Source organism: Cellulosimicrobium sp. E-16 (assembly GCF_049913115.1).
In the GTDB taxonomy this organism is placed as follows: Bacteria; Actinomycetota; Actinomycetes; order Actinomycetales; family Cellulomonadaceae; genus Cellulosimicrobium.
The window spans coordinates 2448506-2909878 of the sequence record NZ_CP183974.1; the positions used below are offsets into that span (position 1 = coordinate 2448506).

The following is a 461373-nucleotide window of genomic DNA, read 5'->3' on the forward strand; positions in this document are numbered from 1 at the left end:
CCGGAGCCGGATCCGGGACCGGGAGCGCGGACGGCCCGAGCGCCGGCCCGGGCCGCGCCGCGGCGCCGCCGCGGCGCGTGGAACCGCACGACGTCGTCGTGCGCGACGGACGCTGGTACCTCGTCGCGTGGGACCTCGACCGGGCCGACTGGCGCACGTTCCGCCTCGACCGCACGACGCCCCGGGAGCCGACGGGACCGCGCTTCGCGCGCCGCGAGATCCCCGGCGGCGACGTGGGCGCGTTCGTCTCGGCCCGCTTCGCCGGGTCGACGCCTTCTTCCGGGTCCGCGTCGCCCGCGGGCGAGGCGGGGTGGCCGTGCCGCGGGTGGTTCGAGCTCGCCGCACCGGCGCAGGCCGTCGTCCCGTTCGTCGACGACGGCACGGTCGAGGTCCTGGGGCCCGACCGCTGTCGGGTCGCGCTGGGCTCGTGGTCGTGGATAGCGCTGGCGGCCCGGGTCGCCGCGTTCGACGCGGACGTGCTCGCGGCCGGGCCGGCCGAGCTCGCCGCGGCGTGCGCGACCGTCGCCGGACGGCTGAGACGGCAGGCGACCGGGGGGCAGCCGTAGCGCGGCTACGACGACGCGGGCGCGGCGTCGACCGTCTCGTGCCGCTTCTGCCGCGCGAACCGCGCCGGGAGGTCCGGCCCGTCCCACACCTGGATCGCACGCCAGATCGAGGCCGCGATCGGGACGGCGAGCACGGCACCGGTGAGACCCGCGAGCACGGTGCCCGCGGTCAGCGCGACGAGGATCACGAGAGGGTGGAGCCGCAGCGTGCGGCCCATGACGACGGGCTGGAGCAGGTCGCCCTCGAGCTGGTTCACCGCGATGACGATCGCGACCACGATGAGCGCCTCGACCGGACCGACGGCCACGAGCGCGACGAGCGCGCACAGGATGCCCGCGAGCGTCGCCCCGACGAGCGGGATGAACGCGAGCAGGAACACGAGCACCGAGAGCGGGATGACGAGCGGCACCCCGACGATCGCGAGGCCGATGCCGATGGCGACGGCGTCGACCGCCGCGACGATCGCCGTCCCGCGGACGTAGCCGCCGAGCGTGCGGACCGTCGTCTCGCCGATCCGCTGCCCCCGCTCGTACCGGGCGCCCTCGAACGGGCGCAGCAGGAACTCCCAGATCGCCGGGCCGTCCTTGAGGAAGAAGAACAGCACGACGACCATGACGAAGAACCCGGCGACGAAGTCGACCGTCTGCGAGGCGCCCGCGAGCGCCCCGGCCCCGACGGCGTCGGACTGGAGCAGGCCGACGAGCGAGTCGCGCACGGACGCGATCTGCTCCTCGGTGATCTGGAAGGGCAGGTCCTGCACGTAGGCCTGGAGCTCGTCGAAGCCGTCGATCGCCTGGTCGCGCAGCTGCGGCCACTGGTCGACGACGGCCGCCGCGACGAGCCAGACGACCACCCCGAGCACGACGACGAGCGTGAGCAGCGCGATGACCGTCGCGAGGAACGACGGCACGCCCTTGCGCCGCAGCAGGCTCACGAGGGGGGAGATCGCCGCGGCGAGGACGAGCGCGATGAGCACCGGGATGACGATGAGCGTCAGCCGCGTGATCGCGAACACCGCGACGGCGACGAGAGCGACGATCGCGAGGACCTGCACCGAGCGCGTGCCCGCGCGCCCGACGCCGTCCGACCACAGCGCGGAGACGCCCGACGGGCGCGACGGCGCGTCGGAGGTGCGGACGTCGGTCCCGCGCGGGACGGTCGCAGGCACGCCGTGGGTCGGCTCGTCGCGCGACGCGACGGCGCCCCCGTCCACCGCCTCGGCGCGCTCGCCCGTCCGCTTGCCCGACCGCCGTCTGCCCAGCCCCATCCCGACTCCCTCTCGTCGCACGTGACGGCCAGCCTGACACGATCGCGACCCACCCGCCGTGTGCCGCCGCACCGCGCTCCGTAGAGTGCGTCGCATGGCATCCCGCATCAGCGAGCTGGTCCTCGACTGCACCGACCCGGAGCTGCTCGCGCGGTTCTGGTGCGACGTCCTCGGCTACGTCGAGCTCGACCGGGAGGACGACGGCTCGATCGAGATCGGCCCGCCCGACGTCGGGTTCGGCGGCCTCCAGCCCACCCTGATCCTCAGCCCGAGCACGGACCCGCGGGCGGGCAAGCTCCCGCTGCACCTCGACGTCAACCCCGTCGACCGCGACCAGGACGCCGAGCTCGAGCGGCTCCTCGCCCTCGGGGCGCGGCCCGCCGACGTCGGGCAGACGGGCGACGAGCCGTGGCACGTGCTCGCCGACCCCGAGGGGAACGAGTTCTGCCTGCTACGCCGGCGCCTCGAACCCTGACGTCGAGGGCCTGCGGTCACGCCGCGTCGCGCACGGGCCGGTACCGCACGGCGAGCGCTCCCGACCGGAACGGGGTGCGGTCCATCAGCTCGAGCGCGATGCGCTCGTGCAGGCCGGCGAGCAACGTCGGCCCGTGCCCGGCGAGCACCGGCTGCACCACGAGCTCGTACTCGTCGATCAGTCCCAGGTCCGCCAGTGCCAGCGGCAGCGTCACGCCGCCCACCCACAGGCCCTCGCCCGCCTCGTCCTTGAGCCGCCGCACCGCCTCCTCGAGGTCGCCCCGCACCAGCTCGGCGTTCCAGTCCACCTCGCTCAACGTGCTCGACACGACGTACTTCTTCGCGCGGTCGATGGCCTCGGCGAAGGGAACCTCCCACTCGTCCATCCAGTCGGGCCACACGCCCGAGGCGGGCCTGCGCCACGCCGACTCCATCATCTGGTAGGTCACCCGCCCGAACAGGAGGGCATCGGCGCGCTCCATCTCGGCGGTCCAGTAGCGCATCGACTCCTCGTCCGGGGGAAGCCCGGCCTCGTGGTGGCAGCAGCCGTCGAGCGTGACGTTGATCGAGTAGCGCAGCGGTCTCATCTCGTCGATCTCCCTTGGTACGCGATTGCCCGGACCAGACTCAGACCACCGACGACCCGCTTTCTCATCGGCGCCCCGTGGCACCGCCGCCCACGAGGTCCTGCGTCCCGACGACGCCGAGCAGCCGGATCTTCTCCGCCGCCTCCGTGCCCGGCGCCGCCGTGAGCACGAGGAGCACCTGGAGCTGGTCCTCGGTCGCCAGCGCCTGGCAGTCCACCTCGATCTCCCCCACCACCGGGTGCACGAGCGTCTTGTGGTCCACGAACCGGCGCGCGACCTCCTGCCGCTCCCACAGTGCCGCGAACTCCGGGCTCGTGCGCCGCAGGACGCGCACGAGCTCGCCCGCGCGCGACGGCGGGCCCAGCACCGCGACGGCGGAGCGCAGGCTCGCCACGAGCGCCCGACCCTGCCGGTCCCGGTCGTCCGCGGGGTAAATCGCGCGTGCCGTCCCCGGGTGGGCGAACCACCGGTAGATCTCGCTGCGGTCCCAGCCCGAGTACGCCGTCGCGTCGCCGTAGAGCGCGCGGGCCAGGTCGTTCTGCGCGAGCGTCTCCCCCAGCGGGTTGAGGATCAGGGCCGGGGTGTCGCCCAGGCGGTCGAGCACGCGCTGGAGCGCGGGCGCCACGTGGCCGGGGTCGGTCGCCCGGTCGGGCACCCCGTGCCCGGCGACCCGGTAGAGGTAGTCCCGCTCGTCGTCGGACAGCCGCAGCGCCCGCGCGATCGACGCGAGCATCTGCGTGCTCGGCTGCGGCCCGCGCTGCTGCTCCAGACGCGTGTAGTAGTCCGTCGACATGAGCGCGAGCTGCGCCACCTCCTCGCGGCGCAGGCCCGGTGCCCGACGGCGCAGCCCGGCCGGGAGCCCCACGTCGCCCGGCTGCAGCGCCTCCCGGCGACGGCGGAGGAAGTCGGCGAGCGCGGCGCGGTCCATGCGCCCATCGTCCGGGGTGCGCGGCGCCCGTGCCAGGGATCGCCGGTCCCCCGTCCACCGAACTCTGCCGCGCCGCGCGCACGGCGCCCAGGATCGAGGCATGGACATCACGAGCAGCACCGTCTTCATCCCCGGCGCGACGAGCGGCATCGGGCTGGCGCTCGCGGTCGCGCTGCACGAGCAGGGCAGCACCGTCGTCGTCGGCGGGCGCCGCACCGACCTCCTGGAGCGGATCGCCGTCGAGCACCCCGGTCTCGACACCGTGCGCATCGACACCACCGACCCCGAGAGCATCGCCACGGCCGCGAAGGAGGTCCTCGACCGTCACCCCGACCTCGACACGCTCGTCACCATGGCCGGGATCATGCGCACCGAGGACTGGCACCACCCCGAGGGCTTCCTCGACACCGCCGAGCAGATCGTCTCGACCAACGTGCTCGGCCCGATCCGGCTCGTCGGCGCGTTCGTCGAGCACCTGCAGACCCGGCCGCGCGCGACGATCGTCACCGTGTCGTCCGGGCTGGCGTTCGCGCCGCTCGCGGCCACGCCGACGTACGACGCGTCCAAGGCCGCGATCCACATGCTCAGCGAGGCGCTGCGGCTCCAGCTCGCGGACACGAGCGTCGACGTCGTCGAGCTCGTCCCGCCGTCCGTCGCGACCGACCTCATGCCCGGCCAGCGCGAGAGCGCGTTCGCCATGCCGCTCGACGAGTTCGTCACCGAGGTCGTCGACCTGCTGCGGGCGCAGCCGGACGCGCACGAGATCCTCGTCGAGCGCGCGAAGTTCCTCCGGTTCGGCGAGGCGCGCGGCGACTACGACGAGGTGGTGCGCGTTCTCAACGCGGCGGACCCGCACGGCCGCTGAGGCGCGGGACGTCCGGCGTGCGGGGCTGGGTGTCTAGCCGCGGCGGCTCAGGACGCGGCGAGCTAGAACAACGGCCAGGGGACGGCGGGCATGTCGCCCTCGGGCGCGGGGAACCGTGCCGTGCGCAGCAGCCGGTCGCAGCGCTCGGCGAGGGCCGCCACCTCGTCGGGCGCGAGGAGGCCTCGGAGCCGGAGGCCGCCGTCGGTGCCGGACGTCGTGCCGGTATCCCTGGCGGAGCCGGCCCCGAGGTCGGCGCGCACGCGCTCGACACCCGCGAGCTCGTCGTCGCCCAACGGCTCGCCGAGCCAGCCCCAGAGCACCGTCCGCAGCTTGGGCTCGACGTGGAAGGTGACGCCGTGGTCGACGCCGAGGCGCCGCCCGTCGGGCAGCGGCAGCACGTGCCCGCCCTTGCGGTCAGCGTTGTTCACGACCGCGTCGAACACGGCCATGCGCCGCAGCGACGGCGAGTCCTCGTGGACGACGCTCACCGGGCGCTCGTCCTCGTCGACGCCCTCCAGCACGGTCCGGACGCCGTCGGCCGGCACCTCGTCGGTCGGCACGACGTCGACGGGCGACTGGGTCGCGTCCACGTCCTGCCAGAGCTGCACCATGCCCGGGCCGAGCGGCCCGTCGCGCAGCCACGTGCGCGGCACGATGCCCCACCCGAGCGCCTCCGAGACGAGGTATGCGGCCACCTCGCGGCCAGCCAGCGTGCCGTCGGGGAAGTCCCACAGCGGCTTCTCCCCCGCGACCGGCTTGTAGACGACCGGAACCTCGCCGATCCGGGCCAGGAACGTCGCGTTCGACGCCGCTCGGATGCGTCCGACGACCTCGAGCGGCGCGGTGTCTCGTACCGCGGTGTCGAGCGGCGTCGCGTCGAGCGGCGCCGCGTCGACGTCGTCCTGCGGGGACGTCACGCCTCGTCTGGCAGCACGCACTCGTGCCCGTCGGGGTCGACCGGCCGACCGCAGCGGGGGCAGGCCGGGCGGCCCGCCTGCACGACGGCGCGCGTGCGCTGGGCGAAGGCGCGCGCCGTCCCCACCGGCATGCGGATGAGGAACGACTCCGCGGGCTCGGGCTCGTCCGCATCGGGGTCCAGGTCGTCGTCCTCGTCCACGAACGGGAACGCCTCGACGACCACCTGCGCCGTGCGCGGGTCCCAGCTCAGCCGCATCGACCCCGCGCGGAACTCCTCCTCGACGGGAAGGTCCAGCGGGTCGTCGTCGACGAGCTCGGCCGGCACGTCGACGGGGACGCTGTACCGGTTGTCGGGCGCCTCCATCAGCTCGTCGAGCAGGCGCTGGATCGTGTCGGCGAGGACGGCCGACTGCTCCTTCTCGAGGGCGACGCTCGTCGTCCGGGTGCCCGTCCGGGCCTGGAGGTAGAAGGTGCGGGAGCCGGGCATCCCGACGGTCCCCACGACGACGCGGTCGGGCCAGTCGTGCTCGTGGACGAGAGTGGGCATGCCCTCACTCTACGAGCGCTCGGCCCGTCCGCACCGGACGGCCACGGGTCGGACGTCAGGACGGCGGAACGTCGCTCGGGTCGTCGGGCTGCGACGGGCCTGCCCCGCCCCCGACGGGTGCGTCGCCGACCGGCGCCGCCGCGCGCAGCCACGAGAGGTCGCCCGCGTCGGTGTTGACGGCCACGACCTCCGGGCGGTGCGGCCCGTACCGGACGATCGAGATCGACGCCGGGCCGACGACGATGCGCTGGAACAGGTCCAGATGCACGCCCAGCGCGTCCGCGAGCACGGACTTGATCACATCCCCATGCGAGACGGCCGCCCACACAGCGTCGGCGCCGTGCCGCGCCGCCACCTCGGCGTCGTGCCGTCGGACGGCCTCGACGCTCCTGGCCTGCATCGCGGCCAGCGACTCCCCGCCAGGAAACACCGCCGCCGACGGCTGCGTCTGCACGACGGACCACAGCGGCTCCCGGGCGAGGTCCTTGAGCGCGCGCCCCTGCCACTGCCCGTAGTCGCACTCGGTGATGTCCTGCTCCGTCACCGACTCCGGCATGACCGTCCGGTGGTCGAGCAAGGCTTGCGCGGTCTGCCGGCACCGCTCCAGCGGGCTCGTCACGACGCGCGCGAGCGGCACGCCCGCGACCCGCGCGGCGGCGCGGGTCGCCTGGTCGCGGCCCACGGCGTCCAGCGCGACCCCGTCCGCTCGCCCGGCGAGGATGCCACCGGCATTCGCGGTGGTGCGGCCATGGCGGACGAGGAGGACGGTCGGCATGCCCTGAGCGTAGGCGGGTCCGCTCTCCGGAGCAGACGGCGCGCGGGCGGCGGCCCTGCCTCAGGCGGCGAGGGCGAGCACGACGACGGCCGCCCCCAGGACGGCGTCGAGCGCACAGCAGAACGCCGCGAGGGACGCGGAGACGACGCGACCCGTGCGCAGGTGGTGGACGTCCCACGCGGCGTGGGCGAGCAACCCAGCACCGACGAGCAGCCCGGCCCAAGGTTGTCCGAGGACGGCGACGCCGACCGCGACGCCCAAGACGACGGCCATCGCCGCCGCCTGGAGCGGCAGCCCCCAGGCCGGGCGGGTGGCCCCGCGTGCAAGGCCGTAGACCGCCAGCACGACGACGATGCCGAGCATCGCCCAGAACGGGTCGAAGCCGGGGACGGCGAACCCAACGCCGATGAGCACGAACGTGAGCCCGAACAGCGGCCACGCGGCGTCGCGGCGACCGAGCGCGGCCGCGCCGAGGTAGACGAACGCGGCGGCCGTCAGCACGAGCGAGGACTGCGCGGTGTCGGAGAAGCCGTCCCACGCGGCCACGGCGAGGGCACCGCCGAAGAGCGCACCGGTCGCGACGGGCCACCGCGCCGCGGGCCGGGCGAGCGCGCGTCCCGCGGTGCGCTCCGGGGTGCGGTCCGCGGTGGTCATCGCGCCGCCTCGTCCGGGACGGCGGGCACCGGCGTGCCGGGCGGGGTGAACGCAGCGAGGACCGTCGCGGTGATGGTCGTCGCCGCGTCGTCGGGCGCGAGCCGGCCCCCGTCGATCTCCTCCGCGGCGCCATGCATGACCCGGTGCAGGGTGCCGACCAGCCAGGACGACGGTAGGTCGGCGCGGAACACCCCGTCGGCACGACCTCGCTCGACGAGCCGCTCGACCCGGGACGCCGGCCGCTCGTGCAGCGCGAGCACCCGCTCGGGCCCCAGGGCCTCCACTGCCGCGGTCAGGAGCGATCCGACCTGCACGACCGTCAGCCAGCTCTGCCGCACGAGCCGCGCCAACGCCTCACGTGCGTCTCCGGACAGGTCGACGGCGTCGAGCGCTGCGTCACCCTCCTCGATCGCGCGCGCGACGACCGCCTCGACCAGCGCCGCACGGTTCTCGAAGTGTCCGTAGAGAGTGACCCTGCCGACTCCCGCGGACCGCGCGATCTCCGCGACGCTCGCGTCCGGATCACGGCTGAGGCACACCGCCGCGGCATCGAGAATCGCCTGGACGTTCCGGCGCGCGTCGGCACGCTGGGGTTGCTGCTGGGTGACGCCGGGCATGTCGCCCTCCATAGTCGAACACCACTGTACGAGTTACTAGACCGACTCCACCCGAAGTTCGGGCCCGAGTCAAGGGTCGGCAGCAGATTCCTGAGCGCGGCCGAGCGCATCTGCCAATCAGGCGGACGCTGAGCGCGCTGACGACCGACATCCCGCGCCGCGCGCCTCCGTCCGGCAGCTCCGGCGGCGCCGCCGCGTCAAGAACCGCAGGTCCGGCGTCGCCATCACCGGCTTCTTGACGAACCGGCCCGCGTCGTCGGGGAGCGTCACGGTGCCACGACCGTCGCCGGCGACGGTCGCGCCCCAGTGCGTCCAGGGTTACGACAGTGGAGCCCGGCGACGGTCCTCGGCCTCTTCTGCGGCATACGCCAGCACCTCGAGCACCAGACGGTCCACACCGCCCCGTGCGAGCTCGCACGCACGGCGCCGGACGTCCGCGAGGTGCTTGTGATCGACCGACGCCGACCAGTCGTGCGTCGTGTTGACCCGGTTCGCCACTGCGAGTCCCTCAGTCTCGTCTCAGCCATGCGTCCCGCTCGTCGCTTGCCCGGCGAGCATGGCACGGAGGACCCGACACGCCACATCAGAGCGTGATGGCCGACACCAGATCGACGCCCGCGTGCTGAACCACGCGTGCGATCGGGGTCGATCACAGTCGTTCACGGTCGCGGCCCCGGTCTCGACCGCGCTCCAGCGATGTGCCTGGCCTCAGGTATCACGAGAAGGCCCGGCTTCGCGAACTCGTACTCGATCCAACCCCAGAGCCAGAGGACCGCGAGCACCACGCAGAGGGACGCCAGGGCCCGGTCTTCGTAGGCGGCGTAGGAGGCCCCGAGAACACCGATCCCGAGCAGGAACGCGTTGACACAGACCAAGCCTGTAGTGAGCTGGACCAGGATGCGCCCCGTCGGCCCGTTCACCTGGAGCTTCGGGCCTCGTCCCCGGAGGCGTCGGAGCAAACGGACGAGCATCCACCCGAAGAGCAGAAGGGGCTGCTGCACGATTCCGTGACAGTTGGTTAGGCAGCTTGGTCGGCGGCCTGGCTCATGATGATCTCGAACTCGATCGGGGTCAATCGTGCGAGTCTGGCCTGGCGTCGGCGACGGTGGTAGGTCCGTTCGATCCAGGTCACGATCGCGATCCGCAACTCCTCTCGGCTGGTCCATCTCTGCCGGTCCAGGACGTTGCGCTGAAGCAGGCTGAAGAAGCTCTCCATGGCGGCGTTGTCACCGGCTGATCCGACCTGGCCCATGGATCCGCGCATCTGGTGGCGCCAGAGGGACTGCTGCAGCTTTCGGCTTCGAAACTGGCCGCCGCGGTCCGAGTGCAGGGTGCAGCCGGCCACGCGCACCCCGCGGCGCGAGACCGCCGATTCCAGGGCGTCGACGGCCAGCTGGGACGTCATGCGGTCGGCGATGGAGTACCCCACGATCCGGTTCGACCACACGTCCTTGACCGCACACAGGTAGACCTTGCCTTCGCCGGTGGGATGCTCGGTGATGTCCGTCAACCACAACCGGTTCGGGCCAGGCGCCGTGAACTCGCGACGCACCAGGTCATCGTGCGCGGGCGCGCCGGGCCGCCCATTCTTCCCGCGGCGCTTCTTTCCGAACACGCACCACCACTGGTTCGCCGAGCAGATCTTCCACACCGTGCGCTCACTGACCTCGTGCCCGGCCGCGTTCACCTCGTCGAACAGCAGCCGGTAGCCGAACTCGGGGTCCTCACGGTGGGCATCGAAGACCGCGTTCGCGAGGTACGCCTCCTCGAGCTCGCCGCCGGTGACCGGCTGGGCGAGCCAGGCGTAGTAGTGCTGGCGGTGGAGCTTGAGCACCCGGCACGCCACCGCGACCGGCACCCTGATCGGGGCACCGGCCGCGGCGAGCTCTCTCACGAGCGGGTAGAGCCTTTTCCCGGCAGCTGAGCCTGGGACAGGTACGCCGCCGCCCGCCGCAGGACCTCGTTCTCCTGCTCCAGCAACCGAATCCGACGTCGAGCCTCACGCAACTCCCGTGCGTGCTCCGAGGTGACGCCGGGCTTCACGCCGTCCTCGACATCGGCGGCACGCAACCACTTCGTGATCGTCATCTCATGGACCCCGAAGTCCTGGGCGATCTGTGCCAGCGTCACACCGGGACCACGGTTCCGGGCGACCCGGACGACGTCCTCACGAAACTCACGGGGATAGGGCTTGGGCACAGCAACATCCTTCCAGCCTGCTCGGCGAGCAAGCGATCTGAGATGTCACAGGTCCGTGCAGCAGCCCCGTTCATCGGTTACGTTTCGGGAGGCTGAAGACCGCGCCGTGCGCTTCAAGCTCGCTGATCTTTGGACGAGCAGCCAACTGGGAACCAGGTAGAGGGCAGTGGCGGCAACCGCGGAGGAGGACTGAACATTGGTACTGATCGCGGGGTTCACGAAGGTCGCGAGCCGAACAGTTCGCCCCCGGACCACGACAGAGTGCAACTACGACGTCATCTCCACCACAGACGGTGGACCGATACTCGAGTTGGCCACAACTGGTTCGGGTGAGCGAACCAACGCGGGCAGACGTAGCCAGACCGTCCAGTTCAACAAGTCGACCGCCATCTCGTTGCTTGGACTCATGGAGGAGGCGTTCGGCGACCAGGTCCACGCGCTTCTCCCCGACCGAAACAGGATCGGCGACGGTCCAGAGCCAGCGGACACGGGACAGGACCCCGTGGCCGTGGACCTCAACTGGACGACGAACGGCGTAATCATAGAGATGCCCACGTTGGCTGACGGCACGCTTCAGGCAGGGCAGACCGTGGAACCCGAGTATGACGAGCAGTCCAATGGCGAGATGGTCGATCGGGACAGACCGCGCCAGTCCCGCCCAACGCCGGCGGTAGCGAAGGCGATCGAGGTAAGCGCAGTCAGTTATGTGACCGACGTCCTGGAACGCGACGGGTGGACGCTGGCCCGGGACTGTCAGGCCGACGGCGTCGGATATGACTTTGAGTTCGCGAAAGGCGAGGAGCGGCGAAAGGTTGAGGTCAAGGGGATCCGGGGAGATCGGCTTGAGTTCAATGTGACGCCTCTCGAGTACTTCGTCGCCCGCAACGACCCTGAGTTTGTGCTTGTTGCTGTCACGAGTGCGCTCGATGAGCGCAAGCGTCGCGTGCACGTCGTGTCGCGTGAAGAGCTCGTCGGATCGCCCAGGAGGGCGATCGGCTACCGGATCACGCCGTTGCGCAGGGAGCAGTGATGGCCGTCATTGAGTCTTTCGAGCGCGTGCCCGCGACCGGAAAGCCCCATCCGTCCACAAGGGTCGCGGAGTTCGACGTCGCCGAAGACCCGACCTACGGACGACTCATGGTCCTGCGGACATACGCGCAGACCCGAAAGCCCGGAGACACCCCCACCCAGGTGATCGACCTCAATCTGGAGGCGGCGCAGGCCCTCAGAGTGATCCTCGACGAGGTCTTCGGAATCTGATGTCTGAGCGGCCCGGCCGCCGTCGAGTCGCTGGGGCACCCTCCGACCCGGCACCTCTAGCACCTCGGGGGGCGGTTTCGTCGACTCGCGCTGCACGATATGTCCGAGATGGCGAACCTGCTTGTAGCGGTTGCTGGACATTTCACCCGATGGATGATGCCGGTAGGGCGACGGCTGCCCGTCGATGTCGGACACGGCTGTTACGGTGCAAGCACACGCCTACCCCACAAGCGAAGTCGCAGATCAGTGGGTGGGCGGACCGCACATGAGGGCTCAATGCGAAGGCCAGCTGATGGGTGATGAGAACTGCGTCCACGACATGCCCGAGGCCTGGTGCGGGGTCTGCAAGCCAGCGACTCGCGTCAGCGCTCGCGTGTCGCCAGCAGACTCGCTTGCCGGTAACCGGTTGGCCTCCCGAGTCCCCAAGCCGCCCACCCCCCTGTCTCTCGCGCAGCGCGCCCCCGCCCCCGGGACACCCGCGACGCCTACGCGTCCGCAGGTAACAGACGACTTGCGGGACCTCGTAACTGTCGTCGAGTACCGGAGGTCCGAGGGAACGCTCCCGCCGGAGTCGCCCACCGGCGCTCTGACGACCCAGCGGGCGGTTGCCGAGTATTACGGCGTCAATCCAGCCTCCCTGAGCCAGTGGATTGCGTCGTATCGGTGGCTCGTAGCCGCCGGTCTCACGGATCAGGAGCGCCGCGTGCGCATCAAGGCCGCGCGTGAGCTCTACCACGTGAAGGATGCGTCCGGATCCTCGTCCAGGCTGCGTGCCTTCGTCTCGGAAGGCTCCGCCGAGATCGGCATAAGCGAGCCGGGTGGACGCGCTGTGAAGTGGGATGCACTAGCCAGGTCTGCCCGCGAAGCCGCCAAGGGCAAGTCAGCGGTTCCGGCCGCCTCCACGTCTGCACAACCTGCCCACGGTCCTGCCGCGCAACTCGACTGGACCGAGTACGACCGCTGGAACGCGGCCATCGCACAGACTGCTTTCCCCAGCTCCGGAGCTCAGCAGCCCGTGTACCTCGATGTGGAGGACGACTTCCTGGTCGAGGTTGCGGCCAACATGGGAGCAGTGGCAACTGGTCCCGAGGCATCCGCTCAGCTGTGCGCCGCGACGCGCGCGACCATTGTGCTGGGCCACCTGGATGGCCGAAGCGTCTTCGCCGCCCACCGATCACGCACCGACGCCTGGTGGCATCGGTCCGTGCGCGAAGGGGTCAGCGTCGACAACCCGCCGCCGGTCATGGGACTGCTCGCAGTCTTCGCGCGGGCAGCCGAGCTCATGGAGAAGGACGAGCAGTTCCGGGCAAACGCCTACTACCCCAGGCTCAGCGGGCTGCTCTCGATCGGGGACTCCGACTTCGGCCGGATGCAACACGGCTTCCGTCGCGACAGTGAGCGGTTCTGGCAAGCCCTAAACGATTGGCTTTCCGCGCTCGACGGCCAAGTCGGGCTCCCCACTGCTGAGGCAATAGGACATCGCTATGTCGGTGTGCCGCTGTCACAGGCCCTAATCCGGGCGGCCGACCGGAATCGGTTTGCTCAGTTCTTCGCCGACGTCGACCTCGAACCAGGGCTCCGCCTAGGGACCGGCGACATGGAGGCGCTCTTGGACAGATGGATCCGCGCAGGCAACGCATCTGCCTCGATCCAGAAGCTATGGCGGAACGCCGCGGGCAAGGCAGTCGTTGTTGACGCGGCGCTCCTCGCGCTCGGCCAGTGGGACGGGACCGTCCTGTCCGAAGCCACCGGTCGAACGGTGCCCCCGCCTGCGCTGACTGCACGGATCACGAGATCCGTGACGGGCAAGCGACTGCGGCTGAGCTTCGCCTTGCGCGGCAGCGCACATGGTCACGAAGGTCTGCCGCGCAGGTGGGCGATCCGATCAGCCCCGGGAGCGCCACAAGTTCAGTTGGAACCCATCAACGACCGTCTGCTCGCCGCGGACCTTGCGGGCGAGGTCGATCCGCTCACGCTCTTGACCGGTGAGCTCCAGGTGCAACCGGTGGCGCAACGCACAAACCTGCGGATTTCGGGCCGGCGACCGCAAGCTCTCGTGGTCCTCAGCTTCGTCGATGAGGCTGGCATGTACGTCGAGGTCGACCGTGTCCGCATGCTCGAGCCCCACCTGCTGCTGGTCAATGGCAATGCGACGCGGTTCCGCGGAGCCAACGCGGTGGACTTCGATCGGCTCCTGGCGAGCATCGCCGAACCGGGGTTCACCAGGGACCAAACGCTGAAGGGTCTCCCGACGGGCTGGGCTCTCTACCGCGACGTCACGGTGGTCCGCTCACACACCAGCACCGAGGCAGTCCTCGAGCCGCTAAAGCCGGCGCAGACCTCAACCCTGATCGTCGGTGGTGGCCTACGCCTCCCGGGCCATGCTGTCCGTTGGCACACGGACGCGCCCCTCATGATCAAGGGCTCGGTTGTCGGCGCCACGGAACTCGCGCTGACCCTGACATCGACCAACTCTGATGAGCCAGTCTTCTCTCGGGCGGGCGCCGTCGAGGAGATTTCCGCCTCCACCACGGCCCTCAGCCTCACTGCGGGCGTCTATCGCGCGGAACTAAGGTTCCGATCCGGAGGTAAAGACAGCACATCCGTCTCGACGTTCGAACTGTGCGACTCCGACGAGCCGCGCGTCCGAGAGCACGGCGACTCCCTCAGGTACCTGGGCGCGAGCCCGCTTGGCTCGGTCTCGGCCGTGTCCGTGGCGCTTGGCGCGGCACGCACCGGATCCTCCGCGTCGGCTACGGCCGCGGCACAACTCTCGGCACCCGAGCCCGCGTGGTGGAGTCTCGAACCGATCACGCATGCACCCGAACGGCTTGCGGCCCCGTCGGCGCAGGACAGTTGCGCGATCACTGGTTCGCACTACTGGCACATTGAGATGCATCGCCAGGGCATGAAGGGCGAGCGCGGCGAGTGCGTCAAGTGCGGTCGAGTCCGAATGTTCGCCCTCACCGCGAAGAAGAAGGTGCCAACGCAGACCTACGCGCAAGCACCACTCCGGCAGATCACCTTCGGAGACGAGAGCTCCACGATCTCGGGAGAGACTCTCTTGGACGCCCTGACTTGGCTCGGCGGCGGAACTCCCGAGGAACTCGCGCGCGTCGTACGGCAGGTCGACGACTCTGCCCTGACCGTTGATGAGATCGTTCGCGTTCTTGAGTCGCTTGGTCACATCGACGTCGCCCGGAGTCCCGAGACGTTCGCCATTGACCGCTGGGAGGTCAGTCCCCGCTCCCTCGCCGGGCTCGCCGACGGAACCTGGCTCGCAATTGGCTCATGGGCCCGCCGCGACATGGCCGCGCTCCGAGACCTCGCGGCTTACGCCGGCGGCGGTCTCGCGAGCGATCACGACGACTGGCTTCCCCGGCGGGTCGTCCGCGGCCTGTCTGAACAGAAGGCTGCTGAGGTCGCCGAAGCGCTCGACGCGGACTTCCAGCCGCGGTCAGGACACGAACTCCTCGCCAGCTTGCCTCACCTGTCGAGTGTCTTGCCGGGGCTGCCAATCGTGAGCGCTGAGGCCGTCTACGACGCCGAGTGGTTTGACGCCGCTCAGGCACGTTGGGTCCCCGTCGAGAGCATCGGTCAGGCGGGTGCCTTCCGGATCCGAAGGGGTTACGTGTCGTCCTACTTCGTCCGAACGGCGGACGACGTGGTTACCCGGAGCCTCCGCCGCGCCGACTCCAGGCTCGTGAAGCACGTGGCCTCGATGCTCCGGCCGATCGTCGGCTACGACACCACAGCAGCACGGCTGTTCGTGCCCCTCGGCGCCGACCTTCCCGGCCTCTACGGCCGCGCTATCACCCTAATGTCGGGGCGCCCGGCCGCCCGCGTCCGCGGAAAGGCACTCCTGGCGTACTCCGGCGTTGACCAGGAGACCGCCGCGATGCTTGTCACACTCCTGAAAGGCGAACAATGACCGCGCCGATGGAACCAGTGGCTTTGAACGATGCGCTAACCGAGGCATACCTCAAGTACATCGACACCGCGTACTGGCTCAACGACACCCAGCTCATGGAGGAGCGACGGCGCCTTCTGCTCGAAAACGGCCTTCTGTCTACTCCGCCGTACCTCGAGCCGGTGCTGACTTACGAAGCAACCGAAAACCTCCTCGAAGTGTGCAGAGCGTCCCGAATCCCAGACGCGGTCGCCGCAACCGTCGGCACGGTGCTCTTCGGCGACTACACGCCCGCGGGGCAACCGATCCGACTTCGGCCCCATCAGGCCGACGCAGTCCGGGCTACCTTCAAACCTGCCGCCGCCGATGGACGGAACCCGGTGATCACCTCCGGAACGGGTTCGGGCAAGACTGAAGCGTTCCTGCTTCCGCTCCTGCTCCGACTGGTGGGCGAGTCGACAGCGTGGAAGGCGGCAGAGCCAAACCAGTGGTGGAACTCCCGCGCCTGGACCCCTGCCAGTGCCTTGCGTTCCCGCGAGACGAGACGAGCGGCCGTCCGGGCACTCGTCCTTTACCCGACGAACGCCCTGGTCGAGGACCAGATGTCCCGCCTACGCAAGGCCGTTCACCGCCTCCGTGACCTTGGCACTCCGCTGTGGTTCGGGCGACTGACCAGCGCGACTCTCGGAACGGTGAACCCCCCAACGTCTCCCAGCGGCGCAAAACAGGTAGCGATGGAGGTGCGGGACTTCGTCGACGACTACGAGCACATGGTCTCGGCGCTACAGTCCGATCCCGAAATCGCAGCTCTCCCCGCTGACGCACAGAAGCGCGAGATTGAGGAACGCCTCGCGCTCTTTGCTGACCCGCGACACAGCGAGATGCTCGTCCGCTGGGACATGGTCGAACAGCCCCCAGATATCCTCGTCACCAACTTCTCCATGCTGAACGCCGTCCTCATGCGCGAGCAAGAACGCAATCTCTTCGATGCGACGCGCACCTGGCTCGCGTCCGACAGCACAAACGTCTTCACCGTCGTTGTCGATGAGTTGCACCTCCAGCGCGGGACGGCCGGTAGCGAGGTCTCGATGGTGCTCCGGAACACCCTTCAGCGACTGGGGCTCGGGGCTGACAGCACGCAACTGCGCATCATCGCCACGAGTGCGTCGCTTGCGTCCGACGGCACAGGGACCGAGTACCTAGAGCAGTTCTTCGGCGTGAGAGGCAAGTCGTTCATGGTCACCGAGGGGACCGCGCGGCGACCGCAGAGCGGCCGCCTACTCGATCGCCAGGCCGTGGTCGCCGCGACGGGCCTCAGCGACGTCGGCACCGCGCTGCAAGTCTCAGACGCGATCGCGGCTGCGTGCTACGACGGCGCCCCCGAGGGTCGACTCCGGGCAACGGCGATTGACTCGGTCTCCGAGCGCGTGTTTGGTGAGCCTGACACCGGGCTGGACGCGATACGGCGCCTCCTGACCTGGCTGAGCGAAACGCCCCGGGAAGCAGCGAAGACCCAGCTCCGATCCCATCACTTCGTGCGGACCATGCGCGGGATGTGGGCCTGCGTCAACCCCGACTGCGACGGTGCCGTCCCAGGATCGCAGTCCGGTATCGGAGCACTGTACGAGCGCCCAGCCACAACGTGCGCCGTGTGTAGGTCGCGCGTTCTCGAACTTCTCTACTGCTACGAGTGCGGAGACATCAGCCTCGGAGGCTATTCCGACTTCGTGACCGACGCCGACGGTGAGCAGAACGAGTACCTTGCGAGTTCTTCATCGAGCGCTCCAGAGAAGAACCCTCAACTCGTCTTCAAGCGGAGCCGTGAGGAGTACCGCTGGTTCTGGCCCGCCAACGACCGTCGACCCCGCGACACGGATGCCTTCACGGTCGGGAAGCGGCGCTTCCAGTTCTCAGTGGCCGGCTTGGACCCCCGCACCGGACAGGTGACGGTTGGCGAGGTCCAGGAGGGATGGATCCGGGGCTGGGTGATCCAACAGATCAAGACCGCCAAGCCGGATCCCGCAACAGTGCGCATCCCAGCTTTGCCCGATCGATGCCCCGCTTGTGGGCAGCGAGGCCGAGCCCAGCAGGAGACCGAGAAGTTCGAGAGGGGCGAGATCCGGACTCCAGTCCGAGCGCACACAGCCGGTGCTTCGGCCGCCCTTGAGGTCTATCTGGGCGAGTTCATGCGCCGGCTCGGCAGCGGGTCGGATGCCAAGACCCTGATCTTTACCGACAGTCGCGATGACGCGGCAAAAACCGCCGCCGGCGTGGCCTTGAACCACTACCGCGACCAACTCCGGCAACTGATCCGCGCTGCCTTGGCGGCGCACCAGAGGTCCATCGTGGAGATCCTGCTCGACGAATTGCGCGGCGTTGCACTGGCAGGAGACGAGAAGGCCCGCGCCGAGGACGCGAAGAAGGAACGCAGGGAGTTGTGGGAGGCGTGCCAAACGCTGAAGGCGGCAGAGCAGTTCAAGGTCCCCATCCCCCCTGAAGCGCAGGCGGTCATCGACTCCGCAAACGCCTCCAGTGAACCTGCAGCTCGCAGCTGGACGGAGGTACTGGCACACGTGGCCGACGCCATGGTCCGGCTCGGGTCAAACCCGGCAGGGCCCGGTCCTCGAATGCAGGTCCGCGGCGACCAACCCTGGTTCAAGTACTACGAGCCGCCTCGCTCGGGGCTCTGGAACCCGCTCTCCTCCTCGGACAAGGGTGAGAACGGCGAGTTCTACGCGCACCAGCTCTCAGTCGGGGTCAGCGAGGCTGTCTTCGACCGCGCTCGTCGTGACCTGGAGTCGGTCGGCGTTGCCTATGTCGACTCGGTGGTCGCGCCACCACTCGGCCCAGGGCTCAACAACGAGGCAAGCCGCGAAGCACTCCGATCCATCATTCGGCTGCTAGGGCGGGGCTACCGCTACGACAGCCCCGACAACTCCGGCACGGCCCTGCCGCGAGGAGCAAAGGAGTACCTCCGGGTCCTCTCAGACTCGCGAGGTGTCGATCCCGCCGAACTGGAGTCGTGGGCACACAAGACGCTCCGGCAGCTGGGGCTGCTCAAGAACGATGACGAGTGGGTCCTCGCAACCAGCCGCACAGCCGTTGGGCTGCGCTTCGTCGCGGCCACCGACAGCGTCTGGGTGTGCCAGCGGTGCAGCTACCGGCACCTGCACGCCAGCGCAGGCGTATGCGCGAACGCGATGTGCGGCGGTCAGACACTGACCGAGACTGCTCAGTCGAGAGAAGACTCCGACTACATCGGCTGGCTCTCCGGACAGCCCGCGACACGCCTCAACGTTGAGGAGCTTACCGGCCAGACAAAGCCCCTGGCCGAACAGCGCCGTCGGCAACGCGCGTTCAAGGGCGTCCTGCTGCGCCCCGCAGAGAACGAGCTCACGACACCGGTCGATGTCCTCAGCGTCACGACGACGATGGAGGTCGGCGTCGACATCGGGTCGCTGCGGTCAACGGTCATGGCCAATGTCCCGCCGCAGCGCTACAACTACCAGCAACGGGTTGGCCGCGCGGGCCGCGCCGGCCAGGCACTCTCCTACGCGCTCACCGTCGGCCGCGACCGAACACACGACGACGACTACTTCCGAAGCCCGTGGCGGATGAACGGCGACGAGCCGGCCCAGCCATTCCTCGACCTCGGGCGACCGCGGATCATCCAGCGCGTCGTCGCAGCGGAACTCCTTCGGCGTGCGTTCCTGAGCGCGAGCACCCCTCCTGGCTGGTCGAAGGACAGCCTTCACGGATCGTTCGGCCTCCGCTCGGAGTGGTCTGGCTATCGACGCGAAGTTGTCGCATGGCTGCGGTGGTCGGACGAAGTCGCGGCGGTGTCGAAGCGGTTGGCTGAGCACACGACACTCCTGCCTGACGACGTTGACGCTCTGATCGCCTGGTGCCGCGGCACCACCGCTGACTCGCTGGTGTCCGAAATCCAGCGCCTGGTCGATCAAGCAGACGAGGACCATGCACCCGACGACCAGTTGAGCGTGCTCCTCGCATCCGGCGGCGTCCTGCCGATGTTTGGCTTCCCGACCAAGGTGCGACCCCTCTACGGCAAGTTCGTGAATAAGGCGGACCTCGACAGCGCAACGGTTTCCGACCGGCCGCTTGGCATGGCGGTGAGTTCCTTTGCACCTGGCGGGCAAGTCGTCAAGGACAAGAGACTGCACACAGCGGTCGGCTTCGTCGCATACGAGATCAAGGGTCCCCGTGCGGTTCCTGTTCAGGACCCGCTCGGCCCCGCGGTGATGACGTCAGTCTGCGAGACTTGTGGCGACCTGGTCCTGAACGGCACTGCGGACACCTGCCGTACGTGTGGCACTGGGATCTCCCCCTTCCCACTCCATCAGCCACTCGGGTTCCGAACGACCTACGAGCCCATCGACTACCGCGACGAGAACGATGAGGTCACTAGGGTCTCCGACGCCTCCTTGTCCGTCGTCAAACCTGCCGAGCGCGAACTGACCGTGCTGGCATCTCGGCTCTCGGTGTACGAGCAGCAACAACTGGTCCAGTACAACGACAACAACGGCTCGCTGTTCACGGTCGTGCGGCAGGGCGACAGCATCGTCGCGACAGACACCTGGCTCTACAGACCGAACGACCTCGGCCCGTGGACTCCTCCGGCGCCCCAGAACCCGCGCCAAGTCGCGATCGGCGAGATTCGTGTCACGGACGTACTCACGGTCGAACTCGAGCCAACCAACTCCAGTGCTCCCGGCACCGGTCACGTCCCGTACGCCCGCGAGATTGCGCCGGCGAGCGTGGCAGCACATCGGTCCTTCGCCGAGGTACTACGACGAGCGTGCAAGCTCGAGCTACAGGTGAGCCCCGATGAACTTGTCGTTGACCTGACCCCGTTCCCCACGGACTCAGTGCGCTCTGCCCGGGTCTTCATCGCAGATGCACTCGACAACGGCGCAGGCTACGCAGCTGAACTCGGACGGCCCGAGGTCTTCGAGCGCCTTCTCCTTGACGGTCGGAATCGCCTGACCGATCTGTATGAGACGGATGCACGTCACCGCGAGACCTGCATGCCGTCCTGCCCAGACTGTCTGCGGTCGTGGGACAACCGCCGCCACCACTCCGGACTGGACTGGCGCCTCGCGCTCGACATGCTCGATCTAGCAGCCGGCGAGCCGCTCAAGATGAACCGCTGGTTCGACCTGGGACGCCAGCTCGGTGTCGCATTGGCCGACCAGTTCCCCGACGAGTTCCTTTTCGGCCAGGCTGAGGGTGTTCCTGTCCTCCGCGGCGTCGGCGAGTTCAAGGACCGCGCGGCGATCATTGGGCATCCGTTGTGGTGGCGGGACGGACACCACCAGACCAATGAACAGGCAGAAGCGCTGCTGTCACTCGCAGATGAAGGGCGGCGGGTCACAGACTGTGACCCCTTCGAGTTGGCCCTTAGTCCAGCTCGGGTACTGGTCCGGTTGTTCCAGTGAATGGTTTCGACGCAGGACCGACCGGCGAGATCCGCGAACTCACGTACTCGCTCTGGGCAACGCTGACCACGTGCGCCCTCAAGGCCGCCTTCACCCGCGACAAACGTACTCGGAGTCTCGATCGCGGCGGCGTCCGCTCGGCGCTAGGAACCGCTCGGCACCGCACCGTCGAAGCCGTCGCCGCCGGACGGCACGGAGGCCTCGATGCCCCCTCCCCGGATTGGGTGCGCCAGGAATTTGGCCGACTCCTCGACGCCGAACGCGCTCGCCTCGTCCGCGAGTGGCACCCCGCTAAAGTCCCGTCAACTGGCACGTGGCCTGATGTAGCGGTCACGCGCGCACGGCTTGCGAGAGAACTGGGTAGCAAGGACGGAGTCGCTTGGCCACGTGGCGACCCTGGCCCGGGCGCGCCCGTGACTCGTAGGACATCTGCTCATTCCCCAGCCGAGAACCCGCGTCTCCACCTCGGCGAGTCCGCAGTCGAGGTCTCCCTCGAAGACGACCGCCGTGGGCTGCGAGGCCGGATCGACCGCCTCGAAAACCGCGACGGCCAACTTGTCGTCGTCGACCTCAAGTCGGGCATCGGCGCTGACCGCGACTATCTCGCGCAGCAGCACAGGCGTCAGATGCTCTTCTACGCCGGGCTCGTCGAGGCGAACTACGGGAACTGGCCCGCACTCGAACTACAGCCCGTCACCGGTGCGAGCGTGACTATCGAGTACCGCGCTTCTGACGTCGAGCAGATTCGCGCCGATGCCCAGGCTTCCCGCGCAACGTTCAACGCGGCAGACGCGTCAGGCTCGGTAGCGCACTTAGTCGTCGCGAGCGTCGAGCGCTGCGCCTGGTGTCCGTTCCAGGTCGTGTGCCCGGCGCTTGGGCGCGACTGGTCCGCGGTGGCCTCGAGCCGCCACCGGGCCGTCACACTTGCTCGCGGGATAGTTTCGGCGGTTCGGCGCCAGGACCAGTCAACCGACGTCGTGCTTGAGCAACGGACGGACTTGACCGCGCCTGCTGGCACCGTAACCGTCACCCGACTACCCCACGAGAGTGACATACGGGTCGGTGACGAGTTCTCTGTCAGCCGTGTCGCCCTGGCAGGGAACGACCACGTCCTTCGCGCCGGGTGGGACTCACTGATCTGGGTTCACCGCCCTGGACCGCCCCAATAGACCAAGGCCACGTTGCGCACGCGCGGTCGGCCCATCTCCACGGTCATCCCGTCGAGCCGCTGCGCGACGCTGTCACCGTGGCCCTGACTCCAGCGAAAGGGCCCGAATCGCTCTGAGGGATTAGCCAATAATCGCTCTGGCGACTTGATTCGCTCCGGAGACTGGGTTCCCTGCACTTATTGTGATCGGGAGGTCTACACGGAACTTCACCGAACCGACATCGACATGGGCGTGGTCCACGATGTCGTGCCGCCGTAGTACCCGGACCGCGGGGTCCGCCATGTTGTACGCCCGAAAGAAGGTCACGAGGTAAGGAGTGGCGTACGCGAGGTCGCCGGCGCCGGCCGCGTGGTCATAGCCCCCATTTGGAACGCCGCCGTACTCCGACAGGCGTGAAAGGAAGGTGTTCACAGCATCGTCGTTCAGGCTAGCGCTCGTCATTCGGGCAACGACGCGATCCACGAGGTGTGGAATCGTGAACGCGTTGCCGCCGGACGACGCCGCCTGAAGACCGATGCTGACCAAATAGAGCCGTGTCTCGATTGTGGTCCCACCACTCGTGCCATCAGCAAGTTCCACCTGGTGCACCCCCTCGACGAGGTGCGAGGAGGCGACCCCGCCTGTGGTCTTGACCTCAACGCCCGTGGATCCCAGCGTGAAGTCTCGCGATGACCTCCTCCATCCGTCCCACGAACCCACGACTGCGAGCACCTGGGCGTCATCAGCCCGGCGGCACAGCGCATCAAGTAGGAGCAACTCACCCGCAAGGCCGAGAACAGCCTGATCTGAGAGGCGAAGGCGCTCGATTGCGAGCTCGATGATTGGCTCGGTTCTGGCGAACGCGCGAGGTAGCGATACATCCGCCCCGTTGCGCAAGAGCTCTGTGCAGATGAATGCGGCCACTTGGTCGTAATGCCCGAGCGCAGGGAGCAGGAGTCTGCTTGCGTCCAGGGCGGGCGCACCGTCCCGGTGCCACGTGCTGAACTCGAGTGCATCCGCGACTGCGGGTGATACGGGGCTAAGTTGCGGACCCGCAAGGAACACCTCAACGTGGCCATCGTGGTCGCGAGCAACACCGACGGTGTGACCGTCGGTCAGCCACCTCACATCGCGAAGCCCCGCGCTCACCGCGCTCGGCACGCTCCCGACGAGTTTGAGTACCGACTCGTAAGTTGTCACCAACGCTGCACCTCCGTCAGGCCGCTGCCGGCGAGCCCGCACGAGTGGCCGCGAACTGTTCGGGGCCGCCCGCCGGGATACACACGCCCAACGCCACAGAGGGATGGCGTTGCTCTGGAAGCTGGTTCACGTAGAACAAGATTTGCCCATGTGACCCCGCTGGGCGCCATGGAGCGCTGCTGGTTAGCAGCGGCACCCGCTCGCCGCGATGGTAATAGTCGAAGAACTCGTCGCCGCGATAATCCAGGGGGCCAGCGGTCGGGTCGTTAGCGCCCCATCGCGTTGCGAGGTCAGGGCCGTCGAGCGCCTTCTCCGTGGTCCGGACGTCAAAGCCGACACGCGTGAGAGCACCGCTGCTCACCGGCGTGCCCTTGCCATAGCGGATGCCCACGGTGAACATCGGCTGATGCGTCTGCCGCTCATGGAGGTCGACCATCGACCACAGGTCAGAAGGCGCACCCGTGACAAACAGCCCTCGAACTGGCCGAGTCAGGCAGGCTGCCCACAGGCGTAGATAGGCGGCGATCGCATACGGGCAGTCGAGCCTCACGGGGGATGCGTCTCTGCCAGCCGGCGGCTCGGGGGCGTTGTAGAACCGAACGCCGCTGGGCAAGGGGACGCTTGCTCCGACGCGCGCCTGAACCTGCGACCAGAGCTCGCCAAGCCGATGATTGGACCCAGGACGATAAGAGTCGTAGCGAAGGTCATCCAGGAGATCAGCCGCCTCCATGAGCGAGAGCGCGTGAGTGAGCGCTCGCCCCCGAATGCTCCTGCCGACAACCACGTCAGACGACGGCCGCTCGGCGAACCTCTTGGCCAGCACCTCAACGTTCGGGTCCGACGCCCGTCCATCGTTGATGAGTGTCACAAAGGGCCTAGAGCTCGGGCAGAGCGGTGTCCGGCCAAGGCTCGCGATCTTTCCGGTGGCAAGGAAGCTCATGCCGTGAAGCACCGCCGGGGACGGCGCCCTTTCCGCCATCGCCTCAGCGATGCCCTCACGCAACGCTTCGTCGATGTCGTGGTAGGCAGTGAACAGCTCGATCTGGTCGCGCGCGGCGAAAAGTCGGCACAGTTCAATGTGCTTGCCGCGGTACCCAAACCATCTCTGCATCTGCATTTGGGTGTCGGCGAACGGGCTGTTTGACCCCCGCTGGAACAGCGCAGTCGTCAGGCCCTCGAGCGTCAGGCCACGCGCCATCACGTTGCCGGAAACGAAGATCGTCGACAGATCTCGAGCAGCACGCCACTGCTGGGTAGCCTCATCGAACGAAGGCTTGTACTCGGGACGGTCGTCGGCGTTGGGATCGCTGTTAACGACCGAAACTCTCGTCCCTGGGATGATCTCGCTTTCCAGCAGAGCGCGGACGACCGACCAATCGGGTACGGAGCGTGGGTTCAGAACATTGAACTGCCTCGCAAGCTCGTCGGATGCGTGACGGTACCGGTCAATCCAGGCCTCCCAGAGCGTCTCCTCTCCGCGCATCCTCGCAGCGAGGCTCTCAGGCAGTCGGGCGTCGCCTGACTCGATCAGGTCCCGAGCGGCACGTCGGTCCGCGACTCCGCACCAGAGCAAGACGTCCTCGGCACCTTCGAAGTGGCGCCCGATGGCCGCTGCTGGGTGAAAGAGCATCGAGTGGGGCGGCGGCGATGCGACCAGCACAGCATCGCGAGAGTCGAATGTGGCACCAGAAAGCGCTCGCGGCCCCAAGACCGCTCCTGCCCAGTGGAGCCGGATCGCGCCAGCGACGAGGTACGCACGGATTGCTTCACCGAGGTCGTCATCGGCCCGGCCCGTGAGTTCCACGCACAGCCCGGCCGCCAATCCTCGTTTATAGAATACCTCGCCACCGGTATAGAAGTCGTCGAGCCCATTCCTCTCGGGAAACGTTGAGGACCGCGGTGCATCCATATGCGCCGTATCGATGGGATGACCAACATCAAGCGGCGTACGCAGCGAGATCACGAAATCCCGTGGGGCAAGTGGATTGTGATCCTCCTGGAGCAGGTTGGCCTGTGGCGTCGCCGTGTAGCCCACGTACGTGGAGTACAGGTTCGTTGGCGCCCCGCCCGCGCGCGGCTCCCACAGATCGGCGATAGCTCTCGGAATCTGCTTGAGATTCGGTGAGAGCGGGTCCAGGCCGGCCTCCACAACAGCATCGAGGACCGATCCATCATCCGCTTCGTCATCCAGAACGAGCATGTGCACGGGCCGGTCAAGCGCTGCAACTGCGTCGAAGACGCTACTCCTCAGCGCACTGCCAAGTGCGTACAGGTGGTTCGTCTGCTTCATGGCGACGACTATGAGAGGACGCCCCTGGGCGAGTTTTCGCCTAACCTGCGCCGAAGCAACTCGATACGTTTCCTGTAGCGAGACATCCGCCCCAGAGAGTGCAGCGCCAGGGCTCGGGCACAAAACGCGCCGGGTAGACTTGGCTGCGCTGTCGAGGCCGACATCGAGCTGCTCCGACAGGCGCTCATACGTCTGGCGCCATAGCGAGAGCCGCGTTCCGGCGAGGATGATCACAATATCGACGCCCCTGTCCAGCGCCATCGCGGTCACCCCGAGCATCGAGGCCGTCTTTCCCGATTGCACGGAGCCCATGACTAGGCCCGTACGCGTCCGGGAAACCTGCCTCGGCTCGGTGCCAGGTTGGCCCGAGCCAAACACTCCCCTGTCTAAGATGTATGCGCAGTCCACACGAAGCGCATCCCTTCCCGTCAACGTCAGCCCGGTCAACTCGCCCGCGTAGCGCTCCCACCACGAGTCCGTTGAAGTCGACGGTGCCTCGAAGTACACCCGCTCGGTTCGGCCGCTCACCATGAACTCGACTACTCGTCCTTCGATAGAAGAATGGAGCCGAGAAGCGACTCAACACCTGAGGAGCCGAACCGCCTTCGGATCTCGTCTGATGCAGAGGAAATGTCGACGCCCAGCTTCCCCACCACGCCCTGCGCGACCCTCGCGATATAGTCCCACTGGGTTCGCGTCTGGGTCTTTTCGGGGCGCTTCCAGTCCTCGAGAGCCGCCGTGCGGACCGCCTCGGCCGACGACTCCATCCTGTCCTCGATGTCGTTAGGCGATCCAGCCATAGCGATCGAGACACCGACCAAGGAGCCGACGAGCTGGAGGTCCTGCCACTTGCTACTCTTGCCATCCCCCCTGAATGCCTCGGGCCAAAGTTCATCGTGTGCCGCGTGGAGGTCCGCGGCTTCCGCAATCAGACCGAACAGGTCAGCGATGCGGGCGCCGTCACGCAGCGGATGCGACCCGTCGTCCTGGACCTGGCTCAGGAGGTTGTCCGTGTGGCGGGCCGTTGTGGGAAGCAACTTACCCTGAGAGTTGGTGACGAGCACTGCGATGATCCAGCCAAGGACCTTGGTCCGTCGGTACCGCGCCTCCCCGAACCCATAGTCCGCAAGCGTCTTGCCCAGCTGGTCAATCCCGGGGACGCCGGCAAGCGAGGGCGCGACGTCGGCGAGACTATTCCGAGCGCTCGCGTCCCCTGCCGCGACTAGGATCGCGCGCGTCAACTCGATGTCATGAAAGACCGCGTTCCGAATCTCTTCGGCATTCAGGTGCATTCCCTGCTTGTTGTAAAGCTTGAACACCTCGTGGATCTGCCGCTGCGTTGCTCTGGTGTACTCGATCACGGGGACCTTGTAGGCGACGACAGCGCCGAATAGGTCCTCTACAGACACCTCTTCGTCGGCAACGTGGATAATTCTGTCTTTGATCTGGCTGAAGTACTTCCCGCGCAGGGGCTCGAGGTCTGCCCCCACCAGCCCGCCCTTCGCATCCTTACGAAGTTTGAACGGAAAGTAGTACTCGTCATCCAGCGCCGCGTTCAGCGCCTGGCCCATGTAGCGCTTCCAAGCCAGGCGGAACTTCGGGTAGTTGTCATCGAACAGAGAGCGCAAACCGGCCTCTGGGTGCAGCTTATCTGCCTCGGCAACCTTCGCGATCGCGACCGGGTGTTTTCCGACGAAGCGCAGGATGGCGGTCAGACGCTGCTTGCCATCGACGACCTCATGAGGCGTCGCCGCCCCCGTGCGAAGGAGGATGACCGAGGGCAAAGGGATGCCGCGAAGTATGGACTCGATCAATGCTTGGCGGTCCGTGTTCCCCCACACGTCGCCACGTTGGTACGACGGCGTGAGGCTCAGTTTCCTGCTCGTCAACTGGGAGATCGGCCACACATCGGCTCGAGCAGTCACCGGCTCCGGCGTGACCTCCTCGGCGAGTTCCTCCTCGGTGGACCATGCCTCGCTCCACGACGCTGTCGCAGACGCCCGACTGCTGCCCTCCGCGTCGAGTTCGGCGACGAACGCCTGCCTTAGGCGCGCAGCAAGTTCTGCACGGTCGCCCAGTCGTTCTAGCGCCGGCTCCGTCAAACGGGGCGAATCGCCGACAACCTCAACGCCCTCGCCCGGCTCTTCGAAGCCGAGGGCCGTCGCGACGCTCGAGACAAATGACATGGCGTCGGTCGTCCGCAGGTCGTCGCTGAAGCTCAGCCAGTCTTGAACGTCCGACAGCCGTGACATCCACGCGTCGGAACCGAAGTCGACATCTTCGGCTACAAACGGAGCGCCCGTCTTGACACCTTCGGGAGCATCTCCGCCCTCGGACAACTCCGCAAGCAACTCGGCAATCCGGCCCTGCAACTCTGCCCGTGAGTCCTCAGGCGAGGGGTCAAGGTCTCCATCGTCGAGTTGCGCGTCTGCTAGCGGGTTCGTCATCGAAGTACGTCCTCACGTCGGCCACTAAGGCTGTCCCGGTACCCTCACGCCGGCCTAGATACCACGTAGAACGGTCAGCTGTCGTTGGCCCGGACATGCGCGGCCATCATTCCACGTACCAAGGTCTACCTGCCTGTCACGCGACCCGTGTCGCGGCTCGACGAGCCGACGCCGACCAGGCGATCAGCACCTCGCGCGACGCCAGGATCGTCGCGAGTGCCGTCGGCAGAGACTGCATCGGCGCCCGCGGGAGCAACTGTCGCGTGAGTCTCGGAATCGGAACCCTCCTCAAGCCATGCGCGCTTGATGGAGCGGCACCTGTCGACGAGGCTCTGGAGGCCACCCAGCCCAGGGGCGCGGGTCGCGCCGCTGTGCTGGCTATCGATCGCTCCCTCCAGCCCAAAGTGATGGCACAGGAAGTTGACGAGGGCGAACTGGACTGTCCCGACGTGTACCGCGTTGCCGAACTGCTTGTACGACTGCCCTTCAGGCTGTTTGGTCGCCAGCATCGCTTCGTACACCCGGTCCGGAAAGCCTTGCAACCTCCCAGCCTCGTACGGCGTCAGGCGCCGCTGCTCCCTTCCAAGGATGGGGGCTTGGTTGATCGCCACGAGAGCCGGTATGTATGTGGCCTTCTTCACTCGGACCCCGGAGGGGCGGAGCTGGATGAGGCAATCGTCCAGCGACGTCGAGTCTGACGCTTGCCACTCGAGCTTCCGCCACGCGTTGCTGGGCAGGGCGCGAATCCTCTTTAATACGTCACCGGCCTCTGGCCCCTTGAGCTGGGCTGCGTAGGATGCGATGAAGTCCAGAGACTTGTCGAGAAACTCGTCCTTCCACTCGCGTGTCTTGCCAGACGTTTCATGCGCCTTAGCGTCGGCGCGCTCCCGCTGGACCCAGTTCTTGTCGGCGACGTCAAACCAGATCGGATGCCCCGGAAACCATGAACCGCGCCGGTTCTTACTTCTCTGTGTCACCACGTTTGCAACAAGGCGTGAATAGACCTCAAACCATTTATCCTCGCCATTGAGCCGATAGTCCGAGAGGTCACTCATGTACGACGACTTGATGTGGTCGACTCGCGCAGCAATATGCGGGGCCACCGTGCGCAACTCGCGTGCCCTCTGCTGTGTGATGACGGCAGGCAGCCCGTCTAGCGCAGGAAGAGGTGTCTCATCAATCCGCCAGGAGTCGATCGACCATCTCTCGGAACGGCTTGGACCAGTAAACGGCTGGCGATTAAGGATGATCTCATTAAGAACAGCGAGGATGTATACCCGCTCGCGACTCTGCGGCCCCCCGCCATACTGGGGAGCGATCATATGCGGAGAGAAGATCGTGGGATCCGGGCTCACGGTGTACCCGAGGCCCGAGAGTGCCTGAACGATTGTCTTGAATGTCGTGTCCAGGTGCGTTGGTCCGACCAGGTTCTTCACATTCTCCAGAAAGACTACCTTCGGGCGCCGCATCGCGACGATGACAAGAATGTTGTAGAAGAGGGTACCGCGGACGCGATCCAGGATTCCCTCCTGCTTACCCGACTTACTAAACGTCTGGCACGGGAATCCCGCAGTCAGGACATCAAAGGCTTCCGGGATGTCCTTCAGCGTGATCTTCCCGGCTTTCGCGCGTTCAAGAAGTTCATCAATCGTGTGTCCTGTGTCTACGGGCACGTCATCGTTGATGTCATGTGCGATAGGAAACTGATCATCGCCGCTCGAACTCCACGCCGATGCGTACACGGCCCGTGCGTATCGATCCTTCTCAGCGGCGTAGACGCATCGGCCGCCAAGATCCGCGAGTGCGGCGTGGAAGCCTCCGACGCCAGCGAATAGATCGATGAACGTGAACTTGTCGGTCACTGGTCTCCTGGATGATCTTCGTCGCGCCCTGGTGCCACCCGACGTTGCGGTTCAACTGAACGGGAGTCGAACAAACGTATCAGCTAGGCGACGCCCTGGGAAGCTGGCAAGACCCAGTGTCGCCTGCGCGCCTGCGTCGTTTGCGTGTAACAGCGGTCCTCGGTACGGCACGGCGACCTGCTGAGAGGGACGGGCCCTTGCCTTCGGTGCGCCAGCGGTAGATCGTCACGACCGGGACGCCGACGTACTCCGCCAGCGTCTCGATGCTCAGCAGCGGCTCCAGGCCGCTCGGCTGCGGGCTCATGCCACCGCCCGCTGGTGTCGTATTGATGCTCATGCACCTCAGGTGCGCGGGCAGAGCCGAACTGCTGCGCGGCGCTGCACGATGATGCGTGTCGCTGTCGGCACCTACGCCCCTCAGGGGCGCCCCGCGAGGGTTTACGCGGGGTTTTCGTGGGAACTGACATCTACCAGAAACTCCTCAGGCCTGGTGAGACACAGTCTCACCAGGCCTGATACGTCGGGCTGACAGGATTTGAACCTGCGACCCCCTGACCCCCAGTCAGGTGCGCTACCAAGCTGCGCCACAGCCCGTGGCTGGATCACCAGGCGTAACACTCGAACTATCATCGCGTGTCCCGGCCCCGTGAAGCCTCGGATACTCTACCCCATCCGCGACGCTGCCAACGCACCGTTTGCCCCGGTCGGGGCTGTGCCGTCGGTCTCGTCGGCAGCACCCGAGGTGGCGTCCCGCTCCCCTGTCGGCAGGTGGGCTCGCCACGCGCTCGCGACGATCGCCAGGCACACGGCGGCGATGACCAGCCCGCCGAGGAACATCTGCGCGTACGTCCACCGCACGGACAGCGCCGCGAGCGCCACGGGCACGCAGAACCCGACGTACGTGAGCGAGTAGTACACGGCCGTGAGGCCGGCGAGGTCGTCGGGCGTCGCGATGCGCTGGACCTCGCTGAGCCCGGCGACGAGCGCGAGGCCGTACCCCGCGCCGAGCACCATGGCGGCCACCAGCGCGGTCGGCAGGTCGAGCCGCGCCGACGCGTAGGCGCCGAAGCCCATGCCGACGACGACGATCGACATCGCCACCACGGATGCCCGCGCACTGTGCCGGGTGTCGATGAGGCGGCCGAGCACCTGGATCCCGACCCCGCAGCCGAGCCCGAGCACGGTCATGAGCCCGGAGAACGCGATGGGCGCACTCCCCGCGCTCGCGGACACGAGCCCGGGCAGCACGGCGTAGGCGCTGCCAGCGCACCCGAACACCCAGGGCGCCACGGGCACGACGACACGCAGGAACCGCCGGTGCGCGACGGCCGGCACGCGCAGGTCGTCGCGCAGCCGACCCCGCTCGCTGCCCGACGAACCGGCACGAGCACGTGTCTCCGGCACGCCCAGCACCCACACCCCGGCGGCGACGGCCAGCAGCCCGTGCAGCAGGTAGGCCGTGTGCGTCGGCCAGGGTGCCCACTGGGCGAGCACCGCCGCGACGCCCGCCCCGACGAGGAACCCCAGCGTGAGGGCGAGGCCGGCGCGCCGGGCGCCGGAGCCGCCGTCCGGGTCGCCGGACGTGCGGGCGGCCGCGTCGCTCAGCTCCTTGACCCACGTGGTCCCGACGGCCATGACGAGCCCGAGCGCGACGCCGCACAGCACGCGGCCCGTGGCGAGCAGCGCGGCGGACGACTCCCCCGCGGCAAGAACGAGCGACCCGACGAGCGCGATCGGCGCGGCGGGCAGCAGCAGCGGTCGGCGCCCGTACCGGTCGGACAGCGGCCCGCCGAGCAGGAGCGCGGGGACGATGCCGAGCACGTACGCGGCGAGCAGCGCGTCGACGGTCACCGCCGAGAAGTGCCCGACCTCCCGGTACATGACGAGCAGCGGCGTGAACTCGTTGCCGCCCCACGCGACGGCGAACATCACCGCGGCGACGGCGAGCCACGCCCGCGGCCCGACGACGGCACTCGCCCCGCGAGCGGACGCGGCGGCCTCACCCTCGGTCGCCACCGAGGTCGACCCGGAGGTCACGGCGCTCACAGACCCGCCCTCGCGTCCTCGAGGTGGCGCTGGATGCGGCGCTTGTACGTTCGGGGGTCGCGCACCTCGAGCGCGTCGACGAGGGCGCGGTGCCCGGCGACGAACGTCGCGGCCCGGCGCGGGTCCCACCGGACGCTGTGCGCGACCATGCGCTGCTGACGCTCGCGCAGGCTCACGGAGAACGTGGTGAGCAGCGCGTTGCCGCCGGCCGCGACGATCTCCTGGTGGAACCGCGCGTCGAGCGTCGCGTACTCCGCGACGTCCCCGTCGGCAACCGCCGCCTCCTGGGCGGTGACGAGGTCGCGCAGGAGGGCGACGAGCGTGGCGAGTTCGGTGTCGGGCAGGCGCACGACGCTCTGCGCCGCGTGCGTCTCGACGAGCAGGCGCGCATCGAGGACGTCGTCCGCCTCCCCCGGCGCCACGGGAACCACGAGCGCACCCCGCTTGGGGTAGAGGCGCAGCAGACCCTCGGCCTCCAGGCGCAGGAACGCCTCGCGCACGGGCGTGCGGCTCACGCCGAGCTGCTCGGCGATCTCGCCCTCGCTCGTCATGGACCCGCCGGGCAGACTCCCGTCGAGGACGAGGGACTTCACGTGACGATACGCCTGCTCGGTGGCAGAACCGCTGGTCGTTCGAGGCATAGATACATGATGCATCTATCTGGTGCGCGACATCGACACCTGCGGTGTCCGGACAGCGTGGGCCTCGCCACACCCGATGCGCGACCCTCAAGTGACCGTCCAGATCACTTGCTACTTACAGTTTCGACGAAACTGTAAGTAAGGTGGTGCCGTGGACACAGAGGGAAGGCTCGCCATCACACCCGTGGCTACCGAGGGCCACTACTGGGTGGCTGAGAGCGACGGGCTCTCGACGCGCGCGCAGGTGGCGGCGGGCTCAGGAGCCTACGAGTCGACCGTACCGGTCACCATCGCGGACTATGCCCCCGCGCTCTCACCGCAGCAGTCCGCTGACGCCGAGGAGGCAGCGGCCGCGCTCGCCCGGTTCGACTCGTACGCCAGCGCCACGCTGGGTCCCGACAATCCCGCCCTCGGTCCGATGTCCTCGATCCTGCTCCGCACCGAGTCCGCCTCCTCGTCGCAGATCGAGAACCTGACGGTCGGGGCCAAGCAGCTCGCACTGGCCGAGATCGACCAGACGACGAGCGCCAACGCGCGCACCGTCGTCGCCAACGTCCGGGCCATGCAGGCCGCGCTCGACCTTGCCGACAAGCTCGACGAGGACTCGATCCTCACGATGCACCGCGAGCTCCTCATCGGACAGCCCGGATGGGAGGGCCACGCGGGGCGCTACCGACGTTCTCTGGTCTGGGTCGGTTCCTCGAGCATCAGCCCGAGGGGTGCGACCCACGTCGGGCCCCAGCCGGAGCTCGTCCCCGCCGCGATGGCCGACCTCCTGGCCTTCGTCCGTCGGGAAGACCTCCCCGTCCTCGTGCAGACCGCCGTCGCCCACGCACAGCTCGAGACGATCCACCCGTTCACGGACGGCAACGGTCGTACCGGCCGAGCCCTCGTGCACGCCATGCTCCGCTCCAAGGGCCTCACGCGGAACACCATCGCCCCGGTCTCCGCAGGCCTCCTGATCGACACCGACGCCTACTTCGACGCGCTCACCGCATTCCGCGCCGGCGACGCCTGGCCGATCGTGGAGCAGCTCTCCCGCGCGAGCCGGTTCGCCGCGACTGCCGGGGCACGCCTTGTCGACGACCTGGCAGCCCAGGTGGCTGCAGCGCGCGAACGGCTCGCAGGTCTCCGCCCCCAGGCCTCCGCCTGGAAGGTCGTGCCGCACCTCGTGGCGCACCCGGTGGTCAACGCGGCGTTCCTGCGCAACCACCTCGGGTTCAGCGACGTCACCGCGCAGCGAGCGCTGAGCCAGCTCTCCGACGCAGGGGTCCTCCGAGAGCGCAGCGGGCTCCGACGCAACCGCGTCTGGCAGCACGACGGGATCCTCGCCGTCCTCGACGTCTTCGCGCAGGGGATCCGGCGCCGCTGAGCGACCCTGGTACGTCTCAGTGGTGGTGCCCGCTCCGGCCCAGCGTCTCCTCCGGCGTCCCACCGGGACGGGTCCACTGCGGCACAGGCCGGGTGGTCGGGCCCCAGCCCGCGACGCCGTCGGCGTCCGCCCGCCAGTACCAGCACACGCCTTCGCCCTCGGGCCAGCCGTCGGGCGTGTCCTCCCAGGCCTCCTTGCGGCCGTAGGGGGTCATGTCGAGCAGGGCGAAGTGCGGGCTGGTCGGCTCGTTGCCGCGACCCGTCGTGCGGTACGTGAGGAACACGCGGTCGCCGTCGCGGAGGAAGCAGCTCACGTAGCCCATCTCGCCGCCGATCGGCCCGTCGAGACCGCGCACCGAGTACCAGGGCTGGGTGTAGCCCATGAAGTCCACGTAGGGCGCGACCTCCTCCCACCGGCCGACGGTGAGGATGGCGAACGAGACACCGCGCGCGTTGAGGTAGACGGCGTCCCGCAGGCCCCACGCCGTCCAGGTGCAGCCCTCGCACTGCCCCTGGTGCGGGGCGCCGTCGTGCCACATGTGCTGGTAGACCACGAGCTCGTCGCGCCCCTGGAAGAGGTCGACGAACGGGACCGGCCCGTCGGGGCCGACGACCTCCACCGCGCCGTCGATCTCCACCATGGGCAGCCGCCGGCGCGCCGCCGCGATGGCGTCGCCCTCGTGGGTGTGCGCCTTCTCGCGCACGAGGAGCTCGTCCCGGGCGGCCTGCCAGGTGGCGAGGTCGACGACGGGCGGCCGTCCGGGCAGGGTGGCGGCCGGGCTGTTGGGCGTGGTCGTCATGGGGTCCTCCGCGTTGTCGGTGCCGACCGGCGCACGCCGCCCGACGAGGTCATCCGCAACGACCCGGCGCACGGGCCGAACTCATCGGCGCTCGCCCCCGGTGCGGGGCTCACCCATCCCTGCGCGTCTCCTCGACGGCCGTGTCGACGGCGCTGCGCGGCCCGCCGCCGGGTGCGGTGCCCTCCAGCGCGGTGCCGTCCCGGAGTGACGCGTCCAGCAGGCGGACCAGCTCGCCCACCCGGCCACCGCCGCCGGGCGCCGACGGGTAGCGGCGCAGCACGGCGACGAGCGCGGGTGTCGCGAACGACAGCGCCACGGCGAGCCGCGCGACGGCGGCGGACTCGTCCCCGCCCGCGGCGAGCTGGGCGGCGTGCGCCGCGTGGGCCGCCGAGCCGACGATGTGCTTCACCTGGTGGGCGTCGGCGATCGGGTGCAGGTACGCGGCGCCTGCCGCCGCCATCGCGGCTCGCGCGGCCTCGGCGGCGGCCGGCTGCTCCGCCTCCTTGGCCGCCCGGAGCGCCGCCCACGCGGTGTCCCGCAAGGTCTTGCCGCGCGTGCCGCCACGGGCGAAGGCCCACGCCGCCTCGATCGCCTCGCGGGGCCGGGCGTCGTCCGGCCGCACCGCCTCGACGATCTCCAGCGCCTGCTCCGCGCACCGGGCCGCGTACCCGGCGACCTCCCGCAGGTCGTCGGTGCTCAGTTCGATCCCGCCGGTCGTCGCCACCCGCCGCTCCCTCCGCCGCTCCCCGTTCAACCGTCCGTCACGGGCCGCAGGTCCCGCCCGAGCACACTAGCCAGCCGTGCGACCGCCGCGGCGAGCGCGTCGTCCTGCGCGCGACCGCCGTCGAACCACGCGACGCGCACCTCCTCGCCCGCGAGCGCCCACGTCCCCGCGACGACCCCGCCCGCGGTGACGACGGTCGCCCCGCGGCTCACCACGCCGCGGTGCGCCGGTGGCACGACGCGCGGGTCCGCGGTGCCGGGGCCGAGCACCCACTGGTCGTGCGCGGGAAGGAGCCGCACCGCCTCCGACGCTCGCGCGCCGAGGAGCTCGTCGACGTGCTCGCGGAGCACGAGCGCGCGGGCACCTTCGACGTCGACCTCCCCGAGCGCGTCGTCGCGCAGCTCCGCCAGCCACCGGTTCAGCCGGGCGCGGCCCGCGCCCAGGCCCTGCCCGAGCCAGTAGTGCACGTGGTCGGGCGTCGCGGGGCCGTACGCGCCGAGGTACGCGAGGACCGCGTGCCGGCCCGCGGCGTCGAGGTCGGGCCAGTCGACCCAGCGCGGGTTGGTGTCGAGGCGCTGGAACGTCGTGCGCCCGTCGCGCGCGGGCGCGAAGCTCATGTCGCCGAACCACGTGAGCGGCTTGAGCAGCGTGTCCGTCCCGTCGCCGAACGACGGCCGCAGGTGCGCGAACCGCGCGTGCGCCGCGACGGCGTCGCCGAGCGCGGACCGCGTGAGCGGGCCGTCGGCGAGCGCGTCGCGCACGACGGCGCGCAGGTCGGGCCAGTCCTCGGGCTCGAGCCGGTAGTACTCCCGCCAGCTCGCGCGCTCCCACATGCGGCCCGCCCGGCGCAGCGCCAGGTACGCACCGCCGTCCTCGGGCGTCACGAGGTGCGTCGCCCCGCGGAACGCGTACGTGCGCACGAGGCGCCCGTCCGCGAGCGCCCGCCCGACGTCGCCCGCCTCGGACGCGCGCTGCCGGACGCGGATCGCGAGCTCGGCCACGTCGTCGGAGGCCGCCGGGACGGCGCCCAGCCGCCCGACGACCCCCTCGACCGGGTCGTCCCCGACCGGGTCGAGCAGGTGCTGCCGCGCGCGCCAGGCGAGGGCCTGCGCCCAGGTGATGGCCACGTCCGCAGGCTAGCCCCGGGCGCCGACACCCGCGCCGGTCAGACCACGGGGCCGGAGCCCTGGGCGATCTGGAGCACGCGGGAGACGCCCGGCTGGTCGGGGTCGTCGGTGATCTCGCGCCCGTCGAGCCAGGACTCGATGACGTGGGCGAGCTCCCCGGGGTGGCTGAAGTTCATGGCGTGGGCGGCGCCGTCGATCGCGACGATCGTCACGTGCGGGGGCGCGAGCGCACCGACCTCGTGCACCCGACGCGGCGGCGGCATGAGCGGGTCGCGCGTGCCGATCACGGCGAGCGTCGGGACCGGGACGCGGAGCACACGCTCGAGAGACGGGAACCGGACCAGCTCGGCGAACAGGTGGAGCGCGTTGACGGCGCCGAAGCGCGCGTAGTCGGGCACGGCGATACGCGCCATGCGCGGGCTCTCGCGGCCGGCGTCGCGCGCGAGCTGGGTGAGGGCGCGCGCGAACGGCTGGTTGTGCACGCCGCCCGCGGGCGAGGCGAGGACGACGCCCGCGACGCGATCCGGTGCGGAGTGCGCGAGCTCGAGGCTGATCGGGCCTCCCATCGAGTTGCCCACGAGGACCACCCGCTCGAGCTCGAGCGCGTCGAGCAGAGAGAGCAGCGCCCAGGCGAGCGAGGGGATCCCGAGGGTGTGCCCCCACCGCTCGCTGCGCCCGTAGCCGGGCAGGTCGGGCACGACGGCGGTCGCGCGGTGGGCGAGGCGCTCCGCGGTCGGGAGCAGGTACGTGCCGGAGACCGCGAAGCCGTGCACGTGCACGATCGGGACGGCGCCCGGCACGTCCGGCCCGATCCGCACGAACACGTCGTGCCCCTCCACATCGACGTGGCGCGAGCGCCACCCGTCAGCAGCCATAGGCCGATGGTGGCATCGCGCGCGTCGCCGCGCCCGGGCAGCGGGAGCACCCCCGACGGGTGAGGCGCGGGTGCCGCGCGGCCCGTGAGCATGGACGGCGGACGGGGGTCGACGTGGAGCAGAGCACCGAGAACACCGCCGGCCGGCCGACCGCGGCCGCCCGGCGCCTCGCGCTGCTCCTCGCAGCGGCGATGTTCGTCCTCGTCGTCGACACGTCGTTCATGAACGTGTCGATCTCGGCGGTCGTGCGCGACCTCGACACGACCGTGAGCGGCGTCCAGACGGCGATCGCGCTCGAGGCGCTCGTGTCCGCGTCGTTCATCCTCGTGGGCAGCAAGGTGGGCGACCTCGTCGGTCGGCGCCGCGCGTACGTCGTCGGCCTGCTCGCCTACGGGGCGGGCGCGATCGCGATGACGCTCGCGCAGAGCCTCGTGGCGGTCGTGATCTTCTGGTCGGTCATCGGCGGCCTGGGCGCCGCGCTGCTGCTCCCGGCCATGCAGTCGCTCGTGCACGGCAACTTCGACGGCGCCGCGCGCAAGTCCGCCTACGCGCTCGTGGGGGCCGCGGCGTCGATCGCGGCGGCGGTGGGGCCGCTGCTCGGCGGCGTCATCACCACGACGCTGTCGTGGCGCGTGGCCTTCGGGCTCGAGGCCGTCGTGATCCTCGTGGTGCTCCTGGGCGTGCGGCTCGTGCGCGACGTCCCGTACACCGGCGACCGCACGGTGGACGTCGTGGGGACGATCTTGTCGGTCGTCGGGATGGGCGGCATCGTCCTCGGCGTCCTCGTGTGGCAGGAGGGCGGCGAGGCCGTCGGAGCGCTCGTCGTCGTCGGCGCTGCGGGGCTCGTGGGTCTCGCGGCCTGGCTCGTGCGGCGTGCCCGGGCGGGCCGGACGACGCTCGTCGACCCGGGCCTGTTCCGCTCCCCCGCCTTCCGCATCGGCGTCTCGCAGCAGCTCCTGCAACAGGTCGCGCTCGGCGGCGCGATGATCGCGCTGCCGATCTTCCTCCAGATGGCGCTCGGCTACGACGCGCTCCTGGCCGGCCTCTCGCTCGCCCCCCTGTCGCTGACGATGTTCGCCGCCGCGCTCGTCGCGGGCAAGCGCCCCGGACGACGTCGACCGGCCACGCGCGTGCTCGCGGGGTTCGTGCTGCTCGTCCTCGGGATCGCGGCAGCGGTACTGGTGGTGCCGCGCGCGACGTCGGGCTGGTGGCTGGCTCTACCCCTCGTCGTCGCGGGCGCCGGGCTCGGACTGCTCGTGTCGCAGCTCAACGCCTACACGCTCTCCCCCGTCCCCGAGGAGCGCGCGAGCGAGGCCGCGGGCGTCAGCTCGGCAGCGGGGTCGTTCGGCCTCTCGCTCGGCCTCGCGGTCGCCGGCGCGGTGATGCTCGCGTCGCTCGCCACGGGCTTCACCGCGCAGGCCGAGTCGAGCACCGTCCTGCCCCCGGACGACAAGGCTCAGGTCGCCGCGGTGCTCGAGGACGACGCCGAGATCATGAGCGACGCCCAGCTCGTCGAGCTGCTCGCCGACGAGCCGCCCGAGGTGCAGGACGAGATCCTGCGCATCAACGACGACGTCCGGGCCCGCGCGCTCCAGGTCGCGCTCCTCGTCCCGCTCGTCGCGGGACTGCTCGGCGTGGTCGCCGCGCTGCGCATGCGACGGATCCCCGATCCCGAGGTGCGCGAGGACGCGCCCCCGGCCCTCGGCTGATCCTCCCGGACGACGCCCGACGACGGCGCACCGCCGGGGCGCGTCGCCCCGGAGCGTCCGTGACCGGACCGAGACACCCTTCGTTGCTCGCGCTAACCGTCGTGAAACGCCGGGGAAACAGGCCTTTGTGAGCATCGGTCGCGGCAGGGGGCTCCACCACCACCGCGGTCGTGCGCGCAGTCGGCGCGCGCCCGAGGAAGGACCAGCTCCTCCATGACCCCCTCCCCTTCGCGCCGACGGCTCGGCCGGCGCGCCGCGCTCGTCGGCGGCCTGGCGGTCGCCGCGACCGCCCTCACCGCCCCGGCGCACGCCGCGCCGTCCGTCTCCGCCGTGACCGTCGACGCGCCGTCGAGCGTCGAGGTCGGCGCCCCGATCACGGTGACCGTCGCCGCGACGGGTGCCGTCGACCTCTACGCCTACGACCTGGCGGTCTCCTACGACCCCGACCTCGTCGAGCTCGTCGAGGACTCCGCCGTCACGCCCGACGGCGGGTTCTCCGACGTGGCCGACGACGGGTCCGGGACCGTCGCCGTCGCGCACACGCGGCTCGGCACGTCCCCCGGCCTCGAGGGCGACGTCACGCTCACCACGCTCACGTTCACCGCCGTGGCCGACGGCGTCGCCCCGTTCGCCGTCCCCACGGCCACCCTCGTCGGCGCCGACGCCGCGACGGCGTCGCTCACCGACGCCGCGTCCGCCACGACGACCGTCACGGCCGTCGTGACGGCACCACCCACCGAAGACCCGACGGACGGCGCGACCTCCGCGCCGCCGACCGGTGACGGCACGACCGCCCCCGGGGCCGACGACGCGTCCGACTCGCCGTCGACCTCGGCCGGCTCGGGCGCGCTCGCCTCGACGGGCGTCAGCGTCGCCTGGTTCGCGGGCGCCGCGCTCCTCGCCGTGATGGTGGGCGTCGGGATCCTCTGGGCGCGTCGTCGGGCGGTGGTCTCCCGATGAGCCACGACCCGACGCCCGGCTCACCCGCCGTCCGCGCACCACGACGGCCCACCACCACGAAGGAGCAGCCCGTGCCCACCACCCACCGGCGAGCCGCAGCGGGCGGGCTCGCCGCGCTCACCGCCACCGGCCTCGTGCTCGCCGTCGCCGCCGCTCCCGCCGCGACGGCGGCACCCGCCACGGCGCCGTTCCTCGCGCCGTACTGGACCGAGCTCGACCTCACGGGCGACGACCAGGTGACCGTCGCCGACCTCGACGTCGTCACCGCGGCGCTCGGCGCGACGGTCGACGACGCCGCGTGGGACGACGTCGCGGCGGCCGACACGGACCGCGACGGCACGATCACCGTCGCGGACCTCGCGGCCGTCTCCCAGCGGATGATCTACGACGACGGGCCGTTCGAGCTCGTCGAGGCCTCGGTGCTCGACATGCAGGCGGCGATGAACGCCGGGGTCACCTCGTCGGTCGCGATCACCCAGGAGTACCTGGACCGCATCGCGGCCTACGACACGACGCTCGTCGACACGGGCGCGGGCGGGCGACCCCTGCACTCGATCATCACGACGAGCGACGTCGCGCTCGAGGCCGCTGCGCGCGCGGACGCGGCACGGACCGCGGACGGCATGACGAGCCTGCTCCTCGGCGTGCCCGTCGCCGTCAAGGACAACTACGACACGAAGGACATGCCCACGACCGGCGGCTGCGGGTGCTGGGACGGCAACCAGACCGCCACGGACGCGACGATGGTCGAGGGGCTGCGCGCCGACGGGGCCGTGGTCCTGGCCAAGGCGAGCCTCGACGAGTTCGCGTTCGGCTTCGTGTCCGAGTTCTCCTCGTACCAGGACGCGGGGACGAGCACGCTCGTCGCGAGCCCGTACGTCACGAGCCGCACGGCCGGCGGGTCGAGCGGCGGCACGGGCGCGGCGATCGCCGCCAACCTCGCAGGGCTCGGGTTCGGCACGGACACGGGCGGCTCGATCCGCGTGCCGTCGTCGTACAACCAGCTCGTGGGCGTGCGCCCGACCGTGGGCCTCGCGAGCCGGGACGGGATCATCCCGCTCGCGCTGAGCCAGGACACGGGCGGGCCGATGGCCCGCAGCGTCCTCGACGCGGCCGTCGCGCTCGACGCGGTCGTGGGCGTCGACCCGGCGGACCCCGTGACGTCGCGCCAGGAGGGCGCGGTCCCCGCCTCGTACACGCAGTACCTGGACGCGGACGCGCTCGACGGCGCCCGCATCGGGTACGTGCCGTCCATGCTGGGGAGCAACGCGACGACCCTGCGCCTCTGGGCGCAGGCGCGGGCCACGCTGGAGTCGCTCGGCGCCACCGTGGTCGAGGTGACGCCGCCCACGACCTGGTCGCCGGTCCTCCCGAACGGGTTCGCGAGCGTGCTCAGCGAGGGGTCGGGCTCGACGAACGAGTTCAAGCACGACCTGGACGAGTACGTCGCGAACCACCTCTCGCCCGACGTCGAGGCCCGGTCCCTGGCCGGCATCGTCGAGTCCGGGCGGTACGTCCCGTCGCGGCGCAGCACCTACGTGTCGCGCGACACCGTCACCCCGGAGACGTACCAGGCGTGGGCCGGCCCCGCGGGCACGCACACGAAGGTGCTCGCCGAGGGCAAGCAGCTCGTCACCGCGATGCTCGACGACGCCGACCTCGACGCGCTCGTCTACCCCAGCGCGAACCCGTACGGGACCATCGGCACCAACCTGCGGCTCAGCCCCAACACGGGCCTCCCCGCCGTGACGGTGCCGATCGGCCAGGCGACGGCGGCCGACGCGACCGTCACGGGCGGCGGCGTCAACCTCGAGCTCCTGGGCCGCGACTTCGCGGAGGGCCCGCTGCTCGGCCTCGCGTTCGCGCTCGAACAGGCGACGCAGGCACGGACCTCCCCGGCGCTCTACGGCCCGCTGGGCTGAGCAGGCGCCCTCCCTGCCCGACGGCGGTCGGCCCCTCGCGCGGGCCGGCCGCCGTCGTCGATGCGTCGGCAAGCGAGGGCCTCGGGGTGACGCGCCGATCGAGGCCCGGCTACCGCTCCTCGTCGAGGTACGTACTGCCGACACGTTCGGTGGCGCCGGTGTTGTCCAGGGTCCCGTCGATGCGCTGCGAGTCGCGGACCCCGATCACGATCTCCACCACGTGCTCTCTCCTTACTCGATGACCCGGGACACGCACGGGCCCTCGCCCGCATCTCGTCCCATCCCGACCCCTGCGCGCCCACGCTGGCTCGACCACCCCGGGCGCCTCGTCTACGAGAGGTCACCCACCTCCGCGACGACCCGCTCGGCGAGCGCTGCGAGCGCCGCGAGCTCGTCAGGCGTGGCGAGGTCGACCAGGTGGCGGCGCACGGACTCGACGTGCGCGGGCGCGGCGGCCTGGAGCGTCGCGAAGCCGTGGTCGGTGAGCACGACGACGGCGTTTCGACCGTCGTCGGGGTCGGGCTCGCGCGTGACGAGCCCGCGCGTCTCCATCCGCGCGAGGTGGTGCGAGAGCCGGCTGCGCGACCAGAGCATGCGGGCGGCCAGGTCGCGGAGCTGCCACCGGTGCCCCGGTTGCTCGGACAGCGTCGACAGCACGTCGTAGTCAGGGTCGGACAGCCCGGAGTCCCGTGCGAGGTCGCGCGCGAGCGCGACGGGCAGGACGGTCTGCATGCGGCGGTAGGCGCGCCACGCGCGCTCCTCGTCGGGCGAGAGCCAGCGGGGCTCGGACACGTCGCTCATGAGCCCATCCTCGCACATCGTTGACATGTCATCGAGTCCCGTGGTTGCATCGATGACATGTCAACGACTCGCCGCCTCGGCCAGCTCGTCCTGGGCCTCGCGCTCTTCGGCGCCAGCATCGCGCTGCTGGTCCGCGCCGACCTCGGGCTGTTCCCGTGGGACGTGCTGCACCAGGGCGTGGCCCGCGCGTCCGGCCTCCCGCTCGGCGTCGTCGTGATCCTGGCCAGCGTCGTCGTGCTCGCGCTCTGGATCCCGCTGCGCCAGCGCCCCGGTCTCGGCACGGTCGCCAACGTGGTCCTCGTCGGCGCGTTCGTCGACCTCACGCTCGCGGTCCTCCCGACGGTCGAGGCGCTCCCCGGGCGCGTCGCCCTGCTCGTCGCAGGCGTCGTGCTCAACGCCGCGGCCTCCGGGCTCTACATCGGGGCCGGGTACGGGCCCGGGCCCCGCGACGGGATCATGACCGGTCTCGCGGCGCGCGGCTGGTCCCTGCGCTGGTCGCGCCTCGGGATCGAGCTCGCGGTCCTCGCCGTCGGCCTCGCGCTCGGCGGCACCGTCGGCGTGGGCACGATCCTCTACGCGCTCGCGGTCGGGCCGCTCGTCCAGCCCTTCCTCGCTCTGTTCACCGTCACGGCGCCGCGGCCCGCGGACCGCCCCGACACCGTCCCCACCACCTCAGGAGACCCCTCGTGAAGCTGCTCGTCGTCGTCGCCAGCACCCGCCCGACCCGCGTCGGTCCCGCCGTCGCCGACTGGTTCCTCGCCCAGGTGCCCGCCGACCCGGACCTCGAGGTCGACGTCGCCGACCTCGCCCAGATCGCCCTGCCGTTCCTCGACGAGCCCGTCGACGCGCACTCGGGCGGCTACGTGCACGCCCACACGCTCGCGTGGAGCGCGCGCGTCGACGCCGCGGACGCCGTCGTCCTCGTCATGCCGGAGTACAACCGCGGGTACACCGCCCCGCTGAAGAACGCGCTGGACTACCTCGCCGACGAGTGGCGCGACAAGCCGGTCGGCTTCGTCTCCTACGGGATGTCGTCGGGCGGCATGCGCGCGGTCGAGGCGATCACGCCGGTCGTCGTCGCGCTCGGCATGGTCCCCGTCGCGAGCGCCGTCACCGTGCACCTGCGCCGCTGGCTCGACGACGACGGCCGACTTCAGGACGACGGCGCCCTCGCCCGGGCCGCCGGGCGGACGCTCGACGAGGTCCGCCGGCTCGCGAGCCTCCTGCGACCGGTCACTTCCGCCGCGTGACGCCTGACCGCGGACGAGCCCTCGGTGTCCGGCGACGCTCGTCGTCCCCGCCCAGGGCGGCCCCGAGCGCGGCGAGCACGAGCAGGTCGACCAGCAGCCCGGCGACGCCGACCCACTGCAGCGCCCGGAACACCAAGAGCTGGGTGAGGAGCAGCGAGACGAGCACGCCGCGCCGGAGCCAGACGGCGCTCGCGCGCCGTGCGTCGGGACGCCCGCCCCGCGCCACGACCACGCCCGCCACGACGCACCCGACCGTGCCCGCGACGCCCAGGACGATCCCCGCCCCGACCCACGTCGGCACGTCGATGTCGCGAACGAGCACGCGGATGCCGGCCAGCAGCGACCCGAGCGCGGTCCCCAGCACGAGGACCACGACCACGACCGCCGCCCAGCGCCGCTCGAGCGCCGCCGCGAACCAGGACGACGCGCGGCGCACGAGGGCGCGAACGGGGTCGGGGACGTCGACGTCGTCGCGCGGCACCGCCTCGACGAGCGCCACGACCTCGTCCGCCCCGTGCTCGCCCCGGCCCAGCGCGGCGAGCGCCCGGGCCTCCTCGCGCGCATCGTCGGTGAACCCGCCCGCGACGCCGGCAACCGCGCGGTCCGTGGCGACCGCGAGGTACTCGGCCGGGTGGTGGCGGCGCCGCCCGTGCAACGCCTCGACCACGAGCACGAGGACCACGACCGTCGCGTAGATGAGCGCCGCGGTCGGCTGGTAGAAGTAGTCGTTGTCCGCCGTGACGAACTTGCCGATCTCGTCGACGAACAGCCCGAAGCCCACGCCGCCGAGCACCGCCCCGAGCGACCGCAGCGCCGGGCCGACGAACGACAGCAGCACGACGACCGCGAGCGCCATCCCGAGCCCGCCCCAGAGCACGTGCGCGACGTGCAGGTCTCCCCCGCCCACCTGCGGGTACCCCGACGCGGCGAGGAGGAAGCGCGTGACGAGCACGGTCGCGACCGTCACGACGAGGAACGTCACGAGGTGGCGCGTCGCGGCGGTGTCGCGCGCGACGCCCAGGCGCAGCGCGCGTCCCCGCCGGGTGACCCCCGCGGGGACGTGGGCCGCGCCGTCGCTCACCGCTTGCGCTTCTCCCGCACGCGCACGCTGATCTCGATGGGCGTGCCCTCGAACCCGAACGTCTCGCGCAGGCGGCGCTCGATGAACCGGCGGTACCCGGCCTCGAGGAAGCCGGTCGCGAAGATCACGAACCGCGGCGGCCGCGTGGACGCCTGGGTCGCGAAGAGGATGCGGGGCTGCTTGCCGCCGCGCAACGGGTGCGGGTGGGCGGCGACGAGCTCGCCGAGGAACGCGTTGAGGCGCCCGGTCGGGATGCGCGTGTCCCACGACTCGAGCGAGCGCTGGATCGCGGGCACGAGCCGGTCGGTGTGCCAGCCGGTGCGCGCGGAGACGTTGACGCGCGGCGCCCACTGCACCTGGACCAGGTCCTTCTCGATCTCGCGCTCGAGGAACGGGCGACGGTCCTCGTCCATGAGGTCCCACTTGTTGTAGGCGATGACGAGGGCGCGGCCGGCGTCGACGACCTGCGAGATGACGCGCGTGTCCTGCTCCGTGAGCGGTACCGACGCGTCGACGAGCACGACCGCGAGCTCCGCCTTCTCGATCGCAGCCTGCGTGCGCAGCGAGGCGTAGAAGTCGGCCCCCTTGGTCTGGTGCACGCGGCGCCGGATGCCGGCGGTGTCGACGAGGACGTAGGGCACGTCCTTGATGGTCACGAGCTCGTCGACGGGGTCGCGCGTGGTTCCGGCCGTCTCGTCGACGACGACGCGGTCGGCGCCGGCGATCTTGTTGAGCAGCGACGACTTGCCGACGTTGGGCCGCCCGATGAGCGCGACGCGACGCGGGCCCGTGGGCCGCACCTCGCCGTGCGCGGACTCGGTCGGCAGGGCGGCCATGGCGGCGTCGAGCAGGTCGCCGGTCCCGCGGCCGTGCAGCGCGGACACCGGGTACGGCTCGCCGAGCCCCAGGCTCCACAGGTACGACGCGTCCGCCTCGCCCGACTGCCCGTCGACCTTGTTGGCGCACAGCACGACCGGCTTGCCGGACTCGCGCAGCAGGCGCACGACGCGCTCGTCCGTGGACGTGGCGCCCACCGTCGCGTCGACGACGAACAGCACGGCGTCCGCGAGCGAGATCGCGACCTCGGCCTGCTCGGCGACCTTCGACTCGATGCCCGCGACGTCGACCTCCCAGCCGCCGGTGTCCACGAGCGTGAACCGGCGCCCGGCCCACTCCGCGGGGTAGCTGACGCGGTCGCGCGTGACGCCCGGCTTGTCCTCGACGACCGCCTCGCGACGACCGATGATGCGGTTGACGAGCGTCGACTTGCCGACGTTCGGGCGGCCGACCACGGCGAGCACCGGCAGGGGCGCCTCGGGCTCGTAGCCCTCGATCACCTCGCCGTCGGCGTCGAGGAGGACGAGGTCGGTGTCCTCGAGCTCGTAGTCCTCGAGGCCGGCGCGCAGCGCGCGCTCGCGCGCCGCGTCGTCCGCCGAGTCCGCGAGGTCCGCGGGTGCCAGGGGCTCCGCGGCCTGCCCGGCGTCGTCGATCTGTCCGGGCGTGCCGGGCTGGGCGGGGTCGGGTGTGGTCATGGCATCCATTCTCCCAGGCCGCGGGCCGGGCTCCGAACCGGCCGCCTCGGCGCGGCGCGCGCGTCCTCGCGGAGCCTCCCAGGTCAGTCCGCAGCGCCGTCCCGTCGCCCGGCCAGGCGCTCGACGACGGCCCGCACGACGTCGTCGGGCACGGGCTCGGCGAGCGGGAAGCGCAGCGTGCCCTTGCCGTCCTGGTAGCGCGCGATGCGGCGCGCGAGCTCGTCGTCGACCTCCGGGACGGGGTACAGGGAGACGTGGTGCGCCCAGCCCGCGAGGTAGACGACGTACCGGCCGTCGCGCGTGAACGTCGGGATCCCGTAGCTGATGCGCTCGTCGAGTCCCGGCACCGTGTCGTGCACGACGGCGCGCAGGTGCGCGACGACCTCGCGTGCGTCCGGGGCGAGCGTCGCGAGGTACTCGTCGACGGTCGTGGGCTTGCCCGGAGCGTCCGTCATCCGCTCTCTCCTCCGCACGTGCTGGTCGGCGTGCACGACCTCGCGACGGCACGGCCTCCTGGCCGGCTACGCGCGAACCTACCGCGCGGCGGGCGACCCCGCGAGGCGCACGAGCACGACTCCGGCGACGACGAGGACGCCGCCCGCGGCCTGCACGAGGGTCGGCACCTCACCGAGGAGGAGCCACGCGATGACGACGGCGAACAGCACCTCGGACAGCCCGACGAACGAAGCGAGCCGCTCGCCCATGCGCACGGTCGCGGCCACGCCGGAGACGTACGCGAACGCCGTCGCCACGAGCACGACGACGGCGAGCGGCACGTACCAGGGCGCCGACGACCCGAGCAGCACGACGTCGACGAACGGAGCGTCGAACGGCAGGACGCCCACGAGCCCGGCGGCGCCCAGGGCGAGCGCCCCGACGCCCAGCCCGGACGCCGCGAGCGCGACGGGCGGCAGGCGGGTCGGGCGCGCCGACAGCACGAAGTACGCCCCCAGCCCCACGGCCGCGCCGAGCGCGAAGAGGAGGCCGACCAGGTCGGGGCGCGCCCCGGCGGGGTCCACGACGAGCACGAGCCCGGCGACCGCGACGACGCAGCCCGCGAGCGTGAGCCGCGGCGGGACGTGCCGCGTGCGCAGCCACGCGAGGCCCACGAGCAGCACGGGTGCGAGGTACTCGACCAGCAGCGCGATGCCGACGGGCATGCGCGCGACGGCCGCGAAGTAGCAGAGCTGCGTCCCGGCGACCGCGACGAGGCCGAACCCGAGGACGAGGCGCCACTCCTCGCGCAGCATCCGGTGGCTGCCGCGCAGCGCGACCGCCGCGACCGGGGCGAGGACGAGCGCCGAGCACAGGGCGCGCGCGAAGACGGCGGCCCCGGGGGTCCACCCGACCTCGAGGAGTGGCTTGACGAAGGGGCCGCTCGCGCCGAAAGCGATCGCCGACGCGAGGCCGACGAGGATGCCCGTGCCCGGTCGGTCGCCCACGACGTGCGTCGCCGCGGGTCCCGCCGGTCCGTCCAGGCGCCCCTCGGGTGACGCGGTCACGGTGCCGCCCGCCGCTCCCGGTTCGGGTCGTCCGTCGGCAGCGCCACGCCGGTGCGGGCGACGGTGTCGACCACGAGCTCGGACAGCGCGGCCCGGATGCGCTCGTTCGCGTCCTCGAGCGCCCGCTTGCCGCTCACGCCGGGCACCCGCTCGACCGCGAACGGCTCGCCGAACCGGACCACGAGGCGCCGGCGCAGGCCCGGGATCCGGTTCACGCCCTCGCCCGTGCGGCGCGTGCCGAGCACGGCCACCGGCACGACGCGGGCCTTCCCGTTGAGCGCGAGCCACGCGACCCCCGCGCGCGCCGACGTCGCGTCGCCGCGGCCGCGGTTGCCCTCAGGGAACACGCCGACCGCACCGTGGCGACGCAGCACGCCCAGCCCGGTCGCGAGCGCGCGCCGCCCGCCGCTGCGGTCCACAGGGATCTGGCCGGCGGCGCGCAGGACCCATCCGACCGGCCCGACGAACATCTCCTCCTTGACGAGGACGTGCAGCGGACGGGGCGCCACCCCGAGCACGACCGGCCCGTCGACCACGCCCGTGTGGTTCGCCGCGAGCACGACGGGGCCCTCGGCCGGCACGTTCTCCGCGCCGAGGACCTCGGTCGACCAGACGACGCGCGCGAGGAAGCGGCCGACCCACCGGGACCACGCCGGCCCGGCCGGCGAAGGAACCCGTTCGCCCGCGGGCCGCGCTGTCGGGCTCACGAGCCCTGGCGCGGGCCGACCACCCGCCCGGTGACCTGCTCGACGACGGCGAGCACCGCGTCGATCGTCTGCTCGAGGTCGAGCTCGGAGGAGTCGACCGTCACGACCCCGTCCGCCGCGACCTGGAACTGCGAGACGGTCGCGTCGTCGCGGTCCCGGCGCAGCACCTGGTCCTTCGTCGCCTCGACCGCGGCCGCGTCGGCCGTGCCGTGCACGTCGAGCGAGCGCCGCGCCAGGCGCGCCTCCTCGCTCGCCGTGAGCAGCACGCGCGCGTCGGCGTCGGGCGCGACGACCGTCGTGATGTCCCGGCCCTCGGCCACGACGCCACGCCCCCCGGCGAACCCGGACGGCGTGCGCTCGGCCTCGATGACCGCGCGCTGGAGGCGCCGCAGCTCCGCGCGGACGTCGAGGTTGGTCGCGACGGCGCTCACGGCCGTCGAGATCTCGGTCGAGCGGATCGCCTCGCCGACGTCCGTGCCGTCCACGTGGACCGTCGGGCCGGAAGGGTCCAGGCCCATGACCAGGGGCATGACCCGCACGGCGTGCGCGACCGCCGCCTGGTCGGCGAGGTCCTCGCCGCGGTGCAGGCACCACCAGGTCGCCGCGCGGTACATGGCGCCCGTGTCGAGGTACGCGAGCCCGAGCCGGCGCGCGACGCCCTTGGACACGCTCGACTTGCCGGACCCCGAGGGACCGTCGACCGCGATCGTCAGCGCGGCGCCCACCGTGCTCGCGGTGCCCCCCTCCCCCGCGCTCACTGGGCGAGGTCCTTGCGCAGCGAGGTGGCCCCGTGCAGGTACACGTGCTGGACGGCCGACCGCTCGACGTCGAGGTCGGCGTGCGCCATGAGGCGCACGACGCGCGGCAGCGCGCCCGGCACCGCGATCTCCGTCGCGCACATGAGGGGCACGTCGCCGAGCCCCATCTCGCGCGCCGCGGCGGCCGGGAAGTCGGCGACGAGGTCGGGCGTGCACGTGAAGAGGATCGAGATGAGCGCGTCGGTGTCGACGGCGTTCGCGTCGAGCACCTCTTGGACGAGCTCGCGCGTGCGCGCGAAGAGGTGCTCGCGCTCGTCGACGTCGAGCTGGGTCGCGCCCCGGATCGCCCGGACCGGCATGGGTGGTGCTCCTTCGTGCGGGACGGCCCGCCTCACGGCGGTCCGTCGGGGTGGTGGTGCGGACTGGTGGACGGGCTCCTAGAGCCCGACGCCCGCCATGAGCGTGCCGAGCTCCGTGCGGCCGAGGACGCGCGTCGTCCCCGGGCGCAGGTTGCCGAGGGCGATGGGACCGATGCGCGTGCGCACGAGGCGCGTCACCGGGAAGCCGACCTCCTCGAACATGCGACGCACCACGCGGTTGCGCCCCGAGTGCAGCACGACCTCGATCATCGTCTGGTCCGCGACCTGGTCTACGACCCGGTACGCGTCGGCGCGCACGGGGCCGTCCTCGAGCTCGATGCCGTGCAGGAACTTGTTGGCGACGTTGCCCGGCACCTTGCCGCGCACCGTGACGAGGTAGGTCTTGGGGACCTCGTGCGACGGGTGCGCGAGGTGGTTCGCGAGCTCGCCGTCGTTGGTCAGCAGGAGCAGGCCCTCGCTGTCCGCGTCCAGGCGCCCCACGTGGAACAGCCGTTCGGAGCGGTCCGCCACGAGCTCGGCGATGGACGGACGACCGTCAGGGTCGTGCATCGTCGACACGACGCCGCGCGGCTTGTTCAGCGCGAGCGTCACGCGCGAGGAGTCGAGCTGCAGCCGCATCCCGTCGACGTGCACGACGGCGCGCTCCGGGTCGATCCGCACGCCCAGCTCGCTCACGCGGACGCCGTCGACCTCGACCCGCCCCTGGGAGATGAGCTCCTCGCACGCGCGGCGCGACCCGAGCCCCGCAGAGGCGAGCACCTTCTGGAGGCGCACGCCGTCCTCGACGTGCACGTCCCGCTGCGGCTCCGTGGGCTGCTGCGCACGTCGCGGCCGACCGTGCTGCTGCCGACCGGGCTGCTGCCCACCGCGCGACGACGTCGTGCCGCGCCCCGCGCCCTGGCCACCGCGACCGCCACGAGCCGCGCTCGCGCCCCGGCCCGCGGACGTGCCCGTCGACCCGGAGCCGGCCCCCCGCGGGGCACCGCCCGAGCGTGCGGCGTCGCCGCGTCGCGGGCCACCGCGACGCGCGTCGCCCGCCCCGTCGCGCGGGGAGCGCCCGCGCCCCCCGTCACCGGGCTGGCGTCCGTCCTTCGAGCTCATGCGTGTCCTTCGTCCGTCGTGTCCTGCGTGGCGTCGTGCGCCACGTCGTGCGGCGTCGGGGCCGACGCCGGTGCGTCGTCCCCGCCGTCAGCCGCGCCGTCGGGGAGGTCCGTCGCGGGCGCGACGGCTGCTGCCCGCGCGGGTCCGCGCAGGTCGGCGAGCCCGTCCAGGCCCTCGAGGTCGTCCATGTCCGGCAGGTGCGGCGCGAGCGGGGGCAGCTCGTCGAGCGACGTGAAGCCCATGCGCTCGAGGAAGTAGCCCGTGGTGCCGAACAGGCCGGCGCCGGTGTGCGGATCCTGACCGACCTCGGCCACGAGCCCGCGCGCCACGAGAGTGCGCACCACGCCGTCCACGTTGACCCCTCGCACCGCCGACACCTGGCCGCGGCTGACCGGTTGACGGTACGCGATCACGGCCAGAGTCTCCAACGCCGCCTGCGTGAGCCGCGCCGTCTGGCCGCCCTGCACGAACCGTCCCACGACCTCGGCGTGCGCGGGCGCAGAGTAGACGCGCCAGCCACCGCCCGCCGCGCGCAGCTCGAACCCGCGGGGTCGCCCGCCGTCGTCGCCGCGGTACTCGGCGGCGAGGTCGTGCAGCGCGCTCAGCACGTCGTCGACCGGGACGGCGAGCGCCGCCGCGAGCTCGACCACCGGGATCGGCTCGTCCGCGACCATGAGCACGGCCTCGAGCGCCGCCGGAAGGCCGCCCGGAAGGTCGTGCACGGCGGGCGCGAGGACCTCGTCGAGGGCGGGGGCGCCGTCGGGCTGCGTCACGCGGGGACCTCCTGGTCGGTGGGTGCGAGGGCGTCGACCGGCTCGGAGCCGTCTCCCTCGTCGAACTCGCTGCCGACGTCGGCGAGGGCGGGATCCGGCGCGTCGTCGTCTCCCGACCACCGCACGGTGAGCTCGCCGAGCGGCGTCACCTGGTCGAACGCGACGAGCGCCTGGCGGAACAGCTCGAGCAGGGCGAGGAACCGGGCGACGACCACGGCGGTCTCCCCCGCGTCCGCGACGAGGGCGCGGAACGTCGTCGTGCCGTGGCTGCGGACGCGGTCCACGACGATGCCCGCCTGCTCGCGCACGCTCACCGCGGGCGCGTGCAGGTGGTCGAGCGAGACGCCGGGCGGAGGCGCCTTGGGCGCGAGTGCCCGGGCCGCGAGCGCGGCGAGCTGGTCGGGCCCCATGGTCCACACGAGCTCGGGCAGGAGTGCGGCGAGGTGCGGCTCGAGCTGCACGACGCGCGGGAAGCGGCGGCCCGCGCTCTCGAACCGTTCCGCGAGGACCCCGGAGACGTCCTTGTACGCGCGGTACTGCAGGAGGCGCGCGAACAGCAGGTCGCGCGCCTCGAGCAGCGCCAGGTCCTCGTCGTCCTCGACGCTGCCCGTGGGCAGCAGGCGCGCGGCCTTGAGGTCGAGCAGGGTCGCCGCGACGACGAGGAACTCGCTCGCGGTCCCGAGGTCCCACCCCGGGTGGTCCTCTCCCGCGGCCCGCGCGGCGGTGGCTGCGCGCTCGGCGTCGCGGATGTAGGCGATGAAGTCGTCCGTCACGCGCGCGAGCGCGACCTCGGTGATGTCGAGCTTGTGCTTGGTGATGAGGGACAGCAGCAGGTCGAACGGGCCGCTGAAGTTGTCGAGGCGGACCTCGAAGCCCGTCCGTGCCGGCGAGGACGAGCCGGGCGGTGACTCGGGCGGTGCGTCAGGCGGCGTCGCCACGGGCGACCAGCTCCCGGGCGAGCTGCCGGTAGGCGACGGCGCCGGGGTGCGTCGGCGCGTAGACGGTGATGGGCTCGGCCGCGACCGACGCGTCGGGGAACTTCACGGTGCGCCCGATGACGGTCTGGAGCAGCTTGTCCCCGAACGCCTCGTGCACGCGCGCCACGACCTCGCGCGAGTGCAGCGTGCGGGAGTCGAACATCGTCGCGAGGATCCCGTCGACCTCGAGGCGCGGGTTGAGCCGGTCGCGCACCTTCTCGATCGTCTCGACGAGCAGCGCCACGCCGCGCAGCGCGAAGAACTCGCACTCGAGCGGGATGAGCACGCCGTGCGCGGCGGTGAGCGCGTTGACCGTGAGCAGGCCGAGCGAGGGCTGGCAGTCCACGAGGATGACGTCGTAGTCGTCGACGACGGGCCGCAGCACGCGCGACAGCACGGACTCGCGCGCGACCTCGCCGACGAGCTGGACCTCCGCGGCCGAGAGGTCGATGTTGGCGGGCAGGAGGTCGAGGTTCTCGACGTCCGTCGGGACGAGCACGTCGTGGATGTCCGCGCCCCGCTCCATGAGGAGGTTGTAGACCGTGCGGTCGAGCTCGTGCGGGTTGACGCCGAGCCCGACGGACGCGGCTCCCTGCGGGTCGAAGTCGACGAGCAGGACCTTGCGACCGTACTCGGCGAGCGTCGCGCCGAGGTTGATGGTGGTCGTCGTCTTGCCGACGCCGCCCTTCTGGTTGCACATCGCGATGATGCGACCGGGGCCGTGCGACGCGAGCGGCGCCGGGACCGGGAACTCGGGCAGAGGACGGCCGACCACGTCGGTGGGCGCCTCGGCCGCCTCCCGGCTCGCGCCGTTCGTGGCGTGGTCGACGACAGGTGCGGCGTCACGCTCGGGGGAGGTCACGGGGGCGGCCGGACGGACGGCGTCGCCGTGCGAGCTCTGCGCGCCGCGCGTCTCGGGCTGGGTCTCGGCCTGGCTGCTCACGCTCGCCACGGTATCGCAGGACCTCGCCCCCGCTCGTGCGCACGCGCCCGCGCGCCGCGTTCCCGCCCGCGGCTCCGGGAACGGCTCCGTCAGCCCAGCGCGCGGGGGTGGGCGGCGGCGTACACCTCGCGCAGCGTGTCCGGGGTCACGAGCGTGTAGATCTGCGTCGTCGTGACGGACGCGTGCCCCAGGAGCTCCTGGACGACGCGCACGTCCGCGCCGCCCGCGAGCAGGTGGGTCGCGAACGAGTGCCGCAGCGTGTGCGGCGAGATCCGCTCGGGGTGGTCGATGCCCGCGCGCTCCGCGGCGGTGCGCAGCACCGCCCAGGCGCTCTGCCGCGACAGCCGCGCGCCGCGCGTGTTGAGGAAGACGGCGGGCGTGCCGCGCCCGTGCGCGGCGAGCGCCGCGCGGCCCCGCACCAGGTAGGCGTCGAGCGCGCGCCGGGCGAACGACCCGACGGGCACCACGCGCTCCTTGCCGCCCTTGCCGAGGAGGCGGACGGCGCCGGTGCCGAGGTCGAGGTCGTCGACGTCGAGGCTCACGGCCTCGGTGATGCGCGCGCCGGTCGAGTAGACGAGCTCGAGCAGCGCCCGGTCGCGCAGCGGGGCGGCGCCGTCGCCGACGCCGGAGGCCTCGAGGATCCGCGCGACCTCGTCGGTCGAGATCGCCTTGGGCAGCCGCTTGCCCTGGGCCGGCGGGCGCACGTCGGCGGACGCGTCGGAGTCGGCCATGCCCTCCGCGGCGCAGAAGCGGTGCCAGCCGCGCACGGCGGCCACGGACCGGGCGGTGGACGACGGCGAGAGGCTCGCCCCGCCGTCGGCCCCGGTCCGCAGCGCGGTGACGTACGCCGCGACGTCGTCCGCCTCGACCTCGCGCACGGCGTGGTTGCCGCGCGCGGCGAGGAACGCGACGTAGCGCGCGAGGTCGCGCCGGTAGGCGGCGACGGTGTTCGCGGACAGGCCGCGCTCGACGGCGAGGTGTGCGAGGTACTCGCGCGCGGCGCGGTCCAGCGCCTCGGGCACGTGCGCCTCGCCGGACCCCATCGTCCTACCGCCCTCCCGGCACGGCCGGGCTCACAGCGGGAGGAAGACGTCGACCGCCACCGCGACGAAGAGCAGGGTGAGGTACGTGATCGAGGCGTGGAAGACCTTCATCTCCCCGACCTTGCCGCCCTTGCCGTCGGCCTTGTCCCGGGCGCGGCGGAGCATGGTCACGCACGAGGACAGGAACCAGGCACCGAGCACCGTGGCGACGACGCCGTAGACCCAGGTCATGCCGGCGAGCGGCCACAGCGCGAGCGACGAGGCGATCATCGCGACGCTGTAGACGATCATCTCCCGCGCGACCTTGCGGTCGTCCGCGACGACCGGGAGCATCGGCACGCCGGCGTTGGCGTAGTCGCGCTTGAACTTCATGGACAGCGGCCAGTAGTGCGGCGGCGTCCAGAAGAAGATGACGAGGAACAGCGCGAGCGCGGCCCAGCTCAGCGACCCGGTGACGGCCGACCAGCCGATGAGGACCGGCATGCAGCCCGCGATCCCGCCCCAGACGATGTTCTGCGGCGTGCGGCGCTTGAGGATCATCGTGTATCCGACGACGTAGATCGCGATCGCCGCGAACGTCAGCCACGCCGAGACGACGTTGACCAGGAGCGCGAACCACACGAGCGACACGACGCCGAGGACGGTCGCGAAGACCAGCGCGGCGCGCGGCGTCACCTCGCCCGTGACGAGGGGGCGCCGCTTGGTGCGGTTCATGACCTCGTCGATGTCGCGGTCGAGGTAGCAGTTGTAGACGTTGGCCGAGGCCGCGGCGAGCGTGCCGCCCACGAGAGTCGCGAGGATCAGCCCGATGCCCGGCAGCCCCCGCTGAGCCAGGATCATCGTCGGCACCGTGGTCACGAGGAGGAGCTCGATGATGCGCGGCTTCGTCAGCGCGACGTAGGCGCCGAGGCGCTCGCGCACGGTGCGGGCCGCGCGCACCGCCTCGGCCGTCGGGGCGACGGAGGTCGCGGGGCTCGTCGGCGAGGACGGCTGCTGGGTCGACGCGGCGCCAGACGGGCTTCCGGTCCCGTCGATCGGTGCCTGGCTCGTGGTGTGCACGCGCTTCGGTGTTCCGTTCTGAGGTGGGGGGCGAGCTGGGACGGACCGCCGGTCGTCCTCGCTCATCGTACGTCCCCGCCTGCGCCGGGGCCGACCGGACGGCCCGGGCGATTGTGTGACATCCGACCGAAATCCAGCACGTGGGCACCGCCCGGGCGCGGATCGCGTCCGCGTATAGGCTGGACCTGCAACCGTCCCGCGTCGGACCGCCCGTCAGGACCTGTGGCCCGCGGACGACGTGACCGGCACCGGGCCGCCCCGCCCCCTGAGGCGTGAGGCCGGGAAATGTTCAACGGTTGTTTCGAGTTGTCGCGAGGATCCGGGGCGCGCGCTCCGGACGGGAATGAGGTTCGGTGAACGCGTTGTCCCCTGCTCACACGCCCCTGGACTGGACGGACCTGGACGACCGGGCCGTCAAGACGATCAAGGCGCTCGCCGCCGACGCGGTGGAGAAGGTGGGCAACGGCCACCCCGGCACCGCGATCTCGCTGGCCCCGGCCGCCTACCTCCTGTTCCAGAAGGTCATGCGCCACGACCCGTCGGACGACCACTGGGTCGGCCGCGACCGGTTCGTGCTCTCGGCGGGCCACTCGTCGCTCACGATCTACCTCCAGCTCTTCCTCGCCGGGTACGGCCTGGAGATGGCGGACATCGAGGCGCTGCGCACGTGGGGCTCCCAGACCCCCGGCCACCCCGAGTACAAGCACACCCGCGGCGTCGAGATCACGACCGGCCCGCTCGGCCAGGGCCTCGCGTCCTCCGTCGGCATGGCGTTCGCGGCCCGCCGCGAGCGCGGCCTGCTCGACCCGTCGACCGCCCCGGGCGAGTCGCCGTTCGACCACCACGTCTACGTCATCGCGTCCGACGGCGACCTGCAGGAGGGCGTGACGAGCGAGGCTTCCTCGCTCGCCGGCCACCAGCAGCTCGGCAACCTCGTCGTCATCTGGGACGACAACAAGATCTCCATCGAGGACGACACGGACATCGCGTTCACCGAGGACGTCCTCGCGCGCTACGCGGCGTACGGCTGGCACACCCAGCGCGTCGACTGGACCAACGGCGGCACGGGCTACGGCGAGGACGTCGACGCGCTGCACGCCGCGATCGAGGCCGCCAAGGCCGAGACCGGCAAGCCGTCGATCATCGCGCTGCGCACGATCATCGGCTACCCGTCGCCGACCAAGCAGAACACCGGCGGCATCCACGGCTCGGCCATGGGCGCCGACGAGATCAAGGGCCTGAAGATCGAGCTCGGCCTCGATCCCGAGGCGAGCTTCGCGATCGACGACGAGGTGCTCGCGTACACGCGCGCCGTCGGCGAGCGCCTGGGCGACGCGCGCGCGGCCTGGGACACGGCCTTCGCCGCGTGGAAGACCGCGAACCCGTCCGGCGCCGAGCTCCTCGGGCGCCTCGCGAACCGCGAGCTCCCGGCCGGCTGGGAGGACGCCCTGCCGACGTTCGAGGCGGGCAAGGCCGTCGCGACGCGCTCCGCGTCCGGCAAGGTCCTCACCGCGCTCAAGGACGTGCTGCCCGAGCTGTGGGGCGGCTCCGCCGACCTCGCCGGCTCGAACAACACGACCATGGACGGCGAGCCGTCGTTCGTGCCGGTCGAGCACGCGACCAAGAAGTTCCCGGGTCACGAGTACGGCCGCACGCTGCACTTCGGCATCCGCGAGCACGCCATGGGCGCGATCCTCAACGGCATCGTCCTGCACGGCGGCACGCGCGCCTACGGCGGCACGTTCCTCCAGTTCAGCGACTACATGCGCCCCGCGGTGCGCCTCGCCGCGCTCATGGAGATCCCGACGACGTTCGTGTGGACGCACGACTCGATCGGCCTCGGCGAGGACGGCCCGACGCACCAGCCCGTCGAGCACCTCGCCGCGCTGCGCGCCATCCCGGGCCTCGACGTCGTCCGTCCGGCCGACGCCAACGAGACGTCGTGGGCGTGGCGCACGATCCTCGAGAACACCGAGCGCCCGGCGGGCATCATCCTCACGCGCCAGAACGTCCCGACGTTCCCGCGCGGCACCGAGGGCTACGCCGACGCGTCGGGCACCGCGCGCGGCGGCTACGTGCTCCTCGACACCGACGGCACGCCCGACGTCATCCTCATCGGCACCGGCTCCGAGGTGCAGCTCGCCGTCGAGGCGCGCGAGATCCTCGCGGGCGAGGGCCTGCAGGCCCGCGTCGTGTCGCTGCCGAGCCGCGAGTGGTTCGACGGCCAGGACGCCGCGTACCGCGAGTCGGTCCTGCCGGCCGCCGTCCGCGCGCGCGTCTCCGTCGAGGCGGGCGTGGCGCAGGGCTGGCGCGAGCTCGTCGGGGACGCGGGTCGCACCGTGAGCCTCGAGCACTACGGCGCCTCGGCCGACTACCAGGTGCTGTACCGCGAGTTCGGCATCACGTCCGAGGCCGTCGCCTCGGCGGCTCGCGAGTCGATCGCGGCCGCGCGCGGTGGCGACGCCCCGGGTGCCGCGCCGACGCCCTCGGAGGGTGGCACTGGCGACCAGCGCTGACCCTTCGTAGATTCCGAGGTGGGGCCGTGCGCGGCCCCACCTCGGGACTGCCCCGGAACCGGCCGCCGTGCGCGACCTCCCGGGAGCACGCCCGCAGCGAGAGCACCACCGAGAGGAAGTCCGATGACGCAGTCCCCCACCGTCCCCGGCCCCATCGAGCAGCTCACGGGAGCGGGCGTGTCCATCTGGCTCGACGACCTCTCGCGAGAACGGCTGCGCACCGGCAACCTCGCCGACCTCGTCGCGACGCGCGGCGTCGTCGGGGTCACGACGAACCCCACGATCTTCGCGGCGGCGCTCTCGAAGGGTGACGCGTACGACGCGCAGCTCGCCGAGCTCGCGCCCGCCGGCTTGGACGACGCGGCGGTCGAGGCCGCCGTCGAGCGGATCACGACGGACGACGTGCGCGCCGCCGCCGACCTGCTGCGCCCGGTCTACGACGCGACCGACGGCGTCGACGGGCGCGTGTCGATCGAGGTGGACCCGCGCCTCGCGCACGACGCCGACAAGACGGTCGTCACGGCCCAGCGCCTGTGGGCCACCATCGACCGCCCCAACGTCTACATCAAGATCCCCGCGACCGTCGCAGGCCTCGACGCGATCTCCCGCACCCTCGCGCAGGGCATCAGCGTCAACGTGACGCTCATCTTCTCGCTCGCGCGCTACCGCGCGGTGATGGAGGCGTTCGCGATCGGGCTCGAGCAGGCGCGCGCGGACGGCATCGACCTCGCGCCCGTCGGCTCCGTCGCGTCGTTCTTCGTCTCGCGCGTGGACACCGCGGTGGACGCCGCGCTCGAGACGGTCGGCACCCCGGAGGCGCTCGACCTGCGCGGCCAGGCCGCGATCGCCAACGCGCGCCTCGCGTTCGAGGCCTACGAGGAGTTCCGCCAGACCGACCGGTGGCGCTCGCTCGCCGCGTCCGGCGCGCACCCGCAGCGCCCGCTCTGGGCCTCGACGGGCGTGAAGAACCCGGAGTACCGCGACACGATGTACGTCGACGAGCTCGTGACCGACGGCATCGTCAACACCATGCCCGAGGCGACGCTCCAGGCGTTCGCCGACCATGGCGTCGTGACGGGCGACACGATCACCGGCACGGCGGCCGCGGCGCGCCGCACGCTCGAGACCGTCGAGTCCTTCGGCGTCTCCCTCGTCGAGGTCACCGACCGCCTCGAGGAGGAGGGCGTGCGCAAGTTCGAGGACAGCTGGACCGACCTCCTCGCCACGACGCGCGACGGTCTGCGCGACGCCTCCGGCTCCTGACCACCCCGACGCGTGCCCGCCTCCGCGGGCACGCGTCCGACCTGCGGGAACGACGGCACGACGACGCACGCCGCCCGTATCATCCGCACACGCCTCAGTCCTTCTGCAGTCCTCCCGACCCCTCCTCGAAACGGAACGGTGCCACCAGGTGAGACCGGCCAAGATCACGCCAGAGCACAACCCGCTGCGCGACCCCCTCGACCTGCGCCTGCCGCGGATCGCGGGCCCCTGCGGGCTCGTCATCTTCGGCGTCACGGGCGACCTCGCCCGCAAGAAGCTCATGCCCGCGGTGTACGACCTGGCCAACCGCGGCCTGCTCCCCCCGGGCTTCGCGCTCACGGGCTTCGCACGCCGCGACTGGGAGGACCAGGACTTCGCGCAGGTCGTGCACGACGCGGTGAAGGAGCACGCGCGCACGCCGTTCCGCGAGGCGACGTGGCGGCAGCTCGCCGAGGGGATCAGGTTCGTGCAGGGCACGTTTGACGACGAGGACGCCTTCGAGCGGCTGCGCGAGACCGTCGAGACGCTGGACGCCGAGCGCGGCACGGGCGGCAACCACGCCTTCTACCTCTCGGTGCCGCCGAGCGCGTTCCCGGTCGTGTGCCGGCAGCTCTCCCGCTCCGGGCTCTCCCGCTCCGAAGGAGACGCCTGGCGCCGTGTCGTCATCGAGAAGCCCTTCGGCCACGACCTCGAGAGCGCCCGCGAGCTCGACGCCGTCGTGTCGGAGGTCTTCCCGCCCGACTCGGTCTTCCGCATCGACCACTACCTCGGCAAGGAGACGGTCCAGAACCTCCTCGCGCTGCGGTTCGCCAACCAGATGTTCGAGCCGATCTGGAACGCGAACTACGTGGACCACGTGCAGATCACGATGGCCGAGGACATCGGCATCGGCGGCCGCGCGGGCTACTACGACGGCATCGGCGCCGCGCGCGACGTCATCCAGAACCACCTGCTCCAGCTCCTCGCGCTCGTCGCGATGGAGGAGCCCGTGTCGTTCGACGCCCCGTCGCTGCGCGCCGAGAAGATCAAGGCGCTGTCGGCGGTGCGGCTTCCGCGCGAGCTGTCCAAGCACACCGCGCGCGGCCAGTACGCGGCCGGCTGGCAGGGCGGCGAGGAGGTCATCGGCTTCCTCGACGAGGACGGGATCCCCGCCGACTCGACGACCGAGACCTACGCCGCGATCCGCGTGGACATCGACAACCGCCGCTGGGCGGGCGTCCCGTTCTACCTGCGCACGGGCAAGCGCCTCGGGCGCCGCGTGACCGAGGTCGCGGTCGTCTTCAAGAAGGCCCCGCACCTGCCGTTCGAGACGTCGCAGGCGTCCGACCTGGGCAACAACGCGCTCGTGATCCGCGTCCAGCCCGACGAGGGCGTCACGATGCGCTTCGGTGCGAAGGTCCCGGGCACCGCGATGGAGGTCCGCGACGTCACGATGGACTTCGGCTACGGGCACGCGTTCACCGAGTCCTCCCCCGAGGCCTACGAGCGCCTCATCCTCGACGTCCTGCTCGGCGACCCGCCGCTCTTCCCGACGCGCGAGGAGGTCGAGCTCTCGTGGAAGATCCTCGACCCGATCACCGCGCACTGGGCCGCCAAGGGCACGCCCGACCAGTACCGGTCCGGCACGTGGGGCCCGGAGTCGGCCGACGCGATGCTCGCGCGCGACGGCCGTTCGTGGCGGCGCCCGTGACGGCCGCCGTCCCGGCGTCGGCCCCGCGGAGCGCGGCGACCCTGAGTGAGACCCCCCGACCCCGTCGTGCCCCGCAGGGCGGCGCGACCCTCCGACCGGCGAGGACCCCGCGATGATCATCGACCTGCCCGACACGACGACGAACGCGGTGAACAAGCGCCTCGTGCGGTTGCGCGACGAGGGCGGCGCGATCGCGCTCGGTCGCGTCCTCACGCTCGTCGTCATCGCGCGCGAGTCCGACGTCGAGACGTCGATCGAGGCGGCGAACGACGCGAGCCGCGAGCACCCGTGCCGCGTCATCGTCGTGGCACCCTCCGGCCGGAGCACCACCCCGCACCTCGACGCCCAGATCCGCGTGGGCGGCGACGCCGGCGCGTCCGAGGTCGTCGTGCTGCGGACCGCGGGCCCGCTGCTCGAGCACGCGGACACGCTGGTCATGCCGCTCCTGCTCCCGGACGCGCCGATCGTGGTGTGGTGGCCGGGCCAGCCCCCCGCCTCACCGGACGACGACCCCGTCGGGGGGATGGCCCAGCGCCGCATCACCGACTCGATCACGTCGAAGGACCCCGAGGCGACCCTCGCGCAGCTCGCCACCACGTACGGCCCCGGCGACTCCGACCTGGCGTGGGCCCGCGTCACCCTGTGGCGCGGCCTCATCGCCGCCGCGCTGGACCAGCCGCCGTACGAGCCCGTGACGAGCGTCCTCGTCGAGGGCCAGGCGAAGCACACCTCGCTCGACCTGCTCGCGGCGTGGCTCGGCTCTCGGCTGCGCTGCCCCACGCAGGTCGTGCGCCGTCGTGGCGCCGAGGCGATCACGCGCGTCACGCTCGAGCGCAAGAGCGGGCCGATCATCCTCGACCGACCGGACGGGCGCATCGTGACGATCAGCCAGCCGGGCAAGCCGGACCGCCGCGTCGCGCTCCCCATCCGGACGCTGAGCGAGGCCCTCATCGAGGAGCTGCGCCGCCTCGACCCGGACGAGGTCTACGGCGAGGTGCTCACCAAGGGCCTCCAGAAGGTGGGCGCGTGACCGCCGTCCGGCCCGAGGGCGCGCACGCGTCCCACGGGCGCCTCGTGGTCGTCCACCCCGACGCGGGCGTCCTCGCCGAGGCGGTCGCGTCGCGGCTCGTGACGCGCCTGCTCGACGTGCAGTCGGTGCGCAGCCCCGTGCACGTCGTGCTGACCGGCGGCACCGTCGGCATCGCGAGCCTCGCGGCGCTCGAGCGCCACCCGGCGCGCGACGCCGTCGACTGGTCGGGCGTCCACCTCTGGTGGGGCGACGAGCGCTTCCTGCCCGCCGGGGACCCGGACCGCAACGAGACGCAGGCGCGCGACGCGCTGCTCGCCCACCTGCCCCAGCTCCCGGCCGGGAACGTGCACCCGATGCCTGCGGCGGACGTCGTGGCGACCCCCGAGGAGTCCGCCGGGGCGTACGCGGCGACGCTCGCCGAGCACGCCCCGGCCGGCGCCGAGGTGCCCGAGTTCGACGTGCTCCTGCTCGGGATGGGACCCGACGGCCACGTCGCGTCGCTCTTCCCCGGGCACCCCGGGCTCGACGTGACGGGCGTCCCGACCGCCGGCGTCCATGGTTCGCCCAAGCCCCCGCCAGAGCGCGTGACGCTGACCTTCGAGGCCATCGCGCGCGCTCGTCAGGTCTGGGTCGTCGCCGCGGGCGCCGAGAAGGCCCCTGCCGTCGCGTCGGCGCTCGGCGGGGCCCCTGCGGCCGAGACCCCGGCGGGCGCGGTCACCGGCACCGAGCGCACGCTGTGGCTCGTGGACGCCGCGGCGGCGGGCACGCGGGACGCCGACCGATGACACCTGGCGGCGAGCACGTCGACCCCGCGGCGACCTGGGACGCGGTCGACGCCTACTTCGCCCCGCTGGTGGCCGAGGACGACGTGCTCGCCGCCGCCAGCGCCCGGGCGCGCGCCGCCGGCCTGCCGGAGATCCAGGTCTCCACCGCGCAGGGCCGCCTCCTCCAGCTCCTCGCGCTCGCGACCGGCGCGCGCCGCGTGCTGGAGGTCGGCACGCTCGGCGGCTACTCGACGACCTGGCTCGCGCGTGCGCTGCCGCTCGACGGTGCGCTCGTCACGTGCGAGATCGACGCCGCCCACGCCGCGGTCGCGCGGGAGTCGCTGGCCGAGGCCGGCCTCGCGGGAGTCGTCGACGTCGTGCTCGGCCCGGCCGCGGACACGTTGCGCCGCCTCGTCGACGAGGGCGTCGCGCCGTTCGACCTCGTGTTCGTCGACGCGGACAAGCCGTCGAACCCCGTCTACCTCGACCTCGCACTCCGGCTGTCCCGCCCCGGCACCCTGATCGTCGTGGACAACACCGTCCGCGGCGGCGCCGTCGCCGACGCGGGCAGCACCGACCCGAACGTGCTCGGGGTGCGGGAGATGGTCGACCGCGTCGTCGCGGACCCGCGGCTCGACGCCACGGCCGTCCAGACCGTGGGGTCCAAGGGCTACGACGGGTTCGTGCTGGCGCGCGTGCGCTGAGCGGAGCGCGAGGTCCTGGCCCCCGCGCTCAGCACGCCCGGTCAGCGACCGCGGCGGGCCCGCAGCGCGGCGAGCGCCTCGTCGAGGATCGCGACGCCGTCCTCGTCGCTGCGACGCTCTTTCACGTACGCGAGGTGCGTCTTGTAGGGCTCGTTGCGCGACGGCGTCGGCGGGTTCTCCCGGTCCTGCCCGGCCGGGAACCCGCAGCGCGGGCAGTCCCAGGTCTCGGGCGCCTCGATCTCCGCCTCCGAGGAGAAGCTGGGGCGCGTCTCGTGGCCGTTCGCGCACCAGTAGGAGACCCAGAAGCGCGGCGCGATCTCGCCGCGCTCGGACTCCCCGAGCGGCCCCGCCCCGACGCGCGACCCGCGGATCGCGTTACCACCTGCCACGTGCTCTCCCCCGTCCGTGCCGTCGTCGGCACTCGATCCTGCCCGTACCGCGCCGTCCGGCGCGGCTGCCCCCTGCCGACTCCTCGAGCCCTGCTCGACCCTGCGGCGCCCTCACGGGGCGCCTGAGGTCAGCTCACCTTCTGGAGGAGCCCCAGGAGCACGATGACGACCGCCCAGACGAGGGCGAACGACACGGTGATCCGGTTGAGGTTGCGCTCGGCGACGCCGGAGCTGCCCACCGAGCTCGAGATCCCGCCGCCGAACATGTCGGAGAGGCCGCCGCCCTTGCCCTTGTGCATGAGCACGAGGAGGGTGAGGAAGCCGCTGGTGAGGACCAGCAGGATCTGGAGGATGATGCGCAGCACGTCCACGAGTACGTCCTTGAGGCTCAGGGCCGTCCCGACCGATGTCGAGCGCGACCGCACGGTTGTCGTGCGCAGGCGTGACCTGCTGCACAGGGGACAAGAGTAGGCGACGCGGGGCCGCTCCGGCCAACCCCGGCCGGAGGCGTCTCACGCCAGGGACCGACGGCCCCGGGATCCGCTCCCGGGGCCGTCGGTGCGAGGGTCTCGCGGAGGTCAGGCCCCGGTCGCGTGCGACTGGTAGCGCGCGATCTTGGCGAACTCCTCGGGGTCGAGGCTCGCGCCGCCGACGAGCGCGCCGTCGACGTCGGGCTGGGCCATGATCGCGGCGACGTTCGACGACTTCACCGAGCCGCCGTACAGGATGCGCGTCGCGTCCGCGAGGTCCGCGTCGTACAGGTCGCCCAGCGCGCCGCGGATCGCACCGCAGACCTCCTGCGCGTCCTCCGGCGTCGCGACCTCGCCCGTGCCGATGGCCCAGACGGGCTCGTACGCGATGACGAGCGTCGCGAGCTGCGCGGCGGGGATGCCCGCGAGGGCGCCCTCGACCTGGGCCAACGTGTAGGAGATCTGGTCGCCGGCCTTGCGGACGTCCAGGCCCTCGCCCACGCACAGGATCGGGGCGACACCCTGACCCACGGCGGCCACGATCTTCTCGTTGGCCTGCGCGTCCGTCTCGCCGTGGTACTGGCGGCGCTCGGAGTGGCCGATCGCGACGTAGCTCACGCCGAGCTTGGCGAGCATCGTCGCCGAGATCTCGCCCGTGTACGCGCCCTCGGCGTGCGCCGAGACGTCCTGCGCGCCGTACTTGAGCTCGAGCTTGTCCGCGTCGACGAGCGTCTGCACCGACCGGAGGTCGGTGAAGGGCGGCAGCACCGCGACCTCGACGGCCGCGTAGTCGTGCTTCGCGTCCTTGAGGGTCCAGGCGAGCTTCTGCACGGTGTGCGTCGCCTGGTGGTGGTCCAGGTTCATCTTCCAGTTGCCCGCCATGAGCGGGGTACGGCTGTTCGCCACGGTCCTTCTTCTCTCTGTGGGGGTCGCACCGCCCGCGCACGGCGTGCCGCGGGCGGTGCGTGAGGATGGTTCGGGAGGGGCGCTCAGGCGTCGAGGACGGAGATCCCCGGGAGGTCCTTGCCCTCGAGGAACTCGAGGCTCGCGCCACCACCGGTCGAGATGTGGCTGAAGCCGGCCTCGTCGAAGCCGAGGATGCGGACCGCGGCAGCCGAGTCGCCGCCGCCGACGATCGTGAACGCGCCGTTCGCGGTCGCGTCGACGAGCGCCTGGGCCACGGCACGCGTGCCGCCCGAGAACGCCTCGAACTCGAACACGCCGGCGGGGCCGTTCCACACGACCGTCTTCGCGTCGACGATCTTGCTCGCGAAGAGCTGCGCCGACTCGGGGCCGATGTCGAGGCCGATCTTGTCGGCCGGGATCGCGTCCGCGGCGACGACCTCGTGCGGGGAGTCCGCGGCGAACGCGTCGGCGACCACGATGTCGGTCGGCAGGACGATCTCGACGCCGTTCTTCTCGGCGTCCGCGAGGTAGCCCTTGACGGTGTCGATCTGGTCCTCCTCGAGGAGGGACTTGCCGACGCCGTAGCCCTTGGCGGCGAGGAACGTGAACACCATGCCACCGCCGATGAGCAGGCGGTCCGCCTTCGTGAGCAGGTTCGCGATGACGCCGAGCTTGTCCGAGACCTTCGACCCGCCGAGCACGACCGCGTACGGGCGCGCGGGGTCTTCCGTCGCCTTGCGCAGGGAGTCGACCTCCTTGAGGACGAGCTCGCCGACCGCGGAGGGGAGCACCTGCGCGACGTCGTAGACCGAGGCCTGCTTGCGGTGCACGACGCCGAAGCCGTCGGAGACGAACACGTCAGCGAGCTGCGCGAGGTCGTGCGCGAGCGACTGGCGCTCCGCGTCGTCCTTGGAGGTCTCGCGCGCGTCGAAGCGGATGTTCTCCAGGAGAGCGACCTCGCCCTCGCCGAGAGCGGCCACGGTCTCGCGCGCCGAGTCGCCGACGACGTCCTGCGCGAGGTGGACCGGCACGCCGAGCAGCTCTCCGAGGCGCGCAGCCACGGGCGCGAGGGAGTACTTCGCGTCCGGCTCGCCCTTGGGGCGGCCCAGGTGCGCGGTGACGATCACCTTCGCGCCGGCGTCGGTGAGCTTCTTCAGCGTCGGGAGCGCGGCGCGGATGCGGCCGTCGTCCGTGATGGTCGTCCCGTCGAGCGGGACGTTGAAGTCGGAGCGGACGAGGACGCGCTTGCCGCGCAGGTCGCCCAGGGAGTCGATGGTGTTCATGCGGTCTCCTACGGTTCGGTCGCCGTCGTACGGGGCGCCTGCCGAGGACCGGCCGGGCCCGCACATGAGGACGTCCGCGTGCGCGTCACCGGGCGGTGCCGGGACGCGCACGCGGACGCATGGTTGCTACGCAGGGTCGTGCTGCGTCAGCAGGTGGCTCAGAGCTTGTCGCCGACGAGCTGCGTCAGCGCGACGAGGCTGTTCGAGTAGCCCCACTCGTTGTCGTACCAGGAGACGACCTTGACCTGGTCGCCGATCACCTTGGTGAGCTTCGAGTCGAAGATGCTCTGGTGCGGGTCCGTCACGATGTCGCTCGAGACGATCTCGTCCTCGACGTAGGCCAGGACGCCCTTGAGCGGGCCCTCCGACGCGGCCTTGACCGCGGCGTTGACCTCGTCCACCGTGACCTCGCGCGAGGCGGTGAAGGTGAGGTCCGTCGCCGAGCCCGTGATGACCGGCACGCGCAGCGCGAAGCCGTCGAGCTTGCCCTTGAGCTCCGGCAGGACGAGCGACACGGCCTTGGCCGCACCCGTCGAGGTCGGGACGATGTTCTGCGCGGCGGCGCGGGCGCGACGCAGGTCGCGGTGCGGGCCGTCCTGCAGGTTCTGGTCGCCCGTGTAGGCGTGGATCGTGGTCATGAGACCACGCTCGATGCCGATCGAGTCGTTGAGCGCCTTCGCCAGCGGAGCGAGGCAGTTCGTGGTGCACGACGCGTTCGAGATGATGTGGTGCGCGGCCGGGTCGTACTGGTCCGAGTTCACGCCGACGACGAACGTCGCGTCCTCGTTCTTGGCCGGGGCCGAGATGATGACCTTCTTGGCGCCGGCGTCGATGTGCGCCTTCGCCTTGGTCGCGTCGGTGAAGAAGCCGGTCGACTCGATGACGATGTCGGCGCCCAGCTCGCCCCAGGGGAGGTTCGCGGGGTCGCGCTCGGCGAGCGCACGGATCTTCTTGCCGTCGACGATGATGTTGTCGTCGTCGAAGTCCACGCTCAGCGGGAAACGGCCGAGGACCGTGTCGTACTTGAGCAGGTGCGCGAGCGTCTTGTTGTCCGTGAGGTCGTTGACGCCCACGATCTCGATGTCGGCGCCCGACTCGACGATGGCGCGGTAGAAGTTCCGTCCGATACGACCGAAGCCGTTGATACCGACGCGGATGGTCACAATGCCCTCCTCAGGGCGCGCCGGTTGTCCCGACGCACACGGTTGATGCCGAACGATCACGTACGCCGTCGTACGCAGGTGGTGATCGCGCCCGTGCCCCGCTGCCCGGGATCCCGGCACAGCACCCTCCGTGCCCGTGGACCGTCACGGCGACAGCCGGGACCACCCACGCCCACGAGGGGTGTCAGCGAAGGAGCACGTCGTTGTCACCTGACGCATCCGAGCCTATACCAACACCACGCCAGCGTGTGACCTGGATCCCACGGTTCGGGACCATCGTCCCGTCGGTGCATGACGTCCAGGTGCCGGGCGGGTCGCCGGGCTGGTCGTCGTGCTGGTCGCAGGCCGGCAGGGTCAGAGGTCGAGCAGCTCCGGGCTCAGGCCCGCCTCGGTGTCGGGGATGCCGAGCTCGGCCGCGCGCTTGTCGGCCGTCGACAGCAGGCGCCGGATGCGGCCGGCGACCGCGTCCTTGGTCAGCGGCGGGTCCGCGAGCTGCCCCAGCTCCTCGAGCGACGCCTGCTTGTGGGCGAGCCGGAGCTCGCCGGCCTCGCGCAGGTGGTCGGGCAGGTCCGGGCCGAGGATCTCGAAGGCCCGCTCGACGCGCGCCCCCGCCGCCACGGCGGCGCGGGCCGAGCGGCGCAGGTTCGCGTCGTCGAAGTTCGCCAGCCGGTTCGCGGTCCCGCGCACCTCGCGCCGGGCGCGTCGCTCCTCCCAGACCAGGACCGCCTCGTGCGCACCCAGGCGCGTGAGGAGCGCGCTGATCGCGTCCCCGTCCCGGATGACGACGCGGTCGACGCCGCGCACCTCGCGCGACTTCGCGGAGACGCCCAGGCGGCGGGCCGCGCCGACCAGGGCGAGCGCGGCCTCCGGCCCGGGACAGGTGATCTCGAGCGCCGACGACCGGCCCGGCTCGGTGAGCGACCCGTGCGCCAGGAACGCGCCGCGCCATGCCGCCTCGGCCTCCTCCACCCCGCCGGAGACGACCTGCGGCGGGAGCCCTCGCACGGGTCGCCCGCGCTGGTCCAGGAGGCCCGTCTGGCGGGCCAGCGACTCGCCGTCGCGCACGACGCGCACGACGTACCGGCTGCTCTTGCGCAGGCCGCCCGCCGACACGACGATCAGCTCGCTCGTGTGCCCGTAGACGTCCGCGATGGTCTCGCGCAGGCGGCGCGCCGCGATCGCGGTGTCGAGCTCGGCCTCGATGACGACGCGGCCCGAGATGAGGTGCAGCCCGCCCGAGAAGCGGAGCATCGCCGAGACCTCCGCCTTGCGGCACGAGGTCTTGTCCACCCGCAGTCGAGCCAGCTCGTCCTTCACCTGTGCCGTGAGCGCCATGCGGGACATCCTGCCATCGATGCCGTGGCGTCGCGGCGGCGGACCGGGCACCCGTGGGCGGCCGGGGCGCGCGTCCCGCAGGCTCAGCGCGCGGGCGAGCCGACGTCGCCGAGGAAGTCGTCGAACACGTCCCGGTACGCCGCCGCCAGGCGCAGCGCGTCGTGCCGCGGGGTGCCGTCCCCGCGCCGCACCTGCCGCAGGAGGAGGCGCGCACCCATGCGCGCGGACGCCTCTGCGAGCTGCTCCGTGTCCTCGACGGCGGACGGGTCCGCGACGACGGCGTCGATCCGGAGACCGGGCGCGTGCTTGTGCAGCGCCTCGAGGTGGTCCGTCGCCGTCAGCCCGTAGGTCTCCCCCGTCTCGCTCGACAGGTTGAGCGTCACGCAGCGGCGCGCGGAGGTCTCGTGCAGGGCGCGCGCGAGGTCGGGCACGAGCAGGTGGGGCATCACCGAGGAGAACCACGACCCCGGGCCGAGCACGACCCAGTCCGCCTCCTCGACGGCCTGCACCGCCTCCGCGCACGCGGGCGGGTCCGCCGGCACGAGCCGGAGCTGCTCGATGCGGCCGTGCGTGACGGCGACGTGGCTCTGCCCGACGACCGTCTCCAGGCGGTCCCCGGTCCGCACGTCGGCCTCGATCCCGAGGGGCACCGACGCCATGGGCAGCACGCGCCCGCGGGCGCCGAGGAGCTTGCCCACCCAGTCGAGCCCGGCGACCGGGTCGTCGAGCAGCTCCCACAGCGCGACGATGAGCAGGTTGCCCACCGCGTGGTTGTCGAGGTCCCCCTCCGACGTGAACCGGTGCTGGAGGAGCGCGCTCCACGTGCGGCCCCACTCCGAGTCGTCGCACAGGGCCGCGAGCGCCATGCGCAGGTCCCCCGGGGGCAGGACGCCGAGCTCGGTGCGCAGGCGCCCCGACGACCCGCCGTCGTCGGCCACGGTCACGACGGCGGTCAGCCGGTCGGACATGAGGCGCAGCGCGGACAGGCTCGCGGACAGGCCGTGGCCGCCGCCCAGGGCGACGACGGCAGGATTGCGCTGGGCGACCACGATCACTCCTTGCCGAGGTCGCGTGCGGTGACGATGACGCGCTGGCCCTGCGCGCGCAGGCGCGCGGCGATCGCCTCGCTGATCGCGACGGAACGGTGCTTGCCCCCGGTGCAGCCCACGGCGATCGTCACGTAGCGCTTCTCCTCGCCCAGGTAGCCGGCGAGCACCGGCTCCAGGGCGCTCACGTACCGGTCGACGAACTCGAGCGCGCCGGGGCGCCCCAGCACGTAGTCGCGCACCGGCGCGTCGCGCCCGGTGAGGTGCCGCAGCTCGGTGATCCAGTACGGGTTCGCGAGGAACCGCACGTCGACCACGTGGTCGGCGTCGAGCGGCAGCCCGTACTTGAACCCGAACGAGACGACGTTGATCCGCAGGGTCTCGGGCGTCCCGTCCGCCACGGCGGCACGGACCTCGCGCGCGAGGTCGTGCACCGTGAGCTCGGACGTGTCGATGACGACGTCGGAGCGCTCCTCGAGGCTCGCGAGCAGGCGTCGCTCCTCGGCCAGGCCGTCGAGGATGCGCCCCTCCCCCTGGAGCGGGTGCGGGCGCCGGACCTGCTCGTACCGGCGCACGAGCACCTCGTCGGACGCGTCGAGGAACAGGATGCGGTAGAACACCCCGTTCTGGCGGAGGTGGTCGAGCACCTCGACGAGGTCGGTGAAGAACTCGCGGCCGCGCACGTCGACGACCGCCGCGATGCGCTCGAGCGCCGAGCCCGACCGCGTCATGAGGTCCACGAGCGGGACGATCATGCGCGGCGGCAGGTTGTCGACGACGTACCAGTCGAGGTCCTCGAGCACGGCCGCGGCCCGGGTGCGCCCGGCGCCGGACATGCCCGTGATGATGAGCACCTCGGCCTCGCGCGGCTCCGGGGCGTGGGTCGCCGCCTCGATCGCGGGGATCCCGCTGGGGACGGTGGTCGGTGAGGGCTCCGGCACGCGGGCGGGCGGCCCCTGCGGGCTGAGGTCCGGGGTCGGCTCCGAGGTCATGGCACCAGCATGCCAGCCGCTCACGCCCGGGCCGCGGCCCCGTCACCCACCGGAGTGTCCCGCACGCCGTCCTGCACGTCCTCCGGGCGCCCGGCGTCCTCGGCGGGCGGCGGCCCCGCCGGGGCCGCCTCTCCCGGAAGCGGCTCGGCGGCTCCGCCCAGGGCGGCGACCACGGCCCGCGCCGTGCGCTCGCCCATGCCCCGCACGCTCGCGATCTCCTCGACGCTCGCGGCCCGCAGGCGCTTGAGCGAGCCGAAGTGCTTGAGGAGCGCGGTGCGCCGCGCCGGACCGAGGCCCGGGACGTCGTCGAGCGCGGACGCCGTCATGCCCTTGCTGCGCTGCCTGCGGTGCTGGGCGATGGCGAACCGGTGGGCCTCGTCGCGCACGCGCTGGAGCAGGTAGAGGCCCTCCGACGAGCGCTGGAGGATCACCGGGTAGTCGTCCCCCGGGACCCACACCTCCTCGAGGCGCTTGGCGAGGCCGCACAGCGCGACGTCGTCGATCCCGAGGTCGGCCAGCGCCCGGGCGGCGGCGGCCACCTGCGGGGGGCCGCCGTCGACCACGACGAGGTTCGGCGGGTAGGCGAACCGCGCTCGCTTGTCCACGGGGGCGTCGGCGTCGACCTCGCCGCTGCGCGGCACGTATCCCGCGGCCTCCGCGGCCCGCTCCGCGCGGCGGCCCGAAGCGTCGGACCCGGTCGCCACGTCGTCGGCCTCGAGGTCCAGCTCGACCTCGCCCGAGCGCGAGCGGTCGGACAGGTAGCGCTTGAACCGGCGCGTGATGACCTCGTACATCGCCGCGGTGTCGTCCGCGGCCCCGTCGCCGTCGGGCCCGCGCACGGTGAAGTGGCGGTACTCGCTCTTGCGCGCGAGGCCGTCCTCGAACACGACCATCGACGCGACCTGGTACGTGCCCTGGTTGTGCGAGACGTCGTAGCACTCGATCCGCAGCGGGGCCGTGTCGAGGTCGAGCGCCTCCTGGATCTCGCGCAGCGCCTGGCTGCGTGTCGTGAGGTCGCCCGCACGGCGCGTGCGGTGCAGGGCGAGCGCATGCTCCGCGTTCGCCCGCACGGTCGCGGCGAGCTCCTTCTTGTCGCCACGCTGCGGCACACGGACGTCGACGCGAGCACCCCGCAGCCCCGAGAGCCAGGTCGTGACCTGCTCGGTGTCCGGCGGCAGGACGGGGACGAGCACCTCGCGCGGGACGACGTCGCGCGCTCCAGCCCGGCCCTGACCGGTCCCCGGGTCGGCCGCCGCGGCCTCCTCGGCCGCACCGTAGACCTGCTGGAGCAGGTGCTCGACCAGCTCCCCGTCGGTCACGTCCTCGACCTTCTCGACGATCCAGCCGCGCTGGCCGCGGATCCGCCCGCCGCGGACGTGGAACACCTGGACGGCCGCCTCGAGCTCGTCGCCGACGAGCGCGAAGACGTCGGCGTCGGTGCCGTCGCCGAGGACCACCGCGTTCTTCTCGGTCGCGCGCTGGAGGGCGACGATGTCGTCGCGCAGGCGCGCCGCGGCCTCGTACTCCATCGCGGCGGCCGCCTCGTTCATCTTGCGCTCGAGGCGACGCACGAAGCGCTGCGTGTCGCCCGCCATGAAGTCGCAGAAGTCCTCCGCGAGCGCCCGGTGGTCCTCGGGCGTGATGCGCCCGACGCACGGCGCCGAGCACTTGTCGATGTACCCCAGGAGGCACGGACGGCCCGTCTGGTGGGCCCGCTTGAACACGCCCGCCGAGCACGTGCGCACCGGGAAGACGCGGAGCAGGAGGTCGAGCGTCTCGCGGATCGCCCACGCGTGCCCGTAGGGGCCGAAGTACCGGGTGCCGGGCCGCTTGGCGCCGCGCATGACCTGGGCGCGGGGGAACTCCTCCCCCATCGTCACGGCGAGGTAGGGGTACGACTTGTCGTCGCGGTACTTGACGTTGAACCGCGGGTCGAACTCCTTGATCCAGGAGTACTCGAGCGCGAGCGCCTCGACCTCGGTCCCGACGACGGTCCACTCGACGGACGCCGCGGTCGTCACCATCGTCTGCGTGCGGTGGTGCAGGTTCGCGACGTCCTGGAAGTAGTTCGACAGGCGCGCGCGCAGGTTCTTGGCCTTGCCGACGTAGATCACGCGCCCGTGGTCGTCGCGGAACCGGTAGACGCCTGGCGAGGTCGGGATCTCCCCCGGCGCCGGGCGGTACGTCGCGGGATCAGCCATGCTCTCCAGCCTAGGTCAGGCCACCGACGGTGCGGTGGCAGGGGGACGTGCGAGGGCCGCGGCAACCCCGGCAAGGACGTGGTGTGACCTGCACCACTGCCCGCTAGGGTGGCGGCCATGAGCGCACAGCACGGGTACGCCGCCACGGTCCGCTGGACGGGCGCGGGCGACAGGGGCACCGCCTCGTACACGGCCTACGGCCGGGACCACGACGTGATCCTCGAGGGGAGGCCGCCGCTGCCCGGGTCCGCGGACCCGGCGTTCCGCGGCGACCCGACGCGCTACAGCCCCGAGGAGCTGTTCGTCGTGAGCCTCTCGCAGTGCCACATGCTGTGGTTCCTCCACCTCGCCGCGGCGGCGGGCGTCGTCGTGCGGGACTACGTGGACGACGTCACCGGGACGATGCGCGTCGAGTCCGGCGGCGAGGGACAGTTCACCGACGTCACGCTGCACCCCCGCGTCGTGGTCGACGACGGCCCGGGGACCGACGAGGAGTCGCTGGCCGCGCTCCACCGCCGCGCGCACGACCACTGCTTCATCGCGCGCTCGGTGAACTTCCGCGTGCTCGTCGAGCCGGCGCCCGCGCGGCGGGCGGCAGCCTGAGCACCCCGCTCGTGGTCGTCGACGCCCTGCGGTGACGCTCCGAGGACGCGTCACCGCAGGGTCGCGCGTGGACGGCGCGCCGAGGCTCCTCCTCCGGGTCGCGGCTAGGCCGCGGAGGCCTTGCGACGCGAGCGCGTCGTGCCCTCGTCGGTCGCCCGGCGGGCCTTCGCCGAGCGGCCCTTGGCCCCCTTCGCGGCGGGCGCCTGCGCGGCGCCGGGCTTCGTCGAGGCACCGACCGGCACCGGGTCGTGCTGGTCGAGGATCTCCGCGAGGAAGCGGCCGGTGTGGCTCGCCTCGACGCGCGCGACCTGCTCGGGCGTGCCCTGCGCGACGACCTTGCCGCCCCCCGAGCCACCTTCGGGCCCCATGTCGACGACCCAGTCCGCGCTCTTGATGACGTCGAGGTTGTGCTCGATGACGAGGACGCTGTTGCCCTTGTCGACGAGCGACTGGAGCACGCCGAGCAGCTTGCGGATGTCCTCGAAGTGCAGGCCCGTCGTCGGCTCGTCGAGCACGTAGATCGTGCGCCCCGTCGAACGCTTCTGGAGCTCGCTCGCGAGCTTCACGCGCTGCGCCTCGCCCCCCGAGAGGGTCGGCGCGGGCTGTCCGAGGCGGACGTACCCGAGGCCGACCTCGACGAGGGTCTTGAGGTGCCGCGAGATCGCCGGGACGGCCGCGAAGAACTCCGACGCCTCCTCGATGGGCATGTCGAGGACGTCGGCCACGGTCTTGCCCTTGAAGTGCACCTCGAGCGTCTCGCGGTTGTAGCGCGCCCCGTGGCACACCTCGCACGGCACGTAGACGTCCGGGAGGAAGTTCATCTCGATCTTGAGCGTGCCGTCACCCGAGCACGCCTCGCAGCGGCCGCCCTTGACGTTGAACGAGAAGCGGCCGGGCGTGTAGCCGCGCACCTTGGCCTCGGTGGTCTCCGCGAAGAGCTTGCGCACGTGGTCCCACACGCCCGTGTACGTCGCCGGGTTCGACCGCGGCGTGCGCCCGATCGGCCCCTGGTCCACGTGCACGACCTTGTCGAGGTGGTCGAGCCCCGTGACGCGCGTGTGCCGGCCCGCGACCTGGCGCGCGCCGTTGAGCTCGTTGGCGAGGACCGTGTAGAGGATCGAGTTCACGAGCGTCGACTTGCCCGACCCCGAGACCCCGGTCACGGCGGTGAACGTCCCGAGCGGGAAGCTCACGTCGATGCCCGTGAGGTTGTGCTCGCGCGCGCCGACGACCTTGACCTGACGGCCCGGGTCGGTCGGGCGGCGCTCCGCCGGGAGCGGGATGCTGCGACGGCCCGAGAGGTACGCGCCCGTGACGGACTCCGGCGCCTCGAGCAGCCCCGCGTAGTCGCCGGAGTGCACGACGCGACCGCCGTGCTCACCCGCACCCGGGCCGATGTCGACGACCCAGTCGGCGGTGCGGATGGTGTCCTCGTCGTGCTCGACGACGATGAGCGTGTTCCCGAGGTCGCGCAGGCGCGTGAGCGTCTCGATGAGGCGACGGTTGTCACGCTGGTGCAGACCGATGCTCGGCTCGTCGAGGACGTAGAGGACGCCGACGAGGCCCGAGCCGATCTGCGTCGCGAGCCGGATGCGCTGCGCCTCGCCGCCGGACAGCGTCGCGGCGGGGCGCTCGAGCGAGAGGTAGTCGAGGCCGACGTCGAGCAGGAAGCCGAGCCGCGCGTCGATCTCCTTGAGCACCTCGGTCGCGATCGCGCGCTCGCGCGCGCCGAGCTCGAGCGCCCCGAGGAACGCCGCGGCCTCGCGCAGCGGGAGCCGGCACACGTCCCAGATGGACTTGCCGCCCACCTTGACCGCGAGGACCTCGGGCTTGAGGCGAGCGCCCTGGCACACGGGGCACGGGACCTCGCGCATGAAGGCCTCGTACTTCTCCTTGGACCAGTCCGACTCGGTCTCCGTGTGCCGGCGCTCGAGGAACGTCATGACGCCCTCGAACCCGGTCGAGTACTGCCGCTCGCGGCCCCAGCGGTTCTTGTACCGCACGTGGACCTGGTGGTTCTGCCCGTGCAGGACTGCCTTCTTCGCGCGCTCGGGCAGCGCCCGCCACGGCGTGTCCATGGAGAACCCGAGGTCGTCCGCGAGCGCCGTGAGGACCCGCTCGAAGTACTCGGAGGAGATCTGCGCCCACGGCGCGACCGCGCCCTCGGCCAGCGACTTCTCGACGTCCGGCACCACGAGGTCGGGGTCGACCTCGAGACGGAAGCCGATGCCCGTGCACTCGGGGCACGCGCCGTAGGGCGCGTTGAAGGAGAACGTGCGCGGCTCGATCTCGTCGAGCGCGAGCTCGTGGTCGTTGGGGCACGCGCGCTTCTCGGAGAAGCGGCGCTCGCGCGCCGGGTCGTCCGCGTCGGCGTCGACGAGCTCGATGACGACGAGACCCCCCGCGAGGCCGAGCGCGGTCTCGACCGAGTCGGTGAGCCGGCGCTGCACGCCCTCGCGCGACACGAGGCGGTCGACGACGACCTCGATGTCGTGCTTGAGCTTCTTCTCCAAGGCGGGGACGTCGGTGAGCGTGCGCACCTCGCCGTCGACGCGGGCGCGCGCGAAGCCCTTGGTCTGGAGCTCCTTGAAGAGCTCGGAGTACTCGCCCTTGCGCCCCCGGACCACCGGCGCGAGCACCTGGTACCGCGTGCCCTCCGGCAGCTCGAGGAGCCGGTCGACGATCTGCTGCGGCGTCTGCGCGGTCACGCGCTCGCCGCAGACGGGACAGTGCTGCGTGCCGGCGCGCGAGAACAGCAGTCGCAGGTAGTCGTAGACCTCGGTGATGGTGCCGACGGTCGAGCGCGGGTTGCGGTTCGTGGACTTCTGGTCGATCGACACCGCGGGCGACAGGCCCTCGATGAAGTCGACGTCGGGCTTGTCCATCTGACCGAGGAACTGGCGCGCGTACGCGGACAGCGACTCGACGTAGCGGCGCTGCCCCTCCGCGAAGATGGTGTCGAACGCGAGCGACGACTTGCCCGAGCCCGAGAGCCCCGTGAAGACGATGAGCTTGTCCCGCGGGAGGTCGAGGTCGACGTTGCGGAGGTTGTGCTCGCGGGCACCGGAGATGACGAGGCGATTGCTCACCGCAGCATCGTACGACCGACCACCCACATTCGCACAGGTGTTCGACGTCACCTTCGCGCGTCCTCCGACGAACGCTCACCGCAGGCCCACCCGCGGCCCCGGAGGCCGTCACGGCACGGCAGACTGACCGCATGGTGTACACGGGACAGGTCGTCGTCGGCGGGCCGAGCGACCGGCGTCGCATCGACGAGGTCGAGATCCGCAAGCTCGCCGTCGGACCGCTCGCGAACGACGTCTACCTCCTCACGTGCCGGCGCACGGGTGCCCAGGTCCTGATCGACGCCGCGGACGCGCCCGACGACGTCCTCGCGCTCGTCCGCGACGGGTCGCCGACCGCGCGCCTCGACGTCGTCGTCACGACGCACCGGCACACTGACCACCTGCGCGCGCTCGCCTCGATCGTCGCGGTCACCGGCGCGACGACGGCCGCCGGGGACCTCGACGCCGACGCCGTCGCGGCAGCCGCCGACGTGCACGTCACCCGCCGTCTCCGTCACGGCGACGTCGTCCGCGCCGGTGACCTCGTGCTCGAGGTCGTGGCGCTGCGCGGCCACACGCCGGGATCCGTCGCGCTGGCCTACCGCGAACCGGACGCGGTCCACGAGCCCGGGGCGGCAGCGGGCCGCGTGCACCTCTTCACGGGCGACTCGCTGTTCCCGGGCGGCGTCGGGAACACCCAGCGCGACCCGTCCCGCTTCGAGCGGTTGCTCACGGACGTCACGGAGCGTGTCTTCGACCGGTTCGACGACGCGACGTGGGTCTACCCGGGTCATGGCGCGGACACGACCCTGGGCGTCGAGCGTCCGCACCTCGACGAGTGGCGCGAGCGCGGCTGGTAGCGGACCGCGCGGGCTCCGCTCGGAACGCCGCGGTGACGACCGAGGCGCGGACCCGTCCGCGTGCCGTCGGGCGGTCCTGGTTCACTGGCGGCATGCCGATCCACGCCGTCACCTACGTCTACGCCGACCGCACCGCCGAGCTCGACGCCCTGCGTCCGGAGCACCGCGCATTCCTGGGCGACCTGTACGCGCGGGGCACGCTCCTGGCGTCCGGCCCGCTGCCCGCGCACGAGGGCGCACCCGCCGGGGCGCTGCTCGTCGTCGACGGGGAGACGCCCGACGCCGTCGCCGCGGTCCTCGACGAGGACCCGTTCGGGCGGGCGGGCCTCGTCGCCGAGCGCACTGTCCGTCCGTGGGCGCCGGTCATCGGCGACTGGGCGGACCGCGCCTGACGGGGTCTCACCGCGCGCGGTCGCGCCCGGGCGGACGATCCCGGAGCCGGCGGATCGACTCCCACGGGTACGGCGTCTCCCGGCTCTCCCGCTGGAACGCGCGGTAGAAGTCCCCGACCACCGCCGCGACCGGGGCGTGCCGGGACAGCGTCGCCGCGACCGCCGCGGGGGCGCCCGCCGGAAGGCTGCCCTGAGCCCAGGAGCGCACGAGCGCGCGGCGCTCGTCGGGACCGCACCCGTACAGGGCGACGGCCAGCCAGCTCACCAGGTGGGTGACGCTGTAGCAGTCGTCGTACTCCTGGTGCGCGGCGACGAAGTCGACCTCGTCGGGCGAGAGGTCGAAGGCTGACGAGATCGCGAGACCGTAGTCGGCGAAGTAGAGCCGTTCCCCGTCGGTCAGGACGTTCTCGAAGTGCGTGTCGAAGTGCAGCAGGCCACGTGAACTCATGAACGAGATCCCGGCGCTCAGCCCGTCCTCCACCAGCGCGCAGGCGCGCTCGGCGGTCTCGCCACCTGCCTCGACCTGGGCGCCGAGCCAGTCGTGCAGCGTCTGCGGGACGTACTCCAGGAACAGCACGATGCTCGCCGAGGAGTCCCGCAGGGCCTCGACCCGGCGACGCACCGCCGTGCCGCCGCCCCAGTACTCGACGGCACGCTCGACGTCGGCCAGCTCGTCGGGCAGCGGTCGGCCGGCGTCGGGAAGCACCCGCCAGTGGTGCATCAGGGGAAAGCCCTCGTGGTCCCCCGCGATCACCCAGCCCGTCGTCATGACGTGCGCGGCCAGCTCCCGCCAGGCGCCGAAGCCCGCGGCGCCGATGGCGCCGACGCCGTAGTGGCAGAAGGTCGGGAGGTCGAACAGGTTCGCCGTGGAGCGGACGTTCTCCGCCTGGCGCTCCAGGTCGGTCAGTCGCACGTGCTTGACGAACACGGGTGTGCCGTCGACGTCGAGCAGCACCGTCTCCCCGCCGATGCCCGCACCGATCCGCGGGGCGGCGTCCACGAGCTCGCGCAGCTCGTGGACGCTGCGCAGCGACAGCGCGGTGGCGACCGCTGCGTGCGCGGCCAGGCGGGAAGCGCGGGACCTGTCGCGTCGGGCTGGCACCGTCTCGCTCCGCGGCTCGTCGGGCACGCGCTATCGCGCGGCGCCGTCCTGCGGGCCTGTGCCCCGCGGCGGCGCCTCGCCGGCGGACGCGACCTCCTCGACCGTCTCGTCCGCAGGCGCCTCGACCGCGTCCTCGACGGGACCGGCGACGTCGCTCGCGGCGGCCGTCGCGGCCGGGCCGTCCTGGGCGTGCAGCGCCCGCGTCCGCAGCAGGCTCGCGACGGTGGTGACGGCGAGCGCACCGATGATCACGACGAGCGACAGCCAGATCGGGACCGTCGGGACGGCGTCGAGGTGCTCCCCGCCGTTGATGAACGGCAGCGTGTTCTCGTGCAGCGCCTCGAGGATCAGCTTCACGCCGATGAACCCGAGGATCACCGCGAGACCGATCGGCAGGTAGACCAGCCGCTCGAGCAGGCCGCCCAGGAGGAAGTAGAGCTGGCGCAGGCCCATGAGCGCGAAGACGTTCGTCGTGAAGACGATGAACGGGTCCTGGGTGAGCCCGAAGATCGCGGGGATCGAGTCGAACGCGAAGAGCAGGTCGGTGCTGCCGATCGCGAGGAACACGATGACGAGCGGCGTGAAGACCCGCTTGCCGTCCTCGATCGTGCGCAGCCGGCCGCCGTCGTACTGCGTGCCCAGCGGCAGCACCTTCCGCAGCGCCCGCACGGCGCGGTTCTCGTGGTACTCCTCGGGCTCGTCGCCACCGGCCACGAGCTTGATCGCCGTGTAGATGAGGAACGCGCCGAAGAGGTAGAACACCCACACGAACTGCGCGATGATCGCCGCGCCCGCGAGGATGAACGCCCCGCGCAGGACGAGCGCGACGATGATGCCCACCATCAGGACGCGCTGCTGCTGGTCCCGCGGGACCGCGAACCGCGCCATGATGATGACGAACACGAAGAGGTTGTCCACGGAGAGGCTGTACTCCGTGAGCCACCCCGCGTAGAACTCCCCGGCCGGTGCCGCCCCGCCGACCGCGCCCACGATCGCCCCGAAGACGAGGGCGAGCGCGACGTAGAAGCCGACCCACAGCGCGCTCTCGCGCATCGAGGGGACGTGCGGGCGACGCCCCACGACGAACAGGTCGACGAGGAGCAGCACCGCGAGCGCCGACAGCGACGCCCACTCGAACCAGACGGGAAGCTCGTGAACCATCAGCGTGAGCCCTCCGAGCTCTCGACGGAGCGCCGACGGTCGGCGCGGTCCTTGGCGAGGCTCGCGACCGTGGTGATCGTGAGCACGACGACGATGAAGCCGAGCGACAGCGCCGTCGAGATCTCCGGGATGGCGGTGATGTGCTCACCGCCGTTGATGAACGGCACCTCGTTCTTGTGCAGCGCGTGGATGAGCAGCTTGACGCCGATGAAGCCCAGGATCGCCGCGAGGCCGTACGCGAGGTAGACGAGGCGGTCGAGGAGGCCGTCGATGAGGAAGTAGAGCTGGCGCAGGCCGAGCAGCGAGAACGCGTTGGCGGCGAACACGAGGTAGGTCTCCTGCGTGAGTCCGAAGATCGCCGGGATCGAGTCGACCGCGAAGAGCAGGTCGGCGCTGCCGATCGCGATCATCACGATGAGCATCGGGGTGATGTAGCGCTTCCCGTCGATCTTCGTCGTCATCTTGTCCTCGACGTACGTCTCCGTCGTCGGGAACAGGCGGCGGGTCAGCTTCAGCGCGCCGTTCTCGTGGAACTCCTCGTCGTGGCCCGAGCCCGCCTTGACCTGCGTCCACGCGGTGTAGAGCAGGAACGCGCCGAAGATGTAGAAGATCCAGCTGAAGTTCTCGATGAGGGCCGCGCCGAGGAAGATGAAGATCGTCCGCAGGACCAGCGCGATCGTGATGCCGATGAGCAGCACCTTCTGCTGGTAGAGCCGCGGGACGCGGAAGCTCGTCATGATGAGGACGAACACGAAGAGGTTGTCGACCGACAGGCTCTTCTCGGTGATGTAGCCGGCGAAGTACTCCCCGCCGTACGTCGAGCCCCAGACGGCCCAGACGATACCGCCGAAGGCGACCGCGACGGCGACGTAGCCGGCGGACCACCAGGTGGCCTCGCGCAGGCTCGGGGCGTGGGGCGTGCGCACGTGCCCGACGTAGTCGACGGCGAGCATCGCGAGGATCACGCCGATGGTGACGAGCCAGACCCAGACGGGGACATCCATGCAAAGACCTCCGGTACGTAGCACTGAGTACCGAAGGTCTCTTCCGCCACGCACCGCCACGCGCACCCGCACGGGTCGCGGGCTGGTGGTTGCGGGACCGGTGACACCGGGCCGACGACTGCGCCGGCCGTGATGACGACATCACCGTGTGGGAATACTCCCCCTCGCTGAGGAGCCAGCATAGGCCATCGCTCCTCCTGACGTGACAACACCACGCCACCGTGGACTGTTCCTCGGTCGCTCGTGGGCCACACGTCCAGGGCCCGGCGGGCACCGCTCAGGCGGTGGCCGCCTGCATCTGCCGCAGCTCCTTCTTGAGCCCCGAGATCTCGTCGCGCAGCCGGGCGGCGAGCTCGAACTGCAGCTCGCCCGCGGCCGCGTGCATCTGGTCGCTCAGCTCCTGGATGAGCTGGGCGAGGTCGCTCGCCGCCGCGCCGGCGAGCCGGTTGCCCGACGACGCACCCTCCTTGGGCCCGCCCGGCACCGGCGCCTTGCCCTTCGCGCCCTTGCCCGGCTGCCGGTACCCGCCCGCCAGGAGCTCGGCCGTGTCGACGTCCTCGCGCGCGAGCATGTCCGTCACGTCGGAGATCCGCTTGCGCAGCGGCGTCGGGTCGACCCCGTGCTCCGTGTTGTACGCGATCTGCCGCTCGCGACGGCGCTCGGTCTCCTCGATCGCCGCGGCCATCGCCGGGGTGATCTTGTCCGCGTACATGTGCACCTGCCCGGAGACGTTGCGGGCCGCGCGGCCGATCGTCTGGATGAGGGACTTGGGCGACCGCAGGAAGCCCTCCTTGTCGGCGTCGAGGATCGCGACGAGCGACACCTCGGGCAGGTCGAGGCCCTCGCGCAGGAGGTTGATCCCGACGAGGACGTCGTACTCGCCTAGGCGCAGCTCGCGCAGCAGCTCGACGCGCCGCAGCGTGTCGACCTCCGAGTGCAGGTACCGCACCCGCACGTCCTTCTCGAGCAGGTAGTCGGTGAGGTCCTCCGCCATCTTCTTGGTGAGCGTCGTGACGAGCACGCGCTCGTTCCGCTCGACACGCTCGCGGATCTCGTGCAGGAGGTCGTCGATCTGCCCCGTGGTGGGCTTGACGAGCACCTCCGGGTCGACGAGGCCGGTCGGGCGGATGATCTGCTCGACCACGCCGTCCGCCATCGAGAGCTCGTAGTCGCCGGGGGTCGCCGACAGGTACACGGTCTGGCCGATCCGCTCGACGAACTCCTCCCAGCGCAGGGGCCGGTTGTCCATCGCGCTCGGCAGGCGGAACCCGTGGTCGACGAGGCTGCGCTTGCGCGACATGTCGCCCTCGAACATCGCGCCGATCTGCGGCACGGTCACGTGCGACTCGTCGATGACGAGGAGGAAGTCCTCGGGGAAGTAGTCGAGCAGCGTGTTCGGCGCCGATCCCGCCTCGCGGCCGTCGATGTGCCGCGAGTAGTTCTCGATGCCGGACGCGGTGCCGATCTGGCGCATCATCTCGATGTCGTACGTGGTGCGCATGCGCAGCCGCTGCGCCTCGAGCAGCTTGTTCTGCCGCTCGAGCTCGTCGAGCCGCTCGGCGAGCTCGGCCTCGATCGAGGAGATCGCGCGCTCCATGCGCTCCGGCCCCGCGACGTAGTGCGTCGCCGGGAACACGTGGATGCTCGGCTCGGACCGGATCACGTCGCCCGTGAGCGGGTGCAGGGTCTGGATGCTCTCGATCTCGTCGCCGAAGAACTCGATGCGGACCGCGAGCTCCTCGTACACCGGGATGATCTCGACCGTGTCCCCGCGCACGCGGAACGTGCCACGCGTGAACGCCATGTCGTTGCGCGTGTACTGCATGGTCACGAACTGCCGCAGGAGGTCGTCGCGCTCGACCTGCATGCCGACGTCGAGGCGGACCATGCGGTCGACGTACTCCTGCGGCGTGCCGAGGCCGTAGATGCACGACACCGACGCGACCACGACGACGTCGCGCCGGGTGAGCAGCGAGCTGGTCGCGGAGTGCCGCAGGCGCTCGACCTCGTCGTTGATGGACGAGTCCTTCTCGATGTAGGTGTCCGTCTGCGCGATGTACGCCTCGGGCTGGTAGTAGTCGTAGTACGAGACGAAGTACTCGACCGCGTTGTTGGGCAGCAGCTCCCGGAACTCCGTCGCGAGCTGCGCCGCGAGGGTCTTGTTGGGCGCCATGACCAGCGTCGGGCGCTGGAGCTCCTCGATGAGCCACGCCGTCGTGGCCGACTTGCCCGTCCCGGTCGCGCCGAGGAGCACGACGTCCTTCTCTCCCGCGCGGATGCGCTGCGAGAGGTCCGCGATCGCCGTCGGCTGGTCGCCGGACGGCTGGTACTCGGAGATGACCTCGAACGGGGTGGTCGCACGCTGGAGATCGGTCACGGGACGCATGAGTCCACGGTACGTCGAGCCACCCACACGGACCCTTCCGCGCGCGGTCGACGCACCCCCTCGGAGCCACGACCGGAAATCACCCCGACGTAATTTGGAAGGTGTCATTCGGAACCTCTAGGGTCGCCTCGACCCTGCCGCTCCCCGACGCCCGTGGAGCAGCCCGACAGCACGGACCACGGGCGACGGAGTCCGTCCGCAGTAAGTCAGCGCCGCTAGCGAACCCTCGACCTGGAGCCGACACCATGCGCCTTCACCCCGCGCGCCCCCGCGGAATCCCCCTGCTCGCCCTCACCGCGCTCGCCCTGACGACCGTCGGCCTCGCCGCGCCCGCGACCGCTGAGCCGCTGGCTGCCGCGCCGACGGTCACCGCCGACGACGTCTGCACCGCAGACCCGTCCACGCGACCGGTCGGTGTGTACGAGCTCACCGCCGTGGAGGACGCGGGCGTCGGCATCTGGGCGGGGGGCGGCCTCACCGTCACGACGGCGACGGAGCTCGAGGGCCGCGTCGTCGTGGGCGGGGACGCCGACCTCTCGGGAGCCGGGAGCCTCAACGTGGGGACCGCGGGGGGCGGCGGCTCGGCCATCACCCCGGCCGGCGGGACCGACATGCTCGTCGTCGGGGGCGACCTCGCGACCGCGACGAACACCCAGGTGGGCTTCCACGCGTCGAGCGGCGGCAACGTCGTCGTCGGGGGTGAGATCACCGGCACGACCCCGAGCACCGAGAGCCGCAACGCCCCGGGCCGCCCGGGCACCGTCCTGCAGGGCGTCGGCCGCGAGGCCGCCCTGCGCCCCTATACGGCGCTCTCCGGGCTCGTCGCGGGCATCGCGACCGACGCCGCCGACGGCGCCGTCGCCGCGGCACCGGAGGGCGGCGTCCTGACGGTCGCGGCGGGCGGACGGTACACGCTCACCGCCGCCCAGGCGTCTACCCTGACCACGCTGTACGTCACCGGGAGCGGTCCGGTGCTCCTCACCGTCACCGGGTCCTCGGTGGACGTGCCGGGGCTCAAGCACGTGGAGTACGGCGGCGAGCGCGTCTACCAGAACAGCCAGTACCTCTCGGCGCACTTCCTGTGGAGCTTCCCGGACGCGACGCAGGTGACGCTCGGCACGAACGACCAGTTCCCCGGGACGGTCGTCGTCCCGCGCACGGACGCGACCCTCACCGTCGCGACGTCGACCAACGGGCGCATCCTGTCCAACGGCGCCGTGGAGTACACCGGGGGCGCCGGGATCGAGCACCACAACTACCCGTTCGCCGGACCGTGCGAGTCGACGCCGTTCGTCGAGGAGCCCAAGCCGGAGCCGTCGCCGGAGGGCCCCCACCCGGGCGAGGGCGTGACCACGCCGCCGACGACCACCGAGGAGACCCCTGCCACGGAGGAGCCGGGCGAGCCCTCCGCGGAGGCGACCCCTGCTGCCGAGACCCCGGCCCCCGGCCCCGACGCGACCCCCGTGTCCGCCGAGCAGGGTGACGGCACGCCGGAGAGCGGCCTCGCGACGACGGGCGCCTCGGTCGTCGTGCTGGCCGTGGTGGCCGCGCTGCTGCTCGCCGGGGGTGCGACGATCCTCGTCGTGGCACGTCGGCGCGCGACGCGCTGACGCTCCGAGCACGAGCACGCACCGAGGGCCCGGCAGGACGACCTGTCGGGCCCTCGGCGTCCCTGCGCCCGATTCAGCTCTCCGCGCCGCCCGCGAGGACCGGCTCCGGGGTGCCGAGGAGCGCGTGCCGCACGACGGCGGCCACGGCCACGACCTGGTCCTCGATCGGGACCACGTCAGCCTCGGGGACGTGGACGAACCCGGCACGCCGCCCCGGCCCCGAACCCCAGTGGTGCATGAGGGCGTAGAAGACGTCGTTGCACACGTACGTCCCCGCGGTGCTCGACACCGCCACCGGCACGCCCGCCGCGCGGATCTCCGCGAGCGACGCCTTGAGCGGGAGCGTCGACCAGTACCCGACCGGTCCTCCCTCCGCGACGGGCACGTCGACCGGACGGTCGCCGGCGTTGTCGGGGATGCGCGCGTCACGCACGTTCACCGCGACCCGTTCGAGGCGCACACCCGGCGCACCGCCCGCCAGGCCGAGCGCCACGACGACGTCGGGGTCGTGCTCACGGATCGCCGCGTCGAGCACCGGCCACGCCCCGGCGAAGGTCACGGGGAGCCGGACGGCGACCACCCGGTCGCCCGCGAGCACCTCACCGCGCTCGGCGAGTCGCGCGGCCGTCTCCCACGACGGGTTCGTGAGGCCGCCGTCGAACGGCTCGAACCCGCTGACGACGACGGTCACGCCTCGTGCTCCTCGATCTCGGCCTGGACCTCGGCGTCGACCTCGGCGCGGACCCGCACCCAGAGCTCGTCGACCTGCTCGCGCAGCGCGTCCGGCGAGCCGGAACCGTCGAGGGTCACGTCCGCCGCGGCGAGCCGCGCCGCGTCGTCCGCCTGGGCGGCGAGGCGCGCACGGGCCTCGTCCTCGCTCAGTCCCCGCCCTTCGACGAGCCGGGCCACCCGCACGTCCGCGGGCGTGTGCACGACCACGACGCAGTGGAAGCGCGCGGGGTCGCCCGTCTCGACGAGGAGCGGGATGTCGTGCACGACGACCGCGCGCGGGTCGGCCGCGCCGACGGCCGCCTCGTGCTCGGCCGCGAGCCGGCGCACCTCCGGGTGGACGATGGCGTTGAGGCGTCCGCGCGCGGCGTCGTCTCCGAACACGACGCGACCGAGCGCGGCGCGGTCGAGCGCGCCGTCGGCGTCGAGGACGCCCAGCCCGAACGCCTCGACGACCTCGTCGAGGCCGACCGTCCCGGGCGCCACCGCGTCGCGGGAGAGCGCGTCGTAGTCCACGACGACGGCGCCGAGCTCGGCGAAGCGTGCGAGCGCGACGGACTTCCCCGCCGCGATTCCTCCGGTCAGGCCGATGCGAAACATGCGCCCCATCCTGCCAGCCGGTGGGCGACCTCGCGCCGGGACGCTCGACCCGGTGGGCGGGTTCAGGCGTGCGCGCCCCGCGGCTCGCCCGCGCCGCCCGCCGGCCGGTCGCCGGCGCGCGCATCGTCCTGCCGCTCGCCAGCGACGGCACGCAGGAGCCGCAGGAGCTCGGCACGCTCGGCGGCGTCGAGGCGCGCGAGGAGCGTGCCGGCGCTCGACGAACGCTCCGCTCCCACCTGCGCGACGACCTCACGCCCCCGCGGGGTCAGCTCGACGAGCGTCGCTCGCCGGTCGTGCGGGTCGGGGGTGCGCCGGACGAGACCGGCCTGCTCGGCATCGTCGACCTTGGACGTCACCGAGCGCGGGGCGACGTCCAGCGCGGACGCGACCGCGCCGAGCCGGCAGGGCTCGTCGCAACGGGCGAGGAACCGCAGCATCCGGTACTGGCCGGGGGTGGTCCCCGCCGGCTGGGCACGCTCGCTCGCCTCGCGTCGCACGCTCCGGAGCGCCGCGTGCAGCAGCGCGAGGAACTCTCCCGCCTCGTCCGTGGAGGCCGGGCCACCGACCACGCCCGGTGCGGGGCGTGCGCTCGCATCGCTCGTCACGAGGCCGAGCGTACCCGGCAGGACGGGGTCTTGTTGAGAGCACTCATTGTGAGTTAGACTCACTATCGTTGTCGCGCGAGCGGTCCACGCGACCGAGCCCTCCAGCCGGCCGCGCCGGCCCGGCGCCACGCCGCCGCGGACGACCGCGCCCCTCCCCCACCCTGGAGGCCCCATGTCTTTCACCTCACCTCTCCCCGGCTCCGGCGGCGGGCGCGGCATGCGCTCGTTCCGCCAGGACTCCTCCGTCGCGTCCCGTCGGCTGCACCGCGGCACGATCCGACGCGTCCTCACGTTCGCCCGGCCCTACCGCCGCCAGCTCGCGGCCTTCCTCGTGCTCATCTCGATCGACGCCGCTGCGGGCGCGGCCACGCCGCTGCTGTTCCAGCGGATCATCGACGACGGCATCACCGCCGGCGACGTCGGTGTCGTCGTCAGCCTGTCCCTCGTCGCCGCCGGTCTGGCCGTGCTCTCGGGCGCGCTCGGCGTCGCCCAGCGCTGGTTCTCCTCGCGCATCGGCGAGGGCCTCATCGTCGACCTGCGCACGGCCGTCTTCGACCACGTGCAGCGGATGCCGCTCGCCTTCTTCAGCCGGACCCGCACCGGCGCACTCGTCCAGCGGCTCAACGGCGACGTCCTCGGCGCGCAGCAGGCCTTCACGTCGACGCTCTCCAACGTCTTCTCGAACCTCCTCACCGTCGTGTTCGTCCTCGCCGCGATGCTCTCCATGTCCTGGCAGCTCACCCTGCTCGCCCTGACGTTGCTGCCCGCGTTCGTGCTCCCGGCTCGCTGGGTCGGCAAGCGCCTCGCCGCGATCGCGCGCGAGAGCTACGAGCTCAACGCCGAGGCGGCGCAGACCATGAACGAGCGGTTCAACGTCGCGGGCGCCCACCTCGTCAAGGTCTTCGGCGACCCGTCCCGCGAGTCGTCCCGGTTCGCCACCCAGGCCGGCCGCGTGCGTGACATCGGCGTGAAGCAGGCCATGTACGGCACGGTCTTCCGTGTCGGCCTCACCGTCGTCGCCTCCGTCGCCGTCGCGATCGTCTACGGCCTCGGCGGCGTCATGGCGATCTCGGGCTCGCTGACCGTCGGAACGGTCGTCGCGCTCACCGCCTACCTCGGACGCCTCTACGGCCCGCTGACGGCCATGTCCAACGTCCAGGTCGACGTCATGACCGCCCTCGTGAGCTTCGAGCGCGTGCTCGAGGTGCTCGACCTCGAGCCGACCGTGACGGACGCGCCCGACGCCGACGACCTCGCCGACGACCTGGAGAAGGACGGCGCGAGCCTCGAGCTCGACGGCGTGACGTTCCGCTACCCGGGCGCCGCCGAGGTCTCCCTCGCCTCGCTCGAGTCCGTCGCCGTCGAGGGGGCCGACCCCACGACGGACACGCTGCGCGACGTCACCTTCTCCGTCCCCGCGGGGGCGATGGTCGCGCTCGTCGGATCGTCCGGCGCGGGCAAGACGACCGTGTCGCAGCTCGTCACGCGCATGTACGACCCGACCTCCGGCCACGTGCGGATCGCGGGGCGCGACCTGCGCGAGGTCACGCAGGAGAGCCTGCACGACGCCGTCGGCGTGGTCACGCAGGAGGCCCACCTCTTCCACGACTCCATCGCCGAGAACCTCCGGTACGCCAAGCCCGACGCGACCGACGCCGAGCTCGAGGCCGCGCTGCGGCGCGCGCACGTGTGGGACGTCGTCGCGGCGCTGCCGTCGGGGATGGACACCGTGGTCGGCGACCGCGGCTACCGGATGTCCGGCGGGGAGCGCCAACGCCTGGCCATCGCGCGCGTGTTCCTCAAGGCGCCGCGGCTCGTCGTCCTCGACGAGGCGACGGCGCACCTCGACTCCGGCTCGGAGGCCGCGGTCCAGGCCGCGCTCGCAGAGGCGCTGCGCGGGCGGACGTCGCTCGTCATCGCGCACCGGCTCTCGACGGTCCGCGAGGCGGACCTCATCGTCGTCCTCGACGCGGGGCGCGTCGTCGAGACGGGCACGCACACCGAGCTGCTCGCCCGCCACGGCCGGTATGCCGAGCTCTACCGGACGCAGTTCGCGGACTCGCCCGCGCCGTCGGACCCCGACCCGGCCACCGAGCCGGCGACCGCCACGGCCTGACCGCCGGAACGTCGGGCAGGCGATCCTGGACCGCCGAACAGGCGGTTCCGGCTCGTCCGCGACCATCGACGGACCAGGATGACCTGCTCGGCACCGGACGCGCCCGCCGGGCGCGGCGAAGGCCCGCCACCCCGAGGGGTGGCGGGCCTTCGTGCGACCTACGACGTCTCCGCCGGAACGGCGGAGGGCGTCAGGAGATCAGTTGCCGGTGAGCTTCTCGCGGAGCGCGGCGAGCGCCTCGTCCGACGCGAGCGTGCCCGTGGCCTCGGCGGCCGGGGCCGACGAGTAGGACGTGCTGCTGGAGGACGACGAGCTCGACGAGCCCGAGTCGCCCGACGCGGCGTCGAAGTCGGCCTTGACGGCCTCGGCGACCTGCTTGCGGTGCGCCTCCCAGCGCTCGTGCGCCTTGGCGTACTCCGCCTCCCAGGCCTCGCGCTGCGTCTCGAAGCCCTCGAGCCACTCGTTGGTCTCCGGGTCGAAGCCCTCGGGGTACTTGTAGTTCCCCTGCTCGTCGTACTCGGCGGCCATGCCGTAGAGCGCGGGGTCGAAGTCGTCCGACTCCGGGTCCACGCCCTCGTTGGCCTGCTTGAGCGAGAGCGAGATGCGGCGACGCTCGAGGTCGATGTCGATGACCTTGACGAAGACCTCGTCACCGACGTTGACGACCTGCTCCGGCAGCTCGACGTGGCGCACGGCCAGCTCCGAGATGTGCACGAGGCCCTCGATGCCGTCCTCGACGCGCACGAACGCACCGAACGGGACGAGCTTGGTGACCTTGCCCGGCACGACCTGACCGATCGCGTGGGTCCGGGCGAACGTCTGCCACGGGTCCTCCTGCGTCGCCTTGAGCGACAGCGAGACGCGCTCGCGGTCGAAGTCGACGTCCAGGACCTCGACCGTGACCTCCTGGCCGACCTCGACGACCTCGGAGGGGTGGTCGATGTGCTTCCAGGAGAGCTCGGAGACGTGCACGAGGCCGTCGACGCCGCCGAGGTCCACGAACGCACCGAAGTTGACGATCGAGGAGACGACACCGGGGCGCACCTGGCCCTTCTGCAGCGTCTGCAGGAAGGTGGAGCGGACCTCGGACTGCGTCTGCTCGAGCCAGGCACGGCGCGAGAGGACGACGTTGTTGCGGTTCTTGTCGAGCTCGATGATCTTCGCCTCGATCTCCTTGCCGACGTACGGCTGGAGGTCGCGGACGCGACGCATCTCCACGAGGGAGGCCGGGAGGAAGCCACGGAGGCCGATGTCGAGGATGAGACCACCCTTGACGACCTCGATGACGGTGCCGGTGACGACGCCGTCCTCCTCCTTGATCTTCTCGATCGTGCCCCAGGCGCGCTCGTACTGCGCACGCTTCTTGGACAGGATCAGACGGCCTTCCTTGTCCTCCTTCTGGAGGACGAGGGCCTCGACCGCGTCGCCGACGTTGACGACCTCACCGGGGTCCACGTCGTGCTTGATGGACAGCTCGCGGGAGGGGATGACGCCCTCGGTCTTGTAGCCGATGTCGAGGAGGACCTCGTCGCGGTCCACCTTGACGATCGTGCCTTCGACGATGTCGCCGTCGTTGAAGTACTTGATGGTCGCGTCAACGGCGGCGAGGAAGTCCTCCTCGGTGCCGATGTCGTTGACGGCAACCTGGGGTGCGGACTTCGCGGGGGTAGAGATGGTCATTGAGTTCGATGCTCCGATGCGGACAGGTGTAGTCGAGCGGGTAGGGTTCTCGGCGCGCCGCTGCCGCTGCCCCGTGGACGTCATGGTTGGCGTCGAGTTCGGGACGAAGGCAGGCGCAACGCACCGCCGTCCACCTTATCCGGGTGTCACCCCGGTGGTCAACGCGAGGACGGACGCCCCTGCGTCCTGCACCCGGGCCGCCTCAGGCGAGCACGCGTGCGACGCGGAGCAGCTCCTCGGGCACGCGCTTGGGCCGCCCGGCCACCTCCGCCAGCGACACGAGCTCCACGCGCTCCCCGCGCAGCGCCGTCATCACGCCCGACGTCCCCGCGCTCACCGCGTCGACGGCGGCGACGCCGAACCGGCTGCCGAGGATGCGGTCGGTGGGCGTCGGCTCCCCGCCGCGCTGCACGTGCCCGAGCACCGTGAGGCGCGTGTCGAACCCCGTGCGCTCCGCGATCTCCGCGCTCACGCGCTCACCGATCGACCCCGCGACGATCTCGCCGAAGCGGCCGAGCTGCTGCGTGAACTCCATCGACGAACCCTCGCGCGGCACGGCGCCCTCGGCGACGACGACGATCGAGAAGTTCGCGTGCGCCCGGTGCCGGTGCCGCAGGAACTTCACGAGCTGGTCGATGTCGAAGGGCTCCTCCGGCGCGAGGACGACCTCCGCGCCACCGGCGATGCCGGAGTTCACCGCGATCCAGCCGGCGTGGCGGCCCATGACCTCGACGACCATGACGCGGTTGTGGCTCTCCGCCGTGGTGTGCACGCGGTCGAGGGCCTCGGTCGCGATGTTCACCGCGGTGTGGAAACCGATGGACAGGTCGGTGCCCTCGACGTCGTTGTCGATCGTCTTGGGGATCGCGACGATCTTGACGCCCGCCTCGGCGACGCGGCTCGCGGCGTGCAGCGTGCCGTCGCCGCCGATGCAGATGAGCGCGTCGAGGTGCTCCGCCTCGACCGTCGCGAGGACGGCGTCCATGCTGCCGTCCTCCTCGCGCGGGTGGAACCGCGCCGTGCCCAGCAGCGTCCCGCCGACCGGCAGCACGTTGCGGATGTCCTGGCGTCCGAGCGGGTGCACGTCGCCGTCCACCACGCCGCGCCACCCGTTGCGGAAGCCGATGATGGTGTGCCCGTACTCCCCCGTCCCCTGCTTGACCACGGCCCGGATCGCCGCGTTCAGGCCGGGGCAGTCGCCTCCGCCGGTGAGAAGTCCGATGCGCACCTGTTCCTCCGTCTCGTCGTCGCGTCGCGCGTCCTCGCGCGCGTGCCCGGCGTCGACGGAGGTGCCGACCTCCGCGGCACCGCGTCGCCCTCAACCCTAGTCAACCCGGCGCCGTGGGTCACGGTCCGTCCCGGTCCTCGGGCACGCCGACGACCAAGGTCCCGAGCGCCCGGGCCGTGCGGCGCACGACGGGGCCCGGGAGCCGCGCCACCCGGGAGAATGGCGGGATGAGCGCGACCCCGCCCCCCGTGCCGCCCCAGGTCCCCGCCCCGCACGACGTGGTCCGGCCCGGCCCGACGGCCGACGCCGGCTACCGCGACGTGCCGGCCGTCGAGGGCGGCCGCGCCGGGCGCGGGTGGTGGGACGCGAACGCTGCCGAGTACCTCGACGAGCACGGGGCGTTCCTCGGCGCGGCGGACTTCTGCTGGTGCCCCGAGGGGCTGCGGGAGCGCGACGCCCGGCTGCTCGGCGACGTGGCGGAGCTCCGCGTGCTCGAGGTCGGCGCCGGCGCGGCCCAGTGCTCGCGCTGGCTCGCCACGCAGGGAGCACACGTGGTCGCGACGGACGTCTCCCGGGGGATGCTCGCCGCGGGGGCGGCGCTCGACCGGGCCACCGGGGTCCGGGTCCCGGCCGTGCAGGCGGACGCGCGCCGCCTGCCGTTCGCGGACGACGTCTTCGACGTCGCGTTCACATCGTTCGGCGCGATCCCGTTCGTCCCCGACGCGGACGCGATCCACCGCGAGGTCGCGCGCGTGCTGCGGCCTGGCGGCACGTGGACGTTCTCGGTGACCCACCCGACCCGGTGGGCGTTCCCCGACGACCCGAGCGAGCACGGGCTGACCGCGAACCGCTCCTACTTCGACCGCCGGCCCTACGTCGAGACCGACGCCGCCGGCCGGGTCGCCTACGCCGAGTACCACCGCACCCTGGGCGACCACGTGCGCGACGTGGTCGCCGCCGGGCTGGAGGTGCGCGACGTCGTCGAGCCGGAGTGGCCCGACGCCAACACGGAGGTGTGGGGCGGGTGGGGCCCGGTGCGCGGCGCCTACCTGCCCGGGACGGCGATCTTCCGCACGCGCCTCCCGGGCTGACACCGCGGGGTCAGTGCCCCGCGTCGTGCCACGTCGCGCCCACGCCGACGGAGACGTCGAGCGGCACGTCGAGGTCCGCCGCCGCGCCCATCTGCGTGCGCAGCACCTCTTCGACCGCGTCGCGCTCGCCCGGTGCGACCTCGACCACGAGCTCGTCGTGCACCTGGAGGAGCAGCCGCGAGCGCAGCCCGCGCTCGTCGATCGCTCCCTGGACGCCCAGCATCGCGACCTTGATGATGTCTGCCGCGCTGCCCTGGATCGGCGCGTTGAGGGCCATGCGCTCGGCCATCTGGCGACGCTGGCGGTTGTCGCTCGTGAGGTCGGGCAGGTACCGACGGCGCCCGAGGATGGTCGCCGTGTAGCCCGTGGCGCGCGCCTCGTCGACGACGCCCGTGAGGTAGTCGCGCACGCCGCCGAAGCGCTCGAAGTAGTCGTCCATGAGCTTCTGGGCCTCGCCCACCTCGATGGTGAGCTGCTGCGAGAGCCCGAACGCCGACAGCCCGTACGCCAGGCCGTAGGACATCGCCTTGATCTTCGAGCGCATCGCGGGTGTCACCTCGGCCGCCGGGACCTCGAACACGCGCGACCCGACGTAGGAGTGCAGGTCCTCTCCCGAGCGGAACGCCTCGATGAGCCCCTCGTCGCCGGAGAGGTGCGCCATGATGCGCATCTCGATCTGGCTGTAGTCGGCGGTCATGAGCGTCTCGTAGCCCTCGCCGACGACGAAGGCGCGCCGGATGCGCCGGCCCGCCTCGGTGCGGATCGGGATGTTCTGCAGGTTCGGGTCGGTCGAGCTGAGCCGGCCCGTCGCCGCGATCGTCTGCTGGAACGTCGTGTGGATCCGTCCGTCGTCCGCGACGGACTTGAGCAGGCCCTCGACCGTCTGGCGCAGGCGCGAGGCGTCGCGGTGCGCGAGCAGGTGCTCGAGGAACGGGTGCTGCGTCTTGACGAACAGGTCCGCGAGCGCCGACGCGTCGGTCGTGTACCCCGTCTTGATCTTCTTCGTCTTGGGCATGCCGAGCTGGTCGAACAGGACCTCCTGGAGCTGCTTGGGCGAGCCCAGGTTCACCTCGCGCCCGATGACCGCGTACGCCTCGGCCGCGGCCGTCGCGACGAGGTCGCCGAAGTGCTGCTCGAGCTCGCGCAGGTACTCGACGTCCGCCGCGATACCGCGCTGCTCCATGCGGGCGAGCACCTGGGAGAGCGGCAGCTCGAGGTCGGAGAGGAGCGTCGTCGCGCCGCGGTCCTCGAGCTCGCCCACGAGGACGTCGCCGAGCTGGGCGACGGCGAGCGCGCGCACCGCGTCGCGCTCCTGCTCGCCGCTGCCGTCGAGCGAGAGGTCGAGCGCGCCCTGCGCGTCGTTGCCCGCCTCCGTGTCCGGGCGCAGCTCGCGGTGCAGGTGCCGCACGACGAGGTCGCCCAGGTCGTAGCCGCGCTGGTCGGGGTGGCACAGGTAGGCCGCGAGCTCGGTGTCGAACGTGACGCCCGCGAGGTCGTAGCCGCGCGCCGCGAGCTCGTGCCACGCGGCCTTCGCGCCGTGCACGACCTTCGGCCGCTCCGGGTCCGCGAGCCACGCGGCCAGCGCCTCGTCGTCGGCACCCCCGACGTCGGCGAGCTCGAGCGCGACCGCCGCCCCCGCGTCGTCGGACAGCGCGAGCCCCCAGGCGTCCCCGCCGCCCGGCACCGCCTTGCCGGCCACCTCGACGCCCAGCGGACGGGTCCCGTGCTCGGCGAGCCACGCGCCCAGTCCGCCCGGCAGGACGTCGGTGAGCTCGACGTCGAAGCCCGCCTCGGTCTCGACCTCGCCCTCGGGGGCGATCGCGAAGAGCCGGTCGCGCAGGACGCGGAACTCGAGCGCGTCGAGGACGCGGTGCGCGGCCTCGCGGTCCCAGGGGCGCGTCACCAGGTCGTCCGGCCCGAGGGGAAGCTCGAGGTCGCGCAGGAGCGCGTTGAGCTGCCGGTTGAGGCGGACCTGGTCGAGGTGCGCGCGCAGGTTCTCCCCCGCCTTGCCCTTGATCTCGTCGGCGTGGTCCAGGAGGCCGTCGAGGTCGCCGTACGCCGTGATCCACTTCGCGGCGGTCTTGGGGCCGACACCCGGGATGCCCGGCAGGTTGTCTGACGTCTCGCCCACGAGCGCGGCGAGGTCCGGGTAGCGCTCGGGCGGCACGCCGTACTTCTCGACGACCGCGGCGCTGTCCATGCGCGCGAGCTCGGAGACGCCCTTCTTGGGGTAGAGCACCGTGACGTCGGGGCCCACGAGCTGGAACGAGTCGCGGTCGCCCGAGCAGACGAGGACCTCCATCCCGGCGTCCGCGCCCTGCGTGGCGAGCGTCGCGAAGATGTCGTCCGCCTCGTAGCCCTCGCGCTCGAGCGTCGGGATGTGCAGCGTCTCGAGGATCTCCTTGATGAGCGGGACCTGGCCGCGGAACGGCTCGGGCGAGGACTCGCGCGTGCCCTTGTAGCTCGGGAGGATCTCGGTGCGGAACGACTGGCGACCCGCGTCGAACGCGACCGCGACGTGCGTCGGCTCCTCGTCGCGCAGGAGGTTGATGAGCATCGACGTGAACCCGTACACCGCGTTCGTGTGCTGCCCCGTGGTCGTCGAGAAGTTCTCCGCCGGGAGCGCGAAGAACGCGCGGTAGGCCATGGAGTGTCCGTCGATGAGCAGGAGGCGAGGTCGCGCGGAGGTCGTCACGGGTGCCAACCTACAGTCCATGACCGACACGCACGGCCCCGACCGGGCCACCGACCCCACCGCGCCCGCGCCCACCGCGACGGAGGCCGCCGAGGCCCCGCGCCACGCCTACGAGGCCTTGGGCCTGCGCACCGCGGGCACGCTCATCGAGCGCATGGGCATCGAGCTGGAGGAGGTGAGCGCCGAGCGCGTCACCGCCCGCATGCCGGTCGCGGGCAACACGCAGCCCGCCGGGCTGCTGCACGGTGGCGCGTCGGTGGTGCTCGCCGAGACGCTCGGGTCGATCGCCGCCCAGCTCCACGGCGGACCCGGGCGCGCCGCGGTGGGGATCGAGGTCAACGCGACGCACCACCGCGGGGTGCGCGACGGCTGGGTCCACGGGGAGGCCGTCGCGGTCCACCGGGGCCGCACGACGGCGAGCTACGAGATCGTGGTGTCCGACGACGAGGGGCGTCGCGTGTGCACGGCGCGCCTCACGTGCATGATCCTCAGCCTGGACTGACCAGGGCGCCTCGGAGTCCGCCGGCCGGACCTGGCCGGCGGGCGGACGTCGCTCAGCCGGGCAGCGTCTCGCGGGCCTCGACGGGCGTCACCACGCCGCTGCGGCTGCGGTACTCCGCCTGGAACTCGCGCAGGTCGACGGGGCCGGACATCGTCTCCGTCCGGGCGCGCCGGCGACGCGCGATGAGGTCCTCGAGGGACCGGGTGCCCCGGCGGGTGGGCGTGAGGTCGGCCGCGAGACGGCGCTGGAGCACCGCCGTCGACACGACACGGTGACCCGCGACCGGGCCGAAGCCGAGCCGCGCCAGGAAGCGCTGGACGCCGCGCGAGCCGGGGATCGGCACCGAGTAGACGTGCGTCGCGCCCGACGTGGCGGCGAGGTCGGCGGTGGCGCTGAGCAGCGCGTGACCGACGCCGCGGCGGCGCGCGTCCTCGCCGACGTAGACGGCCTCGACGTACAGGCTGGGCTCGTCCGCGAACAGGTGCGGGTCGAGCACGCGCGCCAGCACGAACCCGACGGGGCGGCCGTCGTGCAGGGCGACGAGGACGTTGCCGCCAGGCAGCGTCAGCAGCACCGACAGGTGCCGGACCAGGCGGTCCTCGTCGGGCGCGCAGATCTGGGCGCCCGACGCCGACTCGCGGCGGGCCTCCGAGCACAGCACAGCGATCCCCGGCAGGTCGTCACCGACCGCGGGCCTGACCTCCACTGCTGGGCGCACTGCGCTCCTCCTCGTTCGTACCGTGGGACCGACGGCACCGAGGGACGTGGGGCGTGAGATGGTTCCACGTCGCTCGGACGGCGCCGTCGGCCGTCGACTGAGCACTACGTGGCGACCGCGTGTCCACCGCCCCGGGAACTACTGGACGCCAGTCCAAGACGATAGCCCGCCCGGGGCGCCGTGACAAAGGTCCTGCTCAGGACCCCGGCCGCGGACCGATCGGTCGCCGATCTGGGCTCAGGCGCCGCCGACCTGCTCGATGACGGCGTCCGCGACCTCGCGCATGGTGAGGCGGCGGTCCATCGACGTCTTCTGGATCCAGCGGAACGACTCCGGCTCCGAGAGACCCATCTTCGTCATGAGCAGTCCCTTGGCGCGGTCCACGCGCTTGCGCGTCTCGAAGCGCTCGGCCAGGTCCGCGACCTCGGACTCGAGCGCCGTGATCTGCGAGTAGCGCGAGATCGCGATCTCGACCGCGGGCAGCAGGTCCGCCGGCGTGAACGGCTTGACGACGTAGGCCATGGCCCCCGCGTCGCGCGCCCGCTCGACGAGCTCCGCCTGCGAGAACGCCGTCAGCAGGACGACGGGCGCGGCGTGCGCCTTGCCGATCTGCTCCGCGGCGGAGATGCCGTCGAGCTCGGGCATCTTCACGTCCATGACGACGACGTCGGGCTTGAGCTCGAGCGCCAGCTTCACCGCCGTGGCACCGTCGCCGGCCTCGCCGACGACGTCGAACCCGGCGTCGCGCAGCGTCTCGACCACGTCGAGACGGATCAGGGCCTCGTCCTCGGCGACGATCGCTCGGCGCGCGGGACGGCCCGTCGGTGCGGGGGTCGCGGCGGGCTCGGGCTCGATCATCGGGGGCAGGTCGAGCGGCTGCTTGTCCTCGGGCTGCGCTGTCTGGTCACTCACGGGGTTCACTGTAGTGCGCCGTACCCCCTGTCGCCCGCGCGTTTCGCCCTCGGAGGAGTGTGATTCTCGTGAAGGCGACCACGTGTGGTTCGATGGTGCACGCGCAGCGGACCGGTGACGGGCCACGAGCGCACCGCCCCGGTAGCCCAACCGGCAGAGGCGTTCGGCTCAAACCCGATCCAGTGTGGGTTCGAATCCCACCCGGGGCACCCTCCCCTCCTGGCGACGTCCCGCCGTCGTGACGCGCAGGAAACCGCAGGAAACACCCTCGACACACCCCGCTCGTACCGTCCGGAGCAGGGCGCGTCGCCGTGCGTCCGGGTGGGAGGTGTCCGGTGCTCGAGCACGTGGACCCGTTCGTGGGCACGGGTGTGACCGATCTCCCGACCCCGACCGGCCTCGCCGCGACGTGGTGGTCCCCCAAGCCGCTCGTGGGCAACACCCACCCCGGAGCCACCCACCCGCTCGGGATGGTCTCGGCGTGCGCCTACTCGGGCGCCTACCCGACGGGGTACGGCCGGTACGACCTCGGAACCGAGGGCGTGCCTCCCACGCTGTTCGACCACCCGGTCGCCTCGGGCTTCACGCACTTCCAGCAGTCCGGCACGGGCGCGATCCGCAAGTACTACAACTACGTGCGCGTGACGCCCATGCTCGAGCCGCTCGACGCGCTCGGCCGGCACTGGGACCTGCACGACGAGGAGGCCTCCCCCGGCTACTACGCCGCCACCCTCGGCACCGGGGTCCGGTGCGAGGTCACGGTCGGGCCCAAGAGCGCCGTCCACCGGTACACGTTCCCCGCGCATCCCGACGCGCGCCTCGTCGTCGACCTCTCGCTCGGCGGGCTGGCGATCCCCCACGGCGCGACCGTGCCCCTGCGCGCGCACCTCGCGACGCTCGGCCCGGGGACGGCCGCCGGAGAGGTCGTCGTCGAGGGTGCGCCCCTCGCGGTCCACCTCGAGTGCGACGGCCGCCGCTGGCGCCAGATGCTCTGGTACGACCGGCGCCTCATGCCCGGCAGCACCCGCCTCGACCTCGGGGGGATCCGGCCCACCACGCTCCGGCCGTTCGGGCTGCTCTGGGCCGGCCCGACGACGCCCGGCCAGGTCGTCGAGGTGCGCCTCGGGTTCTCGTTGCGCGGGCCCGAGCAGGCGCGCGCCAACCTCGTCGCCGACTGCGGCCCTGCCCCCGCCTCGTTCGCGGTGCGGCACGAGCGCACCGTGGCGACCTGGAGCGAGCACCTCGACCGGATCGAGGTGGCGTGCCCGGACCCCGAGCGCCGGACCGTCTTCGCGACCGCGCTCTACCACGCGCTCCTCAAGCCGTGCCTCGCCCCGGACGAGAGCCCGTTCTGGCCGGGCGACACGCCCTTCGCGTTCGACGTGTCGACCATGTGGGACATCTACCGGACGCAGCTCCCCCTCCTGACGACCCTCTGGCCGGAGCGCGCCGTCGAGCTCGCCACCGCGCTCCTGCACGTGTGCGAGGAGGAGGGGAACTTCCCGATCGGGTATCGGATGGCGCGCGGGGCCGACCGCTTCTCGCGCCAGGCGAGCGCGCTCGCGCACACGTTCCTCGCCGACCTGTGCGCCCTCGACGAGCCGGGCCTCGACTGGGACTGGGCGCTCGTGCACCTGCACAACGACCTGCGCCGCACCTACGGCGAGGACTACCTGCTCCACGGCGTCGCGCACCCGATCAGCCACACGCTCGACCTCGCGTTCGGCTACTGGTGCGCCGCGCTCGTCGCGCGCCGCGTCGGCGACCACGCGCTCGCCGACGAGCTCCTGCGGCACGCGCGTGGCTGGACCGCCGCGTTCGACCCCGCCACCGGGCTGCTGCACGACTCGACCTTCTACGAGGGCGGCCGGTGGAACTACTCCTTCCGCCTCGTGCACGACATGGCGGCACGGATCGCGCTCGCGGGCGGCGACGACGCGTTCGTCGCGCTCCTCGACCGGTTCTTCGGCGTCGGCGCACCAGCCGTGAGGCAGCCGGGCGAGCGGCCGTCCGTGGCCGAGATGGCCGCCGGGTACGCGCTGAACCGCTTCGAGGGGCTGAACAACGAGCCCGACATGGAGGCGCCGTGGGCCTACCACTACGCCGGGCGCCCCGACCGGACCGCCGAGGTCGTGCACGCCGCGGTCCACCAGCGCTTCGGCACCGGGCCGGGCGGCCTGCCCGGCAACGACGACTCCGGCGCGCTGAGCTCGTGGTACGTCTGGGCCTCGCTCGGCCTGTTCCCGGTCGCCGGGCAGGGGCTCTTCCTCGTCAGCGCGCCCTCGTTCGCCGAGTCCCGCCTCCGCGTCCCCGGCGGGACGCTGACGATCGAGACCACCGGCTTCGTCGAGCCCGGACCGGGCACACCACCGCAGTACGTGCGCGCCGCGTGGCTCGACGGCCGTCCGCTCGACCGCACCTGGCTCCCCGCGACGCGCGTGCGCCGCGGCGGGCGCCTCCTCCTCGAGCTCGGTCCGCACCCCGCCGACTGGGGCACCGCGCCCGAGCACCGGCCGCCGTCGTACCCCGACGGGAGCCCCGCACATCACCCGACCGACCAGACCTCGGAGACGTCATGACCACCACGCCGCGCCAGACGCCCGCCCGCCGCCTCGTCGTCGTCGTCCGCGCCGACCCCGTGATCTGCGGCCACTCGGGCGAGGCCCGCAACCTCGCCGAGGCCGCGCTGCACCGCGGGTTCACGGACGTACGGATCGTGACCTGGCCCGTGGAGCGCCTCGAGGCCGCCGGGCTCCCGCTCAAGCCGCTCGACTCCGTCCTGCCCTACAGCGCGGGCATCACGGTCGAGCGGCCCGGCCCTGTCGGCGACTACAAGGTCCCCGACGGGCGATACCTGGCCGGGCTCACCGGCCACCTCGTCGAGCTCTTCACCGACGGCGTCCCCACCGTCTGCCTGTCGCTCTACCTCAGCCCGCACACGACCGCCGTGACCGACGCCGTCCGCGTGGCGCGCAGCACCGGGCTCCCCGTCGAGGTCGCCACGATCGCCGAGGCGGTCGGCTCCGACGTGACGAACGTGGTGCGCTCGTGCGTCGAGGACGGCCGCTTCGGCGCCGCCGCGCACGTCCTGTCCGGGTACCTGGCGAGCGATCTGTGCGTCGCCGTCTCCCGGTACACGCGCGACCTCGTGGTCGCGTGCGCCCAGGAGATCGACGACCGGCACGGGACCTTCTTCGCGGAGCAGTGCGCCGAGCGCGTGCAGGTCTCCTACCCGGCGATCGACACGAGCGCCTACACCGACCTCGACGCCACCGTCACGCACGACGTGCTCGCGCAGCGCGGCATCGCCGACCGCCCGTACGTGCTCTTCCTGTCCCGACTCGCGGCGGCGAAGGGCGTCGACGACCTCATCGAGGGCTTCGCGCTGTCCGCCCGGGCATCGGGTGCGCGCCTCGTCGTCGCCGGACGCGGTCCGGCGGAAGCCGACCTCCGCGCCCGGGCCGCGGCGAGCGCGGCCGCCGACCGGATCGTCTTCCTCGACGACGTCGACGACGCCACCAAGCCGCACCTCATGGCCGGCAGCGCCGCGTTCGTCCTGCCGAGCAAGCCGCGTCCCGAGTTCGTCGAGACGTTCGGCATCGCGCTCGCCGAGGCGATGCTCGCGGGCGGCGGGCCTGTCATCACCACGGACACGGGCGGCATCGGCGAGGCCGTCGGGCCGCACGCGACGATCGTCCCGACCCGCTCCCCCGCGTCGATCGGCGCGGCGCTCGACGACGCCCTCGCTCTCGACGCCGACGCCCGGCACGCCACGGCCCAGGCGGCCCGGGCGTACGCGCTGCAGTTCGACCGGGCCGCCGTGCTCGACGCGATGCTCGCCCGCCTCGCGACGTCGCCCACCGCCCCGCGCTGGGTCAGCGACCTGCGGCCGGTGCGGGTCTGACGGCTCCAGGCCCAGGGGCGACAGGGGCGGCGTCCGACGGACCGCATCGCGCGACGAGGTCCCGGAAGCACGCGGCGGCGACCGCTCGCGCAGTCGCACGGTCGCCGTCGCGCTGGTCCCCTGCCGAGGACGCGAGGGCCAGCTCGTCGGACACGAACCGCACGAGCGGAACCGGCACCGCGCCCGCGCCCATCTCGCGGGAGACCGCCTTGAGCGCGACCAGGTCCGACGCCGCGCCGACCACGTCGTCCGGCACCTCACCCTCCACGAGCAGGGTGGCGAGGTCCATCGGCGGCACCGCGACGTCCGGACGGACGCGCAACCATCGCAACGTCGCCGCGGGGCGCACGGCGTAGAAGACCTTCTTGAGCGGCACCTCGCGGTCCGACCACCACCGGTCCCGCTGGCCGAGCGCGACGTGCAGGTAGTGCCTCCGCAGCGCGTCACGGTCGACGACGTGCGCCGCGAGCGCCAGCAGCTCGGCCCGGAGCTCGGCGTCCCCCCGGTACACGATCGGCGACCGCAGCCACTCCAGCAGGGTCGCGTTCCCCCGCACGAGCAGCCGCACGGCCTTGAGCAGGTCCCACCCGTTCACGTCGAGCACCGCGTCCAGCGGCGTCTCGACGACGTCGAGCCGCGGCCAGGGGTCCAGGTAGTCCGCCTGCGACCGCACGTACACGAACCGGCAGTCGTAGTCCGAGTCCGGCGACGGGAACCCCCACGCACGGCTCCCGCTCTCCACCGCGAGCGGGATCGCGACCCGCTCGTCGCGCACGACGGCGTCCAGCCGCGCGTCGACCCGACGCACGACCGCAGGGTCCAGGGAGTCCGGCACGGCACGCATCCCGCGAGGGTAGGGACACCGAGGCGTCCGTGTCGTGGACTTTCCGCCGCTGGTCGCTCACGCGGGGTGGTCGCGGTGCTCGACGGCGAGACGACGACGGCGGCGCCCCTGCGAGAGGGGCGCCGCCGTCCGGCGTCGTGCGCGGTCTACGCCCTCACGGGCGCGACGACGTCAGGCGCGCGTGTCGGAGTGGTCGCCGATCTTGTGCACGAGGATCGAGTTCGTCGTGCCCGGCTGGCCCACGGGGGCGCCGGAGACGACGACCACGAGGTCGCCGACCTCGGCGAGGCCGTTGGCCTGGAGGGTCGTGTCGACCTGGCCGACCATCGCGTCGGTGTTCTCCACCTCGGGCACCTGGTACGTCTGGGTGCCCCACGTGAGCGACAGGACGTTGCGCACGTGCTCGCGCGGCGTGAAGGCGAGCAGCGGGATGGACGAGCGCAGGCGCGACATGCGTCGCGCGGAGTCGCCCGACTGCGTGAACGTCGCGAGGTACTTCGCGCCGAGGATCTCGCCGATCTCGGCGGCGGCGCGCGTGATGGCGCCACCGCGCGTGTGCGGCGTCGAGCCGAGCGGCGCGATGCGCTCGCGGCCGGCCTCCTCCGTGGCCTCGATGATGCGGGCCATGGTCTGCACCGTGAGGATCGGGTACTCGCCCACGCTCGTCTCGCCCGAGAGCATGACCGCGTCGGCGCCGTCGAGGACGGCGTTGGCGCAGTCGGACGCCTCGGCGCGCGTCGGGCGCGGCGAGTTCGTCATGGACTCGAGCACCTGCGTCGCGACGATGACGGGCTTGGCGTTGCGACGCGCGAGCTCGACGATGCGCTTCTGGACGAGCGGGACCTGCTCGAGCGGCAGCTCGACCGCGAGGTCACCGCGGGCGACCATGACGCCGTCGAACGCGTCGACGATCTCGGCGAGGTTGTCGACGGCCTGCGGCTTCTCGATCTTGGCGACGACGGGGACCGTGCGGCCCTCCTCGTCCATGATCCGCTTGACGTCCTCGAAGTCCTTCGCGGACCGCACGAAGGACAGCGCGATGATGTCCGCGCCGAGCTTGAGCGCCCAGCGCAGGTCGTCCTGGTCCTTCTCGGACAGCGCCGGCACGGAGACGGCGACGCCCGGGAGGTTCAGGCCCTTGTTGTTCGACACCGGGCCGGCGACCTCGACGCGCGTCACGACGCGCGGGCCCTCGACGGCGGTGACGCGGACGAGCACCTTGCCGTCGTCGATGAGGATCGGGTCGCCGACGCGCGCGTCGCCGGGCAGGCCCTTGTGCGTCGTGGAGACGAGCTCCTTGGTGCCGACGACGTCCTCGGTCGTGATCGTGAAGGTGTCACCCTCCTCGAGCCAGTGCTTCTCGTCGCCGCCGAAGCGGCCCAGGCGGATCTTCGGCCCCTGGAGGTCGACGAGCACCGCCACGGACCGGCCCGACTCGGCGGCGGCCTCGCGCACGCCGTGGTAGACGGCCGCGTGCTCCTCGGCGCTGCCGTGGCTGCGGTTGATCCGCGCCACGTCCATCCCGGCGTCGACGAGCGCGCGGAGCTGCTCCTTCGACTCGGTCGCGGGTCCGATGGTGCAGACGATCTTTGCTCTGCGCATATCTCCAGCCTCTAGTCTTCCGACCGGCCGGGAGCCGGTCGTCGCGGGGTGCCCCTCCCTAGGATGCCCCGCTCATCGTCCCGGCGCCGGACACCCGACGTCGGGGTGCACGTCAAGCGCGCAAGGACACGGTGTTCGCGCGCACGGGCGCGGGCAGCTCGGTCCCTCCCTGAAGGTAGGCGTCGACGGAAGCCGCCGCCGCCCGACCCTCGGCGATCGCCCACACGATCAGCGACTGCCCACGACCCGCGTCGCCGGCCACGAAGACCCCCGGCAGCGACGACGCGAAGTCGTCGCCGCGCGCCACGAGGCCGCGGCTCGTGAGGTCCGTGCCGGCCTGGGTCGTGATGGTCGCCGTCTCCGGCCCGGTGAAGCCCATCGCGACGAGCACGAGGTCCGCGGGGATCTCACGCTCGGTGCCCTCCTTGGGCACGCGACGGCCGTCGGGCAGGTACTCGGTCTCCGCGACGCGCAGCGCGCGCACGGCTCCGTTCTCGTCGCCGAGGAACTCGACGGTCGACGCGAGGAACTCGCGCTCGCCGCCCTCCTCGTGGGACGAGGACACCTCGAACAGGATGGGGTCCGTCGGCCACGGCTGGGTCGCGGACCGCTCGAGCGGCGGCTGCTTGCCGATCGCGAGCGTCGTCACGCTCGCCGCGCCCTGGCGCAGCGAGGTGCCGAGGCAGTCCGACCCGGTGTCGCCGCCACCGATGACGATGACGTGCTTGCCCGTGGCGGTGATCTGGTCGGCGACCTCGCGGCCGGCCACCACGGCGTTCGCCTGGTGCAGGAAGTCCATGGCGAAGTGGATGCCGTCGAGCTCGCGCCCGGGGATCGACAGGTCGCGCGGGACCGTCGCACCCGTGGCGACCACGACGGCGTCGTACCGCGCGCGCAGGTCGTCCCACGTGATGTCGACGCCGATCTCGACGCCCGGGCGGAAGCGCGTGCCCTCGGCCTCCATCTGCGCCACGCGGCGGTCGATGTGGAGCTTCTCGAGCTTGAAGTCGGGGATGCCGTAGCGCAGCAGCCCGCCGATCGCGTCGTCCCGCTCGTACACGGCGACCGTGTGGCCGGCGCGCGTGAGCTGCTGCGCCGCGGCGAGCCCGGCGGGACCGGAACCCACGACGGCGACCGTCGACCCCGTGAGGCGCTGCGGCACCTGCGGCGTGACGTAGCCGCGCGCGAACGCCTCGTCGATGATCGAGACCTCGACGTTCTTGATCGTCACGGCGGGCTGGTTGATGCCGAGCACGCAGCTCGACTCGCACGGCGCCGGGCACACGCGACCGGTGAACTCGGGGAAGTTGTTCGTCTCGTGCAGGCGGTCGATCGCGTCGGCCCACTGGTCGCGGTAGACGAGGTCGTTCCACTCCGGGATGAGGTTGCCGAGCGGGCACCCCTGGTGGCAGAACGGGATGCCGCAGTCCATGCAGCGTCCGGCCTGCTCCTTGAGGAAGACCTGGCCCTCCTCGAGGTGCGCGTGCACGTCCTTCCAGTCCCGCAGGCGCACGGCGACCGGACGGTTGGGCGGGAGCTCGCGCTCCCGCACCTTCAGGAATCCGCGAGGGTCAGCCACGGGCCACCTCCAAGATCTGGTCCCACACACCCGGAGCCGCGGGGTCGAGCCCGGCCGACTCGGCCTTCTCGAGCGCCGAGCGCATGCGGGCGAAGTCGGTCGGCAGCACGCGCGTGAAGCGCTGGACGGCCGCGGGGAAGTCCTCGAGGAGCTCGGCCGCGAGCGGCGACCCGGTCTCCTCGTGGTGACGACGCACGAGCTGCTCGACGAGCTCGACCTCGGCGTCCTCGAGCGGGCTCAGGCCGAGCTCGCCCGTCGCGAGCGCGCTCGTGTTCACGGCGCCCTGACGCAGGTCGAGCACGTACGCGGTGCCGCCGGACATGCCGGCGCCGAAGTTGCGCCCGGTCGGGCCGAGCACGAGCACCGTGCCGCCCGTCATGTACTCGCAGCCGTGGTCGCCCACGCCCTCGACGACGAGCGTCGCACCCGAGTTGCGGACGCCGAAGCGCTCCCCGACACGACCGCGCAGGAAGATCTCGCCCGACGTCGCGCCGTAGCCGATGACGTTGCCCGCCACGACGTTGCTCGACCCGGTGAGGACCGCGTTGCGGTCCGGGCGCACGACGATCCGCCCGCCCGACAGGCCCTTGCCGACGTAGTCGTTCGCGTCGCCGAACAGGCGCAGCGTGACGCCGCGCGGGAGGAACGCGCCGAGCGACTGGCCGGCGGACCCGGTGAGGGTCACGTCGATCGTGTCGTCGGGCAGGCCCTCGCCGCGGAAGCGCTTGGTCACCTCGTGGCCGAGCATCGTGCCCACGGTGCGGTTGACGTTGCGCACCGGCAGGGAGATGCGGACCGGCTCGCGCCGCTCGAGCGCGTCCTCGGCGAGGGCGACGAGCTGGTTGTCGAGCGCCTTCTCGAGGCCGTGGTCCTGCGTCGTGGTGTTGCGCAGCGACGCACCCTCGACCGGCACGGGCCGCTCGAGCACGGGCCCGAGGTCGAGGCCCTGGGCCTTCCAGTGGTCGACCGCCTTGCGCGTGTCGAGGAGCTCGACGCGGCCGATGGCCTCCTCGACGGTCCGGAAGCCGAGGCGCGCCAGGTACTCGCGCACCTCCTCGGCGATGAACTCGAAGAAGTTCACGACGAACTCCGGCTTGCCCGTGAACCGGGCCCGCAGCTCGGGGTTCTGCGTCGCGACGCCGACCGGGCACGTGTCCAGGTGGCACACGCGCATCATGACGCAGCCCGACACGACCATGGGCGCGGTCGCGAAGCCGAACTCCTCGGCACCGAGCAGCGCCGCCACGACCACGTCGCGGCCGGTCTTCATCTGGCCGTCGACCTGGACGACGATGCGGTCGCGCAGGTTGTTGAGCACGAGCGTCTGCTGGGTCTCGGCGAGGCCGATCTCCCACGGCGTGCCTGCGTGCTTGAGCGACGTCAGCGGGCTCGCACCCGTGCCGCCGTCGTGGCCCGAGATGAGGACGACGTCCGCGTGCGCCTTGGACACGCCCGTCGCGACCGTCCCGACGCCGAACTCGGAGACGAGCTTGACGTGGATGCGCGCCGCCGGGTTCGCGTTCTTCGCGTCGTGGATGAGCTGCGCGAGGTCCTCGATCGAGTAGATGTCGTGGTGCGGCGGCGGCGAGATGAGCCCGACGCCCGGCGTCGAGTGCCGGGTCTTGGCGACCCACGGGTACACCTTGTGGCCCGGGAGCTGACCGCCCTCGCCGGGCTTGGCACCCTGGGCGAGCTTGATCTGGATGTCGTCCGCGTTCGTCAGGTACTCGCTCGTGACGCCGAAGCGCCCCGAGGCGATCTGCTTGACCTTGGAGCGGCGCTCCGGGTCGTACAGACGCTCCGGGTCCTCGCCGCCCTCGCCGGTGTTCGACCGGCCGCCGAGGCGGTTCATCGCGATCGCGAGGGTCTCGTGCGCCTCCGCGGAGATCGACCCGTAGGACATGGCGCCCGTGTTGAAGCGCTTGACGATCTCGCTCACCGGCTCGACCTCGTCGAGCGGGACCGCGGGGCGCTCGCCCTCGCGCAGGGCCAGGAGGCCGCGCAGCGTCATGAGGCGCGAGGACTGCTCGTCCACGCGGTGCGTGTACTGCCGGAAGATGTCGAACCGGCGCTCGCGCGTGGCGTGCTGGAGGCGGAAGACCGTCTCCGGGTCGAACAGGTGCTCCTCGCTGTCGCGGCGCCACTGGTACTCGCCGCCCGTCGTGAGGCGGACGTGCGGGCGGTGGTTGCCGGACTTGGGGTACGCGTCGACGTGACGCGCCGCGACCTCGGCCGCGACGACGTCGAGCCCGATGCCGCTGAGGCGCGACGTCGTGCCCGTGAAGAACGCCTGCACGAGGTCGTGGGACAGGCCCACCGCCTCGAACACCTGGGCGCCGCGGTACGAGGAGATGGTCGAGATGCCCATCTTGCTCATGACCTTGAGGACGCCCTTGCCGAGCCCCTTGATGAGGTTCGCGACGGCCTTCGCCGGGTCGACCGTGAGGTAGCCGCGGAGCGCGAGGTCCTCGACCGTCTCCATGGCGAGGTACGGGTTGACCGCGGCGGCGCCGTAGCCGATGAGCAGCGCGACGTGGTGCACCTCGCGCACGTCGCCGGCCTCGACGACGAGCGACACCTGGGTGCGCGTGTGCCGGCGCAGCAGGTGGTGGTGCACCGCGCTCGACAGGAGCAGCGACGGGATCGGGGCGTGCTCGGCGTCCGAGTCGCGGTCCGACAGCACGATGAAGCTCGCGCCCGCGGCGACGTGCTCGTCGACCTCGGCGAAGATCTCCTCGAGGCGGGCGAGCAGGGACTCACCACCGCCCGCGACGCGGTACAGGCCCTTGATCGTCACCGCGCGGAAGATGCCGGCGAGCTTCGGGTCCTTGTCGACGCGGATGATCTTCGCGAGCTGGTCGTTGTCGAGCACGGGGAACGGCAGCATGAGCTTGCGCGCGTGCTCGGGCGTGTCGACGAGGAGGTTCGGCTCCGGGCCGATCGCACCGCCGATGGACGTGACGAGCTCCTCGCGGATCGCGTCGAGCGGCGGGTTCGTCACCTGCGCGAACATCTGCGTGAAGTAGTCGAACAGCAGGCGCGGTCGCTGCGCGAGGACGGCGATGGGGGTGTCCGTGCCCATCGCGCCCAGCGGCTCCGCCCCCGTGTTCGCCATCGGGGTGAGGATGACCTTGAGCTCCTCCTGCGTGTACCCGAAGGCGCGCTGGCGGCGCTCGACGGACGCGGGGCTGTGCGCGACGTGCTCGCGCTCGGGGAGCTGGTCGAGGTAGACCGCGTTCTCCGCGACCCACTGCGCGTACGGGCGCTGCGCGGCGAGCTGGGACTTGATCTCCTCGTCCTCGATGATCCGGCCCTGGCCGGTGTCGACGAGGAACATGCGTCCCGGCTCGAGGCGGCCCTTGCGCACGATCGTCGCGGGGTCGAGGTCGAGCACGCCCGCCTCGCTCGCGAGCACGACGAGGCCGTCCTCGGTCACCCAGTAACGCCCCGGGCGCAGACCGTTGCGGTCGAGGACCGCGCCGATGAGGGTGCCGTCCGTGAAGTTGAGGCACGCCGGCCCGTCCCACGGCTCCATGAGCGTCGAGTGGTACTCGTAGAAGGCGCGCAGGTCCGGGTCCATGTCGGCGTGGTTCTCCCACGCCTCCGGGACCATCATGAGCACGGCGTGCGGCAGCGAGCGGCCCGACAGGTGCAGGAGCTCGAGGACCTCGTCGAAGCTGGCCGAGTCGCTCGACCCCTCCGAGCACACCGGCAGGAGCGGCGCGAGGTCGCCGACGGCGTCGCTCGCGAGGGTGCCCTCGCGCGCCGCCATCCAGTTCCGGTTGCCACGCACCGTGTTGATCTCGCCGTTGTGCGCGATCATCCGGAACGGCTGCGCGAGCGGCCACGACGGGAACGTGTTCGTCGAGAACCGCGAGTGCACGAGCGCGATCTCGCTCGCGTACCGCGGGTCGGACAGGTCCGGGAAGAACGGCTCGAGCTGCGCCGTCGTGAGCATGCCCTTGTACGTGAGGGTGCGCGCCGAGAGCGAGGCGAAGAACAGGCCGAGCTCGTTCTCCGCGCGCTTGCGCAGGCGGAACGTGCGGCGGTCGAGCTCGACGCCGGACAGCTCGCGCGCGGGGTCCGCGACGACGATCTGACGGAACAGCGGCATGGACGCGCGGGCGCTCGGGCCGACGAGGTCGGCGGTCACGGGCACGTCGCGCCACGCGAGGACCTCGAGCTTCTCCTCGGCCGCGATCGCCTCGACGCCGCGGGCCGCCTCCGCGGCCGCGCCGGCGTCCTGCGGGAGGAAGGCCATGCCGATGGCGTAGTGCCCGGCGGGCGGGAGCTCCGCGTCGACCACGTCGCGCACGAACGCGTCGGGGATCTGCGTGAGGATCCCGGCGCCGTCGCCGCTGTTCTCCTCGGCGCCGACGGCACCGCGGTGGTCGAGGTTGAGCAGGGCCGTCAGGCCCGCGTCAACGATGTCGCGTCCGGGCGTGCCGCGGAGCGTCGCCACGAAGGCGACGCCGCACGCGTCGTGCTCGGCGGCGGGGTCGTACAGACCGGATGCCGTGGGAGGGGCGGACAGGGCGGGTGCCCGGTGCGCGTCCCGATACTGCGGCGTGGTCATCAACACCGTCCTCACAGGCGCCCGACCGAGACGGCCGGGCTGGTTCCAGCTGGGGGATTCGGGACGTCGTCGGCCCTATGGACATGACAGAACCCACCGGGCGGTCGCCCGGCGGATTCGCCTATGAATGACGGATGCTCAGCGACCGGGGTCTGGTCGCGCGGCATCTGCCTGCTCGGACTCCTCCGAGTCGTCGGAGTCCTCGGTCGTCGAGGGGTCCTCGTCGTCGGTCGACTCCTCGACCGGCTCCTCGGACCCCGTGGTGGACGCCTCGTCCGGAGCGTCGAGGGACACCGTCTCCTCGCGCCCGGGGTGGCGACGCCCGACAACGATAAACGCAATCAACGCACCGACGCCGACCAGGATCGAGGTCCAGACGTTCAGCCGGAGGCCGAGGACGAGCTCTGCCTCGTCGATGCGCAGCATCTCGATCCACACACGACCGAGCGTGTAGACGAAGACGTAGAGCCAGAATACCCGACCATGACCCAGCCGGAACCGACGGTCCAGGTAGATCAGGAGCAGGGCAGCACCGATGTTCCAGACCATCTCGTACAGGAACGTCGGGTGGAACAAGGTGCCCGGCGGATAGCCCGCCGCGGCGGCCACGGAGTCGTCGACGCGCAGCCCCCAGGGCAGCGTCGTGGGCCCGCCGAAGAGCTCCTGGTTGAACCAGTTGCCGAGGCGACCCACGGCCTGCGCGAGCAGCAGCCCGGGTGCGAGGGCGTCGGCGAACGCCGGGAAGCTCACGCGCTGGCGGCGGCACCCGATGTACGCGCCGACCGCGCCGAGCGCGACCGCGCCCCAGATGCCGAGACCGCCCTCCCACACGTAGAGGGCGCGGACGGGGTCGCCGTTCGGGCCCCAGTACGGGTCCGGCGTCGAGAACACGTGGTACAGACGTCCGCCGATGATCCCGAACGGGACCGCCCAGAAGGCGATCTCCAGGACGTCGTCCGCCTCTCCCCCGCGCTCCACCCAGCGGCGCCGCGTGAGCCAGAGGGCCACGGCGATGCCCGCGAGGATCGCGAGCGCGTACGCCCGGATCGGGAACGGCCCGACGTACCACGTGTGCTGCGGGGGGCTCGGGATCGCGGCGGGCAGGGCACCCGCGGCCTCCACGAGCTGCCCGACGGCGAGCGCGGCGCTCATGCGACCACCTCTCCGGACGTCGTCGTGACGGCCGGGACGTCGTCGCCGGCCCCTTCCCGCCCCGAGCGCACGCCCGCGGCGAGCCCCGCCGCGACGGCCTTCAGGGCGGCGATCCGCTCGTCCCACGGCGCGTCGGCCAGCAGGGGGCGGACGAAGGCGGAACCGACGATGACGCCGTCGGCGTAGCGCCCCACCTCGGCGGCCTGCTCGGCCGTGGAGACACCCAGGCCGACGCAGACGAGGTCGGCCCCGGCGGCGCGCGTGTCGGCGACCAGCCGGGCCGCCTGCGGCCCGACGGAGGCGCGCACGCCCGTCACGCCCATCGTCGAGGCGGCGTAGACGAACCCGCGCGACGCGCGCGCGGTGAGCCGCAGCCGCTCGGCAGTCGAGCTCGGCGCGACGAGGAACACGCGGTCCAGGCCGTGCGACTCCGAGGCGTCCAGCCAGGCGCGGCCCTCGTCGGGGATGAGGTCCGGCGTGATGAGACCCGCGCCGCCGGCGGCGGCGAGGTCGCGCGCGAACGCGTCGACGCCGTAGCGCAGGACCGGGTTCCAGTAGGTCATGACGAGCACGGGGACCCGCCCGCCCGTGCGCTCCGTGACGGCCGCCACGACGCGGAACACGTCCGCGACGCGCACGCCGGCGTCGAGCGCGGTCTGGGCGGCGGCCTGGATGACCGGGCCGTCCATCACCGGGTCGGTGTACGGGACGCCCAGCTCGAGCACGTCGACGCCCGACTCGACGAGCGCGAGCGCCGCCTCGATCGAGCGGTCCACGGTCGGGAACCCGACCGGCAGGTAGCCCACGAGCCCGGCACGGCCCTCCGCGCGCAGCTCGAGCAGGCGACGCGCCGTGACCGACGTCGTCCCCGCGGTCGGCGCCCCGGGGGCGTCCTTGGTCTGCGCCGCGCTCACAGCTGTCCCTCCGTGCCCGTCGCCGTCTCGGCGATCGCGTCGTCGTCCACGAGGTCGAACCACCGGGCGGCGGTCGCGACGTCCTTGTCCCCGCGCCCCGAGAGGTTCACCAGGATCACGTGGTCCGTGCGGCCGGCCTCGGCGGCCCGGCGACCGACCCGCAGCGCGCCCGCGAGCGCGTGCGCCGACTCGATCGCGGGGATGATGCCCTCCGTGCGGCACAGCAGCCGGAACGCGTCCATCGCCTCGGAGTCGGTCACGGGCTCGTAGCTCGCGCGACCGAGGTCGTGCAGCCACGAGTGCGCCGGGCCGACGCTCGGGTAGTCCAGCCCTGCGGAGACGGAGTGGCTCGGGAGCGTCTGCCCGTCGTCGTCCTGGAGCAGGTACGAGCGCGCACCGTGCAGGACGCCCGGGGCGCCGCCGCTGAACCGGGCCGCGTGCCGACCGGTCTCGACACCCTCACCGCCGGCCTCGAAGCCGTAGAGCTCAACGCCCTCGTCGTCGAGGAACGCGTTGAAGAGGCCGAGGGCGTTGGACCCGCCGCCGACGCACGCCGCGAGCGCGTCCGGCAGGCGACCGATGCGGTCGAGGATCTGCGTGCGCGCCTCCTCGCCGATGACGCGGTGGAACTCGCGCACCATCTCGGGGAACGGGTGCGGGCCGGTCACCGTACCGAGCAGGTAGTGGGTCGTGTCGACGTTCGCGACCCAGTCGCGCAGCGCCTCGTTGATCGCGTCCTTGAGCGTGCGCTGCCCGATCGTCACGGGGACGACCTCCGCGCCGAGCAGGCGCATGCGGGCCACGTTGAGCGCCTGGCGCTGCGTGTCCTCCTCGCCCATGTACACGACGCACTCGAGGTCGAGCAGGGCCGCGGCCGTCGCCGTCGCGACGCCGTGCTGGCCCGCCCCGGTCTCGGCGATCACGCGCGTCTTGCCCATGCGCTTGACGAGCAGCGCCTGGCCGAGCACGTTGTTGATCTTGTGCGAGCCGGTGTGGTTGAGGTCCTCGCGCTTGAGGAAGACGCGCGAGCCGCCCGCGTGCTGCGCGAAGCGCGGCACCTCGGTGAGCGGGCTGGGGCGCCCGGTGTACTCGCGCTGGAGACGCGCGAGCTCGTTGACGAACGCGGGGTCGTCGAGCGCCTTGCGGTACTCGGTCTCCAGCTCGTCCAGCGCGGCGATGAGCGCCTCGGGGACGAACCGTCCGCCGAACTCGCCGAAGTAGGGACCCTCCTGGGTCGCGAGGGAGCGCGTCAGGTCGGCGCGCACGGAGTGCTCGGCGCTCCGGGAGGTGGTCGAAGGTGTCGAGTCGGGCACGGGGCCGGTCCTCCTGCGTGGTGGGGTGTGCTGGGCCGGGGCGCGGCGCCTGCGGCGTGACGGACGGTGCCGTCGTGCCTCAGGGCCGCACGGACCACAGCGACGGGTGCGACCCGGCCGCGACGAGGTCCGCGACGGACGAGCGCGGGGCGTCGTCGGTCACGAGCGCCTCGCCGACGAGCACCGCGTGCGCACCGGAGCGGGCGTAGTCCATGACGTCGTGCGGGCCGCGCACGCCGGACTCGGCGACGCGGACGACCTCGTCCGGGATGGCGGGAGCGAGGCGCGCGAACGTCGTGCGGTCCACGTCGAGGGTCTTGAGGTCGCGCGAGTTCACGCCCACGACGCGTGCACCGGCGTCGAGCGCCCGTGAGACCTCGTCCAGCGTGTGCACCTCGACGAGCGCGGTCATGCCGAGCGAGTGGACGCGCTCGACGAGCGACGTGAGGACCGTCTGCTCGAGCGCGGCGACGATGAGGAGGACGATGTCGGCGCCGTGCGCCCGCGCCTCCCACACCTGGTACGGCGTCACGACGAAGTCCTTGCGGAGCACGGGGACGTCGACCCGGGCGCGCACCGCGTCGAGGTCGGCGAGGCTCCCGTTGAAGCGGCGCTGCTCGGTGAGCACGGAGATCGCGGCCGCGCCGCCCTTCTCGTACTCCCCCGCGAGCTCGGCCGGGTCGGAGATCGCGGCGAGCGCGCCCTTGCTGGGGCTCGAGCGCTTCACCTCGGCGATGACCGCGACGGCGTCGTCCGCCTTGAGGCGGCTCACGACCTCCAGCGCGCCGTGGACGCGGGACGCACGTTCCTTCAGCTCGTCGAGCGAAGTCGCCGCCTGACGCACCGCGAGGTCCTCGCGCACGCCCGCGACGATGTCGTCCAGAACCGTCATCGTCCCACCACTCCCCGTGTCGTCCCGCCCCCCGGCCGGGCCGGTCGGCCATCGTGCACCCACAGGTTCGGGCCGACCCGTTGACAGGGAGGTACCTGCCATCGTAGAGCCGACCCCGAGTGACGATGACCACGGCCCAGCCCCCGAGACGACCGCCGCGGGGCTGCCCGACCGTCTCAGACCGCCACCGGGCCGAGCCACGGGACGAGGGCGGGCACGTTCCGCAGGACGCCGAACAGCACGAGGACACCCAGCGAGGCCCACGCGAGCCAGGCCGGGAGGCGGGGAGCCGGGCGCCCGCGCCAGGCCCGGACGAGCCACGTGGCCCACAGCGCGACGAGCAGCGGCGCGACGACGACCCACAGCGGGTTCATGGACCAGGCCGCGGCGAGGTCGAGGTGGACGAGGTCGTGGGTGGCGCGCAGGCCGCCGCACCCGGGGCACGCGAGGCCGGTCAGCGCGAGCAGGGGGCACGTGACGTAGTGCCCCGGGCGGTTCGGGTCGACGGCGCCGACGTAGGCCGTCGCCGCCGCGACGAGCGCGCCGACCGCGAGGGGTGCCTGCGCCGCGCGCGGGACCCGTCGACGTCGGACGGCCTCGGACGTCACGTGCGCACCCGTCAGTACTGGTCCGGGATCGTGCCGACCCAGGCGAGGAAGGCAGGGAAGAAGAGGAGGAGCAGCAGTACACCGACGACCGACAGCCCGATCGCGACCCAGCCGAGGATGATCCCCGCCGTCGCCATGCCGTCGTTGTCCGCCTGCCCCTCGGCGACCGCGCGCTTCGCGGCGTTGCCGACGATCACCGCCGGGATGCCCGTGACGAAGCCGCAGCTCAGCACGAACGCGGCGATCCCCAGCACGAGCGACCAGATGGCCAGGCTGTTCTTGGGGTAGTACGGCGGCGCCCCGTAGGCGCCGGCCGGGTACTGCTGGCCGGGGTGCTGCTCGCTGGGGTACTGCTGGCCCGGATACGGCTGGCCGGGGTACTGCTGGCCGGGGTACTGCCCGGCGTGGTACTGCGGCTGCGCCGCGTAGGGCGTGCCCGCGGGGTCGCCCGTCGACGGCTGGGGGCCGCCGGGCGCCGACGAGCCGTAGGGCGCCTGCGACCCGTCCTGCGGGCCTGCGGGGTCGTACGGGCCGGGTCCCGGCGGCTGCGTCACCGCGTGGCCTGCTTCTGGCCGTAGCCCGCGTTCCGCAGCACGAGCCCGCCGATCAGCGCGACGGCCACGACGCCCATGCCCACCCAGAACAGCCAGACGGCGGCGACGACCACCCCGATCGCGGCCACGAGGGCCCCGACCATGATGCCGATCATCGTGAACCACGCGGCGACGGTGTGGCCGTGGTTCGTGGGCGGTGCCGCGGGCGGCAGGTAGGCGATCTCGGTGGTCTGCTGGTTCTCGGCCATGAGGGTCGTGCCTTTCGTCAAGATGTGGTCAGAGCCTATCGGACCGGGGCGGTGCCCGTCCCCCGCGCGGTCGTGCGCCCCGACGACGCGAGCGGGTGTCCGCGCTGCTCAGCGGTCCGTGGGGTCCTCGCCGCGGGACAGCGCGTCCCACGCGTCGTGGTCGGTGAGGTCGTCGGGCGAGGCGGGCTCCGTGGCACCGGACGGGTACGAGGGTCCTTCGGGCGCCGTCGTCCCCGCTGCCGCCGAGGCGGCGGCCGCCGTCGCACCGGTCGCACGTTCGTGCCGCGTCGACGCGCCGGCCCACGACCGCGAGCCGACGGCGACCCACACCACCGCGAGCACCGTGAGGACGCCGAGCGTCGCGGCGAGCCAGGGCGCGACGGTCAGGTCGACCGGTGCGGTGAGCTCCGTGACGCCCGTCGCGTCCGCGACGGCCGACCGCGCGCTCGGCTCCGGGTCGAGCGCGACGCCGAGCGCGGAGACGGTCGCGACGACGCCGCTCGCGGCGGCGACGGCGAGCACGACCCACCGGCCCACGCGGCCGACGAGCCCCAGCGCGAGCGCGGCGGCGACGAGCACGAGCGCCGACGCGCTCACCCCGGGCGCCGCCGACGTCCCGGCGACGGTCACCTCGACCTGCGGGTCGAGCGCCGTCGCGCCGGTCGTGCTCAGCCAGGTCGGCACGGCCGTCGCGAGGGTCGCCCCCCCGAGCAGGAGCAGGACCCAGATCGCGGTGCGCCGGCTCGGCCCGGCCGGGCGGCTCACGCGAGCCCCCGCAGCCGCGCGGCGACCTGGACGGCCCGGACCGCGGCGGCGGCCTTGTTGCGCGACTCCGCGTACTCCAGCGCCGGCACGGAGTCGGCGACGATACCGCCGCCGGCCTGGACGCTCGCCCGACCGTCGCGGATCAGCGCGGTCCGGATCGCGATGGCCATGTCCATGTTCCCGTCGAAGTCGAAGTACCCCGCGGTCCCACCGTAGATCCCCCGCGACGCGGGCTCGAGCTCGTCGATGAGGGCGATCGCGCGGGGCTTGGGCGCGCCCGAGAGCGTGCCGGCGGGGAACGTCGCCCGGAAGGCGTCGAGCGCGGTCGCGCCGTCGCGCAGCGTCCCCACGACCGTCGAGCACAGGTGCATGATGTGGCTGAACCGCTTGGTCGCCATGAACTCGACGACCTCGACCGACGTCGGCTCGCACACCTTGACGAGGTCGTTGCGCGACAGGTCCACGAGCATGATGTGCTCGGCAAGCTCCTTCGGGTCCTGGAGGAGCTCCTCCCCGAGCGCCACGTCCTCCTCCGGCGTCGCGCCGCGCGGGCGCGAGCCGGCGATCGGGAACGTCGTGACCCGGCCGTCCTCGACCTTCACGAGGGTCTCCGGGCTGGACCCGACGACCGCGAAGTCCCGCCCGTCCGCGTCCGTGAGCTGGAAGTAGTACATGTACGGGCTCGGGTTGATCGTCCGCAGCGCGCGGTACACGTCGAGCGGGTCCGCCGGGCAGTCGAGGTCCAGGCGCTGGGACAGCACCACCTGGAACACCTCGCCCTCGCGGATCGCGTCCTTGCCGGCGACGACCGACGCCTCGAACTCGTCGCGCGTCGAGCGGAACTCGAGCGCGGGCTCGGTGACGTCCGGCGCGACGACCGAGGCGACGTGCGCGCCGCCGGCGACCAGCCGGGCCTGCATCGCGTCCAGCCGCGCCACGGCGTCCGCGTAGGCCTCGTCGACGCGCTCGTCCGTGTCGTCGAAGTTGATCGCGTTGGCGACGAGCCACACGCTGCCCTCCGCGTGGTCGACGACCGCGAGGTCGGTCGCGAGGCACAACGTCAGCTCGGGCACGCCCAGTTCGTCGGGCGCGTCCGAAGGCAGAGTCGGCTCCCAGTGCCGGATGACGTCCCAGCCGATCGCGCCCGCGAGCCCGCCCGTCAGCGGCGGCAGGCCCTCGACGGCGGGCGTCCGCAGCACGTCGAGCGTCGCCTCCAGCACCTCGACGACGTCGCCCTCGATCGGGACGCCGGCGGGCACGTCGCCGGACCACACCGCCCGGCCGTCGCGCGCCGTGAGCGTCGCCCGGGAGGCCACCCCGACGAACGAGTACCGCGCCCAGCGGCCGTCCGACTCCGCAGACTCCAGGACGAACGTGCCCGGCCGGCCCTGCGCCAGCGTGCGGTACAGACCGACGGGCGTGACGTCGTCGGCGAGCAGGCGCCGGACCACCGGGACCACCCGTCGGGACGTGGCCAGCGCGCGGAAGCCGTCGAGCACGGGCCACGTCTCGCCCCACGCGGGACCGCCCGCGGGGACGGTGGTGGTCTCGGCCGGGTCGACGGTCGCGCTCACTGGTTCTCCTCCTCAGGGTCGGGGTCGGGCGTGGTCGAGGGGTCCGCGGTGCCGGGCGGCAGGTCGCCGACGACGGCGCCCAGGTCTCCCCCGGCCTCGAAGCAGGTACGCGTGCCGGTGTGGCACGCGGCCCCGACCTGGTGGACGCGCACGAGCAGCGCGTCCCCGTCGCAGTCGAGGGCGACCGAGCGCACGACCTGCACGTGGCCCGAGGTGTCGCCCTTGCGCCAGTACTCCTGGCGGGACCGGCTCCAGAACGTCACGCGTCCTGTCGTCAGAGTCCGGTGGAGCGCCTCGTCGTCCATCCAGCCGAGCATGAGCACGTCACCCGTGTCGTGCTGCTGGACGATCGCGGCGACCAGGCCTGCGTCGTCGCGCTTGAGCCGGGCGGCGATCCCGGGGTCGAGCGCGGTGCGGTTCGACGTGTCGGTCGTGGGGCCGGTCGTGGAGTCGGGCACCCGAGAATCCTGCCAGACGCCGGCGCGACCTCGGTCCGTCGTCTCGCCACCGTCCCGCCCCCGTGTCGAGCCGTCGCACCAGGTCGGCACGCGGCTCAGCGGGTCTGCGAGACCCAGGCGTCGTGCATGCGGGCGTAGACGCCGCGGGCGCGCGCCAGGTCGTCGTGGTGACCGACCTCGACGACGTGACCCGCGTCCACCACGACCACGAGGTCCGCCGCCTCGGCGGTGGAGAGGCGGTGCGCGATGGTCAGCGTCGAGCGGCCCGCGGTGAGGGAGGCGAGGGCGCGGGCGATGCGGACCTCGGTCGCGGGGTCGACGGCGGACGTCGCCTCGTCGAGGACGAGCAGGTCGGCCTCGGCGAGGTAGGCCCGCACCAGGGCGACGAGCTGCCGCTCCCCGGCGGAGAGCGACTCGCCGCGCTGACCGACCGGGGAGTCGAGACCGTCCGGCAGGTCCGCGACCCAGTCGGTGAGCCCGAGCCGCTCGACGGCGGCCTCGATCCGGGCGCGGCGAGCGGCGTCGGGTTCCTGCTCGGCGTCGCCTCGGAGCCCGTACGCCACGTTGTCGGCGAGCGTGCCGTCGAAGAGGAAGCCCTCCTGGGGCACGAGCACGACGCGCTCGCGCAGCGACGCGACGGCGAGGTCGCGCAGGTCGGTGCCGTCGAGCAGCACGCGCCCCGCGGTCGGGTCCATGAGCCGGGTGACGAGCTTGGCGATCGTCGTCTTCCCGGAACCGGTCGCGCCCACGACGGCGACGGACGCCCGTGCCGGGAGGTCGAGGTCGACGTCGTGCAGCACCTCGGGACCGCCGGGGTAGGCGAACCGCACGCCCTCGAGCCGCACGTGGGCGGGCCCGCGGGGGCTGCGCGCGCCGTCGGCGCCCTTGTCGACGATCTCGACAGGCGTCTCCAGCACCGCGAGGACCCGTCGCCAGCCGGCGACGGCGTTCTGGAGCTCGTTGAGGATCTCGGTCGCCATCTGCACGGGACCCGTGAAGAGCTGGACGAGGAAGAGGAACGCGAGGAGCTGGCCGACCGAGATGTCGCCCGCCACCCCGAGGTAGGACCCGACCACGACGACCACGGCGAGCACGAGGTTCGCGACGAGCACGCCGCTCGAGAAGACGACGGCGACGAGCTTCTGCGCCCGGACCATCGCCCGCCGCGTCGCGTCGACGGCGGCGTCGACACGCCGCGCGGTGCGCGCGCCCGCGCCGTACGCGCGGATGGTCTCGGCCCCGACGATCGACTCGGAGATCGCGCCGAGCATCCCGCCGACGCGGGCCCGGACCTGCGTGTACGCGTCGTTGACGCGCGCCTGCGCGGGGCGCAGGACGAGGAACAACGGGACGAAGCACGCCCAGACCACGAGCGTGAGCTGCCACGAGTAGACGGCCATGAGGACCGTCGCGACGCCGATCTGCAGCACCGAGACGAGCAGCATGATGCCGCCCCACTGGACGAAGAGCGAGATGGTGTCGACGTCGCTCGTCACGCGCGAGACGAGCGACCCGCGCCGCTCGGTGTTCTGGGTGAGCACGGACAGGTCGTGCACGTGCCGGAACGCCCGCACGCGCAGGCCGGCGAGGCCCGCCTCGGTCGAGCGGAACAGCCGGACGTTGACGAAGGCGGAGCAGAGGCCCGCGAGGACGATGACGACCGCGGCCGCGCCGACGAGCACGGCGACGCGCGTCGTGTCCGGCCCGCCGTCGGCGAGCACGCCGGTGTCGACGGTCTGCTGGACGGTCACCGGGACGACGACGCGGCCCAGCGCGGCCGCGACCGCGAGCCCGAGCGTGACCCAGATGCCGTCGAGGATCTGCGGCGACACCTGGACGCCTCGGCGCAGGGTCGCGAGGACGCCCAGCGAGCTCGCCGAGGCGATCCGGGCGTCCGCGGCACGACCGGGCGCGCCGGGACCGGGTACTGCGCTCGTCGCGTCGGTGCGCTCGCTCTGCGTGGTGGTCCGGCTCATTCCTCCAGCGCCCCCGTCTCGACGTGCCGCACGACGTCGTCCTCCTCGATCTCTTCCCGCCGCTCGAGGTCGTCGCTCCGACGGTCCTCGTCGTGCCCCTCACGGCCGTCCTCGGCCGCCTCCCGCGAGGTGTCGTCGGTGGCGTCCGCACGCTCCTGCTCGCGCCGCTCGGCCTCGCGCGCGTACGCGGTCGCGAGCTCGCGGTACCCGGCGTCGCGCGCGAGCAGCTCGTCGTGCGTCCCGACGTCGACCACACGGCCGGACTCCACGTGCACGACGACGTCCGCGAGCGCGACGCTCGACATGCGGTACGCCACCATGACGACGGTCGGGCGGTCCGCCCCCTCGCGGGCGAGGCCCGCGAGGATCTGCTGCTCGACGCGCGGGTCGACCGCGGACGTCGCGTCGTCGAGGACGAGCAGGCGGGGACGGCGCACCAGGGCGCGCGCGATGGCGAGCCGCTGGCGCTGGCCGCCGGACAGGTTCGCCCCGCGCTCCCCCAGCGGCGCGTCCAGGCCCTCCGGCAGGCGCGCGACGACGTCGTCCACGCGCGCCAGGCGCAGCGCCTCCCAGACTCGGTCGTCGTCCGGGCCCGGGTCGCCGTCGTCGACGAGCGTGACGTTCGCCCGCACGGAGTCCTCGAAGACGAAGGCCTGCTGCGCCACCAGGGCGACCTGGGACGTCAGGTCGGTCTCGCGCACCTCGCGCACGTCGGTGCCGTCGAGCACGACGCGGCCGCGCGTGGGGTCGGAGAGCCGGGCGAGCAGCGACACGAGCGTCGTCTTGCCCGCGCCCGTGGGGCCGACGACCGCGACCGTGGTCCCGGGATCGACCTGGAGGTCGATCCCGTCGAGCAGGGTGATCACGCGTCCGCCTGCACGCACGTCCACGCCGACGCCCTCGAGGCGCACGCCCAGGCCGGAGCCCCCGCCGGGGAGGCCGCCTGCCCCGGGGCGCAGCACCCCGCCGGCGTCGACGACGCGGCTGATGCGCTCGTACCCGACGAGCGCGCGCGGGAGCTCGCCGAGCACCCACCCGAACGCCCGGACGGGTACGGCCATGACCGTGAGGAGGTAGGCGGCCGTGACGATGTCGCCCGCCGCGACGCCGCCCGAGGTGAGCCGGACGGTCCCGACGGCCAGGACGAGGAGCGTGCCGAGTGACGGCAGGAGCTCGATGACCGGGTCGAAGAACGCCCGGACGACGCCGACGCGCACGTTCGCGGCGCGCAGCTCGTCGGTGCGCTCCGCGAAGCGGCGCTCCTCGCGGTCCGCGGTGCCGAGCGAGGTGACGAGCAGGGCGGCCTCGAAGCTCTCGTGCGCGACGTCCGAGACCTCGGCGCGGAGCTGCTGCGCGCGCGTGATCGCGGGTGACATGTAGCGCTGGAAGACGATGTTCACCGCGATCGCGACCGGGATCACGACGAGCGCGGCGCACGCGAGCCAGACGTCCACACGGAAGAGCATCACCGCGGCGACGCCGATCATGACGACGACACCGAGCGCGAACGGGAGCGGGTTGAACACGCCCGTCGCCGCCTCGACGTCGGAGTTCGCGTTCGACAGGAGCTGCCCCGCGGGGTGCGAGCGGTGCCACGACATGGGCAGGCGCAGGTACTGGCGCGTCACCGCCGTGCGGTGCCGTGCCTGGAGCGCGGCGTACCCGTTGCCCGCGAAGATGCGGCGTGCGGCCACGCTCGCCGCGAGCGAGACCGCGATGCCGGCGAGCACGAGCCCCGCGACCCAGATGCGGCCGCGCGCGGCCGCGTCGCCCGCGAGCGCGGGGACGACCACCTCGTCCGTCGCGGTGCCGATCGCGCTGCTGACGGCGACGGTGAGCGCCCCGAAGAGCGCGGAGGACCCGATGGCGAGCGCGTACGTGCGCGGCTCGTCGCGGATGCCGCGGCCCATGAGGGCGAGCGACCGGCGCACGCGCGACCCGGTCAGGGCGTGCGGCCGCCGGACGGCCGGCTCGTCGGGGAGCAGGTCCGGGGGCGGGTCGGGCCGGTCCGTCGGGGCCGGCAGGTCGGTCGGGGCGGGCTGGGCGTCGGCGCCGGTGGGGCGCGTCCTGCTGCCGGGCACGGGACGGTCCTCGTCTTTCGTTCAGGGGGTTGCACGATCCTCTCATGCACCCCTGACACGCCCGGAGGGATCTCCGTCACCCGGTCGCGGCCGTGCCGGGGACGGCGGTCACGAGGGAGGGTGCCTCAACGCACCTCGACGCCCTGAGCGCGCATCGCGTCCTTGACCTGCGCGACCGTCAGTGCGCCGAAGTGGAAGACGCTCGCGGCGAGCACGGCGTCAGCCCCGGCGCGCGCCGCGGCCACGAAGTGCTCGGGCGTCCCGGCGCCTCCGCTCGCGACGAGCGGGACGCGGACCTCGGAGCGCACCGCGGCGAGCATCTCGAGGTCGAAGCCCGCGGTCGTGCCGTCGGCGTCCATGGAGTTGAGGAGGATCTCCCCGGCCCCGAGCCCCGCGGCTCGTGCGGCCCACTCCACGGCGTCGATGCCCGTCCCCCGGCGCCCGCCATGGGTCGTGACCTCGTACCCGGACTCCGTGCGCACGTCGCCCGTCGTGCGCCGCGCGTCGACGGACAGGACGAGCACCTGGCTGCCGAAGCGGTCGGCGATCTCGGCGATGAGCTCGGGGCGGGCGATCGCCGCCGTGTTGACCCCCACCTTGTCCGCGCCGGCGCGCAGGAGGCGGTCCACGTCCTCCGCCGAGCGCACGCCGCCGCCGACGGTGAGCGGGACGAAGACCTGCTCGGCGGTGCGCCGCACGACGTCGTACGTCGTCTCCCGGTTCCCCGACGACGCCGAGACGTCGAGGAACGTCAGCTCGTCCGCACCCTCGGCGTCGTACCGCGAGGCGAGCTCGACGGGGTCGCCCGCGTCGCGCAGGTTCTCGAAGTTCACGCCCTTGACGACGCGCCCCGCGTCGACGTCGAGGCACGGGATCACGCGGATCGCGACGGTCATGAGGACTCTCCTTGGTCGGCCGGCGCGTCGCCGGTCGTGTCGGTGCCGGCGCCGTCGGTGCCGCCCTCGGCGGCCTCCTCCGCGGTCACCGGGAACTGGGCGTCGAGGATGTCGACGACGTAGACGAGGGTCTCGCCCGCGAGCGGGTTGGCCGTCTCGCCGTAGGCGAGGTCCGGTGGGACGACGAGCAGCACCTGGCTGCCGACCGACTGCTCGAGGAGGCCCTGCTCCCACCCCTCGATGACCTCCCCGATCCCGATCATGATCGACAGCGGCGCGGTGCCGTCCGTCCACGTCGAGTCGAAGACCTCGCCGTCGGACCAGCGCACGCCCGTGTACCGGACCGTGACGACCTGACCGACCTCGACCTGGCGACCGTCGCCGCGGATCAGCGGCTGCACGACGAGCCCCGCGGGCGCGGCCGTCTCGGGCGGCACCGTGACGCTCGGCGCCCCGTCCTCGGCCAGGGTCACGGTCGGCAGGCCCTCGACGGGAGCGACCGCCTCGCCCGTCGCCCGGGTCGGCAGCACGTCCACGACCAGCGCGACGGGGACGCCGTCGTCCTCCTCGAGCCGCAGGAGGCGGGCGCCCACCCGCTGACCGCGCAGGAGGTCGCGCAGGTCGCGCCCGATCGACTCGTCCGTCAGCGCGCGCCAGCGCGGCGCGTCCGTGTACGTGTTCTGGAGGACCGTCCCGTCGCTCACGTCCTGCGCGTAGAGGTTGAGCAGGAGCGGCCCGCCGTCGACGAGCTCGGCCCCGGCGCCCGGCCACACGACCTCCGAGGTCGCCTCGGGGACGTCGAGCGGGGCGCGGTACTGGAGCTCGGGCGGCGCTCCCGACGAGCCGATCACCGTGAGGTCGGTGTTCAACGGCGTCGGGGTCGCGTCCTCCGGCTCCGTGCACGCGGCGAGGACGAGGGTCGCGACGAGCGCCACGAGCAGCACGAGCGCCGCCCGGACCGCGGGCGCACGACGACGGACGGGCCGCGCGCCCCGCACGGGGCGCCCGACCGCGAGGGCCAGGTTCGTCACATCACGTCCCGCGTCACATCGACTCGATGAGGCGTTCCACGCGCTCGTCGACGTTCCGGAACGGGTCCTTGCACAGGACCGTGCGCTGCGCCTGGTCGTTGAGCTTGAGGTGCACCCAGTCGACCGTGTAGTCCCGGCGCGCCTCCTGCGCGGCGCGCACGAAGTCGCCGCGCAGCTTGGCGCGCGTCGTCTGCGGCGGGACCGCCGTCGACTCGAACACCTCGAGGTCCGTCGTGACGCGCTCGACCATGCCGCGCGCGGCGAGGAGGTTGTAGAGCCCCTCGGTGCGCGAGATGTCGTGGTACGCGAGGTCCAGGCGCGCGATCCGCGGGTCGTCGAGCTCGAGCCCGTGCTTGGCCTGGTAGCGCTGGATCAGCCGGTACTTGATGACCCAGTCGAGCTCACGGTCGACCAGCGAGAGGTCGCCCGTCTCGAGCGCGCGCAGCCCTCGCTCCCACAGGTCGAGGACCTGCTTGACGACCGGCGTCGGCGAGACGTCCTGCTCGACGAACTCCTTGACGCGCTGGAGGTACTCACCCTGGAGGTCGATCGCGGTGACCGTGCGACCGCTCGCGAGCTGGACGGGCTGCTTGCCGGTCATGTCGTGGCTGATCTCGCGGATCGACCGGATCGGGTTCTCGAGCGCCAGGTCGCGCATGGGCACGCCCGCCTCGACCATGCGCAGGATGAGGTCGGTCGAGCCGACCTTGAGCATCGTCGTCGTCTCCGCCATCGACGAGTCGCCGACGATGACGTGCAGGCGCCGGTAGCTCTCGGCGTCGGCGTGCGGCTCGTCGCGCGTGTTGATGATCGGTCGGGACCGCGTCGTGGCGCTGGAGACGGCCTCCCAGATGTGGTCGGCGCGCTGCGACAGGCAGTAGACCGCGCCGCGCGGCGTCGCGAGGACCTTGCCCGCGCCCGTGAGCACCTGGCGGGTGATGAGGAACGGGACGAGCACGTCGGACAGGCGCGAGAAGTCGCCCTGACGCCGCACGAGGTAGTTCTCGTGGCACCCGTACGAGTTGCCGGCCGAGTCGGTGTTGTTCTTGAAGAGGTGGATGCGCCCGGGCAGGCCCTCGTGCTCGAGGCGCTGCTGCGCGTCGGCGACGAGGCCCTCCAGGATCCGCTCCCCGCCGCGGTCGTACGCGACGAGCTGGTGCACGTCGTCGCACTCGGCCGTGGCGTACTCGGGGTGCGAGCCGACGTCGAGGTACAGGCGCGACCCGTTGCGCAGGAACACGTTGGACGAGCGCCCCCACGCGACCACCTTGCGGAACAGGTAGCGCGCCACCTCGTCCGCCGACAGCCCCCGGCCGTCGTCCGACGCGCACGTCACGCCGTACTCGGTCTCCAGCCCGAAGATCCTGCGGTCCATCGCGCTCCTACCCCTCGTCCGTCGCGGGGCCGGCGCCCGTCGCGCCGCCCGCGTCGTCGGTCGCGACGTCGGCGGCCGTCGTCGGGCCGTCGCCGTCCGCGAGGAGGTCCTCGAGCGCGGTCCCCGAGATCCGGCGGAACGCGCGGCGCGGGCGGGTGCGGTCCAGGACGGCGACCTCGAGCTGCGCGGCCGGGATGGTCCGCACCTCCTCCCCGTCGCCGCCCGCGCCGAGCGCGCGCACGGCGAGCCGCAGCACCTCGGCCAGGCCGAGGCCGGGCTGCCACGCGTCCTGGAGCACGCGACCGAGCTGGTCGGCCTGCCCGCCCATGACGACGACACCCTGTTCGTCGGCGACGGAGCCGTCGTAGGAGATCCGGTAGAGCTGGTCCTGCGCCGAGGTGCGTCCGACCTCCGCGACGACGAGCTCGACCTCGAGCGGCTTGGACTCCGTGGTGAACACCGTGCCGAGCGTCTGGGCGTACGCGTTCGCGAGCCCGCGCGCGTTGACGTCGGTGCGGTCGTAGGAGTAGCCCCGCAGGTCCGCGTAGCGCACGCCCGCGACCCGCAGGTTCTCGAACTCGTTGTACTTGCCCACCGCGGCGAACGCGATGCGGTCGTAGATCTCCGAGATCTTGTGCAGCGCACGCGACGGGTTCTCCGTGGCGAACGCGATCCCGTCCTCGTACGCGAGGACGACGACGGAACGGCCGCGGGCGATGCCCTTGCGCGCGAAGTCCGCCCGGTCCTTCATGAGCTGCTCGGGCGAGACGTAGAAGGGCATGTTCACTCGGCGTCACCTCCCGACGCGGGGCCCTGCGACTGGTCGTGCGGCTGGTCGTGCGGGACCGCCTCGGCGTTCGTCACCGCAGGCCGACGACGCGGCACGCCGGTACCAGACCGCTCGGCCACGATCTGCTCGACGACGGCCGCGAGCTCGTCGTCGGGGACGCGCTCGTACCCGGCCTGCGTCACCACCGCGACGACCGGCCAGATGCGACGCACCGGGTCGGGTCCGCCCGTGGCCGAGTCGTCGTCGGCGGCGTCGTACAGGGCCTCGACCGCGACGCGCACCGACGCCTCCCGGTCGAGCTCGGTGCGCCACAGCTTCTTCAGCGAGCTCCGCGCGAACACCGACCCGGAGCCCACCGAGTGGTAGGCGCGCTCCTCGTACCGGCCGCCGGTCACGTCGTAGGAGAAGATGCGCCCGCCGGCGCGGTCGAGGTCGAAACCGGCGAACAGCGGGACCACCGCGAGGCCCTGCATCGCGAGGCCGAGGTTCTGCCGGATCATCGTCGACAGGCGGTTCGCCTTGCCGTCCAGCGAGAGCAGGGAGCCCTCGATCTTCTCGTAGTGCTCGAGCTCGAGCTGGAACAGGCGCACGAGCTCGACCGCGATCCCTGCGGTCCCCGCGATCCCGACCGCCGAGAACTCGTCCGCCGGGAAGACCTTCTCGATCTCGCGGTTCGCGATCATCGAGCCCATCGTCGCGCGACGGTCGCCCGCCATGACGACGCCGCCCGCGACGCCCTCCGCGCCGAACGTGAGCGCCACGATCGTCGTCGCGTGCGGCGCGTCGGGCGCGACACCACCGGACGTGTGCCCGGCGGCGCGGTGCGACGGCAGCAGGTCCGGGGCGTGCCCGGACAGGAAGTCCAGGAAGGACGACGACCCGGGGGTCGTGAACGCGTCGGGCAGGCGCCCTGGCTGGTCCGTGCTCATCGGGTTGCCGTCACCCTTCCTACTCGCCGCCCTTCTGGACGAAGCCCCGGACGAAGGACTCCGCGTTCGTCTCCAGCACCTCGTCGATCTCCTCGAGGAGCGCGTCGACCTCCGCGTCGCGAGACTGCGCCTGCGGCGCGACCGGGACCTCGGGGCCCTCGGGCTCGTCGTCGGGACGCCGGTCCTCGTGCGACGCGTGGGTGCGTTCGGTACCCGCCATGGCTGCCTCCTCGTCCGTCGGCACGGTCCCGCGCCGACGCTCTGTCCGTTCCAACCCGGTCGGGGCTCGCGCCCTTCCCGGCCCTGCTCGCACGCGGCGCCCGTTCCGCGAGGGGCGGGGCGCCGTCGTACGTCCAGCCTAGTCGCCGCGACTCACGACGGGCCTGCCAGACCCGCCAGGAGCGCCGCCGCGTCCGGGCTCGCGTCGAGCAGCGCACCGATGTGCGCCCGCGTCCCCCGCAGCGGGTCCATCATCGGGACCCGCTGGAGCGACGGCGCGCCGGGCACGTCGAAGATCACGGAGTCCCAGCTCGCGGCCGAGACCTGGTCCCCGTAGCGCGCCATGACCTCGCCGCGGAAGAACGCACGCGTGTCCTCCGGGGCGTGGTGCACGGCTGCCCCGACCTCGCGCTCGGTGACGACGCGGTCGACCGCGCCCGCCGCGAGGAGCCGGTGGTAGATCCCGCGCTCGGGGCGCACGTCGGACCACTGGAGGTCCATCGCCGCCAGCCGCGGGTGACCCCACTCGAGGCCGTCGCGCTCGCGCAGGCGGTCGAGGAGCCGCAGCTTCGCGACCCACTCGACGTCGCGCGCGCACGCGTCGCGGTCAGTCCCGAGGCGTTCGAGCACGGAGGCCCACCGGGCGAGCACGTCGCGCGTGGGCGCGTCGACGCCGTCGGTGCCGGCGAGCCGCTCCGACGCCTCCGCGGCCACCGCGAGGTACTCGCGCTGGACCTCCAGCGCGGTCAGCTCGCGCCCGTCGGCGAGGGTGAGCCGACGCGTGAGGTCCAGGTCGCGGCTGACCCGCTGCACGTCCGCGACCGGGTCCGCCAGCCGCAGGCCCGCGAGCCGCGCCCGCACCTGCGGGCCCAGCTCCTCGAGGTGCTCGACGACGAACAGCACGAGCGACGTCGTGCCCGTCTTGAGGTACGTCGCGGTCTCGAGCATGTTCGCGTCGCCGATGATGAGGTGCAGCCGGCGCCAGCGCTGCCGGTCGGCGTGCGGCTCGTCGCGCGTGTTGACGATCGGGCGGCGCAGCGTGGTCTCCAGCCCGACCTCGGCCTCGACGTAGTCCGCGCGCTGCGAGACCTGGAAGCCGTGCTCCTCACCGGTCGGGCCGAGGCCCACCCGACCCGAGCCGGCGAACACCTGGCGGGTCACGAGGAACGGGGTGAGCATCTCCACGAGCACCCCGAACGGGACGTCCCGGTCCACGAGGAAGTTCTCGTGCGTGCCGTAGCTCGCGCCCTTGCCGTCGACGTTGTTCTTGTAGAGCACGACGGACCCGCCCGGCACCTGATCCAGCTCGCGCGACGCCGCGAGCATCACCCTCTCCCCCGCCACGTCCCAGCACACGACGTCGTGCGGCACCGTGACCTCGGGAGACGAGTACTCCGGGTGCGCGTGGTCGACGTAGAGCCGGGCGCCGTTCGTGAGGATGACGTTCGCCGCGCTCGGGTCGTCGTACTCCTCCGTCGTGGGCCGCGCGACCTCCTGGAACGAGGCCTCGGTCTGCTCCCCCGCGCCGGGCTCCGCCACCGGCCCCGACGGCGCGGGCCGGGACGGGTCGTCGGTGAGCAGCGACGGGTGGGCCGAGGCCCGCGGGACGTGGAAGCCCCGCGCGTCCTGGAGCGGGTCCTCGTCGTCGTAGTCCCAGCGCGCCCGGCCGCGCGCTCCGTCGCTGCGCGCGGCGAGCGCCCGGTAGGTGGTGACGACCTGGCTCGACATCAGCATCGGGTTCGCCATCGGCTTCCCCGGCTGCAGGACGCCGTACTCGGTCTCGATCCCCATGACCCGTCGAACGCTCACGCGTTCACCCTATGTCGGTCCCCCGACGGCGCGCGGTCCGTGTCCACCGACGACGGCACCCTTCGACCGACGCCGCGAGACCCCGCCGGGGGCGACGTCCCGCACGTGCGGGTCGCCGCCCGGACGGGGTCTCGGGCGTCGGTCGGCCGGTCCTACAGGTACTGGCCGGTGTTGGTCACCGTGTCGATGGTGCGCGGGGAGCCGCCCTCGCCCTTCTTCTGGACGATCGTGCGGATGAAGACGATGCGCTCGCCCTTCTTGCCGCTGATGCGCGCCCAGTCGTCCGGGTTGGTCGTGTTGGGCAGGTCCTCGTTCTCCTTGAACTCGTCGACGCACGCCGAGAGGAGGTGCTCGACGCGGATGCCGCGCTGGCCGGTGGCGAGGAAGTCCTTGATCGCGGACTTCTTGGCCCGGTCGACGACGTTCTGGATCATCGCGCCCGAGTTGAAGTCCTTGAAGTACAGGACCTCCTTGTCGCCGCTCGCGTAGGTGACCTCGAGGAACTGGTTCTCGTCCTCCTCCGAGTACATGCGCTCGACCACGGACCGGATCATCGCGTCGAGGGCCTCGCGCTGGTTGCCGCCGTGCTCGGCGAGGTCGGCGGCGTGGATCGGCAGGTCCTCGGTGAGGTACTTGGCGAAGATCTCCTTGGCGCCCTCGGCGTCGGGCCGTTCGATCTTGATCTTCACGTCGAGGCGGCCGGGCCGCAGGATCGCGGGGTCGATCATGTCCTCGCGGTTGGACGCCCCGATGACGATGACGTTGTCGAGGCGCTCCACGCCGTCGATCTCGGCGAGGAGCTGGGGCACGATCGTCGTCTCGACGTCGGACGACAGGCCGGTGCCGCGCGTGCGGAACAGCGACTCCATCTCGTCGAAGAACACGACGACCGGGGTGCCCTGGGACGCCTTCTCCCGCGCGCGGGCGAAGATCAGGCGGATGTGCCGCTCGGTCTCGCCCACGTACTTGTTGAGCAGCTCGGGGCCCTTGACGTTGAGGAAGTAGCTGCGCGCCGCGCCCGAGCCCGCCTCGACCTCCTCGCCGCGCGCCCGCGCGACGGTGTGCGCGAGCGAGTTCGCGACGGCCTTGGCGATGAGCGTCTTGCCGCACCCGGGCGGCCCGTACAGCAGGACGCCCTTGGGCGGGTGCAGCCCGTGCTCGCGGAAGAGGTCGGGGTGCGTGAACGGCAGCTCGACCGCGTCGCGGATCTGCTCGATCTGCGGGCCGAGACCACCGATGTCCTCGTACTCGATGTCCGGGACCTCCTCGAGGACGAGCTCCTCGACCTCGGACTTGGGGATCACCTCGAACACGAACCCGCTGCGCGTGTCGATCGTCAGCGAGTCCCCGACGCGCAGCGACGTGTGCGCGACCGAGCCCGCGAGGCGCACGACGCGCTCCTCGTCGGCGCGACCCACGACGAGCACGCGGTCGGCGTCGAGGATCTCCTTGGCCGTGACGATCTCGCCCGTGCGCTCGTACCCGCCCGCCGCGACGACGGTCATCGCCTCGTTGAGCTTGACCTCCTGGCCGGGGCGCAGCCGCTCCACGTCCAGGCTCGGACTGGCTCCGACGTGCATCTTGCGCCCGGCGGCGGACACGTCGACCGACCCGTCCGGGTGCGCGGCGAGGAACACCGCGTACGTGCCGGGAGGCTTGGCGAGGTCGTCGATCTGCCGCTTGAGGTCGAGGATCTGGTCCCGCGCAGCTCTCAGCGCCTCGGCGAGCCTCTCGTTCTTCGCGGACAGCAGCGCGAGCTCTCGCGCGCTGCTCTGCGGGGCCTCGTCGCTACGGCCGAATGTCTCGCTCATCGGGTGTTCCCCTCTCGCCGGCGGCTCGCCCGACCGCGTGCTGGACGGCGGACGGCGGACCCGCGAGGGCACCCGTGCCGACCACCGTCCGGCGGTCGGGTGTAGACCTTAGGCACAATCCTCGCCCGAGCACACGGACGACACCCAGCGTGAGACGACCGGGTCCCGATCGTTACCGGACCGTCATGCCTCCGACACGTCGGACGGGTGCTCGTCCGGCGAGGAGCCAGGGGTGGCGGTCTGCTCCGGGCCCTGGCCGACGTCGCGCCGCACGCGGCGGATCTTCTTCTCCGAGACCGGACGCTCGCCGAGCTCCTCGGGCGACCACTGCTCGGCGTCGGTGGGGTACGCGCCCTTGGCGGGGCGGCGCTTGCGCTCGGGCGGCGCGACGCCGTCCGCGAGACGGCGCGCGGTGAGCAGGAAGCCCGTGTGGCCGATCATGCGGTGCTGCGGGCGCACGGCGAGGCCCTCGAGGTGCCAGCCCCGCACCATGGACTCCCACGCGACCGGCTCGGCGTAGCGCCCGTCGGCGCGCAGGTCCTCCGCGAGACGCGAGAGCTGCGTCGTCGTGGCGACGTAGCAGACGAGCACACCGCCGGGGACGAGCGCGCGGGCGACGACGTCGAGGTTCTCCCACGGCGCGAGCATGTCGAGGACGACGCGGTCCACGGTGCCGTCCTCGGCGACGGTCGGCAGCACGTCGGCGAGGTCGCCGACCGACAGCGTCCAGGCGGGGTGCACACCCCCGAAGAAGGTCTCGACGTTGCCGCGCGCGATGGCCGCGAAGTCGTCGCGGCGCTCGATCGAGTGCAGCTCGCCCGCGTCGCCGACGGCGCGCAGGAGCGACATGGTCAGCGCGCCCGAGCCGACGCCCGCCTCGACGACGCGCGCGCCGGGGAAGATGTCCGCCATCGCGACGATCTGCCCCGCGTCCTTGGGGTAGACGACCGCCGCGCCGCGCGGCATGGACAGCACGTAGTCCGCGAGCAGCGGGCGCAGCGCGAGGTACTCGATCTCGGCCGTGTTGCGGACCACGCTGCCCTCGGGCTGCCCGATGAGGTCGTCGTGACGCAGGTAGCCCTTGTGCGTGTGGAAGGTCGCTCCGGGCGCGAGCGTGATGGTGTGCAGGCGTCCGCGCGGGTCGGTGAGCTGGACCTTGTCGCCCACGCGCAGGGGCCCGCGGCGCTCGTCGGCGCCCGTCGCGCCGGGGCGGTCCGAGGCGGTGGCCGCGGGCACGGCGGTGCCCTCCGGTCCGGAGGGCGTCGTCTGGGGGCCGGGCGTGGCGGCAGGCTCGGAGGTCACGGGCGACCATCCTACGGCCCGGGCGCGGTCAGCGACCGCGTTGCGCGTCCCGCAGCGCGGCCACGACGCGGGCGACCTCGAGCGCCCCGACCACCCGGCCGCCGTCGGTCACGACGACGACGGCGCCGTCGCGCCCGACCCGCGCCAGCACTGCGAGCATGTCCTGGCCCTGGAGGTGGGCGTCGATCGTCGCGCCCGCGGGCAGCGGGACGGCGACGGCGCCCACGGGCGTCGTCTCCGCGGCGTCCGGCGGCACGGCCGACGCGGCGGCGGGGTCCGCGTACCCGACGGGGCGTCCCGTCCCGTCGACGAGGACGGCGAGGACGTGCGGGCCGCCCGCGAGCGCCACCGCACGGCCCACGGCCCCGACCGTCGCCGCGGACGGCACGGCGACGGCGGGCCGCGCGAGGCCACGCACGGAGAGCCCGGAGACCGCCTCGCGCGAACGTCCCACCGTGATCGCCTGCCCGGCGCCGCTCCAGAGGAAGGCGCCGATGAGCGCGGCCCACGCGACCGTCCACAGGTCGGGCTGGCGCCCGACGGCCAGCGGCCACACCAGTGCCCACGCGACGACGCCGACGGCGACGGCGCGCCCGACCCAGCCCGCCGCGACCGTGCCCTTGGTGCGCGACCCCGTCGCGGCCCACACGGCCGACTCGAGGATCTGCCCACCGTCGAGCGGCAGCCCGGGCAGCAGGTTGAAGATCCCGACGAAGGCGTTGGAGAACGCCCCGGCGTACAGGAGCAGCGCGGGCACGGAGAACGTCGGCTGCGCCTGGAAGGTCACCCAGAACACGACCGCGAGCGCCAGGTTGGTCAGCGGCCCGACCACGGAGATGAGGAAGCCGTCGAGCGGGCGCGCGGACGTCCCCGAGTAGGCGGTGTGCCCGCCCCACAGCGTGACGGCGAGCTCGGTGACGTGCTGCCCGCGCGCCCGCGCGACGAGCGCGTGCGCCACCTCGTGCAGGAACACGGACGCGAACAGCAGGAGCACGAACGCGAGCGAGACGAGGTACACCTCGTTGCCGAGGTGCGGCGCGAGCCGCCGCACCGTGGGGACGAACAGCACCGTGAGGATCGCCGCGGCCAGGAACCACGACGGCGTGAGGATGACCGGTGCGCCGACGATGCGACCGATGACCCAGCCCTTCGTGCGCGGGCCGGCCGGGGCGGGCGTGCGGGGGGTTCGGGGCTCAGGTCCGTCCACCCCGGAAGCCTATGCGGTCGCGGGCTCGCCCTGACGACGGCGCACGAGAGGGCCGGCGGTCAACCGGTCCCTCGGAGGACGACGGCGAGCTCGTCGCGCGAGTGGATGCCGAGCCTCGTGTACACCTTGCGCAGGTGGTACTCGACCGTCTTGGGGCTGAGGAAGAGCGCGGCCGCGGCCTCTCGGGTGGTCCGGCCGTCGACGAGCAGGAGGCAGACCTGCAGCTCTTGAGGCGTGAGGGCTTCCCGCCCGACGTCCCCGCGGGGAGGGACCTTCTCCCCGGTCGCCTCGAGCTCGGTCCGGGCGTTGGCCGCCCACCGGACCGCGCCGAGGTCGTCGAAGGTGGTCAGCGCCGTCCGGAGGTGCGGCCGGGCGTCCACCCGCCGGCCGGCCCTGCGCAGCCTCATCCCGTACGCGAGCTGCGTCCTGGCGCGCTCGAAGAGGTCGCGGGTCTCACCGTGGCGCCCGAGAGCGGACCGGAAGTGGACCTCGAACGCGTCCTCGGGCGCGACGAGGCCGAGCGCCCGGTCGGCGCGTCCCCGGGTCCAGGGCCGGCCGCTCGCCTCCGCGGCGGCGACGAAGCGGTCGGCGACCTCGTGGGCCGCGGCGACGCGGCCCGTCCGCAGGAGCGCGTCGACCAGCTCCGGTCCGGGATGCAGGTCCGGGTCGCGGACGCCGAGCTGCTCGAGCCGGGCGGTGAGGTCGAGGAACCGCGTCGCCGCCTCGTCCGAACCCCCCTCGGACAGTGCCAGGTCGCCCAGCGCCAGCTCGCACCAGATCTCGCCGAAGTGCATCGAGCGGTCGCGGCAGAGCACCGACGCGTCCGCCGCGTGCGCGCGGCACGCGGCACTCCGACCCTCGCGGGACTCGAGCCAGGCCAGGCCCGCGAGCGCCATGGCGAGCGCCCCGCCCTGGCCTGTCTCCCGCGCCAGCCGGGCGCTCTCGTCGTAGTTGGCCGCGGCCCGGTCCCACGCGCTCGTCGTCGCCTGGTCCCGTGCCACGTGGAAGAGCACGTCGGGCAGGGCACCCACGCCGACCTGCGAGCGGACCTGGTCCACGAGCGCGCGCAGCTCCGCGCCGGAGCGGGCGTCGCGCAGGAACAGCGGCGCGAGCATGAGCCAGGGAAGGGCGGCGGGGTGCACGAGCGGGTCGACGTCGGCCAGCAGGGCGACGGCGTCGCGCAGCCGGGAGGTGCTGTCGCGCCCGAGCAGCACGCCCGTCGTCCCGGACGCGGCGAGCCCGACCGCGCGGCTCACCGGGTCGGCCACGTGGGGCAGGACGGCCGCGACCCGCGCCTCGACGCGACGCAGCGCGGTCGTGTCGACCAGGTACATGCAGGCGCGCGTGGCCTCGGCGAGGAGGAGGACGCGTTCGTCGACCGGCGCGAGGGCGGCGGCCTGCTCGAGCAGGTCGAGGCCGTCGCGCACGGAGCCCGAGCGCACGGCGATCGTGGCGCGCAGCTCGGCGCCTGACGCGGAGGGCGGCGTTCCCCGCGGCTCGGCCTGGTCCAGCAGCGCGAGGGCGCGGGCCGGCAGGCCCCCGGACCACGCGGCGCGCGCGGAGGCGACGAGCCGCGACCGGGCAGCCTCGGGGGCCGGGCTCAGCCGGGCGGCGCGCTCGAGCGCCGTCGACGCGACCGTGTACGCCGTGCGCGCCGCCGATCGCGCCGCGAGCGCGTCGAGGAGCGCCGCGACGTCCTCGTCGAGCCCCGTCGTCGCCGCCGCGAGGTGCCACGCGTGCCGGTCCGCGTCGACGTCGTGGAGCTCGGCCGCGAGGGCCCGGTGCGCCGTGCGCCGCAGCCCCTCGTCGGAGTCCCCGTAGACCACCGAGCGCAGCAGCGGGTGCCGGAACATGACCCGTCCCTGCCGGACCGTGAGCACCCCCGACCGGGTCGGGCCGTCCAGCCCGGCCGGGTCGAGGTCGAGCCGTCGGCAGGCGGCGCGGGTCAGGCGGAGGTCGCCGCCCGACAGCGCCGCGACGAGGGTGACGGCGCGCTCGGGCGCCGTGAGGGTGTCCAGGCGTCGCGCGAAGGCACCCTGGACCCTGGCGGGGAGCGTGTGCGGGAGCTCCACGTCGGCGGCGCCGACGGCCGCCCCGTCCTCGGGCTCGCCGGCCAGCTCCAGCAGGGCGAGCGGGTTCCCCTGCGTCTCGCGGTAGAGCGCGTCGAGCGTGCGCGCCGAGCCGTCCGGGTCGGTCGCGGCGAGCAGCTCCGCGGCGGCATCGAGCGTGAGGCCCGCGAGCTCGAGCACCGGCAGGCCGTGCACGGGCTCCGGGAGCTCTCCGCTGCGACCGGCGACCAGCACCGCGACAGGGTCGTCGCGCACGCGCCGGGCGGCGAACGCGAGCGCGTCGACCGACGGCCTGTCCGCCCACTGCACGTCGTCCAGGACGACGACGACCGGGCCGTCCTCGGCGTACCGGCTGAGCAGGCTCAGGGTCGCGGCGCCGATCGCGAACCGGTCCCGCCCGCCGCCCCGGCGCACGCTCAGCGCGGCCCCGAGCTCGGCGGCCTGCGGGGCAGGGATGTCGTCGAGCAGGGGCAGGGCCGGCAGCAGCAGCGCGTGCAGGGCGGCGAACGGCAGGTCCTGCTCGACCTCCGCCGGGGTCACGCTGAGCACGCGCACGGCATCGCCGGACGCGGAAACCTCGAGCGCGTCTTCCAGCAGCGAGGTCTTGCCGACCCCGGGATCGCCCGCGACGACCAACGAGCCACCGCGGCCGAGACGCGCCGAGGCGAGGAGGCGTCCGACCGTCTCCTGCTCGGCGGCCCTGCCGACGAGTGCCACGACCATGAGTGTAGGGAGGGGTCGACCTCCCCGGGTGGGACGCTCCCACAGGTGCCGCACGACCAGGGGGGCCACCTGACGCGAGCGGCCGGCGCGGCGACCTACGTTCGCCGGGTCCGGCAGTTCCGCCGGGCAGGACAGCACAGGAGCATCCGATGAGCCATCCGACGAACACCGAGACGATCCCCGGGACGGGCGCGTGGCCGAGCGCCGACACGACCACGGAGATCAGCGACACGCGACCGGGCGACACCGACTCCCCGGCGACCACGCCGACCGAGGCGTCCCCCGCCCTCGACACGGACGCGCTCATGCGCTTCGTGTTCCGCGCCGTCGACGAGGTCGGCGCGACCCTCAACGCCGCGCTCGTCGTCCTCGGCGACAAGCTCGGCTACTACCGCGACCTCGCGGCCCACGGCCCGACGACGCCGTCCGAGCTGGCCGACCGCACCGGGACGGCCGAGCCCTACGCCCGGGAGTGGCTCAACGCCCAGGCCGCGGGCGGCTACGTGGAGTACGACCCGCCGTCGGGCCGCTACACGCTGCCGCCCGAGCAGGCCGTCGCGCTGACGGTCGAGGACAGCCCGGCGTTCCTGCCGGGCTTCTTCCAGATCGCCCTGGGCACGGTGCACGACGTCGACCACGTGCTCGACGCCGCGCGCAGCGGTGCCGGGTACGGCTGGCACGAGCACGTCTCCGACGTGCACGTCGGGTGCGAGCGGTTCTTCCGCCCGAGCTATCACGCCCACCTCGTCGCCGAGTGGCTGCCCGCGCTCGAGGGCGTGGTGGACAAGCTCGAGCGCGGCGCGCTCGTCGCAGACGTCGGGTGCGGTCACGGCGCCTCGACCGTGCTCATGGCCCAGGCGTTCCCGAGCTCACGCTTCGTGGGTTCCGACTACCACCCGGAGTCCATCGCGGTCGCGCGCCGGCGGGCGGCGGAGGCGGGTGTCGCCGACCGGGTGCGGTTCGAGGTGGCGTCGGCCCAGGACCTCGGCGGGTCGGGCTTCGACCTGGTCACGATGTTCGACTGCCTGCACGACATGGGCGACCCCGTCGGTGCGGCGGAGCAGGTTCGTCGCGCGCTGGCGCCGGACGGCACCTGGATGGTCGTCGAGCCGATGGCCGGGGACCACGTCGAGGACAACCTCAACCCCGTCGGCCGGGCGTACTACGGCTTCTCGACGCTCCTGTGCACGCCGGCGTCGCTGTCGCAGGACGTGGGCCTCGCGCTCGGCACGCAGGCCGGCCCGGCCCGGATCCGGGACGTCGCGACGGCGGGCGGGTTCAGCCGGTTCGCGTCCGTCGCCGAGACGCCGTTCCACCGCGTGCTGGAGATCCGGCCCTGAGGGCCGGGCGACGAGGGTACGGGGAGGGGTGGGCATGAGCACCGCACCGGAGGACACTGCGGAGATGACGGGTCGACCCGTGCCGCGCCCCGACCCGGCCCCCGTCCGGCCACCCGACCGGACCGGGGTGGTCGTCCGCGACGGCGTGCCGCTCCCCTGGGCCGTCCACGGGACGACGGGTCCGACGGTCCTGCTCCTGCCGACCTGGTCGCTCGTGCCGTCCCGCTTCTGGAAGGCCCAGGTGCCGTTCCTCGCCCGGCACTTCCGCGTCGTGACGTTCGACGGTCGCGGGAGCGGGGACGCCGGGCGGCCCGAGGGCGCTGCCGCGTACACCGACGAGCAGTACGCGGCGGACGCCGCCGCCGTGCTGGACGACACGGGGACACGGGCCGCCGTCGTCGTCGGGTACTCGTGCGGGGCGGCCTGGGCGGTCCACCTCGCCGCGACCCACCCGGGACGCGTGCAGGGGATCGTCGCGATCGCTCCCTCGTGCGGTCTCGCCGTGGCCGCCCCGGAGCGCGAGCGGTACGCCTGGGACGCACGGCACGACACCACCGAGGGCTGGGCCAAGTACAGCAAGGCGTACTGGCTCGGCGGGGGCTACGACGACTACGTCGACTTCTTCGCCCGGAAGATGTTCACCGAGCCGCACTCCACGAAGCAGGTGGAGGACGTCGTGCGCTGGGCGCACGAGATCTCCCCGCAGACGCTCGCCGACACCACCGCCGGTCGGCTGGGCCTCGAGGGAGCCGTACGCACCCCGCTCGAGCCGCTGTGCGCGCGGGTGTCCTGCCCCGTCCTCGTCGTGCACGGGACGCACGACGCCGTCCGGCCGGCCGCGATCGGCGAACGCCTCGCCGCGCTCACCGGCGGGGAGCTCGTCCTCGTCGACGGCGGCGGGCACGGCCTGCCGGCCCGCGACCCGGTCCGGACGAACCTCCTCCTCCAGGACTTCGTCGAGCGGACGGTCCCCGACCATGTCGTCCCGCGGCCCCGCCGCCGCACGTGGACACGCGCGCCGAGCCGTCACCGCCGGGCGCTCTACCTCTCGTCCCCGATCGGGCTCGGGCACGCGCGCCGCGACCTCGCCGTCGCCCGCGCGCTGCGCGACCACCACCCGGACCTCGAGGTCGACTGGCTCACCCAGCACCCGGTGACCCGCCTGCTCGCCGACGCCGGGGAGCGGGTGCACCCCGCCTCGGCCTGGCTCGCGAACGAGTCCGCCCACGTCGAGGACGAGTCCGCCGACCACGACCTGCACGCCTTCCAGGCGATCCGCCGGATGGACGCGATCATGGTGAACAACTTCATGGTCTTCGCCGACGTCGTGGACGAGGGCCGCTACGACCTCGTCGTCGGCGACGAGGCCTGGGACGTCGACCACTTCCTGCACGAGAACCCCGAGCTCAAGCGCTTCGCCTTCGCCTGGATGACCGACTTCGTCGGCTGGGTCCCGATGCCCGACGGCGGCGCCGCGGAGGCTGCGCTCACCGCCGACTACAACGCCGAGATGATCGAGCAGCGGGCGCGCTACCGCCGCGTCCGGGACCGCTCGGTCTTCGTCGGGAACCCGGCGGACGTCGTCGACCTCCCGTTCGGCCCCGGCCTCCCGGGGATCCGGGAGTGGACGGAGGAGAACTTCGACTTCGCCGGCTACGTCACGGGCTTCGTGCCGCCGTCAGCGACGGAGCGCGATGCGCTGCGGCGCGACCTCGGGTACGGCCCCGACGACGTGCTGTGCGTGGTCACCGTCGGTGGCTCGGCCGTGGGCGCTTCCCTGCTGCGGCACGTGCTCGACGCCGTCCCGGCCGCACGGCGCCTCGTCGACGGGCTGCGCGTCCTCGTCGTGACCGGCCCGAGGATCGACCCCGCGAGCCTGCCGCGACGACGTGGTGTCGCGTACCGCGGCTACGTGCCCGACCTGTACCGGCACCTGGCCGCGTGCGACCTCGCGGTCGTGCAGGGCGGCCTGACGACGTGCATGGAGCTCGCCGCCGCCGGCCGACCGTTCCTCTACGTCCCGCTGCGGCACCACTTCGAGCAGAACGTCCACGTGCGGCACCGGCTCGAGCGCTACGGCGCCGGACGGTGCGTGGAGTACGCCGAGGCGTCCGACCCGGACGCGCTCGCCGCTGCGATGGCCGCCGAGCTCGTCGGGTCGCGCCCGGGCGGCGACCGACGCACGGTCGCCCGGCAGCGGCTCGCAATCGAGGCCGACGGCGCCGCGCGCGCCGCCGCGATGCTCGCCGACCTGCTCTGAGCTCGCGGGCGGCGCCGTCCCCGCGCTATGCGGCGTCGTCGGCCATGAGGTCGACGACCTCGCCGGAGACGAGCCGGGCGAGCAGGTCGAGGTCGACGAGCTCCAGCGACGGCGTCCGGCTCAGGCCGGGAGCGGGCAGGACGGGAACCACGGCCTCCACGCCGAGCGTGGCCGCGCCGGAGGCGCGGGCGGACGCGATGCCCGCGGGCGAGTCCTCGATCGCGACGCAGCGCGCGATGTCGACGCCGAGCCGCTCGGCCGCGAGCAGGTAGGGCTCGGGGTCGGGCTTGCCGCGCTCGACCTCGTCCCCGCACACGAGCACCTGGAACGCGTCGTCCGGCGCGAGCTCGGCGACCGGCGCGGCGAGCTCGCGGTAGGACATCGTGACGAGCGCGCACGGCACGCCCGCCTCGCGCAGCGCCGTGAGCAGCGCGCGCGCGCCGGGCTGCCACGGGACCTCGGCCCGCACCTGCTCGATGACGCGGCCCATGAGGAACGCGACGATCTCGTCGATCGGCAGGTCGACTCCGCCGCGGTCCCGGATGATCCGCGCGGACTCGCGCAGGGGGTTGCCGACGAGGGACATGGCGTCCTCGTGCGTCCACGTCCCCCCGTGCGCGTCGACGAGCTCGTGCTCCGCCGCGATCCAGTAGGGCTCGGTGTCGACGAGCGTCCCGTCCATGTCCCACAGGACGGCCTGCGGCAGGACGGGATCGGTGGCGGGGCGCGGGGACGTCACGGCATGGCTCCAAGGACGAGGGGTGGGGGTCCGAGCGGGGCACGACGCGGTGCACCCGGCCGCTCCACCCTACGTGCGGCTACGCCACGCGCGAACCCGCTCCGCCGTCGTCGGGCCCGGCCGCATAGGCTGGGGCGATGACCGAGAACGCGACCGAGGGCACCCGGCAGACCGTGATGATCGCGGCGTTCGAGGGCTGGAACGACGCGGGGAGCGCCGCCACGGCCGCCCTCCAGCACCTGCACGAGGTGTGGGGGGCCGAGGACGTGGACGAGCTCGACCCCGAGGAGTACCACGACTTCCAGGTGAACCGCCCCGTCGTCACGACCGACGACGACGGGCTCCGCGAGATCACGTGGCCGACGACGACGATCGCGTCCGCGGTCCTGTCGCCCGGCGGGCGCCGGGTCGTGCTCGTGCACGGGATCGAGCCGTCGATGCGCTGGCGCCGGTACTGCCGCGAGCTGCTCGACATCGCGGAGGAGCACGACGTGCGCACGGTCGTCACGCTCGGCGCGCTGCTCGCGGACGTGCCGCACACGCGGCCCATCCCCATGACGGCGACGTCGGAGAGCGTCGGGCTCCAGGCGGTGCTCGACGTCGAGCCGAGCACGTACGAGGGGCCGACGGGCATCGTCGGGGTGCTCCAGCACGCCGCCGCCGAGCGCGGCCTCCAGTCGGTGTCGCTGTGGGCGGCGGTGCCGCACTACGTGGCGCACCCGCCGTCGCCGAAGGCGACGCTCGCGATCCTCGCGCGCATCGAGGAGCTCCTCTCGGAGCCGATCCCGCTCGGGGACCTGCCCGAGGACGCCGAGGCGTGGCAGCACGGTGTCGACGAGCTCGCCGCGGAGGACGCCGAGATCGCGGAGTACGTCCAGCAGCTCGAGGAGGCGAAGGACACCGCGGAGCTGCCCGAGGCGAGCGGCGAGGCGATCGCGCGCGAGTTCGAGCGCTACCTGCGCCGTCGCGACCGCGGCAACCCGGGCAAGGGCCCGACGGTCTGACGCCCCTGCGCCGTCGCGGGCGTGCGGCGGCGCGTCAGAGACGCACGCCGAGCAGCGCGTTGACCGCGCGCGCGACGACGCCGGGCGCGCCCTCGTCGTCGCCGGACGTGTCGCGCCCCGGACGCAGCGACTCCGCGGCCCAGGCGTCGACGGCCGCGAGCGCCGTGGGCGCGTCGAGGTCGTCGGCGAGGGCGGCGCGCACGGCGGCGAGCGTCGCGGTGGCATCCGGACCGCCGTTGCCGGAGACGGCGTCGCGCCAGGTCTCCAGGCGGCGCACGCCGGCGGGCAGGTCGTCGTCGGTCCACTCCCACTCACCGCGGTAGTGGTGCGCGAGGAGCGCGAGGCGGATCGCCATGGGGTCGACGCCCGTGGCCCGCAGCTTCGAGACGAGCACGAGGTTGCCGCGCGACTTGCTCATCTTCTCGCCGTCGTACGCGACGAGGCCGGCGTGGACGTGGGCACGGGGCGCGCCGCCGCCCGAGAGCATGCGGTCGTGGGAGGACGACATCTCGTGGTGCGGGAACAGCAGGTCCGCTCCCCCGCCCTGCACGTCGAAGGGCAGGCCGAGCCCGTCGCGGGAGATGACCGCGCACTCCACGTGCCACCCCGGTCGCCCGGTGCCGAGCGCGCCGCCGTCCCACGCGGGCTCGCCGGGACGCTCGCGGCGCCACAGGAGCGGGTCGAGCGCGTCCTTCTTGCCCTCGCGGTCGGGGTCGCCCCCGCGCTCGGCGAAGAGGTGCTGCATGACGTCGCGCGCGAGGCGCGAGACCGACCCGAACGCGGGGTCGGCCGAGAGGTCGGCGTAGACGTCGCCGAGCCCCGGGTCGGTCCCGCCCGCGCCGGGCTCGACCGGCACGCGGTAGGCGAGCCCGGCGTCGAGGAGCTGGGTGACCGCCTCGACGACGGCGGGGATCGTCTCGACCGCGCCCTCGTAGACGTCGGGCGGGACGACGCCGAGCGCCGTCATGTCCTCGGCGAAGAGCGCCGTCTGGTCGACGGCGAGCGCGCGCCAGTCGACGCCGGTCGCGGCGGCGCGCTCGAGCAGCGGGTCGTCGACGTCGGTGACGTTCGACGCGTACCGCACGCGCTGGCCGGCGTCCGTCCACGCGCGCACGAGCAGGTCGAACGCGACGTAGGTGGCCGCGTGGCCGATGTGGGTCGCGTCGTACGGCGTGATGCCGCACACGTAGAGGGTGGCGTCCTCGCCCGAGGCCGCGACGACGAGCTCGCGGGTCGTCGAGTCGTGCACCCGGACCGGGAGGCCTCGTCCGGGGAGCTCGGGGATCTGCGGGGCGGGCCAGCTGTGCACGCGTCAACCTTAGCCGTCGGGACGTCCGCGCCGGACCGTCGTCCGGAGACCGGGCACCGCGCGCACGGGGCCCGGACGGCGATCTGCCGCGCCCGGGCAGGTCCGTGCCGGGCGCGGGACAATGCGGACGTGACGAAGCCCACCGACCCTCGTGTCGACGCCCCGCGGGACGGGTCGAGCGACGACGGCCCGCTGCTCCCCGGCGTCCACGTGCTGGCGGCATGGACCGTGGACCCGGGAGCGGCCGGGGTGCGCGAGGTCGACCCCGGCACGCTCAGGGACGCACGCGCCGTGGACGACGCGGCCCGCGACGACGAGGACGGCGACCGCGAGGACCGCCGGAACGCGCGGGGTCCGGCGACGTGGGCGCGGGTCGCCGACCTCGACGACGTGCTCGACGCCGCGGCCCGGGTCTCGACGGGCCCGGGTCCGACGCGCCACGAGCTGTCCCGGCACGCGCACCACCCGCTGGCGCACGTGCGCCGCCTCGCGGCCGACTGGCTCCTGCTCGTGACGCCGACGGCGTGGTTCACGGAGGCGGACCGCCAGGTGCGCACCGGCCAGTTCGCCGCGCTGCTCGGGCCGGGGACCGTCGTCACCGCCGAGGAGGGGAACGCCGACGTGCACGCGACCATGCTCGACAAGCTCGCCGCACCGGGCGACCCACGGGGCACACCGGTCCAGCGGATCGTGTCCGCCGCCGTCCTGGCGATCGTGGGCGGGGCGTCGCAGGTCGAGCTCGGCCTGGGGGACGCGGTCGCGGACACGGAGCGGGTCGTGTTCGACCAGCAGCGCGAGGACCCGGTCGAGCGCATCTACGACCTCAAGCGCGAGATCACGGAGGCGCGGCGCGCGCTCATGCCCGTCTCGGCCGAGCTGCCCGAGCTCCTCGACCCCGACGTGCCCGACCATCTCGCGGTGAACCGGCGCATGCTCGAGCGCGTGGTGACGACCGTCGAGCGGATCGACCGTCACCTCGACGCGCACGACGACCTGCTCTCGGACATGCTCCAGGTCCACATGTCCCAGGTGTCGGTGCGCCAGAACGAGGACATGCGCAAGATCTCGGCCTGGGCCGCGATCCTCGTCTACCCGACGATCGTCGCGGGGGTCTACGGCATGAACTTCCGGAACATGCCCGAGCTGCACTGGGCGTTCGGCTACCCGTTCGCGCTCGGGCTCATGGCCGCCGGCTGCCTGGTGCTCTACCGCGTGTTCAAACGGGTCGGCTGGCTCTGACCGCGGGTCACGGGGTGGATGCGGCGGTCCCCCCGGGCTCGAGCACGCCGGTGAGCAGGAGCAGCACGACGAGCGCCGCGACCACCAGGCGATAGACCACGAACGGCGTGTAGCTGAACGTCGAGACGATCTTGAGGAACGCGATGATGACGAAGTACCCGACGACGAACGCGACGAGCGTGGCGATGAGGGTGGCGCCCGCGCCGGGCGCGCCGGGCGCGGGCTCGTCCGCGGACTTGAAGAGCTGGTAGAACCCCGAGCCCATGACGGCGGGGATCGCGAGCAGGAACGAGTAGCGCGCCGCGGCCTCGCGGGTGAACCCCATGAGGAGTCCCGCCGTGATCGTGCCGCCGGACCGCGAGACGCCCGGGACGAGCGCGAGCGCCTGCGCGAACCCGAAGGCGACGGCCTGGCCGGGCGAGAGCTCGCGCAGCGTGCGCCGCTTGGCGCCGATCCGGTCCGCCCAGCCGAGCAGGAGCGCGAAGACGGCGAGCATGAGCGCGGTGAGGTAGAGGTTGCGGAACGTGTTCTCGATCGCGTCCTGGAAGAGGAGGCCGAGGACGACGATCGGGACGGAGCCCAGGGCGATGTACCAGGCCATCGCGGCGTCGTGGTCGTGCCGGCCGAGGCGCGCCTTCCAGTCCGTCCCGTGGTCTCCGCGCACCGAGCGCCACCACGCCGCGCAGATCCGCGCGATGTCGCGACGGAAGTACAGGAGGACCGCCGTCTCGGTCCCGATCTGGGTGATCGCCGTGAAGGCGGCCCCCGGGTCCTGCGAGCCGATGAGCTCGCCCACGATGCGCAGGTGCGCGCTCGAGGAGATCGGGAGGAACTCGGTCAGGCCCTGGACGAGGCCGAGGAGGACGGCTTCCCACGCGTTCACGAGCGGCCACGATACCCGCTCGGGCCGGCCCTCCTGGCACCTCGTCGGCGGGTCGGCGCCCCTGGGTGAACGCCGCGCGGCGGACGCGTGAACACCGCCTCACGGACCTGGCGGGCGGGCCCCGGGCACAGGGTGAACCTCGCCGCTCCCGGCGCCCGCCGCGCGCCCCGACGGTCGCGCGGCAGGGTCCGCCGGTACCCTCGGCTCCCATGGAACACCGCCACCTCGGCAGCACCGGCCTGCGCGTGTCCGAGCTCGGCCTCGGCACCATGACGTGGGCCCGGGACACGGACGAGCTCGACGCCGCCGAGCAGCTGCGCGACTTCGTCGACGCGGGCGGGACCCTCGTCGACACGGCCGCCTCGTACGCCGACGGGGACGCCGAGTCGCTGCTCGGGTCGCTGCTGGGAGCGAAGGTCGACCGGCGCGACGTGCTCCTGTGCACCAAGGCCGGCGTGCGCCGCACGACGCAGGGTCCGGTCGTCGACGCCTCCCGCGGAGCGCTCCTCGACTCGCTGGACGACTCGCTGTCGCGCCTGGGCACCGACCACGTCGACCTGTTCCTCGTGCACGCGCCCGACCCGAGAACGCCGTTCACCGAGACGCTCTCCGCGCTGCGCCACGCCGTGACGTCCGGGCGCGCCCGCTACGTCGGCCTGTCCAACCACCCCGCGTGGGCGACCGCGCGGGCCGCGACCCTGCTCGGCGGTGCGGACGACGTCGGTCTCGCCGCGGTCGAGCTCGAGTACTCGCTGCTCCAGCGCGGCGCGGAGCGCGAGGTCGTGCCGGCGGCCGAGGCGCTCGGGCTCGGGCTGCTCGCCTGGTCGCCGCTGGGGCGGGGCGTGCTCACGGGCAAGTACCGCCGCTCGCTCCCCGCGGACTCGCGCGGCGCGTCCCCGCACCTGTCCGGGTTCGTCGAGCCCTACCTGGACCAGTCCTCGTCGGGGATCGTCGAGGCCGTCGTCACCGCGGCCGACGGGCTGGGCCGCGCCCCGCTCGACGTCGCCCTGTCGTGGCTCCTCGGCCGCCCCACCATGGCGAGCGCGATCGTCGGCGCGCGGACCCCTGCCCAGCTCCGGACGTCGCTCGCCGCCACCGACCTCGAGCTGCCCGACGCGGTCCGTGCGGCGCTCGACGACGTGAGCGACCTGGAGGTCGGCTACCCCGAGCGGTGGTGACGCCGGCGCGTCAGCGCGCGCCGTCGGTCTCCAGCTCGCCGGTCAGGACGTCGTCGTCGAGCGTGTCGTCGAGGTCGTCGACCTCGTCCTCCTCCTCGTCGTCGTCCTCGTCGTCCTCGTCGTCGTCCTCCTCCGCGAGGTAGAACGGCGTCGCCTCCCCGTGGACCTGACCGAGGGCCTCGTCATAGACCTCGAAGGCGTCCGCGAGCACGTAGTAGGCGTCGTCGACGGAGGGGTCGTCCTCCCCGCGGCGTGCGGCGACGGCGTTGTAGTGGGCCTCGAGCGCGGCGATGAACCGGTCGAGCGCGGCACGCGGGTCAGCGGTCATACCCTGACGGTAGCGCCGAGAGGGGCACAATGGCACTCGTTAGTCGGGCGGGTTCTTCCCGCCCGGCCGACGACCGAGACAGGCGAGAGAGGACGGTGGCACGTGGAGGAGAGGCCGACGTCACGTCGGCGGTCCGGATGGGCCGCGCACGGCGGGCAGTACGAGTACCGCGTCCTGACGATCGACCGCTCCACGAGCCGGTCGGACGCGAGCAGGCTGCTCACGGACGAGGCCGAGTACGGGCGCTGGGAGCTCGCCCGGACGCGGCTCTACGTCGGGGGCGAGCGCCGCGTCTGGCTGCGCCGCAAGATCATCCGGGTCAGCTCGACCCTGTGACCCCAGGACCATGAGGAGCCCTGGGGGCCCGCCGTCGGGCGTCTTCTCCAAGTCCCGAACCGGCGCGCCCCCGGGGTTCTTCGCGTGCGAGGCGGCGGGGCTCGCCTGGCTCGGCGTCACGGGCGGGCCCCGTGTCGCCCGGGTCCTCGACGTGCGCCCGACGCGCCTCGACCTCGAACGCGTCCTGCCTGCCGCGCCGACACCCGCGGCGGCGCACGCGTTCGGCCGGGCGCTCGCCGTCGTGCACGACGCCGGGGCGCCCGCGTGGGGCGTGCCGCCGCCGGAGTGGTCCGGCGACGCGTTCTTCGGGCCGCTCGACGACCCGCTGCCGATGCCGACCGGGGCGTGGCCCGACTGGCCCACGTTCTACGCCGAGGCCCGGCTTCTCCCGGTCGCGCGGCAGGGCCGGGACCGCGGCGCCCTCGATGCCGACGACGCCCGCCTGCTCGAACGGCTGGGCGACCGTCTCACGGACCTCGCCCGACCCGCGCTCGACGACTCCCCCGCGCGCCTGCACGGCGACCTGTGGTCGGGCAACGTGCTGTGGTCCCCGCTCGGCCCCGGCCCGGGCGGGCGTCCGGGCGGCGTGGAGGCGGTGCTGATCGACCCCGCCGCGCACGGCGGGCACCGCGAGGCCGACCTGGCGATGCTCGCGCTGTTCGGTGCGCCCTACCTCGACGAGATCGTCGCCGGGTACGACGCCGCGCACCCGCTCGCGCGCGGGTGGCGGCACCGCGTCGCCCTGCACCAGGTGTACCCCGTCGCCGTGCACGCGGTGCTGTTCGGCGGCGGCTACCGCGCGCAGCTCCGCTCGTCGGTCCGGGCGCTGCTCGGCGACTCCTGACCGGTCGGACCGGACGGCGTCAGCAGGTGCGCAGCAGGCGGTCCAGCACGCGCACGCCGAACCGCAGCGAGTCGACCGGCACGCGCTCGTCGACCCCGTGGAACATGCCGGAGAAGTCGAGGTCGCCGGGCAGGCGCAGCGGCGCGAAGCCGTAGCCCGTGATGCCGAGGCGCGCGAGCGACTTGTTGTCCGTGCCGCCCGACAGCGTGTACGGCAGCACGGTCGCCTCAGGATCCTCGGCGAGCAGCGAGTCGACCATCGCGTCCACCAGGTCGCCCTCGAACGGCACCTCGAGCGCGATGTCCCGGTGGATCTCCTCGACCCGCACGTGCTCGCCCGCGAGCGCGCGCAGCGTCGCGAACCCCTCCTCCTCGTACCCGGGGAGCAGGCGCGCGTCGATCGCCGCCTCGGCCCGACCCGGGATGACGTTCGCCTTGTACCCGGCGGAGAGCTGCGTCGGGTTGGACGTGTGGCGCACCGTCGCCCCGACGAACCGCGACGCCGGGCCGAGCGCGGCGACGAGCGCCGCGACCGACGACGGGTCCTCCGGGTCGTACCGGAGCCCGGTGAGGTCCGCGACGCCCCGGAGCAGCTTGTCGACCGTCGGCGTGAGCGTGTTCGGCCAGTGATGGGCGCCGATGCGCGCGACCGCCTCCGCGAGCCGCGTCACCGCGTTGTCGTCGTTCACCTGCGACCCGTGGCCCGCGCGGCCCTCCGCGACGAGGCGCAGCCAGGCGATGCCCTTCTCCGCCGTCTGGAGCAGGTAGGCCCGCCGGCCCCCCACCTCGACCGAGAACCCGCCGACCTCGCTGATCGCCTCGGTCGCGCCCTCGAACAGCTCAGGCCGGTGGTCGACGGCGTAGCGCGCCCCGTACACGCCGCCCGCCTCCTCGTCGGCGAAGAACGCGACGACGACGTCGCGCGCGGGCTTGCGCCCCTCGCGCACCATCTGGCGCACGACCGCGAGGATCATCGCGTCCATGTCCTTCATGTCGACGGCGCCGCGGCCCCACAGCAGGCCGTCGATCTCCTCGCCCGCGAACGGGTCGACCGACCAGTCCGCCGCCTGCGCCGGCACGACGTCGAGGTGCCCGTGCAGCACGAGCGCCGGCCGCGTCGGGTCCGCGCCCTCCAGGCGCACGACGACGCTCGCCCGCCCGGGCTCCGACTCGAACAGCTCCGGCTCGAGCCCGACCTCGTGCAGCAGCCCCATGACGTACTCCGCCGCGCGCCGCTCCCCCGGCCCGGTCCCGTCGCCGAAGTTCGACGTGTCGATCCGCAGCAGCTCCCGGCAGATCCGCACCACCTCGTCCTCCGCCCGCGGCACCGTGCCGGAGGGGACGTCGACGGTCGCCGGGGTGCGGGCGCTGGCCTGGGAGTCCGGGTGCGGAGCGGTCATGGCGACACGCTACCCGTCGCCGCCGGCCGGGCCGACCGCCCCGGCCGCCCGCCCACATCCCGGACGCGCCGTCGCCGCCGAGCCTGCGGTGGCAGCTCGTCCCGCGCTCGGATCGTGCGATAGCCACACGCTCGGCCCACGCGGGTCAGTGGCCGCCGTGCGGGGCAGGGTCGGGGCGGCGGGGACCGGTGCCGTCTCCGGGGAGGGGTGCCGCGTCGTGGTCGGGGTGGGTGCCGCCGTCGGGCACGTCGATGCGGGACGGCGCCTGCTCGCCCGGGGCGACGACGACGAGCTGGCCCATCATTCCCTGGTCCTCGTGCGTGAGGAGGTGGCAGTGGAACATGTAGGGGGTGTCGGGGTCGGTCGTGCCCTCGGAGGCCTCGAACCGGACGAGCAGTCGCGTGACGCGGCCGGGCTGGACGTAGACGGTGTCCTGCCAGCCGCCGAGATCGGGCGTGGGCGGCTCCCCGCCCACGTCGAGGACGCGGAACTGGACGTCGTGGACGTGGAAGTTGTGCGGGGTGTCGTCGAGCCCGGTGACCTCCCAGACCTCGGTCTCCCCGACGGTGACGACCTCGTCGACGCGGGACATGTCCATCGACCGCCCGTTGATGGACCGGCCGGAGAGCTGGAACGTCCGGGTCCGTACGGCGTCGGCCTCGTCGAGCGTGTCCGCCGGGTCGGTGCCGAGGGTGTCGGGCATGGCGGGGCTCGGCGCGAGCGTGGGAGCAGCGCGCAGCTCGAGGAGGTCGAAGGTGTCGTCGCCGCCCGAGAACCGCTCGAACAGCGGGTTGACGCCCAGCTCGGGCGGGAAGCTGCGCAGGACGGCACGCTGCCCCGGGGCCATGGTCACGACGACCTCCGCCCGGTCGCCCGGGGAGAGGCGCACGCGCTCGACCGTCTGCGGGGCGGGGAGCAGCCCGCCGTCGGTCCCGACGAGCTGGACCGTGCCGCCGTCGGCGAGGCCGACGTCGTAGACGCGGGAGTCGGAGCCGTTGAGCAGGCGCAGGCGGACGCGCTCGGTCGTGACGTCGAGGTACGGCCCGGGGGTGCCGTTGACGAGGACGGTGTCTCCGAGGGTGCCCACCGGTGAGAGGAAGGACACGGCGTCGTCGAGCCGGCCGTCGGCGTGGAAGCTCTTGTCCTGGAGGATGACGGGGACGTCGTCGACGCCGTACTCGTGCGGCAGGTCACCGGCGGGGCCGTCGGCGGCGCCCGGGTCGTCGAGGAGGAACATCCCCGCGAGCCCCCGGTACACCTGGCTCGCGGTCTGCCCGTGCAGGTGCGGGTGGTACCAGAGCGTCGCGGCAGGCTGGTCGATCGTCCACGTGGGCGACCACGTCTCGCCCGGCTCGACCATCTGGTGGGGGCCGCCGTCCATCGCGGGCGGCAGGTGCATGCCGTGCCAGTGGAGCGTCGTCGTCTCGTCGAGGGCGTTCGTCACGTCGACGCGCACGCGCTCGCCGCGCGCGGCCCGCAGAGTGGGACCCAGGTAGTCGCCGTTCAGCCCGATCGTCGGGGTGGGGGCGGACGCACCGAGGTCGGCGACGCCCTCGCGCGTCTCGAGCTCGAAGACGCGCACGCCGTCCTCGACCCGGGACTCCGCGAGCGGCGGGACGGCGAGCGGCCGCGTGAACTCCACGGCTCCCGCCGTGCTCGTCGCGGCGCGCGCCCACGCGACGCCCACGACCGCGGCGACGACCCCGACGAACAGGGCGACGACGAGCCCGAGCACGACGAGGACGCGGGCGAGCGGGCCGCGCCGCCGTCGGGGGCGACCGCCCGGCGGTCCGGCGGGTGCTCCGGGTGCCGGCGGGACGGCGGGAGGCGGGGTGGTGTACGTGGTCGTCATCGGGTCTTCTCCAGGGTGGACGACGGCGGGCGGCGGGTGCGGTTCGACGGCGGCCCGGTGGTGCGGGCGACGCTGTCGACGCTAGGGACCGGGCGGTGCCGGGCGCGTCCGCTCGGAAGCGTACGCACGCCCGGAACCGACCCCGAGCGCACGGGGTCGTGGCTCGGGGTGGTGCCGGGGACGGGGCGGTCGCGGAGTCGGGGGGTCGGGGTGGCGCGGAGAGCCGTCGGCCCCTCGGGCCTCAACGGCGTCGGGCCGCGAGGAGACCGAGCGCCACGGCCCCCGCGAGCGCGCCCCAGGCCGCGTTGGTGAGCAGCATCGGGACGATCGCGACGGGGTGCGCGACGGGGCCCTGGAGCTCGCCGGTGAGGATCGGCGACAGCACGGCGCTGACCACCAGGGCGAGGACGCCGTAGGCGAGCCCGACGGCCACGCCGGTCGCGAGCGGGTGCGCCGGGCGGGCGACGACGATCGCGACGACCCACACGACCGTGAGCACGAGGGTCGTGAGCAGGGGCGCGGCGGGCCGCCCGATCGCGTCGTCGAGGCCGGTGACGCTCAGGAGCGGTCGGACGAGCGCGAGCGCGCCGAGACCGAGGACGAGCGGCCAGCTCAGCGAGCGGACGGTCTCGCCGAGCGGGGCGCGGGCAGCGGGTGCCGGCGCCCCCGACCGTCCGGGCGGGACGGCGGGACCGGGCGGGACCGGGCCGCCAGGTAGACCGGACGAAGCGGGCGGGACGGACGACGCGGGTGAGGTCGGGCGGTCCGGTGCGGGGCCGGGAGTCGGGTTCATGCCGTCGACGCTAGGGAGCAGCGGTGCGGCGCCGCGTCCGCCCGGGCGCGCGAGGCGATGCGTCCTCCGACGCCACGCGCGTACGCGTCTCGACGTAGTCGACCCTGACGTGGACCCACCCCGCGACGGACGCGCGCCGGGGTGGGTCTTCCTAGACTCGGTGAGCGTGACGTCCCCCGACCTCCCGCACGACCGGCCCGCCGGATCATCTCCCGCGACCCGGCCGTCGCGCCCGTCGCCACCGCCGTGGCTCGTCGACGCCCTGCTGGGGTTCGCGGTGTTCGACGTCGTCGCGTTCGCCATCGCCGCCGACGTCGGGGGCACGCGGGCCGACCCGTGGGTCGCGTACCCGATCGCCCTCGTGCTCGGGCTGCTCGTCCTCGGCCGGCGCCGGTTCCCGGTCGCGGTCCTCGTCGCGACCGCGCTCGTCATCTGCGCCTACTACACGCTCGACCTGCCCGCGATCGGCCTCGCCCTGCCCGTGTCGGTCGCCCTCTACTCGGCAGCCGTCGCGGGCCGGCTCGGGTGGGCTGTCGGGGTCGCGGCGGCGCTCGTGGTCGCGTCGACGTACTTCCGGCTCGCCGAGGGCGACGACGTCCGCTACGTCGTCGGCTACGAGCTGGCGACGACCGTGGCGCTCATGGCCGCGGCGATCGCCCTCGGGCACGGGTCGTTCGCCCGCAGGCAGCGCGACGAGCAGCGGCGGCACGCCGACGCGCTGCGCGAGCAGACGCACGAGCTCGAGGCCGCCGACCGGCTCGCGCACGACCGGGAGGCGGTCGCCCGCGACCTGCACGACGTCGTCGGGCACCACCTCGCCGTCGTCTCGTTGCACGCCAACGTCGCGCGCGAGGCCCTGGACGACGTGGGCGCCTCCGGAACGGCGGGTGCGGAGGCGCTCGCGACCGCGCGGGCCGAGCTCGAGCTCGTCCGGGCGGCCACGACGTCGGCCCTGGCGGACCTGCGCGCCACGGTGCGCGCGCTGCGCGGGGCGACCGCGCCCGCAGGGCTCGCGGACCAGGCGCGCGTCGACCGGCTCGAGGACCTCGCGCGCACGGCCCGGGCGGCCGGGCTCGACGTCACCCTGGACGTCGACCTGCCCGCAGGGACCGCGGAGGGCACCGCCGCGGGTGCGGCCGCGTACCGGGTCGTCCAGGAAGGGCTGACCAACGTGCTGCGGCACGCCGGGGCGCGCGCCGCCGTCGTCCGCGTGACGCTGGAGCGCGCGCCCGGTGCACCGGGCGACGTGCTCGCCGTCGAGGTGCGCGACGACGGCCACGGGACACGGGGCACGGGTGACGCCGCGGACCGTGGCGGGCTCGGGCTGCGCGGCCTGCGCGAGCGCGTCGCGGTCCTGGGCGGCACGGTCGAGACCGACGCGCCCGACGGCGGCGGGTTCCGGCTGCGGGCGCGCGTGCCGGTCACGCCCGGCGCCGCTGCGGCGCGCGGGACGGTTCCCGTGCGGGCCCCGTGGTCCTCGGGCGGGGGTGTCGCGTGATCCGCGTCGTGCTGGTCGACGACCAGCCCCTCGTGCGGACCGGCATCCGCGCGCTGCTCGAGCGCGCGGACGACGTCGAGGTCGTCGGCGAAGCCGCCGACGGCCGGGAGGGCGTGGCGCTCGTGCGCCGCGTGCGCCCCGACGTCGTCCTCATGGACCTCCAGATGCCCGTGCTCGACGGGATCGCGGCCACGCGACAGATCGTCCACGACCCGGGCGCCGGCTCCGGGCTGCCGGACGGCGCGACGGGCGCGGACGGTGCCGCGCACGGACCGCGGGTCGTCGTCCTCACGACGTTCGACGACGACGCGAACCTCTTCGCGGCGCTGCGGGCGGGGGCGTCGGGCTTCCTGCTCAAGGACGCGAGCCCGGACGAGCTACGCGGCGCGGTGCGCACGGCCGCTGCGGGCGACGCCTTGCTCTCCCCGGCGGTGACGGCGCGCGTGGTCGCGCAGGCGGTGGACGCCGGGCGCCGCGACGACGCGCTCGTCGCGGCGGTCGCCGACCGGCTCACAGACCGCGAGCGCCAGGTGCTCGCGCACGTCGGGCGCGGCCTGACGAACGACGAGATCGGCGCGGCCCTGTTCATGAGCCCGGCGACGGCCCGCACGCACGTGGGCCGCATCCTCGCCAAACTGCGGGTGCGGGACCGGGCCGGCCTCGTCGTCGTCGCCTACGAGACCGGCCTGGTCCGCCCAGGCACCCCGCCCGGGTAGGGGCGAGGTCCGCGAGGTCGAGGCGGGGTCACCACCACACCTCTCCCTCGCGCTACCCCGGCTCTACCTCGCGACGGGAGGGGCCCCCACCTCAGGCGTCGAGACCGCGGCGCGCGAGGAGCGGCGCGATGTCGGCGTCGCGCCCGCGCAGCTCGCGGAACGAGAGGAGCGGGTCCTGCGAGCCGCCGCGTGCGAGCAGCACGCGCCGGAACCGCTCGCCGTTCGCCCGCGACAGGCCGCCGTTCTCGCGGTACCACTCGACGGTGTCGGCGTCGAGGACCTCGGACCAGATGTAGGAGTAGTACCCGGCCGCGTACCCGCCGCCGAACACGTGGTTGTAGTACGTGGTGCGGTAGCGCGGCGGGACCGGCGCGAACGCGACGCCAGCCGCCTCCAGCGCAGCGGCCTCGAAGGGCACGACGTCCGCCTCGGACGACGGGATGCCCTCGGGGCCGACCTGGTGCCAGGCCTGGTCGAGCAGCGCCGCGGCGAGGTACTCGGTCGTCCCGAAGCCCTCGTTGAACTGGCGCGAGGCGAGCATCGTGTCGACCCACTCGGCGGGCATCGGCTCGCCCGTCACGTGGTGCACCGCGTACGAGCGCAGGATCGACGGCTCCCACGCCCACATCTCGTTGACCTGCGACGGGTACTCGACGAAGTCGCGCGGGACCTCAGTGCCCGACTGCGACGGGTAGCGCACGTCGGAGAACAGGCCGTGGAGCGCGTGCCCGAACTCGTGGAACAGCGTGATGACCTCGTCCCACACGAGCAGCGTGGGCTGACCCGCCGGCGGCTTGACGATGTTGAGGTTGTTCACGACGACCGGCTTCTGCCCGAGCAGGTGGTTCTGGTCGACGAGGTTGTTCATCCACGCCCCGCCGCGCTTGGACTCGCGCGTGTACCAGTCGGCGAGGAAGAGGCCGAGACCCTGGCCGGGCTCGCCCGGCGTCTCGGCGTCGAAGACCTCGAACACCCGCACGTCCGGGTGGTAGCCGACGAGGTCGTGGCGCTCGGCGAACGAGACGCCGAAGAGCTGGCCCGCCGCCGCGAAGACGCCGTCGTGCACGACGCGCTCGAGCTCGAGGTACGGGCGCAGGAGCGCGTCGTCGAGCGCGTAGCGGTCCTTGCGCACGCGCTCGGCGTAGAACGACCAGTCCGAGGCGCGGAGCGTCGCGCCCGGCTCGTCGGCCCGGAGCGCGGTCTCGAGGTCGGCGGCCTCGCGCCGCGCGTTCGCGACGGCCGCGGGGGCGAGGCGCGAGAGCATCGCGTCGACGGCCTCGGTGGTCTTCGCGGTCGCGTCCTCCGCGACGTACGCGGCGTGGTGCTCGTAGCCGAGCAGGCGCGCGCGCTCGGCGCGCAGGCGCACGGTCTCCAGGACGATCTCGCGCGTGTCGTGGTCGTCACCGGTCGCCCCGCGCGACTCCGACGCCTGCTGCACGCGCTCGCGCACGTCGCGGCGCGCGAGCGAGGCGAGGACGCCCTGCTGGGTGGGGAGCTGCATCTCCAGGAGCCAGGCTCCCTCGTGACCGCGCGACGCCGCGGCGGCGGCCGCGCCCGCGACCGCGTCTTCGGCGAGCCCGTCGAGCTCGGCGCGGTCCGTGACCAGCACGCTCGCCGCGTTCGCGCCGGCGAGGAGCTTGCGGCCGAACGCGGCCTCGAGCGTGGTGAGACGGCCGTTGAGCTCGCGCAGGCGCTCCTGCTGCTCCGCGTCGAGCTCGACGCCGGAGCGGCGGAAGCGGACCAGGAGCGTGTGCAGCAGCCACGCGGCGTCGGGCTCGAGGGTCTGCTCGCCGGCGTCGACGGCGTCCTCGAGCGCGCGGGCGCGCGCGTAGAGGCGTGCGTCCATGTAGATCGCGTCGTGGTGCGCGGCGAGCTCGGGGGCGAACTCCTCCTCGATCTGCTCCAGCCCGGGCGTCGCGTCGGCCGAGAGCTGGTTGTAGAACGCGTTGAGCACGCGCGCCAGGTCGCGACCCGACCGCTCGAGCGCCGCGAGCACGGTCGCCTCGGTCGGGAGCGCGTCGTCGGTCGCGACGACCTCGATCGCGGCGCGCTGGGCCGCCGTCGCGGCGCGCAGCGCGGGGAGGTAGTGCTCCTCGCGGATCGCGTCGTAGTCGGGCAGCTCGTACGGCAGCGCGGAGGGCGCGGCGAACGGGTTGGCGGGATCGAGGTCGATCAGGGCGGAGGTGACAGCGGGCGCGGAGGTGGGCGCGGGCGCGTCGGTGCGCGTCGTGGGCTCGGAGGTCATGGTGCCCATCTTGACCCCGCGGGCGGGCGCGACGGAAACCCATTCGCGGACACCCCGGGGCACCGGGTGGGCGGTGCGTCAGGCGGCGCGGCCCGACGACGGCGCGTCCGCCGGCCAGGGCTCGTTCGGCTCGCGCGGGTCCTGGGGCAGGAGCGTGCCGAGCCACGCGTCGCGCCGCTCACCGCGCTGGAGCGCAAAGCCGCGCACCGTGCCCTCGACGCGGAAGCCGAGCCGCCAGGCGGTGCGCCGCGAGGGCCAGTTGCCGACGTACGCCTGCCAGAAGAGCCGCGCGAGGCCCGCGCCCTCGGGGTCGAACGCCCAGTCGACGACGAGCCGGCACGCCGCGGTCATGAGTCCGCGGCCCCGCGCCTCGGGGGCCGTCCAGTAGCCGATCTCGGCCGACCGTCGCGCCTCGGGCGCGTCGTCGAGGCTCAGGCCGATCATGCCGAGGAGCCGCCCGGCGCCGTCGGGGCCGGGGATGCCCGAGGGTCCGGCGCTCTCGCGCACGCCCCACGTGAGGACGTCCCCGCGCTCCCACCCGGGGCCCACGTACTCCTGGACGAACTGCACCGCGTCCTCGCGCGTGTACGGGGACGGCACGACGGTCCACGCCGCGACGGCCGGGTCCTGGCACGCGGCCGTGATCGCGTCGACGTCGTCGAGGGTCGGGGTGGACAGGTGGACGCGGCCGTCGTCGAGGGCGAAGGGGTGCACCGCCCGAGCCTGGCACGTCCCGCCGCGTGCCGTCACCCGGATTCGTGCCGGTCGTCCACGAGGCCCGTTCTCGGACCGACGTTCGCGCGGCGTCACGCGCGCAGGGCGTCCTCCGCGGGCGTCCACGGCAGGTCGTGCGCCGCCGCGACCGCCTCGTTGAGGAGGACGCCGCGGTGCGTGGACGCTCCCGACCGCAGGAGCGGGACGTCGCGCACGGCGTCGACGCCGCCGTCCGCGAGCGCCGCGAGGTACGGCAGCGTCGCGCTCGTGAGGGCGAGGGTGCTCGTCACCGGGACCGCGCCGGGCATGTTCGCGACGCAGTAGAACGTCGTGCCGTGCACCGCGAACGTCGGGTCGTCGTGCGTCGTGGGTCGCGACCCCTCGAAGCAGCCGCCCTGGTCGACGGCGACGTCGACGAGGACCGCGCCGGGGCGCATGCGCGCGACGAGGTCGTCGGTGACGAGGCGCGGGGCGCGTGCCCCCGCGACGAGCACGGCGCCCACGACGAGGTCGGCCTCCAGCACCTCGCGCTCGATCGCGTACGCGCTCGACACGACGGTGCGCACGTGGCCGGAGAACTCCTGGTCGACGGCGCGCAGCACGGGCAGCGACAGGTCGACCACGGTCACCTCGGCGCGCATGCCCACCGCGACCTCGGCGGCGTTCCGGCCCGCGGTCCCGCCCCCGAGCACGACGACGCGGCCCGGCCGCGTGCCCGGCACGCCGCCGAGCAGGACGCCGCGACCGCCCGCGGGCCGCTGGAGGAGCCAGGCGCCGACCTGGGTCGCCATGCGCCCGGCGACCTCGCTCATGGGCGCGAGCAGCGGGAGCGTGCCGTCGGGCGCCTGCGCCGTCTCATACGCGACGGACGTCGTGCCCGCGTCGAGCAGGGCGCGCGTGCAGTCGCCGTCGGCCGCGAGGTGCAGGTAGGCGAAGAGCAGGAGGTCGTCGCGCAGGAGCGCGTACTCGCTCGCGACCGGCTCCTTCACCTTGCAGACGAGCTCGGCCTCGCCCCACACCTCCTCCGCCGTCGGCACGACGCGCGCGCCCGCGCCCTCGTACTCCGCGTCGGACAGGTGGGAGCCGGTCCCGACCCCGGACTGGACGAGCACGTCGTGCCCGGCCCGCACGAGGTGGTGGGCGCCGGCGGGGGTGAGCGCGACGCGGTCCTCGTGGTTCTTGACCTCGGTGGGTATGCCGATCCTCATGGTCCAGTGTGGTCGCACCATCCCCCTCGGCGCAGGGTGGCAGGATCTTGTCGGAGTGTGTCCTTCCTGCCGCTCGTCCCGGGAGCGCTTTGCGGCCAGGGTGGAGCGCGTGGACACGACGACACCTCTCGCGACGCCGCGCACCGCCCCGGGGCACGGCGCGACGGCGGGCGACGCTCCCCCACGCCAGCTCCCGCCGTCGGGCACGCTCGGGCTCGCCCGCGGCAGCGCCCTGTACGTGGCGAGCGTGCTCGGCACGGGAGTCCTCGCGCTCCCCGGGCTCGCCACGCGCGTCGCCGGCCCCGCGTCCGTCCTCGCCGTCGCCCTGGTGCTCGTCGCGAGCGTGCCGCTCGCGGGCACCTTCGCGGCGCTCGCCGCGCGGCACCCCGACCGGGGCGGCGTCGCCAGCGCGGTCCGCACGGCCCTCGGCCCGACGGCGGCCCGTGCCACGGGCTACTGGTTCTACCTCGGCGTGTGCGTCGGCGTGCCCGTCGTGGCGGTGCTCGGGGCGGAGTACGTCGTCGCGGTGGTCGGCGCGGACCGCAGCGTCGTCCCGGTGGTGGCCGTCGCGCTCGTCGTCGTGCCGGCCGTGGCCGTGTGGCTCGGGATCCGCGTGGCGGGCGCCGTCCAGCTCGGGCTCACGTCCCTGCTGCTCGCCGCCGTCGTCGTGGTCGTCGCCGTGGCGGCTCCGGCGGCGAGCGCCGAGCGGTTCACGCCGTTCCTCAGCGAGGGCTGGTCCGGCGTCGGCTCCGCGGTGAGCCTGTTCGTCTGGGCGTTCGCGGGCTGGGAGGTCGGCACGCACGTCTCGGCCGACTTCCGCGACCCGCGCCGCACCATCCCCGCCGCGACGGGCGTCGCGCTCATCGTCGTCGGCGTCGCCTACCTCGCCCTGCAGGTCGCCACGGTCGGCGTGCTCGGCACCGGGGCCGGCTCCGGCACCGTCGCGCTGCTCGACCTCGCGCGCGCGGGCGCGCCTGCCGCGGGGCCCGTGGTCGTCGGCGTCGTGGCGGCGATCGTCACGTCCGGCGTGCTCACCGCCTACCTCGCGGCGTTCGCCAACCTCGGCCAGGCGCTCGCACGCGACGGCGACCTGCCGCGCCCGCTCGCCGCGCTCTCCGGCCGCGCGGGCGTCCCGCGGCGCGCGCTCGCCGTCACCCTCGTGCTCAGCGCGGGCTATCTCGCGCTGCTCGTCGCCACCGGCCTCGACCTCGAGCCGTTCGTCCGGGTGCACACGAGCTGCATGGTGGCGGTGTACGCGCTCGGGATGCTCGCTGCCCTGCGGCTGCTCCCCCGCCGCACCGTCGGCTGGTGGCTCGCCGCCGTCGCGACCGTCCTCACGGGCGTCCTGCTCGTCCTGGCCGGCGCGTCGCTCGTCGCCCCGACCCTCCTCGCCGTCGGTGCCGTCACGGTCACGCTCGTGCGGCGCCGGCACGCCACGTCCTGAGCGCGCCGGCGGGCCGCGAGAATCGCCCTCGCGGCCCGTTCCCCGCCGCCGCGCCGTCCGCTACGGTCGACGACATGCCCACGTGGACGGACCCGGGCCCGGTGGAGTTCGACGCCGTCGTGATCGCCGCCGGGACGCGCTCGGGAGCGTTCGTCGCGCTCCCGTACGACGCCGTCGACCTGTTCGGCACGCGCGGCCGGGTCCCGGTGGTCGCCGAGGTCGACGACGTGCGGTACCGCGCCTCGCTCGTCGCCTACGGCGGCCCGCACCTGCTCGCCGTCCTCCGGTCGGTGCGCGCCACCACCGGCAAGGGCGTCGGGGACACCGTGCACGTCTCCGTCCGGCTCGCCGCGGAGGTCTCGGCCGTACCCCGGTGAGGCCCGCCCCGCCAGGCTCCCGCCGGGTCGTCCGGGACTCAGGCCCCCGCGTCGTCTGCCGTGCGGCCCGCCGACCCGGGCAGGGCGTCGCCGAGCGCGATCTCCTTCGCCGTCGGCAGCTCCTCCTCCATGGGCGGGTCCTTGTGCCGCAGGTGCGAGAACACCGACCACGCGACGGCGACCAGCGGCACGGACACGACCGCCCCGAGTATCCCCGCGAGCAGCGTCCCCGCGGTCACCGCGATCGCCACGACGACCGGGTGCAGCGACACCTGCTTGCCCATGACGAGCGGCTGGAGGATGTGGCCCTCGAACTGCCCGATGAGGGCGATGCCGATCGTCACCGCGAGCGCGATCCACAGGCCCTTCGCGGCGAGCGCGACGATCGCCGCGATGATCATCGCGAGCGGCGCGCCGATGATCGGGATGAACGCGCCGATGAACACCAGCACCGCGAGCGGCGCGGCGAGCGGCACGCCGAGGATCCCGAGGAAGATGCCCGCGAGGATGCCGTCCGTGAGGGCGATGATCACCGTCCCGCGCGCGTAGCCCGAGAACGTGTACCAGCCCGCGCCGCCGGCGATCTTCCAGCTGTCGCGCGAGCGCGACGGGAGCTGGTTGAGGAACCACGTCCACATGTCCTTGCCCTTGGCGAGGAAGAACACGGTGCAGAAGATCGCGAGGGCGATCGCGGCGAACGCCTCGAACACCGAGCCGGCGCTCGCGGCCGCCTGGCTCGCGATGTCGCCGCCGTGCTCGGCCAGCCACTGCCGACCGTTCTCGATCCAGCCGTTGACGTCGTCCGCGGTGATCGTCACCGGCAGCGGGCCGTTCTCGAGGAACTCGAAGATCTGGTCGATGCCGTTGCTGAACTGGTCCGCGAGGCTCTGCCACTGGCCCGCGACCGAGGTGATGACGTACGTCAGCAGCCCGGCGATGAACAGCAGCGCGGAGAGGATCGCCAGCCCTGTCGCCAGCCCCCGGGGCATGACCTTCGCGTAGAAGTCCGTGACGGGCCGCAGGACCGACGTGATGACGAGGGCGAGGAAGACGGCGACGAACACGAGCTGCACCTGCGCCGTCGCGAAGAAGATGAGCGCGACCGCCGCGACGATCATGAGCAGGCGCCACGACCAGCCCGCCGTCGTGCGCAGCCACGCGGGCACCGACTCGTCGTACCCGACGACCGACGGGTTGCGCCGCGCCCCGGCGACCTTGCGCGCCGCGCTCGACGCCCCCGCGAGGTGCTTCACCGACGCCGCCGAGCGGTCCGAGCCGGAGCCCGGTCGCGGGGTGGGCACCGCTGCCGGTGGTCGCTGCTCGTCCGTCACACGCGCCTCCGCCCGGTCGTGGCTCTCATCCGCCCAGTCTGCCCCAGGTCGTCCCCCCACGCCGGATGCCGCGGCCGGACCGTCGTCCCACGTCGACCCCGTGCTGACGGGCGACCGCGATGTGAGGACCACGCCCGAACCGTGCTATGTTTTTCCCCGCACCGGAACGGCGGAAACGCCGGGAAGGTCCACTCGTCCGGGTGGCGGAATGGCAGACGCGCTAGCTTGAGGTGCTAGTGCCCTTTATCGGGCGTGGGGGTTCAAGTCCCCCTCCGGACACCGCATGGCACTCCTCGTGCCACGGAGGCCGGGTCAGGAGATTCTTCCTGGCCCGGCCTTCTGCGTGTCCCGGCCCAGCCGGTCCGGCAGGTCTCGACCTCAACCGTCCGTGTCGGTCCAGGACGCGACGTCGACGCCGTGGTTGTCAGGCGACGCGAGCGACCACCACGCCGGGGCGTGCGAGTCGTCGGCCAGCCTCCCGCCGGCGGCGAGCGCGGCGTCCACGCGCGCCCGCGCCTGGTCGGCCGGCACGAACACGTCGAGATGGGTCCGACCGCGCCCCGGCGAGTCGCCGGAGATCGGGTTGAAGGCGAGCTGCGGGCCGCACCGCAGCGGGTCGACGGCATCCGTGTCGCCGAGCTCCTCGTAGCCCAGCACGGCCGAGAAGAACGGCCGCACGTCCGCCTGCGAGTGCTGGGCGACGTAGAGGCCGACGGACTGCGCACGCGTCGGGTCGGGAGTCAGCGACAGCTCGGCCGCCGCGCGTGACACGCTCGCCGCGAAGTCCGCGGCCGTCGCAGGGATGCCCTCCGGGTCGCGGTACGGGACCCGGACGACGACTCCCTCGGGACGCACGTCGACGTCGGGCAGGATCCCGGCGCGCTCCGCCGCCTCGACCACCGCCGGGACCAGTGCCGCGGCACGCGCGAGGGACGTCGCCGTGAAGACCGCCTGCGGCCCCGTCCCCGTGACGCGCCAGTCGGACACGCCCTGTGCCTGGTGGAACTCGGCCGCGGAGATCCGTCCGCGTTCGCTCGTCAGCCCGTCCATGCGCTCCCCTTCGACGCTGCCGCGGCCGCCGTCGGCACCCCCGGCCCGCCGGATCTCATCGTAGCGAGGCGCTTCGCGCGCCTCGAGGTGCGGGGTCGGACGTCCCGCTCTACGGTGGCATGTCCTTTCTAGTGCTTTTGAGGCGGTATGCAATGCTTGACGTCCAACACTTCACCTACGGTGCGGTGACCCCGCTCATCTCCTACGCGGCCGCGGTCTCCGGGTCTGCCTGCGGCCTGTCCGCGGTGTCCAGGTCCCGTGTCGACGCGCCGTGGCACGTGCGTTCGGCGTGGCTGTGGCTGGGGGCCGCGGCCATCGGGGGCACGGGCATCTGGGTGATGCACTTCGTGGCGATGCTCGGGTTCACGGTCACCGGCATGCCGATCCACTACGACGTGCCGCTCACGATCGTCTCCGCGCTGGTCGCCGTGGTGGTCGTGTCCGTCGGCCTGCACCTGGTCATGATGTTCGGCTACCGGCCCCTGCTGCTGGTCGTGGGAGGCGCCGTGGCCGGGCTCGGCGTCGCCGGGATGCACTACATGGGCATGTCGGCGATGCGCATGCACGGCACCGTGCACTACAGCGCGATCTCCGTCGTCCTGGCGGTGCTCGTCGCGGTCGCGGCCGCGACGGCGGCGCTCTGGCTCTGCGTGCACGCGCGGGGCGGGCTGTCCATGACCGTGTCGGCCCTCGTCATGGGGGTCGCGGTCGCGGGGATGCACTACACCGGCATGTGGGGCGTCTCGGTGACCGGTCAGCCGGGCGCACCGGACGGCGGCGTCCCGATGCTGGACCTGCTGGGTGCCCTCCTCGTCGGGGGTGGTGGCTCCGTCCTGCTGCTGGTGTTCGTCGTCGTCGGCTCCCGGACGGAGAGCGAGAGGCGGCGGCACGAGGCCTTCCGGGACCGCATGGCGCAGGAGACCGTCTCGGTCGGCAGGTAGCGGCCCACGAGGTCCCGCCTCTCACGGCCGGCGTGCGCGCGCCCGGTCCTCCGCCTCGAGCACCAGGCGCAGGCCCGTGAAGTCGCGCAGGAGGATCCTCGCCAGGACCACGGTCGGGAGCAGCGCCACCAGCCGGAGCCCCGACGCCACGTCGCCGTGGTAGTCGGCGCGCACGCGCGTCCCGCCGCCGTCGGGCGACGTGACGTACTCGACGCGCGAGTTCCAGGGCGCCGTGGAGTGCCAGACGACACGACGGTCGGTCTCGACGACCTCGAGCACGTCGGTGAACCGCACCCGGAACGGACCGACGCGGTCGACGGCGGCCCAGCGGCTCCCGACCCGCAGCGGCCCCGCGTCGACCGGGCGGCGGGAGACGACCGCGGGCGCGAACTCCGGCCACCGGCCGGGATCGGCGAGGTAGACGAAGACGCGCGACGGCGGGTGGTCGAGGTGGACGTCGAGTGTCACGCGTCGCCACACGGTTCGATCCCCCTTCCTGCGCCCGCGGTCAGACCATCGCCGGCACGGGTCGGTCCGGGTAGAGCTCTCGCATCGCGTGGTCGTACCGCCGCTTGAGGAGAAGCAGGTACAGCACCCGGACGGGCGCGGGCACGTTCGCGCGGAACCAGTCCTCCCGCTCGGACGCGGGGACGCTCGCGAGCAGCAGGCCGAGCTGGAGCGCCATGACGTCCTTGCCGAGCTCCTTGCGGTGCTTCATCAGGGCGGCGCGGGTGTGCTCCTCCATGGAGTCCCACTCCTGCTGCGACATCACGTCCCCGGCCACGGGGAGGATCTCCACCTCTTCCTGCCCGAGGTGCGCCGACAGGAGGTCACGCAGGCCCTCGACGTCGGTCGCGAACGCGTCGCGGAGCCGCGGGTCGGCCGTGGCCACCCATGGTTCGAGCTGCGGCTCGATCCGCGCGAGCCGCACCGCGACCTCGGCGTGCTGCGCCCGCATCTGGCCGACGTGCAGCGCGCACGCGGGCTCGCGCGTCTCCAGCCGGTCCCACAGCACCAGGTCCTCGGTCTCGTGGTGCAGGTGCAGCGCGAAGAAGTCGAGGTGGGCGTAGCGGCCCACGACGGCCGAGCGCGCGGTGTCCCCGGGCCGGACGTCGCGCACCAGCTCGGGAAGCTCGCGGTAGAGCCAGCGGAAGATCCGATGGACGAGGTACATGCCCGACGTGTCGCACCCGGGGTGCTGCCCCGCGGGCAGCGGTCCGGGGAGAGGGAGCTTGTCGGTCATCTCGTCCTCCGCCCGTCGGACGACGTCGGTGTCGTCGTGGCGCTCTCCGACGCTACGCCCGGCCGCGGCGGAGCCACAATGCCCGGTCGGCAGGTTCACCCGGGCAGCAAGAAGCCCCGCCGTGTGGAGCGGCGGGGCTTCTCGATCCGCTGTCTCATTCGGATCCCGCCGGCGCTCTCGCGCCGGAAGCCTGAGGCAAGTCTAGAGCGTCGCCACGACTGCCTCCCACCCCGGTACGACCGCCTCCTCCTCGCGGAGGAGGGCCCTCCCCCGCAGATCTCGGCCGACGGCGGGAGCCGGCGGCCCCACGCCCGTCCGTAGCGTCGACGACGGCGGCACCCGAGGAGCGGGCGCCCCGCGACGACGGGAGGACGCATGATCCAGGTGGAGGCGCTCACCAAGCGCTACGGGGCGACGACGGCGGTGGACGGGCTGACGTTCACGGCGCGTCCGGGCACCGTGACGGGCTTCCTCGGCCCGAACGGGGCGGGGAAGTCGACGACGATGCGCGTGGCGGTCGGCCTCGAGCGCCCGACGTCGGGCACGGCGACCGTGGACGGCCGCCGGTACGCCGACCTCCCGGCGCCGCTCCACGCCGTCGGGTGCATGCTCGACGCGCGGTCCGTGCACCCGGGGCGCACGGCGTTCCGGCACCTGCGGGCTCTCGCGCGGACCCACGGGATCGGCCGCGCCCGCGTGGACGAGGTCATCGGCATGACGGGGCTCGAGAGCGTCGCCGGACGGCGTGCCGGGACCTTCTCGCTGGGGATGGGGCAGCGCCTCGGCATCGCCGGGGCGCTGCTCGGCGACCCCGGGACGCTCATCCTCGACGAGCCCGTCAACGGCCTCGACCCCGACGGCGTCCTGTGGGTGCGGGGGCTCGTCCGTGGCCTCGCGGCCGAGGGGCGGACCGTGCTCCTCTCCTCGCACCTCATGCACGAGCTCGCGCTCTGCGCGGACCGGGTCGTCGTCATCGGCCGGGGCCGTCTCCTCGCCGACGCACCGGTCCAGGAGCTCGCCGCCGACGCGGGCTCGCTCGAGGACGCGTACCTGCGGCTCACGGCGGGCGCCGTCGAGTACCAGGGTCGCACCGCCGGGGAGACCGGCCGCGCCGCGGCGGGAGGCGCCCGATGACCGCCGCGACCCCCGCCCTGGCACGCCACACCGCGGCACGGGCGGAGACGCACGGACCGACGCTCACGCGCGTCGTCGCCTCCGAGTGGACCAAGCTCACGAGCCTCCGGTCCTCCTGGTGGGCCGCCGCCCTCACGGTCGCGGTCTCGGCCGCGCTGACCTACCTCTCGGCCCAGGCGTCCTCCGTGGACCCGGGGTTCGACCCGCTGGGCTCCCTCACGTCGGGCCTGCTGCTCGCCCAGGTGCCCCCGCTCGTCCTGGGGGTCCTCGTCGGCACGGGCGAGCACAGCACCGGCACGTTCCGCACGACGTTCGTCGCCGTCCCGCGGCGCTGGCCGGTGCTCGCCGCGCAGACCGTCGTCACCGCCGCGTTCGCGCTGCTCACGGCCGTGCTCGCGGTCGGCGCCGCCGTCCTCGCCCTGGTCCCCTCGGCGCGGGCCCGCGGGATCGCCCTCGACCTCGCGAGCGACGGCACGCCCCGGGTGCTCGGTGGGATGGCGCTCCTGCTCGTCGCGATGGCCCTGCTCGGCCTCGCGCTCGGCGCGCTGCTCCGGCGGCCGGTGCCCGCCCTGACGGTCGCGGTCCTCGTCGTCCTCGTCCTGCCCGTCGCGCTCGTGCTCGCCGCCGACCTGGCGGGCGACCCGCTCACCGCGTCCGCGGGCGAGCCGTCGGCGCAGGCCGCCGTCAACACCGCCGTGACGTTCCTCCCCACCGGCGCGGGGTCCCTGCTGACGACCGAGGGCCCCGTCGAGGGCGCGCCCGACCTCGGCGCGTGGGGCGGCGGGCTCGTCCTGGCGGCGTGGGTCGCCGTGCCGCTCGCGCTGGCTGCCCTCCGCCTCCGCACCCGGGACGTGGTCTGACATGGCCGCGACCACCACGCACGCGTCCGGCGTCCGTGCCGCGGACCGTCCGCAGGTCACCCTCCGCCGGGTGGTCGCGGCGGAGTGGGACAAGCTCACGAGCCTGCCGTCGACGGCCTGGCTCGCCCTCGCGACCGTCGCCGCCGCGGCGTCGACGGCCTGGGCGCTCGGCCTCTTCGCCCGGCCCGACGCCGGGGCATCGGGCGCGCCCACGGCCCTCGCCGGGTACGTGCTCGCCCAGCTCGGGTTCCTCGTGCTGGGCGCGACGACCGGCGCGGGCGAGTTCCGCACCGGGACGGCCCGCGTGACCTTCGTCGCGGTCCCGCGCCGGATCCCCGTGCTCGTGGCGCAGGCGGTCGTCACGGCCGCGGTCGCCCTGCTCACGGCCGTGGTCGCGCTCGTGGCGGCGCTCGCGGCGACCGCCGGGCAGCGCGCGGCGCTCGGGCTCGTGCTCGACGTCACCGACCCGGAGACGGTGCGCCTCCTCGCGGGCTTCGTGCTCTACCAGACCGGGGTCGCGCTCGTCGGGCTGGGGCTCGGGGCCCTGCTGCGCCGACCCGACGCCGCGCTCGTCGCCGGCGTGGTGCTGCTCGTCGTGCTCGACCACCTCCTCGCCACGAACCCCGGCCGGGTCGCGGACACGGCGCGCGCCCTCCTCCCGGGTGTCGGGGCGCGGCTGCTCCAGGGCGACGAGCGGCTCGCCGTCCTCGACACGACGACGCTGGGCCCGCACGTCGGTCCGTGGGCTGCCGGGCTCGTGCTCGCCGCGTGGGCGGCCGCGCTCCTCGTCGCGGCAGGGATCCGCCTGCGTCGCCATGACGTCACCTGACGCGCGCGGGGGCGGGTGGGAGAGTGGGGCCATGCCCTCGACGCCCGTCGCCCTGTCCGCGCGCGGGACGACCGACGACGTCGTGCTCACCGCGCCCGACCTCCGGCGGCGCGGACCGCTCGGCCGGCTCCTCGCGGAGCAGCCTCGGGCCGCCGACGCCGCGCTCGTCGTCGGCCTCGTCGCGCTCGGGCTCGTCACCGCGGTCCTCGGGCTCGCGACCGTCGAGGGGTCCACCGGGCTCGGCCTCTTCCGACCCGACGAGCCGGTCGCGCGGACGGTCGTCACGACGTGGCTCGTGGGCGCCGTCCTCGGGTCGGCGCTCCTGCTCGCCCGCCGCACCCGGCCCTTGGCGGTCACGGCCGCGCTCACGGCGCTGGCGGTCGCGTCGCTCGCGGCCGCGGGCGTGCTGGGTGTGCTCGGGGTGTGCCTCGCGTGCGCGGTGCACGCCGTGGCTGCCTCCCGGCCGCCGCGCACCGCGTGGCTGACGTGCGCCGCGGTGCTGGTCGTGGTCACCGTCGCGCTGTGGTCGTGGCAGGACATCGGCCTCGCCGAGATCCTCCTCTGGAGCGACTCGGGCGTCACGCCCGGCGGCGACCCCGTGCGTGACCTCGCCGAGCCGCCCTTCTCCCCCGGCCGCCGGTCGGCGTCCGTCTCCCTCCTGCTCGCGCTCCTGCTCCTCGGGATGACCACGGGCTCCGGCGCCCGTGCGCGGCGCCTCCACGCCGAGGACCTGGCGGAGCGGTACCGGGCCATGGCGCGGGACCGCGACCAGAGCGCGGCGCTCGCCCGTGCGGCCGAGCGCACCCGGATCGCCCGGGAGATGCACGACGTCGTCGCGCACAGCGTCTCCGTGATGGTCGCGCTGTCCGACGGCGCGGGCGCCGCGCTGGACCGCGCCCCCGACCGGTCGCGCGAGGCGCTGCGGGAGCTCTCCCGGACCGGGCGCGAGGCGCTGGCCGACATGCAGCGCGTGCTCGGCGCGCTCGATCCCGGCGACGACGACGGCGACGCCACGGACGGGCGTCCCGAGCCGACCGGGACCGACCTCGCGGCGGTCGTCGCGCGCTTCCGCGCCGCAGGTGTCCCGGTGACGGCGACCGGTCTCGACCTGTCGCTCCCGCAGGACACGTCGCTGCGGCTGGCGGTGGTGCGGGTCGTGCAGGAGGCGCTGACCAACGTCCTGCGGCACGCCCCCGGGACGCCGGAGGCCCGGGTCGAGGTCCGGCGCCGTGCGGACGTCGTCGAGGTCGAGGTGCGCGACGCCGGTGGCGCCCGACCCGGCGCGGGCGGCGGGACCGGCCGCGGCATCCTCGGCATGCGCGAGCGCGCGGCGCTGCTCGGCGGCAGCGTCGAGGCCGGGCCGCGGCCGGACGGCGGGTGGACGGTGCGCGTCGTGCTGCCGTGGGTCGAGGACGACGGAGGACTCGCGTGACGACCGTGCTGCTCGTGGACGACCAGGCGCTCCTGCGCATGGGTTTCCGGCTCGTGATCGAGTCCGAGCCCGACCTCGAGGTGGTCGGCGAGGCGTCGGACGGGCGGGTCGCGCTCGACCAGGTTGCGGCGCTCGCGCCCGACGTCGTCGTCATGGACGTCCGGATGCCCGGCATGGACGGCATCGAGGCGACCCGGCGCGTCGTCGCGGAGCACCCCGGGACGCGCGTGCTCGTGCTGACCACGTTCGACGTCGACGAGTACGCGTTCGCGGCGCTGCGCTCCGGCGCGAGCGGCTTCCTGCTGAAGAACGCCCGCCCGCACGACCTCGTCGAGGCGATCCGCACCGTCGCGGCGGGGAGCTCGGTGGTCGCGCCGCGCGTCCTGCGCCGCATGCTCGACCTCTTCGCGCCGCACCTGCCCGCCGACGGCCGGCCGGCGGACGACGACGACCTCGACCCGCGGCTGCGGTCGCTCACGCCGCGCGAGCTCGACGTGCTGCGGTGCGTGGCCGAGGGGCTCTCCAACGCCGAGATCGCCGAGCGCCTCGTGCTGTCGTCGACGACGGTCAAGACGCACGTGGGCAACCTGCTCGCCAAGCTCGGGGTGCGGGACCGGGTCCAGGCCGTGATCGTCGCCTACGAGAGCGGTCTGGTCGGGTCGCGCTCCTGAACCAGCGTTCCCCGCCGCCCTCGGTGCGCCGCGTTCACCCCCGACGGGTGAGGCTCCGCCCCGGGTGCGCTGCGACCGTGGTGACGAGCGCCGGAGAGGAGCCCACGATGACGGCTGCGCAGATCCCCCGACAGCAGGTCCCTCCCGCCACGGGCCCGTGGCACACCGCCTCGACGGAGGCCGTGTGCGCGGCGCTCGACGTCGACCCGGCGGTCGGGCTGACGTCGGCGCAGGTCGCCGAGCGGCGCGCCCGGTACGGCCCCAACGCGCTCGCGGAGGAGCGCAAGGAGAAGCCGTGGCAGGCGTTCCTGCGCCAGTACCGGGACCTCATGCAGCTCGTGCTCGTCGGGGCGGCCGTGGTCAGCATCATCGCGCTCGGCGACGTCACGACGGGCGTCGTCGTCCTCGGCCTCACCGTGCTCAACGCCCTCATGGGCCTGCACCAGGAGGGCAAGGCCGCCCAGAGCGTCGCGGCCCTGCAGCAGATGCTCGTCATGACGGCCACCGTGCGCCGCGACGGGCGGCAGGAGCAGGTGCCCGCCGAGGAGCTCGTGCCGGGCGACGTCGTCGGCTTCGAGGCCGGGAGCAAGATCCCCGCCGACGGGCGGCTGCTCGTCGCGGCCTCGCTGGAGATCGAGGAGGCCGGCCTCACGGGCGAGAGCACCCCGGTCGCCAAGGGGGTCGAGACCGTCGTCGCGGACGACGCGCCGCTCGGCGACCGCACGGACATGGCGTACATGAACTCGCAGGTGACGCGCGGGCGCGGCGAGATGGTCGTCACGGCGACGGGCATGACGACCGAGGTGGGCCGCATCTCCGGGATGCTCAGCGGCGTCGAGCAGGACAAGACCCCGCTCACGCGTCAGCTCGACCGCATCACCGTGATCATCACGGTCATGGCGGCGATCGCCCTCGTCGTCGTGGTGGTCCTGGGACTGGTGCGCGGCGAGGACTTCGACAGCCTGTTCGTGGTCGGGATCAGCCTGGCCATCGCGGCGATCCCGACGGGCCTCCCCGCCGTGGTGACGATGCTGCTGTCGCTCGGCACGCGCCGGCTCGCCGAGGAGGGCGCGATCGTCAAGCGCCTCAAGTCGGTCGAGACGCTCGGCTCGACGTCGGCCATCTGCTCGGACAAGACGGGGACCCTCACGCTCAACCAGATGACGGCACGCCGGCTGGTGCTCGCCGGGCGCCGGTTCTCGGTCGACGGCGAGGGCTACTCGACGACCGGCCGCATCCTCGCGGCCGCCGGCTCGACGGACGTCCCGCTCGAGCCCGTCGCGCTGCCCCTCGCGCTCGCGAGCGACGCCGTCGTGCGCGACGGCGAGTGCATCGGCGACCCGACCGAGGGCGCGGTCGTCGTCCTGGCAGCGAAGGCAGGGCTGGACGTCGAGGAGACGCGCGCCGAGCACCCCCGCGTCGCCGAGGTCCCGTTCGACGCCGCGTACAAGTTCATGGCGACGTTCCACGAGATCGACGGCGAGCTCACGTGCTTCGTGAAGGGTGCCCCGGACGTGCTGCTCGCCCGGTCGAGCCGCTACCTCACCGCCGACGGCGGGACCGCGCCGCTCGACGACGACGCCCGGGCGCGCGTCGTGGCGGAGAACGACGCGCTCGCGGGCGAGGGCATGCGCGTGCTCGCGGTGGCGCGACGGACCGTCGGCCGCGACGAGCTGTCCGGCGAGCTCCTCGACGCGGTGCGCGACCTCGAGCTGGTCGCGCTCGTCGCCATCGTCGACCCGCCGCGCCGGGAGGCGCGCGACGCCATCGCGGAGTGCCGCGACGCCGGCATCCGCGTCCGGATGATCACGGGCGACCACGTGACCACGGCGGCGGCGATCGCCGGGCAGCTCGGCATCGAGGGCCGTGCGCTGACGGGCGCCGAGTTCGCCGCGATGTCCGACGCCCAGCTCGAGGCGGAGGTCGGGGAGATCGGCGTCGTCGCGCGCGTCGCGCCCGAGGACAAGGTGCGCCTCGTCGACGTGCTCAAGCGCAAGGGCGACGTGGTCGCGATGACGGGCGACGGCGTCAACGACGCCCCGGCGCTCACGCGCGCGGACATCGGCGTCGCGATGGGCATCACGGGCACCGAGGTGACCAAGGACGCCGCCGAGATGATCCTCACGGACGACAACTTCGCCACGATCGTGGCCGCCGTCGAGGGGGGCCGCGGGCTCTACGACAACCTCATGAAGTACATCCGCTTCCAGATGGTCGTGCTCATCGGGTTCATCCTCACGTTCGTCGGCGCCGGGATCTTCACCATCGCGGGCGGCACGCCGCTCACGCCGCTGCAGATCCTCTGGGTGAACTTCGCCATCGACGTGCTGCTCGCGATCGGTCTCGGCTTCGACGCCGCGACGCCCGGCCTCATGCGCCGACGGCCCCGGCCACCGACCGAGCCGGTCATCGGGCGCGGGCTCGGGGTCCGGCTCGCCGTCGGCGGCGTGCTCATCGCCGTCGGCTCCCTCGTCGCCGTGGCGTGGGGCGAGGCCGACGCCGACCTGGCCGTCGCCACGACGATGGGCCTCACGGCGATGTCCCTCCTGCACGTCGTGGCCGCCCTGGAGTGGCGCGACCCGCGGGCCAGCATCCTGTCGTTCGAGACCCTCGCCAACGGCCGGTTCGTCGTGCTGCTCCTCGCATCGCTCGGGCTGACGTTCCTCGTCACGACCCTCGACGGCCTGCAGAGGATCTTCGGCACGGTCGACCTCGACGGCGGACAGTGGGGCGTGTGCGCGCTCGTCGCGCTCGGTTTCCTCGTCCTCGCGGAGCTCGGCAAGCTCGTGCTGCGCCAGGTCGACAGGCGCCGGAAGGTGCCCGCCGACGGCGCCGCGACCGCGGCGGCCTGAGGCGGCGGGTCAGGAGACGACGCCGAGCTCGCGACCCCGACGCACGGCGTCACGACGCGAGCTCACGCCGAGCTTGCGGTACACGGACTTGAGGTGCGCCTTCACGGTGTTCACCGACACGAAGAAGTCCTCGGCGATCTCGACGTTGCTCGCCATCGACGGCAGCACCGTGAGGATCGCGAGCTCCCGCTCGGTGAGGGGCTCGACGAGGGGAGCCGGCTCCCGCGCCCGGTCCACCGGGTCGAGGTGGACGCGCAGCAGCGCGGCGAGCGCGTCTTCGCGCGCGGCGACCGCGCGCGCGAGGGCAGGACGCAGCTCGCGCACCACGACCGTCAGGAAAGGACGGACGAGACGCTCCGTGGCGGCGAGGTCCAGGGCGCGCGCCAGCGGGACCTCGACCCTGCGCGTCCCGGCCCGCGCCAGCGCCGACGCCTCGACGAGGGCCGCCTCGACGCGTACGAGGGTGCTCACGTCCCCCTCCCCCGCGTCCGCGAGCCCCGCCACGGCGCGCAGGGCCGCCCCCGTCCGCCCCGTGGTGAGCAGCTCCCGCGCGCCGCACACCGCGACGACGGACGGCGTGCCCAGGCCCTCTCGCCGCACGCGGGCCGGGAGCGCGGGCTGCGTGCCGTCGTCGAGCAGGCGGACCGCGGCGGTCGCGCGGACCCACAGGTCGGCGAGCACGGGCGGCGTCGCGACGGGCCCGAGCGCCCGGTCGGCAGCGACCAGCGCGTGGCGTGCCGCCCCGGTGTGCCCACGGTCCGCCGCCACCAGGGTCTGGACGAGGCGGACGACCGCCTCGGAAGCGGGCTCGCGGCCCCCGGCGTCGGCCGCCAGCGCGTGCGCGAGCTCCCGGTCGAGGGCGTCGTCGGAGACCCGCAGGTACTGCACCCACGCGCGCGCGGCGTGCGCCGGGCGCACGTGGGCGTACCCGTCCCAGCCGCGCGGCTCCGCCTCCCTCGCGACCGCGAGCGCGAGCGCCTCCCCCTCGTCGAGCCGGCCCTCCGCGACGGCGCGGAGGGCCGCCGCGGCGCGTGCCCCGAGGACGAAGAGCTGGGGCGCCCGCCACTCGCGTCCCGGAGGCGGCGCGAGCGGGAACGAGGACGTCACCGGCTCCGGGCCCACCGAGCACCAGGCGAGGCCCGCCGCTCGGTGGGCCTGCGCGAGGCCGCGGTAGGTGTCGAGTGCGGGGAACGGGTAGGGCGCCGCGTCCGCGGCGGCGAGGGCTGCACCGGCCGCCGTCGCGATCCCCCGGACGTCACCGGTCGAGCGCGCGACCGAGGCGTCGAGCAGCCCCAGGAGCACGGCCGCCGCGGGCTCCTCGACGGGGTCGAGGAGGTCGCGGGCCGTCTCGACGTGGCGGCGGGCGGCGTCGAACCTCTCGTCGACGTACGCGAGCGCGCCAGCGCACAGGTGGAGGCGGGCGTCGACGCCGATCGTCGCGTACGGCACGCGCCGCAGGGTGTCCGCGACGGTCTCGCGGTGCGGTCCCGCGAGCTGCACCGCCGCGCTCTCGACGAAGACCTCGCCCACGAGCGGCCAGTCCTCCGCTGCTGCCGCGTGCTCCAGCGCCCGCAGCGCCTCGCCGTCCCGCGCGAACCAGCGCGCCGCCGCGCGGTGCGCGTCGCGCAGCCGGACCGGGTCCTCGACCCGGAGCTGGTTCAGGAGCATCTCGCGCAGGAGCGGGTGGTACCGGTACCAGGTGCGGCCCTCGCCCGCCGTCATGACGAAGCCGTCGGCCGCAGCGAGGCCCGGGAGCAGCCGTTCCGCCGATGCCCCCGGGGCGAGCGCGGACGCGAGGTCCGGGCACACGGCCGAGGTCACGCTCGTGCGCAGGAGGAAGCTGCGGGTCGCCGGGTCCTGGCCGTCGAGGACCTCCGCCAGGAGGAACTCCGCCGCCGACCGGTCGGCGCGCGCCCGGCTCGCGGCGTCGTCGGCCTCGACCCGGAGGCGGACGCCCACCGCCCAGCCGCCCGTCTCGTCGAGGACGCGCCCCGCGTCGAACGCCGAGAGCGGCTTCCCGTGCACCGCGGCGAGCGTCGTGACGGCCGGGGTGTCGAACGCGAGGTCGGCCGCCCCGACCTCGGCGACCTCACCCTGCGCACGCAGCCGCTGGAACCGGACCAGCGGGTCGACGCGCGTGAGGAGGACGAGGTGCACGGGCAGCGGGTACCGCAAGAGGTCGTCGACGGTCGCCGCGACGTCTGGCCTCGCCGCGTGGTGGAAGTCGTCGAGCACGAGGACGACCGGATCGGGCAGCTGCTCGAGTGCCGCGAGGACCCGGCGCAGGAGCGCGGGCGAGAGTCGCGGCGGGACGACGAGCGTCTCGAGCGGGTGCCCCGGGGGGACGGCGCCAGCGGCACGCAGCGCGGACAGGACGTCGGCCCAGAACGCGGCCGGCTTGTCGTCGAACGGCTCCAGCGTCAGCCAGGCGACCCGTGGACCGGTGGCAGCGCGGGCCCAGCGGGCGACCGCGGTGGTCTTGCCCCAGCCCGGGCCCGCCGACACGAGCGTCAGACGCCGGGTCGCCGCGGCGGCGACGAGGGCCTCGACCGCGAGGCGCGGGACCGTCGTGGCGGGAAGCTCCGGGACCGACGTCCGGGCGCCCAGCATCTCGGAGGCGTCGGCGCCGCGCGCGACCGCCGTCCGCTCGGCACGCTGCTCGACCGAGGCCATGGGTCGAGGCTAGGCCCGAGGTCCGAGGACCGCACGGCGAGGTGTCGGGTCGCTGCCAGCGTCAGGCGGACCCCGACGGCGGGACGACGGCACCCGCGGGGTCGGTGCCGACGGGCGGTCGGGCGAGGATCTCGACGACCACGAGCACGAGGCCTGCGACGAGCGCGACGCCGACCACGAGACCCGGTGTCAGGGAACCCGCCAAGAGGAGGACGAGTGCGGCGACACCGATGACGACGACGCGCACGAACGCCTTGTGCCGTCCGAGCCAGTCGCCGACCGGGCCGGCGGAGACCCCGCGTCCCTCGCCCCACCCGCGCACCGCGGCGCCCGCGCGCCCCAGCCCGACGCGCAGGCTGCGCGCGGACGCGCTCGACCCGCCGAGGTACGCGGCGAGCGCGACGACGAGGCCGAGCACCCCCACGGTGCGCAGCGTGAGGCGCAGGTAGCCCACGGCCTGGTCGAACACGACCTCCGCCGCGTCGAGCCGCAGCACCTGCCCCGAGAGCGCGCCGAGATAGAGTCCCCGCGCCACGGCGAGGCCGACGCCGAGCACGACCATCGCCCCGGTCAGCGCGAGCCCCGCGACGACCAGGGCGCGCGACCGGCGGTTCGCGACGAGGACCCCGGCGGCGAGCAGGCCGAGCGCGACCCACGGCAACCACGTCGTGAGGGTCACGATCTGCGCGTACCGGTTCTGGAGCATCACGAGCTCCGCGGACTGGGCGATCGTGAACGTCGCGTCGACGGACGGGATGCGGGCGGCGACGCCCAGCCCGCGGTCGACGAGCCGCTCCTTGAGCAGGTCGATCAGACCGGAGAGCTGGATGCTGAGGCGGCCGTCGTCCACCTGGAGGATGTCGCCGTCCTCGCCGCGCATGACGGCGAGGAGCTGCTGGTGCGCCACGCGGTTCGCCTGGAGCCAGGCGCCCTCGAACGCGTCGCTCTCGACGAGCCGGGTCGCGGTCTCGTGCACCAGGGACTCGACGCCGCTCTGGAGCGGTGCTTCGAGCGCGGCGAGCGCCTGGGTGGCGCGCGGCGGGACGTCCCGTTCCTCCAGCCCTCCGACGAGGTCGTCGACGAGCGCCCCGACGTCGATGCGCGACATGACCTCCTCGGTGAGGCGTCCCGCCACCGCGGACTGCACGACCGGGTCCGCCGCGAGCGGACCGACCGTCGCGACGTACCGGTCGGTGTCCGTCAGCTCCCGCTGCGCCCACGCCGAGACCGCGCCCAGCGGGGCGAGCAGCGCACCCAGCGTGATGAGCACCGCGCACGCGACGGCCCGCAGGCGGCGCCGCGGACGGCGGGCGGCGGACGGCGGCACCGCGTTCGCCGCGGTGCCCGTCCCGACCCCGCCGTCGACCGCCGTCGGCCGCTCCTCGAGCCGGCGCCGCAGCTCGGCGTTCTCCCGCTCGAGCGCGGCGAGCCGTGCCGCGACGTCGCCGGTCTCGCCGCCCGCCGCCCCGTGGCCGCCGGTACCGGCGCCGGTCGTGCGCTCGCCCTCGTCCGCCATCACCGGGTCCTCAGGCGAGCGCCCGGGCCTTGAGACGCGCGAACTCGTCGGCGTCGATCGTGCCGGCGTCGTACAACGCCTTCGCGTCCGCGATCTCGCTCGCCGGGGAGCGCCCGGTGCTCGCGGTCGCCCGGACGTAGTCGTCCATGACCTGGCGCCGTGCGCGGTCCTCCTCGGCATGGCGCTCGGCCATCCCGCGCCCGCGGGCGATGACGTAGACCAGCGCGGAGAGGTAGGGCACGAAGATCAGCGCGATGATCCACAGCGCCTTCCACCAGCCGCTGAGCGCCTTGTCGCGGAACAGGTCGGCGACGATCTGGAACAGCACGACGAGGTACGCGATGAAGAAGAACCACCACACCATGAGCCAGAACCAGTCCCAGAAGCCGTCCATCGAGCACCCCTCCAGTCGGGTCACGGACGTCCCGTGACGGTCCCACTGTGGGTCGTCCGCCCGTCCGCGTGCTCACCCGCCGGGGGTAGTCGCCGTCACGCCGGCCCGGGGCACCCGCGCCGGGTGATCCGCGCCTCCCGGCGCGCGCGCATCCTGGTCCGACGTGGGCGAGCCGGGAGAGGCGCATGGACGGCACGACGATGGTCGAGGTGACGGTGCTGGGACCCGTGGCGCTCCCCGCGGCCGACCTGGCCGAGCTGGGCGTGCACCGGACCGCGGAGTGCACGCTGCTCGAGGCAACCGTGCGCGACCAGGCCGCGCTGTACGGGCTGCTCCAGCGCCTCGCCGCGCTCGGCCTCGACCTGCTCGAGCTCCGCACGGCGGCGCCGGGGCAGCGGGCCGACGTCGAGGTCGTCGTCCGCGGCCCCGTGGGCGCGCTGGTGCAGGAGATGCTGCGCGACGTCGGCCGCGCCGTCCCGGGGTCGCTCACGTCGTACCGGCTCCGGGACACCGACCTGGCCGGGCTGCTCGCCGTCGCCTCCGGCCTGCGCGAACCCGCCTCCGGCGACGACCCCCCGCCGACCGCTCCCCCGGGCTCCCCCGCCGCACCGGTGCCGGGCTCGTCCGACGCGATGGACGTGCGGATCGCCCAGCTGCGCGAGCTCGCCGCGCTGCGCGACCAGGGCATCCTCACGGACGCCGAGCTCATGGAGCAGAAGGCTCACATCCTGGGGACATGACGGGGCAGAGGCCGTCCGACGTTACATCGTCCCAACATTCGAGACATCCGGGGTCCCGCTAGGGGCAACTGATGCACTAGCGCATAGTGCCAAGCACATCACGACGCGCTTGCTCGTGTGTCAGACCCAGGAGGACTCATGGCTATCTCACGCCGCTCGTCGATCACCATCTCGCTCGTCGCGGCGGCGGGGGTCCTCGCGGGCTGTGCGGGCGGGAGCGACCCGTCCGGCGGCGGGGACGACGCCGCGCCGCAGATCTCGTTCCTCTACTCCCCCTACGCGGACTACGCGCCGTTCTTCCTCGCGGAGGACAAGGGGTACTTCGAGGAGGCGGGCGTCGACGTCGAGCTCCTCGCCAAGGGCGGGACGTCCGGCGAGACCTACCAGCTCGTCAGCACGAACAACGTCACGGCCGGCGGCGCGACGTGGGGCGCGGGCCTGTTCAACGCCACCGAGGCCGGCGCGTCGCTCTCGGTGATCGCGAGCGTCTCGCGCGTGCCGGAGAGCGGGCCGAACCCGGCACCGTTCGTCGTCGCGGCCGACTCCGGCATCACGTCGATCGAGCAGGTCGCCGGCAGCCGCGTCGGCATCCCCGGTGACGGTGGCTTCGGCATCTACTCGGTGGCCAAGGCGCTGGAGGCCGGCGGCCTCACGCTCGACGACGTCGAGCTCGTCAACGTCGGCCCGCCGGAGACGGGTCCCGCGCTCGTGGGCGGCTCCGTCGACGCCGCCTGGTCGATCGAGCCCATCTCGTCGTCGCTGGAGAGCGAGGGCATCGCGTCCGAGATCCTCCCGATCGACTACCACGCCGGCACCGAGCTCGGCGCCCTGGTCTTCAGCACCGAGTACGTCGACGAGCACCCCGACGCGGTCGTCGCGTTCACGGCCGCGTACCTGCGCGCCGCCGCGGAGCTCGAGGCGGGCGGCTGGGACGACCCGGCGAACCAGGAGATCATCGCGCGGTACACCGAGCTGCCCGTCGAGACGCTCACGTCGCTCGCGCTCACGGAGCAGGACCCGACGGGCGAGATCGACTGGGAGGACGTGCACGCCCAGGAGCAGTTCTTCCGCGACCGCGGCACGCTCGAGTACGAGGGCGAGGCGGACGTCGAGAGCATCTTCCGCGCCGACCTCCTCGAGCAGGCGCGTGAGCGGGCCGCGGAGCTCGGCTCGTGACGGCCGTCTCCGTCGAGGGCCTCTGGAAGGGGTTCCACGACCGTCGCCGCGACGACGTGCTCGTCGCGCTCCAGGACGTGTCGCTCACCATCGAGGACAACGAGTTCGTCTGCGTGCTCGGCCCCTCCGGGTGCGGCAAGAGCACCCTCCTGCGCATCCTCGCGGGCCTGGAGGAGGCCGACCGCGGGACGGTGACCATGGCGGCGCGACCGTCCGTCGTCTTCCAGGACCACGGCGTGCTGCCGTGGCTCACGGTCGAGCAGAACGTCGAGTACCCGCTGCGCCTGCGCGGCGTGCGGCGCTCGGCCCGGCGCGAGCGCGTCGCCCCGCTGCTGGACATGGTGGGCCTCACAGAGTTCCGGGGCTTCTACCCGCACCAGCTCTCGGGCGGCATGCGGCAGCGCACGTCGGTCGCGCGGGCGTTGGCCGACGACGGCGCGACACTCCTCATGGACGAGCCGTTCGGCGCGCTCGACGAGCAGACGCGCGTCGTGCTCCAGCAGGAGCTGCTGAAGATCTGGTCGCAGACCTCGCGGTCGGTGCTCTTCATCACGCACAGCGTCGACGAGGCGCTCGTGCTCGCGGACCGCGTCGTCGTCATGTCGGCCCGGCCCGGGCGCATCCTCGCCGACGTGCGGGTCCCGTTCGACCGCCCGCGCGACATCCTCGAGCTGCGCCGCGACCCCCGCCACGGCGAGATCACGTACGAGCTGTGGCGGCTGCTACGGGACGCGGAGGCGCAGGACGCCGAGGCGTACGACGCGTCGGGGGCGGGCGAGCGGTCCGCCGCCGGTGCCCGGGAGGCGGTCGCATGACGACCCCGACCGACGAGCGCACCCCCGCCCGCCCGACCGGTCCTGCCGCGAGTGGCGGCGCCCCGGACGCGCCCCGCGACGCCGACGACCGCACGGCCGAGATCACGCGCGAGCTGACGGAGAAGCTGCGCCGGAAGCGGACGGGACGCGTCGTGCGGATCGTCGGGCCGTTCACGCCGCTCCTGCTCCTCGCCGTGTGGGAGCTCGCGAGCCGGACGAACGTGCTCGACGCGCGGTTCTTCCCGCCCCCCTCGTCGATCGCCGAGACCTTCGCGCAGCTCGTCGGGAGTGGCGAGCTCTTCGAGCACGCGGGCATCACGCTCACGCGCATCGCGATCGGGTTCGTGCTCGGCGCCGTGCCCGGGCTGGTCCTGGGGATCGCGCTCGGGTCGGTCACGACCTTGCGCACGCTCCTCGGGCCGATCTTCGCGAGCCTCCTGCCCGTGCCCAAGGTCGCGATCTTCCCGCTGCTGCTCCTCGTGTTCGGCCTCGGCGAGGCGAGCAAGTACGTGATCGTCGCGATCGGCGTGTTCTTCTACGTCTTCTACAACGCGATGGGCGGCGTGCTCCAGACGCCGCAGATCTACTTCGACGTGGCGACCGCCAACGGGGCGGGCCGGCTCCAGCGCTGGCGCACGGTCGCGCTGCCCGCCGCGCTGCCGAGCATCTTCACCGGGCTCAAGCTCGCCGTGGGCGGCGCGTTCGTCATCATCGCGGCCTCGGAGTTCGTCGGGTCGCGCAACGGCCTGGGCTACCTCATCTGGAGCTCCTGGACGACGTTCGCCGTCGCGAAGATGTACGTGGGCATCGTCACCATCTCCGTGCTGGGCTACCTCTCCACGACCCTGGTCACGGTGCTCGAACGACGTCTCGTGCCCTGGTCCCGTCAGTAGGAGGCAGCATGAACCGATCCCACCACGACCCGTCCCGCGTGCCCGAGGCCGTCGCATGAGCGTCGTCCCGGCCGCGGACCGGATCTACCACGAGCTGCGGCGCCGGATCATCTTCACCGAGCTGCGCCCCGGCGAGGAGATCGACGTCACCGAGACGGCGTCCGAGTTCGGGACGTCGCGCACCCCGGTGCGCGACGCGCTGCACCGCCTCGACCACGACGGCCTCGTGGACGTGCGCCCGCGCGCCCTGTGCCGCGTCGCCCCGGTGACCCTCAAGACGCTCGTCGACGTGCTCGACGTGCGCGAGGCGACGGGGCCGATGGCGACGCGCCTCGCAGCCGCCCACGCGAGCCCGGCCGAGGTCGACGAGCTCGCGGCCATCGCCGAGGGCACGTACCCGCAGGCGCAGGACGTGCAGTCGATCCTGTCGGCGTCGCACCTGTTCCACTGCCGGGTCGCGAAGTACTCGCGCAACCCTCGCCTGCACGCCATCACCGAGCTCGCGCTCGAGGACCTGGAGCGGGCGTTCCGGCTCTGCGGGCGCCAGCCCCTGGAGCCCGGGCCGCCGCTCGACGACCACCGGCTCCTCATCGAGGCGCTCCGCGCGGGCGACGGCGAGCGCGCCGCCCGCCTCGAGCTCGAGCACATCCGCCGCGGTCGCAGCGTCGTCATGGGCCTCGCGATCGACTCCGGGGCGTTCTTCGGCGACGACTGACCGCCCGACGCGACGGCCAGACCGACGCGCACGACCAGCACGACCCGACCCACCCCGACCACCCGAGAGGACCGCCGTGCCCACCATCCCCACCGTGCGCGTCGACGCCGCGGACGCCCGTGCCCGGGCCCGCGCGGCGCTCGCCGCCCACGACCCCGCCGACGCCGACCTCGCGGCCCGCGCCGTCGTGGCGGGGGACGCGTCGGGGTGGCCGGAGTTCGGCCTCGCGCTGCTCGTCCGCGAGCTGCGGGACGCGCGCGAGCGCACGACGACGGGGCGGGCCGGGAACGCGGCACCGTCCACCGTCGTGACCGGGGCGACCGCGACGCTGGACGCGTACGACCTCCCCGGGCCGGTCGCGCTCGCCGCGGCGGTCCGCCGGGCCGCGGGGCTCGCGCGCGGGCACGGCGTCGGCGTGGTCGCCGTGCGCCACGCGGGCGGGACGGGGCGCGTCGGCGCGTACGTCCGCGCGCTCGCCGAGGACGGGCTTGTCGGGGTCGCGCTGGCCCAGTCCCCCGCCACCGTCGCCCCGTACGGCGGGACCGCCCCCGTGGTCGGCACGAACCCGCTCGCCGTGGCGGTGCCGCGGGCCGGGCAGGGGCGTGCGCTCGTCGTGGACGCCGCGACGAGCTCCGTCACGCTCGCCGACGCGCGGCGCCGCACCCGGGAGGGCGCTCCCCTGCCCGACGGCGCCGCGCTCGGCCCCGACGGCGAGCCCACCCGGGACGCGGGCGCCGTCGGCACGCTGCTCCCGGCCGGTCTGCTCGGGTCCCTGCTCGGCTTGACGGTGGAGGCGCTCGCCGGGCTGCTCACCGGCGCACGAGGCGACGCCGTGGGGCGCGGGCTCTGGGTGCTCGCGCTCGAACCCAGCGCGTTCGGCGCCGAGGACCTCGCCGACCGTGCGGACCGCCTCGGCGACGACTGGACGCGCGCCGGGGGCCGCGTCCCGGGCGCCCGGCCGGACGCGGAGGTGTTCGACGTCGACCGCGACGTCTGGGACGCGCTGGACCCGGCGACGGGAGGCGCGCCGTGACGCTCCGGCTCACCGTCAGCCCCGCCGACGACCTGCTCGACGTCGCCCGCCGCATCGAGGTGAGCGGCGCCGCACCCGGCGCGCTCGTCACGGTCCGCGCGACGACGGACCGCGCCGGGACCGCGTGGTCCGCCCGCGCGACCTACCGCGCGGACCGGGCCGGCACCGTCCGGCTCGACCGTGACCCGCCGGTGTCCGGCGACTACGGGCGCGTCGACGGGATGGCGCTCCTCACGTCGCAGCGGCCCGACCCGACGCCCGGCACGGAGCCCGGTCGGCCGACCACGACCGACGTCGCGATCCCGCTGTGCACGCGCCTCGACGCATGGGACGAGTCCGACGCCACGCAGCGCGCGACGGCCGACCTCGTGCAGCGCTGGACCGGACCCGGGGTGCGACGCCGCGACGTCCGCGAGGACGGGCTCGTCGGCACGCTCTTCGTGCCGCCGGGCGACGGCCCGCACCCGACGATCGTCGTGCTCAACGGCTCCGGCGGCGGCATCAACGAGCAGCGCGGCGCGCTCTACGCGTCGCGCGGCGTGCAGGCGCTCGCGCTCGGCTACTTCCGCGTGCCCGGCCTGCCCGACCACATCACCCGCACGCCGCTGGAGTACTTCGAGACCGCGCTGCGCCACGTGCACCGCGAGCTCGCGCCGCGCGCCGGCGTCGTCGTGGTGAGCGGCCAGTCGCGGGGCGGCGAGCTCGCCCTCCTGCTGGGCGCCACCTACCCCGGCCTGGTGGGCGCCGTCGTCGCCTACGTGCCCGGGGCCCACGTGCACGGCGCCCAGGGCGCCGCGGACCCCGCGCAGGGGTGGGACTCCCCCACGTGGACGCTCGGCGGCGAGCCGCTCCCGCACCTGTGGCAGGACAACCCCGGCGTGACGTGGCAGCCGTGGACGGGCGGGCCGCCCCCGGACCGGTACCGCGACGTCTACGTCGACGGCCTCCGCGACCGGGGATTCGCCGCCGCGTCGCGCATCCCCGTCGAGCGCATCGCGGGCCCCGTCGCGTGCGTCTCCGGAATGGCCGACGGCCTGTGGCCCTCGAGCATGTACGCGCGCCAGGTCGTCGAGACGCTGCGCGCCGCGGGCCACGCGCACGAGACGCTGCTGCTCGACTACCCCGACGCGGGCCACTCGATCGCCCTGCCGCACCTCCCCGTCGCGCAGGGCCCGACCCGCCACCCCGTCTCCGGCATCGAGCTGTCGGCCGGCGGGACCCCCGGGGGCAACGCGTTCGCCGACGCCGACTCGTTCGCGCAGGTGTGCGCGTTCGTGGAGTGCGCGACGCGCGTGCCCTGACCTGCACCCCTCGACCCTGAGCCTGTCCCGACCTGTGACCCGACCCATCGACGAGAGGACCGACATGTCCGCAGTGAGCGCCGAGTACCGCCAGGAGTGGGAGCGGTGGCACCGCGCCCGGATCGACGAGCTGACGAGCCCGTACGGGTGGATGTCCATGGTCAGCCAGGACTGGCTGACGGGCCCGGAGCCGCTCGAGGTCGAGGGCGTGCCCGGCACCTGGTCGGTCCAGGACGACGAGGTCGTGTACACGCCCGACGGCAGCGGCGAGACCGTCACGCTCGACGGCGCACCCGTGACGGCGCCGACGCCCGTGTCGACCGGTCACAAGTACTCCCTCGTGCCCGCGTTCTTCGGCGACCTGCGCGTCGAGACGATCCGCCGCACCGACGCGACCGGCCGCCAGATCTTCGGCGTGCGCGTCCGCGACCCGCGCGAGGCGGCCAGCAAGCGCCTCGACGACATCGAGACGTTCCCGCTCGACGAGCGCTGGGTCCTTCCCGCGCGGTTCACGCGGACGGCCGAGCAGGCGTCGGACTACCCGACGGTGGAGCGCGGCGTCTTCGAGGAGCAGCGCGTGATCGGCGAGGTGGCCTTCACCCTCGACGGTGTCGAGTACAGGCTCGCCGTCGCGGGCCGCCCCGACGACGACACCGGCATCGAGCGCGGCAACGCCCACTTCACGGACACGACGAGCGGCACCGAGACCTACGGGAACGGGAGACTCGTGCGGGTCCCGGACATCGAGACCGACGGCGACACGGTGGTCGACTTCAACCGGGCGTTCTCGTTCCCGTGCGCGTTCACCAACTTCGTCACGTGCCCGCTGGCACCACCGCAGAACCGCCTCCCGGTGCCCGTGACCGCCGGCGAGAAGAAGCCGCCGCTGCGGATCGACCGGATCCAGACGTACGCGCAGGCCTCCTGACCGGCTGCACGACGCGCGGCCCACGGCGGGCGTCCCGGCGGACCGGGCGCCCGCCGTCGTCGTGCACCGGTGCCGCGACACGCGGGCGACGCATCTCTTGACACTCGGAAAGCGCCTTCCCTACGCTGCGAGGGTCGCGCACACGGACGTGCAGCTCGAGCCGGACGGGAGAGCCAGGACGCGGCGGTCGAGGGGCCGCCACCGACCGTGCGCGCGGCCCGTGCGGACCCCGGCGCAACGACGCGGTCGAGGGCGACCGGCGGCGTGCAGGAACCCCGACCCGGCGACGGACGGCCGGCGGGTCGGGCATGACAGCGCTCACCGATGTCGTGCGAGCGCCACCCGACGAAACGGAGCAGACGATGACGTCTACGCATTCGAGCCGACGACGGAGAGCGGCGATCGCCCTCTCCGTCGCGGCCGTCCTGGGGGGAACCCTCCTCGGACCACCGGCGGCCGCGGAGGAGGCCGCGGACGAGTTCAGCGAGGTCCTCAGCTTCGAGTCCTACCAGCGCACGGCGCTGAACGGCCAGGACGGCTGGTCCGCCTCGTCGGCCGCCCGGGTCATCGCCGACCCGCTCAACGGCAACAACCAGGTCCTCGAGATGGTCGGGGGCACCCAGCGCGCCCACCGCGCGGTCCCCGGCATCGCGGACGGCACGACCGGGACCGTGTTCTTCCGCTTCATGCGGACGGGGAGCGTCGACACGTCGTTCGGCATCACCGACCTCGACGCGCCGTCCGACTACGCGCACAGCCGCGCGTACGTGAACAACCAGAACAACGACGTCATGCTCGTGCGCGACGGCGGCGCCTTCAAGCCCGCGGGCGTCTGGTCGCGCGACACGTGGCAGTGCGTCTGGATCGTGGCCGACAACGCGACGGACAAGGTCAGCGTCTACAGCCAGGGCGGACCCTACGAGCAGATCACCCGGCTGCCCGAGGGCACCGAGCAGCAGTTCGGCTTCCGCCAGGGCGTGACCTCGGCGCTCGACCGGTTCTTCTGGATCAACGGCGCCAGCAGCGCGGGCCGCCTCATGCTGGACGACGTCGCGGTCGACACGGCCGGGCAGAACCTCGCCGTCCCGACGGGCAACCCGGCCGACTGCGCCGCGGGCGGCACGACGCCGAACGAGCCGCTGCTCAACCCGCTGCCCGACCCGACGCCGTCGACGCTCGGGATCGAGGTGACGGAGCTCGCCCAGCTCCCCGCGTCGCAGACGACGCCGGCGACGCAGGACCAGCGCCTCGTCCGCCACAACCGCATCACGCACCTCGACGAGATCCCCGACGGCTCGGGCCGCCTCATGGTGCCGGACAACAACGCGGTCCTCTACACCGTCGACAAGGACACGGGCGCGTACGTGCCGTACCTGGACGTGCGCCAGCAGTTCCTCGACAATTTTCACAACAGCGCGGGCCTCGGCACGGGCCTCGGCTCCGCCGAGTTCCACCCCGACTTCGCCGAGAACGGCCTGTTCTACACGGTGCACACCGAGGGCGGCACGGCGCTGACGGAGGACACCCCGGACTACCCGGCGTACGGCAACACGCAGTTCCACAGCGTCGTCACCGAGTGGAAGGCGACCGACCCGTCCGCACCGGTCTTCGCGGGGACGAGCCGCGAGGTCCTGCGCGTGCCGTTCGCCGGCCGCGTGCACACGGTGCAGCAGATCGCGTTCAACCCCACGGTCGCCGAGGGCGACGCCGACTACGGCAACCTCTACGTCCTCGTGGGCGACGGCGGCAACGGCGTCGGCAACGGCAACCCGCAGAACCTCTCCACGCCGCAGGGCAAGGTCTTCCGCATCGACCCGCTGGGCGACGACAGCGCCAACGGGCAGTACGGGATCCCCGCGGACAATCCGTTCGTCGGCACCCCGGGCGCGCTGCCCGAGATCTACGCCGTCGGCCTGCGCGACCCGCACCGCATCAGCTGGGACCCCGAGGGCGACCACACCATGTACCTGGGGCACATCGGCGAGTGGCAGGTCGAGTCGGTCTACGCCGTCGAGCCGGGCGACAACTTCGGCTGGTCCGTTCGCGAGGGGTCGTTCCTCGCGGACAACCGGCAGATCTACCCCCTGCCGGCGAACGACGCGGAGAACGGGTTCACCTATCCGGTGGCCGCCTACGACCACAACCGCGACCCCGGCCAGACGGGCGACGCGGGCGTCGCGCTCAACGGCGGGTTCGTCTACCGCGGCGACATCCCCGAGCTGCGCGGGCGCTATCTCTTCACGGACCTCGTGCGCGGCTGGGTGCTCGCCACCGAGCAGGACGAGATGGTCCGGAACGACGGCGACCTCGCGGACCTGGCCGAGATCGAGCACCTGCGCGTGTTCGCCGACGGGCAGGAGACCACGTTCCAGGAGCTCGTCGGCGACCAGCGGGTCGACCTGCGCTTCGGGTCCGACGCCGACGGCGAGCTCTACCTCATCTCGAAGGCCAACGGGAAGATCTGGCAGGTCACCGGCGCGCGGCGCGTCGGGGCGTCCTCGCCCGTCGTGCTCCCCGAGCTCGCCGGGAACGTCGCGGCGCACTACGACTTCGACCACCCGGTCGCGGGCTCGACGACGTGGGAGGCCGACCAGGGCTGGTCCGGCACGAACATCCAGCTCGTCAACGGCGGCGTCGAGATGCGCGTGGCCGACCGGGCCTACCCCGGTGCCGGCGAAGCGCTCCAGACGCAGCAGATGAGCCCGCTCGTGGCGTCGAACGACGACTGGAAGGCCGGCGTCTACGACCCCGCGGGCGTGGACTCGCTCGGCGCCTTCGCGGGCGCGGACGAGATCTCGGTCATGGGGTGGTTCAAGCCGACCGGCGAGCACCCGGCCCTCAACTCCGGCACGGCGAACCCCGACGACCGCTACAACGCGATCGGGCTCGCGGGCGTCCTCACCGGGACCTCGGACGGCCACGCGGTGCGCGCGCTGCTCGAGGTCATCACGGTCGGGAACGAGCTCAAGCTCGTCGCGCTCGGCCGCCGGGTCGACGGCGCGGGCTCGTGGACGTTCGCGGCCGACCTGCCCTGGGACCAGATCCTCGAGCGCAACCGCTGGGTCCACCTCGCGGCGACGTTCGACTTCGCGGGCGGCGAGATGAAGCTCTACATGAACGGCGAGGAGCTCGAGGGCGAATACACGGCCTCGAACCCCTGGGGCGCCGGGGCCACCTCCCCGACCGACCCCGCGGGGCTCAAGATCGGCGGCAGCTTCCCGCAGGACACGCGGGAGGCCAACCCGTTCCACGGCCGCATGGACGACCTCATGTTCCTCGACGTCGTCCCGACGCCGGAGCAGGTCGCGGCGCAGTACGCCCGGTTCGGCGCTCAGCCGGTCGAGCCCCCGGCACCGCCGTCGTGCGCGCCGGCGGGCGAGCCGATCACGGACGTCATGGCCGGTGAGAACTGGGCGCCGCGCACGCCGGCGAAGTGGCAGTTCCCCGGCGACGCGGTCGTCCTCGCCCAGGCCGGGGACAACCCGAACGACGGCATCCGCCGACCGTTCGAGTACGCCGTCCTCACCGAGGGTCCCGAGCTCGGCTCGTTCGCGCTCGACGCCGAGGTCAGGCTCGACGCCCCGGCATCGGTGAACAACCGGGACGTGATCGTGGTGTTCGGCTGGCAGTCGGACACGGAGTACTACTACGCCCACCTCTCGCAGGACAACACGATCTACGCCCACAACGGCATCTTCAAGGTCGACGGCAAGGACCGGGAGCGGATCGACGACCAGTGGGACGGCGCGGTCGGCGCCCCGCCGGCGGTCACGGACGAGGAGTGGCACGACGTGCGCGTCGTGCGCTGCGCGGACGGCGGCGACATCGCCGTCTACGTCGACGGCCTCGACACCCCGCTCCTCACGGCGAACGACACGACGTTCACGGAGGGTCGCGTCGGCTTCGGCTCGTTCGACAACACCGGCAGCCTGCGCGACCTCGTGGTCACGCCGGCCGCCGAGCCGGCCGGGGTCGAGGTCGACGTGGTGGTCTCGCCGCGCTGCCTCGCCGGCAAGGCGTACCTCGCCGTCGCGGCGACGAACGCGTCGGACGTGCCGGCCGACGTGACCCTCACGACGGCGTTCGGGTCCCGGACGGTCGCGGACGTCCAGCCCGGCAAGGCCGCCTACCAGTCGTTCGCGACGCGCGCCACGACGGTCGACGCGGGCGAGGTCACGGTCTCCGCGACCGCGACGGTCGACGGCGAGGAGGTGACGAGCGAGGTCGTCGTCGAGCACGACGCGCACACGTGCGGGTGATCCCCCGCGCGTGAGCGCCACCTCCTGACCGCGAGAGCCGCCCCGGCCCCGCCATGGCTGCGTCCGACCAGCCGCCGGGACCGGGGCGGCTCGCGCGTCCCGGTCCCGGCGTGGCGCGGGAGCAACGATGCGGAACCGCGGTCAGGAGGCGGCGAGGACCGCCGCACCCCGCCCGAGGGCGAGCACGACCGCGCCCGCGACGAAGTAGTCCTCGTCGACCTCCCGCCGCGCCGCCCGGACGGCCCGGCGCAGGTCCTCCGCGCGCGCGGCGACGGTGCGCAGCGCCTCCTCGTCGGCGGGCACGGAGCCGACGGAGCGGAGCGCGACCGCGTAGGCGTCGAGCGCGCTCGCCGCGAGCGGGCGCAGGCGGGCACCGAGGGCGAGGTCGTCGCGCCCCTCGCGCTCCCACTCGAGGAGGAGCCGGACGAGCGAGCCCACCACGTCCGCCGACACCTCGAGCTCCTGCGCGCGCCGCACCTGGGAGACGGCCCAGTCCCGGTGCCGGCGCAGGCGGATGTTGGCCCGCGCGGCCTCGCGCGTGCGCGCGACCGCGTCGCGCGCACGGGCGAGGGTCGGTTCCACCTCGCGGCGGCGCTCCTCCCACTCCTCCGCGGACGGCGGCCGCTCCCCCGCGAGCCCGTCCGCGAGCGCCTCGACCTGGTCGACGAGCGTGTCGCGCAGCCTGTCGAGCGCCTCCTCGGTCGGTGTGAGCGGCAGCGGCGGGACCAGGAGGTTGATCACCACGCCGATGGCCGCGCCGACGACGACGAGCCCCGCGTACGCGCCGACGAACTCGACCTTGGCCGCGTTGCCGATGATGAGGACGAACAGCGCTGACGTCACCGCCCACGTGCCCATCTCGCCGAAGCGGCGCCACCCCGAGCACAGGAGCGCGAGGCCGACGACGAGCGCGACGGACAGCGCGCTCGGGGAGAGGACGAGGTCGACGCCGCGCGCGATGGCCGCGCCGACGAGGATCGCGAGGATCGCCTGGGTGGACTCGCGGACCGAACGGGCGAGCGTGCTCGTCGTCGCGACGACGGCGCCCAGCGGCGCGTAGTAGGGATAGTCGGAGAACGGCTCGGGCGCGAGCACGCCGACGAACCACGCGACGGCGGCGGCGACCGCGCCCTTGACCGCGAGCGACCACCGCGGGTGGCGCACCCACTGCCGCTGCGCGGCCACCAGGGCTCGACGCGCGCGTGTCCCGGCCTCGACCGCCCGCGCGCCTCGTCGGCTCCCGTCCGCGGTCCCGTGCTCGCTCGTCACGGGAACGAGGGTGCCGCGCGCCCCCGGCGCCCGCACGCCCACGGGGAACGTGCGCGGAGGACCGGCCCGCGTGTGAGCGGGCAGAGCCGGTGCTTCACTGGCGGCGTCGGTGCAGCCAGCCGCCGACGCGGCGCGGCAGCCGCGCGGACGAGCGGTCGGCGTCAGGAACCGGCTCGGGTCGTCGGCACGGACGTACCGCTCGCGCCGGACGGCCCTCGTCCTGACGATCCTCGTCGAGGCCGCGGCAGGGCAGCGCGTGGAGGACACGGTCGAGCACGCCGCACCCGGGTTCACCGACGCCGTGGTCGGCCGGTTCGTGCAGACCCCGGCCGACCTCGAGGCCGCCGACGCCAACCTCGCGGGAGGGGCCGTCAACGGCGGGACGTCCGCCGTGCACCAGGAGCTGTTCCTGCGGCCGACGCCCGGCCTCGGCCGACCGGAGACGCCGGTCGCGTCGCTCTACCTGGCGAGCGCGTCCGCGCACCCCGGCGGCGGGGTCCACGGTGCGTGCGGGTGGAACGCGGCTCGCGCCGCGCACGCCGTCGACGCTCGGGACCGTGGGCGCCTCGGGCCGCAGAGCTGCTACGGGGTCCTGCGCTCGGCGAGGAACGCGAGCCGGCGGAGCGTCTCGACGTTGCGCGGGCCGATCACCGCGCTGCGCAGGGGCCGCGGGACGAGCGTTCCGGGGCCCTTCTCCGCGTCCTCCGTGATCCGCACGGCGCAGCCTTGACCCGACGGGCGCACCTCGATCCGCACGCGCGCCTCGCCGGCTGGCCAACCCCGCGCCTGCAGGTCGATCGCCCGGTCCGGGTCCCAGGCACGGACGACCGTCTCGTCGTCGAGCAGCGCAGGCCAGAGCCCGACCGAGTGGAGGATGCGCGACCCTGGCGCGGGCCATGCGTCGTCGACGGCGCGCACGCGTGCCGTCCCGACGACCCAGGTCGAGTACGACCAGCCGTCCGCGAGCACGCCGAGCACCGCGTCCGGGGGGCATCCGACGGCTCGTGTGACGGTCACCATGAGGCGACGCTAGCCCTGCGCCCGGCACTGGCAACCGCTCGTGGCGGAGGCCGCCAGTGCGCGCGTGCCCACCCCGTCCGACGTAGCGTGAAGAACCTCGCGACGACGCGGGGACGACCTCAGGAAGGGGCTCGCGCCATGGGCATCGCCAGCTTTCCGCAGGAGTTCGCGGAGCGCGCCGCGACGATCCTCGGCCACGGTCTCGAGGTCAGCGTGACGATGCGCCAGGCCGGGATCAGCGTGCGGGCGGGCAGCAGCAGCGACGCCGCCGCGCGGTGCGACCAGGCCGAGGTGCTCGACGACGCCGGTCCGTGCGTCGACGCGATGGACGCCGGCTCCCGGCTCGTCGTCGCCGTGGAGGAGGCCACGCACTGGGAGCAGTGGTCGCGCCAGGCCCGTGCGGAGGGCTACGTCTCCGCCGCAGCGGTCCCGGCGGCCGTCGCGGACGACGTCGCCGTCGCGCTCAACCTCTACTCCCGGACCCGCGACCCCTGGACCGCCGAGCTCCTCACCGCGGCCGACTCGTTCGCCCAGCTGGTCGCCTCGGCGGTGCGGCTCCGCCTCGAGCTCGCCGAACTCGAGGACTCGACCGCGGGGTTCTACCGCGGCATGTCGGACGCCGTCGCGACGGAGCGCGCCGTCGGCGCGATCATGCAGACGAACCGGTGCTCCGCCGAGGAGGCGCGCCGCATCATCGACTCAGCCTCGCGGCACCGGGACGTGAGCCCGCGCGAGGTCGCGGAGCAGCTGCTCCGCGCGCTCGTGGTGTCGGAGCCGTCCGAGGACGAGCAGGGCACGTGAAAGCTCGCGTCACGTCCCGTCGTCGCCCGCGTCGAACACCACGCCGTCGAGGCGCGCGGCCTCGCCGGTGAGCCTCGTCGGCGCCCACGCCGACCGCGAGCATGATCACGCCCTTGGCCTGCTCGATCGTTCCACGGGTCTGGCGCCCGGGGCGCAGGGCGAGCCGGTCCGCACGCCGGGCGGAAGTTCACCCGCCGCCGGAGGGCGACGTGCGGCCCGAGACCCTAGCGTGGTGCCCGTCGCACGGCAGCCGGTGAAGAAGACCGCCGCACGCCTGCCCCGCGACGACCGCCCTCGTCCCGGCCCGCCAGGACGAGGGCGACGTGCGTCCGGGGCCGCGCGCGCGAGCGCGCGCGATCGTGCCTACGGTCGACGCAGGGCTTCGAGAACGGGAGCGCGACGACCCGAGGAGCGCCCGTGTCCGATACCCGCAGCACCGCCACCCACGACGCGGACTCCCCCGTCCTCCTGCGCCTCGCGCGGCGGCTCGAGGGCGCGACCGCGCTCGACGGCCTCTCGGGCACGGTCCGTGGCGTCGCGCTCGCCGTCGTCCCCTCCCACGGCCGCCTGCGCGAGGAGCTGCACGGCCGTTCGCTGGGCCATGCGCTCCACGCGACCCTCACCGACGTCCCGGTCGGCCTGTGGACCAGCGCGGCGGTGCTCGACCTCGTCGGGGGCGAACGGAGCGCCCCGGCGGCGCAGCGGCTCGTCGGGCTCGGCCTCCTGGCCGTCGCGCCGACGGCCCTCACCGGGCTCGCCGACTATCTCGACGTCGACCGGCGCGCCCGCCGCGTCGGCGCCGTGCACGCGGCGCTCAACACGGGCGTCTCGGCGCTCTACGGGACGTCGTGGCTCCTGCGCCGCGGTGGGCGGCACCGGTCCGGGGTCGCGGTCTCGATGCTCGGCTACGCCGTCGCCGGCGCGAGCGCGTTCCTGGGCGGGCACCTCGCCCAGGCGCTGCGGGAGCCGCCCGCGGAGGTCGCGCTCGGCGACGACGACGCGTCGGACCTGCCGTGACCGCCGCACGACCCGCGCGGCCACCGGCGGACCGCGGCGCCGCCCTCGTGACCGGCGCGACGAGCGGGATCGGGCGCGCGCTCGCGGTCGAGCTCGCGCGGCGGGGGAACGACGTGCTCGTGGTCGCGGACCGCGACGTCGAGCCCACGGTGCACGACCTCTCCGCGCACGGTGGCGCGCACGAGGGGCTCACGGTCGACCTGGCGACCCCCCCGCGGGGACGAGGCGACCGCCCGGCGCGCGCGAGCTCGGCGTCTCGACCGTCGTCCTCAACCGGCAAGATCCTCGTCACGTCGTCCGTCGCCGGCGAGATGCCCGCCCCGCACTTCGCGGCGTACGCCGCCTCCAAGGCGTTCCTGCGCTCGTTCGCGTGGTCGCTGCGGGGCGAGCTCGCCGGGACGGGCGTCACGGTCACCGCGCTCCTGCCGGGCCCGACGCGCACGCCGTTCTTCCGCGAGGCGGGGATGGAGCGCACGCACGTCGGCCGGCTGCCCAAGCCGCGACCCGCGGCCGTGGCGCGACGCGCGGTGGACGCGCTCCTCCACGGTCGGCCCGAGGTGGTGACGGGCGTCCAGGGCGGCGTGATGCTCGCGGCTGCGCGCGTGCTGTCGCAACCGGCCCGGGCCGCGTTCCACGGCTGGTTCTACGCGCCCGTCCCGGCCTCGCTCGCCGTCGAGCGGCCGTCGTCGTCCCCGCTCCGGTAGCCGTTGACCTTGTGCGTCCCGTCGCACCACGGCGGGATCGCGGTGCCGCCGCACCGGCACAGCGCGACGGTCGCGCGGTGCCGCTCGATCTCGTTCCCCTCCTGGTCGACGAGGCGCGCGGGGCCGCGGACGAGCAGCGGGCCGTCGGGGCAGGCCGTCACGACGACCTCCTCAGCTCGCGCGCGCGGCTGACCCGTCACCGCGGCCCCTCCCCGGTCGCCGCGCGCAGCTCCGCCGGCGAGCCGGCGCCGCGGGTCCACGTCCCGCGGGACGTCAGGCACGCTGGTGGTCACCGTCCTCGGCGGGTCCCTCCGGCGTCGGGCCGGCCGCGACGGGCTCGAGCGGCGCGCGCAGCGCCGACTCCCCCGCCTGCCAGCGCTCGAGCGCGTGCGCGGCGACGTCGCCCTCGACGGCGAGGCACGCGGCCGCGCCCAGCAGGACGTCGTCGCGCAGCGCGGGCTCCTGCTCGACGAGGCGGCCGGCGAGGTCGCGCGCCGCGATCTGCTCGTGGACCGCGTCCGCCTCGACGTGCTCGTCGAAGTACCAGGTCGTGTCCGCGTCGTGGCCCAGGCGCCGGAACCCGTTGCCGTACAGCCGGCTCGGCACCGACGACGTCATCTCGAACGCGGCGAGGTGCCCGACGATCGCGCCCCGCAGCCGGCGGTGCAGGCCGAACAGCGACATCGTGTTGACCGCGGCGAGGACCACCGCGGGCACGGCGTCGACGTAGCGCCCGTAGGTGTCGTCGAGCCCGACGCCGCGCATCGCGCGCGCGAACAGCTCCGCGTGCATCCGGCCGGGTCGCCCGCCGCCGTACTCGTCGGCCTGGATCTCCACGAGCGCGGCCTTGGGCGTCCCGGCGAGCCGGGGAACGGCCCACGTGTGGGGGTCGGCCTCCTTGAGCTGGTAGAACGACTTGAGCGCCAGGAGCTCGCGCGCCTGCTCGGCGTCCGCGCGCCTGGCGACGTAGCGCGACAGGCTCGGGCCGTCGTCGGCGGCCGCGAGCTCGAAGAGCCGCCGCGCCACGCCCGCGGCGTCCGTCTCCGTGCACGCCGGTCGGCCCGCGCGCTCGCGCACGGCGGCCTCGAAGGGTGCCTCGAGCCTCGCGCGGACGGCGAGCAGCGCCGGCTCCCACTCCCACGCGTCGTCGACCCTGTCGACCCCGCGGTAGTGCAGCTCGTAGAGGACCGCGAGGGCGAGCTGGACGTCGTCGTCGCGCAGGATGCGCCCGTCGGCCTCGTCCAGCGCGGGGCCGACGGCGTCCCGGACCGGTCGCAGCCGATCGGCCGCGTCGTCCCCGGGCGGGCCGTCGACGAGCGCTCCCAGGAGCGCCGCGGTCAGGGGGCCGCGCGGTCGCGGCAGCGGCAGGCGACCCGCGCTCGGCGCCACCGGGGCGCCGGGCGCGGCCGCACGGGCGGTCGGGGACACCGGTGCGGCGTCCGGGACCTGGGCGGGGACGACGGTAGAGGTCATGCGGAGGCTCCTCGCGCTCGCGCGGACGGCGCCCCTGCTCGACACCACCGCCATGGTCCCCACGGTCGGCCCCGCTCGCGAGCCGGGCCGCGCTGTCGGCGCCGCACGGCGTCAGCCCTGCTGGGAGCCCTGCGGGGGCGCCGCGCTGCCGGGCGACGCCCGGCACGGTGGCGGCCGGCTGCTCGACCACTCCCGCCGTCGCGACGCTGCGGTCGCGCGCGACCGCGAGCCGGGGTGCTCTCCAGCCGTGTGCGCACGACCGCGACCTACCGTGAGAAGTGGTCCAGGAGGTGGCCGTACCGGCGGAGCGAGCGCCCGGCACGGCCTGCGCTCCGTCGCCAGTCACGCCGCACCAGCGCGGCGACGCCGACGGGAGTCCGACCATGAGCGAGACGAACGTGCCGTACGGCTCGGGGCCCGGTTCGCCGGGTGTCGGGACGTCGCAGGGAACCGGAGAGAGCGGCAGCGCCGCGACCGGGGTGAAGGAGCGCGCGAGCGATGCCGCGTCCCACGTGGGCGACGCGGGCCGCGACGTCGCGCACGAGGCGAAGGACCGCGCACGGGGCCTGGTCGACCAGACCCGCACGGAGCTCACCGACCAGGCGCGCACGCAGCAGGAGCGCCTCGCGGGCGGGCTCCGCTCCCTCGGTGACGAGCTCCGTCAGATGGCGGCCGGTACCGAGGACCCCGGCTACGCGACCGACCTGGTCCGCCGTGCCGGCGACGCCACCGGGCAGGTGGCGCAGTGGTTCGAGGACCGAGAGCCCTCGTTCGTGCTGCACGAGGTCGAGAGCTTCGCCCGGCGTCGTCCGGGCACGTTCCTCATCCTCGCCGCCGGGGCGGGCCTGCTGATCGGGCGGCTCGTGCGCGGCATGAAGGACGCGCCGGACACCGGCGCGGACCGCGCGGACGACGCGACCGGCGTCGGCACGACGGGGACGCGCGGAGCCCACGCCGCCCCGGTCGGGACGTCGACCGGCAGCGCGGGGCTCACCGGGACGACAAGCACCACGGGCCTCACCGGGACCACGGGCTCCACGGGCCTGGGCGGTTCGACGGGCACGAGCGGCACAGGCACGACCGGCACGGGCGGGAGGACGGGGACGCGGGGCGAGCCCGAGATCGGGACCGCCGGGGCGTACCCGGCCTCGCGAACGACCGGCTCGCACAGGACCCGGACGTCGCGACCTCGGCGGAGGGGACCCGACGCCGCCGTCGGGGTCAAGGAGAGAAGGCGGCCCCGCTCGTCGAGGACGTGAGGTCCACGGCGCAGGAGGTCGTGCACGACCTCAAGGAGCCCGCGAAGGAGGGTGCGGAGGCCGTCCGCGACGCCGCGAAGGACGCGGCGCAGTCCGTGGCTCAGCACGGCAAGGAGGCCGCGGCAGACGTCCGCGACCAGGTCAAGGAGGGCTGAGGCCCGCCGCACCGCGACGGCCCGGGAGACGAGATCTCGTCTCCCGGGCCGCCGTCCGTGCGGAGCCGGCCAGAGGCCGGGTGAGGCGGCGTCGGACGTCCGCCTCACCCGGCCTCAGCCGTGCCTCAGTCCTGCGTCGGTGGCGTCAGCCGCACGACAGGGAGTCGTACCCGGACGTGGTGGTGCCCGTCCCCCCCTCGGCGTCCGTCGCCGTGACGGTGACGCTGCCGGCACCGAGCTCGTCCGACCGGGTGCCGAACGACTGGTAGGCGTTCTTGCCCGGTGCGACGTCCTCGAAGGTCTTGCTGCCGTAGGGCGTCTCGATCGTGATGTCGAGCGGGACGTCCTCGTCGTTGAGCGCACGGACGGCGAGGTACGCCTTGCCCGCGAGGCAGCGCGGCTGCGCCGTCACCGTGACCGTCCGCTCGTTCGCGCCGGCCGGCTGGCCGGTGAGGTACTCGAACCCGGTGGTGGCGAAGTCCTCGCCGTCGGGAGCCACGTCGTACTCCATGACGTAGTACCGGACCCCCGCCTCCTGGGCCGCGGCGAGGATCTCCTGCAGCGGCACCTCGCCGTCACCGAGGTTGGTGAACGTGGGGCGGCCGCCCGCGTTCAGACCGGTGGCGTCCTTGACGTGCAGGAGCTCGATGCGGTCGCCGTACTCCGCGATGAGCGCCGGCACGTCGACGCCCGCGTGGGCGGCCCACGCGACGTCGAGCTGGAACGTCACGTACTCCGGGTCGGTCTCGCGGACCAGGATCTCCCAGGCCGAGAGCGTCTCGCCGTCGTGCTCGTACGTGGTGCGGAACTCACCGTCGTGGTTGTGGCCGAAGAACTTCTCCAGCCCCGCGTCCACGGTGCGCTGACCGAGGCGGTTCATCGCCTCGGCCGTCGCCAGCGTGTTCTCGTACGTGCCGATCCCCGGCTGCGGGAACCCGCCGGAACCCACGTACTCCTGGCCCAGCGTCGTGACGAAGTCGAGCGTCTCGTCGAACGTGCCCTCGTTCACGTTGTAGTGCGAGGACTTCACGCTCAGGCCGTACGAGTCGGCCAGCGCCCGGAACTCCTCCGCCGTGTAGCCCGCGAAGTTGCCGCCGAACGGCTCGATGTTCTGGAACCCGATCTCGGACAGGCGCTCGAGGACGGCCGGGAGGCCCACCTCGTTGACCCACGGGATCAGGGAGAACATCTGGATCGAGACCTGGTCCACCGGGACGGTGACCGGCTCGGTGGGCTCGTCCGGGCCGCCCGCAGGCTCGCCGGTGAGGTACTCGTACCCGGTGGTGGCGAAGTCCTCGCCGTCCGGGGCCTGGTCGTACTCCATGACGTAGTACACGACACCGGCCTCGGCCGCGGCGGACAGGATGTCCTGCAGGGGCACGTCCCCGTCGCCGAGGTTCGTGAACCTGATGCTCGAGCCGAGCCCGGTCGCGTCCTTGATGTGCAGGAGCTCGATCCGGTCGCCGTGCTGCTCGAGCAGCGCCGCGACGTCGACCCCGGCGTGAGCGGCCCACGCGACGTCCACCTCGAACGTCACGTACTCCGGGTTCGTCTCCGCCACGAGGATCTCCCAGGCGGACATCTCGACGCCGTCGTGCATGTACTTCGTCGTGAACTCGCGGTCGTGGTTGTGGCCGAAGAACTTCTCGAACCCGGCGTCCACGGCCCGCTCACCGAGGCGGTTCATCGCCGCGGCCGTGGCCAGCGTGTTCTCGTAGGTGCCGATCCCCGGGGAGGGGAAGCCACCCGAGCCCACGTACTGCTGCCCGACCTCGCCCACGTACTCGAGCGTCGTGTCGAAGTCCGCCTCGCCCACGTTGTAGTGCGACGACGGCGCCTTCAGTCCCGCCGCGTCCGCCTGAGCCCGGAACTCCTCGCCCGTCAGGCCGGCGTAGTTGCCACCGTACGGCTCGACGTTCTGGAACCCGATCTCGCCCAGACGGTCGAGCACGGCTTGCTGGCCGTCCGCCCGGACCCACGGGATCAGCGAGTAGAGCTGGATGGACACCTGGTCGGCCGGGACGACGACGTTGCGCCCGAAGGTCAGGTTGTCGACGTCCACACCACCGGTGCTCGTCACGACGAGCGTGCCGGTACCCTCCGGCACCTCGGTGAGCGTGCGGTCGGCGTCCTTCCAGGTGTCGCCGGTGAAGCGGAACTCGGCGAGCGAGTCGACGGTCTCGCCGTCCGAGCCCACCCAGCCCAGCGAGACCGTACCGTCGCCGCGCCCGATCATGGTCACGCTGTTGATCGCGTCACCGGTCGGGGCGTGCGTGAAGGCGATCGGCTGGTACGAGAACGAGTCGCCCTCGTCGAGCGAGGTCACGTACTTCCCCGCGTCGGCCTCGGCGTCGTCCGCGACCTCGATGCCCTCGGCCGCGTCGTACCACTCGGCCTGCTGCTCCTCGGGCTTGAGGATGTGCGTGGCCTCGCCGCGGATCGCCGGGACGTCGCCCTGGGCCTGGTCGGTGTAGGTCACGACGAGGGTGCCGTAGATCTTCTCGCCCTCCCCGTGCTCGACGGCGTCGGGGCTGGTCTGGATCGTGAAGCCGCACCCGTCCGCGGTGTCCGCGGCCCGCCCGCTCACCTCGGGGTGCGCGTGCGTGTTGTGGCCCAGACCGAACGTGTACTGGATGTTGCGGCACGTCGGCTGGTTGCCGTCCTCGGCGTCCTCGACGGAGACGGTGTAGGGGACGGCATCGCCCCAGTTGAAGATCGCACCGTCGGGCTGGTCCAGCGTGATGACGGGAGCGGTGTTACCGACCGTGATCTGCTGGATCGCCAGACCGAAGTTGCCGCCCGCGTCGGTGACGCGCAGCTGCACGTTGTACTGCCCGAGCTCGGTGAACGTGTGCGTGACGGTGACGCCCTGGGCGTCGTACACGCCGTCGGAGTCGAAGTCCCAGTCGTAGACGAGCTCGCCGGCCGGCGTCTCGGCGTCGGTGGAGGCCGACGCGTCGAAGGTCACCTCGAGCGGGGCGGTGCTGCCCGAGACCGGGTCCGCGTCGATGAAGGCCCGCGGGTGGGTGTTCTCCGACCCGTAGACGACCTTGTACAGGCCGGCGTCCGGGTTCTGTCGGAAGAACCCGTCACCGTACTCCAGCACGTACAGAGCGCCGTCCGGGCCGAACTCCATGTCCATGACGTTGTCCCAGATCGGCTGGTTGACCGTCTCCAGGTGCGCGTTCGGCAGGAAGTCCTCGACCGCGGTGACCTGGCCGGCCGAGGTCAGCTCGTCCAGGGTGAACGCTGCGACGTAGTCCTGGGAGAACTCCGCCATCAGCGGGTGCCCGTCCCAGTACTCGGGGAACTTGACGTCCGAGTCGAGGTTCTCGTCGTAGCGGTAGATCGGGCCGCCCATCGGGGCCTGGCCGCCGCCGCCCCACTCGGTCAGCGGGTCGAGCACCTCGGGCTGGTCGCCCGGGTTGTCGCCGTAGTAGACCTGCGGCGCGGTCGCCGGCGGCAGGACGTCCAGGCCGGTGTTCCACGTCGAGTTGTTCTCGGCGCCGGCCTCGCAGTCGAAGAAGTCGCCCGGTGTCTGGGTCGCGTAGTCCCACTCGTTGTAGTTGGCGTTGGGTCCGTGGCAGTACGGCCAGCCGCCGTTCATCGGCTCGGTCGTGAGCTGCCACTCGACGTAGCCCATGGGGCCACGGTTCGGGTCGGCCGCGGCCGCGTCGGGGCCGTAGTCGCCCCAGACGAGCGCGCCCGACTCGACGTCGTAGTCGATCCGGAACGGGTTGCGCAGACCCATGACGTAGGTCTCGTCGCGGACCAGGTCGCGGACGTCGTCGTACTGCGGGTCGTCGAAGAGGTTGCCCTCGGGGATCGTGTAGGTACTTCCCTCACCGACCTCGGTGCCGGCGGCGAGGTCCTCGATCGGGTTGATCCGCAGGATCTTGCCGCGCAGGTCGTTCGTGCTGCCCGCGCCGCGCCGGTCGTCGAAGCCCGGGTTCATGCCCGGGGCGTTGTTGTTGGGCGCGTAGCCGTTCGCGCCCGGGGTGCTGGCGGGGGTGTTGTCTCCGGTGGAGAGGAACAGGTTCCCCTCGTCGTCCCACGCCATGTCCGCGCCGACGTGGCAGCACTGCCCGCGCTGCGCGTCGACCTTGAGGATCTCGCGCTCGGTGGACAGGTCGATGGCGTCGGTGGCCGGGTCCCACGTGAAGCGGGAGAGCTGGTTGTAGCCGAGCCACTGGTCCCAGTAGCTCTCGTCCTCGCCCGCCGGCAGGGAGTTCGGCGCGCTCCCCGTCGGGGTGGTCTCGGGGTACTCCACGCCCGAGGGCGACGTGCCCTCCATCACGCGGGGCGCGTAGACCAGGTACAGGAAGTGGTTCTCCTCGAAGTCCGGGTCGAGCGAGATGCCCTGGAGCCCGTCCTCCGAGTTGGAGTAGACGTCGAGGTCCGCGATCTGGGTGGTCAGGCCCGTCGCGGAGTCGGTGAGGCGCACGACGCCGTCGCGCGCGGTGTGCAGGACACGGGAGTCGGGCAGGACGGCGAGGTCGATGGGCTCGCCGGTGTTCTTGCTGAGCAGCACCTTCTCGTAGCTGTTCCAGTCGGTCGCCTCGTCGGCGGCCGGTGTCGCTTCCTCGTGGCCGGGGTGGGCACCGGCCGCGCTGATCGAGAGTGGTACCAGCACCGCGGCGGCCACGACCGCGGCGAGACCTCGTCGGGCGAGCCTGCGAGGGCTCGTGATCGTTCGTCTGTGCACAACGTCCTCCTTGACGCGTAACGAGAAGACGGCGATCGCCGGACCAGCCGCACAGGCACGCACGCGCGCTCCTGACGCCGCTGCACGACGATCTCCGCTGATCGGTCGGCTCCGGATGGGTGGGCCTCGAACGTGGGGCCCGGTGCGACGGACGGTGCGATGCCCCGCCGTCGCACTGGTCCGACAGTACGGGCGGCTTTCGCTGTTGCCAAGTCAAAAGTCGAAATCTCTGAGCAATCGTTTCGGCGACTATTCACTGCAAGTCGGTCGGTTGAGTGCGCAGCCAGCTGCCCGCCCCTGCCCTGGTTCGTCGACCTCGGACCTACCGCGTCGCGACCCGCGCGACCGATCCCCGCACGACGAGGTGCAGCGGCAGGACCGTACGGGCAGGCGACCCCGCGCGGCGCTCGCCGGTCATCGACCGTTCGATCGCGTCCGTCGCGGCGAGCGCGAGCGCAGCGACCGGCTGCTCGAGCGTCGTGAGCTTGGGCCGCAGCCACTGCCCGACGCGGATGCCGTCGCAGCCGACGACCGAGAGGTCCTCGGGGATGGAGATGCCGTGCAGCTCGGCCGCGCCCAGCATCCCGACGGCGACGATGTCGCTGCCGACGAACACGGCCGTCGGCGCATTCCCGGGCCGCGTGAGGTAGGGGAACGTCGAGGCGCCGAACTGCTCGGTGTACGGGCCGTGGCGCACGAGGTCCGGGTCGACGTCGAGCCCCGTGTCGTGCATCGCGTCGACGTAGCCTCGCAGGCGGTCCTGGGTCGTCGAGAGCTCGGCGGGCCCGGCGACGTGCGCGATGCGCCGGTGCCCCTGCTGCACGAGATAGCGCGTCGCCTGGTAAGCACCTCCGTAGTTGTCCACGGTGATGGTCTCGACCGGCAGGTCGAGGTCGACCTCCTCGTCGATGACGACGACGGGCAGCCCGTCCGCCACGGCGCGGGCGAGCCGGTCGTCGGTGCGGGACATGCCCACGTAGACGACGCCGCCGAGCGACCCGTCGCTCGCGAGGAGCTGGCCGAGGCCCGACTCGGCGTCCCCGTGGCGCGTCGAGAGCGCCACGACGAGCGGGATGCGTCGGTCGCCCGCGAGGCGCGCGACCTCCTCCGCGAGCGCGGTGAAGAACGGGTTGACGAAGTCGGGCACGACGAGCGCGACGACGCCCGCGCGGCGCTCCTCCTCGCGCGGGGCCGGGGCGGGTGCGGGGACGACGTACCCCACCTCGCGCACGGCGGCATCGATGCGCGCCGCCGTCTCCGGCTGCACGTTGAGCTGCCCGCGCAGGTAGCGCGAGGCGGTCGAGGCCGACACGCCGGCACGTTGCGCAACACGCGTGAGCGTCATGGCTTCCCCTCCAGGTCTTCGTGTCCCAGCTCTCGTGCACTCTACCGGCCGCGCTCCCACCAGCAGTCTTGACAGGCCGAGCATCCTCACCCTACGGTCTTGCGCAATGTCACACAACGTTGCGCAACGTCGTCGCCGACGCGCCGCGCGACCAGATTCGCAAGGAGGCCGGGATGAGCCGGGTTCTGCTCGCCGGGGAGTCGTGGATCAACGCGACCACCGACTACAAGGGGTACGACGCGTTCCCCCACGCCCAGCTCGAGATCGGGTGCGCGCGCCTGCTCGAGGCGCTGGCCGCCGAGGGCCACGAGGTCACGCACCTGCCGTCGCACCTCGTCGCCGAGGACTTCCCCTCGACGCTCGAGGAGCTCGACGCCTACGACGTCGTGATCCTGTCCGACATCGGCGCCAACTCGCTCCTGCTGCCGCCCGTCGTGTTCTCCCAGGGGCGCCCGTTCCCGAACCGGCTCAAGCTCCTCGCCGAGTGGGTCCGCCGCGGCGGTGGGCTCATGATGGCCGGCGGCTACCTCAGCTTCCAGGGGTTCCAGGCCAAGGCGAACTATCACGGCACCGCCGTCGAGGCCGTCCTGCCCGTCGAGATCCTCCCCTACGACGACCGTGAGGAGACCCCCGAGGGCATCGGCGGGACCCGGACCGACGTCGAGCACCCCGTCACCGCCGGCCTCGACCGCGAGTGGCCGATCCTCCTCGGCTACCAGCGCCTCACCGCCAAGCCCGACGCGACCGTCCTCGCGACCATCGAGGGTCGCCCGCTCGTGGCCGTCCGCACCGAGGGCCAGGGGCGCACGCTCGCGTTCGCCTCCGACATCTCCCCGCACTGGGCCCCGCGCGAGTTCATGGACTGGGCGGGCTACGGCCCGCTGTTCGGCCAGGCCGTCACCTGGCTCGCGGGCTGATGACGCCCGAGGTGGTGGTCGTCGGCAGCCTGAACATGGACCTCAGGCTGACCGTCGACCGCCTGCCCCGCTCGGGCGAGACCGTCTCCGCGACGGGCCTCGTCCGCTCCCCCGGCGGCAAGGGCGCCAACCAGGCCGTCGCGGCCGCGCGGCTGGGGCGGCGCGTCGCGATGGTCGGCGCCGTCGGCGACGACGACGACGGCCGAGCGATCCGGCACCGCCTCGCCGCCGAGGGCCTCGTCCTCGACGGCCTCGCGACCGCGGACCGGCCGACCGGCGTCGCCGTCGTGCTGTGGGAGCAGCCCGAGTCGACCATCGTCATCGAGCCCGGCGCGAACGCCGTCGTGGACGAGGCCTTCGTCGCCGACCGCGCCGACCTCGTCCGCGACGCGGCGGCCGTGCTGTGCCAGTGCGAGACGCCGCTCGGCGCCCTGCGCGCCGTCGCCGCCACCGCGACGGGCACCACGGTCCTCAACCCCGCGCCCGCCGTCCCGCTGCCCGCCGACGTGCGCGCCGCGTTCCGCGTGCTCGCGCCCAACCGGTTCGAGCTCGCGACCCTCGTCGGCGCGAGCGACGAGCCGGCCGGCGAGGACGAGGTGCTCGCCATGGTGCGCGCGCTCGACCACCCCGGGGACGTCGTCGTCACCCTCGGGGCCGACGGCGCGCTCGTCGTCCCCGCAGGACGCGCACCCGTCACCGTCCCGGCAGTGCGCGTCGATGCCGTCGACACGACCGCCGCCGGCGACTCGTTCTGCGCGGCGCTCGCCGACGGCCTCCTCCACGGCGGCGACCTCGTCGAGTCCGCCCGCTGGGCGGCGCGCGTCGCCGCCTCCACCACCACCCGCCACGGCGCCGTCGACTCCCTGCCGCGCGCCACCGACCTGGCCCCCGAGGGCACCAGGATTCCGCTCCACAGCTAAGTCCGACGTACCGTCGGAGGAAGGCACGGTCACGCAATGAAGCACACCACGCCGGCGACCACCGGTTCCCCGTCCGGCACTCAGGGAGGTGCTCTGAACTCGTCAGCCCGCCGCAGCAGGGTCAAGGACACCGCGACCGCCCTGCTCGTCGTCGCGACCGTCCTCGCGGGGGCCCTCGGCCCCATGCAGGCGGCCGTCAACGGCCAGCTCGGCAAGACGATCGGCGACGGGCACGCCGCCGCGCTCATCTCGTTCGGGACCGGCCTGGTCCTCATGTTCGTCGTCGTGTTCGCCCGCCCGGCCACCCGGCGCGAGGCGCTCGCGATCCCCGGCCTGATCCGCTCGCGCACGATCCCGTGGTGGAACTACCTCGCGGGACTGTGCGGGGCCGTCATCGTCCTCTCGGAGGGCGTGACCGTCGGCGTCCTCGGCGTCGCGACGTTCCAGATCTCGCTCATCTCCGGCCTCGTGATCTCGGGCGTCATCTGCGACCGCCTCGGCGTCACGGCGTCGGTCAAGCAGCCCCTCACCACGACGCGCCTCCTCGGCGCGGCGCTCGCCATCGCGGCGACCGTCGTCGTCATCTCGCCGAGCTTCTCCGTGCCGCACACGATCGTCCTCGCGATCATGCCGTTCGTCGGCGGCCTGCTCGCGGGCTGGCAGCCCGCCGGGAACGCGGCCGTCGCCGACGTCACCGGGTCGATGCTCGTCTCGATCGGCTGGAACTTCCTCGTGGGCTTCACCGCCCTGCTGATCGCCTACCTCGTGCGCGCGGCCGCAGGCGGCGTCGACTTCCAGCTCCCGAGCGAGTGGTGGATGTACCTCGGCGGTCCGCTGGGTCTGCTGTCCATCGCGCTCATGGCGCTCCTCGTGCGCGGCCTCGGGCTGCTCCTGCTCGGCCTCGCCTCGGTCGCGGGCCAGCTCGTCGGCTCGCTCGTCCTGGACGCCGCGATCCCGGCGCTGGGCCACACCGTTCACGTCGCGACCGTGATCGGCACCGTCATCGCGCTCGTGGCCGCCGGGATCGGCATGATCCCGTCGGGCAAGGCGGCCCACCCCGACGAGCCGGGCGACGGCGAGCGCGAGGACGCCGTGGCCGCGGCGGTCGCGGGCAGCGAGGCGGGCGAGGCGAGCGGGCGATGAGCGTCACGCCCGCCGGCCACGTGCAGACGGTCACCGGCCGCGCCGCGGCCGCCGACCTCGGCCTCACGCTCCCGCACGAGCACCTGTTCAACGACCTGTCGGGCGTGCTCGACCCGCCGAGCTACCGCTTCTCCGAGGCGGTCGTCGAGGCCCCGGTCTCCGCGTCGGTCGCGTGGGCGCTGCGCCAGGATCCGTACTGCTGCGCGGACAACATCGCCGACAAGCCGGTCGCCGCGGTCGCGGCGGAGCTCGAGAGCTTCGCCGCGCTGGGCGGGCGCACGATCGTCGACGCGACGTCGAGCGCGGCGATCGGGCGCAACCCCGAGCGTCTCGCGGAGGTCGCGCGCCGCACCGGGCTGCACGTCGTCGCGGGCTGCGGTGCGTACCTCGAGAAGTTCGAGGGCGACCGCATCGCCGCCGCGGCGGTCGACGCGCAGGCGGCCGCGATCGTCGCCGAGCTGGTCGACGGCATCGGCGGGACCGGCGTGCGACCCGGGATCATCGGCGAGATCGGCGTCTCGCCGTCGTTCACCGCGGGCGAGGCCGCGTCGCTGCGCGCGGCGGCCCTCGCGCAGCGCGACCACCCGCACGTCGCGCTCCAGGTGCACCTGCCCGGGTGGCAGCGCCGCGCGCACGAGGTGCTCGACCTCGTGCTCGACGAGGTGGGCGTGCGACCCGAGAAGGTCGTGCTGTGCCACATGGACCCGTCCGCGGACGACCCGGACTACCAGCGGTCCGTGGCCGAGCGCGGCGTCTGGCTCGAGTTCGACATGGTCGGCATGGACATCACCTTCCCGAAGGAGGGCGTGTCCCCCGACCCGCACACGACCGCGACGGCGGTGCAGCGCCTCGTCGAGGGCGGGCACGCGGGCCAGGTGCTGCTCAGCCACGACGTGTTCCTCAAGCAGATGTGGGTGCAGCACGGGGGCAACGGGTTCGCCTACGTCCCGACCGTGTTCACCGAGATGCTCGCCGCCCGGGGCGTGCCGCGCGACGTGCTCGCCCGCCTCACGCACGACAACCCGGTGGCGATGCTCACCGCGTGACGCCGGCTCCGCCGTCGGCTCGCACGCCGCCGCACCCCGGCCGGGTCCCGACGCTCGCGTCGGGGCCCGGCCGTCGCGTCCCCGGGACCTCCGGCCCTGGTCACGGGCCTGCGCTCTGAGAGGATCGGCGCATGAGACGACGACGTGCCCTCCCGACCCTCGTGGCCGCCGTGGCCGCCACCGCGCTCGTGCTCGCCGGTTGCTCCGGCGGCTCCCCCGAACCCTCCGCGCTGGACGCCCTGCTCGGCCGTCACGACCTCGCAGGGCTCAGCGGCCAGGAGGTCGTGGACCGTCTCGAAGGGCTCGAGACGGCCGACCGGCCGACCGACCTCGTCGCCTCGGTCCGCGCGGCGGAGCTCGTGCTCGCGGACGAGTCGTACGAGACCACGGTCCCGCTGCCCGAGGACACGTTCTACCTCTCGGTCGCGCCCTTCGTGGACGAGACGCACGAGTGCTTCTACCACTCGCTGACGACGTGCCAGGGCGAGCTCGCGGACGAGCCCGTGTCCGTCACGGTCGTCGACGCGGCCACCGGCGAGGTCCTCGTCGAGGAGGACACGACGCTCGGCGCGAACGGGTTCGTCGGCCTCTGGCTCCCTCGCGACGTGGACGCCGAGCTGCGTGTGGAGCACGAGGGGCGGGGCGGCACGACGACCGTCTCGACGGGCGACGACGACCCCACCTGCCTCACGACGCTCCGGCTCGCCTGACACGGGGCGGAGCGGGTCACGCGCGGGGGTGCGCCCAGGCCAGCGCGTCCGCGATCCCGCCGCGCCAGCACGCGTCGTCGTGGCCGCCGTCGTACTCGCGGTACGCGACGTCGCACCCCGCCGCGCGCAGCCGCTCGACGGCGGCCGGGTGGTCCGGCTGCAAGACCCACTCCTGCCGCCCGACCTCGACCCAGGCCCGCGCCCCGGCGAGCGCACCGGGCGCGAGACCGGCGCTCGGGTCACCCTGCCACAGCGACGCCGACTGGCTGATCGCCGTGCCCACCCGGTCGGGGTGCGCGGCGAGCACGCGCAGCGACGTGAGGGCGCCGAGCGACTGGCCCGCGACGCTCACGGCGCCGCGGCCGGGACGCACCGGGAAGCGCGCGCGGGTCCAGTCCAGGAGATCGTGCGCGAGGTAGGCGTCGACGTCGCCGCCCCCGTCGAGGTCGGCCCAGCGCCGCTCGCGCGACCCGGCGTCGAGCAGGACGGCACGCAGCGGCCGCACGGCGCCGTCGTGGTGGAGGTTGTCGAGCGTCGTGGCGAGGTCCTGGGGCCCGGTCCACGCGTCGTCGTCGAGCACGAGCACGACGTCGGTCGGGGTGCCCGCCGGCACGGGCGGCTCGTACACCCAGGCGCGCCGGCCCCCGGGCGCCGTGTGCTCGACCACCCGGCCGCGCGCGACCCCGGGTCGCGGCTCGAGGTACGGCTGCGGGGGCGCGTCGGGGAGCTCGACGACGGACTGCACCCGTCCCGCGCGGTTGCGGCACGTGCGCGGGTTGCGCGGGTCCGGGCGCCCGGCGACGTCCAGCGCGCGCCGCAGCGCCGCCTGGTCGGGCGCGTCCCACGGCGGCGGACCCTCGTCGTGGTGCGCGAGCACGGCGTACGAGGCGCGCCAGGTGCTCCCCATCCGGTAGGCGAGGTGCCACACGTCCGTGCCGGCCACGCGTGCCATGACGCTCGCGGCGAGGTCCCGCTCGTCGGTCAGGCGGTTGACGAACAGCAGCACCGCGCGCGCGTCCGCGTCGCGCACGAGGAAGGTCGCCATCGCCTCGCCCGGGCCGGCGACCTCCACGACGGGCGTGGTCGGCGCCACCTGCGCCCAGAACTGCTCGACGACGGCGTCGCGGCCCTCGGGCGGGACCGCCTCGAGCGCCGCCTCGAGCCGCTCGACCACGGGGCCGACGACGCGCGGCGCCGGCGCGGGGCGCGGCACCTTGGGCGGGGTCCGGTGAGGTCTCCCGACGGCCGGGTTCGGTGGTGGCGCCGGGTCGGGGTGCGGGGGCACGCGGTCGCTCCTTCGGGCAGTTGCGGGACGCGGCGACTGTACCCGGGCGCACGACGGCGCCCGCCGCACGCGGGGTGCGACGGGCGCCGTCAGGGTGCGACCGGACGAGGCGTCAGGGCGTGCCCGCGTAGGAGAGCACGAGCTCCTCGGTGACGGTCTCGCCGTCGCGCTCGGTCGTCGCCGTGACGGTCACCTCCCCGGCCGGGGCCTCGACGAGCCGGGTCGCGAACGCCTGGTAGGCGTTCTTCCCGGGCGCGACGTCGGCGTACTCCTTGCTCCCGTACGACGTCGCCAGCGTGATGTCGACGGGGGTGTCGTCCTCGTTGAGCACGCGCACGGCGACGTACTGCTTGCCGCCCATCGTCCGCAGCTCGGCCTCGGCCGCGAGGTCGATCGCCGGACCGTCGTCGACGAGCGCGCCCTGCCAGACGACGAGGTCGTCGATCTTCGACGCGAGGAGCGCGCGGTCGCCCGCGGCCGCGGACAGGTGGTCGACGAGCGACCGCGCGCCGCCGAGGACCTGGACCGCGGTGGCGGGGTCGCCCGCCTCGGCCGCGGTGCGGGCGCTGCCGAGCAGGGACGAGATCGCACCGGCGATGACGCCGTCGCCCACGGCGGACGTGTTCAGACCCGCCACGACGCCGTCGACCTCGGGGAACGTCACGCAGTTGCCGCCGCCCTCGACGACGCCCGCGGTCCACTCGACGCCCGCGAGCACGTGCTCGCGGAACAGCGGGTCGGTCCACGACGCGTCGGTGTGCCCGGCGCCCTCGTACCAGGAGCGCCCGCCCTCGAAGTTCTGGCACCAGGAGATCGGGTGGTCCTCACCCATCGCGCCGTTGCCCGGCGAGTACGTCGACTCGTCGAGCGTGAGGAGCACGTGCACGTCCTCGCGCGGGTTGGTCGAGTAGTTGTACCACTCGTCGAACCGCTCCCAGGCGGCCGGCAGGTGCGCGGTCGAGGGGTGCGCCGGGCTCTCCACGCGCATGGTCGCGGTCTGCTGCTGCGGGTGGGCGACGAAGCGCGCGCCCCCGCCGGTCAGCTCGCTGTACCAGGGGACGGTGTGCATCGTGTCGGTCGCGGCATGCAGCCCGACGAAGCCGCCGCCCGCGTGGATGTAGCCCTGGAGGGCCGCGAGCTCGGTGTCGTCGAGCAGGCGGGGCGTCGCGGGGTTCAGCGAGTTCGTGTTGTCCACGGGCGAGACGAAGACCAGGGTCGCGTACTGCGACAGGTCCTCGGCGCTCGTGAACGGCGTCGAGCCCATCGTGAGGTCGGGCTGCCCCGGCGAGCCGCTCCCCCACCAGCCCGCGGAGTCGTTCGGCGGGTCCCACACGTCGACCGTGAAGCCGTTGTCCTCACCGAGCTCGATCAGCGCGCGCGTCGTGTCGTCGATGTGCGAGTGCCGGAACCCGAGCGTCTTGCCGACGACGAGGATCTTGTAGTCCTCCTCGTCCGCGGCCGCCGGGCCCGCCGCCACGAGCGTCGCGCCGCCCGCGAGGGGCAGCGCGACCGCCGCCGCCACCGCCCGTCTGATCGTCGTGCCGCTGAACAAATCCATGCGTGCTTCTCCCTCGTCGTCGAGAGCGCGAGCCGGGCGTTCGATCACCGGTCGACCTCCAGGCACTCCCCCCGGGCCCGGCGGCGCGCGCACTCCTGCGTGCGTGGACGTCGGCTGCTGCCGATGCAGCGAGTTTTGACGGCGACCGATCAAAAGTCAAGGATTCAACGACCTGGGCGAGGCGATCTCACCCGCCCTCCGCGACGACCCCGTGGCCGGCGCCCCGCCACAGCGGACGCACAGGGTCACCACAGGCACGACCACGCGAGGAGCGGGACGCTGGGTCCATGACCGCAGCCACCGCCCCCGTCGGCCGCCCCGACCAGCCACGCCTCACGCGCCCGGACGGCTCCCCCGTCCACGTGCTCGTGGTCGACGACGAGCCCAACCTCGCCGAGCTGCTCACCTCGGCGCTGCGATACGAGGGCTGGGACGTCTCGACCGCGCTCGACGGGAACTCCGCGATCCGTACCGCCCGTGAGACCGGTCCGGACGTCGTCGTCCTCGACGTCATGCTCCCCGACATGGACGGCCTCACCGTGCTCCGCCGGCTGCGCGAGCGCGACACCGACGTCCCCGTCCTCTTCCTCACCGCGCGCGACGCCGTCGAGGACCGCGTCGCCGGGCTCACCGCCGGCGGCGACGACTACGTGACCAAGCCGTTCAGCCTCGAGGAGGTCGTCGCCCGGCTGCGCGGGCTGCTGCGCCGGGGCGGCGCGACCGCCCAGCGCGAGGACTCCGTGCTCGTCGTCGGCGACCTCGAGCTCGACGAGGACGCGCACGAGGTCCGCCGCGCGGGCGAGGAGGTGCGCCTCACGGCGACCGAGTTCGAGCTGCTGCGCTACCTCATGCGCAACCCGCGCCGCGTGCTGTCCAAGGCACAGATCCTCGACCGCGTCTGGAACTACGACTTCGGCGGTCAGGCCAACATCGTCGAGCTCTACATCTCCTACCTGCGCCGCAAGATCGACAAGGGTCGCGAGCCCATGATCCACACGCTGCGGGGCGTCGGGTACGTGCTCAAGCCCGCGAACGGCGCCGACGCGTGACCGACGCCCGGCGTGAGCGCGTCCCGGCGCGTCCCCGGACCGGGGACGGCGCGCCCCGGCGGCGGCCGACGGCGTTGCGCCGTCGTCTCGTCCTCGTGCTCGCGGCGGTCGTGCTCGTCGTGACGCTCGGCATCGCCACCGCGTCGACGGCGCTGCTGCGCTCCCAGCTCGTCGCGCAGGTCGACCACGAGCTCGAGCAGGCGAGCGATCGGCTCGCGCAGGGCTTCGGCGAGAGGCCCGGAGGGCAGGGGCCTGGGCAGCCCTCGGACGGGTCCAGCGAGACGCCCGCCCCCGCGCCGAGCGACCTGCCCGACGTCGACGACCCGTCGCGGTTCCCCGCCGGCACCGGACCGGGCAGCGCCGTCCTGCGGTACGACGACGGGGACGTCGTGCTCGCCGAGTACGTGACGCCGTCGCTCGAGCGCGTCACGCTCGACGCCGCCCAGATCGCGGCGCTCGAGGAGGTCCCCGCCGACGGGAGCGCGCACGACGTCGACCTGCCGGACCTCGGGTCGTTCCGCGCCGTGCACCGGACGACGGACGACGGCCAGCCCGTCGTCGTCGCGTCGAGCACGGCGACCGTCGACGCGACGGTCGAGGACTACGTGCTCGTCGAGGTCGCGCTGGGTGCAGCAGGCCTGCTCGCCGCCGTGCTCGTCGGCTGGTGGCTCGTGCGGCGCTCGCTACGGCCGCTCGACGACGTCGCCGCCGCCGCGAGCCGCGTCTCGGAGCTCGAGCTCGCGCAGGGCGAGATCGACGCCATCCCCCGCGTCCCCGACGATCTCACCGACGAGCGCACCGAGGTCGGGCAGGTGGGCGCCGCGCTCAACCGCATGCTCGAGAACGTCGAGACCTCGCTCCAGGCCCGCCACGACTCCGAGACCCAGGTGCGACGGTTCGTCGCCGACGCGAGCCACGAGCTGCGCACCCCGCTCGCCTCGATCCGCGGCTACGCCGAGCTCGTGCGCCGCTCGCCCGACGACGTCCCGCCCGCCACGGCGCGCTCGCTCGACCGCATCGAGTCCGAGGCCGTGCGCATGACCGGCCTCGTCGAGGACCTGCTGCTCCTCGCCCGGCTCGACGCGGGCCGGCCGCTCGACCGCGCGCCCGTCGACCTCGCGGCGCTCGCCGTCGACGCGGTCATGGACGCCCACGCCGCCGGGCCCGACCACGACTGGGCCCTCGACCTGCCCGGCGAGGACCTCGACGTCGACCTCTCGACCGAGCTGCCCGACGGGTTCGACGCGACGGACGACCTGGATCACGCCCGCGCGGCGCACGACCCCCGCGGGCAGGACCCGGACGAGGACGTCGACCTCGAGATCACGGGCGACGAGGCGAGCGTGCGGCAGGTGCTCGCGAACCTCCTCGCGAACGCCCGCACGCACACCCCGCCCGGCACCCACGTCGAGGTGCGGCTCACGACCGACGGCGACGACGTCGTGCTCTCCGTCACCGACGACGGCCCCGGCATCCCCGCGACCCTGCGCCCCACGCTCTTCCGCCGCTTCACGCGCGGCGACGACGCGCGCAACCGCACCGGCGGCTCCACCGGCCTCGGCCTCGCCATCGCCGACGCGATCGTCACCGCCCACGGCGGGACCGTCGCCGTGTCGTCGTCCACCGCGGAGGAGCCCGGCCCCACGGGCACGACGTTCACCGTCCGCCTCCCCCGCGACCACCCCTGACACCCGCAACCTCGCCCCCGTCGCCGAACAGGCGGTCCCGGTGCGTCCGGATGGCCGGACGCCCAAGACCGCCTGCTCGCCGCGCCGGAACCGCCTGGTCGCGACCCCGTGGTCAGCCCTTGACGCAGAGGAGCGTCGTGAGCCGTGCGACGACCTCGACGAGGTCGGACTGGGCGCGGATGACCTCGTCGAGGTCCTTGTACGCACCCGGGATCTCGTCGAGCACCCCGGCGTCCTTGCGGCACTCGACGCCCGCCGTCTGGGCGGCGAGGTCGTCGAGCGTGAAGGTCTTCTTCGCCTTCGTGCGGGACATGCGCCGCCCCGCGCCGTGCGACGCCGACCAGTAGGACTCCGGGTTCCCGAGCCCGCGCACGATGTACGAGCCGGTGCCCATCGACCCCGGGATGAGCCCGAGGTCGCCCTTACCCGCCCGGATCGCGCCCTTGCGGGTCACGACGAGCTCCTGGCCGTCTATGTGCTCGACCGCGACGTAGTTGTGGTGGACGTTCACGGCCTCGTCGAACGCGATCTCGCGATCGGGGAACGATGCGCGCACGGCGTCGACCACGAGCGTCATCATGACCGCGCGCGACCGCGCCGCGTACTCCTGCGCCCACCACAGGTCGGCGAGGTACGCGTCCATCTCCGGCGTGCCGCCGAGGAACACCGCGAGCTCGCGGTCGACGAGCCCCTGGTTGTGCTCGAGGCGCTTGGCGACGGCGACGTGCTGCTCGGCGAGCGTCTTGCCGATGTTGCGTGACCCCGAGTGCAGCTGGAGCCACACCTGCCCGTCGGTGTCGGTGCAGAGCTCGACGAAGTGGTTCCCGCCACCCAGCGTCCCGAGCTGGCGGCGCGCACGGCCCTCGATGTCCGAGACGCGACCGTGCAGGCCGGAGAACCGCGACCAGAACGCGTCCGCGCCGCGCGCGACCTCGGCCGGGCCGCGCCCGGAGATCGAGCGCAGCCGGTGCGGGTCGACCGCCTCGTCGTGGGCGTGGAACCCGACGGGGATCGCAGCCTCGATCCGCGCGCGGACCGGCCCGAGGTCGTCGGGCAGGTCCTCGGCCGTGAGCGACGTACGGACGCCGATCATGCCGCAGCCGATGTCCACGCCGACGGCGTTGGGCGACACGGCGTCGCGCATCGCGATGACCGAGCCGACGGTCGCGCCCTTGCCGAGGTGGACGTCGGGCATGACGCGCACGCCCTCGACCCACGGCAGCGCGGCGATGTTGCGCAGCTGCTGCAGCGCGGCGGGCTCGACGGCGTGCTCGTGCGCCCACATGAGGGTGGGCGCCTTCGCCCCCGACAGCGGGACGGGGAACGCGTGGGCCTCGGTGCTCACGGTGCTGACCTCCTCGGGTCGTCCTGACGATCATGACGCCGCCCCGGGCGGGGCGGCGAGGTGCGCGCGGGAGGACTCGAACCCCCGACGCCCGGCTCCGGAAGCCGGCGCTCTGTCCGCTGAGCTACGCGCGCTGGTGCTCCTTAACGTCGAGCAGACGGGACGCGAGGCGCCCAGGTGCCCTCGGAGGGAGTCGAACCCCCGTCTCCGCTTCCGTAGAGCGGCGTCGTGTCCGTTGGACCACGAAGGCGGTGCTTTTCACCACAGCGCACGACAAATGCGCGCCGACGGCGAACGAGCAGAATGGCAGCACGAGAAAATGCACCCGGCCCGGGCGCATTCATGCACGAGAAAAAAGGCCGCCCCGGCGATGTCCCGGGACGGCCTGTCGTACGACGCTTGGTCAGACGACAGGACCGCCGGAGTCGCCGGCGAGGAACGAGGACACGCTGAGATACGCCACGGGCAGCGCGACGCGCGGCTGCTCGCAGGGCAGCACGGGACGTCGCCGGTCCTGCTGGACGGGTTCGCGCACGGCACTGCTCCTCTCGGTCATGTCGGGTGGCCCACGCACCGGAATGTCGTCGACCGAGGAAGACCGTACGCGCCTTTCCCGATCGACACAACCCCATTTTCGGAATTCGACAGGAATTCCTTGGTCGGGACCTCGTGGGCCGGTCGGAGGCCCACCGGCCGCCGGCCTTTCCTGCCCGTCGCCGGGCTCGTGCACTCTCCGCGCCCGGAAGAACCTTCGCCTCCCCGCGCTGCCTTCGCACAGGAGACAGGCGACCGCCTCCCCCGTCGGGGCCCGGCTGGCGAGTCTCGGCCGGAGGCTGGTGTCGCTTGGCACACTTTTCTTGCGCGGGCACACCGACCCTCGCCGTTCCGGACGAACGACGGGGGCTGTCGGCGGCACCCGGTAGGGTTCCGGACGTTCCGGACACACCTCCCGACGCCGACGAACCACGCGGCCGGGCCGACGACAGGAGACCCGCCGCCATGATGGGCGCCCACCACGCCGCGACCGGAGCCGCCGCCTGGGTGGCGGTGACGTCCACCGCCCCGTTCGCGCTCGGGTGGCACCCCGTGTCGTCCGTCGGGGTCATGACGGGCGCGGTCGTCTGCGCCGGGGCCGCGCTCCTCCCCGACGCCGACCACCACAACGGCACGTTCGCGCACTCCCTGCCGCCCGTGAGCGAGTGGGTGTCCGACGCCGTCGAGACGATCTCCGGCGGCCACCGCCAGGGCACGCACTCGTTCCTCGGCATCGCCGTGTTCACGGCGCTCGCCTGGCTCGTGGGGCTGGTCACGGTCGAGACGGAGAGCTTCGGCACGGTCTACGTGGGCGGTGGCGTCCTCGCGGTCCTGCTCGTCGCGCTCGCGCTCAAGGCGCTCAAGCTCACGCGGCGCGGCAAGCTCATGCCGTGGGTCACGTCCCTCACGATCGCCGCCCTCGTCGCGCTCTTCTCGCCCGAGGAGTGGAACTGGCTCCCGGTCGCCGTCGGGATCGGTGTCACCGTGCACATCCTCGGCGACGTGCTCACGACCAACGGCGCACCGCTGCTGTGGCCGGTGAAGTTCCGCTCCCCGCGCTGGGTGCGCCGCTCCCTCGTGGTCGACGACGTCTGGCGGCCGGGAGGCAGCTTCGCCCTCCCCCTGCTGGGCGACACCGGGTCGGTGCGCGAGTGGATCCTCGCGACGGCCGTCGGCCTCTACGCGACGGTCGGGTTCGTGTGGTCGGCGCTCGACCAGATGGGCTACGACACCTACGGGACGTACGAGCGCGTCGCGTCCGCGATCCAGGCGCTGGCGTCGGGCATCGCCTGAGCGGCGACCGTCACGGTCGCCGCGGGCGATCCCGGACGCGGTAATTCCCTTGCCCCGTCCCGCACCCGGGTGGGACGGTCGCAGGACGTCGCCCGCGCCGTCGGGCACCGGAGGAAGGAGGAACGCCATGAGCTGGACGACCCACGCTCGCGTGTCCACCACCCCCGGGAGCACCGACCGCCGCTAGGCCGGTCGGCGACCGTCCGAGACGGTCCGCGCCCGCCGCCGCCCGCGAGGCGGCAGCGGCAGCGCCGTGCGCTCCCCGCCCGAAGGAGCCCACCCGTGCCCGAGCACGACCTGCTGTACCCCGACCCGTACCTCCCGCCGACGTTCGCGGGAGACCCCCGCACTCCCCCGCCCCGCCGCCTGCGGCGCAGTGACCACGCTGCCGACCTCGACGACGCCGGTCCGGCCACGGGCGTCCTCGACGCCGCGCTCGGCGACGACCAGCGCTGGTCCACGTGGTCCGCCGTCGAGAAGGGCCAGCGCGGACCCGAGCCGCGCCCCGACTGGGTCGTGACCGCCGACGCGGCCGTCGACACCGAGCTGGGCATGCTCAAGACCGGCAAGGAGGCGGACGTGTTCCTCGTCGAGCGCGCCGTCCCCGGCGACGCCGCCCGGCGATCGCTGCTCGCCGCCAAGCGCTACCGGGACCTCGACCACCGCGCGTTCCGGCGCGACACCGTCTACACCGAGGACCGCCGCGTGCGCCGCACGCGCGACCGGCGCGCGCTCGACCGCAAGTCCCGCTACGGCCGCCAGGTCGCGGCCGGGCAGTGGGCCGCGGCCGAGTTCGCCGCCCTCGGCGAGCTGTGGTCGGCGGGGGCTCCCGTGCCCTACCCGGTGCAGATCGACGGCAACGAGATCCTCATGGAGTTCGTCGGCACGTCGGACGGCGTCGCGCACGAGGCCGCGCCCCGGCTCGCGCGCACCCGCCCCGACCCGGACCTGCTCGCGTCGTGGTGGGACCAGCTCCGCGACGGCATGGCCGTGCTGGCCCGCCTCGGCTTCGCGCACGGCGACCTGTCCCCGTACAACGTCCTCGCGGACGGCGACCGGCTCGTCATCATCGACCTGCCGCAAGTCGTCGACCTCGTGGCCAACCCGTTCGGCACGGAGCTCCTGCTGCGCGACTGCCGCACGATGTCCGCGTGGTTCGCCGCGCGCGGGCTCGAGACCGACGCCGACGAGCTCTTCGCGCTGCTGCTCGCCCAGGCGTGGTGACGGCACGACGACCGGAGGACGCAGCACGCGGCGTGGGACGATCGCCGCGTGCTGCGCCTCGCCCTCGTCGGCCTCGACTCGTCCCACGCCGACCACTACGTCCGGCTCGTCGAGGTCGAGCGGCGCTGGCCGGGCGGTCGGGTCGTCGCTCTCGTCGACGGCGAGCCGGCCCGCCGCGCGGAGCTCGCCGCGGCGGGCGGGCTGTCCGTCGGCGCGGGTGAGGTCACCGTGCCCGACGTCGTCGGGCGCGTCGACGCGGCGATCGTCGCCCACCGCGCGGGCCGGCTCCACGGCGCCGCGGCCCGCACGCTCCTGCGCGCGGGCGTCCCGGTGCTCGTCGACAAGCCGTTCGCGGCATCGGTCGCCGACGCGCGGGCCACGCTCGACGTGGCCCGCGCCCACGGCACGGCCGTGACCACGGCGTCCGCGCTGCGGTTCGCGCCCGAGGTCGTGGCCGCGCGCGCCGTCCTCGCGGCCCGCACGGCCGACGCGGCGACGACATCACCCGGGCCGGTCGTGGAGGTGTCCGGGCCCGCCGACCCGGCCGACGAGCGGGACGGGCTGTTCTTCCTCGGCATCCACGTCGTGGAGGCGGCCCGCGCCGTGGTCGGCGGCCCCCGCGGCGCGGGGTGGGCTCCGCCCGTCGTGACGACCTCGGCGGACGGGGTCGTCGCGACCACACGGCTGGGCGGCGTCCCCGTCCGGTTGCGGTTCCTCGACCCGGGTACCCACCCGAACGCGGGGTTCACGGTCGCGGTGCGCACGCCGCGCGGCGTCGAGCGCTCCGAGGTCGTGCTCGACGCCGACTACCTCGCCCCGGTGGTCGAGCACGCCCTCGCGATCCTCGCGCCGACGTCCGGCACGGCCGCCGGCACGACGGTGCGCACGGCGGGCGCCGACGAGGACACCGCCCGGATCGACCCCGAGCACGCGACGATCCTCGCCGACCTCGCGCTCCTCGAGCAGGTCACCGCGGCCCTGCCCGCCTGACGCGCGCGGCGGAGGCGCCCGGCAGAGGCATCCGGCTGCCGACGTCGGCCCGACGGGGTAGAACGGGACCATGGATCCCTCCACCGAGTCCTTCGACGCCGACGACGTCCAGACGTTCCTCACGACCTACGGGGTCGCGCTCTCCACGGGCGACCTCGACACGATCGGCGAGAGCTACGCGTTCCCGGCGCTCGTGGTCGGGTCGACCGGGTCGGTGCTCCTCGCCGACCCGGAGGACGTGCGCGAGTCGACCGCCGAGACCGCGCGCGGGTTCCGCGAGCGCGGTCTGGTCGGCGTCGTCGCGCACCTCGAGGACGTCGAGGAGGTCGGCGACGCGCTCGTGTGGGCGCGCGTGCGCTGGAGCTACCGCGACGAGTACGCGAACGAGCAGGAGGCGCAGGAGGTCCGGTACCTGCTGCGGCGCTCACGCGACACGTTCGAGGTCTGCGTCGCTGCGCCGATCGCCCGATAGCCCGGCTCCCGAAGACCTGTCAGCACGCCACGGACGCCCGGACCGCTCGGGCGCTCCCAGGGCGCCGGTTCAGGACAGCCGGTTGTCGCGGTCCTCCCACGGCGTCGACGTCGCCGCCTTGTGCGGGGCGCCGTCGCCGGGCTGCAGCGCCCGGACGACGAACGACCCCGCGGCGAGCACGACGCCGCCGGTGAACGCGACCTGCAGCACGGTGAGCAGCAGGCCCACGAGCCACGTGCCGGTGAACGAGTAGGTGAGGTTCGCGAGACCGACGTTCTGGACGAGGGCGCTCCCCACGGTGAGGCCGACGCCGGTCCAGAACATCGTGCGGGCGCTGAGCCGAGGTGGCATCGCGGGTCCTCTCGTCGGTGAGCCGGTGCGGACGACCCGTCGTCGCATCGCGCCGGGCCTCGTCCGCTCCGTTCCTACCACGCGTGCCACCGGACGGCGACGAGCACGTCAGTGGAAGTCGCGCGACGTCGTCGCGACCTGGAGCGAGAGCGGGGCGAGGTGCTCCGCGACGAGGTTCGTGGCGCCGTCGGCCCGTTCGAGCCGCCCGCGCACGACGAGCGCCGCGGACCCGCGCGCGACCTTCCGGAACCGCTGCCACAGCCCGGGCGAGCACACGACGTTGAGGATGCCCGTCTCGTCCTCGAGCGACAGGAACGTCACGCCCCCGGCCGTCCCGGGGCGCTGGCGGTGCGTGACGACGCCGCCCACCGCGACGCGCGACGACGGGTGCGGGCGCGTCCCCGGCACCTCGCCCGCCGCGCGCTCCGCCTCGTCGACCTGCTCGATCTCGCGCGACACCTCGACCGCGCCGACGACGGTGAGCACGCCCGCCGCGGTCAGGCCGTCGCGCACGTACTGCGTCGGGTAGGAGTCGGCGGACACGCCCGTGGCCCAGACGTCGGCGACGGCCGTCTCGACGTCCGTCATGCCGGGCAGCGCCGGGGCCTCGACCCCGACGCTCACGCCCGGCAGCGTCCCCGGGCCCTCCTGCGCGAGCGCGCCCGCCGCCCACAGCGCCTCGCGCCGCGTCACGCCGAGGCAGTCCGTCGCCCCGGCGGTCGCGAGCCCCTCGAGCTGGGTCGTGGTGAGGTCGACGCGTCGCACGAGGTCGCGCAGGTCGCTGAACGGCCGTCCCTCCCCCTGCGCCCCGCGCGCCGCGACGACGCGCTCGGCCGCGTCCTTGCCGAGCCCACGCACGCTCGCGAGCCCGAGCCGCACGGCGAGCGTGAGATCGGGCTCCGGCCCGAACCGGGTGTCGATCCGCACCTCCCCGCCGACCATGCGGTCGCTGCCCGTCCGGAGGCCAGGACGGTCGGTATCCGCAGGGTCGGCGGGCGCAGCCGCACGGTCGGCCGGCAGCCGCTCGACCGTCGCCTCGACGTCGGACGCGTCGACGTCGGGGCGCAGCACGGTGACGCCGTGGCGGCGCGCGTCCGCCACGAGCGACTGGGGCGAGTAGAACCCCATGGGCTGCGCCGCGAGCAGGCCCGCGTAGAACGCGGCGGGGTGGTGCACCTTGAGCCACGAGCTCGCGTAGACGAGGAACGCGAACGAGTACGCGTGCGACTCGGGGAACCCGAAGTCGGCGAACGCCTTGAGCTTGTCGTAGATCTCCTCGCGCACGGCCGGGTCGGTGACCCCCTTCTCCCGCATCCCGTCCATGAGCCGCCCGCGCAGCTCCTCCATGCGCTCGACGGACCGCTTGGACCCCATCGCGCGCCGGAGCTGGTCGGACTCCTTGGGCGAGAACCCCGCGACGTCGATCGCCATCTGCATGAGCTGCTCCTGGAACAGCGGCACGCCGAGCGTCTTGCCGAGCGACTTCTCCAGCAGCGGGTGCAGGAACGTCACCTTCTCCCGCTTGCGCGCCCGGTTGATGTACGGGTGCACGGACCCGCCCTGGATCGGCCCGGGGCGGATGAGCGCGACCTCGATGACGATGTCGTAGAACGTCCTCGGCCGCAGGCGCGGGAGCGTCGCCATCTGCGCGCGCGACTCGACCTGGAACACGCCCACGGTGTCGGCCGCGCACAGCAGGTCGTACACCGCCGGGTCGTCCTCGGGCAGCGTGTGCAGCGCGAGGCGCGGGCCGCCCTCGTGCCGCTCGACCAGGTCGAACCCGATGCGCAGCGCCGTGAGCATCCCGAGGCCCAGGAGGTCGAACTTCACGAGCCCCGCGTCCGCGCAGTCCTCCTTGTCCCACTGCAGGACCGTGCGGCCCTCCATGCGCGCCCACTCGACGGGGCACACCTCGATGACGGGGCGGTCGCACATGACCATGCCGCCCGAGTGGATGCCCAGGTGCCGCGGGAGCCGCAGCATCCGGTCGGCGAGGTCGAGCACCGCGTCGGGGATCTCGCCCTCCTGCGCGGCCGACGGCGGCCGGTGCGCGGGCACGACGTCGTGCGTGTCGTCCGCGCGCAGGACCTCGCCCTCGTCCACGGCGAGCGGGTCGACGACGCGCCCGCCCCGACCGCTCAGGTCGGGCGACCAGTCGCGGCTCCCCCACAGCCGCGCCGTCGCGGCGTCCTTCCGGGCGGTCCGCGTCGTGACCGCCGACGCGGCCGGGCTCGTGGACCCCGGGGTCTTCGCCGCGATCGCCCGCTCCTTCGCCGCCCGGTCGGCCGCGGGCGACGACGGGTCGGGGCCGCGCAGCGACCCCCACCGCTCGATCGACTTGCTCCACGCGTCGGCCTGCCCGACGTCGTACCCGAGCGCGCGGGCCGCGTCGCGCACCGCGGACTTGGGCCGGTAGGAGATGACGTTCGCGACCTGCGCGGCGTGCGTGCGCCCGAACTTCCCGTAGACGTGCTGGATGACCTCCTCGCGCCGCCCCGACTCGATGTCGACGTCGATGTCCGGCGGGCCGTCGCGCTCGGGCGCGAGGAAGCGCTCGAACAGCAGGCCGTGCTTCACCGCGTCGACGGCCGTGATGCCGAGCGCGTAGCAGACCGCGGAGTTCGCGGCCGACCCGCGGCCCTGCGCGAGGATCCCGTTCACCCGGCAGAACTCCACGAGGTCGTAGACGACGAGGAAGTACCCCGGGAAGTGCAGGTCCTCGATGACCCGCAGCTCGTGGTCGATCTGCGCCCACGCGCCCGTGATCTTCTCCTGGTCGCGCGGCCCGTACCGGTTCTCGCCGCCGCGCCGCACGAGCTCGCGCAGCCAGGTCGCCTCGGTGTGCCCGTCCGGCACGGGGTACGGCGGGAGGTCGGGCGCGACGAGGTGCAGGTCGAACGCGCACTCGTCCCCCAGCGCGGCCGCGGTCGCGACGGCCTGCGGGTGCCGGTGGTGGCGCGCGAGCATCTCCGCCGCCGAGCGCAGGTGCGTCGTCGGGGCGCCGGGCAGCCACCCGTCGAGGTCGTCGAGCGACGAGCGGGCGCGCACCGCGGCGAGCGCCCCCGCGAGGTCGGCGTCGCGCGGGTTGGCGTAGTGCGCGGCGGTCGTCGCGACGAGCGGCAGGCGGGCGTCCGCGGCGAGGTCGGCGAGCGCCGCGTGCAGGTCGGCGTCGCGCGGGTCGTCGGTCGCGGTGATCTCGACCGCCACGTTGTCCGCGCCGAAGACGGCGACGAGCCGGTCGAGCTCGCGGCGCGCCGCGGCGCGTCCGGCGGTGACGAGCGCCCGCCGGACGGAGCCCTTGCGGCAGCCGGTGAGCACGAGCCACTCGCCCGCGCCCTGCGCGGCGAGCACGTCGAGGTCGTAGCGGGCGGCGCCCTTGGTCCCGGTCGCGAGGTGCGCGGTGGCGATCGCGCTCGACAGGTTGCGGTAGCCCTGCGCCCCCCGCGCGAGGACGAGCAGGTGGGTCGAGCGCGGGTCGGGCAGGCCGGTGGGCGGGTCGAGCACGGGCAGTCCCGCGGGCGTCCGCCCGTCGTCGACGACGGGCAGGTGCAGCTCGGCGCCGAAGATCGTGGGCAGCCCGACCTTGCGCGCCGCCTCGGCGAAGCGCACGACGCCGTACAGGCCGTCGTGGTCGGTGACCGCGAGCGCCGACAGCCCGAGCCGCGCGCCCTCGGCGGCGAGCTCCTCGGGGTGGGACGCGCCGTCGAGGAAGCTGAACGCGGAGTGGGCGTGCAGCTCGGCGTACCGGGGAGCGGTCGTCCGGTCAGTCATAGAGGCCCTCCACGGTCCAGCGCCCGCGGGCGCTCGCGAGGAGGAGCCCGCGGCCGTCGTCGAGCAGGACCTGCACGTGCACCCGGCGCCGCGGCGCGGGGGTCCACCAGCGCTCGGCGAGCGGCCACGGCCCGGCCCAGTCCACGACGGCGCGCACCGACCCGGGGCCGGGCAGCGTCCCCTCGCGTCGAGGCGGCGCCGGGCGGCGCGCGCCCGCCTCCGGCGCAGCGGTGGGCCACCGCACGGTGACGGGCTCGCCGCTCATCGCGAGGCGCGCGTCGACGACGACGGGTCGCTCCGCGGCGTCGAGCACGACGACGTCCTGCGGCTCGACGGGCACGACCGCCGGCGCGGGGCTCGGCAGCGCCCCGGGCCACGGCAGGGCCGGGTCGCGCGGGCGTGCGACGTCCTCCCCGAAGGGCACGAGGTGCACGCGGTCGGTCGCGTCGCGACCGCCCTGGACCTCGACGCGCAGGACGGCGTCGCCGCCGAGGATCCCCTGCACGCGCCCGAGCGCGCGGTGGGCGCGCGCGTCCTCCCCGCTCGACGCGCCCCACAGGCGCGGCTGCTCCGCCCCCGCGGGGACGACCTCCTCGGCCGTGAGGGACAGGCGGGCCAGCGGCGCGACGCCCGGGACGACGTCGGCCCCGCCGGGCGACCCGTGCTCGCCGCCACGACGCCCGGCCCGGGCCGCGCGCCCGGCGCGGACGGACGTGGTGGTGAGCCAACCCTCGAGCTGCCACCGGACCTTGTCCGTGAGGCGCGCCGGGCTCATCGCGCCCGGCCCGTCGAGCCGCCAGGTGCGTTCGAGGTCGTCGCCCTCGACGGTCCGCGCGGTGATGCGCAGGCGCCCGGCGACGAGCGAGCGCGCGACGAGCTGGTCGTGCAGGTCCTCGGAGAGCCGCCGCGCGGCGAAGGTCGCGACGTCGACGCGCTCGGCGGGCGGGTCGAGCTCGGCGCTCACCGCGACGTCGGGCTCGACGCGGCGCCGCGCGGGCGGGCGCAGGTCCTCGCCGCGCGCGAGCCGGTGCGCCCACGCGCCGAGGTCGCCGAACCGCCCCTCGACGGTCGCGGGCGGCAGGGCCGCGAGCGCCCCGAGGGTGCGCACGCCGAGCCGGCCCAGGAGGTCCACGAGCTCGTCGATCGCGACGGCGGCGTCGGGACGCGTGGCGACGTGCGCGAGGTCGCGCGCGGGCCGCGGCGCGAGGAACGCGGCCGAGCCACCGGGGACCACGACGGCGGCGTCCCGCGCGGCGAGCACGGCCGCGAGGATGCCGTCGGCGACGCCCACCTGGCTCTCGTGCCCGGTGCGCTCGGCGACGCGCGCGACGAGCGCCTCCGCGAGCGCTGCGTCGGACCCGTGGTACCGGCTCGCCCCGGCGGCGGGCAGGAGCAGCAGGCCGGGCCGGGTGATCTCCAGGCCGGCGACGACGGTCTCGGCCGCGAGCGCGACGGGCTCGAACTCGCGGGCGTCGCGCGCGTCGTCGACGTCGAGCAGCTCGAGCTCGGGGCAGCACTCGCGGGCCCGGCGGCGGCGCATACCCCGGCGCACGCCCTGGGCGCGCGCGGTCGCGGAGACGGCGACGACGCGGCGGCCGTCGTGCGTCGCGGCGGGGAGGTGCGCGGGGACGTCGCGCACCGCCATCGCCGCGAGCACCGGCCAGTCCGGCACCCACAGGGCCGCCGTGCGGGTCGGGCTCGTGCTCATCCGACGAGCCGGAGCCGGGAGGGCCGGTCGGGGTCATCGACGTGGGCGGGGACGGGGCCGGCGTCGGCGGCACCGGTCTCGGCGGCGGGCCGGGTGCCCCGGGCGTCCTCGGCGAGGAACGCCGGCCAGTCCTCGTGGGCGAGCGGGAGCTCGACCTCGACCCGCGTGGGGCGTGCGGCACCCCCGCGGCCCGCGCGCTCGACGACGAGGGTGCGGCGGCGCAGCCAGCCCGCCCCACGGTCCGCTCCGGACCAGCCGCCGCCCGTCACGGTGAGCGCGACGTGCGCGCCCGGCCACGCCGTGGCTGCGACGAGCAGCGCCCCGCGCTCGCGTGCGCGGCCCGTGAGGCGGCGCCGGTCGGTGTCGGTGAGGGCGGCGTCGGGCCCGACGACCACGACGTCCAGGCCGTCGACGAGCGCCGCGATCGCGAGCGCCGCGTCCGGCCCGGGCCGCGGGACGAGGACGACGCGGTCGAGGTCCGCGCCGACGTCGGCGGCCGCGAGCAGCCCGACCGCGGGGAACCCGACGGCGGCGGTCCACGCCCCGGCCCGCGACGGTCGTGCGACGAGCGCGAGCAGGAGGCTCGTCGACCCGCGCACCGCGACCACCGTGCCGCGCTGGAGCCCGCCGAGCGGCAGGAGCGGGACGAGCGCGTCGTGCACCGGCCACGCCCGCTCGTCCGGGATCGCGTCCCGCATCGCGACGCGGCGGCCGCGGGAGCGCGCCGGGCGCTCGGCCGGCGCGACAGGGGCCGGCCGAGCGACCTCCGGCGAGGAGACGTCGGCGCGCGGGACGTCGGCGCGCAGGACCGTGTCGGCGAGCGGGACCGTGTCGGCGAGCGGGGCGGCGACCGGTGCTGCCGGGACCGCGGGGGCGGCGACCGGGCGGTGTCGGCGGACGCCCGTACGCTCCTCCGCACGGCGCAGGACGGCGCGGGCGCGCTCGGCCTTGTCGGAGGCCGCGGCCGTCGGGCCTGGTGTCCCCGCCCGTTCGGCGGGGTCGGCGAGAAGGGTCATCTCGCCTCCCGGGATGCTGCTCGGACGGGACGCGCACCGCGCGTCGACTGCTGGGGGCGTCGTTCTGCACCCACTATCGTTCGAACAGACGTTCGAACACTTCCAGTGAACGACCGCCGCCGCGGGGTGTCAACTCCGCAGGTGAGAGCCGTCGGCTTCGTCCGAGATGCCCGCCACGACCCTCGACCCGCGCTCGAGGGTTGACCGCAACCCTCGACCTCTACCTGAACCTCCTCCCGCGCCGAACAGGGGGTCGCAGACCGTCCGGCGTACCGCACGGGCTGCGACCGCATGCTCGGCGGGCGGAGGCGCATGCTCGGCATCCGACCCCCGCCGCACGCGGAGCCCCGGGATGGCAGGCTGACGCCATGGACGCCCGCACGACGCTGCCCACGCTCGGCTCGCTCACCTGGGAGCCGGCCCTCGACCACCTCGACCTCGTCGCCCCCACCACCGCCGACGCGCTGCGCCGCTGGGCCGAGGCCGACCCGGACGTCGCGGCGCTCGTCGCCGTGACGGAGATCGACCCCGACCTCGCGGACACCGCGACGCTCAACGCCGCGTTCGACCTGCCCGTCGAGGCGTCGGCGAACTGCGTCGTCGTGGGCGGCGCGCGGGCGGGCGACGAGCGCATCGCCGCCGCCGTGGTGCGCGCGCACACGCGCGCCGACGTCAACACGCGCATCCGCAAGCTCCTCGACGTGCGCAAGGCGTCGTTCCTGCCGACCGACCGCGCGACGGCCGAGTCCGGCATGGAGTACGGCGGCATCACGCCCGTCGGGCTCCCGGACGGGTGGCGCGTGCTCGTCGACTCGCGCGTCGTGACCGACGGCGCGCCCGCGCTGATCGGCAGCGGCGTGCGGCGCTCGAAGCTGCTCCTGCCCGGCGACCTGCTGGCACGCCTGCCCGGCGTCGAGGTCGTCGAAGACCTGGCCGTCCCGATCGCCTGACCGCGCCCCTCCCGCCGAGCACGACCTGAGAGGCGCCCTGGGCGCCCCCGCCGACCCTGAGGTCGTGCTCGGTGGTCAGTCCTCGAGGACGACGAGCCGCTGCGTCGCGCGCGTCATCGCGACGTAGCGGTCGACGGCACCCTCGACGCCGTCGCCGAACGCCTGCGGGTCCACGAGCACGACGAGGTCGAACTCGAGGCCCTTCGCCGTCTCGGGCGTGAGCACCCGCACGCGCGACGCCCCGTCCTCGTCGAGCCGCGCCGAGACCGGCTCGGTCGACGCCGCGACGGAACCCGCGCCGCCGATCACGCAGGCCGTGCCCTCGGCGTGCTCGGCGAGCCAGCCGTCGAGCACCACGTCGAGGTCCGCGACCGAGCCGTAGGCGACCGGCACGCCCGTGCTGCGCACCGACGTCGGGACGTTGGCGTCTGGGAGCGCGGCCCGGATGACGGGCTCCGCCGCCGCCATGACCTCCTGCGGCGTGCGGTAGTTGACGCTCAGAGACGCCTCCGCGACCCGGTCGAACCCGACGCGCCCGAGCCGCTCGCTCCACCCCTCCGCGAACCCGTGACGGGCCTGCGCGCGGTCCCCGACGACCGTGACGCTGCGCGACGGGCAGCGGCTCAGGATCATCCGCCACTCGGCGTCGGTGAGCTCCTGCGCCTCGTCGACGACGACGTGCGCGAACGGGCCGGCGAGCCGGTCGGGCGTGGCCGTGACCATCGCCCCCTCGTCGACGAGCGCGTCGCGCAGGTCCTGCCCCTTGAGCATCGTCATGACCATGAGCTCGCTGTCGTCGGACGCGACGAGGTGGTCGACGACGTCGTCCATGCGGGCGCGCTCGGCCGCGGCCGCGGCCTCGTTGCGGCGACGGCGGCGCGACGCCTCCGGGTCGCCCAGGCGCTGCCGGGCGGCGTCGAGCAGCGGCAGGTCCGCCGTCGTCCACGCCTGCGCGTCCGCACGCTGGAGCGCCCGCACCTCCTCGGGCGTGAGCGACGGCACGCACAGGCGCAGGTAGGCGGGCACCGACCACAGGTCGGCCACGAGGTCCGTCGCCTCGACGAGCGGCCACGCGCGGTCGAACGCGGCGCCGAGCGCGCGGTGGCCGCGCAGGGCGCGGCGCACGTCGTCGGCCGACAGGCCCCCGGCGTCCTCCGAGGCTCCCTCGCCCACCGTCTTGTCCACGAGGATCTCGACGAGAGCGGCCCAGACGTCGTCGCGCGCCTCGTTGTGCGGGGTGCCCGGGTCGACGGACTCGAACGCCTCGGCCCAGTCGGCCGTCGAGAGCCAGACGTCTGCCCACGGCGTCTCGACCTCCATCCCCTCCGCGGGCGGACGCTCCGAGAAGCGCACGGCCGGCTCGATCGCGGCGACCAGCTCGGCGGACGCCTTGAGGCGCGCCACCTCGGGGTCGGTCTCGGGGCGCGCCGCCGCGCCCTCCGGGACGAGATCGCGCAGCGTGCAGGTCTGCACGCCCTCCTCGCCGAGCCCGGGCAGCACGTCGGCGACGTAGGAGAGGTACGGGCGGCTCGGCCCGACGACGAGCACGCCCCCGTGCCCGCCGCCCACCTGGGGATCGGCGTAGAGCAGGTAGGCGGCGCGGTGCAGCGCCACGACGGTCTTGCCCGTGCCGGGGCCGCCGTCGACGACGAGAGCGCCCCGCGAGCCCGCGCGAACGATCGCGTCCTGGTCCGCCTGGATCGTGCCGAGCACGTCGCGCATGCGCGGCGACCGGCTCGCGCCGAGGCTCGCGACGAACGCCGACTGGTCGTCGAGCGCCGCGCCCGAGCCCGCGCCGTCGGGCACGAGCTCCTCGTCCCAGTAGTCCGTGACGCGACCGCGCGTCCACCGGTAGCGGCGTCGCGCCGCGAGGCCGAGCGGGTGCGCGGGCGTCGCGGCGAAGTACGGCTCGGCCGCGGGCGAGCGCCAGTCCACGAGCAGCCGCTCCCCCGCCGGGTCCGTGAGGCCCACGCGCCCGACGTAGACCGGGGCGGAGCCGTCGGCGAACGTCATGCGGCCCAGGCACAGGTCGACGCCGTAGCGCTGGAGCAGCCGCAGGCGACCGCTGAGGCGGTGGATCTCCTGGTCGCGCTCGAGCGCCTCGGTGCCGCTCCCGCCGGGCGCGCGGCGCGCCGCGTCGAGGCGCTGCGAGAGGTCCCCGACGGAGTGCTCGAGGCTCGCCGCGATCGCGGCGAAGTGCCGCTCGTCGGCTGCGACCAGGGCGGGGTCGGCCTTCGCGGCGAGCCGCTCGGGGAGGTCGAAGGTCTGGGCGGCGCCCGGGTTCGGACGTGCGGTCGGGTCGGTCGTGCGGTCGGCGGTCACGGGGGCGTCGGGCAACGTCATCAGCTCCGGTCCGAGGTCGATCGGGACGGCACGGACCGACGACGGTCCACGCACGAACGGAGATTCTGCGCCCCCAGGGGGGCCTTGCCGCAAGACCCCCCGTGCGCTATACCTTGGAAAGGGAGGCCGGTCGGCCTCCTTTCCCGTTCCCGTCCAGACCACGGTCGGACCGGCGATCGCGCGCCGAGATGCGAGAAGTGGCCCCTCACCGTCCTTGGTGAGGGGCCACTTCTCTGATCTCGTGGGGGCGCGTCAGCTCTCGGCGCGGCCCTCGCGCCAGTAGCCCATGAACGCGACGGCGCGGCGGTCGACGCCGAGGTCGGTGACGAGGTGGCGGCGCAGCGTCTTGATCGCGCTCGCCTCGCCCGCGAGCCACGCGTAGAGGACGGTGTCCTCCTCGAGCAGCCCCGGGACCTCCCAGAGGATCGACGCGTCGACGTCGACGTCCTCGAGGTCCTCGGCGGTGCGGCACTGGGCAGGCGGGTCCGTCCCGAGGACGCCCGCGCCGAGGATGCGCTCGGCCGCCTCCTTGACGGCGGGCACCAGGCGCGCGCCGTGGGCGTCGTGCGGACCGCCGGGGACGTCGTCGCGGGCCAGGAACGTCACGCGCACCCCGGGCGGCGTGACGAGGTCGCGCGCGTCGCCGACGTGCGGCACCTCGACGTAGACCTCGCCCCACGCGTCCGCGGGCAGGTCCTCGCAGATCGCGGCGATCGCGGGCAGCGCGGTCTCGTCGCCCGCGAGCAGGAGCGCGTGCGGGCGCGTCGGCGGCCGGAACTCGATGCCGCCGACCGGGCCGTCGAACGTCGCGTCCGGGCCGAGCAGGACGAGCGGCGTGCCGACCTCGGCGGACAGCGCCCAGCGCGAGGCGGGGCCGGCGTCGCCGTGCAGGACGACGTCGACGTCGACCTCGCGCGCCTCGGGACGTACCGCGACGGTCGTGTACGTGCGCAGCGGGTTGCGCCGCTCCTCGGGCTGGTCGCGCCACGCGGCGTACCACTCGTCGGCGTCGCGCACGAGGTGCTCGTAGCCGCCGTCGGGTGCGGGCAGGACGAACTTGATCCGCACGTCGAGGCCGGGGTCGCCGAAGAGGTCGAGCTCCGGGCCGGTGAACGTGAACCGGCGGAAGCTCGGCGTGAGCTGCTCGACGCGCGCCACCTCGACGTCGAAGAAGCGCCACGGCGCGGTCGCCCGGGCGACGGGACGACGGGCTCGGGTGCGGGGCGCGGCGACGGTCTGGCTCACACAGGTGAGGCTAACCTACGCACCCGCAGCGGGGTCAACCCGTCCGGGCCTCGGATCCCGCCCCCGCACGGTGAGACGCGTCACGCCCCCCGGCCGCGGCTGCGCCACAGCAGGTAGACGAAGTAGGGCGCGCCCAGGAGCGCCGTGCCGAGACCCGCGGGGATCTGCTCCGGCGCGATGACGACGCGGCCGAGCGTGTCCGCGACGGACACCAGGAGCGCGCCGAGCAGCATCGCGACCGGGACGACGCGACCGTGCCGCGCGCCGACCAGCGCCCGTGCGGCGTGCGGCGCGACGAGGCCCACGAACGCGAGCGCCCCGATCGCGCACACGGCGGCGGCCGTGAGCAGCGCCGCGGCCGCGAGCAGGAGCAGGCGCGTGCGGTCGAGCGCGACGCCGAGGACGCGCGGGGTGTCGTCGTCGAGCGCCAGCACGTCGAGGTCGCGACGGTAGACGGCGGTGAGGGGCGTGAGCACGAGCAGCGCGAGCGCGACCGGGATGAGCTGCTCGAGCGTGCGCCCGTACGTGGAGCCCGAGAGCCAGGTGAGCGCGAGGTTGACGTCCCACGGCGCCACGACGACCACGAGGAGCGTGATGAGCGCCATCACGCCGGCCTGGGCGCCGATGCCGATGAGCACGAGGCGGTCGGAGCTGAGCCCGCCGCGGTAGGACAGCCCGTAGACGAGGCCGAACACGGCGAACGCCCCGGCCGCCGCCGCGGCGGACATGGGCCAGATCCCGACGCCGGGGACGAGGAGGATCATCGTCACGGCGCCGAGGCCGGCACCTGAGGTCACGCCGAGCAGGCTGGGCTCGGCGAGCGGGTTGCGGCACACGGCCTGCACGATCGTCCCGGCGAGCGCGAGCGCCGCCCCGGCCAGGAGCGCGGCGAGGACGCGCGGGAAGCGCTGGTCGAGGACGAACGTCACGTGCCGTCCGGCGAGCCCGTTCCACCAGTTGGCGACGTCGCCCAGCAGCACGACCCGGTCGCCGAGCAGCAGGCCCGCGACCGTGGCCGCGGCGACGGCGAGCGACAGCACGACGACGACCACGAGCACGGCCCGGCGCGAGCGCGGGCGGGACAGCGACCCGTGCGCGCCGCGCGACGACGCCGGCCCGGAGTCGCGCAGGCGCCGCGCGAGCCAGATGAGCAGGATCGCGCCGAGGACGGTCGTCACGATGCCGGTCGGCACCGCGATGGACAGCATGCCCGGCAGCAGCAGGCGGAGCAGGACGTCGGCGCCGAGGACGACGACCACGCCGGTGATCGCCGCGAACGGCAGGAGCAGCACGTGCCGCCCGAGCCCGGGCACCCGGCGCGCGACGAGCCGCGCCACGACCGGTGCGGCGAGGCCGACGAACCCGACCGGTCCCGCGACCGTCACCGCGATCGAGGCGAGCAGCACCGCGACGAGGACGGACAGGACGCGCGTGCGGCGCACGTCGACGCCGAGGACGGTCGCGGCGTCGTCCCCGAGACCGAGGAGGTCGAGACGGCGCGAGAGGAGGAGCGCGGCGAGGACGCCGACCACGACGACGGGCGTCGCCATCGAGACCGTGCGCGTGCCCGACTGGACGATGGACCCGCTCCCCCACGCGAACAGGCCCATCGTCTCCTGCTCGAACAGCACGAGGAGGACCATCGTCAGGGAGTGCAGCGCGAGCATGATCGCCGACCCGGCGAGCACGAGCCGGGTCGGGCCGTCGGCGCCGCCGCGTGCGAGGACGAGCACGAGACCGGCAGCGGCGAGCCCGCCGAGGAAGGCCAGCCCGCCCTGGAGGTAGAACGGGATCGAGATGCCGAACGCCGCGACGACGACGACCGTGAGGTAGGCGCCCGCGTTGACCGCGAGCGTGTCGGGCGACGCGAGCGGGTTGCGCGCGACCGACTGGAGCACGGCACCGGCGACGCCGAGCGCGACGCCCAGCAGCAGGCCGGCGAGGAGCCGCGGCACGCGCGAGGCGACGAGGACGGCGACCGTCTGGTCGACGCCGTCGCCCCCGGTCGCCAGGCGCAGCAGGTCGAGCGGGCCGACGTCGGCCGTGCCCTGCGTGAGGTGCACGGCGGCGAGCACCGCGGCGACCACGACCGCCACGACGAACGCCCCCGCGATCCCGAGGCGCGACGTCCTCGGGCGGGGCACGGTCGTCGCCGGGCCGGTGCCGTCGCTCGCGCGACCGCCGTCGGCGGTGCCGTCGGTGCCCGGGACGACGGCCGGAGCCGGGTCCTCCAGGAGGAGGGTGTCCGGCTCCGCCGTCGTGCGCTGCTCGCGCCGCGTCACGGTGTCCTCGTCAGCACTGTGGTTCTCGTCAGCCTTCTCGTCGTCCGGGCGCGACCGCGCCCGGTGGTGGTGCGGACCGGTCTCAGGCGGCCGTCAGCGCGTCCACGACCGCGTCGGCGTAGGCCGCCGCGGACAGCGGGCCGCCGAACATCCAGATGCCGTCGGGCAGACGGTGCACGTCCCCGGCCGTGACGAACGGGAGCTGCTCCCACACGGCGTTCCCGGCGAGGCCCTCCTCGAACGGGTTGGCCTCGGACTCGCTCGCGACGTAGAGGAACTGCACGTCGCCGAGCTGGGTCAGGCCCTCGACGTCGGTCTGCGCGAGGCCGTAGTCCGGGTCGCCGCCCTCGGTCCACGCGTTGACGAGCCCGAGCTCCTCGCCGATCGCGCCGAAGAACGAGCCGGGCGTGTACATGCGGATCGAGACCGCGCCGTTGGCGATCCAGCCGTCGGCCATGGCGAAGTCGACGCCGCCGACCCCGGCCTCGTCGAGCGCCGCGGTGGCCTCGGCGATCTTCGCGTCGTAGGTCTCGAGCGCCGCGGCGGCCTCGTCCTCGCGGCCCGTCACGGTGCCGAGCGTCTCGACCGTGGAGCGCATGTAGCCGATCGGGTCCTCGCCGTCGGAGCCGCGCAGCGCGAGCACGGGCGCGACCTCCTCGATCTGGGCGATGACGTTCTCGGGCAGGTCCGTCGTCGTGACGACGAGGTCCGGCTCGAGCGCGGAGATGGCGTCGAGGCTGGGCTCGCCGCGCGTGCCGACGTCGGGCGTGCTCGCGTCGATCGGCGCGACCGTGTCCCACGTGTTGTAGCCCTCGACGTCGGCCTGGCCGACGGGCTCGACGCCGAGCGCGACGAGGTTCTCCGTGAGACCCCACTCGAGCGAGACGATGTCGGTGGCCGGGGCGTCGAGCGTGACCTCGCCGCGCTCGTCGGTGACGGTGACCGGGCCGGACGCGGCGTCGGTCGTCGCCTCGGCGTCGCCGTCGGCCGCAGGGTCCTCGGTCGTGCCGCACGCGGTGAGCGCGAGCGCTGTGGCGAGCGCGAGGGCGCCCGCGGCGAGGGAACGGGTGGTCGAGCGCATGGGTGTCCTTCGGTTGCGGTCGGTGCCCGGGCGTGCTCCGTCGGGGCGGGGCCGGTGGCCGCGCGTCGGGGCCGGGCGATGGGTCGGTGGAGGTACGTCGGGGGTGGTGCGGGTCAGACGAGGACGGCGGTGTCGAGGCGCGCCGCATGCCGGCCGAGCGGCTCGCAGCACGTGCGCCCCGTGAGGGGGTGCGTGTAGACGTCGACGTGGATGCCGTAGACCTCGGTGAGGAGCTCGGACGTCAGGACCTCGTCGGCGGGTCCCGTGGCGCGGACGACGCCCGAGTGGAGCAGGACGACGCGGTCGGCGACGGCGGCCGCATGGTTCAGGTCGTGCAGCACGACGCCCACGGCCACGCCGTGCTCGCTCGCGAGGTCGCGCACGAGGTCGAGCAGCTCGACCTGGTAGCGCAGGTCGAGGTACGTCGTCGGCTCGTCGAGCAGGAGCACCTGCGTGTCCTGCGCGAGGCACGTCGCGAGCCACACGCGCTGCAGCTCACCGCCGGAGAGCTCGTCGACGCCGCGGTCGGCCATCGCCGTGATGCCCGTGACGTCCATGGCGTGCGAGATCGCGCGCGGGCCGTCGGGGTCGTTGGCGCGGAAGCGGCCGCGGTAGGGGTGGCGCCCGTAGGCGACGACGTCGCGCACGCTCACGCCCGACGGCGTGGGCCGGCTCTGCGACAGGAGCGTCACCCGCCGGGCGAAGTCCTTGGGGTGCAGGGCGAGCGCGTCGGGCGCGTCGTCGAGCGCGACGGTCCCGGCGTCGGGGCGGTGCAGACGCGCGAGCGAGCGCAGGAGCGTCGACTTGCCCGAGCCGTTCGGGCCGATCAGGGCCGTGACGGCCCCCGGTGCGAGCTCGAGCGCGGCGCCGTGCACGACGGTGCGCGCGTCGTAGGACAGCCGCAGGTCGTGCCCGGCGAGGGCCGGGGCGCCGGGCGCTCCGGCCGGGCTCGGGACAACTGAGGTTCCACTCACATAGGTGAGGCTAATCTATGCCGGCGGGTCGGAACCAGCCCCTCCGACGCGTGTGACGCGGTTCACGAGCGACGTGGCTCGTCAGTCCTCGACCGTCCGCGCGGCGCGGCGTCGCGGCTCCGCCGCGCCCGCCGTCGGGGGCGTGGTCCTCGTCGGCCGCGTGGGCGCGCGTCGGGGAGGCGTGGTGCTCCCCGCCCAGCGCGACACGGACGACCAGCGCCCGGTGGTCGGACAGGCCCGTGTCGACCGCGACCCCGGGCTCCGTCGGGCGCACGGCGCCGTGGGCGAGCACGTGGTCGAGCTGGCGCGCGGGCTCGCCGACCGGGAACGTCGCGGCCGAGGCCAGCGGGCGCCACCCGCTCGTGCGGGCCGCCTGCGGGGCCTCGATGTTGAGGTCGCCCAGGAGCACGACCGGCTCGCCGTCGAGGGTCTCCGCGGCGAGCGACCGGGTGAGCCGCACGAGCTGCGTGAGGTTGCGCCCCGGCACGAAGGTCAGGTGCGTGCACGCGACGGTCAGCGGACCGCCCGGGGCCTCGACGCGTGCCACCAGCGCCGCGCGCGGCTCGTCGCGCACGAGCGTCGGCAGGCGGCTGCCGGGGAACCGGACCGGCACGCGCGTGCGGGGCGCGGGCAGCAGGACGGTGCGCCACGCCGTGACGGGGTACCGGCTCACGACGGCGATCCCGTAGGCGGCCCGGCCGGGCTGGTGCTCCCCCGTCGGTGCGGTCCACACGCCCGGCTCGCCCACGAGTGTCGCGACGAACCGGTGGTCGACGGCGCCGACTGCCTCCGCCGCGACCGCCGTGAGGTCGGCGCGGTGCGAGCGTGGCTGGTCCCGGTCCACCTCCTGGAGCGCGAGCACGTCCGCGTCGAGGTCGCGGACCGCGCCGGCGAAGCGGTCGACGTCGACCCGGTCGTCGACGAGCGACCGCCCGTGCAGGATGTTGAACGTCGCGAGGCGCACCCTCCTGATTCTGGGCACGGCGGTGCGGGGTCGCACGCGCTCCGGTCCTCGCCGCCCTGGCGCGCGCGGCGCGTCCGGTGCGGCCCGCGCGACGTGCCAGCACACCGGGGGTGGTGTAGACCCTGGGCATGGTGGACGACAGGGACGCGCTGCACGACGGCCTCCGCATGACCGCCGCGGCGCTCGCCGAGGCCGAGATCCCGCACGCGCTCGTCGGCGGGTACGCCGCGTGGGCGCGCGGCGCGCCGGAGCCGAGCCACGACGCGGACTTCGCGATCCGCGAGGTCGACGTGGACCGCGCACGCGAGGTGCTGCGCGAGGCGGGGCTCGAGATCACGGAGCCGACGGAGAACTGGCTCTTCAAGGCGTACCACGGCGGCGAGCTCATCGACATCCTCTACCGGATGGTCGGCGAGCCGATCGACGACGACCTCCTCGACCGCACCGACGAGCTCGAGGTGCTCGCGGTCCGCATGCCCGTGCTCTCGGCGACCGAGATCATGACGTCGAAGCTGCGCGTCGTCGGCGAGCACTACTGCGACTTCTCGCGGCTGCTGCCGGTCGCGCGCGCGATGCGCGAGCAGATCGACTGGCCCGAGGTCCGCGCGCGCGTCGACGACAACCCGTACGCGCGCGCGTTCCTCTTCCTCCTCGACGAGCTCGGCGTGGTGGACGCGGAGCAGATGGAGGACGCCTCGCTCGGCGGGCGCCGCGCGTCGGCGGAGCCGGCGTCCGGGGACCCGTCGAACGCCCTGGAGTGAGCGCGGCGCGTTCGTCCGGTCGCCCGCCGCGCGCGAGGCGGGCCCCCGCGCCATCCTGGTGCGATGACCGCGCACGCCCCGACCGGATCGGGACCCGAGACCGTCGACGTGCGCCGCGCCGTCGTCGACCTCGACCCGGAGGGCGCCGTCGCGGCCGTCCTCACCGCGGGACGGCTCGCGTGAGGGCGCCGCGGTGGGCGGGGACGCTGCGGCTGCGCGACCGCGCGGCCGACTACGCGTACGTGGCGGCCCGCCAGGCCGCGGGTGCCGTGCGGCCTCGACGCCCCGTCCCGCGCGGACCGGGCGGCAGCGGACCCGTCGTGCTGCTCCCCGGCGTCTACGAGACGTGGCAGCTCCTCGCGCCCGTGGCGACGGCGCTCGCGCGGGCCGGGCACCCCGTGCACGCGGTGCCAGGCCTCGGGTACAACCGGCGCCCCGTCGCCGACGCCGCCGGGCGCACCGCCGCGTTCCTCGTGACGGCCGACCTGCACGACGTCGTCCTCGTCGCGCACAGCAAGGGCGGTCTCGTGGGCAAGCGCGTCATGCTCTCGCCCGCCGGGTCGCGCGTGGCCGGCATGGTCGCCGTCGCGACGCCGTTCAACGGTTCCAGCTACGCGCGCTATCTCCTGGGCCGGACGCTGCGCGCGTTCTCGCCGCGGGACGCGGCGCTGCTCGCGCTCGCCGCGGAGCACGAGGTCGACGCCCGGATCGCCGCCGTCTACCCGCGCTTCGACCCGCACATCCCCGAGACCGGCCGGCTCGAGGGCGGGCGGAACGTCGAGCTGCCCCTCGCGGGCCACTTCCGCCCGCTCGGCGACCCGTCGCTCGTCGAGGTCGTGGTGCGGGAGGTCGACCGGTTCGCCCGGTCCGCCTCCCGCGACTGAGCGGCGACGTCAGGCCGAGCCGGACGGCGCGTCCACCGTGACCCGCGCGAGCTCCTGCGTGCACCGGGTCATCGCGACGTACAGCCCGTTCCAGCCGCGCGGCTCGGCGGCGATGCCGTCCGGGTCGACGACGACCACCGCGTCCCACTCGAGCCCCTTCGCCTCCGACGTGCTGAGGACGGGGACGTCGTGGACGGCGACGCCCAGGTGCGCGAGCCGGCCGCGCGGCGACACGACGCCGACGGAACCGCCGTCGTAGCGCTCCGCGAGGCGCGCGACCTCGGCGGCGACCGCCGCGCCGAGCGCCGCGTCCGACGTACCGGCGGGCACGACGACGTCTCGCGGCGCGACCCCCGCGTCGCGCACCGCGCGGGGCGGCGCGTTGCGGCTGCCCGCCGCGCGCAGCACCGGCCCGACGAGCTCCATGACCTCGCGCGGCGTGCGGTAGCAGATCGTCAGGTCGGCGCGGTGCCAGCGGTCGCCGAAGACCGGGCCGACGACGTCCGCCCAGTCCGCGTGGCGGTGCGGCGCCTCGGTCTGGTCGACGTCCCCGACGGCGGTCACCGACCGGGTCGGGCAGCGGCGCAGCACCATGTGCCACTGCATGGGCGAGAGCTCCTGCGCCTCGTCGACCACGACGTGCCCGTAGACCCAGTCGCGGCGCGTCGCCGCACGCTGCGCGAGGAACTCGCCCTGCTCGCCGGGCGCGCCCGGGGTGCCCAGCGCGTCGGCGAGCGCGTCGAGGAGCGGGACGTCGCTCGGCGCGAGCGCGGCGGGCTCGCCCGTCACGAGGCCGATCTCCGCGGGCGAGAGCTCGAGCGCGTGCCGTGCGAGCAGCGTGGCGTCGCCCAGCAGGTCCGCGAGCGCCGTGCGGGCGTCCGCGACCGGCCACCAGGCATCGACGACGGCCGCGAACCCGGCCTCGCGCGCAAGATCACTGCGGATCCGCTCGAGGTCGTCCTCGGTGAGCTCGCCGTCGACGTCACCGCCGCGCGCGCCGGTCGTCGGGGCGCGGTCGTCGCGCGCGGCGAGCCCGGCGTCGAGCGTCCCGAGCACGTCCTCGTACCCCTCCTCGACGCGTTCGAGCAGCTCGGCGTGGCGTGCCGCGGCCTCGTCGACGAGCGCGTCGAGCAGGAGGTCTACGGCCCGGCGCCGCGCGGCGAGCACGCTCCGGCCGCCCGCCCGGGCCGCGCGCAGGACCTGCCCGACCCGGGCGGTGTCGAGCGTGAGCGGCTCGCCGTCGAGGCGCACGGTGAGCGCCCGCGCCTCCGGGACGAGGGAGTCGGCGTACCGGGCGACGACGTCCTGCCAGAGCGCGCGGCCCTTGAGCTCGGCCACGTCGCGCGACTCGTCGCGCTCGGGCGCGACGCCGGGGAGGAGCGTGTCGCACGTGGCCGACACGACCGCCGTCTCGCCGAGCGCGGGCAGCACCTGGGCGACGTACTCGAGGAACCGCGACGACGGGCCGAGCAGGAGCACGCCGCGTTCCGCGAGGTGCGGGTGCGCGAACAGCAGGTACGCGACGCGGTGCAGCGCGACGACCGTCTTGCCCGTCCCCGGGCCGCCCTGCACGACGAGCGTCTGCTCGGCCGGGGCGCGCACGATCGCGTCCTGCTCGACCTGGAGCGTCGCGACCGCGGTGCCCATGCGGCCGGTCCGGCGCTCGGAGAGCGCGGCGAGCAGCGCGCCCTCGCCGACGAGGCCGTCCTCGTCGTCCGCCCCGTTCGCCGAGCCGTCGAGCGGCTCGTCGTCCACGCCGGTGACCCGGTCCCCCGCGGTCCGCACGTGCCGGCGCCGCGCGAGGCCCAGCGGCTCGCGCGCCGTCGCGGTGTAGAAGGCGCGCGCGCCCGGGGCACGCCAGTCGAGCACGAGCGGGTCGGCGTCGTCGTCGGACGCGGCGATGCCGACGCGCCCCACGTGGCGCGTGACCCCGTCCACGGTGTCGACGCGGCCGAAGACGAGCCCGCTCTCCGACCGCTCCAGCTCGGTGCGCCGACGGCGCAGCCCCGCGCGCCGCGAGCGCTCGACGACGTCCTCGGCGCCGGGCAGGTCGGGGTCGGCGGGGAGGGCGAGCCGGGCGTCCAGCTCGGCGAGGAGCTGCGTGCGACGCACGAGCGCGGCGTCGAGGTGCTGCTGCTCCTCGGCGACCGCGAGCGTCGCGGCGTCGGACGGAGCGGCGTGGGACGGAGCGGTGTCAGAAAGGGACGGGGAGGGCTGGGCCGGCACGGAACCTCTTCTCGTACGACGTACGGACACGGGCCCAACGCGCCGCCACGCCCGGTTGTTCCCGGACGCCGGGAACTGTCGCCCGACGCGGTCGGCGGCTCAGGGCACGCGCGTCGCCCAGAACGCGACGGCCGACGCCGCAGCGACGTTGAGCGAGTCCACTTCCCCGGCCATGGGGATCGTCACGACCCGGTCGGCTGCCTCGATCGCCCCGCGCGACAGGCCGTCGCCCTCCGTGCCGAGCACGAGCGCGAGCCGCTCGGGCGGGTCGGCCACGACGTCGTCGAGGCTCACCGCGTCGTCCGCGAGCGCGAGCGCCGCGACGGTGAACCCCTCGTCGCGCAGCACGTCGAGCCCGCCCGGCCACGTCTCGAACCGCGTCCACGGCACCTGGAACACCGTGCCCATGCTCACGCGCACCGAGCGCCGGTAGAGCGGGTCCGCGCATCGGGGCGAGACGAGCACGGCGTCCACCCCGAGCGCGGCCGCCGAGCGGAAGATCGCGCCGACGTTGGTGTGGTCGACGATGTCCTCGAGCACGGCGACGCGCCGCGCCCCGGTGCCGCCGCGGGCGCCACCGAGCAGGTCGTGCACGGTCGCGAGCGGCGGGCGGTGCATCGCCGCGAGCGCCCCGCGGTGGAGGTGGAAGCCGGTGATCGCCTCGAGCACGTCGGGCGCGCCGACGTAGACCGGGACCTGCTCGCCCGTGCCGCCGGGCGCGTCGTCGACGGGCAGCGCCGCGATGTCGTCGGCGAGGTCGTCGAGCCAGCGCTCGGCCATGAGGAACGACCGCGGCCGGTGCCCGGCGGCGAGCGCGCGCCGGATGACCGTCGAGCTCTCCGCGATGTAGAGGCCCTTCTCCGGCTCGTGCTTGGACCGCAGCGCGACGTCGGTCAGCCGGTTGTAGTCCGCGAGGCGGTCGTCGGCGGGGTCGGTGACGTGCACGACGTGCGGGGTCTCGGAACTCACGGCCCCCATTGTCCCCGATCACCGGACCGCGACGGCCTCCTGCGGTGCGGCGGCCTGGTCCTGGGCACGCCCCCCGCCCGGGACCGGCACGCCCAGACGGTCGAGCACCGTGTCGAGCGCCTCGTGGTAGGCCCAGGCACGGAAGTACGTGCTGTGCGTCGCGACGGTGAACAGGTACGCGCCGCGGTCGACCTCGTCGGCGCCGCGGTCGACGTCGTTCGCGGTGTACGACACCACGGGGAGTCCGAGATAGTCGGTCCGACGCCAGAGGTTCACCCAGGCAGGTCCTCCGTCCGTGCTGCGCAGGAGCCGCACGAGCGTGGGCGACGCGGGGTCGAGGTGCGCGCTGCCGGGACCGCGCACGGCGTCGGACCAGGCGGCGTCGGCGGCGCGCCGCAGGCTCGTCACCGGTTCGCCGCCCGCGGGGCCCGCGCAGCGCGCTCGCTGGTAGGCCGCCTCGGCCTCGCGGGCGGTCTCCCGGCGGTCGCGCTCGGCGACGAGGTCGCCGATCGCGCTCTCGAACCGGTCGAGGACCCGGCGCTCGTCCACGAGCCTCTCCTCGGTCGCCGCGACCTCGTCGCGCCGCGCCGCGAGCAGCGCGTCGTCGCCGTGCACGGCGTCGGCGGCTGCCACGGCCTCCCGCCACGCGGCGCGCGCCCCCCGGACCCGCGCCCGCTGCTCCTCGTGCGCGGCGATCTCGCGCGACGCGACCGCCCCCCGTCGCTCCCGAGGCGGGAGCTCGAGCAGCGCGGCCCGCAGCAGCGAGCGCGCGCTCGACGTCTGCCGGACCCACGGGTCCCCGCGCCACCGGGGCGCGCCGCACGGCGGGGTGCCGAGCACCTGCGGTCCCAGCAGGGACGGGAAGAACCGCCCGAAGTACGCACGCAGCTGGACGCCGTAGGTGACGACGCCGAGGCGCCCGTCGCCGTCGGTCCGGGGCGCGGGCTCGCGGGCGTCCCCCGTCCGGACGGGGTTGCCCGCGCGACCGAGCACGACGGCCGTCGCGATGACGGCCCCCAGCGAGTGCGCGGAGAGCACGACGCGACGCCCCTGCGCGGCCGCCGTGCGCTGCTCGACCGGCAGGTCCGCGGCGGCGAGCCACGACTCGACCCGGGCCGCGACCTCGGGGACGGTCCGCTCGGCGTAGCAGGGCGGACCGAACGGGTGCGCGCTGCGCGGGAGGAAGCACATGAGGTCCCACAGCAGGCCCCAGGGTCGGGCGAACCCGTCGGACCCCGCCGCGACGAAGCTCGCGACGAGCGCGGCCGCGAGCGCCCCGACGAGCGGGACGGAGAGGTCGGTGAGCCACGTCCCGCCGAGCACCCACACGCCGGCGACGGACTCTCCCGGGCGCCCGAGCAGGACGGTCACGACGAGCGTCGCCCACGAGGCGAGCGCGAGCACGCCCACGGCGATCTCGGCGCGGTGCGTGACGGCGGCCACCTGGCGGGTGCGCACGGCACGGCGGACGGCGAGGGGCATGTCCGCCACGCCCTGCTCGGTCCCGGCGGTCCGCTTCCGCTCCTCGTCGGCGAGGACGGCGGCGGCCCACCCGGTGGGGCCGAGGGCGTCGGACGTCGTCCCGACGGCACGTGGCAGCCAGCGCGTCGAGGACCGGACGAGGTCGTGCAGCGCGGGTGCGGCGAGGACGAGGAGTCCGACGACGGCGGTCGCGCCGAGCACGACGGCGCCGATGCCGAACTCGGTGTACGCGGAGGGGACGGGCAGCTCCTCGTAGCCGGGCACGGTCCGGACGATGTCGACGAGCAGCGCGCCCTCGGCGTCGGGCCGCGCGGCGCGCCCCCCGGTCAGGTAGACCTGGACGCCGAGGACGAGGAGGCTCGTGAGGACCGCGGCGGTCGCGGTCGCCACGAGCAGGAGGACCCCGGGGCCCGTCCCGTGCCAACCGACCCAGCGGTCCGCGCCCTGCGACCGCACCGGCCTCGCCGCCCGGCCGAGCGCGCCGACGAGCGGGACGGCGAGCACCCCGACGGCCACGAGGATCAGCGTCCGGGTCGTCGCCTCGCCGTACGTGGCGACGGCGCCCTCCGGGGTGGCGCGTCGCGCGACCGCCACGGTACCGAGACAGCCCGTGACGACCACGGGCACCGCGGACCACAGGGCCACGCGCCACCGCACCCGGCGCGCGACCTCCGGGACGCGCGGACGCCACAGGAGCGCCGCTGCGGCGATCCCGGTGAGGACGGCGCCCAGGACGGTCGGGGCGACGTCGACCCCGACGTACGACGTCGGCTCGGTGCCGCCGCGCCGCCCGCTCGACCACGCCGCGAGCGCCCACGCGACGACGGCGAGCACGAGGGTCGCGACGGCGAGCGCTCCCTTCCAGCGCGGCGGGGTCACCTGGATGCCGTCGTCGTCGTTGCGCGTGGCCACGACGACGACGGCCAGGCCGAGCACGACCGTGCCGGCCGCCACGACGGCCGTCCCGGCGGCGGTGCGGTCGCTCGTCCACGCGAGGAGGACGGCGACGAGCGCGACCGCTCCGGCGAGGTGCGCGAGGAGCGTGGCCGGTCCGGCGACCCGCCGGCTCCAGAACCCCGCCCGGTACAGCAGCGGCCCCGTGACCGACCCTCCGGTCCGCTGTCCCGCGCGCGCGATCGACACGCGCTCGTCGAACCGGACCTGCCCGGCGCGCGCGAGGAGGACCAGGCCGACGACGACGGCGACCGGGACGAGCGAGAGCACCGCGGCGCGGTCGCCCGGGGCCATGCGCGCGAGACCGTCCAGCACCGACGGCACCCGCGCACAGACCTGGACCGTGTCCGTGCCGTCGGCTCCCGGCCGCATGCACCGGGCGCCCACCATGACGACCGCGACGGTCGTGACCGCGGCGGTGAGCAGGAGCGTGAGCGCGAGGCCGAAGACGCGGACGGCCGCGGCGGTCGGCTCGGGGCGGGCGTGCGGGACGGTCTCGCCCGACGACCGGACGGGCGGGTCCTGCACCGCGCCGTCCTCGGCACCCGGGACGCGCCGCGCCCAGTAGGCGACGTTCGCGAGGCCGAACGGGACGTTCAGGGCCCAGAGCGCGCGCGTCACGCCGCGCGCGACGGCGCCGACCACACCGGCGAGGGGGAACGTGCCGAACCGCGCCATCGCGCCCCACGAGTACGCCTCGCGACGCACGTCCGCGCGGATCGCGTGGAGGTCGCCCGGGCCGACCGGGGCCGCGGGCGTGCCCGGGGCGCGGTCGCGGGCATCCACGGCCGCGGTCGGCACCCAGAAGCTGCCCAGGCCGTCGCCGTCGCACTGCTCGACCTCACCCGGCGGGAGGTCGAGCATGCCGTGCGGCGGCGTGTTCGCCACGCCGTGGATCCGCAGCTCCAGGACGTCCTGTCCGGCCGCGCCCGCGTGAGTCATCGCTCCACCTCCGACGTCGGCGTCGCACGGCTCGCCGCGCGGCGCTCCACACCCGGAGGGAGGGCCGAGGCGGCCCGCGCGGACGTGACGGACGTTCGGCCCTCGCGCGATCCGGGCATCCGGGGTCGAATAGGGGCATGGGATCCGCGCCGGACGCTGCACCGACCCCCGCCTCGACGGTCTCCTCGACGTCCGCCGGCACCGCCGAGCGGCCGCTCGACGCGCCGTGGTCACGCCCGCCCGACGACGTCCTGGCCGAGCTCGGCACGGACGCGGGCGGGCTCTCGAACGCCGACGCCGCGGCGCGCCTCGCGGACGTGGGACCCAACCGGTTGCCGCCGCCGCAGCGCGACCCGCTGTGGAAGCGGATCCTCGTGCACTTCGACGACGTGCTCATCTACATCCTGCTCGTCTCGGCGGTGCTCAAGGCGATCCTCGGCGACTGGGTCGACTTCACGGTCATCCTCGCGGTCGCGGTCATCAACGCGGCGATCGGGTTCATCCAGGAGGGTCGCGCGGAGAGCGCGCTGGAGGGCATCCGCAACATGCTCTCGGTCAACGCGGAGGTGCGCCGCGACGGCGCGTGGGCGCGCGTGGACGCCGACGACGTCGTGCCGGGCGACGTGGTGCGCGTGCGCTCGGGCGACCGCGTGCCCGCGGACGTGCGGCTGATCCAGGCGACGAACCTGCGCGTCGAGGAGTCGGCGCTCACCGGAGAGTCCGTCGCCGCGGCGAAGAAGGTCGACGCCGTCGGTGCGGACGCGGGCGTGGGCGACCGGTCGAGCATGCTCTTCTCGAGCACGCTGGTGGCCGCGGGCCAGGGCGTCGGGGTCGTCACCGCGACGGGGACGGCGACGGAGATCGGCCGGATCCAGACCATGATCTCCGAGGTCCGCAGCCTCGCCACGCCGCTCACGCGCCAGCTCGACCGCTTCGGCAAGCTCCTCGCGGTGCTCATCCTCGCGATGGCCGTCGTCATGGTGATCATCGGCCGCGTCTTCCACGACTTCACCGTCCCGGAGCTGATCTCGGCGTCGATCGGCTTCGCGGTCGCCGCGGTGCCCGAGGGACTGCCCGCGCTCGTGACGATCACGCTCGCGCTCGGCGTGCAGCAGATGGCCCGCCGCCGCGCGATCACGCGCAAGCTCCCCGCGGTCGAGACGCTCGGGTCGGTGACCACGATCTGCTCCGACAAGACGGGCACGCTCACCAAGAACGAGATGACGGCGCGCACGGTCCGCACGAGCGGGCGCACGTTCGCCGTCGCGGGCGCGGGGTACGCCCCGGTCGGCGACGTCACGCTCGACGAGACCGACGGCGAGCGGCACGCGGACCTCGCGGGCGACCGGGACCTCGCGGCCCTGGCGACCGTCATGATGCTCTGCAACGACGCGCGGATCGTCCCCGACGAGTCGGACGCCGACGGGTGGCGGCTCGTCGGCGAGCCGACCGAGGGCGCGCTGCGCACGCTCGGCATGAAGGCCGGCGTCGACCCCACGGGGTGGTGGCGCGTCGCCGTCGTGCCGTTCGAGTCCGAGAACAAGTTCATGGCGACGCTCGACGCCGACCCGGACGGCGGCCTGCACGTGCACGTCAAGGGCGCGCCGGACCGCGTGCTCGACCGGTGCGCGACCCAGGTGGGCGAGGACGGCGGCACCGAGCCGCTCGACCGTGCGTTCTGGGACGCGCAGATCGACGCGCTCGGCGGGCGCGGCCTGCGCGTGCTCGCCGCGGCCCGGCGGACCGCGGTCGCAGGCACGGACGACCTCGACGTCGACGACGTCGCGGACGGGCTCGAGCTGTGCGGGCTCGTCGGGATCGTCGACCCGCCGCGACCCGAGGCGATCGAGGCCATCGCCGAGTGCCGCGACGCGGGCATCCGCGTGAAGATGATCACGGGCGACCACGCGGGCACGGCCCTCGCGATCGGCCGCGAGATGGGCATCGTGGACCCCCACGACGGGACCGGCGAGAACGTCGCGCCCGCCGTGCTCACCGGCCCCGAGCTCGAGGAGATGAGCACGGAGAGGCTGCGCCAGGTCGTGCGCGACGTCGACGTGTACGCGCGCACGAGCCCCGAGCACAAGATCCGGATCGTCTCCGCGCTCCAGTCGCACGGCGAGGTCGTCGCCATGACGGGCGACGGGGTGAACGACGCCCCGGCCCTCACCCAGGCGGACGTCGGTGTCGCGATGGGCATCAAGGGCACGGAGGCGACCAAGGAGGCCGCGGAGGTCGTGCTCGCGGACGACAACTTCGCGACCATCGAGCGCGCGGTGAAGGAGGGGCGGCGGATCTACGACAACATCCGCAAGTCCTTGCTCTTCCTCCTGCCGACCAACGGCGCGCAGTCGCTCGTCATCCTCGTCGCGGTCCTGTTCGGCCTCACGCTGCCGCTCCAGCCGGTCCAGGTCCTGTGGATCAACATGATCACCGCCGTCACGCTGTCGCTCGCGCTCGCGTACGAGAAGGCGGAGCCCGACGTCATGCGCCGCGCCCCGCGCGACCCCAAGGCGTCGATCCTCGACGGCGCGTACGTGCGGCGCATCCTGCTCGTCTCGCTCCTCATCGGCGGCGCGACGATCCTGCTGTTCTACGTCGAGCGGGCCCAGGGCGTCCCGATCGCCGAGGCCCAGACGACGGCCGTGACGATGCTCGCGCTCGGCCAGCTCGCGTACCTGTTCAACTGCCGGTTCCTCGACCGGTCGAGCCTCACGCTCGACGTCCTCCGCGGCAACCGGGTGATCTGGATCTCGGCCGTGACGCTCCTCGCCCTCCAGGCCGTGTTCGTCTACGCGCCGTTCATGCACTCCTGGTTCGACTCGGCCCCCATCGACGTCGTCGAGTGGGGCAAGACGCTCGGGCTCGCGCTCGTCGTCTTCCTGCTCGTCGAGGTGATCAAGTGGGTCGGCCGACGCTGGACCGCGCGCGACCACGTGCCCGCGCTCGTCGAGCGCCCGGACGCCGGTCGGCGCGCCGGCCTGGGGTGAGGCGAGCGAACACCACCCGCCGCTGCACCTCATAGCTCGTCGCGAAGAGGGCCGCGTCGGTGCCGACCTTCGCCGCGAGGAGCGGCACGCCGAGCCCGGTCAGGAGCGCGAGCAGCCCGTAGCTCGCCGCGAGCAGCACGACCGCGAGCGCCGCGTACCGCACGACGGCGGCGCGCAGCGGGACGTCGCGCCCGCCCGCGAACACGAGGCGACGGTTGACGGCGAAGTTCGCGCCCGCGCTGAGCAGGCGCGCGCCCACCACGGCCGCGAGGAGCGACCCGGTGAGCGCCTGAAGCACGAGCAGCCCGACGACGTCGACCGCGGCCGACCCCAGCGACGACGCGGCGAACCGCAGCAGCGGTGCCCACACGCGCAGCGAGTCGGCGACGGGCCGGAAGTGGGAGGACGCGTTGTCGTCGAGGTAGACCGTCGCCACGTCCACCTCGACGATCCGGCGGCCCGCGCGGGTCGCGCCGAGGAGCGCGCGCAGCTCGTACTCGTACCGGTCGCCGCGCACGGCGAGCAGGTCGTCCAGCAGGCCCGGTCCATAGGCGCGCAGCCCGGTCTGCGTGTCGCGCACGCGCGTTCCGGTCGCCGCCGCGAACGCCCAGCGCGTCGCCGTGTTGCCCACGCGGCTGCGCAGCGGGACGCCGCCCGCGAAGCGTCGCGCGCCGAGCACGACGGCGTCGGGCTCGCTCTGCGACCGCGCCGCCACGCGGAGCACGTCGAGGACCGTGTGCTGCCCGTCCGCGTCGGCGCACACGACGCCGTGGCCGGGCAACCGGTCGCGCACCCACCGGACGCCGGTGCGCAGCGCGTGGCCCTTCCCGCGGTTCACCGGCACCGCGAGCACGACAGCACCCAGCGCCCGCACCGCGCGGAACACTCCCCCGCACCGCCGGTCGCTGCCGTCGTCGACCACCACGACCGGCAGCCCGGGGACCGCGGCGCGCAGCGCGTCGACGAGGGCGACGAGGCGCGCGTCCGGCTGGTACGCGGGGACCACGACGGCGGTCCGGACGGCCTCCGCGCCGGGCCGGGTCACAGGCGCGTGCGTGGTCGCCGCCGCCATCACGCACCGTCCGCGACGTAGAGGACGTCGGACGTGCCGCGCTCGCGACCCTGCGACGGGCTGTTGACGACCTCGCCGTCGAAGTACAGGGTCGAGGACCCGCCGCCGTCGATGTTGTACGCGGTCGTCGCGCCGAGGTCCTGCATGATCCTGGCGAGCTCCGTCATGGTCACGCCGCGGGAGTAGCCCTCCTGGCGGCCGTCCACGACGACGAGGACGAGGTGGTTCGCGTCGACCACCCCGACCGCCGTGCGCGGCTGCTCCCCCTGGATCGAGTGGTTCCCGACGTTCGTGTCGACCTCGACGTCGTCGATCCCGGCCACGACCTCGCCGTCCTCGACGAGGGCGGGCCCGAACGACAGCGTGTTCCACACGCCGGCGTCGACGAGGCTCTGCGCGTCGGTCGTCGTCTCGTCGTAGACCTCGACGTGGCCGTCGCGGTAGAGGGCGAGGCCCTCGCGCGCGCCGTCGTCCCGGTACACGACGCCGTTGCGGACGACGATGCCGGTGTCGCGGAACCCGTAGTAGTCGCCGTTGATCGCGAGGACGGCGTCGTGGTCGGCCGCGATGTCGGACGTCGTCTCCGTGATGTTCGTGCCGAACGCGTCCTGCGCGAACGCGGAGCGCAGGTCCGTCATGTCGGAGAGCACGACGTCGGCCACGTAGTACGTCACGGTGTCGGCGCCCGAGCCGGTGGTCACCTGGGTGACCGTGATGCTCGTGCCGTCCGACGTGTAGGTGTCGCCGTCGACGGTCGCGGCGCCCGTGGCGGTGCCGGCCGAGGTGCCCGCGCTGTCGTCCGCCGTGGTGCCGTGGTCCGACGTCCCGTCCGCGTCGGAGCTCTGGGACGCCTCGTACGCCGTCACGTCGGCGATCTCGACGTGCTCGACGACGAACCGGTCCAGCGCCCAGGCCGTCGCGCCTCCCAGCGGGAGCAGCACGGCGAGGGTCACGACGAGCGCGACGCGCCATCGTCGTCGGCGCGGGCGCAGGACAGCGGGCGGGTCGTGCGGGGGTGGGGTCGGGGTGCTCATGGTCCGTGTCTACGGAGCAGGCGTGTGCCGCCCGGGTGGCGTGGCTGTTCGTCGGCTGTGAGGGGGTCCGCCCACCGCTCGGAGACGCCCCCGTGACGGACGTCTCACTCGGTCGGCTTGCCTCCGGGGATACCCCCCGGGGTATCGTCGAGCCATGATCCCCTCGACCTCCGGCCTGACGACCCGCCCGTCCGACCCCGACGGCCCGCGCCGCATCGTCGTCGTCGGGGGCGTCGCGGGCGGCATGAGCGCCGCCGCGCGCGCCCGCCGCCTCGACGAGCACGCGTCGATCGTCGTGCTCGAGCAGTCCGACCACGTCTCGTTCGCGGGCTGTGGCCTGCCGTACCAGGTGTCGGGCGAGATCGCGGACCGCGACGCCCTCCTGCTGCACTCCCCCGCGTCGCTGCGCGCGAGCCTCGACCTGGACGTCCGGACCCGGCACCGCGTCACGGCGATCGACCGGACCGCGCGAACGGTCACCGTCACGACCGAGGACGGGGCCTACGAGCTCGCCTACGACGCGCTCCTGCTCGCGCCGGGCGCGACCACCGTGCTCCCGCCGGTCGCGGGTCTCGACCTCCCGGCGGTGCACACGCTGCGGACGATCGCCGACCTCGACGCGCTCGCCGAGCGGCTCGCAGGCCTCGAGGCCGAGGTCGCGGCGGGGCGCACCGCCCCGGTGCGGGCCGTCGTCGTCGGGGCGGGGTTCATCGGGCTCGAGGCCGTGGAGGCGCTCGTCACCCGAGGGCTTTCCGTCGACGTCGTCGAGCGCGCCGACCAGCTGCTCCCGCCGCTCGAGCCGGACCTCGCGCCACTCCTCGCGGACGAGCTGCGCGACCACGGGGTCGGGCTCCACCTCGGGACGTCCGCGACCGCCGTCGTGCCCCGGCCCGCCGGCGCGGACCACGCCGTCGCGCTCGAGCTCGCCGACGGCACGCTGCTCGACGCCGACGTCGTGCTCGTGAGCGTCGGTGTGCGGCCCGCGAGCGACCTCGCCGCGGCCGCAGGGCTCGCGCTCGGCGAGCGCGGCGCGATCCGCGTCGACGCCGACCAGCGCACGTCCGACCCGCACGTGTGGGCCGTCGGCGACGCCGTCGAGGTCGTGCACGCGGTGACCGGCGCGACGGGTCCCGTCCCGCTCGCCGGCCCGGCCAACCGCCAGGGCCGGCGCGCTGCGGACGCGATGCTGGGCCACCGGACGACGCCCCAGGCGCCCGTGCTCGGCACCGCGATCGTCCGCGTGTTCGGGCTCACCGCCGCGGTCACGGGGCCGAGCCACGCGACCCTGACGGCCGCCGGCTTGGCGCACGAGCAGGTCCGGGTCCACGCCGCCCACCACGCGGGGTGGTTCGCCGGGGCGGAGCCGGTGCACGTGACGGCGAGCTTCGCGCCCGACGGCCGCCTGCTCGGCGCGCAGGCCGTGGGCCGCGCCGGGGTGGACAAGCGCGTCGACGTGCTCGCGACGGCGCTGCGCGCCGGCCTCACGGCCGACGACCTCGCCGAGCTCGAGCTCGCGTACGCCCCGCCCTACGGCGCGGCCAAGGACGTCGTGAACATGCTGGGGTTCGTCGCGCAGAACGTGCTCGACGGCACGATGCCGCAGTGGCACGCGGCCGACCTCGACGAGGTCGTCGCGACGTCGCTCGTGCTCGACGTCCGGTCGCGCGCCGAGCACGCGGGCGGCCACCTCGACGGAGCCCTCAACGTGCCGCACACCGAGCTGCGTGCGCGGCTCGACGAGGTGCGCGCCGCCGCCGAGGGCCGCCCCGTCGCCGTGCACTGCGCGAGCGGCGTCCGTTCCTACCTCGCCACCCGTGTCCTGCTCGCCGCCGGGCTCGACGCGCGCAACCTCTCCGGCGGCTGGCTCACCCTGACCACCACGCCGCGCGCCGCGCGCGCCCTCGAAGGAGTCCCCGCATGATCGACCGCCTCCGCCGCCTGTTCTCCCGCTCGTCCGACGACGGCGGCGTGCGCCCGAGCGTCGACGCCGCCACGGCCGTGCAGCTCGTCCGCGACGGCGCGACGCTGCTCGACGTGCGCGAGCGCGACGAGTGGCGCGCCGGGCACGCGCCCCAGGCCGTGCACGTGCCGCTCGCCGACGTCCCGTCGGCCGCGCCCCGGCGCCTCCAGGACGGCGCGACCGTCGTCGTGGTGTGCGCGTCCGGGATGCGCTCGCGCACCGCGGCCCGCCGGCTCCGGTCGCTCGGCTACGCCGCGACGAGCCTGTCCGGCGGGCTCGGCGCGTGGCAGGCCGCGGGCGGAGCCGTGCGACGCTGATCCTGCACGACCCGCGCCCCGGGTCCTCCCCGACCGCGCACCGAGCCCCGCCCCGCCCCGCCCCGAGACCGAACCCGCCCCCACCCGAGGAGACACACCGTGTGCAGTCCCGCCCTGTGCCGCACGTGCGGCAAGACCACCTGGACCGGCTGCGGCATGCACGCCGACGAGGTCATGGCCGAGGTGCCGCCCGAGCAGCGCTGCACCTGCGCCTGACGGCGACCCACCGAGACGAACCACCGAGACGAACCACCCCGACGAACGCAGGAGAACGACCGTGGAGCTCGACCGCACCGACATGGACAAGGTCGTCAACCGGCTCAAGCGCGCCCAGGGCCAGCTCGCGGCCGTCGTGCGCATGATCGACGAGGGGCGGGACTGCGAGGACGTCGTCACGCAGCTCTCCGCCGTGTCGCGCGCGCTCGACCGCGCGGGCTTCGCGATCATCGCGTCCGGCATGCGCCAGTGCCTCACCGAGCCGGCCGAGGACGGCGAGGACCCGACGCTCGACGTGGCGAAGCTCGAGAAGCTGTTCCTCTCGCTCGCCTGAGCGCCGGTCCCCGGTCGTCTCACAGGTCGGCCCCCGTGCGTCCACCCTCAGGTGGACCCACGGGGGCCGAGGCGTTGCCGGTCGCTCGTCAGCCGCCCGCAGGCCGCCCCGCGGGCGCCGCGGCGGCGTCCATCGCGTCCTGCGCCTCGGCGCCGACGGGCGCCGCGAACTGGCTCTCGTACAGCCGCGCGTACGCGCCACCCGCCGCGAGCAGCTCGTCGTGCGAGCCCTGCTCGACGATCGACCCCTGCTCCATGACGAGGATCGTGTCCGCGTCGCGGATCGTCGACAGGCGGTGTGCGATGACGAACGACGTGCGCCCCTCGCGCAGCGCGTTCATCGCCTGCTGGACCAGCACCTCGGTGCGCGTGTCGACCGAGCTCGTCGCCTCGTCGAGCACGAGGATGGCCGGGTCGGCGAGGAACGCGCGCGCGATCGTGAGGAGCTGCTTCTCCCCCGCGCTCACGCTCGAGCCCTCGTCGTCGATCACCGTCGCGTACCCGTCGGGCAGCGTGCGCACGAACGGGTCGACGTGCGTCGCACGCGTCGCCGCGAGGAACTCCTCCTCGCCCACGTCCCGCCCGTCGCGCACGCCGTAGCGCAGGTTCTCCTCGATCGTGCCCTTGAAGAGCCACGTGTCCTGGAGCACCATCCCGATGTCGGAGCGCAGGTCGTCGCGCGTCATGGCGCGCGTGTCCACGCCGTCGAGCGTGATCCGGCCCGAGTCCACGTCGTAGAACCGCATGAGCAGGTTGACGAGCGTGGTCTTGCCCGCGCCCGTCGGCCCGACGATCGCGATCGTCTGGCCGGGCTCGACGACGAGGTCGAGGTGCTCGATGAGCGGCGTGTCGGGGCTGTAGGAGAACGACACGTCGTCGAACGCGACGCGGCCGCGCACCGGGTCGACCGTCTCCGCGGGCGACGGGTCCGGCGTCTGCTCCTCGGCGTCGAGCAGGTCGTAGACCCGCTCGGCCGACGCGACGCCCGACTGGAGCAGGTTCATCATCGACGCGATCTGCGTGATGGGCTGCGTGAACTGGCGCGAGTACTGGATGAACGCCTGCACGTCGCCGAGCGTCATGGTGCCCGACGCGACGCGCAGCCCGCCGACCACCGCGACGATCACGTAGTTGAGGTTCGCGATGAACCCCATCGCCGGCTGGATGGTGCCGGAGATGAACTGTGCCTTGAAGCTCGCGTCGTACAGGTCGCCGTTCTCGCGCTCGAAGTCGTCGATCGCGGCCTGCTGGTGGCCGTAGACCTTGACCAGCGTGTGCCCCGTGTACATCTCCTCGATGTGGGCGTTGAGGCGTCCCGTGGCCGCCCACTGCTGGATGAACTGCGGCTGCGAGCGCTTGGCGATCTGCGCCGTGATGATCACGGACAGCGGCACCGTCACGAGCGCGACCACCGCGAGCAGCGGCGAGATCCAGAACATCACGCCGAGCACGCCCACCACGGTGAGGACCGACGTCACGAGCTGCGAGAGCGTCTGCGTGAGCGTCTGGGAGATGTTGTCGATGTCGTTCGTCACGCGCGAGAGGATCTCGCCGCGCGGGTTGCGGTCGAAGTACGACAGCGGGAGGCGCCCGAGCTTGGTCTGCACCTCGCCGCGCAGCCGGTAGACGGTGCGCTGCACGACGATCGCCGTGATGCGCCCCTGCAGCCACCCGAACAGGAACGAGCCGACGTAGACCGCGAGCACCCACGCGAGCACGGTCGCGAGCGCCGTGAAGTCGATGCCCTCGCCGGGGACGAGGCCGGGGACGCCCGAGACGAGATCCGCGACCTGGTCCTGCCCCTGGGCGCGCAGCGCGTCGACGGCCTGGGCCTGCGTCACGCCCGCCGGGAGCTGGGACCCGACGACGCCCGCGAAGATGATGTTCGTCGCGTTGCCCAGGAGCTTGGGGCCGGCGACCGCGAGCGCCACCGAGACGACGCCGAGGATCACGACGGCGACGATCGGCACGCGCTCGGGCCGCAGCGACGCGGCGAACCGGCGCAGGGAGCCCTTGAAGTCGAGCGCCTTCTCACCGGGCACGCCCATGCCGCCCATCGGGCCGTGCCCCCCGCCGCCGCGGGGACGCCCGGCGAGCCGGGTCCGGGCGACGTCGCCACCCTTCGCGGTGGGCGTGTCGGAGCCGGGCGCGGCGTCGGGCGCGGGGATGTCCCGGCCCGACGGCGCGGGCGTGCGCGAGGCGTCCTGCTCGCCGCTCATGCTGCCTCCTCGATCGAGAGCTGGGAGTAGACGATCTCCTGGTAGGTCTCGTTGGACTCGAGGAGCTCGGCGTGCGTGCCGCGGCCGACGATGCGGCCGTGGTCGAGCACGAGGATCTGGTCGGCGCCGCGGATCGTCGCGACGCGCTGCGCGACGACGATCACCGTGGAGTGCCGCGTGCGGGGCGCGAGGGCAGCGCGCAGGCGCGCGTCGGTCGCGTAGTCGAGCGCGGAGAACGAGTCGTCGAACAGGTAGACCGCGGGGTCGCGCACGATCGCGCGGGCGATGGCGAGCCGCTGGCGCTGGCCGCCGGAGAAGTTCGTCCCGCCCTGCGCGACGGGCGCGTCGAGCCCGCCGTCGAGCGCCTCGACGAAGTCGCGGGCCTGGGCGACGTCGAGCGCCTCCCACATCTGCTCCTCGGTCGCGTCGGGCCGCCCGTACCGGAGGTTGTCCGCGACGGTCCCCGAGAACAGGTAGGCCTTCTGGGGCACGAGGCCCAGGAGCGAGCCGAGGTCCGCGCCCGTGAGGTCGCGCACGTCGGTCCCGTCGATCCGCACGGAGCCGCCCGTGACGTCGAACAGCCGCGGCACGAGGTTGAGCAGCGTCGTCTTGCCGGAGCCGGTCGAGCCGATGATCGCCGTGGTCTGCCCGGGCTCGGCGACGAACGACACGTCGTGCAGCACCGGGTCCTCGGCGCCCGGGTAGCGGAACTCGACGCCGTCGAGCTCGACGCGCCCGGTGCGCGAGGTGAGGGCCACGGGCCGCTCCGGCTCGACGACCGTGGCGGTCGTGCGCAGGACGTCCGTGATGCGCTCGGCGGAGACGGCCGCGCGCGGCACCATCATGAACATCATCGTCGACATCATCACGGCCATGAGGATGTACATGAGGTAGGACAGGAACGCGGTGAGCGCACCGACCTCCATGTCGCCCGCGTCGATCTGGCGCCCGCCGAACCACAGCACCGCGATGCTCGACGCGTTCATGACGAGCATGACGGTCGGGAACATGAGCGCCATGAGCTTGCCCGCCTTGAGCGAGACGTCGAACAGCGCGTCGTTCGCGACGTCGAACCGCTCGGCCTCGCGCCGCTCGCGCACGAACGCCCGGATCACGCGGATGCCCGTGATCTGCTCGCGCAGGACGGCGTTGATGCCGTCGATCTTCTTCTGCATCTGCCGGAAGTACGGGACCATCCGCCAGATGATGAGCCCGACGCTCACGCCGAGCACGGGCACGATGACGAGCAGGAGGGCGGAGAGCTCGACGTTCTCCTGGAGCGCCATCACCACGCCGCCGACCAGCATGATCGGCGCCATGACCATGATGGTCAGCGACAGCAGCACGAGCATCTGCACCTGTTGCACGTCGTTCGTGGTGCGCGTGATGAGGGACGGCGCACCGAACTGGCCCATCTCCTGGGCGGAGAAGCGCTGCACGTTGGTGAACAGCCCGGCGCGCACGTCGCGGCCGAACGACATCGCGACCCGCGCGCCGAAGTAGACGGCCGCGATCGCGCACACGACCTGGCCCAGGCTCACGAGGAGCATGAGGCCGCCGGTGCGCATGATGTACGCGGTGTCACCCTGCGTGACGCCCTGGTCGATGATGTCGGCGTTGAGGCTCGGCAGGTACAACGACGCGAGCGTCGCGACGAGCTGGAGCCCGAGGAGGATGAGGATCGGAGTCAGGTAGGGACGCAACCGCGTCCGCAAGAGGCTGACAAGCATGGGGTTCCTGTCCGGGTGGGGGCTACGGGACGGGCGGTCGGGCCGCAGGGGCGCCCAGGGCGCCGGGGATCGAGCCGGGGACGGAGCCGGGCGAGGGCTGCCGCAGGGCGTGGTGGCGGGGCCCGTCAGGGCGAGGGGTCGGTGGTGACGTCCGCTCCGATGCCGCCCAGGATCAGGTCGGCGAGCTGCACGGCGTCGAGCCTGTCACCGCCAGACAGGTGCGGCAAGGCGTTTCCGAAGACGAGGGAGAAGACGGCGCGCGCCGCGAGGCCGGGCTCCACGCGCAGCTCCGCGCGGTGGGCGGCGAGCTTGCGCTCGATCGCGCCGACGATCTCGCGCGCGGAGCGCTCGCGCGCGTCGAAACCCGCCCGGCGGGCGTCCGGGCCGTCCCCGGCCCGCATACGGCGTACCGCCTCGGCGCGGTCCGCGGTCGTGCGGTCGGGCACCGCGTCGTGGGGGCCGTGGCCACGCCCGGCGGAGTGGCGGTGCGGGTCGAGCACCTGGTGCGCGGCGGCGAAGATCCGCATGCCGACCCGCTGCGCCTCGAGCAGGAACTCGACGATGCTCACCACGAGCGGGCGCAGACCGTCGTCGTCCGGGAGCATGCGGATCGCCGCGACCGCCGGCGCCGGGTCGAGCGAGCGCACGACGGCGGCGTGCAGGATCTCGTCCTTGTCCGCGAACGCGCGGAACAGCGTGCCCTCCGCGACGCCCGCGGCGTCGGCGATCTGGCGCGTCGTCACGGCCGCGCCGTGCTCGACGAGCAGCGGGATCGTCGCGGCGGCGATCGCGTCGCGGCGCTCCTCGCGCGACAGCGGACGGGCGCGCGTGCGCTCGGGGGCAGGCGCGTCGGGAGGCGCGTCGTGCGGGACGGAGACCGGTGTCACGACGTCGAGGCTAACTGAGTGAGCACTCACTCTCAACGCGATCTGCTGACGGCGGAACGACGGGTCCCGCACCGGCGTCCCGCGACGCGCGAGAGCCCCGCACCCAGGACGGGGCGGGGCTCTGCGGTACGGAACGGCATCAGCCGCGCGTCACCGGGGCCGTGGCGGCGACACGACGGGGTGTCGCGGTGCCGCCGGCCGCGCGACGTCGACCACGGAGGTCAGCGGTGCGGCGGGAACGACGGCGGCGGCTCGTCGGCGGGCGGCTCGTCCGCCTCGGGCGCGTCCTCGACGGGCGGCGGCGGAGGCGGCGCGTACTGCGAGGGGCCGCCCAGCGGGCGCGGCGTCGCGGCGCCAGGCTCCGGCGGGCCTGCGCGGTGCTCGCCGGAGCCGCCCGGGTGCTGGCCGCGCTCCGTCTGCGGGTCGAACGGGAGACCGGACCGCGTCCCCGCGCTCGTGGCGTCCGCGGTGGCCGCCTCGGCCTGGCGGCGCGCCTCGGCCAGCGCCTCCGACGGATCGGTGAGCGACGGCACGCCGAACTTCACGCGGTCGCGCTCGCGCTCGCGGCGCGCCTCGGCGCTCGCCTCGGCCGCCTCCGCGTCCTGGGCGGGCGTCCCGCTCGGCACTCCCCCGCCGTCGATCCCCGGCACGCCGCCGAAGCCCTTGGCGATGGACCCGAGCGCGGCCGTGAACTCCGTCGGCACGACCCACAGCTTGCTCGCGCTGCCGTTCGCGATCTGCGGGAGCATCTGGAGGTACTGGTACGCGAGCAGCTTGGGGTCGGCGTCGCCCTCGTGGATGGCGTCGAACACCTGGAGGATCGCGCGCGCCTCGCCCTCCGCGGTGAGGATCTTCGACTGCGCGTCGCCCTCGGCCCGGAGGATCGCCGCCTGCTTCTCGCCCTCGGCCGTGAGGATCTGCGACTGCTTGACGCCCTCCGCGGTGAGGATGGCCGCGCGGCGGTCACGCTCGGCGCGCATCTGCTGCTCCATGGAGCCCTGCACGCTGGGCGGCGGGTCGATCGACTTGAGCTCGACGCGGTTGACACGGATGCCCCAGCGGCCGGTCGCCTCGTCGAGGACGCCACGGAGCTGGCCGTTGATCTGGTCACGGCTCGTGAGCGTCTGCTCGAGGTCCATCGAGCCGATGACGTTGCGCAGCGTCGTGACGGTGAGCTGCTCGATCGCCGTGATGTAGTTCGCGATCTCGTAGACCGCCGACTTGGGCTCCGTGACCTGGAAGTAGATCACCGTGTCGATGCTGACCACGAGGTTGTCCGACGTGATCACGGGCTGCGGCGGGAAGGAGACGACCTGCTCGCGCAGGTCGACCGAGGCGCGCACGCGGTCGATGAACGGCACCAGCAGGTGCAGGCCCGGTTCGAGCGTGCGCGAGTACCGGCCCAGGCGCTCGACGATGATCGCGACCGCCTGCGGCACGATGCGCACCGCCTTGACGAGCGCGACGATCACGAAGATCAGGATCAGCGCGAGGACGACGTACGCGAGGATCGTTCCGGGACTGGGGTCGTTCATCGACTACCTCCTGGTCGTCGGCGCGACCGGTCGCCCGGCGGCGCGGTGCGGGTCGTGCCGGTCGGTCACGACCCGGTCGGGTGCTGCGCGGGCAGCGGCGCGACGACGGCCGTCGCGCCGTCGATCCGCACGACGCGCACCTCCGTCCCCACGGGGATCTGGGGAGCGTCGGGCTCGGTCCGCGCGGTCCAGACCTCGCCGACGAGCTTCACGCGGCCGCCGAACTCGCTCACGCGGTCGACGGCGAGCGCCGTGCGGCCGACGTGGGCGGCGACGTTCGTCTCCGTGAGCGGGACCCGCGACCGCAGGTGGCGCAGGAGCCACGGCCGGAGGGTGAGCAGCAGGACGGCGCTCACGACCGCGAACGCCACGATCTGGAGCCACAGCGGCCCACCGGCAGCGTTGACGCCGGCCGCGGCGAGCGAGCCGCCGGCCAGCATGATGAGCACGAGGTCGAGCGAGATGATCTCCACGAGAGCAAGGAGAAGCGCCGCTCCGACCCACCACAGCCAGTCCATCTCGACCCCCGTTCCCACGTGCGCGCTTTACGTGTACTTTACCGAATTTCCGCCCGCAGTGCACGCATCTCGACGCACCTGGTCGAGGACGGTTGCGTCACACCCGCGCGGCGCGCGCCATCCAGCGCCCGCCACCGTGCGCGACGAGGAGCGGCATGCCGAACGCGTCGCTGAGGTTCTCGGCCGTGAGGACCTCCTCGACCGGGCCGGCCGTGTGCACGACGCCGTCCTTGAGCAGGAGCAGGTGCGTGAACCCCGGCGGGATCTCCTCGACGTGGTGCGTGACGAGGACGAGCACCGGGGACGCCGGGTCGCCTGCGAGCTCGGACAGCGCGCCGACGAGCTCCTCGCGCCCGCCGAGGTCCAGGCCCGCGGCCGGCTCGTCAAGGAGCAGGAGCTCGGGGTCGGTCATGAGCGACCGTGCGATCTGGGTGCGCTTGCGCTCGCCCTCGGAGAGGGTGCCGAACAGGCGGTCCGCCAGGTGGTCGACGCCGAACGCGGCGAGCAGGTCGCTCGCACGCTCCGCGTCGAACTCCTCGTACTCCTCGCGCCACCGGCCCGTGACGCCGTACGCGGCCGTGAGCACGACGTCGCGCACCGTCTCGTCTCCGGGGATCTGCTCCGCGAGGGCCGCGGACGCGAGCCCGATGCGCGGCCGGAGCTCGAAGACGTCGACGCGGCCCATCCGCTCGCCCAGGATGTCGGCGGTGCCCGCCGTGGGGTGCATCCGCGCGGACGCGACCTGCAGGAGCGTCGTCTTGCCGGCGCCGTTGCGGCCCAGCACGACCCACCGCTCGCCCTCGTTCACCTGCCAGTCCACCGCGTCGAGGATGGTCTTGGGGTGACGTCGGACGGTGACGCCCTTCAGGTCGAGAACCGCGCTCATGGTCACCGACCCTATAGGTTGGCCGTCGTGGTCTCACACTCGTCCGAGGGTCCGCACGACGCCTCCGGTCCCGGTCCCGGACCCGGCTCTGCCTCGAGCGCAGGTGCCCTCCCTCGCAGCGCGCTCCTCGCGCTCTGGCTGCGCGCGGTGCGCCTCGGCGACGACGACGGTCTGGCCGGCCTGCTCCGCGCGGTGCAGCGCGACGACGAGCCGCACGTCGTGTCCGGGGCGCTGGGCGACCTCCGCCTGGAGGACCTGGCCGGCGCGTGGGCCGGCGACGCGCGCGAGGTCGTCGCGCTCGCCCCCGTCCCCGGCGACGTCACCGGCGTCCCGCCGGAGGCCGCGGCCCGCGCGACCGACGCCGGCGAGTGCGTCGTCGTCACGACGTCGTCCGGATCGTGGGCGCTCGTGCCCGAGGTCACGGAGTTCGGCAGCGACCTCGAGCCGGGCCACCTCGTCACCTGGCACGTGACCTCGGTCGGTCCGTGGAGCACGCGCGTCCTCGGCGCCCTCGGCTCGCTCGCCGAGGCCGAGCGCGACCTGCGCACCGCCCTGCTCCTCGCGACCCGTGCCCTCGACGAGCTCGACGTCGCGCGCTGGCGCGACGACGCCGCCGGGGCCATCGCCGACCTGCGCGCGGGCGGCGCCCCGACCTGGCAGCTCCCCGCGACCGTGCCACCGCGCGGCGTCCAGGTGCTGACCCAGGCCGTCCGCCTGCGCGCCATCGTCGACCTCGCCACCGCCGACGACGGCGGTTCCGTCAACCTCTGGCAGGCCGACCAGCGCTCCACCGCCCTCCGCGAGGTCGACCGCGCCTCCCGCCACGCCGTCGGCGCCGCCACCCTCTGGATCGCCGCGTCCTGACCCGGCCACCGGCTGCCCCGCGACGACGTCGCCCCCCACCCCCTCAAACGCGCGAGATCGACCCGTGCGCCGCGAGGTCGACCTCCCGAGGGTCGATCTCGAACGCTCGGGTCGATCTCGCACGCGGGGAATGGTCTCGCACACGGCTTGGTCTCGAACAGGTGGCGGGGCGCCCTGTGCTCGACGACGTCCCCTCGGTCCCCCGCTGTCCCCTCCGACACAGGGCTGCGGGGTGGGTGGTGGCGCCGGTCGGAGACGGCGGCCGCAGCCGTGGAGTGTGACCACGGCCCGGGGGCGCATCAGTCGGAGAGGTTGTCGGTGACGAGGCGAGACCGGGCCTCGTAGACGCGCAGCGGGTCGGCGGCGCTGGTAGTGGCGGCGGTACCGGTGACGTCGGTCCAGGTGGGGGTGCCGGTGATGCGGAACTGCCCGGACCAGGTCGTGGTGAGCGTGATCTGGACCTGGTCGGCGGGCTGGTCGTAGGTGTGCGCGATGGTGTGGTGAGGGTAGGCCGCTCCTGGATCGGTCGTGGTGAGCGGGTTGGCACCGTCGCCGTAGTCCCACGCGTAGGACCGCGGGGTGGCGCGGATCTGCACGGGGATGCCGAGCAGGGTCGTGTCCAGGGTCTGGGTCCCGGGCTGGGTGTAGGTGATGGTGGGGACATTGACCAGGGTCCACCCGTCGGGGGGCTGCACGACGATCGGTGACGGCGCGATAGCGAGCGTCGCGAACGCGCGCTCGGCCTCTCCGGCGAGGTCGGCTGGCGTGACACACGACTGGTCCGCGACGGGCTCGCCGGACGCGGACCACGCACCCGGTGTTCCGTCGGCGCCGATCTCGCGGGTTTGGCGGTACAGCGCGCCCAGGTAGTACGAGTCCGCCTCGCACTCGAGTCGTTCTCCCTCCAAGAGTCTCTCGGAGTCTGCACACCCCTGCGACAGGTCCGACGTCGGGTCGTCCAGCCCGTCGAAAAGATCGCACAACTTCTGCGTGGAGCGGAAGTACCGTTCCGTCGCGGGACCTCCTGCGGAGGGGGCGACCTCGTGGGTCCCTCCCGCAGCCGTGTCCTGCCAGGCCTCGACGCTGATCTCTTGGCCAGATGCCTGTTCTCGGTGGCCGAACCCGCCCGGGGGATCATCAGGCGCAGCGTTCAGGAAAGTAGCGGGGCGTGCCGACATCACCAGTTCGAACGACGGCCGATGCAGGTGGCCGGTGCCCCTGGCTACCCCAAGGCCGTCGGTCAGAAGGATAGCGAGCGCGAGAGACGTGCCGAGACGATTCATCAGGCGCCCACCTCGGACAGAGGAACGACCTCGACGATCACCCAAGCACCCGCGCTTCGTCCGACCTCCACTCGGACATCGAGGACATCGTTGTCCACTTGTTCGACGGTCTCACCTGCCTCGTCGACCACCAAGATCGACTCTTGGGTCGATCGCAAGTCGACCGGGAAGATGCCAGTCGCCTCGTCCCGCGAGTAGACGTGCAGCACCTCCGTCGTCGTGGCTCCACCAGTAAAGACCGACCGGGTCTCGAGGAGCCATTTGGCGTTCTCGAGGCTGCCGGAGCAGTAGCCGCATTCGGCATGGGACATGGACTCCCACTCGGCGGTGTCGCCGGTCGCCATGACGTAGGGGTACAGCTCGAGGAAGTACTCCGCAGCAGCGGCGGCACCCTCGGCGTCGTCGCGCTCCATCGCCGCGGGACGTTCAGGCTTCACCGGCCCGGACTCGGTCGGCGTGGGCTCGGGCGACTCGGACGGCGACGGCACGGCCGGCTCCTCGACCGACGGCGACGGACCGGGGTCGCCGCCACCGGCGCACCCGGCGACCACCCACCCCACGGCAAGAACGGCACCCACGGCGAGCGACCGCCGTCGGGCACGGGACAGCACACGAGAACGACGCACGAGACCCCCTGCAGATCGATGCGAACCACCGCACGCCACGTCCATGAGGCGCGCGGGCTGCCCAGCAACCTAGCGAAACCACGCGCCGGGCGAAACCCGCACGTCCCGCCTTGTGGACAACGCGCCGTCCGCCCCGGGGCGGCTCAGGAGCCCGACGTCACGTACGCGTCGAGGTGCGCGAGCGACGACGCCATCCCTTCGGCGTGGTCCTCCGGCGAGATGCCCGACGGCACGCCCGTGGCGCGGACGGTGACGCGCGCGCCGTCTCCGGCGGGCTCGACGGTCCAGGTCATCGTCATGGTCCCGGCGAACGCCGGGTCGTCGGACGGGAAGTCGACCTCCTGCACGACGCTCCGGCCGGGCACGAGGTCGACGATCGCGACGTCGACGATGTCGGTGCCCTCGCCTGCCTTGCCGGGGTCGGCCTGCGGGTCGTCGTAGGCGAGGACCATGCGGTAGCTACCGCCGGGACGCAGGTCGAAGCGCTCGAAGCGACCGGTCATGCCCTCTGGAGGGAGCCACGCGACGAGCGCGTCCTCGTCGACGAGGGCCCGATAGACGGCGCTGGGCGCGGCGGCGACGAGGCGCGTCGCCTCGTCGACCCGGTCGCTCCCCGCGGTGGTCACGACTGCCCCAGCACCGTCTGGTAGACCTCGAGCGTGCGCTCGCCGATCGCGTCCCACGCGAAGTGGTCCTCGACGCGCTGCCGCGCGGCGCGGCCCATCGCGGCGGCGCGCTCGGGGTCGCTCACGACCTGGGTCAGGGCGGCTGCGAGGTCCGCGACGAAGCGGTCGGGGTCGAGCGGGGTGCCCGTGCCGTCGTCCGCCTGGTCGATCGGGACGAGGAGGCCCGTGACGCCGTCGTCCACGACCTCGGGGATGCCGCCGGTCGCGGTCCCGACGACGGGCAGCCCGACGGCCATGGCCTCGAGGTTGACGATGCCGAGCGGCTCGTACACCGACGGGCACACGAACACGGTGGACGCGGCGAGCACGGCGACGAGCTCGGCGCGCGGGAGCATCTGCTCGATCCAGACGACGCCGCTGCGCTCCTTCTGGAGCTCGGCGACGGCGCCGCTCACCTCGGCGGCGATCTCCGGCGTGTCGGGCGCGCCGGCGCACAGCACGAGCTGGACGTCGTCGGGCAGCGAGCGCGCGGCGCGCAGCAGGTAGGGAAGACCCTTCTGGCGCGTGATCCGGCCGACGAACACCACGGCCGGGCGGTCGGGGTCGATGCCCAGACGACGGACGACCCCGTCGGCGCCACCGCGCTGCGTCTCCGACTCCGGACGCCGCCAGCCGTCGAGGTCGATGCCGTTGTGCACGACGTGCACCTTCGCGGGGTCGACCTGCGGGTAGACGCGCAGGATGTCGTCGCGCATCCCGCCGGACACCGCGACGATCCCGGCCGCGCCCTCGTACGCGGTGCGCTCGGCCCAGGACGACAGCGCGTACCCGCCACCGAGCTGCTCGGCCTTCCACGGGCGCAGCGGCTCGAGCGAGTGCGCGGAGAGCACGTGCGGCACGCCGTGCAGCAGGCCGGCCAGGTGGCCGCCGAGGTTGGCGTACCAGGTGTGGGAGTGCACGAGGTCGGTGCCCGCGACGTCGTCGGCCATCTGGAGGTCGACGCCGAACGTGCCGAGCGCGGCGTTCGCCCCCGAGAGGACGTCCGGGACCGAGTAGCCGGTCACGCCGTCCTCGCCGCGCGGGCCGTCGAAGCAGCGCACCCGCACGTCCACGTGGCGGCGCAGGACCGCGGACAGCTCGGCGACGTGCACGCCGGCGCCGCCGTAGACGTGCGGCGGGTACTCACGGGTCAGCAGGTCCACTCTCACGCGCCACACCGTAGCCGAGTACCCCGCCGCGGTCCCGCGATGACCGCCCGCGCGGTCCGTGCGGGCGCGCCGCGCCCAGGATGCGGGTCCCTGCTGCGGGGTGCCGCCCCGAGGGGCTACGGTCTGGGCATGGCCGCCGCACCACGAGTCCTCGCCATCGTCCTCGCCGGGGGCGAGGGCAAGCGCCTCATGCCGCTGACCGCCTCGCGGGCCAAGCCCGCGGTGCCGTTCGGGGGCATCTACCGCCTGGTGGACTTCGCGCTGTCCAACCTCGTGAACTCGCACTACCTGCACATCATTGTGCTCACGCAGTACAAGTCCCACAGCCTCGACCGGCACATCACCAAGACGTGGCGCATGTCGTCGCTCCTGGGCAACTACGTGGCCCCGGTGCCCGCGCAGCAGCGCGTCGGCAAGCACTGGTACCTCGGCAGCGCCGACGCGATCTACCAGTGCCTCAACATCATCGACGACGAGCGGCCGGACATCGTCGTCGTGGTCGGCGCCGACCACGTGTACCGCATGGACTTCTCCCAGATGGTCGACGCGCACGTCGAGTCCGGCGCGCAGCTCACCGTCGCGGGAATCCGGCAGCCGATCTCCATGGCGGACCAGTTCGGCGTCATCGAGACGGACCCGAAGGACCCGACGAAGATCGCGGCGTTCCGCGAGAAGCCCAAGGACCCGGTGGGCCTCGCGGACTCCCCCGACGAGGTCCTCGCGTCGATGGGCAACTACGTCATCGACGCGGATGCGCTCATCGACGCCGTGACGTCCGACGCCGCGAACGCGGACTCGCGCCACGACATGGGCGGCGACATCGTGCCTGCGTTCGTCGAGAAGGGCACGGCCGCGGTCTACGACTTCATCCGCAACGACGTCCCGGGCTCGACGGACCGCGACCGCGACTACTGGCGCGACGTGGGGACGATCGACTCGTACTACGACGCGAACAAGGACCTCATCGCGGTCACCCCGGTGTTCAACCTCTATAACGAGGAGTGGCCGCTGCACACGGGCTACACGGGCCTGCCGCCCGCGAAGTTCGTGCACGCGGGCCGCGGTCGCCTCGGGCACGCCGCGGACTCCCTGGTCTCCCCCGGCGTGATCATCTCGGGCGCGACGGCGGTCGGCTCGGTCCTCTCCCCCGGCACCTACCTGCACTCGTGGTCGTCGGTCTCGGACTCCGTGCTCATGGACGGCGTCCAGGTGCACCGCCACGCGCAGGTCCACCGCGCGATCATCGACAAGAACGTCGTCGTGGGCGAGCAGGCGCGCATCGGGCTCGACCCCGAGCAGGACCGTGCCCGCGGGTTCACGGTCACCGAGTCCGGCATCACGGTCGTCCCCAAGGGGACGGTCGTCGAGTGACGCCCTCCCCCGCCGGCGTCGTGCCCGACGTCGTCCGCGCCGCGCTGCCCGTCGACGCGCCCGCCGAGGTGCCCACCCCGGGCACCGACGAGACCGACACCACGAGGAGCCCCCGCGTGACCCCCGACCCCACGAGCGGTCCCGTCCGGCTCCTCGTCATGGACGTGGACTCGACGCTCATCGAGCAGGAGGTCATCGAGCTCCTCGCCGACCACGCGGGGACGCGCGCGGAGGTCACGGACGTGACCGAGCGCGCGATGCGCGGCGAGATCGACTTCGGCGCCTCGCTGCGCGAGCGCGTCGCGACCCTCGCCGGGGTTCCCGTCGAGGCGTTCGCCGACGTCCGGGCCCGCGCGACGTTCACGCCGGGCGTGCGCGAGCTCGTCGCCGAGGCGCACCGCCGCGGATGGGAGGTCGGTCTCGTCTCGGGCGGCTTCGAGGAGATCGTCGCCGACCTCGCGGCCGAGCTGGGGATCACCCGCTTCCGCGCGAACCGGCTCGAGGTCGCCGACGGCCGGCTGACCGGTCGCACGACCGGCCCGGTCGTGGACCGCGCCGCGAAGGAGGTCGCGCTGCGCGAGTTCGCAGCCCAGCTCGGCCTGCCGATGAGCGCGACGATCGCCGTGGGCGACGGCGCGAACGACCTCGACATGATCGGCGCCGCGGGTATCGGCGTCGCGTTCGCCGCGAAGCCCGTCGTGCGCGCGCAGGCGCCCTACGGCGTCGACGGGCCGCGCATCGACGCCGTGCTCGACGTCGTCGACCGGGTGGACGCCGCGCGCTGAGCCACGACCCGCGCGTGAGAGAGCCCTGATCCGTGCGGACCAGGGCTCTCTCGCGTCACGAGCGGGACGCGAACGTCAGGACGGGCGACCCACGTAGGTGAGGAGGGCACCGCGGGGCACCCAGGCGTCCCAGGTCGTCGCGGACTCGAGCACGGAGTACGTCGCCGTCGGTACGCCGACGCGCACCTGGGCGAGCGCCCCGCCGTCGGAGGCAGGGTCGGCCAGGTGCGACGCCGTCGCCGCCATCGTGGGCTCGTGCCCGACGACGAGCAGCGTGCGCACCCGCGAGTCCGTCGACCGGACGAGGTCCAGCACGTCGGTCACGTCGGCCGCGTAGAGGTCGTCGCTCACGACGACGTCGGGGTCCACGTCGCCCAGGTGCGCGGAGAGCAGCTCCCAGGTCTGGCGCGTGCGGAGCGCCGACGAGCACAGCACGCGCTCGGGGACGAGCCCGGTGTCGCGCAGCGCGCCGCCGACGCGGACCGCCTGCCGCCGCCCGTTCAGGGCGAGGGGACGCAGCACGTCGTCGACGCTCCCTCCACCGGGCTCCGCCTTCGCGTGGCGCAGGAGGACGAGGCGGCGCACGCCGCCGTCGGTGGTCTCCGCGCCCATGCGCTCCTCCTGAGTCACTGCCCCATGGCGTGCACGCCGCCGTCGACGTGCACGATCTCACCGGTCGTCGCCGGGAACCAGTCGGACAGGAGCGCGACGACCGCCCGCGCGGCGGGCTCCGCCGTCGTCTGGTCCCAGCCGAGGGGCGCCCGCTGGGGCCAGCCGTCCTCCATCTGCTCGAAGCCGGGGATGGACTTGGCGGCCGTGGTGCGGATCGGGCCCGCGGAGACGAGGTTGGCACGGATGCCGTCCGGGCCGAGGTCGCGCGCGAGGTAGCGGTTCGCGGACTCGAGGCCCGCCTTCGCGACGCCCATCCAGTCGTACACGGGCCAGGCGAACTGCGCGTCGAACGTGAGGCCCACCACGGCCCCGCCGTCGGTCATGAGCGGCTTCGCGGCGACCGCGAGCGACTTGTAGGAGAACGTCGAGACCTGGAGCGCGGTGGCCACGTCCTCCCACGTCGCGGAGAGGAAGTTGCCGCCCATGACGCTCTGCGGGGCGAAGCCGATGGAGTGCACGACGCCGTCCAGGCGGTCCGTGTGCTCGCGGAGGGCGTCGGCGAGGCCGGCGAGGTCGTCGTCGTCCGTCACGTCGAGCTGCACGACCGGCGCCTCGACGGGCAGGCGCTTGGCGAAGGCCTGCGTGAGCTTCATCTGGCGGCCGAACGAGGAGAGCACGACCTCGGCCCCCTCCTCCTGCGCGAGACGCGCCGCGTGGAACGCGATCGAGGAGTCGGTGAGCACTCCGGTGATCAGGAGCTTCTTGCCGTCGAGCAGACCCATCGGTTTCCTTCCGTCGTGCACCCGCCGTGCGGGCGCGCTGAGGCTGAGCGTACTGAAAGAGAGGTGGCGCGGGCGCGCCGGTGACCCGTGGACGTGACCCTCACCACGACGGGCCTACGCGCGGGCCGGGTCGCAGGTCCGCTCAGTGACCCATGCCGAGGCCGCCGTCGACGGGGATGACGGCCCCGGAGACGTACGCGGCGTCGTCGGACGCGAGGAACTGCACGACCCCGGCGACCTCGTCGGCCTGGGCGAAGCGCCCCGCGGGGATCGCGGCCTTGTACGCGGACTGGCGCTCCTCGGGGAGCTCGGCGGTCATCGCGGTGTCGATGAACCCGGGCGCCACGACGTTCGCCGTGATGTTGCGCGACCCGAGCTCGCGCGTGATCGAGCGTGCCATGCCGACGAGCGCGGCCTTGGAGGACGCGTAGTTGACCTGCCCTGCACCGCCGTAGAGGCCGATCACGGACGACACGAGCACGATGCGACCGCGGCGCAGGCGGATCATGCCCTTGCTCACGCGGCGCACGCACCGGAACGTGCCGGTGAGGTTGACGTCGATCACGGACTCGAAGTCCTCGTCGGTCATGCGCAGCAGGAGCTGGTCGTGCGTGACGCCCGCGTTCGCGACGAGCACCTCGACCGGCCCGAGCTCCTTCTCGATCTCGGTGAACGCGGCGTCCACGGCCGCGGTGTCGGTGATGTCCGCCACGGCGCCGAAGACGCCCTCGGGCAGGTCGCCGCCACGGTAGACGGTCGCGACGCGGTCGCCGTTCGCCACGAACCGCTCGGCGATCGCGCGGCCGATCCCCCGGTTCGCGCCGGTGACGACGACGGTGCGCGGGGCGGGTGCGGTGGCTTCGGACACGGTGCGGCTCCTCGGGACGGTCGGGTGGGTCGGCGGCCGGGGACGGGTCCCGCACGGCCGGTGCCGGGTGGGCCTGGCGCGGGCTCGTGACAGGCCCGCGCGAACGCGCCGCACCGACCGTACCGTGCGCCGAGGCCGTCGTGCGCGGTGCGGCAGGGTCACAGCGCTCCCCCACACTTTGTGGGGTCCCGACAAACGTAGACTGGACGGGTGAGCACACGACGCACGGCCCGGAGGTCGGCCGAGGCGGTCCCGAGCATCACGTCAGCCCCGGAGCCGCTGGCCGCCGACCAGTCGCGCCGCGAGCGCAAGTACCTCATCCAGATGGGCATCCGCATCGTGTGCTTCGTGGCCGCGATCCTCGTCGCCCCGAGCTGGTTGACCTGGGTGTTCGCCGCCGCGGCGATCGTCCTGCCCTACAGCGCGGTGCTCATCGCCAACGCCGGGCGCGACCAGGCCCACTACGACACCTCGCCGATGGAGCACCGCGCGCTGCCCGCCGCCGGGGTGCCGGGATCCCACGGGATCGCCGGCGGAGAGTCGCCCGACCCGCAGGACCACGAGGAGGACAACCGGTGACCGACGTCCTGGGCCTCGCCGACCCCGTCGGCGAGGAGGATCTGGTGTGCAGCGCCAAGGGCTGCCGCGAGGAGGCCGTGTGGGGTCTGCTGTGGAACAACCCCAAGATCCACACGCCCGAGCGGCGCAAGGTCTGGCTCGCGTGCGACGCGCACCGCGAGCACCTGGAGACGTTCCTCGGCGCCCGCTCGTTCTGGCGCTCGACCGTGCCCGTCGACGAGCTCGAGCGCCGGGCGGCCCCGTGACGCAGGCTGCACCGTCGAGCCCGGCTCCGGGTGCCCCGGCAGGCCCGACGCCGGAGCGCACCACCGCGGACGCCCACCAGCCGCGCACGCCGCGGCAGTGGGTGACGCTCGCGGTCGGGGTCCTCGTGCTCGTCGCGCTGTGCCTCGTGGCGGGGCGCTGGCAGTGGAACCGCTACGTCGCCCGCGAGGCGGAGATCGAGCGCATCGAGACGAACTACGCGTCCGGACCCGTCCCAGTCGACGCGGTCCTGGACGGTCCTGGTGCCACGCTGGACGAGGCCGACCTGTGGCGCCCCGTGACGCTCGAGGGTCGTTACGAGACCGACGCCACCGTGCTCCTGCGCAACCGCCCCGTGGGCGGCAGCCCCGGCTTTCACGTGCTCGTCCCGTTCGTGACGAACCCCACGCCGTCCGCTCCCGACGGGCTCGTCGTGGTCGTCGACCGCGGGTTCGTCCCGCTCGGGACCGACGCCGTCACGCCGGGCGACGTCCCGGCGCCGCCGGACGGCGAGGTCGAGGCGACCGTGACGCTGCGGGGCGACGAGCCGCCGTCGGGCCGGGACGCACCCGACGGGCAGGTCCAGGCGATCGCGACCGACCAGGTGCTCGCCGCCGGACCGGACGGCGCCGCGTGGGCCGAGGGCCGGACCGTCGGCGCGTACGGGCAGCTCCGCACGGAGGTGCCGCCGGCCGACGAGACGCTCGAGGCCCTGCCCAAGCCCGACACCGACCCCGGGTCGCACCTGTCGTACGCGTTCCAGTGGGCGGTGTTCGCGATCGGCGCGGTCGCCGGCTTCTGGCTCCTGGTCCGCCGCGACCGGCGCGACGCGCGCGGCGAGGAGACGACGCTCACCGCCGGCGACCTGCTCGCCGCCCAGGACCCGGATGCCGCCCGGGCGCGCCGCGAGCCGCGGTCCCGCCGCCCGAGCGCCGAGGACGAGGAGGACGCCCTCATCGACGCCCAGCTGGGCTCGCGCCCCGGGCTGCCGACCGGTCGGGCCGACGAGACGAGCTCCGAGCACGACCTGCAGCGCGAGCGCCCGCCACTGCGGTAGCCGTACTCGCGCCGCGAGGGCCGTGGGTCCACCGAACGGTGGAGGCGCGCGTCAACCCGGGTCGTGCCGTAACGGTCGATGTAGCCCGGTGACCGGCGACCGTAGCGTCGCAGCATGACCGCTCTGGAAGTCCGCAAACTGCACAAACGCTACGGGCATCGCGTCGCCGTCGACGACGTGTCGCTGACCGTCGAGGACGGCGAGATCTTCGGCATCATCGGGCCGAACGGCGCCGGGAAGACGACGACCGTGGAGTGCGTCGCCGGCCTGCGCACGCCCGACTCCGGGTCCATCTCGGTGCTGGGTCTCGACCCGGCCACGGACCGCGCCGAGGTGCGGGAACGGCTGGGTGTGCAGCTGCAGGAGAGCAGCTTCCCCGACGCGATCACGGTCGCCGAGGCGCTCGACCTCTATGGGTCCTTCTACCGGGACCCCGTCGACTGGCGCGAGCTCGTGGAGCTGCTCGACCTCACCGAGAAGCGCGACACCCGGTACAAGGCCCTCTCCGGCGGGCAGAAGCAGCGGTTGTCGATCGCGCTCGCGCTCGTCGGCGGACCGAAGGTCGCGATCCTCGACGAGCTCACGACAGGGCTGGACCCGCAGGCGAGGCGCGACACCTGGAGCCTCGTCGAGCGCGTCCGGGACACCGGCGTCACGATCGTCCTCGTCACGCACTTCATGGACGAAGCCGAGCGCCTCAGCGACCGGATCGCCGTCGTGAGCGGCGGCCGGGTCGCGGCGGTGGACACGCCAGCGGGCCTCATCGCGCAGGCGAACGCCGAGCAGCAGGTCCGGTTCCGCGTGAGCCAGCCGCTGGACAGGAGCGTCCTGACCGGGCTTCCCGAGGTGACCGACGTCGAGAACACCGCGGACCGCTGGCGGGTCACGGGCCGCGGGCAGCTCCTGAGCAGCGTCGCCGGGGCTCTCGCCCGGGCGCACGTCGTGGCGGAGGACCTGCGCGTCGACCAGCGCACCCTCGACGACGCGTTCGTCGCCCTGACGGGGCGACCCCCGGGGTCCGGGGACGCCTCCGCGCGGAGGGCCGGCTGATGCCCGCGCTCCGGAAGCTGGTCCGGGTCGAGACGAGGCTCTTCCTCCGGGACTCCACGACCGTCGTCTTCGGCGTGCTGTTCCCGACGGCGCTCCTGCTCGGCCTCGGCACGATCCCGGCGCTCAGGGAACCGACGCCGGAGACCGGCGGCCTCCGGCCCATCGACGTCTGGGCGCCGACCGCGCTGGTGTTCGGGATGGTGATGATCGCGGTGCAGCACGTCCCGGCGGTCATCGCGACGTACCGGGAGCGCGGCATCCTGCGCCGGCTGTCGACCACCCCGGCGCACCCGCGGAGCGTCCTGCTCGCGCAGGTGATCGTCGCGTTCGCCTCCGTGGTGGTCTCCGCGGCGCTCCTGGTCCTCGCCGCGTGGGCGGTCCTGGACGTCGCGCCGCCGGAACGACCGCTGGAGTTCGTCGTCGCGTTCGTCGTCGGGTACGGGGCGCTGCTCGGGCTGGGGCTGGTCTCCGCCGCGGTGGTCCGCACGAGCAGCGCGGCGAACCAGGTCGGCACCCTCCTGTTCGTCGCGCTGATGTTCTTCGGCGGGGCGTTCCTGCCCCGCGTCCTCATGCCCGACCTGCTGCGCGCGGTCGGCGACGTGGTCCCACCGGGGCTGCAGGCCCTGACCACGGCGTGGTCCGCCGACGCGGGCGCGCTCACCGCCACGGCCGGTGGCCAGCCGTTCTGGCTGCAGATGGCCATAATGGCGGGCATCGCGCTGGTCGCGGGCGCGGTCGCCGCGAAGCTCTTCCGCTGGGAGTAGGACCGGGAGCCGGACCGGAACAGGAGTCGACCATGCAGGACGCCGGGGCCGTCGAGCGCCCGACCTCCGGGGCGCGCGGACCCGCCGTCGCCGACGGTGCGCCGACGCCGGGCGCCACGACGCGGGCCTGGAAGGCGGACCAGCTCCGGGTCTGGGACCTCCTGCAGCTGTTCACCCCGTGGCTGCTCCTGACGGTCTCGACCGCGATCTACTTCGCGGGGGTGCTTCCGGCCTCCGGTGAACGCTTCTGGCCCGAGGGCGCCTCGGTCCTCGGGCTGGTCGCGGTCTCGGCGCTGTGGGTGCTGTGCGGGCACACGCTTCCCCTGCGGAGGGGGACGCTGCGGCCCGTCCCGGCGGGCATCTACTTCGTCGGCCTGCTGGCGCTGTGCGTCACCCTCATGACCTACTCCGAGATCTTCCTGGTCTTCACCGTCGCGGGCTTCTTCCACGCGTACCTGCTCACGCCCTGGCCGCTCGGCGTGCTCGGCGTCCTCGTCACCTCCGTGGCCCTCAACGGCTCGGCGATGAGCGTGTGGGCCGACCCGACACCGGAGCGGCTCGCCGAGCTCGTGCTCGTCGTCGTCGTGCAGACGGCGGCGATCGGTGCGGGCATCCTGCTGGCGGCGCGCAGCGAGTCGGCGGAACGCAAGCGCGAGGAGCTGGTCGAGCGGCTCGAGGCCGCGCTGCACGAGAACGCCGGGCTCCATGCCCAGCTCGTCGTCCAGGCCCGGGAGTCCGGCGCCCAGGACGAGCGGCAGCGCCTGGCCCGCGAGATCCACGACACCCTGGCGCAAGGCCTGGCGGGCATCATCACGCAGCTCCAGGCGGCGGAACGCTCCGCGCACGCGCCGGGCGAGACCGACGCCCACGTCGCGCGGGCGCTCCGGCTCGCGCGCAGCAGCCTGGCGGAGGCCCGACGTTCCGTGCAGGCGCTCGGGCCCCAGGAGCTCGGGCGCGCGCACCTTCCCGACGCGCTGCGCATCCTGACCGAGCGCTGGTCGCACGACCACGACGTCCGCGCTCACGTCGAGATCACCGGGTTCCGGGAACCGCTGAGCCCGGCGATCGAGGTCTCGCTCTTCCGGGTCGTGCAGGAGTCCCTGACCAACGTGGCGAAGCACGCGGAGGCCTCGCGCGTCGGGGTCACGCTGTCGTACGCAGGCGCCGAGGTGCTGCTGGACGTGCGGGATGATGGGCGCGGGTTCGCCGCAGGGGTCGGCACCGGCTTCGGCCTGACGAGCATGCGCCAGCGGATCAGAGGGGTCGGCGGTCACCTCGAGGTGCAGAGCGCGCCCGGCGAGGGAACCTCCGTGAGCGCTCGCGTCCCGGCGATCGCCCCCGGGGGAACGACGGAGAAGGAGTAGACCGGCCGATGCTTCGACTCGTGATCGTCGACGACCACCCGATCGTGCGGGGAGGCCTCCGCGACACCTTCGCGGACGTCGAGGACATCGTCGTCGTCGGCGAGGCCGGCGACGGCGCCGAGGGGGTCGACCGCGCGCGGTCGCTCGCGGCGGACGTCGTGCTCATGGACCTGCGCATGCCCGGGACGGACGGCGTCGCGGCGACGGCGGCCCTGCGCGAGCAGGTCCCGGATGCCCGGGTGCTGGTCCTGACCACCTTCGACGGTGAGAGCGACGTCCTCCCGGCGATCGAGGCGGGCGCGATCGGCTACCTCCTGAAGGACGCGCTGCCCGACGACCTGATCCGGGCCGTCCGTGCTGCCGGGCGCGGGGAGTCGGTGCTCGCGCCGTCGGTGACCCAGCACCTGATGGGACAGGTGCGCAGGCCCGGCGCCGGCACGCTGACCGACCGGGAGAAGCAGGTGCTCCAGCTCGTGGCGAACGGCTGCTCGAACCGCGAGGCCGCCGCCGCGCTGTTCATCGGCGAGGCGAGCATCAAGACCCACCTGCAGCACGTCTACGACAAGCTCGGCGTCCGGGACCGCGCCTCGGCGGTGGCCGAGGGCTACCGGCGGCGCATCCTCACCTGACGCCGCCCGGCCCGTCGCGCGTGGGCACGGCGTTCTCCGGCGGACGCCTCAGGCGAGCGAGACGAGCTCCGCGTAGTCGTCGCTCCACAGGTCCTCGTCGCCGTCCGGCAGGAGCAGGACACGCTCCGGCTCGAGCGCCTCGACCGCGCCGTCGTCGTGCGTGACCATGACGACCGCGCCCTCGTACGTCTTGAGCGCCCCGAGGATCTCGGCGCGCGACGCGGGGTCGAGGTTGTTCGTCGGCTCGTCGAGGAGCAGCACGTTCGCGGCCGACACGACGAGCGTCGCGAGCGCGAGACGCGTCTTCTCCCCGCCGGACAGCACGTTCGTCGGCTTCTCCGCGTCGTCGCCCGAGAACAGGAACGACCCGAGCACGGAGCGCACCTGGGTGTCGGTGAGGTCGGGCGCGGCGTGGCGCAGGTTCTCGACGACCGTCGCGTCCATGTCGAGCGTGTCGTGCTCCTGGGCGTAGTAGCCGATCTTCAGGCCGTGCCCGGGGTGGACCTCGCCGGTGTCCGGCTCCTCGACGCCGCCGAGGATGCGCAGGAGCGTCGTCTTGCCCGCGCCGTTGAGACCGAGCACGACGACGCGGCTCCCCCGGTCGATCGCGAGGTCGACGCCCGCGAAGACCTCCTGCGACCCGTACGCCTTGGACAGCCCGCTCGCGGTGAGCGGTGTGCGCCCGCACGGCGCAGGCTTGGGGAAGCGCAGCTTCGCGACCTTGTCGCTCTGGCGCTCGCCCTCGATGCCCGCGAGCATCTTCTCGGCGCGGCGCATCATCTGCTGTGCGGCCACGGCCTTGGTGGCCTTCGCGCGCATCTTCTCGCCCTGGGCGAGCAGCGCCCCGGCCTTCTTCTCCGCGTTCTGCCGCTCGCGACGACGGCGACGCTCGTCCGACTCGCGCTGCGCGAGGTACGCGTCCCAGCCGAGGTTGTACTGGTCGAGCTCGCCGCGGTTCGCGTCGAGGTGGAACACCTTGTTCACGGTGGCGCGCAGCAGCTCGACGTCATGGGAGATCACGACGAACCCGCCGCTGTACGACTTGAGGTAGTCGCGCAGCCAGATGATCGAGTCCGCGTCGAGGTGGTTCGTCGGCTCGTCGAGGAGCAGCGTCTCGACCCCGGAGAACAGGATGCGCGCGAGCTCGATGCGCCGGCGCTGACCACCGGACAGCGTGCTCAGAGGCTGGCCCAGGACGCGGTCGTCGAGGCCGAGGTTGCTCGTGATGCGGTGCGCCTCGCTCTCGGCGGCGTACCCGCCGGCGGCGAGGAAGCGCGCCTCGAGCTTCGGGTACCGCTCCATGGCGGCCTCGTGCGTCTCGACGTCGGCGCTCGCCATCGCGCCCTCGGTCTCGCGCATCTGGCGCACGATCTTGTCGAGGCTGCGGGCCGAGAGCACCCGGTCCATCGCGATGACGTCGAGGTCGCCCGTGCGGGGGTCCTGCGGCAGGTAGCCGATGTCGTTGCCGCGCGTGATCTTCCCCGCCGTCGGCTGGGTCTCCCCCGCGAGCGTCTTGGTCAGGGTCGTCTTGCCGGCGCCGTTGCGCCCGACGAGACCGATCCGGTCGCCCGAGGCGATCTGGAAGGTCGCCTCGTGCAGCAGGACGCGGGCGCCGACGCGCAGCTCGACGCCGTGAGCGGTGATCACGGGAGGGTCCTCTCGGGTGGTGCGGTGCCCGACGACGGCCCTCGCCCGGCCGGTCGGCCGGCGGCTCGTCGTGGGGCCGGGTGCGTGCGCCCCGGCGTCCGGGCCTCGTCGATTCTACGGGGGCCCGGCGTCGCGTCCCACCCCATTCCGCCGAGGGCACGTGTGAGGTGGTGCTCGACACCGGGATCGCGCTCGAGCGACGGTCGGACACCCCCACCAGGACGCCTGGCGCGCGGCCCGGCGGTAGCGTTGACCTGTGACTTTCCAGGAGGGTGGCTCGTTCGAGGGCGGGCGGGTCCGCAAGGGCGGCGGGCGGCGCGGCACGATGATCGCGGGCGGCGGGATCGGGGCCGTGCTCGTCGCTCTGTTCATCGCGTTCGTGGGCAACCAGACCGGTGTCGACCTCAGCGCGCTCACGGGCGGCGACGGGTCCGACTCCGGCGCGTACGGCGAGGGGCAGCAGGAGTACATCGACACGTGCACGGCCGAGGAGGCGAACACGACGCGCGAGTGCCGCCTCAACGGCACGGTCCAGTCGCTCGACGCCTACTGGACCGACGCGCTCCCCGAGCAGGCGGGCGTCACGTACGACCTCCCCCAGGTCGTGAGCTTCACCGGGCAGGTCTCGACGGGCTGCGGCGCGGCGACCAGCGCCGTCGGGCCGTTCTACTGCCCGCCCGACCAGACCGTCTACATCGACCTCGGCTTCTACGACGACCTCACGAGCCGGTTCGGCGCGAACGACGGTGGCCTCGCGGAGATGTACGTCGTGGCGCACGAGTTCGGGCACCACATCGAGCAGCTCGTCGGAGCCATGGACGCGGCGGACCGCCAGGGCACGGGCCCCGAGTCCGACTCCGTCCGCATCGAGCTCATGGCCGACTGCCTCGCCGGCATGTGGGCGGGCCACGCCGCGAGCACCGTCGACCAGGACACCGGCGTGACGTTCCTCGCACCGATCACGGACCAGGAGCTGAACGACGCGCTGTCCGCCGTGTCCGCCGTCGGCGACGACCGCATCCAGGAGGCCGCGACCGGCCAGGTGAACCCTGAGGGCTGGACCCACGGCTCGAGCGAGCAGCGCCAGCGATGGTTCACCATCGGCTACAACGGAGGCACCCTCCAGGACTGCAACGCCCTCTCCGCGTCGTCGCTGTGACCGGCAGCGCAGCGGACGACACCCTCGTCGCCGCGACCGAGCGCGTTGCGGGGCTCTTCGGCGACGCTCCTGCCGCGGCTGACGAGACCGGCTGCGGCCGCTGCTTCTCCGAGGCCGAGCTGCTGCTGCTCCGCACGCCAGGCGTCGCGGTGCCGCGAGAGCTCGCGGTCCGGGCCGCAGGGAAGGACCCGTCCCACTGGGACGACCAGCCTGCGATGATCCGCCGCGTGCTCCCCACCGCCGTCCGCGCCCTCGCCGACGGGGAGTCCGAGCCTTACCTGATAGCGCGCGGTCTCGCGGCCGCGGGGTGGTCGACCTGGCCGGCCCCGCAGTCGTCGTCGATCAGAGAGCTTCTTGACGCGTGGTGGACTGCGACGCTGCGCCGGGAGGCGAGCCTGGTCCGCGTGGTGGGAGTCTTCGAGGCCTGCGTCGTCGCGACCGGGAAGGTCCAGCCCTGGCTCGACGTCCTGGACCGCGAGGCCCGGACGAACGATCACGCCTCTCGCCACCGCGACGCGTGCCGGGACGACTGGCGGTACGAGCTCTCCGGCGGGTCCTTCATGCTGTCCGCCTGGTGGCAGGGTTCGTGGGACGACCAGCAGGCCGCCGTCGCCGAACTCGAACGCTGGTGCGCGACGGCGCTCTGACGAGTCTTCTTCGGGAGCTCCGGCAGTACCCAGGGACCGGATACCTAGAGGTCGCGCAGGCGAAGCAGGCTGCGCACGCTCACGGCGCGCCGGACGTGGCTGCGCTCCGCCCCGTCGACGACGACCGCCGCTCCCAGCCAGGTCGCACCGCTGCGCTCGACCAGCTCGTGCGCAGCCTCGACCTGCGCACCGGTCGCGACCCAGTCGTCGACGAAGAGCACCCGTTCTCCCGCCCTGAGCAACGCCCTCCGAGCACCCAGCCGCAGCTGCCTGTCCCGGTAGTCCGGCGACGTCGTGACCTGCAACCAGGCGTCGGAGTCCGCTGCGGGACAGGGGTCCTTCACGAGCTCGACGAGTCCCACCCCGAGGTGGACCGCGACCAAGGCACCCAGGAGCACGCCGCGCGACTGCGGGCCGACGATCACGGTCGGCGACGCCTCGCGGAAGAGCTCCGCCAGAGCCGGACCGAGCTGGGCGAGCAGCTCTCCGTCATGCCACCACCCGGTCGGATCAGCGCGGACGTCGGGATCGGTCCGGTCTCCGACCCAGCGAAGACGCTCCCGCAGGTGCGCCGGGAGCTCACCCGGTCCTCGAGGTGCCGCCCGCTTCACGAGCCTCTTCGCCCTTCCGTGGATCCCGGCCGAGACCGAGGTCGCTCAGAGCTCGATCGAGTACATGCGCGAGCCGGTGACCTTCTCGTAGCCCAGGCTCGCGTAGAGGCCGTGCGCGCCGGAGGGGTTCTCGGTGTCGACGTCGAGCGCGGCGTACTGCATGCCGTCCGCGGCGAAGGCGCGCATCCCGGCCGCGAGCGCCGCGACGGCGACGCGACGCCCCCGGTACGCGCTGCGCACGCCGAGGATCTCGGTGTAGCCGAACGTGTAGCCGCGCACAGGGAAGTCCTCGTCGTAGCGGCCCGCCATCTCGTAGCCGACGACGAGCGGCTCGCCCGCGCGGAGCGCCGCCGCGGTCTCGGGGTCCGTCGTCGGGTCGGCGAGGAGCGCGTCGACGTTGGGCGCGTCGTCGACCACGAGGAACGACCACTGCGGCGCGAACTCGCTGCGCCCGTGCGTCCACGCCTCGGAGGTGCGGGGCTCGCTCCCCCAGTGGTCGCGGAACGCGTCGTTGTGCGCGAGGCGGGTCGCCTCGTCGAGCTCCGTCGACCACGGGACGAGCCGCAGCGACCCGTCGAGCGGCACCTCGGGGATGGGCGTCGTGAGGTCGCGACGCAGGTCGGAGTAGAAGCGGCGGGTCTCGAGCCCGAAGCGCGCGTAGAGCCGCGCCTTCGCCGGCGGGTCGGTGTCCTCGCCGTAGGTGAGCAGGCGCGCGGGCAGCTCCTTGCCGCTCGCCGCGAGGAGCTGGCGCCCGCGCGCGATCTCCCAGGCGAACAGCTCCCGCCCGACGCCGCGCTCTCGGTGGGTGGGGTGGACGCCGCCCCAGAGGAACGCGCGCACGGTGTTCGCGTCCCCCGGGTTGGTGTCGACCAGGGCGTACGCGCGCAGCGTCCCGTCGGTGTCGACGCCGACGAGCGAGTCGGCCGCGAGGTCGCGCCACGGCGCGGTGAAGAGCTCCTCGATCTCGCCGATCGTCTCGCGGTACGGCTCCTGGTCCGCCTCGGCGATGCCGTTGCGCAGGGCAAGCAGCGCGGGCGCGTCGGCCGGATCGGCGGGGCGCCACGTCAGGTCGCCCGCCGTCACGGCCGGCAGGGTCGACGGCGCGGCGGCGCGCTCGGCGATCAGGGCGAGCGTCGTGGGGGCCGGGTTCTCGACCTGGTCGGTCGCGGAAGAGGACATGCCGACCACGGTAGGTGCGCCCGCGCCGTCGGGCACGCGCTTTTCCCACACCGTCCGGACGCTCGCTGGGTCCCGCTGAGACGGCATCCCACGATCGGGCGCGCGCGATCTACGCTGCGAGCATGCCGATCGTCGTTCCCCAGGACCTCGCCGACGCCCGTTCCCGGGCCCTTGCCGACGCGCTGCGCACGCGCGTCGTGGTCGCCGACGGCGCGATGGGCACGATGATCCAGGAGCAGGACCCGACGCTCGAGGACTACCAGGGGCTCGAGGGCTGCAACGAGATCCTCAACGTCTCGCGGCCCGACATCATCGCCGCGGTGCACGACGCCTACCTCGAGGTCGGGGTCGACGCGATCGAGACGAACACGTTCGGGGCCAACTGGTCCAACCTGTCGGACTACGACATCGACGACCGCATCCGCGAGCTCGCCGCGGCCGGGGCACGGATCGCGCGCGAGCGCGCCGACGCGTTCGCGACCGACGAGCAGCCGCGCTGGGTGCTCGGCTCGATGGGGCCGGGCACGAAGCTGCCGAGCCTCGGGCACACGACGTACGCGCACCTGCGCGACACGTTCGCCGAGCAGGCCGCGGGCCTGCTGGAGGGCGGGGTCGACGCGATCCTCGTCGAGACGAGCCAGGACCTGCTCCAGGCCAAGGCCGCGGTGACGGGGTCGCGGAACGCGATGCGCGACGTCGGGCGCGAGGTCCCCGTGATCGTCCAGGTGACGGTCGAGACCACGGGCACGATGCTCATGGGCTCCGAGATCGGAGCCGCGCTCACGACGCTCCAGGCGCTCGACGTCGACGCGATCGGCCTCAACTGCGCGACCGGCCCGGCCGAGATGAGCGAGCACCTGCGGCACCTGTCGCGGCACGCGGAGATCCCCGTGACGTGCATGCCGAACGCGGGCCTGCCCGTGCTCGGCCCGAACGGCGCGTCCTACCCGCTCACGCCCGACGAGCTCGCCGCCGCGCACACGCAGTTCGTCACCGAGTTCGGCCTGGGGCTCGTCGGGGGCTGCTGCGGCACCACGCCCGAGCACCTGCGCCGCGTCGTCGAGGCGGTGCGTGCCCGACCCGTCGTCGAGCGGCACCCGGAGCGCGAGAACGGCGTCGCGAGCCTGTACTCGCACACCGACCTGCACCAGGATGCGTCGTTCCTCGCGATCGGCGAGCGCACGAACGCCAACGGGTCCAAGGCGTTCCGCGAGGCGATGCTCGCGGAGAACTGGGACGAGTGCGTCGAGATCGCGCGCGCCCAGACGCGCGACGGCGCGCACCTGCTCGACGTGTGCATCGACTACGTGGGGCGCGACGGCGTCGCGGACGTGAAGCAGGTCGTCTCGCGCCTCGCGAGCGCCTCGACGCTCCCGCTCGTCATCGACTCGACCGAGCCCGAGGTCATCGCGGCGGGGCTCGAGCTCGTCGGTGGGCGCGCCGTCGTGAACTCGGTGAACTTCGAGGACGGCGACGGCCCGACGTCGCGGTTCGCGCGGATCATGCCGCACGTGGTCGAGCACGGTGCGGCCGTCGTCGCGCTCACGATCGACGAGGAGGGCCAGGCGCGCACCGCCTCGGGCAAGGTGGAGATCGCGACCCGGCTCGTCGAGACGCTCACGCGCGACTGGGGCATGCGCGTGGACGACATCATCGTCGACGCCCTGACGTTCCCCATCGCCACCGGCCAGGAGGAGACGCGGCGCGACGCGATCGAGACGATCGAGGCGATCCGCGAGATCACGCGCCGCTACCCCGGCATCCACACGACGCTCGGGGTGTCGAACGTGTCGTTCGGGCTCAACCCCGCGGCGCGCACGGTGCTCAACTCGGTGTTCCTGCACGAGGCGGCCGAGGCGGGGCTGGACTCCGCGATCGTGCACGCCGCGAAGATCCTCCCCCTCGCGCAGATCCCCGACGAGCAGCGCGAGGCCGCGCTCGACCTCGTGTGGGACCGGCGGGTGTACGACGACGAGGGGAACCTCACGCACGACCCGCTCGCCCGGCTGCTCGACCTGTTCGAGGGCGTCGACTCGGCGGCGCTCAAGGACCAGCGGGCGGCGGAGCTGGCGGCGCTGCCCGTTGGCGAGCGGCTCGAGCGGCGGATCGTGGACGGCGCGCGCAAGGGTCTCGAAGAGGACCTCGACGCCGCGATGGCGTCCGGCATCGCGGCCCTCGACATCGTCAACCAGCACCTGCTCGAGGGCATGAAGGTCGTGGGCGACCTGTTCGGGCGCGGCGAGATGCAGCTCCCGTTCGTGCTCCAGTCCGCCGAGGTCATGAAGACCGCGGTCGCCTACCTCGAGCCGCACATGGAGAAGGTCGAGGGCTCGACCGGGTCCAAGGGCACGATCGTGCTCGCGACAGTGCGCGGCGACGTGCACGACATCGGCAAGAACCTCGTCGACATCATCCTCACCAACAACGGCTACACGGTCGTCAACATCGGCATCAAGCAGCCGATCTCCGCGATGATCGAGGCCGCCGAGGAGCACGACGCCGACGTCATCGGCATGTCCGGGCTGCTCGTGAAGTCCACCGTCGTCATGAAGGAGAACCTCGCGGAGCTCGCGTCGCGCGGGCTCGCCGGCCGCTGGCCGGTCCTGCTCGGTGGCGCGGCGCTCACGCGCACGTACGTCGAGGACGACCTCGCGGGCCAGTTCCCCGGCGTCGTCCGGTATGCGCGCGACGCGTTCGAGGGCCTGCGCCTCATGGAGCCGCTCGTGCGCGTCGCGCGCGGCGAGTCGCCCGACGCCGTCGGGCTGCCCGCGCTCAAGAAGCGCCGGCACGCCGTGGTCACCGTGACCGAGACGCCCCTCGAGGAGCTGCCCGCGCGGTCCGACGTCGCGGCCGGCAACCCGGTGCCCGCTCCCCCGTTCTGGGGCACGCGCCTCGTCAAGGGCGTCCAGCTCGCCGAGTACGCGGCGTTCCTCGACGAGCGCGCGACGTTCATGGGCCAGTGGGGTCTCAAGCCGGGGCGTGGCGACGACGGGGCGTCGTACGAGGGGCTCGTCGAGACCGAGGGCCGCCCGCGCCTCAACGCCTGGTACGAGCGCATCCGCACCGAGGGCGTCGTCGACCCGTCGGTCGTGTACGGGTACTTCCCGGTGTGGTCGGAGGGTGACGACGTCGTCGTCGCGCACCACGGCGCCGGGCTCGCGGGGATCGGCGCGCCCGACGGCGGGTCGGGCGGCGAGCCCGGGACCGAGCGGCTGCGCTTCACCTTCCCGCGCCAGCGACGCGACCGGCACCTGTGCCTCGCCGACTTCGTCAAGCCGCGGTCGTGGGTCGAGGAGACCGGCCGGTACGACGTGCTGCCCGTCCAGCTCGTCACCATGGGCGCCTCCGTGGATCAGCACACTGCGAAGCTGTTCGCCGGGAACCACTACCGCGAGTACATGGAGCTGCACGGCCTGTCGGTGCAGCTCACCGAGGCGCTGGCCGAGATGTGGCACTCGCGCGTGCGCGCCGAGCTCGGGTTCGCCGACGAGGACCCGACCGAGGTGGAGGGCATGTTCAAGCTCGAGTACCGCGGCGCGCGCTTCTCGCTCGGCTACCCGGCCTGCCCGGACATGGAGGACCGCACCAAGGTCGTCGAGCTCCTGCGCCCCGAGCGCGTGGGGGTCGAGCTCTCCGCGGAGCTCCAACTCCACCCGGAGCAGTCGACCGACGCGTTCGTCTTCCACCACCCCGAGGCGAAGTACTTCTCGGTGTGAGGTTCCGGGCGGGTCGCCTGGACCTGGTGGCGGGCTGTTCTCGCAGATCATGACCTGCGGGGACGTCCGCCGGTCACGTATCCAGCCGCCGCTGGACGGACCTCACCGTACCAAAACGTGTTGTTTCTCGTTCGGCTGTGGGACAGCCAGAGGGCGGCCAGAGTGCTTGGGAGACCGGAATCGCTCTGCCCTGCGGCGATATCGCCGTCGACGAACGAGAAACGACACGAAATGCGGTTGGACCTGCACGTTTGCAGTGGGTGAAGGTTCTGACCGCATTGGACTACCGCACCGCTGGGCCCGCCGCTCTGGGTCGCCGACCATTGAGGCGTCTCGCCTGACGCTACAGTCTGCGGGACGACGCGGACCCTTACATCACCGACGTCGCATGTTCGTGCAGCAGTCCCCTTCAGGACCGTCCAGGATCGGTTGACCCAACCGCTTAGGCCGCGAAGGCCGGACTGCCACGACACTGCGAGAGCCCATATGGCAGGTTGTGCCCATGAGTTGGGAGTCGGTGGCCACGGTCCTGGTGGCCCTTGCAGGTCTGGGCGCAACCACGCTCACAGCGGCTCAGGCGCGGAAGCATGCTGAGCGCCTCGCTGCCCAGAACCACCAACGGCAACGCGCGGACCGTGTCCGTCAGGACCGCCTTGGTGTATACGCAGATGCCCTGGGGCACGCGGTTGATCAGGAGCGGAGACTCGATGCCGTTTGGGCTTCCAACAGCGAGCAGGAGTTCAATCTGTCGCCGCAGCCCGCCGGCGCCCCTCTCACTCTGGCATCCATGGACGAGATCACCGTCCGCATGCGCCTCTTGGCTGAAGAGGACGTCGAGACTGCTTGGGCGAAGTTCGTCAGCGCGTGGGACGGGTTCTACTTCTGGGTCAACGTCGATGGTGGAGTCCCAGGCGAAGACCCGCCCGAGTCGGTCGTCCGTCCCTTGCGTGCGGCCATCGCTGATCTCAAGCTCGTCTGCAGGCGTTCGCTCGAACGCGACAAGGATCCTCAGGTCTGACGCGTTCCTTTCAGCGCCCTCTGCCCGGCGCCTGGCGACAGCGTTCTCGTGCGCATCGTGTCTTCTCGCGACTCGGCCGACACGGAATTGGTCGCGCCCGGTCCGGCACTGCCTTCGACGTCCGCCTGATGCGGCCAGTTGTGCAGGCGGTACTCGCTGGTACCAAAGTCCCTCGCGACCTGTTTGTTCGGGGTTGCCGAGGGTGATTTCGATGGTGCGGTAGCGGCGGGCGGTCTTGACGAACTTGCGCAGCGACCAGCTGGTGGTCTCCTCGATCCATCTACCGACGGCGATCGCGGCGAACACGATGCTCAGGTGCGCCTCGATCGAGTCGCGCGTCCTGGCGTAGATCGGCCGGGCGGCGAGATCGGACTTCGCCATCCGGAACGACTTCTCGACTTGCAGCAGGCGCCGGTAGGCGCCGATCACCAACTCGGGGTTCGGGTCGGTGATATTCGTGACGTAGCCCTTGATCCCGGCCAGGGCTCTGGCCTTGGCTTCCAGGTCGCGGTTGACGGCCTTGGTCGCGCCGGTGACCTGGACGAACCGGTTCCGCTTGACCGAGGTGGCCGGCCACGGCGTCTTCGGCCTTGCGGACCTGCTCATCGATGCCGTGCAGGGTGCGTCGACCCCGGTCGTGGGAGTACTGGTAGTAGAAGACCTGGTCACGGCGCTTGTCCGAGGGTGCTGCGGGCCAGGGCTGGGTGGATATGTGCCCGTCCGGGATCTGTTCGCCAGGGTGCTCGCGGTGCCATTTCTCGATCTGGTACGGGACCTCGGGCGTCTTCGCCCCGAGGATGAACGCCAGGCCCTAGGCCTCGATCGCGCGCTTGTTCGCGTCCGAGATCATGCCCGCATCGGCGACGATCACCACGTCCGCCAGGTGGTGGGTGGTCATGAACGACTTGAGCGTCGGCAGCATCGTGGTGGTCTCGGCCTCGTTGCCCTCGAACGCGTTCACCATCAGCGGGAACCCGGCCGCGTCCGTCAGCAGGCCCACGGTGATCTGCGGCTCGATGCGGCGTTCCTTGGAGAACCCGGACTCGCGGAACCCGTCGCCCTCGTGCGTCTCGAAGTACAGCGTGGTCACGTCGTAGAGCACGAGGGTGGCCGGGGCCAGGTTCGCGTGCCGTGCGCACGCCGCGGCAATCTGCTCACGCCACCCCTCGGCGCAGTAGACCCGCAGCCGGCGGGTGATCGTCGGATACGAAACCGTCTCGATCCCGGCCTCGGCGAGCACCCGCAGAGAGTCGAACTTCGAGGTGGGCTCGATGATCCGGGCCAGGACCAGGTGCCGGAAGACCTCATCCCCGGCCGCTGCGGCACCGAACCCGAGCGCGTCATAAGGCGGGACTGCCCCAGCATCGGTTGACTCTTCGATTCAGGCCGCGAGGGCCAGGGTGTTGGCAGCGTAGACGGTCTCGAACTCGACGGGTGTCATACGTCCGAGTCGTTCTTGGCGGCGACGCCGGTGGTAGGTCTTCTCGATCCAGGTGATGATCGCCAGGCGCAGCTCGTCACGGGTGGCCCACCGCTTGCGGTTGAGGACGTTCTTCTGCAGCAGGGCAAAGAAGCTCTCCATGGCCGCGTTGTCCCCGGCGGCGCCGACACGGCCCATGGATCCGGTGATGCCGTGGTGATGCAGTGCGACCACGAAGCGCCTGGAGCGAAACTGCCCGGGCTCAACCGGTGGTCGCAACACCCGAGGTCAGGAGGGTGTTGTGGGACGACCATCGAAGTGGGAGACGGAGACAGCCAAGCGCGGACCGATGCGATCACCGGGGCATCCAGGTCATCACCACGCGAAGGAGCGCGAGTTCTGGGACGAGGTCGCCACGGGGAAGTTGCCGCGTGAGGCCGCCGAGGCAGTGGGCGTGGCGCAGGCCGTGGGTCAACGGTGGTTCCGCCACGCTGGCGGGATGACGCCGTACTCCTGGCCTGCCCCGTCGGGCCGGTATCTGTCGTTCGCGGAGCGAGAGGAGATCGCGATCCTCAACGCGCTCGGCAAGGGCGTTCGCGCGATCGCCACCGCGCTCGGAAGGAGCCCGTCGACGATCTCGAGGGAGTTGCGCCGCAACGCGGCCACTCGGGGCGGCAAGCTCGAGTACCGGGCTTCGGTGGCGCAGTGGAAGGCGGAGCTGTTCGCCCGCCGGCCCAAGACCGCGAAGCTCGCGGTGAACCAGCGGTTGCGTGAGTACGTCGAAGATCGGCTCTCTGGTCAGATTTGCATGCCGGATGGCGCGATCGTGGCCGGCCCGACGGAGCGGGACTGGAAGGGTCTGAACAAGCCGCACCGCGAAGACCGTCGGTGGGTCAATGCGTGGAGCCCGGAGCAGATCTCGAACCGCCTCCAGATCGACTTCCCCGATGATGAGTCCATGCGGATCAGCCACGAGGCGATCTACCAGGCCCTGTTCATCGAGGCCCGCGGTGCACTCAAGCGGGAACTCATCCTGTGCCTGCGCACCGGTCGGGCGCTGCGGATGCCCCGTGCCCGCTCGAAGCGCGTGGCCTGGGCGCACGTCACCGAGGACGTCCTGATCAGCGTGCGGCCCGCCGAGGTCGAGGACCGGGCTATCCCGGGCCACCACGAGGGTGACTTGATCATCGGCATCAATAGGTCAGCGATCGGGACCGTCGTCGAACGCACGACGGGCTTCACGACCCTCGTCCACCTCCCCAGGGAGGAAGGATGGCGCGAGCAGCCCATCGTCAAGAACGGGGCGGCGCTCTCGGGCTACGGCGCCATCTCGATGAACAAGGCGCTGACCGCGGCACTGGCACCCATGCCGGACGACCTGAAGCGATCACTGACCTGGGACCGCGGCAAGGAGATGTCCGCCCACGCCCAGTTCACCATCGACACCGGCCTCAAGGTCTACTTCGCAGATCCCCGAAGCCCGTGGCAGCGCGGGACGAACGAGAACACCAACGGCCTGCTGCGCCAGTACTTCCCCAAGGGCACCGACCTGGCCCGCTGGAACGCCGACGACCTCACCGCCGTCGCCCACGCGCTCAACACTCGGCCGCGGAAGAGACTCGGCTGGCGCACCCCCGCCGAAGCATGGGACGAGCACCTACGATCGCTCGAACAACAACGTATTGCGACGACCAGTTGAATCCGCCCTGACTGCCGCGGTCCGAGTGACAGATCGTGCCGGTCTGCTCGGCGGTCGCTGGGGCGACCTCGCACAGGGCGGTGGCGTTGTTCAGCGCGGCGACGGCGAGCGAGGACTTCATGCGTGAGTCCATCGAGTAGCCCACGATCCGCCCGGACCAGGCGTCTTTGATCGCGCACAGGTAGAGCTTGCCCTCGCCGGTCGGGTGCTCGGTGATGTCGGTCAGCCACAACCGGTCCGGACCATCAGCGGGGAACTGCCGGTGAACGAGGCCGTCGTGCACGGGCGGGCCAGCCTTCTTCCCCGACCTGCGTCGGCGGTGGACGCTCGAGACGATGCCGGCCTCGCGGCACAGCGACCAGACCGTGTTGGGCGACACGCGCAGGCCGGCGTCGGCCAGCTCGTCGGCGACGAACCGGTACCCCGAACTCCGGGTCGTCACGGTGCACGCCCATGGCGGCGTTGATCAGGTAGGCCCGCTGCAGGTCTGCGGGCGTGACGGGGCGGGCCTTCCACGCGTAGTAGGCCTGCTTGGAGAACCCGAGCACCCGGCAGGTCACCGCGACGGGGATACCGTCTGCGGCCAGGTCACCGACCAGCGGGTACGTCATTTTGGGGAGATCTCCTTCGCAAAGTACGCCGCCGCCCGGCGCAGGATCTCGACCTCCTGCTCGAGCTGACGGTTGCGCCGCTTGAGCTCACGCAGCTCGCCCGACTCCTGCCTCGTCACACCGGGCTGCACACCGTCCTCGACGTCGGCCGCCTTGAGCCAGTTACGAAGACAGGACTCGGTGATCCCGAAGTCCTTGGCGATCTGAGCGATCGAGCCACCCTGACGGGCAACAGCGACCACATCACGACGGAACTCGGCGGGATAGGGCTTAGGCACGGGGACATCCTTCCAGCGAGGACCACAGTCCTCACAGATCAGGAGTCAACCGATGCTGGGGCAGTCCCTCCCGACGCTGCTCAAGGCGTCCCACAGGTGCCCCATCCGCGAAGTCTTGATCGGCAACGGCCCGCCCGCCTCGGGCGGCGGCTGCAGGCCGAGGTCAAGCTCATCCTGCCCACCCGCAAGCGTCTGCCGCGCGACGGTCTTCAACAGCTCGAGCTCGACGTCGTCGTGCGCAGACCCGATGTGCCTGATGTCCCGGGCACCCTTGCGGTTGGAGTACACGATCTGCACCGCCCGCGCCCCGGACGCCGTCGTCACGGTGCGGATGTGCGGAGCCACCCAGCAAGCCTAGAGCCGCCGGTTAGTGCACAGAATCTCACCTTCGCGACCGCGAACCCGCAGGTCAACGGCATACACCCGCCAGAACCACCGATCTGTGATCAAAGTCGGGTCACCGCGACGGGAACCCCGTCGCCGGCGAGCTCGCGAACGAGCCGGGCACTCATTTTGGGAGCACGTTTTCCCGGGCGAAGTACGCCGATGCCCGCTTGAGGATCTCGTTCTCCATCTCCAGCACCCGAGTCCGACGACGCAGCTCGACCAGCTCCTTGCGCTCTTCGGACGTCAGGCCCTCGCGCCGACCCGCGTCGACATCGTCCTGGGCCATCCACCGCCGCAGGCACGACTCGCTGATCCCCAGATCCTTCGCGACCTGCCGCACCGGCGCATCACCGCGCCGGGCCAGGTCCACCGCTCTGCGCCGGAACTCCGCCGGCTTGGCTGCAGGCATCACGGACTCCTCTCCCGAGGCGATCATCGCCTCAGATCAGGTGTCCGGGAAACCGGGTCAGGCTCCAGACACGCCCTACAGGGTCTATAGCCGCTCAGCTTCTACGATCGCTTCGTCGACGCCATAGACGCCGAGCTCTAGGAGATTGTCCAGGACGTCGAGCAACGCCGCCCGATGACCCCTGTCACGAGATTGCGCCAAGCCACGGACTACGAGCTCACTGACGTAGTGCGCATCGCCAGCAGCACCTGTCCGAAGGTCACCGGCCTCACTGCCAAAGACGGAGATGAACCGTTGCGACACCTTCAGGACGAGGTCATCAACCTTGTCCGGCGCGTGCTGCAGGGTCAGCAGGAGCTGCGGTGTGGCGTGGTCGTATGCTGGCGAGTCGATCAATGCGGCAAGCAGTTCGGCGAAGGGGCGGAGCTGGTGATTGCGTAGATGCGGAGCGACCCTGGCAACCACCGTAAGCACGTCGTCATCTTGATCAGTCATCAACTTAGTGAGAGTGCCGGATGCGAGCGACGCGTTCGACGTCCGGTCAACACGATTCGCGCACACTTCGGCGACCCCCTTACGGGTCATGACGTCGCCTCCGAGCGCCTTCGTGAGCAAGTCCGGACGACCCCACTCGAGCCCCGCGAATGCAGCTAGTACTCCCCCGGCTTCCCTAGCTTCGCCGTCCGACGACTCCAGCATGCGTTGGATGACCGGGGTGATAACATCCGGATCGACGTTGCCGATATAGAGCATCAGACGTTGCACCATTCCGGCCGCCAAGATCCGATCGTCGGTGTCAATCAACTTCTTGAACGCCGAGACGGCATCTGGTCGGGCATGACGCAGGGCAGCCGCGAGCGTGTGAGCGGCGCTCGAACGAACGAAGAGCACTGGGTCACTCGCGAGCGTGTTGAGGTGAGGCCGGACTAGTTCGGTCCGTTCGCCGTCGGCGTCGTAGACTAGCAGGTCACCGAGAACCTCCGCGAGGCTGCCGCGACCGGTGTTAATGGCGTTAATGTGCATGTCGGCGGCGGAACGGCCGTCGTCGCCGTCACGGGTAAAGATCGGCGAGTCGTCCTCGGGATCCGGCGACTGAAGGGCACGCTCAAGCAGCAGCTCGACGAGATCGATGGGCGCGTCCCGATAGTAGCGCCTCAGAGCATTGCCGAGCCACCTGTCAACATCGTCGTGTCCGAGCGACGCGAGATGTCGAACAGCGTCGTATATCAGTGGCGCGGCGTCGTCTGAACGCTCAGCGTCGGCAAAGCCCATCAGGAGTCCGTCGGCGAAGGCCGGGTTGAAGTCAGGCGTGAGTTTAAGAGCTAGAAGTGCGAATCGCTTCGGATCAGCCTTAGCCTGCTCGCGCAGAACGTGGGACAGTTCACGGGCACCGCCCGTGAAGTTGCTCCAGTTCGTTCGGTCGGCGTTGTGCTTAGCCATCGCCTTGAGCCACTGATCGTCGGACATCTTGCTTGCCGCGTCCGGCTCGATGGGTGATCCGATCGCGCCGCCCGTGATGCCTTGAGGCTGCGAAGGCACGTCCTCTTGGAATTTGCGCCGGTGCTCGCCCAACCTGCGGACACCTGCAGGGGACAACCTGTCCTCTTCGAGGGCCGACAAGAACGTGAACGCCGACCGCCCGAAGCTGTAACGATCTTCGTAGGCATTGCGTAGATCACGGAACAGGTCTTCAAGCTGCAGATGAACGTCGTCAGATAAGTGGGGAGCGATTGCCTTGACCAGCTCACGTGCTGCCCAGTCGGAGTCGGCCATATAGCCACAGTCAAGTCGAGCTCCCCCCTCGAGGAGAAGCGACGCCGCCCAGTCTGCGAAGGTCGACCCTCCGGCCGTCAGCGCTCGGTAGAGCAGGAACTGGGCTGCGTCGTGAGGATCTTCGACGAGCTCCTCAAGCAGTAGCTGGATATCCTCCGGCACCGTTCGAGCGAGCGATTCCAGAGCGCGAACTGCCCCGGAGAATAGGGCGTCATCCAGGTCCTTGTCGTCAAGTTCGTCGACCTTGAACCGCGCGCAGAAGTGCCGATCGCGAATCGGATCGTCTGGGCGAGGCTCATACGCAGTGGCTGCCATGACACGACGCAGGTACGGGACAGCTGCCTGTGCGAAGGCCAGCGGCTCAGTTGCGGCGGCTTCGCGGACCAGCTCTGAGGCGGCGTACTCGCGCACACCGAGCAGAACCACCTTGCCGCTTTCATCGAGCACAAGGGCGTCGGCGTGCTCGATGAACCGAGCCTCTATCAGCTCGATAGCCCAGAGTGGCTGCCGCTTCGCCAGGTCGTGAACCGCCAACCACAGCTCGTGCTCCGCCGCGTCAAAACCGCCCTCGCGGACCGCTGCGAGGATGAGATCGAAGAGGCTGCGGCTCAGGAATGGATCAGAGAAGCGAGCGATCGGGCGTAGCCAGTTGAGATATTCTGGCGCGAATTGGCGAGCACCGAGTAGTTCAGCCACCTCATCAGGCATCTCTTTGACCGCGCTCATCATGAGATTGACTGCGCGTTGCTGCAGTGTTGAGTCGTTGCTGTCAAGCCAGGACGCGATGGTGCCGTCCTCATAGAAGCGCCTGAACCACGGGACGCGGCGGGTGTGTAGCCAGAGTTGATTCTCGTACGTCGGCCCGGTAGCTGACACATCGAAGATGACCTCGGCGTCCTCGCTGCTAGGCGCACCGAGGTTGGATAGCACCGCGAGCACCGTCTCCTTGATGTGGAAGCGCACCCGGTCGCTGGTCAGTACTGCCACCGCCTCCACCCTGAAGCGTTCGGGTTCTCGTTCGTAGAGGTGCTGCAAGATCTGGCGAACCTGGCCTCTACGGAACAACTCTTGCTCGTCGCGCAGTAGGAAGTCCGTCAGCGACTCGGATCGTGACACCCACTGGCGCGCGAAGGCGTAGTCGAAGAATGTCTCGTGAAAGAAGGCAATCCGACCGCCGCCGCGGGCTAGGACGTGCTCAGACACGAGAACGTTGGCATCTTCGATGAGTTCGTCCTCGTCGAGAATCTCAATAGGAACAGACAGCGTCTGTCGGTCACTCGCCGCGTTCGCAACTCGACACAGCACTGCGTTGAACCGTACATCAGCTCGCTTAGCACGCGCCATCTGCCGCTTGCGCTCCCAGTAGGCCTCGAACAGGGAGCCCCTAGAGTGAAATGCGAGTGCTTTGTCTTGGCTCGCGATCGAGCTTAGGAGCACGAGATGCATCGGCGTCTGCAAGATCGACCGTTGCGAGGAGGTCAACTTCGTTGCATCGAGGCCCATCGACGTCACGGCAGCATCGACTGCCTCTGCAGAGAGGAGGCCAACTGAGACCTTCACGGTGTCCGGTCGATCAGTCAGCGAGCGAATCCGATGGTCGTTATCGATGTCGAACTCGCGACATGCCAGGATGACCCTGAGGCCGCTTACAGACAGGGCCTCGCCGATGAGATCCATCACGACGTCGAAGCTCTCGGGCATGCGGCCAGACGCCAGGCTGACCGCATCCAACTGGTCGACAACCAGATACGCGTCGCGACCGTCCGCGGCGAGGGCGAGCAGCACTGAGGGCGAGGTCTCCAAGCCGAACTGCCGACCAAGGTCTGTGGTGGACGCGAATGATTCCAGACGGTCGAGGCGCAATGCCAGCACCTGCGCACCCGAAGTTTCCAGAGCCTCGACGGCCTGATCCAGAACAGAACTCTTACCGCCTCCCGCCGTCCCGGACACGAAGGCGACCCGACGATCGTGAAGCGATTCGATCGCCTCGACGGCTTCGCTGCGCTCGATGCGCGGCTGCAGCAGTTCGCGTTTGACAGACTCGCGCCAACTGGAAGTCACTGCGCGAAGCTGCTCGCTCGCGCTTCGGCGCGAGTCGGACGTCGGCGGGTGAATCTCCTTGGCCTCAAGTAGCTCCAACAGTTCGACACGGGTCAGCCGACGGCCCAGGTTCTCCAGCAGGATGTCACCGATCGCGAGCGAGACGAGTTCGCCCGTGGCGCCACCTAGCTGGCGTCCAGCCAGCATAGCGTTCATGCGAACGATGTCGCCTTCGTCTTGGACCTTGAACCACACTCCTCGCAAGGTGTCCCGAGCCTTCTGTGGACTACCTAGGACGGCGTCCGCGGCCAACTGATCGAAGACGGGGCGCAGCTCGTTCGTCAGCCAGGACTGGGTGAACTCCACGAGGTCAGCGGACTTCCGTGCACGTTCAGCCAGCTCTTGCAGTGGCCGACACGGGACAAGCGACACGAAGTGGAACTCGCGACCAGCAGCCACGTGCCCCGCAGCAGAATGGAGCACCTTGAGATCAGCCAGAGCCTTAACTGACCAGCTGTTGCTGTTGCCGTTCTGGCGCTTGAGTTGATGCACCTCAGTAGACGGGCCGGCCGTGAAGGTGAACTCCGAACCCTTGCCGGCTTCGACGTCCACGTCCTCGAGCGTTAGGGAGTGATCGCCGTCAGCAATGCAATAGAGGGCATGTCGAATCGCCCAGGCGAGTTCATACCTGTTTCCAAGCTTGTCAGCTTCTCCGCCTGGCCGTGGACTCACGCTGATTCCAGGTTGCAGACGCTTCGCTTGCTCGCGTCCTGATCGGGCCTCAACATCACCAGGTCTCCTCGGCCAACGTCCTCGGAGTTCGGCGCAGCAGCATGTTCCGGCGCTGCACCGTTCGACGCTCTCACCACGACAGCAATCCTATGCACGTGGGACTGCTGCACGGATAGGTGCCACCGAACGTGTGGTGCCGTGAGGTGCTGCTGGAAGGATGTGGCCCGTGCCCAGACCCCACCCCAAAGAGTTCCGCGACGACGTCGTGGCCGTCGCCCGCCAGGGCGAGGTCCTGGTCAAGCAGGTCGGGAAGGACTTCGGTATCTCTCGGAGTCGTGCCTGCGCAACTGGCTGCACGCCGCTGACGTCGAGGACGGTGCCAAGCCCGGCGTGAGCGCGTCGGAATCGGCCGAGCTGCGCGAGGCCCGCAGACGTGTGCGGCTGATGGAGCAGGAGAACGAGGTGCTGCGCCGCGCGGCGGCGTACTTCGCCCAGGCGCACCTGCCGGGAGAATGAGCTACCCGCTGGTCCGTGAGCCCGCCGAGGCGGGGATCCCCGTCGCGGTGACCTGCCGGGTGCTCGACTTCGCCAGACAGCCCTACTACCAGTGGCTCGCCTGCCCTGTCACGGCCACCGAGCTCGACCAGGCGTATCTCGCGAACGCCCTGTTCGACGCCCACCGCGACGACCCGGAGTTCGGGTACCGGCTGTTGGGGGACCAGGCCCGTGATGCCGGCCACGACGCGTGTTACCGCACGATGTGGGCCCGCTGCGCCGAGGGCGGCTGGTGGAGCGTGTTAGGCAAGAAGCGAGGCACGAAGAGCGGTAGGAAGCCCGGCCCGCCCGCGCACGACGACCTCGTCCGCCGGGACTTCACCGCCTCGGAGCCGGACGAGCTGTGGTTGACGGACATCACCGAGCACCCCACCGGCGAGGGCAAGGTCTACCTGTGCGCGATCAAGGACGTGTACTCGGGCCGGATCGCGGGCTACTCCATCAGCGACCGCATGAAGTCGCGGCTGGCCGTCCAGGCGCTCGAGAACGCCGTCGCCAGACGCCGCGCTGAAGGCACCGACGTGGCCGGATGCATCGTGCACAGCGACAGAGGCAGCCAATTTCGAAGCCGGAGATTCCTGGCAGCGCTGCGTCGTCACGACCTGCTCGGATCGATGGGCCAGGTCGCCTCCGCTGGCGACAACGCCGCCATGGAGTCCTTCACCGCCCTGCTGCAGAAGAACGTCCTGAACCGCCGCCGCTGGGCCACCGGCGCCGAGCTGCGGATCGCGATCATCACCTGGATCGAACGCACCTACCACCGACGCCGACGCCAGCAGCGTCTCGGACGATTGACCCCCATCGAGTACGAAGCCATCATGACCACTCAGGTCGGGGTCTGTCTGATTAACGGTGGGTGGGTCTCGGCCTGACACGCCGAGCACAGGCTTGGCGGGAAGTAGGCAGGATGACCGAGATCATCGAGCCCGTGACGCTCGACGGGGACGAGAAGCAGGCGCTGGCGCAGCAGCTGGTGGCGCAGGCGAAGGCGGCGGGGATCGATCTGGTCGGCCCGGACGGGCTGTTGACCGGCCTGACGAAGCAGGTCTTGGAGACCGCGCTGGACGAGGAGCTGACCGAGCATCTGGGCTACCCGCCCGGTGAGCGTGCCGCCAAGACCGGGTCGAACGAGCGCAACGGCACCCGGTCCAAGACGGTCCTGACGGAGATCGGTCCGGTGGAGCTCGACGTGCCTCGCGACCGTGACGGTCGTTCGAGCCGACGATCGTTCGCAAGCGGCAGCGGCGCCTGAACGGTGTCGACGAGCTGGTGCTGTCCCTCACCGCACGGGGGCTCACGACCGGGGAGATCAGCGCGCACTTCGCCGAGGTCTACGGTGCCAGCGTTTCCAAGGACACCGTCTCGCGGATCACTGACAAGGTCGTCGCCGAGATGGCCGAATGGCAGACCCGGCCGCTGGACGAGGTCTACCCCGTGATCTTCATCGACGCCCTCGTGGTCAAGGTTCGCGACGGGCAGGTCACGAACAAGCCGTTCTACGTCGTCATCGGTGTCACGACCCGCGGGGAACGCGACATCCTCGGGATCTGGGCCGGCGACGGCGGGGAGGGCGCGAAGTTCTGGCTGAACGTGCTCACCGAGATCAAGAACCGCGGCGTGGGCGACGTGTGCATCGCGGTCTGCGACGGTCTCAAGGGCTTGCCGGACGCGATCACGACCGTGTGGGAGCTGGCGCAGGTGCAGACCTGCGTGATCCACCTGATCCGCAACACGTTCCGCTACGCCGCCCGACAGGACTGGGACAAGATGGCCCGCGACCTCAAGCCGATCTACACAGCCGTGAACGCCGAGCAGGCCGAGGTCCGGATGGACGAGTTCGCAGACGAGTGGGTCGGCAAGTATCCGGCCGCGGTCAAGCTGTGGCGGTCCGCATGGGGCGAGTTCATCCCGTTCTTGGACTACGACGTGGAGATCCGCAAGATCATCTGCACGACGAACGCGATCGAGTCGTTGAACGCCCGCTACCGGCGCGCGGTCCGCGCCCGTGGGCACTTCCCGAACGATGCCGCAGCGCTGAAGTGTCTCTACCTCGTGACCCGGTCCCTGGACCCGACCGGCCGCGGTCGGGCACGATGGGTCATCCGGTGGAAGGCCGCGCTGAACGCGTTCGCGATCACCTTCGAGGGGCGCATCAACCCCTCGAGCAACTAAGGAACGCCGTGGCCCGCCCACCGTTCATCGGACACTCCCCAGGTCAGACACCACTTCCGAAACAGGCCCTAGGGCCCGTCTCCTCAGTGCATGACCAGGCCAGGCAAGCGCCCAGGACCCAGGCGGCGCTGAAGGTGATGCGGATCGGCGTCAGGCGGCCGTGCCGCCGTAGTGCGCGGCCAAGCGCCGCAGCCCTTCGTCCACGCTCACGGCCGGGCGCCAGCGCAGGTCGTGGCGCGTGGCCCGCTGGTCGAACCAGTGCGCGGTCGACAGTTGCTCGGCCAGGAAGCGTGTCATCGGCGGCTCGTCGGCGCCCGGTCGCACCCGCCAGACAGCCTCGACCAGGCTTCCCGCTGCCCTCGCGACCCCGGCCGGGACGCGCCACCGCGGTGGCTCGACGCTGCCGGCCCGGCAGATGCCCGTGAGCAGGTCGGCGACGGTGCGGGGCTCGCCGTTGGTCAGCACGTACGCGCGACCGTGCACGTCGTGTGCGCGGTCGAGCGCGGCGAGGATGCCGTCCGCGGCGTTGTCCACGTAGAGCGTGTCGATGAGCACCGCGCCGTGCCCCAGCAGGGGCAGGCGCCCGCCCGCGGCTCGCTCGAGCACCCGCTCGACGAGCTGGGTGTCGCCCGGCCCCCAGACGATGTGCGGGCGCACGGCGACGACGCTCGGCCCGGTCCCGCCCGACCCGTCCGGCCGCCGTCGGCGGTCCCGGCCCAGCGCGAGCAGCTCGGCCGCCGCCTTCGTGCGCGCGTACTCGCCGCGCGCGTGCTGGGGGTCGGCCGGCGTCGTGCTTGCCCCGACCAGGGACGAGCCCAGGTGGGCCACGGACGGCGAGGACACCTGCACGAACCGCTCGACCCCGGCGCGCTCGGCCGCGTCGAGGAGCGCGGCCGTGCCGTCGACGTTCACGGCGCGGAACTCCGCGGGCTCGCCCGCGAGCGACACCTTGGCCGCGAGGTGCACGACCGCGTCGACGCCCTCGACGGCGCGCGCGACGGCCGCCGGGTCGGTCACGGACCCCCGGACGTCCTCGGCGCCCGGCACGCCGGAGGCGCGGCGCTGGAGCGTGCGGACCTCGTCGCCGCGTGCCACGAGCGCACGGGCGAGGGCGCCGCCGAGCAGCCCCGACGCCCCGGTCACGAGCACGGTCACGGCTGCCCCACCCGCCCGCCGGCGAGGACGCCGTCCGCCCAGGCGGCGAGGCGCGCCCGGTCGATCTTGGAGTTGTGCCGCACGTCGGTGGGCATGCGCGGCACCACGAGCACGGCCGCGAGCGCCACGGGCGACGCGGTGCGCACGGCGGTGGTCAGCGCCTCGGGCGCCAGCCCGGGGCGCCGGGCGCCGGGCGCGGTCTCGACCACCGCGACCGCCTGCTGCAGGCCCGCAGGCCCGATGCCGACGACGGCGGCCCGCCGCACCTGCTCCACCCGCTCCACGTGCTGCTCCGGCCCCACGGGTGCGAGCGGGCCGTCGGCGGTGCGGAGCACGTGCCCGAGCCGCCCCTCGATCCACAGGCGGCCCTGCGCGTCGAGGTGCCCGACGTCGCCGGTGCGGTGCCACCGTCCGGGCGGGGTGCCGCGCTCGGCGGCCAGGTCGGTGAGCCACAGCCGGTCGTAGCGCTCCTTGAGATGCCAGGCCTGGACGAGGACCTCGCCGAGCACGCCGGGCGCGATCGACGGCGCGCCCGTCGCGGCTCCGTCGTCGTCGAGGGCGCTGATGAGCACCTCCACCCCGGGCACGGGGCGGCCCACGCACACGCCGGCGTCGGGGGCCGCGGCGGCGTCGCGGATGCCGTCGAGCGTGACGTCCGTGACCAGCAGGCACTCCGTCATCCCGTACGGGGTGTGTGCCGTGGCGGCGGGCATGAGCTCGGCGGCCGAGCCGAGCAGCCCGGCCGAGATCGGCGCGCCCGTGGAGAGGAACGTGCGCACGCGCGCGAGGGCGGTGCGGTCTGCGGCGTCGAGCGCGTCGGCGGTCGCGACCACGTTGAGGATTGCGGCGGGCGAGAGGAACACGATGCGCGCGTCCGATGCGCGCACGGCGTCGGCGACGGCCCGGGCGGTGAGCGTGCGCGGTGAGGAGACGTCCATGCGCGGCGTCACCGACCGCGTGCCGAGCGCGGGCCCGAGCAGCGCGAACGGGGCGAAGCCCGTGACGAGCCCGGTGTCGGGGCCGACGTCGAAGTGCTCGGCGAGCGTGTCGCGCAGCGCGGAGAGGCGGGCGTGCGAGTACACGACGCCCTTGGCCGGGCCCGTCGACCCGGACGTGAACAGCACGGCGGCCTCGTCGTCGGGTCCGGGCTCGGGTGGCAGCGCGGCGCCCTCCCCGGCGCGCGCGACGTCGACGAGCTCGTGCGCCACGCCCAGCGCACGACGGACCGCGGGCGCGAGCGGGTCGGCCGAGATCCGCACGCCGGGCCAGCCGAGCGCGCGCGCCGCGGCCAGGCCCTTGGTCTGCGCGACGACGAACCGCGGCCACGCCCCGCGCTGGGCGCGGGTGAGCCCGCGGATCCCCAGCCCGGCGTCGGCGACCACCACGACGGCCCCGATCCGCAGGCACGCGTAGACGAGCGCGGTCAGCGTGGGCCCCGGTTCCACCAGCAGCGACACCCGATCGCCCCGGCGCACCCCGATCGCGTGCAGCCCCGCAGCCACCCGCCGCACCTGCCGGTGCAGCGCCCGCCAGCTCACGACCCGGGCAGACCCGTCGGCATCGGTCGACGCCATGTCCAGCACCGCGGGCGCGTCGTCCCCCGCCCGCGCGTCTATTCCCGCCCACAGCGGCACGAACGGCGAGTGGGCACTCCCCTCAGCACCGGTGGCACCGGCCCCGGACAGCACGTCCCTGAGCCACCCGAGAACGGCGGGCGTCCAGTCGGCATCCTCGGCGACGAGATGGCCGGCGTCCGCGAACCGGTGCACGTGCGCGTGCGGCAGCCGGCGGACGAGGTCGTCGAGGTAGCGGTCGGAGAACACCGGGTCGTGCGGTCCCCACAGCAGCACGGCGGGCACGCGGAGCCGCGCGACGCCGTCGGCGATGCGGTCGAGCTCGGGCGCGCTGGGGTGCGAGGCGTCCACGGGGATGTCGGCGACGAAGCCCTCGATCCCGTCGCGGTCGTGCGCCACGCGGTAGGGCAGCCGGTAGGCGCTGGCGACGTCGGTGGCCAGCCGTGGGCGCGCCAGTGCGAGCGTCGTGTCGAGGAAGGCGGGCGTCGTGCGGGTGCCGAGCCGGTGCACGGGTCCGGCGAGCGCGAGGCGCAGCGGCGCGGGCACCGAGGCGCCGTCGGGCTGGTGCACGGCCGTGTTGAGCAGCGCGACGCCGGCGAGGAGGTCGGGGTGGTCGACGGCCCAGCCGAGGGAGACGACGCCGCCCCAGTCGTGGCCGAGGGTGACGACGGGCCCGGCGAGACGGAGGGCGTCGGTGAAGGCGCCCAGGTCGGCGACACGGCGGGCGAGCGGGCGGTGCTCTCCCGTGCGGGCCGAGAACCCCATCTCGAGCTGGTCGACGGCGACGACGCGCCACACCGCACCGCCGCCCCGGGCGGCGGCGACGGAGTCGGTCACGAGACCCCGCCACAGGTAGGACCACGTGGGGTTGCCGTGCACGGCGAGCACGGTGCCGACAGGCGCGACACCGTGCCGCTCGAGCTCAGGACCCGTGTCGAGGTAGTGCCAGGTCGCGCCCCGGGCGTCGCGCAGCACGTGGCTGTAGCGCGGGTCCAGGCCCGGCAGCCCGTGCGGGACGGTGCCGGCGGGGCGCAGGAGGGAATCGGTCGCGGGCATGAGGGCGGGCCCGGTCACCAGGCCAGCTCCAGCATCGCCGTGTTGATGCCCGAGCCCACGCCCATGAGCAGCACCCGGTCTCCCGCGCCCAGCGTGTCCTGCTCCTCGACGAGCGTGATCGGCACGGACGCCGGCCCCACGTTGCCGAGCCGGTCGTAGGTGACGGGCACGCGGGAGGGGTTCAGGCCCACCGCCTCGACGATCGCGTCGGTGTGCACGCGCGAGACCTGGTGCGTGACGTACCGGTCCATGGACGACCAGTCCCAGTCGGCGACGGCGTCCTTCCACGCGTCCACGACGAGCTCGAGGCCGCCCTCGAGCAGCGCCTTGGCGTCGGTGAACATGCCCTCGGTGCTTCCGACGCACAGGTCGTGGAACCGGGTGGCGGCGCGGGTGACGCCGCCGAGCACGCGGTGGGCGCGCGGGTGCTCGTCCGCGCGCCCCAGCACGGCGGCGGCCGAGCCGGACCCGAGCGTGAGCGAGGCGAACTCCTGCATGAAGTCGTCGCGGTCCCGGTCCTCGCGCAGCAGCCGCTCGATCGTGCGGTCGTGGATGATGTCGGCGTCCTCGCCGTCGACGACGACCGCGTAGCGGATCTGGCCGGACTCGATCATGCCCGCCGCGAGGCTCATGCCGTTGATGAAGCCGAGGCACGCGTTGGCGACGTCGAAGTTGGTGGCCGACGACGGCAGGTCGAGCCCGTGGTGCAGCCGCACCGCGACCGACGGCTCGAGGTGCTTGCGCGTGACCGACGTGTTGATCAGGAGCCCGACGTCGCTCGGGTCCACCCCGGCGGCGTGCAGCGCCTCCTGCCCCGCGGCGACCGTGGCGGCGTCGACGTCCTCCTGGGCGGTCCAGGCGCGCCGCTCGTGCACGCCCGCCACGCGTTGCAGGAGCGTGGACGGGAGGCGCAGCCGTCGCAGCGCGGGAGCAAGACGCTCCTGCACCTCGGCAGACGTCCGCACGCCGGTGGGGAGCCGACTGGTGACGGACAGCAGCGCGACGTTGGTGAACCTGGTGGTGGCGTTTCCTGACACACGATCTCCAGACGGCCGGACGCACCAGCGCCCGGCTCAGCGACGAGACGACCGGGAGCGCGTGACCGCCGGTGCGGCCGCGCGACCGCGCCGGGCAGGAAGACGGCTGGTGCCGCCGGCTCCCGCGTCCTTGAGCGTAGGACGCTCGGCGGCTGCCCGCCGTTCCAACCGTGCGCTGTGGGGTGCGCCACGTCGACACGGTCGGGCCTCGCAGGGCTGCACGTCGGGCGGCGAGCGGTCGCCGTCCCGCGTTCCGGTGCCGCCGCTCCTACCGGGACGGACCCTGCCGGAACCCCGGCTCCCTCGTCGTCGAGCACACCCCGTTCGGCCTCGTCGCCGTGGAGGTCTGTTCCCTCCGCGCTGCTCGATGACTTCCGCGGCGCCCCGCGGTCTACCCCTGGACCGAGACGGCGAGCCGACCTGGAGACGACCATGGGATCCATCGAGATCGAGCTGTTCACGACCCTCGACCTCGTCGGGCAGGCGCCCGGCGGTCCGGAGGAGGACCCGGAGGGCGGGTTCGCGTTCGGCGGCTGGCAGGCACCGTTGCTCGACGACGTCGCGGGGGCGCAGATCGCCGCGGCGTACGAGGGCACGGACGCGCTGCTGCTCGGGCGGCGCACGTACGACATCTTCGCGTCGTACTGGCCGTTCCAAGAGGGCGGGCAGGACGACGACTTCGCCGCGCTGTTCAACCGCGTCCCCAAGTACGTGGCGTCGCGCGGCACGCCCGACCTGTCATGGGCCGGGTCGACGCTGCTCGGCCCGGACCTGCCCGCGGCGGTGCGCGAGGTGCGCGACCGGCACGAGCACGTCAAGGTCGTCGGCAGCCTCGACCTGGTGCAGACGCTGCTGCACGAGAGGCTATTCGACCGCCTCGACCTGTGGGTGCACCCCATCGTGCTCGGCACCGGCAAGACCGTGTTCGACGGCGGCGCCGTCCCCACCAACCTCACCCTCCTCGAGCCTCCGACGCCCAGCCCGACGGGCACCGTCCTGCTGCGCTACGGCCTCGCCGACGGCACGCCCGGGACGGGCGACATGAGCAAGCCGGGGCGCGGCGTCGAGCACGACGCGTGACCCGGGGACCGGACAGCACCGTACCGACCGATCGAGGAGGCACCCCATGGCGCTCCAGCGCCTCGACAACGTCGCCGTCGTCGTCGACGACCTCGACGCGGCCATCGCGTTCTTCGCTGAGCTGGGTATGGAGCTCGAGGACCGGATGACGATCGAGGGGCGGTGGGCGGAGCGCGTCGTCGGGCTCGACGGCCTGCGCTCGGAGATCGCGATGATGCGCGTCCCCGACGGGCACGGGCGCCTCGAGCTCACGCGGTACCACGCACCCACGCCGCTCGACCTCGGCCTGAGCACCGCCCCACCGAACGTGCTGGGCCTGCACCGGGTGATGTTCGCCGTCGACGACATCGACGACACGGTCGCGCGACTCGGGCCGCACGGCGGGGAGGTGATGGGAGAGATCGTCCAGTACGAGGACGTCTACCGGCTCTGCTACCTGCGCGGGCCGGGCGGGATCATCGTCGGGATCGCCGAGCAGCTCGGCTGAGCGCGGCCGCCTAGGAGGCGGCCGCCGTCTCGCCGCGCAGGATCGACGTCATCTTCTTGCCGCGTGCGACCTCGTCGACGAGCTTGTCGAGGTAGCGGATCTTCTGCATGAGCGGGTCCTCGATGTCCTCGACGCGGACGCCGCAGATCACCCCGGTGATGAGCGCGGCGTTCGGGTTCCACGCGGGCGCCCGGTCGAAGAACTCCTCGAGCGTGATCTCGTCCGCGATCGCCTGCGCCAGGCCGGCGCCGTCGTAGCCGGTCAGCCAGCCGATGACCTGGTCGAGCTCGTCCGTCGAGTGCCCCTTGCGCTCCACCTTGGTCACGTAGAGCGGGTAGATGCTCGCGAAGCTCATCCCGAAGATCCGGTGTCCCGCCATGGGTGTCCTCCTCCTGCCCGGCCGAGCCCGTCGCCGCGCCGGCTCAGCCCGAGCGGTCGTCCGGCACGGACCACGCTACCGCGCGGGTCAGGCGGGTCGGGCCGCGACCATCCCGTGCGACGCCTCGAGCCGGTCCACGAGCAGCGTGCCCGCCGCGACCAGCGGCACGAGCACGAGGTTGCCCAGCAGCATGGTGCGCAGGAACGGCAGGCCCGCGACATAGCTCGCGACGAGCCCGTCGACACCCGCCGGGTACCAGACGCCGCGGCCCTGGAGCCAGACGCCGAAGTTGGTCCACGCGAAGAACCAGAGCGATCCCGCGACGCCGAACGCCGCGCCCGCGCCCACGCGCCGCCAGCCGGTCGTGTTCCGCGCGAGCAGCGAGCCCAGCCCGACGACGAGCCACGCGCTCCACGTGAACAGCGCGATCGCGGTGTTGCCGAGCACGACGTCAGACACGACCGTCACGGCCAGCGGCACGACGAACGCCCAGCGCGAGCGCAGCAGGAGCGTCGCGGCGAACGTGGCGGCGGTGACGAGCTCGAGGTTCGGCGGCGCGCCGAGGTCGGCGCGCACGAGCCGCCACACGACAGCAAGGGCCGCGAGCGCCACGACGAGCGCCGGGCGCCACCAGCGCAGCGCCACGCTCGACGAGCGCGTCACGAGGTGAACGTCTCGAGCTTCCACGTGATCTCGTCCCCGTCCGTCGTCTCGAGGGATCCTGCTCCCACGGTAGCCATCTCGCCGTTGACGTACAGCGCCCAGAACTCGCTGTCCGGGTCCGCCACGACGCCGTCGATCGCCGTGACGAACGCGTTCTCGCCCTCGCCGGTCACCTGGGCGGACGGGTCGGCCTCGAGCAGCAGGTCGAGCGCGGTCGTGCCGGCGCGGCCCTCGTAGGAGAACTCCGGGGCGTCGTCGGTGTCGCTGGACTCGTCGTCGGACGCCTCGTCCGTCGCGTCGTCGGCGGGCGCGCTCGTCTCCTCGCTCGCGGTCGACGTGGACGTCGACGACGTGGCGTCGGCGCCGGGCTCGTCGGTCGACGAGCACCCGGCCAGCAGGCCCGCGGTGAGCAGGACGGCGGTCAGGGCGGTGAGCGGGCGCGCGGGGGTGTCGCGGAATGTTCGGAGGGTCACGACGCCAGCGTACGGAGCGCCCGGCGGGGCGCGCCCGGGCGCCCGCCTGTCGGACGACGCGCCGTCACCCGATCTCCTCTCCCGCGAGGGCCTTGGCGGCGAGACGCTCCTCCTCGCTCACCTCCCAGACCTCGTAGGCGGAGTGGAACGCGAGGAGGATGATCCCGCACCCGAGCACGAGGTCCGGCCAGCCGTTGCGCGGCGAGAGGAACGCGGCCCGGCTGAGCGAGCCGCCGTGGTGCCGCACGCGGACCAGGAGCCACGCGCACACGCCGTTGACGACGATCGCCCCGAGCGAGGCGACGTCGGGGAGTCGAGCGTCCTGGCCGGTGGCCACCGTCAGACGTCGATGCGGGCGTGGTCCAGCTCGGTCGCCCCCGCGACGATGAACTCCTTGCGCGGCGCGACGTCGCTGCCCATGAGCAGCTCGAACACGCGCTCCGCCGCCTCGGCGTGCTCGGCCGTGACGCGCCTCAGCGTGCGGTGGCGCGGGTCCATCGTCGTCTCGGCGAGCTGGTCCGCGTCCATCTCCCCCAGGCCCTTGTACCGCTGGATGTCGTCCTTGTAGCGGCGCCCGGCCTTGTCGAGCTTCTTGAGCGTCGCGGCGAGCTCGGCCTCGGAGTACGTGTAGATGTACTCGTTCTTGCGGCGGCCGGCGCCGATGACCTCGATCCGGTGCAGCGGCGGCACGGCCGCGAACACGCGACCCGCCTCGACGAGCGGCTTCATGTACCGGTAGAAGAGCGTGAGCAGCAGCGTGCGGATGTGGGCGCCGTCGACGTCGGCGTCCGTCATGAGCACGATCTTGCCGTAGCGCGCGGCCTCCAGGTCGAACGACCGCCCGGACCCGGCGCCGAGCACCTGGATGATCGCGGTGCACTCGGCGTTGCGGAGCATGTCGCTCACGGACGCCTTCTGCACGTTGAGGATCTTGCCGCGGATGGGCAGGAGCGCCTGGAAGTCGGAGCTGCGCGCGAGGCGCGCGGTGCCGAGCGCGCTGTCGCCCTCGACGATGAACAGCTCGCTGCGCTCGACGTCGTCGCTGCGGCAGTCGACGAGCTTGGCCGGCAGGGAGGACGTCTCGAGCGCGTTCTTGCGGCGCGAGATCTCCTTCTGCTTGCGCGCGGTGATGCGCGCCCGCATCTCCGCCACGACCTTGTCGAGCAGGAGCGCGGCCTGCGTCTTCTCGTCGCGCTTGGTCGACGTGAGCAGAGCGTTGAGCTCCTTCTCCACCACGCGCGACACGATGCCGCGCACGGGCGCGGTGCCGAGGACCTCCTTGGTCTGGCCCTCGAACTGCGGCTCCGCGAGGCGGACGGTCACGACGGCGGTGAGGCCCGCCAGGACGTCGTCCTTCTCGATGCGCTCGGAGGCGTCCTTGGTCGAGACCTTGAGGCGGCGCGCGTTCGTCTCGACGGACTTGCGCAGCACCTTGAGCAGGCCCTGCTCGAACCCGCCGAGGTGGGAACCGCCCTTGGGCGTCGCGATGATGTTGACGAAGCTGCGGACCTCGGTCTCGTACCCCGTGCCCCAGCGCAGCGCGACGTCGACCTCGCACTCGCGCTGCACGGCCTGCGGCGTCATGTGGCCGCGGTCGTCGAGCACCGGGACGGTCTCCGTGAACGACCCCGAGCCCGTGAGGTGCCACGTCGCGGTGACGGGCGTGTCCGGCGCGAGGAAGTCGACGAAGTCGACCGACCCGCCCGTGTGGACGAACGTCTCCTCGTGCGGCCCCGACTCCCCCGGCGTGCCGGGCACGCCGCGCTCGTCGCGCACGGTGATCTCGAGGCCGGGGACGAGGAACGTCGTCTGGCGCACGCGCGTGACGAGCTCGTCGTAGGAGAAGACGGCGGTCTTGAGGAAGATCTGGCGGTCCGCCCAGTAGCGCACGCGCGTGCCGGTGACACCGCGCTTCGTCTTCCCGACGACCGCGAGCTCGGAACCCGACACGAACGGCTCGAACGGGGCGTCCGGCGTCGGGCCCGCCTTCGGGTCCGTGAAGATGCCCGGCTCGCCGCGGTGGAACGTCATGCGGTGCGTCTTGCCACCGCGGTCGACCTCGACGTCCAGGCGCGAGGACAGCGCGTTCACGACGGAGGCCCCGACGCCGTGGAGGCCGCCCGACGCGGTGTACGAGCCGCCGCCGAACTTGCCGCCCGCGTGCAGCTTGGTGAAGACGACCTCGACGCCGGACAGGCCGGTCTTGGGCTCGATGTCCACGGGGATGCCGCGACCGTCGTCCTCGACCGTCACGGACGAGTCGGCGTGCAGCACGACGAGGATCTTGGAGCAGTTCCCGGCGAGCGCCTCGTCGACGGAGTTGTCGATGATCTCCCACAGGCAGTGCATGAGACCGCGCGAGTCGGTGGTCCCGATGTACATGCCGGGGCGCTTGCGCACGGCCTCGAGACCCTCGAGCACGGACAGGTGCCGAGCGGTGTAGCTGGACTCAGCGGAGGTGGTCGTCACGGCCGCAAGCCTAGACGAGCCCGCCCACACCCTTGCGCTCCCCCGCCGCCGGCCCTCGGCTCCGGCCCCGGCGCGGGAGGCGGCACGGACCCGGCACCGACCTGGCACGGGGCCGAGGCGCTTCGCGGGTAGCGAACCGGGGCCCCGCGGGGGACGAATCCTCAGGAGCGGATGGTTTGATGTTCATGTGACTGCTACGACGACCACCACCGAACCGCTGACCGCGGCCGACCGCTGCGACCGCTGCGGGGCCCAGGCGTACGTCCGCGTGGTCCTGCCGAGCGGTGAGCTGCTGTTCTGCGGCCACCACGCGCGGGCGCACGCCGACGCCTACACCGACCTCGCGACGTCCATCCAGGACGAGACCGACAAGCTGCTCGCGGAGCACGGCGCGCGCTGACGCGCCGATCGCACCGCCTGGCCCACCCACCTCGCCGCGAGCGGGGACCGTCAGGGGGCCACGAGGACCGGCTCCACCGCCCGGTCCGGCGGCCGACAGCCGACGACACGACGAAGGCCCCGAGGAGATCTCCTCGGGGCCTTCGTGCGTCTCGACGCTTCTCGCCATGGGGGCGGCCGGGCCGTAGCGGGCCGGCCGCCCGCGGGGCGGGTCTCAGTCGAGGTAGTCGCGCAGGACCTGCGAGCGGCTCGGGTGCCGCAGCTTCGACATGGTCTTCGACTCGATCTGCCGGATGCGCTCGCGCGTCACGCCGTAGACCTTGCCGATCTCGTCGAGCGTCTTGGGCTGCCCGTCGGACAGGCCGAACCGCATCGAGACGACGCCCGCCTCGCGCTCGCTGAGGGTGTCGAGCACCTGGTGGAGCTGCTCCTGCAGGAGCGTGAAGCTCACGGCGTCGGCCGGGACGATCGCCTCGGAGTCCTCGATGAGGTCGCCGAACTCGCTGTCGCCGTCCTCGCCGAGGGGCGTGTGCAGCGAGATGGGCTCGCGCCCGTACTTCTGGACCTCGACGACCTTCTCGGGGGTCATGTCGAGCTCCTTGGCGAGCTCCTCGGGCGTGGGCTCCCGGCCCAGGTCCTGCAGCATCTGCCGCTGCACGCGCGCGAGCTTGTTGATGACCTCGACCATGTGCACCGGGATACGGATGGTGCGCGCCTGGTCCGCCATCGCGCGCGTGATCGCCTGGCGGATCCACCAGGTCGCGTACGTCGAGAACTTGTAGCCCTTGGTGTAGTCGAACTTCTCGACCGCACGGATCAGGCCGAGGTTGCCCTCCTGGATCAGGTCCAGGAACAGCATGCCGCGACCCGTGTACCGCTTGGCCAGCGACACGACCAGACGCAGGTTCGCCTCGAGCAGGTGGTTCTTCGCACGCTTGCCGTCGTGCGCGATCCACTGGAGCTCACGCTTGAGCTTGCGGTCCAGGTCGTCGCCCTCGGCCGCGAGCTTCTCCTCCGCGAACAGGCCGGCCTCGATGCGCTTCGCGAGCTCGACCTCCTGCTCCGCGTTCAGGAGCGCGACCTTGCCGATCTGCTTGAGGTAGTCCTTGACCGGGTCCGCGGTCGCACCGGCGGTGACGACCTGCTGGACCGGCGCGTCGTCCTCGTCGGCGTCCGACACGACGAAGCCCGTCTCCTCGGGCTCCTCGGCCGCGGCACCGGCGGCGGGCTTCTTCGCGCCCGAGTCCGCCGCCGCGTCCTCCTCGTCCTCGGTCACGTCGATCTCGAGGTCCTCGACCTCGGCCTCGGCGTCCTCGTCGTCGTCCTTCTTCTTGGCGCGCGCGGGCGTCGCCTTCGCCTTGGCCGGGGCCTTCGCCGCGGTCTTGCGCGCGGCGGGCTTCGCGGGTCCGGTGGACGGCGCGGCCTCGGCGTCGCCCTCGGCCGCCGGGGCGGCCTTGGTGGCGGTCGTCGCGCGACGCGTCGTCGACGACGTCGACTTCGCCGCGGCGGGCTTGGTGCGCGCCGTCGTCGTGCTGCGCGGCGACGCCGCCGCGGCGACCTTCGTCGTGGTCGGGATGTCGACCTCGACGCCGGCGCCTGCGAGCGCGCGGAAGACCGCCTTCAGCCGCTTGGCGTCGTTGACGGCGGCCTGCTCGCACGCGGTGCGGAAGCTCTCGGCGTCGACGCGACCGTTCGCGCTGCCGCGCCGCAGGAGCTCCTGCAGGGCGGGGTGCTCGAACTCTCGCGGGAGTGCGGAAATCGGGGTTGAGGGCGCCACAAACCGACCTTTCGGCAATCATGGGGGGCGGTAGGGCCGCCGGAGCGGGGACGTGAACCGTGAAGTGCGGGCTTCTCGTGGACTCTCACGGTGAGTCGTCGGGCTCTAGCGGATACCTATATTGTACCGGCGATCCGCGCACCGGACGCCGCGACACGGGGTGAGGTCGGACCTGACCGCCGCTCGGCGGTCCCGCACACCACGTCTCGGCGACGTCCGTCACTCGGGTCCTGGCCTGTACAACGGCCGGGCACCCGCGAAGATTCCCTGCTCAGGCCCCTGCGGTGCGCTCGGGCTTGACGGCCAGCACCGGGCAGGGCGCGTCGAGCAGGATGCGCTGCGCGTTCGACCCGAGGATGAGCTTGCCGACCGGGCTGCGGCGGCGCAGACCGATGACGATGAGGTCCGCGGAGGCGCGCTCGGCCGCGCTCACGAGGTCGTCCGCGAGGTCCGACGTGCCCTGCTCGCGTCGCAGCGTCGACGCGGTCCCCGCGAGGCGCTCCTCGACCCGCCGCAGGTCGTCCTCGTGCGCGGCGACGAGCTCGGGCGTCGACGTCGAGCCCTCCGTGACCACGACCACGAGCTCGGTGCCGCGCCGGACCGCCTCGGTGGCCGCGCTGTCGAGAGCCTCGCGACCCTCGGGCGTGCTCAGGTGCGCGACGACGACGCTCATGTGTCCTCCGGAACGGCTCGTGGGCGCGGCCGGCCGCGGGCGGCGACCGCAGTTCGTGTCGCGGTCGAACCTACCCGAACCCGCGCGCCACGGCTCACACGTCGGCGCGGATCCAGCCCGGTGGCACACCGGCGTCGAGCGCGCTCGACAGCAGGAGGGCGAGCCGGTACGTCGGGTCCTCCGCGAGCGCCTCCTCGAGCCGGCGTCCCGCCCGGCCACCGTCCCCGTGCCACCAGGCGACCAGCGCGAGGAGCGTGAGCGCCGGCGCGGTGCTCCCGCGCGGTGCGTGGGCCACGACCGCCTCCAGCACGGTGCGGGCCGGCCCCGTGACGGCCGGGTCGGGCGCCAGACCTGCTGCTGGGTCCACGATCGACGCGATCGCGCGTGCCGTCCCGGCGTCGACGTCGCCGCCGCGCACCGTGCGGTCCGCGAGGTCTCCCGTCCCGGGCACGAGCGAGACGAGCACGGCGTCGCGCACCGGGACCGCCTCGAGCCCGGCCGCGAGCCGGCCCAGGACCGTGGCCGGAGGCAGTCCCGCCCCGGTCCGCGCGTCGGGTGCCTGACCACCCGCGCGGTCCCGCTCGTGCTGGGCCACGCGGGCGACCACCGCGCGCCACTCGGCCAGGCTCGCGACCCGGCGGGCGACGGCGGCGTCGGGATCGGAAGGGGCGTCGGTCGGGCCACCCCCGCGGGCGCGGTCGAGTACCCGCCGCGCGGCACGCGCCGCACGGCGCCGCTCGTCGGCGCTCGCGCGCGGGATCCGCAGCGCCTCCTCCCGCGAGTCCGCGAGCGCCGCCCCGGCGAGGACCATGTGCGCGCCCACCTCGCTCGACTCGAGCTCGCGCAGCGGGCGCCCGCCCGGCGGGCAGCACTCGTCCTCGGTGCAGTCGAGCGCGTACCAGCCGCTCGGCGCCACGACCCAGACGTCCACCGGGCCGTGGTGCGGCTCGACGGCCTCGCGGCAGTGCTCGACGGCGGCCCTCGCGACGGCGGTCTCGACGCCGCCCGACCGCAGCGGGGCATCCGTGTAGACGACGAGGACGACCCGTTCTGCGCCGTCCGCGGCGAGGTGCCCGACGACGGACCGCGCGAGCTGCGGGCCGTGCTCGAGGTCGGCCACGTCGCCCACGTCGACCCGGACGACGAGGCCGATCCGACCGCGCGGCGGGCGCAGCCCGACGAGGACGACGCTGTCCTGCGGCCGGTAGCCGAGCCGGTAGGGGACGTAGGCGAGGAGCTCGCGCGGGCCCTGGGCCCGGATCAGGGTGGTCATGAGACCATCCCAGCCCGTCCCGGGTCCGCGCGGGGAGAGCGTCAGGGCGCCTGTGGACGCCCTTCGTCCGGCGACGCCCCGGGACGCGCCCTGTGGTCCAGCCCCGTGGGCGGTGGTGGCTCGCGGACGACCGGGTGACTACGGTGTGCGCGTGCCACCACGAACCCGAGCCCGCGCGCGGCGAGCGGACCCGTCCGCTCGTGCTGCCGCCGTCGTCCTCGTCGTGGCGCTGCTCGGCACGACGCTCGCGGGCTGCCGGTCCGACCCGGACGACGTCCAGGGGGCCGCCGGGCCCCGCGGCACGCAGGAGTCCCCCGCGTCCGAGGCGGCCGGAGTCCCGGGCACGCCGCTGCCCGACTACGACGCGGCGTCGGCGGTCGGAGACCTCGTGGAGGGCTTCCCGGCGGAGCTCGTCACGGTCCCCCCGGGCGCCCAGGTGCTCGCGAGCTCGGCCCGGCCCACGGAGGACGGCACGCTCATCGACGTCACCCTCAACCTGCGCTCGGACGAGCCCGTCGAGGCCCTCACCGCCTACTACACCGACGCGCTCGGCGCCGCCGGGTTCGAGGTGTCGCCCTCGAGCGTCCCGAGCGCGCTCACGTCCCTCACGACGTTCGTCCGGACACCGGCTCCCGACTCCCCCACCGAGTCGCTGGCCGTCGGCGTGTTCGACGACGAGACCGAGCGCCTGGTGACGATCAGCGGGCAGGTCGCGGCGGGCTGAGGCTCCGACCGTGGTACGACGCCCCGAGGCGACCGCACCGCATAGGCTGCCCCCGTGCCGAACCCGTCGCTGCCGACCTCGTCCTCGCCCGAGCCCTTCGCCTCGGAGGCTGCTCCGAGCGTCTCCGACCCGAGCCCGAGCGCGCTCGTCGACCGGGAGGGCGTGCGCGCCGGGGTCGACGACGCCCTGCACGTCGCGACCGCCGCGCTGCGCGACGAGCTCTCCTCCACGCACCCCGACGCGGACCCGCTCGCCGACGCGACGGACGAGCTGCTCGCCGGGGGCAAGCGCCTGCGCGCCGCCTTCTGCTACTGGTCCTGGCGTGCGCACGGCGGCGACCCGGACGGCCCGCACCGCGACGTCGTGCTCCGCGCGGGCGCGGCGCTCGAGCTGTTCCAGGCCGCGGCGCTCTTCCACGACGACGTCATGGACGCCTCCGACACGCGGCGCGGGCACCCGACCGCGCACCGCGCCTTCGGGGCGCGGCACCGCGCGCTCGGCTGGTCGGGCGACGCCGACCGGTACGGCGAGAACACGGCGATCCTGCTCGGCGACCTCGCGCTCATCGCGAGCCACCGCGAGCTGGGCGACGCGCTCGACGACCTCCCCGCCGACGTCGCGACGCGGTCGCGCGTCGTGTTCGGGCGCATGCAGACCGAGGTGATCGTGGGGCAGTACCTCGACGTGCAGGCGCAGGTGCTGCCGTGGGGCGACGACCCCGCGGCCGACGAGGAGCGCGCGCGAGCCGTGATCCGGTCGAAGTCGGCGCGCTACAGCGTCGAGCACCCGATCGCGCTCGGCGCGGCGCTCGCCGGGGCCGACGACGCGGCCGTCGCCGCGACGAGCGCGTTCGGACTGCCCGTGGGCGAGGCGTTCCAGCTCCGCGACGACGTGCTCGGGGTGTTCGGGGACGCGCGTGTCACGGGCAAGCCCGCGGGCGACGACCTGCGCGAGGGCAAGCGCACGGTGCTCGTCGTGCGCGCGCTCGCCGCGGCGACGCCCGCGCAGCGCGACCTCCTGCTCACGCACCTGGGCGATCCCGATCTCGACGCGCGCACGGTCGAGGACCTGCGCGCCGTGCTCGTGAAGACCGGCGCGCGCGACGCGGTGGAGTCGCTCATCGACGAGCTCACCGATCGTGCGTCGGCGGCCCTCGCCGGTGCCGGGCTCGCCGAGCCCGGGGCCGCGATGCTCGGGCTGCTCGCGCGGGCCGCCGTCGAGCGCACCGCCTGACGCGGGGTCGAGCAGGTCGGTCGAGCGGGTCAGAGCTCGGACTGCGCGGCGCGGCGCACGCGCGCCTTGTGGCCGCTCACGAGCGTGTCGAACGGGGGCTCCCCCAGCTCGTCGTTCGGGCTGAACAGCCATTCGAGGATCTCGGCGTCGTCGAACCCGGCATCGGTGAGCACGACGATCGTGCCCTGGAGGCTCGACAGGACGCCGACGCGGCCGCTCCCGTCCGGGCGCCCGGCGTTCGCCGGGTCGACGAGGTGCAGCGGCACGAGGAACCGGGCCGGGATCTGGAACGTCGTCCGCTCGCCCCGCTTGACGCCGACGACACGGCGCTCCTGGACGATCCGGCGCACCTTGCCGACGTCGGTGCCGAGCGCCTCGGCGACGTCGGGGAGGGTCAGCCACTCGCCGACCAGGTCGTCGAGGGTCGGGCGGGGGCTGGGGTCACGGTCGGTCACCGGGCAAGCCTACGGCGTGCCTCCACACGACACCCACGCCGTGCGCGCCCGTGCTCACCGGATCGCGACGCCCGGCCACCTAGACTCTCCCCGTGGCCACCGTGACGACCGATCCCCTCGTCGGCCGCCTGGTCGACGGGCGGTACGAGGTCGTCTCGCGCATCGCGCGAGGCGGCATGGCGACGGTCTACCTGGCCGTCGACCGGCGGCTCGAGCGCGAGGTCGCGCTCAAGGTCATGCACGCCCACCTCGCCGAGGGCGCGTCGGGCGCCGACTTCGTCTCGCGCTTCCGCCGTGAGGCGCGCGCGGCGGCCCGCCTCACGCACCCCGGTCTCGTCGCCGTGTACGACCAGGGGCTCGACGGCGACACGAGCTACCTCACGATGGAGTACGTGGCGGGCTCGAACCTGCGCCGCGCGATGCTCACCGAGCGCACGCTGCCGCTCGGCCGCACGCTCGACGTGCTCGAGGACGTCCTCGACGCGCTCGCCGCCGCACACCGCGCCGGGCTCGTGCACCGCGACATCAAGCCGGAGAACGTGCTCGTCGACACCGAGGGCCGGCTCAAGGTCACCGACTTCGGGCTCGCGCGCGCGGTCAACGAGGTCACGGCGACGACGACCGGCACCATCCTGGGGACCGTCGCCTACCTCTCCCCCGAGCTCATCGCGACGGGCGCGTGCGACGCGCGGACCGACGTCTACGCCGTGGGGATCCTCGCCTACGAGATGCTGCTGGGCACGGTCCCGCACACCGGAACGACGCCCATCCAGGTCGCGTTCCAGCACGTCAACAACGACGTGCCGCCGCCGTCGGACGTCGCGCCGTGGATCCCGCCGGAGGTCGACGACCTGCTGTGCGCGCTCGCGGCGCGCGACCCCGCCGACCGCCCGGCCGACGCCGGCGCCGCCCTCGCGCTCGTCCGCTCGGTCCGCGCAGAGCTCGACCCGGCCGACCTCGAGCGGCGCGTCGACCCGCCCGCGGCCGCGGGCGCCGTCGCCCCCGCCCAGGGCGCGGAGCCCGGCCCGACGGCGGAGCACCGTTCGGCGGCGACCGCGCCCCTCGCCGCGCTCAGCCTCCAGGACCGTGAGGCCGCCGGCCTCACGGAGCCGCTCGCCGTGGGGCACGTCGTCGCCCCGACCACGCGGCCGGGGCCGCCGCCTCCGGCTCCCCCGGTCGCGGCCCGTCGCCGCGGCCGGGGCCGTGCCCTCGTGTGGTCGCTGGTCGTCCTGCTCGTCCTGGCGGGCGTCGGTGGCGCAGCGGCCTGGTGGTTCTCGTCCGGTCCGGGCGCGTACACGCAGGTCCCCGGCGGACTCGTCGAGGTGTCCCGGACCGAGGCTGCAGCGATCCTCGACGACGCGAACCTCGACCACACGGTCGAGGAGCGCTACGACGACACCGTGCCCGAGGGCGCCGTCGTCGAGACCGACCCTCCGTCCGGCGAGCCGGTGCGCAAGGACGGGAGCGTCCAGCTCGTCGTCTCGAAGGGCGTGCGGATGCTCACGGTGCCGACCGGCCTCGTGGGCGCCACGCAGGTGGACGCGACCTCGGCGCTCGAGGGCGCGGACCTGACGGTCGGCGATCCCGTCGCGAAGGCGCACGACGAAGTCCCGGCGGGCCAGGTCATGGCCGTCACGGACGGCGACGGCAACCCGATCGAGGAGGGCGCCACGGTCCGGCACGACGTCCCCGTCGTGCTCACGGTCTCGTCCGGCCCGGCGCCCGTCGTCGTCCCGCAGGTCACGGGCTCCCAGAAGGACGCCGCGGTCAAGGCCCTGGAGGACCAGGGCCTCGTCCCCGCGGTCACGGAGGAGTACTCCGAGTCCGTCGCCGCGGGCCTCGTGATCCGCCAGGACCCGGAGCAGGGCAGCGACGCGCACCGGACGGACACGGTGAACGTCGTCGTCTCGCTCGGGCCCCCTCTCGTCGACGTCCCGAACGTCAACACCAGAAACGTCACGGACGCCGAGAAGGCCCTGAAGGATGCGGGCTTCCAGGTCGAGATCCGCTACCCGCAGGGCATCCACCCGCTCAACATCGTCTACGCCCAGGACCCACCGGGCGGGGACGGGCGCACCGCGCCCAAGGGCTCGACGATCGTCCTCAACGTCTTCTGACGCGACGGCGACCGTCAGCGTCCGTCAACGACGCAGCATCTCCGCGACCTGGAAGGCCATCTCCAACGACTGCTGGTGGTTGAGGCGCGGGTCGACGAGGGTCTCGTAGCGCAGGGCCAAGCCGGCGTCGTCGATCTCCTCGCTGCCGCCGAGCACCTCGGTGACGTCGTCGCCGGTGAGCTCGACGTGCAGCCCGCCGGGGACGGTGCCCGCGGCGCGGTGCACCTCGAAGAAGCCGCGGACCTCGTCGAGCACGTCGTCGAAGCGGCGCGTCTTGTAGCCGCTCGCGGACGTGATGGTGTTGCCGTGCATCGGGTCGGTGACCCACGTGACGGGCACGCCGGCCCGGGACACGGCCTCGACGAGCGGCGGCAGCGCGTCGCGCACGTTGCCCGCGCCCATGCGCGTGACGAACGTCAGGCGACCCTCGACGTCGTCCGGGTTGAGCCGGTGCGCGAGCTCGAGCGCGACGTCGGGCGTCGTGGTCGGCCCGAGCTTGACGCCGATCGGGTTCGCGACGCGCGACAGGAAGTCGACGTGCGCGCCGTCGAGCTGGCGCGTGCGCTCGCCGATCCACAGGAAGTGGGCCGACGTGTCGTACGCGTCGCCCGTGCGCGTGTCGCGGCGCGTGAGCGCGCGCTCGTAGTCCAGGACGAGGGCCTCGTGGCTCACGAAGAACTCGACGGTGCGCAGGGCGTCGAAGTCGGCGCCGCACGCGTCCATGAAGCGGATCGCGCGGTCGATCTCGGACGCCGTCTGCTCGTAGCGCGCGTAGGCCGGGTTGCGCATGAACCCGCGGTTCCACTCGTGGACCTGGCGCAGGTCGGCGAACCCGCCGGTCGTGAAAGCCCGCACGACGTTCCACGTGGCCGACGAGATCTGGTACGCCTGCACGAGGCGCTCCGGGTCGGGCACGCGCGCCTCGGGGGTGAACGCGTGGCCGTTGATCATGTCGCCGCGGTACGCGGGCAGCGTCACGCCGTCGCGCGTCTCCGAGTCGGAGCTGCGCGGCTTCGCGTACTGCCCGGCCATGCGGCCCATCTTCACGACGGGCATGCTCGCCCCGTGCGTGAGGATGACCGCCATCTGGAGGATCGTGCGGATCTTGTTGCGGATGCGGTCGGCGTTCGCCTCGGCGAACGTCTCGGCGCAGTCTCCCCCCTGGAGGAGGAACGCCTCGCCCCGCCCGGCCGCGGCCAGGCGGGAGCGCAGCGTGTCGGCCGCGGCGGGCACCACGAGCGGCGCGGAGGCCGCCAGCCGGTCCCGGACGGCGTCGAGCGCCGCCTCGTCCGGCCACGTCGGCTGCTGGAGCGCGACGAGCGTGCGGAAGTGGTCGAGCCCGGCGTCGGTCCCCGGCTCGCTCGTGGTGGTCATCCCGCTGCCCGGGTCAGTGCGCGGCGGGTGCCGCGGCGACGAGCGGCTGGCCGATGCCCTCGAGGAGCTCGCCGAACCACTGCTGCGTGACGTCGAACGCCTTGCCCCCGGCGATGCGCGGGAACTCGATCGCGCGCAGGCGGTCGCCGTTCTCCTCGTCGTGCCCGATGACGCCGGACTCGCCGCGCAGCGCGCACTCGACCGCGAGGTCGGTCATCGACTTGATGAGGCGCAGGTCCTCGGCGTTCGCGGCCGCGGCGCGCGAGAAGTAGCCGGACTTCTGGACCATGACCTTCTCGGCACCCAGCTTGTCGGCGAACTGCTTGGCGAACCACTGGCCCGGGTTGACGGTGTCGAGCTTGACGTGGCCGAACGGGTCGCGCTGGACCTCCTCGCCGGCCGCCTCGAGCTGAGCGACGATCTCGTGCATGCCGGCGCCCTCGGACAGGAAGATGTTGACGTTCCCCTGCTCGTCCATGATCGCCTTGAGGCGCTCGGCCTCGGCGTCGATGTCGAGCGCGAGCTCCGGCAGGAAGACGGCGTGGACGTCCCAGCGCTCGCGCGACAGGCCGAGGGCCGGGGCCCACTCCTGCGCGTCGAGCCACTTGCGGTACTCGGCGGCGGACGCGGCGGTGAGCCACCCGCAGTGGCGGCCCATGACCTCGTGCACGATGAGCATGCGCGGGCCCGAGCGGTGCTCGCCGATGACGTTCGCCGCGAAGCCCGCCGCCTCCTCGGCCGCGGTCCAGGCCCCGAGCGACTGACGGATCGGGATCACGTCGTTGTCGATCGTCTTCGGCAGGCCCACGACGGTGAGCTCGTAGCCGTTCTCGTGGAGGTACGCGGCGAGGTCGGCCGCGGTCGTGTTGGTGTCGTCGCCGCCGATGGTGTGCAGCACGTCGACGCCGTCCGCCTTGAGCTGCTCCGCGGCGACCTGCAGCGGGTCCTGGCCCTCCTCGACCAGGCCGCGCTTGACGCAGTCGGCCGCGTTGGTGAGCTTGACGCGCGAGTTGCCGATCGGCGAGCCGCCGAAGCGGTGCAGGATGCCGGCCTGCTTGCGGCCCTCCTCGTCCACCACGATCTTCGTGCCGGTCAGCAGGCCGTGGTAGCCGTACTGGTAGGCGATGATCTCGATCTCCGGGTCGAGCTCCGTGTACCGCTCGATGAGACCCCCGACGGCGGAGGACAGGCACGGGGCGAAACCGCCCGCGGTGAGGAGGGCGACGCGACGAACCGACATGTGAACTCAGAACCTCTCGTAGGACGGATCCTGGCCGGACGGACGCGGTCCGGCGGGGTGGCGGCGACGGCGGCGGGCACGTACCCCGACGAGGGGCACCACGAGCACTGCGCGACCGGCCGTCGCTCAGTCTACTGACGTCGCGCCGGGCTCCGGCGGCGGTTCCGGGACCTGGACGTCGGGGGCCGGGCGGCCGCCGGGCGCCCCGCCCGCCTCCTCGGACTCGGTGTGCCCCGCGGCGAGCCGCGCCTTGGCCGTCGCGGCGTAGATGTCGACGTACTCCTGGCCGGACAGCCGCATGATCGCGTACTGGATCTCGTCCGCGACGGCGCGCAGGATGAAGCGGTCGTTCTCCATGCCGCGGTACCGCGAGAAGTCGAGCGGCTCGCCGACGACGACCCCGATGCGCATGGGCTTGGGGATGACCTTGCCGATCGGCTGGGCGATGTTCGTGCCGACCATCGCGACCGGGACCACGGGCGCGCCCGACTCGAGCGCGAGGCGCGCGACGCCCGTCTTGCCGCGGTACAGCCGACCGTCCGGGCTGCGCGTGCCCTCGGGGTAGATGCCGAACAGGTCGCCCTCGCGCAGGACGCGCAGGCCGGTCTCGAGCGCAGCCTCGCTCGCCTTGCCGCCGGCCCGGTCGACGGGGATCGTGCCGACGCCGCGCATGAAGCCGGCCGTCAGGCGCCCCTTGACCCCCGTACCCGTGAAGTAGTCGGACTTGCCGAGGAACTGGACCTTGCGGTCGAGGACGAGCGGCAGGATGAAGGAGTCGATGACCGCGAGGTGGTTGCTCGCGAGGATCGCACCCCCCTCGTCCGGCACGTGCTCGACGCCCCGCGTCCAGGGACGGTACAGGACCCGCAGGATCGGGCCGACCATCACCTGCTTCATGAACCAGTAGAACAACGTTCCTCCTCGCGGGGTCCCGGCGCGGGACGTGCATCCGACTCTAGAGTGATTCCTATGGCCGCACCGAACGCCCAGCCGGACTCCCCGCAGCCCGACGACGCACCCGACCCCACGCCCGACGACGCGTCGCGGGGCCCCGAGCACCCCGGTCCCGACGACGAGGGTGCCCGGCCGGACGACGCGCCGCACGAGCCGGCCCTCGACGTCGACGCGCAGTGGGCCGGCATCGTGGCCGAGCTCTCCGACCTGTCCGGCCTCGACCGTGACGCCGCGCGCGACCCCGAGGCCGCTCCGGGCAGCGCCGACGGGCCCTCCCCCGCACCGCGCGACGGCCGCGACGTGCTCGGGTCCGTGCCGGTCGCGCCGTGGGTCCGCACCAGCGGTCCCCGCGACTGGCCGACGACGCCGGAGGTCGAGGACCTCGAGGAGGCCGAGAGCCACTTCGTGCCGCCGGACCCGCCGCTCGTGCTCGGCCGCGACCCGCTCCTCACCATGGCGTGGGCCCTGGTCGTCGGCGTGCCGATCCTCCTGCTGGTCGTGCTCGTCGTGGTGCGCCCGTACCCGGTGATCGTCGCGCAGGTGGGCGGCGGGGCCTTCCTCGCCGGGCTCGCGATCCTGCTCTGGCGCATGCCCCACCGCCGGGACGACGACGACGAGGGCCCGGGCGCCGTCGTCTGACGCCCGGGCCTCGGCCGCACCTGGTCGCGCCGCCCCGTCGGCCGGTCGTCAGCGGTCAGCGGCGCGCGAGGTCCGCCGCGCCGACGATCCCGGCCTCGTTGCCGTGCTCGGCGAGCTCGATGCGCGCCTCGGGGCGGTGCCCGCGCGCGGAGAGCTGGTCCGCGAACGCGCGGCGCACCGGCTGGAGCAACAGGTCGCCGGCTGCGCCGACGCCGCCACCGATGACGATGAGCTCCGGGTCGAGCAGCGCGGTGACCGAGGCCGCGCCCTCGCCGATCCAGCGACCGAGGTTGGCGAGCAGCTCGACCGCGAGGTCGTCGCCCTCCTGCGCGGCCTGCGTGATCTGGGGGCCGTTGAGCTTGTCCGGGTCGCCGCCGCAGATCTCCAGGAGGCGCGTCGCGCGGTCCGGCTGGGCGATGAGCGCGTTCTGCCCGTCACGCACGAGGGCGCGCCCGGACGCGTACTGCTCCCAGCAGCCCTCGTGGCCGCAGCCGCAGTAGTGCCCGCCCGGGACGACGCGCATGTGCCCCACCTCGGCCGCGACTCCCCACTTGCCGCGCACGAGCTCGCGGTCGACGACGATCGCGCCGCCCAGTCCCGTCCCGACCGTCAGCATGAGCATGTCGGTCGCGTCGCGGCCGACGCCGAACTGGAACTCCGCCCAGCCCGCCGCGTTCGCGTCGTTCTCGACGACGATCGACACGTCGGTGTCCCCGATGAGCTCGCGCACGTTCCTCGCGAGGGGGTACTCGCGCCACGCGATGTTCGGGGCGAAGAGCACGGACGTGCGGTCGGGGCTGACGAAGCCGGCCGCGGCCAGGCCCATCGCGCCCACCTCGTGCTCGGCGGTCAGCTCGGCATACACGTCGGCGATGGCACGGTCGATGCTCGCGACGTCGTCGGGCTCGGTGTCGCGGCGCGTCTGGACGAGGATCTCGCCCTTCTCGTCGACGACCCCGGCCGCGATCTTCGTCCCGCCGATGTCCACACCGATGGCGTGCATGTCCCGTCCTCACTCGCTCGGTAACCGCTGACTAACCGCTGGCTGGATGCCTCACGCTGCGGGTGCTGCCCGCGCACGGGCGACGCACGACGACGGCTCGCGACCCCGCGCCCGGGTCGTCCTGCCGGAACTCCGCGCCCGCGCGAAACGTTGCGCAAGCAGCGCACAGCACCTGAAGCCTACCGACATCGACAGGTCCCGGGCACACACCGCCACTGGGTAGGGTTCTCCCACCGTCGACTACTGCCACTGGAGCCAGAATGGACGAGATCAGCGCCCCACGGATCGTCGAAGTCGATCCCTCGAAGAACCTCAACGACCTGCTCGCGAGCCGCGTCGCGGCCGACCCGGCGGCGCCGATCGTCGAGCGCCGCGTCGGCACGGACGCTGCGTGGCAGGCTCTCAGCGCCCGCGGGTTCGACGCCGAGGTCGTCGCCGTGGCGAAGGGGCTCGTCGCGCGCGGCATCCAGCCGGGCGACCACGTGGGCATCATGTCGCGCACGCGCTACGAGTGGACGCTCCTGGACTGGGCCACGTGGGCCGCCGGTGCCGTGCCGGTGCCGCTCTACGAGACGTCGAGCGCCGAGCAGGTGCAGTGGATCCTCTCGGACGCCGACGTCCGGCTGCTCGTCGTCGAGACCGAGGCGCACGCGGCGACCGTGGGCGAGGTGCGCGACCAGGTCCCCGCGCTGTCCGACGTCCTCGCGATCGACTCGGGCGCGATCGCGAGCCTGACCGCCGACGGCGCGGACGTCGAGGACGCGGAGATCGCCCGTCGCAGGGGCCTCGCGAACCTCGCCGACGTCGCCACGATCATCTACACGTCGGGCACGACCGGCCGGCCCAAGGGCGCGGAGCTCACGCACGAGAACTTCTACTCGCTCACGGTCAACGCCGTGAAGGCGGTACCCGAGGTGTTCGGCGAGCCGGGCGGTCGCACGCTGCTCTTCATGCCGCTCGCGCACGTGTTCGCGCGCTTCATCGGCGTGCTCGTCGTCGCCGGCGGCACGGTGCTAGGACACACGCCCGACACGAAGACCCTGCTCGACGACCTCGGCACCTTCAAGCCGACGTACATCCTCTCGGTGCCGCGCGTGTTCGAGAAGGTCTACAACTCGTCCGAGCAGAAGGCCGCCGCGGGCGGCAAGCTGAAGATCTTCCACTGGGCCGCCGCGACGGCGATCGCGTACTCGCGTGCGCTCGACGAGCCGTCCGGTCCCGGCATCGGGCTGCGCCTCCAGCACAAGGTCGCCGACGCGCTCGTGTTCAAGAAGCTCCGCCACGCACTCGGCGGCCGCGCGAAGTACGCGGTGTCCGGCGGCGCGCCGCTCGGCGAGCGGCTGGGGCACTTCTACCGCGGCATCGGCGTGCGCATCCTCGAGGGCTACGGGCTCACCGAGTCGACGGCGCCGACGAGCGTCAACCGTCCCGCGACCACGAAGATCGGGACCGTCGGCGAGCAGCTCCCGGGCTGCGCGGCGCGCATCGCCGAGGACGGCGAGATCCTGCTCAAGGGCGACCACATCTTCCGCGGCTACCACAACAACGAGCAGGCCACGGCGGAAGCGTTCGTCGACGGCTGGTTCCGCACGGGCGACCTCGGCTCGCTCGACGAGGACGGGTTCCTGCGCATCACGGGCCGCAAGAAGGAGATCATCGTGACCGCGGGCGGCAAGAACGTCGCCCCCGCCGTCCTCGAGGACCGCATCCGCGCCCACGCGCTGGTCTCCCAGTGCGTGGTCGTCGGCGACCAGAAGCCGTTCATCGGCGCACTCGTCACGCTCGACCCCGAGGGGCTGCCGGGCTGGGCGAGCATGCACGGCAAGGAGCCGATGTCGATCGAGGAGGCGGCCAAGGACCCCGACGTCCTCGCGGCTCTCGACGCGGCCGTGACGCGCGCCAACCAGGCCGTGTCGCGGGCCGAGTCCATCCGCAAGTTCACCGTGCTCACCACCGACTTCACGGTCGAGAACGGCTACCTCACGCCGTCGCTCAAGGTGAAGCGCGGCGAGGTGCTCAAGGACTTCGCGGCCGACGTGGAGGCGATCTACGTGGACGGGCCCGCCCCCGTCCGCTGACGCCCGACGGTCGTCGACGACGCCCGCACGGCCCTCCCCGGCACCCGCCGGGGAGGGCCGTCGGCATTCAGCGGCGCGCGAGCCGCGCGAGGAGCGCCTGCGCCGGGACGCACACCGCGCCCATCGCCTGCACGTCGTCCGACACCGCGCGGTCGCTCGTCACCACGACGACCGGTCGGCCCGCGGGCTCGGCGGCGACCAGGCGGCGGATGAGGTCGTCGGCGATCTCCCCCGACGAGAAGAGCACCCGCACACCGCGCGGGGCGTGCACCGGCCGGGCGGCGACGTCGGCGCCGTCGAAGCACACCGTGACCTCGGTGCCCCCCGCCGCGACGCGCAGGAGTCCGTTGAGGAGCCGGTCGCGCTGCTCGGCGAGCGTGAGCTCGCCGAAGCCGGTCTTGGTCACGTTGTAGCCGTCGACGACGAGGTGGGTGCGCGGGACGGAGAGGAGGTCACCGAGCAGCGCGGGGTCGTCCGCCGCGCGCCCGCGCGACCCGGGCCGCGGTCGCGCGGCGGCGTCCGGCAGGGTCGCGGCGACGTCGTCGGCCGGGGTCGTCGTGGTGGGCCCCAGCGCGAGCTCGCGCCGCAGCCCGGCTGCCGCGTCGACCACCGTGTCGAGCAGGAGCCGCGCGCGTGCGGTCGCGACGTCGGCCGCCGACGTCCGCGCACGCCGCGCCTCGTCCCGCTCCGCGCGTGCGCGGGCGAGCTCGACCCCCGCGGCGCGGCGCTCCTCGCGCGCGTCGCGCAGTGCCCCGTCCGCCTCCGCCCGCTCGGCCGCCGCCGCCTCGAGGGAGGCCCGGGCCTCGGCCCGCGCCCGGTCGGCGTCCGCCCGCAGCCGCCGCTCGGCGCGGCGTGCGCCGGCGAGCTCCGCCGTCGCGGCGTCCGCGCGCGCGGCGGCGTCGCGCGCCTGCGCCCTCAGCTCCTCGACCTGCGCGGCCAGCCGGTCGCGGTCGCGACGCAACCGGGCGACCTCGCTGCGCTCCGAGCGCTCGGTGCGCAGCGTCGTGTCGAGCGCGCGGGCGCGCTCCACGGCCGCCTCCCAGCCGTCCGGGCGCAGCAGGAAGGCACCGGCGGCGCGCTCGCGGACGAGGACGGGCGTGGTGGGGTCCTCGTCGCCCGGTCCCGCCAGGGCGTCGGCCCGCGGTGCCGCCGTCAGGTCGTCGGGCAGTTCCTGGTCGTCCGGGACCGAGGGATCCGACGGCGCATCCGTCGCGGTCCCGTGCTCGCGCGACCAGGCGGCGGCGACGGCGTGGCGGAACCCGGCGTCGTCGACCAGGGCACGCCACAACGGTGCCGCACCGGCCGACGCGCGCCGACGCGGCGCGAAGGCCTTGACCCGTTGCAGGGCGACGGGGACGAGGACCGGGTCGAGCGTGCCGAGCACCTCCGCCGCCGCCTCGACGAGCAGCGCGTGCACCGCGGGCGGGACGCCGCTCGCGGGTCCCCCCTCGTCCGACCTGTCGGCCACCATCCGCTGCGCCTCCTGCGTCCTCTCGTCGGGAGTTCTACCGGACATTTCATCCCTGATCGTCCCGATTCCCCCTGGCACCACCCTATGCCGTGCCCGTGCCCGACCGAGGACCCCGCCGCGTCCCGCCTCGGCCGTGTCGGTGGCCGTCGCTACCCTCGCCGCCATGCCGTCCGGACCCCTTCTCGCCTCCTCGCGCGAGGGGTCCGCGCCTCGGGGCGTGCCCGTCCAGGCCACGCTCGACGACCTCGGGACGCCGCTGCGGGACGTGACGTTCGTCGTCGTCGACCTGGAGACCACGGGCGGGTCGCCCACGGGGGCCGGGATCACGGAGATCGGCGCCGTCAAGGTTCGCGGCGGCGAGGTGCTCGGGGAGTTCCAGACGCTCGTCGACCCCGGCGTCCCCGTGCCGGCCTTCGTGGCCCGCCTCACGGGGATCACCTCGTCCATGGTCGCGACCGCCCCGCGCATCGAGGCCGTGCTGCCCAGCTTCCTGGAGTTCGCGCGCGGCGCCGTGCTCGTCGCCCACAACGCGCCGTTCGACATCTCGTTCCTCAAGGCCGCGTGCCGGGCCGCAGACTACGAGTGGCCCGGGAACCAGGTGCTCGACACCGTCCCGCTCGCTCGCCGCGTCGTCACCCGCGACGAGGCCCCCAACCACAAGCTCGCGACCCTCGCCGCGCTGTTCCGGGCCACGGTGACGCCCGAGCACCGCGCGCTCGCCGACGCGCGCGCCACGGTGGACGTGCTGCACGCCCTCCTGGCGCGGCTCGGGCCGCTGGGCGTCACCCATCTCGAGGATCTCGCCGGGGCGACGGACCCGGTCCCGCAGGACGTGCGGCGCAAGCGGCACCTCGCGGACGACCTCCCGGACGCCCCGGGCGTCTACCTCTTCCGCGGTCCCGGGGACGAGGTCCTCTACGTCGGCACGTCGACCTCGATCCGGCGCCGCGTCCGGTCCTACTTCACCCGCTCCGAGAAGCGCAGCCGCATCACCGAGATGGTGCGCATCGCGCACGCCGTCACCCCGGTCGTGTGCGCGACGCCGCTCGAGGCGCAGGTGCGCGAGCTGCGCCTCATCGCGGAGCACGCACCGCGCTACAACCGTCGGTCGCGCCACCCCGAGCGCATGGCCTGGGTCCGGCTCACGGACGAGGCCTACCCCCGCCTGTCGGTCGTGCGGGACGTCCGCGCCCCGGCGGCGCACATCGGGCCGTTCGCGTCCAAGCACCAGGCGCAGGCCGCCGTCGACGCCCTCCACGACGCGTTCCCGCTGCGCCAGTGCACGCGCCGCCTCCCGGTCGTCGCCTCGCCCGGGGCGACGGCGTGCGTCCTCGCCGAGATGGGACGGTGCTCGGCGCCGTGCACGACCGTCGCCCGCGACACCGGGTACGCGGCCGTCGCCACCGGCGTGCGGGAGGCGTTCGAGGGCGACCCGTCGCACGTCGTCGCGGAGCTCGGACGCCGGATCGTCGTGCTCTCGCGCGACGAGCGGTTCGAGCAGGCGGGCGAGCTCACGCACCGTCTGCGAGCGTTCCTCACGGGGGCGGCGCGCGCCCAGCGGCTCGCCCCGCTCGCCGCGTGCGCCGAGCTCGTCGCCGCCCGCCCGACGGACGGCGGCGGGTGGGAGATCGTCGTGGTGCGCCACGCGCGCCTGGCCGCGACCGGGGTGAGCGACCCCGGCGCGGACCCGTGGCCCCTCGTGCACGCGCTCGTCGCGACGGCGGAGAGCGTGGCCCCGCCCGTGCCGCCCGCCCCGGCGAGCCACCCCCACGAGGCCGAGATCCTGCTGTCGTGGCTCCAGGAGCCGGGCGTGCGGATCGTCGACGTCACGGGCCCGTGGGCGTGCCCTGTCCGGTCCGCGGGTTCGCACGTGGACCTCGCCGCCACGGCCCGGGACGTCGCGCGCCACGCCGAGCCGGTCGACCGCCCCGACCTGACGTACGCGGTACCCGGCGTGACCGTAGAGTGGTCGCCAGTCGACGACCCGACCCCGGAGGAACCATGCTGACCGCCATCGTCCTGATCGACACCGACCCCGCCCGCATCCCCGAGGTCGCGTCCGAGGTCGCGGACCTCAAGGGCGTCAGCGAGGTCTACTCGGTCACGGGCAAGGCGGACCTGGTCGCCATGGTCCGGGTCCAGGAGCACGACCAGCTCGCCGACGTCATCGCGGACCGCATCAGCAAGGTCCCGGGAGTCGTGCGCACCGAGACGTTCATCGCGTTCCGCGCGTACTCCAACGTCGACCTCGAGCAGGCGTTCGCGCTCGGCCTCGACGACTGACGAGGCGGCCTGCAGCCCGCGACCGCCGGCCGCCTCGCACAGCAGGGTCAGTCCCGCGCCGCGGCCTCGGCCCAGCGAGCGAGGACGTCGCGGGCCGCGCCCGTGTCCACGCTGCGCGCCGCGATCTCGTAGGCGGCGCGCAGTCGCGCGGCGAGCGCGCCCTCCGCGGTCCCAGGCAGCGTGCCGTCCGCGACGAGCCCGGCCGCCGCGTTGAGCAGCACCGTCTCCCGTACCGGCCCGGCCTCGCCCGCCAGGAAGCGTCGCGCCACGTCGGCGTTGTGCGCCGCCTCGCCGCCCCGCAGCTCGGCGATCGTCACCGGCGCGAGGCCCAGGTCGGCGACCGGGTCGAGCCGCTGCTCGGTCACGACGCCGTCACGCACCTCCCACACCGTCGCCCCGCCTGTCGCAGCGAGCTCGTCGAGCCCGTCGTCGCCGCGGAACACGAGCGCCGAGGTCCCGCGCCCGGCGAGGACCCCGGCGATGAGCGGTGCCATGCGCGCGTCGGCGACACCGATGGCGGCCGCACGCGGCTGCGCGGGGTTCGTCAGGGGACCGAGGACGTTGAACGCCGTCGGGATGCCGAGCTCCTTGCGCGCGACGCCCGCGTGGCGCATGGACGGGTGGAAGACCATGGCGAAGCAGAACGTGATGCCCGCCTCCTGCACGATGCGGGCCACGCGCTCGGGCCCGTGGTCGAGCCGGATCCCCAGCTCCTCGAGCACGTCCGCCGCCCCCGACGACGAGGTCGCGGCGCGGTTGCCGTGCTTGACGACCCGCACGCCCGCGCCCGCGATGACGAGCGAGGCCATCGTCGAGATGTTGACCGTGTGCGCGCGGTCCCCGCCCGTGCCGACGATGTCGACCGCCGGTCCGTCCACGGTGAACCGGCTCGCGTGAGCCAGCATCGCGTCCGCGAGGCCCGTCAGCTCGGCGACGGTCTCACCCTTCGCGCGCAGCGCCACGAGGAAGCTCGCGAGCCGCACGGGCGACACCTCGCCGGACATCACCTGGTCCATCGCCCAGGCGGTGGAGTCGGCGTCGAGGTCGTGCCCCGCGACGAGCTCGGTCAGCAGGCCGGGCCACGTGAGCCCCGCGCCCGTCGAGTCGCTCGTGGTCGAGGCGGCGGGGTGCGGGGTGGCGGTCACGGGTGGCCCTTCGGCTGGTCGGTCTCCTGTCGGCTACCGCGTGCCGGCGGCACGCAGCAGGTCGGCGACGGCGCGCTGGAGGGCGACCGCGTCGAACGGCCGAGGCACCGCGTCGTCGGCGAGCGACCACGATGCTAGCCAACCGTCCTGCGGCCTGCCGGTGAGGACCAGGACGGGCGGGCAGCGGTAGACCTCGTTCTTGAGCTGGCGGCACAGACCCATGCCGCCGGCCTTGTCGGCCTCCCCGTCGAGGACGAGCAGGTCCCACCCGCCCGCGTCGGCGGAGGTCACGACGGCGGTCGGGGTCGCGACCTCGAGCCACTCGATGTCCGGCTGACCCGCACCCAGCCGGCGCCCGACGGCGAGACGCACCTGCTCGCGCACCGTCACGTCGTCGCTGTAGAGGAGGATGCGCGGCGCGCGCGGGGTCACGCTCGTGTCCCCGTGCGTCGTCGTCACGGTCGTCGTCATCGTCGTCACCGTCGCCTTCGTGGTTCCCTCGGGTGGTCCGGGAGGGCGCGCTCCGAACGCCTGCGGCGCGCACGTCCCGACTGGCATCTTGGCACGTCACAGCCGATCGCAGCACCCCCTCGCGCGGTGTCGGCGCCGACCGGCGGAGGACCCGGGACCAAGGGCCCTGGCCGGGCCTGCGAGCACGCCAGTTTCATGGCACTTAGCAGCGATCCGTCACCAAGTGCAGGTCTCCGTGGGAAGATCTGGAGACATTGTGAGATTCACCGCCTCCGGGCGGTCGTCTGCGTGCCGCGAAGGGCCCGTTCGTCGGCCATAATGGCTTCTGTGTCGACCGCAACGGCTGCCCCCCACGCCCATCAGCACGTGAGCGTCAACCGACCGAACCCCGTCTCGGTCGGGACGATCGTGTGGCTGGCCAGCGAGCTCATGTTCTTCGCCGGCCTCTTCGCCATGTACTTCACGGTCCGCGCCGTGATGCCCGCCGACGAGTGGGCCCTGCAAGCGGACAAGCTCAACCTGACCTTCGCGGCGATCAACACGACCGTCCTGGTGCTGTCGTCGGTGACGTGCCAGATGGGCGTGTGGGCCGCCGAGCGCTTCCAGCCCGTGCGCACCGGATCGATCTTCCAGGTGAACCGCTGGGGGATGAACGAGTGGATGACCCTCACGTTCCTCATGGGCGCGTTCTTCATCGGTGGTCAGATCTTCGAGTACGCCGAGCTCGTCGAGCACGGCGTCTCGATCTCCTCGACGCCCTACGGCTCCGTCTTCTACATCACGACCGGCTTCCACGGCCTCCACGTCGTCGGCGGCCTGATCGCCTTCCTGTTCCTTCTCGGCCGCTCGTTCTCGGCCAAGAACTTCGGGCACCACGAGGCCACGACGGCCATCGTGACGTCCTACTACTGGCACTTCGTCGACGTCGTGTGGATCGCGCTGTTCTTCGTGATCTACATCCTGCGCTGACGACACGCCCGGGGTCCGCCCCGGTCCGCCCACCCGCCCCCTGCTCCCCCACCTGCGAGACGAGGATCATTTCGTGAAGGCACTCGCCGCCCGCAGACACCACCGCTTCGCGCCGGTCGTGCTGCTGCTGCTGGCGCTGCTGGTCACCGGTGGCGTCTACGCCGCCTTTGCACCGACCCCGGCCAACGCCGAGACCGCCAGCACCGAGGACATCGAGACCGGCCAGAAGCTGTTCCAGGCCAACTGCGCCACGTGCCACGGGCCGAACGCCGAGGGCTCGGACACGGCTCCGTCGCTCGTCGGTGTCGGTGCCGCGTCGGTCGACTTCCAGGTGTCCACCGGCCGCATGCCCATGCAGATGGACGGTCCGCAGGCCATCCAGAAGCCTCGCCAGTTCGACGAGGAGCAGACGGCCCAGCTCGCCGCCTACGTCGCCTCGCTCGGTGCCGGCCCGGCGATCCCGACCGACGAGCAGGTCGACGCCTCGCTCGGCGACGTCGCGAACGGCGCAGCGATCTTCCGCACCAACTGCGCGATGTGCCACAACGCCGTCGGCGCCGGCGGCGCGCTCTCGGAGGGCAAGTTCGCGCCCCCGCTGTGGGAGACGTCGGAGCGCAACCTCTACCAGGCGATGCTCACCGGCCCGCAGTCGATGCCGGTCTTCAACGACGCGACCATCACGCCGGAGGAGAAGCGGGACGTCATCGCGTTCCTCGTCGACCAGCGTGAGGGCTCGGCGGGCGGCCTCTCGCTCGGCTCGCTCGGCCCCGTCAGCGAGGGTCTGTGGGCCTGGATCGTCGGAATGGGCCTCCTCATCGGGGCCGCAGTGTGGATCGGAGCGAAGTCCTCGTGAGCGACTACCAGAACCCCCGGTCGCCCGAGTCCTCGCACCGCGAGGTCGGGCACCGCGAGGAGCACGGCACCCTCGAGACGTTCCCGGACCCCGGTCTGCCGGAGCACAAGACCCGCATGGCCGACCGCGACCCGAAGGCGTCGAAGCGCGCCGAGCGCCAGGTCGCGACCCTCTTCGGCATCTCGGTGATCGGCACGATCGCCGCGCTCGTCGTCTACTTCGTCATCCCGCCGGACGGCACCACGGCGGGCGTGCGCCTGTCGACGCTCTCCCTCGGTGTGGCCATCGCCTTCGCGCTGCTCGGCATCGGCCTCGGCGCCGTGCACTGGGCGAAGGTGCTCATGTCCGACCACGAGAAGGTCGACGAGCGTCACCCGATCGCGAGCGACGCCGAGACGCGCGTCGGCGCGATCGCCGAGCTCGAGGCCGGCGCCAAGGACTCGGGCATCGCCCGCCGCGGCGTCCTCAAGGGCGCGGTCATCTCCGCGCTCGCGCTGTTCCCGCTCACCATCGCCGTCCCGCTCGTCGGCAGCGTCGGTGGCGACTGGAACGTCTCGAAGTTCAAGCACACGCTCTGGAAGCCCGGGACACGCCTCGCGATCGACCCCTCCGGCCGGCCCATCAAGGCGGCGGACGTGACGATCGGCTCGGTCGTGCACATCATCCCGGAGGCCTCCCAGGAGGAGATGCAGTCCCACGAGTGGATCACGGAGAAGGCCAAGGCCGTCGTCCTGCTGGTCCGTCTCGACCCGCGCGACATCGTGTCCGACCAGTCCCCCGAGGGCGAGACCTGGTCGTACGACGGGATCGTCGCGTTCTCCAAGATCTGCACGCACGTCGGCTGCCCCGTGGCGCTCTACGAGCAGCAGACGCACCACCTGCTGTGCCCGTGCCACCAGTCGACGTTCGACGTGGCCGACAGCGCGAAGGTGGTCTTCGGGCCCGCGAAGCGGCCCCTGCCGCAGCTGCCGATCACCGTTGATGACGAGGGCTACCTGGTCGCCCAGAGCGACTTCCACGAGCCCATCGGCCCGAGCTTCTGGGAGCGTCTGAAGTGACCACCAGCACCGGAACCGCCTCACCCCAGGCGGCCGCACCGAAGTCAGGCGCGCCGACGACCCCCGCCGGCAAGGCCGCCGACTACCTGGACCAGCGCACCGGCATCGGTGTCGCCGTCAAGGAGTTCGCCCGCAAGGTCTTCCCTGACCACTGGTCGTTCCTCCTGGGCGAGATCGCGCTGTACTCGTTCGTCGTCCTGATCCTCACGGGCATCTTCCTGACGATGTTCTTCGTGCCGAGCATGTCGCTCGTCACCTACCACGGCGAGCCCGCGTCGATGAACGGCGTGCTCATGTCCGACGCGTTCGCGTCGACGCTGCACATGTCGTTCGAGGTGCGCGGCGGCCTGCTCATGCGGCAGATCCACCACTGGGCCGCGCTGATCTTCATGGCGGCGATCGTCACGCACATGATGCGCGTCTTCTTCACCGGCGCCTTCCGCAAGCCGCGCGAGATCAACTGGCTCGTGGGCATGCTGCTCATGATCATGGGCCTCGCCGCCGGATTCTCGGGCTACTCCCTGCCGGACGACGTCCTGTCCGGCAACGGCCTGCGCATCACCGACGGCGTCGTGAAGTCGATCCCGCTCATCGGGTCGTACCTCTCGTACTTCATCTTCGGCGGCGAGTTCCCGGGCGAGCACATCATCCCGAGACTCTTCACGGTGCACATCCTGCTGGTGCCGGGCCTGATCCTCGCGCTCGTCGCGCTGCACCTGTTCTTCGTCGTGCTGCACAAGCACACGCAGTACCCCGGCGGCGGCCGTACGGACAAGAACGTGGTCGGCTACCCGCTGTTCCCGGTGTACGTGGCCAAGGCCGGCGGCTTCTTCTTCGTCGTGTTCGGCATCCTCGCCCTCATGGGCGGCACGATGGCGATCAACAACGTGTGGAACTACGGCCCGTTCGACCCGTCACCGGTGTCCGCAGGAGCGCAGCCCGACTGGTACATGCTGTTCCTCGAAGGCTCGCTACGACTCATGCCAGGACAGGCGGAGTTCGTGACGTGGGGCGACTACACCGTGCCCCTCAACGTCCTGATCCCGGCCGTGGTGGTGCCGGGCCTGCTGTTCACCTTCCTGTTCGTCTACCCGTTCCTCGAGGCCGCGGTGACGAAGGACAAGCGCGAGCACCACGTGCTCGACCGCCCGCGCAACGTCCCGGTCCGCACCGGTCTGGGCGTCGCCTTCCTCACGGCGTTCATCATCCTGGCGCTCGCCGGGTCGAACGACCTCATCGCGACGCACTTCCACATGTCGATCAACACGATCACGTGGGCGTTCCGGGTCCTGTTCTTCGTCGGCCCGTGGTTCGCGTTCTGGATCACCAAGCGCATCTGCCTCGGCCTCCAGCGCAAGGACCGCGAGCTCGTGCTCCACGGCCACGAGACGGGCCGGATCGTGCGGTTCGCGCACGGCGAGTACATCGAGGTCCACCGCCCGCTCGACGAGCAGGAGCGCTGGCTCCGGGTCAACTACCAGGCCCACGAGCCGCTCGAGATCGAGCCGGCGACGGACTCCCGCGGCGTGCGCCGCAAGGGCTACAAGAAGGACAAGCGCCTCCAGCGCCTGTCGCGGTTCTTCTACGAGGACCGGATCGAGCCCGTGACGCCCGTCGAGCTCGCGGCCGCCCACTCGCACGGCGAGCACGACACGCTCGAGGGTGAGAGCCACGAGCAGATCGAGGCCGGTGCCGCCACCGTCGGTGGTGGGCGCGACCTCGTCGAGCCGGAGAAGGGCGCCGACGAGCGTCGACCCTGAGGTTCCTGCACAGTAGGACGATGACCCGCGACCAGTCCCCTCATCGAGGCGGACAGGTCGCGGGTCATCGTCGTCTCGGCACCCGGGCGCGGGCAGCCGCGCCTGCCTGAGGGCCTGAGACACCGTCAGTTCACCGCACAGCGGCCGCAGGACGCTCTCCCGCGGTCCGTACCAGGAGGTACTCCGGATGCCCGTCTACACCCTGCCCGAGCTGTCCTACGACTACGGTGCGCTCGAGCCGCACATCTCCGGGCGGATCATGGAGCTGCACCACTCCAAGCACCACCAGGCCTACGTCACCGGCGCGAACACCGCCCTGGAGAAGCTCGCCGAGGCCCGCGAGACCGGCGACTTCGCCGCGATCAACCTGCACGAGAAGAACCTCGCGTTCAACCTCGGCGGCCACGTCAACCACTCCGCCTTCTGGACCAACCTCTCCCCCGAGGGCGGCGGCGAGCCCACCGGCGAGATCGGCGCCGCGATCGACGAGCACTTCGGCTCCTTCGACGCCTTCAAGAAGCAGTTCGCCGCCGTCGCCGCCGGCGTCCAGGGCTCGGGCTGGGCCATCCTCGCCTGGGACTCCATCGGCTCCAAGCTCGTCACCGTCCAGCTCTACGACCAGCAGGGCAACCTCACCCTCGGCCTGACCCCCATCGTCCTGCTCGACGTCTGGGAGCACGCCTACTACCTCGACTACCAGAACGTGCGCGCCGACTACGTCACCGCCTGGTGGAACCTCGTCAACTGGTCCGACGCCGAGGCCCGCCTCCAGCGCGCCAAGACCCAGACCGCCGGGCTCATCGTCCCCGCCTGACGAGCCCCGCAGGACGACACCCCGGGGCGAGCACGAGCCAGCTCCCCCACCACGACGAGGTCGGTCCCGTCATCCACCGGATGACGGGACCGACCTCGTTCTCGGCGGCTCGCCGGAACCGCACCAACCTCAGTCCGCGGTCACGAAGAGGTACCGCGCGACGTCGTCAAGCAGGTCGACGAAAGACGAACGGCCCGGTCCCCTGACGGGGATCGGGCCGTTCGGACGACGCGAGGACGTCGGGTCGATCAGTGGGCGTGCTGGCCGCGAGAGAACTCGAAGACCCAGCCGACGAGGGCGACCGCGGCGAGCGCGATCCCCACGTAGACGAGCCACCAGCCGACAGCAAGGCCGAGGAACACGATCGCGGCCGAGCCGGCGATCGCGAGCGGCCACCAGCTCCACGGGGCGTAGACGCCCTGGTCGCCGGCACCCTGCTCGATGAGACCCTCGGGGTCGTCCTCGGGCCGGGCGTCGATGCGCTTCGCCGTGAGCATGAGGTAGGCACCGATCATCGCGACCAGCGCACCGGTCAGGAGGATGGCGACCGACCCGACGGGCTCCCAGTGGCTCCAGAAGCCGTAGACGAGCCCTGCGGCGATGAAGAACGGCGTCCCGTAGAGGAACAGCTTGTACTCGACCTTCACTTCCCGGCCTCCTCGTCCGTCGTGCCCGTGCGGGGTTCGTCGACGATCGTGGTCGTCGTGGAGTCGCTCGCGCTCTCTGCGCCGCTCAGGCGGTCGAGCGCGACGCTCTTCTCGCCCCGACGGTCAGCCTCGCCGTAGACCTTCTCGAGGACGTTCGGGTTCGGCTCGGCGTGGTCCATCGCCGCGACCTCGGGGTGGTGCAGGTCGAACGCGGGCGACTCGGAGCGGATGCGCGGCAGCGACGTGAAGTTGTGCCGCGGCGGCGGGCTGGACGTCGCCCACTCGAGCGAGCGGCCGTAGCCCCACGGGTCGTCGACCTCGACCTTGGGCGCGTTGCGCCAGGTCGTGTAGACGTTCCAGAGGAAGGGCAGCGTCGAGGCGGCGAGGATGAACGCCCCGACCGTCGAGACCTGGTTCTCCCACGTGAAGCCGTCCGACGGCGCGTAGTCCGCGTAGCGACGCGGCATGCCCTCGACACCCAGCCAGTGCTGGATGAGGAACGTCGTGTGGAAGCCGATGAAGAGCAGCCAGAAGTGCAGCTTGCCGAGGCGCTCGTTGAGCATCCGGCCGGTGAACTTGGGCCACCAGAAGTAGAAGCCCGCGAACATCGCGAACACCACGGTGCCGAACACGACGTAGTGGAAGTGCGCCACCACGAAGTAGGAGTCGGACAGGTGGAAGTCCAGCGCCGGGCTCGACAGGATGACGCCCGTCAGACCACCGAAGAGGAAGGTCACGAGGAAGCCGATCGACCACAGCATCGGTGTCTCGAACGTGAGCTTGCCTCGCCAGAGCGTGCCGATCCAGTTGAAGAACTTCACGCCGGTCGGGACCGCGATGAGCATCGTCATGAACGCGAAGAACGGCAGCAGGACCGCTCCGGTCACGTACATGTGGTGCGCCCACACCGTGACGGAGAGCGCCGCGATGGCGATCGTCGCGTAGACGAGGCCCTTGTAGCCGAAGATCGGCTTGCGGGCGAAGACCGGGAAGATCTCGGACACGATGCCGAAGAACGGCAGCGCGATGATGTAGACCTCAGGGTGCCCGAAGAACCAGAACAGGTGCTGCCAGAGGATCGCTCCCCCGTTCTCGGGGTTGAAGATCTGGGCACCGAAGCGCCGGTCGGCGCCGAGCGCGAAGAGCGCGGCGGCCAGCGGCGGGAACGCCATGAGCACGAGGAGGCTCGTGATGAGCGTGTTCCACGTGAAGATCGGCATGCGGAACATCGTCATGCCGGGTGCGCGCATGGTGATGATCGTCGTGATGAAGTTGACGGCACCGAGGATCGTGCCGAAGCCGGCGAGCGCGAGGCCGAACACCCACAGGTCTCCTCCGAGACCCGGACTGAACGTCGTGTTCGACAGCGGCGCGTACGCGAACCATCCGAACGAGGCCGCGCCCTGCGGCGTGAAGAAGCCGGCCGAGGCGATGAGCCCACCGAAGAGGTACAGCCAGTACGCGAACATGTTCAGTCGCGGGAACGCGACGTCCGGCGCACCGATCTGCAGCGGCATGATGACGTTGGCGAACCCGGCGAACAGCGGGGTCGCGAACAGCAGCAGCATGATCGTGCCGTGCATCGTGAACAGCTGGTTGTACTGCTCCTTGCTCTGCACGAGCTGGATCCCGGGCTCGAAGAGCTCCGCGCGGATCACGAGGGCCATGAGGCCGCCGATGCAGAAGAAGATGAACGACGTGATCAGGTACATGTACCCGATCGTCTTGTGGTCGGTGGACGTGACCCACTTGATCACGGTCCGACCGAGGGTCTGCCGCCGAGGGGCGAGACCGGGGATGACTTCGGCCTGCGCGACCATCAGTGCTCACCCTCCGTGCTAGCAGGGACGGGGTTCGGGTCCTGGAGGCGGCTGAATCCCTCCACCGGGATCTGGCCCTCCTGACCCTTCTCGCGGAGCTCCTCCATCTGCGCGTCGAACTCGGCGCGGTCCACGATCTCGACGTTGAAGAGCATCCCGGAGTGGTGCTCGCCGCAGAGCTCCGCGCACTTGCCGGCGTAGACGCCCTCACGCTGCGGGGTGACCACGAACTCGTTGGTGCGGTGCGGGATCATGTCCAGCTTGTAGAGGAACGCCGGGATCCAGAAGGAGTGGATGACGTCGCGCGAGTCCAGGACGAAGCGGATGCTCTCGCCCGCGGGCAGGTACAGCGTCGGGAGCGCCTCCGACGTGCCCGGGGCCCCGTCGATCTCCGCGTCCTCCGTCATGGTGCCACCGACGTCGGCGAGGTGCTGGCCGGACTCGTAGACGTCCTCGTCCACGTAGTTGAAGTCCCAGCTCCACTGCTTGCCGATGACCTGGACCGTCATGTCGGCCTCCACGTCCTTGTCCACGATCGCGCTCATGTCGCGGTCCGTGTAGAAGAACAGGACGAGGACCATGATGATCGGCACGGCCGTGTACATGATCTCGAGCGGCAGGTGGTACCGCGTCTGGACCGGGAGGCGGTGGTCGTCCTTGCGCTTGCGGTAGGCGGCGACGCACCACAGCATGAGGCCCCACGTGATGACGCCGACGATGAGGGCGGCGATCCACGAGCCGGTCCACAGCGACGTGATCCGGGCGGTCTGGTTGGTCACCTCCCCGTCCTCGTAACCGGGCAGGAACCCGCGCTGGACCGTGTCGCTGGCGCAGCCGGACGCCACCGCAGCGACGGCGACGGCGAGGGCCGTCGCCCGCAGGATGGTGCGCCGTGTGCGGCTAGGGGGTTGCGAGTGCAAGGGGGGCCTTTCACGTCACGTCCTGCCCGAACCCGTCTTTACGAGCCCAGCACAGGACCTTCGTCCTCGACACACGAAGCCTAGCGCGGGATTCCGCCCTTCGTGGCCCGGAACGCGCTGCGGACGGGCGAGATGCGGCACACGTCCTGGCCGGTCAGGACGGGTTCACCACACCCGCGCCAGGTCTGTCAGATCCTTGCCACACCGACGCTCCGGGCGGCGGAGCGGTACCGTGCCGGTGGGGCGTCCGGACGGGCACCGACACCCCGTCGCGGTCCGCGCGAGCGCAACGATCCGACGCCCCGCGGGAGGCCCGCGACGCGTCCACCCGGGCGGGGCCGGTCGGCTCCCCCGGCCCGCGCCGTGCCCCGCGACGCGTCCGCCAGCGCCCTGGAGGCCATGTGACACACACCACCCCCGATCACCGGGTCCGCCTCGACAACGGCGGACGTGCGCCCTGGCACCCGCTCGCGCGCGAGGCCTTCGACCGTGCGCTCGACGACGGCTGGGCCGACCCCCGCCGCCTGCACGCGGAGGGCCGCCGCGCCGCCGCGCTGCTCGACGGCGCGCGCGAGGCCGTCGCCGCCGCGCTCGGCGCGCGGACCGAGGAGGTGCACCTCACACCGACCCACACGGCGTCGCTGCACACCGCCGTCGCCGCGCTCGCCGGGGGACGCGCGCGCGTCGGCCGGCGGGTCGTCGTGGGCGCGGTCGAGCGTGCCGCGGTCCTGCACGCCGCCGAGCACGGCGGGCTCGAGCGGGAGGTCGTGGGCGTCGACCGCGCCGGTCGGGTCGATGCCGACGCGATGTCCGACGCCGTCGCACGACCGGGCGTCGCGCTCGCCGCGCTCCAGCTCGCGAACGGCGAGGTGGGCACACGCCAGCCCGTCGCGGCGGTGCACGAGGCCGCGCGCGCCGCAGGCGTCCCCCTCCTCGTCGACGCGGGGGCGAGCGTCGGCCACGACACGGTCCCGGCGGCGTGGGACGCGCTGGCCGCCGACCCTGCCGACTGGGGCGGAGGTCCCGGGGTCGGGGTCCTGGCGATCCGTTCCCGCGTACGACGGCGCAGCCCGTTCCCGGAGGACCCCGACCCCTGGGCACCCGGCGGGGTGTCCGTGCCCGCGGCGTTCGCGGCCGCCGTCGCGCTCCAGGCGGTGCTGGCGGACCGCGAGGCCGAGGACGCCCGGCGGCGCGCCCTCGTCGACCGGGTCCGCGCGCGCGTCGCCGAGATCCCCGACGTCGAGGTGGTCGGCGACCCGGTCGACCGCCTGCCGCACGTCGTGACGTTCTCGTTCCTCTACGTGGACGGCGAGGCGCTGCTCACCGACCTCGACCGCGAGGGCGTCGCCGTCGGGTCGGGCTCCGCGTGCACGTCGAGCACGCTCGAGCCGTCGCACGTGCTCGCGGCGATGGGTGTGCTCACGCACGGCAACGTGCGCGTCGCGCTCGACCGGTCCACGAGCGAGGCGGACGTCGACCGCCTGCTCGACGCGCTGCCGGGGGCGGTCGCGCGCGTGCGCGCCACGCTGGGGGTGCAGGGCCTGTGACGGACGAGGCTCCCGAGGTGGTGGACGCGCGCGGGCTGCGCTGCCCGCTCCCGGTGATCCGGGTCGCCGCGGCGGCGCGCGACCGGCCACCGGGCACGCGCCTCACCGTGTGGTCGACCGACCCTGCCGCGCGGCTCGACGTCCCGGCCTGGGCGCGGATGCGCGGCCACGCGGTGGTCGACGAGGTGCCGCTCCCCCGGGCCACCGAGACGGGCGACGCCGCCGACGCCTGGGCCATCACGGTCGAGCTCGGCGCCTGAGGGCGGTCGCGCACCGGACGACGCGAGCCCGGCCACCCGCGGGGCGGGTGACCGGGCTCGTGCGGTCGTGGTCGGCGTGCGCGCGGCACGCCGGGCGGGTCAGCTGAAAGAGCCGCCGCAGGCGCAGGCGCTGCCCGCGTTGGGGTTGTCGATCGTGAAGCCCTGCTTCTCGATCGTGTCCGCGAAGTCGATCGTCGCGCCCTCGAGGTAGGGGACGCTCATCTTGTCGACCACGACCTCGACGCCGTCGTAGTCGCGCAGCGCGTCGCCGTCGAGCACGCGCTCGTCGAAGTAGAGCTGGTAGATCAGGCCGGAGCAGCCGCCGGGCTGCACCGCGACACGCAGGCGCAGGTCGTCACGACCCTCCTGCTCGAGGAGGGTGCGGACCTTGTCCGCGGCCCCGTCGGTCAGGTTGACGCCGTGCGTGGCAATGTCGGTGGTCTCGCTCATCTCGTCTCCGCGCTGTCGGGGGCAGTGCTGCCCCGGTGGTGGCCGGCTTCTACGGACCTCTCGAGAGAGATCCCGTCAGGTCCTCAACACCACTCGTGCCGGTCGTGTTCCCGAGTCTACGACCACCCGGCGGCGTACGGTCGAACGGAGCCCGCGCCGCACCGGTGACGCGGCCCGCCGACGGGAGACGCATGGACCAGTCGCTGCACTTCGTCACGGTCGCCACCCGCGACCTCGACGCCGCGCGGAGCTTCTACGGGGCGCTCGGCTGGACCGCGCAGCTCGACGTGCCCGGCGAGATCGTGTTCTACCGCTCCGCGGCGGGCCAGCTCCTCGGCTTCTTCGACGAGGAGGCCTTCGTACGCGACTTGGGCACCCCGGACGCGACGCCCGCCACGACGGGTCTCACGCTCTCGCACAACGTGGCAGACCGGGCCGCGGTGGTCGAGCTCGTGCAGGCGATGGTCGCCGCGGGCGGGACCGTCCGCAAGGAGCCGCAGGAGGGCGAGTTCGGCGGCGTCTTCCACGCCCACGTCGCCGACCCCAACGGCCTGGTGTGGGAGGTCGCGCACAACCCGGCCTGGTCCGTCCGCGCGGACGGGACGGTCGACCTCGGCTGAGACGCCCCGTCGTCAGCCGCGCGACCACGTGCGCGCGACGCGCTCCACGAGGGCGCGCGGGTCGCCGTCGCCCCACGGGTACGCGCCGCTCAGCCCCGCGGCGGCCTGCTCGCGCCGCCCGGCGACGACCGCGCGCCCCAGCACGACGACGGGGAGCGCGTGCCGGCCCGCCCGCGAGGCGACCTCGTGCACCGTCCCGTCCCCCAGCTCGTGCGCCCCGAGCTCGTCCACGAGCACGACGACGACGTCCGCAGCGGCGAGGCGAGCGTCCAGCCCCAGGTCGTCGGCCACCACGCGCAGCGCGGGCACGAGCCGGCCGCCCAGCGCCACGACGGCGTGGGCGAGCCCGCCCCCGCTCCCGGCCCCCGGCAGACCCGCCAGGCGACGGCCCGCCGTCGACGCGGCGAAGAGGTCCCGCCCGGCGAGCGCGCCGCCGGGGTCCCTGTCGTCCGCCGCCACGCGGTCGACGGCGGACGCCACGTCGTGCGCGACCGCGCCCAGCGCGCGCTCGAGGTGCTGGGCCACCGCAGGGTCCACGCCGCGGGGGCCGAGCGCCGCGCTCGCCCCGTGCAGCCCCAGCAGCGGGACGTCGGTCGCGACGGCCGCCACGAGGTCGGTGCCGCCCAGCGCGGCCCGCGCGGTGCGCACGACGTCGGCGGGGACGGCGGTCGGGAGGCCTCCGACGCGCTCCGGCCCCCCTGCGAGCGCCAGGAGCGCGCCGAGCCCGCCGTCGTGGCTCGTGCTCCCACCGGTGGCGAGGACGACGCGTCCGGGCGCCCCGTCCGGTCCGCGCGCGGCCTCGGCCGCGAGCGCCAGGAGGTGCCCGACGGCGGTCGAGGACCGGGCGGGCACGGTCACCGCTCCCGCGTCGCCCTCGAGCAGCTCGCCCGCGCCGGTCGCGGGCACCTGGGAGGCGTCGACGTACACGGTCCGGCGCGTGCCGTCGCCGTCGCCGCCCGGTGCCCGACGGCGGACCGCGACGGGGACGTCGTTCCCGCCCGGCCCCGGGACCACCCCGGCGAGGACCTCGGCCGCGACGGGCGCGACCGCGTCGAGGAACGCCGGCCCGGACGCCGCGAGCGCCACGGTCTCGACCGTGGCGTGCGGCGCCCACCAGCCCGTGACGTCGTCGAGCATCGGCCCGGCGGGGGCGGGTGGCGACGAGGACTCCCCGGCCGGCCACGCGCCGTCGGGCACGGGCGGGACGGCGGACCCGGTGAGCAGCACGCGCATGCCCGGATTGTGCCAGGGCCAGGGCCGTCCGGTCCCCGCGGGACGCCCGCTCGACCGTGGCGGCGCTGTGCGACGATGGTCCCGTGAGCACTGGTAGCACCTTGCTGTCGTCCGTGAGCGGGCCGAACACCTCGCGCCAGGGCGGGTTCGCCGAGCCCAGTCCTTCCGCCCTGCTCCTGCTGGGCCAGGGCCGTGACCTCGCGTCCGAGCGCGGGGTCGAGTGCGTGGGCGACCTGCCCGCGCCGAGCGACCCCGACCTCGTGGAGCGCGCCCGGGTGGCGCGCGCCGCGCTGGGCGAGCGCGCGTTCGTCCTGGGTCACCACTACCAGCGCGACGAGGTCATCGACTTCGCCGACGTGACGGGCGACTCGTTCAAGCTCGCGCGCGAGGCCGCGGCGCGGCCCGAGGCGGAGTTCATCCTGTTCTGCGGCGTGCACTTCATGGCCGAGAGCGCGGACATCCTCACGTCGGACACGCAGCAGGTCGTGCTGCCGGACCTCGCCGCCGGCTGCTCGATGGCGGACATGGCGGCGATCGACCAGGTCGAGGACGCGTGGGACGTGCTCGAGGAGGTCGGCATCGCCGACTCGACGATCCCCGTGACGTACATGAACTCCTCCGCCGCGATCAAGGCGTTCACGGGTCGCCACGGCGGCACGGTGTGCACGTCGTCCAACGCGGAGGTCGCGCTCCGCTGGGCGTTCGACCAGGTCGGTGGCGTGGACGGCACGGGCAAGGTGCTGTTCCTGCCGGACCAGCACCTCGGCCGCAACACCGCGGTGCTCAAGCTCGCGATGTCGCTCGACGACTGCGTCGTGTTCGACCCGCGCAAGCCGAACGGCGGCCTCACGGACGCCGAGCTGCGCGACGCGCGCATGATCCTGTGGCGCGGGCACTGCTCGGTGCACGGTCGGTTCTCCGCGAAGAACGTGAGCGACATGCGCGCCGCGGTGCCGGACGTCAACGTGCTCGTGCACCCGGAGTGCAAGAACGAGGTCGTCACGGCCGCGGACTTCGTCGGGTCGACGGAGTACATCATCAAGATGCTCGACGCCGCCGAGCCGGGCTCGTCGTGGGCGATCGGGACCGAGCTCAACCTGGTGCGCCGCGTCGCGCGCGCCCACCCGGACAAGCAGGTGCACTACCTCGACTCGACGGTGTGCTTCTGCTCGACGATGAACCGGATCGACCTGCCGCACCTCGTGTGGGCGATGGAGTCGCTCGTCGCGGGCCGTGTGGTGAACCGGATCGTCGTGGACGCCGACGACGCGCACTGGGCGCGCGTCGCGCTCGACCAGATGCTCGCCCTGCCGGGCATCTAGGCAGTACCCGCCGGGCTCCCACCGCACCCGGCGGCGACGTCCGGGGCACGCGGAGGTGGCCATGAGCACCGGGAACGGGATGAACGTCGGGATCTTCGTCTTCGACGAGGCGGAGGAGCTCGACGTCGCCGGGCCGTTCGAGGTGCTGTCCGCCTGGGCCGAGCACTCCGCGCTCAAGCCGCACGTGTCCACGTTCTCCTGGGACGGCGGCGGCGTGCGGCTCGCCAAGGGGTTGCGCCTGCTCCCGGATCGCTCGGCGGACGACGTCGGTCCCCTGCACCTGCTGGTCTACCCCGGCGGGTGGGGGACGCGCTCGCTCCTCGCGGACCGCGTGCACCTCGAGTGGCTGCGCGCGATGCGCGCCCAGACCCCGGTCATCGCGAGCGTGTGCACGGGCTCGCTCGTGCTCGCGGCGGCGGGGCTGCTCTCGGGGCGGCCCGCGACGACGCACTGGGAGCACTACGACGAGCTCGCGGAGATCGATCCGAGCGTCGTGGTCGACACCGAGGCGCGGTTCGTCGACGACGGCGACGTCGTCACGTCCGCGGGCGTGTCCGCGGGGATCGACATGGCGCTGCACCTGGTCGCGCGCCTGGAGAGCGACGACGTCGCGCGCGCGGTGCGCCGAGCGATCCAGTACGACCCCCACCCGCCGGTCTGAGACCGGCGCGATCTCCCGGGGCTCAGGCGCCTCCGACGACCGCCCTGCGCGCCGAGGCCGCGTAGCGGCCTGACCGGTGGGCCCAGACGTCGAAGACGACGGTGCAGAAGGGCGGGACCGTCGCGGCGAGCGCGAGGAACGTCGTCCAGAGCGACCAGCGGACGCGCACCGCGACGAGCACGGCGAGCGCCACGTAGACGAGCACGAGGGCGCCGTGGATCGGCCCGAAGATCTCCACGCCGCGCTCGGTCGTGCCGGCGACCCACTTCAGGTACATGCCGACGAGCAGCCCGGCCCAGGAGAACGCCTCGGCGATGGCGACCGCCCGGAAGGCGCGGACCTGCCACGGGTGTGCCGGGGCGGGAGACCCGGTGTCGGCGGTGGCGGTGGGGCGAGGGGCGGGGCTCGTCGTCGTCACGGCGCGCATCCTCGCACACGGAGATGACAGACCTTCCCGGACGTCGGCGGCGCCAAGTACCCGATACCGCTGGTGCGGGGTAGTAGCCTGCCCGGGTGACCCGCCAGATCCAGCTCCTCGTCGCCAGCACGATGCCGCGCAAGGCCGTGCCGGGCCGCGGTGTCCTCGAGCCGTCCGTCACCCGGATGCGCGTGCACCCAGGCGACCTCGACTTCTACCTGCACGTCAACAACGGGACGTACCTGCAGATGATGGACGTCGCGCGCAGCAACTTCATCGCCGACCTCGGCGGGTTCCCCCTGCTCAAGGAGAAGGGCTGGTACCCCGTCGTCGCGGCATCGACCATGAAGTACCGCCGCTCGCTCCAGCTCTGGGACCGCTTCGAGATCGCGACGCGCGTCCTCGGCTGGGACGAGCGGGTCGTCTACCTCGAGCAGGTGTTCTCGCGCGGCGGCGACCTGTGCGCGCGCGGCCTCGTCGCGGGCCGGTTCCTCGCGCGCGGGTCCGGCGACCGGATCGCCGCGCCCGCCGTGGTCGGGCTCCTGGGCGGCGACGTCGCCTCTCCCGAGCTCCCGGACGACGTCGCCCGGTGGTCCCGGGCGGTCGACGTCGCGCACCGCGGCTGACCGCCCGGCACCCTGGTCGCGCGCGGGGTCGGGTGCTTCGATGGCTCGGTGACCGCCGACCGAGCACCTGACCCCGATCCGTCCCCGGACCACCCCGCCACCGACCCGTTCGACGCGACCATGGTCCCGGCCCTGCCGTGCCGGGACATCGACGAGCTGCGCGACTTCTGGACCGCGCTCGGCTTCGACGTGACCTACCGCCAGCAGCGGCCCAACCCGTACCTCGCGGTGCGGCGCGGCGGCGTGGACATCCACTACTTCGGGCTCGACGGGATCGAGCCGCAGGACAGCTACAGCACGTGCATCGTCGTCGTCGAGGACACGGAACCCGTTTTCGAGGCGTTCGCCGCGGGGCTGCGCGCCCGCTACGGACGCCTGCCGCTCACGGGCTTCCCCCGCATCACGCGCCCGCGACGCCGTGCCAACGCGGGCGGCACGACGGGCTTCAGCCTCGTGGACCCCGCCGGCAACTGGGTCCGCGTGATGCGCCGCTCCCCCGCCGCGGGGGCGCCGGCCACGGACGCGGCCGGGACGTCCGCCGTCGACGCCTACGCCGCCCGCCCCGAGGGGCGGCTCGCCCGGGCGCTGGACGACGCCGTCGTGCAGGCGGACTCGCACGGTGACCCCGTCCAGGGGCGCAAGATCCTCGCGGGCGCGCTGCGGCGTGCCGGGGACGACGCCGATCCGGCGGACCGTGTGCGCGCCCTCGCCTACCTGGCCGAGCTCGCCGTCCGCGCGGGCGACCCCGACGCGGCCCGCACCCACCTCGACGACCTCGACGCGCTGGCGGGCTCCCTCGCCCCCGACGCGCCCGCCGCCGTCCGGACGGCCCTCGCCGAGGCGGCGGACCTGCGGACGGCGCTCCCCGGCTGACCGGGCGAGCGCCGCCGCGCGGGAACGCGGGCGCGGGTCAGGCGACCGCGCCGCCGAGCCGGGCGAGCAGGAGCGCCTCGGCGAGCACGACCTTCTCGAGCTCGCCGAGGTGCACCGACTCGTTCGCGCCGTGCGCGCGCGAGTCCGGGTCCTCGACGCCCGTCACGAGGATCGCCGCGTCGGGGAACACCTCGAGCAGATCGGCGATGAACGGGATCGACCCGCCCACGCCGATGTCGACCGGGTCGGTGCCCCACGACGTCGCGAACGCCCACCGCGCGGCCCGCATCGCCTCGGAGTCGCCGGGAGCGAGGAACGGCTTGCCCTGCTCGCCGTCGCGCACCGTGACGTGCGCGCCGAGCGGCGCGCTCGACTCCAGGTGCGTGCGCAGCGCCGCCATCGCGACGGCCGGGTCCTGCCCGGGCGCGAGGCGCACCGAGAGCTTGGCGGTGGCGCGCGGGGTGAGCGTGTTGGACGCGTGCGCGACGCTCGGCGCGTCGAGCCCGATGACGGCGATCGCGGGCTTGGTCCACAGCCGCCCCGCGATGCTGCCCTCGCCGGCGAGCACGGTGCCGTCGAGGAGCGAGGAGTCCGCCCGGAAGTCGGCCTCGGCGTAGTCGACGGTCGGCTCGGCCGCCGTGACCAGCCCCGGCACGGCGACGTTGCCCGCGTCGTCGTGCAGGGTCGTGATCAGCCGCGCGAGCAGCGTCACCGCGTCGAGCACGGGTCCGCCGAACATGCCCGAGTGCACCGCGTGGTCGAGCACCGCCACCTCGACCTCGCAGTCCACGAGGCCGCGCAGCGACGTCGTGAGCGCCGGGACGCCGATCTTCCAGTTCGACGAGTCCGCGACGACGATGACGTCCGCCGCGAGCAGGTCGCGGTACTGCGTGAGGAACGGCAGGAACGTCGGCGAGCCGATCTCCTCCTCGCCCTCGACGAAGACCGTCACCCCGACCGGGAGATCGCCGAGCGCTGTGCTCGCAGCCAGAGCACGCAGCGCGCCCAGGTGCGCCACGACGCCCGCCTTGTCGTCGGCCGCGCCGCGGCCGTACAGGCGCCCGTCGCGCTCGGTCGGCTCGAACGGGTCGGTCTCCCACGTGGCGGCGTCGCCCGGGGGCTGCACGTCGTGGTGCGCGTACAGCAGGACGGTCGGGGCGCCGTCGGGCGCGGGGCGGCGGGCGACGACGGCGGGCGCACCCTCCGTGCCGTCGGCGGTCCGGGCGCACAGCACCTGCACCTCGGGCAGGCCGGCGTCGCGCAGGAGCGCGGCCACGGCGTCCGCGCTCGCGGCGACGTGCGCCTGGTCGAACGCGGCGTTCGAGACGCTGGGCACGCGCACGAGGGACTCGAGGTCCGCGCGCAGCGCGGGGAACAGGCGGGCCACGGCTTCGCGGAGGGTGGCTGCGAGCTCGTGGCCGGGCGCGGCGTCGGGCGCGGTGCCGGACGCGGTGCCGGGCACAGGGACGGTGGGGTCGGGTGAGTTCGTCACGACGAGCACCGTACGACACCACGTGCCGCCGGTCCTGGGACCGGCGTCCGGCACTGCCCCGGCTCGACTACCCTGGAGGGGTGTTCTCCCGCAACAAGCCCGCCGCGACGTCCGCCGCCCCCGACCCCGTCGAGCAGGCGGCCGAGATCGAGGCAGCCGGCAAGGGCCGCCCGACGCCCAAGCGCAAGGTCTCCGAGGCCGCGAACAAGCGACCCCTCGTGCCGAACGACCGTCGCGCCGCCGCCAAGTCCGCGCGGGAGAAGCAGCGAGAGATGCGCGACCGTCAGTACCAGGCGATGCAGACGGGCGACGAGCGCTACCTGCCGCCGCGCGACAAGGGGCCGGTCAAGCGCTACGTGCGCGACTACGTCGACGCGCGCTGGAACCTCGGCGAGTTCTTCCTGCCCGTCGCCCTGGTGTTCATCGTCTTCTCGTTCCTCACCGCGCAGAACCAGGACCTCGCGTTCCTCACGGTGATGACGCTCTACGTCATCGTGCTCCTGACGGTCGTCGACGGCTTCATCATGTGGCGGCGCCTGCGCAAGCGGCTGCTCGCGAAGTTCGGGGAGATCCCCAAGGGCACGACGATGTACGCCGTGATGCGCGCGTTCCAGCTCCGCCGGGCCCGTCTGCCCAAGCCGATCCACAAGAAGCACGGCGTCTTCCCGGAGTAGCCGCCCGCGGGCTGTGCCCACGGTCCCGCTAGCCTCGACGTCATGTCGCAGCGCGTGACCGACCTCGAGAGCTTCACGCCCTGGATCCCCGACGCGGTCGTCGACGACCTGCGTGCGAGACTGCGGGCGACCCGGTGGGTCGACGCACCGGACGACCTGGGGTGGGGCGCGGGCACCGACGTCGCGTACCTGCGCGACCTGGTCGTGTACTGGGCCGACGGCTTCGACTTCGCCGCGCACCGGGCCCAGCTCGCCGTACTCCCGAGCCGGCGCGCGACGATCGAGGGGTCGCGCGTCCACTTCCTCCACGCGCTCTCGTCCGCACGGCGCGACGGCGCTCCCCCGCTCCCGCTGCTGCTCGCTCACGGCTGGCCGGACTCCGCGTGGCGGTACCGCAAGGTCGTGCCGCTCCTGACCGCCCCGGACTCCGGCACGACCACGGGCGACGCGGGCCGACGCACCTTCGACCTCGTCGTGCCCGACATGCCCGGCTTCGGCTTCTCCGACGTCCCCGCCGGCCCGACGCCGGACAACCGCGCGGTCGCCGCCCTGTGGGCGGAGCTCATGAGCGCGCTGGGCTACGACCGGTTCCTCGTGGCGGGCGGCGACATGGGCAGCCACGTCGCCCGGTTCCTCGCGCTCGACTTTCCCGACCGGGTGATCGCCGTGCACCGCACCGACGCCGGGCTGCCGGTGTTCACGGGCGACCCCGCCTCGCTCACGCAGGAGGAGCGCGACTGGCTCGAGGAGAGCGCGCGGTGGCGCGCCACCGAGGGCGCCTACGCGGCCGTGCAGAGCACCAAGCCCCAGACCCTCGCGGTGGGTCTCACGGACTCCCCCGCGGGGCTCGCAGCCTGGGTCGTCGAGAAGCTGCGGTCGTGGAGCGACTGCGACGGTGACCTCGAGTCCGTCTACACGCGTGACGAGGTCCTCGCGCTCCTCACCGAGCACTGGGCGGCCGACAACGTCGGGGCCGGCGTCCGCGCCTACCGTGCCAACGCCGCGCTCCCCCGCGAGCAGCTCGCTCGCTACGTCGAGGTGCCATCCGGGTTCTCCGTGTTCGCCGGCGACGTCGTCCGGCCTCCTCGAGCGTGGCTCGATCGCGTCGCAAACACCGTCTACGCGACCGAACCGCCGCGCGGCGGCCACTTCGCCCCGTTCGAGCAGCCCGAGAGCTACGCCCGCGAGCTGCGCTCTTTCGTCGACCGGCTGTAGCGACGCCCGCGGCAAGGAGCGGTACCTCGTCATCGTCGGCCAGGGCCGTCGTGACCCGGAGACGGGCGAGGTCGTCGAGCTCCTGGGGTACTTCGTCGACATCACCTCCACGGTGGCCGCCGGCGGGGAGGAGCGGGCCCACCGCGACATCGCGGCGGCCGCGGCAGGACGCGGACCGATCGAGCAGGCGAAGGGCATCCTCGTCGCGACGCGCGGCATCGACCCGGACGAGGCGTTCGCGCTGCTCAAGCGCGCGTCGAACGACAAGAACGTCCGCCTGCGAGACCTCGCGCGCGTCGTCGTCGACGAGGCGGCGCGCTCGGGTGAGGACTGCGCCGAACGCGTCGCCGCCGTCCTGCGCTAGGCGACCGAGCACGCGAGCCCCGCCCCTCACTCCGAGGGGCGGGGCTCGCTCGTCGTGCCCGGAGGTCGACGACGTCGGAACGCCCGGGTCGCCCGGCCGCGCGCGCCGCCGGTCGGACCGGGCGGAGCCACCACGGGTGCTCGTGCTCACCGGCGTGCATCCGCGAGCGCGGTTCGCCCGGAAGGAGGGGTGGGCGTCACCGCGGCGCCCGGCAGGTGTACTGCCTCGTGTGGAGATGGAAGGACTCGATGATGACCCTTCGACGCGCACTTCGACGCTCGGTCGCAGCCGTGGGCGCCGCGGCGTTCGGGCTGGCGGGCTTGGCGGCCGCCCAACCCGCCACCGCGAGCACGACGGGGACGACGGGGACGACGGGGACGACCAGCCTGGCCCAGGTGCTGGCGGCCGACGGCGACACGTTCGACCGCAACCCGTACGACGTCGACGTCCTCGACCAGGCGGTGGCCGCGGTACTCGCGGCCAAGCCCGCGAGCCCGGTCGCCGTGCTCGCGGACGGCACCGTGCCCCTGACGGCCTTCGTCCCGAACGACCGCGCGTTCCAGCTCTTCGCATGGGACCTCACGCACCGGTGGCCGCGCACCGAGCAGGCCGCGCTCGAGGCGATCGCGGGAGCGGTCGGGATCGACGCGGTCGAGCAGGTCCTGCTGTACCACGTCGTCCCGGGGGTCACGATCGACGCCCGCACGGCGCTGCGGTCGGACGACGCCGTGCTCACGACGGCGCAGGGTGCCGGCGTGCGGGTGGACGTCCTCAGCCGCTGGGTGCCGCTGGTCCGCCTGGTCGACCGGGACCGCAACGACGTCGACCCGTTCCTGATCAGGTCGCAGCTCGACCTGAACAAGGGCAACCTGCAGATCGCGCACGGCATCACCGCCGTCCTGCGCCCCGTGGACCTCTAGTCGGCCGGCGGGAACCGGACGGGTGCGGCGGGGCGCGGACGCGCTTCGCCGCACCCGCCGGCACGCCTCCTGGACGCGCGGTCCCGTCCAAAGCGACGGCGACCAGGTCAGGAGAGCCGGAACGACGCCCGGTAGCTCCGAGTCAGGTCAGTGCGTCGGCCAATGCCGGCTGGACGTGGCTCGACGTCACCGACGCCGTCGCCGGCCAGGCACAAGGACGCGCCTTCCGCGCCGTCCAGACGGCTGCCGACGGGCGCGGGCGATCGAGCAGGCCGAGGGCGTCCTCATCGTTACCTAGGGCGTCGATGAGGACGAGTCGTTCCTGCGGCTGAGGCGCGCCCCGGACGACAAGGACGTGCGCCTGCAAGACTTCGCCCACCTCGTCGTCGACGAGGCCACGCGTGCGGGGAGCGACCGCACCGGGCAGGCGGACGCCGTGCTGAGCTGACCGACCTCCAGGGCGACCCGTTCGTGCGCGACGACACCGCATCGTCCCGCTGGAGAACCCCGCCCTCACCCTGTGGCGTGGGTGGCCCGCGCGACGATGGGCGCATGAGCAACCACGCGCACGCCGTCCACCACTCGATCGACTACGTCGAGCTCCCCGTGACCGACCTCGCTGCCGCGCAGGCGTTCTACGGCGCGGCCTTCGGCTGGGAGTTCGTCCCCTACGGCCCCGGGTACGCGGGGATCCGCACGGCCGCGGAGTCGGGCGAGGACGAGGCGGGCGGGCTGCGCCTGGCCGAGGCTGGCGACGTCTCGCGGGGCGGGCCGTTCGTCCTGCTCTTCTCCGCGGACCTCGACGCCACCCTCGCCGCCGTGCAGGGCGCGGGCGGACAGGTGGTCGAGGGCCCGTACGAGTTCCCCGGGGGCCGCCGGTTCCACTTCCTCGACCCGAGCGGCAACGAGCTGGGGGTCTGGGCGACGAGCTGATGGCTGAGCCGGACTGCGCAGGCACTTCCGCCCGTCGCCGCTCCGAACCCCCGTGACCGGCCGCGCCGGACCACGCGACGGCTCCGGCGACGATGCCTCCCCACCCCTGGTCGCGACACCCGCGCGTTCCCTATCTTGTGCGTATGCATGGCGGTGGGCCCCTTCTCGGCCGGGTCGACGAACGGCAACGACTCAACGCGCTGGTCAGCGGTGCGCGCAACGGTCGCGGCGGCGCGATCGCGCTCCTCGGCGAGCCCGGCATCGGCAAGACGAGTCTGGTGGCTGCGACCTCGCGGGAGCCCGGCCTCTGCGTGCTGCACGTCGACGGATACGAGTCCGAGTCGTCGATGGCCTTCGCCGCGGTCCAGCGGCTCGTGTCCCTGCTGCACGCTCATCTCGACTCGATCCCGGCGAGGCAGCGCCAGGCCGTCTCCGTCGCGTCCGGACGGTCCGACGGCCCTGCCCCCGACCGTTTTCTCGTCGGACTCGGCATGCTGAGCCTGCTCGCGGCGGCGAGCGCGGGACAGCCCGTCGTGTGCGCCGTCGACGACGCCCATCTCGTCGACGCCGAGAGCCTGGACGTCCTGGCCTTCGTCGCGCGCCGACTGGCCGCGGAACGCGTGGCGATCGTGTTCGCCGGACGTGAGGAGCCGGTGCTCGTGGAGAGGTTGAGGGGGTTCCCGCACCTGGTGCTCACGGGGCTCGACCCCGAGACGGCGGTGCGTCTGCTCAACCGCTCCGTGCACCGTCCGCTCGCACCGCCGGCCGCCATGGCGATCGCCCGTGCGACGGGTGGCAACCCGCTCGCGCTGGTCGACCTCGCCGGCGAGTCGCTGGTGCACGAGCTGCCCGACCTGGGCATCTCCGGCGAGCCGGTCCCGATCGGTCGCCACCTCGAGGAGCATTACGTGCGCCGGGTGCGTCAGACCGGTGCCTCCGTCCAGCGCTGGGTGCTGCTCGCGGCGGCGGACCCGACGGGGAACGTCGACCTGGTGTCCGACGCCGCGCGGGCGATCGGCCTGGAACCTGACGACGGCGACCGCGCGGAGCTCGCCGGGCTCCTCTCCCTGGCACCCGCCGTGAAGTTCCGGCACCCCCTGGTGCGCTCCGCCGTCTACAACGCTGCTTCGGGGGCGGAGCGACGGCACGCGCACCGCGCGCTGGCACGCGCAGCCGATCGGCTCGGTCTGGTCGAGGCGGAGGCATGGCACGCGGCCCGTGCGGTCGTCGGGACGGACGACGCGGTCGCTGGACGGCTCGCCCACACCGCCGACCTCGCCGCGCGACGAGGCGGCTTCGCCTCCCGAGCCAGCATCCTGGCCAGGGCCGCCGAGCTCACCCCGCCCGGGCCCGCGCGCGAGGACCGTCAGGCCGCGGCGGCGGAGGCCGCGCTCGCCGCGGGCGCTGCGCACGTCGCCAAGCGCCTGGTCGAGGAGGCCGACCTGTCAGCGGCCGGGCCGGTGGCCCAGGGACGTGTGACGCTCGTCCGCAGCGGGCTCGGCATGTTCCTCGGCGACGCGGACGGCGTCCGGGGAGCGACTGCCGCGTGCTTGGAGGCAGCCCGCCGCTTCCACGGCCACGACGTGGAACGCGAGCAGCGCGCTCTGCTGCAGGCGTTCGAGATGAGCTGCACGGCGGAGTTCGCGATGGTCGGCGTCACGCCCGACGAGCTGGGCCGTCGCCTCGTCGCAGGCGCGGAGCTCGCGCCGGGGCCGGCCGGGACCATCCTGCGGGGGCTGGGCGCACTCGTCCTGGACCCCTACGACCGGGCGGTCGGCCCCGCGCGAGATGCCCTGGACGCGATCCTCGCGCTGCCCGACGACCAGATGATGCGCAGGCACAGCGCCATCGCGTCGCTGGGTACGTTCCTGTGGGACGACGCCGGCCGAGCGGACGCGCTGGGACGGGCGGCGCGGGCGGCCCGGGACGCCGGCGCGCTGCAGCAGCTCGACAGCATCCTGTGGACGACGGCGATCTCGGAGCTGTGCGGCGGGACGTTGCAGCGCGCCGCCCGCGCCGACGACCTCGTCCGCGAGGTGCGCCGTGCCATGGGCTACGACGCGGAGAACGTCGTGAACGCGGCCGTGCTGGCCTGGAACGGCACCCCGCACGAGGTCGTCCTCGCGGTCGCGCAGGGTGCCCTGGAGACCGGGTTCGGAGGGGTCACGTCCTCGGGCGTCGCGGCCCTCGTGGTGCGCGACCTCGCCGACGGCCGCTACCGCGACGCCTACGAGCGCCACCTCCCGCTCGTCGCGCGACCCTTCCTGCACGTGACCCCCAGCCAGTACGGCGACTTCGTCGAGGCGGCCGTACGCAGCGGGCACGCCCACGAGGCGCACGCCTACGTCGAGGACCTGGCCGAGCGCGCCGACGCCAACGGGTCACCGTGGTGCAGAGGGATCGCCGAGCGCGCGCTCGCGCTGACGGCGCCCGACGACGACGCCGAGCCGCACTACGTCGCGTCCATCGACACGCTCGCCTCGACGCGTGCCGAGATGGACCTGGCACGCTCCCACCTGCTCTACGGCGAGTGGCTGCGCCGCGCCCGGCGGCGACGAGACGCAGCCCGCCAGCTCCGGCTCGCGCTCGGCCGCTTCCACGACAGCGGAGCCGAGCTCTTCGTCGCCCGGGCCCTCGCCGAGCTGAAGGTCGTCGACGCACAGGCGCACGTCGACGGCCGGGCGCAGCACCTCGACCTCACGGCGCAGGAACTCACCGTCGCGCGTCTCGCCGCCTCCGGGCGGACGAACGCCGAGATCGGCGCCAACCTGTTCATCAGCCCCAACACGGTCGACTACCACCTGCGCAAGGTCTTCCAGAAGCTCGGGATCTCCTCCCGGCGCCAGCTTGCCGACCGGATCGCCGACCGCGGCACCTGAGGACGCTCGGCGGGGGGTCCTCGGGACTACGAGCGGCACGTGGTCCGGCCCGGCGAGGATCGGGCGAGCCTCGAAGGGTCCGATCCTCACTCCGACCGCGGAGGACCCGATGCCCTACATCACCGCCGACGACGGCGCGCAGATCTTCTACAAGGACTGGGGGACCGACGGGACCCCTGTCGTCCTGAGCCACGGCTGGCCCCTCAACTCCGACGCCTGGGAGGCGGCGGCGCTGTTCCTCGCCGAGCACGGCCACCGCGCGATCGCCCACGACCGTCGTGGGCACGGCCGGTCCAGCCAGACCTGGCACGGCAACGAGATGGACACCTATGCCGATGACCTCGCCCAGCTCCTCGACGCGCTCGACGTCACCGACGCCACGCTCGTGGGCCACTCCACCGGTGGCGGCGAGATCGCCCGCTACGTCGGGCGGCACGGCACCGCCCGCGTGGCCAGGATGGTGCTCGTCTCGGCCGTCCCTCCCCTGATGCTCCAGACCGACGACAACCCGGAAGGGCTGCCGCTCGACGTCTTCGACGGGATCCGGGCCGGCGAGGTCGCGAACCGCTCCCAGCTCTACCGGGACCTGGCCGACGGCCCGTTCTTCGGCCACAACCGCAACAACGACGTCCCGCAAGGGTTCCGCGACGCCTTCTGGCTCCAGAGCATGGCGTGCGGCCACCGTGCCGCCTACGAGTGCATCGCCGCGTTCTCCGCGACCGACTTCCGCCCGGACCTCGCCGCGATCGACGTCCCCACCCTCGTCATCCACGGCGACGACGACCAGATCGTCCCGTTCTCCGTCGGAGGTCGGCGCACGGCCGACCTCGTCGACGGCGCCGTCCTCACGGTCTACGAAGGCAGCGGCCACGCCCTGCCCGACACCGACCGTGAGCGGCTGCACGCCGACCTCCTCGCCTTCATCGACGCCTGACCACCTCAAGGAGACGCACCATGAACGACGTCACCCGACCGGACACGGTCGTCCTCATCCACGGCCTGTGGATGACCCCGCGCAGCTGGGAGCACTGGGTCACGTACTACGAGGCCAAGGGCCTCACCGTGCTGACCCCCGCGTACCCCGGCTTCGAGGTCGAGGTCGAGGCGCTGCGGGAGAACCCCCAGGTCATCGCCGACCTCACCGTCCCGGAGACCGTCGACCACCTCGCCGCGGTCATCGAGGAGCTCGCCACCCCGCCGATCATCATGGGTCACTCGTTCGGCGGCGTCATGACCCAGCTGCTGCTGGCCAGGGGCCTGGGAGCGGCGGCGGTCGTGATCGACTCCGCACCCACCGAAGGGGTGCACGTGACCCCGGTCTCCCAGGCTCGCTCGCTGTTCCCCGCACTGCGCAACCCCGCCAACCGTCGGCGCGCGGTCGCGTTCACGCCCGAGGAGTTCCACTACGCCTTCACCAACACCCTCAGCGCGGAGGAGTCGCAGCGCGTCTACGACCGCTACGCGATCGCCGCCCCGGGCGCGTGGGTCTGGGAGTACGGCCTCTTCGCGAACTTCAAGCCCGGACCCCAGGAGACCTGGGTCGACTACACCGCGGACCGGGCCCCGCTGCTCTTCATCGCCGGCAGCGAGGACCACATCGTGCCGCCGTCCGTCAACCGGTCCAACGCCAAGCACTACCACCGCTCCCCCGCGGTGACGGAGTACGTCGAGCTCGAGGGCCGCGACCACTGGACCTGTGCCGCACCAGGCTGGGAGGCCGTGGCCGACCGGGCCCTCGAATGGGCCCTCGCCCAGTCCACCGTCCGGAGCGAGGTCGGCTGACGCACCCCACGACGACCCCGTCGCCCGCGAAGGACGGCCGGCGGGGTCGTTCGTGCATCCGGTCCCGGATCGACACTCGGTCTCGCCGCCGTCGCCTGCCCGGACGGGCGAGACCGCCCCGCGTCCCCCGGCGCTCTCCACAGGGCTCGAGGGACCGCCGGGCGCAGCCGCTCGTGAGCCCGGCGGCCTCCGCTGTGGGACGGCAGGGGCAGAGTAGGGCGGTGAGTACTGACCGCGCGCCGCACGCTCCGGTGCTGCGCGCCCTGCCGACGATCGCGCACCTCGACGCGGACGCGTTCTTCGCGGCGGTGGAGCAGCACCAACGGCCCTCGTTGCGCGGGCGACCGGTGCTCGTCGGCGGCGTCGGCCCGCGCAGCGTCGTGGCGACCGCGTCGTACGAGGCGCGGCAGTACGGCGCCCGCTCGGCGATGCCGATGGAGCAGGCGCGACGGCTGTGCCCGCCGTCGACGGTCGTCGTGGTGCCGCGGTTCGCCGCGTACGCGGCCTACTCGGCCCGGATCATGACGGCGTTGCGGGAGGTCACGGACCTCGTCGAGCCGGTGAGCATCGACGAGGCGTTCGCGGACGTCGCGGCGGCGTCGGGGCCCGAGACCGACCTCGGGGCGCTCGCGACGCGGATCCGCGAGCGGGCGCGCGAGCTGAGCGGGCTGCCGGTCTCGCTCGGGCTCGGCCGGTCCAAGCTCGTCGCCAAGCTCGCCTCGGAGGCCGCGAAGCCGGGCGGGGTGCGCGTCGTCGGGGCGGACGACGAGGACGCGTTCCTGCTCGGGCTGCCCGTGCGCGCGCTGTGGGGCGTCGGCCCGGTCTCGGCCGCGCGCCTGGACGAGCTCGGGGTGCGTACGGTCCGAGACCTGCGCCGCCAGCCGCTCGACACGCTCCTCCTGGTGGCCGGCGAGGCAGGCGGGACCAACCTCTACCGGATCGCGCGCGGCTGGGACGACCGCCCGGTCTCCACCGTGCGCGAGCGCAAGTCCGCCGGCGCCGAGCACACCTTCGACACCGACCTCCACGGCCGCGCCGCGATCGCCGCGGCGCTCGACCCCGTGGTCGACTCCGCGCTGGCCCGACTGGAGCGGCACGCCGTCGCGGCGCGCACGGTCGTCGTCAAGGTGCGCCTCGCGTCGTTCACGACCCTGACCCGCTCGGTGACCCTGTCCCGGCCCACGGCCGACGAGGGCGCGCTGCGCGACGCCGCGCACCGAGCCCTCCGCCTCGCCGACGTCACCGAGCCCGTCCGCCTGCTCGGCGTCGCGTTCCACGCGCTGTCCGAGCACGCCCAGCTCATGCTGCCGCTCGGCACCGACGATCACGACGCTCCCGCGCCGCCCACCGCCGAAGCAGCGCCCACGACGTCGCCGACGGGCCCGGCCCGAGCGACGGTCGCTCTCCTCGCGCCCGGTCTGGACGTCGAGACCCCGGCCGACGGTCGAGGGTGGGTCGTGCGCGTCGGCGACGACGGGCGCGTCGCGGTGCGCTTCGAGACCGCGCAGACCGGGCCGGGCTACCAGCGCTGGATCGACCCCGCCCTCGAGGACCTCATGCTCGTCGAACCGCTCGGCCCGGACGGCGAGCCCCTGCGGGCCACGGCGACGGACGACGACGTGTGAACGCGACGTCGTCCGCCGTAGGCTCGCAACCATGCGCTACCGATACCTCGGCAACTCCGGCCTCAAGATCTCCGAGATCACCTACGGCAACTGGCTCACCCACGGCTCCCAGGTCGAGAACGACGTCGCGACGGCGTGCGTCCACGCGGCCCTCGACGCCGGCATCTCGACGTTCGACACCGCGGACGTCTACGCGAACACGAAGGCCGAGCAGGTCCTCGGCGACGCGCTGAAGGGTCAGCGTCGCGAGTCGCTCGAGATCTTCACCAAGGTCTACTGGCCGACCGGCCCCGGCGGCCCCAACGACACGGGCCTGTCCCGCAAGCACGTCATGGAGTCGGTCAACGGCTCCCTGAAGCGCCTCGGCACCGACTACGTCGACCTCTACCAGGCGCACCGGTACGACACCGAGACGCCGCTCGAGGAGACGATGCAGGCGTTCGCGGACATCGTCCGGCAGGGCAAGGCCCTGTACATCGGCGTCTCGGAGTGGACGGCGGACCAGATCCGCGCGGGCCACGCGCTCGCGCGGGACCTCGGGTTCCAGCTCATCTCCTCCCAGCCGCAGTACTCGATGCTGTGGCGCGTCATCGAGGAGGAGGTCGTGCCGACCTCGCGCGAGCTGGGCCTGTCGCAGATCGTCTGGTCCCCGATGGCCCAGGGCGTGCTCTCGGGCAAGTACCTGCCCGGCCAGGCGGCGCCCGCGGGTTCGCGCGCGGCAGACGAGAAGGCGGGCCGCGGCGGGATCTCGCAGTTCATGACCGACGACGTCCTGACTCGGGTGCAGGGCCTCAAGCCCGTCGCGGACGAGCTGGGCCTGACGATGCCGCAGCTCGCCGTCGCGTGGGTCCTCCAGAACGACAACGTCGCGGCGGCGCTCGTCGGGGCCTCCCGACCCGAGCAGGTCGCCGAGAACGTCGAGGCGTCGGGCGTGACGATCCCGGCCGAGCTCCTGGCGCGCATCGACGAGGTCCTCGGGGACGCCGTCGAGCGGGACCCGGGCAAGACGGCGGAGAACGCGCCGCAGACGCGCGTCGCCTGAGCCCGACGCGCCCACGCGCGGCGACGGCCCCGGCGGTGGACCGCCGGGGCCGTCGCCGTCTCCTCACCGGCCTGGCTCGGGCATGCCTCCCTCGCCCGGACGGGGACCTGCGGTCGCGGGGACCAGCTCTCGCGGCGGCTCACCGACGGCCGACTCGCCGCCCCCGCGGACGGACGGCGGGCCAGAGAGCCCCCGCGGGGCGAACCAGCGCGCGGTGAGCTGGACGATCGGGCCGACGCCGAGCGCGTAGGCGATGGTCGCCCAGCCCAGCGTGCCGCCGAGCGCCCAGCCCAACGACACGACGACGACCTCGATGAGCGTGCGCACGACGCGCACCGACCAGCCGGTGCGCGCGACCAGGCCGGTCATGAGCCCGTCGCGCGGGCCGGGGCCGAGTCGCACCCCGAGGTACGCCGAGGTCGCGAGCCCGTTGAGCACGATCCCGCCGAGGGCGAGCGCGACGCTCGCGGCGAGACCGGGGTCGGGCACGAGGCGAGTGACGAGCGCGATCGCCGGGTCGATCGTCACCGTGATGACGACGACGTTCGCGACCGTCCCGATCCCGGGCCGCTGCTTCAGCGGGATCCACGCGAGCAGCGCGAGGACGCTGAGCGACCCGACGACGACCCCGAACGGCAGCCCCGTGCGGCGCACGACGCCCTGGTGCAGGACGTCCCACGGCATCCCGCCCTGGCCCGCGTGGAGCAGCATCGCCATGGAGAGCGCGTAGGCGAGCAGGCCGAGGAGGAGCTGGACGGCACGACGGGTGGGGCTCATGCGAGCCATCCTGACGACCAAGTGGCATCGACATCCATAGCCAATCGCGAGAGAGTGGCCCCATGAGCCTCGCCCCGCTCGGGTCCGTCGACGTCCACCGCCACCTCTCCCCCGCCGCCGCGGCGCGGTTGCTGGGTCGCTGGCACGCGGGCGGCCCCGCGTACACCGCGCTGGCCGACGCGCTGCGCGCCGCCGTCCTCGCCGGCACGCTCGCCCCGCACACGCGGCTCCCCTCCGAGCGCGACCTCGCCGTCGCGCTCGGCGTCTCCCGCACCACCACGGCGGCCGCGTACGGGCGGCTGCGCGAGCCTGGGCTTCGCACGCTCGCGCACGGGGTCGGGGACCGTCGTCGTGCTCCCCCGCGCGACGCGACCCCGGACCGCACCTCGCGCGCGCGGGGGCGACGCGCCGCCCGCACCCGCCCCCCACGTCGCCCCGATCGACCTCGCCGACCTCTCCCAGGCGACGTCCGCCGCCCCGAGCGGGCTGCACGGCGCGTACTCGCGCGCGCTCGAGCGCCTCCCCGAGTACCTGTCCGGAGGCGGGTACGAGCCGTACGGCGTCGGCGTCCTGCGCGAGGCGATCGCCGACCACCACACGCGGCGCGGCACGCCGACGACTCCCGACGAGGTCCTCGTCACGACCGGTGCCCAGCACGCGATCACCACGCTCGCCGGCACGCTCCTCGGCGTCGGAGACCGCGCCGTGGTGCAGTCGCCCACGTACTACCACGCGATGGAGGCGCTGCGGCGCGCCGGGGCACGGCTCGTGCCCGTCCCCGTGGGGCGGGGCGACCGGGAGGCGCACCCCGGCCGCGACCGGGACGCGCCCGGGTTCGACGTCGACCTCTTCGGATCCACGCTGCGCCAGGTCTCCCCGCGACTGGTGTACCTCGTGCCGGACTTCCACAACCCGACCGCCTACACGCTCACGGCCGAGGAGCGGGCCGGGGTGCGCGACGCCGCGGCGCGGCACCGCGTGACCGTCGTCGGGGACGAGACCCTCACTGACCTCGACCTCGACCTCGACGGCGACCCCGACGCCGTCGGCCCCGTCGTCGAACCGCTCGCCGGCGACGGGACGTCGCCGTACGTCGTCACCGTGGGGTCGGCGTCCAAGTCGTTCTGGGGCGGGCTGCGCGTCGGGTGGGTCCGCGCGCACCCCGACCTCGTCGCGCGGCTCGCGCGCACACGACAGTCCGCCGACATCGCGACCGCGGTGCTCGAGCAGCTCGCCGTGGTCGAGCTGCTCGACGACGCGGGCAGCGTGCTCGCCGAGCGCCGACGGATGCTGCGCGCGCAGCGCGACCAGCTGTGCGGGCTGCTGGCCGCCGCGATGCCCGACTGGCGCGTCCACGTGCCGGAGGGCGGGCTGTCCCTGTGGGTCGACGTCGGTGCGCCGGTCGCCCAGGCGTTCGCGGCCGCCGCGGCCGCGGAGGGCGTCCTCGTCAACGCCGGACCGACGTTCACCCCGGACGGCAGCGCCGCCGACCGGCTGCGCCTCACGTTCTCGCGTCCGCCCGAGGAGCTGGAGCGGGCGGTGCCCCGGCTCGCCGCGGCGTGGTCACGCGTGGCGGGCTGACGCCTCCCCGGGCCGTCCGTGGGGAGGTACCCGCGGTCAGCGGGAGCGGAGCTCCACGGGCGAGGTCGCCTGGGTCCCGTCGTGCAGGAGCCGCGCGACGGCGGCACCCTCGGCGGCCAGGGTGCGCCACGTCTCGCCGAGCCACTGCTCGGCGTCGTACTGCGTCGTGAAGACGGGGCTCACCGGCGAGGCGAGGACGCGGCCCTCGGCGTCGTCGAGCTCCCAGACCCACTGCGGCCGGATCATCGTGCCTCCTTCGGCTCGGCGCCCCGCACGTGCTCACCCGGCTCCGGGTGGCGCACGAGCGACCGGTTGATGCGCGCCGCCCAGAGCGGGCCCTGGTAGAGGAACCCGGTGTACCCCTGGACGAGGTCGGCACCCGCGTGCAGGTAGTCGCGGGCGTCGTGCGCGGTCGTGATGCCCCCGACGCCGATGATCGCGCGCCGCGTGCCGAGGCGCTCGCGCAGGCGCGCGACGACCGCGAGGCCGCGCGCGCGCACGGGCGGACCGGACAGCCCGCCGGGCCCGCGGTCGTGCCCGATCGTCGTGTTCACGGCGACGACGCCGTCGAGGTCGAGCTCGTCGACGAGGTCGGCGACCGCGTCCACGTCCTCGTCCGCGAGGTCGGGCGCGATCTTGACGAGCAGCGGCACCCGGGCGGCACCCGCGGTCGCGGTGGCCGCGTCGGCGGCCTCGCGCACCGCCACGAGGATCGGGCGCAGCGACTCGACCTCCTGGAGGTCCCGCAGGCCCGGGGTGTTGGGCGAGGACACGTTGACGACGAGGTAGTCGGCGTACGGCGCGAGCAGCCCTGCGCTCGTGGCGTAGTCCGCCGCAGCCTCGGCCGCGGGCGTGACCTTCGTCTTGCCGATGTTGGCGCCGACGAGCACGGCGCGCCCCGACCTCGTCGAGCGCAGCGCCTCGATCCGGCGGGCGGCCGCGGCGGCGCCCTCGTTGTTGAAGCCCATGCGGTTCCGCACGCCCATCACGTCGAGCTCGCGCCACAGGCGCGGCTTCTCGTTGCCCGGCTGCGCGTGCGCGGTGACCGTGCCGATCTCGACGAACGCGAACCCGAGCATCGTGAGCCCGCGCACGGCGCGCGCGTCCTTGTCGAACCCGCCCGCGAGACCGAAGGGCGCGGGGAAGACCTTGCCCAGGACCTCGACGCTGCCCCGGCCCCCGGCCGCGCGGCCCAGGTAGGGCGCGAGCGCCCCCTGCACGACGTCGCGCAGCACCGGCACGCGGCCGACGGCGCCGATGAGGTCGAACGCGACGTGGTGCGCGCGCTCCGGGTCCATGCGCCGGAAGACGGTGTCGAAGAGCAGCCCGTACAGGAACGGTCGGCGGCGGGTCATGCGGCGTCCTCCGGGGCGTCGGTGTCGGTGCGTGTGCTGGTGGTGCTCGGGGTGGCAGCGGTCGGCGGCGCTGCGGTGCCCGTGCGGGTGTGCCAGAGCCACCACAGGCCGACGAAGGGCAGGACGAGCGGCACGTAGCCGTAGCCCTGGCCGAAGCCGGACCAGACGGTCGCGCGGGGGAAGGCCTCGGGGTCGGCGAGCGAGAAGGCGCCGACGGCGAGCACGCCGACGAGCTCGACGCCCACCGCGACCCACGCGACACGGCGCGCGACGGCACCGCCCCGCGCGAGCGCGATCGTCGCGACGACGTACACGGCCGCCGCGAGCGCCGACAGCGCGTACGCGAGCGGCGCCTCGTGCCAGTCGCGCAGGAGCTGCACGGCCGCGCGGGCCGAGGCCGCGAGCGCGAAGATCCCGTACACGGCGACGAGCACCCGGCCGAAGCCGGTGTTCGTGCGGCGGGGGCGCGGTGTCCCGTCCGGGATGGCGGGTGCGCTCATGGCGAGGACCTCCAGGTCACGCGTTCCAGATCTGCCAGAGGCGCCACTCGAGGAACGCGACGGTGAGCGCGGCGACCGCGAGCACGACAGAGCTCCAGCGCGAGCGCTCCGCGAAGGCCCACAGCGCGGCGACGGGCAGGATGAAGAGGGTGGTCACGAGGTAGCCCCACAGCAGCACGGGGTCGCTCGGCGCGGTCCCGGTGGCGCCGAGCACGCCCACCACCACCGCCTGCACGAGGATCAGACCCTCGATCACCGCCGCCCCCCAGAGCTGGCGCAGGATCACCGCGCGGTCGCGCGCGACGAACACGAGCGCCCAGCCGGCGAGCGCGACGCACGCCGCGACCACGAGCAGCAGGAGGGGAAGGACCACGCGGCCGAGCGTACCGGGGGCGGCGCGCGGCCACGGAATCGGTCCACAGGTCCCGCTGTCCTCGCGGGGGCAGGAGCTGCCCGCCCGGAGATAGCATCGCGGGGTGGCTGAACTGACCGTCTCCAGCAAGAATCCCGCCGGTGCCAAGGTCGACGCGCTCGTCGTCGGCACCCACACGACGTCCGACGGCGTCGCGATCGTCGGGGGCGACCTGCCCCGTCCGGTGGTCGCCGCCCTCGAGCACCTCGCGCCCGCGCTCGGCATCACGGGCGCGGCCGACGAGGTCCGCAAGGTGCCCGCCGGGCCCGAGCTCAAGGCCGACGTGCTCGTCCTCGTGGGCCTCGGCGCGCGGCGCGCCGACGGCACCTTCAGCGCTGAGGCGCTGCGTCGCGCCGCCGGTGCAGCGCTGCGCGCGCTCGCCGGGACCGCGTCGGTCGCCGTCGCGCTCCCCGTCGAGGACGAGGCCGAGCTCGGCGCCGTCGCCGAGGGCGCGCTGCTCGGCGCCTACGCTTTCGCGCGCTACCGCACGGGCGAGGCGGCGGCCTCGGCCGCGAGCCGCCCGCCGTCGACCGTCGAGATCCTCGCCGGGAGCGCGCGCAGCTCCGCGGCCAAGGCCGCCGTCGAGCGGGCCAAGGTCGTCGCGGCCGCGGTCAACGCGACGCGCGACCTCGTCAACGCCGCGCCCAACGACCTCTTCCCGGCCGCGTTCGCCGACGTCGCGAAGCAGGCCGTCAAGGACTCCGGCGCCAAGGGCCTCAAGGTCACGGTGCTCGACGACAAGGCGCTCGCCGCGGGCGGGTACGGCGGCCTGGTCGGCGTGGGCCAGGGCTCGGCGCGCGGTCCGCGCCTCGTCAAGGTCGCCTACGCGCCGTCGCGCCCCGCCGCGAAGGTCGCGCTCGTCGGCAAGGGCATCACGTTCGACTCGGGCGGCATCTCGATCAAGCCCGCCAAGGGCATGGAGGCGATGAAGTCCGACATGGCCGGCGCCGCCGCCGTGCTGCAGACCGTCGTCGCCGCCGCGCGCCTCGGCCTGCCCGTCGCCGTCACCGGCTGGCTGTGCCTCGCGGAGAACATGCCGTCCGGCACGGCCCAGCGCCCGTCCGACGTCATCACGATCCGTGGCGGCAAGACCGTCGAGGTGCTCAACACCGACGCCGAGGGCCGCCTGGTCATGGCCGACGGCCTCGTCGCCGCGGTCGAGGAGAAGCCGGACGTCGTGCTCGACGTCGCGACGCTCACCGGCGCCCAGATGGTCGCGCTCGGCAACCGCGTCTCCGCCGTCATGGGTGCCGACGACGTCCGTGCCGAGGTCGTCACGGCGGCGGACGCGGCGGGCGAGCAGTTCTGGCCCATGCCGCTGCCCGAGGAGCTGGGCGCCTCGCTGAAGTCGAAGGTCGCGGACCTCGCCAACATCGGCGACCGGTTCGGGGGCATGCTCGTCGCGGGCCTGTTCCTCCAGGAGTTCGTCGGCGAGACGCCGTGGGCGCACCTCGACATCGCCGGCCCGGCGTTCAACGAGGGCTCCGCGCACGGGTACACGCCGGTCGGCGGCACGGGCGTCGCCGTCCGCACGTTGCTCGGGCTCGTCGAGGGCCGCGCGCAGCGCTGACCGGACATCGCCGAGCAGGTGGTCCTCGTCGGTCCGGTCGCCCGGACGGGCCGGGACCACCTGCTCGACCCGGCAGATCGCCTGGCCGGCCGGTCAGGAGCTCCGGCGCTGCCGCTGGCGCGAGTTCCAGTCCCGCATGCGTTGCGGGTAGCCGGTGAAGCGGACGTTGTAGACGGGCACGCCCAGCGAGCCGGCGACGTCGAACGCCGTCTTCTCGTCGGGCACGCGGCGCCGCGTCCACTCCCCCGTCGTCGCGATGAGCAGGAGCGTCGCCCCGGTGTCCTGCGTGGGCGGCTCGACGTACGCCTCGACCCCGACGCGCGTGCGCACGAAGTCCTGGAGGTGGGCGAGCGTCGCGCGACGGGCGTCCGACGGCGCGGCGGAGCCGCCGGTCGCGGACGGGGTCGTCGCGGGGCGGCGCGAGAACAGGCTGGACAGCTTGGGCAGCCGGGGCACAGCGGCAGGGTACAGCGTGACCCTGGTCATACGGTGGGCACCGCTGTCTGCAGCGTCACAGCCGCGAGGCCCTGGTTTCGATTGGGGAGCCCGTGCCCGAGGTGCCAAGATGGCACCCGGAGAACGTTCACGCACCGTGGGCCAGCGGTTCCCGTCCGGCCCGTCGACGTGCCGTGGACGTCCGCCCTCGCTCTCCCCTCGCTGAAGGAGTCGCACGTGGCCGAACCCGGCACACCATTCGACGTCGTCGTCCTGGGCGGAGGCAGCGCCGGCTACGCCACCGCGCTGCGCGCCGCCCAGCTCGGCCTCTCCGTCGCGCTCGTCGAGTCGGGCAAGCTCGGTGGTACCTGCCTGCACAACGGGTGCATCCCCACGAAGGCCTTGCTCCACGCGGCCGAGCTCGCTGACGGCGCCCGCGAGGGCGTGAAGTTCGGCGTCCGCAGCACGTTCGACGGCATCGACATGGCGGGCGTCAACAGCTACAAGGACGGCGTCGTCGCCGGTCTCTACAAGGGACTGCAGGGCCTCGTGTCCTCCCGCGGCATCACGTTCGTCCAGGGCCACGGCCGGCTCGTGTCGCAGGACACCGTCGAGGTCGACGGCACCCGGTACACCGGCCGCCACGTCGTCCTCGCCACCGGCTCGTACTCGCGCTCGCTGCCGGGCCTCGAGATCGCCGGGCGGGTCATCACGTCCGACCAGGCTCTCGGGCTCGACCGGGTCCCGAAGTCCGTCGTCGTCCTCGGCGGCGGCGTCATCGGCGTCGAGTTCGCGAGCGTCTGGAAGTCGTTCGGCGCCGACGTGCAGATCGTCGAGGCGCTGCCCCACCTCGTGCCCAACGAGGACGAGGCGCTCTCCAAGTCGCTCGAGCGCGCGTTCCGCAAGCGCGGCATCCAGTTCTCCCTGGGCGACCGGTTCGCGGGCGTCAAGGAGACCGACTCGGGGGTCACCGTCACGCTCGAGTCCGGCAAGACCTTCGAGGCCGAGCTGCTGCTGGTCGCCGTGGGGCGCGGACCGCGCACCGCGGACCTCGGGTTCGAGGCGCAGGGCATCACGCTCGACCGCGGGTTCGTGATCGTCGACGAGCGCCTGCACACGGGCGTCGGCAACATCTGGGCCGCGGGCGACATCGTGCCCGGCCTCCAGCTCGCGCACCGCGGGTTCGCGCAGGGCATCTTCCTCGCGGAGCAGATCGCCGGGCTCGACCCGACGCCGATCGTCGAGTCGTCCATCCCGCGCGTCACCTACTGCGAGCCCGAGATCGCGTCCGTCGGCGTCACCGAGGCCGACGCCGTCGAGACGTGGGGGGCCGACCAGGTCGAGTCCCTCGAGTACAACCTCGCCGGCAACGGCAAGAGCAAGATCCTCGCGACCAGCGGCTTCGTCAAGCTCGTGCGCCGCAAGGACGGACCCGTCGTCGGCGTGCACATGATCGGTGCGCGCGTCGGCGAGCTCGTCGGCGAGGGCCAGCTCATCGTGGGCTGGGAGGCGTACCCGGAGGACGTCGCCGCCCTGGTCCACGCCCACCCCACCCAGAACGAGGCACTCGGAGAGGCGCACCTGGCACTCGCCGGCAAGCCTCTGCACGCCCACAACTGACCCCAACGATCGAAGGAGACCAGGCAGGTCATGTCTGAGAACGTGCAGATGCCGGCCCTCGGCGAGTCCGTCACCGAAGGCACCGTCACCCGTTGGCTCAAGTCGGTCGGCGACACCGTCGCCGTCGACGAGCCGCTGCTCGAGGTCTCGACCGACAAGGTCGACACCGAGATCCCGTCGCCCGTCGCGGGCGTGCTCGAGCAGATCCTCGTCCAGGAGGACGAGACCGTGGAGGTCGGTACCGACCTCGCCGTGATCGGCGACGGTTCCGGCGGCGGCGACGCCGCGCCCGCCCCCGCGGCGGCCGAGGAGCCCGCGCCCCAGGCCGCGCCGGAGCCCGAGCCGGCGCAGCCCGCCGCGCAGGAGGCCCCCGCCGAGCCTGCCCCCGCCCAGCAGGCCGCTCCCGCGCCGCAGTCCTCCGGGGACGGCGAGGAGATCAAGCTTCCCGCGCTCGGCGAGTCCGTCACCGAGGGCACCGTGACCCGGTGGCTCAAGTCGGTCGGCGACACCGTCGAGGTCGACGAGCCGCTGCTCGAGGTCTCGACCGACAAGGTCGACACCGAGGTCCCCTCCCCCGTGGCGGGCACCGTCCAGCAGATCCTCGTCCAGGAGGACGAGACGGTCGACGTCGGCACCGTGCTCGCGATCGTCGGCTCGGGCGCAGCCCCGGCCGCGGCCCCCGAGCAGCCCGCGCAGGAGGCCCCGAAGCAGGAGTCCGCTCCCGCCGAGGCGCCGACCGAGGCTCGCACGCCCGCGAGCGAGGCGGACGTCCCCGCGCAGGCCGCGCAGGAGGCGACGCCCGCCCCGACGACGAGCGCCCCCGCTCCGGCCGCCGAGAAGCCGGCCGCGCCGTCGGCCCCGGGTGCTACCCCGGCCCCGGCCGCCAAGGCCGGTGGCACCTACCTCACGCCGCTCGTGCGCAAGCTCGCCGCGGACAAGGGCGTCGACCTCTCGACCCTCTCGGGTACGGGTGTCGGCGGCCGCATCCGCAAGGAGGACGTGCTCGAGGCCGCTCGCAAGGCCGAGGAGGCCAAGGCCGCCCCGGCCGCCGCTCCCGCGGCACCCGCAGCCGGTGGTGCCCCGAAGAAGGCCTCCGTCCCGGCGGTCTCGCCGCTGCGCGGCACGACCGAGAAGACGAGCCGCCTGCGCAAGCTCGTCGCGAGCCGCATGGTCGAGGCGCTGACCACCCAGGCCCAGCTCACGACGGCCGTCGAGGTCGACGTGACGCGCGTCGCCGCGCTGCGCAACCGCGCCAAGGCGGACTTCAAGGCGCGCGAGGGTGCCAACCTCACGTTCCTGCCGTTCTTCACGCTCGCCGCGGTCGAGGCGCTCAAGGCCTACCCGAAGATCAACGCGACCTTCGCCGAGGACGAGATCACCTACCACGGCCAGGAGAACGTCGGCATCGCGGTCGACACCGAGCGCGGCCTCGTCGTCCCGGTGATCAAGGACGCGGGGGACCTCAACCTCGCCGGCATCGCGCGCAAGATCTCCGACCTCGGCTCGCGCACGCGCGCCAACAAGGTCGGGCCGGACGAGCTCGCGGGCGGGACGTTCACGATCACCAACACCGGCTCGGGCGGCGCCGTCTTCGACACGCCGATCGTCCCGGTCGGCCAGGTGGCGATCCTCGGCACGGGGACCATCACCAAGCGCGCGGTCGTCGTGACGGACGCGGACGGGAACGACACGATCGGCATCCGCTCGACGTGCTTCATCTTCCTGTCCTACGACCACCGCCTGGTCGACGGTGCGGACGCCGCGCGCTTCCTCACCACGATCAAGAACCGCATCGAGGAGGGCGCGTTCGAGGCCGAGGTCGGCCTCTGACGCGCAGCTTCCCCTGAGGCGCCGCCGAGAGGCCCCGACCGTCATGGTCGGGGCCTCTCGGCGTTCTCGTGGCCGGACCCGGCGTCGGGCCGCAGAGCAGATCCCCACCACGGGTGCGCGGGGCCGTCGTGGCCCCGTAGCGTGTCCCCATGGACATCGTCGTGGCGGGCTCGCACGGATTCATCGGTGCGGAGCTGCTCGAGCGGCTGCGCGAGGACGGCCACCACGTGCGCCGACTCGTGCGCCGTGCGCCGCAGACGTCCGACGAGCACGAGTGGGACCCCGACGCCGGCGTCCTGGACCCCGGCGTGCTCGAGGGCGCTGACGCCGTCGTGAACCTCGCGGGCGCGGGGATCGGCGACCACCGCTGGACGACGGAGTACAAGCGCACCCTGGTCACGTCCCGGACCCGGACCACCGGCCTCCTGGCCCGGACCATGGCCGCTCTCGACGCGCCGCCACCCGTCTGGGTCCAGGGCTCCGCCATCGGCTACTACGGCGACCGGGGCGCGCAGGTGCTCACCGAGACGTCGGCGTCGGGCGACGGCTTCCTCGCCCGGCTCGTGCGCGAGTGGGAGGCTGCGACGGCACCGGCCGAGCAAGCGGGCGTCCGCGTGGTGCACGCCCGGACGGGCATCGTGCTCTCGTCCGAGGGTGGCGCCCTCGGCAGGCTCCTGCCGCTGCTGCGCCTCGGTGTGGGCGGTCGGCTCGGCCCCGGCACGCAGTACTGGAGCTGGATCACGCTGCGCGACGAGGTCGACGCGCTGCGCCACCTGCTCACCGCCCCCGTGCACGGGCCGGTCAACCTGTGCTCCCCGCACCCCGCCACGAACGCGGAGATCACCCGTGCGCTCGCCCGAGAGCTCCACCGCCCGGCCGTGCTGGCCGTCCCGTCCGTCGCGCTGCGCGTCGTGCTCGGCGAGCTGGCCTCGGACATCCTCGGCTCGCAGCGTGCCCTCCCGAGCGTGCTCGAGGCGAGCGGGTTCGGCTTCTCCGACCCCCTCCTCGCCGACGCCGCGCGGCGGGTCGCGGAGCGCCGCTGACCCCCGGCTCCGACGGGCGTTCCGAGCCGCCGAGCCGAGCCCGCGACGGCATGCGTCACCGCACCTCGGCGACGCGCCACCCGTCGTCGGTCCAGCGGAGCACGAGCACGGCGGTGGTCCGCGGGGTCGCGGGCACGTGCAGCTCGCCGTCGTCCGTGCGTTGCCGGTGCGCGCTGACGGCGTAGTCGACCTCGACGACCGCGTCCGTCGGCACCGCGCCCGCCGGCGCGGGTGACCAGTCCTCGCCGAGCCGGGCGTCGAAGACCTCCGCCCGTGCGTCGAGCACGTCCACGCCGTCGAGCGCCTCGAGCACCGCGGCGTCGCGCGCCTCCGCCGACGAACCCTCCACCACCACCGACGACAGGTCTCCCGCACCCTCGGTCAGCAGCGCGAGCCTCCGCGCGGTGAGCGCGCGCGCAGCCCCGCTCGGGTCGTCCCGGTCGAGCACCGCCCTCGTGCCCGCGTCCGGCTCGGTCGTGGCCGTGCTCGGCGACGGCTCGCCGCCGGGCGCAGCCGTCCGCGACGGCCCCAGGACGACCAGCAGCACCACGAGCGCCGCACAGCCGACGAGGATCGCCAGGCTCGTGCCGACCGCGCGGGCGACCCGCCGTCGACGGGCCCGGGCACCCCGACCACCGGTCCTCGTCCCGCCACGCACGGTGCCCCTGCTGGCCGTCGGCACCCCGGCGCCGGGTCGCACGGTCCGCCGACCGCCGAACGCTCCCGCGACGAGACGCGCGGCGTCGGGCATCACGACCGGACGCGGCTCCACGGCGTCGTAGCAGCGTGCGGCGAACGTCCCCGCGGCAGGGCGCGCGGAGGGTTCGTCGCGCAGCGCGACCGCGAGCTCGGCGTGCAGCGCCGCGAGATCACGCGCCTCCACCGGGTCGGCGGTCACCGGGGAGGACGGGTGGCTCGACGCCGGAGGCGGCACGAGGTCGAGCACGAGCCGGGCGAGGTCACGCACGTCGTCCGCGGCCGTCGCGCGCGCGGGCGCCAGGGCGGGGCGCAGGACCGCCCTCCCGCTCGACGTGACGACCACCGACGACGCCTCGAGGCTCCCGTGCGCCCGCCCGTCCCGATGGAGCCGCGCCAGGCCCTGCGCGACCGGGACCAGCACCGTGACCGCCTCGGCGGCCAGGAACGGTTCCCGGGCCGCGGCGAGCTCGTCGAGGCGCAGCCCGTCGACGTGGTCGGTGAGGACCACGAGCGACGACTCCCCCGCCTCGACCACGCCGCGCACCGCCACGAGGTGCTCGTGGTCCTCGGAGAGGGCGCGTAGGTGCTCGACCAGCGCGGCACGGAGCCCCGGTCCCTCCGGGACGTCCAGCCGCGCGACCTCGCACACGGACCCGGCGTCGTCGTGCGCCACCGCCCCGCCGGGCGCCCCGGGATCCCGACGTACCGACCACCCCGCGGCGCTCAGCACGGGCACCAGGTCCGCGACGGTCTTCACGGGCGGTCGCGCACGACGCGACGTCGACAACGGCATGACTCATCTCACCGCACGGAGGACCCTGACGTGCCGTTGTCCACAGGCAGATCGCGGTACACCCCCGTCGAGCGTGCCCGCTCGAGGCTCGGGCGCGGAGGCCAGCCGGGCCGCCCTGAGGGGGGGTCAGACGTCGAGGAGCCGGCCTTCACGGGCGCTGCGGCGGGCGGCGTCGAGGACCTCGGCGGTGCGGACGGCGTCGTGCGGGTCGACGGGGACGGGGCCCCCGTCGAGGATCCAGGCGGCGACCGCTCGGTAGAAGTCGGCGTGACCGCCCGGTGCCTGCGCGACGGGCTCGCGCTCGCGCCCGCGCGTGACCCAGCCGAGGGTGCCCTCGGGCGCGGCGTCGTCGAACACCTCGAAGGGCGAGGCGTCGTTCTCGAAGGTCGTCACGACGTACGCGCCGGCGGTGCCGAGCACGCGCGTGCGGGGCCCCGGGGCGCCGACGACGGAGCCTGCCCAGAGGCGGCTCACGACCGCGTCACCGTCGGCGTCGGGCTCGTGGTGGAGCACGAGGAACACGTCGTCCTCGGTCGGGGTGGTGTGCGAGCGCAGCTCGGCCCACACGCCGGTGACGCGCCCGAAGAGCTGGGTCGCGGAGTCGACGAGGTGCGGTCCGAGGTCGAGGAGGAGGCCGCCTCCGACGAGGTCGTTCTCCTTCCAGCGCTGCTGCGGCACGGGGCGCCACCGCTCCCACCGGCGCTCGAACGTGTGCACGCGCCCGAGGTCCCCGCGTTCGAGCACGGAGCGCAGCGTGAGCTGCTCGGGGTCCCAGCGGCGGTTCTGGAAGACGGTGAGGGGCGTGCCCGCTGCCTCGGCCACGTCCACGACGGCGCGGGACGCCGCGGCGCCGAGCGCGAGCGGCTTGTCGACGACGACCGGGACGCCGGCCCGGGCGAGCGCGGTGGCGTGGTCGGCGTGCAGGGCCGACGGGCTCGCGACCACCACGACGTCGTAGGCGGCGCGGTCCGCGAGGAGCGCGTCGAGGTCGTCGTGCAGGTGCACGTCCGGCCAGTCCTCGACCGCGGCGGCCCGGCGCTCGGACGACCGGACGACGACCGCCGTGACCACGTGCCCGGCCTCGCGGACGAGGCGCGCGTGGATGCTGCGGCCCGCTCCCCCGTACCCGACGATCCCGACCCTGAGCGTGCGCGCGGCGGTGTCCATGCCGCCCAATCTAGCCGCGACCGGAGCGGTCCTGCGGAGTGGTCCGAGCATCGTCGCGGACCTGGCAGAATGTGCGCGTTGGTCCGGTATGGAGCGCTGCGTACCGTCTCGCGCGGGTCGGGCCGAGAATCGGTTTCGGGAAGGTCGTCCCTTGAGCACCACGAGCCGCCGCGTCCCTCGTCGGAGCGTCCTGCGCTACGTCCTGATCGCCCTGGCGGTCGCCATCGTGGTCGCGAACGTCATCAACCAGCAGTCGGTCGCCGCCGACGACGAGCCGGACCCCTCGCCGGGCAGCGCGCTCGAGGCGCTGGCGCGGCTCGAGGTCAAGGGACCCGGGCCGGACACGGGCTACGAGCGGGAGCTCTTCGGACCCGCGTGGGCGGACGTCGACGGCAACGGGTGCGACACCCGCAACGACATCCTCGCCCGCGACCTCACCGACCTGACCTTCTCGACGCGGGGCGAGGTCTGCGAGGTGCGGACGGGCACGTTCCAGGACCCGTACACGGGCGAGACCATCGACTTCCGCCGCGGCAACGCGACGAGCATGGCCGTCCAGATCGACCACGTGGTCCCGCTGATGGACGCGTGGCGCAAGGGCGCGCGCGCCTGGGACGACGAGACGCGCCGGCAGTTCGCCAACGACCCGCTCAACCTGCTCGCGTCCGACGGCCCCGCGAACCAGTCCAAGGGCGCGCGAGACGCGTCGGCGTGGCTGCCCCCGAACCACGCGTTCCGCTGCCCGTACGTCGCGCGGCAGATCGCGGTGAAGGCCGCCTACGAGCTCGCGGTCACGCCGTCGGAGTCCGAGGCGATGGCCCGCGTGCTCGAGGACTGCCCGGCCGAGCCCGTCCCCGCGGGCTGACCCGGCCCCCGGTCGGCGCGCCCGAGGGCGCTCGGCCACCAGGCCCGACGACCGACGTCGTGCACGAGCGCGGGCACCAGCAGCGACCGCACGACGAGCGTGTCGACGAGGACGCCGAACGCGACGATGAACGCGAGCTGGGCGAGGAACAGCAGCGGGATGATGCCGAGCGCGGCGAACGTCGTCGCGAGCACCACGCCCGCGGACGTGATGACCGACCCGGTGACCGCGAGACCCCGCAGCACGCCGCGCCGCGTCCCGACCCGCAGGCTCTCCTCCCGCACGCGCGTCATGAGGAAGATCGAGTAGTCGACCCCGAGCGCGACGAGGAAGCAGAACGCGTAGAGCGGGACGGCCGGGTCGGCGCCCGGGAAGTCGAGCACGTGGTTGAACACGATCGCGGCGACGCCGAGCGCGGCGCCGAACGACAGCACGTTGGCGAGCATGAGCAGGACCGGCGCGACGATCGACCGCAGCAGCAGGACGAGGATGAGCAGGATCACGGCGAGGACGACCGGCACGATGATCCGCAGGTCGCGCTGGCCCGCGAGCTGGGTGTCGAGGCGCTCGGCGGCCGCGCCGCCGACGACGGCCTCGGGCGAGACGTCGTGCACGGCGTCGCGGAGCGCCGAGACCGTCTCGACGGCCTCCTGGCTGTCGGACGGCGCGTCCGTGGTGACGTCGACGCGCACCTGCCCGTCGACGACCACCGGATCGCCCTGCGCGGGTGCACCGGGAGCGACGGCGGGCTGGTCCGTGACGGGGGTCGCCGCGGCGACGCCCTCGGTGCCTTCGGCGGCCGCGACGACGGCGTCGAGGTCCGCCTCCGGGGCGACGACGATCGCAGGCTGCGCGGAGACGCCCTCGAAGTGCTCGGTGAGCGCCACCTCGCCGGCGACGGAGTCGACGTCCGCGAGGAACACCTCCGAGTCGCCGGTGCCCTCGGCGTCGAGCGTCGGGACGAACGCCGCGCACGCGGCGAGCACGAGCGCCGTGACGACCCACACGCGCCGGTCGTGCCGTCCGACGAAGCTCGCGACGCGCGACCACACGCCGTGGCCCTCGACGCTCACCGCGTCGTCGCTCTCGGCGGTCGCGGTCTGCGCGTCCGTCACGCCCTCGTGCTCGGCGTGCGCGCCCTCGTACCGGGGCATGCGCGGCCAGAACAGCGCGCGCGACCGCTGGCCCGCGACGAGCAGGAGGGCCGGCAGGAGCGTGAGCGCGGCGACGAACGCCGCGGCGATGCCGATCGCGGCGACGGGACCCAGGCTGCGGTTCGACGACAGGTCGGACAGCAGGAGGCACAGGAGGCCCGCGATGACGGTGCCGGCGCTCGCCGCGATGGGCTCGACCGAGGCGCGCACGGCGCGGCGCAGCGCGGTCGTCGTCGAGCGGACGAGGCGCAGCTCCTCGCGGTACCGCGCGACGACGAGCAACGAGTAGTCGACCGCGGCCCCGACGACGAGGATCGAGAGGATGCCCTGCGACTGCCCGTTGAGCGTGAGGATGTCGGCCGCGGCGAGGTGGTAGACGACGAGCCCCGCGAGGGTCAGCGCGAGCACGGCCGTGAGGATGACGAGGAACGGCAGGATCGGCGACCGGTAGACGATCGCGAGGATGACCAGCACGGCGCCGAGCGCGACGAGCAGGAGGACCGTGTCGATCCCGCCGAACGCGGTGACGAGGTCGGCGACGAACCCGGCCGGGCCGGTGACCCACACGTCGAGCGCGGTGCCGGCGAGCCCGCCCTCGGACGCGTCCGCGGCGGCGAGGTCGCGCAGCGCGCCGACCGCGAGCTCGCTCACGCTGTCCTCGTCGGCACCGATCCGGTCGGACGCCACGGAGGCGTCGAGCGAGACGACGACGAGCGCGGCCTCGCCGTCTTCGGACGGCACGACCACGGGGTCGGCGACGGAGACGTCGCCCACGGTCGCGGGCTCGTCGCCCGAGGTGCCCTCGAGCGGTGCACCTGGCACGGCCTGCGCGTAGGCGTCGAGCGCGGCGAGGTCGTCGGGCGTGAGGGCGCTGCCGTCGCCCGTGGTCGCGACGACGAGCGCGGGGAGCGTCTCGGAGTCCGTGAACTCCTGCGCGACCTCGGCGGCGCGCGTCGACTCCGCGCTCGCGGGCAGGAACGCCGCGGCGTCGTTGGTCTGCACGCTGCTCAGCTGACCTTGCGCCTGGCCGCCCAGTGCGCCGATCGCCATCCACAGACCGATGACTGCGACAATGATCAGTCCGCGGAGGAACCCGCCCGTCCGATTGCTCAGCATGCTGAGGAATGGTGCCATGGTGGAGGGAGGAATGCACGTTGGAGCACTCACCGAGGGACCGCACCGGGCCGTACGCCGACCCGGACGTCGGCGACCCCACCCCCACCGACCCCCAGGAGTGGGCCACCGGCCGCCTCCTGTTCGCCGTCGCGCGCCGGATCGAGAGGGAGTGGAACGCCCACCTCGGGAAGTGGGACCTCAACCACGCGGGCTTCCCGGTGCTCATGCACCTGCTCGCCGGCCCCCGCTCGCAGCGGGTGCTCGCCGAGGAGTCGGGTGTGACCGAGCAGACGATGAGCCGGGTCGTGGCGAGGCTCGAGCGCTCCGGCTACGTGACGCGCACGGACGACCCCGCCGACCGGCGCCGCCGCGCCGTCGCGATCACCGCGGCCGGGCGCGACGCCGGGCTCGCGGCGGCGCGCCGCAGGCCCGCCGAGGACCTGGCGACGCGCGGGCTCGACGACGCTCAGGTCGTCGCGCTGCGCGAGGCCCTGCTCGAGCTCCTCAAGACGCTCCCCCGCTCGCCCCTGGACGAGGGTTAGCCTGGGCTGATGGACCTGCTCGCGCTGCCCGGGATCACGGAGTACCACGAGGCCTGGGACCTCCAGCGCGCGGTGCACGACGACGTCGTCGCGACCACCCGGCCGGACACCCTGATCCTCGTCGAGCACCCCTCCGTCTACACCGCCGGCCGTCGCACGCGCCGTGACGAGCGGCCCGACGACGGCACGCCCGTCGTGGACGTCGACCGCGGCGGGAAGATCACGTGGCACGGCCCGGGACAGCAGGTCGCCTACCCGATCGTGCGGCTCGCCGAACCGGTCGACGTCGTCGCGTACGTGCGCGCGCTCGAGGAGGCCGTCATGGGCGTGTGCACGCGGCTCGGCCTCACCACGAAGCGCGTCGAGGGGCGCAGCGGGGTCTGGGTCGCGGCCGACGAGACTCGCCGCGAGCGCAAGGTCTGCGCCATCGGCGTGCGGGTCGCGCGCGGCGTGACGATGCACGGGCTCGCCCTCAACTGCGTCCCCGACCTGTCGCGCTTCGACCGGATCGTCCCCTGCGGGATCGAGGACGCCGACGTGACGTCGCTCACCGCCGAGCTCGGGCGCGAGGTCACGCTCGCCGAGGTCGCGCCCCTGCTCGTGGCTGCGCTGGAGGACGCGCTCGCCCCGCTGCTCGCCGCGGCCACGACCGACGGCGCGCACCTCGCCACCCCGCAGGACGCGCTCGCGGGCTAGGCTGGGTAGTCCAGGGAATCTTCGCGCGCCGGAGTACGGGTGGGTCGGCGCGCGGTAGGACGTACCCCGAGGACCTGGACCGCATGACCACCACCCCCGCGCGCCCGACGTCGCGCGCCCGCACCACTTCACCCCTCCCTGCGCCGCCCCGCCCCGACGCACCGGCTCGCAGCGGCTACGCCCGCCTGCCCCAGCTCGCGGGCCGCGCGTTCCTCCCCGTGGCGTTCCTCGCCCGGCTCCCCTTCTCGATGCTCACCATCGGGACCCTGCTCCTCGTGTCGTCGACGACGGGGTCCGTCGCGCTCGGCGGGCTCGCCTCGGCGTCGACCGCGCTGGGCACGGCGCTGGGCGGTCCGACCCAGGGCGCGCTCGCGGACCGCGTCGGTCAGCGCCGGGTCCTGCTCGTCGCCGTCCCCGTCGCGACGCTCGCCGTGCTCGGCCTCGTGCTCGCCGCCTCCGCGTCCGGCGCGACGGCGGCGGTCCTGGCCGCCGCAGCGGTGACGGGAGCGAGCGCACCCCAGGTCGGCCCGCTCGCGCGCGTGCGCTGGCTCCGGCTCGCCGCCGACGAGCCGCGCACCGTGGAGGCCGCGATGAGCTACGAGAGCACCGCCGACGAGGTGAGCTTCGTGCTCGGCCCCGCGCTCGTCGGCATCCTCGCGTCGGCTGGCTCTCCGCAGGTCGCGGTCCTCGTCGCCGCGGGCGGCATCGCCGTCTTCGGCACCGCGTTCGCCCTCCACCCGACGGCGCGCGCGACGGGCGTCCGCCTCCCCGCCACGGCCTCACCCGACGCCGACGCCGGCGCGGGCGCGGGCGCGACGAGCGCTCCCACGGGAGCCGTCGGGACGCTCGCGCTCGTACGGCGCGAGGCCGTCGTGCTCGTCGGGATGCTCGCGATGGGCCTCCTGTTCGGCGGGACGCAGGCCGCGCTCACCGCGCTGACCCGCGACGCGGGCGTGCCCGGGAGCGCCGGTCTCGTCTACGCCGTGATGGGGGTGGGCTCCGCCGTCACCGCGCTGTCGGTCGTCGCGCTCCCCCGCCGCTGGGGCCCGCGCAGCCGGTGGATCACGTTCGCCACCGGGCTCGTGGCGGGCGCGGTCGCCCTCCTCCTCGCGGCCGCGAGCGGCTCGCTGACGGCCGTCGTCGTCGCGGTCGCGGCGACCGGTCTGTTCGTCGGGCCGGTGATGGTCACGGTGTTCACCGTCGCCGGCGAGCGCGCGCCCGCCGGGCGGACGGCGTCGGCCATGACGCTCGTGGCGAGCGCCAACGTCGTCGGCGTCGCGATCGGTACGTCCGGGGGCGGCGCGCTCGCCGACGGGATCTCGACCACGGCCGCGTTCGTCCTGCCCGTGGTCGCCGCGGTCCTGCTCGTCGCGACCGGGGTGTCGCTGACGTCACGTCCACAGGGTGAGCGACGCGCGGGAGACGACGAGCGCGAGCGCGTAGTCTGACCGGAGTCCGGCGTCGTACCAGGGCACGCGCACCTGAACGGTGCGTCGCCCACCTGCCTGCTCGGCGCGACGTCGGCGCTCACTCGCCACGACGACCGGGAGACACCCGTGACGATCGCACCTGAAGGACGGCGCATGCTGCGGGTCGAGGCCCGCAACGCCGCGACGCCGATCGAGAAGAAGCCCGAGTGGATCAAGACCCGCGCGACCATGGGCCCGGAGTACTCCGAGCTCAAGGGGCTCGTGAAGCGCGAGGGCCTGCACACGGTCTGCGAGGAGGCGGGCTGTCCCAACATCTTCGAGTGCTGGGAGGACCGCGAGGCGACGTTCCTCATCGGCGGCGACCAGTGCACGCGGCGCTGCGACTTCTGCCAGATCGACACGGGCAAGCCGGCCGACTTCGACGCGGACGAGCCGCGCCGCGTCGCGGAGTCCGTCCAGGCGATGGGCCTGCGCTACTCGACCATCACGGGCGTCGCGCGCGACGACCTGCCCGACGGTGGCGCGTGGCTCTACGCCGAGACCGTCCGCCAGATCCATCAGCTCAACCCGGGCACCGGCGTCGAGCTGCTCATCCCCGACTTCAACGCGATCCCCGAGCTGCTCGACGAGGTGAACGCGTCGCGTCCCGAGGTGCTCGCGCACAACCTCGAGACCGTGCCGCGCATCTTCAAGCAGATCCGTCCCGGCTTCCGCTACGAGCGCTCGCTGTCGGTGCTCACGCGGGCGCGCGAGGCGGGCCTGGTGACCAAGTCGAACATCATCCTCGGCATGGGCGAGACGATCGACGAGGCCAAGGACGCGCTGCAGGACCTGCACGACGCCGGCTGCGACCTCGTGACGATCACCCAGTACCTGCGCCCCTCGCTGCGCCACCACCCGGTGGACCGGTGGGTCAAGCCCGAGGAGTTCGTCGAGCTGTCGGACGCCGCGGAGGAGATCGGCTTCCTCGGCGTCATGTCGGGCCCGCTCGTGCGGTCGTCGTACCGCGCCGGTCGCCTGTGGGGCCAGGCCATGACGCGCCGCGGCATGGAGATCCCCGCGGCGCTCGCGCACCTCGCCGAGCCGACGACGTCCCGCCAGGAGGCCGCGAGCCTGCTGGCCCGTTCGCCCCACTAGACTGACCCGCATGGCCCGCAAGAACTCGGACAGCACCGGCGCGCCCGCCGCCGGCGAGCAGGTCGCGAAGCAGAAGAAGCCCAAGAAGCAGCGCTGGTACCACCAGGTGTGGGCCGCGTACCAGATGACGCGCAAGCAGGACCCCGCGGTCACGTGGGTCATGCTCGGCGTGTTCGTCGGCATCCTCGCCGTCGCGCTCGGCATCGGCCTGTGGTGGGGCCAGTGGGTCTACACGCTCATCGTCGGCATCCCGTTCGCGGCGCTGGGCGCGATGTTCGTCCTCACGCGCCGCGCCGAGCGTGCCGCGTACCAGCAGATCGAGGGCCAGCCCGGCGCGGCGCGCGCCGCGCTCGGGACGATCCGTCGTGGCTGGACGTTCGACGAGGAGCCCGTCGCGATCGATCCGCGCACGCAGGACCTGGTGTTCCGCGGCGTCGGCCGGGCCGGCGTCGTCCTCGTGAGCGAGGGCCCGGCGCACCGCGCGAAGCGTCAGCTCGATGCCGAGCGCAAGCGCGTCGCGCGCGTGCTGCCGAACGTGCCGATCACGACGATCCAGGTCGGCGACGAGGAGGGGCAGGTCGCGCTCCCCAAGCTCCCGCGCGCGGTCCAGAAGCTCAAGCCGTCGCTCACCAAGCCGGAGACCGCCGAGGTGTCCAAGCGCCTGCGTGCCCTCGGCGTCTCGCGCCTGCCGATCCCCAAGGGCATCGACCCGACGCGCGCCCGTCCCGACCGCAAGGGCCTCAAGGGTCGCTGACGGACCTTCTCCCGCACGACGACGCCCGGCCGGGCGAGGATCGCACCTCACCGGCCGGGCGTCGTCGTCCGTGGGTGGCCCGCCGCCGCGCCGCCCGTGTCGCGCGAGGTTCGCCCCGTCAGATCCAGGACCGCCAGTCGGCGCCGCCACCGACCCGGTCCACGACGGCGTCGAGGTGCCGCGCGAAGACCTCCCAGCGCCGCTCGTCGCCGAAGCGCTCGTGCAGGCCGGTGACGAAGACGCGGGCGTCGTCCGTCCGGTCGTGGCTCAGGTACCAGCCGGCGACCCGCTCGTACTGCGCCAGCGCGCGGCCGGCGAGCTCGTCCACCACCGCGTCGGCGGTGGCGCGCCGGTCGAGCGCGTCGAGGAGCCCGACGAGGTCGCGCGCCGCGACGGCACCGACGGTGCCGACGTCGGCGTCCGCCGCGACGTCGTAGTGCGCCGGGGCGTCGGGCAGCACGTCGTGGGGGCGCCACCTCAGGTGGCAGGACGGCTCGTCGGGCTCCGTGAGGACCGGAGCGTCGAGGAGCTCGTCGAGCGCCGGGACGTAGACGGAGCCGTTGAGGGAGAACCGCGCGAGCGCCGGCCCGTTGCGCGTGCTGCGCTGCACCTGGACGACCTGCACCGTCTCCCCGGCGGGCCGGCGGAACGTCGAGCCGGCTCGGCGGAAGCCCCGGTCGGCGAGGACGGGGACGAGGTGCTCGCGCACGAGGCGCGTGACGGCGGCGGCGGGCATGGCCCGAGGCTAGGGCGACGCACCCACACGCTCGCCGTGGGATCGAACGTCAGGTGCGGACGAGGACCGTCCCCGCGGCGCGGTCGTGGAGCCCTCGCCCGTCGGCGTCCCACACGACGGCGGGGATGACGAGGCACAGCAGCACGGTGCGCAGAGCACCGCGGCCGATGCCGACCATGCGTGCGGGCTCGGCCAGACGACGGACCCGCATGCCCATGACGCGGTGCCCGACCGTGAAGCCCAGCGTGCTCACCAGCAGGACGTTCTCGATCGCGAAGACCAGCGGCTGCGACCAGACCGGCAACGCGGAGATGCCCTCGAAGAAGCCCGGCTCGGCGGGCCGGAAGAAGAGGAACGCGACGAGCGTCGCGAGCACCCAGTCGATGACGAGCGCGACGACGCGCCGCCCCAGGGTCGCGAGCGAGCCCGGTCCGTCCGGCGGGAGACCGAGCCGCGCGCCCCGACCGTCCTGCTGACCGCCCGGGGTGCCCTCGAGCCACGAACCCATGTCCTCGCGTGAAACCACGGGACCAGGGTACGTGCCGGTCGGTGGACGACCTCGACGGTTCGGGCGCGCACGGCGGTATCGTGCCGAACGGCACACCGCCCGCCGGCGGCTGCCGCGTGCCCTCGTGTAGCACGAACGTCACACGGGGACGCGGGACGTAACACGCCCGAAACAATGGGTACACGGCGGGGAAACCGCCTCGGCCTAGGTTCGTGGGCGCCACGTCAGCGGCAGGTTCGCCGCGCAGCCCGACGGCACCACCCGATCAAGGAGCAACGGATGTTCAACAACGCGGAGGAGGCAATCGCCTTCACGCGGAACGAGGGCGTCGAGTTCGTCGACGTCCGGTTCTGCGACCTGCCCGGCATCATGCAGCACTTCAACATCCCCGTCTCGCAGTTCGACGAGAAGGCGTTCGAGGACGGCCTGATGTTCGACGGGTCGTCGATCCGCGGCTTCCAGGCGATCCACGAGTCGGACATGAAGCTCGTGCCGGACGTCAAGACCGCGTTCGTGGACCCGTTCCGCAAGCGCAAGACGCTGGTCGTGAACTTCTCGATCGTCGACCCGTTCACGGGTGAGCCGTACTCGCGCGACCCCCGCAACATCGCCGCCAAGGCAGAGGCGTACCTGCGCTCCACCGGCATCGCCGACACCGCGTTCTTCGCGCCCGAGGCCGAGTTCTACCTCTTCGACGAGGCGCGCTTCGCGACGAACCAGCACTCGAGCTTCTACTACCTCGACTCGATCGAGGCCGCGTGGAACACGGGCCGCGAGGAGGAGGGTGGCAACCTCGCGTACAAGACGCGCTACAAGGGCGGCTACTTCCCCGTCTCCCCGTCCGACCGCTTCGCGGACCTGCGCGACGACATGTGCGCGACGCTGGAGGAGGTCGGCCTCGAGGTCGAGCGCGCGCACCACGAGGTGGGCACCGCCGGGCAGCAGGAGATCAACTACCGCTTCAACACGCTGTTGCACGCGGCCGACGACCTGATGAAGTTCAAGTACGTCATCCGCAACGAGGCGTTCGAGGCCGGCAAGTCCGTCACGTTCATGCCGAAGCCGATCTTCGGCGACAACGGCTCGGGCATGCATTCGCACCAGTCTCTCTGGAAGGACGGCAAGCCGCTGTTCTTCGACGAGAAGGGCTACGGCGGTCTCTCCGACCTCGCGCGCTGGTACATCGGCGGCCTGCTCAAGCACGCCCCGTCGCTGCTCGCGTTCACCAACCCGTCGGTGAACTCCTACCACCGCCTGGTCCCCGGCTACGAGGCCCCGGTCAACCTGGTCTACTCGGCCCGCAACCGCTCCGCGTGCATCCGCATCCCGGTGACCGGCTCGTCCGCCGCCGCGAAGCGCGTCGAGTTCCGCGTGCCGGACCCGTCGGCCAACCCGTACCTCGCGTTCGCCGCGCAGCTCCTCGCCGGCATCGACGGCATCAAGAACCGTATCGAGCCGCCGGAGCCGATCGACAAGGACCTCTACGAGCTGCCGCCCGAGGAGCACGCGCAGATCCAGCAGGTCCCCGGCTCGCTCGCCGAGGCGCTGGACAACCTCGAGGCCGACCACGAGTTCCTCACGCAGGGCGACGTGTTCACGCCGGACCTCATCCAGACGTGGATCGACTACAAGCGCACCAACGAGATCGACCCGATCCGCCTGCGCCCGCACCCGCACGAGTTCGAGCTCTACTACGACATCTGACGCCATGGCCTGATCGGGCCTGGTGACGGTCGCGAGACGGCGATCGACCCTGCACGTCCGTCGCAAGACGGAGCGCGGGGTCGGTCGCCGTCTGGCGTTCTCGCGTCGGGTCTTCCTCATCGGTCCTTCGGTGATGAATCTCGCTCGAACGGTGAGGCTTGACCCACTACATTGAGCCCGACACGGCGTGTAGCTCAGCAGTAGAGCGCCCGGCTTCGGTCCGGGAGGGCGCAGGGGCAGAACCTGCCACGCCGGCCGAAGGCGGCACGGGGAGACGACGATGGTGAACGGCTACGCACTCGGTCAGCTGAGCCGTGCGTTCCTCACGGCCGTGACGCACGAGGACGCCGTGGTGCGTGCTCGCGCCGACCGACGCGCGCAGCGTTGGGTGCAAGTCATCGAGTCGATGGCGAGCGGCAGGGTCGAGATCGGTTCTCGGACGCCGGTTCGAGGCTTCCCCGCCTGGGTCACGCTCGAAGTGGTCCACGGTGGATTCGCGACGGGCCGGGCGATCGCCGAGTCACCGATCGAGGCCGACGAGATCGCGGTCGCGCGGCGCGTGGGAGTCGAGCCAGTCCGGAGCCTGATCTTCGGCTACTACTTGACGGCCGACGGGATGGCCGAGCTGCACGAGCTGCTCGACACCGGGATGTTCCGGGTAGACATCCCCGAGGACGCCGCCCTCTTGACCGTCGCGTGGCTGCTGCGGGAAGGTGACCGCGACTCGGCGTTGGAGCTTCTCGATCAGATCGCTCCCTTCGCCACTCGTCTTCGGTTCACGCCTCGCGTGTCACCGACTCCGACGACCCCGTTGGATCATGTCTTTCGCGCGAGCGCGGCAGAGGCAAGACGCGCTCTCCTCGATCGCAGACCGCAGGAGCAGGTCGAGATTCAGCGCGAGGTCCTAGCGGTGTGGAACCCGTTCTCCGACCGCCTCCTCACATTGTGGCTCGAGCTCTTCACGGCGGGCCGCAGGACGGTCTCGCCCACCGAGGACTGGCTGGCGAGGGCGCGCGTGGTACTCGAGGAGTACGACGTGCTCTCCCTCGCGCACACACGCGCGACGAGGCACAAGCGCGCAAAGGGGAACGTCGGCATCCAGATCGCCTCCCTTCGCGTGCTGACGGACGGCGGCGAGCTCGACGACAGACGGGAGGGTCTGCTGCGCGCGTCGGTCGTCGCGTCCGTTGCCAAGCGTGGCGCCCCGGGATCGACGAATCACACCGCGCTCCGGGAGGCACAACGGGAGGATGCCGAGACGCCGGGACACTGGCGGCTCTCCGCGGTGGCCGCCGAGAGGCTGGCCACCGTCGATCCGTACGGCGGGCTTCCCGACCCGTCAATCTTTGCCGGGCCGGTCACGACGGCTGAGGCGCCCAGGGCCGGTGCACCTGCAGGTTCGGTCATGCCACCTTCCGTCGGGCGGGCGCTGGCGCGGGCCCATGCAGCACCCGTGGGCCAGCTCGTCGATGAAGGCGTGATCCCGTCGGCAGAGGTGCTCGCCGAGCTCATACCGCAGATCACCGCGACCACGACGGCGACCGGGTATCCCGCACCCGCCCTCGCGCGATTGATGGCGGCCAACTATCGCGCCTTCCGCCGTCGGCGTTCGCTCCTCCTCGTCGATCTGAAGAAACAGGTCCAGGTCGAGGAGCTCCCCTGGGTGCGCGCCGCGAGCGGGCATCATGTCGCCCGGACCGACGCGGCCCTCGACGTCGCACGCCGGGTGGGTGCACTCGCGCTGGACACGTTTCCCGGCACGATCGTCCCGAACCCTCTGGTCCAGGAGCTCAACCACCTGCTGGTGGCCGGCGGTATGGACGTGCCCCTGGTCGAGGAGCTCGCAGCCGACATCTTCATGGGGCGCTTCTCCGACAAGTACCGGCGCGCAGCGCAGATCGCCGCTCGCGTCGTCGGCGGAACGCTGTACGAGTGCTATTACGGGATCGACTACGCACGGATCGCGGCCCTGGACCAGGTCCGGTCCCCCGTCCGCCGGGTCTTGCAGCGCACGCGGAAGGACGCTGCCGGACCCAGCTTTGGCGACGTCTGCTGGGAGCGCTCGGGCAGGCGCGACAGAGACCGGTACTCCGTGTCGACGAACGGCGCTGTCATCGAGCAGGCACAGATCCTGACGACCCACAACCTGGCCGCGCTCGTCGAGGCCGGGGTCGAACCATGCCGCTCCTGGACGGAGCTCGCCGACGGAGCGCTCTCGGTCGTCACATCGCGCCTCAACGTGGCGAGTCACCAGGAACGTCCGTTCGGGGCAGTCAAGGACGCGGCCTACGCCTGGCGACAGATGGTGTTCTTCCTGAGCCTCGCACCGGCATCAGAACTGGACCCGTTCATCAGGGATGCTGAGGTACGACACAGACATGCACGCGGGCTCTCCGTCCTGCTGCCCGGGCTCCGGGACGCTGCCGAAGGGTCACAGCCGACGCATCCGTTCCTCGGGTGGGCAGCGGGCAGTGGCCGGCTCCTCGGCCAGGGTCTTGATCTCGAGGACTGAGCAGGAACAGTCCGACGGCGTCCGCCCAGCGCGACGACTCGACGCATCGACGACGCCGCTCACAGCCCCTCCGGACGAGGTGACAGCCACGCACGGTACGTCGCGCGCAAGGCGTCTCGCGCCTCGGCCGCCGGAGCGATGACGTCCGCTCCGCCGTCGTACGGCGCGTAGACCCAGTCGACGGCGTCATCAGTCATGACGAGGACCTCGGCATCGTCCGCCGCGCGCACGAGCCATGGGTCGAGGGCGGCACGCGTGGCTGGGAGGTGCCGGGCGAAGGCGGACGCCGTGAGCCCTTCGTCCCCGTCGTCAGCCGTCGTCTCGTCGACGAACGCTCGCCAGAAGGGCCAGGCTCTCGCGATCCTGCGGAACTCGCGTGACGCGTGGAACCTCCCCTGCCCGTCCCACCTCAGCAGGACGATGACGACCTCGTCGCTCGATCCGCGGAGCGCTGCGAGCACGTGGTGGTGACGATCGAGCAGGATCCTTTGCTCCTCCTCGGTGTCGGCATACCTCTTCGAATCGGGAAGGCTGTGGAACCGCACCCAGCGCTCAGCGAGGTGCTCCCGGAGGGACCACGACGCGGGGATCGCCCTCCCGGCGCGGAGCTCCCAGGCGTTCCCGAGCTCTACCCAGGACGGATCCGGTTCGGGCATCCGGAACCCGAGTACCCCGGCGACGACTTCCTCACCCCTCCCCAGGAGGAAGCGAACCGTGCCGAGCAGGTGCGCGACCCGGGCGATGGTGTGCCTCACTCCCCCGCCCTCCTGCGACCTGCGCGACGCTCCCTCGCCGCGTTCCGGACCTTTCGTGACGTCCCGTGCTCGGCGAGGTCGCCGAGGACGACGTCCGCCGGGACGCGGTCGACCAGCTGTCGCTGGCACCACAGGGTGAGGTCGGGCAGGTCGTCGACGATCGGCCGGGGTCGGGCGACGAGATCGCGGATCAGCGCCCACTCCCGGAGGCGCCGTTCTACGAAGGCTCGTCCGGGCGATGCCCCGAGACAGTCGACCCACGAGCGGCCCTCGGTGGTGTCGACGTGTTCGAGGACGTCGACCACGACGACCTGAGCCATCTCGTCGCCCCCGGCGACCGCCTCCTTGAGCAGCGGGCGGAGGTCCTCGTGCGGAACTGCTGCGGCGTAGACGGCCCAACGGCTGTGCTCGTCGTCAAGGTCCATGTCGACCTCTCCCAGCGGTTGAGCGAGCACACGGAGCAGCTCCGCGCTCCGGCGAGTCAGCGGTGTCACGCCGGACTCTCTGGCGGCCCGGCGACCCCGGTGACCCCGGTGACGCCGCGCAGAGTACGCTGCGCCTCCTCGTGCACCATCGCGTCCAGGCGCGCACGGTCCTCGGTGATCGCCGCGGAATCGACGTCCTCGGGAACACCGGCGAGGTCGTCGAGCTCGTCGTACTGCCACTCGAAGGCAACGAATGCTCGTAGGTCCGGGAACCGGCCGTCACCCTGCATGGGCCCGTCCACAGAGTCCGCCCAGACCGTGAGCGACCGCGCTGGCGCCCGCCTTGCGAGGATCTCGCGGCACCGCCGCAAGAGCTCGAGCCGGACGGCCATCGACGCGCTCGGGCGGGGAAGGTCGAGCTCCCGCGCCGTGGCCAGGACGAGCGCGTCGACCTCGCTCCACTCCTCGTCCCCGTAGAGACCCGCCAGCTCGCGCAGCGCTGGGCCGTCGAGACCGGCGACCAGCGCGGCAACCGCGGCGTCGACGAGCCGTCGCCGGTCCCGATCGAGCGCGTCCAGCCAGAAACCGGCCACGACGAGAAGCTCGTCGGCGGCGGCGCGGCGCGCGAGGTCGTCTGACACGAGGTCGAACCTAGGCCGAGACCCTGCGCTGGGCCCAGGTGTTTTGCCCTTCGGCACAGACTATCGCCGTGACGCGTGAGCTCGCACGGACATGCTTGTCGGAGATCCGGTCTCGCGCTAGGTTTGTGAGCGGCGGTAACGATGCCGCAACGAGAGCAGGGGGATTCATGAGCACACGCTTCCGGCGCGCCCTCACGGCCGTCGCGTCCGCGCTGGTGTCGACCGTCGTCATCGCTTCGCTCGCCGCCCCGGCGAGCGCGGCCGCGACCATCCCGACCGCCGCCCCGTCCGCGAGCGCCGCCGCGTGCGCCGCGACGTGGTCGGCCACGACGGCGTACTCGGGCGGCCAGACGGCGTCGCACCACGGCCGGAACTGGACGGCCCGCTGGTGGACGCAGCGCGAGACTCCGGGGTCGACGAGCGTCTGGGTGGACGCAGGCCGGTGCGTCGGGGGCGGCGACGACTTCGTCGTGAGCAGCGAGGAGTTCGACGCGATCTTCCCGAAGCGGCACCCGTTCTACACGTACGACGGGTTCGTCGACGCCCTGGGCGCCTACCCGGCGTTCGCGAGCACGGGCACGCCCGAGACGCGGACGCGCGAGGTCGCCGCGTTCCTCACCCACGCGGACTTCGAGTCGGTCGGGCTGCGGTACGTGAAGGAGATCAACGAGGCCAACTACTGGATCAAGTGCGACCAGTCCCAGCCGTTCGGCTGCCCCGCCGGCCAGACGGCGTACTACGGTCGCGGGCCGATCATGTTCAGCTGGAACTTCAACTACAAGGCCGCGGGCGACGCGCTCGGGATCGACCTGCTGAACGACCCGTGGCTCGTCGAGGAGGACCCGTCCGTCGCCTGGCAGACGGCGCTCTGGTACTGGAACACCCAGAACGGCCCGGGCGTCATGACGTCCCACGAGGCGATGGTGAGCGGCTCAGGGTTCGGCCAGACGATCAACTCGCTCAACGGTGCGCTCGAGTGCGAGGGCGGGAACCCCGCGTCCGTGCAGTCCCGGGTGGACCGGTACGTGCGCATCACCGAAGTCCTGGGCGTGGCCCCGGGCTCGGGCCTGTACTGCTGACCGGGCTGTCCCGCGTGCAGCGAGGCGGGTGCGGTGCGCGCAGGGGGCGCACCGCACCCGCCTGTCAGCCTGCGGCGGGGACTGCGGCAGTCTCCGCGGCGGTCGTGGGGGCGTGGGCCGTCGGCAGCCCGGAGCCCGGGCGGAACCCGGCGTACTGCTCGGCCGCCGCTCGCGCGCACTCGTCCTGGTAGACGGGTCCTCCCCCGAGGTACACCGCCATCTCCGCGCGCTTGCCGGGAACGTTGCCCCCGACGAACCAGGCGCCGGCCTTCTTGCCCTCCTCGTACATGACCGTGGCCCGCCCCGCGCGCTCGGTCTCCTCGTACCACCACTCTTCGGCCTCGCGCGTCGCCTCGAGCTGTGCGACGCCGTTCTCCCGCGCGTACGTGAGCGCGCGCTGGAGCCACTGCGCGCCGCGCTGGACCGGCACGGTGAGGTTGGACAGCGGCGTCTGCGGCCCGAGGGACAGGAAGAAGTTGGGGAACCCGTGCACGGAGATCCCCAGGTAGGTCCGCAGGCCGTCCCGCTCCCACCGCTCGCGCAGCGTGATGCCCTCGCGACCGACGACGTCGAACGCGGTGAGCGCCCCGGTCATGGCGTCGAACCCGGTCGCGAGCACGAGCACGTCGAGCTCGTGCTCGACCTCCTCTGCCCCGTCCGCAGAGCCGCCCACGACGACGCCGCGGGGCGTCACCCGCGTGATCGGGGTCGCGAGGACGTCGACGAGCTCGACGTTCTCCCGGTTGTACGCGGCGTAGTAGCCGTGCCCGGTGGGCGGGCGCTTGCCCATGAACGTGTAGGTGGAGGGGCTGAGCACCTCGGCCGTCCGCGGGTCGGTGACGATCTCCCGGATCTTGCCCCGGAGGAACTCGGACGCGAGCGCGCTCGCCTCGGGGCTCGAGACGAGGTCGGTGAAGCACTCGTTGGCGAACCGGAAGCCCCCTGCCTCCCAGCGTGACTCGAACACCCGGCGGCGCTCGTCGTCGTCGACCTCGAGCGCGGACCTCGTCGGGATCTCCATCGGCACGCCGAAGGGGTGCTGGGCCGCGCGCTCGAAGACGGCGTCGTAGTCCGCACGCAGCGCGGCGAGCTCGTCAGCGGCCACGGCGGGGCTCGTCGTCTCCAGGACGTAGTTCGGGGTGCGCTGGAAGACCGTGACGTGGGCAGCCTGGGCGGCGAGCTCGGGCAGCAGCTGGATCCCGGACGCCCCGACGCCGATCAGACCGACGCGCTTGCCGGACAGGTCCACCCCCTCGTGCGGCCACCTCGCCGAGTGGTACGCGGGCCCGGCGAAGGTGTCCAGGCCGGGGATGTCCGGGGAGAGAGGACGCGAGAGCAGACCCGTGGCCGACACGAGGTAGGTCGCACGCAGCGTCGACCCGTCGGCGAGGGTGAGGGTCCACAGGTTCGTGGCGTCCGAGTGCTCGGCGCGTTCGACGGTCGTGCTCAGTCGGATGTCGCGCCGCAGGTCGAGCCGGTCGGCGACGAACTCCAGGTAGGCGCGGATCTCCTCGCCGCGCGGGTAGCGCTCGCTCCAGTCCCACTCGTCCCGCACCTCGCGAGAGAACGAGAACGCGTACGCGAGGTACTCCGAGTCGGTGCGCACGCCCGGGTACCGGTTGGCCCACCACGTGCCGCCGACTCCCCCGGCGCCGTCGACCACGAGGACGGACAGACCGGCCTCTCGCAGGTGGTGCAGCATCGCCAGGCCGGAGAAACCCGCCCCGATGACGACCGCGTCGTAGGTCTCGCCGCTGCTCGCCGAATCCCCCATGTACCGCTCCCCGTTCCAGGTCCGTCAGGACGTCGCGGGCACGCTGCCCGCGCGACGCGGTATACCGTCCCACGCGCCGCTGCTTCGTGCCAGAGCGGGCCGGCGCGTCCTGGGGAGCGGGTCAGAACGGCCAGACGAGCGGCACGTAGAGGACCGCGGCGGCGAGGAACACCAGCGCCAGCGGCAGGCCCAGGCGCCAGTAGTCGCCGAACCGGTAGCCGCCCGGCTGGAGGACCATGAGGTTCACCGGGGTCGCGATCGGCGTGAGGAAGGCCGCGGCCCCGGCGACCGTGAGCGCCATCATGAACGGCTGCACGCTCACGCCCAGGGTCTGCGCGAACGACACCGCGACCGGCGCCATCACGAGGACCGTCGCGACGTTCGAGATGAACTGGCCGAGGACGAGCGTGAGCACGCACACCACGAGGAGCGCGAGGTGCGGTGACCCGCCGCCGGTGACCCGGAGCACGACGTCCGCGATCGCGTCGGCCGCACCCGAGGAGACGAACGCCGCGGACAGCGGGATGAGGGCCGCGATGAGCACGACGGTGTCCCACGAGATCGCGCGGAACGACTGCGGCACGGTGACGACCCGCAGGAGCACGAGTGCGCCCGCCGCGAGCAGGCCCGCGATGACCGGCGGGACGACCCCGGTCGCGAGCAGCACGATCGTCGCGACCAGCACCCCGAGGCAGCGCCGCCAGCCGCGCCCGAGCGGGACGCCGCGCTGGAGGCTCTTCGAGGAGTCGACGGCGATGACGTCGGGCGACTGCGTGTACCGGTGGAGCGCGTCCCAGGGTCCGCGCACGAGCACGGCGTCGCCGGGCTGAAGGGTCATCGGGCCGGACGAGGCCTCGGTGTCCGGCCCGGTCGAGCTGCCGTCGCCGCGGCGGATGGCGAGCACGACGAGGCCCTCGTCCCGCGTCGTCATGCCAGGGCTCACCCGGCGCCCCACGAGCGTCGAGCGGGGCGCGATGAGCACCTCCACGACCCCCGTGCCGCCGGTGAACAGGCGACCCGTGTCCAGCTCGGCGGGGTAGCTCTCGCGCCACGAGCGGACGCGCTCGCGCGGGTCGGTGGCCGTGTCGGCGAGGTGCTCGGGGACACGCTCCGGGAGCAGCCGGTCGCCGAGCGTCACGACGAGCACGGCCGTGGCGAGGACGAGCGGGATCCCCACCAGCGCGAACTCGAAGTAGCCGAACTCCTGACCGCCCGCCTCGGCCGCCGCCTCGGACACGATGATGTTCACGGGCGTGCCGGTCAGCGTCAGGAGCGAGCCGGCACCTGCGGCGAACGCGAGCGGGATGAGCATGCGCGAGGGCACGATGCCGGCCCGCGCGGCCGCCACGACCGCGACCGGGAGGAGCGCCGCGACGGCGCCGTTGATGCTGATGACGGCCGCGAGCAGGGCGGCGACCCCGACCATCAGCGCGAGCAACCCCGAACGGCCGAGCGACGCGCGCCGCTCGAGCCACTGCCCGATCCACGCGGTGATGCCCGTGGAGTCCAGCGCGTCGCTGAGCACGAACAGGGTCGCGATGAACAGCACGATCGGATCGCTGAACCCGCCCAGCGCCTCGTCGAGGGAGAGCACCCCGGTCGCCCACAGGGCGACCGGCACGAAGAGCGCGACGACCACGAGCGGCAGCCGGTTGGTCATGAAGCCCACGACCGCCAGCGCCAGGATGACGAAGGTCGCGACCAGCGGATCGATCATGGGCACCCCCTGGGACGTCAGGATGCCACACGTCGCCTCGTCCGGGAGGTCACCGGAATAGCGGGCGCGCCGGTGCGTTGTCGATGACCATGACGACTCTCGGCATCATCGGCGCAGGCAACATCGGCTCTCAGGTCGCCCGGGCGGCGATCGCCCACGGCTACGACGTGGTCATCGCGAACTCGCGGGACCCCCGGACGCTGGACGACCTCGTCGCCGACCTGGGTCCGCGGGCGCGGGCGGCGACCGCCGAGGAGGCGGCGCGCGCCGCGGACGTCGCGGTCGTGGCGGTGCCCTTCGGGGCGTACCGCGACGTCCCCGTCGAGCCGCTCGACGGCAAGATCGTCCTCGACGCGAACAACTACTACTGGGAGCGCGACGGGCACGTCGAGGCGCTCGACCGGGGCGAGGCCACGTCGTCAGGCCTGCTCCAGGAGCACCTGGCCGGGTCGAAGGTGGCCAAGGCGTTCAACCACATCCGGTCGACGGACATCACGACCGACGGGACCCCCGCGGGCACCCCCGGACGCCGCGCGCTCGCGACCGCGAGCGACTTCCCCGAGGCCGCCGCGTGGGTCGTGCGGTTCTACGACGAGCTCGGGTTCGACGCCGTCGACACGAGCCCGCTCGCGGAGTCGTGGCGCGTCGAGCGCGACCGCCCGGCGTACGTCGCGCGCCAGGACGCCGGCGAGCTGCGCGCGAACCTCGCCCGCGCGCCCCGCACGATCTGACCCGGTCCCGGGGCGGGCGCGTCAGGCGTGCTCGCCCCGGGCGACGAGGCCTGCGCCCACGATCAGCAGCACGAGGAGCGCGACCACGAGGCCGAGGAGCGCGAGCGCGCGGGCCGGTCCGAGAGGCCCCTCCACGAGGCGCGCGGACCGTCGACAGCCGAGGCCGGCCAGGCCCCACAGGACCGCGGCGCCGAGGGGCTCGGGGCGCTGCCACGCGACGGTCAGCACGACCGCGAACGCCGCGAGCGCCCAGGCGATCCACCCCGCCCAGCGCAGGCGCGCGCCGTAGAACGACCCCGCAGGGCGGCCACCGCGCTCCGGCACGGCGCGGCGATCGCCCGCACCGCCGAGCGCGCGGGGCTCACGTCGGTCGAGCAGGCCCGGGACGGGCGGCTCGTCGCGGCGGGCCAGCGTCAGTCCTCGCCGTAGAAGACGCGCTCCATGACGGTCCGGGCACGCCGTGCGGTGCGCAGGAAGTGCTCCTCGAGCTCGGCTCCCGTGTCGACGTCCGGGAGGTCGAGCACGCGTGCGAGGCCGTTGAGCGCGAACCGGTCGTGCGGGAGCACGTCGACGGTGGTCCCGGTCGTCCGTCCGGACCACAGCACGAGCGCGCTGCGCAGACGCGAGGCGAGGTGCCAGGCCTCGCCGAGCACCGCGGCGTCCTCGGCGTCGACGAGGTCCGCGGCCACGGCGGCCTCGAGCGCGTCCACGGTCGAGGTCGTCCGCAGCCCGGGCACGTCGTGGGCGTGCTGGAGCTGGAGGAGCTGGACGGTCCACTCGACGTCGGACACTCCCCCGCGGCCGAGCTTGAGGTGGCGCGTCGCCTCGACCCCGCGCGGGAGCCGCTCGGACTCGACGCGCGCCTTGATGCGGCGCACCTCGCGGACCTCCGCGAGGTCGAGCCCGCCCTGCGGGTAGCGGCGGCCGTCGACGACCCGCGTGAACGCCTCGCCGAGCCCGTCGAGGTCGCCCGCGACCGGGCGCGCGCGCAGGAGCGCCTGCGCCTCCCACACGCTCGACCACCGCTCGTAGTACTCGGTGTACGACGCGAGCGAGCGCACGAGCGGGCCGTTGCGTCCCTCGGGCCGCAGGTCGGCGTCGACCGGGAGCGCGGGCTCCGGCCCGACGGCGGACAGGAGCTGGCGCAGCCGCGTCGCCACCGCGAGCGCGTACGCCTGGGCGTCGGCGCCCTCGGCGCCGGGCACCGGGTCGTGCACGAACATCACGTCGGCGTCCGAGCCGTAGCCCATCTCGCGACCGCCGAGGCGGCCCATCGCGACGACGAGCAGGCGCGCCGGCGCGGAGCCGGGGTCCTGGGCGTCGTACCCGAGGTCACCGCGTGCGACGAACTCCGCGATGCGGAGCGCGCCCGCGAGCACCACGTCCGCGGCGTCGGAGATGCTCCGGGCCGCGTCGACGGCGTCGACGACGCCGAGCAGCTCGGCGGCGCCCGTGCGTGCGAGCTCGCGGCGGCGCACCGCGCGCAGGCTCACCGTCGCGGGCTCGACCTCGTCGGCGCGCGTGAGGATGGCGTCGGTCTCGCTCGTGAGCCGCTCGATGCCGCGGGGGGTGAGGTCTGCGTCTGCCGCGAGCCAGCGGACCGACTCGGGCGACCGGGCGAGCGCGTCCGCCATGTAGCGGGAGTTCGCCAGCAGGTGTGCGAGCCGCTGCGCCGCGGAGCCCGAGTCGCGCAGCAGCTTGAGGTACCAGTGCGTCGCGCCGAGCGTCTCCGAGAGCGTGCGGAAGGCGAGCAGGCCCGCGTCGGGGTCCGCGCCCTCGGCGAACCAGCCGAGCATGACGGGCAGGAGCTGGCGCTGGATCGCCGCGCGTCGGCTCACGCCCTCGGTGAGCGCGGTGACGTGACGCATCGCGCCCGCGGGGTCGCGGTAGCCGATCGCCGCGAAGCGCGCCTTCGCCGCCTCCGGGGCGAGGCTCACCTCGTCCGGGGAGAGCTGGGCGACGGCGGGCAGGAGCGGGCGGTAGAAGATCTCCTCGTGCAGGCCGCGTACCTCGCGGCGCGTCGCGCGCCAGCGCTCGGTGAGCCCCTCGGCGCCGTCGGTGCGCATCCCGAGCGACCGCGCGAGACGGCGCAGCTCGTCCTCGGAGGTCGGGACGAGGTGCGTGCGCCGGAGCCGGAAGAGCTGGATGCGGTGCTCGAGCGAGCGCAGGAACCGGTAGCAGACCCCGAGCCGGGCCGCGTGCTCGCGACCCACGTACCCGGCCGCGGCGAGCTCGGCGAGCGCCGTGAGCGTCCCGCGGCTGCGGATCGACTCGTCCGCGCGCCCGTGCACGAGCTGGAGCAGCTGGACCGTGAACTCGACGTCGCGCAGGCCGCCCTTGCCGAGCTTGAGCTGGCGGTCGGCCTCCGCTGCGGGCACGTGGTCCTCGACGCGCCGGCGCATCGCCTGCGAGTCCTCGACGAAGTTCTCGCGGCCCGCCGCCGACCACACGAACGGGGCGATCGCCTCCTCGTACTCGCGGCCCAGGTCCCGGTCCCCCGCGACGGTGCGCGCCTTGAGCAGCGCCTGGAACTCCCAGGTCTTGGCCCAGCGCTCGTAGTACGCGACGTGGCTCGCGAGCGTGCGCACGAGCGGGCCCTGCTTGCCCTCGGGGCGCAGCGCGGCGTCGACCTGCCACAGGGCGGGCTCCCCGGACGTGCCCCAGCACACGCGCGCCAGCCCGGTCGCGAGCCGCGCGCCCACGCTGGTCGCGTACGCCTCGTCGTACCCCTCGGTGGGCTCGACCACGTAGATGACGTCGACGTCGGAGATGTAGTTGAGCTCGCGCGCCCCGCACTTGCCCATGCCGATGACGGCGAGCCGCACGCCCTCGCCCCGGTCGTCGAGCTCCGCGCGGGCGATCGCGAGCGCCCCTTCGAGCGCGGCGGCGGCGAGGTCCGCGAGCGCCGCCCCGACCGCGGGCATGCGGGTCAGCGGGTCGGTCACCGTGAGGTCGGTCGCGGCGATGCGCAGGATCCGCTCGCGGTAGGCGCGACGCAGGGCGTCCACGCGCTCCGGTCCGGCCTGGTCGGCGACGGGCACCGCGGCGGCCGGGTCCGCACCGACGGCGCGCAGCAGCTCGGCCCGGACGTCGCGCACGTCGACACCGGTCCCCGGGGTCGGGTCGGCGACGACCCCGAGGAGCCGAGGGTGGCGGACGACGTCGTCGCCGAGCGCGACCGAGGCACCGAGCACCGCCAGCAGACGATCGCGCGCCTCGCCGGGCCGCAGGGTGCGCCGGGCGACGTCCGCGAGCGGGCCGCCCGCCTCGACGTCGGGACGCAGCGCGCCCGCGAGCCGCACGACCTGGAGCAGCGCGAGGTCGGGGTCGGCCGCCGCCCCGAACGCGGCGAGGAGCTCGTCGTCGACGACGGACGCCGGGTCCACGCCGTCCGGGGCGTCCGCGCCCGGGGCGCGGCCGCCGTCGAGCAGGAGCGCGAGGTCCGGGTCCGCGAGCAGGCTCGCCGAGCGCGAGATGTCGGCGAAACCGACACGCGCGAGCCGACCCGTGAGCGTCGGCCGGCGGGAGCCGCCGGACCGACCGGACGTCGTCGTGGGCCCGCTCACAGGACCTGGAGGAACCGCTTCAGCTCGAACGGCGTGACCTGCGCACGGTAGCCGTCCCACTCCTGGCGCTTGTTGCGCAGCACGAAGTCGAAGACGTGCTCGCCGAGCGTCTCCGCCACGAGCTCCGACTTCTCCATGACCGCGATCGCCTCGTCGAGCGACTGCGGGAGCGGCTTGATGCCCAGGGCACGACGCTCGGCGTCGGTGAGCTCCCAGACGTCGTCCTCGGTCGCCTCGGGGAGCTCGTAGCCCTCCTCGATGCCCTTGAGGCCCGCGGCGAGCATCACCGCGAACGCGAGGTACGGGTTCGTGGCCGAGTCGAGCGCGCGGTACTCGACGCGGCTCGAGTTGCCCTTGCCCGGCTTGTACATCGGCACGCGCACGAGCGCGGAGCGGTTGTTGTGGCCCCAGCACACGTAGCTCGGCGCCTCGGCGCCGCCCCACAGGCGCTTGTACGAGTTCACGTACTGGTTGGTGATCGCCGTGATCTCCGCCGCGTGGACGAGCAGTCCCGCGATGAACTGGCGCGCCGTCTTGGACAGCTCGAACTGGGCACCCGGTTCGTGGAACGCGTTGCGGTCGCCCTCGAAGAGCGACAGGTGCGTGTGCATGCCCGAACCCGGCTGGTCGGCCATGGGCTTGGGCATGAACGAGGCGAACACGCCCTGCTCGAGCGCGACCTCCTTGACGACGGTGCGGAACGTCATGAGGTTGTCGGCCGTGGTCAGCGCGTCCGCGTAGCGCAGGTCGATCTCGTTCTGGCCCGGTCCCGCCTCGTGGTGGGAGAACTCGACCGAGATGCCCATGGACTCGAGCATCGTGATCGCGGCGCGGCGGAAGTCGTGCGTCGATCCCCGCGCGAGGTGGTCGAAGTACCCGCCCTGGTCGACGGGCACGAGGCCGTGCTCGGCGTCGGCGGGCTGGTTGAACAGGTAGAACTCGACCTCGGGGTGCGTGTAGAACGTGAACCCCTTGTCGCTCGCCTTGGCGAGGGCGCGCTTGAGCACGTTGCGGCTGTCCGCGAGCGACGGCTCGCCGTCGGGCGTGAGGATGTCGCAGAACATGCGCGCGGTGCCGTGCCGCTCGCCGCGCCACGGGAGCACCTGGAACGTGGTGGGGTCCGGCTTGGCGATCATGTCGGCCTCGTACACGCGCGTGAGGCCCTCGATCGAGCTGCCGTCGAACCCGATGCCCTCGGCGAACGCCGACTCGAGCTCCGCGGGCGCGATCGCCACCGACTTGAGCATGCCGAGCACGTCGGTGAACCAGAGCCGGATGAAGCGGATGTCGCGCTCCTCGACCGTGCGGAGCACGAACTCCTGCTGCCTGTCCATGCGGTACATCCTGCCTGATCCATGTGACGAACGGGTGACACGGTCGTGTGGCGGACGTCGCGCGTCGGGACGGCCCCCCGGGCCGGTCGCGCCGGCCCGCTCGTCTAGGCTGGCGACATGGCTGATCTGCGCGTCGCGCTGGCACAGGTCGACACGTGCGTGGGGGACCTCGACGGCAACGCCGCCCTCGTCCTCGAGCGCACCCGGGACGCCGCGGCGGCGGGCGCGCAGCTCGTCGCGTTCCCGGAGATGACCCTCACCGGCTACCCGATCGAGGACCTCGCCCTGCGCGCGTCGTTCCGCCGCGCGGCGTGGGACGCCGCCGCGGACATCGCGGCGCGCCTCGCCGCCGACGGACTCGGCGGGGTCACCGTGGTGCTCGGCACCGTCGGGACGTCGGGAGCGCCCCGCGGCGCGGGCGCGGCGGAGCGCGAGGCCTCGGGCTCGCCCGCGGACCTGCCGACGAACCGTGCGGTCGTGCTGCGCGACGGCGTCGTGCAGGCCGCGTACGACAAGCACCACCTGCCCAACTACGGCGTCTTCGACGAGTTCCGGATCTTCGCGCCCGGCGAGACGACGACGGTCGTCGAGGTCGAGGGCCGCCGCGTGGGCATCGCCATCTGCGAGGACATCTGGCAGGACGGCGGTCCGGTCGCCGAGATGGCGACGCTCGACGAGGCGGGGAACGGGCTCGACCTCCTGCTCGTGCTCAACGGGTCCCCGTACGAGGAGGGCAAGGGCCACGTCCGCACCGATCTCGCGGCGCGCCGCGCGCGCGAGGTGAGCGCCCCGGTCGCGTACGTGAACCTCGTGGGCGGGCAGGACGACCTCGTGTTCGACGGCGGCTCGTTCGTCACCGACGCCGCGGGCACCGTCGTCGCGTCCTCGCCCCGGTTCGTCGAGGACCTGCTCGTGTGGGACCTGCCGTCCGACGGCGCCCCCCGTGGGCCGCGCGCCCCCGAGCTGCACCCCGACGAGGAGGTGTACCGGGCCTGCGTCACCGGGCTGGCCGGCTACGTCCGCAAGAACGGCTTCCGCTCCGTCCTCCTCGGCGTCTCGGGCGGGATCGACTCCGCGCTCACCGCGGCGGTCGCCGCCGACGCGATCGGCGGAGAGAACGTCGTCGGCGTCTCGATGCCGTCGCAGTACTCGTCCGACCACAGCAAGGACGACGCCGCGGACCTCGCCAAGCGGCTCGGAGCCGACTACCGCGTCCAGCCCATCGCGCCGATGGTCGAGGCGTTCCAGGGCGAGCTCGCGCTCGAGGGCGTCGCCGAGGAGAACCTCCAGGCGCGCGTGCGCGGCGTGATCCTCATGGCGATCTCCAACCGCGAGGGCCACCTCGTCATCGCGCCCGGCAACAAGTCCGAGCTCGCGACGGGGTACGCGACGATCTACGACGCCGGCAGCATCGGCGGCTTCGCACCCCTCAAGGACGTCGACAAGTCGCGCGTGTGGCAGCTCGCGCGCTGGCGCAACAACCAGGCGGTCGACCGGGGCGAGATCCCGCCGATCCCCGAGTCGTCCATCACCAAGCCGCCGTCGGCGGAGCTGCGCCCGGGCCAGACCGACCAGGACTCGCTCCCGCCCTACGACCTCCTCGACGAGGTGCTCGACGCCTACATCGAGCACGCCGAGGGCCGCGCCGAGCTGCTCGCGCGCGGGTTCGACCCCGAGGTCGTCGACAAGGTGGTCACGCTCGTCGACCGCGCCGAGTGGAAGCGCCGCCAGTACCCGCCAGGCCCCAAGGTCACCGCCCTCGCGTTCGGCCGCGACCGCCGCCTGCCCATCACCAACCGCTGGCGCGAGCCGCTCGACTGACGGCGCCGTCCGCCCCGTACCCCGCACCCAGGAAAGGCCGTCATGTCTGCTCACACCGCCCCCGAGCCCGCCACGACCGGGGGCACGGGACCGCGCCGCGTCCGCGTGCACCACCTCGCCGAGGCGAAGGCGCGCGGCGAGAAGATCACGATGCTCACGGCGTACGACGCGGTGACCGCGCGCATCTTCGACGACGCCGGGATCGACATGCTGCTGGTCGGCGACTCGATCGGCAACACGATGCACGGGCACGCCACGACGCTCCCCGTCACGGTCGACGACCTGATCCCCCCGGCCCGCGCCGTCGCACGCGCCGCGCGCCGCGCGTTCACGGTCGTCGACCTGCCCTTCGGGTCGTACGAGGCGAGCGCGGAGCAGGCGCTCGCGACGGGCGTGCGGTTCCTCAAGGAGACCGGCGTGAACGCGGTCAAGCTCGAGGGCGGACGCCGCATCGCCGCGCAGATCCGCGCGCTGACCGACGCCGGCATCCCCGTCGTGGGCCACCTCGGCTTCACGCCGCAGTCCGAGAACGCGCTCGGCGGGCCGCGCGTCCAGGGCCGGGGCGACGACGCGGCCGAGCGGCTCAGCGAGGACGCCCTCGCGGTGGCCGAGGCGGGCGCCGTCGCCGTCGTGCTCGAGATGGTGCCGGTCGAGGTCGCCGCGCGGATCACCGAGATCCTGCGCATCCCCACGATCGGCATCGGCGCGGGCGCCGCGTGCGACGGCCAGGTGCTCGTGTGGACGGACATGGCCGGCATGACGGACTGGTCGCCGCGCTTCGCCAAGCGGTACGCGGAGATCGGCGCGGCGCTCGGCCAGGCGGCGGCCGACTACGCCGCGGACGTGCGCGGCGGGACGTTCCCCGACGACGCGCACAGCTTCGCGCGCTGACCTCCCGGGCTTGCCGGGCGGCGTGGTGGCGGTCAGCCGGCGTCCGCGCCGCCGTCGGCCACCCAGGCCGTGATCCCCGCGGCGAGGGCGTCGGCGTAGCGCTGGCGACCCTCCTCGGACTCCATGACGGCGGCCTCGTCGGGGTTGCGCATCTCCCCCAGCTCGAGCATGACCACGGGCCGCTCGGCGTGGTTGAGCGTCGCGAGGTCGGCGCGGCGTTGGATCGGGCCGTCGTCCGCGCCGACCGAGGACGACGGCGCGAACCCGGCCGTGGTCAATGCCGCCACGAGCTCGTGGGCGAGCGCGACGCTGGGCTCTCCCTGGGCCTCGACGACGGGCGGGTCGGAGACGATCGCGAAGAACCCGTGCGCGCTCCGGTCCTCGGTGCCGTTGGCGTGGATCGAGACGAGGACGTCGGCGTCGTTCTCCTGGGGGAAGCGGCCGCGCGCGTCGACGCACGGCCCCACGCCCGCGTCGTCAGGCCGCGTGAGCACGACGACGGCGCCGAGCTCGGTGAGCCCCTCCGCGAGGCGGCTGCTCACGTCCCACGTGAACGCGTGCTCGGGGTAGCCCGCGTCCGTGGACGCGCCCACCGTGTTGCACGCCTTGGTGTCGCCCCGCCCGTCGGGGACGGGCGCGTTGACCGTGAGCGGGTTCGCCCCGTTGCCGCCGTTGTGCCCGGGGTCGACGGCGACCGTGACGCCGGCGAGCGGGGGCGGCGGCCCGGTCTCCGTGACGGTGGGGTCTGGGGACGCGGTCGTCGCCTCCGGCTCGGGCGCCGAGGCGACGGCCTCGTCGGACGGGGAGAGCGTCGTCGGGGCTCCCCCGGTCCCGGCGCGGACCTGGAGCGCGACGAGGAAGGTCAGCGCGCCGACGGCGAGCCCCGCGAGGAGCAGGCCGAGGCGCCCCGACCAGACCCGGCGCGGGCCGGGCGGAGGGGCGTGGGTCACTCGCCGCGCTCGCGGCGGTCTTCCTCGTCCCAGGCGTCCGACCGCTCGCGCGCGGTCTCCAGCGCCTTCTGCGCGGCCTCACGGGTCGGGTACGGGCCCATGCGGTGCGACCACGAGCCGCTCGGGCCGCGGTGCACCTCGCCCGTGCGGGTGTCGAAGTAGTACCCGTCCTCGGCCGCGGGCTCGCCGTCGTCGGTGAAGCGTGATCCGGTGCTCATGACCCGATCCTCCCCCATCTGGGCCCGCCCGGCCGTCCACGACGCCGCACGTTCGTAGACTGGCCGCCATGAGCCCCACGCCGTCCCCCACCTCGCCCGACGCCGTCGCTCCCCCACCCCCGGGACGTCGCGGCCCGCTCGTGCCGGGCGTCGTCGGACCGGTGCGCGCGGTGCCGGCGTCGATCGAGCGCCCCGAGTACGTCGGGCGGCCCGGCCCGCGGCCGTTCACCGGGAGCGAGGTCAACGACACGGAGACGATCGAGCGGATCCGGGCCGCGTCGCGGATCGCGGCGCAGGCGCTCGTGGAGGTCGGGCGTCACGTCGCGCCCGGCGTGACGACCGACGAGCTCGACCGCGTCGGGCACGAGTTCCTCCTCGACCACGGCGCGTACCCGTCGACGCTGGGCTACCGCGGGTTCCCCAAGTCGCTCTGCACGTCCCTCAACGAGGTCGTGTGCCACGGGATCCCCGACTCGACCGTGCTCGTCGAGGGCGACATCGTCAACGTCGACATCACGGCGTACGTCGGGGGCGTGCACGGCGACACCAACGCCACCTTCACGGTCGGCGAGGTCGACGAGGAGTCCGCGCTCCTCGTTGAGCGCACGCGCGAGGCGCTCGCCCGCGGCATCAAGGCCGTCGCCCCCGGCCGCCAGGTCAACGTGGTCGGTCGCGTCATCGAGCGCTACGCCGCCCGGTTCGGGTACGGGGTCGTGCGCGAGTACACGGGGCACGGGGTCGGGCGCGCGTTCCACTCGGGCCTCGTGGTACCGCACTACGACGCCGCGCCCGACCACGCGACCGTCGTCGAGCCCGGGATGGTCTTCACCATCGAGCCCATGCTCACGCTCGGCACGTCCGAGTGGCGGATGTGGGACGACGGGTGGACGGTAGTCACCGCGGACGCCTCGCGGACCGCGCAGTTCGAGCACACGCTGCTGGTGACCGACGACGGAGCGGAGATCCTCACACTGCCATGAACGCTCACCAGGACTCTCACGCCGCGCCTCCGGCGCAGACCGGCCGCCCCCGCACCGCGTTCGGCATCGACGTCGGCGGCAGCGGCATCAAGGGCGCTCCCGTCGACCTCGCGACCGGCGAGTTCGCGCAGGAGCGGCACCGGATCCCGACGCCGCAGCCGTCGACGCCGCAGGCCGTCGCCGAGGTGATCGCCGAGCTCGTGGGCGAGTACGACCTCCCGCCGGACGTGCCGATCGGCGTCGCGTTCCCCGCGCCGCTCCAGCACGGCGTCGTGCGGTTCATCGCCAACCTCGACCAGTCGTGGACCGGCGTCGACCTGCCCGCGCTCGTCGCGCGCGAGACCGGGCGCCACGTCGTCGCGGTCAACGACGCCGACGCCGCCGGGATCGGCGAGGTCAGGTACGGCGCCGCCCGCGAGGCGGACGGGGTCGTGCTCGTCGCGACGCTCGGCACGGGGATCGGCAGCGCGATCGTCGTCGACGGCCACCTGCTCCCGAACACCGAGCTCGGGCACCTCGAGATCGACGGGTACGACGCCGAGACGCGCGCCTCGGACGCCGCGCGGGATCGCGAGGACCTGGACTGGGCGCAGTGGGCCGAGCGTCTGCAGCGCTACTTCGGTGTCGTGGAGGACCTGTTCTCGCCCGACCTCATCGTCGTGGGCGGCGGCGTGAGCAAGAAGCACGAGCACTTCCTGCCGCTGCTGCACCTGCGGGCACCGATCGTCCCGGCCCGGCTCCGCAACGCGGCCGGCATCGTGGGCGCGGCGTCGCTCGCGGCGGACGCACGCTGACCGACGCGGGGCGCGCCACGTGGCCGCCCCGGGTCGGACCGCGACCGGAGGTCAGCTCGTGGTGACCTCGTGCCGCTCGGTGCCGAAGATGTCGATGACGCCGAGCATCTCGAGGACGTCGGTGACGACCGTGGGCGGGTTGCGCAGCGTCACGGACAGCCCCTCCTCGGAGCCGATCGTGTAGAACTGCACGAGGAACGCGATGCCCGTGGAGTCCATGAACGTCACCTTGGACGTGTCGATCACCACGGGGACGTCCCGTTCGAGCGCGTTCGCCAGCGCGGCGCTCGCCTCGCTGCGGAGGGCGACGTCGATCTCGCCCCACATGTCCACGACGCTCGCCTCGGGCTCCTCGAGCAGCCGGATGCCGCCCGTTCCCGACTCGACGTCGCTCCGCTCCAGCTCCTGCACCAACACTGCCCCGCCCTTCGTCCTGCCCCTGCCTCGCCCACCCCGACGAGTACGCGCCACCTGCCTGACGCTGTCGATCGGTCGAGGCCTGCTGTCGTACGTCATCGGGCGACGAGAAGGCTCCGGCGTGATCGGACGTCGCCAGCGTACCCCACGGATGCCGCTGGCTGGTAGGCCTCTGGCGAAGACTTTACCCAGGGCGGTCTCGACATCGTTCCCCGGAGCGATCGTTGAGGATTCATTCAACAGTTGGACGGGTGTCCAGACGGCGACGGCCGCCACGGGACCCGGTGCCGGGTCGGCGTGGCGGCCGTCGTGACGGGGCCGCGGGGCGTCAGCCGGTGTTCTGCAGGCCGGCGGCGACACCGTTCACGGTGAGCAGCAGGAGGTGCTGGAGCTCGTCCTTGACCGGACCCTCCGCGCCGGAGCGCAGACCCCGCAGCGCGCGGACCTGGAGCAGCGAGAGCGCGTCGACGTACGGGCTGCGGAGCTGGACCGCGCGGCCCAGCACCCGGCGGCCGGCGAGCGGCCACGCGTTCTCCGTGACCGCGAGGACCTGCTCGCGCGTGAGGCGCAGCTCGTCGAGGATCGCCTGCGCGAGGTCGTCGCGCTCGCCGAGCGCGAGATAGCGCTCGGCGATGCGCTCGTCCGTCTTGGCGAGCGACATCTCGACGTTGTCGAGGAGGGTCGCGAAGAGCGGCCACTCGCGGTGCGCCTCGCGCAGCAGCTCGAGGTCGCCGAACTCCTTCAGCGCCGTCCCGAGCCCGTACCAGCCTGCGAGGTTGATGCGGGCCTGCGACCACGAGAACACCCACGGGATGGCCCGCAGGTCGTCGAGCGAGGAGACGGACAGGCCGCGGCGGGCCGGTCGCGAGCCGATCGGCAGGAGGCCGACCTCCTCGAGCGGCGTCACCTGGGAGAACCACTGCGGGAACCCGTCCGCGCGCACGAGCTCGTGGAACCGGCGGCGCGACGACTCGTCGAGCGCGGCCGCCAGGTCGCGGTACCGCTCGGTCGCCTCGGCGTTGCGCTTCTCGGTCGACGGCGCCGACGCGAGCAGGGTCGCCGCGGCGACCTGCTCGATGTGACGCGACGCGATGGTCGGGTCGCCGTAGCGCGCGAGGATGACCTCGCCCTGCTCGGTGAGCTTGAACCGTCCGTCGACCGAGCCCGGGGGCTGGGCGAGCACCGCGCGGTTCGCCGGGCCGCCCCCGCGGCCGAGGGCGCCGCCGCGGCCGTGGAAGAGCGTGAGGGTGATGTCGTGGCGCTCGGCCCACTGCGCGATGCGGCTCTGGGCGTCGTGGAGGGCGAGCGTCGCGGACACCGGCCCGACGTCCTTCGACGAGTCCGAGTAGCCGAGCATGACCTCGACGCGGCGACCGTTCTCGGCCAGCCGGCGCTGCACCTGGGGCAGCGTGAGCATCGACTCGAGGATGTCGACGCTCGCCCGGAGGTCGGCGAACGTCTCGAACAGCGGGATCGCGTCGACGACCGGCGCCTCGTCGGAGCCCTCGAACGCGAGCTCCGCGAGCTGGTACACCGCCGCGAGGTGCTCCGGCTTCTGCGTGAACGACACGATGTAGCGGCGCGCGGCACGGATGCCGTACCGCTGCTGGACCGCGCCCAGCGCGCGGAACGTGTCGAGCACCTCGCGCGTGCGGTCGGAGAGGTCGCCGCGCAGGCCCTTCTCCGCGATCTCGGCGAGCGCACCCTCGTGGACCTGGGAGTGCTGACGCACCTCGAGCTCCGCGAGGTGGAAGCCGAACGTCTCCACCTGCCAGACGAGCTGCTGGAGGTCCCCGTACGCGGCGCGCGGCGCGCCCGCGGCGACGAGCGACTCCTGGACGACGCGCAGGTCGGACTCGAGCTGCTCGGCGGACGGGTACGCGAGGTCCGCGTTGCGGGCGCGCGTCGCGGCGATCCGGTCCGCCACGACCAGCAGCACCGCGCGGTGCGGCTCGCGCGGGGACGCCTCGGACGCGGCGACCGTGACGGCCTCCGAGAGCCGGCGCTGCCGCTCCCACAGGGCGCGCAGCCCGTCCGACGGCGGCGTGCCGTCCTGGTCGAGCGTGAGCTTGCGCCCCACGAGGCGCGTCTGCTGCTCGAGCGCGGCGAGCGCGTGGTCCGCCGCGATCGCGGCGGCCTGGCGCGTGACCTCGGCCGTGACGTTCGGGTTGCCGTCGCGGTCGCCGCCGATCCACGTGCCGAGGCTGACGAACGGCCGCACGAGCGGCTCCTCGCGGCCCGCCTCGTCGCCGAGCAGCCAGTCGTCGAGGCGCCGGTAGACGGTGGGGAACGTGTCGAACATCGTCGCGTCGAACACGCCGAGCGCCGTCTTGACCTCGTCGAGGACGGACGGCTTGTGCTCGCGGATGGGGGCGGTGCGCCACATCGTGTCGATCTCGGCCAGCAGGCGGCGCTCGTTCTCCGCGAGCGACGTGCCGCCGAGGCGCTGCGCGTCCCGCTCGTCGAGCAGGGTCGCGATGCGGCGGACCGCGCCGGACACCGCACGACGGCGGGCCTCGGTCGGGTGCGCCGTGAGCACCGGGCGGAACTCGAGGCGGCGGAGACGACGCAGCGCCTCCTCGCGGCCCACCTCGCCGACGAGCTGCTCGAACGCCTCCGGGAGGGAGTCGTCGGGCGTCGTCGCGCGGGTCGCGAACTCGGCCTCGCGCTCGCGCAGGACGCGCACGCGGTGGTACTCCTCCGCGAGGTTCGCGAGGTGGAAGTAGCACGTGAAGGCACGGGCCACCTGCTCGGCGCGGGCCATGGAGAGGCCCTCGACGAGGGTCTCCGCCTCGGCCAGCACGGAGCCGGACGGGTCGTCGTACGCGCGGATGGACAGCTCGCGCAGGCGCTCGACGTCGTCGAGCAGGTCCTGGCCGCCCGTCTCGCGGAGCACGGTGCCGAGCAGACCGCCGAGCAGGCGGACGTCGTCGCGCAGCGGGGCAGGCACGTCGTGGCGGGCGAGGCCGCGCCCCGCGTGCCCGGTGTCGTCGGAGACGTCGGCGGCGGCCCGGTCAGGGCCGTCGGCAGCACCCGGCGACGGGGACAGTTCCGAAGGGGAGAGGTCGTTCACGGTGACGAGAGTATTCCTTGACCGTCAGGGGACGTGAAGGCGTCCGAGGGGTGATCGTCGGTCGAGCGCCGGTCGACAGGGGGTCGCAGCCCGCGACCCCCCGACCGGCTGCCGTCAGCGGCGCGCGCCGACGCGGACCGCGTCGAACGGCGCGTTCGACGCCACGCGGTCCTCGATCGAGGCGGTGACGACGTCCTTGGCGACGCGCGCGGCGTCGAGCACCGACGCGCCCTTGGCGAGCTCCGCGGTGATCGCGGCGGCGAACGTGCAGCCCGCGCCGCTCACGCGCTCCTCGCCGATCTTCGGCGTGCGCAGCACGTGGACCTCGTCGCCGTCGACCAGCACGTCGACCGCGTCCGGGCCGGGCAGCTCGACGCCGCCCTTCGCGACGACGGCGCGCGGGCCGAGCGCCTGGACCTTGCGCGCCGCCTCGACGAGCTCCTCGACCGTCTCGATCGACTCGACCCCCGCGAGCGTGCGGGTCTCGAAGAGGTTGGGCGTCACGACGGTCGCGAGCGGGAGGATCTGAGCGCGCAGCGCGGTGTCCGTGTCGAGCGCCGCGCCCGGCTCCTGGCCCTTGCAGATGAGGACCGGGTCGAGCACGACGTGCTCCCACGTGCGCGAGCGCAGCGACTCCGCCACGACGTCGATCGTCGCGGGCGTGCCGAGCATGCCGATCTTCACGACCGACGGCTCGTGCGTGACCGTCGCCGCCTCGAACTGGTCCGCGATGACCTGGGGGTCGACGGCGACGAACCGGTGGCCCCAGTCGTTCTCCGGGTCGAACGAGACGATGCACGTGAGCGTGCCGACGCCGTACGCGCCGAGCTCCTGGAACGTCTTGAGGTCGGCCTGGATCCCGGCGCCGCCGGTCGCCTCCGACCCGGCGATGACGTAGGCGAGCGGAGGCGTGTGCGAGTCGTGGTGCGACATGGTGCTCCTCGGCACGAGTAGGACGGGGTCCGTCCTCCCGGTCGTGCCGGGAGAGGCGGGCGGACGAGCCGGTCTGTACGCCGGGTTCTGTTCCCGCGCGAGGTCACCCTCGCGCGGGCGACGGTCATCCATCTAGGCCCTGCGTCGCCGCAGGGCTCGAGCGGTCTACCCGACTGTGCTTCTCCGTGGAGAATCGGGCGGGCAGCCCTCAGACACAGTCTGTCTGACCTTGCTCCAGGTGGGGTTTACCGAGCCGGACCGGTCACCCGGTCCGCTGGTGGTCTCTTACACCACCGTTTCACCCTTACCACGCCGGGCGGAGCCGGAGCCCTGCCTGACGCGGCGGTCTGTTCTCTGTGGCACTGTCCCGCGGGTCACCCCGGGTGGGCGTTACCCACCACCTTGCCCTTCGGAGCCCGGACGTTCCTCGGCGAGGGGCCGAGGCCCCTCGACGCGACCGTCCGACCGACTCGTCCGCACCGGAAAGGTTACCGCTCCCTCGCGACTCGTCGAACCAGCGACCGGTCCACGGGGAGGGTGCTGCCCCGTAGGATGGCCCACCCCTCGATGCCGGCTCCCGGAGGTCTGTCGTGCCCGCCCCCGCCGTACCGTCCGCCCCCGACGCCTGGACCGCGGCACCTGCCGGGGACACCTCGGGCGAGCTCGCACGGGAGCAGGAGTTCCTGGCGAACGCTCGCACGCAGCTCGCCCGCATGCGCGAGCAGGCCGGGTCGCTCGACGCGCTCGCGGGAGACCGGGTCAGCGCCGAGTACCTCGAGGCGGCGCTCGCCCGTCGGCTCGCCCAGCTCGCCGACGACCCCGAGGTCCCGCTCTTCTTCGGACGCATCGACCTCGACGGCGTGGACCACGAGCCCGCCGAGGTCTTCCACATCGGGCGCCGTCACGTCTCCGACCCCGAGGGCGACCCGCTCGTCGTCGACTGGCGCGCCCCGGTGAGCACGCCCTTCTACCGCGCCACCCGCACCGAGCCGATGGGCGTCACCGCCCGCCGCCGCTACGGCTTCCAGCGGGGTGCCCTCACCGGCTTCGAGGACGAGACGCTCACCGCCACGGGGCCCGGCGCGGAGCCCTCCGCGATCCTCGAGGCCGAGATCGAGCGGCCCCGTACCGGGCCGATGCGCGACATCGTCGCCACCATCCAGCCCGAGCAGGACGTCATCGTGCGCAGCGGGCTCGACCGGACCGTCGTCGTGCAGGGGGCGCCCGGCACCGGCAAGACCGCCGTCGGGCTGCACCGCGCCGCGTACCTGCTCTACTCCCACCGGGAGCGGGTGAGCCGCGCCGGCATGACCGTGGTGGGGCCCAACGCGAGCTTCCTGCGGTACATCCGCGACGTCCTGCCCGCCCTCGGCGAGGTCGACGCGACCCAGACCACCGTCGAGGAGATCGTCTCGGCGCACGGCCGCCTGCGCGGGACGGAGCCCGCGGACGTCGCCCGGCTCAAGGGCGACGGGCGCATGGCCGAGGTGCTCCGACGCGCCGTGTGGTCGCACCTCGTCGAGCCGTCCGAGGCGCTGGTGCTGCCGCGCGGTGCGCGCCGCTGGCGCGTCGCCACGCACGAAGCACGCGAGTCGGTGGCGCAGGTGGTCGGCCGGGAGCCGCGCTTCGACGCCGGTCGCGACCACCTGCGCCACGCGCTCGCGCACCGGATCCTCGTGCAGATCGAGGAGTCCGGCGAGGCGCTCGACGAGCGGGCCTGGGACGCGCTCGCGCGCACCCGCCCGGTCCGGGAGTACACCGCGGCGCTGTGGCCGAAGGTCACGCCGCCGGCGCTGCTGCACCGGCTCCTCGTCGACCCTGCGTTCCTCGCCGCGAGCGCCGACGCCGTCCTCACGGCCGCCGAGCAGGAGCTGCTGCGCCCGGCCCGACCTTCGCGGACGCCGGGCACGGCCCGCTGGACCCTGGCCGACCTCGTCCTGCTCGACGAGGTCGCGGACCTGCTGACGCGCGGCGCGTCGGTCGCGCACGTCGTGGTGGACGAGGCGCAGGACCTGTCGCCGATGATGCTGCGTGCGCTCGGACGCCGGGCGCGCACCGGCTCCCTGACGGTGCTGGGCGACCTGGCCCAGGCGACGACGCCCTGGGGCGTCTCCTCGTGGAACGACGCGCTGACGCACCTCGGCAAGCCCGACGGCCACGTGGAGCAGCTCACCGCCGGCTTCCGCGTCCCCGGCGACGTCATCGAGTACGCGGCCCGCCTGCTGCCCTCGATCGCGCCGGACCTCGCTCCGCCCGTCGCCGTCCGCCGGGCGCGGGGCGAGCTCGTCCTCACCACGGGGCCGCTCGAGGACCTGGTCCGCACGGCGCTCGCCCGGGAGGGGTCGGTCGGGCTCATCGTGCCCGACGGCGGCGCGGAGGCCGCGCGCAGGGGGCTGACCCACGCCGGCCTCCCGTTCGCGGTCGTCGGCGAGGCGACGGACGACGCGGGCACGGTCGAGTTCGACGCGCGCCTCGACCTCGTGCCCGCGTCGCTCGCGAAGGGGCTGGAGTTCGACCACGTCGTGCTGGACGACCCGGAGGGCGTCGTCCAGGGCGAGCCCGACCGGGTCACGGGCCTGAGGCGGCTGTACGTCTGCCTGACCCGCGCGGTGACGTCCCTCGCCGTCCGCCACCGCGACGACCTGCCCGCCGAGCTCCACCGTCCGTGACGGGGCGCCTCGGCGCAGAGAGTCGATGTCCCGGGACCGTCGTGTCGGATCTCGTCGGTAGGGTGCCCGGGTGGCCACAGCGACTGCGACCGACCCAGCTCTCGACGTGCTCCGGCGGGTCTTCGGGTACGACTCGTTCCGGAGCGAGCAGGCCGCCGTCATCGACACGGTCGTCGGTGGCGGCGACGCCCTGGTGCTCATGCCCACCGGCGGGGGCAAGTCCCTGTGCTACCAGATCCCCGCCCTGGTCCGCGCCGGGACCGGCGTCGTGGTGTCACCGCTCATCGCCCTCATGCAGGACCAGGTGGACGCCCTCGCGGCGCTCGGCGTCCGCGCGGCGTTCCTCAACTCCACCTTGTCCTTCGAGGACCGCCGCGCCGTGGAGCGCGCGCTCGCGGCGGGTGAGCTCGACCTGCTCTACGTGGCACCGGAAGGGCTCCGGAGCCGCGCCACCCTCGACCTGCTCGACAGGACGCAGATCGCGCTGTTCGCGATCGACGAGGCGCACTGCGTGTCCCAGTGGGGTCACGACTTCCGGCCCGACTACCTCGAGCTGTCGGTGCTGCACCAGCGCTGGCCTGCTGTCCCGCGCATCGCGCTGACGGCGACGGCGACCGCGGCCACGCGGTCCGAGATCGCCCAGCGCCTCGACCTGGAGGCCGCGCGGCACTTCGTCTCCAGCTTCGACCGGCCCAACATCACCTACCGGATCGTGCCCAAGGACCGGCCGGAGAAGCAGCTGCTCGACCTGCTGCGCACCGAGCACGCCGGGGACGCGGGGATCGTCTACTGCCTCTCGCGCGCGTCGGTGGAGAAGACCGCCGCGACGCTCGTCGAGAACGGGATCCAGGCGCTGCCCTACCACGCGGGCCTCCCCGCGTCGGTGCGCGCCGCGAACCAGTCCCGGTTCCTGCGCGAGGACGGCCTGGTCATGGTCGCGACGATCGCCTTCGGCATGGGCATCGACAAGCCCGACGTGCGGTTCGTCGCGCACCTCGACCTGCCCAAGTCCGTCGAGGGGTACTACCAGGAGACGGGGCGCGCCGGGCGTGACGGGCTACCGTCCACCGCCTGGCTGGCCTACGGTCTCGCCGACGTCGTCCAGCAGCGCAAGCTCATCGAGACGTCCGACGGCGATGCCGCGCACCGGCGCAACCTGGGCCAGCACCTGAACGCGATGCTCGCCCTCTGCGAGACCGTCGAGTGCCGCCGCGCCCAGCTCCTCGCCTACTTCGGGCAGGAGCACCCGGGGGGCTGCGGGTCGTGCGACACGTGTCAGGCCCCGCCCGAGGCCTGGGACGGGACGGTCGCCGCGCAGAAGGTGCTCTCGACGGTGTTCCGTCTGGATCGCGAACGCGGGCAGAGCTTCGGCGTCGGGCAGGTCGTCGACATCCTCCTCGGCAGGGACACGGAGAAGGTCCGACGGTTCCGGCACCAGGAGCTGTCGGTGTTCGGGGTCGGGAGGGACCTGGCCGAGAACGAGTGGCGGGCCGTGGTGCGCCAGCTGCTCGCCCAGGGGCTGCTCACCGTCGAGGGGGTGCACGGGACGCTCGTGCTCACCGCGGGGAGCGGGGAGGTCCTGGCGCAGCGGCGCGAGGTCCGGATGCGGCACGAGCCGGCTCGTCCGGTGCGTGCGCCCAAGGCACGGAAGGGGGCCGCCGCCGCTGAGCTGGCCGAGGCCGACGTCCCGCTCTTCGAGGCGCTGCGTGCCTGGCGGGCGGGCGAGGCGAAGACCCAGGGCGTGCCCGCGTACATCGTGTTCGGGGATGCGACGCTCCGCGGGATCGCGACCGCCCGGCCGGGCTCGCTCGACGGGCTCGCGCTCGTGAGCGGCGTCGGCGAGAACAAGCTCGCCCGGTACGGCGACGCGGTGCTGGCGGTCGTCGCCGAGGCGGGATGAGTCGCCGCGCACCGGGCACGGGGCCGTCCCCCGCCGTCTGAGGCGCGGGAAGGTTCTGGGGTCGGTGTCAGACGTCGACGCGGTACGACAGCGCGAGCTCGTCGCCGCTGACCCCGCGGATGCCCCAGTTCTCGCGCGGGCTCTCGAGGATCACGAGCTCCACGTCGTCCGGGGTCAGGCCGAGGGCGGGCACGACGTCGTCGTACAGCGCCGCGATCAGCGCCCGCTTCGCCTCGCGCGTGCGGCCCGTGAAGCACACGACCTCGACGACGAGGTAGGCGTCCGAGCGCGGGGCGACCAGGTCGTCGTCGTCCAGGAGCAGGAACCGGTGGAACCGCTTGTCGGCCGGGAGCTGCCACGTGCGCACGAGCGCGTCGTGCAGCGCGTCGGACACCTCCGCACGCCGCTCGCCCCACACGCTGCGCCGTCCGTAGATCTTCACCTGGGCCATCGGGCGAGCGTAGCCGTGACGCACCCCACGCCGTCGTCCCCGGTCACCCGCCGCGACGACGCGGCGACCGCTCGTAGAGTGGCCGCGTGCTCGTGCTGCTCCCCCCGTCCGAGGGCAAGACCCCCGCGCCCGACGGCGCCGCGCCGGTCGACCTCGGCTCGCTCAGCTCTCCCGCCCTCACCGCGCACCGCGCGCAGGTCCTCGACGCGCTCGCGGCAGCGAGCGCGCGCCCGGACGCGCACGACGTCCTCGGCACGACGCCGGGGCTGACCGAGGAGGTGCGGCGCAACACGGTCCTGCGGACGGCGCCGGCAGGGTCCGCGGCCGACGTCTACACGGGCGTGCTCTACGGCGCCGCCGACCTCGGGGGCGCGCTCGCGTCCGGCGGCGAGGCCGCGCGGCGGGCGCGCGAGGACGTCCGCGTCGTGTCCGCGCTGTGGGGCGCTCTCTCCCCCGCCGACCGGGTCCCGGCGTACCGGCTCTCCATGGCGGTCGACCTGCCGGGCATCGGGAGGCTCGCCACCGCGTGGCGTCCGCACCTGGGCCCCGTGCTCGACGAGCGCGCGGCCGGGGACGTCGTCGTCGACGGCCGGTCGGCGACGTACGTCGGCGCGTGGAAGCCCGCGGTCTCCGGGCCGCGCTCGGCCGACTGGGTCGCCGTCCGCGTGGTGCGCGAGCACGCGGGAAAGCGCACGGTCGTCTCGCACAACGCGAAGCACACGCGGGGCGTGCTCGCCGGGCACCTGCTGCGCCGAGAGGCAGCGCCGCCGTCCTCGGCCGCCGGGCTGCTGGACGCCGCAGGCGAGCTCGTCGACACCGTGATCGGCACCGAGGTCGGCACCGGGCTCAGCTACCGACTGATCGAGGCCACGCTGCACGACGCCACGACCCGCAGCGGCCCGCGCACGCTCGAGCTCGTCATCGCCTGAGCGATCGCCCGAGCGATCGACTGAGCCCCGGGCTCGCCCCCGCTGCGGCCGGGCGGGACGAGGTCCACAGTGGACCCATGGTCTACAGCGAGGACCTCGCCGAGCGGATCCGCGTCGCCCTGGGGCCGCGCGCCCCGTTCGACGAGCGGAAGATGTTCGGCGGGATCGCGTTCCTCGTCAACACCCACATGGCGCTCGGCGTCACCCGGGACGACCTCATGGTGCGGGTCGGCAAGGACGGCGTGGCCGCGGCGCTCGAGCGCGGCGGGGCCGTCATGGAGATGGGCGGTCGCGCGATGACGGGGATGATCCTCGTCGACGGCGGACGCGTCGCCGACGCCGACGAGCTCGACGCGTGGGTCGCGACGGCCGTCGAGCACGCCCTCGCGGAACCCGCCAAGGTGAAGAAGCCGCGAAAGAAGTGAACCCTCCGCAACGGCGCCGGACTCCCGCCGCGAGGTAGAACCCGGTGCTTCGAGGTAGAACGCGCGGAGCTCTACCTCGCGACCGGAGGTTCTACCTCGCGGAGGAACGACGTCAGAGGTCGCTCGGGACGCCCTGGGCGGTGAGCTCGCTCGTGCCGTCGGCCCACAGGCGCAGGATGCTCACCGACGCCGGGGGCACGCGCACGCGCGACCACTGCGACGGCGGCGCGCCGATCGCGGTGCCGATCGCGGCGCGCACCTGCACCGCGTGGCCGACGACGACCGCCGTGCGTCCGGCCGGTGCCGCACCCGCTCCCGTGCCCGCGCCCGTGGCCGTGGCCGTGGCCGGAAGGAGCGTCTCGACGAGGTGCTGGAGCCCGTGCCAGACGCGCGCGCCGACGTCCGCGTACGACTCGCCGCCCGGGGCCGCCGTCGTGCCGGTCGTGTGCCAGGCGTGCAGGCGGCCCGGCCACGCGGCGTCGACCTCCGCGGCCGTGAGCCCCTCCCACTCCCCGAAGTCGACCTCGGCGAACCGGTCGTCCGTCGTGACGTGGACGCCGAGCCGGCGGCCGACCGCGCGCGCCGTCTCCTGCGCGCGCACCATGGGCGAGGCGACGATCGCGGTCGGCCGCGGCAGGTCGGGCCAGGCCTGGCGCCCGACCCGGAACACGAGGTCGGCGGCCTGTGCGGCCTGCGTGCGGCCGCGCGCCGTGAGAGACGGGCCCGGCACGGACGACCCGCTGAACGCGACCGCCACGGTGAGCGGCGTCTGCCCGTGCCGCACGAGCACGACCGTGAGGGCGGGCGCGTCGTCGAACCGGACCGCCGCGCCCGACGGGCGGGCGGGCGTGTCGAACGCGGCCGACTCGCCCGGGACGTCGGCGGGAGGGTCGTCCGTGGCGGGGTCGGGCTCGTCGTCGCCGGAACCCGGCGCGGCGCCGTCGGGCGGGTAGTCGCGCAGGACCGTCCCTGCCGTGTCCATCGCCTCGTTCGCGAGCGCGTCCGCCGCGGAGTTCTGCGCGCGCGGCACCCACTCGTACGCGACCTGCCCGGCGGGCAGCACCGCGGCGGCCTCGGCGGCGAGGCGGCGCATGTCGTCGTGCTTGATCTGCCAGCGCCCGGACATCTGCTCGACGACGAGCCGCGAGTCCATCCGCACGGTGACCTGCGCGTCCGGGTCGATCTCGGCCGCGGCGCGCAGCCCGGCGACGAGGCCGGAGTACTCGGCGACGTTGTTCGTCGTCGTCCCGAGGAACGCGGCGCGCTCGGCGAGGACCTGACCGCTCTCCCCGTCGCGCACGAGCGCGCCGAATCCCGCCGGGCCGGGGTTCCCCCGCGACCCGCCGTCGGCCTCGACGACGAGGTGCCGCCGACCGACCGCGCTCACGCGCCGGCGCCCTCCGGCCGCACGACGATGTGGCCGTAGTCCTCGAGCCGCACCACCTGGTCGGGAGCGGCGGACGTGATCGCCGCGAGCTCGGCCGGGCTCAGCGACACGTTGAGCCCGTCGACGTGCTGGCCGCGCAGCGCGACGACGCCCCGACCGCCGTTCTGGTCGCGCACGCGCTCGTACAGGGCGAGGAGCCCGGCGTCGAGCCCCGCGACGGCGTCGGTGCGCTTGCTTGCGACCTGGCCCGCCTCGGCGTCGAGCTCGGTGTAGCGCGCGTCCCGCGCGGCCACGACCTCGGCCTTCGCGGCCTCCAGCTCCGCGTTCGCGGACTCGAGCTTCGCGAGCGCTTCCTCGTGCGCCTCGAGCCGCTCCATGACGTCGAGCTCGACCTCCTCGAGCACGCCCTGGCGCCGGGCGAGGGACTCGAGCTCCGCGACGAGCGCCTGGGCGTCCTTGGCCCCGACCTGCCCCGAGTCGAGCCGCGACTGGTCGCGCGCGGCGCGCGTGCGCACCTGCTCGACGTCGGTCTCCGCCTTGGTGAGCTCGCGCTTGAGGTCGCTCACCGCCGTGCGCGACTCGACGAGCTTGCCGCGCAGGTCAGCGATCTGGGCGTCGAGCTCGGCGATGCGCGCGTGCTCGGGCAGGTTCTTGCGCTGGTGCGCGAGCTGCTGCGCCCGCGTGTCGAGCTCCTGGACGTCGAGCAGGCGGAGCTGGTCGGCGGGCGGTGCAGTGGCCACAGGTGGTTCCTTTCGTGGGCCCCGTGCGGGGCCGGCGTGCAGGGTCGGGGCGTCAGGCGGGCGGGGCGTCGGGGTCGGGCCGGTCGGAGCGCGGGTCCGAGGGCGGCTCGGCGAGCGCCGACGCGATCCGTGCGGTCCACGGGTCGGTGACGAGCGTGCTCACGCGCGCCTCGACGGCCGTCCCCGGCTGCGCGTGCGCGAGGGCGCGCGCGAGGTCCTCGGCAGCGTAGCGGAGCCACGGCCACTCGGACGCGTAGTGCGGCACGTCGACGAGGAAGGGCGTGCCCGCGTCGCCGTCGCCCTCGAGCCGCGCGCGCTCGCGCAGCTCGGAGACCGGGTGGTGGCGCAGGTCGGACGTGAGGTAGACGTCGGCGCCGCTCGCGCGGACGGCGTCGAACAGCGAGTCGCCCGACCCGCCGACGACCGCGACAGACTCCACGGTCGCGTCGAGGTCACCCGCGACGCGCACGCCCTGCACGGTCGGGGGCAGGACCTCGGCGACGCGCTGCGCGAAGCCGCGCAGGGTCATCGGCTCCGCGAGGCGCCCGACCCGGCCCGTCCCGGTCGTGGCGGCCTCGTGCGGCGCCGGTGCCGGGTGGGCGACGAGCGGCACGCGGTGCAGCAGGTCGAGCGCGTCCGCGAGCGCGTCGGCGACGCCGCGCTCCGCGGCGTCGGCGTTCGTGTGCGCGACGTACAGCGCGCACCCGCCCCGGATGAGCCGGTGCACGAGCGAGCCCTTGAACGTCGTCGCCGCGACCGAGTGCACGGGTCGCAGGAACAGCGGGTGGTGCGTGACCAGGAGGTCCGCGCCCCACGCGAGCGCCTCGTCCGCGACCTCCTCGACCGGGTCGACGGCGAACAGCACCTTGCGCACGGGCGCGCCCGGGTCCCCGGCCACGAGCCCGACGGCGTCCCAGGCCTCCGCCGTCGACGGCGGGTACAGCTCGTCCAGGGTCCGCACGACGCGGCCGAGCGTCGGGTGCGCGGCGCCGTCTGCCTCCGGCTCGGTCGACGTGCCGGTGCTCGGGTCGGGCGCGACGGTCATGGCGGCAGGCTATCCCGCGCGGGACGCCCGGGTGCCGTCCGATGTGGTTTGATGGATTGCGCAATCCATCAAACCACTGCCCGGAGGACCCGTGCCCCGCACCCCCCGCCCCGACCGGCCCGACGCCGACGCGCGCGGCGACGGCGCCCGCGGCACCGACGAGGCCGCTCCCCTCTACCGCATCAAAGCCGAGCTCTTCCAGTGCCTCGCCCACCCCACCCGCATCCAGGTGCTCGAGGTCCTCGCGGCCGACGCCGACCACACGGCGCCCGTGTCCGACCTGCTGGACGTCACGGGGTGCGAGCCCTCCCAGCTCTCCCAGCACCTCGCCGTGCTGCGCCGGGCCGGGGTCGTCACCTCGACCCGCAGCGGCAACGCGGTCGAGTACCGCCTCGCCGAGCCCCTCGTCGCCGAGCTCCTCGTCGTCGCCCGCGCGTTCCTCCTCTCGAGCCTCGCGGGCGCGTCCGACCAGCTCGAGGCCGCGCGACGGCTCCCCGCCCTGCCGGGCGCATCGGCGCGGGCCGTGCTCGACGCCACCACGTCGACCGCCTCCGCATGAGCCGCCTCGCCGCCGTCCGCGACCTGCTTCCCCGACGCTCCGACTACGACCTGCGACCCCGGACCCTGCGCGCCGACCTCCTCGCGGGCGTCACCGTGGGTGTCGTCGCCCTCCCGCTCGCGCTCGCGTTCGGCGTCAGCTCCGGCGTCGGGGCGGCGGCCGGGCTCGTCACCGCCGTCATCGCCGGCGTCGTCGCCGCCGTGCTCGGAGGCTCGAACCACCAGGTGTCCGGCCCGACCGGGGCGATGGCCGTCGTGCTCGCGCCGATCGTGGTCACCCACGGGCTGGGCTCGGTCGCGCTCGTCACCGTCCTCGGCGGGCTCGTCGTCCTCGTCGCGGGGCTCGCCCGGCTCGGGCGCGTCGTCACGTACATCCCCTGGCCCGTCGTCGAGGGCTTCACGCTCGGGATCGCCTGCATCATCTTCCTCCAGCAGGTCCCGGCCGCGGTCGGGGTCGAGGCGGCCCCCGGTCACAACACGTTCGTGACCGCCGTCGGGGCCGTGGGGACCGCCGTGACCGACGTCCCGCCCGCCCCGGTCCTGTGGACGCTCGGGTGCGTCGCGCTCGTCGCCGCGACGATGCTGCTGCTCCCCCGCGCCCACGCGGCGATCCCGGCGTCGCTCGTCGCGGTCGTGCTGGCCACCGTCCTCGTCGAGGCGCTCGGCGCCCCCGTCCCCCGCATCGGTACCCTGCCGTCGTCGCTGCCCGCGCCCGTCCTGCCGACGTTCACCACCGGCGCGCTGCGCGACCTCGGCGGCGCCGCCCTCGCGATCGCCGCGCTCGCGGCCATCGAGTCGCTGCTGTCCGCGCGCGTCGCCGCGTCCATGGCGCAGACCGGGTCGCCCGGGGGCTCCGTCTACCAGCCCGACCGCGAGCTCGTCGGGCAGGGTCTCGCGTCCGTGGCCAGCGGCCTCTTCGGCGGCATGCCCGCCACGGGTGCCATCGCCCGCACCGCCGTCAACGTGCGCTCCGGCGCCCGTACGCGGCTCGCCGCCGTCGTGCACGCGGTCGTGATCCTCGCCGTCATCTACCTCGCCACCGGCCCGGTCTCCCGGATCCCGCTCGCCGCGCTCGCCGGCGTCCTCATGGTGACGAGCTTCCGGATGATCGGCGCCCGGACGATCCGCTCGGTGCTCGGCGCCGGGCGGTCCAGCGCGGCGACCTTCGTCGTGACCGCCGTCGTCACCGTCGCGTTCGACCTCGTGCAGGCCATCGAGATCGGCATCCTCGTCGCCGCGTTCTTCGCGCTGCGGACCGTCGCGCGCGCCTCGGCCGTGCACCGCGACCCACTCCCCGGGCCTGCCCAGCCGGGCGACGAGCACGTCGCGCTCTTCCGCCTCGAGGGCTCCATGTTCTTCGGCGCCGCGGACCGCGTGCTCACCGAGGTGACCGACGCCTCGTCGCACGACGACGTCGCGGTCGTGGTCCTGCGGCTCTCCCAGCTCCGCATGGTCGACGCGACCGGGGCCAGGGCGCTCGGCGAGCTCGTCGAAGGGCTCGAGGCGCGCGGCGTGACCGTGCTCGTCAAAGGCGTCCAGGAACGGCACCGATCGCTCCTCACGAACGTCGGGGCGCTCGCCGAGCTCCGCCACGAGAACCACCTCTTCGACACGCTCGACGACGCGATCGAGCACGCGCGCTCCCACGTGCGTCGCGCCGCGCGAGGCACCGACGTCCCCCAGGTGCGGGGGCTGCGCCCGTCGACCTGACCTCTCGATACGATGCGCCGATGCAGCGCACGGTGGGCCGTCGTGCCGGGGTCGCTGGTGCGGCCATCGGGCTTGTCCTCCTGGTCGTGTGGCTGGTCGGTCCCGTGCTCCGGGTCGAGCTCGACGAGGCGGGCACGCCGCCACCCCCGGCCCTCCCCCACGACGTCCAGGTCGTCGGCGAGGGGATGGGCTGCGGCTCGGGCGGCTGCTGGCGCGAGCTGACGCTCTCGTGGCCCGGGCACGACCGCGACGACGTCCGCGCACGCGTCGGTCTCGACGATGCGGGGCGGCAGTGCCACGCGATGTCGTTCCTCGACCGGCGGGTCCGGTGCGTCTGGGAGGTCGACGACGAGGCGCCGGACGCCACGCTCCGCGTCGACGTCGGATGGCACCGTCCGCTCGGGCTGTGAGCGGCGTGGCCGCCGCATAGCGTGGTCGGATGCACGAGTTCGTGCGAGCCCGGTCCGACGCGCTGCCGCCCGGCGTCGTGTCGATGGTCGGCTACCGCCTGCGGACGGAGACGGCGGACGGCACGCCGTCCGTCCACCGGGGCCTGCCGTCGCCGTGGCTCACGCTCGTCGTGAGTACCGCGGGCGTCGTCCCGACGTCGACCGGGCCGGACGCCGTCCCGCTGAGCTACGAGTCGCTCGTCGGCGGACTGCACACCCGCCCGGCCCTGATCCACCAGCCGCAGGAGCAGGCGGGGGTGCAGCTCGCGCTCGACCCGCTCGCCTGCCGGGTCCTGCTGGGCGTGCGCGCAGGCGACCTCGGCCTCGTCGAGGACGGGGACGCCGTCCTCGGCCCCACCGCCGCGCGGCTGCGCGAGCAGGCCGCCGAGGCGGGCTCGTGGGCCGCCGCGTTCGAGGCTGTGCGCGCGGCCTTCGCATCCCCGGGCGGCCCGCCCGGCAGCCCGGGAGCCCTGCCCGTCCGCGCCGAGGTGCGCGTCGAGGTCGCGGCGGCCTGGCACCTGCTCGTCCGCAGCCGAGGACGGGCGCGCGTACGCGACGTCGCGCGCCACGTCGCCCTCGGCGAACGCCAGCTCGAGACGCTGTTCCGGGCGGAGCTCGGCGTCACGCCCCGAGCGGCGCGCGGCCTCGTGCGGTTCGACGCCGCGCGCCGCCAGGTGCAGCGCCTCGCGCTCGGCCGGGGCGTCCGGACCCTCGCCGACGTCGCCGCGCAGACCGGGTACGCCGACCACTCCCACCTGGTGCGCGACTTCCGCCGGTTCGCCGGCACGAGCCCGACCGCCTGGGTGCGCGAAGAGCTCGGAAACATCCAAGCCGGCGGACACACCGACGGGCCAGGGTGGGGACATGAGCATCCACGAGAGCACCCGCACCCCGACTGACACCTCCGGCACCGCCGCGGCGCCGTCCCCGGTGCCCGACGCGCCGCCGACACCGTGGGTCTGGCCCACCCTCCAGGCGCGCGACGCCCGCAGCCTCGTCGCGTTCCTCACCGACGTCGTCGGGTTCGTCGCGACGGCCGTCATGGCCGGCGACGACCGCGACGTCGCCCACGCCCAGCTCGACTGGCCGCACGGCGGCGGGGTCATGCTCGGCAGCCACTCCCCCGATCGGGAGTGGTCGCGCGAGCCCGGGACCTGCGGCACGTACGTCGTCGTCCCCGACGACGAGATCGGGGCGCTCGACTTGCGGCTCCGCGAGCGCGCGCCGGGAGCCGGGGGACGCGTCGTCGTCCCGCTCCGGGACACGGACTACGGGAGCCGCGAGCTCGTGCTCCAGGACCCCGAGGGCAACCTGTGGTCGTTCGGCACCTACCGCGGCGAGCCGCGGCCCTGACCCCGCCGGGCGACGGCGCCACCGGGCGACGGGTCCGCTGCGTCGCCCGTCCCTCACTTCGCCTCGGCGTAGTGGTCGACGACCGCGACGGTGAGCGGGAAGTCGACCGGGAACTCCCCGAACAGAAGGCGCCCCGCCTCCGCCGCGGCCGCGCGGACCTCGTCGGCCACCGCCTCGGCGAGCTCGGCCGGCGCGTGCACGACGACCTCGTCGTGGAGGAAGAACACGAGGTGCGCCCGGTCGGCGAACGGCGCGGGCGCGGCGCCCGGGGTCGAAGCGACGGGCAGGTCCCACAGCCGGCGGCGGATCGACGCGAGCCAGCACAGCGCCCACTCGGCCGCCGTGCCCTGCACGACGAAGTTCCGCGTGAAGCGCCCCCACGCACGGGTGTACGACCGGGCACGCGCCTGCGCGTCCGCGCCCGTCCGGCCGCTCTCGACGTCGTCCGCGCCGCCCTCCTCGACCGCGTAGGCACCCTCCTGGGCTGCCTGCCACGACTCGCCGGGTCGTGGCGAGCTCCGGCCGAGGAGGGTCGACACGACCTCGCCGCGCTCGCCCGCCTGCGCGGCGCGCTCCACGAGGCCGATGGCGTCGGGGAACGCCTTCGCGAGGCGCGGCAGGACGAGCGCGCTGTCCCCCGTCGTGCCTCCGTACATCGCGCCGAGCATGCCGACCTTCGCGTGGTCGCGCGTGGCGACCGCTCCCGACGCGACGATGCCCGCGTACATGTCGCCGCCACGTCCCGCCGCCGCCATGCGCTCGTCGTGCGCGAGCCCGGCCAGCACGCGCGGCTCGAGCTGCGCGGCGTCGGCGACGACGAGCTTCCAGCCCGGGTCGGCGACGACCGCGCGGCGCACCTGCTTGGGGAGCTGCAGCGCCCCGCCGCCGCTCGACGACCACCGGCCCGTGACGACGCCGCCCACGACGTACTCGGTGCGGAACCGCCCGTCGCGGACCCAGGTGTCGAGCCACGACCAGCCGTTCGCGGTGAGGAGACGCGAGAGCTTCTTGTACTCGAGCAAGGGCTCGACGACGGGGTGGTCCGTGCGCTCGAGCTCCCACTTGCGCAGCGACCGCACGCCGACGCCCGCGTACTGCAGGGCCTTGAGCAGGTCCGGGTGCGAGTCCGGGTTGAGGGTCGGCGTCGCGTCGAGGGCCGCGCGGATGCGCGCGACGAGGTCCTCCATGAGGGCGGGGCGCTCGCCGGGGCGCGGGCGCGGGCCCAGCGCGTCCGTGAGGATCGCGTCGTGCACGTCGGCGCGCCACGGGACGCCCGCGTGGTGCATCTCCGCCGCGACGAGCGCTCCCGCCGACTCGGCGGCAAGCAGCATCCGCAGCCGCCCTGGTCCGTCGGGGCCGTCGGCTCCCACGACCGCGGCGAGCTGGTCGCGCAGCTCCGCCACCGTGTCGAGCTCGACGCGCGGCCCGGACTGCGGCCCGAGCTCGAACAGACCGACGGGACGCGGCTCCGCCGTCGGCTCGCGACCGGCCGGGACGGCCGCCAGCGCGTCCCACGGACCCGGGTCGCGCCGCGCGAGCGCCGACCCCGCGGCGAGCTGCGAGCGACGCAGCAGGACGTGGGACAGGCGCAGGTCGTGCGACCGCTCGACGCGGCGGCCCTCGGCGAGGAGGCGTGGGTACCACCGGTTCGTGTCGTCCCACGTCTCGCGGACGGGATCCGCGGGGCCGTCGACGACGTGGTCGACCCGGCCGTGCTCGGGCGACCCGGCGTGGACGGCATAGGTGCTCATACGCGCACCGCCCGGCGGTCCGGCCGGGGCTCGCGGGACGAGGCCACGACCCGCGCGAGGGCGCGACCCCGCGAGGCGACGAGCGCCGCCCGCAGGAGGCGTGCGGCGTCGGGCTCGTCGGCGACGAGCGCGACCGCACCCGCGAGGGTCGGGGCCCCGAGGTCGTCCGCGGTCCGCGCCGCGCGGGCGAGGGCGGCCCCCTGGTGCGGGCTGAGATGGCGACGGCCGGTCGCCGCGAGCGCCACGGCGGCGTCGAGCACCGTGGCGCACACGTCCTCGACCGGCGACGGCGCCACGACCTCGCGCACGTGCGTCGTCGTGCGCCCCCGCAGGGCACGGACGCGCGCGCGGAGCCTCGTCCACGCGGTCGACCACGTGCGGTAGTCGTTGGCGGGCGTGAGCGTCGGCACGACGAGCCGGAGCCCTCCCCCGGCGTGCTCGACGAACAGACCGACGGCTTCGGACCCGCCGGACTCGAGGTCGTGCTCGACCGCGACGGCGACGATGCGGCGGTTCCCCGCCGCCACCCCGAGCAGGGTGTCGCAGGCCGACTCGTCCGCCGCGTCGATGCGCACGACGGTCGGCGTGCCGTCCGCCGCGACGAGGGTCCAGGTGATCTCCTGCGCGACCTCGTCGACACCGACAGGGCCCGCGTCCCGGACCATGACGACCCGCACCACGGCCGGCCGGCGGCCGAACCCCACCTCGGCCCGCGCGTCGGTCCCCGCGGTCCGCTCGGCGACGTCGCGCAGCACGTCGGCGTCGAGCCCTCCCCACGGTTCGACGGTCGGGCCCTCGCCCGGACGCAGCGCCCCGGCTCGCTCGGTCGCACCCCGCAGGGCGAACGCGCCGCGACAGAGCGCCTCCACCGAGCGCCCCCAGACGAGCGGGAGGTCCCACGAGCGGCGGAACGTCGGGTCGGAGCCGGGCGGCCGTCCGGTGGTGACCGCGCGCGTCCGGCCCTCCGCGACGTCCCACAGGTGCACGGTGACGCCTCGTGCGCCCGACGCCGCGACCCACCAGCGCGCCCCGAGCGGGAGGAGGTGCGGGAGGTCCACCACGCGCTCGTCGGGCGCCGTGGCGTCCGGCGCGGGCTCGGCCCGCACGAACGCCCAGAGCTCGGCCAGCGCGAGCAGGCACTCCTCCTCGTCGACGGCGTCCCGGCGGTCCGCGAGCGCCTCGAGCCGACCGAGCGCGGACGTGACGAGCCGCTGCACCGCTGGCCGGCGCCCCAGCCGGGCGAGCACCCCGGCGCACCTCAGCTCCTCCAGGTCGTCGCGACCGAGGTGCGAGAGCCCGACGTCGAGCACCCGCTCGACCGCGCGCGCGACCTCGTCCGCGACCGTCCGGGCGTCGGGGACCCCGGCGGCGCGCGGCGCGGTGGCGGCCGTCTCCTCGGGCCACGGCCAGTCACGACCGTGCGCGTCCCAGACCCGAGCGAGCGCCTCCAGGCGCCAGCGTCGGTCGTCCGTCCGTGCCGCCGAGGGCGTCGCGCCGGGGCGTTCACGCTCCACGAGCATGCCGGCGAAACCGGCGCCCGCGACGTACGTGACGCGAGGTGCACGCGCCCACGAGACGACAACGCGCGGACCGTCGATCGTCACGTCCGTCATGTCGTCCGGCGCCGCGCCCAGCGCCTCCCGCATCTCCCGTGCGGCCGCGCGCACGACGGCGGCACCCGCGGCGCGGTGCACCGCCCGCGCGTCGAGCGCGAGGATCTCGGTCAGCGGGTCGGCTCCCGACCCGGCGCGCCGACCGCCGTCGGGCTCGGGTGTCGCGCCCGCCCCGGCGTGCTCCGCCGTCGGAACCGCCGCACCGGCGCTGGTTCGAGCGGTGTCCGCACGCCCGGCACCAGGCTCGGCACGGGCTTCGGGATCGGCGTCGCGATGCGCATCGGGTTCGGCGCCGGCATCGTCCGCCGACGGTCGCACCACCGCCACGTCGCCACGGGCCACCGCGACCGGCCCCACCGACCCGGTCGCCGCGTGGACCACCGGCTCGGTGGCTGCGTCGCGCGCCCACAGGCATGCGGCCACGACGTGCTGGCACGCGCCCGGCGTCGGGCACGCGCACCGCGCACCCGCGGGACCGCGCGCGTCGAGCTCGACGCGCGTGCCGCCGACCGACAGCACGGCTCCGTCCGCGCGCAGCTCGAGCACGTCGACCTTGCCCGCGGCGACGTCCTTGCGCGCCCTCCGGACCAGGCCGGCGTTGGCGAGGGTGGCGAGCGCGGCGTCGTCGTACCCGGCGTACACGCCCGCCCAGGGGCCGGGCCCGGTGGTGCCGCTCACGGGAGCACCTCCCCCAGCCACTCGGCGAACCGCTCGGGGGTGAGCGCCGCGATCTCCATGCCCTGCTCCGCGAGACGCCGGGCGACGCCGCGGTCGTAGGCAGGGTTCGCCTGGCCGTCCAGCGCGGCCAGGCCGAGCAGCCGCACGCCGGACGCGTGCAGCCGCCCGACGCTCGCGACGAGCTGCGACACGGAGCCGCCCTCCTCGAAGTCGGTGACGAGCGCCACGACGGTCCGGCGCGGGTCGCGCACGTGCTGCTCCGCGTAGCGCACGGCGCGCGCGATGTCCGTGCCCCCGCCGAGCTGTGCGGTGAGGAGCACCGTCACCGGGTCGTGCGCGAGGTGCGACATGTCGACGACCGACGTGTCGAACAGGACGAGCCGCACGGTGATGCCGGGCAGCCCGGCGAGGATGCCGGCGCTCACCGCGCTGTACAGCACGGACGAGGCCATCGAGCCGGACTGGTCGACGAGCAGCACCACGTCGTACGACAGCGCGCGGCGGCGCCGCGCCGAGAAGCGCAGGTCCGTGACCAGCAGGCGACGCCACTCCGGGTCCCAGCGCCCGAGGTTGGCGCGAACGGTCGCGGCCGCGTCGAACGTGCGGCTCGACCGCACGAACGAACGGCGCGAGCGGTCGCGGCGACCGTCCACGGCGGTCTCGAAGCGCGGCCGCAGCCGCCGCACGACGTCCTCTACGACGCGCGCGACGAGCCGTTTCAGCCCGTCCTGCACGCCCGGACCGAGCCGGCCCCGGGCACGCAGCAGCGCGGACGCGAGCTCCGTGCTGGGCTCCACCGCGTCGACCGCACGGGGGTCGGCGAGCAGCTCCGTCATGCCGTAGCGGCCCACGGCCTCGACCTGCATGCGCTCGAACGTCTCGCGCGGGAACAGCTCCCGCGCCGACTCGAGCCAGTCCAGGCCCGCGACGACCGAGCCCCCGCGCCCGCCCCCGCCACGCCCGGCGCGAGAGTCGTCGCCGTCGCCGTGCCGGTGCCCACGGGCGGTGTACTCCCGGTCGTACAGGTGACCGAGCGTCCGGTCGAGGCCCTGGTCCTGCGGCGCGACGGGCAACGTGTCGCCGGCGTACCGGCCGAGCACGAGCCGCCAGCGGCGCGCGGCTTCCTGGTCGTCCGCGCGGCTCGCGAGGTTCTCTCTCGCGCCGGATCCGAGCCCGGCGCGCGAGGTCCCGGTCGATGTCGCGTCCGGCACGTCCGCCGTGCCGACACCCGCGGCCGTCACGACGCTCCCCCGCGCGCCCAGGCGCCGAGGCCGTCGCGCTCCAGCACCGCGACGAGCTCGCGCTCGACGAGCAGGCCCGCGCGCAGGTCGTCCTCGGTCACGCTCACGTGGCGGTCCAGCGCGGCGGCGCTCGTGCCGGTCCGCGCGGCGACACGCTCGGCGAGGCGGTGCGTCTCCGTCGGCCGCAGCCACGTGAACGCCCGGCGCAGGTCCGGCAGCACGGCGCGGAACGCGTCCTCCTCCAGGCCGCGCAGGCCGTCGTCCACCGCCTCGAACATCTCGGGGGTGTGGAGCAGGAGGTCGGGCGCGGCGCGCATCACGCCGCCGAGGAAGGCCGTCGCCGCGACCGGGTCCGCGCCGGGCGCGAGCTGCGCCCGGACGCGCGTGACGAGACCGTCGCCGGGCTCGTCGTCCAGCTCGTCGTCGACGGCGGCGAACGCCGTGAGCGCGCCGCGCACCGCGGGCGACGCGTCGCCGTCCTCGCGCACGTGCGCGAGCGCCCGGGCGACGGACTCCGCCGCCGAACCGGTGCCGTCACGACCGGCGTCGCGCAGGTCCCGGACCAGGGAGCGCAGCGCGACGAGGCTCGCCAGCGCGTCGTCCTGCGTCGCCTCGTCGGCGGCCGCGAGGTCGGGCACGAGGTAGGCCGCGGTGGCGAGGCCCTGCTCCGCGAGGTCGAGCAGGGCCGCGGCGTGCTTGCCGAGCTCGAGCTCGGTCCGGGCACGCCAGAGCCCGACGAGGCGCCGCATGCCGGCCACCACCGAGGCGAGGGCCGGGTCGACGTCGAGCGTGGAGCGGACGAGCCCGACGAGCGGAGGCAGCCGTTCCGGCAGGCCCACCACGACGCACTGCGCGACGAGCCGCGCCACCGCGTCGCTCGACCGCTCCTCGCGCGCCCGGTCGCGCGCGTCGTCGAGCAGCGCCACGGCGACCGCCTCGAGCGTCGCCCCGCGGTGGGAGAGCTCGACGAGGCGCGCCTCGACGAGCGGCGTCCACGCGTACTCCCACTCCTCGAGCACGAGGCCGAGGCCGCGCCCGGCGACGTGGTCGGGGCCGGAGACGCGGCGCGCGAAGCCCAGGTCGAGGAACGCGCACAGCGCGAGGAACCGGCGCCGGTCGCGGTGCGTGGACGTGCGTCGCGCGTCGAGCCGCACGGTGCGCGGCACGGAGTCGGACACGTCCAGTCGCAGCGACCGCGCGCGCGAGCGCGCCTCCTCCACGAGCGGCGGGGCCGCGCCCCCGGGCGGCACGTCGCCGAGCGCACGCCCGGCGAACACCTCCGCGACCGCGAGCCCGAGGGGCCGGTCGCCCGCCGCGTCGAGGTCGTCGGCGTCCTTGACGTAGCAGGACGTGATCGCGTCCAGCAGGTCGGTGCGGCACGGCCACGGCCGCTCCCGCAGCGCCGCGAGCCGGTGCGCGTGCTCGACGGCGGCCTGCGACTGCGCCACGCTCACGAGCGCGCCGCGCGCGCTCGCCCCGCGCCCGACGTCGACGAGGACGCCGCTCGCCGCGCCCGCGGGACCGCCCGCGGCGTGGTGCGCCGCCCAGAGCCGGTCGTAGTACCCGGGCGTCGGCATGCCCGCGCCGTACCCGCGCAGCGCGTCGAGCCGCTCGTCGTCGTACCGCACGAGCCACGCGGGCGCGTCGGCCAGGTCGCCGTAGCCGCCTGCCGGACGGCGCGCGACGACGGCCTCGCCGTGCGCGCTCCCCGTCAGCGCCTCGACGAGGGCGAGCGTGTGGAACGCGCCCGTCACGACGACGACGGGACCGTCAGCGCGCGCCGCGTGCTCGGCGACGCGCGCCGACATGCGCGCCTCCCGGTCGAGCGACCCGTCGGCGACGAGCGCCTCGTCCTCGTAGTCGAGGCGGGCCAGGGCCGCCCACGCGAACACGTCGTCGGTGAGCTCGCGCCAGTCGCGCAGGCGTGCGGTGCCCCGTGCCTCGAACAGGTGGTCCCAGAGCTCGTCGTGGTCGCGGCACCCGAGGCGCTCCGCGAGCCGCGCGACGGTGCGCGAGTGCGCGAGGTGCCGCTCGGCCAGGACGGTGCGCGCGGTCGGGTGCTCGGCCGCGTCCTCCTCCCCCGACCCCCGAGCTGCCCACGGGGAGTCGACGAACGCGAGCTCGGCGTCGAGGGCGTGCCCCGCCCGGAGCGCGACCCACTCGGGCGAGTAGCGCGCGAGCGGGTAGAAGCCCGCGCCGCGAGCGCCATCTCGCGCCGCGTCCGCGGGGTCGCCGTCGAGGCTGAGGACGGCGACCGGCGGGACCGTGCGCTCGTCGAGCAGCGCGGGCAGGAGCCGCGTGTACTCCTCCGGACCTTCGACGAGCACGACCGTGGGCCGAACCTCCTCGATCAGCGCGGCCACGGCGACCGCGCACGCCGGGCTGTGGTGCCGCACGCCGAACAGGTGCACGCCTTTGCGCTCGCGCAGGGTCGCCAGGTCGCGTGCCGCCTGCCGCAGCCGGGGCGGCGCGGCGTCCCACGCCGCGCGCAGGCCTACCGCCACAGGTCGCCCGCCGCGGTGAGGAAGTCCTTCCAGCGCGCGTCGGCCCGCGCGCGCTCGCGCACCACGTTGTCGACGTAGTGCCGCAGGCGGCGCGCGTCCTCCTCGTCGCCCTTGAGCGCGACGCCACCGACCTGGCGCGCGACCTGGCCCGCGGTCACCGTGCCGTCGCCGAGGTACCGCGCCTCGAGCGACGCCGCGATCGCGACGTTCACGGCCTCGGCCGTCGACATCACCGTCTCGGGCCGCTTCACCGGGGCGCCGCTCGCCGTCGTGCCCGTGCGCAGGTCCTGGAAGACCGTGACCAGCACCTCGAGCACGTCACGGTCGAGCCGCGGGCGCTCCGGCGCCGGGCCGAGCTCTGCCGTGAGCCGGCTCTCGACGAGCTCCATCTCGAACGCGCGGTCCCGGATGGGCGCGACGGTCTCGAAGTTGAAGCGGCGCTTGAGGGCCGCCGACATCTCGTGGACGCCGCGGTCGCGCAGGTTCGCCGTCGCGAGGACGTTGAAGCCGGGACGCGCCGCGACGCGTGCGTCGGCGCCGAGCTCGGGGACCATGAGCTGCTTCTCCGAGAGCACGGACACGAGCGTGTCCTGGATCTCGGGCGCGCAGCGCGTGATCTCCTCGAACCGCGCGACGCGCCCGCTCTCCATCGCGCGGAAGACCGGCGACGGGACGAGCGAGCGCTCGCTCGGTCCCTCCGCGATGAGCAGGGCGTAGTTCCACGAGTAGCGCACGTGGTCCTCGCTCGTGCCCGCGGTGCCCTGGACCGTGAGCGTCGACGTGCCGCTCGCGGCGGCGGCCAGCAGCTCGGACAGGAGCGACTTCGCGGTGCCCGGCTCGCCGACGAGCATGAGCCCCTGGCGGCCCAGCAGCGACACGACCGCGCGGTCGACGAGCGGGTCGTCACCGAAGAACTTGCGGCTCACGCCCAGCTCGGTGTCGCCCACGACGAACGCGCGCACGGCGCGCGGGCTCAGTCGCCACCCGGGCGGGACGTCGGCGCCGCGCCGCGCGTCCGCCGCGGCGAGCGCCGCGAGCTCGTCGGCGTACCGGACCTCGGCGGGCGGCCGCAGCTCGCCCGGTCCTCCGGCCGCGACCTGCGCGTCACCGGTCGTCGTGCTCGTCACCCGGGCTCCTCCTTCAACGGGTCGCGGGCGCCGTGCCCGTGGTCCTGCAGGTCAGCGTAGGAGCCGCGTCCCACACGACGGGCGGTGCGGCGCCGGGTCCCGGCACCGCACCGCTCCGATCGGTTCACATGCGGACCGACGAGCACGGTCAGTACTGGCTCTTGCGTTCCCAGTCGGGGTCGAACGTGCCCGCCTCGGCGACGGCGACGTAGTCGCGGTACGCCTCCGCGACGAGCACGGGCGGGAGGTCCGCGATGCGCGCGGTCCCGCGACCCGACCCGCGGCCGCTCCGCTCGAACGTCAGCGCGGTCACCGCGGCGGCGATGTTCTCCTCCGGGACGAACGATCCCGTGAACTCGATCTGCACCACGATCCCCGCGCTCGCGAACGACTTCGTGTACGCGCTGAACCACCCGGCGTCCTCGGCCTGCGAGCGCGTGTAGCCGCGCTTGGTGGCGCGCCCGCGGATGGAGAAGCTGTCGGAGAACCAGCCCTTGTGGTCGTCGATCGTGGTCGAGCCGGCGGGGACGTCGGGCGTCGCGACGTCGAGCTGCGCGAAGAGCGGGGTGACCTCGTAGTCCGCGAGGTGCGCCGACCAGGCGGCCGTGGCGTCCGGGCCGAGCAGGACCGCGTGCGCGAGCCCGACCGTCGACCTCTCGCCGAGCTCGACGTCCTCGTCGTCGGCGTCGACGAGCGCGCCGCCGTCGGGACGGAAGGGCCGCGCCTCGTCAGTGCCGGGGTTCTCGACCCACACGAGCCGCTCGACGAGCCGGGACATCACGGGGTGGCCGAGCAGGTACTCCTGCCACTCCTGCGCCGTCCACGTACGGCCCACGCACATCGCCTCGTAGAGCCGCTGCGTCTGGAGCGCGACGACCGCCTTGAGCTCCTTGCGGCTCGCCGTGAGCTGCTTCTTCGCGGCCGAGACGAGCTCCGGGTCGTCCTGCGCCCGCGCGGCTGGGATCGCCTTGACGACCTTCCCGGCGTCGCTCGTGAGCTCGAGCGTGAACGCGGGCGTGATGCGCCCGACGTACTCGCGCGACCCGAGGTCGAGGTGGAGCAGGCCGTCGTCCTCGAAGCCCGCCGTCTGGACCGTCCGGTCCGCGAGCTGGTCGGCGGTCCAGCCGCGCCGGTCCGCGAGCTCGGCCGCGAGGCGCTGCGCCGTCTCCTGCACCGTCGCCTGCCGGAAGCGGCGCGAGACGGCGAGGAGCTCCTGGATCGCCGCGGGCCGCCCGTTCGCCGCGAGCGCCTGGACGAGGGCCTCGGTCTGCGCGCGACGACCGACGTGCGCCTTCGCGTAGCGCTGGAACGTCGCCGCGAGCTCGCCGCCCGGCATCGCGACCGTGAGCGCGAGCATGCCCTTGTCCTTCACGGCGGAGCCGACGTACGTCGCCTGGTGCTCGCGGTAGAGGTCCCGGTAGTGGTCCTCGACGGTCTTGGAGGCCTCGACCGCGTAGTACTGGGGGGAACGCTTGGCCCAGTCCTGGTACATGTCGTAGCGGAGCTGGGCGCCGCCCTGCGCGTGCGCGCTGCTCTCCTCGGGCGAGGGGTTGCGGGTGTCCTGCGCGACCCACGCGCTCAGCACGTGGCTGCCGACCCGTGCACGGTCCGTCTCCTGCAGCAGGGACAGGTACCGTTCGAGCAGCCCGGCGCCGCTCGGGTCCTTGAGCTTGACCGCGAGCACGACCCACCAGCGCAGGATCGACGGGTCCACGGGCGAGCCGTCCGCCGCCCAGCGCACGGCAGGCAGGGAGTCCAGGCCGAACCAGGCCATGCTCACCGGTGCCTTGGTGCGCAGGCCCTTCGTGGCCTCGGCGAGGAGCGCCTGCGGTGCGAGGTCGACGGAGATGTCCTCGCCCAGGGCCTCGAGCGACGTGAGGAGCGCGGCGCGCACGACCTCGGCGCGCTCCTTCGCCAGCGCGGCCCGCAGCGCGGGGACCGCAGCGATGTCGCCGAGCCGGGCCAGCCACTCCGCGGCGGTGCGGCGCACCTCGGACCGGCCGTTCCCGAGCCCCTGCTCCGCCAGGTTCCGCACCCCGGGGTGCGTGCTGAGCGCCTCCTGGGCCGTCGCCCGGTAGGTGCGGCCCTCGCCGAGGGCGAGCTCGGTCAGGCGCGGCAGGAACCGCCGCGGGACGTGCGGGAGCTGCGCGAGCACCGCGAGCGCCCGCGCGGGCTTCGTCGTGCCGTAGGTGCGCTCGCGGTCGTCGAGCGCCGTGGCGAGCCGGTCGAGCCGCCCTGCGTAGTACGGCCACGCGTTCGCGGGCGTCACCGCGTCCGTGGCCCACCACGTCGAGAAGTACAGCTCGTCGACCAGCGCCTCGGCGTCGTCGCGACCGATGCGCCGCAGCGCCTCGTCGAGGACGCGCAGGTCGACGTCGAGCATGTCGCCCTCGTTGAGGCGGTACCAGGCGAACCGGCCGTTCTGCCTGCGCCCCTCGTCCGCCTCCAGCCGCAGCCGGTGCATCAGGGTCGTGCCGGGCAGGCGGGAGAACACGCCCGGCGCGGAGAGCCTGCGCATCGCGACGCTCCCGGCGCGGCGCGTGCTCGTCCCGGACAGGAACGCGGCGAAGACACGGACGTCGTCGTCGGTGATGCCGGGCAGCTCCTTGAGGTCCTGCTCGACGGCTTCACGCCGCCACCGCGGCCAGTCCGAGTCGTTGCTCTTGCCCGGGTGCGCCGCATGCTCGGTGCGGGCACGCTCCAGGGCCGTGTCGAGCGCGGACCGCGCCGCGCGGACGAAGTCGTCGCCCAGCACCGTCTCCGGCAGGGGCTCGAAGGGCGGGACCTCGATGGCGGGCTCGTCCTCCTGCGCAGCGTCGAGCACGCGGGCGCGCTCGACCGTGTCCCGCAGGAGCGTCGCGCGTGCCCCGGTCGACTGCTCGGCGGCCTGCTCGAGGTCGTCCAGCCCACCGTCGACCTGTGCGAGGCGCGTCACGACCGCCCCGAGCCGGGACGGCGGCAGGGCCGTGAGGAGCGGGGTGAGGATCTCGCGCTGCCGCTCGCCCGGGAGCTGCGCGACGGCGGCCACCGCCGCCTCACGGACGCCCTTGCTGGTGTCCGCCGCGAGCCGCGCCAGGAGCGGGGCGAGCGCATCCGTCGCCGCTGGGTCGGACGCCACGAGCTCGACCAGCTCCGTCCGCCCCGCGGCGCTCACGCCCGGCAGCGCCTGGGTCGCGACGTCGACGTGCGCGACCACGAAGTCCCGCGCCGGAGCGCCGAGGAGCGCCGGGCCGAGGTGCCGCGACGACCAGCCCGCCGACGTCGGACGCTCGAAGAGCTCGCGCAGCACGACCGCCGGCGCGTCGGCCTCCGGCACGCCGCCCTCGACCGCGAGCGCCACCAGCAGGTCCGGCGTCCAGCGGTCGGGCGACTGCTTGCCGTTCTTGCCCTGGCGCCGGTCGTTCGCGCGCCGCGACATGTCGTTGACCAGCACCGTGAGCCAGCGTGGGTCGGTGGGGCGCTCGCGATCGACCTCCGACGACACCGCGCTGAGCACCCGGCCCAGGCGCACGAGCTCGGGGATCGTCACGGAGTCGCTCAGCGTGTAGAGGTTGGACCGGGCCGTGACGGCCTTCGCCGACGTCCAGCCCGGCACCGCGGCCTTGAGCCGCTCGTCCTGCGCGGGCGTCGTCCACGAGTAGATCCCCGACTGGCCAGGCCGACCCAGCAACGCCTCGACGTCACCGCCGCGCAGGGCCTCGAGCTCCAGCAGAACTTCGGGTCCTTCGCCCTGGTGCACGTACGCGACCGCGCGGTCCGCGAGCCCCGGCGACTCGACGGCGAGCACCTTCAGCGCGTCGACGAGCCGGGCGCTCGGGCGGCCACCTCCCGCCTGCTCCTCGTCGCGCCGGAACAGACCCTTGACCTTCTCGAGCACCCTCTACCTCACCGTCACGTCGTCGCTGCTGGTGCGGCAGATGCTAGGGGCGGGCGCCGACACGGTCGTCAGAAACCACGCTGACGAGCTCACGATCGGTGCCCCGGCGGTCCAGCGGATTACCGGACGCGGACCGAGCGCGCCGTGACGGAGCTCGATGTCAGGTACGAGGCGGAGGCGGAGGACGGAGAGAAGGACACTCGCAGGGGATACGTCTTTCCCCCCGGCATCCTGGGGAGCGTGACGGTGATCCTGCCCTTGTTGGATGCCGTGAGCGCGACCTTCGTGGTCTTCGTGCCGAGAGTCACGACGAGGGTGCCCACCGGCGCGGGCACGCCTGCGGCCTGGACGCTGACGTTCACCTTCGGCGCAGTTGTCCTGCTGATCGTCGTCGCGACGGGAGTCGCCACCACCGTCGGCCTGACCTTCGGCACGGCGACCGTCGATCCGGAAACCGCGGAGGCACTCGTGTAGCCGGCCTTCTTGACCGTGACCCGAACGCTCAGCCGAGACCCGGCATCTGACGTCGTGGCCGTGTAGCTCGACGATGTCGCCCTCGGAATGACCTTGCCTGCTCTGTACCACTGGTAGCTCGGGGTCACCCCGGCAACGGACCATGCTCCGGCAGAGGCCTTGAGCGTGGAGCCGATTCTGACGGTTCCGCTGATCGTCGGAGCCTTGGTGACCCTGGGCGCGGCACCGGGCGCAACCCTCGCCGTCGCCGAGGTCGCCGTCGCATCTCGATAGTTGACGTGGCGTGCGGTGACCACCACCGAGAGCAGGTGTCCAGCGTCGGCTGCGACCGGGGTGTAGGTCGAGGAGGTCGCCCCAGGGACGAGTGCGCCGTCCCTGAGCCACGCAAAGGTGTAGGAAGCGTTGGTGACGTTCCACGAACCGGGCGTGGCCGTGAGCTTCGTCCCGACCGTGGGCATCGAGAGGGAAGGCGGCACGAGGGGCTTCATGACGAAGGCGATGTCGGCGCCGACGACTGCCGTGTCGCAGTCCGCGATGGTCACCTGCGTTCCCGACGTGGTGTCGCCGCCGGAGAAGTACGTGGCGGACACACGTGGGTCGTGGCTGCGGCCTGCGACGGAGACCGTGTACGTCCCCGGTGCTAGACCGGTAATAGTGAACCGGTCGTCCGCGTCCTTCCAGGCCAGGCGAGTGGCGTCTGGGTCGTCGACATTGGTCGCGTACACGGCGCCCGCACGCATCTGCGGCCATTCAGCCAAGCCGGTCACCTGGCCCGAGATCGAACCGCAGGGGGTGAGGTCGACGTCGACGCCGGTCACCGTCTCGCCACCCGTGAGGACGACGGGCTTCGCCTTCGCGATGCTGAAGGACCCACCGCCTCCGTCGTAGAACTCGGATGCGAACTCGTCGCCGCCGTCGAACTTCACCAGGTACTCGCCGGGTGCGATGCCCTGACGATCGCCCGACCGGCTGGTGATCACGTAGGCGTTGCCGGTTCCGGTAAACCATGCGGGGACGTCGTAGGCAGGGACGCCGGCGGTCGTGTAGAGACGGACGCCACGGCCGACCTGCGGATCTGCCGTCGGGCCGCGCAGCTCCCCGGAGATCCTTCCCCCGGGGAGCAACCCCATCGCCAGCGAGATGTCCGCGCCGGGGACGATGTCGACGAGCTCAGCGGCGGCAGCGTCGGCAACGCCGGGATAATACGTCGGCACGAAGGCCTGTCGTCCTTCCCCTGCGCGGACGACGAGACGCCATTGACCGAACGCGCGCGTGCGAAATCGGTAGTCCTGGCCCGAGGACCACCCCAAGTAACGCGCGGCGTACTCGACACCGTCAGGCGCCCAGAGCTCGGCGTCACCGAGGCCCCACACGCTGCCATCAGTATCCGTCGCGTGAAGAGTGACCCAGGCGCTCGGCCTCGGCTGGTACGGCACGGTGATCTGCTGTGCCTCCGCCGTGACGGCCACGGGGAGCCGATCCGCGATCGTGGCGTGGTCCCGGGCGTCCCGGATCGTCAGGAAGTAGCTTCCTGGCGCGAGACTCGAGGACAGCTCGAGCGGTGTGCTGGACAACCAGTCGCTCTTGACGACTCCGTGCGCATCCTGGACGACCACACGTGGCTCACTGCGCGGGCAGTCGTCGGGTGCTACCAGCGAGCAGTCTTGATCGATGACGACCGTCAGGCGGCCGGCTCCGTCGTCGGCGGCGTGGGCCCCCGGCCCGACGACGGATACCAAGAGTGCCAGCGTCGCGGCACCGGCAACGGCCTTCCATGCTGCTCGAAGCACGACGACCTCCTCGTCACGACGTCGCAGGACGCCTCCCACACGCGTCGGCTCGTTCGCGCTCCCGAATGATAGGGCTTCGGGTGGAGGCCGCCCACGACGACAGCGGGTGAAGTGCGGTTCGCGTGTTCGACGGCTGCGAAGGGTTGAGGGAGCCGTGCGGGCCGGCACTCGTCAGGAAAAAAGTGGGCCCGGAGGGACTCGAACCCCCGACATCCACGGTGTAAGCGTGGCGCTCTAACCAGCTGAGCTACAGGCCCTGGAACAGCGGAGCACAGCCTACCGGGTCGGCACCCCGCCACCGGCCACGCCGGGAGCGCGACGACCTGACTCGACGACCCGACGCAAGAACCGCCGTCGGCCCCCGCTCGGCGACGGCAGCGGCGCGCCCGCGATCAGAGCTGTTCCAGCGCCCGTCGGTAGCCGTCGAGGTCACGACGCTGCCCGCGCGGGTTGACGACGGACCAGCGCACGATCCCGTCGGCGTCGAGCAGGAACGAGCCGCGCAGCGCGAGGCCGTTCTCCTCGTCCAGCACGCCGTAGGCCCGGGCGACGTCGCCGTGGGGCCAGAAGTCGGAGAGGAGGTCGAACTCGAAACCCTCCTGCGCCGTCCACGCCTTCTGCGCGAACACCGAGTCGCACGAGATGCCCAGCAGCGTGACGCCGGCCGCCTCGAAGTCCTCGAGGTTGTCGCGCAGCTCGCAGAGCTCGCCCGTGCAGATGCCGGAGAACGCGAACGGGTAGAACACGAGGAGCACCGGCCCGCCGCGCAGGTCGGCGAGGTGGACGGGCGTGCCGTGCGTGTCGGGCAGCGTGAAGTCGGGTGCGGGGTCGCCCGGCCCGGGCGGCGTGGCCCGGACGGCGGCGATTCCCTCGTCAGCGACCGCGGCCACGGGTCCCGAGCTTCGTCGCGGACCAGTCGGGCGCGATGGCGAACGTGCTCGTCGCGTGCAGCCCGGCCGTGGTCGCGGCCTCCTGGATGTCGTTGTGGCCCACGTGCCCGGACCGGCCCGGCTTGGGCGTGAGCACCCAGATGAGCCCGCCGTCGTCGAGCACGGTCTGGACGTCCACGAGCAGGTCGGTGAGGTCGCCGTCGTCCTCGCGGTACCAGACGATCACACCGTCGGTGACGTCGTCGTAGTCCTCGTCGACGAGCTCGCCGCCGACGAGCTGCTCGAGCTCACCGCGCAGGTCGTCGTCGACGTCCTCCGACCAGCCGAACTCCTGCACCACGTTGCCGGGCGCGAACCCCAGGCGGTCCGCCCCGAGGGGCCCTGCGGTGTCGGTCACTGTCGTGTCGTTCCTTTCCTCGTCCTGTCATCCGTGCGGCGGGCCCCGACGCGCGGGCGGACGCCCGCGCGCACGACGACCTGCCGTGTCTGGCAAAGGTAGCCCACCGGAGGATCCGTTGCTTGGCAAGGTGCCCGCCACGGACACCCGGTCCGGCACGTGGCACCCGGACCGTCGTCGGGCACGGCACCCGCACGACGCCGGGACGCCTCCCCGCCCGGGCGTGTCGCCGAAATCACGCCCTCTTGACCACCCGATGGTGTGACTTACGCGCGCGTTGTGAACACAATGGGTAGACCACCCTGGTCTCGTGAAGAGGCGCGGTCGCCACCAGCGGCCGCGGCCGCGTGCCCGGAGTGGCCCCAAGACGGGTTCCGGCCGTGTACCGCGCGGCCGTGCGCCCGGCATCCGACGAGATATGAGGTTGCTGGTGGCTTCGTACGACGAGACCGGACCGCTGATCAACGGTCTGCTCAGCCAGGTTCCGGACTTCGACCCCGCCGAGACCGGCGAGTGGGTCGAGGCCCTCGACGGCCTGATCGACGACCGCGGGGGCCCGCGCGCCCGCTACGTCCTGCTGAACCTGCTCAAGAGGGCCCGGGAGCGCAACGTCGCCGTCCCGACCTCCTTCACCACTCCCTACGTGAACACCATCGGTGTGCACGAGGAGCCCTACTTCCCCGGCGACGAGGCGCTCGAGCGCCGCTACCGCTCGTGGATCCGCTGGAACGCGGCCGTCATGGTGACGCGCGCGCAGCGCCCCGGCATCGGCGTCGGCGGCCACATCTCCTCCTACGCGTCGGTGGCGACGTTGTACGAGGTGGGCCTCAACCACTTCTTCCGCGGCAAGGACCACCCCGGCGGCGGCGACCAGGTCTACTTCCAGGGCCACGCCTCCCCCGGCGTCTACGCGCGCGCGTTCCTCGAGGGCCGCCTCTCGGCGGACCAGCTCGACGGGTTCCGCCAGGAGAAGTCGCACCCGGGCGGCGGCCTGCCGTCGTACCCGCACCCGCGCCTCATGCCCGACTTCTGGGAGTACCCGACGGTCTCCATGGGCCTCGGCCCGGCGAGCGCGATCTACCAGGCGTGGACGGACAAGTACCTGCACAACCGTGGCATCCGTGACACGGAGCAGCAGGACGTGTGGGCGTTCCTCGGCGACGGCGAGATGGACGAGCCCGAGTCGCGCGGCATGCTCCAGCTCGCGGCGCAGCAGCAGCTCGACAACCTGACGTTCGTCGTGAACTGCAACCTCCAGCGCCTCGACGGGCCGGTGCGCGGCAACGGCAAGATCATCCAGGAGCTCGAGGCGCAGTTCCGCGGCGCGGGCTGGAACGTCATCAAGGTGATCTGGGGCCGCGAGTGGGACGTCCTGCTCAACGCGGACAAGGACCGCGCCCTGGTCAACCTCATGAACGTCACGCCCGACGGCGACTACCAGACGTACCGTGCGGAGTCCGGCGCGTTCATCCGCGAGCACTTCTTCGGCCGCGACCCGCGGACCAAGCAGCTCGTCGAGAACATGACCGACGACGACATCTGGAACCTCAAGCGCGGCGGCCACGACTACCGCAAGATCTACGCGGCGTACGCGGCGGCACGCGCCCACACGGGGCAGCCGACGGTCATCCTCGCGCACACGGTCAAGGGCTACGGCCTGGGCTCGACCTTCGCCGGCCGCAACGCGACCCACCAGATGAAGAAGGTCGGCCTGGCCGACCTCAAGACGCTGCGCGACTCGCTGCGCATCCCGATCACGGACGAGGAGCTCGACGCCAACCCGTACGAGCCCCCGTACTACCACCCGGGCCCCGACGCGCCGGAGATCCAGTACCTCCTCGGCCGTCGTCAGCAGCTCGGCGGGTTCGTCCCCGAGCGCCGCTCGTCGCCCAAGCCGATCACGCTCCCGGGCGACAAGTCCTACGAGATCCTCAAGAAGGGCTCGGGCCAGCAGGAGATCGCCACCACGATGGCCTTCGTCCGGCTCCTCAAGGACCTCATCAAGGACAAGGAGTTCGGCAAGCGCATCGTGCCGATCATCCCCGACGAGGCGCGCACGTTCGGCCTGGACTCGATCTTCCCGTCGGCGAAGATCTTCAACACCCAGGGCCAGCACTACCTCGCCGTGGACCGCGAGCTCATGCTGAGCTACAAGGAGTCCGAGGCCGGCCAGATCATGCACACCGGCATCAACGAGGCCGGTTCCGCGGCCGCGTTCCAGTCGGTCGGCACGTCCTACGCCACGCAGGGCGAGATCATGGTGCCGTTCTACATCTTCTACTCGATGTTCGGCTTCCAGCGCACGGGCGACCAGTTCTGGGCGGCGGGCGACCAGCTCACGCGCGGGTTCATCATCGGCGCGACCGCGGGACGCACGACCCTGACCGGTGAGGGCCTCCAGCACGCCGACGGCCACTCGCCGCTCATCGCGGGCACCAACACGGCCATGGTCCAGTACGACCCGGCCTACGGGTACGAGATCCGCCACATCGTGCGCGACGGCATCGAGCGCATGTTCGGCCCCGGCGAGCACGGGGTCGGTGCGGACGGCCGCGACCAGAACGTCATGTACTACCTCACGGTGTACAACGAGCCGATGGTCCAGCCGGCCGAGCCGGAGGACGTGGACGTCGAGGGCATCCTCAAGGGCATCCACCGCCTCTCCGTCGGCGAGGGCGACGGGCCGCGCGCCCAGATCCTCGCCTCGGGCGTGGGCGTCCCGTGGGCGCTGGAGGCGCAGCAGCTCCTCCACGACGACTGGGGCGTGGCGGCCGACGTGTGGAGCGTGACGAGCTGGAACGAGCTGCGCCGCGACGGCCTCGCCGCCGACCAGGCCGCGTTCCTCGACCCGGCCGCCGAGCCGCGCGTCGCGTACGTGACCGAGAAGCTGTCCGGCGCCGAGGGCCCGTTCGTCGCGACGAGCGACTACGACCACCTCGTGCCCGACCAGATCCGCAAGTGGGTCCCGGGCGACTACGAGGTGCTGGGGGCCGACGGCTTCGGGTTCTCGGACACGCGCGCTGCCGCCCGCCGGCACTTCAAGATCGACGGCCCGTCCGTCGTCGTCCGTACGCTCCAGGCGCTCGCCAAGCGGGGCAAGGTCCCCGCGGACGCGTCCGCCCAGGCGATCGAGAAGTACCGCCTGATGGACGTCACCGCCGGCACGTCCGGCAACGCGGGCGGCGAGGCCTGACGGCCCCCGCCCGGTAGCACGACGACGGCCGGTCGCCCCGCGGGGTGACCGGCCGTCGTCGTGCGGGCAGGTGGGCGGCCCGACGGCGCACCCGAGGTCCCGCGGCGTCCTCGCCCGGGCGGCCGTCAGGTCCCGGCGCGGTGCTGCTCGGCCTGCGCGACCGTGCGCTCGAGGTCCGCGCGCAGCGACGACACACCCTGCGGGTCGCCGTACTCGACCAGCGACTCGAGGTGGTGCCGCGCCTCGAGAGGGCGGTCGGCCTCGAGCGCCGCCAGGACGAGCTGGCGCCCGACCTCCGGCTCGTGCTCGCGCGCGCGCCAGTGCCCGACGCCCAGGCCCAGCGCCTCGACGGGCAGGCCCGCCGTGCGCAGCACCTCCATCGACTGCGCGAGCGCGCGGCCCGACGGGTCGCGCTCGGCGGCCGTCGCGAACCGGCGCAGCGCGGCCTCCTGGTCGTCGTCGAGCGACAGGCGTCCGAGCTCGACCAGCGGGTACCACCCCTTGGGGTGCCCGGCGAGCTCCTCCGCGAGCGCCCAGACCGCCAGGTCGGCGGCGCGCTGCTTCTCCGTCTCGTCCACCGGCGCGGCGAGCGGGTCGTCGGTGGCCGGCCCCTCGGCGGCGCGGCGTCGGACCAGCTCGGCGAGCGCCCGGAACGCGCGCTCGTCGTTGGGGTCGTCGACGAGCATCGCGCGCAGCGCGTCCTCGTGGACCGTGTCGCCGCGCTTCTCCCCGGACCGCGGGCGGCGCGTGCCGACGGTCGACGCGGACGTCGGCCGACGCATGAGCTGTCGGAGTCGGGGCATGAGGGCCATGTCCCGACCCTAGCGGGTCGTCCGGACGCTCACCCAGCGGCCCGGGTCGTCCGCCGTCGGACTCCGCACGGGGGACGCCATTTGTGGACTGTCCACAAGCGCGGACCGTATGCTCGGCGCGTGACGGCCACCCCCAGGACGCCCGCGAGCGCGTCCGCCCCGAGCGGCCCGACGGGCAACGCGGACAACCTCCAGCGCCTGCGCGACGGGAGCGGTCTGCTCATGTCGGCCGCGCTGCGACGCCTCGACGACGAGATCCCCTGGTACCGCGAGCTGCCGGCCGAGGACCGCTCGTACGTGGGGCTCGTGGCGCAGTCCGGCATCACGGCGTTCGTCACCTGGTACGCGGACCCGCTGGCCCCGCCGCACGGCGTGAGCGACATCTTCGCGGCGGCCCCGCCGGAGCTGACGCGCTCGATCTCGCTCCAGAACACGCTCCAGCTCGTCCGGATCGTCGTCGAGGTCGTCGAGGCGTACTCCGACCAGCTCGCCGCCCCGGGGGGCGAGCGCGACCTGCGCGAGGCGGTCCTGCGCTACTCGCGCGAGGTCGCGTTCTCCGCGGCCGAGGTCTACGCGCGCGCCGCGGAGGTGCGCGGCGCCTGGGACGCGCGCCTCGAGGCGCTCGTCGTCGACGCGCTGATCCGCGGCGACGGCGACGACTCGCTGCGCTCGCGCGTCTCGGCCCTCGGCTGGGGCGGGCACGGCCCGACCCTGGTCATGGCGGGCACGATCGCCTCGACGCTCGACGAGGTGCGCACGGCCGAGCTGCGCCGCGCGACGCGCCGCGCGGCGGGCGACGCGCTCGTGGGCATCCACGGCGACCGCCTCGTCCTCGTGCTCGGCGGGGAGGGCGACCTCCAGGCCGCGGCGGCCTCGCTCCTGCCCCGGTTCGGGCCCGGTCCCGTCGTCATCGGCCCGACCGTCCCCGGCCTGGAGGAGGCGGCACGCTCGGCCCAGGCCGCGCTGGCGGGCCTGCGGGCCGCCCCGGCGTGGCCCCAGGCGCCGCGCCCGGTCCTGGCCGACGACCTCCTGCCGGAGCGCGTGCTCACGGGCGACACGACGGCGCGCCGCACCCTGGTCGCGCAGGCGTACCGGCCGCTCGCGGAGGCGACGGGCTCGGTGCTCGAGACGCTGTCGGCGTACCTCGGCACGGGCCGGTCGCTCGAGGCGGCCGCGCGGTCGCTGTACGTGCACCCCAACACGGTGCGCTACCGCCTGCGCAAGGTCTCCGAGATCACCGGGTGGGACCCGCTCGACGCGCGCGAGTCGTTCGTCCTCCAGGTCGCGCTCGCGCTCGGTCAGCTCTCCACGACGCGCTGAGCCCGCCCCTTCCCCCGGCAGAGGCCGTCGGCCCGACCGTCGCACCTTGTAGGTTCGGCACAATCACCCTCCGTAAGGTTGGTGCGGGTCGTGACGTGGCGCGAGAGCGCCGGGTTGGCACAGTTGACGGGTGCTCGCCGTCTTGTGCCCTGGACAGGGCTCCCAGTCCCCCGGAATGCTCGCCCCCTGGCTCGAGCTGACCGGCGTCGCCGACCAGGTCGCCGCGTTCGGCGAGGCCGCGAGCCTCGACCTGCGCGCGCACGGGACGGAGTCCGACGCCGACACGATCCGTGACACCGCGGTCGCCCAGCCGCTCATCGTCGCGTCTTCCCTGGTCGCCCTGCGGGCCATCCTCGACGGTCGCGGCACCGCGGACGTCGTCGACGTGACCGCGGGCCACTCGGTCGGCGAGCTCGCCGCCGCCGCGGTCGCGGGCGCGCTGACCGACGTCGGCGCCGTCGGGCTCGTCGCGCACCGGGCCCGCGCGATGGCCGCGGCCGCCGCCGCGACGCCCACGGGCATGAGCGCGGTCGTCGGGGGCGACCCGGAGGAGGTGCTCGCCGCGATCGAGGCCGCGCACCTGTGGCCCGCCAACGTCAACGGCGGCGGACAGGTCGTCGCCGCGGGGGCGCTCGACCACCTCGCGGCCCTCGCCGAGAACCCGCCCGCCAAGGCGCGCGTCATCCCGCTCCAGGTGGCAGGCGCGTTCCACACGCCGTTCATGCAGCCCGCGCTCGAGGAGTTCGAGCCCGTGGCCGCGTCGTGGGACGTCGCCGACCCGCGCCTGCCGTTCCTCTCGAACGCCGACGGCGAGTCGTACGGGACGATCGACATCGAGGGCAGCACGTTCGGCAAGGCGCGCGACGTCGTCCGGCGCCTCACCGCGCAGATCGCCGCGCCCGTGCGCTGGGACCTGTGCCAGGAGACGCTCGCGGAGCTCGGCGTCACCGCGATCCTCGAGCTCGCGCCCGGCGGCGTCCTCACGGGCCTCGCGCGACGCACGCTCAAGGGCGTGGAGTCGGTCGCCGTGAAGTCGCCCGACGACGTCGAGGCGGCCCGCGACCTGATCGCCCGCCACTCCGTCGTGGGCGGCGCGGTGCCGGCCCCCGCCGCGGGCGACGACGCGTGAGCGGCGTGACGCTGCGCCAGGCCACCGGACCGGCGCACTCGCGGATCCTCGCGATCGGCGGCGTCCGGGGCGAGAACGTCGTCACGAACGACGACATCGCCGGTCCGATCGACTCGTCCGACGAGTGGATCCGCCAGCGCACCGGGATCGTCACGCGCCGCCGCGCCGGCGCCGACGTCGACGTGCTCGACCTGTCCGAGGCGGCGGCGCGCGACGCGCTCGCCCGCGCGGGGCTCCAGGGGACCGACGTCGACGCCGTCATCGTCTCCACGGTCACGTACTTCCACCAGACGCCCGCCGCCGCTGCGGTGCTCGCCGAGCGCCTGGGCGCCACGCCCGCCGCCGCGTTCGACGTCTCGGCCGCGTGCGCGGGCTACGCCTACGCGATCGCGCAGGCCGACGCGCTCGTGCGCGCGGGCATCGCCACGCACGTGCTCGTCGTCGGCGCCGAGAAGATGAGCGACTTCATCGACCCGACGGACCGGTCGATCTCCTTCCTCCTGGGCGACGGCGCAGGAGCCGCGATCGTCGGCCCGTCCGACACCCCGGGCATCGGCCCCACGGTGTGGGGGTCCGACGGCGGCAAGGCCCAGGCGATCCGACAGACGCACGCCTGGTCGGACCTGCGCGAGGACCCCTCGCTCGGCTGGCCCACGCTGCGCCAGGACGGGCAGAGCGTGTTCAAGTGGGCCGCGTTCCAGATGGCTCCCGTCGCGGCCAAGGCCATGGCCGAGGCAGGGGTCGCCCCCGGCGACATCGGCGCGTTCGTGCCGCACCAGGCGAACATGCGCATCATCGACCAGATGATCAAGCAGCTCCAGCTCCCCGACACCGTCGCGGTGGCCCGCGACATCGCGGAGACCGGCAACACGTCGGCCGCCTCGATCCCGCTCGCCACGCGGCGTCTGCTCGACGAGGGCCAGGTCCGCTCCGGCGACCTTGCGCTCCAGATCGGGTTCGGCGCCGGGCTGGTCTACGCGGCGCAGGTGGTCGTCCTGCCGTAGGGGAGAATCACCCTGGACGGACGGCCGCCCTCCCCCGCGGGAGGACCCACGCCGTCGGCGGACCCGTCCGTCGCACGCACCGTCTACCGCTGTACCGCCCGGCACACCCACCGGGCAACACCACCGGGACCGGTCGCCGCCGGCCCCACGACAAGGAGAAACCATGGCTTACACCGAGCAGGAAGTCCTCGCCGGCCTCGCGGAGATCGTCGCCGAGGAGACGGGTCTGCCGACCGACGCCGTCGCGCTCGAGAAGTCCTTCACCGACGACCTCGACATCGACTCGCTGTCGATGATGACGATCGTGACGCACGCCGAGGACAAGTTCGGCGTCCGCATCCCGGACGACGAGGTCAAGAACCTCACGACGGTCGGCGACGCCGTGTCCTTCATCACGGGCGCCCAGGCCTGAGCACGCCCCGCCTGCCCCGCAGGCCTGCGGGCGGGTCGGCGTCACCCGCGCCGGCCCGCCCGTCCTCCCGCCCCAGAACCCCACCCGAGGAGCACCATGTCCGCCGCTACTGAAGTCGTCGTCACCGGCCTCGGCGCCACCACGCCGCTCGGCGGCGACGTGCCCTCGACCTGGGCCGCGGCGCTCGCCGGCGAGTCCGGCGCCCGCACCCTCGACAACGACTGGGCGGAGCGCTACGAGATCCCGGTGACGTTCGCCGCGACCCTCAAGGTGGACCCCGCCGAGGTCCTGGCACGACCCGAGATCAAGCGCATGGACCCCTCGACGCAGTACGCGATCATCGCGGCGCGCGAGGCGTGGGCCGACGCGGGCAGCCCCGAGGTCGACGGCGACCGGCTCGGCACCGTCGTGTCGTCCGGCATCGGCGGCATCTGGACCACGCTGGACGGCTGGGACACGCTGCGCGAGCGCGGTGCACGCCGCATGCTCCCGATGACCGTGCCCATGCTCATGCCCAACTCCCCCACCGCCTACGTGTCGCTCGAGCTCGGTGCCCGTGCGGGCGCCCACGCGCTCGTCTCGGCGTGCGCGTCCGGCGCCGAGGCGATCGGCTACGGCGTCGACATGATCCGCGCGGGCCGCGCGGACATCGTCGTCGCGGGCGGGACCGAGGCGACGATCCACCCCATGCCCATCGCGGCCTTCGCCGCCTCGCGCACGCTCTCGCTGCGCAACGACGACCCGCAGGGCGCGTCGCGCCCCTACGACGTCGACCGCGACGGCTTCGTCATCGGCGAGGGCTCGGGCGTCGTCGTCCTGGAGAGCGCCGAGCACGCCGCCGCACGCGGCGCCCGCGTGTACGCGCGGCTCGCGGGCGTCGGCCTGTCCTCCGACGCGTACCACATCACGTCCCCGGACCCGGAGGGCCGCGGGCAGGTCGCCGCGATGCGCCGCGCGATCGAGGAGGCCGGGGTGACCGGCCGGGACGTCGTGCACGTCAACGCGCACGCGACCTCGACCAAGGTCGGCGACCTCACGGAGACCCGTTCGATCCGCTCGCTCCTGGGCTCCGAGACGGACCACGTGCTCCTCTCGGCCACGAAGTCGATGACCGGCCACCTCCTGGGCGGCGCGGGGGCGCTCGAGTCGATCTTCACGATCAAGGCGGTCGCCGAGCGCCTCGCTCCCCCGACGATCAACGTCGCGAACCCGGACCCGGAGCTCCAGGTCCCGCTCGTGCGCGACACCCCGGCTCCTCTGCCCGCGGGCGACATCGTCGCGGTGAACAACTCGTTCGGGTTCGGCGGCCACAACGTCGCGCTCGCGGTCGCGAGCGTCTGACCGCGGCAGCACCACCCACGACGACGAAGGCCGCCTCCTCGTTCGAGGAGGCGGCCTTCGTGCCGCCGGAGACCGTTGCCGTGGGCGCACCGGTGAGCCGGGACGCACGGCCCGCCCGGTCAGCCCACCCGGTGCAGCCAGCGCACGGGAGCTCCGGCGCCGGCGTAGCGGAACGGCTCGAGCTCGTCGTCCCACGCCTTGCCGAGCGCGAGGTGCAGGGCGTCGCGCATGGCCCACGGCTCGCTCGCCTGCTCGAGGGCGGCGCGGATGCGGTCCTCGGGGACGACGATGTTGCCGTGCACGTCGGTCTGGGCGTAGAAGATGCCGAGGTCGGGCGTGTGGGACCACCGGCCGCCGTCGACCCCGTGGCTGGGCTCCTCGGTGACCTCGTAGCGCAGGTGGGACCAGCCGCGCAGCGCGGAGGCGAGCTTGGCGCCCGTCCCCTGCGGGCCCTGCCACGAGTACTCGGCCCGGTAGAGGCCGCGCGCGGCGGGCTGCTCGGTCCAGTCGAGCGACACGCGCACGCCGAGGACGTTGCCCGCGGCCCACTCCATGTGCGGGCACAGAGCACGCGGTGCTGAGTGCACGTAAAGAACACCGCGGGTGATGGCACCGGCCATGTCTGCCTCCCTAGGTCGAGGTTGCGTCTTCCCCAACGTCCTCACCGAGGGTGGTGTCACAGCACGTCACAGGTACGTCGCGGCGTGTCTCGTGCCCATCTTGCACGACATCGCGCGTTCGCGCGAGAGATTCGCCGGGCGTGCCCGGCAGCGGTCAGACGACGCGCGTCGTCACAGGTGGGCGCGCAGCTCCCGCATCGCCTTCTTGCGCACGGAGCGGTCGAGACGGTCGAGGTAGAGCATGCCGTCCAGGTGGTCGCACTCGTGCTGGAGGCAGCGGGCCATGAGCTCGGTGCCCTCGACGACGACCTCGTTGCCGTCGAGGTCCGTCCCCACGACGCGCGCGTACCAGGCGCGTCGCGTCGGGTACCAGAGGTTGGGGACCGAGAGGCAGCCCTCGTCGCCGTCCTGGTAGTCGTCGGAGAGCTCGACGATGCGCGGGTTGAGCACGTACCCGATCTCGTCGTCGATGTTCCAGGAGAACGCCCGGAGGTTCACGCCGATCTGGTTGGCGGCGAGGCCCGCGCGTCCCTCGTGGTCGACGGTCTCGACGAGGTCCGCGACGAGCGAGCGCACACGGTCGTCGATGGTGGTGATCTCGTCGCAGGGGGTGCGGAGCACGGGGTCCGGGATGGTCCGGATCTCTCTCATCGCCATGGTCGCCATTCTTCCATGCGCGCGCGGACGGGCGGCCGGCCTCACGGCCGACGCGCCTGTCCACCGCGTCACATGCGGGCGTACCGGGCGCGGGCGAAGGAGTAGAGCCCGTACGCGGCGAAGCCGAGCCCGACCGCGACGAGCAGCACCGCGCCGAACGGCTGGGCCGCGAGGGTCGCGAACGCGGCGTCGAGCCCGCCCGCCTGCTCCGGGTCGTGCTGCACGGCGGCCACGACGAAGAGCGCGCCGAGCACGCCGAGCGCGACGCCCTTGGCGATGTAGCCGACCCGGCCGAGCGTCACGACGGCGCGACCGACGTTCCCGCCCGTGCCGCCCTCGAGGTCCTCGAGGAACTTCTTCCGCCAGCCCTTGACCACGTGGTAGACGCCGGCGGCGGCGATCCCGACGCCGACCGCACCGACGAGGAGGACGCCGCCCGGCTTCTGCATGAGCGTCGCCGTCATGCCCTCCTCCTGGCCGGAGCCGCCCGCGGACCCGTTCACGACCTGCACGGCGAGCACCCCGAGTGCGAGGTACAGGACCGCCTTGCCGGCGGCCTTGAGCCGGTCGGACGTCTCGACGGCGCCGCTCACCGCCACGGTGAGCTGCCACAGCGCGAGCGCGGCGAACGCCACGACGGCGAACCAGAGGAGGGCGGTCCCGCCCGGAGTCTGCGCGATGGCGGTGAGGGCGCCGGTCTGGTCCGCCTGCTCGCTGGACGCCGAACCCGTCGCCACCTGGACGGCGAGGACTCCCACCACGAGGTGGAGCACGCCGCTCACCGCGTACCCGGCACGTGCCAGGAGCTCGAGCATCCTGCTGCCTCGTGCGCCTCGCGCTGCCGCCTTGCCCGTCGAGCTGATGCTCGGTGCCACTGGACCTCCTCGGTCGTCGGGACGCCGCCCCCAGCGTCGCCGGGTTCTCCGGCCCGGACACGGTGCCAGCCCTGCGCCGTGCACGCACGTCGAACGGCTCTCCCAGGTCCCTCAGATCACGGTTTGGTAACGTGCCTCGAATGCCCTCGACGACTCCGCGCCTCGCCGTGCTCGACGGACTCCGGTTCGCGGCCGCTGCGGCGGTGCTCGTGTACCACTTCGTCGCCGTCAACCACCACGCGTGGGGCGAGCGGACGAGCGACTCCCTGCCGGGTGCGCAGGGCGTCGCCGCCTACGGCTCCTTCGGCGTCCAGCTCTTCTTCGTCGTGTCCGGGTTCGTCATCCTCATGACGGCGTGGGGACGCGACGTGCGCGGCTTCGTCGCCTCGCGCGCCGGCCGGCTGTTCCCCGCGTACTGGGCGGCGGTCATCCTCACCCTGCTGCTGCTCGTCCTGGTGATCCCCGGGCGCCGCGACGTCGACCTCCCGCAGGCGGCGGCCAACCTCACCATGGTCCAGCGCGCGTTCGGGATCCCCGACCTGGAGGCAATCTACTGGACGCTCTGGTCGGAGCTGCGGTTCTACGTGCTCGTCGGCGTGCTGGTGGCCGTCGGGCTCACCCGCGCGCGGGTGCTCGCCTTCGTCGTGCTGTGGCCGGTCGCGGGGGCGATCGCCACGCAGACGGGCTCCGACCTCGTCGCGACCGTCCTCGTCGCGCCCGACGCCCCGCTCTTCGCCGGCGGGATGGTGCTCTACCTCCTCACGCGGGAGCGCCGCTCGCCTGTCCTGTGGCTCGCGCTCGCGCTCGACGTGGTGCTCGCGGCAGCCGTCTCGGGCAGGATCCAGGCGGCCCGCATCGAGAACAGCACCGACGTCGTCGTGTCCCCGACCGTGTGGTGGGTCGCGATCGTCCTGTGCTTCGCCGTCGTCGCGGCCGCGACGCTCACCCCGCTCGCACGGATCTCCTGGGGCTGGCTCACCGCGCTCGGCGCCCTGACGTACCCGCTCTACCTCGTGCACTCGTCGTGGGGGCGGTGGGTGATCGAGTCGGTGCACCCGTACCTCTCCAGGGCGGCGACGCTGACCGTGGCCGTCGCGGTGTGCCTGGTGCTCGCCTGGGCGATCCACCGCGCCGTCGAACGTCCGCTCGGCCCGCGGCTGCGCCGCGCCCTCGATCGCGACCTCCGACGCGACGCCGGTCCCCCGGGTCGCGCCCCGGCGCGTCAGGACGGACCGGTCGCGGCCAGGTAGTCCCGCAGCACGACCGCCTGGTTGTGCTCCTCGTCCTTCGCCCCGTACACGAGCGTCACCACGGGATGCTGCCCGACGACGTCCCGCAGCTCTCCCACCGCCTCGCCGTTCACGTCGAGCTCGGCCCGGTACCGCTCGGCGAACTCGTCGAACAGCCGCTCCTCGTGGTGGAACCAGCGGCGCAGCTCCGTGGACGGCGCGACCTCCTTGAGCCACAGGCCCACGCGCGCCTTCTCCTTGGTCTCGCCGCGCGGCCACAGCCGGTCGACGAGCACGCGGAAGCCGTCATCCTCCTCGGCCGGCTCGTACACGCGCTTGATCCGTACCGTCATGGGGCCATGACACCGCGCGGTGCCGCGCACCGCATCCGCAGGGCGGACAGGGACGTGGGCGTGGGCGAGCAGCCCGGTGGTGCCCCGTGCAGGACTTGAACCCGCGACCGAGAGATTATGAGTCTCCTGCTCTGACCAGCTGAGCTAACGGGGCGCGCGGGCGAGCATACCGCCCGTCCTGCCGGCCGACCCGGAGCGGCTACGGTGGGGTCGTGTCCTGGTTCCGCCGTCCCAGCCTGCCCGACCCGGTCCGCCGCGCGCTCGACGTCCCGGCGGACGACCGCGTGCTCGCCTCGGCCGAGCTGACCGACGGCTCGTGGGCGGTCGCGACGCGCACCGAGCTCCTCACGAGCGACGCCGCGGGCGGGACGGTCGCGCGGCGCCCGTGGTCGGACGTCGACCGGGCGGGGTACTCGCCGGAGACCGCGACGATCACGGTCTCGTGGGTCGACGGCGGCGCTCCCCTGGTCCTCCGCCTCGCCGACGCGCGCCGCACGTCGCTCGCCCAGACGCTGCGCGAGCGCGTGCAGTCGTCGGTGGTCCTGTCGGAGACCGTGACGTTCGCCGCGGGGCTCACCGCGCGGGTCGCGGTGCGGCGCGACGGCGACGGCGAGCTCTTCTCGCAGGTCGTCGCCGACCCCGGTGTCGACCTGACCGACCCCGAGGTGACGGCCCGCGTCGACGCGGCGGAGGGGCGGGTCCGGTCGGCGTCCGGACTACCCCTCTGAGCCTGCTAGAGTTTTCCCCGGTCGCTGCGGTGCACACCGCGACGGCCACGATCGATCCCGCGTAGCTCAGCTGGCAGAGCATCCGACTGTTAATCGGACGGTCGTAGGTTCAAGTCCTACCGCGGGAGCCCACGAGCTCGGCCCCGGATCGCCCAGCGGTCCGGGGCCGAGCTGTTTCTCCGGCCAGGCCGACCGATCCGACCCGCGCAGTCACGCGCCCGGGAATACTCGACCGTTGCCCGGGGCTTGCGTCTGTCGTGACCACGACGTCCCCCGCCGGGATCGGCCTGCGCTCGGAGCGCGGCCCCGTCCTCCTCGCCCTCATGCTGTCGACGGCCCTCGTCGCGCTCGACGCGACGATCATCGCGACGGCGTCGGCGACGATCGCCCGCGAGCTCGGCGGGTTCGCGCAGCTCCCCTGGCTGTTCTCGAGCTACCTGCTCGCGCAGGCGGTCGGGACGCCGGTCTTCGGCAGGCTGTCCGACGTCCTCGGCCGCAAGCGCCTCATGCTGGCGGGGGTCGCCCTCTTCTTCCTCGGGTCCGTGCTGTGCGGGTTCGCGTGGTCGATGCCCGCTCTCGTCGCCGGGCGCGTGCTCCAGGGCCTCGGGGCCGGTGCCGTCATGCCCGTCTCGCAGACGATCGCCGCGGACATCTACACGCTCGAGGAGCGCGCGAAGGCGCAGGGCTACCTCGCGTCCGTGTGGGCGATCTCGTCCGTCGTCGGCCCGACGCTCGGCGGCGTGTTCTCGGAGTTCGTCAGCTGGCGCTGGATCTTCTTCGTCAACGTGCCGCTGTGCGCGCTGGCCGCGTGGATGCTGCACCGGCGGTACCACGAGTCGCCGCGCGAGGGAGCGCGCGAGCCCATCGACTACGCCGGCGCCGCGCTCCTCACCGCCGGCAGCACGCTGCTGCTGCTCGGTCTGCTCGAGGGCGGGTCCACGTGGGCGTGGGCCTCCCCCGCGTCGCTCGCGGTCCTTGGCGCCGCGGTCCTCCTGCTCGGCGTCTTCGCGGTGCACGCGCGGCGCACGCGCTACCCCGTGGTCGACCTCGCGATCCTGCGCCGGCGCGTCGTCGGGGTCTCGACGGCGGTCTCGCTCCTCGTCGGGGTGATCGTCCTCGCGCTGTCCACGTACGTGCCGATCTACGCCCAGGGCGTCCTCGGCGTCGGTCCGCTCGTCGCGGGCTTCGCGCTCGCGGCGATGACGGTCGGCTGGCCGATCTCGGCCTCGAACGCCGGGCGCCTCTACCTGCGGATCGGCTTCCGCTGGACCGCCGTCATCGGCTCCGCGCTCGTCCTCGCCGGCACCTCGCTCACGCTGCTGCTGGGCACGTCGTCGTCGGTGGTGGCCGTCGCCGCGACGACCTTCGTCGTCGGCGTCGGCATGGGCCTGACCGCGGTACCGACACTCATCGCCGCGCAGTCGTCCGCGGCCTTCACCGAGCGCGGCGCCGTGACCGGGACCAACATGTTCGCGCGGTCGCTCGGCTCGGCCGTCGGGGTCGCGGTCTGCGGCGCGATCGTCAACGCCAGCACGACGCTGGGCCCTGACGGCACACCCGAGGGCCCAGGCCTCATGGCCGCGATCCACGTCGTGTTCGTCCTGCTCACCGTGAGCGCCGCGGTCCTCGTCGTCCTCGCTGCCCTCATGCCGGCGGACCGCCAGGCGGCGCGGGACCGCAGGGCAGCGACGGCCGCGGCGACGGCGGACGCGGCCGCCTGACCTCCCGGCGTCAGGCGATCTCGCCCTCGCGCAGCGTGCGGCGCTCGGCCTCGACCGCGAGGAGGGTGGCGAACGCCTCCTGGTACGCGGCGAGGTCGGCCGTGGGGTCGAGGCGCTGGAGGCGGCTCTTCGCGTCGGCGACGCGGCGGGTGAGCCCGAGGTCGACGAGGCCGCGCACGACGCCCGCGACGTAGCCGCCGACGACGTTCTCCCGGTCCTCGGGCAGGGGCGCGACCGCAAGCTCGGTGACGAGGCCGCGCACGGGCTCGGCGGCCTGCTCGACGACGGCCTCGACCCAGTGCCCGGCGCCGAGCGTCGTGCCCTCGCGCACCCCGCCCGCGGCGCGGATCGCGGCGTGGACGGCGCGCCAGGCGGGGACCGCGAACGCGTCCTCGCCGAGGTCGTCGAAGACCGGCGGCACGTGCTGCGGGTACTGGAGGACGGCGACGAGCGCGAGGCGCTCGCGGCGCGCCACGGGGTCGCGCGGGTCGGGCGCCGGCAGCGCGGGGACCTCCGGCTCGGGTGCGGCGGCCTCCGCACCCGGGCGGGCGTCGTCGGGCCGCGCGGTGCGGACCGGGCCGGGCGTGCTGCCCCGCTTGGCGGCGGCCGCCACCTCGCGGCGGACGCGCTCGGCGTCCATGCCGATCCAGCCGGCGAGCATGCGGGCGTACTCGGGGCGCAGCGCGGCGTCGCGGATCCCCGCGACGACGGGGGCTGCGGCGCGCAGCGCGCCGACGCGCCCCTCGGCGGTGTCGAGGTCGAACGTCGCGAGCGTCGTCCTGATGACGAACTCGAAGAGGGGCTGGCGCCCGTCGACGAGAGCACGCACGGCATCGGGGCCGCGGGCCATGCGCAGTTCGCACGGGTCCATGCCGCTCGGCTCGACGGCCACGAACGTCTGGGCGTAGAACCGCTGGTCCTCGCCGAACGCGCGCACGGCGGCCTTCTGGCCCGCCGCGTCGCCGTCGAACGTGAAGACGACCTCGCCCCCGACGGACGCGCCCGACGCGAGCTGCATGCCACCCCCGGCCGTCGTGTCGCCGAGGAGGCGGCGCACGATGCGCGCGTGGTCGGAGCCGAACGCCGTGCCGCACGTCGCGACGGCGGTCGTCACGCCGGACAGGTGCGCCGCCATGACGTCGGTGTACCCCTCGACGACGACGACGCGCTTCTGCTTGGCGATCTCGCGCTTGGCGAGGTCGATGCCGTAGAGCACGTGCGACTTCTTGTAGAGCGAGGTCTCGGGCGTGTTGAGGTACTTGGGCCCCTGGTCCTCGTCGTAGAGGCGGCGCGCGCCGAACCCGACGATCTCGCCCGTGACGTCGCGGATGGGCCACACGAGGCGCCCGCGGAACCGGTCGTAGATGCCGCGCTGGCCCTGGCTCATGAGGCCGGACGCGACGAGCTCGGGCTGCGTGAAGCCGCGCCCCTGGAGATGGCGCTGGAGGTTGTCCCAGCCGGTGGGCGCGTACCCGACGCCGAAGTGCTCGGCGTCGGCGCGGTCGAAGCTGCGCTCGGCGAGGAACGCGCGCGCCGCCTGCGCGCCGGACGCGAAGAGCTGCTCGGAGAAGTACTGCGCGGCGACGCGGTGCGCCTCGAGCAGCCGCTGTCGCCGGCCCGGCTCCTCGCGCGGGCGCTGCGGCCCGCCGGAGTCCTCGTAGCGGAGCTGGATCCCCACGCGGTCGGCGAGGTACTCGACGGCCTCGACGAACGTCAGGCCGTCGATCTTCTGCACGAACGAGATGACGTCGCCGCCCTCGCCGCACCCGAAGCAGTGCCAGCGCCCCACCCCGGGACGCACGTGGAACGACGGCGACCGCTCGTCGTGGAAGGGGCACAGGCCCTTGAGCGAGCCGACGCCCGCGGTCTTGAGGGTGACGTGCGCGGAGACGATCTCGTCGATCCGCGCGCGGTCGCGGACGGCTTCCACGTCCTCGCGTCGAATCAGGCCTGCCACGGAGCGAGTCTATGCGCCCGGGCGGTGCCCCGGGCGTGGCTGGACGGCGTCGTCGGTCACCCCCGGGCCGGCCCCGACGCCGCCGGGACGAGCGCGGCGCGCGACGCGGCGCAGCGTCGCGCGTAGGCGCCGGGCGTGGACCCGGTCGCGCGGGCGAAGTCGGTGCCGAGGTGCGCCTGGTCGTAGTAGCCGACGGCGGTCGCGAGCGCCGCGAGGTCCTGGTCGGGGTCCGCCGCGAGCAGGTCGGCGGCGAGGTGCACGCGGTGACGCTGGAGGGCCCACTTGGGGCTCACGCCGACGTACGCGGCGAAGAGGCGCTGGAGCGAGCGCGGCGACATCCCGACGACCGCCGCGAGGTCGCCGACGCCCGCTGCCGGGCCGAGCTCGCCGCCCACGAGGGCCGCGAGAACGCGCGCGACGCGGTCGAGGTCGCGCTCGGCGCGGACGGTCCGCGCGCGCTCGGCCCGCGAGCGCAGGAGCGGCTCGACGGCGCGTGCCGCGTCCTCGTCCCGGCCCGCGCGGGCGAGGCCGAGCGCGGTCGCCCCGGTGCGCTCCGCCGTCGGGCCGAGGAACGCGGCCGCGGGGACCTGCACCCCCGGGCGCACGGCGTCCGGGTGCACGAGCAGCACCCGGAACGCGCCGGGCCGCAGCTTGGTGCCGACGACGGCGCCCGACCCGGTCAAGGTGCGCTCGAACAGCCCCGGCGGGATGCCGTGCGCGACGTAGCCGGACTCCTCGGCGACCACGTTGGCGGCCGGGTGCGGCACGAGGACCTGCGTGAACGACTCTCCCGGCGGCAGGTTCCACCGCACGACCCAGTGCCGCTCGACGAGGTCCGCGAGGTCCGGCGTCGGCTCGACGCGCACGAGCTCGAACCCGCGCCGCGCGGCGGCGGGGTCGACGAGCCCCCGCAACGACGTCGTCGGGCCGCGCCGGGACTCCGCCCGCACGTCGGCACGACCCTCGGGTTCGAACACCTGTCGCATTCCTCCAAGACTGGCACGGGCCGCCGACACGAGCATGGTGGGACGGCCCGCGCCCCCGCGGGCGACCACGACGAGGAGGACACCATGGAGATGTCGGCACTGCACCCCAACGTCACGGTGAGCGGCGCGCGCGACGCGATCGCGTTCTACGAGGCCGCGCTCGGCGCCGAGGTGGTCGACACCATCACGGCGGGCGACACGATCATCCACTCCGACCTGCGGCTCGCCTCTCCGGCCGGCACGAGCACGTTCACCGTCGCCGAAGCGTTCCCGCCGGACTCGGTCGCGCCGGAGCCGGGCGCGCCCACGCACGCGTCGTTCACCGTCCCGGTCGAGGACACGGACGCCGCGTACGCGCGGGCGCTCGCCGCCGGCGCGACGAGCCTCGCGGAGCCGTCGGACTGGTTCGAGGGGTTCCGCCAGGCGGCCGTCCGCGACCCGTTCGGGCACCGCTGGTACTTCGCGACCGTCGCGGACTCGGTGACGGCCGAGGACGTCCAGCGCGCGAGCGACGCCTGGGTCACCGAGCGCGGCTGACCCCGGGCGCCCGGCCCGACGGCGGTGCCGCCCGCCGGCCGTTCAGGCCGGCGGGCGCACGAGGCGTGCGTGGAACTGCATGGCCGAGACGTCCGTGAGCGAGGCGACCTGGTCCACGACGACGCGCAGCCGGGCCGCGTCGTCGGGCGCTGCCTCCCAGTCGGCTGCGAACGACGGCTCGAGCGCGACGGGCGCGCGCTCGGAGAAGACGTGCACGAGGTCGGCGATGACCTCGCGCTGGCGCTGGTAGAGCGGCTCCTGCTCGCGCGGCGCCATCACGTAGGCGACCGCGACGCCCTTGAGCACGAGGATCTCCGCCACCGTCTCGTCCGGCACGACGAGCCGTGCGGCGTACCGGGTGAGCGGCCCGTCCCCGTAGAGGGCGCGCGTCGCGTCCTGCGCCGCGCCGGTGAACCGGCCGATGAGCTGGCTCGTCGCGTCCTTGAGCGCGGCGAGCGCGCGGCGCGAGCCGTCGAACCCGGTGACCAGGTGCCCGGTGCCCTGGAGGCGCGTGATCGCGGCGTCGAGCGCCGCCTCGTCGTACGCGGTGCCGTACCAGGAGTGGACGGCGCGCACGACCCGGGCCCGCTCGTCGGGGTCGTCGAGCACCGCGAGCTCGATGCGCCCGCCCACGATCGCGTCCTCGACGTCGTGAACCGAGTACGACACGTCGTCCGCGAGGTCCATGACCTGCGCCTCGAGGCACTTCACCTGGCTCGGCGCGCCCGCGCGCAGCCAGTCGAACACGGGTCGGTCGTCCTCGTAGACGCCGAACTTGTGGGTCGGGCGGCCGTCCGCGCGCAGCGGCGCCTCCCCCGCGCCCCACGGGTACTTGACGCTCGCGTCGAGGCTCGCGCGCGTGAGGTTGAGCCCGTACGACCGCCCGTCCGCGTCCACGACCTTGGGGTCGAGCCGCGTGAGCAGCCGCAGGGTCTGCGCGTTGCCCTCGAACCCGCCGACGTCGACCGCGAGGTCCGCGAGCGCCCGCTCCCCGTTGTGCCCGAACGGCGGGTGCCCGAGGTCGTGCGCGAGGCACGCCGTGTCGACGATGTCCGGGTCGCAGCCCAGCGCCTTGCCGATCTCGCGACCCACCTGGGCGACCTCGAGCGTGTGCGTGAGGCGCGTGCGCACGAAGTCGTCGCTGCCCGGACCGAGCACCTGCGTCTTGGCGCCGAGGCGGCGCAGCGCCGACGAGTGCACGATGCGCGCGCGGTCGCGCTCGAACGGCGTGCGCGCGCGGGACTTCGCGGACTCGACGAACCACCGCTCGGTGTCGGCGTCCGAGTACGACGCCGTGCCCTCCTCGCCGCGCGCCGGGCGCGGCCCGGTCCCCACGACCGCGGGGTCGAACGCCTCCTGCTCGAACGTCTGCACGGGCCCCAGCGTAACGACGCCGGTCAGGACGTGGCGGGAGCCGGGTCCGCGAGGCCGCGGTAGACGCCGGTGCGCAGCTCGCCCGCCCACGCGTCGGCCTCGGGCATGCCGAGGTCGTACGCGACGGCGATCTCGGCCTCGACGTCGTACGGCACGCGCACGTGCTGGAGCGAGAAGGGCGCGGGGTCGGGCGAGCCCGGGACGCCTTCGAGGATCGCGTAGACGGGCGTCGGCTCGTCGAGCGGGTTCCCGACGCTGCCGACGTTGGCGAGGGTCCGACCCCGGGACGTCTCGACGTAGGCGTCGTGGGTGTCGCCGTAGACGACGACGGTCGGCTCGGGGCCGGCGCCGGTGAGCCCGGTCGCCGCGAACATGTCGGCGAACTCCCCCACGGTGTGGCTGCGGAAGACCTTGACGTGCACGGACGCGGCCGACGCGTGGAGGAGACGGACCCGCCGGCCGCTGAGCAGCAGGTCGTGGCTCAGCGGGAGCGTGCCGAACCAGTCCCGCTGGTCCGCGCGCAGCTCGTCGCGCCACCACACGTGCTCGGGGACCCCGTCGTCGGGCGTCCGGGGCAGGAAGTCCTCCCAGTTGCCCCGGACGGTGACCGCGCACGCGTCGCGGCACCGGTCGACGACCGCCTGCCCCCGCGGACCCTTGCCGACCATGTCCCCGAGGTTGAGGATCGTCGTCACGCCGCGGGACCGCGCGTCGGCGAGGACCGCGTCGAGCGCGGACAGGTTGCCGTGGACGTCCGAGAGGATCGCGAGGCGCTCGACGGTCACGCCGCGATCCTGCCACGAGCGCGCCGGGCCGAGAAGGGAGCTCTCGCCCTCGGTCCGAGCTTCTCGGGGGCGAGAACTCCCTTCTCGGCGGCGCGCTGCCGGGCGGGGGCGTAGCCTCGCGCACATGGGTGCAGCGCACGCGCTCGAGCTGCGGGTGGTCCGGGAGGACGAGGTCGTCGAAGTGGTCCCGTACCTCGACGGCCGCTCGCTCGTGAGCATCGTCAGCGCGTTCGAGTCGGCACGTCGGTACACGCCGTCGGGCGGGTACGGCGGCATCGTGCCCGAGGTGTTCCGGTACGGCAGGGCGTCGCGCCAGTGGTACGGCCACGGTCGCCTCCCCGGACGCCGCAGGCACGCGTGGGTGCTCGCGTGCGATGGCTGCCACGAGGCGGGCTGCTGGCCGTTCGAGGTGGCGATCGACGTGGACGCGACGACGGTCACGTGGCACGACCTCGCGCAGCCTTTCCATCCCGAGTGGGACTACTCCGCGCTCGGCGCGTTCACGTTCGACCGCGCGCAGTACGACGACGCCGTGCGCCAGGTCGCGCACCTCTTCGACTGACCGCCCAGCGGGTTTCGACTGACCGCTTCTCGCCGGGCGGCCCCGCGGGACTGCCCGAACAGGGCGGATCAGCCCAGGCGCCACACCCCGACGGCTGGGCCGTCGCTCGCGAGCCGGGCGCCACCGTCGTGCCGGGTAAGGTCCAGCGAGCCGTGCAGCCGCTCCGCCTCGCCCGACCCCACGAGCGCGGGGTGCAGCGTGACGCCGTCCCACGGCGCGCGGGCGAGCGCGACGAGCACGCGCTCCCCGGGCGTCTCGCGCAGGTAGACGAGGGCGTCGTCGTCGACGTGTACCCAGCGCAGACCTCCGTGCCGCAGCGCGTCCGAGCCGCGCCGGACGGCGATCAGGCCGCGGTACAGGTCGAACGTCGCGGCGTCCCAGCGACCCGAACCCGTCGCCGCGTCGTCCCACGGCATGGTCGCGCGCCCGTGCTCGCCGTTGAGGCCCGTGAGCCCCACCTCGTCGCCCGCGAAGATCACCGGCGTGCCTGGGTAGGTGAGCAGGAGCGTCGCCGCGACCTCGACCATCTCGCGCGAGCCGACGATCGAGCGCAGGCGCGGGGTGTCGTGCGAGCCGAGCATGTTCCACTGCGACGCCGTGACGCGCCACGGCAGCACGGCGTCGAACTCGCGCATGGTCGCGACGACGTCATGCCCCCCGCGCCGCGGCGTGCGCACGGGCAGCCCGAGGTACGGGACGGGCGAGTCGGCCGGGGACAGCCACGTCCAGGCCGGGCGCGTGAACGCGGAGTAGTTCATGTTCGCGTGCCAGCCGTCGCCCGCGAGGTCGCCCGACGCGTCGTGGAAGTGCTCCGCGACGAGCGCCGCCTCGGGGTTCGCGGCCCGCATCGTCGCGCGCAGGCGGCGCGCGACCTCGAGCGTGCGGTCCTCGGCGCCGAACCGGCCGGTCATGTTCGCGACGTCGATGCGCCAGCCGTCGAGCCCGAACGGCTCGCCCAGGTAGCGCCCGACGACGGACCCGGGCCCGTCGATCATGCGCGCCCCGAGCTCGGTCGACCCGTACGACAGCTTGGGCAGCGACGCGTGCTCGAGCCAGCCGACGTACCCGGGCTCGCCGTCGGTCCAGTAGTAGAAGTCGCGCTCCGGCCCGCCAGGGTCCGCGAGCGCCCGGCCGAACCACTCGTGCCCGGCGCCCGTGTGGTTCGTCGTGAGGTCGCCCATGACGCGCAGGCCGCGCGCGTGCGCGGCGCGGATCAGCGACGCGTAGGCGGCGTCGCCGCCGAGCAGCGGGTCGACGTGGTCGAACGTGCTCGCGTCGTAGCGGTGGTTGGAGCGCCCCGGGAAGACGGGGGTCGTGTAGAGGGTCGTGACGCCGAGCGCGACGAGGTGGTCGAGCCGCTCCTCGACGCCCGCGAGGTCGCCCCCGAAGTACTGGGTCCCGACGTCGGGACCCGAGCCGTGCGGCTCGTCGTCCCAGGCCGCGGGGACGGCCCACTCCGGGAGCGGGCGCCCGTCGACCG

At 73.5% G+C, this 461373-nt stretch carries 380 protein-coding genes, 9 tRNA genes, 1 other RNA gene and 8 pseudogenes (2 of these 398 only partly in view); 171 read left to right on the forward strand and 227 right to left on the reverse strand.

The genetic code is table 11. The annotated features are described in order from the left end of the window. A protein-coding gene (locus tag ACN9MS_RS10925) for a helix-turn-helix transcriptional regulator (protein WP_426308653.1) crosses the window boundary here: on the forward strand, positions 1-566 show its 3' portion. Its footprint begins 505 nt before the window's first position; the window shows 566 of its 1071 coding nt (coding positions 506-1071); its start codon lies off the left edge, out of view; it ends in the stop codon at positions 564-566. 5 nt (positions 567-571) lie between these two features. On the opposite strand, the gene ACN9MS_RS10930 is transcribed toward ACN9MS_RS10925, so the two are convergent. After that, positions 572-1834: an AI-2E family transporter gene (locus ACN9MS_RS10930; RefSeq protein ID WP_426308654.1), complete on the reverse strand. Its 1263-nt coding sequence runs from the start codon at positions 1832-1834 to the stop codon at positions 572-574. A 94-nt stretch (positions 1835-1928) separates the two neighbouring features. Between ACN9MS_RS10930 and ACN9MS_RS10935 the strand changes: the two genes are divergently transcribed. Then, positions 1929-2309, forward strand: a complete 381-nt coding sequence (locus tag ACN9MS_RS10935; RefSeq protein ID WP_426308655.1) for a VOC family protein — start codon at positions 1929-1931, stop codon at positions 2307-2309. Between the two features lie 16 nt (positions 2310-2325). On the opposite strand, the gene ACN9MS_RS10940 is transcribed toward ACN9MS_RS10935, so the two are convergent. Further along, on the reverse strand, positions 2326-2895 hold the full coding sequence (locus ACN9MS_RS10940) for a dihydrofolate reductase family protein (RefSeq protein WP_426308656.1): 570 nt from the start codon (positions 2893-2895) through the stop codon (positions 2326-2328). A 64-nt stretch (positions 2896-2959) separates the two neighbouring features. After that, on the reverse strand, positions 2960-3823 hold the full coding sequence (locus ACN9MS_RS10945; protein WP_426308657.1) for a helix-turn-helix transcriptional regulator: 864 nt from the start codon (positions 3821-3823) through the stop codon (positions 2960-2962). Positions 3824-3923: 100 nt separating this feature from the next. Between ACN9MS_RS10945 and ACN9MS_RS10950 the strand changes: the two genes are divergently transcribed. After that, a complete protein-coding gene (locus ACN9MS_RS10950; RefSeq protein ID WP_426308658.1) occupies positions 3924-4688 on the forward strand; it encodes an SDR family oxidoreductase in 765 nt (254 codons plus the stop codon). A 62-nt stretch (positions 4689-4750) separates the two neighbouring features. On the opposite strand, the gene ACN9MS_RS10955 is transcribed toward ACN9MS_RS10950, so the two are convergent. The 6 genes from ACN9MS_RS10955 to ACN9MS_RS10980 all read right to left on the reverse strand — a co-directional run bounded on the left by ACN9MS_RS10955 (position 4751) and on the right by ACN9MS_RS10980 (position 10398). After that, a complete protein-coding gene (locus ACN9MS_RS10955; protein ID WP_426311879.1) occupies positions 4751-5506 on the reverse strand; it encodes an SCO1664 family protein in 756 nt (251 codons plus the stop codon). A gap of 95 nt (positions 5507-5601) precedes the next feature. Continuing rightward, the gene (locus ACN9MS_RS10960; RefSeq protein WP_426308659.1) at positions 5602-6153 is read right to left on the reverse strand and encodes a DUF3090 domain-containing protein; all 552 of its coding nucleotides are present in this window, start codon (positions 6151-6153) and stop codon (positions 5602-5604) included. A gap of 55 nt (positions 6154-6208) precedes the next feature. Further along, positions 6209-6928, reverse strand: coding sequence for a histidine phosphatase family protein (locus ACN9MS_RS10965; protein WP_426308660.1), 720 nt, complete (start codon positions 6926-6928; stop codon positions 6209-6211). 60 nt (positions 6929-6988) lie between these two features. Beyond that, the gene (locus tag ACN9MS_RS10970) at positions 6989-7582 is read right to left on the reverse strand and encodes a hypothetical protein (RefSeq protein ID WP_426308661.1); all 594 of its coding nucleotides are present in this window, start codon (positions 7580-7582) and stop codon (positions 6989-6991) included. Beyond that, complete coding sequence (locus ACN9MS_RS10975) at positions 7579-8199, reverse strand: TetR/AcrR family transcriptional regulator (RefSeq protein WP_426308662.1); 621 nt, start codon at positions 8197-8199, stop codon at positions 7579-7581. The genes ACN9MS_RS10970 and ACN9MS_RS10975 overlap by 4 nt, the downstream gene beginning before the upstream one ends. A gap of 1018 nt (positions 8200-9217) precedes the next feature. Continuing rightward, positions 9218-10398, reverse strand: a protein-coding gene (locus tag ACN9MS_RS10980; protein ID WP_426308663.1) for an IS3 family transposase whose coding sequence is annotated in 2 segments (ribosomal slippage) — positions 9218-10111 and positions 10114-10398 — 1179 coding nt in all. Because the reading frame shifts where the segments join, the coding sequence is not laid out codon by codon here. Between the two features lie 196 nt (positions 10399-10594). Here ACN9MS_RS10980 and ACN9MS_RS10985 point away from each other — a divergent pair. From ACN9MS_RS10985 to ACN9MS_RS11005, 5 genes are all read left to right on the forward strand, one after another. After that, positions 10595-11428: a protein NO VEIN domain-containing protein gene (locus tag ACN9MS_RS10985; RefSeq protein ID WP_426308664.1), complete on the forward strand. Its 834-nt coding sequence runs from the start codon at positions 10595-10597 to the stop codon at positions 11426-11428. Next, positions 11428-11658, forward strand: a complete 231-nt coding sequence (locus tag ACN9MS_RS10990; protein ID WP_426308665.1) for a hypothetical protein — start codon at positions 11428-11430, stop codon at positions 11656-11658. Before ACN9MS_RS10985 ends, ACN9MS_RS10990 begins: the two co-directional genes overlap by 1 nt. A gap of 703 nt (positions 11659-12361) precedes the next feature. Further along, entirely contained in the window at positions 12362-15589 is a 3228-nt protein-coding gene (locus tag ACN9MS_RS10995; RefSeq protein ID WP_426308666.1) for a hypothetical protein, read from the forward strand. Next, on the forward strand, positions 15586-21024 hold the full coding sequence (locus ACN9MS_RS11000) for a DEAD/DEAH box helicase (protein WP_426308667.1): 5439 nt from the start codon (positions 15586-15588) through the stop codon (positions 21022-21024). The genes ACN9MS_RS10995 and ACN9MS_RS11000 overlap by 4 nt, the downstream gene beginning before the upstream one ends. After that, positions 21021-22193, forward strand: coding sequence for a PD-(D/E)XK nuclease family protein (locus ACN9MS_RS11005; protein ID WP_426308668.1), 1173 nt, complete (start codon positions 21021-21023; stop codon positions 22191-22193). The genes ACN9MS_RS11000 and ACN9MS_RS11005 overlap by 4 nt, the downstream gene beginning before the upstream one ends. A gap of 120 nt (positions 22194-22313) precedes the next feature. Here the strand turns inward: ACN9MS_RS11005 and ACN9MS_RS11010 are convergent, their stop codons facing one another. From ACN9MS_RS11010 to ACN9MS_RS11045, 8 genes are all read right to left on the reverse strand, one after another. After that, a complete protein-coding gene (locus ACN9MS_RS11010; RefSeq protein ID WP_426308669.1) occupies positions 22314-23372 on the reverse strand; it encodes a PD-(D/E)XK motif protein in 1059 nt (352 codons plus the stop codon). 16 nt (positions 23373-23388) lie between these two features. Beyond that, positions 23389-26190: a Z1 domain-containing protein gene (locus ACN9MS_RS11015; protein ID WP_426308670.1), complete on the reverse strand. Its 2802-nt coding sequence runs from the start codon at positions 26188-26190 to the stop codon at positions 23389-23391. Positions 26191-26201: 11 nt separating this feature from the next. Next, a complete protein-coding gene (locus ACN9MS_RS11020; protein ID WP_426308671.1) occupies positions 26202-28109 on the reverse strand; it encodes a DUF262 domain-containing protein in 1908 nt (635 codons plus the stop codon). Between the two features lie 125 nt (positions 28110-28234). Then, positions 28235-29971: a DNA (cytosine-5-)-methyltransferase gene (gene dcm / locus ACN9MS_RS11025; RefSeq protein WP_426308672.1), complete on the reverse strand. Its 1737-nt coding sequence runs from the start codon at positions 29969-29971 to the stop codon at positions 28235-28237. Positions 29972-30050: 79 nt separating this feature from the next. Then, the gene (locus ACN9MS_RS11030; protein WP_426308673.1) at positions 30051-30308 is read right to left on the reverse strand and encodes a helix-turn-helix domain-containing protein; all 258 of its coding nucleotides are present in this window, start codon (positions 30306-30308) and stop codon (positions 30051-30053) included. 183 nt (positions 30309-30491) lie between these two features. Next, positions 30492-30565, reverse strand: a tRNA-Pro gene (locus tag ACN9MS_RS11035). Between the two features lie 69 nt (positions 30566-30634). Continuing rightward, positions 30635-32017: an MFS transporter gene (locus ACN9MS_RS11040; protein WP_426308674.1), complete on the reverse strand. Its 1383-nt coding sequence runs from the start codon at positions 32015-32017 to the stop codon at positions 30635-30637. Continuing rightward, positions 32014-32610: a GntR family transcriptional regulator gene (locus ACN9MS_RS11045; protein ID WP_426308675.1), complete on the reverse strand. Its 597-nt coding sequence runs from the start codon at positions 32608-32610 to the stop codon at positions 32014-32016. The genes ACN9MS_RS11040 and ACN9MS_RS11045 overlap by 4 nt, the downstream gene beginning before the upstream one ends. A gap of 232 nt (positions 32611-32842) precedes the next feature. On the opposite strand from ACN9MS_RS11045, the gene ACN9MS_RS11050 reads away from it, so the two are divergent. Beyond that, positions 32843-34030, forward strand: coding sequence for a Fic family protein (locus tag ACN9MS_RS11050; protein WP_426308676.1), 1188 nt, complete (start codon positions 32843-32845; stop codon positions 34028-34030). A gap of 16 nt (positions 34031-34046) precedes the next feature. Here the strand turns inward: ACN9MS_RS11050 and ACN9MS_RS11055 are convergent, their stop codons facing one another. The 4 genes from ACN9MS_RS11055 to ACN9MS_RS11070 all read right to left on the reverse strand — a co-directional run bounded on the left by ACN9MS_RS11055 (position 34047) and on the right by ACN9MS_RS11070 (position 37555). Beyond that, entirely contained in the window at positions 34047-34829 is a 783-nt protein-coding gene (locus tag ACN9MS_RS11055; RefSeq protein ID WP_426308677.1) for a DUF899 family protein, read from the reverse strand. A gap of 109 nt (positions 34830-34938) precedes the next feature. Then, the gene (locus ACN9MS_RS11060) at positions 34939-35553 is read right to left on the reverse strand and encodes a putative immunity protein (RefSeq protein WP_426308678.1); all 615 of its coding nucleotides are present in this window, start codon (positions 35551-35553) and stop codon (positions 34939-34941) included. 26 nt (positions 35554-35579) lie between these two features. After that, a complete protein-coding gene (locus ACN9MS_RS11065) occupies positions 35580-36680 on the reverse strand; it encodes a DNA glycosylase AlkZ-like family protein (protein ID WP_426308679.1) in 1101 nt (366 codons plus the stop codon). A 38-nt stretch (positions 36681-36718) separates the two neighbouring features. Beyond that, on the reverse strand, positions 36719-37555 hold the full coding sequence (locus ACN9MS_RS11070; RefSeq protein ID WP_426308680.1) for an alpha/beta fold hydrolase: 837 nt from the start codon (positions 37553-37555) through the stop codon (positions 36719-36721). 191 nt (positions 37556-37746) lie between these two features. Here ACN9MS_RS11070 and ACN9MS_RS11075 point away from each other — a divergent pair, with 191 nt between their 5' ends. The 3 genes from ACN9MS_RS11075 to ACN9MS_RS11085 all read left to right on the forward strand — a co-directional run bounded on the left by ACN9MS_RS11075 (position 37747) and on the right by ACN9MS_RS11085 (position 42146). Then, positions 37747-39264 carry an MFS transporter gene (locus tag ACN9MS_RS11075; protein ID WP_426311880.1) on the forward strand — a complete coding sequence of 506 codons (1518 nt, stop codon included), beginning with the start codon at positions 37747-37749 and terminating at the stop codon, positions 39262-39264. Positions 39265-39477: 213 nt separating this feature from the next. Continuing rightward, positions 39478-40224, forward strand: coding sequence for a cohesin domain-containing protein (locus tag ACN9MS_RS11080; protein ID WP_426308681.1), 747 nt, complete (start codon positions 39478-39480; stop codon positions 40222-40224). 71 nt (positions 40225-40295) lie between these two features. Beyond that, positions 40296-42146 carry an amidase family protein gene (locus tag ACN9MS_RS11085; RefSeq protein ID WP_426308682.1) on the forward strand — a complete coding sequence of 617 codons (1851 nt, stop codon included), beginning with the start codon at positions 40296-40298 and terminating at the stop codon, positions 42144-42146. A 330-nt stretch (positions 42147-42476) separates the two neighbouring features. On the opposite strand, the gene ACN9MS_RS11090 is transcribed toward ACN9MS_RS11085, so the two are convergent. Then, entirely contained in the window at positions 42477-42947 is a 471-nt protein-coding gene (locus tag ACN9MS_RS11090; RefSeq protein WP_426308683.1) for a MarR family winged helix-turn-helix transcriptional regulator, read from the reverse strand. Between the two features lie 57 nt (positions 42948-43004). Here ACN9MS_RS11090 and ACN9MS_RS11095 point away from each other — a divergent pair, with 57 nt between their 5' ends. Beyond that, positions 43005-43637 (forward strand): YczE/YyaS/YitT family protein, encoded by a 633-nt coding sequence (locus ACN9MS_RS11095; RefSeq protein WP_141388378.1) that lies wholly within the window; start codon positions 43005-43007, stop codon positions 43635-43637. Beyond that, positions 43634-44197, forward strand: coding sequence for an NADPH-dependent FMN reductase (locus ACN9MS_RS11100; protein WP_141388380.1), 564 nt, complete (start codon positions 43634-43636; stop codon positions 44195-44197). The genes ACN9MS_RS11095 and ACN9MS_RS11100 overlap by 4 nt, the downstream gene beginning before the upstream one ends. Here the strand turns inward: ACN9MS_RS11100 and ACN9MS_RS11105 are convergent. The 13 genes and pseudogenes from ACN9MS_RS11105 to ACN9MS_RS11165 form a co-directional block, all read right to left on the reverse strand. Continuing rightward, positions 44181-45278, reverse strand: a complete 1098-nt coding sequence (locus ACN9MS_RS11105) for a hypothetical protein (protein ID WP_426308684.1) — start codon at positions 45276-45278, stop codon at positions 44181-44183. The two genes, ACN9MS_RS11100 and ACN9MS_RS11105, sit on opposite strands and share 17 nt — an antisense overlap. Next, on the reverse strand, positions 45275-46810 hold the full coding sequence (gene der, locus ACN9MS_RS11110; protein WP_426308685.1) for a ribosome biogenesis GTPase Der: 1536 nt from the start codon (positions 46808-46810) through the stop codon (positions 45275-45277). The genes ACN9MS_RS11105 and der overlap by 4 nt, the downstream gene beginning before the upstream one ends. An 83-nt stretch (positions 46811-46893) precedes the next feature. Continuing rightward, positions 46894-47265, reverse strand: coding sequence for an iron chaperone (locus ACN9MS_RS11115; protein WP_426308686.1), 372 nt, complete (start codon positions 47263-47265; stop codon positions 46894-46896). A 78-nt stretch (positions 47266-47343) separates the two neighbouring features. Continuing rightward, entirely contained in the window at positions 47344-48312 is a 969-nt protein-coding gene (locus tag ACN9MS_RS11120; RefSeq protein WP_426308687.1) for an EamA family transporter, read from the reverse strand. Then, a complete protein-coding gene (locus ACN9MS_RS11125) occupies positions 48309-49019 on the reverse strand; it encodes a lysophospholipid acyltransferase family protein (protein WP_426308688.1) in 711 nt (236 codons plus the stop codon). The genes ACN9MS_RS11120 and ACN9MS_RS11125 overlap by 4 nt, the downstream gene beginning before the upstream one ends. Continuing rightward, on the reverse strand, positions 49016-49777 hold the full coding sequence (cmk, locus tag ACN9MS_RS11130) for a (d)CMP kinase (protein WP_426308689.1): 762 nt from the start codon (positions 49775-49777) through the stop codon (positions 49016-49018). Before cmk ends, ACN9MS_RS11125 begins: the two co-directional genes overlap by 4 nt. Continuing rightward, a complete protein-coding gene (gene aroH / locus ACN9MS_RS11135; protein ID WP_426308690.1) occupies positions 49774-50136 on the reverse strand; it encodes a chorismate mutase in 363 nt (120 codons plus the stop codon). Before aroH ends, cmk begins: the two co-directional genes overlap by 4 nt. Before the next feature lie 78 nt (positions 50137-50214). Continuing rightward, positions 50215-51258, reverse strand: coding sequence for a pseudouridine synthase (locus ACN9MS_RS11140; RefSeq protein WP_426308691.1), 1044 nt, complete (start codon positions 51256-51258; stop codon positions 50215-50217). A gap of 164 nt (positions 51259-51422) precedes the next feature. Continuing rightward, positions 51423-52031, reverse strand: a pseudogene (gene scpB, locus ACN9MS_RS11145) (SMC-Scp complex subunit ScpB); the annotation flags it as partial. After that, positions 52028-52969 carry a segregation and condensation protein A gene (locus ACN9MS_RS11150; protein WP_426308692.1) on the reverse strand — a complete coding sequence of 314 codons (942 nt, stop codon included), beginning with the start codon at positions 52967-52969 and terminating at the stop codon, positions 52028-52030. The gene ACN9MS_RS11150 and the pseudogene scpB, both read right to left, overlap by 4 nt. Beyond that, positions 52953-53783: a ParA family protein gene (locus tag ACN9MS_RS11155; protein ID WP_277511862.1), complete on the reverse strand. Its 831-nt coding sequence runs from the start codon at positions 53781-53783 to the stop codon at positions 52953-52955. The genes ACN9MS_RS11150 and ACN9MS_RS11155 overlap by 17 nt, the downstream gene beginning before the upstream one ends. A gap of 257 nt (positions 53784-54040) precedes the next feature. Beyond that, positions 54041-54994: a site-specific tyrosine recombinase XerD gene (gene xerD, locus ACN9MS_RS11160; RefSeq protein WP_426308693.1), complete on the reverse strand. Its 954-nt coding sequence runs from the start codon at positions 54992-54994 to the stop codon at positions 54041-54043. A 30-nt stretch (positions 54995-55024) separates the two neighbouring features. Continuing rightward, entirely contained in the window at positions 55025-56053 is a 1029-nt protein-coding gene (locus ACN9MS_RS11165; RefSeq protein ID WP_378233316.1) for a heme o synthase, read from the reverse strand. A gap of 353 nt (positions 56054-56406) precedes the next feature. Here ACN9MS_RS11165 and tkt point away from each other — a divergent pair, with 353 nt between their 5' ends. From tkt to ACN9MS_RS11195, 6 genes are all read left to right on the forward strand, one after another. After that, positions 56407-58569 carry a transketolase gene (gene tkt, locus ACN9MS_RS11170; protein WP_426308694.1) on the forward strand — a complete coding sequence of 721 codons (2163 nt, stop codon included), beginning with the start codon at positions 56407-56409 and terminating at the stop codon, positions 58567-58569. A 123-nt stretch (positions 58570-58692) separates the two neighbouring features. Then, positions 58693-59832 carry a transaldolase gene (gene tal, locus ACN9MS_RS11175; protein ID WP_426308695.1) on the forward strand — a complete coding sequence of 380 codons (1140 nt, stop codon included), beginning with the start codon at positions 58693-58695 and terminating at the stop codon, positions 59830-59832. A gap of 148 nt (positions 59833-59980) precedes the next feature. Then, on the forward strand, positions 59981-61522 hold the full coding sequence (zwf, locus tag ACN9MS_RS11180; protein WP_047232815.1) for a glucose-6-phosphate dehydrogenase: 1542 nt from the start codon (positions 59981-59983) through the stop codon (positions 61520-61522). Between the two features lie 112 nt (positions 61523-61634). Beyond that, entirely contained in the window at positions 61635-62552 is a 918-nt protein-coding gene (gene opcA / locus ACN9MS_RS11185; protein WP_426308696.1) for a glucose-6-phosphate dehydrogenase assembly protein OpcA, read from the forward strand. Beyond that, positions 62549-63337 (forward strand): 6-phosphogluconolactonase, encoded by a 789-nt coding sequence (gene pgl / locus ACN9MS_RS11190; RefSeq protein ID WP_426308697.1) that lies wholly within the window; start codon positions 62549-62551, stop codon positions 63335-63337. Before opcA ends, pgl begins: the two co-directional genes overlap by 4 nt. Further along, positions 63334-64020: an O-methyltransferase gene (locus ACN9MS_RS11195; RefSeq protein WP_426308698.1), complete on the forward strand. Its 687-nt coding sequence runs from the start codon at positions 63334-63336 to the stop codon at positions 64018-64020. The genes pgl and ACN9MS_RS11195 overlap by 4 nt, the downstream gene beginning before the upstream one ends. Before the next feature lie 41 nt (positions 64021-64061). Here the strand turns inward: ACN9MS_RS11195 and ACN9MS_RS11200 are convergent, their stop codons facing one another. The 9 genes from ACN9MS_RS11200 to uvrC all read right to left on the reverse strand — a co-directional run bounded on the left by ACN9MS_RS11200 (position 64062) and on the right by uvrC (position 73805). Then, the gene (locus ACN9MS_RS11200; RefSeq protein WP_047232819.1) at positions 64062-64409 is read right to left on the reverse strand and encodes an RNA polymerase-binding protein RbpA; all 348 of its coding nucleotides are present in this window, start codon (positions 64407-64409) and stop codon (positions 64062-64064) included. Positions 64410-64537: 128 nt separating this feature from the next. Beyond that, on the reverse strand, positions 64538-64780 hold the full coding sequence (gene secG, locus ACN9MS_RS11205; RefSeq protein ID WP_087472975.1) for a preprotein translocase subunit SecG: 243 nt from the start codon (positions 64778-64780) through the stop codon (positions 64538-64540). A gap of 207 nt (positions 64781-64987) precedes the next feature. Then, positions 64988-65785 carry a triose-phosphate isomerase gene (gene tpiA, locus ACN9MS_RS11210; RefSeq protein ID WP_426308699.1) on the reverse strand — a complete coding sequence of 266 codons (798 nt, stop codon included), beginning with the start codon at positions 65783-65785 and terminating at the stop codon, positions 64988-64990. 83 nt (positions 65786-65868) lie between these two features. Beyond that, positions 65869-67068 (reverse strand): phosphoglycerate kinase, encoded by a 1200-nt coding sequence (locus ACN9MS_RS11215; protein WP_426308700.1) that lies wholly within the window; start codon positions 67066-67068, stop codon positions 65869-65871. 158 nt (positions 67069-67226) lie between these two features. Then, on the reverse strand, positions 67227-68231 hold the full coding sequence (gene gap, locus ACN9MS_RS11220) for a type I glyceraldehyde-3-phosphate dehydrogenase (RefSeq protein ID WP_047232821.1): 1005 nt from the start codon (positions 68229-68231) through the stop codon (positions 67227-67229). 354 nt (positions 68232-68585) lie between these two features. Continuing rightward, positions 68586-69566 (reverse strand): DNA-binding protein WhiA, encoded by a 981-nt coding sequence (whiA, locus tag ACN9MS_RS11225; RefSeq protein ID WP_047232822.1) that lies wholly within the window; start codon positions 69564-69566, stop codon positions 68586-68588. An 83-nt stretch (positions 69567-69649) separates the two neighbouring features. Further along, entirely contained in the window at positions 69650-70615 is a 966-nt protein-coding gene (locus ACN9MS_RS11230; RefSeq protein WP_426308701.1) for a gluconeogenesis factor YvcK family protein, read from the reverse strand. Positions 70616-70617: 2 nt separating this feature from the next. Then, the gene (gene rapZ / locus ACN9MS_RS11235) at positions 70618-71604 is read right to left on the reverse strand and encodes an RNase adapter RapZ (RefSeq protein WP_426308702.1); all 987 of its coding nucleotides are present in this window, start codon (positions 71602-71604) and stop codon (positions 70618-70620) included. Positions 71605-71624: 20 nt separating this feature from the next. Then, a complete protein-coding gene (gene uvrC / locus ACN9MS_RS11240) occupies positions 71625-73805 on the reverse strand; it encodes an excinuclease ABC subunit UvrC (RefSeq protein ID WP_426308703.1) in 2181 nt (726 codons plus the stop codon). Positions 73806-73922: 117 nt separating this feature from the next. Between uvrC and ACN9MS_RS11245 the strand changes: the two genes are divergently transcribed. Continuing rightward, positions 73923-74408, forward strand: a complete 486-nt coding sequence (locus tag ACN9MS_RS11245; protein ID WP_426308704.1) for an OsmC family protein — start codon at positions 73923-73925, stop codon at positions 74406-74408. Between the two features lie 104 nt (positions 74409-74512). On the opposite strand, the gene uvrA is transcribed toward ACN9MS_RS11245, so the two are convergent. Beyond that, on the reverse strand, positions 74513-77497 hold the full coding sequence (uvrA, locus tag ACN9MS_RS11250) for an excinuclease ABC subunit UvrA (RefSeq protein ID WP_426308705.1): 2985 nt from the start codon (positions 77495-77497) through the stop codon (positions 74513-74515). A 131-nt stretch (positions 77498-77628) separates the two neighbouring features. Between uvrA and ACN9MS_RS11255 the strand changes: the two genes are divergently transcribed. Then, positions 77629-78336: an MBL fold metallo-hydrolase gene (locus ACN9MS_RS11255; RefSeq protein WP_426308706.1), complete on the forward strand. Its 708-nt coding sequence runs from the start codon at positions 77629-77631 to the stop codon at positions 78334-78336. Positions 78337-78428: 92 nt separating this feature from the next. Then, complete coding sequence (locus ACN9MS_RS11260; protein WP_426308707.1) at positions 78429-78728, forward strand: YciI family protein; 300 nt, start codon at positions 78429-78431, stop codon at positions 78726-78728. A gap of 7 nt (positions 78729-78735) precedes the next feature. Here ACN9MS_RS11260 and ACN9MS_RS11265 read toward each other — a convergent pair whose 3' ends face one another. From ACN9MS_RS11265 to uvrB, 4 genes are all read right to left on the reverse strand, one after another. Further along, complete coding sequence (locus ACN9MS_RS11265) at positions 78736-79830, reverse strand: protein kinase family protein (protein WP_426308708.1); 1095 nt, start codon at positions 79828-79830, stop codon at positions 78736-78738. Positions 79831-79860: 30 nt separating this feature from the next. Beyond that, entirely contained in the window at positions 79861-80991 is a 1131-nt protein-coding gene (locus ACN9MS_RS11270; RefSeq protein WP_426308709.1) for a TerC family protein, read from the reverse strand. Beyond that, positions 80991-81995, reverse strand: coding sequence for a TerC family protein (locus ACN9MS_RS11275; RefSeq protein WP_426308710.1), 1005 nt, complete (start codon positions 81993-81995; stop codon positions 80991-80993). Before ACN9MS_RS11275 ends, ACN9MS_RS11270 begins: the two co-directional genes overlap by 1 nt. Before the next feature lie 277 nt (positions 81996-82272). Beyond that, a complete protein-coding gene (gene uvrB / locus ACN9MS_RS11280; protein ID WP_053370767.1) occupies positions 82273-84381 on the reverse strand; it encodes an excinuclease ABC subunit UvrB in 2109 nt (702 codons plus the stop codon). 245 nt (positions 84382-84626) lie between these two features. On the opposite strand from uvrB, the gene ACN9MS_RS11285 reads away from it, so the two are divergent. Then, entirely contained in the window at positions 84627-85991 is a 1365-nt protein-coding gene (locus tag ACN9MS_RS11285; protein WP_426308711.1) for a choice-of-anchor A family protein, read from the forward strand. 73 nt (positions 85992-86064) lie between these two features. On the opposite strand, the gene ACN9MS_RS11290 is transcribed toward ACN9MS_RS11285, so the two are convergent. The 3 genes from ACN9MS_RS11290 to ACN9MS_RS11300 all read right to left on the reverse strand — a co-directional run bounded on the left by ACN9MS_RS11290 (position 86065) and on the right by ACN9MS_RS11300 (position 87925). Next, complete coding sequence (locus ACN9MS_RS11290) at positions 86065-86682, reverse strand: pyroglutamyl-peptidase I (RefSeq protein WP_426308712.1); 618 nt, start codon at positions 86680-86682, stop codon at positions 86065-86067. After that, positions 86679-87320 (reverse strand): dephospho-CoA kinase, encoded by a 642-nt coding sequence (gene coaE / locus ACN9MS_RS11295; protein ID WP_426308713.1) that lies wholly within the window; start codon positions 87318-87320, stop codon positions 86679-86681. The genes ACN9MS_RS11290 and coaE overlap by 4 nt, the downstream gene beginning before the upstream one ends. 62 nt (positions 87321-87382) lie before the next feature. Beyond that, positions 87383-87925, reverse strand: coding sequence for a MarR family winged helix-turn-helix transcriptional regulator (locus tag ACN9MS_RS11300; RefSeq protein ID WP_426308714.1), 543 nt, complete (start codon positions 87923-87925; stop codon positions 87383-87385). Between the two features lie 172 nt (positions 87926-88097). Between ACN9MS_RS11300 and ACN9MS_RS11305 the strand changes: the two genes are divergently transcribed. Further along, a complete protein-coding gene (locus ACN9MS_RS11305; protein WP_426308715.1) occupies positions 88098-90041 on the forward strand; it encodes an ABC transporter ATP-binding protein in 1944 nt (647 codons plus the stop codon). Between the two features lie 198 nt (positions 90042-90239). Here the strand turns inward: ACN9MS_RS11305 and rpsA are convergent, their stop codons facing one another. Together rpsA and ACN9MS_RS11315 are read right to left on the reverse strand one after the other, a co-directional pair. Beyond that, the gene (gene rpsA / locus ACN9MS_RS11310; protein WP_375823766.1) at positions 90240-91721 is read right to left on the reverse strand and encodes a 30S ribosomal protein S1; all 1482 of its coding nucleotides are present in this window, start codon (positions 91719-91721) and stop codon (positions 90240-90242) included. A 202-nt stretch (positions 91722-91923) separates the two neighbouring features. Beyond that, positions 91924-92949, reverse strand: coding sequence for a 6-phosphofructokinase (locus tag ACN9MS_RS11315; RefSeq protein WP_053370761.1), 1026 nt, complete (start codon positions 92947-92949; stop codon positions 91924-91926). 227 nt (positions 92950-93176) lie between these two features. Between ACN9MS_RS11315 and ACN9MS_RS11320 the strand changes: the two genes are divergently transcribed. Next, positions 93177-94040, forward strand: a complete 864-nt coding sequence (locus ACN9MS_RS11320; RefSeq protein ID WP_426308716.1) for a class I SAM-dependent methyltransferase — start codon at positions 93177-93179, stop codon at positions 94038-94040. A 10-nt stretch (positions 94041-94050) separates the two neighbouring features. Here the strand turns inward: ACN9MS_RS11320 and polA are convergent, their stop codons facing one another. Beyond that, the gene (gene polA, locus ACN9MS_RS11325) at positions 94051-96756 is read right to left on the reverse strand and encodes a DNA polymerase I (protein WP_426308717.1); all 2706 of its coding nucleotides are present in this window, start codon (positions 96754-96756) and stop codon (positions 94051-94053) included. Here polA and ACN9MS_RS11330 point away from each other — a divergent pair. Beyond that, positions 96755-97237, forward strand: coding sequence for a hotdog fold thioesterase (locus tag ACN9MS_RS11330; protein ID WP_426308718.1), 483 nt, complete (start codon positions 96755-96757; stop codon positions 97235-97237). The genes polA and ACN9MS_RS11330 overlap by 2 nt on opposite strands. Before the next feature lie 52 nt (positions 97238-97289). On the opposite strand, the gene ACN9MS_RS11335 is transcribed toward ACN9MS_RS11330, so the two are convergent. Together ACN9MS_RS11335 and ACN9MS_RS11340 are read right to left on the reverse strand one after the other, a co-directional pair. Beyond that, entirely contained in the window at positions 97290-97955 is a 666-nt protein-coding gene (locus ACN9MS_RS11335; RefSeq protein WP_172820057.1) for a GNAT family N-acetyltransferase, read from the reverse strand. A 237-nt stretch (positions 97956-98192) separates the two neighbouring features. Next, entirely contained in the window at positions 98193-98813 is a 621-nt protein-coding gene (locus ACN9MS_RS11340) for an ANTAR domain-containing response regulator (RefSeq protein WP_426311881.1), read from the reverse strand. A 189-nt stretch (positions 98814-99002) separates the two neighbouring features. On the opposite strand from ACN9MS_RS11340, the gene ACN9MS_RS11345 reads away from it, so the two are divergent. The 3 genes from ACN9MS_RS11345 to ACN9MS_RS11355 all read left to right on the forward strand — a co-directional run bounded on the left by ACN9MS_RS11345 (position 99003) and on the right by ACN9MS_RS11355 (position 102771). Continuing rightward, positions 99003-99076: transfer RNA gene (locus ACN9MS_RS11345), tRNA-Leu, on the forward strand. A gap of 126 nt (positions 99077-99202) precedes the next feature. Beyond that, positions 99203-101446, forward strand: a complete 2244-nt coding sequence (locus ACN9MS_RS11350; protein ID WP_426308719.1) for a glycoside hydrolase domain-containing protein — start codon at positions 99203-99205, stop codon at positions 101444-101446. Continuing rightward, complete coding sequence (locus ACN9MS_RS11355) at positions 101443-102771, forward strand: glycosyltransferase (RefSeq protein WP_426308720.1); 1329 nt, start codon at positions 101443-101445, stop codon at positions 102769-102771. Before ACN9MS_RS11350 ends, ACN9MS_RS11355 begins: the two co-directional genes overlap by 4 nt. Here the strand turns inward: ACN9MS_RS11355 and ACN9MS_RS11360 are convergent. The 27 genes from ACN9MS_RS11360 to ACN9MS_RS11490 all read right to left on the reverse strand — a co-directional run bounded on the left by ACN9MS_RS11360 (position 102743) and on the right by ACN9MS_RS11490 (position 138062). Continuing rightward, positions 102743-103615 (reverse strand): nucleotidyltransferase domain-containing protein, encoded by an 873-nt coding sequence (locus ACN9MS_RS11360; RefSeq protein ID WP_426308721.1) that lies wholly within the window; start codon positions 103613-103615, stop codon positions 102743-102745. The two genes, ACN9MS_RS11355 and ACN9MS_RS11360, sit on opposite strands and share 29 nt — an antisense overlap. A 171-nt stretch (positions 103616-103786) precedes the next feature. Continuing rightward, entirely contained in the window at positions 103787-105217 is a 1431-nt protein-coding gene (gene pyk, locus ACN9MS_RS11365) for a pyruvate kinase (protein ID WP_047232839.1), read from the reverse strand. A 112-nt stretch (positions 105218-105329) separates the two neighbouring features. After that, positions 105330-106796, reverse strand: coding sequence for a glutamate synthase subunit beta (locus ACN9MS_RS11370; RefSeq protein WP_426308722.1), 1467 nt, complete (start codon positions 106794-106796; stop codon positions 105330-105332). Beyond that, on the reverse strand, positions 106789-111372 hold the full coding sequence (gene gltB, locus ACN9MS_RS11375) for a glutamate synthase large subunit (protein WP_426308723.1): 4584 nt from the start codon (positions 111370-111372) through the stop codon (positions 106789-106791). Before gltB ends, ACN9MS_RS11370 begins: the two co-directional genes overlap by 8 nt. Before the next feature lie 138 nt (positions 111373-111510). After that, the gene (gene lgt / locus ACN9MS_RS11380; RefSeq protein WP_426308724.1) at positions 111511-112524 is read right to left on the reverse strand and encodes a prolipoprotein diacylglyceryl transferase; all 1014 of its coding nucleotides are present in this window, start codon (positions 112522-112524) and stop codon (positions 111511-111513) included. Continuing rightward, on the reverse strand, positions 112521-113438 hold the full coding sequence (gene trpA / locus ACN9MS_RS11385) for a tryptophan synthase subunit alpha (RefSeq protein WP_426308725.1): 918 nt from the start codon (positions 113436-113438) through the stop codon (positions 112521-112523). The genes lgt and trpA overlap by 4 nt, the downstream gene beginning before the upstream one ends. Next, a complete protein-coding gene (gene trpB, locus ACN9MS_RS11390) occupies positions 113435-114703 on the reverse strand; it encodes a tryptophan synthase subunit beta (RefSeq protein WP_426311882.1) in 1269 nt (422 codons plus the stop codon). Before trpB ends, trpA begins: the two co-directional genes overlap by 4 nt. A gap of 127 nt (positions 114704-114830) precedes the next feature. After that, complete coding sequence (trpC, locus tag ACN9MS_RS11395; RefSeq protein ID WP_378232112.1) at positions 114831-115643, reverse strand: indole-3-glycerol phosphate synthase TrpC; 813 nt, start codon at positions 115641-115643, stop codon at positions 114831-114833. 176 nt (positions 115644-115819) lie between these two features. Beyond that, positions 115820-116251: a DUF2752 domain-containing protein gene (locus ACN9MS_RS11400; RefSeq protein WP_426308726.1), complete on the reverse strand. Its 432-nt coding sequence runs from the start codon at positions 116249-116251 to the stop codon at positions 115820-115822. 11 nt (positions 116252-116262) lie between these two features. Next, on the reverse strand, positions 116263-116805 hold the full coding sequence (locus ACN9MS_RS11405) for a DUF4190 domain-containing protein (protein ID WP_426308727.1): 543 nt from the start codon (positions 116803-116805) through the stop codon (positions 116263-116265). Then, the gene (locus tag ACN9MS_RS11410) at positions 116802-117053 is read right to left on the reverse strand and encodes an HGxxPAAW family protein (RefSeq protein WP_426308728.1); all 252 of its coding nucleotides are present in this window, start codon (positions 117051-117053) and stop codon (positions 116802-116804) included. Before ACN9MS_RS11410 ends, ACN9MS_RS11405 begins: the two co-directional genes overlap by 4 nt. A gap of 108 nt (positions 117054-117161) precedes the next feature. Beyond that, complete coding sequence (locus tag ACN9MS_RS11415) at positions 117162-117818, reverse strand: Trp biosynthesis-associated membrane protein (RefSeq protein ID WP_426308729.1); 657 nt, start codon at positions 117816-117818, stop codon at positions 117162-117164. After that, positions 117815-119392 carry an anthranilate synthase component I gene (locus ACN9MS_RS11420; RefSeq protein ID WP_426308730.1) on the reverse strand — a complete coding sequence of 526 codons (1578 nt, stop codon included), beginning with the start codon at positions 119390-119392 and terminating at the stop codon, positions 117815-117817. The genes ACN9MS_RS11415 and ACN9MS_RS11420 overlap by 4 nt, the downstream gene beginning before the upstream one ends. Beyond that, positions 119389-119850: a phosphoribosyl-AMP cyclohydrolase gene (hisI, locus tag ACN9MS_RS11425; RefSeq protein WP_426308731.1), complete on the reverse strand. Its 462-nt coding sequence runs from the start codon at positions 119848-119850 to the stop codon at positions 119389-119391. The genes ACN9MS_RS11420 and hisI overlap by 4 nt, the downstream gene beginning before the upstream one ends. Positions 119851-119945: 95 nt before the next feature. Further along, a complete protein-coding gene (locus ACN9MS_RS11430) occupies positions 119946-121826 on the reverse strand; it encodes an ABC transporter ATP-binding protein (protein ID WP_426308732.1) in 1881 nt (626 codons plus the stop codon). Beyond that, entirely contained in the window at positions 121823-123736 is a 1914-nt protein-coding gene (locus tag ACN9MS_RS11435) for an ABC transporter ATP-binding protein (RefSeq protein ID WP_426311883.1), read from the reverse strand. Before ACN9MS_RS11435 ends, ACN9MS_RS11430 begins: the two co-directional genes overlap by 4 nt. Positions 123737-124032: 296 nt before the next feature. Further along, positions 124033-124803, reverse strand: a complete 771-nt coding sequence (gene hisF / locus ACN9MS_RS11440; protein ID WP_047232850.1) for an imidazole glycerol phosphate synthase subunit HisF — start codon at positions 124801-124803, stop codon at positions 124033-124035. Continuing rightward, entirely contained in the window at positions 124800-125834 is a 1035-nt protein-coding gene (locus tag ACN9MS_RS11445; protein ID WP_426308733.1) for an FKBP-type peptidyl-prolyl cis-trans isomerase, read from the reverse strand. Before ACN9MS_RS11445 ends, hisF begins: the two co-directional genes overlap by 4 nt. 13 nt (positions 125835-125847) lie before the next feature. Next, on the reverse strand, positions 125848-127209 hold the full coding sequence (gene pafA / locus ACN9MS_RS11450; RefSeq protein WP_141387680.1) for a Pup--protein ligase: 1362 nt from the start codon (positions 127207-127209) through the stop codon (positions 125848-125850). Positions 127210-127216: 7 nt separating this feature from the next. Then, the gene (gene prcA / locus ACN9MS_RS11455) at positions 127217-127996 is read right to left on the reverse strand and encodes a proteasome subunit alpha (protein WP_426308734.1); all 780 of its coding nucleotides are present in this window, start codon (positions 127994-127996) and stop codon (positions 127217-127219) included. Continuing rightward, positions 127993-128928: a proteasome subunit beta gene (gene prcB / locus ACN9MS_RS11460; RefSeq protein ID WP_426308735.1), complete on the reverse strand. Its 936-nt coding sequence runs from the start codon at positions 128926-128928 to the stop codon at positions 127993-127995. The genes prcA and prcB overlap by 4 nt, the downstream gene beginning before the upstream one ends. A 19-nt stretch (positions 128929-128947) precedes the next feature. Then, positions 128948-129148 carry a ubiquitin-like protein Pup gene (locus tag ACN9MS_RS11465; protein ID WP_047232853.1) on the reverse strand — a complete coding sequence of 67 codons (201 nt, stop codon included), beginning with the start codon at positions 129146-129148 and terminating at the stop codon, positions 128948-128950. A 152-nt stretch (positions 129149-129300) separates the two neighbouring features. Next, positions 129301-130938 (reverse strand): depupylase/deamidase Dop, encoded by a 1638-nt coding sequence (dop, locus tag ACN9MS_RS11470; protein ID WP_426311884.1) that lies wholly within the window; start codon positions 130936-130938, stop codon positions 129301-129303. A 170-nt stretch (positions 130939-131108) separates the two neighbouring features. Further along, on the reverse strand, positions 131109-132767 hold the full coding sequence (arc, locus tag ACN9MS_RS11475; protein ID WP_426308736.1) for a proteasome ATPase: 1659 nt from the start codon (positions 132765-132767) through the stop codon (positions 131109-131111). A gap of 183 nt (positions 132768-132950) precedes the next feature. Continuing rightward, positions 132951-134003, reverse strand: a complete 1053-nt coding sequence (locus tag ACN9MS_RS11480; protein ID WP_426311885.1) for a tRNA (adenine-N1)-methyltransferase — start codon at positions 134001-134003, stop codon at positions 132951-132953. 94 nt (positions 134004-134097) lie between these two features. Beyond that, positions 134098-135276: a site-2 protease family protein gene (locus tag ACN9MS_RS11485; protein WP_426308737.1), complete on the reverse strand. Its 1179-nt coding sequence runs from the start codon at positions 135274-135276 to the stop codon at positions 134098-134100. Positions 135277-135335: 59 nt separating this feature from the next. Continuing rightward, entirely contained in the window at positions 135336-138062 is a 2727-nt protein-coding gene (locus tag ACN9MS_RS11490) for an AAA family ATPase (protein ID WP_426308738.1), read from the reverse strand. Positions 138063-138217: 155 nt separating this feature from the next. Between ACN9MS_RS11490 and ACN9MS_RS11495 the strand changes: the two genes are divergently transcribed. Further along, the gene (locus ACN9MS_RS11495) at positions 138218-139408 is read left to right on the forward strand and encodes a class I SAM-dependent methyltransferase (RefSeq protein ID WP_426308739.1); all 1191 of its coding nucleotides are present in this window, start codon (positions 138218-138220) and stop codon (positions 139406-139408) included. Positions 139409-139442: 34 nt separating this feature from the next. After that, positions 139443-141668, forward strand: coding sequence for an alpha/beta fold hydrolase (locus ACN9MS_RS11500; protein ID WP_426308740.1), 2226 nt, complete (start codon positions 139443-139445; stop codon positions 141666-141668). A 25-nt stretch (positions 141669-141693) separates the two neighbouring features. Here ACN9MS_RS11500 and ACN9MS_RS11505 read toward each other — a convergent pair whose 3' ends face one another. Then, complete coding sequence (locus ACN9MS_RS11505) at positions 141694-142350, reverse strand: HAD family hydrolase (protein ID WP_426311886.1); 657 nt, start codon at positions 142348-142350, stop codon at positions 141694-141696. A 194-nt stretch (positions 142351-142544) separates the two neighbouring features. On the opposite strand from ACN9MS_RS11505, the gene ACN9MS_RS11510 reads away from it, so the two are divergent. Beyond that, a complete protein-coding gene (locus ACN9MS_RS11510) occupies positions 142545-143411 on the forward strand; it encodes a PAC2 family protein (protein ID WP_047232858.1) in 867 nt (288 codons plus the stop codon). Between the two features lie 34 nt (positions 143412-143445). On the opposite strand, the gene mshC is transcribed toward ACN9MS_RS11510, so the two are convergent. After that, positions 143446-144720 (reverse strand): cysteine--1-D-myo-inosityl 2-amino-2-deoxy-alpha-D-glucopyranoside ligase, encoded by a 1275-nt coding sequence (gene mshC / locus ACN9MS_RS11515; protein WP_426308741.1) that lies wholly within the window; start codon positions 144718-144720, stop codon positions 143446-143448. Positions 144721-144849: 129 nt separating this feature from the next. Here mshC and ACN9MS_RS11520 point away from each other — a divergent pair, with 129 nt between their 5' ends. Next, on the forward strand, positions 144850-145959 hold the full coding sequence (locus ACN9MS_RS11520) for a magnesium and cobalt transport protein CorA (protein WP_426308742.1): 1110 nt from the start codon (positions 144850-144852) through the stop codon (positions 145957-145959). Positions 145960-145966: 7 nt separating this feature from the next. Here ACN9MS_RS11520 and ACN9MS_RS11525 read toward each other — a convergent pair whose 3' ends face one another. Continuing rightward, the gene (locus ACN9MS_RS11525; protein WP_378232135.1) at positions 145967-146842 is read right to left on the reverse strand and encodes an undecaprenyl-diphosphate phosphatase; all 876 of its coding nucleotides are present in this window, start codon (positions 146840-146842) and stop codon (positions 145967-145969) included. A gap of 209 nt (positions 146843-147051) precedes the next feature. Between ACN9MS_RS11525 and ACN9MS_RS11530 the strand changes: the two genes are divergently transcribed. Further along, positions 147052-148020 carry an aldo/keto reductase gene (locus tag ACN9MS_RS11530; RefSeq protein ID WP_426308743.1) on the forward strand — a complete coding sequence of 323 codons (969 nt, stop codon included), beginning with the start codon at positions 147052-147054 and terminating at the stop codon, positions 148018-148020. A 10-nt stretch (positions 148021-148030) separates the two neighbouring features. Here the strand turns inward: ACN9MS_RS11530 and ACN9MS_RS11535 are convergent, their stop codons facing one another. After that, positions 148031-148348, reverse strand: a complete 318-nt coding sequence (locus ACN9MS_RS11535; RefSeq protein ID WP_053370739.1) for a hypothetical protein — start codon at positions 148346-148348, stop codon at positions 148031-148033. A gap of 102 nt (positions 148349-148450) precedes the next feature. Here ACN9MS_RS11535 and ACN9MS_RS11540 point away from each other — a divergent pair, with 102 nt between their 5' ends. Both ACN9MS_RS11540 and ACN9MS_RS11545 read left to right on the forward strand, forming a co-directional pair. Then, positions 148451-148684 carry a DUF5703 family protein gene (locus tag ACN9MS_RS11540; RefSeq protein ID WP_009861400.1) on the forward strand — a complete coding sequence of 78 codons (234 nt, stop codon included), beginning with the start codon at positions 148451-148453 and terminating at the stop codon, positions 148682-148684. Between the two features lie 10 nt (positions 148685-148694). Further along, entirely contained in the window at positions 148695-149528 is an 834-nt protein-coding gene (locus tag ACN9MS_RS11545; protein WP_426308744.1) for a fructosamine kinase family protein, read from the forward strand. A 19-nt stretch (positions 149529-149547) separates the two neighbouring features. Here ACN9MS_RS11545 and ACN9MS_RS11550 read toward each other — a convergent pair whose 3' ends face one another. The 3 genes from ACN9MS_RS11550 to ACN9MS_RS11560 form a co-directional block, all read right to left on the reverse strand. Continuing rightward, on the reverse strand, positions 149548-150927 hold the full coding sequence (locus ACN9MS_RS11550) for a M20/M25/M40 family metallo-hydrolase (RefSeq protein ID WP_426308745.1): 1380 nt from the start codon (positions 150925-150927) through the stop codon (positions 149548-149550). A gap of 145 nt (positions 150928-151072) precedes the next feature. Next, positions 151073-152779 carry a multicopper oxidase family protein gene (locus ACN9MS_RS11555; RefSeq protein ID WP_426308746.1) on the reverse strand — a complete coding sequence of 569 codons (1707 nt, stop codon included), beginning with the start codon at positions 152777-152779 and terminating at the stop codon, positions 151073-151075. 241 nt (positions 152780-153020) lie between these two features. Beyond that, on the reverse strand, positions 153021-153572 hold the full coding sequence (locus ACN9MS_RS11560; protein ID WP_426308747.1) for a hypothetical protein: 552 nt from the start codon (positions 153570-153572) through the stop codon (positions 153021-153023). A 166-nt stretch (positions 153573-153738) separates the two neighbouring features. Between ACN9MS_RS11560 and ACN9MS_RS11565 the strand changes: the two genes are divergently transcribed. Continuing rightward, on the forward strand, positions 153739-155070 hold the full coding sequence (locus ACN9MS_RS11565; RefSeq protein WP_426308748.1) for a sensor histidine kinase: 1332 nt from the start codon (positions 153739-153741) through the stop codon (positions 155068-155070). Then, positions 155067-155786: a response regulator gene (locus tag ACN9MS_RS11570; RefSeq protein WP_426308749.1), complete on the forward strand. Its 720-nt coding sequence runs from the start codon at positions 155067-155069 to the stop codon at positions 155784-155786. Before ACN9MS_RS11565 ends, ACN9MS_RS11570 begins: the two co-directional genes overlap by 4 nt. Before the next feature lie 91 nt (positions 155787-155877). Here the strand turns inward: ACN9MS_RS11570 and ACN9MS_RS11575 are convergent, their stop codons facing one another. The 3 genes from ACN9MS_RS11575 to ald form a co-directional block, all read right to left on the reverse strand. Continuing rightward, entirely contained in the window at positions 155878-158031 is a 2154-nt protein-coding gene (locus tag ACN9MS_RS11575) for a M3 family metallopeptidase (protein WP_426308750.1), read from the reverse strand. Positions 158032-158109: 78 nt separating this feature from the next. Next, positions 158110-158745 carry a GNAT family N-acetyltransferase gene (locus ACN9MS_RS11580; RefSeq protein WP_426308751.1) on the reverse strand — a complete coding sequence of 212 codons (636 nt, stop codon included), beginning with the start codon at positions 158743-158745 and terminating at the stop codon, positions 158110-158112. A gap of 92 nt (positions 158746-158837) precedes the next feature. Beyond that, on the reverse strand, positions 158838-159953 hold the full coding sequence (gene ald / locus ACN9MS_RS11585) for an alanine dehydrogenase (protein WP_426308752.1): 1116 nt from the start codon (positions 159951-159953) through the stop codon (positions 158838-158840). Between the two features lie 109 nt (positions 159954-160062). Between ald and ACN9MS_RS11590 the strand changes: the two genes are divergently transcribed. Further along, on the forward strand, positions 160063-161397 hold the full coding sequence (locus ACN9MS_RS11590; protein ID WP_426308753.1) for an APC family permease: 1335 nt from the start codon (positions 160063-160065) through the stop codon (positions 161395-161397). Between the two features lie 74 nt (positions 161398-161471). After that, the gene (locus tag ACN9MS_RS11595) at positions 161472-161774 is read left to right on the forward strand and encodes a DUF1905 domain-containing protein (protein ID WP_082379867.1); all 303 of its coding nucleotides are present in this window, start codon (positions 161472-161474) and stop codon (positions 161772-161774) included. A gap of 38 nt (positions 161775-161812) precedes the next feature. Here ACN9MS_RS11595 and ACN9MS_RS11600 read toward each other — a convergent pair whose 3' ends face one another. Further along, positions 161813-163105 (reverse strand): AI-2E family transporter, encoded by a 1293-nt coding sequence (locus ACN9MS_RS11600; protein WP_426308754.1) that lies wholly within the window; start codon positions 163103-163105, stop codon positions 161813-161815. Positions 163106-163299: 194 nt separating this feature from the next. Between ACN9MS_RS11600 and ACN9MS_RS11605 the strand changes: the two genes are divergently transcribed. Beyond that, positions 163300-163384: transfer RNA gene (locus ACN9MS_RS11605), tRNA-Leu, on the forward strand. Between the two features lie 99 nt (positions 163385-163483). Here the strand turns inward: ACN9MS_RS11605 and ACN9MS_RS11610 are convergent. Then, positions 163484-164155, reverse strand: a complete 672-nt coding sequence (locus tag ACN9MS_RS11610) for a VOC family protein (protein WP_426308755.1) — start codon at positions 164153-164155, stop codon at positions 163484-163486. Positions 164156-164307: 152 nt separating this feature from the next. Here ACN9MS_RS11610 and ACN9MS_RS11615 point away from each other — a divergent pair, with 152 nt between their 5' ends. Continuing rightward, positions 164308-165096, forward strand: a complete 789-nt coding sequence (locus ACN9MS_RS11615) for an MHYT domain-containing protein (protein WP_426308756.1) — start codon at positions 164308-164310, stop codon at positions 165094-165096. A 21-nt stretch (positions 165097-165117) separates the two neighbouring features. Here ACN9MS_RS11615 and ACN9MS_RS11620 read toward each other — a convergent pair whose 3' ends face one another. Both ACN9MS_RS11620 and ACN9MS_RS11625 read right to left on the reverse strand, forming a co-directional pair. After that, positions 165118-165564: an SRPBCC family protein gene (locus ACN9MS_RS11620; RefSeq protein WP_426308757.1), complete on the reverse strand. Its 447-nt coding sequence runs from the start codon at positions 165562-165564 to the stop codon at positions 165118-165120. Between the two features lie 40 nt (positions 165565-165604). Further along, on the reverse strand, positions 165605-166339 hold the full coding sequence (locus ACN9MS_RS11625) for a hemerythrin domain-containing protein (RefSeq protein ID WP_426308758.1): 735 nt from the start codon (positions 166337-166339) through the stop codon (positions 165605-165607). Positions 166340-166714: 375 nt separating this feature from the next. Here ACN9MS_RS11625 and ACN9MS_RS11630 point away from each other — a divergent pair, with 375 nt between their 5' ends. The 6 genes from ACN9MS_RS11630 to ACN9MS_RS11655 all read left to right on the forward strand — a co-directional run bounded on the left by ACN9MS_RS11630 (position 166715) and on the right by ACN9MS_RS11655 (position 174117). Then, on the forward strand, positions 166715-167473 hold the full coding sequence (locus ACN9MS_RS11630; RefSeq protein ID WP_426308759.1) for an ABC transporter ATP-binding protein: 759 nt from the start codon (positions 166715-166717) through the stop codon (positions 167471-167473). Then, entirely contained in the window at positions 167470-168333 is an 864-nt protein-coding gene (locus ACN9MS_RS11635) for an ABC transporter permease subunit (protein ID WP_426308760.1), read from the forward strand. Before ACN9MS_RS11630 ends, ACN9MS_RS11635 begins: the two co-directional genes overlap by 4 nt. A 1-nt stretch (position 168334) precedes the next feature. After that, complete coding sequence (locus tag ACN9MS_RS11640) at positions 168335-169162, forward strand: hypothetical protein (RefSeq protein ID WP_426308761.1); 828 nt, start codon at positions 168335-168337, stop codon at positions 169160-169162. Positions 169163-169193: 31 nt separating this feature from the next. Beyond that, positions 169194-170594 (forward strand): sensor histidine kinase, encoded by a 1401-nt coding sequence (locus ACN9MS_RS11645; RefSeq protein ID WP_426308762.1) that lies wholly within the window; start codon positions 169194-169196, stop codon positions 170592-170594. Next, on the forward strand, positions 170591-171265 hold the full coding sequence (locus ACN9MS_RS11650; protein WP_426308763.1) for a response regulator transcription factor: 675 nt from the start codon (positions 170591-170593) through the stop codon (positions 171263-171265). The genes ACN9MS_RS11645 and ACN9MS_RS11650 overlap by 4 nt, the downstream gene beginning before the upstream one ends. A gap of 107 nt (positions 171266-171372) precedes the next feature. Beyond that, positions 171373-174117, forward strand: coding sequence for a cation-translocating P-type ATPase (locus tag ACN9MS_RS11655; protein ID WP_426308764.1), 2745 nt, complete (start codon positions 171373-171375; stop codon positions 174115-174117). A gap of 9 nt (positions 174118-174126) precedes the next feature. Here the strand turns inward: ACN9MS_RS11655 and ACN9MS_RS11660 are convergent, their stop codons facing one another. The 3 genes from ACN9MS_RS11660 to ACN9MS_RS11670 all read right to left on the reverse strand — a co-directional run bounded on the left by ACN9MS_RS11660 (position 174127) and on the right by ACN9MS_RS11670 (position 178700). Continuing rightward, positions 174127-176790: a LuxR C-terminal-related transcriptional regulator gene (locus ACN9MS_RS11660; protein ID WP_426308765.1), complete on the reverse strand. Its 2664-nt coding sequence runs from the start codon at positions 176788-176790 to the stop codon at positions 174127-174129. A 61-nt stretch (positions 176791-176851) separates the two neighbouring features. Further along, positions 176852-178306, reverse strand: a complete 1455-nt coding sequence (locus tag ACN9MS_RS11665; protein WP_426308766.1) for a hypothetical protein — start codon at positions 178304-178306, stop codon at positions 176852-176854. 10 nt (positions 178307-178316) lie between these two features. After that, entirely contained in the window at positions 178317-178700 is a 384-nt protein-coding gene (locus tag ACN9MS_RS11670; protein ID WP_141387988.1) for an SHOCT domain-containing protein, read from the reverse strand. 185 nt (positions 178701-178885) lie between these two features. Between ACN9MS_RS11670 and ACN9MS_RS11675 the strand changes: the two genes are divergently transcribed. From ACN9MS_RS11675 to ACN9MS_RS11715, 9 genes are all read left to right on the forward strand, one after another. Next, positions 178886-179440 (forward strand): hypothetical protein, encoded by a 555-nt coding sequence (locus tag ACN9MS_RS11675; protein WP_426308767.1) that lies wholly within the window; start codon positions 178886-178888, stop codon positions 179438-179440. 138 nt (positions 179441-179578) lie between these two features. Further along, positions 179579-180616, forward strand: a complete 1038-nt coding sequence (locus ACN9MS_RS11680; protein WP_264030146.1) for an ABC transporter substrate-binding protein — start codon at positions 179579-179581, stop codon at positions 180614-180616. Further along, positions 180613-181431: an ABC transporter ATP-binding protein gene (locus tag ACN9MS_RS11685; protein WP_426308768.1), complete on the forward strand. Its 819-nt coding sequence runs from the start codon at positions 180613-180615 to the stop codon at positions 181429-181431. The genes ACN9MS_RS11680 and ACN9MS_RS11685 overlap by 4 nt, the downstream gene beginning before the upstream one ends. Then, positions 181428-182324: an ABC transporter permease gene (locus ACN9MS_RS11690; RefSeq protein WP_426308769.1), complete on the forward strand. Its 897-nt coding sequence runs from the start codon at positions 181428-181430 to the stop codon at positions 182322-182324. Before ACN9MS_RS11685 ends, ACN9MS_RS11690 begins: the two co-directional genes overlap by 4 nt. 55 nt (positions 182325-182379) lie before the next feature. Further along, on the forward strand, positions 182380-183039 hold the full coding sequence (locus ACN9MS_RS11695; RefSeq protein WP_021483335.1) for a GntR family transcriptional regulator: 660 nt from the start codon (positions 182380-182382) through the stop codon (positions 183037-183039). A gap of 76 nt (positions 183040-183115) precedes the next feature. After that, positions 183116-184072: an Ldh family oxidoreductase gene (locus ACN9MS_RS11700; RefSeq protein ID WP_426308770.1), complete on the forward strand. Its 957-nt coding sequence runs from the start codon at positions 183116-183118 to the stop codon at positions 184070-184072. After that, the gene (locus ACN9MS_RS11705; protein WP_426308771.1) at positions 184069-185373 is read left to right on the forward strand and encodes an acyl-CoA thioesterase/BAAT N-terminal domain-containing protein; all 1305 of its coding nucleotides are present in this window, start codon (positions 184069-184071) and stop codon (positions 185371-185373) included. The genes ACN9MS_RS11700 and ACN9MS_RS11705 overlap by 4 nt, the downstream gene beginning before the upstream one ends. A 64-nt stretch (positions 185374-185437) precedes the next feature. Further along, positions 185438-186301 (forward strand): DUF1684 domain-containing protein, encoded by an 864-nt coding sequence (locus tag ACN9MS_RS11710; protein WP_426308772.1) that lies wholly within the window; start codon positions 185438-185440, stop codon positions 186299-186301. 362 nt (positions 186302-186663) lie between these two features. Next, the gene (locus tag ACN9MS_RS11715; RefSeq protein ID WP_426308773.1) at positions 186664-190560 is read left to right on the forward strand and encodes a PQQ-dependent sugar dehydrogenase; all 3897 of its coding nucleotides are present in this window, start codon (positions 186664-186666) and stop codon (positions 190558-190560) included. A gap of 141 nt (positions 190561-190701) precedes the next feature. Here ACN9MS_RS11715 and ACN9MS_RS11720 read toward each other — a convergent pair whose 3' ends face one another. Together ACN9MS_RS11720 and ACN9MS_RS11725 are read right to left on the reverse strand one after the other, a co-directional pair. Beyond that, complete coding sequence (locus ACN9MS_RS11720) at positions 190702-191829, reverse strand: hypothetical protein (RefSeq protein WP_426308774.1); 1128 nt, start codon at positions 191827-191829, stop codon at positions 190702-190704. Positions 191830-192411: 582 nt separating this feature from the next. After that, complete coding sequence (locus ACN9MS_RS11725) at positions 192412-192849, reverse strand: SRPBCC family protein (RefSeq protein WP_426308775.1); 438 nt, start codon at positions 192847-192849, stop codon at positions 192412-192414. A gap of 138 nt (positions 192850-192987) precedes the next feature. On the opposite strand from ACN9MS_RS11725, the gene ACN9MS_RS11730 reads away from it, so the two are divergent. The 3 genes from ACN9MS_RS11730 to ACN9MS_RS11740 all read left to right on the forward strand — a co-directional run bounded on the left by ACN9MS_RS11730 (position 192988) and on the right by ACN9MS_RS11740 (position 195371). Next, positions 192988-193650 carry an ANTAR domain-containing protein gene (locus tag ACN9MS_RS11730; RefSeq protein WP_426308776.1) on the forward strand — a complete coding sequence of 221 codons (663 nt, stop codon included), beginning with the start codon at positions 192988-192990 and terminating at the stop codon, positions 193648-193650. A 417-nt stretch (positions 193651-194067) separates the two neighbouring features. Continuing rightward, a complete protein-coding gene (locus ACN9MS_RS11735; RefSeq protein WP_426308777.1) occupies positions 194068-194667 on the forward strand; it encodes a DUF2231 domain-containing protein in 600 nt (199 codons plus the stop codon). Beyond that, positions 194664-195371 (forward strand): SDR family NAD(P)-dependent oxidoreductase, encoded by a 708-nt coding sequence (locus ACN9MS_RS11740; protein WP_426308778.1) that lies wholly within the window; start codon positions 194664-194666, stop codon positions 195369-195371. Before ACN9MS_RS11735 ends, ACN9MS_RS11740 begins: the two co-directional genes overlap by 4 nt. Here the strand turns inward: ACN9MS_RS11740 and ACN9MS_RS11745 are convergent. Together ACN9MS_RS11745 and ACN9MS_RS11750 are read right to left on the reverse strand one after the other, a co-directional pair. Then, complete coding sequence (locus tag ACN9MS_RS11745; RefSeq protein ID WP_426308779.1) at positions 195311-195532, reverse strand: CDGSH iron-sulfur domain-containing protein; 222 nt, start codon at positions 195530-195532, stop codon at positions 195311-195313. The genes ACN9MS_RS11740 and ACN9MS_RS11745 overlap by 61 nt on opposite strands. Before the next feature lie 112 nt (positions 195533-195644). Beyond that, positions 195645-196844 carry an iron-containing redox enzyme family protein gene (locus ACN9MS_RS11750; RefSeq protein WP_426308780.1) on the reverse strand — a complete coding sequence of 400 codons (1200 nt, stop codon included), beginning with the start codon at positions 196842-196844 and terminating at the stop codon, positions 195645-195647. Positions 196845-197227: 383 nt separating this feature from the next. On the opposite strand from ACN9MS_RS11750, the gene ACN9MS_RS11755 reads away from it, so the two are divergent. Together ACN9MS_RS11755 and ACN9MS_RS11760 are read left to right on the forward strand one after the other, a co-directional pair. Continuing rightward, the gene (locus ACN9MS_RS11755) at positions 197228-198103 is read left to right on the forward strand and encodes a hypothetical protein (protein WP_426308781.1); all 876 of its coding nucleotides are present in this window, start codon (positions 197228-197230) and stop codon (positions 198101-198103) included. Next, positions 198100-198258: a hypothetical protein gene (locus ACN9MS_RS11760; RefSeq protein WP_426308782.1), complete on the forward strand. Its 159-nt coding sequence runs from the start codon at positions 198100-198102 to the stop codon at positions 198256-198258. Before ACN9MS_RS11755 ends, ACN9MS_RS11760 begins: the two co-directional genes overlap by 4 nt. A gap of 145 nt (positions 198259-198403) precedes the next feature. Here ACN9MS_RS11760 and ACN9MS_RS11765 read toward each other — a convergent pair whose 3' ends face one another. The 3 genes and pseudogenes from ACN9MS_RS11765 to ACN9MS_RS11775 all read right to left on the reverse strand — a co-directional run. After that, positions 198404-202891 carry a TIM barrel protein gene (locus ACN9MS_RS11765; protein ID WP_426308783.1) on the reverse strand — a complete coding sequence of 1496 codons (4488 nt, stop codon included), beginning with the start codon at positions 202889-202891 and terminating at the stop codon, positions 198404-198406. A 394-nt stretch (positions 202892-203285) separates the two neighbouring features. Beyond that, positions 203286-204275 carry a LacI family DNA-binding transcriptional regulator gene (locus ACN9MS_RS11770; protein ID WP_426311887.1) on the reverse strand — a complete coding sequence of 330 codons (990 nt, stop codon included), beginning with the start codon at positions 204273-204275 and terminating at the stop codon, positions 203286-203288. A 3-nt stretch (positions 204276-204278) separates the two neighbouring features. Beyond that, positions 204279-204392: pseudogene (locus tag ACN9MS_RS11775) on the reverse strand (hypothetical protein); the annotation flags it as partial. A gap of 89 nt (positions 204393-204481) precedes the next feature. Here ACN9MS_RS11775 and ACN9MS_RS11780 point away from each other — a divergent pair. The 5 genes from ACN9MS_RS11780 to ACN9MS_RS11800 all read left to right on the forward strand — a co-directional run bounded on the left by ACN9MS_RS11780 (position 204482) and on the right by ACN9MS_RS11800 (position 209044). Next, the gene (locus tag ACN9MS_RS11780; RefSeq protein WP_426308784.1) at positions 204482-205225 is read left to right on the forward strand and encodes a glutamine amidotransferase; all 744 of its coding nucleotides are present in this window, start codon (positions 204482-204484) and stop codon (positions 205223-205225) included. After that, positions 205225-206145: a ribokinase gene (locus ACN9MS_RS11785; RefSeq protein ID WP_426308785.1), complete on the forward strand. Its 921-nt coding sequence runs from the start codon at positions 205225-205227 to the stop codon at positions 206143-206145. Before ACN9MS_RS11780 ends, ACN9MS_RS11785 begins: the two co-directional genes overlap by 1 nt. Before the next feature lie 36 nt (positions 206146-206181). Then, on the forward strand, positions 206182-207288 hold the full coding sequence (locus ACN9MS_RS11790) for a DMT family transporter (RefSeq protein WP_426308786.1): 1107 nt from the start codon (positions 206182-206184) through the stop codon (positions 207286-207288). Then, on the forward strand, positions 207285-208334 hold the full coding sequence (locus tag ACN9MS_RS11795; RefSeq protein WP_426308787.1) for a phosphotriesterase family protein: 1050 nt from the start codon (positions 207285-207287) through the stop codon (positions 208332-208334). The genes ACN9MS_RS11790 and ACN9MS_RS11795 overlap by 4 nt, the downstream gene beginning before the upstream one ends. 131 nt (positions 208335-208465) lie before the next feature. Then, complete coding sequence (locus ACN9MS_RS11800; RefSeq protein ID WP_426308788.1) at positions 208466-209044, forward strand: CueP family metal-binding protein; 579 nt, start codon at positions 208466-208468, stop codon at positions 209042-209044. Positions 209045-209060: 16 nt separating this feature from the next. On the opposite strand, the gene ACN9MS_RS11805 is transcribed toward ACN9MS_RS11800, so the two are convergent. After that, positions 209061-210257, reverse strand: coding sequence for an enterochelin esterase domain-containing protein (locus tag ACN9MS_RS11805; RefSeq protein WP_426308789.1), 1197 nt, complete (start codon positions 210255-210257; stop codon positions 209061-209063). Positions 210258-210441: 184 nt separating this feature from the next. After that, the gene (locus ACN9MS_RS11810; RefSeq protein WP_426308790.1) at positions 210442-211887 is read right to left on the reverse strand and encodes a ThuA domain-containing protein; all 1446 of its coding nucleotides are present in this window, start codon (positions 211885-211887) and stop codon (positions 210442-210444) included. A 287-nt stretch (positions 211888-212174) separates the two neighbouring features. On the opposite strand from ACN9MS_RS11810, the gene ACN9MS_RS11815 reads away from it, so the two are divergent. Together ACN9MS_RS11815 and ACN9MS_RS11820 are read left to right on the forward strand one after the other, a co-directional pair. Further along, complete coding sequence (locus tag ACN9MS_RS11815; RefSeq protein WP_426308791.1) at positions 212175-212936, forward strand: response regulator transcription factor; 762 nt, start codon at positions 212175-212177, stop codon at positions 212934-212936. Further along, positions 212933-214624 carry a sensor histidine kinase gene (locus ACN9MS_RS11820; protein WP_426308792.1) on the forward strand — a complete coding sequence of 564 codons (1692 nt, stop codon included), beginning with the start codon at positions 212933-212935 and terminating at the stop codon, positions 214622-214624. The genes ACN9MS_RS11815 and ACN9MS_RS11820 overlap by 4 nt, the downstream gene beginning before the upstream one ends. 112 nt (positions 214625-214736) lie before the next feature. On the opposite strand, the gene ACN9MS_RS11825 is transcribed toward ACN9MS_RS11820, so the two are convergent. The 4 genes from ACN9MS_RS11825 to ACN9MS_RS11840 form a co-directional block, all read right to left on the reverse strand. Next, positions 214737-215909, reverse strand: a complete 1173-nt coding sequence (locus ACN9MS_RS11825) for an RtcB family protein (protein ID WP_426311888.1) — start codon at positions 215907-215909, stop codon at positions 214737-214739. A 121-nt stretch (positions 215910-216030) separates the two neighbouring features. Further along, a tRNA-Arg gene (locus ACN9MS_RS11830) sits at positions 216031-216103 on the reverse strand. 44 nt (positions 216104-216147) lie between these two features. Further along, positions 216148-216219, reverse strand: a tRNA-Arg gene (locus ACN9MS_RS11835). A gap of 153 nt (positions 216220-216372) precedes the next feature. Next, the gene (locus ACN9MS_RS11840) at positions 216373-216504 is read right to left on the reverse strand and encodes a hypothetical protein (protein ID WP_257418670.1); all 132 of its coding nucleotides are present in this window, start codon (positions 216502-216504) and stop codon (positions 216373-216375) included. A 464-nt stretch (positions 216505-216968) separates the two neighbouring features. Here ACN9MS_RS11840 and ACN9MS_RS11845 point away from each other — a divergent pair, with 464 nt between their 5' ends. The 4 genes from ACN9MS_RS11845 (at position 216969) to ACN9MS_RS11860 (ending at position 220482) form a co-directional block, all read left to right on the forward strand. After that, the gene (locus ACN9MS_RS11845; protein WP_426308793.1) at positions 216969-217796 is read left to right on the forward strand and encodes a metal-dependent hydrolase; all 828 of its coding nucleotides are present in this window, start codon (positions 216969-216971) and stop codon (positions 217794-217796) included. Between the two features lie 282 nt (positions 217797-218078). Then, on the forward strand, positions 218079-219020 hold the full coding sequence (locus ACN9MS_RS11850) for a serine protein kinase RIO (RefSeq protein WP_426308794.1): 942 nt from the start codon (positions 218079-218081) through the stop codon (positions 219018-219020). A 48-nt stretch (positions 219021-219068) separates the two neighbouring features. After that, on the forward strand, positions 219069-220010 hold the full coding sequence (locus tag ACN9MS_RS11855) for a Gfo/Idh/MocA family oxidoreductase (RefSeq protein WP_426308795.1): 942 nt from the start codon (positions 219069-219071) through the stop codon (positions 220008-220010). A gap of 70 nt (positions 220011-220080) precedes the next feature. Then, complete coding sequence (locus tag ACN9MS_RS11860; protein WP_426308796.1) at positions 220081-220482, forward strand: hypothetical protein; 402 nt, start codon at positions 220081-220083, stop codon at positions 220480-220482. 69 nt (positions 220483-220551) lie between these two features. On the opposite strand, the gene ACN9MS_RS11865 is transcribed toward ACN9MS_RS11860, so the two are convergent. The 4 genes from ACN9MS_RS11865 to ACN9MS_RS11880 form a co-directional block, all read right to left on the reverse strand. Continuing rightward, the gene (locus ACN9MS_RS11865; RefSeq protein ID WP_426308797.1) at positions 220552-220833 is read right to left on the reverse strand and encodes a hypothetical protein; all 282 of its coding nucleotides are present in this window, start codon (positions 220831-220833) and stop codon (positions 220552-220554) included. A 108-nt stretch (positions 220834-220941) separates the two neighbouring features. After that, positions 220942-224604, reverse strand: coding sequence for an error-prone DNA polymerase (locus tag ACN9MS_RS11870; protein WP_426308798.1), 3663 nt, complete (start codon positions 224602-224604; stop codon positions 220942-220944). Further along, positions 224597-226312: a DNA polymerase Y family protein gene (locus ACN9MS_RS11875; RefSeq protein WP_426308799.1), complete on the reverse strand. Its 1716-nt coding sequence runs from the start codon at positions 226310-226312 to the stop codon at positions 224597-224599. The genes ACN9MS_RS11870 and ACN9MS_RS11875 overlap by 8 nt, the downstream gene beginning before the upstream one ends. Beyond that, positions 226309-227328, reverse strand: coding sequence for a hypothetical protein (locus tag ACN9MS_RS11880; RefSeq protein ID WP_426308800.1), 1020 nt, complete (start codon positions 227326-227328; stop codon positions 226309-226311). Before ACN9MS_RS11880 ends, ACN9MS_RS11875 begins: the two co-directional genes overlap by 4 nt. 368 nt (positions 227329-227696) lie before the next feature. Here ACN9MS_RS11880 and ACN9MS_RS11885 point away from each other — a divergent pair, with 368 nt between their 5' ends. Beyond that, a complete protein-coding gene (locus ACN9MS_RS11885) occupies positions 227697-228278 on the forward strand; it encodes a YbaK/EbsC family protein (RefSeq protein ID WP_426308801.1) in 582 nt (193 codons plus the stop codon). A 75-nt stretch (positions 228279-228353) separates the two neighbouring features. On the opposite strand, the gene helR is transcribed toward ACN9MS_RS11885, so the two are convergent. The 6 genes from helR to ACN9MS_RS11915 form a co-directional block, all read right to left on the reverse strand. Then, on the reverse strand, positions 228354-230621 hold the full coding sequence (gene helR / locus ACN9MS_RS11890; RefSeq protein ID WP_426308802.1) for an RNA polymerase recycling motor ATPase HelR: 2268 nt from the start codon (positions 230619-230621) through the stop codon (positions 228354-228356). 252 nt (positions 230622-230873) lie between these two features. Beyond that, positions 230874-231866, reverse strand: a complete 993-nt coding sequence (locus tag ACN9MS_RS11895) for a siderophore-interacting protein (RefSeq protein WP_426308803.1) — start codon at positions 231864-231866, stop codon at positions 230874-230876. A gap of 80 nt (positions 231867-231946) precedes the next feature. Beyond that, a complete protein-coding gene (locus ACN9MS_RS11900; protein ID WP_426311889.1) occupies positions 231947-234010 on the reverse strand; it encodes an iron ABC transporter permease in 2064 nt (687 codons plus the stop codon). Between the two features lie 220 nt (positions 234011-234230). Then, on the reverse strand, positions 234231-235229 hold the full coding sequence (locus ACN9MS_RS11905) for an ABC transporter substrate-binding protein (protein WP_426308804.1): 999 nt from the start codon (positions 235227-235229) through the stop codon (positions 234231-234233). Between the two features lie 113 nt (positions 235230-235342). Further along, a complete protein-coding gene (locus ACN9MS_RS11910) occupies positions 235343-236203 on the reverse strand; it encodes an ABC transporter ATP-binding protein (protein WP_426308805.1) in 861 nt (286 codons plus the stop codon). A 10-nt stretch (positions 236204-236213) separates the two neighbouring features. Continuing rightward, positions 236214-237167, reverse strand: coding sequence for an endonuclease/exonuclease/phosphatase family protein (locus ACN9MS_RS11915; RefSeq protein ID WP_426308806.1), 954 nt, complete (start codon positions 237165-237167; stop codon positions 236214-236216). A gap of 128 nt (positions 237168-237295) precedes the next feature. Here ACN9MS_RS11915 and ACN9MS_RS11920 point away from each other — a divergent pair, with 128 nt between their 5' ends. Together ACN9MS_RS11920 and ACN9MS_RS11925 are read left to right on the forward strand one after the other, a co-directional pair. Beyond that, positions 237296-237928 (forward strand): nucleotidyltransferase family protein, encoded by a 633-nt coding sequence (locus ACN9MS_RS11920; protein ID WP_426308807.1) that lies wholly within the window; start codon positions 237296-237298, stop codon positions 237926-237928. Positions 237929-238107: 179 nt separating this feature from the next. Next, a complete protein-coding gene (locus ACN9MS_RS11925) occupies positions 238108-238812 on the forward strand; it encodes an esterase/lipase family protein (RefSeq protein ID WP_426308808.1) in 705 nt (234 codons plus the stop codon). Positions 238813-238821: 9 nt separating this feature from the next. Here ACN9MS_RS11925 and ACN9MS_RS11930 read toward each other — a convergent pair whose 3' ends face one another. From ACN9MS_RS11930 to ACN9MS_RS11940, 3 genes are all read right to left on the reverse strand, one after another. Then, positions 238822-241038 (reverse strand): HelD family protein, encoded by a 2217-nt coding sequence (locus tag ACN9MS_RS11930; protein WP_426308809.1) that lies wholly within the window; start codon positions 241036-241038, stop codon positions 238822-238824. A gap of 99 nt (positions 241039-241137) precedes the next feature. After that, a complete protein-coding gene (locus ACN9MS_RS11935) occupies positions 241138-242016 on the reverse strand; it encodes a TrmH family RNA methyltransferase (RefSeq protein WP_426308810.1) in 879 nt (292 codons plus the stop codon). 9 nt (positions 242017-242025) lie between these two features. After that, the gene (locus tag ACN9MS_RS11940; RefSeq protein WP_426308811.1) at positions 242026-245385 is read right to left on the reverse strand and encodes a hypothetical protein; all 3360 of its coding nucleotides are present in this window, start codon (positions 245383-245385) and stop codon (positions 242026-242028) included. A gap of 137 nt (positions 245386-245522) precedes the next feature. Here ACN9MS_RS11940 and ACN9MS_RS11945 point away from each other — a divergent pair, with 137 nt between their 5' ends. Continuing rightward, positions 245523-248375, forward strand: coding sequence for a cation-translocating P-type ATPase (locus ACN9MS_RS11945; RefSeq protein WP_426308812.1), 2853 nt, complete (start codon positions 245523-245525; stop codon positions 248373-248375). On the opposite strand, the gene ACN9MS_RS11950 is transcribed toward ACN9MS_RS11945, so the two are convergent. Both ACN9MS_RS11950 and ACN9MS_RS11955 read right to left on the reverse strand, forming a co-directional pair. Continuing rightward, positions 248284-249420: a glycosyltransferase gene (locus ACN9MS_RS11950; protein ID WP_426308813.1), complete on the reverse strand. Its 1137-nt coding sequence runs from the start codon at positions 249418-249420 to the stop codon at positions 248284-248286. The genes ACN9MS_RS11945 and ACN9MS_RS11950 overlap by 92 nt on opposite strands. Before the next feature lie 26 nt (positions 249421-249446). Beyond that, positions 249447-250481, reverse strand: a complete 1035-nt coding sequence (locus ACN9MS_RS11955; RefSeq protein ID WP_426308814.1) for a phosphodiester glycosidase family protein — start codon at positions 250479-250481, stop codon at positions 249447-249449. Positions 250482-250635: 154 nt separating this feature from the next. On the opposite strand from ACN9MS_RS11955, the gene ACN9MS_RS11960 reads away from it, so the two are divergent. The 3 genes from ACN9MS_RS11960 to ACN9MS_RS11970 all read left to right on the forward strand — a co-directional run bounded on the left by ACN9MS_RS11960 (position 250636) and on the right by ACN9MS_RS11970 (position 253308). Beyond that, the gene (locus ACN9MS_RS11960; RefSeq protein WP_426308815.1) at positions 250636-252402 is read left to right on the forward strand and encodes an FAD-dependent oxidoreductase; all 1767 of its coding nucleotides are present in this window, start codon (positions 250636-250638) and stop codon (positions 252400-252402) included. Further along, on the forward strand, positions 252399-252758 hold the full coding sequence (locus ACN9MS_RS11965; protein ID WP_426308816.1) for a rhodanese-like domain-containing protein: 360 nt from the start codon (positions 252399-252401) through the stop codon (positions 252756-252758). Before ACN9MS_RS11960 ends, ACN9MS_RS11965 begins: the two co-directional genes overlap by 4 nt. Positions 252759-253035: 277 nt before the next feature. Beyond that, positions 253036-253308 (forward strand): metal-sensitive transcriptional regulator, encoded by a 273-nt coding sequence (locus ACN9MS_RS11970; RefSeq protein WP_047233132.1) that lies wholly within the window; start codon positions 253036-253038, stop codon positions 253306-253308. Between the two features lie 88 nt (positions 253309-253396). Here the strand turns inward: ACN9MS_RS11970 and ACN9MS_RS11975 are convergent, their stop codons facing one another. The 6 genes from ACN9MS_RS11975 to ACN9MS_RS12000 form a co-directional block, all read right to left on the reverse strand. Then, on the reverse strand, positions 253397-255526 hold the full coding sequence (locus ACN9MS_RS11975; RefSeq protein ID WP_426308817.1) for an ABC transporter ATP-binding protein: 2130 nt from the start codon (positions 255524-255526) through the stop codon (positions 253397-253399). Beyond that, positions 255523-257256, reverse strand: coding sequence for an ABC transporter ATP-binding protein (locus ACN9MS_RS11980; RefSeq protein WP_426308818.1), 1734 nt, complete (start codon positions 257254-257256; stop codon positions 255523-255525). Before ACN9MS_RS11980 ends, ACN9MS_RS11975 begins: the two co-directional genes overlap by 4 nt. A gap of 125 nt (positions 257257-257381) precedes the next feature. Continuing rightward, positions 257382-258143, reverse strand: a complete 762-nt coding sequence (locus tag ACN9MS_RS11985) for a TetR/AcrR family transcriptional regulator (protein WP_426308819.1) — start codon at positions 258141-258143, stop codon at positions 257382-257384. Positions 258144-258364: 221 nt separating this feature from the next. After that, on the reverse strand, positions 258365-259678 hold the full coding sequence (locus ACN9MS_RS11990; protein WP_426308820.1) for an SPFH domain-containing protein: 1314 nt from the start codon (positions 259676-259678) through the stop codon (positions 258365-258367). Positions 259679-259743: 65 nt separating this feature from the next. Further along, positions 259744-260214 (reverse strand): NfeD family protein, encoded by a 471-nt coding sequence (locus tag ACN9MS_RS11995; protein WP_308202250.1) that lies wholly within the window; start codon positions 260212-260214, stop codon positions 259744-259746. 79 nt (positions 260215-260293) lie between these two features. Then, entirely contained in the window at positions 260294-261082 is a 789-nt protein-coding gene (locus ACN9MS_RS12000) for an ABC transporter ATP-binding protein (RefSeq protein WP_378232213.1), read from the reverse strand. 27 nt (positions 261083-261109) lie between these two features. Between ACN9MS_RS12000 and ACN9MS_RS12005 the strand changes: the two genes are divergently transcribed. Continuing rightward, complete coding sequence (locus tag ACN9MS_RS12005; RefSeq protein WP_426308821.1) at positions 261110-261946, forward strand: hypothetical protein; 837 nt, start codon at positions 261110-261112, stop codon at positions 261944-261946. Positions 261947-262245: 299 nt separating this feature from the next. Here the strand turns inward: ACN9MS_RS12005 and ACN9MS_RS12010 are convergent, their stop codons facing one another. From ACN9MS_RS12010 to glgA, 4 genes are all read right to left on the reverse strand, one after another. Then, positions 262246-263229, reverse strand: coding sequence for a hypothetical protein (locus ACN9MS_RS12010; protein ID WP_426308822.1), 984 nt, complete (start codon positions 263227-263229; stop codon positions 262246-262248). Then, positions 263229-263717 (reverse strand): DUF6318 family protein, encoded by a 489-nt coding sequence (locus tag ACN9MS_RS12015; protein ID WP_426308823.1) that lies wholly within the window; start codon positions 263715-263717, stop codon positions 263229-263231. Before ACN9MS_RS12015 ends, ACN9MS_RS12010 begins: the two co-directional genes overlap by 1 nt. Before the next feature lie 281 nt (positions 263718-263998). Next, positions 263999-264481 carry an SRPBCC domain-containing protein gene (locus ACN9MS_RS12020; protein ID WP_426308824.1) on the reverse strand — a complete coding sequence of 161 codons (483 nt, stop codon included), beginning with the start codon at positions 264479-264481 and terminating at the stop codon, positions 263999-264001. Further along, positions 264478-265689: a glycogen synthase gene (gene glgA, locus ACN9MS_RS12025; RefSeq protein WP_426308825.1), complete on the reverse strand. Its 1212-nt coding sequence runs from the start codon at positions 265687-265689 to the stop codon at positions 264478-264480. Before glgA ends, ACN9MS_RS12020 begins: the two co-directional genes overlap by 4 nt. Before the next feature lie 129 nt (positions 265690-265818). Here glgA and glgC point away from each other — a divergent pair, with 129 nt between their 5' ends. Both glgC and serB read left to right on the forward strand, forming a co-directional pair. After that, positions 265819-267060: a glucose-1-phosphate adenylyltransferase gene (glgC, locus tag ACN9MS_RS12030; RefSeq protein WP_426308826.1), complete on the forward strand. Its 1242-nt coding sequence runs from the start codon at positions 265819-265821 to the stop codon at positions 267058-267060. Between the two features lie 158 nt (positions 267061-267218). Beyond that, positions 267219-267845, forward strand: coding sequence for a phosphoserine phosphatase SerB (gene serB, locus ACN9MS_RS12035; protein ID WP_426311890.1), 627 nt, complete (start codon positions 267219-267221; stop codon positions 267843-267845). A 75-nt stretch (positions 267846-267920) separates the two neighbouring features. Here the strand turns inward: serB and ACN9MS_RS12040 are convergent, their stop codons facing one another. The 3 genes from ACN9MS_RS12040 to fabG form a co-directional block, all read right to left on the reverse strand. Further along, a complete protein-coding gene (locus ACN9MS_RS12040; protein WP_426308827.1) occupies positions 267921-268457 on the reverse strand; it encodes a SixA phosphatase family protein in 537 nt (178 codons plus the stop codon). Between the two features lie 14 nt (positions 268458-268471). Further along, positions 268472-269239 (reverse strand): enoyl-ACP reductase FabI, encoded by a 768-nt coding sequence (gene fabI / locus ACN9MS_RS12045; protein ID WP_389271577.1) that lies wholly within the window; start codon positions 269237-269239, stop codon positions 268472-268474. 142 nt (positions 269240-269381) lie between these two features. Continuing rightward, complete coding sequence (gene fabG, locus ACN9MS_RS12050) at positions 269382-270107, reverse strand: 3-oxoacyl-ACP reductase FabG (RefSeq protein WP_426308828.1); 726 nt, start codon at positions 270105-270107, stop codon at positions 269382-269384. A 210-nt stretch (positions 270108-270317) separates the two neighbouring features. Between fabG and ACN9MS_RS12055 the strand changes: the two genes are divergently transcribed. From ACN9MS_RS12055 to ACN9MS_RS12085, 7 genes are all read left to right on the forward strand, one after another. Continuing rightward, on the forward strand, positions 270318-270686 hold the full coding sequence (locus tag ACN9MS_RS12055; RefSeq protein WP_426308829.1) for a DUF3099 domain-containing protein: 369 nt from the start codon (positions 270318-270320) through the stop codon (positions 270684-270686). Then, a complete protein-coding gene (locus tag ACN9MS_RS12060) occupies positions 270683-270931 on the forward strand; it encodes a hypothetical protein (protein ID WP_378232223.1) in 249 nt (82 codons plus the stop codon). Before ACN9MS_RS12055 ends, ACN9MS_RS12060 begins: the two co-directional genes overlap by 4 nt. Beyond that, positions 270928-271986: an SURF1 family protein gene (locus tag ACN9MS_RS12065; protein WP_426308830.1), complete on the forward strand. Its 1059-nt coding sequence runs from the start codon at positions 270928-270930 to the stop codon at positions 271984-271986. The genes ACN9MS_RS12060 and ACN9MS_RS12065 overlap by 4 nt, the downstream gene beginning before the upstream one ends. 114 nt (positions 271987-272100) lie before the next feature. Then, on the forward strand, positions 272101-273036 hold the full coding sequence (locus ACN9MS_RS12070) for an ABC transporter ATP-binding protein (protein ID WP_426308831.1): 936 nt from the start codon (positions 272101-272103) through the stop codon (positions 273034-273036). Next, complete coding sequence (locus tag ACN9MS_RS12075) at positions 273036-273800, forward strand: ABC transporter permease (RefSeq protein WP_426308832.1); 765 nt, start codon at positions 273036-273038, stop codon at positions 273798-273800. The genes ACN9MS_RS12070 and ACN9MS_RS12075 overlap by 1 nt, the downstream gene beginning before the upstream one ends. A gap of 32 nt (positions 273801-273832) precedes the next feature. Continuing rightward, on the forward strand, positions 273833-275164 hold the full coding sequence (locus tag ACN9MS_RS12080) for a sensor histidine kinase (RefSeq protein ID WP_426308833.1): 1332 nt from the start codon (positions 273833-273835) through the stop codon (positions 275162-275164). 8 nt (positions 275165-275172) lie between these two features. Then, entirely contained in the window at positions 275173-275793 is a 621-nt protein-coding gene (locus tag ACN9MS_RS12085; protein ID WP_426308834.1) for a response regulator, read from the forward strand. Between the two features lie 48 nt (positions 275794-275841). Here the strand turns inward: ACN9MS_RS12085 and ACN9MS_RS12090 are convergent, their stop codons facing one another. Beyond that, complete coding sequence (locus ACN9MS_RS12090; protein ID WP_053371286.1) at positions 275842-277440, reverse strand: ABC-F family ATP-binding cassette domain-containing protein; 1599 nt, start codon at positions 277438-277440, stop codon at positions 275842-275844. A 256-nt stretch (positions 277441-277696) separates the two neighbouring features. On the opposite strand from ACN9MS_RS12090, the gene ypfJ reads away from it, so the two are divergent. Continuing rightward, positions 277697-278599, forward strand: coding sequence for a KPN_02809 family neutral zinc metallopeptidase (gene ypfJ, locus ACN9MS_RS12095; protein WP_426308835.1), 903 nt, complete (start codon positions 277697-277699; stop codon positions 278597-278599). Continuing rightward, positions 278596-279246 (forward strand): hypothetical protein, encoded by a 651-nt coding sequence (locus tag ACN9MS_RS12100; protein ID WP_426308836.1) that lies wholly within the window; start codon positions 278596-278598, stop codon positions 279244-279246. Before ypfJ ends, ACN9MS_RS12100 begins: the two co-directional genes overlap by 4 nt. A gap of 44 nt (positions 279247-279290) precedes the next feature. Here the strand turns inward: ACN9MS_RS12100 and ACN9MS_RS12105 are convergent, their stop codons facing one another. Beyond that, positions 279291-279857: a phosphoribosyltransferase family protein gene (locus ACN9MS_RS12105; protein ID WP_426308837.1), complete on the reverse strand. Its 567-nt coding sequence runs from the start codon at positions 279855-279857 to the stop codon at positions 279291-279293. 45 nt (positions 279858-279902) lie between these two features. Continuing rightward, positions 279903-281036, reverse strand: a complete 1134-nt coding sequence (locus ACN9MS_RS12110) for a GNAT family N-acetyltransferase (RefSeq protein WP_426308838.1) — start codon at positions 281034-281036, stop codon at positions 279903-279905. Between the two features lie 122 nt (positions 281037-281158). Here ACN9MS_RS12110 and metH point away from each other — a divergent pair, with 122 nt between their 5' ends. Continuing rightward, complete coding sequence (gene metH / locus ACN9MS_RS12115) at positions 281159-284752, forward strand: methionine synthase (protein ID WP_426308839.1); 3594 nt, start codon at positions 281159-281161, stop codon at positions 284750-284752. A 1183-nt stretch (positions 284753-285935) separates the two neighbouring features. On the opposite strand, the pseudogene ACN9MS_RS12120 reads toward metH, so the two are convergent. Both ACN9MS_RS12120 and ACN9MS_RS12125 read right to left on the reverse strand, forming a co-directional pair. After that, a pseudogene (locus ACN9MS_RS12120) lies at positions 285936-287130 on the reverse strand (IS1634 family transposase); the annotation flags it as partial. 21 nt (positions 287131-287151) lie between these two features. After that, positions 287152-287445: pseudogene (locus tag ACN9MS_RS12125) on the reverse strand (integrase core domain-containing protein); the annotation flags it as partial. 94 nt (positions 287446-287539) lie between these two features. Here ACN9MS_RS12125 and ACN9MS_RS12130 point away from each other — a divergent pair. Further along, the gene (locus ACN9MS_RS12130) at positions 287540-288889 is read left to right on the forward strand and encodes an IS30 family transposase (RefSeq protein ID WP_426311891.1); all 1350 of its coding nucleotides are present in this window, start codon (positions 287540-287542) and stop codon (positions 288887-288889) included. Between the two features lie 7 nt (positions 288890-288896). Here the strand turns inward: ACN9MS_RS12130 and ACN9MS_RS12135 are convergent. The 4 genes and pseudogenes from ACN9MS_RS12135 to ACN9MS_RS12150 form a co-directional block, all read right to left on the reverse strand. Then, positions 288897-289778 (reverse strand): annotated as a pseudogene (locus ACN9MS_RS12135) (IS3 family transposase); the annotation flags it as partial. Between the two features lie 45 nt (positions 289779-289823). Next, on the reverse strand, positions 289824-290123 hold the full coding sequence (locus ACN9MS_RS12140; protein ID WP_426308840.1) for a hypothetical protein: 300 nt from the start codon (positions 290121-290123) through the stop codon (positions 289824-289826). Positions 290124-290286: 163 nt separating this feature from the next. Further along, positions 290287-290574, reverse strand: a complete 288-nt coding sequence (locus ACN9MS_RS12145) for a transposase (protein ID WP_426308841.1) — start codon at positions 290572-290574, stop codon at positions 290287-290289. An 84-nt stretch (positions 290575-290658) separates the two neighbouring features. Next, complete coding sequence (locus ACN9MS_RS12150; protein WP_426308842.1) at positions 290659-294999, reverse strand: hypothetical protein; 4341 nt, start codon at positions 294997-294999, stop codon at positions 290659-290661. Positions 295000-295345: 346 nt separating this feature from the next. Here ACN9MS_RS12150 and ACN9MS_RS12155 point away from each other — a divergent pair. Continuing rightward, a pseudogene (locus ACN9MS_RS12155) lies at positions 295346-296546 on the forward strand (IS3 family transposase). Between the two features lie 35 nt (positions 296547-296581). After that, positions 296582-297846 (forward strand): annotated as a pseudogene (locus tag ACN9MS_RS12160) (IS256 family transposase). 150 nt (positions 297847-297996) lie between these two features. On the opposite strand, the gene ACN9MS_RS12165 reads toward ACN9MS_RS12160, so the two are convergent. Genes ACN9MS_RS12165 through ACN9MS_RS12175 form a run of 3 tightly spaced genes read right to left on the reverse strand, consistent with a single transcriptional unit; the run spans position 297997 to position 302668 of the window. Beyond that, positions 297997-299001 carry an NAD-dependent epimerase/dehydratase family protein gene (locus ACN9MS_RS12165; RefSeq protein ID WP_426308843.1) on the reverse strand — a complete coding sequence of 335 codons (1005 nt, stop codon included), beginning with the start codon at positions 298999-299001 and terminating at the stop codon, positions 297997-297999. After that, on the reverse strand, positions 298998-301631 hold the full coding sequence (locus ACN9MS_RS12170) for an alpha/beta fold hydrolase (protein WP_426311892.1): 2634 nt from the start codon (positions 301629-301631) through the stop codon (positions 298998-299000). The genes ACN9MS_RS12165 and ACN9MS_RS12170 overlap by 4 nt, the downstream gene beginning before the upstream one ends. A 14-nt stretch (positions 301632-301645) precedes the next feature. Beyond that, on the reverse strand, positions 301646-302668 hold the full coding sequence (locus ACN9MS_RS12175; protein WP_426308844.1) for a 3-oxoacyl-ACP synthase III: 1023 nt from the start codon (positions 302666-302668) through the stop codon (positions 301646-301648). Between the two features lie 432 nt (positions 302669-303100). Between ACN9MS_RS12175 and ACN9MS_RS12180 the strand changes: the two genes are divergently transcribed. Next, entirely contained in the window at positions 303101-303748 is a 648-nt protein-coding gene (locus tag ACN9MS_RS12180) for a dihydrofolate reductase family protein (RefSeq protein ID WP_426308845.1), read from the forward strand. 46 nt (positions 303749-303794) lie between these two features. Beyond that, complete coding sequence (locus tag ACN9MS_RS12185; RefSeq protein ID WP_426308846.1) at positions 303795-304235, forward strand: VOC family protein; 441 nt, start codon at positions 303795-303797, stop codon at positions 304233-304235. A gap of 10 nt (positions 304236-304245) precedes the next feature. On the opposite strand, the gene ACN9MS_RS12190 is transcribed toward ACN9MS_RS12185, so the two are convergent. The 5 genes from ACN9MS_RS12190 to ACN9MS_RS12210 form a co-directional block, all read right to left on the reverse strand. Further along, entirely contained in the window at positions 304246-304614 is a 369-nt protein-coding gene (locus ACN9MS_RS12190) for a DUF2200 domain-containing protein (protein WP_426308847.1), read from the reverse strand. 87 nt (positions 304615-304701) lie between these two features. Next, positions 304702-305277, reverse strand: coding sequence for a DUF6580 family putative transport protein (locus ACN9MS_RS12195; protein ID WP_378232241.1), 576 nt, complete (start codon positions 305275-305277; stop codon positions 304702-304704). Continuing rightward, positions 305274-305750, reverse strand: a complete 477-nt coding sequence (locus ACN9MS_RS12200; protein ID WP_426308848.1) for a DUF4430 domain-containing protein — start codon at positions 305748-305750, stop codon at positions 305274-305276. The genes ACN9MS_RS12195 and ACN9MS_RS12200 overlap by 4 nt, the downstream gene beginning before the upstream one ends. 64 nt (positions 305751-305814) lie before the next feature. Continuing rightward, positions 305815-306087 carry a hypothetical protein gene (locus ACN9MS_RS12205; RefSeq protein ID WP_426308849.1) on the reverse strand — a complete coding sequence of 91 codons (273 nt, stop codon included), beginning with the start codon at positions 306085-306087 and terminating at the stop codon, positions 305815-305817. 2 nt (positions 306088-306089) lie between these two features. Continuing rightward, complete coding sequence (locus ACN9MS_RS12210; protein WP_426308850.1) at positions 306090-308219, reverse strand: DNA gyrase/topoisomerase IV subunit B; 2130 nt, start codon at positions 308217-308219, stop codon at positions 306090-306092. A gap of 187 nt (positions 308220-308406) precedes the next feature. Here ACN9MS_RS12210 and ACN9MS_RS12215 point away from each other — a divergent pair, with 187 nt between their 5' ends. Continuing rightward, positions 308407-308619 carry a DUF7455 domain-containing protein gene (locus ACN9MS_RS12215; RefSeq protein WP_021479923.1) on the forward strand — a complete coding sequence of 71 codons (213 nt, stop codon included), beginning with the start codon at positions 308407-308409 and terminating at the stop codon, positions 308617-308619. Between the two features lie 213 nt (positions 308620-308832). Here ACN9MS_RS12215 and ACN9MS_RS12220 read toward each other — a convergent pair whose 3' ends face one another. The 3 genes from ACN9MS_RS12220 to ACN9MS_RS12230 all read right to left on the reverse strand — a co-directional run bounded on the left by ACN9MS_RS12220 (position 308833) and on the right by ACN9MS_RS12230 (position 312341). Continuing rightward, complete coding sequence (locus ACN9MS_RS12220; RefSeq protein ID WP_426308851.1) at positions 308833-310395, reverse strand: RNA polymerase sigma factor; 1563 nt, start codon at positions 310393-310395, stop codon at positions 308833-308835. 271 nt (positions 310396-310666) lie between these two features. Further along, complete coding sequence (locus ACN9MS_RS12225; protein WP_426308852.1) at positions 310667-311068, reverse strand: universal stress protein; 402 nt, start codon at positions 311066-311068, stop codon at positions 310667-310669. Between the two features lie 94 nt (positions 311069-311162). After that, positions 311163-312341: a DUF4192 domain-containing protein gene (locus tag ACN9MS_RS12230; RefSeq protein WP_426308853.1), complete on the reverse strand. Its 1179-nt coding sequence runs from the start codon at positions 312339-312341 to the stop codon at positions 311163-311165. Between the two features lie 151 nt (positions 312342-312492). Here ACN9MS_RS12230 and ACN9MS_RS12235 point away from each other — a divergent pair, with 151 nt between their 5' ends. Both ACN9MS_RS12235 and ACN9MS_RS12240 read left to right on the forward strand, forming a co-directional pair. Next, positions 312493-313065, forward strand: a complete 573-nt coding sequence (locus ACN9MS_RS12235) for a hypothetical protein (RefSeq protein ID WP_426308854.1) — start codon at positions 312493-312495, stop codon at positions 313063-313065. A gap of 54 nt (positions 313066-313119) precedes the next feature. Then, complete coding sequence (locus tag ACN9MS_RS12240) at positions 313120-314298, forward strand: polyprenyl synthetase family protein (protein WP_426308855.1); 1179 nt, start codon at positions 313120-313122, stop codon at positions 314296-314298. A 29-nt stretch (positions 314299-314327) separates the two neighbouring features. On the opposite strand, the gene ACN9MS_RS12245 is transcribed toward ACN9MS_RS12240, so the two are convergent. After that, the gene (locus ACN9MS_RS12245; RefSeq protein WP_378232253.1) at positions 314328-314753 is read right to left on the reverse strand and encodes an Rv2175c family DNA-binding protein; all 426 of its coding nucleotides are present in this window, start codon (positions 314751-314753) and stop codon (positions 314328-314330) included. A gap of 92 nt (positions 314754-314845) precedes the next feature. Between ACN9MS_RS12245 and pknB the strand changes: the two genes are divergently transcribed. Then, positions 314846-316870, forward strand: coding sequence for a Stk1 family PASTA domain-containing Ser/Thr kinase (gene pknB / locus ACN9MS_RS12250; RefSeq protein WP_426308856.1), 2025 nt, complete (start codon positions 314846-314848; stop codon positions 316868-316870). A gap of 24 nt (positions 316871-316894) precedes the next feature. Here the strand turns inward: pknB and ACN9MS_RS12255 are convergent, their stop codons facing one another. From ACN9MS_RS12255 to ACN9MS_RS12265, 3 genes are all read right to left on the reverse strand, one after another. Then, positions 316895-318244: a class II 3-deoxy-7-phosphoheptulonate synthase gene (locus tag ACN9MS_RS12255; protein ID WP_047233160.1), complete on the reverse strand. Its 1350-nt coding sequence runs from the start codon at positions 318242-318244 to the stop codon at positions 316895-316897. Positions 318245-318257: 13 nt separating this feature from the next. After that, on the reverse strand, positions 318258-319484 hold the full coding sequence (locus ACN9MS_RS12260) for a pyrophosphate--fructose-6-phosphate 1-phosphotransferase (RefSeq protein ID WP_047233161.1): 1227 nt from the start codon (positions 319482-319484) through the stop codon (positions 318258-318260). 126 nt (positions 319485-319610) lie between these two features. Next, entirely contained in the window at positions 319611-320396 is a 786-nt protein-coding gene (locus ACN9MS_RS12265; RefSeq protein ID WP_239576702.1) for a lysophospholipid acyltransferase family protein, read from the reverse strand. A 57-nt stretch (positions 320397-320453) separates the two neighbouring features. Between ACN9MS_RS12265 and ACN9MS_RS12270 the strand changes: the two genes are divergently transcribed. Beyond that, the gene (locus tag ACN9MS_RS12270) at positions 320454-321077 is read left to right on the forward strand and encodes a hypothetical protein (protein WP_426308857.1); all 624 of its coding nucleotides are present in this window, start codon (positions 320454-320456) and stop codon (positions 321075-321077) included. A 55-nt stretch (positions 321078-321132) separates the two neighbouring features. Here ACN9MS_RS12270 and ACN9MS_RS12275 read toward each other — a convergent pair whose 3' ends face one another. Beyond that, positions 321133-322080, reverse strand: coding sequence for an ROK family glucokinase (locus ACN9MS_RS12275; protein ID WP_426308858.1), 948 nt, complete (start codon positions 322078-322080; stop codon positions 321133-321135). Positions 322081-322340: 260 nt separating this feature from the next. Between ACN9MS_RS12275 and ACN9MS_RS12280 the strand changes: the two genes are divergently transcribed. Beyond that, positions 322341-324158, forward strand: a complete 1818-nt coding sequence (locus ACN9MS_RS12280; RefSeq protein WP_426308859.1) for an AMP-dependent synthetase/ligase — start codon at positions 322341-322343, stop codon at positions 324156-324158. A 67-nt stretch (positions 324159-324225) separates the two neighbouring features. Here ACN9MS_RS12280 and ACN9MS_RS12285 read toward each other — a convergent pair whose 3' ends face one another. Next, complete coding sequence (locus ACN9MS_RS12285; RefSeq protein WP_426308860.1) at positions 324226-325629, reverse strand: NYN domain-containing protein; 1404 nt, start codon at positions 325627-325629, stop codon at positions 324226-324228. Positions 325630-325792: 163 nt separating this feature from the next. Here ACN9MS_RS12285 and ACN9MS_RS12290 point away from each other — a divergent pair, with 163 nt between their 5' ends. After that, the gene (locus ACN9MS_RS12290; RefSeq protein WP_426308861.1) at positions 325793-327637 is read left to right on the forward strand and encodes a DEDD exonuclease domain-containing protein; all 1845 of its coding nucleotides are present in this window, start codon (positions 325793-325795) and stop codon (positions 327635-327637) included. Beyond that, complete coding sequence (locus tag ACN9MS_RS12295; protein WP_024840033.1) at positions 327631-327912, forward strand: Lrp/AsnC family transcriptional regulator; 282 nt, start codon at positions 327631-327633, stop codon at positions 327910-327912. The genes ACN9MS_RS12290 and ACN9MS_RS12295 overlap by 7 nt, the downstream gene beginning before the upstream one ends. 47 nt (positions 327913-327959) lie before the next feature. Here the strand turns inward: ACN9MS_RS12295 and trpD are convergent, their stop codons facing one another. Beyond that, entirely contained in the window at positions 327960-329057 is a 1098-nt protein-coding gene (gene trpD, locus ACN9MS_RS12300) for an anthranilate phosphoribosyltransferase (RefSeq protein WP_426308862.1), read from the reverse strand. Between the two features lie 33 nt (positions 329058-329090). Continuing rightward, a complete protein-coding gene (locus ACN9MS_RS12305; RefSeq protein ID WP_426308863.1) occupies positions 329091-329528 on the reverse strand; it encodes a hypothetical protein in 438 nt (145 codons plus the stop codon). A gap of 318 nt (positions 329529-329846) precedes the next feature. On the opposite strand from ACN9MS_RS12305, the gene ACN9MS_RS12310 reads away from it, so the two are divergent. The 5 genes from ACN9MS_RS12310 to ACN9MS_RS12330 all read left to right on the forward strand — a co-directional run bounded on the left by ACN9MS_RS12310 (position 329847) and on the right by ACN9MS_RS12330 (position 334982). Beyond that, positions 329847-330497, forward strand: a complete 651-nt coding sequence (locus tag ACN9MS_RS12310) for an aa3-type cytochrome oxidase subunit III (protein ID WP_082141561.1) — start codon at positions 329847-329849, stop codon at positions 330495-330497. Positions 330498-330570: 73 nt separating this feature from the next. Then, a complete protein-coding gene (locus tag ACN9MS_RS12315) occupies positions 330571-331350 on the forward strand; it encodes a cytochrome bc1 complex diheme cytochrome c subunit (RefSeq protein ID WP_378232267.1) in 780 nt (259 codons plus the stop codon). Continuing rightward, positions 331347-332408, forward strand: a complete 1062-nt coding sequence (locus ACN9MS_RS12320; protein WP_426308864.1) for a Rieske 2Fe-2S domain-containing protein — start codon at positions 331347-331349, stop codon at positions 332406-332408. The genes ACN9MS_RS12315 and ACN9MS_RS12320 overlap by 4 nt, the downstream gene beginning before the upstream one ends. Further along, positions 332405-334168: a cytochrome b gene (locus ACN9MS_RS12325; protein ID WP_426308865.1), complete on the forward strand. Its 1764-nt coding sequence runs from the start codon at positions 332405-332407 to the stop codon at positions 334166-334168. The genes ACN9MS_RS12320 and ACN9MS_RS12325 overlap by 4 nt, the downstream gene beginning before the upstream one ends. A 187-nt stretch (positions 334169-334355) precedes the next feature. Continuing rightward, a complete protein-coding gene (locus ACN9MS_RS12330; protein ID WP_053369073.1) occupies positions 334356-334982 on the forward strand; it encodes a superoxide dismutase in 627 nt (208 codons plus the stop codon). Positions 334983-335230: 248 nt separating this feature from the next. Here ACN9MS_RS12330 and ACN9MS_RS12335 read toward each other — a convergent pair whose 3' ends face one another. Genes ACN9MS_RS12335 through coxB form a run of 3 tightly spaced genes read right to left on the reverse strand, consistent with a single transcriptional unit; the run spans position 335231 to position 338369 of the window. Continuing rightward, positions 335231-335629 (reverse strand): cytochrome c oxidase subunit 4, encoded by a 399-nt coding sequence (locus tag ACN9MS_RS12335; RefSeq protein ID WP_047234280.1) that lies wholly within the window; start codon positions 335627-335629, stop codon positions 335231-335233. Next, complete coding sequence (ctaD, locus tag ACN9MS_RS12340; RefSeq protein ID WP_237843011.1) at positions 335626-337449, reverse strand: aa3-type cytochrome oxidase subunit I; 1824 nt, start codon at positions 337447-337449, stop codon at positions 335626-335628. Before ctaD ends, ACN9MS_RS12335 begins: the two co-directional genes overlap by 4 nt. After that, entirely contained in the window at positions 337449-338369 is a 921-nt protein-coding gene (gene coxB, locus ACN9MS_RS12345; protein WP_141391288.1) for an aa3-type cytochrome oxidase subunit II, read from the reverse strand. Before coxB ends, ctaD begins: the two co-directional genes overlap by 1 nt. Positions 338370-338770: 401 nt before the next feature. Between coxB and ACN9MS_RS12350 the strand changes: the two genes are divergently transcribed. After that, positions 338771-339916: a cysteine desulfurase family protein gene (locus tag ACN9MS_RS12350; RefSeq protein WP_426308866.1), complete on the forward strand. Its 1146-nt coding sequence runs from the start codon at positions 338771-338773 to the stop codon at positions 339914-339916. After that, a complete protein-coding gene (locus ACN9MS_RS12355; RefSeq protein WP_426308867.1) occupies positions 339913-340176 on the forward strand; it encodes a sulfurtransferase TusA family protein in 264 nt (87 codons plus the stop codon). Before ACN9MS_RS12350 ends, ACN9MS_RS12355 begins: the two co-directional genes overlap by 4 nt. Positions 340177-340275: 99 nt before the next feature. Here ACN9MS_RS12355 and erpA read toward each other — a convergent pair whose 3' ends face one another. Next, a complete protein-coding gene (gene erpA, locus ACN9MS_RS12360) occupies positions 340276-340626 on the reverse strand; it encodes an iron-sulfur cluster insertion protein ErpA (RefSeq protein WP_047234275.1) in 351 nt (116 codons plus the stop codon). 191 nt (positions 340627-340817) lie between these two features. Between erpA and ACN9MS_RS12365 the strand changes: the two genes are divergently transcribed. After that, entirely contained in the window at positions 340818-341246 is a 429-nt protein-coding gene (locus tag ACN9MS_RS12365; protein WP_426308868.1) for a VOC family protein, read from the forward strand. A 12-nt stretch (positions 341247-341258) separates the two neighbouring features. Here ACN9MS_RS12365 and ACN9MS_RS12370 read toward each other — a convergent pair whose 3' ends face one another. Beyond that, positions 341259-342479, reverse strand: coding sequence for a glycerate kinase (locus ACN9MS_RS12370; RefSeq protein ID WP_426308869.1), 1221 nt, complete (start codon positions 342477-342479; stop codon positions 341259-341261). Between the two features lie 113 nt (positions 342480-342592). Here ACN9MS_RS12370 and nadA point away from each other — a divergent pair, with 113 nt between their 5' ends. After that, positions 342593-343801, forward strand: coding sequence for a quinolinate synthase NadA (gene nadA / locus ACN9MS_RS12375; RefSeq protein WP_053371366.1), 1209 nt, complete (start codon positions 342593-342595; stop codon positions 343799-343801). Positions 343802-343862: 61 nt separating this feature from the next. Continuing rightward, positions 343863-344462, forward strand: coding sequence for a DJ-1/PfpI family protein (locus tag ACN9MS_RS12380; protein ID WP_426308870.1), 600 nt, complete (start codon positions 343863-343865; stop codon positions 344460-344462). A 22-nt stretch (positions 344463-344484) separates the two neighbouring features. Here the strand turns inward: ACN9MS_RS12380 and ACN9MS_RS12385 are convergent, their stop codons facing one another. Then, a complete protein-coding gene (locus ACN9MS_RS12385; RefSeq protein WP_426308871.1) occupies positions 344485-344880 on the reverse strand; it encodes a DUF3817 domain-containing protein in 396 nt (131 codons plus the stop codon). 95 nt (positions 344881-344975) lie between these two features. Here ACN9MS_RS12385 and ACN9MS_RS12390 point away from each other — a divergent pair, with 95 nt between their 5' ends. Both ACN9MS_RS12390 and ACN9MS_RS12395 read left to right on the forward strand, forming a co-directional pair. Then, positions 344976-345506 carry an acyl-CoA thioesterase gene (locus ACN9MS_RS12390; RefSeq protein WP_426308872.1) on the forward strand — a complete coding sequence of 177 codons (531 nt, stop codon included), beginning with the start codon at positions 344976-344978 and terminating at the stop codon, positions 345504-345506. 48 nt (positions 345507-345554) lie between these two features. Then, entirely contained in the window at positions 345555-346379 is an 825-nt protein-coding gene (locus ACN9MS_RS12395; protein ID WP_426308873.1) for a hypothetical protein, read from the forward strand. A gap of 37 nt (positions 346380-346416) precedes the next feature. On the opposite strand, the gene ACN9MS_RS12400 is transcribed toward ACN9MS_RS12395, so the two are convergent. Then, positions 346417-347871 carry a dipeptidase gene (locus ACN9MS_RS12400; RefSeq protein ID WP_426308874.1) on the reverse strand — a complete coding sequence of 485 codons (1455 nt, stop codon included), beginning with the start codon at positions 347869-347871 and terminating at the stop codon, positions 346417-346419. An 80-nt stretch (positions 347872-347951) separates the two neighbouring features. On the opposite strand from ACN9MS_RS12400, the gene ACN9MS_RS12405 reads away from it, so the two are divergent. The 10 genes from ACN9MS_RS12405 to ACN9MS_RS12450 all read left to right on the forward strand — a co-directional run bounded on the left by ACN9MS_RS12405 (position 347952) and on the right by ACN9MS_RS12450 (position 359305). Beyond that, on the forward strand, positions 347952-348545 hold the full coding sequence (locus tag ACN9MS_RS12405; protein WP_426308875.1) for a DUF3043 domain-containing protein: 594 nt from the start codon (positions 347952-347954) through the stop codon (positions 348543-348545). 42 nt (positions 348546-348587) lie between these two features. After that, the gene (locus ACN9MS_RS12410; RefSeq protein ID WP_426308876.1) at positions 348588-349760 is read left to right on the forward strand and encodes an epoxide hydrolase family protein; all 1173 of its coding nucleotides are present in this window, start codon (positions 348588-348590) and stop codon (positions 349758-349760) included. A 112-nt stretch (positions 349761-349872) separates the two neighbouring features. Then, positions 349873-350124, forward strand: coding sequence for an ANTAR domain-containing protein (locus ACN9MS_RS12415; protein ID WP_426308877.1), 252 nt, complete (start codon positions 349873-349875; stop codon positions 350122-350124). A gap of 251 nt (positions 350125-350375) precedes the next feature. Further along, positions 350376-351044 carry a fasciclin domain-containing protein gene (locus tag ACN9MS_RS12420; protein ID WP_426308878.1) on the forward strand — a complete coding sequence of 223 codons (669 nt, stop codon included), beginning with the start codon at positions 350376-350378 and terminating at the stop codon, positions 351042-351044. A 552-nt stretch (positions 351045-351596) separates the two neighbouring features. Further along, positions 351597-351977, forward strand: coding sequence for a VOC family protein (locus ACN9MS_RS12425; RefSeq protein ID WP_426308879.1), 381 nt, complete (start codon positions 351597-351599; stop codon positions 351975-351977). A gap of 143 nt (positions 351978-352120) precedes the next feature. Then, the gene (locus ACN9MS_RS12430) at positions 352121-354856 is read left to right on the forward strand and encodes an AAA family ATPase (RefSeq protein ID WP_426308880.1); all 2736 of its coding nucleotides are present in this window, start codon (positions 352121-352123) and stop codon (positions 354854-354856) included. Between the two features lie 109 nt (positions 354857-354965). After that, positions 354966-355790: an alpha/beta fold hydrolase gene (locus tag ACN9MS_RS12435; RefSeq protein WP_426308881.1), complete on the forward strand. Its 825-nt coding sequence runs from the start codon at positions 354966-354968 to the stop codon at positions 355788-355790. Positions 355791-355810: 20 nt separating this feature from the next. Next, the gene (locus ACN9MS_RS12440; protein ID WP_426308882.1) at positions 355811-356638 is read left to right on the forward strand and encodes an alpha/beta hydrolase; all 828 of its coding nucleotides are present in this window, start codon (positions 355811-355813) and stop codon (positions 356636-356638) included. 221 nt (positions 356639-356859) lie between these two features. Continuing rightward, complete coding sequence (locus ACN9MS_RS12445; RefSeq protein WP_426308883.1) at positions 356860-358263, forward strand: DNA polymerase IV; 1404 nt, start codon at positions 356860-356862, stop codon at positions 358261-358263. A 31-nt stretch (positions 358264-358294) separates the two neighbouring features. Then, positions 358295-359305, forward strand: coding sequence for an aldo/keto reductase family protein (locus ACN9MS_RS12450; RefSeq protein WP_426308884.1), 1011 nt, complete (start codon positions 358295-358297; stop codon positions 359303-359305). A 63-nt stretch (positions 359306-359368) separates the two neighbouring features. On the opposite strand, the gene ACN9MS_RS12455 is transcribed toward ACN9MS_RS12450, so the two are convergent. After that, a complete protein-coding gene (locus ACN9MS_RS12455; RefSeq protein WP_426308885.1) occupies positions 359369-360082 on the reverse strand; it encodes a YczE/YyaS/YitT family protein in 714 nt (237 codons plus the stop codon). Between the two features lie 62 nt (positions 360083-360144). On the opposite strand from ACN9MS_RS12455, the pseudogene ACN9MS_RS12460 reads away from it, so the two are divergent. Beyond that, positions 360145-360363 (forward strand): annotated as a pseudogene (locus ACN9MS_RS12460) (GntR family transcriptional regulator); the annotation flags it as partial. A 70-nt stretch (positions 360364-360433) separates the two neighbouring features. After that, positions 360434-361663, forward strand: a complete 1230-nt coding sequence (locus ACN9MS_RS12465) for a PLP-dependent aminotransferase family protein (RefSeq protein ID WP_426308886.1) — start codon at positions 360434-360436, stop codon at positions 361661-361663. 36 nt (positions 361664-361699) lie between these two features. On the opposite strand, the gene ACN9MS_RS12470 is transcribed toward ACN9MS_RS12465, so the two are convergent. Genes ACN9MS_RS12470 through ACN9MS_RS12485 form a run of 4 tightly spaced genes read right to left on the reverse strand, consistent with a single transcriptional unit; the run spans position 361700 to position 363891 of the window. Beyond that, positions 361700-361909 (reverse strand): hypothetical protein, encoded by a 210-nt coding sequence (locus ACN9MS_RS12470; RefSeq protein ID WP_426308887.1) that lies wholly within the window; start codon positions 361907-361909, stop codon positions 361700-361702. After that, a complete protein-coding gene (locus ACN9MS_RS12475) occupies positions 361906-363018 on the reverse strand; it encodes a quinone-dependent dihydroorotate dehydrogenase (protein WP_426308888.1) in 1113 nt (370 codons plus the stop codon). Before ACN9MS_RS12475 ends, ACN9MS_RS12470 begins: the two co-directional genes overlap by 4 nt. After that, entirely contained in the window at positions 363015-363518 is a 504-nt protein-coding gene (locus tag ACN9MS_RS12480; protein ID WP_426308889.1) for a hypothetical protein, read from the reverse strand. Before ACN9MS_RS12480 ends, ACN9MS_RS12475 begins: the two co-directional genes overlap by 4 nt. A gap of 16 nt (positions 363519-363534) precedes the next feature. After that, positions 363535-363891: a hypothetical protein gene (locus ACN9MS_RS12485; protein WP_053371242.1), complete on the reverse strand. Its 357-nt coding sequence runs from the start codon at positions 363889-363891 to the stop codon at positions 363535-363537. A gap of 103 nt (positions 363892-363994) precedes the next feature. Between ACN9MS_RS12485 and ACN9MS_RS12490 the strand changes: the two genes are divergently transcribed. After that, positions 363995-365500 carry a leucyl aminopeptidase gene (locus ACN9MS_RS12490; RefSeq protein ID WP_426308890.1) on the forward strand — a complete coding sequence of 502 codons (1506 nt, stop codon included), beginning with the start codon at positions 363995-363997 and terminating at the stop codon, positions 365498-365500. Between the two features lie 93 nt (positions 365501-365593). Here the strand turns inward: ACN9MS_RS12490 and ACN9MS_RS12495 are convergent, their stop codons facing one another. Further along, positions 365594-365947 carry an oxidoreductase gene (locus ACN9MS_RS12495; RefSeq protein WP_231581925.1) on the reverse strand — a complete coding sequence of 118 codons (354 nt, stop codon included), beginning with the start codon at positions 365945-365947 and terminating at the stop codon, positions 365594-365596. Between the two features lie 225 nt (positions 365948-366172). On the opposite strand from ACN9MS_RS12495, the gene lpdA reads away from it, so the two are divergent. The 3 genes from lpdA (at position 366173) to ACN9MS_RS12510 (ending at position 370428) form a co-directional block, all read left to right on the forward strand. Beyond that, a complete protein-coding gene (gene lpdA, locus ACN9MS_RS12500; RefSeq protein WP_426308891.1) occupies positions 366173-367555 on the forward strand; it encodes a dihydrolipoyl dehydrogenase in 1383 nt (460 codons plus the stop codon). A 30-nt stretch (positions 367556-367585) separates the two neighbouring features. Beyond that, positions 367586-369385 carry a 2-oxoglutarate dehydrogenase, E2 component, dihydrolipoamide succinyltransferase gene (gene sucB / locus ACN9MS_RS12505; RefSeq protein WP_426308892.1) on the forward strand — a complete coding sequence of 600 codons (1800 nt, stop codon included), beginning with the start codon at positions 367586-367588 and terminating at the stop codon, positions 369383-369385. Positions 369386-369534: 149 nt separating this feature from the next. Next, on the forward strand, positions 369535-370428 hold the full coding sequence (locus ACN9MS_RS12510) for a TIGR01777 family oxidoreductase (RefSeq protein ID WP_426308893.1): 894 nt from the start codon (positions 369535-369537) through the stop codon (positions 370426-370428). Positions 370429-370483: 55 nt separating this feature from the next. Here ACN9MS_RS12510 and ACN9MS_RS12515 read toward each other — a convergent pair whose 3' ends face one another. Then, positions 370484-371920, reverse strand: a complete 1437-nt coding sequence (locus ACN9MS_RS12515) for a hypothetical protein (protein ID WP_426308894.1) — start codon at positions 371918-371920, stop codon at positions 370484-370486. 126 nt (positions 371921-372046) lie between these two features. Then, entirely contained in the window at positions 372047-373087 is a 1041-nt protein-coding gene (locus ACN9MS_RS12520; protein ID WP_426308895.1) for a Gfo/Idh/MocA family protein, read from the reverse strand. Between the two features lie 151 nt (positions 373088-373238). Between ACN9MS_RS12520 and ACN9MS_RS12525 the strand changes: the two genes are divergently transcribed. Then, on the forward strand, positions 373239-373952 hold the full coding sequence (locus tag ACN9MS_RS12525; RefSeq protein ID WP_426308896.1) for an HNH endonuclease family protein: 714 nt from the start codon (positions 373239-373241) through the stop codon (positions 373950-373952). On the opposite strand, the gene ACN9MS_RS12530 is transcribed toward ACN9MS_RS12525, so the two are convergent. Then, on the reverse strand, positions 373865-376222 hold the full coding sequence (locus tag ACN9MS_RS12530) for an MMPL family transporter (RefSeq protein WP_426308897.1): 2358 nt from the start codon (positions 376220-376222) through the stop codon (positions 373865-373867). The two genes, ACN9MS_RS12525 and ACN9MS_RS12530, sit on opposite strands and share 88 nt — an antisense overlap. A 38-nt stretch (positions 376223-376260) precedes the next feature. On the opposite strand from ACN9MS_RS12530, the gene ACN9MS_RS12535 reads away from it, so the two are divergent. The 5 genes from ACN9MS_RS12535 (at position 376261) to ACN9MS_RS12555 (ending at position 380781) form a co-directional block, all read left to right on the forward strand. Further along, the gene (locus tag ACN9MS_RS12535) at positions 376261-376764 is read left to right on the forward strand and encodes a MarR family winged helix-turn-helix transcriptional regulator (RefSeq protein ID WP_313663051.1); all 504 of its coding nucleotides are present in this window, start codon (positions 376261-376263) and stop codon (positions 376762-376764) included. 9 nt (positions 376765-376773) lie between these two features. Further along, entirely contained in the window at positions 376774-377460 is a 687-nt protein-coding gene (gene lipB, locus ACN9MS_RS12540; protein ID WP_426308898.1) for a lipoyl(octanoyl) transferase LipB, read from the forward strand. An 83-nt stretch (positions 377461-377543) separates the two neighbouring features. Beyond that, positions 377544-378908 carry an MFS transporter gene (locus ACN9MS_RS12545; RefSeq protein WP_426308899.1) on the forward strand — a complete coding sequence of 455 codons (1365 nt, stop codon included), beginning with the start codon at positions 377544-377546 and terminating at the stop codon, positions 378906-378908. 108 nt (positions 378909-379016) lie between these two features. Continuing rightward, complete coding sequence (gene lipA, locus ACN9MS_RS12550) at positions 379017-380027, forward strand: lipoyl synthase (protein WP_168731714.1); 1011 nt, start codon at positions 379017-379019, stop codon at positions 380025-380027. A gap of 10 nt (positions 380028-380037) precedes the next feature. Then, the gene (locus ACN9MS_RS12555; protein WP_047233940.1) at positions 380038-380781 is read left to right on the forward strand and encodes a DUF4191 domain-containing protein; all 744 of its coding nucleotides are present in this window, start codon (positions 380038-380040) and stop codon (positions 380779-380781) included. A gap of 118 nt (positions 380782-380899) precedes the next feature. Here ACN9MS_RS12555 and ACN9MS_RS12560 read toward each other — a convergent pair whose 3' ends face one another. Next, positions 380900-381517, reverse strand: a complete 618-nt coding sequence (locus ACN9MS_RS12560; protein WP_426308900.1) for a DUF4304 domain-containing protein — start codon at positions 381515-381517, stop codon at positions 380900-380902. Positions 381518-381566: 49 nt separating this feature from the next. Next, a complete protein-coding gene (locus ACN9MS_RS12565) occupies positions 381567-382043 on the reverse strand; it encodes an RDD family protein (protein ID WP_426308901.1) in 477 nt (158 codons plus the stop codon). Between the two features lie 261 nt (positions 382044-382304). On the opposite strand from ACN9MS_RS12565, the gene glnA (ACN9MS_RS12570) reads away from it, so the two are divergent. The 3 genes from glnA (ACN9MS_RS12570) (at position 382305) to ACN9MS_RS12580 (ending at position 386241) form a co-directional block, all read left to right on the forward strand. Further along, positions 382305-383729 carry a type I glutamate--ammonia ligase gene (glnA, locus tag ACN9MS_RS12570; protein WP_426308902.1) on the forward strand — a complete coding sequence of 475 codons (1425 nt, stop codon included), beginning with the start codon at positions 382305-382307 and terminating at the stop codon, positions 383727-383729. Between the two features lie 183 nt (positions 383730-383912). Further along, a tRNA-Arg gene (locus ACN9MS_RS12575) sits at positions 383913-383984 on the forward strand. Between the two features lie 25 nt (positions 383985-384009). Further along, positions 384010-386241: a hypothetical protein gene (locus tag ACN9MS_RS12580; protein ID WP_426308903.1), complete on the forward strand. Its 2232-nt coding sequence runs from the start codon at positions 384010-384012 to the stop codon at positions 386239-386241. Between the two features lie 59 nt (positions 386242-386300). On the opposite strand, the gene ACN9MS_RS12585 is transcribed toward ACN9MS_RS12580, so the two are convergent. From ACN9MS_RS12585 to ACN9MS_RS12595, 3 genes are read right to left on the reverse strand one after another with little or no spacing between them, the layout of a single operon-like run. Then, the gene (locus ACN9MS_RS12585) at positions 386301-386996 is read right to left on the reverse strand and encodes a DUF3885 domain-containing protein (protein ID WP_426308904.1); all 696 of its coding nucleotides are present in this window, start codon (positions 386994-386996) and stop codon (positions 386301-386303) included. Next, entirely contained in the window at positions 386993-387490 is a 498-nt protein-coding gene (locus ACN9MS_RS12590) for a hypothetical protein (protein ID WP_426308905.1), read from the reverse strand. Before ACN9MS_RS12590 ends, ACN9MS_RS12585 begins: the two co-directional genes overlap by 4 nt. After that, entirely contained in the window at positions 387487-388062 is a 576-nt protein-coding gene (locus tag ACN9MS_RS12595) for a hypothetical protein (protein WP_426308906.1), read from the reverse strand. The genes ACN9MS_RS12590 and ACN9MS_RS12595 overlap by 4 nt, the downstream gene beginning before the upstream one ends. Positions 388063-388229: 167 nt before the next feature. On the opposite strand from ACN9MS_RS12595, the gene ACN9MS_RS12600 reads away from it, so the two are divergent. After that, a complete protein-coding gene (locus ACN9MS_RS12600; RefSeq protein WP_426308907.1) occupies positions 388230-389141 on the forward strand; it encodes a glycoside hydrolase family 19 protein in 912 nt (303 codons plus the stop codon). Positions 389142-389205: 64 nt separating this feature from the next. Here the strand turns inward: ACN9MS_RS12600 and ACN9MS_RS12605 are convergent, their stop codons facing one another. Further along, positions 389206-390915, reverse strand: coding sequence for a flavin-containing monooxygenase (locus ACN9MS_RS12605; protein WP_426308908.1), 1710 nt, complete (start codon positions 390913-390915; stop codon positions 389206-389208). A gap of 121 nt (positions 390916-391036) precedes the next feature. Beyond that, positions 391037-392632 (reverse strand): SLC13 family permease, encoded by a 1596-nt coding sequence (locus ACN9MS_RS12610; protein ID WP_426308909.1) that lies wholly within the window; start codon positions 392630-392632, stop codon positions 391037-391039. Positions 392633-392721: 89 nt separating this feature from the next. Here ACN9MS_RS12610 and ACN9MS_RS12615 point away from each other — a divergent pair, with 89 nt between their 5' ends. Then, entirely contained in the window at positions 392722-393363 is a 642-nt protein-coding gene (locus tag ACN9MS_RS12615; RefSeq protein WP_426308910.1) for an NADPH-dependent F420 reductase, read from the forward strand. Positions 393364-393384: 21 nt separating this feature from the next. On the opposite strand, the gene ACN9MS_RS12620 is transcribed toward ACN9MS_RS12615, so the two are convergent. The 3 genes from ACN9MS_RS12620 to glnA (ACN9MS_RS12630) all read right to left on the reverse strand — a co-directional run bounded on the left by ACN9MS_RS12620 (position 393385) and on the right by glnA (ACN9MS_RS12630) (position 398263). Next, positions 393385-393687 carry a hypothetical protein gene (locus tag ACN9MS_RS12620; protein WP_426308911.1) on the reverse strand — a complete coding sequence of 101 codons (303 nt, stop codon included), beginning with the start codon at positions 393685-393687 and terminating at the stop codon, positions 393385-393387. A gap of 89 nt (positions 393688-393776) precedes the next feature. Then, complete coding sequence (locus ACN9MS_RS12625; RefSeq protein ID WP_426308912.1) at positions 393777-396929, reverse strand: bifunctional [glutamine synthetase] adenylyltransferase/[glutamine synthetase]-adenylyl-L-tyrosine phosphorylase; 3153 nt, start codon at positions 396927-396929, stop codon at positions 393777-393779. Next, positions 396926-398263, reverse strand: coding sequence for a type I glutamate--ammonia ligase (gene glnA, locus ACN9MS_RS12630; RefSeq protein WP_047233945.1), 1338 nt, complete (start codon positions 398261-398263; stop codon positions 396926-396928). The genes ACN9MS_RS12625 and glnA (ACN9MS_RS12630) overlap by 4 nt, the downstream gene beginning before the upstream one ends. Positions 398264-398380: 117 nt before the next feature. On the opposite strand from glnA (ACN9MS_RS12630), the gene ACN9MS_RS12635 reads away from it, so the two are divergent. Further along, positions 398381-400084, forward strand: a complete 1704-nt coding sequence (locus ACN9MS_RS12635) for an NAD+ synthase (RefSeq protein ID WP_426308913.1) — start codon at positions 398381-398383, stop codon at positions 400082-400084. A gap of 42 nt (positions 400085-400126) precedes the next feature. Further along, positions 400127-400975 (forward strand): 3-methyl-2-oxobutanoate hydroxymethyltransferase, encoded by an 849-nt coding sequence (gene panB, locus ACN9MS_RS12640; protein WP_047233947.1) that lies wholly within the window; start codon positions 400127-400129, stop codon positions 400973-400975. Positions 400976-401007: 32 nt separating this feature from the next. On the opposite strand, the gene ACN9MS_RS12645 is transcribed toward panB, so the two are convergent. Continuing rightward, positions 401008-401925 (reverse strand): N-acetylmuramoyl-L-alanine amidase, encoded by a 918-nt coding sequence (locus ACN9MS_RS12645; RefSeq protein ID WP_426308914.1) that lies wholly within the window; start codon positions 401923-401925, stop codon positions 401008-401010. Beyond that, positions 401922-402143 carry an SPOR domain-containing protein gene (locus ACN9MS_RS12650; RefSeq protein WP_378232318.1) on the reverse strand — a complete coding sequence of 74 codons (222 nt, stop codon included), beginning with the start codon at positions 402141-402143 and terminating at the stop codon, positions 401922-401924. The genes ACN9MS_RS12645 and ACN9MS_RS12650 overlap by 4 nt, the downstream gene beginning before the upstream one ends. A gap of 68 nt (positions 402144-402211) precedes the next feature. Here ACN9MS_RS12650 and map point away from each other — a divergent pair, with 68 nt between their 5' ends. Next, complete coding sequence (gene map, locus ACN9MS_RS12655; RefSeq protein WP_426308915.1) at positions 402212-403123, forward strand: type I methionyl aminopeptidase; 912 nt, start codon at positions 402212-402214, stop codon at positions 403121-403123. Beyond that, positions 403120-403917 carry a polyphosphate--glucose phosphotransferase gene (gene ppgK, locus ACN9MS_RS12660; RefSeq protein ID WP_426308916.1) on the forward strand — a complete coding sequence of 266 codons (798 nt, stop codon included), beginning with the start codon at positions 403120-403122 and terminating at the stop codon, positions 403915-403917. The genes map and ppgK overlap by 4 nt, the downstream gene beginning before the upstream one ends. Before the next feature lie 51 nt (positions 403918-403968). Here the strand turns inward: ppgK and ACN9MS_RS12665 are convergent, their stop codons facing one another. From ACN9MS_RS12665 to rnpB, 4 genes are all read right to left on the reverse strand, one after another. Beyond that, entirely contained in the window at positions 403969-404334 is a 366-nt protein-coding gene (locus ACN9MS_RS12665; protein ID WP_378232321.1) for an STAS domain-containing protein, read from the reverse strand. 328 nt (positions 404335-404662) lie between these two features. Further along, positions 404663-407284, reverse strand: coding sequence for a phosphoenolpyruvate carboxylase (locus ACN9MS_RS12670; protein ID WP_426311893.1), 2622 nt, complete (start codon positions 407282-407284; stop codon positions 404663-404665). Positions 407285-407521: 237 nt separating this feature from the next. Next, positions 407522-408340, reverse strand: coding sequence for a bifunctional hydroxymethylpyrimidine kinase/phosphomethylpyrimidine kinase (gene thiD, locus ACN9MS_RS12675; RefSeq protein WP_426308917.1), 819 nt, complete (start codon positions 408338-408340; stop codon positions 407522-407524). Between the two features lie 60 nt (positions 408341-408400). After that, an RNA gene (gene rnpB, locus ACN9MS_RS12680) (RNase P RNA component class A) lies at positions 408401-408813 on the reverse strand. 117 nt (positions 408814-408930) lie between these two features. Here rnpB and ACN9MS_RS12685 point away from each other — a divergent pair. Both ACN9MS_RS12685 and recQ read left to right on the forward strand, forming a co-directional pair. Further along, on the forward strand, positions 408931-411009 hold the full coding sequence (locus ACN9MS_RS12685) for a HelD family protein (RefSeq protein ID WP_426308918.1): 2079 nt from the start codon (positions 408931-408933) through the stop codon (positions 411007-411009). A gap of 70 nt (positions 411010-411079) precedes the next feature. Next, entirely contained in the window at positions 411080-412909 is a 1830-nt protein-coding gene (recQ, locus tag ACN9MS_RS12690) for a DNA helicase RecQ (RefSeq protein WP_426308919.1), read from the forward strand. A gap of 67 nt (positions 412910-412976) precedes the next feature. Here recQ and ACN9MS_RS12695 read toward each other — a convergent pair whose 3' ends face one another. Further along, positions 412977-413360, reverse strand: coding sequence for a tautomerase family protein (locus ACN9MS_RS12695; RefSeq protein ID WP_378232328.1), 384 nt, complete (start codon positions 413358-413360; stop codon positions 412977-412979). A gap of 86 nt (positions 413361-413446) precedes the next feature. On the opposite strand from ACN9MS_RS12695, the gene ACN9MS_RS12700 reads away from it, so the two are divergent. Together ACN9MS_RS12700 and ACN9MS_RS12705 are read left to right on the forward strand one after the other, a co-directional pair. After that, the gene (locus ACN9MS_RS12700) at positions 413447-414289 is read left to right on the forward strand and encodes a YaaA family protein (protein WP_426308920.1); all 843 of its coding nucleotides are present in this window, start codon (positions 413447-413449) and stop codon (positions 414287-414289) included. Positions 414290-414366: 77 nt separating this feature from the next. Then, the gene (locus tag ACN9MS_RS12705; protein ID WP_426308921.1) at positions 414367-414714 is read left to right on the forward strand and encodes a TfoX/Sxy family protein; all 348 of its coding nucleotides are present in this window, start codon (positions 414367-414369) and stop codon (positions 414712-414714) included. Between the two features lie 112 nt (positions 414715-414826). Here the strand turns inward: ACN9MS_RS12705 and ACN9MS_RS12710 are convergent, their stop codons facing one another. The 3 genes from ACN9MS_RS12710 to ACN9MS_RS12720 are packed head-to-tail and all read right to left on the reverse strand — an operon-like array spanning position 414827 to position 417886. After that, positions 414827-416101 carry a bifunctional RNase H/acid phosphatase gene (locus tag ACN9MS_RS12710; RefSeq protein ID WP_426308922.1) on the reverse strand — a complete coding sequence of 425 codons (1275 nt, stop codon included), beginning with the start codon at positions 416099-416101 and terminating at the stop codon, positions 414827-414829. Then, the gene (locus ACN9MS_RS12715; RefSeq protein WP_426308923.1) at positions 416098-416841 is read right to left on the reverse strand and encodes a zinc ribbon domain-containing protein; all 744 of its coding nucleotides are present in this window, start codon (positions 416839-416841) and stop codon (positions 416098-416100) included. The genes ACN9MS_RS12710 and ACN9MS_RS12715 overlap by 4 nt, the downstream gene beginning before the upstream one ends. Before the next feature lie 52 nt (positions 416842-416893). Next, a complete protein-coding gene (locus ACN9MS_RS12720; RefSeq protein WP_426308924.1) occupies positions 416894-417886 on the reverse strand; it encodes a Nif3-like dinuclear metal center hexameric protein in 993 nt (330 codons plus the stop codon). Between the two features lie 91 nt (positions 417887-417977). Here ACN9MS_RS12720 and ACN9MS_RS12725 point away from each other — a divergent pair, with 91 nt between their 5' ends. The 5 genes from ACN9MS_RS12725 to ACN9MS_RS12745 are packed head-to-tail and all read left to right on the forward strand — an operon-like array spanning position 417978 to position 421956. Then, positions 417978-418445 (forward strand): ArsR/SmtB family transcription factor, encoded by a 468-nt coding sequence (locus ACN9MS_RS12725; protein WP_426308925.1) that lies wholly within the window; start codon positions 417978-417980, stop codon positions 418443-418445. Then, the gene (locus ACN9MS_RS12730) at positions 418442-420154 is read left to right on the forward strand and encodes a SulP family inorganic anion transporter (protein ID WP_426308926.1); all 1713 of its coding nucleotides are present in this window, start codon (positions 418442-418444) and stop codon (positions 420152-420154) included. Before ACN9MS_RS12725 ends, ACN9MS_RS12730 begins: the two co-directional genes overlap by 4 nt. A gap of 20 nt (positions 420155-420174) precedes the next feature. Further along, on the forward strand, positions 420175-420564 hold the full coding sequence (locus tag ACN9MS_RS12735) for a hypothetical protein (protein WP_426308927.1): 390 nt from the start codon (positions 420175-420177) through the stop codon (positions 420562-420564). 29 nt (positions 420565-420593) lie between these two features. Next, positions 420594-421502 carry a helix-turn-helix domain-containing protein gene (locus ACN9MS_RS12740; protein WP_426308928.1) on the forward strand — a complete coding sequence of 303 codons (909 nt, stop codon included), beginning with the start codon at positions 420594-420596 and terminating at the stop codon, positions 421500-421502. Beyond that, positions 421468-421956, forward strand: coding sequence for a VOC family protein (locus ACN9MS_RS12745; RefSeq protein WP_426308929.1), 489 nt, complete (start codon positions 421468-421470; stop codon positions 421954-421956). The genes ACN9MS_RS12740 and ACN9MS_RS12745 overlap by 35 nt, the downstream gene beginning before the upstream one ends. Before the next feature lie 53 nt (positions 421957-422009). Here ACN9MS_RS12745 and ACN9MS_RS12750 read toward each other — a convergent pair whose 3' ends face one another. The 10 genes from ACN9MS_RS12750 to ACN9MS_RS12795 form a co-directional block, all read right to left on the reverse strand. Then, positions 422010-423707: a bifunctional 3'-5' exonuclease/DNA polymerase gene (locus ACN9MS_RS12750; protein ID WP_426308930.1), complete on the reverse strand. Its 1698-nt coding sequence runs from the start codon at positions 423705-423707 to the stop codon at positions 422010-422012. Further along, positions 423704-425998 (reverse strand): hypothetical protein, encoded by a 2295-nt coding sequence (locus tag ACN9MS_RS12755; protein WP_426308931.1) that lies wholly within the window; start codon positions 425996-425998, stop codon positions 423704-423706. Before ACN9MS_RS12755 ends, ACN9MS_RS12750 begins: the two co-directional genes overlap by 4 nt. After that, positions 425995-427239, reverse strand: coding sequence for a VWA domain-containing protein (locus ACN9MS_RS12760; RefSeq protein WP_426308932.1), 1245 nt, complete (start codon positions 427237-427239; stop codon positions 425995-425997). Before ACN9MS_RS12760 ends, ACN9MS_RS12755 begins: the two co-directional genes overlap by 4 nt. Then, positions 427236-429743, reverse strand: coding sequence for a DUF5682 family protein (locus tag ACN9MS_RS12765; protein ID WP_426308933.1), 2508 nt, complete (start codon positions 429741-429743; stop codon positions 427236-427238). Before ACN9MS_RS12765 ends, ACN9MS_RS12760 begins: the two co-directional genes overlap by 4 nt. After that, positions 429734-430870 carry an ATP-binding protein gene (locus ACN9MS_RS12770; protein WP_426308934.1) on the reverse strand — a complete coding sequence of 379 codons (1137 nt, stop codon included), beginning with the start codon at positions 430868-430870 and terminating at the stop codon, positions 429734-429736. Before ACN9MS_RS12770 ends, ACN9MS_RS12765 begins: the two co-directional genes overlap by 10 nt. Positions 430871-431018: 148 nt before the next feature. Next, positions 431019-434747 (reverse strand): DUF4132 domain-containing protein, encoded by a 3729-nt coding sequence (locus ACN9MS_RS12775; protein WP_426308935.1) that lies wholly within the window; start codon positions 434745-434747, stop codon positions 431019-431021. A 119-nt stretch (positions 434748-434866) separates the two neighbouring features. Continuing rightward, positions 434867-437011, reverse strand: a complete 2145-nt coding sequence (locus ACN9MS_RS12780) for a hypothetical protein (protein WP_426308936.1) — start codon at positions 437009-437011, stop codon at positions 434867-434869. Between the two features lie 183 nt (positions 437012-437194). Beyond that, a tRNA-Val gene (locus ACN9MS_RS12785) sits at positions 437195-437268 on the reverse strand. A gap of 135 nt (positions 437269-437403) precedes the next feature. After that, on the reverse strand, positions 437404-437901 hold the full coding sequence (locus ACN9MS_RS12790; protein ID WP_426308937.1) for a peroxiredoxin: 498 nt from the start codon (positions 437899-437901) through the stop codon (positions 437404-437406). After that, positions 437885-438298, reverse strand: coding sequence for a DUF3052 domain-containing protein (locus ACN9MS_RS12795; RefSeq protein ID WP_389272211.1), 414 nt, complete (start codon positions 438296-438298; stop codon positions 437885-437887). The genes ACN9MS_RS12790 and ACN9MS_RS12795 overlap by 17 nt, the downstream gene beginning before the upstream one ends. Positions 438299-438728: 430 nt before the next feature. Here ACN9MS_RS12795 and aceE point away from each other — a divergent pair, with 430 nt between their 5' ends. Beyond that, positions 438729-441491 (forward strand): pyruvate dehydrogenase (acetyl-transferring), homodimeric type, encoded by a 2763-nt coding sequence (aceE, locus tag ACN9MS_RS12800; RefSeq protein ID WP_426308938.1) that lies wholly within the window; start codon positions 438729-438731, stop codon positions 441489-441491. 125 nt (positions 441492-441616) lie between these two features. Here aceE and ACN9MS_RS12805 read toward each other — a convergent pair whose 3' ends face one another. Then, positions 441617-442303, reverse strand: coding sequence for a hypothetical protein (locus ACN9MS_RS12805; protein WP_426308939.1), 687 nt, complete (start codon positions 442301-442303; stop codon positions 441617-441619). Between the two features lie 120 nt (positions 442304-442423). On the opposite strand from ACN9MS_RS12805, the gene ACN9MS_RS12810 reads away from it, so the two are divergent. The 5 genes from ACN9MS_RS12810 to ACN9MS_RS12830 all read left to right on the forward strand — a co-directional run bounded on the left by ACN9MS_RS12810 (position 442424) and on the right by ACN9MS_RS12830 (position 447509). Then, positions 442424-443623 (forward strand): PucR family transcriptional regulator, encoded by a 1200-nt coding sequence (locus tag ACN9MS_RS12810; RefSeq protein WP_374059044.1) that lies wholly within the window; start codon positions 442424-442426, stop codon positions 443621-443623. A 130-nt stretch (positions 443624-443753) separates the two neighbouring features. Continuing rightward, positions 443754-444752, forward strand: coding sequence for an ACP S-malonyltransferase (locus ACN9MS_RS12815; RefSeq protein ID WP_426308940.1), 999 nt, complete (start codon positions 443754-443756; stop codon positions 444750-444752). Further along, the gene (locus ACN9MS_RS12820) at positions 444749-445756 is read left to right on the forward strand and encodes a beta-ketoacyl-ACP synthase III (protein ID WP_426308941.1); all 1008 of its coding nucleotides are present in this window, start codon (positions 444749-444751) and stop codon (positions 445754-445756) included. The genes ACN9MS_RS12815 and ACN9MS_RS12820 overlap by 4 nt, the downstream gene beginning before the upstream one ends. Positions 445757-445919: 163 nt before the next feature. Continuing rightward, on the forward strand, positions 445920-446168 hold the full coding sequence (locus ACN9MS_RS12825) for an acyl carrier protein (protein WP_021482065.1): 249 nt from the start codon (positions 445920-445922) through the stop codon (positions 446166-446168). Between the two features lie 96 nt (positions 446169-446264). Continuing rightward, positions 446265-447509, forward strand: coding sequence for a beta-ketoacyl-[acyl-carrier-protein] synthase family protein (locus ACN9MS_RS12830; RefSeq protein WP_426308942.1), 1245 nt, complete (start codon positions 446265-446267; stop codon positions 447507-447509). 119 nt (positions 447510-447628) lie between these two features. Here ACN9MS_RS12830 and ACN9MS_RS12835 read toward each other — a convergent pair whose 3' ends face one another. The 3 genes from ACN9MS_RS12835 to ACN9MS_RS12845 all read right to left on the reverse strand — a co-directional run bounded on the left by ACN9MS_RS12835 (position 447629) and on the right by ACN9MS_RS12845 (position 449661). Further along, positions 447629-448129: a DUF3145 domain-containing protein gene (locus tag ACN9MS_RS12835; RefSeq protein ID WP_426308943.1), complete on the reverse strand. Its 501-nt coding sequence runs from the start codon at positions 448127-448129 to the stop codon at positions 447629-447631. A 171-nt stretch (positions 448130-448300) separates the two neighbouring features. Further along, complete coding sequence (def, locus tag ACN9MS_RS12840) at positions 448301-448786, reverse strand: peptide deformylase (protein ID WP_047233027.1); 486 nt, start codon at positions 448784-448786, stop codon at positions 448301-448303. 68 nt (positions 448787-448854) lie between these two features. Beyond that, entirely contained in the window at positions 448855-449661 is an 807-nt protein-coding gene (locus ACN9MS_RS12845; RefSeq protein ID WP_426308944.1) for a DUF1206 domain-containing protein, read from the reverse strand. 140 nt (positions 449662-449801) lie between these two features. Here ACN9MS_RS12845 and ACN9MS_RS12850 point away from each other — a divergent pair, with 140 nt between their 5' ends. Further along, positions 449802-450911, forward strand: coding sequence for an acyltransferase family protein (locus tag ACN9MS_RS12850; RefSeq protein WP_426308945.1), 1110 nt, complete (start codon positions 449802-449804; stop codon positions 450909-450911). Here ACN9MS_RS12850 and ACN9MS_RS12855 read toward each other — a convergent pair. Further along, entirely contained in the window at positions 450884-451243 is a 360-nt protein-coding gene (locus ACN9MS_RS12855) for a DUF488 domain-containing protein (RefSeq protein WP_426308946.1), read from the reverse strand. The two genes, ACN9MS_RS12850 and ACN9MS_RS12855, sit on opposite strands and share 28 nt — an antisense overlap. A gap of 77 nt (positions 451244-451320) precedes the next feature. Beyond that, a tRNA-Ile gene (locus ACN9MS_RS12860) sits at positions 451321-451397 on the reverse strand. A gap of 58 nt (positions 451398-451455) precedes the next feature. On the opposite strand from ACN9MS_RS12860, the gene ACN9MS_RS12865 reads away from it, so the two are divergent. The 3 genes from ACN9MS_RS12865 (at position 451456) to ACN9MS_RS12875 (ending at position 453692) form a co-directional block, all read left to right on the forward strand. Further along, positions 451456-451971 carry a hypothetical protein gene (locus ACN9MS_RS12865; RefSeq protein WP_277516391.1) on the forward strand — a complete coding sequence of 172 codons (516 nt, stop codon included), beginning with the start codon at positions 451456-451458 and terminating at the stop codon, positions 451969-451971. 55 nt (positions 451972-452026) lie between these two features. Then, positions 452027-452099: transfer RNA gene (locus ACN9MS_RS12870), tRNA-Asn, on the forward strand. Positions 452100-452228: 129 nt separating this feature from the next. Further along, positions 452229-453692, forward strand: coding sequence for an MDR family MFS transporter (locus tag ACN9MS_RS12875; protein WP_426308947.1), 1464 nt, complete (start codon positions 452229-452231; stop codon positions 453690-453692). 10 nt (positions 453693-453702) lie between these two features. On the opposite strand, the gene dnaG is transcribed toward ACN9MS_RS12875, so the two are convergent. After that, the gene (dnaG, locus tag ACN9MS_RS12880) at positions 453703-455649 is read right to left on the reverse strand and encodes a DNA primase (RefSeq protein WP_313663105.1); all 1947 of its coding nucleotides are present in this window, start codon (positions 455647-455649) and stop codon (positions 453703-453705) included. Between the two features lie 56 nt (positions 455650-455705). Continuing rightward, on the reverse strand, positions 455706-456626 hold the full coding sequence (locus tag ACN9MS_RS12885; RefSeq protein ID WP_426308948.1) for a helix-turn-helix domain-containing protein: 921 nt from the start codon (positions 456624-456626) through the stop codon (positions 455706-455708). Between the two features lie 93 nt (positions 456627-456719). Here ACN9MS_RS12885 and ACN9MS_RS12890 point away from each other — a divergent pair, with 93 nt between their 5' ends. Continuing rightward, positions 456720-457172 (forward strand): VOC family protein, encoded by a 453-nt coding sequence (locus ACN9MS_RS12890; protein ID WP_313663107.1) that lies wholly within the window; start codon positions 456720-456722, stop codon positions 457170-457172. Between the two features lie 42 nt (positions 457173-457214). Here ACN9MS_RS12890 and ACN9MS_RS12895 read toward each other — a convergent pair whose 3' ends face one another. Both ACN9MS_RS12895 and ACN9MS_RS12900 read right to left on the reverse strand, forming a co-directional pair. Then, the gene (locus ACN9MS_RS12895; protein ID WP_426311894.1) at positions 457215-458507 is read right to left on the reverse strand and encodes a deoxyguanosinetriphosphate triphosphohydrolase; all 1293 of its coding nucleotides are present in this window, start codon (positions 458505-458507) and stop codon (positions 457215-457217) included. Positions 458508-458569: 62 nt separating this feature from the next. Continuing rightward, complete coding sequence (locus ACN9MS_RS12900) at positions 458570-459331, reverse strand: metallophosphoesterase family protein (RefSeq protein ID WP_426308949.1); 762 nt, start codon at positions 459329-459331, stop codon at positions 458570-458572. 124 nt (positions 459332-459455) lie between these two features. On the opposite strand from ACN9MS_RS12900, the gene ACN9MS_RS12905 reads away from it, so the two are divergent. Next, on the forward strand, positions 459456-459893 hold the full coding sequence (locus ACN9MS_RS12905; protein ID WP_375824777.1) for a hypothetical protein: 438 nt from the start codon (positions 459456-459458) through the stop codon (positions 459891-459893). Positions 459894-459961: 68 nt separating this feature from the next. Here the strand turns inward: ACN9MS_RS12905 and ACN9MS_RS12910 are convergent, their stop codons facing one another. Continuing rightward, positions 459962-461373, reverse strand: the 3' portion of a protein-coding gene (locus tag ACN9MS_RS12910) for a glycoside hydrolase family 13 protein (protein WP_426308950.1). 430 nt of this gene lie beyond the right edge of the window; the window shows 1412 of its 1842 coding nt (coding positions 431-1842); its start codon lies off the right edge, out of view; its stop codon occupies positions 459962-459964.

What these genes read in the sequence shown, in the direction of transcription:
- ACN9MS_RS10930 (WP_426308654.1), bottom strand. Translation starts at nt 1,834, where the DNA reads ATGGGGCTGGGCAGACGGCGGTCGGGCAAGCGGACGGGCGAGCGCGCC.
- ACN9MS_RS10935 (WP_426308655.1), top strand. Translation starts at nt 1,929, where the DNA reads ATGGCATCCCGCATCAGCGAGCTGGTCCTCGACTGCACCGACCCGGAG.
- ACN9MS_RS10940 (WP_426308656.1), bottom strand. Translation starts at nt 2,895, where the DNA reads ATGAGACCGCTGCGCTACTCGATCAACGTCACGCTCGACGGCTGCTGC.
- ACN9MS_RS10945 (WP_426308657.1), bottom strand. Translation starts at nt 3,823, where the DNA reads ATGGACCGCGCCGCGCTCGCCGACTTCCTCCGCCGTCGCCGGGAGGCG.
- ACN9MS_RS10950 (WP_426308658.1), top strand. Translation starts at nt 3,924, where the DNA reads ATGGACATCACGAGCAGCACCGTCTTCATCCCCGGCGCGACGAGCGGC.
- ACN9MS_RS10960 (WP_426308659.1), bottom strand. Translation starts at nt 6,153, where the DNA reads ATGCCCACTCTCGTCCACGAGCACGACTGGCCCGACCGCGTCGTCGTG.
- ACN9MS_RS10965 (WP_426308660.1), bottom strand. Translation starts at nt 6,928, where the DNA reads ATGCCGACCGTCCTCCTCGTCCGCCATGGCCGCACCACCGCGAATGCC.
- ACN9MS_RS10970 (WP_426308661.1), bottom strand. Translation starts at nt 7,582, where the DNA reads ATGACCACCGCGGACCGCACCCCGGAGCGCACCGCGGGACGCGCGCTC.
- ACN9MS_RS10975 (WP_426308662.1), bottom strand. Translation starts at nt 8,199, where the DNA reads ATGCCCGGCGTCACCCAGCAGCAACCCCAGCGTGCCGACGCGCGCCGG.
- ACN9MS_RS10990 (WP_426308665.1), top strand. Translation starts at nt 11,428, where the DNA reads ATGGCCGTCATTGAGTCTTTCGAGCGCGTGCCCGCGACCGGAAAGCCC.
- ACN9MS_RS11000 (WP_426308667.1), top strand. Translation starts at nt 15,586, where the DNA reads ATGACCGCGCCGATGGAACCAGTGGCTTTGAACGATGCGCTAACCGAG.
- ACN9MS_RS11020 (WP_426308671.1), bottom strand. Translation starts at nt 28,109, where the DNA reads ATGACGAACCCGCTAGCAGACGCGCAACTCGACGATGGAGACCTTGAC.
- ACN9MS_RS11030 (WP_426308673.1), bottom strand. Translation starts at nt 30,308, where the DNA reads ATGAGCATCAATACGACACCAGCGGGCGGTGGCATGAGCCCGCAGCCG.
- ACN9MS_RS11055 (WP_426308677.1), bottom strand. Translation starts at nt 34,829, where the DNA reads ATGACGACCACGCCCAACAGCCCGGCCGCCACCCTGCCCGGACGGCCG.
- ACN9MS_RS11070 (WP_426308680.1), bottom strand. Translation starts at nt 37,555, where the DNA reads ATGGCTGCTGACGGGTGGCGCTCGCGCCACGTCGATGTGGAGGGGCAC.
- ACN9MS_RS11075 (WP_426311880.1), top strand. Translation starts at nt 37,747, where the DNA reads ATGTTCGTCCTCGTCGTCGACACGTCGTTCATGAACGTGTCGATCTCG.
- ACN9MS_RS11080 (WP_426308681.1), top strand. Translation starts at nt 39,478, where the DNA reads ATGACCCCCTCCCCTTCGCGCCGACGGCTCGGCCGGCGCGCCGCGCTC.
- ACN9MS_RS11090 (WP_426308683.1), bottom strand. Translation starts at nt 42,947, where the DNA reads ATGAGCGACGTGTCCGAGCCCCGCTGGCTCTCGCCCGACGAGGAGCGC.
- ACN9MS_RS11095 (WP_141388378.1), top strand. Translation starts at nt 43,005, where the DNA reads ATGTCAACGACTCGCCGCCTCGGCCAGCTCGTCCTGGGCCTCGCGCTC.
- der (WP_426308685.1), bottom strand. Translation starts at nt 46,810, where the DNA reads ATGACCACACCCGACCCCGCCCAGCCCGGCACGCCCGGACAGATCGAC.
- ACN9MS_RS11115 (WP_426308686.1), bottom strand. Translation starts at nt 47,265, where the DNA reads ATGACGGACGCTCCGGGCAAGCCCACGACCGTCGACGAGTACCTCGCG.
- aroH (WP_426308690.1), bottom strand. Translation starts at nt 50,136, where the DNA reads ATGCCGGTCCGGGCGATCCGGGGCGCGACCCAGCTCGACGTCGACGAG.
- ACN9MS_RS11140 (WP_426308691.1), bottom strand. Translation starts at nt 51,258, where the DNA reads ATGAGCTCGAAGGACGGACGCCAGCCCGGTGACGGGGGGCGCGGGCGC.
- xerD (WP_426308693.1), bottom strand. Translation starts at nt 54,994, where the DNA reads ATGGGGTCCGGCGAGGCGCACGTGCCCGAGGCGCTGGACCGCGCCGCG.
- tal (WP_426308695.1), top strand. Translation starts at nt 58,693, where the DNA reads ATGACGCAGTCCCCCACCGTCCCCGGCCCCATCGAGCAGCTCACGGGA.
- opcA (WP_426308696.1), top strand. Translation starts at nt 61,635, where the DNA reads ATGATCATCGACCTGCCCGACACGACGACGAACGCGGTGAACAAGCGC.
- ACN9MS_RS11195 (WP_426308698.1), top strand. Translation starts at nt 63,334, where the DNA reads ATGACACCTGGCGGCGAGCACGTCGACCCCGCGGCGACCTGGGACGCG.
- ACN9MS_RS11215 (WP_426308700.1), bottom strand. Translation starts at nt 67,068, where the DNA reads ATGAACACCATCGACTCCCTGGGCGACCTGCGCGGCAAGCGCGTCCTC.
- whiA (WP_047232822.1), bottom strand. Translation starts at nt 69,566, where the DNA reads ATGGCGCTCACGGCACAGGTGAAGGACGAGCTGGCTCGACTGCGGGTG.
- rapZ (WP_426308702.1), bottom strand. Translation starts at nt 71,604, where the DNA reads ATGACCTCGGAGCCGACCCCGGACCTCAGCCCGCAGGGGCCGCCCGCC.
- uvrC (WP_426308703.1), bottom strand. Translation starts at nt 73,805, where the DNA reads ATGGCTGATCCCGCGACGTACCGCCCGGCGCCGGGGGAGATCCCGACC.
- ACN9MS_RS11245 (WP_426308704.1), top strand. Translation starts at nt 73,923, where the DNA reads ATGAGCGCACAGCACGGGTACGCCGCCACGGTCCGCTGGACGGGCGCG.
- ACN9MS_RS11255 (WP_426308706.1), top strand. Translation starts at nt 77,629, where the DNA reads ATGGTGTACACGGGACAGGTCGTCGTCGGCGGGCCGAGCGACCGGCGT.
- ACN9MS_RS11260 (WP_426308707.1), top strand. Translation starts at nt 78,429, where the DNA reads ATGCCGATCCACGCCGTCACCTACGTCTACGCCGACCGCACCGCCGAG.
- ACN9MS_RS11270 (WP_426308709.1), bottom strand. Translation starts at nt 80,991, where the DNA reads ATGGTTCACGAGCTTCCCGTCTGGTTCGAGTGGGCGTCGCTGTCGGCG.
- ACN9MS_RS11275 (WP_426308710.1), bottom strand. Translation starts at nt 81,995, where the DNA reads ATGGATGTCCCCGTCTGGGTCTGGCTCGTCACCATCGGCGTGATCCTC.
- uvrB (WP_053370767.1), bottom strand. Translation starts at nt 84,381, where the DNA reads ATGCGTCCCGTGACCGATCTCCAGCGTGCGACCACCCCGTTCGAGGTC.
- ACN9MS_RS11285 (WP_426308711.1), top strand. Translation starts at nt 84,627, where the DNA reads ATGCGCCTTCACCCCGCGCGCCCCCGCGGAATCCCCCTGCTCGCCCTC.
- coaE (WP_426308713.1), bottom strand. Translation starts at nt 87,320, where the DNA reads ATGTTTCGCATCGGCCTGACCGGAGGAATCGCGGCGGGGAAGTCCGTC.
- ACN9MS_RS11305 (WP_426308715.1), top strand. Translation starts at nt 88,098, where the DNA reads ATGTCTTTCACCTCACCTCTCCCCGGCTCCGGCGGCGGGCGCGGCATG.
- rpsA (WP_375823766.1), bottom strand. Translation starts at nt 91,721, where the DNA reads ATGACCATCTCTACCCCCGCGAAGTCCGCACCCCAGGTTGCCGTCAAC.
- ACN9MS_RS11320 (WP_426308716.1), top strand. Translation starts at nt 93,177, where the DNA reads ATGAGCGCGACCCCGCCCCCCGTGCCGCCCCAGGTCCCCGCCCCGCAC.
- ACN9MS_RS11330 (WP_426308718.1), top strand. Translation starts at nt 96,755, where the DNA reads ATGACCGACACGCACGGCCCCGACCGGGCCACCGACCCCACCGCGCCC.
- polA (WP_426308717.1), bottom strand. Translation starts at nt 96,756, where the DNA reads ATGGACTGTAGGTTGGCACCCGTGACGACCTCCGCGCGACCTCGCCTC.
- ACN9MS_RS11340 (WP_426311881.1), bottom strand. Translation starts at nt 98,813, where the DNA reads ATGATCGAGCCCGAGCCCGCCGCGACCCCCGCACCGACGGGCCGTCCC.
- ACN9MS_RS11355 (WP_426308720.1), top strand. Translation starts at nt 101,443, where the DNA reads ATGACCACCACGCCGCGCCAGACGCCCGCCCGCCGCCTCGTCGTCGTC.
- ACN9MS_RS11360 (WP_426308721.1), bottom strand. Translation starts at nt 103,615, where the DNA reads ATGCGTGCCGTGCCGGACTCCCTGGACCCTGCGGTCGTGCGTCGGGTC.
- pyk (WP_047232839.1), bottom strand. Translation starts at nt 105,217, where the DNA reads ATGCGCAGAGCAAAGATCGTCTGCACCATCGGACCCGCGACCGAGTCG.
- gltB (WP_426308723.1), bottom strand. Translation starts at nt 111,372, where the DNA reads ATGACCACGCCGCAGTATCGGGACGCGCACCGGGCACCCGCCCTGTCC.
- lgt (WP_426308724.1), bottom strand. Translation starts at nt 112,524, where the DNA reads ATGAGCGCCGCGCTCGCCGTCGGGCAGCTCGTGGAGGCCGCGGGTGCC.
- trpC (WP_378232112.1), bottom strand. Translation starts at nt 115,643, where the DNA reads ATGACGGTTCTGGACGACATCGTCGCGGGCGTGCGCGAGGACCTCGCG.
- ACN9MS_RS11410 (WP_426308728.1), bottom strand. Translation starts at nt 117,053, where the DNA reads ATGGCCGAGAACCAGCAGACCACCGAGATCGCCTACCTGCCGCCCGCG.
- ACN9MS_RS11430 (WP_426308732.1), bottom strand. Translation starts at nt 121,826, where the DNA reads ATGAGCCGGACCACCACGCAGAGCGAGCGCACCGACGCGACGAGCGCA.
- ACN9MS_RS11435 (WP_426311883.1), bottom strand. Translation starts at nt 123,736, where the DNA reads ATGGGCCGCGGCATCCGCGACGAGCCGCGCACGTACGCGCTCGCCATC.
- hisF (WP_047232850.1), bottom strand. Translation starts at nt 124,803, where the DNA reads ATGACCGTCGCGATCCGCGTGATCCCGTGCCTCGACGTCGACGCGGGG.
- pafA (WP_141387680.1), bottom strand. Translation starts at nt 127,209, where the DNA reads ATGGACCGCAGGATCTTCGGGCTGGAGACCGAGTACGGCGTGACGTGC.
- prcB (WP_426308735.1), bottom strand. Translation starts at nt 128,928, where the DNA reads ATGAGCACGGACCAGCCAGGGCGCCTGCCCGACGCGTTCACGACCCCC.
- ACN9MS_RS11465 (WP_047232853.1), bottom strand. Translation starts at nt 129,148, where the DNA reads ATGGCGGGTACCGAACGCACCCACGCGTCGCACGAGGACCGGCGTCCC.
- dop (WP_426311884.1), bottom strand. Translation starts at nt 130,938, where the DNA reads ATGGGGATCGAGACCGAGTACGGCGTCCTGCAGCCGGGGAAGCCGATG.
- arc (WP_426308736.1), bottom strand. Translation starts at nt 132,767, where the DNA reads ATGAGCGAGACATTCGGCCGTAGCGACGAGGCCCCGCAGAGCAGCGCG.
- ACN9MS_RS11495 (WP_426308739.1), top strand. Translation starts at nt 138,218, where the DNA reads ATGAGCCATCCGACGAACACCGAGACGATCCCCGGGACGGGCGCGTGG.
- ACN9MS_RS11500 (WP_426308740.1), top strand. Translation starts at nt 139,443, where the DNA reads ATGAGCACCGCACCGGAGGACACTGCGGAGATGACGGGTCGACCCGTG.
- ACN9MS_RS11505 (WP_426311886.1), bottom strand. Translation starts at nt 142,350, where the DNA reads ATGGACGGGACGCTCGTCGACACCGAGCCCTACTGGATCGCGGCGGAG.
- ACN9MS_RS11510 (WP_047232858.1), top strand. Translation starts at nt 142,545, where the DNA reads ATGACCGAGAACGCGACCGAGGGCACCCGGCAGACCGTGATGATCGCG.
- ACN9MS_RS11530 (WP_426308743.1), top strand. Translation starts at nt 147,052, where the DNA reads ATGGAACACCGCCACCTCGGCAGCACCGGCCTGCGCGTGTCCGAGCTC.
- ACN9MS_RS11535 (WP_053370739.1), bottom strand. Translation starts at nt 148,348, where the DNA reads ATGACCGCTGACCCGCGTGCCGCGCTCGACCGGTTCATCGCCGCGCTC.
- ACN9MS_RS11545 (WP_426308744.1), top strand. Translation starts at nt 148,695, where the DNA reads ATGAGGAGCCCTGGGGGCCCGCCGTCGGGCGTCTTCTCCAAGTCCCGA.
- ACN9MS_RS11550 (WP_426308745.1), bottom strand. Translation starts at nt 150,927, where the DNA reads ATGACCGCTCCGCACCCGGACTCCCAGGCCAGCGCCCGCACCCCGGCG.
- ACN9MS_RS11555 (WP_426308746.1), bottom strand. Translation starts at nt 152,779, where the DNA reads ATGACGACCACGTACACCACCCCGCCTCCCGCCGTCCCGCCGGCACCC.
- ACN9MS_RS11560 (WP_426308747.1), bottom strand. Translation starts at nt 153,572, where the DNA reads ATGAACCCGACTCCCGGCCCCGCACCGGACCGCCCGACCTCACCCGCG.
- ACN9MS_RS11575 (WP_426308750.1), bottom strand. Translation starts at nt 158,031, where the DNA reads ATGACCTCCGAGCCCACGACGCGCACCGACGCGCCCGCGCCCACCTCC.
- ald (WP_426308752.1), bottom strand. Translation starts at nt 159,953, where the DNA reads ATGAGGATCGGCATACCCACCGAGGTCAAGAACCACGAGGACCGCGTC.
- ACN9MS_RS11595 (WP_082379867.1), top strand. Translation starts at nt 161,472, where the DNA reads ATGCCCACGTGGACGGACCCGGGCCCGGTGGAGTTCGACGCCGTCGTG.
- ACN9MS_RS11610 (WP_426308755.1), bottom strand. Translation starts at nt 164,155, where the DNA reads ATGGACGGGCTGACGAGCGAACGCGGACGGATCTCCGCGGCCGAGTTC.
- ACN9MS_RS11615 (WP_426308756.1), top strand. Translation starts at nt 164,308, where the DNA reads ATGCTTGACGTCCAACACTTCACCTACGGTGCGGTGACCCCGCTCATC.
- ACN9MS_RS11625 (WP_426308758.1), bottom strand. Translation starts at nt 166,339, where the DNA reads ATGACCGACAAGCTCCCTCTCCCCGGACCGCTGCCCGCGGGGCAGCAC.
- ACN9MS_RS11630 (WP_426308759.1), top strand. Translation starts at nt 166,715, where the DNA reads ATGATCCAGGTGGAGGCGCTCACCAAGCGCTACGGGGCGACGACGGCG.
- ACN9MS_RS11635 (WP_426308760.1), top strand. Translation starts at nt 167,470, where the DNA reads ATGACCGCCGCGACCCCCGCCCTGGCACGCCACACCGCGGCACGGGCG.
- ACN9MS_RS11640 (WP_426308761.1), top strand. Translation starts at nt 168,335, where the DNA reads ATGGCCGCGACCACCACGCACGCGTCCGGCGTCCGTGCCGCGGACCGT.
- ACN9MS_RS11645 (WP_426308762.1), top strand. Translation starts at nt 169,194, where the DNA reads ATGCCCTCGACGCCCGTCGCCCTGTCCGCGCGCGGGACGACCGACGAC.
- ACN9MS_RS11655 (WP_426308764.1), top strand. Translation starts at nt 171,373, where the DNA reads ATGACGGCTGCGCAGATCCCCCGACAGCAGGTCCCTCCCGCCACGGGC.
- ACN9MS_RS11660 (WP_426308765.1), bottom strand. Translation starts at nt 176,790, where the DNA reads ATGGCCTCGGTCGAGCAGCGTGCCGAGCGGACGGCGGTCGCGCGCGGC.
- ACN9MS_RS11665 (WP_426308766.1), bottom strand. Translation starts at nt 178,306, where the DNA reads ATGGCGGACGAGGGCGAGCGCACGACCGGCGCCGGTACCGGCGGCCAC.
- ACN9MS_RS11670 (WP_141387988.1), bottom strand. Translation starts at nt 178,700, where the DNA reads ATGGACGGCTTCTGGGACTGGTTCTGGCTCATGGTGTGGTGGTTCTTC.
- ACN9MS_RS11675 (WP_426308767.1), top strand. Translation starts at nt 178,886, where the DNA reads ATGGACGGCACGACGATGGTCGAGGTGACGGTGCTGGGACCCGTGGCG.
- ACN9MS_RS11680 (WP_264030146.1), top strand. Translation starts at nt 179,579, where the DNA reads ATGGCTATCTCACGCCGCTCGTCGATCACCATCTCGCTCGTCGCGGCG.
- ACN9MS_RS11690 (WP_426308769.1), top strand. Translation starts at nt 181,428, where the DNA reads ATGACGACCCCGACCGACGAGCGCACCCCCGCCCGCCCGACCGGTCCT.
- ACN9MS_RS11695 (WP_021483335.1), top strand. Translation starts at nt 182,380, where the DNA reads ATGAGCGTCGTCCCGGCCGCGGACCGGATCTACCACGAGCTGCGGCGC.
- ACN9MS_RS11710 (WP_426308772.1), top strand. Translation starts at nt 185,438, where the DNA reads ATGTCCGCAGTGAGCGCCGAGTACCGCCAGGAGTGGGAGCGGTGGCAC.
- ACN9MS_RS11715 (WP_426308773.1), top strand. Translation starts at nt 186,664, where the DNA reads ATGACGTCTACGCATTCGAGCCGACGACGGAGAGCGGCGATCGCCCTC.
- ACN9MS_RS11725 (WP_426308775.1), bottom strand. Translation starts at nt 192,849, where the DNA reads ATGGTGACCGTCACACGAGCCGTCGGATGCCCCCCGGACGCGGTGCTC.
- ACN9MS_RS11730 (WP_426308776.1), top strand. Translation starts at nt 192,988, where the DNA reads ATGGGCATCGCCAGCTTTCCGCAGGAGTTCGCGGAGCGCGCCGCGACG.
- ACN9MS_RS11750 (WP_426308780.1), bottom strand. Translation starts at nt 196,844, where the DNA reads ATGACCTCTACCGTCGTCCCCGCCCAGGTCCCGGACGCCGCACCGGTG.
- ACN9MS_RS11755 (WP_426308781.1), top strand. Translation starts at nt 197,228, where the DNA reads ATGAGCGAGACGAACGTGCCGTACGGCTCGGGGCCCGGTTCGCCGGGT.
- ACN9MS_RS11780 (WP_426308784.1), top strand. Translation starts at nt 204,482, where the DNA reads ATGAGCCGGGTTCTGCTCGCCGGGGAGTCGTGGATCAACGCGACCACC.
- ACN9MS_RS11785 (WP_426308785.1), top strand. Translation starts at nt 205,225, where the DNA reads ATGACGCCCGAGGTGGTGGTCGTCGGCAGCCTGAACATGGACCTCAGG.
- ACN9MS_RS11790 (WP_426308786.1), top strand. Translation starts at nt 206,182, where the DNA reads ATGAAGCACACCACGCCGGCGACCACCGGTTCCCCGTCCGGCACTCAG.
- ACN9MS_RS11795 (WP_426308787.1), top strand. Translation starts at nt 207,285, where the DNA reads ATGAGCGTCACGCCCGCCGGCCACGTGCAGACGGTCACCGGCCGCGCC.
- ACN9MS_RS11800 (WP_426308788.1), top strand. Translation starts at nt 208,466, where the DNA reads ATGAGACGACGACGTGCCCTCCCGACCCTCGTGGCCGCCGTGGCCGCC.
- ACN9MS_RS11810 (WP_426308790.1), bottom strand. Translation starts at nt 211,887, where the DNA reads ATGGATTTGTTCAGCGGCACGACGATCAGACGGGCGGTGGCGGCGGCG.
- ACN9MS_RS11815 (WP_426308791.1), top strand. Translation starts at nt 212,175, where the DNA reads ATGACCGCAGCCACCGCCCCCGTCGGCCGCCCCGACCAGCCACGCCTC.
- ACN9MS_RS11825 (WP_426311888.1), bottom strand. Translation starts at nt 215,909, where the DNA reads ATGTGGGCGCACGAGCACGCCGTCGAGCCCGCCGCGCTGCAGCAGCTG.
- ACN9MS_RS11845 (WP_426308793.1), top strand. Translation starts at nt 216,969, where the DNA reads ATGATGGGCGCCCACCACGCCGCGACCGGAGCCGCCGCCTGGGTGGCG.
- ACN9MS_RS11860 (WP_426308796.1), top strand. Translation starts at nt 220,081, where the DNA reads ATGGATCCCTCCACCGAGTCCTTCGACGCCGACGACGTCCAGACGTTC.
- ACN9MS_RS11865 (WP_426308797.1), bottom strand. Translation starts at nt 220,833, where the DNA reads ATGCCACCTCGGCTCAGCGCCCGCACGATGTTCTGGACCGGCGTCGGC.
- ACN9MS_RS11870 (WP_426308798.1), bottom strand. Translation starts at nt 224,604, where the DNA reads ATGACTGACCGGACGACCGCTCCCCGGTACGCCGAGCTGCACGCCCAC.
- ACN9MS_RS11875 (WP_426308799.1), bottom strand. Translation starts at nt 226,312, where the DNA reads ATGAGCACGAGCCCGACCCGCACGGCGGCCCTGTGGGTGCCGGACTGG.
- ACN9MS_RS11880 (WP_426308800.1), bottom strand. Translation starts at nt 227,328, where the DNA reads ATGACCCTTCTCGCCGACCCCGCCGAACGGGCGGGGACACCAGGCCCG.
- ACN9MS_RS11885 (WP_426308801.1), top strand. Translation starts at nt 227,697, where the DNA reads ATGGACGCCCGCACGACGCTGCCCACGCTCGGCTCGCTCACCTGGGAG.
- helR (WP_426308802.1), bottom strand. Translation starts at nt 230,621, where the DNA reads ATGACGTTGCCCGACGCCCCCGTGACCGCCGACCGCACGACCGACCCG.
- ACN9MS_RS11905 (WP_426308804.1), bottom strand. Translation starts at nt 235,229, where the DNA reads ATGCGCTCGACCACCCGTTCCCTCGCCGCGGGCGCCCTCGCGCTCGCC.
- ACN9MS_RS11920 (WP_426308807.1), top strand. Translation starts at nt 237,296, where the DNA reads ATGGTGGACGACAGGGACGCGCTGCACGACGGCCTCCGCATGACCGCC.
- ACN9MS_RS11935 (WP_426308810.1), bottom strand. Translation starts at nt 242,016, where the DNA reads ATGGGGGCCGTGAGTTCCGAGACCCCGCACGTCGTGCACGTCACCGAC.
- ACN9MS_RS11940 (WP_426308811.1), bottom strand. Translation starts at nt 245,385, where the DNA reads ATGACTCACGCGGGCGCGGCCGGACAGGACGTCCTGGAGCTGCGGATC.
- ACN9MS_RS11945 (WP_426308812.1), top strand. Translation starts at nt 245,523, where the DNA reads ATGGGATCCGCGCCGGACGCTGCACCGACCCCCGCCTCGACGGTCTCC.
- ACN9MS_RS11955 (WP_426308814.1), bottom strand. Translation starts at nt 250,481, where the DNA reads ATGAGCACCCCGACCCCACCCCCGCACGACCCGCCCGCTGTCCTGCGC.
- ACN9MS_RS11960 (WP_426308815.1), top strand. Translation starts at nt 250,636, where the DNA reads ATGATCCCCTCGACCTCCGGCCTGACGACCCGCCCGTCCGACCCCGAC.
- ACN9MS_RS11965 (WP_426308816.1), top strand. Translation starts at nt 252,399, where the DNA reads ATGATCGACCGCCTCCGCCGCCTGTTCTCCCGCTCGTCCGACGACGGC.
- ACN9MS_RS11975 (WP_426308817.1), bottom strand. Translation starts at nt 255,526, where the DNA reads ATGAGCGGCGAGCAGGACGCCTCGCGCACGCCCGCGCCGTCGGGCCGG.
- ACN9MS_RS11980 (WP_426308818.1), bottom strand. Translation starts at nt 257,256, where the DNA reads ATGCTTGTCAGCCTCTTGCGGACGCGGTTGCGTCCCTACCTGACTCCG.
- ACN9MS_RS11990 (WP_426308820.1), bottom strand. Translation starts at nt 259,678, where the DNA reads ATGAACGACCCCAGTCCCGGAACGATCCTCGCGTACGTCGTCCTCGCG.
- ACN9MS_RS12000 (WP_378232213.1), bottom strand. Translation starts at nt 261,082, where the DNA reads ATGAGCGCGGTTCTCGACCTGAAGGGCGTCACCGTCCGACGTCACCCC.
- ACN9MS_RS12010 (WP_426308822.1), bottom strand. Translation starts at nt 263,229, where the DNA reads ATGAATCGTCTCGGCACGTCTCTCGCGCTCGCTATCCTTCTGACCGAC.
- glgC (WP_426308826.1), top strand. Translation starts at nt 265,819, where the DNA reads ATGGCCGCCGCACCACGAGTCCTCGCCATCGTCCTCGCCGGGGGCGAG.
- serB (WP_426311890.1), top strand. Translation starts at nt 267,219, where the DNA reads ATGGACGTGGACTCGACGCTCATCGAGCAGGAGGTCATCGAGCTCCTC.
- ACN9MS_RS12040 (WP_426308827.1), bottom strand. Translation starts at nt 268,457, where the DNA reads ATGGGCGCGGAGACCACCGACGGCGGCGTGCGCCGCCTCGTCCTCCTG.
- fabI (WP_389271577.1), bottom strand. Translation starts at nt 269,239, where the DNA reads ATGGGTCTGCTCGACGGCAAGAAGCTCCTGATCACCGGAGTGCTCACC.
- ACN9MS_RS12070 (WP_426308831.1), top strand. Translation starts at nt 272,101, where the DNA reads ATGACCGCTCTGGAAGTCCGCAAACTGCACAAACGCTACGGGCATCGC.
- ACN9MS_RS12075 (WP_426308832.1), top strand. Translation starts at nt 273,036, where the DNA reads ATGCCCGCGCTCCGGAAGCTGGTCCGGGTCGAGACGAGGCTCTTCCTC.
- ACN9MS_RS12080 (WP_426308833.1), top strand. Translation starts at nt 273,833, where the DNA reads ATGCAGGACGCCGGGGCCGTCGAGCGCCCGACCTCCGGGGCGCGCGGA.
- ACN9MS_RS12085 (WP_426308834.1), top strand. Translation starts at nt 275,173, where the DNA reads ATGCTTCGACTCGTGATCGTCGACGACCACCCGATCGTGCGGGGAGGC.
- ACN9MS_RS12110 (WP_426308838.1), bottom strand. Translation starts at nt 281,036, where the DNA reads ATGTCCTCTTCCGCGACCGACCAGGTCGAGAACCCGGCCCCCACGACG.
- metH (WP_426308839.1), top strand. Translation starts at nt 281,159, where the DNA reads ATGCCGATCGTCGTTCCCCAGGACCTCGCCGACGCCCGTTCCCGGGCC.
- ACN9MS_RS12130 (WP_426311891.1), top strand. Translation starts at nt 287,540, where the DNA reads ATGCGATCACCGGGGCATCCAGGTCATCACCACGCGAAGGAGCGCGAG.
- ACN9MS_RS12145 (WP_426308841.1), bottom strand. Translation starts at nt 290,574, where the DNA reads ATGCCTGCAGCCAAGCCGGCGGAGTTCCGGCGCAGAGCGGTGGACCTG.
- ACN9MS_RS12170 (WP_426311892.1), bottom strand. Translation starts at nt 301,631, where the DNA reads ATGCCCGCGACCGATTCCCTCCTGCGCCCCGCCGGCACCGTCCCGCAC.
- ACN9MS_RS12180 (WP_426308845.1), top strand. Translation starts at nt 303,101, where the DNA reads ATGGGATCCATCGAGATCGAGCTGTTCACGACCCTCGACCTCGTCGGG.
- ACN9MS_RS12185 (WP_426308846.1), top strand. Translation starts at nt 303,795, where the DNA reads ATGGCGCTCCAGCGCCTCGACAACGTCGCCGTCGTCGTCGACGACCTC.
- ACN9MS_RS12190 (WP_426308847.1), bottom strand. Translation starts at nt 304,614, where the DNA reads ATGGCGGGACACCGGATCTTCGGGATGAGCTTCGCGAGCATCTACCCG.
- ACN9MS_RS12225 (WP_426308852.1), bottom strand. Translation starts at nt 311,068, where the DNA reads ATGAGCGTCGTCGTCGCGCACCTGAGCACGCCCGAGGGTCGCGAGGCT.
- ACN9MS_RS12230 (WP_426308853.1), bottom strand. Translation starts at nt 312,341, where the DNA reads ATGACCACCCTGATCCGGGCCCAGGGCCCGCGCGAGCTCCTCGCCTAC.
- ACN9MS_RS12255 (WP_047233160.1), bottom strand. Translation starts at nt 318,244, where the DNA reads ATGACCACCACGAGCGAGCCGGGGACCGACGCCGGGCTCGACCACTTC.
- ACN9MS_RS12260 (WP_047233161.1), bottom strand. Translation starts at nt 319,484, where the DNA reads ATGTCGGTTCGTCGCGTCGCCCTCCTCACCGCGGGCGGTTTCGCCCCG.
- ACN9MS_RS12270 (WP_426308857.1), top strand. Translation starts at nt 320,454, where the DNA reads ATGGCCGCACCGAACGCCCAGCCGGACTCCCCGCAGCCCGACGACGCA.
- ACN9MS_RS12275 (WP_426308858.1), bottom strand. Translation starts at nt 322,080, where the DNA reads ATGCACGCCATCGGTGTGGACATCGGCGGGACGAAGATCGCGGCCGGG.
- ACN9MS_RS12280 (WP_426308859.1), top strand. Translation starts at nt 322,341, where the DNA reads ATGGACGAGATCAGCGCCCCACGGATCGTCGAAGTCGATCCCTCGAAG.
- ACN9MS_RS12285 (WP_426308860.1), bottom strand. Translation starts at nt 325,629, where the DNA reads ATGGTGGCCGACAGGTCGGACGAGGGGGGACCCGCGAGCGGCGTCCCG.
- ACN9MS_RS12290 (WP_426308861.1), top strand. Translation starts at nt 325,793, where the DNA reads ATGCCGTCCGGACCCCTTCTCGCCTCCTCGCGCGAGGGGTCCGCGCCT.
- ACN9MS_RS12295 (WP_024840033.1), top strand. Translation starts at nt 327,631, where the DNA reads ATGCTGACCGCCATCGTCCTGATCGACACCGACCCCGCCCGCATCCCC.
- ACN9MS_RS12305 (WP_426308863.1), bottom strand. Translation starts at nt 329,528, where the DNA reads ATGACGACGACCGTGACGACGACGCACGGGGACACGAGCGTGACCCCG.
- ACN9MS_RS12310 (WP_082141561.1), top strand. Translation starts at nt 329,847, where the DNA reads ATGGCTTCTGTGTCGACCGCAACGGCTGCCCCCCACGCCCATCAGCAC.
- ACN9MS_RS12330 (WP_053369073.1), top strand. Translation starts at nt 334,356, where the DNA reads ATGCCCGTCTACACCCTGCCCGAGCTGTCCTACGACTACGGTGCGCTC.
- ctaD (WP_237843011.1), bottom strand. Translation starts at nt 337,449, where the DNA reads ATGGTCGCGCAGGCCGAAGTCATCCCCGGTCTCGCCCCTCGGCGGCAG.
- erpA (WP_047234275.1), bottom strand. Translation starts at nt 340,626, where the DNA reads ATGAGCGAGACCACCGACATTGCCACGCACGGCGTCAACCTGACCGAC.
- ACN9MS_RS12365 (WP_426308868.1), top strand. Translation starts at nt 340,818, where the DNA reads ATGGACCAGTCGCTGCACTTCGTCACGGTCGCCACCCGCGACCTCGAC.
- ACN9MS_RS12370 (WP_426308869.1), bottom strand. Translation starts at nt 342,479, where the DNA reads ATGCGCGTGCTGCTCACCGGGTCCGCCGTCCCGCCCGTGCCCGACGGC.
- ACN9MS_RS12380 (WP_426308870.1), top strand. Translation starts at nt 343,863, where the DNA reads ATGAGCACCGGGAACGGGATGAACGTCGGGATCTTCGTCTTCGACGAG.
- ACN9MS_RS12410 (WP_426308876.1), top strand. Translation starts at nt 348,588, where the DNA reads ATGTCGCAGCGCGTGACCGACCTCGAGAGCTTCACGCCCTGGATCCCC.
- ACN9MS_RS12420 (WP_426308878.1), top strand. Translation starts at nt 350,376, where the DNA reads ATGACCCTTCGACGCGCACTTCGACGCTCGGTCGCAGCCGTGGGCGCC.
- ACN9MS_RS12425 (WP_426308879.1), top strand. Translation starts at nt 351,597, where the DNA reads ATGAGCAACCACGCGCACGCCGTCCACCACTCGATCGACTACGTCGAG.
- ACN9MS_RS12430 (WP_426308880.1), top strand. Translation starts at nt 352,121, where the DNA reads ATGCATGGCGGTGGGCCCCTTCTCGGCCGGGTCGACGAACGGCAACGA.
- ACN9MS_RS12435 (WP_426308881.1), top strand. Translation starts at nt 354,966, where the DNA reads ATGCCCTACATCACCGCCGACGACGGCGCGCAGATCTTCTACAAGGAC.
- ACN9MS_RS12440 (WP_426308882.1), top strand. Translation starts at nt 355,811, where the DNA reads ATGAACGACGTCACCCGACCGGACACGGTCGTCCTCATCCACGGCCTG.
- ACN9MS_RS12450 (WP_426308884.1), top strand. Translation starts at nt 358,295, where the DNA reads ATGCGCTACCGATACCTCGGCAACTCCGGCCTCAAGATCTCCGAGATC.
- ACN9MS_RS12455 (WP_426308885.1), bottom strand. Translation starts at nt 360,082, where the DNA reads ATGAGCCCCACCCGTCGTGCCGTCCAGCTCCTCCTCGGCCTGCTCGCC.
- ACN9MS_RS12470 (WP_426308887.1), bottom strand. Translation starts at nt 361,909, where the DNA reads ATGATCCGGCCGCAGTGGGTCTGGGAGCTCGACGACGCCGAGGGCCGC.
- ACN9MS_RS12475 (WP_426308888.1), bottom strand. Translation starts at nt 363,018, where the DNA reads ATGACCCGCCGCCGACCGTTCCTGTACGGGCTGCTCTTCGACACCGTC.
- ACN9MS_RS12480 (WP_426308889.1), bottom strand. Translation starts at nt 363,518, where the DNA reads ATGAGCGCACCCGCCATCCCGGACGGGACACCGCGCCCCCGCCGCACG.
- sucB (WP_426308892.1), top strand. Translation starts at nt 367,586, where the DNA reads ATGTCTGAGAACGTGCAGATGCCGGCCCTCGGCGAGTCCGTCACCGAA.
- ACN9MS_RS12510 (WP_426308893.1), top strand. Translation starts at nt 369,535, where the DNA reads ATGGACATCGTCGTGGCGGGCTCGCACGGATTCATCGGTGCGGAGCTG.
- ACN9MS_RS12515 (WP_426308894.1), bottom strand. Translation starts at nt 371,920, where the DNA reads ATGCCGTTGTCGACGTCGCGTCGTGCGCGACCGCCCGTGAAGACCGTC.
- ACN9MS_RS12520 (WP_426308895.1), bottom strand. Translation starts at nt 373,087, where the DNA reads ATGGACACCGCCGCGCGCACGCTCAGGGTCGGGATCGTCGGGTACGGG.
- ACN9MS_RS12530 (WP_426308897.1), bottom strand. Translation starts at nt 376,222, where the DNA reads ATGCTGAGCAATCGGACGGGCGGGTTCCTCCGCGGACTGATCATTGTC.
- lipB (WP_426308898.1), top strand. Translation starts at nt 376,774, where the DNA reads ATGGACCTGCTCGCGCTGCCCGGGATCACGGAGTACCACGAGGCCTGG.
- ACN9MS_RS12545 (WP_426308899.1), top strand. Translation starts at nt 377,544, where the DNA reads ATGACCACCACCCCCGCGCGCCCGACGTCGCGCGCCCGCACCACTTCA.
- ACN9MS_RS12555 (WP_047233940.1), top strand. Translation starts at nt 380,038, where the DNA reads ATGGCCCGCAAGAACTCGGACAGCACCGGCGCGCCCGCCGCCGGCGAG.
- ACN9MS_RS12560 (WP_426308900.1), bottom strand. Translation starts at nt 381,517, where the DNA reads ATGCCCGCCGCCGCCGTCACGCGCCTCGTGCGCGAGCACCTCGTCCCC.
- glnA (WP_426308902.1), top strand. Translation starts at nt 382,305, where the DNA reads ATGTTCAACAACGCGGAGGAGGCAATCGCCTTCACGCGGAACGAGGGC.
- ACN9MS_RS12580 (WP_426308903.1), top strand. Translation starts at nt 384,010, where the DNA reads ATGGTGAACGGCTACGCACTCGGTCAGCTGAGCCGTGCGTTCCTCACG.
- ACN9MS_RS12600 (WP_426308907.1), top strand. Translation starts at nt 388,230, where the DNA reads ATGAGCACACGCTTCCGGCGCGCCCTCACGGCCGTCGCGTCCGCGCTG.
- ACN9MS_RS12605 (WP_426308908.1), bottom strand. Translation starts at nt 390,915, where the DNA reads ATGGGGGATTCGGCGAGCAGCGGCGAGACCTACGACGCGGTCGTCATC.
- ACN9MS_RS12610 (WP_426308909.1), bottom strand. Translation starts at nt 392,632, where the DNA reads ATGATCGATCCGCTGGTCGCGACCTTCGTCATCCTGGCGCTGGCGGTC.
- ACN9MS_RS12615 (WP_426308910.1), top strand. Translation starts at nt 392,722, where the DNA reads ATGACGACTCTCGGCATCATCGGCGCAGGCAACATCGGCTCTCAGGTC.
- glnA (WP_047233945.1), bottom strand. Translation starts at nt 398,263, where the DNA reads ATGGACAGGCAGCAGGAGTTCGTGCTCCGCACGGTCGAGGAGCGCGAC.
- ACN9MS_RS12635 (WP_426308913.1), top strand. Translation starts at nt 398,381, where the DNA reads ATGGCTGATCTGCGCGTCGCGCTGGCACAGGTCGACACGTGCGTGGGG.
- panB (WP_047233947.1), top strand. Translation starts at nt 400,127, where the DNA reads ATGTCTGCTCACACCGCCCCCGAGCCCGCCACGACCGGGGGCACGGGA.
- ACN9MS_RS12650 (WP_378232318.1), bottom strand. Translation starts at nt 402,143, where the DNA reads ATGAGCACCGGATCACGCTTCACCGACGACGGCGAGCCCGCGGCCGAG.
- map (WP_426308915.1), top strand. Translation starts at nt 402,212, where the DNA reads ATGAGCCCCACGCCGTCCCCCACCTCGCCCGACGCCGTCGCTCCCCCA.
- ppgK (WP_426308916.1), top strand. Translation starts at nt 403,120, where the DNA reads ATGAACGCTCACCAGGACTCTCACGCCGCGCCTCCGGCGCAGACCGGC.
- thiD (WP_426308917.1), bottom strand. Translation starts at nt 408,340, where the DNA reads ATGTCGCACCACGACTCGCACACGCCTCCGCTCGCCTACGTCATCGCC.
- ACN9MS_RS12695 (WP_378232328.1), bottom strand. Translation starts at nt 413,360, where the DNA reads ATGGCCCAGGTGAAGATCTACGGACGGCGCAGCGTGTGGGGCGAGCGG.
- ACN9MS_RS12705 (WP_426308921.1), top strand. Translation starts at nt 414,367, where the DNA reads ATGGTCTACAGCGAGGACCTCGCCGAGCGGATCCGCGTCGCCCTGGGG.
- ACN9MS_RS12720 (WP_426308924.1), bottom strand. Translation starts at nt 417,886, where the DNA reads ATGACCGTCGCGCCCGACCCGAGCACCGGCACGTCGACCGAGCCGGAG.
- ACN9MS_RS12730 (WP_426308926.1), top strand. Translation starts at nt 418,442, where the DNA reads ATGAGCCGCCTCGCCGCCGTCCGCGACCTGCTTCCCCGACGCTCCGAC.
- ACN9MS_RS12735 (WP_426308927.1), top strand. Translation starts at nt 420,175, where the DNA reads ATGCAGCGCACGGTGGGCCGTCGTGCCGGGGTCGCTGGTGCGGCCATC.
- ACN9MS_RS12740 (WP_426308928.1), top strand. Translation starts at nt 420,594, where the DNA reads ATGCACGAGTTCGTGCGAGCCCGGTCCGACGCGCTGCCGCCCGGCGTC.
- ACN9MS_RS12745 (WP_426308929.1), top strand. Translation starts at nt 421,468, where the DNA reads ATGAGCATCCACGAGAGCACCCGCACCCCGACTGACACCTCCGGCACC.
- ACN9MS_RS12750 (WP_426308930.1), bottom strand. Translation starts at nt 423,707, where the DNA reads ATGAGCACCTATGCCGTCCACGCCGGGTCGCCCGAGCACGGCCGGGTC.
- ACN9MS_RS12805 (WP_426308939.1), bottom strand. Translation starts at nt 442,303, where the DNA reads ATGGCCCTCATGCCCCGACTCCGACAGCTCATGCGTCGGCCGACGTCC.
- ACN9MS_RS12825 (WP_021482065.1), top strand. Translation starts at nt 445,920, where the DNA reads ATGGCTTACACCGAGCAGGAAGTCCTCGCCGGCCTCGCGGAGATCGTC.
- ACN9MS_RS12830 (WP_426308942.1), top strand. Translation starts at nt 446,265, where the DNA reads ATGTCCGCCGCTACTGAAGTCGTCGTCACCGGCCTCGGCGCCACCACG.
- ACN9MS_RS12835 (WP_426308943.1), bottom strand. Translation starts at nt 448,129, where the DNA reads ATGGCCGGTGCCATCACCCGCGGTGTTCTTTACGTGCACTCAGCACCG.
- def (WP_047233027.1), bottom strand. Translation starts at nt 448,786, where the DNA reads ATGGCGATGAGAGAGATCCGGACCATCCCGGACCCCGTGCTCCGCACC.
- ACN9MS_RS12850 (WP_426308945.1), top strand. Translation starts at nt 449,802, where the DNA reads ATGCCCTCGACGACTCCGCGCCTCGCCGTGCTCGACGGACTCCGGTTC.
- ACN9MS_RS12855 (WP_426308946.1), bottom strand. Translation starts at nt 451,243, where the DNA reads ATGACGGTACGGATCAAGCGCGTGTACGAGCCGGCCGAGGAGGATGAC.
- ACN9MS_RS12890 (WP_313663107.1), top strand. Translation starts at nt 456,720, where the DNA reads ATGGAGATGTCGGCACTGCACCCCAACGTCACGGTGAGCGGCGCGCGC.
- ACN9MS_RS12905 (WP_375824777.1), top strand. Translation starts at nt 459,456, where the DNA reads ATGGGTGCAGCGCACGCGCTCGAGCTGCGGGTGGTCCGGGAGGACGAG.